The following is a 461373-nucleotide window of genomic DNA, read 5'->3' as shown; positions in this document are numbered from 1 at the left end:
GCGCTGCTGAGTAGGTAGGGGAACTCCTAACATGGGGTCTTCAAGGATCTCTTGAATACTTCTAGATAGGTAAAGGGGATGAATAAATATATTGATAAAACCCGGCCCCGCAATTTCTACATGATGAATAACTGGAATTTTTTCTTTAGGCAAAACACTTAAACTTTGTACAATAGCTTGAGCCACTTCGCGTGGGCTTTTTTGAAGAATTTTACAGAGCTTCATGGCAGAGTTGAATTGATAGTGTCCAAATTTATCTTGGGTACTTAGAGTAATTTCTATAGATAAATCTGGAGTGCTAGCTAAATGTGGAAAAGCTGAAATAGTCGCCTTTTTAAATTCTTTGTTTAGATGGTCGATGAGCATTTGTTTTGACATGAAATTACTTAATTATTGTTAATGTTTAAAGTCGATAGGTTTTTTTCTTTGACCGATTAAATTTGTTAGATTGTACTGAGCAATTTCGTCCGCAACAAATGCCGTAGGTTTATGTTCTTTTTCAGCTTTATCAAAAAGCTTAAGAAGAAGGTAGTAAATATGATTGACCTTATCGCGTGCTGCAGTAGCATTGTAGCCTCCTGCATTAAATTCTGCTGTAGCATTAATCAAGCCTCCCGCATTAATCACATAATCAGGCGCATATAAAATTCTTTTTTCCAAAAGCATTTCTCCTACTAGCGGCGAGGCTAATTGATTGTTTGCTGCACCGGCGATAGCCTTACATTTTAAATGAGGAACGATTTCTTCAGTAATTACTCCTCCCATGGCGCAAGGTGCGAAAATGTCGCATTCTGTATGAATATAGTCATAGAGTCCTACGGTTTTTGCTCCCATAGGAGCAGCATGCTCTTCAAGGCGGGCTTCGTTGGCTTCGCAAAGAATCAACTGAGCACCTTCCCAAAATAAAATATTGGCAAGCTTGCTACCGACTTGTCCTAATCCTTGAACAAGAATTTTTTTATTAGCCACGGAAGGTGTTCCCCATAGTTTTTGAGCTACAGCTTGGATACCTCGATAGACTCCCCAGGCGGTGAAGGGGCTGGGATCGCCGCTGCTAGTATGGGTAGGTAAGGCGGCAACGTAAGGGGTTTTTTGACGGATAATGGCCATGTCTTTTGTATCTGAGCCTACATCTTCGGCGGCTATATAATCTCCTTGAAGAGAATGCACCACTTCTGCAAAAGCTAATAGAAGTTTTTCTGTTTTTTGCTGATAAGGATCTGCGAGGATGACACTTTTGCCTCCGCCCGTGCCAAGTTCGGCTACAGCAGATTTCCTTGTCATGGCTTTAGCAAGTAATAAAACATCTTTCAAAGCCTCTTGCGAGGAAGCGTAAGGATAAATACGTGTACCTCCTAATGAAGGACCAAGAGAGGTATCATGGATAGCAATCATACAGTGTAAGTGAGAGCTAGGATCAGTAGCCTCGATTACTTTTTTATATCCATCAATTTTTACTTCCTTTATTTGCACCATCTAGTCCTCCCGGTGTTTTTCAAAATGAGTTGATTAATAATACTCTAATAGCTATCCTTAGCCCAGCAATAAATTAAAATATTTATACTTAATTATTCCCTTTACAGAGGTTCCGGATGGCTCAAACTGTTATAACAGAAGAGATAAAAAGCGAACTAGAACAGTTTTTAAAAGAGAATCAATCTGCTGAGCTAGTGACTACATATCTCTTTTACGTAGAAAAAAAATTTAACCTACGCCCTGTCCTATTTCCAAAAGACAAGATAATCTACCAAAGTGCAGAGGATGCCGTCAAGTATGTTGAACAACAACACCAATTGTGGCACGAAACTGAAATCAAGATAGGTTTTAGTAATTTGAGTGTAAATGAGCAAACTAAAAAGATTTACATTTGTCCTTTTACCGGAAAAGTATTTGGAGATAATACTCATCCTAATCCACAAGATGCTATTTATGATTGGGTCTCTAAATGCCCAGAAAATACGGAAAGAGTTAACGGTTTGCGGGTAAAACGTTTCTTTATTTCTGATGATCCCGAGGTAATTAAAAGCTATGCTGCTAAATTTAAACCTAAAGAACCTATCACTAAAGTCGTTTATTCGTCAGTCTTAAGTGGTAAATTGTTTAATACAAAAGAAGCTGTGATCAAAGATTTTAAACAACATTATCTCAAACGTTTATCTTTAATGGAAGTGCAAAATCAAAATCGCTTTCAATTAGAAGAGCATTTTTTAGAATTTATTCAGAGTCAGCTTGTGGAAGATAAAATTGCAAGTTTTGTAGAAGCTTTGGCTGAATTTGAAGAATTTTCCTCTTCTGTAGCTCAGTGGCTTGAATAGGAATGAATCTTCATACTTGTCATACCGTAGAACAAACTATAAATCAAGGGTATGACTTAGGTAGCCAGCTGCCTAATGGCAGTATTGTTTGTTTATTTGGAGAATTAGGAGCTGGCAAAACCACTTTTGTTAAAGGATTGGCAGCAGGAGCCGCTGGCATAACCCCTCAGCAAGTTAACAGTCCCACTTTTGTCTATCTAAATATCTATAAAGGCCATCGTACTGTTTATCATTTCGATCTTTATCGCTTGCGCGATGCAGATGAATTTTTGAGCATGGGATTTGAGGATATGCTTTTTGCGGGGGGAATATGCTGTATTGAATGGTCAGAGAAGATAGCCCCTTTGTTACCTCCTTCTTGTCTTAAAATTACATTGTTGCATGAGAGCGAAAGTACGCGTATCATAAGGATAGATTCATGAATGCTTATGCATTTGCTAAGGCACGTTTTATAAAAACAGCTATGGGGCCTAAAGATTATCCCATCCTTAAAGATGATGGAGGAAATTTACTTCCTGAAGTAGCGGTGGCTGGGCGCTCTAACGTAGGTAAATCTAGCTTGCTTAACCATTTATTTGGTAGCAAAGGTCTAGTAAAAACTTCCTCTGTACCGGGTAAAACTCAAGCGCTGAATTTCTTTGTAATCGATGAAAAATTAGTATTTGTGGATTTACCCGGCTATGGATATGCTCAAGTCCCTCTTTCCACCAGAAAATTATGGGGGCCGATGGTAGAGCGCTATCTAAAGGAAAGAGAACCACTTAAATTAATTCTTTTTCTTTTTGACATTCGTCGCATGCCTAATGAGGACGATCGGCGCTTCTTGGAATGGGTAATTCATTATCAAAAAGCTATGATCCTTGTTTTTACTAAAGTAGATAAAATCTCAACCAATGAAAAAAAAGCTAATGCAGATAAAATTTTAAAAGCTTTTGGCATCGATAATATCCACCATCTTTTTTATTCAGCAACTAAAAATGTGGGCCGTAAAGAATTACAAAAAATGCTGACAGAAGCAATAGAGGATGAACTAGCATGAAGCCATTACATACGCAAACGTTTGTTTGCTTAGACTGTGAAACTACTGGATTAGATCCACAAAGCGATCGTATTATTGAAGTAGCGGCTGTACGATTTACTGTAGAGCAAGTTTTAGCGCAGTGTGAATCCTTAATTGACCCTGAATGTGAAATTCCTGAAACATCGATTGCTATTCATCATATTGTGCCGCAGATGGTGCAAGGAAAGCCTAAAATTAATGAGTACCTTCCGGAGTTTCTCAAATTCGTTAGTAATGATATTTTAGTAGGACATGGAATTAAGTTTGATATGGAAGTCATTGCTGCTTCTGCAGCTCGGGCTAACATTCCTTGTCATATCCAACACAATCGATATATTGATACTCTGCGTTTAGCGCGTCACTATGGTGAGAGTCCCATTAATTCCCTTGAACAGCTGCGTAAACATTTTAATATTCAAGAAGAAGGCGCTCATCGTGCCATGAACGATGTGGTTGTAAATATGGATGTATTTAAATACTTGGTAAAGCCTTATAAAACGGTTGAGCAAGTTTTCGACCTTCTCTCTCGCCCTGTTTCAATGAAGATTATGCCCTTAGGTAAACATAAAGGAAGGCCTATTACCGAAGTGCCGCTTCAGTTTCTTTTGTGGGCAGCTAATAAAGATTTTGACCAAGATTTGTTGTTTTCTATCCGCTCTGAAATTAAGCGCCGTAAGAAAGGAAATACTTTTGGCCAGGCCGCCAATCCTTTTAGCGAACTATAAAATTAAAAGGAGATAGAAAGGGTGCATTTAAATTTCAATAGCTTTAATGATTCCGCTTTTTTTTGAAAAATACTAAAGATCTATTGAAAAGTCTATTTCCTTATTTGCTTAAATGCAGGCAAACAGATAAAATCTGGCTTAAAGCTTCTCAAAAGTCACTCGAAATTTTACTATGGAGTTCACTTGTATGTTGAAAAATGGCAATGCTCATCCAGGAACTGGTTCTTTTGCAGTCAAAGTAGGGCTGGCAGAAATGTTAAAAGGGGGCGTTATTATGGACGTTACCACGCCAGAGCAAGCAAAAATTGCAGAGGATGCAGGGGCGGTTGCTGTGATGGCCTTAGAGCGTATTCCAGCAGATATCCGGGCGCAAGGCGGTGTAGCTAGAATGTCAGGGCCTGAGCTTATCCATAAAATTCAAGAAGCGGTTTCCATTCCCGTAATGGCTAAGTGCCGCATTGGGCATTTTGTAGAAGCTCAAATTCTTGAAGCCCTATTTGTGGATTTTATTGATGAAAGTGAGGTGTTAACGCCTGCTGATGAAGAAAATCATATTGATAAACATGCGTTTCGGATCCCTTTTGTCTGCGGCTGCCGTCATTTAGGAGAAGCTCTTCGCCGCATAGGAGAAGGCGCTGCTATGATACGTACTAAAGGTGAAGCTGGCACAGGAAATATTGTTGAGGCTGTTCGCCATTTGCGCACCCTTAACCGGGAGATGCGCGTGCTGACCACCATGGATAATAGCGAGCTGATGGCTGAAGCTAAACGCTTAGGAGCCCCTTACCATCTCGTTAAACAAGTGGCTGAAAAAGGTAAACTGCCAGTTCCTAATTTTGCTGCCGGTGGGATAGCTAATCCAGCTGATGCGGCCCTAATGATGCAACTGGGGGCTGAGAGTGTATTCGTAGGTTCGGGTATTTTTAAATCAGAGGATCCTTCCCAAAGAGCAAAAGCAATTGTAGGCGCGGCTACTTACTACAATGATCCCGAGATGTTAGCAAAAATTTCTATGGGCCTGCTAAGTGCTATGAAAGGACTGGATATTCAACAGATAAGAAAAGAAGATTTGTTGGCCCAAAGAGGATGGTAAATGACCACTATTGGTGTTTTGGCGCTACAAGGTGCTTTTTCTAAGCATATAGATATGGTGCATTCTTTAAATGTGAAAGCTGTCGCGGTGCGCAAGCCTGAGGATTTAAGTAGGTGCCATGGGTTGATTATTCCAGGAGGAGAATCCACCACTATAAAACGTCAAATTGATTTCATTCAAATGTCTTATCCTTTAAAGCAATTTGCCCAGCTAAGGCCTCTTTTTGGTACATGCGCAGGGCTTATCTTGATGTCCCACGAAATAATTGCCGACCCTATGCAGCCCTTAGGCATTATAAATGTTTCTGTAGAGCGTAATGCCTTTGGCCGTCAGTATGAGTCCTTTATTGCCAATCTAAAAGCTAACTTGAGTTCTTCTCAAGCTGAGGATGTGGCTGCAGCCTTTATTAGAGCACCACGCATTCATCAGTATGGTAAGGAGGTTGAGGTTTTATCGACTTATCAAGGAGAAGCCGTGCTGGTAAAGCAAGGAATGCATTTGGGAGCGACTTTTCATCCTGAACTGACCCAGAGTACAGCTATTCATAAGTATTTTATCTCTCTGATAAAAAGTCATTAGTTATGAAATTACCAGATAAATTTAACCTCTAGTGGCCTTTTATTCTCCTGTATAACCACATACGCCTGCGCGTGGGGAATTAACCAGCGGCATAAGCATATAAGTATCTTTTTCATCGATAGCACAGGGGTGGCTTGTACTGCACTTGGCACACAGCTTTGAACCGCATAAAGAGCAAATGATATCAGCCGCTTGATTACATGCTTCGCATAGAAAAGCAGGAGGATCATTTCGCATAAGAATTGAAATTTCTTTTTGAGGGCAGGCGGCAAGCTTTTCCGTGACTTGTATATCGAGTTCAGTAGAAGATCCCATATCATAAATGTAGGTAAACTCTAAGCCTGGAGATAGAATTTTGCCGATTGGATGATTCATAGAGGGGCTAAGTTTGCCAGATTCAGTATGAGACATGTAATGTCGTCTGCCAATAGTAAACTCGCTAAGATGTCCGCAGCATTCTAACCATGAAGTCCTTAAAAACGCATCTAGAGATCCTAAGGAAGTGTTCTGGGGAATAGCGACAAACATCCAATAAAGACCGGGCTCTTCTGCCCATGAGATGCGAAGTAAATATCCCTCCGGTGTCGATTGAGAAGGTTGTAAAGATTTTAAAGCACACCCAAGTAAATGAGCGCTTCCTTTGCTGGGACTATAGGTTTTGCCGCAGGTAGTGCATGTGCCTTTAGTTTTCATTTTTTCCTCCTTTCTTCAATGATTTTAAAGGGTTATGTTTTTTAATGAACTTTATGAAAACGAATTTTTTTCAGCATCAACAGGAATGCCAGGGCTCAAAATTTATTAAAATACATGCAGCCCTTTTTTATTACTTTTAAAATTATCAAAGAGAATTTATTTATTTCAATCCTTCTTCATCGTTTGAAAAAATTTTAAAGGTTTTCTAAGGTTGAAAAGGGGTAATGAAACCTTTCCATCCACCAAGTATAGTGGTTTGAATTTTAAATTTCTGTTCATTAACATATACTTAAAAAAGAGTAATCAATGGTTTGAGCAAGAGTAGAAAACTTACTTAAGTTTGCTGCTACAATCTTCTTAAAATTAGCCCAAAAGGTTTCAATAGTATTTAAATCTGGAGAATAAGGCGGTAAAAATAAAATCTCACACTCTGCTTTTTTGATAAGCTCATGAGTGGTTTGCGATTTATGGAAGGTAGCATTATCCATAATCAGAACTTGCCCTGCTTTAAGTTCGGGTATCAATATTTTTTCTAGCCAAAAGTTAAACAAAAGAGAATTACAAGTACCTGTATAACAAAAAGGAGCTAAAATTTTAGACTTGCATTTAGCTGCTATAAAGCTTTCTCTAGCAAATGAACGACCTGCTATAGCACCATAAATCTTTTCTCCTATAGGTGCTCTTGCATGTTGGCGCTGTAAGTAGGCATTTATCCCGCTTTCATCTATGTAAATCCTATTTTCTTCCGGAATATTTTCTAGTTTTTGTCTAAATTCTTCTCGCTTATTCTCATCTCTTTCCTTGTAGAAGGGTGTCTTTTTTTTAAAGTGATTTTCAGTCTTTTACAGGCATAAAAAACTGCAGTTATTGTCACTCCGAATGCCTCAGCTATTTCTCTAAGGTATGCGTCCGGAGTTTGTTTTATATATAATTTTAGCTTTTCACTATCAATTTTACTGGGGCTCTGCCGTCTTTTTTTAGGAGCTAGGCAACCTTGTTTTTTCCGCTTAATCCAGTTTGTTAACGTGCGAACTGTTACGCCAAACACCCCACTAGCTGTGGCCATTGAGCCGCCATTCTCTATATAATTCAAAGCTTTTTTTCTTAAATCGTGTGAATATACCATGCCAATTGATTATACATATATCCTTAGAAAAATAGAATTCAAATAACTATACCTTTAAAACTATATTTAAAGCATATGAAATATTCAGATGCTCGTTTATTACCCCCAGTCATTCAGCAACAGCTTCGGCATAAAGCTGTAGATCTGTTTTTAAATGGTAAAAATACTACTGAGATCTCCAAACATTTGGGAGTAAGCCGTCAAGCCGTCTATAACTGGATAAAAAAGCATTCTGAATCAGGTAAACAAGGGTTAAAAATTCATAAGCGAGGGCGTCCAAAAGGTACTAAGCTGCAACCATGGCAAAGTGCTCAAATAGTGAATTTTATTAAGAATTCTTGCCCAGATCAATTGTCGCTGCCTTTTTTCTTATGGACCCGTGAATCTGTTGGGCTTCTAATATGGAATAAATTTAACATTAAGCTTTCCAAGTGGACTGTGGGAAGATATTTAGCAACTTGGGGGTTTTCCCCTCAAAAGCCTGCACGCCGTGCGATTGAACAGAACCCCAAAGCTATTGAAGAATGGTTTAAAATTGAATATCCATCGATCCAAAAGCTATCTAAAAAAGAAAATGCAACAATCTATTGGGGTGATGAGATGGGTTTAAGATCGGACCACAACGTGGGAAGAACATATGGTTTGAAGGGAAAAACTCCAGTTGTGAAGCGAACAGGAAATCGATTTTCTTGCAATATGATATCCGCTCTTACTAATTTAGGAAAATTAAATTTTATGGTGTTTCACGAGAATTTTACATCTGAAATTTTTCTTAAATTTCTCAAAAGGATAATTCGACAATGTGACAGGAAAGTGTTTTTGATCGTTGACCAGCATCGTGCTCACAAATCAAAAATAGTTAAGAATTGGCTCACAAAAAACAAGGAGCATATTCGCTTGTACTATTTGCCAAGTTATTGCCCAGAACTAAATCCCGATGAATTTTTAAATCAAGATGAAAATCCCACATTGGGAAGCAATGACTTCATACTAAAGCACAGATGGTAAAACTGCTAAATAGCCACCTTAAAATGAGGCAAAAACAGCCTTATGTCATCCAGAACTTTGTCAAGGGCTGCCATCCTAGATATGTTGCTTGAAAAAGTGTAAACTATTAGTGCTCCCCGTAATATGTTACAAGGTAAGGAACCCTACAACTAACCTTACAGGATTAGCTGGTTGGCCTGTTTTTCTACAAACACCTTATCAAATTCTTCCTCTAGCTGCTTCCCTACAATCAACTTAAGATAGCTTAAATAAGAGAATGATTTGATTGAGTTCGCCGCTAAAGCAGAATTTAAAAAGGTGGCCCTATTGGTTATCTAACTTGTTTGGTTTCATAGTAAACTTTGCAAGAAATTAAGAGCTTTGCAATGATTGACTTGTAAAGAAAATATAGCATTTAAAAAAAAGCTCTTACAGTCTTTTCTCAGGGCGAAAATGCTTTGAATCATGTTGAACTATATAGTAGAAGGTATTGCTCTTTATACTCTAGCTACCTTGCAAGCCTTTAAAAGAGAACAAAGCTTATTTGTCACGCGTATGCCCCTGCCAATCAAAGAGGCCAAAGAACTCATATTTGAAGTGCCTTACGACAAAACTGTAGAGATAGTAGAAGGCTATCAAGCTTTTGAGAGTACCTCTTGCTATGCAGGCGTTGAACAAAGATGGGTAGTCATCTCTAGCCAAGTGACCTATCAAAGAGAATGCCCTACTTTATCCAAGCATTATCTTAAGGACACTGAAAAAGAAGCCAAAGCCTTTACTAAGCTCATGCAGCAAGAGTTTTTATGTTCAAAAGATGCTAAGCGTCAATTAGATAAGTTTGCAAAAAGACTTAAATAGATACAGATGATAGAAACTCAAGTTATAGCAACTCAAAAGCATGCTACGCCTGGTCGGCCCAAAGCTCAGCAAAAACCTTCTACATCTAGCTATCAATTACAAGGCACAGTAGCTTGCTCTTTGCTTAACAAGTTAGCCGATACCCCCGGTGATAAGGATACGAATTCGTTTGACTTGCTTTTTTAATTTTTTTATATTGTCTTTAAAAAATAAAAATACTGAAAAGTTATCACTACCCAAGGAAATAAAATGCATCCTATCTCCTCGACATCTATTGAAAGCTTGCCCAATGAATTGCTGCTCCCTATCTTAGAGGCTTGCGTAGTTCCTTCCTTATTTAGTGTCTGTAAAAGATGGCATTATCTGCTAGCTTCTGAAGTCATGCCCCCTCTTTATAAGCAAATAGGTAAAGTGCATGTTCCTCAAGGAAATGTTAAGGAGCAGGCTCTTATTGTAGATAGGATTTACAAGCTAGAAGAAAAGCTTTCTGAAACAGCAAAGGTAAATGCAATCTTTAGGCAAATCTTTACTTTAGCCAAGTCTCTTTCAACTTTAGAATTTAAATGGAAAACAGAAGAAAAAAAAGGCTTAACGCTGGCTAATTACTCTTCTTATCTCTTAAATATTAATCGCCTTTTACTTTGGAAAAAACTTCCTGGTGGAGAAGAATACTTGAGCCGAGAAGAAATTAAGCACTTGCCTCTACAAAAAAAAGGAGAGCTTCTTAGAGATTGGATTGAAGAAAATTGTAAAAGCATCACGGCTTTGGATTTATCTAGAGCAGGCTTGACTTATTTACCCTCAGAAATAGGCCAATTGTCTCAGCTGCAAACGCTTGAATTAAATCAAAACCAGCTCACCAGTCTGCCTACAGAAATAGGGCAGTTGTCTGAGCTGACACGGCTTAACTTAAGCCAGAACCAGCTCACCGCTCTGCCTACAGAAATTGGGCAGCTGTCTAAGCTACAATGGCTTAACTTAAGCCAAAATCAGCTCACCAGCCTTCCTATAGAAATAGGGCAGCTGTCTAAGCTGACACGGCTTCAATTAAATCAAAACCAGCTCACCAGTCTGCCTGAAGAAATCGGGCGGTTGTCTCGGCTACAAGAGCTTTACTTAAATCAAAACCAGCTCACCAGTCTGCCTGAAGAAATCGGGCGGTTGTCTCGGCTACAAGAGCTTTACTTAAATCAAAACCAGCTCACCAGCCTTCCTGCAAAAATCGGGCAGCTGTCTCAGCTGAAAGGGCTTGAGTTAAATCAAAACCAGCTCACCAGTCTGCCTGCAGAAATCGGGCAGCTGTCTCAACTACGAGTGCTTGACTTAAATCAAAACCAGCTCACCAGTCTACCTGCAGAAATTGGGCAGCTTTCTAATCTGCTACAGCTTTACTTAAGCCAAAACCAGCTGACCAGCCTTCCTGCAAAAATCGGGCGGCTGTCTCAGCTGCAAGTGCTTTACTTAAATCAAAACCAGCTCACCAGCCTTCCTACAGAAATCGGGCAGCTGTCTCAGCTGCAAACGCTTAAATTAAATCAAAACCAGCTCACCGCTCTGCCTGTAGAGATAGGGCAGCTCTCTCAGCTGCTGAGGCTTGACTTAAATCAAAACCAGCTAACCAGTCTACCTGCTGAAATAGGTCAATTGTCTCAGCTGCAATGGCTTAACTTACATCAAAATCAGCTCACCGCTCTGCCTGAAGAAATCGAGCGGTTGTCTCGGCTACAAGAGCTTTACTTAAATCAAAACCAGCTTACCAGCCTTCCTGCAGGAATAAGCCAATTGTCTCAACTACAATTGCTTGACTTAAATCAAAACCAGCTCACCGCTCTGCCTGCAGAAATCGGGCAGCTGTCTGATCTGCAAACCCTTGAATTAGCGGAAAATCCTTTGAAAGATATCGCCGAAAAAATAAGGCAGCGTTTTCAATTGTAGAATGGCCGTAAGTACTTTTTAAATTGGGGTGGGCTAAAATGAAATAAAAAACTTTTAGCCATCTTATCTTTAAAGAAGTAATCCGCTTTTCTTCCCGCAACTAAGCAAGCTTCAACTGCTTGAATAGACCTCTTTCGAAACTCACGTATTTAATTCCCAGTTATAGATTGCTGCAATCAAGTTGAAGCGAAGTGCAAATCTTTTACGTCTATTTCTGTAGCGATCGGCTATAATTTTAAATCGCTTAAGGAGGCCAATGACGTTTTCATTGGCAACTCTTTCTCTGGATAAACTTTGGTTTGTTCTTTTATCCTCTTGAGTTAAAGGCTTCTTCTTACTTTTTTTCTTGGGCATCTGGGTTTGGGCATGTAGCTTTGTTAATCCTTGATATCCTGAATCGGTTAACACTCTTATTTGTGGATTGATTTTAACCTGAGATTCTTTGAATAGCCTAAAATCATGCTTTTTGCCATTGCCAAATGAGGTACAAATTACTTTTTTACTCTTCTTATCGACTACAACTTGGGTCTTTAGGGTATGTTTTTTCTTTTTCCCTGAATAATAGCGCTTTTGTTTTTTTTAGGGCGCTCAATAGGCGTTTCTGTAGCATCAATTAAAATAACCTCATATTCCGTATCGCTTTTCAAAAGCTCTTTACGTCCCGGTAAAGCAAAATCTGGATGCTTGATTAACGTATCTTCAATCCATTTCACCGCTTTATAAGCTGAGCTTTCACTGATTCCATAGCTTTGGCTAATATGGAAATAGGTCCTATATTCTCGCATATATTCCAAGGTCATTAGCAGCATGTCTTCTAAACGTAGTTTATATTTACGCCCGCCTTTAATCTTCTTGGCGGCATCGGCTTGCTGTAAAATTTGCACCATCTTATCAAAGGTACCACGCTTTACCCCTGTCAATCTGCGAAATCGTTCATCATCTAATTTCTCTATCTTATCAAATTTCATGGTGCCTCCTTTAAATGTTGAGTCACCATTTTACTAAAATTTACATTTTATTCCAGTTTCGAAAGAGATCTAATCTATCTGAAAAAAAAGTTGGTAGATTATCTGTGAGTTGTTTTTCATTGATAAAAGCAAGAATTGTTTTGACTTGCTTTTTTAATTTTTTTATATTCTTTTTAAGAATAAAAATGCTAAAAAAGTTATCACTACCCAAGGAAATAAAATGCATCCTATCTCTCCGGCATCTATTGAAAGCTTGCCCAATGAATTGCTGCTCCCTATCTTAGAGACTTGCGTAGTTCCTTCCTTATTTAGCGTCTGTAAAAGATGGCATCATCTGCTAGCTACGGAAGTCATGCCTTCTCTTTATAAGCAAATAGGTAAAGTGCATGTTCCTCAAGGAAATGTTAAGGAGCAGGCTCTTATTGTAGATAGGATTTATAAGCTAGAAGAAAAGCTTTCTGAAGCAGCAAAGGTAAATGCAATCTTTAGGCAAATCTTTACTTTAGCTAACTATCTTTCTCCTTTAAAATCTAAAGGAGACGAAGAGCTTTCTGAAACAGCAAAGGTCAATGTAATCTTTAGGCAAATCTTTAATTTAGCTAGCTCTTTTTTTTCTTTAAAATCTAAAGGACAAATAGAGGAAAAGAGATCTTTTACTCTAGCTAATTACTCTTCTTATCTCTTAAATATTAATCGCCTTTTGCTTTGGAAAAAACTTCCTGGTGGGGAAGAATACTTGAGCCGAGAAGAAATTAAGCACTTGCCTCTAGAGAAAAAAGGAGAGCTTCTTAGGGAGTGGATTGAAGAAAATTGTAAAAACATCAAGGCTTTAGATTTATCTGAAGCAGGCTTGACTTACTTACCCCAAGAAATAGGCCAATTGTCTCAGCTGCAAACGCTTCACTTAAGAGAAAACCAACTCACCAGTCTGCCTACAGAAATAGGTCAATTGTCACAGCTGACCCGGCTTCACTTAAGCGAAAACCAGCTCACCAGTCTGCCTGTAGAAATCGGGCAATTGTCTCAGCTGCAACTCCTTTACTTAAGCCAAAACCAGCTCTCTAGCCTTCCTGTAGAAATCGGGCAATTGTCTCAGTTGCAAGAGCTTTACTCAAGTCAAAACCAGCTCACCAGTCTGCCTGTAGAAATCGGGCAATTGTCTCAGCTGCAACTCCTTTACTTAAGCCAAAACCAGCTCTCCAGCCTGCCTGCAGAAATCGGGCAGCTGCCTAAGCTGCAATGGCTGGAGTTAAATCAGAACCAGCTCACCGCTCTGCCTGTAGAAATCGGGCAATTGTCTCAGCTGCAATGGCTTTACTTAAATCAAAACCAGCTCACCAGCCTGCCTGCAGAAATTAGGCAGCTGTCTCAACTACGAGCGCTTTACTTAAATCAAAACCAGCTCACCAGTCTGCCTGCAGAAATTGGGCAGCTGTCTCAGCTGCAAACGCTTGAATTAAATCGAAACCAGCTCACCGCTCTACCTGCAGAAATAGGACAGCTGCCTCAGCTGCAATGGCTTTACTTAAATCAAAACCAGCTCACCAGCCTGCCTGCAGAAATTAGGCAGCTGTCTCAGCTGCAATCGCTTTACTTAAATCAAAACCAGCTCACCACCCTTCCTGCAGAAATCGGGCAGTTGCCTCAGCTGACCCGGCTTCACTTAAGCGAAAACCAACTCACCAGCCTGCCTGCAGAAATTGAGCAGCTCTCTCAGCTGCGAAGGCTTGACTTAAATCAAAACCAGCTCACCGCTCTGCCTGTAGAAATAGGTCAATTGTCTCAGCTGCAATGGCTTTACTTAAATCAAAACCAGCTCATCAGTCTGCCCGCAGAAATAGATCAATTGTCTCAGCTGCGAACGCTTGAATTAGCGAAAAATCCTTTGAAAGATATCGCCAAAAAAATAAGGCAACGTTTTCAATTGTAGAACGGTCTTAAGTACTTTTTAAATTGAAGTAAACTAAAATGAATAACAAACTTTTAGCTATCTTATCTTTAAACAAGTAATCCGCTTTCCTTCCGGCAACTAAGCAAGCTTAAACTAACCTACACATTTAATAGCGGCAAGAAGTTTTTCTCTTTTTCTGTAGAGTGTTATAGTGGGAAGAACAACCTTTCGTGACAGGAAGAAGCTAGGCGTATTGTATTCCATCATTCGGTAGAAGAATTAAAACAAGACACCAAAAAGAGCCGTTTTTTTCAAATAAGACAAAGAATCAATCTCATTCTTTTAGCCCAAACTAAAATTGCCGCGTCACTTAATCGCAAAAACCTGTGGCTGCTCCTGAATGCTTGGAAGGTCTCCCCCCTTTCCTTGAATCTATCTGAAATAAAAGCGCTGTTAGATTATCTGTGATTTGTTTTTCGTTGATAAGGATACGAATTGGTTTGACTTGCTTTTTTAATTTTTTTATATTGTTTTTAAAAATAAAAATGCTAAAAAAATTATCACTATCACAGGAAATAAAATGCACCCTATCTCTTCGGCATCTATTGAAAGCTTGCCCAATGAATTGCTGCTCCCTATCTTAGAGGCTTGCGTAGTTCCTTCCTTATTTAGCGTCTGTAAAAGATGGCATCATCTGCTGGCTTCTGAAGCGATGCCTTCTCTTTATAAAAAAATAGCACAGCTTCATTTTCCCAGGAAGAATACCACTACCCAGCGAACTCTTATGTTAGCTAAAGTTTATCAGCTCAATCCTGGACTTACCTCCACCGAAAAAATTTATCAAGTTTTTAAACAAGTTTTTACCTTAGCTAAATCTATTTCTCCTTTGGAATTTAAAGGGAAAACAGAAGAAAAAAGAGGCTTAACGCTGGCTAATTACTCTTCTTATCTCTTAAATATTAATCGCCTTTTACTTTGGAAAAAACTTCCTGGTGGGGAAGAATACTTGAGACGAGAAGAAATTAAGCACTTGCCTTTAGAAAAAAAAGGAGAGCTTCTTAGAGATTGGATTGAAGAAAATTGTAAAAACATCACGGCTTTGAATTTATCTAGAGCAGGCCTGACTTACTTACCCCCAGAAATAGGCCAGTTATCTCAGCTGCAAACGCTTGACTTAAGAGAAAACGAGCTCACCAGCCTTCCTGTAGAAATTGGGCAGCTGTCTCAGCTGGAATGGCTTGACTTAAATCAAAACCAGCTCACCGCTCTGCCTGCAGAAATCGGGCAGCTGTCCCAGCTGCAAACGCTTGACTTAAGAGAAAACGAGCTCACCAGCCTTCCTGCAGAAATTGGACAGCTGTCTCAGCTGCAAGAGCTTTGCTTAAATCAAAACCAGCTCACCAGCCTTCCTGTAGAAATCGGGCAGCTGTCTCAGCTGCACACGCTTGACTTAAGAGAAAACCAGCTCACTAGCGTTCCTACAAAAATCGGGCAGCTGTCTCAGCTGCAATATCTTTACTTAAATCAAAACCAGCTCACCGCTCTGCCTACAGAAATAGGGCAGCTGTCTCAGCTGCAATGGCTTTACTTAAGCCAAAACCAGCTCACCCGCCTGCCTGCAGAAATCGGGCAATTGTCTCAGCTACAAGTACTTGAATTAAATCAAAACCAGCTCACCGCTCTGCCTAAAGGAGTAGAGCAACTGTCCCAGCTGACACGGCTTCGCTTAAACCAAAACCAGCTCACCATCCTTCCTGCGGAAATAGGGCAGCTGTCTCAGCTGCAAGAGCTTTACTTAAATCAAAACCAGCTTACCAGTCTGCCTGCAGAAATGGGGCAGCTGTCTCAACTGCAAGAGCTTCTCTTAAATCAAAACCAACTCACCAGTCTTCCTGTAGAAATCGGGCAGCTGTCTCAGCTGAGACGGCTTGAATTAAAACAAAACCAGCTCACCGCTCTGCCTACAGAAATCGGACAGCTGTCTCGATTACGAGTGCTTTACTTAAATCAAAGCCAGCTCACTAGCCTTCCTGCAGAAATAGGTCAATTATCTCAGCTGAAACAGCTTCAATTAGATCAAAACCAGCTCACCAGCCTTCCTGCAGAAATAGGTCAATTGTCTCAGCTGCAAGAGCTTTACTTAAATCAAAATCAGCTCACCAGTCTTCCTGCAGAAATCTGGCGGCTGTCTAATCTGCTACAGCTTGATTTAAGTCAAAACCAGCTCACCGCTCTGCCTGCAGAAATCGGGCAGCTGTCTCAGCTGCAAACGCTTAAATTAAATCAAAACCAGCTCACCGCTCTGCCTGCAGAAATCGCGCAGCTATCCCAGCTGCAAACGCTTGAATTAGCGGAAAATCCTTTGAAAGATATTGCAGAAAAAATAAGGCAGCGTTTTCAATTGTAGAATGGTTGTAAGAGGTTATCTTAAAACTCCTCTTTTACCTCATTAATTCGCCTTAACATCAGTCTAATCATCGATAGATAAATCCAATTTTCACTCGTAGTGGTTTCATACTCTTTAGGAGTTCTTCGATTACGCCCAATCCATGCAAAAGTCCTTTCCACAATCCACCTGTTGGGGAGGACTTTAAAGCTTAAATCAATGGTTTTTGAAAACTCTGCTATTTTATCCCTATGCATCCAGTACCTACGAGGAGGCCTTTTAACGATCTCAAAGCCAATCTCATATTTATTTTGGCAGGTTTGCTTTAATAAAGTGCCTTGATAGTCCATATCCGCCCAAACTTTGGGGATGGTTGAAAATAGGCTTTTGCATTTGTCTAACAGCTTAATTAAGCCCGCTCGCTCGTTTTCGTCAGCAGTTCCTACATAGCATGTTAATAAAAAACCTTGCGTATCCGCTACAATGTGCTTTTTACGCCCCTTAACCTTTTTAGCCCCATCATAACCTGTGAGCCCCCCCTTTCTACTGTTTTAACAGACTGGCTATCAACGAGGGCAGCGGTAGGATCGGGGTTCTTCCCCAGTACAACCTTTAATTTTTTCCTTAAATGATAATTAATTTCCTCAAACTGCGCTTAAGCAACAACTAGCTTACCCTCATTTTAATAGAGATAAGGCGATTATCTCTGCTGCAATATCTTTGGCTATGTAATAAGCAGCTAACTACTCTTCCCACAAGCATAGGACAGCTATCGAAGCTGCAAACGCTCTACTTAAGCGACATCCAACTAACAGCCCTCCCGGCAGAGATAGCTACCTAAACTATTAAATTTTAAGCTAAAACGGAATCTACTAGAAAACATTCCAGCAGAAGTAAAACAGTTTCTCGAGCTATAGCTGAAAAGTAGATGTCTTCATAACCTATAACATTAAAAGGGCAATGGGCCTCCTCCAAGGTTTTTAAGAATATAGATTAACGTGAGTTATTGGATAAGAAAATCCTCTAAGGCTGCTTCAATTATACCTAAGCTGTAAGCCAACTCATTAACTGTTGTTTTTTCGTGTGGGTAAATTGCATGCAGGGCTTACAGGGCTCGTAAGCATATAGGCCACTATTCCGCTGATTAGATTGGTAAAAAAATTTCAAGCGCTGCGATGTCGAGGATGTTCGATTTGACAAGAGTTTTTCAATTTATTGTTAATGCTTTCAATCCTCTCGCTTTCATAATAAAATCTTATCTACCAGTGATATTAGCTTGTTTTTCATATTCTTTTTAAGCCTAGTAATAATTTCTAAGCCCTTGCCGTAAAGCTTGATAAACAATTGGTGGGATACCCTTGTCGGCAAACATTTTGCCAAAAATCCTTTTAGACAGATCAGAGACAGGGACTTGGGTCATCCACATTCCCTGACGTTAATATATAAGCAAAAATTTCTCCTTTATCCTTAATAATTAAATGTAGTTTGAATTTATAAAGGTAACCGGTAGATGTTTTTCCTCTTTTATTTCCTTATCCGATAATTCGCGTTAAGTAACCTCTAATCTTTAATGTGAAAAGGATTTTTTATGCGGATGCCTTTTTATCTATAGAGAGAGAGAGATTCAAAGATATGCTTAAAAAAACTAGGTCTGCATACACAGTTCTCTAAAGGCTGCTTATCTAATTAACGAGAGGGGTTTCCTAAGACATGGGATTGCCTAAGGATAGTTTAAAAGCGTATAATAAGGATTTGAGCAGCTCTTTAGGGGATTACATAACTAATAAAAGCCTGTTTTTAAGGAGAGAGAACCAGCTTTTATAAATTTAATTTACTTTTAAAATATATAGCTATAGTTTCTTTAACCGGTATAAAGTTAAAACTTATAGCCAAATCCTGCGCCTGCTTTAAACCCTCCTACATTGCGATATTTTTTAAAATGCACCGGCTGGTAGAGATAGTCAATGAATACATCCATAAAGATGCGTTCACTCATTGAATAATAAATACCTGATTTTAATATGCCTCCTACGGCAAACTTTGAAACCTTCTCATGTAGGCAACAGGATTTATTAGTTAGATTAATTCTTGAAAAGCTAGGCCCTATTCCAACATATCCGTCGAGAAACTCCCCGAACGGATAAATATATTTTATTCCAAAGCTAATTTGAGGGATCTCTACTTTACTTTTGCCACAACATCTATCTCTGTGAACTCTACTATGTTTAGAGAAATAGTCAAAATTGCTCCAACCCCTTAGATATTCAAAAGGAGGGAGAGGAAGAGAAGCTTCTATTTGATAGCTTGTGCCTATCTTCCCATAAAGTTTTTTAAAGCGCTTATTAGCATGAATAAACGCACCGGAACGGATTTCTAAGGTCATTGGCTGCTCCTCTATCCAGGCATGTAGCTCTCCTATGCTGAGAAGGAAAAGGCATGCGATTCCTATATAAATTTTATTCATGAGTGATCCTTATTTTAGTTGGAATGCTTTCTTTATTGCCTGCATATACTGCAACAATTGCATAGCCTTCTGCAGATTTTTTAGATTTACAACATTTTTTATAGACTAAAGGAGCTCTAGCCGGAATTTGCGCCGTAAGAATCCCTTTGTGATAGACACGATATGAGATTACATAAGGTGAGGGGGATATCCATGTTATCTCTAGCGGGTACTCGGTTCGATTTAAGTATTTACACTTGCTTAAGGAAGCGGCAGCAGTAGGGGCAGGAGGATCTGGTAGGTAGATAGAGACCTCATTTGATTGAGCAGATAGGTCAAAATTATTGCCGGCACAGGTTGCAAATTGATAATCAACTAAAGATTTATTGTAATAGATATTGCCGTTAGAAGGATAGCTAGCAATGTGGGCTTCAAATTCGATCGTGTTTAATTGACCGACAAGCATATCTCCAATAAAAAATCCTTGAGTAAGGTCAGGATCAGGGCTAATGGGTAGGCTATTCAATTTTAAACTACCCGCAACATAGTTGAGGCCGGTGGGCAACACATCCTTAAAATTTACAGACAAGGCGTCACTTGTTCCAGTATTTTCAAGTCGGATAGAAAAAGTGACTTTCTCGCCAAGAGAAGAACTTATGGACTGCACGGCGTTAACAGTTTTTTTCGAGTTTATAATGGGTGCTCCTACTTGAATCTGTAAGCCCAGGGCGTTGACTGTATAATCATCCGATGTAGTCGTACCTAAAGCATAGGCCTTTTTTTGATTATAGGTAATAGCATGAGAAACATCTATGCTTGTAATATCATATCCCTGCCTACCACCCGATTTATTGAGATTATTAAAGGGATCAGCGTTCAAATTTCCATAGCTACCTCTTTCATCCAATTGAGAAGAGCCTACGGCTACATATTTATTATGAATAGGATCTAACTCAAGAGGAAGTCGGGTGTTAATTTGAGAGGCGAAAAAATTGTTGATGGGATTATTAACCCCTGAAAGAGAATTGGCTGCGATGGTGAGGGGTAAACTTTTACCAAAGAGCAGGCAATCACCTGTTTTATTAGCATCCCCTTCAATTGCGCTAATAAAAAGCCTTCCAGAGAGTACGCCGGAAGGGGGAGCACAAAACCCCGACACCTCTACAGGATTAATGGTTCTCGAGGCTTGCTCACAGCCTACAAAAAGTGTCATGTTATGGGTCAGCATTAAAGGATTGGCATAGACGATGGCCAACGTCCATCCAGCACTGTTATGAGTGTCATCTGTAGCTACTATGGTTCCATATATTCCACCTGCTATATATGTGCCTGGGCCTGCATCTTGAACAATGGAGGTTACATCGGCACTTCTTACATAGTTTCCTGATTGCGTGTAACCAGGTGTGATAGCTTCTTGGCTGGTGGCTGGATCGGCTGTAATCGTGTAACTGATTTGTTGGGGAGTAGTCAGGGTGATAGCTACATTAGGTAATGGAGGTAAAGGGGGCGTCCCCGAGGAAGGAAAACCATAACTTCCTCCCCACACCAATTCTGCATAGAGGACAGTACTACCTGGAAGTAGATCTAAGACCGCCGAAGAGCTGTTTTCGAGATAATTCAAAGTCGTGCCAGCGGGTGGATTAATTCCTAGGGGATAAGGGCCATGAGGCGGAGTTCCTACTTGCTTGGCAGGATCTGTGGTGATAAAGGCGCCAATAGAATCATCTGTGCCAGGATTGTTTTCTTGTAGATATTTAGAAAGGCCCAATGTATTTCCTGTGAAAGTGATTCCCCCATTATCGGTGGTGGTATAACGTAGAATATAGGTAGCTTCAAGAGGGGAGCCTAAAGAAAACCCCAGCAAAATACAGAAAAACGTCAGTAACTTTTTCTGAGCGTAGGTAAAGAAGAGCGAGAAGAGAGAAGGGGCATTTATCATTAGCAAGATCCTCAGTATAAATTTTTTGTTTTTCCTTAATAGAATTTTTAAATTCGCTAGAGGCTAGCAAGAAAATAGGTCTATACCTTAATTTTTGAATTTTTGTTAATATAAAACTTTTCTTTTTCAAAAATTTTTAATTTCATAGAGAGGATAATAAAAAAATTTAAGCTAGATCAGCTTTTTTTAAATGCATGGATATTAGACTCTACCCACTTTCCAAAGTTTCGGCTTTATTCATAGATAGCGTTAAGCCATATATCTTTTGGGCTTTCTTCTAAAAGAGCTACCCAAAGGCATTTTTAAAAAAGCAGGTGCCATGGCTAAAAACTTCTTGAATATTCAAGCAGATGAATATAAAAATCAGGTTTACGAGAAAAGTGCAGTAAATTCTAGCTTATACCATTTAAACGAACTCCGTAAGTAGCAGCTATTGAGAATTGCAAACAGTCTTTTTCTAAATTCAAATAAGGAGGATAATTTAGGGAGAGAAAAGGTTTGGAAAGGAGGAAACCATGTTTGTAGCTTTTTATCATACAATAGAGGAATTAAACGCCATGGCAAAAAAGAAAGCCTATGGCAGTTACAGTTGTAAACTAAGAGCAGTGGTGATGGCGATGGAAGGAGAAAGCGCATATCAGATAGGAAAAGCGCTAGGTTATTGTACAAGCGCTATTCAAAAATGGATCCGAAGGTATAATGCTCAAAATTTAGAGGGCCTGAAAGATAGGAGGCCTGTAATAACAGGAAGAAAAAGAGCTTTAACGTTTGAGCAAGAAAAAGCTTTCTTAGAGAGGGTAGAAAAAGGGCCTGAACCTGACGAAAGCATCAATGTTTTCCACCTAGTTGATCTACAAGCTATTCTAAAAAAAGAGTTTGGTAAAAACTTAACCTTGCAAGGAATTTGGACAATCTTACGTCGCAGCCGCTATACGCCTTTGGTTCCTCGTCCTCAGCATTATAAAGCTAACCTAAGGGACCAAGAAGCCTTTAAAAAAAAATTCCAGAAGTCATCACCAGCTTAAACAAACAATTTCCCAAGAAAAACATCGAAATTTGGTTTGAAGATGAGGCACGGCTTGGGCAACAAAGCACCTCTACTAAGGTATGGGCAAAAAAAGGAACGCGGCCAAAAGCTCCTAGGCAGACAGAATATAAAAATCTGTATGTAGCTACAGCTGTTTGCCCACGTTCAGGGCAAGCAGAAGGGATGATTTTACCTTTCTTAAATAGCCAAGGAGTGGAAATTCTTCTTAAGCAAGTTAGTCAATCGCTGCCTGCTTCTTCCCATGCTTTGCTAATTTTAGACCGAGCTAGCTATCATACTAGTAAAACGCTTAAAGTTCCTTCCAATATTCACCTGCTCTTTCTACCTCCTTATAGTCCTGAACTTAATCCTGTTGAAAACTTATGGCATTACTTGCGTAGCCATTTTTGGTCTAATCGTATTTATCGGGGTTATAAAGAACTAGAAAAGATGGCAATAGCTTCTTGGAGAAAGGTATGTCTGCAAGAAAAAAGAATGAAAAGTTTATGTGCTGTATCGTATGCCTAATTGTGTAAGGAGTAATTTAAAAGCGTATTATAAATTTTTATCCATTTTAATTTTAAGTAGGGCGGGGGATCGACGGATGTGGTAGGGGAGGCAAAAAAGGAAATTATTAATTACAAGATATTTTAAGGAGATAAACGTTGAATATGCCATATTTGTTCTGCAAAGTGATAGCTAAAACGATCATGTAATCGATTAGTTCTTCCTTGCCAAAACTCATAGTAATAAGGCTTGATAATAAAACCACCCCATTTATCTGGGCACGGTATTTTAAGGCCTTCATACATTATGCTTAAACGTTCATATTCTTCTTCTAAAATCTTTCGGGAGGAAAGAATACTTCCTTGATGGGAGGCTAAAGCGCCTAATTGGCTTTGACGCGGACGTTTATCGAAATAACTCATCGAGACTTCTCGCGAAGTTTTTTCTGCTAACCCTTGAATAATTACTTGCCTTTCCAATTCCTTCCACAAGAAGATAACCGATACTTGAGGATTTTCAGTGATTTCTTGAGCTTTACGGCTTTCATAGTTGGTAAAAAATGTTAAGCCTCTCTCGTCCAACTTTTTAAGTAACACTGTACGTATAGAAGGAAGACCGGCTTTTGAGCAGGTAGCAAGGACCATGGCATTAGGTTCTAAAATTTGTAAAGCATAAGCTTCTTCTAGCCAAGCTTGAAATTGTTTTACAGGATTAGCTGCGAGGTCTTGGCGTCTTAAAACTTTTTTTGCATATTCTGCTCTTAACTCTTCTAAATTCATTCAAATTTTCCAAAAGGTTTTAAATATTGACACTTTTTTCCTTACTTGTATTATGAGCATACTGTTAAATTTTTTAGAAGAATTTAACCTAATTACATTTATGCTAGGAAAAATTGCATGTCGATAAAACTTTCTCTTAAAAATCTTCAAGTCACTCACAAGAAGATTTTAATGCGGGTGGATTTTAATGTTCCCCTCGATCCATTAGGTCGAATTATCGATGATACACGCATCCAAGCTTCTTTGCCATCTATTGAATATATTCTTAAACAAGGCGGAAGCATTATTTTAATGAGCCACCTAGGACGACCTAATGGCCAAAAAATTTCTAATTTTTCTTTAGAGCCGTGTGCTAAACACTTGTCTACGCTAATCGGGCGTCCAGTACATATGGCAATTGACTGTGTAGGTAAAAGCGTTGAAGCGCAAGTACAAAAACTGGGGGCCTGCCAGGTAATGTTATTAGAAAATCTTCGTTTTTATCGTGCCGAAGAATACCCTGAGCATAATTCCTTTTTTGCCCAGCAGCTGTCAAAGTTAGGGGATGCCTATGTAGATGATGCTTTTGGCACAGCTCATCGTAAGCATACTTCTACTTATTACCTACCTAAGCTTTTCCCGCAACAAGCAGCCATGGGCTTTCTTATGGAAAAAGAAATTTTATTTTTAGAAAAATTTATAGGAAATGCTAAAAAACCTTTTTGCGCCATTATAGGAGGAGCCAAGATATCTACCAAACTAGAGCTTTTAAAAACCTTGTTAAATAAGGTAGACATTCTTTTAATTGGAGGGGCGATGGCTTTCACTTTTATGAAAGCCCAAGGGTATACTATCGGGGATTCTTTATATGAGCCAGAATTTGTAGATATAGCAAAAGATATCTTAGATGAAAGTCGGATAAAGGGAGTGCAAGTGGTTTTACCCAGCGATCATATTATTGCTCAGCAAGTGGAAAAGTCAGCTGATGTGTCTACGATATCAAGCGAAGCAGGAATTCCTGAAGGTCATCAGGGATTTGATATCGGCCCTAAAACCATTCAACAATTTTCTGCATCTATCCAACAGGCCGCTACTATTTTTTGGAACGGTCCCTTAGGTGTCATTGAAGCTATCAAGTTTGCTAATGGTACAATAGCTATAGCAGAAAAGTTGGCTCATTCATCGGCAACTACTTTGGTAGGAGGAGGGGATTCTATTACCGCTCTAAAAAAGGCCGGGCTGATGGAAAAAATCACTTATATCTCTACAGGAGGGGGAGCCTCTTTAAAATTCCTTGAATCAGGCACTCTACCGGGCATAGAAGCTCTCTCTAATGCATAAAGGCTTGTAGAAAAGCTATCTAGATTCTAGCTGTTAACTATCAAGTGCTTAAGTTTTTTCCACTCTTGGTTAGAGGGAAAAACTCCTTGAATAATAAAAAAGAATGTTTTATGATATATGTAAAATTTACTTTTGTAAGCTTTGTATAATGATCCCTACAGTAGGGAAAGCCAGCAGATAATGTAACTTGAGGAATATGATAAGTATTCTCCCTCCAATCTTTGCTCTTCCGATTCTCGAAAATCCTTTTTTGAGTCACATTTTTCTTTTAGAATCCCCTCAACTCGTAAAAATTAGCTATATCTTCAATATAATAAAGGTTTTGCATGTCAGGGTCCAATGCGGTAGATGAACCAGAGTTTAGTAAATGGCGGAGCTATTTGTGGCCCGTCCATAATTACGAGCTAAGAAAGCTCGTTCCGATGCTGTTAATTTTCTTTTTAATTACTTTTGACTATAATATTTTAAGAACCTTAAAAGATACTGTTGTTGTTACTGCTAAGTCTTCGGGTGCCGAAGTGATTCCCTTCATTAAAGTGTGGGTCATGTTTCCTAGTGCCATATTGATGACTATCCTATTTACCCGTCTTTCTAGTTGCTTTTCTCGAGAAAATGTGTTTTATATAATGATAGGTGGCTTTTTAAGTTACTTTGTTATATTCATTCTCATCCTTCATCCCGCTCGTGAGTCTTTGCATCCTCATTCTTTAGCGGATAAAATGCAACAAATCCTTCCTTTAGGTTGCAAAGGATTGATTGCTATGTTTCGCAATTGGACTTTCACAATTTTTTATGTAATGTCTGAACTCTGGAGTAGTGCCATTTTATCGGTGCTGTTTTGGGGGTTTGCTAACCAAGTGACACGCGTGAGCGAAGCTAAAAGGTTTTATGGTCTCTTTGGCATCGGAGCTAATTTCTCAGGGGTGGTGGCAGGACAAGTGTCTGTCTTTATCAGTCGTCATACTTATAATCCTAATATTCCCTATGGGACAGATGCATGGGATCAATCCTTGTTAATGTTAGTTTCCCTGGTCCTTTTATCAGGATTGGGGGCTATCTTTTTATTTCGATGGTTAAATAGCTGTATACTAAGTGATCCTCTCTACTACGATGCAGCCGCGGCTACGGAAGATAAAAACCTTAAAGATAAAAAGCTATCATTAAGGCAAACTTTTGCCTATCTTTCTAAATCAAAATATCTTACATGCATTGCTATTATTGTGCTTTCTTATAATTTAGTAATTAACCTTACCGAAGTGATCTGGAAGCATGAAGTGCGCGAGCTGTATCCTAATCCGAGTGACTACAGTCTTTATACCAACCAAATCTCTACGATTATTGGAGTCATTGCTACTTTTTGTGCTTTGTTTGTTTCCGGGAATAGTATGCGTGTATTGGGATGGACCTTTACAGCCATGCTTACTCCCATCATTCTCTTCTTTACAAGCTTAGGGTTTTTCTTTTTCTTTTTCATGAAAGGACATTTGGCAGAGGTTGTCATGGTGCTAACCGGAATGACTCCTCTTATGTTGGTAGTCTTTGCTGGTTCGGTACAAAATATTCTTAGTCGTGCTGCTAAATACTCTGTGTATGATGCTACCAAAGAAATGGCTTTTATTCCTCTATCAGCCGAGTGGAAATTAAAAGGAAAGGCAGCTATTGATGGAGTCTGCTCAAGGCTCGGAAAGTCTAGTGGTTCTGTTGTGCATCAAACCTTACTTTTACTTTTTTCTACATTTACTGCCAGTGCGCCTTATGTAGCTCTTGTTCTATTTGCGGTTATAGCTATATGGATGATGGCAACACGTATGCTAGGCGGGGCTTTTAATGAAATGACTTTAAAAAAGCCTGAAAGAAAAGATACTTTATCTGAAGTGATATCCTTAGCAAATAGGGGAAAGCTGCAGGAACAGAAAGCCGGCTAGAATGTAGCTGCTAAAAAAATAGGCGATATGCTATTTTGTTGTTCTCTAAATTCAGATAGCGACTTGATTGATGACGTTAAGTTGCTATCTTTTTCTTTTTAAGAAAGAAATGAATTTTTAATATTTTTTAATTTTAGTTTTACTTGTTGAAATGTATATCATCAATTTGTTAAAATTTTTTATTTACAAAAGGTTGTGATGACTCAATTAGTTAACCCCGAGTTTGGCGCCCTTCGTTCTTTGTTTTGGCCTATTCACCGGCATGAGCTTAAAAAAATGCTGCCGATGCTTCTCATGCTGTTCTTAATATGTTTTAACTATACAATCTTGCGTAACATGAAAGATGCGGTGGTGATTACTGCCGCTGGGGCAGAGATTTTACCATTTATTAAGGTATGGGTTCTTTTACCTATGGCAGTAGTGGTTACTCTTATTTTTACTAAAATTTCCAACATTTTTAGCCAAGAACGTGTATTTTATATCATGATCTCGGCTTTCTTAATCTTTTATGCGTTATTTGCTTTTCTTCTTTATCCTTTGCGTGAAGTGGTAGAATTTAACCATAGTGCAGATTATCTTCAAAGCCTTCTTCCTGCGGGTTTTAAAGGAATGATAGCGATGTATCGTCATTGGCTTTTAACTACCTTTTATGTGGGAGCAGAACTTTGGAGCACTGCTATAATGAGTGTTTTATTTTGGGGATTTGCCAACGAGGTGACGCGTATTCATGAAGCCCGGCGCTTTTATGGAACATTCGGTATAGCTTCTAATTTTGCTGCGATAGCTGCTGGTCAGCTAGGCATCTTTTGTTCTCAGCATATGGGGTTCATAGGTAATGCTTGGGAAAAATCAGTCATGATGTTAACCACCATAGTGATCATTTCAGGCATTATCACCATGTGCACTTTTAGGTGGGTCAACCGCTATGTGTTGGTAGACCCTAGCTTCGATGATTTTCATATGAATAAACGTGAAATTAAGAAAAAAGGACGCTTAACCCTTCGCGAAAGCTTTTCTTATTTATCTAATTCCAAGTACCTTATTTGTATTGCTATTTTAGTCGTCTCTTATAATCTAGTCATCAATCTCGTGGAGGTAGTATGGAAAGACCAGCTTAGGTATCTTTATTCCAGTCCAAAAGATTACAATACTTATATAAATAATCTAACTTCTATTCAAGGCGTAGTCTCAACATTTGCCGCGTTGTTTATGGCTAAGTTTATCAGCCGCTTTGGATGGACCTGTACAGCTTTAGTGACGCCGTTAACTATGTTAGTGACCTCAGCTGGTTTTTTCTGTTTTATGTTTTTTCAAAACCATCTTTCCGATACGGTAATCATGTTAACAGGGACTACTCCTTTAGCTATTGCTGTGTTTTTTGGATCGGCCCAAAATTGTCTAAGTAAAGCTGCTAAATACTCCTTTTTTGACACAACAAAAGAAATGGCTTTTATTCCACTTAGCCATGAATGTAAGTTGAAAGGAAAAGCAGCTATTGACGGGGTGGGCTCTCGCCTCGGAAAATCAGGAGGATCCTTAATTCATCAGGGACTTTTAATGTTTTTTGGAAATTTAGTCATGAGTGCTCCATATGTAGCTTCTATTTTATTAGTGGTGATCATCTTTTGGTTTGTAGCTTGTCGATCATTAGGTCGTCAGTTTAATGATCTAGTAAGATCTCAAGAAACACAGCAAGCAGATCAAGCACCTTCTGAGCCTGCACAAACGCAGCCTGCAGTACCTAAAGCTATTGTAGTCTCAGGCTAACTTTCATAAAGGATAAACAAGGTAGAGGACCCTCTCCTTAAATCTTTTTTTAAGCTTTCTTGCTTTTATCGCATCCAGCTGGAGTAAAATTTTTTCTAAATTTTTACCTTTAGCTTAAAGATTACGCGCTTTAAAAAACTAAGCCTGCATACCCAACCCTTTGAAAACTGCCTCTTTGAGATGTGTTTATAGAGTAAGCGATTGCAAAGAGTTGATCAAAAGCATAGTAGAGGAGATCTTAAAAACTTTCTTTTACTTTATCAATCGGGCTTAACATCAGCTTACTCATTGATAAATAAATCCAATTCTCCCTTAGAGAAATTAAGCCATGGGCTTTAGAATTTCTTCAATAATGTGCACAAGAAGAAGGGTAAAACAAGGGTTTTAAGGCACCCTCTTATATAAAAGCTTAGGAAAAAATCTGGCCACCTAGAGGCCTAGAGGTCTAAGGTAATGTTTCAAGGCTAGTAATTTTGAGGAAAGCTACCCTTTTTTAAGTTAGGAAGAATTTTTCTTTAACCATCGGTAGCAAGAGAATACTAAAAATTACCTACATTTTTAGATCAAAAAATGATCCATAGGTTTTAGTTTCTGATCCTTTAACCGACGCTCTTCCATGACAGCCATAAGGCCAAATTTATCCTACTGTCTCTTTCTTTCTAGGAATGGCTAGCTCTACTAAAGATAAAAGTCCTAGTAGAATAAAAGTAATAAAGAATGGATCGGGAATTCTAGCTTGTAAAGTTAGCCCTATCAAAACAATAAACTGCAAACAAGTAGTAACTTTGCCACACCAAATAGCTCGAAATTGATAGTGACTTAAACGCTTATCAAGCAGAAGATGTACTCCAAAAATTAATACTGCGATATCGCGACAACTCAGAGCGATAGCTTGCCAAAGCATTAATCGACCTTCGCTAATAAGAACAATAGCCACAAAAATTACAAAAAATTTATCAGTGGATGGATCAAGTAAAGTGCCAAATTTAGTAGTGATTTTTTGGCGCCTTGCTAGATATCCATCCAGGCCATCACTAAGCATGGCTAGCAAGATCGCTATCACTCTCCAAAAGACATTTTCCTGTAAAAATAAAAAAGCCAAAGGTATACGGCAAAAAGAGATTAAGTTAGGTAAAGATAATAGCATGCGTTGAACAATTTAAATTTCCCATTATTTTAGCCTATCTGCTCCTTTTTGTATCAATAAAATCGCTTAAAAACTAGTTAAAATAATCACTAGGCTTTTCTTAAGATTTTTTGGTAGATAGGGAGGAGTAAACAACAACTGAACTCTAAAAATAAGTTTAGCTGATATTTTTGATAGTAAAATGCTTAAAGCTCTTCAAAGAAACTTTACTATCAATTTAAAATTAATATTTTTATAAAGATTTTTTAAGAGGTAAGGAAGGATAATCAACGTTATTTTCAGTCATGTCTGGCAGCTCCTAAAAAAATTTATGGCTTCCTATTTAAAAAAAGGCAAGTAGCGCTTCTTTAAATGCTGCAAGTTGGCTAGAAAACTATTACATGCTTTTTTTATCTTAAGGCGAGCATTTCGGAGATAGGAAAGGCTTTTTAAGGATTAATCTATTTTAACATTTTATCCGTAAGCGGTCACGGGGGGTAGAACTACTTAAGCTCCTGATAATAAAGAGATAATGTAAATCAAAAAGTGCAATAAATAGAAAAAACAGCTATTTGCAAGCATTTTTGGTTTTGCAGATGCCCTCAGACTTACCTCTAAAGCTGGGCCTACCCCGTGACCGCTTACTTTTATCCTGAAAAATATTCTAGACCGAAAATAATTAATAAATTGCTGCAAGAATAGATCACTAGGAGATATAAGCTTGCTTGGAATTATCTCCCTAAAGGCAATCTGCATTAATAGTGCAGCCTTTAACTTTTAAAAAGAGGCATTCATGAAATACTCTCCTGTAGCCGTTATCAATCTGAAACGCTATCCCGAACGATGGATAGCTTGGGTTAAAGAAGCAGAGCGAATGGGTATCACTGATTATTCTCGTTGGGAAGCAGTCGATGGTTCTACGTTAACGATTACCGCAGAAGTTCAACAGCTGTTCATAAAAAATGATTTTAATGAGCATCGGGGGACTATAGGATGTGCTCTTTCGCATATGCATCTTTGGCTCCACATTATTGAGAACAAAATACCCGAGTTGATTATTTTAGAAGATGACGCTCGCTTTAATGAATCTTTTGAAATCCCGGAGTTGCCTTTGGGATGGGATTTGTTTTATTACAGTGGCCCTGCTTTCAAAAGCATCTACCCTCCAGGTATTTCTATTAACGATAAAATTATGATTCCTCAATTTTCAAAGGATCTACACTTTACTACCCTTAGTTATAGGTTGAGTTATAGCGGTGCTTGTAAACTAATTGGAAGGTTAAAGAAGATAGGTTTTAATAGAGCTGTGGATGGATTCATAAGAGATACATTTGATCGTCTAAATGTTTTTTGTTATAAAAAATCAAGGGTCTATCCTGCCAATGATTTAGAATCAGAGGTTAATCCGACATTCAAATGTTTTTTATAAGCCAGAGAGATAAATAAAACAGGCAGCTTTTTTTCATTGGCTTACTCACAAGGCTGGATTTCTTAAGTGGAACAGTGCAAGCTTTGAAGCTAAAAACTAAGAGATAAACAGTTGAATAAATTAAAAACTTACATGAGTAAAGTGCTAATGACCTTTCGACTTAAGAAAAGGGAAGCTAAAGATAGAGTCGTTAGAGTAGCATACCAGCATAGAGTAAGAGGATCTTTATGAGAGGAAAGCTAGGAATTAATCTTCCGCGCTTTCCTCGGAGAGAAGTAAAAGAGAATTTTATTCTTTAACTTATCCTTGGATTACACCATCCCAGCAAATATAACAAAAAAGCTAGCTGAGGCCATAGCAATCAAAAACGAAGATTTGCAGGCAAAATCATTAGTTTTCTTGGCAGTATGCTTGAGCGAATTGTAACCTTGCTTGAATAAATCCGCAAAAGTTTTGAAGGGGTTTGCCCATCCCTGCTGATTTGGCAAGGTAGGTAAGGGGATTTCCTGCTCATTTTCATTAAGAACAGCTGCTGGGTTTTCAGGGCTTTCATCTTTGATGGCGGATGGATAGGCTTGTTGGCCATTTACTTGGTAAACGTTTAGCAAGTCCAATGCCTCCTTCTCTTGATATTCTTGCTCTATCTCTTCCTGCAACTTCACCATGAAATTTTGAGTAATGAGCTCTCTATTAATGGCAGCTTTTTCAGCTAGTTCTTCGTCAGTTAAATTTTCATCAGTCTGGATAGGAATAAATTTTTCTATCAGAGTATCAACTTGTGCTCTCATTTCTTTAAAGCTTCGGTTTAAATTGGCCACCTCCTTTCGAAAAAATTTTTGATCACGCCTTATTCTCTTCTGATTTTCCTCTATTCTCTCTTGCTCCTGCCCGATTTGTTGTTGCATTTGTCCTATTTCTTCTAGCTCTTGGTTTATTCGCTCTTGAACTTGGCTAATTCTTTCTCGAGCTTGCTTTATAGCCTTAAAAGCTTCTATTAAATCTGCCTGCTGTTGGCTTATTAATTCAAAATCTTTCTTAAGGTGATGCTGTTCAAGTTTAAGCTTAGATAGGGCTGCATTTACAGAGGAAAAATCTTCTAATAATCCCTTGCTTTCTGTAATAAGTTGTTGATATTCTTCGCGAAGTTGCCCAAAGTCATTTTCTAATTCATCCAATTGTAAATGAACAATGTTACTCGGCAGCAGACGTTCCGCCTCTATTTGTTTGAGTTCCATATTAAATATCTGATTTATTACATTCTGAACAAATGAATCTTGTTCACACTGGGCTAATTTTGCTGTAACCAATCTAATTTGGCTTTCAAAGGGATTAAAAGAACGCCCTTGCATATACGGATAAATTTTTTTAACTGTCATATAGGTAAACCTTACTTTTAAATTTTAAGATTTGTTCTTTTTTATAAAAAGTTAGCAAGCTTATTTCCCGAAATTTATATTCAGTTAATAAGCGTTTGTATGTAAATTTGACTTATTAAAAGGATAATAAATTAACTCATTAATATATTTATACTATGTTAGCAAACCCTAAGGATAAAAGGCAAAGTGTCGATCTACCTAATCTGCTAAAATGAGCGCTTATACCGCTCTTTTTATGGCTTACTTTTTCCTGCATTTTCTTTATAATTGTTTCCACATTAGAATCAGATTTTATTCCTAATTCCTTACAAAAGATAGGTTGATTTTTTTTGAATTCAAGGTAATCATTTAAAAGAGAGTTTAACTTTTCTAAAACTTCGTTAGGAGTATAATGAGCTTGTAAATGCTTGCTGGCAACAAGCTTGTCTCCTAATTCTTTAAGCTTATTTGATGTGAATGTAGTTGCTTTGATAGCTGTTAAAATGCCGTCACAGCCTTTGCCCTTTTCTATTCCTAACATTTTTTCAATACGGATTACTGTTGTTTGTAATTCTTTATTCTTTTCAATTAATCCTCGGTGAATGTCAAACAATTGCGCCACTGCTTCAGATAAGGAGGTATGGGCGTGCAATTTTATTCCCCGCTCTCTCATTAATTTTAGTATCTCCTCTTCCTCATTAGTTTTTTGCTGAAGCTGCAGGCTTAATAAATTTATTCTTTCCTTTAAATCCTTTTCTTGCGTGAGAAGAGAGTGAAGAGAATCATTTTCGTCTTTAAGCGCTAGCCTTTCAGCTTCACCTTTCCGATTTCGAGCTTCAAGTTCCTGATTTTTAAATAAAAGGTTGGTTCCATGATCTTTTAGCATTTGAATTATTAGTGAAGAAGCTTGCGCTGCACCTTCATGCACAGAGTTAATATCTTCTAATATTTCTTTCTCTTTGAGAAGAGCTTCATTTTTTTTGAAAAGTTCATCTTTTTGTGTTTTTAAAATATTATTTTCTTTTTCTATTTCTTTGCCTTTATCGACAGCTTGGTCTCTTTCATTCTCAGTAAGATCCAGTTGTCCTCTTAACGCATCTTTATCTTTTTGCAGAGCTCTTTTTTCGAATGTTAAATTTATAATTCTACCGGCATGCAGGCGATTTTCTTCTCTAAGTTCTTTTCGTTCTCTAACTAATTCTTCTAGCTGCTGGTTTTTAATTAAAATTTGTTGGCTAGTTGCTTGGAATTCTTGGAAAACACTGTCAATTCTTTCATTAAGCACCTTGGCTTGCTGCTCATATCTTGTATCAAAGTCTTTGGCTTGCTGCTCAATTGCTTTTTGCTGTTCATTTACTTGGTTTACTAAAGCATTGAAAGCATGTTCGGGAACTAATATATTAAAATCGTTTTCTAAACTGGCTTTTGGATCAAAAGGGATCATAAAAACTCCTAGTTTGATAATAAATATTAACCTTTACTTTATCTGCATATTAAGTACAGACAATATCTTCATCCTTATTTAAGTTTGTGATTTAAATCAATATAAATTTATGAAATCTATATAAACATATTTATTCGCCTTCTCTATCTTTAAAGCAAGCTTTAATTTTGCATGAAATTTTTCAAAGAATTTGAGAGGAGAGTTAATTTTAAAATAGCCTATTCAGCTTGACTAGTTTTTTATGAATCGCTCAATTTGCCATTTTAATATTCTCTAATGAACTCTATCCGCTGATTGGTCAGCTCGAGCTCCCTAGGATAGATGGTCTGAAAGCCTTGAAGGGTTATTGAATAGCGTCTCTTTTATCGTTATGGCAAAGACTAAATTAAAATCAATTTGTTGATGGGGATAATATATTGAGGCCTTATTAGTTAACCCGCCAGGTTTTATTCATGGAAATATTTCTTAAACGCTAACCGGGGGACTACTCTCCCCCTTTTGAAAGGCAAAGCCTCTATACTTCCTTATAAAGCTGAAGCGAAGTTGGGAGGGCAATTTCTGCACCATGCTTATTTAAAATGTTGTAGATAGAAAATAGGATTTCTTGCTTTGCTTGAATGTAGCTTCTATGATCGATATCTAATAAATAAGCGGAAATATGAATATTAACAGCGTAGCTGCCAAAGCCCTCTAAATTAACCGTCGGGCCTAACCTTCTATCGACGTGGAAATGGTCAATAAGCATTGTTGTTATATCACTGATGATATGCCGAGCAACGGGCATATCACTATAGCGAATTCCAATTATCTCATCAAATTTGCGATGGCTCATTCTAGCTGGGTTCATCACGACCACTTTGGAAAACATAGAATTTGGAATATAGATAGGGCGCTTTTCAAAGGTACGAACGCGTGTCATATACCAACCAATTTCTTCTACATTTCCTTCCATCTTGCGCTCAGGTAGGTTAATCCAGTCTCCCACCGTAAAAGGTTGGGTAACGTAAACCATTAAACCGCCAAAAAAGTTAGCGATCATTTCTTGGGAAGCAAAAGCAATTGCAAGGCCGCCGACCCCTCCAAAGGCAATTAACGTGTTAATATTCTGGCCTGTTATTTCTAATACCGATAGAGCAGCAAGAAATAAAATGATGATGGTCCACATTTTATTAATGACATCAATTTTTCCCGAATCGATAGGCTGATCATGCTTGAGGCTTTGCAAATGCATATTGAAAATAATGGCTTTTTTCCAGCGCATAAGAAACCAGGCGATGGCTGAAACAAGGCCAATAGAAAGAACTTTAGGCAGGTTGGAAAAAATAGTCCCCTCAAACACACGGTGACTGATTAAGTCAATAAGCTGAAAAAAGGCATAAAACCATATATAAGCACTTAAGGGGCGATAAAAAGATTGAACAAAGCTATCTTTCCAAATTTGATTAGTTCTTTCAAAATAGAGGTGTAGCTTCTCTAAGCCGCGTTTGGCAAAGAAATTAATAATTAAAACAAGCAATACAATTCCTATTGCTTCCAGGATCCATTTATAAGTCCCATCCATGGTAAAGGATAAAATAGAATGAAACATGTTCACAAATTTTAATAGCATAGTTTCCCTCATTGGCTAATAGCTGGTCGAGTTCTCTTTAACTACTCTCAGGCAATTCAATAAGATGTCTAGCATCTTTTTGCTGCCAAGCTTTTTTTAATGCATCCATTTTCTTATTAGAAATACCACCTAAAAATTCAATGGATTCTAAAAATCTAGCACGTGTGCGATCTTTTCCCAATATAGCGGCAGAATCAAATAAAGGAGGACCTTGTAATTTTCCCATTAAGCTAGCAAATAAAAGAGGCATAATGGTTTTCTTATGGTTTACACCAAATAGTTCTGCCATACTCCTTGAAGCCTGGTTTATTCCTGTACTTCCCCAATTTTCATTTTCGTCCATATGCCATATCATCCCCTGTAAAATCAGAGGAGTTTGATGATAGGCGATTCCTTTAACAGTAAAAATCTCTGGTGTGTACTTGAGATGATTAATAAAGAAAAAATCACATAATTCCATAAATTCGCCGAAAGTCTTAATACGTGAATGACATAAGGGCATTAATTTTTGCATATATTCATCACTAAAATTCCATTGACGTAATCTTTCCCATAGCTTGTTCTCGGGGATATTCTTTATAAGATACTGTTGGTTGATCCAGGCCAGCTTTTGCACGTCGAATATGGCTCCAGAAACACCGATGCGTTTATAATCAAATTCTTGAATAATTTCGTCTAGAGCATAGATTTCTTTATCACCAGGCATGCTATAGCCCATCAATGTCATGAAGTTAACAAAGGCTTCTGCTAGGTAACCAGAATCCCGGTAATAAAAGATAGAGGTAGGATTCCTACGCTTAGATAACTTTTTTCCATCTCTTCCTAACAATAAGGGCATATGCATAAAAGTAGGCGATGCCCAGCCAAAAGCTTCATATAGATAAATATGTTTAGGAGTGGAGCTCATCCATTCATCACCCCGGATTACATGTGTAATTTTCATAAGATAATCATCTACCACGTTTGCTAAGTGATAAGTAGGAAATCCATCAGATTTAAGAAGAACTTGATCATCAATATCGGCCCACGGACAAGTGATACGGCCTTTGATATGATCTTCATACACACATTCTCCCTTTAAAGGCATTTTGAGACGGATAACATAGGGAAGGTTTTGTGTTTCACGCTGATGGATTTCTTCCGCGCTTAAATTTCGGCACCGGCGATCGTAACCTTGCCGGCCGCCTAACTTAGTTGCTAATTCACGCATTTCTTCTAAGTCTGCTGGCGTGCAAAAGCATTTATAAGCTCGACCCTTGTCGACAAGCTCATAGGCATATTTTTTATAAATTTCAAAACGCTCGGATTGGCGGTAAGGACCATAAGGACCTCCTACATCAGGACCTTCATCCCATTGAATATTGCACCATTGTAGGGCTGTATAAATGTTTTGCTCATATTCAGGACGACTACGTGAACGATCAGTATCTTCAATACGTAAAATAAATTTTCCTTGATGATGGCGGGCATAGATGAGGTTAAAAAGTGCCATGTAGGCGGTTCCAACGTGGGGATCGCCTGTAGGGGAGGGAGCTATACGTACACGAACAGTCATTTCTAAAATCCTTATAAGTTAATCTACGATCGAAAGGTTATTTTCCTTGATTGGCCCATAGAATTCAAGGGAAACTAGATGAACGAAATAGAGGAAGATGAAGGATACACCTTCTAGATGCCCATTAAGTAAAAATTGTTAAACTTAATATAAACTGCACACTTTAAGCTGGAGCTCTAGCAAATCTTTAATTATTTTAAATTGTTTAAAGGGTTATTGCATGAGAAGTATTACATCTTTCATCACATTATAAGCCTCTGTCAATTGTAAGTCATTTTGGCCAAATTCTGCAGGCTCTTCCTCATCTGCAATTTCTTTCTTTTTTAATTCTTTCAAAAAATTTTGATAATTAGGATTTTTTTCGATGCGATAAGTAGCATTTTTTCGGAGTTGTTCCACATAAGGTTGATAGGTGTTTAGGCGAGGTTGTAGGTCATAACTATAAAACATACGCAGCTGTTCTCTTTGAAAAAAAGGGATATCAGCAAGATCATCATGAAAGTTAGATTTTATTTGATCGTTTTCTAAAGGGTATTTCGCATACTGTTCTCCTAATTCCATTTCCGCTAAAGGCCCAGGGATTACAATATCTGAGGTGACTCCGGTCAATTGAGGGGTGCGCCCCGATACTGTGTAGTAGCGGCCTCGTGTAACTTTGTACTCACCCTGAGGATTGACTGCATGGTTTTGAATGGTAGTGTTAAGAGTAAAGGTTTGAAAAGAACCTTTTCCGAAAGTATGATCATCTCCTACGATCATAGCGCGTCCATAATCTTGCAAAGTGCCGGCTACAATTTCAGAGGCAGAAGCACTTGCTCGATTGGTTAGAACCACTAAAGGACCTTCCCAAACGCTACGTCCTTCTAATGCTCGTAAATGCTGGATTTTACCTGTATCGTCTTTGATAGAAACCACAATTCCTTTGGTAATAAAAAGGCCAGTAACCTCAACTGCTTGGGAAAGCAGCCCACCTGAATTAAAGCGCAAATCAAGAATCACCCCTTTGACATGCTGCTCTCTTCTAATTTTTTTAAGTGCCTCAGCTAAATCACTTGCCGATGAGCTTTCCGGATCTTGATAAAATGAGTAGAGCTTTAGATAGGCGATGGCTCCATCCCCAAATGGCTCGTAAGAAGATTCATAACGCGTGTCTTTAAGAACCACTTCGCCGCGATTAAGCGTTACATCCAATTTTTCTTCATTTATCTTATTCTCATTTTCAGGTACTTCTCGGATTACTGTTAAAGTTACAGGGCTGTTTTCTTCTCCTCGAATGAGCTCTACAGCATCCGTAATGTCTAGGCCCACCACAGATTCACCATTTACAGCGATAATGCGATCTTTAATTTTAAGCATTTTGTTTTCTGCCGCGGGACCTCCTTCGATAATCTTAATAATACTAAAACCATTCAGATCATCTCTTAGCTGGGCTCCAATCCCAAAAAGACGTTGTTGCACATGAATCATGAACTGGGCTGCCTCATCAGGTGTAAAATAGGCAGTATGGCTATCTAAGGCAGAAGCGGTCGCTTTAAGAATATTAGCGAGTAAGAATTGCTCGTGTTTTAAAGAGTTTGTAACTAGAATATCCTCTTCATATTTTGCTTGGCGTTTCTGGATGCGTTTAAGGGTTTTACCTTTTTGATCGGGGGTTAGTTTTTCCGAAGCCTCTATTTGCAAAGCTTTTATTCTTTCTAACCTAGCTAAAAGCTCTTTTTCAGTAAGAGTCCATTTCATCTCTTTAAATTCATCTGTTCGCACCTGCTTAGGAAGGTTGCTTATATCAATTTTTTCTTCCAATGTCTGACGACGTTTAATGGCTTGAATCATGATCTGGTGAATTTGCTCAAATTGGCTAAAATTATTTCGATGATAATCCTGCAGAATCTGATCGAGTAAATGGCTAGAAGGGTGCAGCCATTGAGCGATATCAGGTTCAATGAAATAACTTTTATTAGGATCGAGTATTTCGAGGTAATTATTTAAAGTTCTTTCAATGAGGACAGGTGTAAGCTCTTTATGAGAAGCATGTGTTTTCATAATTTCATTCAGCTTGGTAGATAGTATAGCAGGAGTTAAATCGGGCAGCTTGCCTTCTGCTACAGAGAGGAAAGAGGTCAGCAAATATAATAACAAAAATATGGTCTTTTTAACCCCAGACATCCTTTTCTCCTGATAAAAATCTAAAAACTCATTATAGAGGCTTGTCTTCTTTATTTCTATTGGTTTTTAACGCCTTGAACATCAATTGACAGGAGGTAAATAGCTAATAAAAAAAATTTAAATTTCATATAAAGAAAAGCTTGATTTCAATTCTTTTTTATGCAATACTATTACCTTAAGTTAAAGAATTTTAAGGCCTTTTTAGAAAACAATAAAATATAAGTCTCTGAAAATGTGAGCCAAGCATCTTAAATTGCTTAAGATGTAGGCACAGATGTTCGCAAGACTGAAAAAAAATATCATAAATATATTTACCACAAATTATTAAACAGAAAATTTTGGAGATTAAAACCATGACCAAACCTAAGGATAATCAGAAGTTTGAAAATAAGTTGGTTTCAATTACCGAAGCCGCCAAACTTAACAAAGTAACACGCCAAGCTATCTATGTGGCCATTAAATTAAATAAATTGAAGGCTAGTAAAGAGACTACCCGTTGGACGATCCATTTAGATGATCTGGAAGCTTATCGCAAGCAAAAGTATTCGCGCTCTAAATCTACCTTTAATGGTGAGTTGTTGTTTGATAATAATAAAGGATACTATTCGGTTAATCAGGTAGCTAAGATGCTGAGCGTCCCAGCGCAAAAAATCTATTATGCCACCCGTGTAGGTATGTTAAAAGCTCAGCGTAAAGGTGCGGCATGGGTTATTCATGCACAAGACATGAAACAGTATGCCGAATCAGCTCTTAAGAAGAAAAATATCCGAAAAGCTGTTTAATTTTGCATCTTTTCAAATTTATGCTCTAAAAAGTCTAGGTTATTCTCTACCTAGGCTTTTTATTATATGCTTTAAAAAAAACTTAGTCTACATATCCAGCCCTCTGAAAGGTGTCTTTCTACTTAACAGTAGGGGTTTTTATAAATTACCAGGCCGCATAAGAAGTAGCTTAAAAAGCCTATTATCTTTGAACGAAAAAATCTTAAATTTTATGCATGCTTTATACATCCTACTCTTTCGACTAGATTATTCTATGCTTGGGGAAAGCTGCTTTTTGTGTGATAAAAAGGAAGTTTATAGTTATCATACGGGCGCACCTCTTGAATTGAAGCCATAATTTTTTTCAAAGCCTAATGACTTAAACAGCTGCTCTAAGACCTCTCACCTATCTAATAGAGTTAAAAAGAAATAAAGTTAAAAATTTAAGCGATCAGATTAAAGCTTAGAAAGCTGATTCTTTTTTTTCTTCAGTTTTCATCTTTTTCCCCAGATAAAATTACTAAGAGTTTAACGTAAGCTTATTATAAGCGAGCGAGGAGCCTTCCTTACTTACTAGCTAGAGCTCATCTTATATTAATAGGTATGTTATCCTCGATCCATTAATGCTCGATGTTGCATAGAAAATGCTAGAAAGAGAAAACCTTAAATCGTCTCAATTTGCAAGAGAGAGCGATGATGTTCAGCTAATAAAGCATTTTCTTTTTCCAGAAGCTCTTTTCCTGCAAAAGCAATCGTTGCTCCCTTTTGCCAGTTAGGGGCAATAAAAGTTTGTACCGTCTCTATGATCTCTTGTTTTGTTAATGCTAAAAGTTTGGTGCGGAAGGTTTGCCGCACAGCGGCAGTTTTTCCTTCTCTTAGCCAGCTATATGCCAAATCGGCACGGCTCCCTGGAGAAACAGGAGCGTCCATTGCTTGAATCATTTCTAATTTAGCTTCGACTACATCCTCATCATCAAATTCGCCCAGAAGAATATGATTGATCGAGGCTTCAAATGCATTTAATGTACTAAAAATATGGGGATCACGATATGAATAAAAATAGAAATTACCAGACATTGCATTGCTGACAGCCCCTCCCCCATAGGCTCCTCCTTGTTCACGAATGCTTGGATGTAAAGTTAAATTATCAAATAAAAAGGCAGCAATGCTTAGAGCAGGCGCATACTCATGAATATAAGGAACTGTGTTGAAAACTTTGCTAATAAAAGCCACAGGCGCCGAAATCGTGCGTCCCTGAGAAGCGACGGGAGAGAGGATGAAGTCTCCTTTCCAAGGTTCATAAGAATGAAGTGGCATCTCTAGAAGACCATAAAAATTTTGGGCTTTAATCTCCTCATAAATTTTAGCATCGCAAGAAAGTACTAAGTGGGGGTTGTCAGTGGCTAAAAGCTTGTCTTTCATTTCTATAAGCTTTGCGATTAAAATTTCTTTATGAAGTTCAAAATTCAAGGCTAGCTCTTTGATTTTCCAAAAGTATTCTAGTCCATACCAGTGATTAGAAATATGAGAGGGTATACTAAGTCCTGCCGCAGAAAGATTAGTAGCATAGCGAAGAGAATTTTGGTTGATAGAGCTTTCTAAGGTCGTATAATGTTTTTGCAGAATTTCTTTCACGCGTGGGAGATCTTTAAAATCTGTAGAGGTAGCCATTTCATGAAGAAGTTGAAAAAGCTGGGGTGCTTTACGATAAAGAGCTTTCCCTTTTAGCGATAAGGTAGGTGAGATTTTATTAAAGTCGTGGGCTTGAATGTTAAGAGATAGAAAGCCATTTATTCCTCCTAGGTGAGCTTGAATGAATTCAAGATTTTCCATGTAATTTCTTCCACCGCATCCCATTTGAGGCAGTAAAAGGGTAAAGAGGCGTGCGTAAAATAAATCCGTCTCTTCCATATTGGGTAAATTAAAAATTAGATCTGCATAGATGATTCGGTTTGTAAAGCAAGAATGAGTGAATACTTGGAAATTGCCTATCCTTTCTTGGTTTAATAAGTAGTCTTTACCATGTACAGGAATATCTTCTAAAGAAAGCTTAGGCAAAATATCTAAACACGCTTCCTCTTGAGCTTTTTGGAAAGCGGTAAGTTCTTTTGCTTGTTGTAATAGATGTTCTATCTCTTTAACTGATAAAGATTGATGAATTTTATTTAGAGCAGCTCTTTCGTGCTCCAGCTCTTGAGATTCAAGCTCTTTGCTAGGCTCTAAAATAAGGCGTACATAATGAGGGTTATCAATAAAATATTTGTGAATTAAGTTAGTTAAATAGTGAGGGTTATCTGTAAGATGCTGCCTCAGCCTGTCGAAAAGGGTATGGATCATGAGCCCTTCTTCTGGCTTAGCGCCGTGCTGCTTTAAAAGGGCTGCACGCATAAACAAGGAAAGCCCAAAAGGGGATTGATCGCCTGTGATTTCACTGCGGAAAAATTCTAATTGATGCATAGCATTTTCTATCAAATTTAAAGAAATTCCCTCCTTAGTAATTTTTATTAAAGTGCTTTTGATAAGGTTCTCTATTGGGCCTGCGCTTTCAGGTTTGCAGCCTTTAAGAATGATTATAAAGGGTGCTTCATGAATGTCTGTGTCCATGTAAGCACTCGCCGTTTTGCATAAACCCGACTTTAGTAGAGCCATTTTTAAAGGAGATGCATCCGTATCCATCAAAATAATCTCTATAATACTAAGCGCTAGCAGTTCATGCTGTTCTAGAATGTGGCAAGTCAGCCATCCTAGCGCAAGCATTGTTTTATTTTCGGTGGGCTCATGAGAAGCGATGGGGTAAAATTCATGTACATAGTGGGGAATAGAAAACCGAGGTTGGAAAGGAATGGGAGGTAAGGGAGAAGCTTTATTAGCCCACCTCAAAGTATGCTGAGTAATAAAGTCTAAATGTTCCACAAGCGGTAAATTGCCGTAGAAGAAGAATAGGCAGCGACTGGGGTGATAATATTTTTGATGAAACTCTACAAGTTCATTATAACTTAAGGAAGGAATAATTTTTGGATCGCCGCCTGAATTATATCCATAAATGGTATTAGGATACATGGCTTGATTTAAAGCTTCGCCTAGGCGAGACATCGGTGAGGCCATTGCTCCTTTCATTTCATTAAACACTATTCCTTTATACTCTAAAGGAGAGTGGGGATCTGTAGGATTACTAAATTCAAGGCGGTGCCCTTCTTGTAAGAAGCTAAAGTATTTAAGGTTAGGTTTAAATACCGCATCGAGGTAGACTTCTAAAAGATTATAAAAATCTTTTGGAACTTGAGAAGCAGCAGGGTAACATGTAAAGTCCTGACCTGTAAGGGCATTCATATAGGTGTTGAGGCTTCTACGAGTCATCGCAAAAAAGGGGTCTTTGACCGGAAACTTTTCTGAGCCACATAAAACTGTATGTTCTAAAATATGAGCCACCCCATTGGAAGAATTGGGAAGCGTTTGAAAAGATAGACAGAAAAGGTTTTCAGGGTCTTCGTTTCCCAAATGCATGATTTGGGCTCCGGTAGGTGTGTGTACTAGCTCAGTTAAAAAACATTGGAGCTCTGGAATTTCTAGGGCTTTTGTAACTGTAAAATCAAGATATTTGTCCGCGACACGTTGAAGAGAAGGAGGTTTTTTTGCCATAGGGGCCTATAAATTTAAAGGTTAATAACCTTCTTGAGAGCCTATTTTATTTAAATAGATGTTAAAAATGATCTAGGTATACCAGATTCACACTTATAGCGCAAAGAGGCAAATTGCTTAGTAAAGTGTAATAGGTAAAAATTTGTTTTTATATAAATGAAAGGGAAAGAAGGATGAACAGGTAGACCTTTGCATGTTTAGGGCGGATAATCTTTTCGTTCTGTACTTGTAGTCTTTTTTTTTGTACTATAACTTTCCTATTATTTGGTTCATCTATGAAAAAAGTTTATCTGCTGCCTAATGTAATTACAGCCTTTGGCTTAACATGCGGTCTTTTTGTAATATTTAAGATTAGCATGATAACTCGTGGGGAAGTCTCTGCGCAAGCCTTGACGGAAGCGGCGGCTATCCTTCTCTTAGCAGCTTTTGCTGACTTATTAGATGGAGCTGTTGCTCGCGCAATGAAAGCGCAAAGCGAATTTGGAGGGTTGTTTGATTCGTTGGCTGATGCCATTACTTTCGGCGTCTGCCCTTCGGTTATTATTCTTAAAAGCCTAGCGTTATCTCCTGGCACCGAGCTTTCATTTTTCCTTACCACCGGAGCCATGATTTATACTGTATGTGGAGTTTTACGTCTCGTTCGCTTCAGCGTGCACAACCGCCCAAGCCCTATTCTCAACATTGATTTCCCTTTAGAAGAGAAACCAAAAAACTTTACAGGCCTGCCTATTCCCGCAGCGGCCGCAGCGGCAGTCTCAGGAAACCTCTTTTTAATATCCGAGGAATTCCATCATTTCATTTCCATACAGGAAATAACCCGGGCATGGATTCTATTTTTTATGATGATTACTATCGGCTACTTTATGGTTAGCCGATGGAAATTTCCAAGCTTAAAGAATTTGCATATGCGCGTAGCTACTTTCCAAGTGGTGTTTTTTACCGTGGTGGCAGCTGTTTTCATTATTTATGGACTTTTGACCCATTTTGCGTTAGTTTTCTTTGCTTTATCTTGGATTTACTTGATCGTAGCCTGGGTATTATCGCTAGCAAGAATCATTGCAGGCAAAAAAGCTAAAGCTCTGGAGGATTACGAGCCGGAGCCCGAAGAAGATGAAGATGAAATCTAGTCTAACAAATTGTTGATAAATTTTAGCTATAAGCCGCTTAATTTATACTCCTTTTAAGGAGAGGTAAAGCTTATTTATTGGATTGGCAAAGATCTTTTCACTCACGAGCCTTAGTTGTATGATGATGTTTAGGCTGTCAAGAAGCTTAATAGATTCTTTAATTGCGGTTTGTGCTCCTATCTATTCATCCATTAGCTTGTTTTTCATTTTAGAGGTGAGGCTGAGAAAGGCTTTTAAAAATTTTTTCTAATAACCGCTACTACCACGCCTTGAACCATGATATCTTCTTCTCTTAGGATGACAGGGTGGTTGTGAAGACTACGACTGACTAAGCGGACATAAACATCTTCTAGAAAATATTTTTTTATAATGACATCATTTTGGTTTAAAAGAGCCAATACTGTTTCTCCTGCCTGGACTTCTTGGCGTGCTTCTACCACTAAATAATCTCCATCAGCCAAAAGTTCTTCCACTAAGCTATCTCCTCTCACTTTAAGAATGTAGGTGGCTTCAGGCATGGTAACCAAAGAGCTAGGCACTTCAAAAGAAAGACTTTTAGGAAAAGTCTCAATAGGTTCTCCTGCAGAAATGTAACCAATGAAAGGTAAAGATAAGCTAGAGAAGTTCTTTTTTGTGGGATAGTCATGAAGTAAAGAAAGTGAGCGACTGCTCTTTTTTTTTGACTCCAGCAGGCCTTTGCTTTTTAAAATAGTAATATATTTATACACTGTGCCTAGAGAAGAAAAAGAGAAATGCTGCATGATTTCTCGATAGCTGGGGGCATAATGGTGCGTTTGAAGATAGGTTTTTATGTAACTCAATAATTCATACTGTTTCTTTGTCAAACTTTTCATCTGCTATCCGTTGCTCAAATATCAACCAATCAAAAAAGAGAGCTGTCCACCACATAAAAGCCGCTGCAAAAATAACATCAGTAAAAAAATGTCCTCCTTGGGCCATACGGGTATAGCCTAGTAGAGCTCCTAAAATCGCCGAAGTAAAAGTGCCACACCAATAAAGCCAACGCTGTCTTAACCGCCGTCCTATCAGGGTAAGCGATAAGAAAACAAAGCCCATCGAACAATGGCCACTGGGAAAAGATTTAGAAGGTTCGGGTTGATGGAAGAAATTAGGTTGGTAAAAAGGCCTAAAATGTTGGATGCCACCAAATTCTTCAAGCTGCTTAGGACGCGGGCGTCCCCAATGACCCTTTAGCGATAAGTCTACAATGATGCCAGCTCCTACAATCATCGTTAAAAGAGGAATAAGGGCATAAGGTCGCCAACATTTCCAGAAAGGATGAAGGTAAGATAAAACCAAAAATAATAAAGCAAATAAAGTTAAGATCCAGCCTGGAACCATTCCATAAGAATAAAGAAAATTTAAAAAGCTATTGGATTGAAAATGGCCGTTATCAAAAAAATAGCGTGCTATTGCCAGATCAAGGGTAGAACTAAAGGGGGTTAGCAAGAAAATAGAAATTAAGGGAATAAGCCATAAAGAGCGGTTGGAAGAATGTAGCATAAAATAATTTTTTTTTGCTATTCTACCTAATTTTCTTACAATACATCAATCTCTTTTTATCTAAATAAAAATTTACCGGATATTTATTATTTCTTTTTTATCTGTTTGCACAATTTTTATAGGTTAGAAAAGATTTAAAAAATTGAAATATTTAAGCCACATAGAATTCATTGAGTTTTAGCAAAGATCATAGCATATAAGAGTCTATTTTTGACTAGTTATCAAAAGAGCTAGTCTTAGTTAACCCCCCTCCAAGAGATCAGCCTCTTTGACGCAAAACTTTTCTATCTACTCCCTCATAAGCTTTGTATAAGCCCTCTTTAGATATTAAAGTAAAATTATGACGTTAATCTTATGATAAATGTCATAATCAACGAAGCGCTGAATTTTTTTATCGACAAAAGCTTGCTTTCTTGGCGAGCGTTTAAAAACTCCTATGTCATCATCAGATAGGTAAAATCTCTTAACCTACTCTATTCGATTGCTAAAAAATAGCCACAATGATCGAGCATAAAAGGGAATTTTGGCGAGAAATTTATAGTAGCGGTAGAGGATCCATAATCTAAACTGCTTTGCCTTCTAAATAGTTTGTAGGCTATTTTTTTGCTCTAACAATTACATGATGAGGTAAGGTTTTTATAAATCCTTAGAAAAATGTAGGTTTTTATTTAAGTAACAATAATGTTAACTGTTTTGTATAAAATCCCTCCTTAAAAGCTGGTCAGGCGTGATGGCCGCTTACCTGGTATTAAAGGCTAGGAGGCGAAGATAGAGTGAATGTAGGCCTTTACGTGTGTGTGATTGCCTCTTTGCTCGATCGAATTTTATTTGCCCATTTAGATTCGGGCAGGGGAACAGTTTTATCGCAATTTTTTCTTGTGAAGTGCTAGGATAAGGGCATTTCATTTAGTTTGAGGGGAGGTTAAGCAGATGGATTATCTGGTAGATGGGGTATTAGCGCTGGTAATAGTCGCCTTAGGAGTGAGTTTTATTTGGACACTTTTAAAGTGTAAAGATAAACAGAGCGAAAAAGCTTTATGGATGGAAAAATGTCGAGTGCTAGAACAACAGGGACGAGAATGGCGAGAGAGCTTAGAAAGTAAAGAAATACAGCTTCAAAATTTTCGCGAAGAAAATAGCTTTCAAAGAAGTAAAATTGTGGAATTAGAAACGCAATTAACTCATCAAGCTCAGCAAATGCAAGAAAAGCTTGAGCTTTTGGATCAAGCTCAGCAAAAATTTACTGATACCTTTAATGCTCTTTCAGCAGAGGCTCTAAAATCAAGTTCGCAGATGTTTTTGGAGTTAGCTGCTGCTCGTTTTGAAAAATTGCAAGAGGGGGCTAAAGGGGATTTAAAAATGCGTGAGGCAGCCATTGACGAGCTTGTTAAACCCATCAAAGAGAAACTAGAAAAATTTGATAGCAAGATTGAAGATTTAGAGAAATCTCGTGTTTCAGCTTACGCTACTCTCACTGAGCAAGTAAAAAGCTTATATACTGCTAATGCGCAGCTACAGCAAGAAACGGCAAATTTAGTAAAAGCATTGCGTATGCCTCATGTGCGGGGGCGCTGGGGGGAAATTCAATTACGACGGGTCGTAGAAATGGCCGGGATGGTTGAAAAGTGCGACTTTTTGCAGCAAGAAAGTTCTACCCAGGATGAGCGACGTCTAAGACCTGATCTTATTATTAATCTACCTAATAACAAACAGATCGTAGTGGATGCAAAATCGCCTTTGCAAGCTTATTTAGAGGCTTTAGAGATGCCTAACGAAACGGATAAAATTATGAAGTTAAAAGAGCATGCTAAACAGGTCCGTACTCATATCAATCAGCTTTCTGCAAAAGCTTATTGGGATCAGTTTCAGCCAGCACCTGAATTTGTCGTCCTTTTTCTTCCAGGAGAAACATTTTTTAGTGCAGCACTAGAACATGATCCTTCTTTAATCGAACATGGAGTAGATCAACAGGTTATTTTAGCTACCCCTACTACTTTGATAGCTTTGCTGCGGGCCGTGGCTTATGGGTGGCGGCAAGAGCTGATTGCCGAAAATGCTCAGGCGATTAGCCAATTAGGCCGCCAATTATATGATCGCTTGCAAGTTATGAGTGAACATTTTGAAGATGTAAGAAAAGGCTTAACTAGAGCTGTAGAAGCTTATAACAAGACCGTAGGCTCTTTTGAAGGCCGAGTGTTAGTGACGGCTAGGAAGTTTAAAGATCTTGGAGTGGGTGGGCAAAATGAAATTGAGCTACTTGAAACTGTAGATATAAAGACACGGAGGTCGACAAATATGCCTACAAATATTTCAGAGCTGGAAGAGACTCCATTACAAACGCGGTTATCTGTCAATGAATAAAAAATGATAAGCACTTGGCTGTTTTTTCAATAGCTTTGAAGTTTTGTAGAAAAGATAATTTGCCTAAAGTAATGAGGCGCCTTTCAGCGCCCTAATAAAAAGGCTTTTTACTCTATCGAAAGAACAAAGAAGGCAGGATAGGCAAAATCATTATTATCTCGAGGAGAGGCTTTTAGTGTAATGTCACGACCTAAATAGTTTTGCAGATTTACTTGCGTACTGTAAAGATAAGCCATAGGAAGCTGGGTAGTTGGATTTAAAAGCACGAAGTCACCTGGCTTGTTACGAACAGATCGATCATAAAGTTGGATGACGCCTTTTATTGTGCTGGCTTGTTGCCACTGGTCTTCATAATAAGCCGAGATAGGCTGATTATCATGCATTTCTGCCCATGTTTCATATAATTGATTTTCTACTGGTAGCCATGCACTCATTCTATCAGCAATATAGCTACTTGAAGCTACAGGGGAGTTGCTAAGAAGCTCGGGTTGATTAGCTTGTTCTAGCTCAGCAATTCTTTGCTCTTGTAAAGCCACCTTGCTAGAAAGTGTCTTGTTATAAGTGTGGAGTTGCTCGGCATGAGTGGAAAGATTCTCTAGATAATAGATCTTTTTCTGTAAATAATCTTCTTGGATAGTGGCTAATAATTCTCTTGCTCTACTTTGGATTTCTGGAAAGTCGGAGTAATTGTTAATTATTTTATTAAGATTATCATTAATCTTCTCTAAATTAATCTGATTCCATGGCTTAAGGAATTCTTGCTGACTATGGGTAAGTGTGCTTTCAAGTAGGCTAACCCCTTCTTTTTGTTTATGATTTAAAGAGGCTTTTAAATCAGCGTTGCCTATTTTTTCAATATATTCTTTAGCGATGTAAAAATTGGTAGAGGCAGGGGGAATAATTTCTAGCCATTTATTATTAAGAGCGCTAATTTGACCATCAACTTTGTCACCGGTTTGAAGTTGGGCAATAATAGGGGCCTCTAGATTAGGCTCTAGGCGTACATTCACACGGTTTCCTTCAATAGTGTTGTCTAATACATAAGTGCGAAAAACATATCCTTTAAGGTCCTCAGGAGTCGCTAAAGCATAAAAATCATCCCTTTCTCCTACAACAATCCATAAATCTCCTTTATTGCTTTCACGTAAAATAGGTGCTTCTAAATTAGGTTGAAGGCGGATTCTTACCTTATTTTTTAGAGTGCGTCCTGTAAAAGCTGTAAAAGGTTGTGCGGTGGCAGAAGAATCTGGATTGAGATTTGAGGGGAGATGATGGGAAGAATAGGATGTTTTTTCTAAGTCGCTATAAACAGGCTGGCTGAGACATTGAGTAAAGAAGAAAGTTGCCAGCAAGTACAAGGCTGCTTGATTCATCAGTTGGCTCCTAAAAGTAATAGTTATAGATAAAAATTTTATGGACTAGATTAAAAATTGTCAAGGAAGTTAGGAGGTTTGGATAGAATTAATGCATCAGACAATTTTTTCTTTAAAGAAAAAGATAAAAAATAGTGCGATGCATTAATTTGAAGTATTTACGGACAAAAGAAAAATGGGGGATTAGCTAGGGAAAATAATAAGTTTTTAACTTTTAAGGACAGCTACTATATGCTCGCAGCTTGATTTTCCACAAGTACAGCCCACAGGATGTCCTAAATAAACTCTATAATTTTCTTGCGTATCTAATTTGTTCATCACATTAAATAGCTTATCACCTGCTTGGGTCACATCCCATTGTTGGAAGACTAGTTCTTCCTCTTTAACTTCCTCTTCTTCTGCGTTCATAGCGGTCATCATTTCTGGTTCCACAGCTATATTGATGGTGCGCACAATTTGGCAGTGAAGACAGTTACAGTCTAATTCTGCTTTAGGCAATACATTCAGCTCTTCTGGAGAAATAATTTTAGCGATAGCTGCAATTTTTTCTAAAATTTGCTTAGGAATATCGGGAGCATCGCGTTGTGCTGGATTATGAATTAAGGGATTGCCCATACCATCGATAGAGCCAATTCCTAGCTTAAAAGGCACTTCGCCTTGATCGGTATTTAACATGGCTTGAGATAAAGTAGGATCACTCTCCTCTTGAGAATCAATAGATTTTTCTAAATACTCAGCATGGGCACTGAAGATTTGCTCAATTACTTCTCCTTTAAGGTTAGGAATGTTAATTGATTCGCCGCCCATTAAAGTGATGACTAAAAAAGGTCCTTTCATTTGGAGAGATTTTACATGCCTCCAGCTAGTCGAAATATAAGGGGGGATGCTTAATATTTTATCATTAATTTTCATCCTGATACCTCACTTATTAAAAATAATGTAATAATCTTTAATTATACTCATAACATACGATAAAAGAAAATACAAGTCAAGTGTTTTTTAGCAGTCAATGTTGTTGAGTGCTGAGTTGATTTGTAACATATTGAAAAAGAAGTAAATGAATAGTAAATAAGGTCTGCTCAGGAAAAAGAATATATTAAAAAATATTAATTTTTTACTTTTTTCTTCTCATTCCTTATCTTATATCTAAGAGACCTGCCTTACAGAAAAGTAAAATTTTCCTGTTTTCCTTTTTTGTTCAAGTCGAAAAGAAAATTTGCTACTGATTTATCGCAACAAGGAGATCTAGTATGCTCTCGAAAACATTTGTTCTTGATACTAACGTTTTATTGCATGATCCAGAAGCGATCATCAAATTTCCTGGCCAAAATGTGATTATTCCCGTCACGGTATTAGAAGAATTGGACAAAATGAAACGCTTGCCAAGCGATTTAGGACGTAATTCGCGTGCGGTCTTTCGCTATTTAAGTAATCTAAATACTATAGGCGCTGGAAACTTGCATGCCGGCGTTACTTTAGATAACCAGGCAGTGATACGTATCCAAGTCGAATTTAAAACCGATTACTCTTATAATTTTGCTCTTTCCAATAATGATAATAAAATTATTTTAGCTGCTTTCTTTCTAAAAGAGAAGGGAGAGAACGTGGTATTTGTTTCCAAAGATTTTGCTGCCCGTATTAAAGCCGAAGCCATTGGTTTAGAAACAGAAGATTACGAAAATTTAAAATATTCCTATGCGTCCATGTATAAGGGGTTACGCCGGATAGAAATGCCTAAACATGCTATTGATGTGTTTTACAAAGATGGAGCTATTCAGGTAGAGGCCGAAGATTTACATCCTAATGAATATTGTATTTTTTCTTCTCCCGAGCACTCATCAGGGGTTGGTAAGTATAATGCAAAGCGAGGGATAGTTGAGCCCCTTATAAAAGCTAATAACCTTTGGGGAATTAAACCTCTTAACGTAGAGCAAAGATGCGCGATTGATGCCCTTTTGCGGGATGAAATCAAATTAGTTTCACTGATTGGGCAAGCAGGTACGGGAAAAACACTTTTAGCATTGGCCTGTGGCTTACGTAAGGTATTCGATGAAGGGACTTATACGCGCATTCTCGTTAGCCGCCCTGTGATTCCCCTTGGGCGTGACATTGGGTATCTGCCAGGCACTAAGGAAGAAAAATTATTAAATTGGATGCAACCTATCTATGATAATCTAGAATATCTCTGTGATTCAGCAGGAAGTGAGCCTAGCGAAACTCTGCGGTGGGTGATGGAAAGCAAAAAGATTGAAATGGAAGCCGTTACTTATATAAGGGGACGTTCTTTGCCAAAGATGTATATTATTATTGATGAAGCTCAAAATCTTACTCCTCATGAAGTGAAAACGATTGTTTCTCGTGCAGGAGAAAACACGAAGGTTATTTTAACAGGGGATCCTACACAAATTGATAATCCTTATTTAGATAAGGATTCTAATGGCCTTAGCTATGTAGTGGGACGCTTTAGCAATCAGCAAGTTTATGGACATGTATTTATGGAGAAGACAGAACGCAGTGAATTGGCAGCCCTTGCAGCTGAAATTTTATAATCACTACACGTAATTAAAGGTTTTTAAGCTCATTGGGTCTGTTGCCAAAAGCTCTCCTTTTTAAGTAAACAACGAATAGGGCAGAAAAGACAAAAGTGGTAGGTGAAGAGCAACATTTTTTAGCCCTTAAAAAGATCTTTTAATCCAAATAAAGAGGATAAAGGTTGATAAAATTGATAGCCATATACGCAAGTTTTTATTCTCAATCCTACATCCAGCAATTTCATTACAGAGCAATATGTTAAAAAAATGTTCTTCTTTAGCTGAAAAGCTCGAGAATTTATTAAGCCAAACGCATTCAGAAGAGCTATCGGTCCAAAAAATTATGGATCATTTGGCCGATCAAGGTTACGCTACCTTGTTAATTGTGTTGAGTCTTCCTTTCTGTAGTCCCATGCAAATCCCTGGGCTATCCACTCTTTTAGGATTGTTAATCCTTTTAATAGGTTTAAAGATTGCGTTTGGACATAAAGTTTGGCTTCCTAAGAGGTTATTGCAAAAAAAGATCCCCTTTTTGTTTTTAAAGAAGGTAATGTTCTATGTGCTTAAAATAGATACCAAGCTTGGCTTTTTGATTTCTACCCGGTGGGTAGGGCTAGTAAGAAATCGCTATTTACATATTATTCATGGACTGACCATTGCTGTTTTGGCTTTCTTTTTATCATTACCACTTCCCATTCCTTTCACCAACTTATTAGCAGCTTTACCCCTTCTAGCCTTTGGCCTAGCATTTTTAGAAGATGACGGCTTTTTTATCCTTATCGCTTATTTTTTCGCCTTTATTTGCCTGCTGAGCTTTGTTGCTATTATTTGGTTTGGAATAGATTGGCTAATTGTATGGAAAAAATATATTTTTTAGCGTTGGTTATCTAAAAAAAATTTGTTTTTTAGGGGCGCTTAGAAGAAAAGCAAGGCTTTAAAATTCCTTCATTCGCTTTAGCTTTTCAATCATGATAGGCAAGTAATTAATGGATTGGAGGGGGTTACAAGAAGTATTTAGACCTTTTGATTGGCTAAAATCTACTATTCACTCAACCTTATTTCTAGGGAAAAACTCACCATTTAGAAAGAAATATCATCCCTGAGCTAGAGATTAATCATTGCATGAATTTTAACCTCGCCGACACTGCTTTATACCATAAGGCTATTTTGGGTCGAGGTTCATGATTTTGAGCCTTATCCATACCTATTAATGGCTGAAGAGATTGGGTTAAAGATCAAAACTTATTTAGAGAAAGATCAAGCCAAGCGATTAATAGATTTTCTCAGCTTGCTCCGCAAGCTTTTTACGTGAGCAGGCTGTACCACCGACAAGTATGGTTATTTAAATTCTATTTTTCTAAGGATATATGTATAATCAATTGGCATGGTATATTCACACGATTTAAGAAAAAAAGCTTTGAATTATATAGAGAATGGCGGCTCAATAGCCACAGCTAGTGTGGTGTTTGGCGTAGCAGCTCGTACGTTAACAAACTGGATTAAGCGGAAAAAACAAGGTAATCTAGCTCCTAAAAAAAGACGGCAGAGCCCCAGTAAAATAGATAGTGAAAAGCTAAAACTATATGTAAAACAAACTCCCGATGCATACCTTAGGGAAATAGCTGAGGAATTCGGAGTGACAATAGCTGCAGTTTTTTATGCTTGTAAAAGACTGAAAATCACTTTAAAAAAAAGACACCCTTCTACAAGGAAAGAGATGAGAATAAGCGAGAGGAATTTAGACAAAAGCTAGAAAACATTCCGGAAGAAAATAGAATTTACATAGATGAGAGCGGGATAAATGCCTACTTACAGCGCCAACATGCAAGATCACCTATAGGAGAAAAGATTTATGGTGCTATAGCAGGCCGTTCATTTGCTAGAGAAAGCTTTATAGCAGCTAAACAGAAGTCTAAAATTTTAGCTCCTTTTTGTTATACAGGTACTTGTAATTCTCTTTTGTTTAACTTTTGGCTAGAAAAAATATTGATACCCGAACTTAAAACAGGGCAGGTCCTGATTATGGATAATGCTACCTTTCATAAATCGCAAGCCACTCATGAGCTTATCAAAAAGGCAGGGTGTGAGATTTTATTTTTACCGCCCTATTCTCCCGATTTAAACCCTATTGAAACCTTTTGGGCTAATTTTAAGAAGATTGTGGCAGCAAACTTAAGCAAATTTTCTACTCTTGCTCCAACCATTAATTACTTTTTTTAGGTATATGTTGATAATAAGAAATATAAAATTTAAATCATTATAAGAAGAAAAAAGAGGTAGTTTCTTGTGGATGTCTCTGACGTCATCGTTGCTTATTCCTTGAAACCATTAAACTCTTTTTCAAACTTTTCAATTGTTGTTAAAATTAATTCCCATTCTGAAATTTCCCTAAAAAACATGGACTTCATCAGACCATAGTCTTTCTCAAGTTCTTTTAGAATTCGCGGAGGAGGAAAGAGCTTCAAGGTTCCCTTTCGAGCTGTTCCGTAGTTTGCCCAACTTGATGCAAAGTAAATGCTTTTGTGGATGGCAACTCTTCCAAGTAGAGCTATCTCGATAAGAGCCTTCTCCTTGATCTCCGAATTGAGCAAACGGAAAAAGTCATAATAATGCCTTGAAATTCGTGGCGGAAGCTTTTTATCTTCGGGTAAATGTGCATATTGATGAAGGATAGTCGCTTTCTCCCAGAAAGTACGCTCAGCATTCAGTACTCGAACCCATATTTCAGATTCATGAATTTTTTCTTTTAGTGCTTCTTTAGTGTAGCTCTTTATTCTATGTTCGCTGACAGGCCAGTGTTCTGATCTTGCACCAATTTCGATTTTTACAAGCGGACGAATGTACCCAGCTTTTGAGGTTTCGCTTGGATATTCAAATAATAATGTTTGGGCATCGGGGTCTTCTTGGTCAGGGAAGACTTGCCACCCATCAATTGTTCCGAGTTTTGCAGCAAAAGCATCTTTAAGTTCAGCTAGCATCTGAGTTTGAACATAATTGGAGCAAGCTTTTGAAAGATTATCGATGATTGCATTTTGCTTTTTCTTGGATGGTGCATTTTCAGGGTCATGGGGTGCACCAAAACCAAAGAATTCTCTTTCAATTGAAAGATCAATATCTTCTGAAAAACGATCAATTAATCCATATACTTTTGAAAGGGACGTACCTCCTTTAAAGGTGAGATGCGGCCTCATCTTCTCTAGCGAGAAGAGTCTTTCCAAAACCCATACGACCCAATAATCTTTCTCAATAATTTCAAAGGGCATGTTCTTGATATCAGTGGCAGCTCTAAAGAAAAGTTCCCGTTCATCTTTAGACAAAAGATGAATTTCATTCATGGCTTGAGCCCCATAATTTCAAAAAAAAGAGATCGTATCCATGCAGGTGCAAACTTCATATTCTGTCTAATTTCATTTTCTTTTGAGTCTTTAAGGAATTTTGATACCTGCGCACGTGCTACCTGGTCAATGTGATCTTTTCCTAAATTTTTCAAAGCTTGAATCAGAAGACCTTCTCTAGTTCCCGCAGAAGACATAATTTTTTTCGTGGTCTTTTTAAAAATAATTTCTTGATTACCAATTTTGACTTTTCTGGAGGGGCCTTCGGTTAAAAATATGACACGACCAGGAACTTGTAAAGAAAGGCCCACTAAATTGGCAGCATGAGCTCCGGCAGGTTGAATTTGAACCCCATTTTTTTCCGCAATAGCCTTAGCAACTTCATTCAAATCTGGGGGGATTGTGCCCAGTAGATCATGTATTTTGGGGTAATCATAAACGCCTTGAGCGAGCCGCCGGATGATGTTTTGTTTTTGAAGCTGTGAAAGAGCTTTTCGAATAGAGGTATCACTACCCAGATCCGAAAAGTGCATGGGCGTAAAACACCAACCGCGGCCCTGCTCAATAATCCTATTTTTTACTGCGATTTCAATACTTTGGCGCATTTCGAGTTTCCCTTTTTCACAAAAATAGCATCTTTTTGTGAAAACTAGCAATAAAATTTGCCTTGAATTTCACAAAAAGGTGCTATTTTTGTGAAATTACTAGAATCGTTTATGAAAACGGTTAGAGTGTTTCTTTTAAACCCTGGGAAAGTTTAGTATCTTGAGCCATATAAAGGGAATAAAATCGCTACAGTTAAAGCAACAATTTTCTTTGAAAAGCGGTTCTGGGTAGGAACTTTTGAGCGGACCGATAAAGAAGGGTATGCAATTGCAAGGCATATTTTGGGTGGTGAACCGTCTGATCCTGAGATTCATGAGTTTGTTCTTAATCATTATCATGAACTAAAATTTGGAGAAGCTAAGGAAATCAACATTCAAATCCAGCGCATGAATCCAAAGAGAGTACAAAGAGAAGTCCACCGTGAAATGGCAAGAATGAAGGAAACGACACAGCCTTCAACGTTAGCACAAGATTACAGGCGAGAAGGGCTTGAGAAGAAAAGAAAGAAAAGCAGTAGTAGTGCCGAAAACCAAGCTCGCAAAGATGATCAATTTGCACTCAAGCAAGAAAAAAGAAAAGAGAAGCATCGAGGGCATTACTAAAGCGTTATCATCGCTAAGGAATAACTCAAATTATATGAATTAGCTTTCCTGTTTTTTGAAGAGCCTTTCTCTGGGCTGTCCATGCCCACCATGAAGTAGGTTCTCCCGTCTTAGCTTCATGTATAATGGCGGCAAATACGTCCCACATACAAGGATCATGACGTTTTCCTGTTAACCTTTCTAATTGTTCAAACAATTGAGTAGCATCATGATGGATTAAGTCCTCAACTGAATGAATATCGAGAATATTTAAATCCCGTAAAGTTGCTTTTCCAACATTTTTCAAGTCTTTAAGGTTCTTTTTTTTGATAGACATTTTCTACCTGTTTATTCATTGCAAATTTCGCCCATGAAACCATCATTACCACGGACCTATTTACTCTCTACTGTGACAATATCGTGGGAATTTGATGTGCTTTCACTATGAGTCACAGCAGCCACAAGTGTCACAAAAATATAGCAGGAGATGTGGAAGAACGAAATAGTTTTATACTGTTTTCATCCAGTCTAAGGCGTAAATAGTGCGTAATTGGGCTTTATGTGCTTGAACTTTTCGGTTGAATTTTTGATTCACAAGCTTCTAAAAATAAAAAGCTTCACTCTTAAAAGTGAAGCTTAATAATAGGTTGGAGGTGGAGAGAATTGAACTCTCGTCCTGAGCAAACTACATAGTGACCACTACATGCTTAGTGTTCTGAAAATAAGTAGATTCCGCTGCAGAACACGCCACTGGAAACTACTCGCCTCAATTAATCTTGAGTTTAAATTTCTCTAAGGCTGGAGAAACTTAACTCATACCAAGAAAATAACAGTAGACTCTAAAATCCTTGGTCCAATTTCAGACTACTGCGCAAGCACTGCAATTAAGCAGCGCGTGCTACGATTTCAAAGTTAGCTTCAGCCACAGGGCTAAAGTCAACAGCGATTACGTTTGTGCTTGTTTTGGCACTTAATTGTTCACCGGCTTTTTTAGGAGGCCAACCGATACCCTCCGCATGCAATCAATACCTCGCTTCCCAGTCGAAACCGTGACACCCCCGAAAGATGGATGCTGGATAAAAACTGTAAGGGCAGTATTGCCTTTTCTTAATCAAAGAATAACGTAAAAAATAATAAAATAGAAGCAATTTTTTTACGTGAAGGAGAAGAAACAAGATGCTTGCTAGACATTTTCGAGAGAAAATATTATTATTTTTGCCTATGGCTTCGAAAACAATTTTATATTACTTAGTAGGTTAGCGAATGTTTGCAGAAATTCTTCCAGAAAGTTTTGATGAGCGTGAAAAAAGAATTCTTGAATTTTGGAGTGTAAATAAAATTTTCACACAATCGGTAGAAGAAAATCGAGATAAACCTCTTTTTGCTTTTTATGATGGTCCTCCTTTTGCTACGGGTCTTCCTCATTATGGTCATTTACTAGCAGGCACCATTAAAGATGTAGTTTTGCGTTATAAAACAATGAAAGGATTTTGCGTGCCTCGACGTTTTGGCTGGGATTGCCACGGTCTTCCTGTAGAGAATGAGATTGAAAAAATGCATAACCTCTCGGGTGGAGAGGCTATCCAAACTTTTGGAATAGCCAATTTCAACGAGGAATGTAGAAAAATTGTTTTGCGTTATACGGAAGAGTGGAAAACGATTGTTCAGCGCATGGGGAGATGGGTAGACTTTGATCAAACTTATCGAACGATGGATGTGAATTTTATGGAATCGGTATGGTGGGTTTTTCAGCAGCTTTATAATAAAGGGCTGGTTTATGAAGGTTATAAAGTCATGCCTTATTCTGCTAAGCTAGGAACACCGCTTTCTAATTTTGAAGCAGGCGAAAATTATAAAGAGGTAGATGATCCTGCGTTAACGATAGCTTTTCCTTTGCTAGATGAACCTCATATAGCTATTTTAGCGTGGACCACTACTCCCTGGACACTTGTTTCTAATTTAGCTCTCATGGTAGGGCCTGAGATAGATTATGTAAAAATCCTACATACTACCTCTGGCCAACACTACATTTTAGCAAAATCTAGGCTCTCGGCCACTTTTAAAAGTGAAAGCGAGTATCAAATATTAGAGGAGATGAAGGGTAGGAACTTAGCAGGTAAAAGTTATAAGCCCCCTTTTAAGTATTTTGCTGATAGGGCGAGCAAAGGAGCATTTCGTGTAATTCTCGAGGATAGCGTATCGGTAGAAGAGGGCACGGGAATCGTTCATGCAGCTCCTGCTTTTGGAGAAGTAGATTTTTATGCGTGCCAAAGAGAAGGCATAGAGATTGTATGCCCAGTCGATAGTAATGGACTTTTCACAAGTGAAATTCCTGAATATCAAGGGTTGTTTGTTAAAGACTCGGATAAAGAGATCATTAAGCATTTAAAGAAAGAGGGTATAGTCTTTTCTCATGGTGTCTGCCGTCACCGCTACCCTTTCTGCTGGCGATCCGACACTCCTCTTATTTATAAAGCTGTAACTACCTGGTTCGTAGCTGTAGAAAAGATAAAAGATTCGCTTGTGAAAGCTAATGAACAGATTCATTGGACTCCCTCTTATGTCAAACATGGACGTTTTGGTAAATGGTTAGAAGGTGCTAGAGATTGGGCTATCAGCCGAAATCGCTATTGGGGGACGCCTATTCCTATCTGGCGTGCAGAAGATGGAGAAATACTTGTTTTAGGAAGTATTCAAGAGTTAGAGAGTAAAAGTGGCGCTAAAATTAAAGACTTACATCGACATTTTATTGATCAGCTAACCTTTACTCATAATGGAAAAGTCTTTAAACGTATTCCCGAAGTCTTCGATTGTTGGTTTGAGTCGGGCTCTATGCCTTATGCACAAAATCATTATCCCTTTGAAAACCAAGCGCTCTTTAAAGAAATATTTCCTGCAGATTTTATTGCAGAAGGTTTAGATCAAACACGCGGATGGTTTTATACGCTAACTATTCTGTCTACCGCCCTTTTTGATCAGCCAGCATTTAAAAACGTTATTGTGAATGGGATTGTTTTGGCAGAAGATGGGGCAAAAATGTCCAAGCGTTTGCGCAATTATCCCGATCCTAGCCTTGTCATTGAGCGTTTTGGCGCCGATGCCATTCGTGTCTATATGATGCATAGTCCGGCAGTACGTGCCGAGGACCTTTGCTTTGTGGAAGCGGGAGTAGAGCTTATCTTACGTCAAGTAATGCTGCCTCTATGGAATGCTTATAGCTTTTTTATCACCTACGCGCGTATCTATGGCTGGCGCCCTTGTGACCAGCCGAAAAAGCCTATGGCTATTATCGATCGATGGGTAATCTCGCTTTTAAATAAGCTTATCAAACAAGTAGAAGTAGGAATGGATGATTATAACCTTAGCCATGGTATTGAGCCTACAATTTATTTCATTGAGCAGTTGACTAACTGGTATATTAGACGTTCGCGCCGTCGCTTTTGGGAAGAAAAAGAGTCTATTGATCGTAACGAAGCTTTTGCTACTCTTTATCATGTTCTATTGACTTTTACGAAGGTTGCAGCACCTTATATTCCTTTTATGAGCGAAGCTGTTTATCAGAACCTGAAAAGTGAAGAGATGCCTCAATCCGTTCACCTTTGTGCTTATCCAGAATATAATGAGCAGATGCGTGATGAGCAACTAGAGGCCGCTATGGCCGCGGTACAAAGTACGGTAAGTTTAGGTCATGCTTTAAGAAAAGAGCATAAGCTTAAAGTTCGACAACCGTTGGCGAAGGCCCACATTATTTCCGCTGATAGCGTTACTCTTCAATTTTTAAAAGAGCAGCAGCACCTGATTGCCGATGAACTAAATGTGAAAATAATCGAATTTGCCGAGAAAGAGTCTTTATTTGTTAGTCTTAAAGCTAAGCCTAATTTTCGTGTCTTAGGCAAAAAAGTGGGTAAATTAATGAAAGCTACTCAGCAAGCAATTGATGCTTTTAATCAAGAACAATTATCTATCTTGCTGAAAGGTCATTCGCTTCCTTTATTCATAGAAGATACCGAAGTCGTGCTGACTTCGGAAGATGTCCAGGTTGAACGCCAGGTTTTTGAGGGCTTAGCTGGAGCTAATGAAGGATCGATTACTATCGTTTTAGAGACAGTTTTAAATGAAGATCTTTTAATGGAAGGGATTGCCAGGGAGCTCGTTAATAAGATTAATACAATGCGCCGAGAAGCTAATTTAGAAGTGACTGATCGCATTTACGTAAATATAGAAACGACCGAACGGGTAAGGCTAGCTTTTGAGCATTATAAAGAATATGTGCAACAAGAAGTATTGGCGGTTACTGTAGAGTTTAACAAATCTGCTGAAGGAGATGAGTGGGATATTAACAATGAGCCGGCTAGAATCTGGGTAAATAAGGCTAATAGTGTTTAAACACCCCTTTGCCTTACTTTCCACCTTAACTCCTTTTCTCGTACGATAGAGTGGTAAGGAAGTACCCACTAACTCGTTATAGGTGAAAGAGAGGGGATTGAGCTACTTTTCTTATGAAATGATCGTTAATAATTTATATTTTGATTAGAATAAATGTTTGTCTATAAAAAATTTTAAGCTGGCAACTTAGCGATAAGGTAATATGTTAAAAAAACTTATCTCTTATTTTGAAAAGGAGTGACTTCTTACCAGCTCCTTCTCTACTTAGTAATATAGCTTACGTACAGATAGGTTGAAAAAATTATTCCACAGTTATAGCTTTTTTCTTTGAAAAGCCTTACGAGCTATCTAATGGTAGTTTGTTTCAATCAGAAGTTTATCATTGAGTTTCAAGGCAGGTTGCGGACCTTCTTAGGTAGCAGGGAAGAGATAGTAAATAATGGCTATAAAAGCTAAAGCAGGCTTGCTTTTTTAACAAGGATAAACGTTCCTAGAAAATATTCTAGAAATTTGATTTTTTAATTCTAGGGCTTAAGATTTTTATAGCTTGAGAGTAATATTTTTATTCCTTAAAATGCATTCTTCAACACACGGATCGTTTAGCTTAAAAAGGAATCATCATTTGTTAGAAGAGCTTCTCCAAAAGGAAAATAGTTATCTAAATTATTTTTTTGAAAAAATTGATTTATCTGCTGCTGATATTATTGTACAGGCTTTAAAAGACTGCGAGGGAGTCGTAGTTTTTTCAGGGGTAGGAAAAAGTGGCTTAGTAGCAGAAAAAATTGCTATGACCATGACTTCTACTGGCTCTCGAGCTTTATTTATTTCCCCCACGAACGCTTTACATGGCGATATAGGCATAGTTTCTGAAAAAGATGTATTTGTTTTTCTTAGTAAAAGTGGAGAAAGTGAAGAGCTTTTATCTCTTATTCCTACTCTACGTAATCGGCGAGTAAAAATTATAGGAATTGTCTCCAATGCAAAAAGCCGTTTAGCTAAAGCTAGTGATGTATATATTGATCTTCCTTTGCAGCAAGAGCTTTGCCCGTTTGATATAGTGCCGACAACGTCTGCTGTTATACAGCTTATATTTGGAGACATTCTTGCTGTTGCCCTCATGCGTATGAAAAATTTTAGCTTAGAAGAATATGTAAAAAATCATCCTGCAGGTAGGATTGGTAAACGCATCTCGCTTAAAGTGTCTGATTTAATGATCACTGGCTCTAGCCTTCCTATATGCAAGCCTCACGATAAATTGGTAAATACTCTTGTAGAATTATCTAATAAACGTTGCGGCTGTGTATTAGTGACTGATGAAACTGAAGTTTTACAAGGAATATTTACCGATGGTGATCTCCGGCGGGCTTTACAATCCCATGGAGCTGCTTCCCTGCAATTGCCTATGAAAGATCTAATGATCCAAACAGCTCGGTGGGTTGCTCCTCATAATTTGGCATGGGATGCCATGCGTAAGATGGAAGGTGACCAAAAAAATGCTATTACGGTATTACCTGTCCTTACCGAGCATAAAAAGCTGCTAGGCCTTATCAAATTACATGATATTGTCCAATCTGGAATATGAACGTTCCTACGCTTAAGCCTTTATCATTTAGCTACTAATTTTTCTTTAAATATGCTTGGGTAGAAAGGTAATCGCTCTTATTTTCTATAAATAAGCTAGGCATATAGAAGTCATAAAGTATTTAATATTTCTGCCTCGACCTTAGGAAAATGCAATTTCCTATCTTTTAGAGGGGACCGCTGATTTTTATGCCGCCATTTTTAAAGTATAATTAAGGGTTTTTATTCATTGATTTTTGTACTCCCTTTTTTCAAGCTTTTGTGTATCTCTTCTAGTTCATAGTAGGAACGTTTACTAAAATAGGGTAAAAATAGGTCACAAAAATATTTTTTTTGATTTTCTTCTACATACAGAGGAAGATCCAAAGAATAATGCAATGCAGTGATGTCTTTTGAGGTAAGAGCAATCCACAAGCCAATTCCGTAATGTTTATCATCGTCTAGATAAGCCATTTCATCCACTTTTTCCAGGGATACTTTAAAAAGAATCCTGCCATGCAAGGCAAAATAAAGTTCATTTAGTGAGTTCACCTTGACTTGGTGGGGGGTGTTTTCTAAATACGACAACTGACGGTAGGGCAAAAGTCCTAAAGTGATAAATACCCCTCCTAAAAGCAGAAGAACCCAACCCCAAGTAGCTAAGACAGAAGGGGAAAGGAAAATTCCTCCATAGAGCCATAAACTAATGCCGGCAGCTCCATAAATTGTGCCTTTGATAAGGGTGGCTTTTTTTATAGAAGAATGAATAGTAGAGTTTAAAGATAAAATAGGCTCTTCCATTTTTTTTTACCTAGTTTAGAATGTAAAAATTGCATATTAGAATGTATATTAGCAGAAAAGATTTACAGGAAAACTTATATGGCTATCACTCTAAATATTTATACTATCAGCATGATTATTGTCTTTATCATAGGTTATGGCTTTATTACTATAGAGCATGTGATTAGAATCAACAAAACGACCACAGCTTTGCTGATGGCCATTATTTGTTGGATTTTGCAATTTGCTAATCATCACGATAAATTTTCTCATCAGCAGAATCTAGATTCATTAGCTGCTCATGTGGCTGATATTAGCCAGGTAATATTCTTTCTTATAGGTGCTTTGAGCGTCGTGGAACTTATCAATGCTCATCAAGGATTTAAAATCATTTTAGATGTTATTAAAGTTAAATCTAAAGTTAGACTGCTGTGGGTGTTAGGTTTGATTACTTTCTTTTTATCAGCAGTGCTAGATAACCTAACCACCACGCTTGTAATGCTTTCCATTATGCAAAAGCTATTGACGAACCGAGAAGATCGCTGGTTAATAGGCGGAGGGATAGTAATTGCAGCCAATGCAGGGGGCGCTTGGACACCGATTGGGGATGTCACGACAACTATGCTATGGATAGGGGGGCAAGTGACTTCATGGGCAATCATTAAAAATCTTTTTTTTCCTAGTCTAGCATGCTTTATTGGCTCATTTTCCATCATTAGCCGATGCTTAAAAGGCTCACTAATCGATTATAAATTATTAAACGCGCATAAAAAACTAGAACCTATTGGCAAGCTAATTTTTTTAGCAGGTATAGCTGCGCTTACCTTTGTACCTATTTTTAAAACATTGACGGGTTTGCCCCCCTTTATGGGAATATTGTTTGGTTTAGGATTATTATGGCTAATGACGGATATTGCTTATTTTAAAGAGGAAGATCGCGAACATTTACGTGTGCCGCATGTATTAACAAAGATTGATTTATCGGGAGTACTATTTTTCTTTGGCATTCTTTTATGCATTAATGCTTTAGAGTCGGCAGAGCTACTAAAAATGTTAGCTCAGTGGTTAAATCAGCATGTAGGAAACATAGAGGTGATAGCCACTCTAATCGGTATAGCTTCAGCGATTGTGGATAACGTTCCATTGGTAGCGGCCAGCATGGGAATGTACAGCCTTCAACAATATCCTCAAAATTCTTCCTTTTGGCAATTGATAGCCTATTGCGCAGGTACTGGAGGCAGCCTGTTGATTATTGGCTCTGCTGCAGGCGTGGTCTTCATGGGGCTTGAGAAAGTAGATTTTTTCTGGTATTTAAAAAAAATATCTTTTCCTGCTTTTGTAGGCTACGTGGCGGGCATTACCGCCTACTACTTACTTAGCATTATCTGATCTTTAGAGGAAGAAGAGAGGAGGATTAGGAAGTTCTCTAATTTTCTTTTTTTTTCTTGTTTACTTAAGGAGCATTCCCTTTATGTAAACTCTTTATGGCTAAAAAGATCATTTAAGCTTCTTTTATAAGGATCTTCTATCTAGGTTTTATCAGGGAGCTTAGGCCATTTAGGTTATAAAAAAACATCCCTCTTCTGCCCTTGCATAATAAAAAAAGGCAGAATCCCTTATCGGCTGAATGTAAGAGATAGCTTACAATTAACTCTCTTTTCCCACCTTTGCTTTTTTGTTAAAACATACCACGATAAAGCTTTAAAGATCGCAGGAATTGAAGTGGATAAGGTGAGACATTATAGGCTTTTAATCTTAGAAGTTAGAGGTTTAGGAAAAGACTCTCTAGGGACTGGCAAAACATTAAACAGATGAGTTAAGAAGCAAAAAGCTAAAAAATCCACTACAAGACCAGACTCAACAAATTAAGTGAGCGTAAAAATGTGCTGGCTTAGGGGCAGGAAAAAAATGTTTCATACAAGCTAGACTATAAATTAGAAGAGGAGCTTTTCGCCTCCTTTCAAAATTAAAGGTAGAGGTTAAGCTTTACTATCAAAGCGATCTATCATCGCTTGCGTCTAAATGCCCTGCGTGAGAAATAAGAGGGACAAGAAAGATGAGACAGTATTTTCCCCATTATATTAAAATAATCCTTGAATAAAATTGCCTTTTTGGTATAATAACATCCAAAGTACGAGCGATTTAGATTTTCCCATACGGCAACCACCTCTCTTAAAATCCCCATGAAATAGCGATTTATATACTTGTACACCATAGAACAAACATATAGGTGGGAAATTGACAGCTCAAATTTAAAACTCATTCATTCTCTTTAACTTTTAGGAGTTTAGGAAAAAATTAGAGAAAAAGGAAAATAGGGATTGCGAAAATAATTCGATATTTTGTATGTTTACTGCTTCTTAAGTGAAAAGTTAAGAAGAAGAACAAAAAAAGCGTGACCAACGAGTGACGCAAAAAGCTATTTGACAGTGATAGAAAGACAATGTGCAAGCAAACATAAAGTTTGTGCGAAGATTAAAAGGCAACTTTTAATCTCGTTAATAGAATCAGAGATAAATAAATCATTTATCAAGTTTTCAAAGAATATATTTTTCTTGAGAATTTGATCTTGGTTCAGATTGAATGCTGACAGCGTGGATGAGGCATGCAAGTCGAACGAAATGTAGCAATACATTTAGTGGCGGAAGGGTTAGTAATACATGGGTAACTTACCATTAACTTGGGAATAACGATTGGAAACGATCGCTAATACCGAATGTGGTGATAACAAGGCATCTTGAAATCATTAAAGTGGGGGATCTTCGGACCTCGCGGTTAAAGAGAGGCCCATGGGATATCAGCTAGTTGGTAGGGTAAAGGCCTACCAAGGCTAAGACGTCTAGGCGGATTGAGAGATTGACCGCCAACACTGGGACTGAGAACTGCCCAGACTCCTACGGGAGGCTGCAGTCGAGAATCTTTCGCAATGGGCGAAAGCCTGACGAAGCGACGCTGTGTGAGTGATGAAGGCCTTCGGGTCGTAAAACTCTTTCGCCTGGGAACAAGGGGATCTAGCTAACATCTAGAGAACTTGAGCGTACCAGGTAAAGAAGCACCGGCTAACTCCGTGCCAGCAGCTGCGGTAATACGGAGGGTGCAAGCATTAATCGGATTTATTGGGCGTAAAGGGCGCGTAGGCGGGAAGGAAAGTCAGATGTGAAATCCCGGGGCTCAACCTCGGAACAGCATTTGAAACTTCCTTTCTTGAGGGTAGACGGAGAAAATGGAATTCCACAAGTAGCGGTGAAATGCGTAGATATGTGGAAGAACACCAGTGGCGAAGGCGATTTTCTAGTTTACACCTGACGCTGAGGCGCGAAAGCAAGGGGATCAAACAGGATTAGATACCCTGGTAGTCCTTGCCGTAAACGATGTATACTTGGTGTAACCGGAATCAACCCTGGTTGTGCCGAAGCTAACGCGATAAGTATACCGCCTGAGGAGTACGCTCGCAAGGGTGAAACTCAAAAGAATTGACGGGGACCCGCACAAGCAGTGGAGCATGTGGTTTAATTCGATGCAACGCGAAGAACCTTACCCAGGCTTGACATGCAGATGATCATTACAGAGATGTAATTTCCCTTCGGGGCATCTGCACAGGTGCTGCATGGCTGTCGTCAGCTCGTGCCGTGAGGTGTTTGGTTAAGTCCAGCAACGAGCGCAACCCTTATCATTAGTTGCCAACACTTTGGGTGGGAACTCTAATGAGACTGCCTGGGTTAACCAGGAGGAAGGTGAGGATGACGTCAAGTCCGCATGGCCCTTATGTCTGGGGCTACACACGTGCTACAATGGTCGGTACAGAAGGCAGCGAAGCCGCGAGGTGAAGCAAATCCTAAAAGCCGATCTCAGTTCAGATTGTAGTCTGCAACTCGACTACATGAAGACGGAATTGCTAGTAATGGTGGGTCAGCAACACCACCGTGAATACGTTCCCGGGTCTTGTACACACCGCCCGTCACATCATGGGAGTTGGTTTTACCCGAAGCCGCTGGCTCAACCGCAAGGAGAGAGGCGTCTAAGGTGAGGCTGATGACTGGGATGAAGTCGTAACAAGGTAGCCCTACCGGAAGGTGGGGCTGGATCACCTCCTTTTAAGGACAGAGAATGCGTTAGGAATAACCATTCTTAGGTTGAAACAAACTTTAGCTGCACATTGTCTTCCTCTTACTGTTAAGTAAGAAATGAAGCTTTTAAGCTTCATATCTAGTTATCTTGAAAGGCAAGTGATTAATAAGAAATCAAACAAAAGAGTTAATCTTCAAAAGATAAGATTGATGATTAAAGTAAAAGTATCATGTTAATAGCGAATCGTTAGCAATAACGATTAAACGCATCTTACGTTAAGCGAAAGCAAAACGTTAAACACTGATAAGTTCACAGACATAAATCGACGCTTGAAGAGTAAACTTCTTACCTAAGTTTTAAATGTAAATTTAAAACTGAACAATTGGCGAAAGTAAGTGGAAAACACTTACAAAATAAAGTATGCTCATTAAACTTAATGACGTAATTGTAAAACGTCAGCTTTAGTCCAAAAATTAAATTTTTTGGTCAAGCTATTAAGGGCTGCTGGTGGATGCCTTGGTATCAACAGGCGATGAAGGACGCGAAACCCGCGATAGGCATCGGTGAGCTGGAAGAAAGCGTAGACCCGGTGGAATCCGAATGGGGAAACCCGGTGAGAGTAATACCTCATCATCTTTAACTGAATCCATAGGTTAAAGAAGCAAGACCTACTGAACTGAAACATCTTAGTAAGTAGAGGAAAAGAAATCAATAAAGAGATTCCCAAAGTAGCGGCGAGCGAAATGGGAAAAGCCCAAACCAGAGTCAATGACTCTGGGGTTGTAGGACCTATCAAAAGATCAGGAAATCTTAGTCGAACACCGCTGGAAAGCTGGACAATATAGGGTGATAGTCCCGTAGACGAAAAGAGGACCTGACAGGATAGGCACCTGAGTAAAGCCGGACACGTGAAACCCGGTTTGAAGCAGGGAGGACCACCTCCCAAGGCTAAATACTCGTTGATAACCGATAGCGAACCAGTACCGTGAGGGAAAGGCGAAAAGAACCCCTGTTAGGGGAGTGAAATAGAACCTGAAACCAGCAGCTTACAAACGGTCGAAGGCCTATGCCCTTTATAAGGGAATGGCTGACGGCGTGCCTTTTGCATGATGAGCCAGCGAGTTACGCTATATGGCAAGGTTAAGGGACCTACGTTCCGGAGCCGAAGTGAAAGCGAGCGTTAAAAGCGCGAATAAGTCATATGGCGTAGACACGAAACCACGTGATCTATCCATGACCAGGTTGAAGCAAGGGTAACACCTTGTGGAGGACCGAACTAGTAACTGTTGAAAAAGTTTTGGATGAGTTGTGGATAGGGGTGAAAGGCCAATCAAACGTGGAGATATCTTGTTCTCTTCGAAATAACTTTAGGGTTAGCCTCGGACGTATTCTTTACAGGGGTAGAGCACTGAATTCACGCGGGGACCTACCGGTCTACCAAAGGAAATCAAACTCCGAATACTGTAAAGCAGTCCGGGAGATAGACAGTGGGGGCTAAGCTTCATTGTCAAAAGGGGAACAGCCCAGATCGCCGAATAAGGCCCCTAATTCTATGCTAAGTGAGTAAGGAAGTAAAGTTTCTAAAACAGTTGGGATGTTGGCTTAGAGGCAGCCATCATTTAAAGAGTGCGTAACAGCTCACCAATCGAGAAACTTTGCGCCGATAATATCCGGGACTAAAGCATAGAGCCGAATTCGCGGGTGCATATTGTAAAATATGCGCGGTAGGGGAGCGTAGTATGGGCACAGAAGATGTACCGAAAGGAGCATTGGAGCGCATACTAGTGAGAATGCATGGCATGAGTAAACGATAAAGGCAGTGAAAATCTGCCTCGCCGAAAACCCAAGGTTTCCAGGGTAAAGCTCGTCTTCCCTGGGTTAGCCGGTCCCTAAGCTGAGGCTGAAAAGCGTAAGCGATGGAAAGCAGGTTAAATATTCCTGCGCCACCGAAGACAACAGCGATGGATTGACGAAATAAGTAAAGCACGCGGACGATTGGAAGAGTCCGTGACACTACGAGGAAGGCTGATAGGCAAATCCGTCAGCAGGATTCTAGATAGTGGACAAGGGGAGTGCAAATGAACCGATGGTGTAGAGCGATGTTTCCAAGAAATAGATTCTAGCTGTCGAAGGTGACCGTACCAAAACCGACACAGGTGGGTGGGAAGAATATTCTTAGGCGCGCGAGAGAACTCTCGTTAAGGAACTCGGCAAATTATCCCCGTAACTTCGGGAGAAGGGGAGCCATGAGCCGTGACACATCTAGCATGTGAAGCGGAGCGTGGCCGCAGAGAAATGGCCCAGGCGACTGTTTAACAAAAACACAGCACTATGCAAAGACGTCTAAGTCGAAGTATATGGTGTGATGCCTGCCCAATGCCAAAAGGTCAAAAGGAGAGGTTAGCAGCAATGCGAAGCTTCGAATTTAAGCCCTGGTGAATGGCGGCCGTAACTATAACGGTCCTAAGGTAGCGAAATTCCTTGTCGGGTAAGTTCCGACCTGCACGAATGGTATAACGATCTGGGCACTGTCTCAACGAGAGGCTCGGTGAACTTGTAGTAGCGGTGAAGATGCCGTTTACCCGCAATAAGACGGAAAGACCCCGTGAACCTTTACTGTACTCTGGTATTGGCTCCTAACTTGTCATGTGTAGGATAACCAGGAGACTTAGAAGTCTTGCCGTCAGGTAAGATGGAGTCGACGGTGAAATACTGGTCTTGACAAGTCGGGAATCTAACGTTCACCCATGAATCTGGGGAACGGACATTGCCAGACGGGCAGTTTTACTGGGGCGGTATCCTCCTAAAGAGTAACGGAGGAGTCCAAAGTTTGCCTCATCGTGGTTGGCAATCACGAGTAGAGCGTAAAGGTATAAGGCAAATTAACTGTGAGACCAACAAGTCGAACAGGTACGAAAGTAGGGCTTAGTGATCCGGCGGTGGAAAGTGGAATCGCCGTCGCTCAACGGATAAAAGGTACTCCGGGGATAACAGGCTTATCGCCACCAAGAGTTCATATCGACGTGGCGGTTTGGCACCTCGATGTCGACTCATCGCATCCTGGGGCTGAAGAAGGTCCCAAGGGTTTGGCTGTTCGCCAATTAAAGCGGTACGCGAGTTGGGTTCAAAACGTCGTGAGACAGTTTGGTCCCTATCTGTTGTGGGCGCAGGATACTTGAGAGGAGTTGCTTCTAGTACGAGAGGACCGAAGTGAACGAACCAATGGTGTGCCGGTTGTACTGCCAAGTGCATAGCCGGGTAGCTATGTTCGGAAAGGATAAGCGTTGAAAGCATCTAAACGCCAAGCCTCCCTCAAGATAAGGTATCCCAATTAGACACCATGAAGACTACATGGTAGATAGGTTGGATGTGTAAGCACAGTAATGTGTTGAGCTAACCAATACTAATCAGTCGATTGGCTTGACCAACTTTCTTTTATCGAGACAAGTTGGGTCAAAGTAACAAAGACTACAAGCTGACGCAAAATAAGCCAATGTAAGAAAGAGAAATTCAAGCGTTGATTTATGTGTGTGAAGCGTTAAAGCTAAAAGCTGATACGATTTCTTAACTAATCATTTGCCTAGCTTTTTTAAAGCTAAAAATAATTTTGCTTGGTGGCAATAGAGAGAGGGAAATACCTGATCCCATACCGAACTCAGAAGTCAAGCCTCTTATCGCCGATGGTACTGCACACAAGAGTGTGGGAGAGTAGGTCGCCGCCAAGCTTTTTTTTTACTAAACTAGCGTTCCTAAAAGCTCTTTTGCCCTCCTGTTAGCCTATCTTGCTTTTCTCCACCTTTTTTTCTTTTACCCTTCTAGCTTTTTTCTATATTCATGTAGTTGAGCTGTTTACCTCTTTTTCTTTTTTAATCTGGCCTGTTATAAATTGGGGGTTAATGAATTGATAAAGTTTAATTGCATTTTTATATTTGCTTCCAAAGCAGCAAGTGCTTGTGCTTCTCTTAAGTTTTGATCCCCACTTCTTTTGCTTACTTCTTTCATTAGCATCTCTAAGCGAGGAAGCCTTTGCACAGGACCTATAAATATAGAGCCTAAATTGACATAAGGAGGATGATTGTCAAACCCTTGCAGGATACTCTTTCCTTCTGGTGTTTTGGAAATTTTTGTTATTACCTGATTGAGTTGAATATTTTTAATAACTAGTATTCCTGTAGACTTTATATAATCTTCTAAATTGCTTTCCGAAAAAATAGTAGTCAGAGCTTCTAAAGGATTTCCTGAGTCTTTTTGCATAGCCTCAAGCTGTTCAATCAAGGATTCAGATTGCTTGGCTAGCTCTTGCCATCCTTGCGTTAGAATAGCATGTTCCTCTTCTGAGATAACCTTATTATCCAATAGTTTTTGGAAAACGTTATATTCAGAAGAATGAGGGAGTAACAAGCGAATGTTCTTAAGATAACTTTTCTCGGTAGTAATAAGTTCATTTACTACCTGATCTAATTTTGAATTGAGTGGCACAGGGTTAAAATTTAAAGCCTGGGTTTGACTGAGATGCGTACTAGAAGTAGAGCTGGTAGAATTTTTGTATTGAGCAATAGCTACGCTGAAAGTCAAATCTTTAATAAACTGTAATACGGCTTTTTCGTCATATTTGTCGCTAGCCGTTAAGCGCGCAAACTGGCCTTCTAATTTTTTACCCATTTCAGGATCATTATCATTAATTTTTGCTAGCGAATGATTAACAATCATGTTGGCTATAGAAGGTGAATTCATAATCAATTTTTCACCATAGGAACTTTGAATAAAATTATTATATAACTTTCTTATATCTAAAGGTTCTCCTGAGCCATTAGGAATAAGGGGATCATAGCCATTACGGAGAGTAGAATCTATTGTAGCTAATATTTTTGATAAGGCCGCTTGGCTCTTTTTACTGCGGTCTTGGTTAAAAAAGCTTCCTAAGCTTAGAATGCGCTTTTTTGCAATTTGAATTGCCCCATTAGATTTAAGAGCAAGGCCTTTGTTTTCATCATTTAATTCTTCTAAAAGTTTAGCAAATTTTTTAAAGATTGCTTGGTCTTCTTCTGATATAACTTTTTTCTTATCGCTAGGTGGCAAAGTCTCTTCTTTATTGATTTCAGATTGATCTGCCTGTGTGAGAATTTTACCTGTTGGATTTTCTAATTTGCCGGTAGTTTGTAAATCTAAAGCGAGTAATTCTTCTTCGAACGTATGGAATGTGTTTTCTTCTTCTACACCTAGTGAGGTAAAGGATTTATCTGCTTCCTGAGAAGCTGTTCCAGCTATTTTTTCCTTCTGAGAAGAATCTGCTCGGGGGGGAAGGGGAGGGAGGGGTCTAAAAACTCTTTCTTGTTTTTGCATTTCGCTGGTTACCTGCTTCTTAATATTTTCTGAATACATCTCTGTAGAAGCAGGCCCCATGCTTCCAGCTTTTTTGTCTAATTTTCCCTGTTTATTCCATGCCTGTACAGTTTTTTCGTACAATTCTTTTTGCTTTATTAAACGCTTTAAGCCCGGCTTATCTCCTCTCTCACTTAACAGCTTTTCAAGGGTATTAAAATATTTAGAATCGACTTTATTAGTTTTTTGATTTGCATAATGTTTAGTCGCTGTTAATAAGTTGCTTTCAGCCATACGCTCAAAGCTCACTTGCTTGAGTTCTTTTTCTTTTCCTAAGCCCAATCCTATGGCTAAGCTAGCTGCTTTTTTAATTTTTTCCGAACTAAAAGAAGCTAAACGTTTTTGCTGATCTTCAGGAGATTTGCAATCAGCAAGTGAGACTACAAATTTTAGTTTAATTCCTTGAAGCTTAATATCTTTAATAGCTGATTTGCCATCAGCCGCTAAGGTAAAACCACTGAGTTTAGGAGGAATATCATGTTGAGAAGATGCCATAGGGTTTAACAATTTAGAGAATATTGGAACTGACATAGAATTTCTCCCTACTTAATTATATCTTATATATAAATCTATTTATAATTATAATTATATTATTAATTATATAATCATTAATATTAAAATTTTTATTTTTTAATTTATTAAATAAAGCCAGGTTTGAATGGCTAGGATTTATTTTTTAATGAAGGAGTAGCAGGAAGTATGCCAAGTAAAGGAGGGTTAGAAAGGAAATGATGAAATAGGTAGATTATAGGTGAAAAATATTGCAGGTTATAGCAAGTTAAGAATAATGGGAGAGTATCTTATATGCATATCGCCTTTCTTTCTAACTATAACCTTTACGAATCTAAACGCTACTTTTGTGCCCGTTTTGCCGAAGCTTTTAATCGTCTAGGCATTGAAACAAGCATCATCGATTATCATACCTTGCAGCAGCAGCGCATGGAATTTATAAGAGCAAGTAATCCGCAGGAAACCGTTTTTACCTGCTCATTTAATTCCATGATTTCAGAGGATGGCAAATATATTTCAGATCATACGGGCGTTCCTCATCTCGCCTTCTTTGTCGATCCTGCCTACAATTATAGAGATGTACTTAAAAGTAAAAATACTATCATTACCTGTGTAGACCATGGGGATTGCGAATATATTTATTCTAAAAATTTCTCGAAAACTTTTTTTCTTGCCCATGCTGTAGAAAGGGAATTGGAACCTGCCATGAACCAAGAAAGGCCCTATGAGGTGGTCTTTTTAGGCAGTTGTTATGATCATGAAAACTTGCGTGCTTATTGGCGGCAGACAATGGAAAAAAATGATATAGAAATCATAGAAAAGGCGATTGAAATAGTGTTAAGCGACAATAAGACTTCCGTTTATCCAGCGATTAAAAAAATAGTGCAAGAGGAAGCCTGTTCTTGTGAAAATGAGAGCGAATTAGAAGATAAAATTATTCATTATGCTTATTATGTCGATAACTATATGCGAGGAAAAGATCGTACAGAGCTTATTCTCTCTATAAAAAATGCGCAGGTACATGTCTTTGGAGATCTTTGTTGGCGTCGTGAAAAGCCCATTTTAGGATGGGAATATAGCCTAAGAACCATGCAAAATGTGACCATTCATCCGGCCGTTAATTATGAAAAAGGCCTAGAGATCCTTAAGCAAAGCAAAATATGCTTAAATAGTATGCCTTTTTTTAAAAATGGTACCCATGAACGAATTTTTAATGGCTTGGCTTGCGGAGCTCTACCTATTACCAGTGATAATCTATGGATCAGAAGAAATTTTGAACATGCAGAAAACATTCTTATCTATTCGCCGCATAAATGGGCGGAGGTCAACACCTGGGTAGAAGAATATTTGAAAAAACCTTTAAAACGTAAAGAAGTTATCGCTAAAGGACGTGAAAAAGTGATGAAGGAACATACTTGGGATGTACGAGCTCAACAGCTATTTGATGGTTTCGAAAACCTCCCTCAAATAGAGGAAGGATAAGGAATGCCTGTGGGAGCCTATCTATTGGCTCATAATGCTTAAAGCAACTAAAGCAGCGGTATCGGTGCGCAAGATATTGGGATGAAGCTTTACACCCTGAGCACCCATTTGCCCTAATCGTTCAATTTCTGCTGCAGTAAAGCCCGCTTCAGGGCCTATAAAAAAAAGGGCCTCTTTTCCAGGAGAATGAATGTGCCAAAAGAAAGGGGCTGTCTCTCGTACATCTCCAAAGAAAGCAGGGATTTTTAATAGGTCCCATTGATGAAGTGCAGGCTTAATGACTAATGACGGAAGGTAGAGACGCCCACACTGCTTCATAGCGGCAATCATTAAACTTTCCATGCGTTTCAATTGATGCTCATTAAGAGATTTTCGTTCACTATTTTGGCCGGGAAATAGCCAGATTTGAGTAGCTCCCAATTCAGTGCTTTTTTCAATAATAAAATCTAAGCGATTAAGCCGAGGTAATCCTTGGGCTAGAATTAATTCAGAGCTAGTTTTTTCTTGCTGAATGAAAGACTCGATAATGAATGTAGCCTGTTTTTTCTCTCGCTGCTTTAAAACTCCTATCGCAAGAGTTCCTGCGCCATTAACAAATTCAGCTTGTTCACCTTCTTCTAAGCGCATGACATGCGCTAGATGATGAAATTCATTCCCCTCTAAGATAACTTCCTGTCCAGCCTGTAGCCTGGAGCAAAAATAAAAACGTGTGGAAGGCATAATTAGCTTTTGACCTTAATAAATTTGTCTTCCCAATAGCTGTCAATCTGTAACTTTTGGTCGGGGGAGGAGTATAAGGTTATTTTTTGTAAATAATCGCGGAAACGTTTGCGAAGCAAGGTTTCTTGGTGTTGAGGGGAGAGAGCAATATCGGGGTTATACAGAGATTTTAGCAGATCGCCCATAAAATAGGCGACATAGGTATTTTCTAAATCTTCAGCAGCTACAACCTCCAAACTCCACAGTAACGTTTCTCGTTCATTTTTGGGGGCCGCACTAATAACAATTTCCATATTAGGTTTGATAATCTCCACGAACAGGCTACTGACATTTTTGGTGAATATTTTTTGATTAAAAATGGTGGCCCCATGCCTTTCTTTTACTCTATCACTAATTGCTAAAGTACATGTTTGAGGATTGATCTCTTCTAAGCTTTTTAAAGGATAAAATATGCGAATGGGAATTTCTTTATCGATGGAAATAAATTCATTTCTTAAAAAATCGATACGTAAATGTTGAGCTTCTGGGTCATTAATTTCTTCTAAACTATTATTATGGAAAGGAATAGCCACTTCTTTCCAATGATTAGGAATATGGAAGCTAATTTCATCATTTTGGGCATTCAGATGAGCACTGTGAATAGCATCTAATTCTGCTTTAGTAATTTCATTTAAGTCAAAGACAACTTCTAAGCCACGTATTTTCAAGCTTTGGATAGCCTCTTCAGGACCGCTTAGCGTTTGCATAAGCTTTTGAGGCCATATATCGAGAAGTTCATAGCCAGGAGGGCTGTTTCCAATCGGAGGAAGAATGGTAATAGGTATTTTTGCCGTGATAAGGCGACTCATTTTAATAATAAACTCAGGATGCTCGACATTAGAGATGCTATGGGCAAGATCAATATCAGGACTTAAGCTAATTAAATTTTTTTTAGTGATGAGAAGCACCCACTCGTCTCGATCAATGCTTGAGGAGTCTATTAAGACTTCTAAATCACCTGGCTCTAATTCACGAATAACATTTTTTCTACCGCTTAAAGTGAGAGCAATGCGTTTATTTAAAATACCATTAGGTAATAAACCCTGAATCGTCTTATCAGCGGGCAAATTAATAATTCTTATGGGTACGCCCAAGATCGTTTTGGTGGCAGTTATAGAATAGTTTACGCATAGCCATAGGATCACTGCTAATGCAACCGCTACTATTTTACGTTGCCAATTCTCTAAGAATATCTTATAAATTAACGTTTCCATGTTTTTAAGCGTCCTATCGCATCAAAGCTGGATTGAATAGTAGTCTTGGGCGGCGTAAATATGCTGCGCATAATGCCTTTAAAGCGATCAATCTTGACTCCTCTAGTCATTATTCCATCTCTTGCTATAGCTACCTTACCTGTTTCTTCTGAAATGACTATGATCAGCGCATCTGTATGCTGGCTTGTTCCTAATCCTGCACGGTGACGTGTGCCCATAGATTTTGACAACTGGGAACTATCGTCTGCTAAAGGAAGAATGGTTGCTGCTGAGAGAATAGTGGTACCTCGAATAATGACAGCTCCATCATGTAAAGGGGTCGTCTTAATAAAAATGGATTCTAATAGCTCAGATGAAAAATTGGCGTTCATAATGACAGCTTTATTGGCATATTCATCTAAAGAATCTTGATTTTCAAGGACAAGTAAAGCTCCTACACGTTTCTCAGAAAGACGATAAATGGATTGAGCCATACTATCCAAGAATTTATCAAACTCTGTGACTTCGCGATATTTTTTTCCTTTGACGCTTAGCATGGAAAGTGCCAGACGTAGTTCGGGTTGAAAGATTATTAATAGAGCTACTACCGCCACGCTAACAAAATAATGAATAAGCTTTTCAATCACAGGAAGATGCAGCCAAATTGATAAGGCATAAATACAAGCAACTGCTAACAGACCAAATAAAAGATCCATCGTGCGCGTATTCCAAAAAAAAGAGAGTAAATAGTAGACCACGACGGCAATTACAGCAATTTCAATAGCAGGAATAAACCAACTTAGTATATGCATAGCTTTATTTACTTATTATAAACACTTAATAAATCAATGATATCGCGGTGTGCTTGGATATCATGCACACGAATAAAATCTACATGGGAAAGGATGGCAACCGAATTGATTGCCAAGGTTGCGGGTAATAGCTCATCTGTCAATCTGTTAAGTATCTTGCCCATGAAAGACTTTCGCGAAACTCCAATTAAGACAGGAAATCCTAGCTTCTTAAGCTCTGCCAGATTGTGTATGATTTCAAGATTATGGGCAACGGTTTTTCCAAAGCCAATGCCTGGGTCTAAGACAATATTATGCTCTTTAACTCCCGACTGAATTAATGTATTGATAACATTAGAGAACCAATATTTTAAATAATCGATAATAGATGCTTCATAACTAGGAGCTTTTTGCATGGTTTGGGGAGTGCCTTGCATATGCATGACACATAATTTTACTCCTGCGGAAGCCGCTATTTCACGCATAGCTGAATCGCGAAAGCCTCCTACATCGTTTATCCAGGTAGCTCCCGCTTCGATGGCTTTGGCAGCCACTTGAGGTTTCATAGTATCAATAGAAATAGGGATAGATAGCTCTTGTTTTAGATGTCTAATCAGGGGAATTACTCTTTTTATTTCCTCTTCTAAGGAAACTGCAGGAGCTCCTGGACGCGTAGATTCACCTCCCACATCTAAGATGTCGGCCCCCTCAGCTACCATCTGATGTCCTCGTGCCACCGCTGAAGTCATCTCAAAAAAACGACTTTTATCATAAAATGAATCAGGGGTAGCGTTCAAAATGCCCATGAGTTGTGTTTTGCTCATTCAATTACCTCAGTAAAATTTATAAAAGCATACAACATTAGGTTTTTTATTTGATGAAAATTTTTATTTCATTAAGCTGAGTTTATCTTAAAACAAAGCGAAGGTTTATAAATGAATGTAGAAATACTAGCGCGGTTCCAATTTGCTCTGACCATTATGTTTCATTATATTTACCCTCCTCTAAGTATTGGCATAGGCCTTATACTAGTTATTATGGAAGGGATCTATATAAAAACTAAAAATCCCATCTATTTGGAAATGGCCAAATTTTGGACTAAAGTCTTTGCTTTAACTTTTGCTATGGGGGTAGCTACTGGAATAGTGATGGAATTTGAATTTGGCACAAATTGGGCCAATTATTCACGTTTTGTAGGAGATGTATTTGGGAGTGCCCTTGCGGCAGAAGGAGTTTTTGCCTTCTTTTTAGAATCAGGTTTTTTAGCATTGCTTCTTTTTGGATGGAATCGTGTAAGTCCGCGTATGCATTATTTTGCTACTTGGATGGTCTGTTTGGGTGCTCATTTTAGTGCTATTTGGATTGTAGTGGCCAATTCCTGGATGCAGACTCCTGCTGGATTTGTGATTGAGGGAGAGGGAATCAAAGCGCGGGCAGTGATTACCGATTTTTGGGCGATGGTTTTTAATCCCTCTTCTATGACTCGCTTATTTCATACTATTATTGGATGCTGGCTGGCAGGAGCTTTTTTGGTGATCAGCTTAGCCGCTTATTATATTTTAAAGAATCGCCATCATGAATTTGCTAAAAATTCTTTAAAGATTGGCTTGAGTGTGGCGCTGGTTGCCTGCATTTTACAATTAATAACAGGGGATACGAGCGCTCGTATAATTGCTAAATATCAGCCCGCTAAGTTGGCCGCAATAGAAGGCCTTTACAGGACTCAAAAAGGGGCACCCTTATCTATTTGGGGCATCCCCAATTCCGAGACACAAACCTTAGATTATGGTTTTAAAATTCCTTATCTATTAAGCCTTTTAACTTTTCGTGATTTTAATGCTGAGGTGAAAGGCTTAGATATTATTCCCCGCGAAGATTGGCCACGCGTATCGGTGGTTTTTCAAACTTATCATCTTATGATAGCCACTTGGGCTTGTATGATAATGACTACTTTATTAACTATTTATTTGTGGCGTAAAGGAAGCTTATTTCAGAAAAAATGGGTGCTCCGTCTTCTTGTGGCATCTTCTCTTTTTCCTCAAATTGGTAACCAGGCAGGATGGGTAACGGCTGAGATGGGACGATATCCTTGGATTGTGCAGGGCTTGCTTAGAATTTCTGAGGGTCTTTCTAAATCTGTGGTAGCTGAGCAAGTATTAGGTTCGATCATTCTGTTTGGTATTGTTTATACCTTGTTATTTATTCTATTTGTTTACATGCTCAATGAAAAGTTTAAAGAGGGTCCTATGGACCCCGCGGTTGGAGATGTCTCTACTCTCTATCATCAGCAATATGTGCTTGTCCAAGACGTTTTTACCCAAGATAAGGAAAAGGAATGATTGCTTTAGAAAATTTACAAGTTATATGGTTCATGGTTTTTGTTATTCTTTTAACTGGCTATGCTATTTTAGATGGATTTGATTTAGGTGTAGGAATGATGCATCTATGGGGCGCGAATGATTACGAGCGACGCATCATTCTCAATTCCATAGCTCCGGTGTGGGATGGAAATGGAGTTTGGCTAGTGACCGCAGGTGGAGCTCTTTTTGCCGGCTTTCCACAAGTTTATGCCACTTTATGTTCAGCCTTTTATACTCCTATTATGATCTTACTTACAGGGCTAATTTTCCGTGCCGTCGCTATCGAATTTCGTAGTAAGCAACCTATGGCATGGTGGCGTTGGACATGGGACAGCATGTTTACTATAGCTAGTGTAATTATTTCTTTAACTTTAGGAATAACTATAGGCAATCTGATTGTAGGAATTCCTTTAGATGAGAACGGAGAGTTTATAGGCACATTTCAGACATTATTGCATCCTTATGCTCTTTTGGTAGGCATGATGACACTAGCATTATTTATGATGCATGGAGCTATTTATTTGGTGATGAAGACAGAAGGGTCCTTGCACGATAGACTTCGTCAAAAGGTCAATCCTGCAATCATTTTCTTTATAATTCTTTATGCCATTGCTACCGTCGCTACTTTAATTTATTTTCCTCATATGGCTGAAAGCGTTAAGAATCGCAAAGATTTTTTTATCATTGCCGTTATCAATATGCTTTTGATTGCCAATATCCCTAGAGAAATTTCCAAAGGGCGTGACGGTTGGGCTTTCCTTTCTTCTTGTGGAAATATAATATGTTTAATGGGTCTGTATGGAGCGGGTACCTATCCAGCAGTAGTGCGCGCTGTTAACGACCCGCAGGCTTTAAGTTTAACCATTTATAACTCTTCGTCTTCAGCAAAAACCTTGGAGATTTTATTATTAATAGCGGTTATAGGAGTTCCTCTAGTGATAGCTTACACCATTGTTATTTATAAAGTTTTCTATGGTAAAGTAAAGCTAGATCCTACAAGTTACTAAAAGATTTAAATGACTATTTTTCATTGATATCATAATCATCCATAGGTTCTTCTATTTTCAAGCTGGCACGTACTTCTCGCATAATAAAGAAAGTGCCACAAATAATTAAAACTTGTCGATTTTGCTTGGCAAGAAGCAGGGCTTTTTGAGTGGTATAAGAAATAGTAGCGTCAATAGAGATAGAGCTTAAAGGAAAGTGATGCTCGATCATTTTTTGGTAGAGGGCGCCAACCTCTATGCCGCGACCATTAGAAGCTTCTACCAAATGAAAGTGCTCTCCATATTCTTTAAGAACTCTTAAGCAACCCTCTACGTCTTTAGTCTTGGATAAACCAAAAATAATTCGTAGGGGCATGTGTGGGTACTTTTGCCTAATAGCCTTAAAAAGATGAATGAGGCCGTCAGGATTATGTCCTACGTCAAGAAGTGTAGGGGGGGCCTGGCAGACAAGCTCAAGACGGCAAGCCGGCAATGCTTTAAGGCCTAGCTGCAGAGAATTTTCAGAGACAGCAAGTGTTTGCAAAGCTGCCCTAGCAATCGCGCTATTTTCCTCATCAAAATTACTAAAATTACCTGCTACTTGAGTTAAAGGGCTATTTTGCAGCTTGGCGATCTCTTCAATAACAGGCCTAGGAACGCGTGGGCCAATGATAACAGGGACTTCAGGTTTAATAATTCCCGCTTTTTCCTTAGCAATTTCCTCGACCGTTTGTCCTAAATACTCTGTATGTTCAAGGCTAATAGAGGTAATAATAGAGAGCCTAGGAATAACAATATTGGTGGCATCTAGCCGGCCTCCTAATCCAGCTTCTAAGACAGCATATTCTACCTTTTTCTGGGCAAAATAAGCCAAAGCTAGAGCAGTGGTGATTTCAAAAAAGGTGGCAGGGATTTGCTCGTTTGCAATTTTTGTAAATATTTTGTCTAGAAGGGTTTTAGTGGTCTCTTCATCAATAAGCTGGCCATTAATTTTTACTCTTTCACGGAAAGTTGAAATATGGGGAGAAGTAAATAGACCTACACGGTGTCCTTCAGCTTCTAAAGCTTTAGCTATTTTTGTAGTTACCGAGCCTTTGCCATTAGATCCTGCTACATGGATGCATTGATAGTGGCTAGTAGGAAAGTCTAAAACCCTCTGTAGCCTACACATATTATTTAACCCCAGTTTCATTCCTCCATGCTTATTAATGCTAAAAAGCTTTTTGATTAATTCTTTATAGGAGGAGAAATTGGTAGCCATTAATTTAAGGAAACTTTATCAAAATGTTCTTTTAGGATATCAAAATAATCTTTGGCAACCCAGGAAGAGCCTAAAGGTATATGGGGTTTAAGGGCACCATGATAATCTGAGCCGCCAGTAATTAACCATTTGCGATGTTTAGCTATTTTAAGCCAACGCTTATGAGCTTGTTGATTGAATTTAGCGTAATAACATTCTATTCCATCAAAATTCATCTCCAAAAGCTTTTTTAAAGTGGGGGGATGATCCACAAGATGAGGATGGGCAATGATAGCCAGCCCTTTGGCTTGATGAATAATGTTAATGGTATCTTCCAATGTAAAATATTCACCGGGGGCATAGCAGCTTTTTCCTTCACCTAAATACTTATTAAAAGCCTCAGGGATAGAATGAATATAGCCTTTTTTAAGCATAGCTAAAGCAATATGAGGCCTGCCTATCGTTCTGCTAGCATTTAAAACTTTGCCTGCAATAGCTGCTAACACATCTTCTTCCTCTAAAGGAAATCCATGGGCGGCAAGTTTTTTTAAAATTTCGCGATTGCGATGAAGGCGCCTTTCCACATGTTTTTTACAAAAATCTTTAATAATAGGGCTATCGATAGGAAAAGAATAGGCTAAAACGTGCACGCTTACCTCCCCTTGAAAAGAAGAAAATTCTACGCCCGGAATGATTTCCATGCCTAGCTGTTGTGCTAGAGGCAGGACTTGGCTATATGCATCAATAGTATCATGATCAGTAATGGATAAGCCGGATAAGCCTAGTTCTGCGGCCATTCTTATGACATCTTCCGGTGAAGAGGTTCCATCAGAACAAGTAGTATGACAATGAAGATCTGCTCTAAACTCTTTCATGCGCGTTCCACTTCATAAGGAATATAGCGTACTTCACTTTCCAACTCGACCTTGCAATGAATTTTTACCTGTTCTTTTATGTGCTCAATAAGTTTTAAAACTTCTTGAGAGGTGGCATTATCCGTATTAACGATGAAATTAGCATGAATTTCAGAAACTTTCGCTCCTCCCACATGGATACCTTTTAAACCAGCTTTTTCTATTAGAGCCCCCGCATAATGGCAATCAGGATTGCGAAAAATACATCCTGCTGATTTATTGCTGTAAGGCTGCGTTTGCTTACGATAACTAATGATTTCTATTTGCTTTTGACGCGCCTGGGTCGAAGGGGTTAATTGAAAGGTAGCCCCTACAATTGCTCCTCGAATTGATTGAAAGATAGAGGTACGGTAAGCATAAGTGAGTTCTTCTTTGCAAAAAGTTTTTAATTCTCCCTGCTGATTGATAAAATCCACGGATTTTAAAGAATCATGCGTCTCTTTCCCATTTGCACCTGCATTCATATAAACAGCACCACCCACGCTCCCAGGTATCCCAGAGGCAAATTCTAGGCCTGACCAGCCTTCTCTTGCAGTCTGGGAACCCAGTAATGAGAAATTATAGCCTGCACCTACATGAAAGATTCCCTCTGGCTGTTGATGTTTAAAATCAATCTTATTGTGAATCACAAGGCCTGCAAATCCACGATCATCAAAGAGGCAGTTAGATCCTTTCCCTAAAATAAAAAAAGGAAGACGACGGGTATGGCAATAAATAAGGGTTGTTTGCATCTCTTCAATCGTATGGACTTCTCGATAATACTGGGCGGCACCTCCAATCCCGAAGGTGCATACGCTTTTTAGCAGCTTGTTATTTTGAAGCTTTGAAGATAGCTTATCATCATTCACGGTATCATTCCTCAGCCATTTCTTTTTCTAAAGGAAGGCTGCTAGATTTTTCCTCGCTTTGAGTCATTTCTTCAATAGTTTTATAGATTTTTTGAAGGTCTATTTCTTCACCAGCTCGTGCTTTGTACAAAGTATCTAAAACGGCATTAACAAAATTTGCTGATTCGGGAGTACTAAATTTTCTTGACATTCTGACTGCTTCGCTTATAGCAACCTTAGGGGGAATATTGCTTGCAAAGAAAAGTTCATAAACTCCTAGACGCAAAATATTACGCTCGACAGTTTGAATACGATCAAATGCATAAGAAAAAGAAGCACCTGCAATCATTCCATCAATTTCCTCTTGGATAGCTTGTATTTCCTCCACTTTCTGTTGAGCCATAATAACCGAAGCGCGAGAAACGGCTAACTCTTTCATCATTAGCTCAATCATATCTTGTTGATGAGCTTTTCCAATATCATAGCTGTATAGCATCTGAAAAATAATTTCACGTAATTTTTGTAGGGGAAGAGCCATTGCAGTTTCCTTTTTGAGATTAAGTCTACAAGATTAGCTCATAAACATCAATTGCATCACTAAGAATATCTCTGCCCTAAATGTTCGTGATTCTCTTAAAATAAAGGCTATAAGTTTAAAGCTATGCGAGCAAAAGATTATCCTTGTGGCTATAGGGACTGAAAATATTCCTTTCCCAATTTGTATAGGCTTAACGTAGTTTGTTTGTCTGATTTCTTGCTCAAATTGCTCAAAATTGATTGTCAAAGGATACAGGCACCCTTGCTTTAATTCAATATTGAGCTTCTAGTCACCACTATAAGTCATTTTTTACTTGCTGGTGAGAAAAAAAATGAAGGGAGAGGAAGTAGAATTTAGCTATTAAAAGCAAATAAATTTGAATAATACTTGATTTATGAAATCTTCCTTGTTATGCTACTCACTTCTTAGGGGCAATAGCTCAGTTGGTTAGAGCAACGGACTCATAACCCGTTGGTCCCTGGTTCAAGTCCAGGTTGCCCCACTTTTTTCGCAATACCTCCACAACAGTCTTTTTGCTATTGCGCAAGTGTTAGGCAACCTTGCCATTACGCATTTTTTACGCACTCGACTGCATGAGGCTGGAATAAAGCAGCACAAGGCACTACTCTTACATAGGTTCAAGTATGGGTCCATTTGCCTCTTTGGCATATTCTAAATACCATTCCAACGCCTCTTTTGAAGCGAATGGCTTATCGAGTTCATAGAATTCAGTACACAAGGCTTTATAAGGCGTTGATTCTCGATTCATAGGATTGGTTTACGCTGATTTTAATCGCTTTCCAGTTTCATGCTTTGGAGCAAAAATAATTTGATATCCTACAGCATCTAAAATTTTTGACAGGGTATCGATTGTTATATTTTTTTTTGATCCAGATCTTAGTCCCTGAATAATTGTTGGAGAAACACCAGCAGCAGCCGCTAGTTTTCTCACAGAAATATGATCGTGTTCCATGGCGGCGATCAATAGTTCAGACAAGAGGAGTTCTTTGTATTCTTTATCCAGTAAATCTTTTTGTTCGTCATCTTCGATGAATTCCTCATATGTAGACTTAGCTTTCTTTTTCATAATAGCCTCCTTCTTTTACTCTTTTCTCATAACTTTGATAAGCTTTTAACGCTTGATCCTTTTCACCTTGTGGAAGTTTTTGCGTTTTTTTGATAAAAGCGTTCGTCACTATAATTTTCTTGCCTTTGAAGAAAAAGCAAAGATAACGATCAGGTTGTGGCTTAAAAGCGTAGATCCCATCTCCTTCATTTCTAAATTTCGTTTCGTCGAAGATTTTTCCCTGATCTCCCATTAAACGGAAAAGGTTGAGCAGTTTTCTCTGTTTATCTTTCGGTTGTTCTTTGAAGTATCCAAGTGCTTGGCTATGTCCTTTATGATCATAAAACCACTCAATCGTAAATTCGGTTCCTTCGTAAGCAATCCATTGCTTCATTATCATCCTCATTTATCTACCAGCGTAACATTTTGGTGGTACACTGTCAAGAGAAAAGCGATACTCTCTCGTTTTTAATGCAAATTTTACGCACTTGACTGGAAAAACCTGGAGTAAAATTACGCAAACTAGCGCAATCAGTGTTTTCTCAAACCGCTGATTTTGCTGTGCCTATGTATTGCCATTTATGCTGGTTTGTGGAAGGTTAGGCGACTCATAACCTGTTGTTCCCTGGTTCAAGTCCAAGTTGCCCCTCTTTTTATAACTTATTGAGATACCGCCCTTAAGGTTTACGATGATTACATTCAATCATTAAACCCAAGTTACTAAAATAGGTCGTGGCACACAGGTGGCACACTAAGACTCTATACACCTCAGCAAATCACAGCAATTATCATCAAAGTGATCTTGTCGTTGCTCACGCTAACCACTCAAAATGGAGCATGAGCTAAATGGCAACGATTCAAAAACGTCCTCAAAAATGGAGCCCTCAGCTATAAAGTATGCTCCGTCAAAGCGATGGCTTTCCTCCTAAATCTTAAAACCTTTCCTCCAAAAGAAGAGGCCAAGCATTGGGCCAAACTAGAAGAAGCACGTAGGCGACAAGGTTATGGTCCTATAGACAAAGAAAAAGGCAAGCAGACTCTAGTCGATCTTATTGATCGCTACATAACAATTGTTCTTCCTAGAAAGTCTAAAGAAGCTCGGAATATGCAGCGGCATCTTGCTTGGTGGCATGATAAAATTGGCAAATATAGTGTACCAAAAATTTCACCTGATTTGATTGCTTAATGTCGTCAGGAGCTTTCTGAAGGGACAACATCAAAACACCTTAAAAGCTGTCCTGCTACTGTCAATCGCTATTTGGCCCTGCTTTGAACTGTCATGGGCATCTGGTATTCGTGAATGCGGTTGGATGACTGATAACCCATGCTTACGAGTAACTAAATTTAAAAAATCAAAAGGAAGGGATAGAATTGCATCTTCTGATGAATGTCTTGCACTATTAGAAGAATGTAAAAATAGCCGTAATGAACATTTGTTGCCTGTTATGCTTTTGGCCATTACTACAGGGATGAGACGAGGAGAGATTTTGAGAGTAACATGGAATTGTATTAATTTTGATCGACAAGAGATCTACCTAAAAGAGACAAAGAAGGGCAGAACTCGAAGTATTTCTATAGTAGGAAAAGTTTGTGAACTTCTTCGATCTCATTATTTAAAAAGAAATGCCCTCACACCTTAGCACAAGACAAGGATTCTATATTTAATCCTGAAACGGGTTTAACGGCTTACTACTCGAATAGAAATACCTATTCAAGGTACTTTCATAGCGAAGCATCAATTAAGGATTACATCACCTCGCCTGGATCTTTTGTAAAGCATGTGCGCTCATATCAAGAGCAATTTTGTATCGATTTTTAGCGATTAATACCCTCTAAACAAATCGACACACTTATTGAAGTTCTTGCAATCAAGTGATTTTAGATCTCTGCGATTTTGTCTACTATAATTGAAGGAAATAATATGGCTTCGCTTCTTTCAAACCGATCAAGTGGAATCCATTCTACCCAGTGAGCACTTCCTCTATCTTCATAAATCTGAAAACGATTTTTCGTGTAGATGGTTTCATCTGAAAGCTTAATGAGAAAGGCAAAAATAATTTCGTGTCCTTTAATCCCATGATGTTCAAAAATGTTTTCGCAGAATATAGGTTCACCTGTAATGACGAGATTACATCCAAGCTCCTCATAAATTTCGCGCTTTAGAGCCTCTTCAGCACTTTCACCAAATTCAATACCACCTCCGATGGGGCCCCATCCTTTTAATACGCCATCATCATTAAGTACCTCGCAGACAAGCAATCGATTTTCGTGTTTTGCAAGACCTATTACCTTGCCCCTAATCCTGTTATGAGGCCTCCATATTTTACTTGTTGGTAGATTATAGATCGCATGAAGAGCAAATGGAGTTAATTCCTTTTGAAGGATGTCAGTGAGCCTAACCCAACGGTTTTCTTCTTGAGGCACGAAACCTGGCTGTTTCTCCCAACCTAATATTTTATAAAGAAGGCCAACTTGATGGAATCCATATGGAACACCGTTATTATCGTAGTTGCCAGTAGAGGTCGCTACACTTAAAAATTCTAACTTAGAAATGGCTATAGAAGATTCTTCCAATAGCTCACGTTTAAGTGTTGCTTCTGGCGTTTCACCGAATTCAATAGCACCTCCAGGAAGTCCCCATAATCCCTCATAAGGTCCTGAGTTCTTTTGAGTGAGGAGGATTTTGGAATCTTGAAATATAACTCCATAAGCTCCATGTCTAACGATTTGATTCATCTTATCTGATTTATCCTCTCCAAGCAATGATTTGGATGATAAGCAAGAGGGGTTGATTAAAAGCAATATCCTTGAGAAATCCAATAAGACCCATCATCTAACGCTTACTTGGTTTTATCATCAACATTAATACCTTTGAGCTGCTTCAATGGTACACCAAGTGTTTCTTTGTCTTTCCATTTCACTTGTACAAACATATCGTATTCGCAGTTTTCTTCGTCGTTCATGCCAATAATCTCAATAATTTCATCTATTTTCAGCGGAGATGTACTGACTGATTGGATACACTTAGCCTTAAACGGTATAGTCATCGTATCTTGTAAGTAGTAATACCATCCCATAGCTCGTTCCGACTCATTGTAAGCAGCTACGATAATTTCCAATCCAATGCGATCTTCAATTTTTTGATTAAATTCTTTAAATTTTTGTTTCCATTTTTTTCTGATTTTTAATGAACCATTTCTACAGGCAACATAGATTTTAGTGCACTGAAAGTGTGGTTATAAAAGGAATTTAACTGCTTTTTTCAAAAAAATCTTTATATAAACCCTCAATGGCGTCTCCAAACCCCCATCCCATATCTTGAGTTTGAACACGAATATTTAAACAACGTTTTTGAAAATTTTCTAGGGCTCCATACTCTTCCATGTCTTTCAGGGTCTTTTCAAACATACTTTCCATGCTATTATAGAATCGTTCGTCAATATCACCATAATCTAAGGTGCATTTAACCCCATATTCAACATAAGTGAGCTGAAGATCAAGAATACTTAGATAATCAGCACACACTTTTTTGAAATCGCTAATAGCTTTTCTTGCCACTGAATATTTAAGCTTAGGAAAACCCTTTTTGGGGCAGAACTGTTCTTCCAAAATTTTCTTGTATTTTTGCGCTATATCAGAGGGTGCACGAGGTTCTAAACGAGAATCATAGTATTTCCTTACAAAGTCAAAAGTTTTGTAAAGCGTCAATATTTCATCTAGTAAGGAGTCTTGATCTTGTTTTTGCAGGTGTTCTTTTAATTTTTTTATTGTCATATATAAAGCAGGTTTTGCTATTTATAGAAAAAGACATTTTATCAAGAGAAAATTCCTGCGGCAACTACTTTTTTTTGCGATTTGCCAGAAAATGAAATTTGGTAGCACACTGGCGGCACAGTGCCATCTTATTTTCATCAATAAATCTCAATACTTGGCATATGGCGATATCAATAAAAGAGTGGCTATCATCTTGGAATCAGAATTTGACGCTATCTTGATTCAACAGTTTGCTGCCGATCTCTGCTTTTGCATTGCCACTGGAGGATCAACTCAGCCACTTGATCTTTATACTGATTATCTCATACGAAAAGCCTTACTTTTTCTGATTTGTCCTGATGTGGATGCTGCTGGGGCTAAATTTATTAGAAAGATCAAGGGCAACTATAAGCAATCGAAGCTTTGGCCAGAGCTCCCTTAGGGGAAAGTTTCGGAGATGCCTTAAAAGACCATAAAATTGATTTACGCCAATGGATCTTGCAAGGTCTTCCCGAAGCATTAAGGCCTCAACAGAAGATTGGGTCCCACATTTTTACATGCAAAGGCTGTGGAGGGCATCATTAGTGGATTTCGATCTTTGACATGACAAGCTGCATGCAATACACTTTAAGCCTATCCACGACGTCAGAAATAACCTTTTCTCTTAAACGATCGAGTTCAGCCTTGAATAATGGGTCTTTCAGCCATTTGAATACGGTTGCAAGTCGAATACCTGCTTTCTGAGCAGCTTCCTTAACCGTGCGACAAGAGAGAAGATAAGTCATAATCTTCTTTTAGCGAGCATTTAGTTCAGCGTTGCATTTCATAGCACATCACTCACATAATTAGAATAATTTATTGTCATTTTAGCACAAGAAATCATCCATTTACAAGCGTTTGAGCATAAATCTAGAATGGAATTATACAAAAAATTTCCAGCAGATCTCTCAAGAGAAAGCATCAACCGCCTATGGGCAAATACCCCCTTTAATCCTATACAACATATCAATTGGAGGCAAGCAGGCAGCTGTCTTTCAAAATTAGCGATACACTTCTCGTCTATGTCCAATCTCAACAACCAAAATGATTAACACATCTTTCTTAATGGAGTAGACAACGCGATAATCACCGGAACGTATGCGATACAGAAGAGTTTTCTGGCCGTGCAATTTAATGCTTCCTGAAGGCATCGGATCATCTACTAATGTATCGATTTTTTCCAGGATTCTTAAACGATCTTTCTTTGGAACTTTTTCGAGAAACTTTTCTGCACTTTCTGAGATTTCGACTTCGTATTTCACATTAAACGCTCTCTAGCCTTCCTCCATGAAGATGTTTTTTCCTCATCGGATTCAATTCTTTTTAGAGTTTGATGAGCTTTTTCAGCGAGCCACTCATCTTCGATTTTTTCCATCTTCTCAAAGGTCGCAAGAAGCATGAATTGACGCATGGTTACCCCTAGTTTAGCGCAAGCCATCTTCAAATAGGCATGCTCGTTGGGATCCATGTCCAAAGTTAAACGGGCTTTATGTGGATTAGTCATAAATCACCTCCTAAATTTATTATACAGAAACACAGAAAACTGTGCAATTAATTATTTACATCTGTTGCTTATTATTAAATATGATATATTTATGCTTTTATAAGATTGAGAAGGTTATATGAAAATTTACGGCAATGACTGAGAATTTAGTATTTATGCTCAGGAAAGAGGCGTCTTTGGAAATAATGATGTTTTAAAAGGAATTAGAAGAACTGGTTATTGTTATGATATGTCATTTTTTGGAACTTCAAACTACTCGAAAGTTGTTGAGTCTACCTTATACATTCACATTCCTACACTGCTTGGAGTACATTTACAGGAAAATTAAAAGAGTATTGCTTTCCTTGGCGTTGGAAAACTGCCTATTTAGATCAAGAAGATGGGTCTCAACCTCGTAAAATTTTAATATGTACTTCTGTTCGAGATAGCAAAATATCAGTTCGTCTCAATAAATTGATTGGCAAATTATGGTTTATTACAAATTTAATCAACCGTGATAGCTATCATGAAATCTTTGGGAAAGAGTTTCTTAGCCTTTCAGGACAAAATGAACAAGGGGTTACTAAAATAACTCATCCTCTAGGAGAAATTGTAGGAACTTATTTGGGAGGCGGTTTAGGTCTATTTTGTCATATTTATCGCCAACAAAGCTTTTTTTCATTATGTAGATATCACTTGTAAAGAAATTTCTTAGATCAATGGAAAGAAATATCGATTCAGGTAGGACTAATATCAGAAAAAATCTTAATTAAAAAATCCGATGAAGCAGCTATTTCTCGTAGCGGATTAGCGGTATACTTTCCTCAAGGTTCTTACTTGTCCTATTCGTTAAATAAAACTACACGGTTCACTAGCGGTTCACTGACATGCAGATTTCCCCAGAAAAATCCCGCAAAATTCAATAGCTTTTTGGTCTTAAATCCTTTACCGCTAGTGCTCCTAGCGGCTGATTGATATCGGATATGTCGGTATTCTCCCGCCCTCATCACCCGTTGGTCCCTGATTCAAGTCCAGGTTGCCCCACTTTTTATAAACTTGCTTAGAAATATGCGTCAAGCAGGATCTTCTAGCTACATCCATTTAGATGAAGAGGAAAAGAATGCCGTTTGGACTACTGGTGGACCACTCACTGGCAAAACAACACAACTAAGTACAATCAATTTTTCATCACTAGCAACAGTTAATCCTAACAATAACCAAGAAGAAAAGGGTTCTGCTGTGAAAGGGATAGATGAACGTAAGAATAGTGACGGCAGTGTAAGCTATCGAGCACGCGTCAGAGCCAAGGGCCATGCGCCAATCACCAAAACATTCAGCTCATTAATATGAGCCAAAAAGTGAAAAAGCGATACCAACATAGAAGTCGAAAAAGACCGCTATTTCGACAAAGTTGAAGCCTAAAAGCACCCTTTGAGTGAAGCTATCGACAGGTACATCAAGTCGATTTTGCTCCGGAAACCAAAAGATGCCAAGAACGTCCAGCGCCACTTGCTAGGGTGGAAACGCCAGCTTGGTAATTACAGCCTGGATTGCATCAAATCAAGCCTGGTCGCAGGAAAGAAAAGTTTGCTCCTATCAGAAGAAATAAAACCAGGAAAGACCCGTTCGCCAACAGCAGCCATTTGGTATATTTCTAGCCTGTCCCATATTTTTACCATAATGCTTAAGGAATGGGGCTGGGTAACAGAAAACCCAGTGCGCAAAGTTGCAAAACTTCAACTTTCAAATGCTCGCATGCTTCAGAAGATGGAAGAGTCCGTTTACTTGACGTCTGTCACATCTAATAAAACCGGACTAGCAGAAAGACGACTCAAGGCATAGCCATTTCTTGTAGCAACTCCTTCTGAAAGTGAAGGATGCCAACAAGCTAAGATTGCCCGTCAAACTTGCTACGAATGGATCAAAGACTCAGTTTCAAAGCAGAATTGAACCGACTGCGCAATCTTATCGCTGAAAATGCTGTGCAACCCTTAAAAGCCCATTCCGTAAAGGTAGTGGATAGGCTAGTCAAATTGCTGGATGTTGAAAATCCTTTCTGCAAAGAAATCTTGCCAATGACATCATAGGGCATCTAATCAAATTTAAGGAGCTTCAGGATATCGAAAAGCGGCTAGAAATTGTGGAGGCTAAATGAAATTCAACACCCGCATCAGAGGTCTGGAAAAAAAGTTCCAGATAAACAGTAAGCTAGGGGTTATCTTCCTAATCCGCTATTGCGACAATATTGATGAGCGGGAAAGGGCACAAGCAGCTATCCTTAACGATTATCTTTCGCAGGGCAACCCCAGGCCAGACTATCGGTTATCTATACAAGATGCAGGCGACACCCAAAAAGAAGGATTTCTGTACTCCTTCTCATCAAATTGATCCATACAACCCATCACTTCTCAAGTTTTTATTTGTAACTTTTTTAATTCCTCCAAGCATGATAACATACTTTGCTTGAAGTTAGGTGGAGAAAGATAATCTCTTAAGGGCTTTTCTTAAGAGATTAATATTACAGATTAAATTATTATGATGATTTTTTGCAATTAGAGTAGTTTTAATTTATTATTTCTGATATTATTAAACTTTTAATAAATTAAATTAAAACAAAAGGGCCTTTTATAGGCCAAAATGGAAGGTAAAAAAAATGACCCCAACTTTTTTTGACTTTTTCAAGTCATCTTATTATTCGAACACTTATGTGCCCTCAGTAGACCTCAGTGAGCAAAGATTGTCAAGGCACTTATTAGAAAATGAAGACAACAAAGCTGCAGCAACTGCGCAGCGATTAATATCTGACCCTGAGGTCCAGCAAGTTCTTTCTGAACCACTAGTTTATGATCGTGAAAAGATTATAGAAAAAAATCAAATATTAACAAGGCATGGATTTAATCTGTTAAGCAATAAAGCCCTCTTAGATGTTGATGCTCTGCAAAGAATTCGATTTTATAGCGTTATTGAACATGATGAATTAGATGGATGGATAATCAAATCAGGAGCCAGCCGGGTTCCAAAAGATCAATTGATTATTGGGCCAATGAACGATAGAAACGAAATGGCTTTTTTCATCGATGAAGAAAGTATTCTACGAATAGAAATGGCAAATCGGATTCAAAAAGTCGCCCGAGAAGCAAACATTGATGTAGTTCTTCCAAGAAAAAAATTGGTTGCCTATGCAAACTTGGACGGAGTAACAGAATCTAACAGGAAGTATTGTGTAGTTTGTGAAAAAATCAATATTTTAAGTGTTGAAGATACGGTTCAAGCTATCAAAGACATGGATGCAGAACATCAAAGGGAAATAGCCAGGAAAATATCCACTATAGTACAAAAGGCTGGTTTTGTAGACGCCTCCTTTGACAATATTCGTTTAACTCCCGCGGGAAAACTTGCTTTTATCGACACTGAGCCAGCTGGTTTAATGGTCGCAAAGAAACCAGGTTTATGGAATAAGCTTTTTGGCCCCAAAGGTGCCAGTGTTGAAAAATGTGCAAGAATTGGTTTGTTCACCCTCATGCATCAAACATCAAAGGCAATTAGGGGTACACAAACAAGTAGTTTCGATGCTAGGAAGTGTGAACCAGGTTTGGAGGCTTTCCGCACTGAAGTACAAACTCACTATGAAAAGGCGACTCCTCCAAAATTATTAAAATGGAAGATCGCATTAAGTGTTGTTAGCGTTGGACTTATTCCACTTATCAATGCAATTATAGCTTTAGTAAAAACAAAGTTAACTAAACGAACATTCGAAAAGTTACAAGCAATTGATACTCTCTTTATGAGACGGGTTTTTGCATTAACCTCAAAATCCCCAGCTGAACAAAAACGTTTAGTGAAAGAATACCAAGAAAAAAGAACGCCTATTGCAAAGCAATTCTATGCTTATACGGAAGGCGTTCCTTATAAAGTTTCTTTGGTTGTCTAAAATTAAGCCCATTGTGCATGTATCATGATGGGCTTTTTCATTTTGATTGAGCTCTTCCTGGTTTTAGTTTATCACCATACAGATACATGGACGCAACCTGGACCATTCGACTACAAAAGATAGCAAATCATGGCGAATGATTCACATAGATAAAAATCCCTTACACTCCTATCTTGGTTGTCGTTAGCTACTGCTAATGATTGTGATTACTGAGGTTTGCATGGACTCATAACGCGCTGGTCCTTGGTTCAAGTCCAAGTTGCCTCATCCTTTTGCGCCACATCTTGGCAGCTTTCTAAAATCAAACGCTATGGGTTATACTCCTTTTTTTATTTCTTAATTCACTGCAATGATTGATTGACTCTTTTTACGGTATCGATGAAGGACTTCTAATGCTTGATGACTTAAACGAACCATCATCATGCCGTGAGCTTAGAAGGTTTACAATATTTATTACATCATTCACGAAGAAGCTCTGTATTTTGGGAATGATGATTAATGAATCGCTATGATAGGATTTTGGAAAGAAATGATCAACACCCCATTATCGTGAGCATGAGATGATCGACCTTCTTACCATATTGAATAAATTAGAATCTCCAGGAACTTTTACTGCGCACGGCACCCTGCAATCTTTGCTGCCGGGTCTCTATATTGACAATGTTGGGGAGATTTCCTTGCCTTTGCGTCCAGAGCAAGCTGAACAGATCATGGCCGAATGTGAACAAGCCCCTTACGGATTTAAAGAAGAAACTCTTATCGATACTAATGTCCGCAATGTGTGGCAGTTATCGCCTTCTGCCTTGCAATTCCGGAATCCCGATTGGCAGGAAGCTCTCAAAAAGATGTGTATAAATATAGCCAAACAGCTAGGTTTGGGGGATGTCACCGTTGAGTGCGAGCTGTATAAGTTGCTGCTTTATGGCAAAGGCTGTTTCTTTCTACCTCATAGAGACACTGAAAAGATAGACAATATGTTTGCTACACTTGTCATCAGCTTGCCATCCCCACATGAAGGCGGTGAATTAATTATTAGCCATGCTGGTGAGAGCTTTTCCTACAGCTTCGCTGGTAATGGTAAGTTTTCTCCAGAATATGCTGTCTTTTATGCCGATTGTTTTCATGAGGTTAAACCAGTGCTTTCAGGCTACCGCCTCTGCTTGGTCTACAATTTAGCTCTTGCAGGCCGAAGCACACAGCCTCAGCTGGCAAAAAATGACGAGATCATTGAACATGTTGACAGCTATATCCAAAAATGGAGCCAAGAACAGCATAAGTTTCCTTTCTTAACTTATTTGCTAGACCATTCTTACACAGAAAAAAACCTTTGTCTAAGCAACTTAAAAAGCAGTGATTATGCCAAAACCTCGATTTTGCTCAAAGCTGCTGCTAAACATCAGTGTAAAGCCTTTCTATGCCTCGTGAGCTATTATGAAGAAAGCTACGGAGATTACTATGGCGATGGATACAAGCGCAACAGATACCGCGATGATGATGATAGTGAATGTAGTGAAAGTAACTACACTGAGTATGGAATCAACACTACTGAGATATATGCTCATAACTTTTTGGGAAATGATGGCAACAAAATAAAAATTGCAAAAATTCTTCTTAGTGAAGATGCCTTGTTAGCCGATAAGCCTTTGATCGGAGGTCCAGGCCGCAAGGTTTCAATCTCTGAAGCTACCGGCAATTCAGGAGCAACTAAAGAACTCTGGTACCATCGCGGTGCTGTGATCATTTGGCCTGAAAGTTCCGACCTTGAAGTTGTAGGTTATAGCGATTTAGAATATGGAGCCCATTACTTGGAAACTCTTCTTAAGTCTACAGTATGGCAGGAAGGATCTAATCTAGAAAAAGTGTTGAAGTTAGCACGCCACATTCTCGATCGCTGTACAAGCATGCAGTTCTATAAAATCAATGTTTTAGATTCCTTGATTACCTTGGCTGATGTCGATTTGCTTAAGTATTATCTACAGCGCTATCAAAAGTATTCATTTTCTTCTCTCGACGCTATGAGTGTTGCGCGATTGATTAAGCTTTTCTCTTTGACAGCACTTAAGCCAGAGATCGACGCCATTGCAGCCAAATCTAGAGGATCCTTATTCTCTTGGCTTTATGAACTTTTCATCGCATTGAAAGGCTACCCTGAACAACGTACTATTGTTGCAGGATATTTTGCCGTAGAGTGGCAATTTCGTTGTCGCCAAAAATTAAAAAATTTTAGCAGCGAGACCTTAACAGAGATCTTTCGATTGCTGGCCCTTCTGGATGATCAAGAACGGTTGGCTGAAGCCGTTACTGAACTCAACAGCATTGAAGATCCCAAATTTGTAGTCGAAATCTTTGCACCAGCTCTTTTAAGGGCACTAGAAACTACATCTCCTGATTATGGTTATCAACGCGCTGTTTTTCAAGCTCTTGGCGCGGTTTATTTTAATAGAGTCACAGAGCATTTTGGTGTTGAACCCCAAAAGCCTATAACATGGGCACGAGCAGGGAGCTGCACATGTTCTTGTGAATTTTGTCAGCAATTTAATAAGTTTCTTTCGGATCCCGAGCGAGCCGCCTTTTCTATTGAAAAAACTCTAAAGCGCAATTTGCTACATATCCAAGAAATGATAGACAACAAACAGTTTGATGTCGTAGGGGAAATCATCAGTGACAAAAATAAATTTAGCGGACATTTCTCTAAAAATGAGGCATCTTATCTTAAGGCGTTGAAGCTTTTTCAAACAGCTCATAAGCAGCAAAAACAAGTCGCAGCTCTTTTGCCTTGAAGATGACACTCTTCTAAGAAATAAGGCATTACATGGAACAAAAAAAACACTGAAGTTGGTTTGGATTCGGGCAGGGTGAACCAAAATGGTCTCCAACTTTTTTATCTTCGTAAATCGTTTAATCTCATTGAAATTTAATTAATTATGTGAAACAAATAATAAATTGTTCCTCATTTTTAATGAGGATTAAATGAAATTATTTAATACTTTAATTATTTGTTGTGTTTTTTTGGATGCGGCTTGCTGTCTGCTACCGAATTTAACATTAGCTCATATAATTTTGGGGGCTTTCCGATCACTATGACTATTTACGCGCTGCCAGCATGCAAAAATTAATGCAAGAAAGATATATTGCAGAGCCTGAAAATATGTCGCTTAATGAAAAAATCCAGAAACTTGCCTTGAAAATTCTATTTTCACCTGATTCTCAGGAAAAATTATCTGCGCAGCAGGAATGGGATCAAAAAGGATATCAACATATCTTTAGACATCTAACTACTTCCCCAATGGATAATAACAGCCCAAATACGACTTGGAATCAAAAAGCAAATGAAATAATCACTTCTTATAAAGTTCGTCCTGTTGTAATTCACGAGGAGGAAGTAAAGCAAATGCTCGGTGAGTATTTTAAAGACTTGAGTTCTGATGTAGAGGCTAACACATCAACGCTTTTACAAGAAGTTCATGCAACTATGCCTATGAGAGTTTTTGCTCACCATCTTAAATATGATGTTATTTGCTTACGGGAAGCTGACTATTTTGATAATTCTTTTGATAATTTGGAATAACTTCAACGCCTTTACTCATCATAATCATCGTGTAAAAATTAGTTTCTCCCTTCAAAAAAGATCCGAATGAGAACCTGTTCTTGCAAAGATAATTTCCGTTTCTGTTTTTTTATAGACCAGTAGCCAATCAGGCTCAATGTGGCATTCCCAGTAACCCACATAATCACCCTTTAGCTTATGATTGCGATTTTTTGGTGGCAGCGGTCCATCAAGAGTTAAAAGCTTCATCACTTCTTTGAGCTTTTCTATATCCTTGCCTCGTTTCTTCGCTTTGACTACTTCCTTTTCAAACAGGCGTAGGTGAATAGGTTTAAGCATCTAGATACCGAGTTTTTTGAAGAGATCGTCGATATTGTCGCTTTCAACTAGATTTTCGCTCCTCTCAATTTGTTTTATAGCCTCAAGGGTTTCAGCGTTTGGAGTGTTGGTACTATAAAGATGTTCGTGTATCCATCCAATAATGATCTCCCGCATACTTTTACCTAAAACTGCGGCAAGAGCTTTAAGCCTTTTATGATCTTCTTCCGGAACGTCTATAGTCATTCTGGACATATGGCCTTTTGCAGACATAATTTTTCTCCTTCGTTCATTACTTTTAATGTACCAGAAATAAAGAAATAAGGAAATGAAAACATGAAAATTCGCGAAAAATTTTCAATGGCTTACCGAGCGACCAGGCGCGCCCTCTAGGGGGGCCATACCCTTGTTGTCCTACATAGCATAAGGAATTGATTGCGCGGTTCACTATCTGTGCTCTTTTCAAATTAAAGCATACATTCGAGTCAATGAAGAACTTATCAAACTTTATTGGGAAAGATGCGGAGCAAAAGCTAGAACAAACAGCCATCAGCCATGCAGGTAGCCCGCTATGGAAAACGGCCGATATTGGCTATATGGTGGGAAGCCCACAGGAGCTAAGACAGAAGAAGGACCGGCTATTCAAAAAAATAGGCTTCTTAAAGACTAGATGCGTTCTAAGAAAGTTTTGGAAGAGAGAAAAGCTGTTCGTCAATATATTCATAAAATAAAGAATTTTATTGAGAATCGGTAAATTTATCTGCAGGGGCTAGAGTGAGTGCTTGTTTATCTAAAAATGATCTCTTCCTCAGTTTTAATGTAAATAAGAAGCCAGTCAGGTTTAATATCTCGTTCTCTCGGCCTTTAAAATTTTCAACGAGCCTGTGCTTTCTGTGTTTGGCATCACAAGGTTTTGCATGAGCAAGTGTTTCAGCCCCTTGGAGAGATTTTCTCAGGTCTTTTCCTCTCTTTTCTTGCTGCTTAAATTCTTTTTTGGATTAGCTACTAGAGGAAATTTTGAGCATTTATTTCAGTCCGAGCTTATCAATAAAGTCATGAGAATCTTTGCAACAAATTAGACCCTTTCCTTCATCGGCTTCCTTAAAAGCTTTTAAAGTTTCATGGTAGGGCTCATCAAGCAAATGCTCCCTAAGGCGACTGAAAACGGGATCTTTAAGAGTGAAGCCTATAAAAGCTGTCATTGCTTTAAGTCTCTTATGCTCCTCAAAAGCCATATCTATTGCCATCCTTACCTGATCTTGATGCTGCACTGCTTATCATAATTTGTATCTCTTTATAAGCTAATAATAAATTTTGTTAGTTGCTATTCTCAATTTAATTATGTTATATTTTTTATTTAACTTATAATAATAGGTAAAATAATGCCAGCATTTAAAGTTGTTAATACAGTACATGAAATTGCACTTAATCATAGGTGGGTTCCGGCAACAAAATTTAGTAGCAAAAACAGAATTGTTGATGAGAAAGGTGATAAAGTAAGTTCTGACTATAAGGGGCGTCGATATCGGATCATTGAAAAAAGAGAACGTATGTTCTCTACCTTTGAACGTATGAGAAGAGGCTTTATGGGAATACTGGAAGTTGTTAACACTTTATGTCTCGCTCTCTTCTCAAAGTCGGTAAGAAACCTCTTTACAAAGTCAAAAGAAAATATGCGTTTTGCTGTTCTTGAAGAACAGACTAGATTTAAGCTTGAGGAGGGAAGAGTCATTTATCTAGAGCCCAAGCTTCTTTTTGGGGGAACTAAAATTTCTGAAGACCAAGAATTAAATATTGCGGTTGTAAGAAGGGATGGAAAGCAAAAATTGATTCCAGTTACACATGCAAAGTTTGGCAGAGAGTGTAAGATATATGAAGGTTCAGTACTTGAAGCACTTTTAAAGATAGCCCAGCAAGAACCACACTATTGCTTTAGTTTTGATCGACATTATGGCTCACCTATTGGCCATTTCTTGAAACACGCAAATAATTCAATCCTTACTGAGGAAGAATTCTTTAAATTTATTTTGGAAAAAGATGGGGCTGGAACGCCTAGAATTTGTACTTTAAATTCTGCCTCCACCTTAGAAGCTTTAAATATCATTAAAGAAAAAAATCTTCCAATAAATTTAAATGATAAAACCTCAGAAGGGAAAACTTTATTCACTTTATGGGCTGGAAAAGGTAATGCAGACATTACAAAGTTAATGCTTGAGTTAGATCCATCGGTAATTGAACAAGCTCAAGGACAAATAAACTCGGCATTTGTTGAAGCTGCTTTAAATGGTTCTAAAGAAGAAGCTGATCTTTTATTAGATGCTATGGGAAAGAAAGGTATTATCTTATCCCCCGAAGAAGTATGGATCCGAAGAGCCTTTCAAAATGACTCCTCGTTTTCAGAAGAAGAATTTATTAACGTTGAGGAAGACTTAAAAATAAAAATATTTTTTGTAGCGAATGCGTTTGCCAATGAAGATATCGTAAAAAAACTAAAACATCTAGGAATGGATACAGTACCATTATTTTGGCCAGGTCCTAGTATTCTGGCTAGTAATATGGATATAATTACGACAAAGAATATAGTGGAAGGTTTTCTGAAGGGTTTAAGAAAAGGCGGCCTGTTGCTTACGGCGGAGGAGTTTAATAAGTTAGATAAAAGCAAATATATTAGCAAAATAGATCAAATTGGACGCATTCAAGGAAAAAAGTTCATAGAAAAGCTCGTCCAAGAAAATGGTTTAAAATATATTAAAGTTCCTAAAAAAATTGCTGTGATTAATGAGGGAGTCAAAAGTATTTCATTCAGCGTAGCTAGCAGTTTGGAGCTTATACCACAAGAAGATCAATTAACGATCTATGCTGAACGCGTTAAACCTGTTAGCCGAAAGCTATCCTTGGAGGAAGCGATTGAGTTTATGATCATTTTGGAAAAAACAGGTTATAATGACTTTTTCGGACGGAATTTCTTTTTTGCGGAAGATGGCATTTATTTTATTGATACTGAATATAAAGACTTTGCTCCAACGAGACCTCAATGGGGGTCTATTAAAACTATAAAAAACTTAGTTGATCCTAAAGATGCAGAAAAGTTTTTAGCTGAGTATGAAAAACGTAAAGAGGCTTATGATAAGGAGAAAGAATCGCGTGAAGCTCAACAGAAAAAATACCGTGCAGCTTTTGAAAACCCTTATACAATGTTAACCACAGGGTATGCAGGACATGAATTTGCTTTCCAATTATGCTCTTTAGCATAAGCTAAGCTAACACTAGCTAGCTTAGATTTTCTTAGGCTAGCTTGGTTTTTAACTTCACTCCTCTTGTAGTGTACAAAATATAGCAGTAAGCAAACTGCTGCGCCATTTGCTTACTGCTATATTTAAAAACCTTACATTTCAGTAGCATTTTCCTCGTAAATGCCTTATGCATCTTGTGCATAACGGTTGGATGGTATTTGGTTAGTAACGCGGACTCCCGACCTCATCACCCGTTGGTCCCTGGTTCAAGTCCAGATTGCCCTATTTTTTAACTTCCTTGGAATAAGTTGTAATACTTTTGCCATCTCTACCGCTCATGGCATTCTGTCAAAATTTAGGAAATCCTCTAGTCAATTTACGGACAGGAAGAATAGCAACTTACGGTTACTATCCATAAAAGGCTTCTTTAAAACTTGATGTCAAGAAACAATCTATATGTTTGCTGCATAGAGAATCCAAACGCTAGTTACTATGCCCTTAAAAAGACCGCTAGAGCGCTAACCATGTGCTGTAATACCTATCAGTTGCGCATTCATTTAGGATAGTAGAACAGATAGGTTCATGAATAGAATTTTGCCTACCAAATAGTTAAAATAATTTTTTCGCCATTTTGCTATAAAATCCTACTCGTGTGAGTAAAAAACAATAAGGAGATTGCAACATAAAGCATTTTCTATTCATGATAAAATCAATCAAATTAGCATTTCTTCTTTTGATAGATAGGCTGAAGAGTGAGTAGATTCAGGATGTAATGACATTCCTATTTCTTACATTATAAGCTCTATAACCAGTTAAAATAAGATCAGGAATTAATAATAAAAATCCTAAACTCAATAACTCTACACATCCGCGAACTATGTGATTATATTTATTGGGCAGCTCATCTTTTGTAGCTTTCATGGCCTTTGAAATACGGTCTATACCAATTAGAGTTCCGATTAAAGGAATATATCCTAATGCTTTTACAACATTGACGGTTTTCCATGCGCCTTTAGCTGCATTGGTAATTGATTCATCCATTATCTTTTGGTGTTCAGGACCATTAAAGTAAGGTGTTTCTTGTAGGTCTGGTATCTGGGCATTCAGCTTTGCCATTTGTAAATTTAATGTTTTCTGGCTAGTTTTTTGAGCGATTTCTTTATAACAACTTTCGGCATTGCATGCAAAAGTTTCAAATCCAAAAGCGGGTATGCTTGTAAAGTACATAATTACCTCTTCTACAAAATTAATAATCAAAAAGAAAATCTATCATGCTATTACGTTTTTTATCAATATTAATATTATCATTTATTAAAAACTTAAGTTTTTTAGTTTTCTGCAAGGCAGAGTTGCGTAAATGATAAAAAGCGCATGCGATAAGATTGCTCTTCAACACTTAAGGAGCTATAGAATTAGCTTGCAATAACAAAAATATAGGCAGGTTACGGGCAAAAAACTTAACTACTGCATCCGTAACTGCTCCGACTATAATAAAGCTTTAGTGCAAAGAGGGAGCATAACTTTATGGTTTTCGAATGAAGGCATTAAAAGATGGAGGGAAAATAAAAATACAGGGAAGAAGAGGCTCGCCCAAGAACTTACTCTAATGACGCTATCCTATGCGTATAGATGATTAAAGCGGTTTATCATTTGTCGCTTCTAAGCTGTTCAAAGGATTTCTCTTGTTGTTGATTGCTTTGCTGGCTTTCAAGGCTACCTATTCCTTGTTATACCCCCATCTGCAAGCGCGCTAAAGAGCTTGGACAGGAGCTTATTAAAAAGCTAAGCCTTAAAGCGTCTAACAGGCAGAGCCTTTGATTCCTCTGGAGTAAACGTTTAGGGTGAGGGAGAGTAGAAAGTGCGTCAGCCTGGCAAAGCCAAACAAAGAATTTGGAGAAAGATTCACTTAAGTATTTGCCCAGACTCGCATGAGATTTTGTTAAGTAAGGTGACAAAGAGTAATCAAGCCGATGATTGAATAGCGAGCCAGATGATCTTTTAGCTACCAAAGAGCATAAAAACCGCTTATGGAGATGGTGCTTATGGTAGGCAAGTTTTCTACCAATCATCTTATATCCACGGTATAGATCCTTTAGTGCCTCCAAGAAGAGGAGGAAGACTAAGCCAAGAGACAGACAAACTCTGGATGAAAAAAGAAATGATGTTATAAAAAATCATTCAAGGCTTTGGAGGAGATGAGAAGGCCAGGCAGCTTTGAAAGAAGCCTTGCGGCTATCGCAGAAGATCGCTTGCCGAAACGGCGATGTATCGCTTTAAAAGAAGCTTGGGAGGAGACTTTCTCTCTAGGAAATTAGCCAATCAACAAGCAGAATTATATGCCAAATTCTTGATTATGAATAAGATGACAAAACCTGGAATGCCTAAAGGGCAATGGGTGCTAACTTAGTTGATAGGCCTAGATAAGGCTATGCCTTAAATAGACGAGCTATTAGATCATTTACGCAACAAGGTCTCTTTGCAACTAAGAATGATGGATGGTACAATATACTTTCTATAATAACCCATAAAGTATGAAAAAAGCTTTGTAGGATTTTACCTTTAGTGTCTTCTTATATTAAGCATAGAGGTTGAATAGAAGCGGAGAATACGTTGGTTCATCATTCCCTTAGCCTTATTCCTTTAAGCCTAGGTTGCCTCACTTTTTTTAATCTTATGCTATCGCTGAAGGAAAGGCGCTCTATAGGGTCCCCACTGTTCTAAGCTGAAGCCTACTAAAATGCCATTTTGCTATAGATCTTTAATAATCTAATAGCTTTAGCCATAGAGGGAGGTCGGAAGGGCCCAAATTTCTCGATTTTTTCGGTAAGACGCAAAAAACGAAATGATGAAAAGGGGCTACAAGCATGGCTTCATCCTTTCTCGGCATTTTTTCCTCGCTCAATTACTAGTTTTATTTGGCGATAGAAAAAGGCGAGGTGTACTCTCAATAAGTGCTATCTACAGATTTTTAAAAGAATGTAAACAGATAAGCCTGCCTGAAAAGGGGGCTATTCATTTAAATTAAAATTTCTTATCAAATGACTTTTAAGGGAAGTCATTTGACTTAAAGCTTTAAGAGTCATTGCGCGAGAATCCTAGAATTATGCTTGAATGAAAAATTGCTGACTATTGACTATAACCAATTTAAATAAATGGCCTTTTTCCAAAAGGGCCTGAATAATTTGACGCACCCAAATTTTCTTCACATCTTCTTTATTTAAAGTAAATTTCTCTGTAGGGAGTCTTAAGAGATTATACTGTTGGAGAGGAGGATGGCTGGTATTTAGGAAAACATATCTTTTTCCTCTTAAAGAGGCTTGTTCGGGTGTATCTTGAATAAGCTTATTAATTTGGGATATCACATCTTCTACAGCCTTTTTCAAAGTCAATGTCTGTTCTTTCGATTTTATTTTACCTTTTTTAACTGTAAGAAAGGTAGCTTGTCCCTCTTCAGTTAAATCTAAACCTAATGAATTTATATCAACTTGAATAGGTTCTCTACCTGTCTTTATGCCATTTTGTTCATAGAAGTGTCGTAATTTATTCTCAAATTCAAGTTCATCAAGCCTTTGGTTTTTGAGAGTCTGTGCTTCTTCGGATGTAAGAGCACCACTCTGCTTGTATGCTTCATCAATAATGGCATCTATCTGGCTTTCTGTTGTTGCGCATTTTATTAATCCTCGGCTTCTATTATCCCCTTTAAAGCCATCAACCACATTTTTCATATATTCAACATCTATAAGGCCCACACGTCTTGGCCCATCATAATCTGCAGCTTCGTTTAAAAGTGGAATATTCCGCCAAGAGATATCATTAAAACCCGTTTTTGCAATGAATATGGCCAGTTGTCGGATTGTCTCATTGAGCTCTTTTGAGTAAGTATAATAAAGATGTTCTTGCGAGCTTTCATCCGCATTTACATCCAGGCTTTCTTCTGCAATAAATACATACTTATTATCTTGTACATTAACCGTAAACTTTTTTGCCTGCGGGATGACAAGAAGCCCTAGTTCACGGGCAAGGCATACTTCTTTGGCTTTAATCATATTCTTAAAACGCCGATCCATTTGACCATCGAACATTATAGGAAGCTTGCCTTTACCATCTACGCCCCATGCTGAGTAGGTGGTTTTAAATACTAGCTGGGGGCTTTCTCTTAATTTGAATACTAAATTATTGCTAGTAGATAACCACTCGATCTCATTATCGTCTTTCCGAAATAAAATTTTTGGCATAAGGTGTTGAATTTTTGAAATTGTGTGCTCAGAGATATTTATGCCTTTTTCCAATTTCTTCTTAGGATTGATCAACCGAAAATGGTGGGTGGAGCGCAGTATAGCTTTGGCGATTAGCATCAACAAGGGAATAACAATAGTAAAATAAGAGGCAACTTTTCCCACTCTCGCCAATAATGATGAATTTCCCCTTAACAATATTGTTCTTACTGTTCCGTTCTTAGTTTTGCCTTGAATTACTTGAGCCTTCTTTCCACTAAAATAAAAATAATTGTCAACTTTTTCTAGTATTGACTGGGTACGCGTCTTGGCTTTCTGCCCATATTCAATGGCTGTAAAAAATCCAACATTATTGGGCATTTTATTGTCCTCTTTGAAAGTATAAATAATTAATTAGTTTAATAGAAAATTATATATATATTTCCAACATATAGCAATATAAATCTATAAATAGAAGAAAATTATAGATGATCCTACTATACTAAAAAACGTTCAAAGGTATATCTCTCTCTTTCAACCTTAAGGAAAAATGAGGAAACATGTCCTATCTAAAGGGCTAGATAGAGAGATGGGTTTCAAAAAATAATCTAAAAGCGATTAAGAAAAATATATGGCAAACAAAATAGTAATTCAAACAAAACGCCTTATTCTACGTTCTTGGATAGAAAATGATTTAGAGCCTTTTGCTCAACTCAATGGCGATGAGCGTGTGATGGAGTATTTTCCTTATAGGCTAAACAAGGAAGAAAGCGATCAAATGGCAAAGCGTATGCAAGCTAAGATTGAGACAGAAGGTTGGGGATGCTGGGCTGTTTCTCGCCTAGATACCCAGAAGTTTATTGGGTTTATAGGTCTGAATACAGTGGATAAACCTACTTTTCCTCTTCATTTTGCTCCATGTACAGAAGTAGGATGGAGATTAGCTTATGAGTCTTGGGGCAGGGGATACGCTACAGAAGGCGCAGAGGCATGCCTTAAATATGCTTTTGAAATATTAAAGCTTGCAGAGATTGTTTCATTTACAGCTGCTCAAAATCGTCGTTCTATGGCCGTGATGAGAAAAATTGGAATGCATTACCATCCAGCTGAAGACTTCAATCATCCCAGGATTTCAGAAGGCCACTGGCTAAGAAGACATGTCTTATATCGATTAAAGGCAAGCGAATGGCAAAAAATGATAATAGGTAAGAAAGATAAATAGTCAAAGAAGAGGGGGTTTAGAGATTAACAGCGCTTTTTTCAATTTATTTCATTTTTTCTGCGCTAACTCCTGTCGAAACGAATGTACAATTTTTCTATGATTTTCTTGGCTGCATCTATGTCTAAAATGCAGGAGGCTATTTATTTGTACAACCGAACTTTTCTTATTTTGTATATTTGCCTGCTCCTAGGCACTGTTTGCACGAAATGTGGGTGATTCCTCATCTTCTGAATAAGCTTATTGATTGTTTTCTTTTATATAAAAATGCTTATTTGGTTTTGCTTAAAGTTTGCCTCTAGCTTCTTCAAACGGCGGATATAGCTATAGAAAAATTCTTTCCGAAGAGCACTTTTTTCTTAAGTGGTTCTCAAAAGAATTTAAGGAAGGTGCTAGCGCTTCTCTTTATATAAAATCTAATAACATACGTTTGGTAGAGAACACTTCTAGGTCTAACCAGCTATCTTAAAACCTCTTGTTAAAGCTGATTTGTCTATTTCCTTGCCAACCTATAGTCTTTTGTAAATAGAGAGCAATTTTTGAGGATTATTAAAGACTCATTTTATTCTTAAGCTTTAATCTAAGCGAAGAGGAAAGCAAAAAGCACCTTAAGATCAGGGGAGATCAAGCAAAAAAATATGTTCGTCCTTATAAAAAAATGGTGAATTTATAATAGCAAATATATAAGTTGATTTACGAGCTTAAACCTTAACCTAAGGAGAGAATATGAAAACATTAGACATTGTTACAGCAATTTTACTAGCAGTTGGAGGTCTTAATTGGGGTTTAGTAGGGTTATTCGACTTTAATTTGGTTGAGTTTATCTTTGGTCAATTCCCTGCAATAGCAAGATTAATTTATGCTCTTGTGGGAGGAGCTGCTGTCTATCAGCTTTTTCAATGGAAAACACTAAAGCAATGTTGTAAATAGAGTTTTTAAAGAACAGTAAAAAAATATATTAAATTGACTAGGGGTTTCTAACCCTCTATTATAAAATTTAATAGAGTAGCAAGAATTTTTACAGATTCAATTAACGTATCCCTGCAAGATATGTAGGGATACGTTAGGGTCGCTGAGGCAAGGTGAATATAAAGAATTTTTCCTTAAGCAAAAAGTAATAAGTTTGCCTAACTTTTGTTAAAATGCAAAGCCAACACTCTAAAATTTTTAGTTAAAAGATAAAAGAGAAATTAACATTATTGCGGTAAATAGAAGCTTCTTTTTCCTGTCTACAAATAAATTTAAAATGATAGGCCTTTGAGCAGCTCTTCATGCAAACATATACTTAATAAAGGGTATGTTTATAAAGGAAGAGCTGGCAATAAGGATTAATGCACTTTTAATCTATCTAAACAGAGATTATTTAGGCCGTATAATTAAAAAGCTAGCTGTTGGCATTATTTGATCAATCGTTGAAGAAAGATTTTAAAGCCTGGGAATTGTTAGATAGCTGATACTGCTAGCTAAAGCAGCTCCTGCTAACACATCGTGAGGCCAATGAACTTTTATGAGCACGCGGCCGATTGCTACTCCTATAGCGGCAAGATAAGAAAATGCAACAGCTGGAGAGAGGATCGAACGGCCATATCTTATGACCAAAAAGGCAGGGCCTAAAAAAGCTGCAGCTGTGTTGCCCGAGGGAAAAGAGCGACTGCTTCCCGTCGGCCGTTTTTCAGGAACGATTCTTTTTAAAATTTCCAAACAAATCTGAGTAATGAGGGTGGAAAGAGCAAGCCATCCAAAACCTTTGTAATCTTTTTTGAAGAGAGTATAGCCGCCTGAGATGACAGGAAGGGCTACCTGGCCGATATCGGTATAAGCTGCAATCCATGAACGTTGGCAGGGAGTAATAGTTGGAAGGTAAGAACTAATCATAGTCGGTTGAACTCCATTTGTTGACTTAAAGTAGCCTACATTTGAATAAACATCCAACTAAGAATTCTTTAAGCTAAAGATGGCTAGAAAATTTTTTTAGCTTCCAGCGTGGCTAAGGTAGCGTGTAAGAAATTTCATAAAGAAAAGAAAAAGGCAAAAAAATCTTTTTTATCTAGGTGATTACAGCTGCTAGGAAAGATAAGTCAATTTTCTCTCTGTCCTAGCAAAGGCCCTTTTTCTTTGAGGGTTTTTAATCTAAGAAAAACGCATGTTAGAAAAAAGCTTATTACTTGTTTCTTATTTAAATAAGCGATTAGAAATAGGAATAATCGATTTGCTCGTTTTTGTACGGTCCCTTTATTCTCCAGGTTAACTGGAAGCTAAAAGGTTTAAAATAGACCTTACCAGAATAAATATCTTGTTTACAAAAGTAGGAATTTAAAGAAGATAAAAGGTGTGGATTAGAAGGAACTAAATGAAGGAGGAAGATTGGCCGGTTTGCTCCTTGTCGCAAATGTTCTAAAGAGATTTTGCAAGCTTTAAGGTCTAATCCCCATTGAAATACATTGTAAAAATTAAACTGCATTCCTTGCTGATTATGCCACGTTCCCCTTTCATCAAAGATTAGTAGGGTATGGCTTTTCTTTGTTACTTTCACTTCTCCTCGTCCTTGGCCATTCCATCCTTTTTCATCGTTCGAGTATGTTCGAGAAATAAATGTGAGCTCTGTAATGTTCTTTAAGCTTTTCCAAAATGCCAAAAGTATCTGATGGTTTTGCTCTTGAGGTATAAATGCCATTAGAAAGATCTTTTTACTCCTTTTGCTTTTCTTTGCTTTTCCTGTCCACAAACAGATTTGTGATAAAAGCGTCAACTAGTTTATCTAAAAAAGCAAGGATAGATATTTCAAAATCTTAGGAAAGCTTAAGTGTGACATATATACCGTTTCCTTAGCAAGCAATCCTCTTGTAGGAATTTTTTGTTAACCCTTAGGATCCTTTAAAAAATGGATAAACTAAAAAGCTTAAGATTTCTGTTAAAGCCTTACATTTGGGTGGATGCAAGATAAACTGTGCGGCCACATCCTAACAATCTTTTATTTTCTCTTGCTAAGAGACAGCAGGGCTCTTCTCTTAGATATTTTATTCATTTAGCTTATAGGAGCTTTTTCAAAGCAGCCTCTAAAGGTATTTTCTTTTGTTACAGGTAGATAGAAAGATTCTCAAGCTTATAAATAACTAGATTATATAAGCTCACATCTTTTAACCTTTTAGCTAAGCTATTAGCTACTTTCTGGTTGTTTAAAGCAATATGAGAGGTAAAAATGCAAATTTCTCCCGATTCCCCATCCCCTCCTCAATCAAAGAAAGAGCAAATTATTGCTCTATTTCTAAAGGGGGTTACTGAGGTTGATGAGATTGCCCGTTTAACAGGAGCTAGGCCGACCTATATAGGTTCTTTGTTACAAAAAGAAGGATTAATTAAAGGATATTTTGACTTATATACTTCTAGCCAGTTCTTCATGAATGCTTATTCAAAGAACTTTGCCAATCGGCTAGGCTTTAAAGATTCCCTATCTGTTCAAAAAAGCCTTAGAGTACTTACTCGCAATTATAATAAGTTCAAAAAAAGTGGGGATCGCGCTGGACAGCATCATACCTTAATAATGGCACTCACCATGTTTAATCGTGCAAGATGGATGGGGAAAAATCAAGAAGCAAAAGCTTTTAGTCAATGGCTTATCGAGCATTTAAGCCTGGAGAAATAGCTTTGCCTACAGACTTTCTTCCAAATTTTAAGGTTCTCTTTTTTTGTACGTAGATTTAAAGTTATTCATAAGGAGTTTCAACTATCTACTAGGAGGTGAAAATGTCCAAAACGCTCAATCATCTCGCTTCTTCTTTAAGCCCCTATCTTCTTCAGCATCAATACAACCCTGTCGATTGGTATCCCTGGGGCAAAGAGGCTTTAGAAAAAGCCTACCATGAAGGCAAGCCGATCTTCTTATCTATTGGCTATTCGGCCTGCCATTGGTGTCATGTAATGGAAAAAGAATCATTTGAAGATAAAGAGATTGCAGAACTATTAAATAAGCATTTTATCAACATTAAAGTAGATCGGGAAGAGCGGCCGGATCTAGATCGTCTTTATATGTCTTGTGTGCAAGCAATGACAGGACATGGGGGGTGGCCCATGTCTATTTTCATGACGCCTGATTTAAAACCCTTTTTAGCAGGCACCTACTTTCCTCCTACTTCCCGCTATGGGATGCCAGGCTTTCGCTCCTTGCTACAGGAAATCATCCAGCAATGGAAACACAATCGCACTAAACTTGCTGCTTCCTCGGAAAAAGTTTTTCAATATTTATGGGAAGAAGAGAGCCAACATCAACAATTTCATGGTTCTCTTTCAGAGAAACTTCTCGAACGGCTTGTAGAAGACTGCCAAAAGGATTACGATTCTGACTGGGGTGGTTTTGGAAAAGCTCCTAAGTTTCCTCAGACTGGAGTGCTTTTTGCCCTCCTGCATCAATATCATCACCACGAGCAGCCAGAAAATTTAAAAATGATAACCCATACTCTTGAGCAAATGGCACGAGGGGGCATTTACGATCAGCTAGGAGGGGGCTTTCATCGCTATTCTGTCGATGAGAAGTGGTTAATTCCTCACTTTGAGAAGATGCTTTATGATAACGCTCTTTTAAGCCGCTTATATTTGGAAGCCTATCAGCTTACTAGGCAAAAAAGCTTTCTTGATGTTGCTTTGCATACTTTGCAATATTTATTAAGGGATATGCGCGATCCTTTAGGGGGCTTTTATTCCGCTGAGGATGCAGATTCAGAAGGGGAGGAAGGAAAATTTTATCTTTGGTCTCTTGCTGAAATAGAGGAGAGCTTACAAGATCCTCAACTCTTTTGCCATGTGTACGGGATAACAAAGGAAGGAAATTTTGAAGGAAGAAATGTTTTACATCTTCTTACGCCTTTAGGAGCTCTTTCATTGCAAGAACAAGAAAAATTGGCTTTAGATCGTCAAATACTTTTGGAAAAGCGCAATAAACGTATCAGGCCTGGCTTAGATGATAAGATTCTGGTTGACTGGAATGCTTTGTTGATTTCTAGCCTAGCTAAAGCCTACCAAATCACAGGAGAATCCTTATACTTGGAGGCCGCTCAACAAGCAGCACAATTTATTGAAAATAATATGATTCAGGAAGGTCGATTGTATCATTTATGGCGAAGATCTTTAGGATCTACGCCAGGCTTTTTGGAAGATTATGCTAACTATATTTTAGCCCTTCTAGATCTTTATGAATGTGATTTCAATATAAATTGGCTGGAAAGGGCTCAAAACATGATGGAAAAAATGAAAGTGCTTTTCTGGGACCCTAAAGATAAAGCTTTTTTTGCATCCTCCCTAGAACATGGCTCGCTTTTAGTTCGTAAAAAAGTCTTTAATGATGATGCTACTCCTGCTGGCAATGCTCATGCAGCCCTAGCTCTTCTTCGATTAGGTAGCTATTATGAATATGGGGAATATAATCAGATGGCTGAGCAGATTCTTTCTTTGCATGCAACGGCAATGCAGCAAGCCCCTAAATGGTATGGTACCATGCTATGTGCGGTTGATTGCTATCTTTCTTCAATGCAGCAAATTGTCCTGCTTGGAGATGCACAAGATAAAAAAATTCGCGACTTGCTTGCTGTAATTTATAGTGAATACCTTCCTCACAAAGTTGTGGCTTTGGTTGATAAAAGCTCTCAAGAGTTACCTATAAACAAAGATAAGGAAGGCGACCCAGGCACTGCCTTTGTCTGTTATCAACAACGCTGTTTTCCTCCCACTTCGGATCCTAGTAAGCTACGTTGCTTATTAAAGGAAGGAGCTGCATTGAAAAGGAAGCTAAGTTAAAACTTCTTAGCCTGTAAACTATAACGGAAGTTCCACTTTTTTAGAAACAATCGGTAGCAATCAAGTTATTGATTATTAATCATTTAAGTGAATTATCGGCGCTTCTTCCTAGTGACTACATGCGCATGATTCTTTGGTAAAACTTTTGGTAACTCTACTTTTAAGGCTTCAAGCATTTGTCTGTTTTGATGGCGTGGTTCGGGGATTTGCTGAAAACTTAAGCCATCATTTACTGTCCATTCTATTAGCGTTAAAGTAGATAAACTGCGTAAGCCCTCTTCTACTGTTAAATAAAGGTCCTTCCAGGCTTTATCAAGCTCTCTGATAATCATGTAGGCTAACATTACCACCAAAACATGGCCCCTTGTACTTTCTTCTGAACGTACATAGACTGGCCGTATCTCAAGATCGCTTTTTACTGTTCTAAAAGCTGATTCTACCCTAGCTAAATCTTTATAACGATCATGTACTTCTTGCATGCTCACTTCGTCGCAAGCAAGATCGGTTTTAATCACATAGCAACCATCTAGCTTAGCATCCTCAGCTAGCATTTCTTGATTGAGGCATACAGATAAGCTTCTATCTTGTGCGCTAACTGTCACGTAAGTCTTAAGCGCTAAACGCTCGATTTTAGCTTTAATTTTTTTCAGCGCTACTTCTACCTGCGCTTTGGGATGTGCATGTAGATAGGCATTTTGCATAGCGACCAATTTTTCTATGCTAGCTAGCTTGCTGAGACGAGAATGGGCGATTTCCTGGGCGCGCACAGGATTGCGTTTAAGAATATATCTTATCCCATCTTCTTTGACTTCAGCCAAGTTTTTATCAAATAGCGTATATTCGATCACACCTTTTTTCATTAAGGTCTCTATTTGAGCTTTTGTCATAGCGGTAATATAATGAAAACCATGCTCTTGTAAATTTTCGATCTGCCCGCTTTTAATCATCCCTCTATCGCCTACAAAAGTGACTTTCTCGCATTTAAAGCGCTCTTTAGCTTTTTTGATCTGAGCATGAAAGGTAGAAGTATCTTGCGTATTGCCTTTAAACACTTCCGTTGATACGGGTGTGCCATCGGCTGAACTTAGCAAGCCTATCACAATTTGCTTCTTACCTTTCTTTTTGTCTCGGTTGTAACCCCAATCGGCAAGCTCGTTTTTCTCGCCTTCTAAATACGAGCTAGTGACATCATACAAAAATAAGTGAGGAGGTTTCTTGCAAAAACTTTTAGTAAACAATCGATCTTCGATAGAGGCTTGGCTTTGGCATAACCACAAAAGATTCTTATAAAGATCTTCTTCGTTAAAGCCTTTTTGCAAGTCAATTACAGGAGCAATGGCATATGTTTCTGCCAGCCTGACGGCAGAAAGTCTTGAGCCTTGCTCCAATACGCGTGCTACCACTTGCCACAACGCGAGCTGACCTTCTCGGCTATTGCCAAGTGCATCCACAATTCCTAAACGTTTAGCCATTTGGTATATCACCCATACACCACCGACAGATAATCCCTCTTGCATTGTGGCTCCATTACACGAGGTTAAAGCTTGGAGATTACCTTTATGTTTTAAAGCTAACTCGATAGCAGCAATTTCTTCAGGTGTGCAATTGGATAGATTACCCACCGTGCGTTTTTTGACGGTTTTGCCTTCTCTATAGGATTCTCGCAGCAAAATTGTTTCATAAACTTTGCCGGCAGCTGATTTAAATTTTGACTTCACTATATGCATACCTACAAAATACACTAATAACGGCATTTATGTAAATTCTAAAAACCAGTTTAATTAATATTTTGGTGACTACAAATTTTTATAAAAAATCCATAAAGCTTTAATAATAAAATAATTAACCGCTTTAACCCTATAAAAAAAATGGAACTTCCGCTATAATGCTGTGTGGGCAAGACTTTTAAATAGGTTGCTAATACGAAAAGTTTTTCCTTGAACCTACAGACGAGAAAAGCTTGAGAGAATGGCTAAAGAAGAGTAGCTCCAGTCTAGGCAAATAAGATGGCCAGTTGAACGAGCCATACCTTGGCTGCAAAGGAAATTCTGTCGAATCTTATACGCTTTTGAGCAGCTCTTTGTGTAATCATATACTTAATAAAAAGTTTGTTTGTATGGAAAGGATCAGCATGAAAAAAGGTTGATTTCCTTTTTTGTTTATATGGGCAGAGTTTCTTTAAAAGGCATTAGCTAGATAAGAAAGAAAAGTAAAATATGGGTAAACACTTTCTACTTTTAGCTTAATAGCTTTTTGGATAAATCAATTAGCAAGATAGGTTCATAGAGGTTTAGCGTATGTGAGGCATAACTTTTTTTTCAAAAAAAGCCATTGCTTGATCCTCTGGCACGCGTAATTCATCAGTAAGGCCCCTTTCTCTTTTCCACTTATTCATAAACAATCTAGGATTATTTTGAAATTCTTTTGTTTCTAATTTGTTATGGATGTACTTCAATAATTTGTCCGGATCTCCATAGGCATTTCGACGCTGCTGAGCAAAAATTTTAGCTTCATTGATAAAGGGTTGAATATTTACACGACAATTTTTCAATAGGGAAAATGGCGGGATAGGTTTAGGAAGATGTACTGAAAAAAAAGTTTTTGCTGTCCGATTGCTGGGCTGCTGATCTTGCTTGGATAAGCTTGGATTTTTACTGATACGTCCATAAAGAGAGGCGGCAGCATAAACAGCTGCATAGCCTACAGGGATTGCTAAAATAAAATAGGAAAACATTTTTAGTAGATTTAAAGCATTTACTTGCGCACAATTTTTTTGATAATTCAAGATTTCATGAAAGCTTTTAAAATAGTTTCTTGCCAGCGCTTGTAATCCCATGCTATTTTTCCTTCGCTTTATAGCTTTTATCTTTCTAAGGGTAAAAAGAATTTGATTAAATTCCAATCATTATTATAAATTTCTTTGTTTTTTTTAGTTTTTTAAAAAGTTATGTATAATAAATATAATAAAATTTAAATTACTGTTACAATCCTTAATTTTTTTTAGATAACTGCTTCTTCTCTTTTACCTCTGTAGGTGAAAGTGAATCAGGATCCCAGCTTTAAGTTTCTTCTTATACTTTCAATTAAACAGGGAGAGGGGGCTTTTAAAATAATTAGGGTAGCGTTCATATTTAAAGCGGGGATTAAATTGCTCAGAGGAGGTCAATTGATAGATAAGAAGTGCGAAGCTACCATAAGCTGTCCCCGCTAGCACCGTCTCGCTATACCCGCGAATGATATTTAAGATACCATGGAAGGCCTGGTGGATCCCGCAGTTGGTCATATGCTTCCACTTTCTTTTATTCTTTTCATCAAAAACCATTCCTATATAACCTGCTCCTGCAAGAATAGCTCCTGCCGTTGCCTGCACGTTACCTGCTATAAAACGTACAATTCCACTATATATACCTATGACAGGAAGGCTCCCTAAAATATTAAATTGTTTCTCTATTTTATTTAAAGTTTGAAGGTAATCCATTTTCTACTCTTATTTAGCAAATATTAATAAACGATAAATGTTAATATAAGTAGGTTAATTTTATATAAAGAAAGATTTTCTAATAATTAAGCTGTGAACTTAACAGCGTGAGAGGAAGTGTGCGGAGATATTAACTGCGATTTTAGCTTCCAGGTTGCTAGATAAATTTTTAGGTATTGATTAAGGGACAACGGTAACGCTTAAGAGAAATTTGCCATAGCAAAATGCTTTTTAATAAGCAGAAGGAGGTTGTTTTGGTAGGGTTTAATCTAGCAAAAACTAACTTTTTCTCATTTAACTACAACTTTTGATCCTAGGCGTGCTTTTTAAGGCAAACAGAGGCAGAGTAAATCTGCTATTCTAATCTATTTAAAGCGCTAGGCCCTTAAAAAATTTTGTCCATCCTTTTTGCTTCGTAAGAAAAGACGATGCGGAAAAGCTAATCAGTCCCTTTTCTTAGAGGAATAGAAAGAATAGTTTTTGCGTTTCATATTTATAGGCGATGAGATAAAAGCTTTATAGCAATGAATCCTAAGAAGTCAATTACAAAGATTAAAGCAAACACTGCTAGGAAGATAAGAAAATCCGCTAAAGTTTTTATAAAATACAAAGACTTCTTTCAACTTTCAAAATAAAAATTGTTAAATAAAGAGGAAAAAGAGTAAGTTCCTGGCAGAGAGTTAAGATAAATCTTTGAAAAACCAGCCCTCTACTAATAATGATAGAATAAATTGCTATGATACTTTAAGGAGCTTATAGGATGCAGCCAACTTCTACTTCTAACACCAACGTAAACATCTGCGTAATAGGCTCGGATAATGTAAAAGATGCGATATCAGGAAAATTGATGACTCATGCTGTTACTTTGTTTCCTGGTGGTCACTCTTTTAATGAAGATACTGCGATCCAACGTTTAGCAGGCGATAAGCTTTGTCCTCTAGATGGAAAGCCTATTGAAAGGCATGCACCTAACTACATGGTGAGGCAAATTGCCGCAACAGCTGAGCTCCGTCCGTTAGAATCTTCTAGAGAGGTTTATATTGAGCGCTTAATCAACCTTCTGAGAGAACTTCAAATTCAAGAAAATCCGACTTTAAAGAAAATGGTTGAGCTTGGAGACAAAATTCACGCTCTTTCTCCTCTTTCTATTCCCTCTCTTTACGGCGCGATAGCTCATCTTCATTTTCCTGATAGGGATGGAGATGTGGCAGAACAAGTTCGTAGCTTGGATCAAATTTATCGGATTGAATCCAATCTTTCTGTTGAAGAAAAGGTGTCTTGCATTTTTCAAAGACTTTTTAATTTAGCGGATTCTTATTCTCCACTGGAAGGGACACCCAAGAATAGCAAGGATTTTACTCTTTCTAATTATTCCTCCTATCTACTAAATATCAGCCGCCTATGGCTTTGGGGCCACCTACCCGAGGGAAAAGAATACTTAAACCAAGCAAAAATTAAAGCATTACCTTTAAAGATAAAAGGAGAGCTGCTAGCACAATGGATTAAAGAGCATGATAAAAATATTATTTGCTTATATTTAGATATCCCATTAAGAATTTTAGAGGAGCCGAGTTTAGATTTACAGTTAGAAATTACAATTTTGCCGCCTGAGATTGGGCAACTGTCTCAGCTGGAAAGGCTTTTTATATGCCATAGACAGCTAACCGCGCTTTCTGCCGAAATTGGGCAGCTTTCTCAGCTGGAACAGCTTAATTTAAGCTGGAACCAGCTTGCCTCTCTTCCTGCTGAAATTGGGCAGCTTTCTCAGCTGAAACAGCTTGACTTAAGCCGCAACCATCTTGCTTTTCTTCCTGCTGAAATTGGGCAGCTTTCTCAGCTGCCATCACTTGACTTAAGTGACAACCGGCTAACCGTACTTCCTGCTGAAATTGGACAGCTTACTAAGCTGGAAAAGCTTGATTTACGAAGGAATCAGCTAACCGCACTTCCTGCTGAAATTGGGCGGCTTTCTCAGCTAGAACACCTTGATTTAAGTTGGAACCAGCTTGCCTCTCTTCCTGCTGAAATTGGGCAGCTTTCACAGCTAACAAGGCTTTGGTTAAGCGACAACCAGCTCACGGCGCTTCCTGCGGAAATTGGACAGCTTTCTCGGCTGTTGTGGCTTGTATTAGTTAATAATCAACTAACTACTCTCCCTTCTGAGTTTGGACAGCTTGGTGAGCTGCGGCAACTTTACTTGAGTCAAAATCGACTAACCTCTCTGCCTATAACTATTGGAAAGCTTTATTGCCTGCAAAAACTTTATTTAGACAACAATCAGCTGGCGACTATCCCAGCAACCATCGGGCAGCTTTCTGAGCTTTATAAACTTTACTTACACAACAATCGGCTAACTTCTCTGCCTAAAGCCCTCGGGCAACTTCATCAGCTGCGAGTTCTGTATGCCGGGGACAACAAGCTAACTACTGTTCCTAAATCAATCCTACAGCTTGCTAATCTTTTCTGTTTTGTTGATGTGTAGGAGACAAACTTCTATAGAAAATGTTTATAAAAGTAAAAGCATTTAACGTTAAATTAGTAGATTAAAGATATTGCTAGATCAAGAGGTAAGGCGTCCTAAAGCATTTTTTTGCAACTTAAGTAACTTGGGTTTCAAGGCAGCATTTAACAAACCAACATTTAACTCTTTTTACTTCAAAAAAGATTTTTGTTTTTTTTTAGCCTCTTCTAGTAAAAATTAGGCTGAGAAGTAAATCTTTTCTAATCTAAACATCTAAACATGTAGAGGCCTTTATTTATTCAAGTTTTTATCTATCTCTTGATAGCCGAGAAAACAATTTGATTAACAAGTCGAAAATTTTTGAATAAAAAATTTACATGGTTACCTTTTTAAAGATAGCTACCCTAGAGTCTTACATCCGAATTAAGTTACAAATTTCTTAACATAATTCTTTCTTATTTATTTTAAATTATTTCTTAAGCTTATTCATTCACTCTATCGATCCTATCCATCCATAAAAGCCAAACATTTAACTCACTTTCAATGCTAATAATTTATTTGCCACTGCTATCTATTGTAGTCGCTACTGCTCCAGCTATTCCAGCTAGAAGTTCAAAAATAGAAGATGACTGAATTAAAGCAAGTGGTATAGGCTTTTATCAATAATCATTAGCTTTTGTTTAGCATAAGAATTTTTAAGCAACCTTTTTATATACTTCTTGTTTAAAAAGGGATCTATTTGAGATGGTTAGAGGAAAGTTAGAGAGAGGATTCATTAAAAAATGAAAGAGATTACCCTAATTTTTCCCCATCAGCTTTTTGAAAAACATCCTGCCTTAGATAAAACGCGCCCTGTTTGCTTAGCTGAAGAATTTCTTTTTTTTAAGGTACAAAAATTTCACAAGCAGAAACTTGTGCTTTTGCGAGCAGCTATGAAAGCCTATGCCGATTGGTTAGAAAAGCAAGGATATTCTGTTTTCTATATTGACTCCACCTCTTTAAATAAGCGAGGAGACCTTTTTGAAATTTTAGCCCAGAAAGAATATGACCAAGTTCATTTAGCGAATTTAACGGATGATTGGCTTTCCCAAGATCTTACTGAAGCTGCTAGAAAAAATCATTGGAATCTCTGCTTTTATGAGTCTCCAATGTTTTTGTGTACCGAAAAAGAGCTTCAGCTTTTTTTTAAAGGAAAAACCCACTATTCCATGGCTCCTTTTTACATTTATCAACGCAAGAAACTTAATATTTTGATGGAAGGAGACTCTCCTGTAGGGGGTAAATATAGTTTTGACAAAGAAAACAGAGAACGTTTACCTAAAGGAATTGTTATTCCTCCACTTATTGTGCCTAAACAAAATCGCTGGGTTAAAGAAGCAGTTGAGTATGTAGAAAAAGAATTTCCTAACGCTTATGGTAAGTCTACACCCTTTTCCTATGCAGTCACTTTCAGCGAGGCTAAAGAAGTTCTTTTTGATTTTGTTGAGCATAGACTTCAGCTATTTGGTACCTATGAAGACGCCATACATGCCACAGAGGCAGTAATCTTCCATAGTGGTCTGTCACCTTTATTAAATATTGGATTGATAACTCCTCAAGAAGTAGTTGAAAAAACTCTTTCTGCTTACACAAACCTTAATATTCCTTTAAATTCTTTAGAAGGCTTTCTTCGGCAGATTATAGGCTGGCGCGAGTTTATTAGAGCTTGCTATCTCTTAAAAGGAAGAAAAGAAAGGTGTTCTAATTTTTTTAAGCATACTGCTCCTTTACCTAAAGGATTTTGGGATGGAACTACAGGAATTTTACCTATTGATAATGTAATTAAGCGCTTATTGCAGACAGGTTATTGCCATCATATCGAACGCCTCATGATTTTAGGGAATTTTCTACTTTTAGTAGAAACGAATCCCAATGCCGTTTATGAATGGTTTATGGGTTATTTTGTTGATGCTTACGACTGGGTGATGGTACCTAATGTTTATGGAATGAGCCAATATGCTGATAAAGGATTGATGAGCACAAAACCTTACATATCAGGAGCTAACTATCTGCTTAAAATGAGTGCTTACAATAAAGAAGAGTGGGTAGATAAATGGGATGGCCTTTTTTGGCGCTTTCTTGCAAAACATCAAGCTTTCTTCGAAAGAAATCCTAGAACAAAGATGCTTCTTAAATTGCTACAAAAAAATGCTAATACTATTCATCCAAAAATAGCTTTAGCAGAAACATGGCTGATGCAACAGCGTTAACTTCTATATTGAAGAGCCGGAAAGTCAAGATAAATAATTTATAATCCTGACTAAGGAAGCAATAGGGGTAAAGAAATTTTAATTCAGCTACAACCTTAAGAGCTGATGCAGCTTTTGCTTTGACAGCCTATTCTCAAAGTTTCTATGATTTTCCTAAACTATCTAACACGCTTTAAAAAACTAATACTACCTTTTAAAGAAACTACGTCTATATAACCGATAAAGAAATTAACATTTTCCAGGCTGATTCTAGCTGTAAAAACAAGCTTTTTATTAAATATATGATTACATAAAGAGTTGCTCGAAAGCGTATACCTTGCTTTAAAGTAAACTAAGCTATGTAAGCCCTTCTTAGCTGAATCAGCTAGTAAATTATAATGTAAGCATGCTTACAGTTCTTATTAGAAAGGATCCCCACGCCACATCTACCAGGGTGACTATTAAAGGCCAATCTTTTAAGGTGGCTTGATTAGTAAGATTGTAGGTGGCCTAGGTAGCAAACCCAAATAGCATTCCTGTTAAGAAGGTGTTTAAATAGCTAGTTTTTTGGTGTAATGAGGGTATAAACCAAGAGAGATAAACATGCGGCATAGATCAAATAAAAAAAGTGGCGGGTATTATTTTAGGCGAATCATTCATAAGATGACCGATATTGGAGCGATAAAAGCCCTTCATCATCCAACCTAGCCACATAGCATCTATTGCTAGCATGAAAAATAGGCTGGAAAGAACCGATATAAGTCCAGGGTGCATGACCCTCCTAAAATTTTTTGTAAATGCTTGATTTATTCAATTAATAATCCTTTAACATCTTTGGCCTGCTATGTCTATTTTTATTTAATGTATTTTCACCACTACCACGGTGACATTATCTGCAGAATTTTTCTCCAGCGCATAATCCACCAATCGTTGAGCTAAATTTTTTGGGGAATTATTCCAGGAGGCTTTTTCCTCCTCTATTTCTTCTTCTTCTGTGTTTTCTAAGTCAACCAAAGGCTCTTCCTCTTCTTTTTCTTGAGGCTCTGATGTAACATGTGCGATTATCTCATTTTCTAAAACATAATCTTTTAATCCATCACAAGCGATGATAAGAATGTCTCCTTTTCTTAATCGATTGACGGTAATTTTAGGTTTGTGAATAACTGCCGGTTTATCAGGCTTTCCGCTAGCATATTTATCACCGATAGCACGACTTACATTAAGGCCAATACGCGAATTAGGATACCTTAACGTTTTAGGATTTTTTGCAAGAGGCCATGTTTCTGCTAGCGTCGGATCTTCGAGGGCTATAGCTGCTCTTGCTGCTTCTTTTGCGTGCGTCCAATTGCGCACACAAGATAGAGCGATTGACTCTTTGTTCCTATAGATATTAGCTTCAGTATCACCTAAGGTAGCTGTATAAATGAGATGGGTGTTTTTATCTATAAAGCTTATAGCTAATGTAGTGCCTATCATATCATAATAAGTATGCTGGATGATATTTTGGTGAATTTCATCAATTAATTGTTCGAAAGTTAGATGTACATTTCCTTTATTCAAAGCTAATGTTTCGGAAAAATTTTTTTCAAATTCTTCTTTAGCCTGTTCTGCGACTTGTTGGCCCCCATGTCCATCAAAAACCCCTACTAAAGCCCCTTGCAAGATCTCCTGAAAAAGGTGAACGTCTTCCATACGCGGCCTTCTACCTTGAGCTTCGGCTGACACATATTCTAAGCTTAGAGCAGGAGCTGTAGGCAGATTATCCTCTAAAATAGGAAGACAACTTTGATAACTAGCATACGCAAGAAAATCCTCTTCTTTATGCTCTTCTATAGCTTTTCGAGAGTTTCTTAACATTTTCTGCATAGCAGTATCTATCTTTAAGTTACGAGGCTTCCAAATTGCATATTTTTTTCTCTTTAAATTTTGTTTGCCTAGCTCTTTTTCCTTAACTTCCAGTGCTCGTTTTATCACCTTTTTTTCTTTTTGAAATGATTGAGCTTGTAATGGGGATTCTTTAGAATCATTTGCAGAGGGGGAAATTATAGGGGCAGAGAGATTCATCGCCATTTCAAAAAAAAAGCCTTCAGGCTTAGCTTGTCCATCCGTTCCTTTCATCATAAACAAATCCTACTTTAAAATAATCTTCTAGTACTTCTTCTGTCGCTCAACTTGATAAAATTTATCAAAAGCTTATATAAGTTTTTTGCTTTAAATTCTTCTAAAATCTAACAGTTATTTACTTTAGCTTGTTTTTATCTTTGTGCCTAGTAATAAAAATATTTAGCATTCATTTTTCTCATTTTCTGATTAACGGGGTAAGTATTAAATAAAATGATTAATTATATTGTAAAGGAGAGGCTAGGTTCAAGCAGGGAAAATAGAAAAGTAAAATTTGCTCCTCCTTCTCCAATATCTTAGGAGAAAGCTTCGCTGTATGGTTCTTAGGAAGGTGGCGATGAGAAAAAGAGATTTATTACCAGCTAACAATGAGCGTAAAAGCTGCTTATAAAGCCAGTGCTTATAGATAAGCTTTTAACCGATCATCTTAAAGGCGAGGCCTAAATCCTTTAATAGACCTCTTTCGAAACTCACGTATTTAATTCCCAGTTATAGATTGCTGCAATCAAGTTGAAGCGAAGTGCAAATCTTTTACGTCTATTTCTGTAGCGATCGGCTATAATTTTAAAGCGCTTAAGGAGGCCAATCACGTTTTCATTGGCAACTCTTTCTCTGGATAAACTTTGGTTTGTTCTTTTATCCTCTTGAGTTAAAGGCTTCTTCTTACTTTTTTTCTTGGGCATCTGGGTTTGGGCATGCAGCTTTGTTAATCCTTGATATCCTGAATCGGTTAACACTCTTATTTGTGGATTGATTTTAACCTGAGATTCTTTGAATAGCCTAAAATCATGCTTTTTGCCGTTGCCAAATGAGGTACAAATTACTTTTTTACTCTTCTTATCGACTACAACTTGGGTCTTTAGGGTATGTTTTTTCTTTTTCCCTGAATAATAGCGCTTTTGTTTTTTTTAGGGCGCTCAATAGGCGTTTCTGTAGCATCAATTAAAATAACCTCATATTCCGTATCGCTTTTCAAAAGCTCTTTACGTCCCGGTAAAGCAAAATCTGGATGCTTGATTAACGTATCTTCAATCCATTTCACCGCTTTATAAGCTGAACTTTCACTGATTCCATAGCTTTGGCTAATATGGAAATAGGTCCTATATTCTCGCATATATTCCAAGGTCATTAGCAGCATGTCTTCTAAACGTAGTTTATATTTACGCCCGCCTTTAATCTTCTTGGCCGCATCGGCTTGCTGTAAAATTTGCACCATCTTATCAAAGGTACCACGCTTTACCCCTGTCAATCTGCGAAATCGTTCATCATCTAATTTCTCTATCTTATCAAATTTCATGGTGCCTCCTTTAAATGTTGAGTCACCATTTTACTAAAATTTACATTTTATTCCAGTTTCGAAAGAGGTCTAATGCCTCCAAGAAGAGGAGAAAGACTTAAAGCCAAGAGACGGACACTCGGTGACTAAAGAGATGAACGATCCATTAAAAGTCATTAAAGATTTTGGAAGAGACGAGGAAGCTAGGCAGCTTTGGAAGAGGCTCTGCAGCTATTATGGAAGATCGCTTGCTGCCACGGCAATGTCTTGCTTTAAAGAAGCTTTGAAAGAAATTCTTCCTCTAGGAAAGTAGCTTATCAGTGAGCAGGGTTATATGCTAAATCGTTGCCTGTAAATTAAGATCACAATAGTTGGAAGGTCTCCAAAGCATGGGTACTAGCTGATGTGATAAGCCCTAGGATAGGTTGCGCCTTATCAGATGAGCTACTCACTCATTTACGCTTTAGCGTTGGTTGAATCTTAGGAAATAAATCTCCCTAACTTTTATTTTAATTATTTTTTTAGTGTAAAGATTAAAAAAAGAAGAGGATTGGACTCTACTTCTTTTTTTAATTTTTTTTAAAAAACAGGAAAATCTTCAATCTTTAAAAGCGTTCTTTTAGCTTCTAATCCCCCAGCAAATCCTGTTAGTTTCCCATTCGTCCCTATCACCCGATGGCAAGGAATAACAATTGATAGTGGATTCCTTCCTATGGCTGCTCCTAAGGCACGTACTGCGCGAGGATGATTTATTTCTTTTGCAAGCTGTCCATAACTGAGAGTAGTGCCATAAGGAATATGCTTTAAGGCCTCCCAGACTTTGCTTTGGAAGGATGTTCCGTGGTGTTCTAAAGGAAGCTCAAAGAATTTTCGCTTTTTATTGAAATATTCTAAAAGTTGCTTTTCAGCTTCTACAAGAAGAGGATGATAGACATCTTCGATTAGTTCATTAAGCTTAACACGGTTGAGCTTTTCATGCTCCCATAAGATAGCTATAAGAACATGGTTTTGAGCTACCAGCTTTAATTTTCCTACGATTGAATCCATGTATTTATAAAAAGTTTTCATCTAATAAAGCTCCTTTTTAAGATAAATGTTAAAAATATTTTTTCCATAGATAAACGGCAGCATATCCTCGCCAGGGTCGGATACAGCTTAAGTCCAACGAAGGATTTAACCTTAACGCTCTTTTCAGAATTAAATCGGTAGCTGGGAAAGCATCAGTGTCTGCTAAAGCTCGTAGGCTAATGTATTCTGCCGTCCATGGCCCAATACCTTGAATGCCAAGAAGGGATTTTTTAAATTCCTCAGGTGCTTGAGCTGGTGAGAGACTAATTTCTTGTTGAAGAATTTTCTGGCTTAGCATTCGAATGGCAGCTTTGCGTATTTGCGTTGTTTTAATCTCATGCAGAGAAGCTTTTGCTAAAATTTCGGGAAGGGGAAATAAATATCTTTCTTCTTGCGTTACGGGATGAAAAATTTTTTCTCCATAATATAAAACCAAATGGCCAATTAGTTGGGAGGCATATTTCATGGTAATGCCTTGCCCTAAAATTGCGCAGATGGCTGTTTCATAAGGATCCCAACCATTAGCCAGCCTTAAGCCAGGCCATTGTTTCCATAGCAAAGATAAAGGTAAATGAGAAGCAAATTGATTGGCTATTAAAAGAGGATCGGAATCAAGGTCGAACATTTTACGGACACGATTGGCTACCTCAAATAAAACTTTTGTATCATGGCAAGCAATCTGCAGCTTGAGATAAGGATAGCGGCTATCTGCTTCCACTGATAAAGTTCCTATTGAATTTCCAATCTTAAAAACTCGCTCGTAGCTGTTTTCAGAAATGCTTTCTATATAAGGAATAACATGGTTTTTAAAATGATTAATTAAATGCGGCCAGTCTAAAGGAGGGTGATAAGTTAACTTTAAAATAATATTTTCGTGAGAGGAGTGAGAAAGATTTTTCTTTCGCATGGAAGAAGGAGGTTGCTTATAACATTTTTTAAAAGCATCATTAAAACGCCTTAAAGAGGAAAATCCAGCCTCTAACGCTATACGAGTTATAGAAAGCTTAGTCTCTGCAAGAAGCTTTAAAGCAAAATTTAAACGGTTATTATCCCAAATTTTTTGAGGAGTTAAGCCGACCTCTTCTCGAAATAACCGACGTAAATGCCTAGCGCTTAAGCCAAACTGTTCAGCAAAATAATCTTCTCCTTTATCTCCCATCCCCTGGTTTGTAAGTACTCTAAGGACACGCGACACTACTGCCGATTTGCCTGGATAGGCGGAGGAAGGGGTCGAAGATGGAGGATGGCATCGTAAGCAGGGTCTATAGCCTGCCTTCTCAGCAGATAAAGCCTCAAGAAAAAATTCAACATTTTGACGCTTTGGCCTAGCTGGACAGATAGGACGGCAATAAATTTTAGTGGTTTTTACTCCTACATAAAATTTGCCATCAAAGCGAGAATCTCGGGATAGAAAAGCTTTATAAAAAATATCTTCTTCATTCATAACCATGGCCTATTTCTCTCTAATATAGAAAGAGTTTAATTAGAATGCTCGCCATTTTCGGCCGAGATCCTAAAATATCAATAAATTACCTACAGAGTAAAGGTGTATATGTTTAACATTAAGAGAAGAATAACGATTAAAAAATTCTAAAGAGAAAATTAGACGGAGGGGAAAGTCTAGGAAACATGATTGGAACAATGATCAAGAGAGAGAGAAATTCATCTAAAAATACGCTTGCTGAAGCCATTCCTTGCCTCTCCATTGTTTACAAAAAAGTTTCATTACTACCATGCACGGCTTTTTTAGCTTGTCCCAAGCTTGCTCTTTAGCTCTTAACCGAAGCGAATGCTAGCTAGGCGCCTAAGGTTCAGGTTAAAAGATTATGGGGAGACCTGGCGTTTGAGCACATCAATAGGTTTTTAAAGGGTGAATAAGGGGCTTATATTTGAATTATTTTTCTCTTTTATAGATTTTATGGCATTTGGCTTGTTGCCAAAGAGGTTAAATAGGTAAAAAGCGTTGCCTTTTAAAGAATTTCTTTTACTTTACCAGGATAGATTAGCTAAATTTTTTAAAAAATGAAAGTAAGGTTGTAAATGCTTTCTAGCTATAAAACTTTCTATTTCATAATATGCCAAGCATTGATGCCTTAAAGAAGAGCTTGGCATGAGTAGCTTCTTTAGTATCACGTCTTTTTCTACATAAAATTTAAAAGATTCTAAAATTAAGGGGGAAGGGGTATAGACGATTATTCTACGCTTCGGGCCTATGGGATTTATGGGAGACATAAATAGGATCAGTAGCGATAGTTTTTTTTCCTGAGCATATGTATTTAGCAAAGGAAGCAAGCTTTGCCTCTCTTGTTGCCACCAATCGACTCCTTGCGGAAGAGAAGAAATTCCATAGAAAAAATTGCCGGCTAGATAGCTTTTGAAATCCTTATTTAGAAGCTGTAGGGGAGATAGTAGGGAGATATTATTCTTTTCTACCTGAAGGATGTCATAAAAATTAGAAGGAAGGGCGCCAGCAGCCACCTGGAGTAGCTTTTTAGCTATTTTAATATCTCGCCAGGTAGTTTTATCTATAGATTTTAAATTATGGGTGTCTACTAATATAGGTGCCAATAGCAAGGTCGCTATTTTAGGCGTAATATTAATGGTAGGATGAGCGATCAGTTTTTCTGCAATCAAAGTGGCTGTAGAACCCACAGGTTCTATTAGCAAGCTGGCAGGCGAGAGAAGGGGATAATTTATTGGCTCAGGAAAATGATGATCGATAATGCTTTCTACTGCCGCAGAAAAAATCTGTTGGTCCATTCTTAAAATATGATGATCGACCAGATTTAAACGTAATTGCCTTCGAGAAAAGAGATAACTGAAAGGAGCCTCTTCTAAAAAAAGAAGATGATTAGTAGAAATTTTTGCTAGCTGAAGCAAATAGAGAAGGTCTTTGCGAGTATTTACCTCCTCCCTTTTGATGTTGATAAGAGGAAGGTAGAGCTCTTGTCTAGAATGATTTTCATATAATAAATAAGCATACATTAGGGAAGAGATAACGGAATCTAAATCAGCGGATTCATTCCCTAATACATAATGAATTACCGTTAAGTTATCAGGTAAGCTAAGGCATTTGAAATATTCATTCAGGGAAGTTTTTAGAAATACTGAAAAAGACATGTTTGGAAGTATTAATAGAAGCAAATAAATCGATCTTAACTCTCCCCCGCATATTAAGCAAGTTTTGTGGGCATTTTTTAGCCAAAAATATTAGCAATCATTCATATGAAAAAAGTAAAAAAAAATTCTAAGTGTTGCGAGCCTAAAAGAGCAAGAGCTATTCATTCAAATAGCCCTAGATTGATGGCTAGCTGGTATAAAATGGATAGCTCGCCTCTTACATAATCATACGTATAAAGCCGATCATTTAGAACGTAGAATCTTTACAATTCTGCTGGATCTTGGATGTTTTAACGCTTCTATGCCATGCATTTATTACGTTCCCTATAATTGCTTACAATGCTGAGCACGAGAAAAATACTAATCTTTAGAAGTTTAGAATAAGGCTAATTCAGCTCTTAAGTCCTGTTCAATTAGATATCAGCTGCAGAGAAGAGAAAGCGTAAAAAAATGGAGATGGCTTAATTAAAAAGAGGTACCTTATCCACCCAGGAAATTTAATCTCATAGTAGTAGTTTAGGGATTCAAAAGATCTAAAAATTTAGCTAGCCATCTAGCTTACGCCTAACGTGCTGACTGATAAATGCGCAAGATAAGAGAAGAGATAAATATTTTAATAGACCCGTCTTATTTTAGCTGCTTTACAAGGTAGTTGCTTTATAGGCTTTGAATGGTACTAAAACACGAACGGCACAAAGGAGGTAGCCTTGTGCATTGGTTGCTGGCCCAGTTGCATTGTCTTAAATAAACGCTTAATCGCTTTTTGCTTAGCAATTTTTTTTAAAGGTTGGTTTCTCTTTCTTCAGTATTAACACTTTCTTAGCCTTAATGCATTCACGATCACTGACACAGAGCTAAACGCCATGATTGCACTGGCAATCATGGGATTTAAAAGCAATCCCATCCAAGGATACAGAATGCCGGCTGCTATAGAAACACCTACAATATTGTAGATAAAAGCAAAAAATAAATTTTGCCGAATATTGCGCATGGTAGCTCGACTTAACTTAATGGCTCGTACGATACCCATTAAGTCATCTTTTACTAAAGTAATTGCGGCACTTTCTTTAGCAATGTCTGTGCCCGTCCCCATAGCAATGCCTACATGGGCTGCAGCCAGGGCGGGTGCATCGTTGATTCCGTCACCAGCCATAGCAACAATATGCCTATTTTGTATGGCGTTCTGTATAAAGATGCTTTTACCCTGAGGAGTGATTTCCGCATAAGTCTCATCCATATGTGTAGCTAAAGCAACTGCTTGGGCTGTCTGCATATTATCTCCAGTCAGCATAATAACTTTCAAACCTAGCGAATGGAGTTCACGAATAGCTTGAGTAGAAGTGGGTTTTAGAGCATCAGCTAACGTAATAAAGCCTATAATATTTCCCTCGACAGCAACAAACAGCACTGTTTGCGCTTGTGCTTGCGCTGCTTGAGAGGCTTTTAGTAATTCTTCCTGGCTGTGCACCTGCATTCTTTGCATTAAATTTTGGGTGCCAATTAATACTTCTCTATGATCAACTATTCCTGCAACGCCTTCACTAGTCATAGATTTAAATTTTACGCTCGGTAAAAGATTTAAAGAGCGTCGTTGGGCTTCCTTCACAATGGCTTGAGCTAGGGGATGCTCACTATTTTTTTCTACAGAAGCTGCGTATGTCAAAAGTTCATTTTCTTGCCAGCCATGCATGGCGGTGATTTGCAAGATACTAGGTTTTCCTTGGGTGACAGTACCGGTTTTATCTACCATTAAAGTGTCAACTTTTTCTAAAAGTTGTAAGGCTTCTGCATTTTTTATGAGAATGCCTGTTTGGGCGCCTCTACCTATTCCCATCATAATTGACATAGGAGTAGCTAATCCTAAGGCACAGGGACATGCAATGATTAATACTGCCAGCGCATTAATGAAGGCAAAAACAAAGCTTGGCTCAGGTCCTTTCCATACCCATATCATAAATGTTAGAATGGCTACTCCTATCACCGCGGGGACAAAATATTTGGCAATTAAATCGGCAAGTTTTTGAATAGGAGCTTTGCTTCTTTGAGCTTGGGATACCATTTGGATGATATGTGCCAGCAGAGTGTGATTGCCCACACGTGTGGCTTGCATAAGAAAGCTACCCGCTTGATTGACAGTACCGCCTGTGATCTGATCCTTAGCTTCTTTTTCAACAGCAAGGGATTCACCAGTTAGCATTGACTCATCGATAAAACTTGTCCCTTCGATAATAAAGCCATCCACAGGAATTTTCTCACCGGGCTTTACTTTTAAAATATCGCCTTCTTTCAGTTGATCTAAAGGTGTTTCTTGTTCTTGGCCATTTTTCATTACATGGGCGCTTTTAGCTGTTTGATTTATTAAAGAGCGCATAGCGTGGTTGGTGTGCACTTTAGCTTTAAGTTCTAACAGTTGCCCAAGGAGAACAAGCACAGTGATAACTGCTGCAGCTTCAAAATAAACAAACAGCTGCCCATTTTCTTTAAAAGCTGCAGGAAAAATGTGAGGAAAGATCACAGCAGTGGTACTATATAAATAGGCGCTTCCTATTCCAAGGGCAATTAAAGAAAACATGTTTAGAGAACGATTGACTATAGATAGCCATGCCCTTTCAAAAAAGGGCCATCCTGCCCAAAGGACAACAGGCGTGGCAAGAATAAGTTGAATCCATTGAGATGTTGTTTTTAAAGATGGAATTAAAGCATCCAAGGTAGGGTGCATTTTGCTCATAGCCAAAAAGAAAAGAGGGAGAGTTAGAATAAATGCTAATCTAAACCTCTGCCACGTCTCTACATATTCTGAATCATCTATTTCTAAGGAAGGATGGTTAATTTCTAAAGGCATACCACAAAGGGAGCAATAACCGCGATGATTTTGCTGAATCTCTGGATGCATGGGACAGCTATAATCTCCTCCTGAAAAGGTAGCTTTTGAAGCAACAGGCTTTTTACTTGCATGACAAGGGGGGAGAGAAATATTCATACAGATCCTGGATACTCGAAATTTACCCTTCCAATCACAGAATTTAGAGCTAAGAGTTTTGGGAGCCTTATCATTGCTTAATCCCTTGTAAGGTTTTTTTGTTTAAACTATTGGTTAAAAATTTGTCTATTAAAAAGTTAGGCTTTCTTAGGTTTTTGCTAAAAAGTGTAGGAATGTCATTATGATCGTCCTGATTTATTAGAATTAACCAAATCTTTTACGAAAGCTTAATTTAAGAGGCCTTGCTGCTAAAGCAAACTTACCTTAGCTTATCTTTTAGCAGGAGTCACTTTATTTTATTAAAGGCTCTTTCCTTGTAACAGTTCAGATACCCCCCAACCAATGCCTGTTCACCTCAACGAAATGGCCATCAATAAATATTGATTTCCTTTAGTATGAGAGATTTGCTATTCTATAGACATGAATGCAGATAACCCAAATTTTATGCCCTCTATTTCCGGTAAAGATTTTGATGCTCTTCCAGCTGCTATTCGCACTTATATTCGCTATCTTGAAAAGATCATCGAACAGCAGCAATCTCAGATCCAACAGCAACAGGCCCAGATTCAACAGCTGCAAGCTCATATCCAACAGCAGCAAGATCGTATTAGTAGCTTAGAGGATCAACTTACAAAGAACAGTTCTAATAGCAGCAAACCTCCTAGCAGTGATGGCTTGAAGCGGAAGCCAAAAAGCCAACGTCGCCCATCAGGCAAAAAACCAGGTGCTCAACAAGGACATGTGGGAAAAGACCTTCTTCAGGTGGAAAAACCCGATTTCTTGGTGATTCATACACCCACAATGTGTCAAACATGCCAAACAACCCTTAGTGAAATCAAAGGTGCTTGTGTAGAAAGACGTCAGGTTTTTGAAATTCCTCCTTCTAAGTGTGAGGTGACAGAACATCGGGTGGAGGAGAAAAAATGCCCTTGCTGTGGAAAAAATAGTAAAGGAATATTTCCTGAAAACGTTAGAGGGCCTGTGCAATATGGCGAGAGAGTTCAAGCCCTGGCAGCTTACTTTGCCGATCAACATTTTATACCCGTGGACCGCGTCTGCGAAATTTTTGAGGATGTGTTTGATGTAACTCTTTCACCTGGCACTTGTGTAAATATCGACAAAAAACTCTTTGAGAAACTTGAAACCTTTGAAAATAGTCTGAAAACATACTTGCTAGCCACACGCGTTTTACACTTTGATGAGACAGGTATCCGCTGTGAAAAAAAACTATCGTGGGTGCATGTAGCCTCTTCACCAAGGGCTACTTTATACACCCTGCATGCTAAGCGCGGGCAACAAGCCATGGATGAGGCAAACATTTTACCTCAATTTAAAAGTATAGCCATTCATGACCATTGGTTTCCTTACTTTTCTTATGAACAAATGTTGCATGGATTGTGCAATGCGCATCATTTGAGAGAATTGACGTTTATGCATGAGGAAAAACAGGAAATGTGGGCAAAACAAATGAAAGAATTACTGCTTTTTGCCCAGCAAGAAGTAGAAAAACATGTAAATCAAGAAGCTCTACCTCCAAAGCTTTTACAAGACATTGAGCAGGCTTATAAACAGAAAATTATTGATGGGCTTACCTATCATTCTAGCCTGCCTCCATTGCCAAAAGGTAAAAGAGGTAAGCAAAGGCAACGGGAAGGTAAAAACCTTCTGGACCGTCTAAAAGAAAAGCGAGAGTGCGTGTTGCGGTTCATGTACGATTTTGCCGTACCCTTTACCAATAACCAAGGCGAACAAGACATTCGTATGGTTAAGTTAAAGCAAAAGATATCGGGTTGTTTCCGTAAGCCTAAAGGAGGGCAGATTTTTTGCCGCATCCGCAGCTACATTTCTACGGCACGCAAACAAGGCTGGAATGTCTGGGATGCCTTGGCAGATGCCATCCGAGGCAGCCCTCGTCTATTAGCCATAGATCGACAGGCCAACTTGCAAGAAGCCATTACCTAGCTTCTATTCCATTCAAACGTTCCTGAATAAAAAAAGGGTATCTGAACTGTTACCTTTCCTTTTCTTTTTCTAAAGTTTTTTTGGCCACTTTCTTATAGAGGTGTTTTATCAGAATTCTTGCAAGATAGATAGAGAGCGAAAAAAATGAAAAGATAGATAAGCCAATATAGATACAGCTGGCCGTGTGGTTATAAAGGAAAGTGAATACTTTTCTTAAATTTTGACCTTTTAGGTTCCATCCCAAAAAAGTGATAAAAATAAAATAAAAGCCAAAAAAAATAATTCCTAATCCTAAAGTCATCCATATTTTTTTGTCGAATTCATGGCATACGCGAGGGATGGGGCTGCCCCATTGCTTAATAATATAGACACCTAAAAGAAAGTTTAAAGATAAAAATCCTAAGAAAAAAAGTAAAAACAAGAGTTGTATAGTGGTGTAATGCATGAATAATAAATTTTTAAAAAGTTTAGGACCTTGTTAAAAGCCTGCTAGTGAAGAATGTGCTTAGCTTATTTAAATGATTGGATTTCTTCTACCTTAAACTTACAAAAAAATTAGCTTATGCAGCTTTAACAAGCTAACTCTTAAGAGAATAAAGGTTAAAGTGGATTTAATGCGCTAGATTGAATAGAATACTCTGGCAAAATAAGGAAGTGAAGAATGAATGAAAAATATAAGCAAGATTTTATTCAAGCTGGAAGGATGGCCCATCAAGTACGTGCTTTTGGTAAAGCATTAATTAAAGCTGGAGCTTCATATAATGAGGTTATTACTAAAATTAAGGAGAAGATATTTTCATTAGGAGCAATTCCTGCTTTTCCTCCTCAAATAGCTTTAGATAATGTGGCTGCGCATTTCTTACCTCAACCCGATGAAGATATCATTTTTTCCCAAGAAGTAATCAAATTGGATGTAGGAATATGTTATCAGGGCGCTATTGGTGATTGTGCGGTCACAGTAGACCTATCGGGCAAATATCAAGCTCTAATTGATGCTGTTGAAAATGCTTTATTAAGTGCTGAGCACTCTATCCACGTGGGCCTACCTATTAAAGAAATTGGTAGAATTATTGAAGAAAAAATTTCCTCGTATGGATTTAAACCTGTAAAAAACCTTGCAGGCCATGGGTTAGGAATTTATAAGGTACATATGGCTCCCTTAATTCCTAACTATTGCGATAATTCTACAGCTATCGTAAAGCCTGGCATGACCTTTGCCATTGAACCTTTTGCTACCGATGGAAAAGGTCTTATTTATGAAGCGGGGAGCCCTACAATCTTTTCTTTTGTGCGTGCCCGGCCTATTCCGTTATCGGTTCCTCTGTCTTTGATTGCAAAAATTAAAAGTTTTAGTGGCCTTCCTTTTTGTATGCATGATCTTATCGAAGCAGAGCTTGAACTTCCTGAAATTAGGCGTCATATGGCAGAGCTACTTAAAGCAGGAGTAGTTGTAGGTTATGCTCCCTTAGTAGAAGAAGGGCAAGGCATAGTGGCACAAGCTGAAAATTCTGTATTAGTAGATAAAACGGGAAAAGTTTTTATAACCACACGTTAAGCAAAAACTTAAAGAATCAAAATAGATAATCGCATTAAGTTACTGCCTTTTTGTTAAGATCTTTTAAAAACTGTCGATAAAAAGTACAAGCCGGTGAAAAAGAAGATAGGCGTATCATATTCTTCAGGGTAAGGGAAGTGATGAAAAGAGGAAAGTCTCTTCTTATAAAGCCAGTAGAGGCTTAGCTTATTTACCACGCATGAAGTAAGAAACTTTAAGGAGCTAGCACATTTAGCTAAGCTCTCTTCTATCCATTATAAAGGCTAACGATCAAATTGCCTGCAGCTCATGATTAAGAAAATAATAGCACTCAGGGGTCTCAAAACCAAAGCTTGAAAAATTAACTTTAAAAGTTGCAGGGATCAGGCCTTTTTTGTGATAATCAAAGGCAAACCTTATAAAGGCATCCCTTGCTCAACAAATTAAATTTTCAGCCTCTTTTTGGATTGAGCTCTCCTCATGTCCAAACCACTTTACCGACCTTTCTAGTCAATGGTAAAGCACCACCTTCCTATGAAATTCTAGTTTCATTAGAGGATGGTGATCAATTGTCCTGCTATCTTTCTAACCCTTATCCAGGAAAACCTCCTACCAAAATTGTAGTGATGGTTCATGGCCTGGGAGGAAGCCATCAATCAGGTTATCTTTTGCGGCTATCGCGAAAGATCTATCAAGCCGGCCACTGTGCGGTGCGTGTTAATCTTCGAAGTGGGGGAGTAAGTAAAGCCAAACGTCCTTATCATGGAGGCACAAGCCAGGATATCTTAAGTGTTTTGAAATGGCTTAAAACTCGTTTTCCTACCTCTTCGCTTGTCTTAGTAGGCTTTTCTCTTGGGGGAAATATAGTTCTTAAATTAGCAGGTGAGCTAGGAGAAGAGGCGGTTCAATACATGGATCATCTCATAGCGGTATGCCCTCCTGTAGATTTACATCATGCTGTTCAATATATCGAAAAAGAAGCCTACTGGATTTACCATAAGTACTATTTAGCCCGTGTGTTAAAGCAGAGTCAAAAATGGCTAAAAGATCTTTCTATTCAATCGATGTATGAGTTTGATGATAAAGTGACCGCCCCTTTATGGGGATTTAAGGACGCTATCGATTATTATCAACACTGTAGCTCGATTAAATTTATTCATTCTATTGCGATCTCTACTCATATTTTATTTGCAGAAGACGATCCATTTATTGATTGCTACAGGATAGACTACAATCATATTCCTTCGAATGTAAATGTGTATATGACTACGTATGGTGGGCACATGGGGTTTCTCGGCTGGGCAGGCAAGGAACATGGTTGCCATTGGATGGATAAAACGCTTATGGATTGGATTTTCTCATCTTCCTCCTGTTAGGAAATTGTATGTTTTAAAAAAACTCCGTCGACATATCCAATCCTCTAAAAGCTGTCTTTTTACTTAACACAAGGGATTTTATAAAGTACGGGGCTGCATAAGAAGTAGCTCAAAAAGGTATGGCCCTAACTTTATAATTAAATTTGAATTATTTAAGGGTTTACTTAAACTCCCGAAGTTATTTATTAAGTCTATCCCCTCTCTATCCTGTAGAGAAGACAGATTGTAAAAGATCAAAAGACTTAAAAAAGAGTGAAGGGAGAAGCAGACTTTTAAAGATAGAAAAAAGAGGCTATCACGAAAATTAATTCAACAGTTCATAAAGCATACTAACGAGAGGATACAAATAACAATATATCTATATCCTCTCAATCAAATATTACCTTTTAAGGGAAATTTTAATAATTTTTTGCGCTACTAGAGGACGGTTCTGTGCATCAGTCTGTGCTCTCTCTATTTTTTGGACGATCTCATAACCTTTAGTGACTTCCCCAAAAATGGGGTGCTTTTGATCCAACCATGGGGTTTTAGCGGTGGTAATAAAAAATTGACTTCCATTGGTATGAGGACCTCTATTAGCCATGGCTAAGATACCAGGATGATCAAAATGGCGGTCTGGATGAAATTCATCGGCAAAAGGCTTGCCCCAGATGGATTGGCCACCTGTACCGTTACCTTCTGGATCACCTCCTTGAATCATAAAACCCTTAATTACTCGGTGAAAAGAAGTCCCGTTATAATAATTTTCTTTAGCATGAGTTAAAAAGTTTTCCACGGCTTTAGGCGCTAGGTCAGGAAAGAGTGTCACCTCAAAATTGCCTTGAGTAGTTTCAAAGACTACTACCGGATGTTTAGAATGATAAGATTCCCCATAAATAGCTAGATGAGCAAACAGCTGAAAAAATGCTAAACTTAAAAATAACATCCATTTTTGCATGGTATACCTCTTGTTAATCAAAGGGTTTAGGTAGTAAAAAAATTAACATAGCTATTGAAAACAGTCAACTATTTGCCCATCAAAGAAATTTTAAGCATTGAATAACATACAATTTATATGGCAATGCCTAACAAGTATGTAGAGAGAAAATTCAATTTCTAACTCAAACTTTCGATAAAGATGCTAGTTTCTTTAGAAATGCTTGAAACCCTTTAAAACCTTCTTCTACTAATTCGATAGAGTTATCCTCAATACAAGTTCTTAGGTTGTCATTCAGTATATTTATCCAGGTCAGCCTGAATGAATTTTGCTAAGCTACTTTTTACGACAAAAATAAATTTTTTATTTTCCACCCATTCTTTAACAGCCTGATTAATTGTTGCTACTTCTTCATCAAAAAAAAGCTTGTGGCAGTGTCTAACACAAAAATTAAAGGAGATTTATTTTCGGAAGAACGATTTGTTAAAGCACTATTAATTAAATTTATTACTTTGATTTTTTTGACTTCATCAAGAGTGGATATCATTAGGGTACAAATTAGAATAAATGGCGATTGCTTGGCAGAGCTTATCAGGAGAATTTAAAGCGCCTTGAAAGCGTATAAAAGGTGAATTAAATACTTTTTAATAAATTTATCAAATTTTCTTTCTTCTTCTCTCAATTCATAGTAACACCCTTCTATAAAAATGGCTTCTTTCTTATCACAAGACTTAAATAAGGAAAGTATAGCTTTTGTGATAGCTATAAAACAACGCATGCCTGAAGTATATGCATAACGATCAGTAGTAAACAACGCGAGTTATCGGATAAGGAAATAGTTGAAAAAAGACCTTCACATGGCTTAAAAGTATTTTGTACGAGAAAAAACTTAAAGCTGGAAGGTCAAAATGATTGAAAAAGATATCCATTTATTAATCTCCATTTTTTGCGATGTAGATGATTTTTGTAAACAATTTGAGGTTGAGTGGCATAAAATATTGGCTGAAAGCCACCCCAAGCCACTGGCTGGAAAGAGCAACAAAAGAAACAGAGGGTCAAAACTATCATTAAGTGAAGCGATGACTATTGTCATCATGTTTCATAGAAGCGGCTTTAGAACATTTAAAGATTACTATATCCGGCAAGTTATTCCCTCTCTAAAGAAATACTTTCCTAATATCCTTTCCTATCATAAATTCATCACTTTAATGAAAACATGCTTGTTTCCTATTTTTGTTTATTCACAGGCTTGCTTGGGAGAATGTACAGGCATTTCGTTCGTCGATTCTACTCTATTGACAGTATGCCATACTCGTCGTATCCACTCCCATAGAGTTTTTAAAAAAATAGCAAAAAGAGGAAAAACCTCTACAGGGTACTTTTATGGATTCAAACTCCATCTCGTGATTAATGATAAAGGAGAAATTCTTGCTTATATGTTAACGCCAGGAAATGTGGATGATCGTATTCCTGTTCCTGATCTGTCTAAAAACATTTTTGGCAAAATGTTTGCCGATAAGGGATATATATCTCACCAGTTATTTATCAAGCTCTACGACAAAGGCTTAGAAATCATTACTAGGCTTAGAAAAAACATGAAGAACAAGCTAATGTCATTGGTAGATAAGATTTTATTAAGGAAACGGGGCATCATTGAAAGCGTTAACAATAAATTGAAAAACTCTTGTCAAATCGAACATCATCGCCATCGCAGCCCGTGGAATTTTTTTGTCAATTTAATCAGCGGAATAGTGGCCTATGCTTATGAACCCTGTAAGCCCTGCATTCAATTTACTTGTACGGAAAAACAAAAGTTACTAAGTTGGCTTACAGTTTAAGTTAGGGTTTGAAGCAGCCTTAGAATATTTTCTTATCCGATAACTCGCGTTAAACAATTTTATCTTTTCCAAGGCTTCATAGATATCTCGTTTTATATCCATTAAGACCATCAAATATTCTTTTTCTCAAAGATTAAGCTAAATACCTGCTGAGCTTCTTGAAATTTCTGCTGGGGAGGTAGGGAATATAAAGCTCCCTCTTTATGTGATAAGCTATAAATTTTTTCCAATTTCTTAAAGATTTTATTTAGAGCTTGAGCATAGCAAGCCAAAGGCACAGGATTTTCTTTCCATTTGCTTAACTCATGAAAATGTTCAAGCATGAATCTTATCAACTTATTAAGAATAGGAGGGTACAATTAGAAATTTCTAAAGAGGTGGAGACGTCTGTTTCTAGTACTTCATTTATTATGGCATATTTTTCCTCAATATCTTCCAATTTAGCAGCGTAATTAGAAGATCAGGAAGGTAAAATAGAGGGAAAAGGAAAATATTTTTCTATTTCTGCTAATAACAGTTTTAAGGTCCCTCTTCCCTCTCCTCTTTTTGGCGAGAAAACCGCACAAAAGCTTAGTAGCAAAGGAGCATGCTTTTTCATTATGCCTAAAAAACTTGAAACTCACGTTACTAAAGGCTTACTGCCAAAACAATGTAAAATTTTATGAGACATCTAAAGTTAAGGAAATGGATTAAAGTTCATGTAAGCTTAAAGGCCATTATTTAGAAGATTTTTGCTATGGTAATCTATAGGCTATAAAGAATGAGATAGTAAAACGGCCAAACCTTGGCTAGATCAATCTGTTAAGCCCATTAGAAAGGTATAAGCAAGGTAGCTTTAAAGATAAAGCCTAAGAAAAGAACATTAGAGTTGAGTTATAGCAAACCAGCATAAAAGAAATTTTTTTGTATAAACAACAATCTGAAAGCCAAGGAGAGAGGAATGAAAGAACTCCTTTCAAAATATAGAAGATCAACTGGTGGGGGACCAAGAGAGCTGTCTACCAATTTTTAGCAGCCAAATAAAAACAATTTTACCCCTACCTTGAAAAAGCTAAAACTCCTTTAATATGATTTATAGCCCTTAATCGTTTTTTTATGCTTTATTAAGGGCTTACTTGGTCAAGTAAATGTTACGGTGGCAGGATAGCTTTCGATAATATTTTTGCAACTATAGGGGATTTCTTTAATTTTTGTCCTATAAAGAGAGATACTTCTAAGATTATTCATCTCTTGATTAATAACATAGTCTGGTAGACTTTCGATAGGGTTTCCATTTAAAATTAGGCTGCGGAGCTTGGTAAGTTTTTTAATTTCTTTTCCTTCTGGAAAAGTTTTTAACTTGTTAGAGCATAAATTTAAGATGGTCAAATTTTTAAGTAAAGATAGTCCTTGTGGTATAGCTTCCAAATCCTTACCACAAATTTTTAGCGCTTTAATCTTTTCTAGATCTTTTAAAGCTTTCTCGGGATTAGAGTAGTGAGCCTTTACCAATTTTCTTGCTTCTCGATCTCCGTTTTCGAAGATAAGTTTGCACCAACTTGAAGCTTCCTTATCAATCTCAGAGGGGGGTGTTTTTTCCTCTACTTTTATTATATGTCCCTCGTCACCATGATAGCCATGAGATCCAGAAAAATGAAGGCTGTTAGCTATTATACCCATAAAGCGCTCCTTTTATAGGAAGGTTTTTATTTTATGATATCATTTTTATTTTTATTATTAGCAACTTAACGAATTTTTTTCTTTTGTAAAAAATTTAACAAGTGATGGCACGCTTGCTGACCTTAGCTTAATTGCCCGTTAATCAAGTTGATCTTTTAATCAAAAATATGAAAACCTCAGGCCGTATAGGATGCCTCCAGAACACCTTTACCTCCAGTTTCTTTATTGTTTTTTTCATGCAGTAGAATTGAACAGACACTTATTAAATTACTTTTCAAGGGGCTATATTTTTTAAACTAACTTGGGCCATTTCGCGAATGTATTCGATAAAAAACGAGCCTGAAGGGTCCTGATATTTTTTCCATAAAGCCATATGATGTTCAAACAACTCTTTAATTTTCTCTTTTAACAAAGCAAGTTTGTCATTTCTAATGCAGGAAATCTGCTTATTAAGAGTATTGAAAACTTCTTCATTTTTATCTTCTTTTTCTATCTTCATAAGCCAATCCACTTCCTCTTGAGCGCTAATCATCTCTTGGATCTTTAATTGATTCGACATTTCTGAAAACTTTCTATAAACTTTTACTGACCATGTATGAAGGATTTGAGCTTGGATATGGGCCCCTATTTGTTTAAGAAGGTTATTCCACTGTCCTTGTTCTGCGTGACCTACTTGAAGCAGTTTTAATATATCTTTTACTATCAGCTGATCGGTAGGGCTTAACGTATGAAAATCGGGGAGATGGTTTTTACTTATTTTTTGATTTTTAAAGTATCGGCCCATTTTTCTAAAATTCGTTCATTATTACAAAGAGCATTAAACGTGTGGAGAAAAGTAAAAAATTTTTGTACTAAGGTATAGCAATAGCGTTCAATCTCAGCTTGAAAGATTTGCTGATGCTTTAGAAAATTTGCTTCTCTCATTCGTTGATAGTGAAGGTAATGCTCAATGAATTCATCCCGCCGGACTTCTATTTCCTGCATATACTTCACCAAATGGGGGAGGTTTTCTAAAGAAATGAAGATTTCTGATGACCCCTGTTGGCCTTGGCGGCCCGCTCTTCCGCGTGCTTGATATTCCACTCGGTCAGAGTTAGGGTAAAATGTTAATATCACATGCAGGCCTCCTCTTTCGAGGCTTTCGGGATCTAGTCTAATATCCGTGCCTCTGCCTGCATTATTAGTAGCAATGGTAAGGGCACCTGGTAGGCCAGCCACGGCTAAAATATCCTCTTCTTTTTCAGCTTGTATTTCATTAAGCATCCGATGGGAAATGTTATTTTTGGCTAACATTTCTCCAAGCACTTCGGAGGCATGAATAGTAGGGCATAAGACTAAAAGAGGGCGTTTTGTTTGTTTAAATTGTTGAATTTTCTCAATAATGGTTTGCAGATGAAGTTCGTTGGTATTTACAGCAACTAGAGGAAAATCTTTCCTTAGCACTGGCTTTTGTGTAGGAACATCAAAGGTTTCTACCTGATAAATTTTTCTTAATGTTTCTCTTTCTATTTGCGATCCAAGCGTGCCAGTAAGCCCATACAAGCAATTATACATTTCGTAAAATGCAGGGTGGGATAAAGAAATAGGAGTTATGGTTTCCTTTGCCGGGGAAATAGAATGTTTAATTTCCACAAATTCATGTAGGCCATGGCTCCAACGAGAATGCTTGTGTATGCGCCCTGTATTAACTGCATCGACGATTAAAATCTTTTTTTTATCTTCGCCGCTTTTAGCATCAACCACATAATCTATATTTTCCTGCAAAACGAAAAGGGCTTTAAAAGCGGATTTGAGCCAATTTTTTAATTGTCTATTGGCTAATTGATGAACTTGAGAACTAAATTTTCCATTTGAATATTCTTTTAAAAATTCTTTAAGTTGTTGGAGGGATTCATCCTTAAAAAGACCTTTAGTATAGTTTGCTTTTACAAATGCAAATATGGGCTTGTATACCCAACTAAAATGTATTTCAGCAGCATGTCCTAATCGTGCACTATTAGTTGCTGTATCGATCGTTAAATTATCTAGTTCATCAATGATTGCATAATTAAAACGTTTAAAAAGGTTAGGTTCGGAATGTTGAGGAAAGATTGGCTTAAAATAAAGCATTTCGCGCATCACAGCAAACTCAAAATCAGTGGCAGTTCCATATAGTATATTTGCTTTGAAGGAATTAGCTTCTGGCTCATTTTTGCAGATATGCGAGGAACTAATTGCAAAAATGTTAAAAAATTTGGCTGCTTGTAGCTGGTCACGCATGGCTAGGTTTTTTGAAGAAGAGATAACGTGAACGCTTTTATTCTGCATAGCTAATACAAAAGCAAGCAAGGTCACAATCAAGGACTTACCTTCGCCTGTCTTGACTTGAGCTATGCAACTTGTCTTATGCGCTAATAAACCTAGTACGGTCAAGGTTTGAATGCTATGAAGCTCTATTTGAAATTTTATCTTTAAAGCTAAGTGACCGATAGCCATAATCTTTAAAATATCGCTATAGTTTGGCTGAAGGTGAAGACGGATTTTATGTGCCAAACTAATTAATTCTTCCAACTGCAAATGTTTCCACTTGTGGCACAAACCTTGTATTAAGGAGAACTGCTTAGTAATAGTTTTTAAATGCACGTCAGGAAGGCAGAAGTGAACATGGCCATCATCTTTTTTAAATCTTTCAAGCACATTTTTTATATCTTTTTCTAGAATAGATGCATTCGTATGGGTAGTAGGTGCAAGCTGCTCTAGCTTTTCTAAGAACTGATCAGGGCTTAGCTGGCAGTTGGAGTAACAATCTAATAATTCAAAAGCATGTTCGGCTGTCAGTAGATCTTCCGCCAAAATATGCATAAGCTTGAAAATATGTATAATATGCTCTAGCCTAATGGAAAAGTGTACACGCGTAGCCTCGTAAAAAATCTGCAGCGTTTCTTCTCCCCATTTTTTATAAATATGTTGGGCTTCTGCAAGTATCTCTTCTAGCTCTGCTAGACAAAGCTCTTTTTCTCCCCAAGAATCTTTTCTGCGGGATGCAAGGATAGTAATTTTAATGAGAGCAACTTTAGAGATCTCATTAAGCTTAGAATCCTTTTTTACCTTAGAAAAAAAGGATTTGTAGGTTTCTATCTCTACTTGATTTTTTTCTAAAGAAAAGTCTCAAGAGCAATTTTTCTTATTCGGGCGCCTAAATAAGAACATATTTTACAAATTCTAGCGAATACTCGGGAAGCATGCCCAGTTTTTTGTGGGCATGTTTTGATAGGAAGTATACAAGATGAAGTAACACTTGAAGTTATTGCCATTCAATCTTCCTTATTTTCCAAAGCTTGTGTTAATAGAAGAGGAAAAACATTTCCTGCGCCTTTTGCAGCTTTGTCTGCCTCTAGCACATGCTTTTCAAATAGGGCGTAAACTTCTTTAAACCTTGTAATAAAATTTATGCGTTGATTTAATTCAAATTCAAGGTCAAGTTTCTCTACTGCGAGAATATTTAACTGATCCACAGGATTATCAAGATCAAAATCAGTTCTCCCACATCCTCTAATATTCTTGATAAGAAGATGTGTATATTTGTGATAATATTTTAGGCATTTATTCTTATGTGGTGGCTTCGGTTGTTTAGACAGTTTTTTGCAAAATTAAGTAAGAAACTTTACCTTTTTAAGGTTTGTTCGATACAACATTAATCATCTTCTTCCACAATTTAATTCAAATTTTACGTAGCTTGGAGTTTCAATGACCATGTTGGTTTTGCTCCTATTATTTTATCTTACTTTTTTCATTTTCACCTAATAAATTATTATACCATATGCCTCCGCTGGGGTCTTGTATTCTAAAGACTGATGTGGACGGTTTTTATTATAAAACTCAAAATATCTGGTAAGTCCTTGATAAACCTCAAGTCCGTTTTGATAATCTTTCAGATATACATCTTCATACTTGACTGACCTCCATAAACGCTCTACAAATATATTATCTGTTGCTCTTCCTTTTCCATCCATGCTAAAAGCAATATTTTTTTCTCTAACAAAATCTACAAACCTGTTGCTTGTAAATTGTGATCCTTGATCTGTATTAAAAATTTCTGGAATACCTTTTAAAAATGCTTCTTTTACAGCTTCAATACAAAAATCAACATCTAGCGTATTTGAAAGGCGCCAAGAAAGAACATATCTACTGTACCAATCCATCACCGCTGTTAAATATAAAAATCCCTTCTTCATTGGTATGTACGTTATGTCCGTACTCCATACTTGATTACACTTATTTATCTGCAAGCCTCTCAATAAATAGGGGTATATATGATGCTCAGCATTAGGTTTACTTAAGTTCGGTTTTTGATAGATGGCTTCAATACCCATTAATCTCATAAGCCCACTAATCCGCCTTCTACCTACTTTTAAACCCTGATTATGCAAACAAATAGTCATCTTTCTAGATCCATAAAAAGGATGCCTGGTATATTCTTCATCTATCAAGCGCATTATTTTAAGGTTGAACTCACTTTTTTCTCTTGGATGGTAATAATAGGTAGATCGTTCTATCCCAAGAAGTACGCATTGTCTTTCTACTGAAATCTCTTTTGATTGACGGTCAACTAGAGAGCGCTTTTCAAGCCTTGTCAGTATAGTTTTTTTTTAAGCCAATCTAACTCAACCTTTAAACGACCGATCTGTTGATAAAGGTTGTCAACCAACTTTTGATCTGTCTTACTAACTTTATCCATACTGCTAAAAAGTACTGGTAAAGCTTCTATGAGATGCTTTTTCCATTGAGAAATTTGAGTTGGATGTACCGAATATTCTGTAGCAAGCTCATTAATGGTTTTGAACCCTTTAAATGCTTCTAATGCAACTTTTGCTTTGAACTCCGACGAGTGTCTTTTTCTTTTTGTGGACATAGCTTTTCCTCTTTAATATTAAGTTTTTATTTTAAACTGAGGGAAAGTTTTTTACTTAAATTTTGTCCAAAAAAGCGGAGCCACTATATTAAGCTCAGGTCTTTCATTTATAAAGGTATCTAGAAGATAAGTTTTCCGCTTTAATTCTTCGATCTCAGGTTTGAGTTTTTCACATTCTATCCTTGCCTCAGTATCGATAGGATCTTCTTTTTCAAACCACCAAATTGAAAGATCGTCTTTAAGATCCTTAAAAAATTCTTGAAGATAATGAAAAATACCAAGAGCAATTCCTTTTATTCGAGCCCCTAAATAAGAACATATTTTACAAATTCTAACGAATAGTTGAGAAGCATGCGCAGTTTTTTGTGGGCATGTTTTGATAGGAAGTATACAAGATGAAGTAACACTTGAAGTTATTGCCATTCAATCTTCCTTATTTTCCAAAGCTTGTGTTAATAGAAGAGGAAAAACATTTCCTGCGCCTTTTGCAGCTTTGTCTGCTTCTAGCACATACTTTTCAAACAAGGCGTAAACTTCTTTAAAGCTTGTAATGAAATCTATGCGTTGATCTAATTCATACTCAAGATCAATTTTTTCTACTTCTAGAATATTTAATTGATCCACCGGATTATTAAGGTCAATATCAATAGCAAGCCTTGTTCTTGGAGAACCCCTTTGATTCTTGATGAAAAAATGTTCATATTTATGGTAATATTCTAAGCATTTATTTTTTAGCTCTGGCCTTTCGTTTATAAAGGTATCCAGGAGAAATGTTTTCCGCTTTAATTCTTCAATCTCAGGTCTAAGCCTTTCACATTCTATCCTTGCCTCTGTATCGATAGGATCTTCTTTTTCAAACCACCAAATTGAAAGATCGTCTTTAAGATCTTTAAAAAACTCTTGAAGATAATGAAAAATACCAAGAGCAATTTCTTTTATTCGAGCCCTTAAATAAGAACATATTTTACAAATTCTAACGCACAGTTGAGAAGCATGCGCAGCAGTTTTTTTTGCACATGCTTTGTTAGGAATCATACAAGATAAAGTGAGGCTCAATATTACCATTTAATCTTCTTCATCTTCCAGAGCTTGTGTTAATAGAAAAGGAAAAACATTTCCTGCACCTTTTGCAGCTTTTTCTGCTTCTAGCACATACTTTTCAAACAAGGCGTAAACTTCTTTAAAGCTTGTAATAAAATCTATACGTTGATCTAATTCATACTCCAGGTCAAGTTTTTCTACCCCTAAAATATTTAATTGGTCCACAGGATCATTAAGATCAAGATCAATAGCAAGCCTCGTTCTGGGAGAGCCTCTTTGATTTTTAATAAAAAGATGTTTGTATTTATGGTAATATTCTAAGCATTTAGCTTTAAGCTCAGGCCTTTCATTTATAAAGGTATCTAAAAGATAAGTTTTCTGCTTTAATTCTTCAATTTCGGGTTTAAGCTTTTCACATTCTATCCTTGCCTCGGTATCGATAGGATCTTCTTTTTCAAACCACCAAATTGAAAGATCATCCTTAAGATCCTTATAAAATTCTTGTAAATAATAAAAAATCTCAAGAGCAATTTTTTTTATGCGGGCGCCTAAATAAGAACATATTTTACAAATTCTAGCGAATACTTGAGAAGCATGCCCAGTTTTTTGTGAGCATGCTTTGATAGGAAGTATACAAGATGAAGTAACACTTAAAGTTATTGCCATTTAATCTTCCTTATTTTCCAAAGCTTGTGTTAATAGAAGAGGAAAAACGTTTCCTGCTCCTTTTGTAGCTTTTTCTGCTTCTAGCACATGCTTTTCAAATAGGGCGTGAACTTCTTTAAAGGTTGCAATGAAATCTATACTTTGCTCTAATTCATATTCAAGGCCAATTTTCTTCACTGCAAGGTTATTTAACTGATCTGCAAGATTATTGCCGATTAAAAGCAATCCTCCTACCTCCTCCACTGTTCTTTGCAAGAAGATGTTTAGAGTGGTAATAACATTCCAAGCATTTAGCTTAAGCTCAGGTATTGCATTTATAAAGGTATCTAAAAGTAAAGCTTTTCGTTTTAAACCCTCACTTGTAGGTGTAAGCCTCTCACCATTTATCTTTGCCTCTGGAGCAAGAAGATCTCCTCTCTTCACTCATAAATTAGAAAAATAACTTTTAAAATCATTAGATATATTTTGGAAAAGGGTAAACATATAAGTTCCTCTTCTGGTATAGTTAGGAGAAAGCAAATTTATCTTTTAACTGAAGGAGAAAAGTAGCTATATCTACGCCTTCTATAATAAAAGCTTGTTGTGGAAACAAAGCTTGGTTAACTAAAAAATGCTGCTGTAGCGTTCTAAATAAATCAACCGAACATTCTTCATCTTTTTCTAATTCCTGAAGCTCTTTTAACACGCGTGCTGCACTTAATTCTAAATGTACTTGCATATTTTCTAACCTATTTTTTTCAGCTAGGTCTATGGATTGAATCCACTTTAATCGATGTGTACTTCCTTCGCGTAAAATAAAAGTGTCCACTAGTTTTCGTGCAGACAAGCTACTTCCTAACAAGCCCCCAAGAAACGTTATTGTTCCGGCGGGAACTGCTCCTATACCTCCTCCCGCCAAAGCTCCTCCCAGTGCTCCCGTGCTGCCTAAAACAAATGCTCCGGTAGCCGCTATTTTAATCCAGGTCCATTGATGTCGGCTCCTCAATTTTTTTAAGTTCTCTTCGTCATATCCACTGGAATCTTTTAAAGTCTCTATATAATGCTTAATAGCATTTCTATAAATTCGGTCGAGTACTAAAATTTCTGGTGATAATTTTTTTGGATCTAAGCCTGCTAAGGCAGAAGGCAATAGAGAGTCTCCTTGAAGGATTGCCATAATATGCTCAAAGTTTATGGCTCTCTTTTCTTCGGCAGTCATCAAAACGGGATTTTTTTTCCAGTTCAATTTTGAATTTTTTTTGATTAAAGTAAGCTTTTTTCCGTCATATTTAGCACGGATACGAGTGCAAGAAAAAGAAACGGTAAGAGACATAAAATTATTTCCTTATAAAATGAGTTAAATTTTTTTTATCCTATATATACGCTTAAGCACCATCTGAACAGTGAATTATACTGGGTCAAACTCTGAAAATTTCTTCAGCCTTTATTTAAATTTGCTTCGCCTATTTTCCTTTCTTTTCTTATAAAAAAGTGTTTTTCTTATTAATTATTTTATGTTTATATAAGCATAAAGAGAGGTAGCTAGGGTAATGTTGAGTAGGATGTTTTTTCTTAAATTATGTAGTGCTATTTCCTTTTACATATTTTAGCCTGATAGCCTTAACTTACTGATTTCATCTCTCGTCTTTTAACAGCCAATTATCTTGTTGCTTTTGTTTTATCCAAGTGGCCAGCGTGTTAAATATTAGCCTAAAATTAAGCCTGGCAATTGTACTTAAGTTTCCTCTTTTAATAGCCTTAGGTTTTTTTAGTTATGTTAGAGGTCCTATGTTATGAAGGAATTTTTTGGCCTCATTATTTAATAAATTTAAAAGTTTTTCCTTTCCCTCAAAGTTTATTTTCTCTACCTGTTGAATAATATTTAAGGCCGAAATATCTGGATATAATGCATGAGCTCCTGCCTTAATGAGTAATTTGGCGATATCAAAATGTTGTTTTTGCACACAGGCATACCATAAAGGCGTACGGTAGTGTTTATCACAAATATCCACATCAATATTAACAGGTGATTGAGAGTGCAAAAGGCGGCGCACAGATTCTGTTTGTCCTTTTCTTACAGCTAAATGTAAAGCAGAACTGCCTTCACTGTCTTGTTCGTTGATATATTGCGTACGAGATAAGAGAGGAATAGCTAGCGGGTAATTACTTTTTACGGCTCGATGTAAAAGTGTTTCATTTTTCTTCTTTTTTCTATCCAACTTTTGATATTTTTTGAAGACACGACGTAAGGTATCGTTATCTTCGGCAACCAAATCAATAGGACGTTTGCCTTCAAAATTACAAATCTCTTGATTCGCGCCGCAAGTTAATAGTAAGCGAACAATCTCTACCTCACCTTTTTGGGCTGCACTATGTAAGGGAGTTAATCCGGTATCATCTTGGATGTCTAAGCTGGCACGATTTAAAATTAAAATTAAAATATGGTTGAAGTTTCTAGCTGCGGCAGCTAAATGCATCAATGTTTTACCTTCGTGATTAGTTTCATCTAAATCCGGCCGTGCAAATCCAATCAAAAGTCGAAAGTGTGTATAAGAGCCATTTTCTGCCGCTAATTCAAAAGCATTTTTGTTTAGAGGACCATTTGCCCATGGATCCGCACCATTCTGTAAGAGCCATGCTGTGCTTTGCAAGGCTCCTTGCATACAAGCAATATGCAAGCCTGTATGATAGGGCTTTAATAAAGTATTAGGAGTGATACCATGCTGATAGAGATAAATGACGGCCTCAATATTATCCTGAGAGATTGCTATTCGAGCAGCTTGATTGAGGCTTTCAACATTTTTTGAAATACGATATTTATAGAATATCTCTAAGAGCGGCTTGGCAGCTTTGTTCATAGCAGCAAATGATAAAACATCTAAGCCTTGATCAGTTTTTGATTGGACTTGAACTTGCTGTTTTAGTAGCCATCTGGCAGTTTCTGCTTGGCCATTAAAGATGGCCAAATGAAGGGGAGTGGCTCCTTGAAGAAGGCTGTCATTATTAGGCAAATCATTTAAATTTTCTGATGCTTGTAATTCTACGCGGGTATCTAAAGAAACACCTAATTGTTTTAAGTTGGATAAAATATCTGTTTGGCCATGATAAGCTGCAAGATGGGCAGGTTCTAGGCTTGAGCGAGAGGTATTATTACATGCCTCTTGACGTGCCATCAATAGCTTGAGCACTCGCTTTGCTCCAGGAAGAGTAATAATGTTAATTTCTTTTTCATCTATAATATGAGGATTAGCCCCCTTGAGAAGGAGATGGCGAGCAATTTCCTCTCTTTCTAAGGTCAAAGAGATAGATAAAGGCGTTACCTTTTCTAACGTTCCTATTTGATTGGGACGAGCTCCATATTTTAAGAGAGCATTAACGGCAAGGGATTTATTATGCTTGCATGCAAAAATTAGAGGTGTTATCCGCTCAAAGTCATAATGTTCAAGATTGGCTCCGAGTTCAGCAAGTATACGAATGTTTTCTTTAGTAGTTGGAGTATTGTTCCGTATAGCATAAAAGAGGGGGGTACGCCCCTCATTATCTTTTCTATTTAAATCTTTCTTTTTAAGCTGTTGAATGAGTGTTTTTAACTCTGCAAGATTGCAGTATTGCGCTGCTAAATGGAGAGGGGTGCTTCCTTTATGGTTTTTTTTAGTTAATTCACTAGCAGGAATGCTCAAAAGCGATAGATTGTTTTTGGCAAGCAGGTGGGCGACTGTATCTCCATTACTATCACTTACTGTATGTATAAGAACGGGATATTTTAATAATTCGCTTATAAGAAAGCGAACATTATCCTTTTTAGAAAATTGAAGAATAAAATGTAGATAAGTTCCCCAATAATTAGAAAAGTTATCAGGCGAGAAGATTATCTCCTTAGAATCAAACTGAGGGAAAATTTCTAGTAAACTATTGACATCATCATTATTCAACATTTGATAAAACTTCCTAACCCTTAGAGACATTCTCTGAATTAATTTATTGTGCTATTCTTCTTACCATCAGACGTATCATAGCTAAATAGAGGAACGCTTGGCTGGTGTTGGTTAAGGTCTCATAATCCTTGCTTAATCTGCGGCATTTGCCAAACCAGGCAAATGTTCTTTCTACTATCCATCTTTTTGCTTGTAGATGGAATCCTTTTTGCTTAGATCTTTTAATGATTGTTAAATCAATACCATGCAAAGCTGCTTCTGATCTCATGTCTTCCCCGCTATATCCTGTATCGGCAAATATTTTTTTTGGCCATAAAACTTTTCCCTGGAAATAATAAAACAGCGCTTTTAGCCCATCTCTGTCGCTACAAGCTGCGCTACTTACTACAACTGCTATTAACAGTCCCAAGTGATCCACTACTATGTGTCTTTTCCTACCTTTAATTTTCTTGCCACCGTCGTATCCGCAGAGCCCTTTTTTTCAGTTGTTTTGACACTTTGGCTATCGACTATAGCAGCACTAGGTTCCGCTAACTTGCCTAAGCTTTGGCGAAGCGATCGCCTTAAATAAGTATTAATTTGTTCGAATAAATTACTCTGTTTCCATCTTAAGAATTGAGAATAGACTGATTTCCAAGGAGGTAGATCATGAGGAAGATCTGTCCATTGACAACCTGTCCTTAAGACGTAAAAGATGGCATTAAGCATCTCTCGTCTAGCGTGCTTAGGTGGCTTGCCAGCTTTTTTCTTGCATATTATAGGTTCAAGCACTTGCCATTCTTGATTATTTAAATCGCTAGGATAAGGTTTTCTTATCATATTAGGCTCCTGGTTAAACAGCCTATATTTTAAACGATTTTAATAATTCAGAGAATGTCTCTTAAATCTCTTTCGGCTGTCTTATTGTTTAAAATAGCAACTACACCTGGATGCTTGCAAGCAAGCTCTAGATTAGATTTACCAGATTTGTGGCCTTCATTCAGAAATCCCGCATTTAGAAGAAGCTGAACACTGTGAGGATTTCCCTGTGAACAAGCTAGATGCAAAGCATTATAATCAGAATGAGTAGTTCTCTTATCTACAAAGCCTGTATGTAAGATGGCTTCAAGAATTTCCTTATCTCCTCGGAATGCAGCTAACATTGTAGGAGTCCATCCATAGGGGTTAGCATAGTTAAAGGAGGCAAAATTCTTGCGTAAGAGAAAAAAAGCTTTCTTAGAATGATGAAGAATGGCCTCATATAAAGCATCGTCTAAAACAGCTTGTGAAGGCTTAGTAAGCATTAATAAATCAAAAATTCTTTCATCATCTTTTCGTGCAGCTTCACATAAATCCTCTCCACTTATAAGGATTTTGTGCTTGAGTAGGAATGTGACTAATTCTAAGCTATTGGATCGAATAGCATAAAATAAGGGAGAATGGTTCTTATCGTCTATTTTTGAAAGGTTGGCACCTTTTTCTACCAATAACTGTACTAATGCCTGTGAACCTGTTTGAGCAGCTAAATGAGAAGCACAGCAATTACGATCATCAAGAGGAATGTTGACTAAATCGATGGTTGTAAAGCTCTTCAACAGCAGTTCAATGCAAGCCTGCTGCCCTGATTTCATAGCTGCATAGAAAAGGTGTTTTTTTCCATAATGATTCTCTAAAGAAATATTGTTTTTCTTTACTATCTGAATAAGGAAATGCAATACACGCAAGCTTCCATTTTCTGCAGCAATATAAGCAAGTGTTTTACCATATTCTTTTTCTAACGGTTGCATGCTATCTTTTACCTTATAAATCAAACTTCTAAAAAGAAAGATACCATCAGCCTTTGCAAGATAATGTAACAGCTTCCATCCGTTAGGCCCCTCGATGGCTTCTAAATTTGCTCCCATAGGTTTGAAAATGAGTGAAATAATCTCATAATTTCCTGCCTGCGCGGCTACTAACGTATACTTATCTAGTTCCTCAGAAGATATATCTATTGAATTAAATATTTTTTTGATGCAGGCGTTATAGGTGCTTGCTAACAAGGGCCGTGGGTAGATGGAGGCATGTTTTTTGAAAAGTTCTTTGACAATAGACCAAGCTCCTAGGGAAGCAGCTATGCTGAAAGGTGTTTCATTTTCTATATTAACGCTATTTAAATCTTCTGTAAAATTGATTAAGAGCTGTGCTGCAGAAAGATTGCCATAACGGAGTGCAATATGTAAGGGAGTATCGCCACAGCAGCTTTTATATTGGCTAAATTTAGGAGTATTAAGTGCTACAAACTCTATAACTTCAGAGGATCCTTCTTGCGCGGCTGCTTCAATGGCAAGAGAAGAGGGTTGGGTGGCTTGAAAAAGTAATTTAAGGATAGGAAGGCAATTATTCCTTATAGCAATTTCTATAGCTGTAACGCCATCTTGGCGCTTAATAGATGGATCGGCTCCTTTTTCAAGTAAAATGCTTACCACTTCCACTAAATTATGCTCGCAAGCCATCATCAGAGGAGTTCCTCCTTCATCAGAGCAAATGTTTATGCAAGAATTGACGATAGATTTACTTTCCAATAGCCTGTGAATAATTGAAAGGTCTCCCTCATGTAAGGCGCAATGCAATTCTGTATATCCGCCAGAGAGAGTAGCTAAGACAGTTTTCCGTTTTAATAAATGATGTATGAACTCTAGCTGTTGATGTTGAATAGCGACAATTAAAGCAGTCGATCCATTATTGCTTGCTGCAGAGATCAAATTTGCATTCTTTTTTAATAATAACTCTAAGTGTTTTACATTTCCTGCCATAGCAGCATAGTGGATAGGTAAATAGCCGTGCACATCCTTTAACTCACAGGCTAGAGTTTGACTCAATAAAGTGTCTAAATAAAAAGGATTTCTAGCTAAAGCAGCAATATGGAGAAGTGTTCTTTTATATCTATCGATCATTTTATGCAAAGGCGGCTTTGTTGCCATTAATTTCATAAATTCATCTTTTTGGTCCGCCTGGATAGCTTTTTCAAGCTTTTGCCTTTGCTCTACCGCTTTCCAGTCGTTTCCTTTAGGGACTAGAAGATAGGATTCCATCCAACTGTAATCTTGAATCCATTCTAGGGGAGCATCTTCATGCATTAAACTAAAGGCAGCTCCTTGGAAATTTTCGCTTTTTATTTTAGTCCATGTTTCGGGAATTAATTTGTGTAATTTGCTCCAGTTATCGTGGACAATGGTATTGGCCAGGGGAGAACCTTGTACCTGCTCGGTGGCTAGCTCCATTCCGCAACCTCCTACCACTCTTTTGGACTTTTCTTTGATCTCTTTGCTAACCTGGGGTGAAGTATGAATTTGTTCATATTGAAGTTTATTAAGAGTAACAGAGTTATTGCTAATTTTACTTATATCAAAAATCCACTCAAAAAGTTTGGTATATAAAAGGGCTCTAGTACTACAGTGGTAATAAAAAATATAGTATGCTATTTTATTTGTTAAATAGGGAGGTAAGGTATGGAATTGAAAGCAATAAACCAAACTATAAAACAAAAAAAAGAAGAGCTAGCTCTATTTTTAAGGCCTTTTTTTAGTCGAGAAGAAGCTAGACAAGTAGCTTTGCAATATACATGGGGGTTAATGAGCAAAGCAGAACGTAAAAACACCTGGCAATTGGCAGAAGAGGTCGGTTTACAAACCCCGTATGCTTTTCAACATCTACTACGCCGTGGTTTATGGCAAGCAGATGCCATCAGAGATAGGTTGCAAATGGAAGTGTTGAAAGATAAAGAAGGCGGTATACTAGCTATAGATGAGACGGGATTTTTAAAGAAAGGTAAGCATTCAGCAGGAGTGGCAAGACAATATAGTGGAACAGCAGGAAGAATTGAAAATTGCCAAGTAGGGGTTTTCCTTTCCTATGCAACTAGCCAAGGCCACGTACTAATTGATCGAGAACTATATATCTCTGAAGAATGGTTTTTAGATGAAGAACGTAGAGCAAGAGCTGGTATACCTAAAGAAGTTAAATTCAAAACGAAAATACAATTAGCCATGTTGATGCTACAGAGAGCTTTCGGCCATGGGATCAGGCCCTCTTGGGTATTGGGAGACGAGGTATATGGAGTTTATCCCTTAAGAGCTTATCTAGAGAAAGAATGCTGCCCTTATATATTAGCTGTACCCTCTAACTACCATGTGAGCGTAGATTTTGATCGAAGTCCAGTCAGCCACTTTCTTGCAGAAATTAAGCCAAAAGATTGGCAGAGTTTATCGGCAGGAAAAGGAGAAAAAGGCGAGCGCTATTATCATTGGTATCGTCTAGAAGTCAATTCAGATAGCCCTGAAGGGTGGACACGTTGGCTTTTATTAAGGCGTAACATGAAAGACCCTCGCGATGTAGCTTATTATATAGCTTGTTGTCCCAATAATGTTACTTTACAAGATATGGCCAAAGCTGCAGGAAGTCGTTGGACGATCGAGGAATGCTTTGAAGCTTCTAAAGAAGAAATTGGGCTTGACCACTATGAGGTGAGAAGCTACACAGGCTGGTATCGACACATGACGCTTTGTTTATTAGCTTTAACTTTCCTTTCGGGCTTGCGCGATGCTTTCAACTTACTGGAGAAGAAAAAAAAAGCTCGTCGGCTTCATATGAAGAAGTTTCTAAAAGTACGGAATTTAATTTAATTAGATATACCTTACAAGAAGCTAGGCGTTTAGTGATATATGCACATACCTCTATCAAGCGATGCTGGAGCTATTGGTTAGAATGGTCTAATTGGCGTCGTAAGCATCAAGCGAGTGCTTGTTACTACCATTATCAAAGGCAAAGAAAGCTATGTTTACATTTACCACTGTAGTACTAGCCTTTGGCTCACTAAGTTTCAAGGAGTAATAATTGTTTTTTAAATTTTTTAAAATTTCAACGTAGTCTGACAGAATTTGCTCAAAATAAAGAGAAGCTACTCGTTTATAAGTAGGTTGGAATAGATCATTTTGATTTAAATAAGTTTGAACCGACAAATTAGCATGTTGAAAAGCATTTTTTTTGACGATTTCTTGTAAGAGATCCAGGAGGGCTGTCTTTTGATCTAAAAAAAACTTTTTCTCTAAATTTTCTTCTTCTCTATGGAGTAGCATTAGCTCGCTAAGGCTTTTAAAGTAGCCTTTTAGCTTTCCTTCGTGGCTTTTCAAAAATTGACGCATGATTTCACGTTTATTAACTTCAAGCTTTTCTGTATGGTGTATGGAGATAGGAAGATAAGGAAATAAGGGAGGGCATCCGTGCACAAGAGATTGCTCACATGATGGTAAGATAGGAACTTTGCCATATTTTTTTAATGTGGAAAAATAACTAGAAAAAAAATTGATGATCCCAAGCATAGAAAAATAATGGCGACAAAGAGGCATCTTGACCATATGATTGTGAATTCTTTCTGACATGAGTTCATAAGCATTTTCCAAATCGGTATAGGCTGCAGGCATACATCCATATTTTCTCACATGCTTTGCGAGCGCTTCATTGTAGGTTGGAGAAGGTTCTATGGTGTAGCGAACCTCAAAATCTGTATCTATTAAGAATAAGTTTTCTTCTTTACGATAACTATTTTGTTTGGCAATAATTCTAAATGAATTTTTGAATCCCTCCTGACTTTCAAAAATTTTTTCGTAGGGCTCATCTACAAAAAGAGCATCATGGATTTTATCCCATAATCTTTTACTTTTAATTAAATGAGTTAAACCATTAACCGCAAAATAATTTTTATCTCCATCTTTTAAATAAGCTTTGCAATATTCTTCGAAGCTTATAAGCTTTTCTAAAGCAGAAGACGACTTTTTATTCCAGTCTGGATTTTTATACCATTCATCTACGAACTCTTCGGAATAAATGCCCCCATTTAGGTAACCCTTCATCATATAATCTAGCATGCTGATTACACGACCTACGAGAGTATTTTCATAAGCTGGATGAATGACGGGAAATAGATCAGCTGTTCCCTGTTTGAAATGTAAGCTGAAAAAAGGTATAGCATTATCTACATAAATCCCTAAAGCTAGCTCTCGCAAAATGTGCTGAAGCTCTTCATTTGAAAAAGGAAATTCTCCTTCAGGGAGTTGGGGGGTGCAGAAAAAGTGAATGTTCTCAAATAAAGCGTCCGGTGAATCGAATAAGCCTTCAATATATTCCATGCTGCAGGCTACTCCGCCAATCTCTCCTCCTGCACCCGCTTTAGCAGGAATAGGAGAATGGGGATGGGTAGAGTTATAAGAATTTGTCAGTCGCGTTTGTTGCAAGGTTTGATAGAATTGCTTATGGGCTGGAGTGGCTGCTTTAGTGGTAAATTTGTATGAATCATCTAAAATTTTACTCGTTTTAGCTAAGATACTTTCAAGCTCTTTTCTCTCATTGGCTGTAAGATCATCAAAACGCAGTCGTAATTTAATGTCTCTTATAATGTTCTTTCCAGCTTTTTGAAAGTTTTTAACATCATCTATATGATCATAAGGCCTACCGTTTTTGGGGTTTAGGAGAGGCTTGCCTTCTCGGTTTAATAGTATTATGCCTTGTGCTTCTTTTCGATAAGCTGTATAGTGATAACGATTCAAGGCTCCATTTTCAGTCAGGTTTATTAAGCGTTCATTCGCATCTTTAATTACTTCATGAGGAGGAACCTGATCATATTTTTTTCTATCAATCTTTCCCGCTAAAGCGTAATTATGCTTACCTGCAGCTTCAAGATGCGGCCAGATAGAGAGGCTTAAGGTATGGATATCATAGGCAATGCCCCACTTACGCACGCTACAGCTTTCTAAACGAGCAATAAGCTTAGCGGGTGGCTCCGGTGGATTTAAAGAATTAATGATTTTTTTTCCAGGTATAATCACCAATTGTCCTTCTCTATCTAACACAGCTCCCACCAGCTTATCCTCCATTTTCCAAAGCTGGATGATGCGACCCTCGCCATCATAAAAGGGAATGATTAGGGGAATGAGCTTTTGCTTTAAAAGATCTACCTTATCGTAGTTGATAGGTTGAATACGCTTACTTGCAAATTCTTTTGGTGTAGAGAGATTTAAAAGAGAAGTAATTTGTGAAGGTGAGTTAACCATTTTTTATTCTTCCTTTATTAGAAAGGTAATTAAAATTTTTGCTGGAGCCTTTGATGAGCTTGTTCTATAATGCTTAGATCTAAAAGCTCCAATTGACCATTAAGAAGACAATTTTCTATATCGTCCGTATCTAAAATTTCATCGTAGTTTTTTCCCATCGCGATAGCTAAAGCTTCAAAGGCACAGCTTTTTATAAATTCCCGGGCATATTCTCTATGTTCGTGTAGGCTATCTAATTCTCCTAGCTTTTCAAAGACATCTAGCAAAAGCTGTAAAAGTTCATAATCAAAATTTTCTTTAAGAAATTTTCCGGCAATACTTAACGCCCATAAACGTATGTCATCATGGGGATCCCATTCTACGCCTCTAATAAACATTTTAAGTTCTTTTAAATAGTCATTGGTGTATTCCCAGTAAGTGCAAAGAGCTCTCAAAGCTTGTATGCATACCCAGGGCTCCGTTTGATAATAAAGAAATTTTTCCAATAAAGGGCGGTGACGAATTAAGCCTAATCTGCCTACAATAAATATCCATATATGTAAATCCTCATCTTTATCTGCCTCTTTATCTTGAAGTTTTTGTTCCACATAGGCAATTTCTTCAGGAGTCAGTTTACCCCATTTTGCTTCATGGGATAAATCGCTTGCTCTGCGCATTTTTTTTGACATGTCTTTGTTGATCCCCTAATAAGCGTTATAAGATTAAAGCTCGCCTAATTTTCTCGTAGTATAATTTATTATATAAATCAGAAATCTTATTGTTTTATCGTAAATAAGGACACTTGTCATTAACTGGCATTTAACCTAATCTTTTTTCTGATTAATATTTTTTATCAACACCTTCATTTATTGTTATCTGGGTTCTTGTTTCAATTCCAATTTCACTTTTCAATAACGCGGCTATAACATAATTTTTCTCCTTATATTGTTCAATAATCTTTTCATATTCATTGACTAAGCGTAATGTCCTACCCACCGAAAAAGCTGCTTCTTCTGTAGACATACCTTTTTGTTTACATAGCAATATTTGCTTGAAAGTGGATATATACCTTTGTATCGCCGGCAAAGAGTGTTTTGTTTCTCTGCTCACCTGCTGAACAGTTTTTTGCTCGATAAAGAGCTTTTCAATGATCATTGTTTTGTGAGTTAAAGTAGGGCCTATATCATGGATAGACCCTCTTCTTGGAAGAACCTCACGGTTTTCTAATTCCCACTCCTTAATATATTTGCCTACACTTTGTGGCGATATCTTTAACAAAATAGCTAATTCCGCGTGGGTTAAGCAACCTTCTTGATCAAAAGCTTGCTTGCACATCCGCGCCACAGCTTCTTTTTTTATAACCCTTAATTTTTTCCCTTTAGCTCTTTCCATAGCATCTTGCGAGCTTACCAGATCTAAAATCACCGTTGTTAAACGTGTATTTTGAATAGATTTTCCATAAGATGAAAATTCGTTGCGGTGGACTGTCGGCCATGTAACTTGTCCCGGCTGCATATGAGAGGTCTGCGGATAAAATTGACGTACCATATCCGCTATTGATTTAACCAGTACTTGCCTTGTCCTTGTTCCTCCTAGCTGCGGGCACTCATGAGAAAAAAATGCTTCCAAAGCACCTTCAAAGCATTTAAATGCTTGAGGGCAAAATGTAGCATGGTTTGCATCGATGTTCTTCTTCATGGCAGCCTCCGCTCGTTCCTGATAGAGTCGTTCGACGACATCATTCTTTTTTTTTCATCTTGAGCGTGATAATATTGGGCACCAACTATATGAACTTCCTGCAATCTTTGTTCAAAAAAGGCTTTATCTTTAAACTCTTCATATAGCAGAGAAAAGGTTTTGGTAGCATAGATGGAAATTCCCACCGTTAAGGCTATTTCAAACTCATTGAAATGTTTGCTTTTAAGAAAGGCTACTCTTTTAAACTTCTGTAGATAGTTTTCCACAGCTTCTATGCTATGCTTAATATGCTGGGCAATAGTCACAGGCTCTTTGCCCTCCAGCCAAAGCCGTATGGCAATAGCTCTATGGCTAACACCAGGGCCTATATCTTTTTGTTGACCTCGTGTGGGTAATAAGATGCCTATTGCTTTAAGCTCTTTAATATCTCTTCGAATGGTTCTTATATCGCACATTAATAATTCTGCTAGGTCTTCTTGCGTTAAGTATCCTCCTTGCTCTTTAGCTTCTTCAGCTATACGCACAAGTCTTCTCCTTCTTAGCTCAACACTTCTATCTTTATTATTATCTTGGGAAAAATTTCCTTTGTCTCTTTGGTCAAACAACGTCAAAACCACAGGTAACATCTTGCACTCTTTTAAAGATTTGCCAGCTCCTTCTTCAGCTGCTACACAATGATATTTAATCTGCCCTGGTTTTAAGTGGCTTTGGTTAAGTTCGGAAAAGTACACTTCCTCAATCAGACCCACTAAAATTTGAGCTTCCCAAGGACTAATTCCTGTTCCTTGAACAGCCAAATTTTTCATCTGCTGATGGATGTTTTTGATTTGCAGTCGTCTTTCTTGATCTTCTTTAGAATTTATAGTAACATTTTTCATGGCGTTCCTTTTATGGATGTTTTTGTTTTTTTCTTTAATTAAACATTATAAAGGTGAACGCCAGTTTTTTTAATAGATTTTCTGCTTTAAAAAAAATTCTATAAAAAAGACAGATGACCTAATCGAAAATAATACAAGTATTACTTTTACTAACGTTTGTTTTTTTTTTTTTATTAGTTTTCCCTCTGAAAAAAAACTAAGCAGCGTGTTTATTTGATAATAGAATGATTTATAGTTCATCAAAGAAGATTGTTAAAAGAGTTGGATTAATAGGTAGCTGGCAACTAACGTTTTAGATTCTATGGTGCAGCTAAAAAGCGAAGGTGTGCAAGATGAGTAAATTTTAGCTTGAAAGGTTTAATATGATTTAATAATACGCTTTAAGAAAAAACAGCTCTATAATTTCAAGACGGAATTTAAACCTTTTCTAGATAACTCTCTTAATTAAGTTCATAGTTTTTTAGAGCCCATGATTGCATAAAGAGCTGCTTTGAAACATATAACCGGTATATCAAAGAGCTAAATAAAATGATTAGTGGCCGATTTTAAGAAGCGCTTTCTTAATTTAATCTTATTCATCTTCCTAACCCGATTATCCTACTTGGATTATAGCTGCATTGCTAGAGAGGTAGTTTAGCTTAAGAAAAAAGCTTTAAGCCCTACCTTCTTGTTCATGGGAAAGCACTTTAAGAAATGAGCGGCTTTCAGCAATAACTACTTTTGACAAGGCACAGAGGCCAATTAAGTTTGGAAAGGCCATTAAGCCATTGCATATATCAGAGATTTTCCAAACGACATCGAGCTCTAAGATGGCGCCAGGAATGACTACTAAGGTAAAAATAGCCCTATAAAAAGGGACGGATTTAGAGCCTAGTAGATATTCCACACATTTTTCCCCATAATAAGCCCATCCTAAGAGAGTGGTAAAAGCAAACAGCACAAGGCCTAGAGTCACTACATAAGCTCCTCCTGAAAATGTTTGGTTAAAAGCTGCGACGGTCATCGAAGCTCCATTGAGGAGCTTACCCTCTGCATCTAAACTACCAAAAACTTCGGTGACCCCTAAGACCAAGGCTGTGGCGCTACACATTACAATGGTGGCTAAAAAGCAGCCTGTCATAGAAACTAAAGCTTGGCGTCCTGGTAAATCTGTTTTAGCGGCTGCGGCAGCAATCGATGCTGTTCCTAATCCTGCTTCGCTAGTCATGAGGCCACGGCTGACACCCACCTGAATAGCCATTAACATGGTCGAACCTGCAAATCCCCCAAAGGCGGCTTGCCCTGAAAAGGCATACTGGAAAATGTGTGATAAAGCGGCAGGTAAGCGATCATAATATTTACACAGTATCACGCCTGCTCCGCCAATATAAATGATGGCCATAAAAGGAACTAATAAACCGGCAACCTTACCGATCGATTTAATTCCCCCCAAGAGAGTAGCGCCTGTTAAAAGTGCTACAATGAAGCCAGTCACCCAGGGCTCGATGTGAAAGACATTTTTCATTACGTCTGCCACAGAGTTGGCCTGAAGCATATTACCGCCTCCAAACGTTCCAATGGCTCCAAAAATTGCAAACAACACTGAAAGCCACTTCCATCCTAATCCATATTCGATGAAATACATGGGCCCGCCACACATTTCGCCTCGTCCATCCATCTTGCGATATTTAACAGCTAAAATGGCTTCAGCATATTTAATGGCCATACCTATCAGTGCGGTGACCCACATCCAGAAAAGTGCTCCTAAGCCGCCTATGGCAATAGCTGTGGCTACACCCGCAATATTTCCTATTCCTATGGTAGCTGCTAAAGCCGTCATTAAAGACTCAAAATGGCTAATATCACCTTGACCTGATACATCTTTTTGTCTGCCAAAAGCTATTTTTAAGGCATAGGGGAGGTAGCGAAATTGTAAGCCTTTTAAGGCTATTGTAAGATAGAGTCCAACTCCTACCAACAAGATCAATAGGGGCGCCCCCCATATCCAACTGTAAATATTATCTAAAGTATGCAGAAGCAAAGAGCTTAATTCTAAATCTGTGGTTGCCATTTCTATGAAGTCCTAGTTATTGCTTCGATTCAAAGGTTTTTTGTAAGGCTAATCTTTCTTTTTGAACTAAAGCTAAGAAACGTTCATTTTCTGCCACAACCACTGCCGATAAACCTATCAAGGAAATTAGATTAGGGATGACCATTAATCCATTGGTAATATCTGCTAAATACCAAGCGATTTCCATCTTGGTTACAGCACTTGGAATAATAATCAAGGTGAATAAAATGCGATAAACATTTACAGAATTAATGCCAAAAATGTATTCAAAGCATTTTTCTCCATAGTAGGCCCAAGCCAGTACGGTAGAAAAAGCAAATAAAATAAGGCCAATAGAAACAATATAACTGCCGCCAGGGATGGTGGATTCAAAGGCTGCAAATGCCATCGCAGCCCCATTTAAAACCTCTCCTGAATCGTTGATAGCTCCCTGCACCTGGGTAACTGCTAATACAAGGCCCGTTACTGTGCAAACAATCACTGTAGAAATTAAAGCGCCTGTCATCGTAATCATGCCTTGACGCCCAGGACTATCGGTTTTGGCAGCCGCCGCCGCTATAGATGAAATTCCTAGACCTGCTTCATTGGAAAATACGCTACGCGAGACCCCTGATTGTATAGCCATCATAAGAGTAGCTCCTACAAATCCACCGGTTGCCCCTTGCCCTGTAAAAGCAGTTTTGATGATGAGTCCAAAAGCATGGGGAATTTTATCAAAATGAAAAGTAATAACAATAAGCCCGCCGATAATATAAAATAAAGCCATAATAGGGACTAATACTCCGGCAACATGGCCAATACTTTTAACCCCTCCAATAATAACTAATCCTGTAATGCCGGCTAGTACAATTCCTGTCCAAAAAGGATCCACCGCTTTAAGATGCTGAATAGCTTCGGTAATAGCATTAACCTGTACTAGATTGCCAGTAGTAATTGCCGCTAAAGCTCCTAAAAGAGCAAACAGGAGAGCCATCCATTTCCAGCCCAAACCTTTCTCAATATACTGCATGGGGCCACCCATCATCTCGCCACGGTCATCTATTATCCGATATTTTACGGCTAGTATAGATTCTGCATATTTAGTAGCCATTCCTACAAATGCTGTTATCCACATCCAAAAAATTGAACCTAAGCCACCGACAGCTAAACCTGTAGCTACTCCCACAATTGCTCCTGTTCCAATAGCGCCTGCTAAAGAGGTCATTAATGCTTCAAAAGGGCTAATATCTCCTTGAGAATTTTGGCGCGTGCGGGCAAATACTTGTTTGATTGCATAGCCGAGATAACGAAACTGCACACCTTTCAAAATAATGGTCAAGTAAGCCCCGGTGCCGATAAGAAAAATAAGAAGAGGTGCACTCCAGATAGCGTTTTTAAAGTTATTCAGAAAAATATCCACATTTTCCATCAGGAAGTCCTTTGTTTGAGGAAGAAAAAGAATATCTTAAAAAAGCTTTTTATTAAAGTCTAAAGCGGTTAACAGCAGGTAAGCGATTAAACTAAAAATTATATTAAAGGCTTTTCATATGAGTTAATTTCTTTAAATTTTAAGGCCACTTTAGAAAAGTGGGTAAAGAAGTTAAAAAAGAAATTCCTTCCCTTGCTTTTGCTCATGCAGCAGGCGATGTTTTGAGCGCTGCTCTAAAGAGCCTCTCATATCTTTTTCTTTAAGTGAATGGGGAAGTGATAGGTTAAGGTCGGGGAGAATCTGCAAAATAATAAAACGAGCATCTTCAGCGAAAAATTTGAAGTATTCTCCAAGAGGGGTATTTTCACTTTTTTGTAGGCATTTTCTTTCTTCTCTATCCATTCTACTCATAAGGGCATCGATCTGGATAAGAAGAGAATCTATAAATAAGCGGCACTCCTGGCTAGATAGATGACCGGCACTTTGTTGCTTAGCCAAAGAACGCAGTAGGCTTAGCTGTTTTGATAATAAGCCTATTTGGCACAAAAAAGGGGCATAAAAATTGTAATTCCAATCAGGACGATGAGCGGAAAACCATGTTTCTACCCACATAAAGGCAGGTATCTGGGCGTTCCACATCATTTGGGAAGCTGTCCATAGGTTACAGTGGTGAATTCCTTTTTTAGCGGGCAGTTGATTAGCTACGCATAAGACTCCTATAAAACGTTCATTTTGGCAACGTAACATGTATTCATCAATTAAATCATCAGCTAAAAGAGGCCATAAGCCCTCACTTTGAGGCACTTGCCCTACATTGAGGATAGGCATTAAAGGGGAGAAAGATTTCTCAATTTGATGACGGAGTTGATTCCAAAAAGGATGTGGGGATTGATTATTAAGCAAGCAATCTCCAGCAGTCGCAGAATAAGCTAAAATAGTGTTCTGTCGTAAATCGATAGCTAGACGTGACATCCAGCTAGCACTTTGCTGAGCAGATTCTTCTTCATCTGCAGGCACATAGAAAATTAAAGTTTTAGATTTTTCTAAAATATTTTCCAATAAGTGGGCTTCTTCTAAGACTACTTCGGGTAGAGTATAAAAATCCACACCTGGGGCTTCTAAAAATTCAGGACGCTGCCATTGACTTTCCCAAAAAAGAAAATCATAATGGGCATTTTGAGAGGAGATTTGGCTAATGTAGCTTTTAACTTTATCGCTATAATCTGGGATTAAAGGTGAGCAAATAGCTTGGTGCTGAGCTTGAAAATGCGAAAGCTTTAGAACAACTTTTAGTCCATAACTTTGCAAAGCTGCACAAAGGCTCGTAAGATTTATTTGATCACTAGACTGATCAACAATAATGGTATTATATCCTAATTCCAACACGGCTGTAGCAAATGCTTCTATTTTATGAGGCTCGCCTAAAAGAGCTTTAACAGAATCTTCTATCCATAAAGGGCGAATTTTAAATCGAGGTTTAATATGCCCTAAAAAATCGGCAAGATGGCCGCTGCGAATTCCAGTATGAATTTGTTGGAGAGCATAAATCGCGCCTAGATAGCCTTGAGCTTTTATTGTTATCCTTCCTGCAGCATAATTAGCACTAAAGTTTTCCAAGCCACTACTTTCAATAGGTAGCCAATCAATTTCAGGGTAAGGCTTAAGGGCTTTAATAGAAGAATATTGTTTTCGCAGCTTTTCGAAGACTAACTTTAGTTTTTGCATTTTTAAGAAGTAGGGGGGTAGTTCATTATAAAAAGTTTTAAATTTTTTTATTAGTAAATATTTTTAAAAATATTATATAGCTTATAAAAAAGAAAAAGTCTGTGATTCAGGCTTTGTATCCTAGTTGGTATTTAATCTTGCTTTTTGCTAACCTTCAGCTTTTCAATCTACCTTTAATTTAATAAGAGCTTATGCTTCATTATAAACCACTTCCGTCGCCGAGGGAGTTAAAAACATTATATCCTTTAGATGCTGAGGCCATCCTATTTATAGAAAATGCACGAAAAGAAATTTCTAATATTTTGGAAGGGAAAGATCGAAGGCATCTGATTATTGTAGGACCTTGTTCTATTCATGATATGAAATCTATACGTGAATATGCTTTTAAATTAAAACTTTTAATGCATGAAGTTGCCGACCAATTTTTAATTGTCATGCGCACCTATTTTGAAAAACCTCGTACTGTTGTGGGCTGGAAAGGTTTTTTACATGATCCTGAACTTAACAATAGCAATAATATCGAACAGGGCCTTAAATTAACAAGGCAACTTTTAATAGATCTTGCCCGTTTAAAAATTCCCACGGCTGCAGAATTTCTTGAGCCTCATTCTTGTGCTTATCTTGATGATCTAATTGCATGGGGATGTATTGGAGCGCGCACTTCAGCTTCTCAGACACATCGCCAAATGGCTTCTGGCTTGCCTATGCCAGTAGCATTTAAAAATAGTGTAGAAGGAAATGTAGAAGTTGCTATTCATGGTGTTATTTCTTCTGCTCAGCCCCACTCTTATATGGGAATAAATCAGGAGGGCCAAATCTCTGTTATGCATACACAAGGTAATTTTAAAGGGCATGTAGTTTTAAGGGGAAGTGATTCGGGTACCAATTTTGAGCCTGCATCTCTTGCGCAGGTTGTAAAATCTTTGACAAAATTTAATTTACCTTTAAATTTTCTTATCGATTGCTCACATGGTAACTCTAAGCGTCTGCATGAGCAGCAATGCCAGGTGTTTCATTCAGTCATTAATCAAATTATCGAGGGCAATGCTTCCATCCGTGGTCTAATGTTAGAAAGCCATCTACATGCAGGTAATCAGCCCATGTTGAAAAACCCTCAGCTTCTACGCTATGCGGTTTCTCTTACAGATCCCTGTATAGACTGGGAGACGACTGCCGCGCTTATTCGTGAGGCTTATAATAAAATGGAGAACAACTTTAATCAGACCTTGCATTCTGCAAGCTGTAATTTTTAAAGAAGCAGGTAATGTGAGAACCATTTGTTTAGTATTATTTTTATATGTTTTAGGGGGATGTTCTAAGAACGCTTATTTATCCGTCCAATCTTCCTATTTTACAAAAGAATCTTTAGCAAGCTATCGTGTAGGAACACCCGATCCTATGCTTGCCAATCCGCCCGTAGAACAACAACTGCTAATCTCCTGGTCTATTCCTTATCCCTATTTAAAGAGTGAGAATTTGCATTTAGATATCTATATTCAATTACGCAATAAAGAGCAGGTGAAATTAACTCTTCCTTTAAAAAAATCACATGGCTCATATCTATATGTTTTGGCGAATGAGCGCTACTTTAATACTAAAGGAATATTAACTTATAAAGTTGACTTAATAGCTGATGGCAGGGTGGTAGAAGAGTGGCGGCATCATTTATGGCATGAAATTATTCGAGTAGGAGAAGATGAATCAAACTAAGTAAGGGATATTGGTTATTAATAAGCTCGATTCCTTACTTATAGCTCCAGCCACTATCCGCCAAGTAGCTAAAATTAAGCTGTCTAATTATTAAGACTAATCAATTCAAATAAGGGCCCGAGCAGTCCTGCAAAGGTAGCGATAATTCCTATCTTCTGACATAATCAATATGCTAATTATTTGAAAATTCAATATCCATAAAAATTGGTATTTAAGTAATAATTTTGCAGCTCTTGCGTGGTCTCAAACTTGGGTTGCATAGCTGCATTTTTAGAAATATGTTTATCAAAAATTTCTTTAGTAAGGTAGACAAGCTTAAGCTGATGGGTATCTGAAATTGGAACGATGATTTCTGTAGGACAATAAGAAATCATTTCATCTCTAGTACTAGGGGTTGTCGTAAGTTTGCTCCAAAATCCATGGCCTGTGTCTTCCCACTCAATTACTTTTCCTTGATTCTTTATTTGTGGACGTATTGCCAAGGGGTTGATGCCACCTTGTTCGCTTTCCAAAACATAATAAACAGCTGAGTAAGTTGGTACACTCATTTCCACATCTCCATATTAAAGCTATCATTTATGATAATAAAGTCATCTATATTTCTGTTAGATTGCTCGATTAATCCTTTAATGTGCCATTCATTTTCTTTTTTTTCAACAATATTATCGTGAATAAGCCTATTGATAATATTTTCTTTAACTTCTTCGGTTTGCGCAACAATTTTTTTTATGAAATGGGGAGCTATGTAATCCCTAATCATCACTTCATTACTCCTTCCAGGATGATCATCGAGCGTAGATGACTCCATATTAAAAGTTAAATCTTTTAAGCTGACTCGTCTAGCTGTGCGTGAACCGAAGGCATCATGCCGATGACCGTAAGAATTGGCAGGATTTACAGCTTTTAAATCTATTAACAGTTGAATATGCCCAGCTTTAGCAAACTCTTCTACCTTATAATTCAACATTTTTTTTGTCACTAGTCGAGTAAAAACCGATTCTGCTCCTCCTGATTGGTAGTCTTGCGGCACACTTGATCCTTGAATGAAATTTCCAGCGCTATATCTTAATTGGCTAGAAAGCAAACCTTCTTTAAGGATAAGAGATAAGGTTCTTTCAGGGTGCGGACCTGTTAATCCTAGCATAAGGCCCAGAGCCCCTTCGTGACGCATTTTATCAGACATATTAAAGGAAAGCACTTTCTTACCAGGTAGAGTTTCTACCCAACAGTATTTTTTATTATCTATGTATTCTTTTATATAGGGATCCATCTCAGGCTTTTGTTTGATAATCGCGGTTTTTAAGGCGTCTAAAGATAAATTAAAATATCCTGGCTGCTTATTTAATATCTTAGCATCATCTGGAAAAAATGCATTAAAAAGCTGATTAAAAACTAGCCTTTCCTTATCTATGTTGCGACTAGGGACTAAAGCGGGAGGGCAACCTACTATACTTAAAAGCATGTGAACTTTTTTGACTATTTCGTGAGGCAGAGTATCACCTTTTAGGTCAATATTGACTTCTATATTGACTTCTATTTGATCTGCTAAGGTTTTGATTTTATGAGAATGAGGAATAATAATTTGCCCTAAGTTTTTGAAATCAATAATCATGGTTGGAGCTCCCGGCAGCTCATATGCTTCAGTGGGCACAAACTTTCCATTGATTTGTTTTTCATAGCGGTATCCTCTTTCCTCAAGTTGTGGAGAAAGATCAATTAAAGAAGTTAAACTTTTTTTCCATAGTTTTTCTTGTGGAATGATAACTTTCAACCATTCTTGTAGGTGTTCACAGGCTTGATCGTTCAGTTTAATTTCCCAGCAAAATCTTTTTTCGTTATCATAAGTTCTAATATAGGAGCGAATGGCTTGATCCTTGATTGCCCAGGTGCCTACATCGCTTAATACGATGCCATTTAATGTATCTACGGGCATTTTTATTATCTTTTCAATTTTGGATAAATTCTCTGGCGAAAAAGGAATCGCTTGCTGGGCAGCTTCGGCTAATAGTTCAAGGCCCATTTCAACATTCCCAGCAAGTAGGTTACTTCTGGCAGCTTGATGATAAAGTAGCTGGGAGGTAGTGATAATATAAGGCTCATCTATAGATATTGGAAGGTTAGCTAAATGCTTTGCTTGATTGATCATTTCTTTAATCACTTCATCCTTAGAAAACTTGTCTAATTCTTCGAAATTTTCTATTGTTAAAAGATTGTTGGCAGAAACATAGAGGAGGTAATTTTTCTCTCTCGAGGAAGCGAGGAATGTTTCTGACTCATTAATACTTTCCTTTTCTTCTTTTTCTTTACCTTTTACTTTTTTTCTTTCCTCTATCTTTACACGAGTTAATGAAAGAGATTTTTCAGAAAAAGGAGGGAAAACAGTAATGCTTTCAGGAGTAGAAATGACAGCATGAATAGGCTGCCATTCTTGCACTCTTTCGAATAACTTTCCTAATTTTTTAACTTGGGTAGGTCTCTCAAAATGCTTGCCTTGGTCATTTGTAGGTGTACTTTCTGATGACAAGAGCTTGTCTTCAGGATGGTGAGTTTTAATAGAAAGCTGAGTAACTCGTGTGCTATTCGTTCTCTGTCTTTCTTCAAGAGTGCTTAAAGGCAAGCTTCTATTTGCCAAACTTTCCTTGGCTTGTTCACTTATCTTTGCCTGTTCTAAAGTATGCTTTTGGCTTAAACTTAGATCGCGATTTTCTTCAGGCTGTGTCGCAAACTTTTCCCGAAAATTTAATAAGCTATTGTAATCATTATTCATCATCATCCTAAACAGAAAATTTTTTAATTATATATAATATATGGTTTGTTTAAGAGGGTTAATTTATTTTAGTATTGGTTGAAAGTTAAGTTTTGTTTGTTTTGTTTAAATTTTAATTTTGAATAAGTTAAAGAGCTGATAGTGTGATATATTTTAATTGAATCATAGCTATTGTTCTTTGCTTAATGAAAAAGCCTAAGAGACATTCTCTGAATTAATTTATTGCGCCATTCTTCTTACCATCAGGCGTATCATAGCTAAGTAGAGGAACGCTTGGCTGGTGTTTGGCAAGGCCTCATAATCCTTACTTAATCTGCGGCATTTGCCAAACCAGGCAAATGTTCTTTCTACTATCCATCTTTTTGCTTGTAAATGAAATCCTTTTAGCTTAGATCTTTTAATGACTGTTAAATCAATACCATGCAAAGCTGCTTCTAATCTCATTTCTTCCCCGCTATATCCTGTATCGGCAAATATTTTTTTTGGCCATAAAACTTTCCCCTGGAAATAATAGAATGGCGCTTTCAGCCCATCTCTGTCGCTACAAGCTGCGCTACTTACTACAACTGCTATTAACAGTCTCAAGTGATCCACCACTATGTGTCTTTTCCTACCTTTAACTTTCTTGCCGCCGTCGTATCCGCAGAGCCCTTTTTTTCAGTTGTTTTAACACTTTGGCTATCGACTATACCTGCACTTAAGTTCCGCTAACTTGCCTAAGCTTTGGCGAAGCGATCGCCTTAAATAAGTATTAATTTGTTCGAATAAATGAGTCTGTTTCCATCTTAAAAACTGAGAATAGACCGATTTCCAAGGAGGTAGATCATGAGGAAGATCTGTCCATTGACAACCTGTCCTTAAGACATAAAAGATGGCATTAAGCATCTCTCGTCTAGAGTGCTTAGGTGGCTTGCCAGCTTTTTTCTTGCATATTATAGGTTCAAGCACTTGCCATTCTTGATTATTTAAATCGCTAGGATAAGGTTTTCTTATCATATTAGGCTCCTGGTTAAACAGCCTATATTTTAAACAATTTTAATAATTCAGAGAATGTCTCTAAGTATCATGGATTCTAAGCGATTAAAGGAAGTTATGGGTAACCGAATAAATGCTAGAGAATGCGCAGTAAGATCCTCTTTTTTCTCCTGCTATCCCTCTATTTATTACTTTTCAGCATTTATAGGTGCTTTCCAGGGCTTTTGATAAAGGAAAAAAGTTAGGGCAAAAACTTAAAGTAATACGCTTTCAAGCTACTTCTTATGTAATCCCGTACTTTATAAAATTCCTCTCATTAAGTAGAGAGGCAACTTTCAGAGGGCTAGGTATGCAGACTTAGGTGCGCCACGAACTTTGACAAGCCAACGGCGGGTCAAAGATGCTGTACAAGAGATTAGGGAAGGCCCCTAGTAACCGATGACTTAGGCATAGGTTACAAACCACCTTAAGCTGCATGGGTAAAGAGCCCATGTGGTGAGCGTTAAGGAAAAGGTATAGCAAGACTATATCAGGTGAGAGTTAAGGAGACGAATGCAAATGAATCACTGATGACGTGTCGAAAGCATAGGGATGATGTCAAAACTGGGGGGTCTTAGTTAACCCAGGACAAATCTAAGGGAAACCTAATATTAACTGCTTAGATGGCATCCGGCATAAAGGTGACGTGAACTTAACTACAGGCTCTTATACGGAACGTGGGAACCTGTCGCCTTGATGAAAAGGGAGAAGTTCAAATGGAAGCCCCATAAGAACCAGAGTACCGATGCAAGGAACAGGGGCGGAATAGCCCGTAGTAGTGAGGAGACCTCTGTAATGGAGGTGGAGCGAAGGGGACTATATTGTTTAGCTTAAGATTAATCGAACAACTGGAAACAGGAGGAATCGATGAATACAGCAAAGTCGTATTGTATTTCTAAATCCATTGTATGGGAAGCATACAAGAGAGTAAAAGCTAACAAAGGAGCAGCAGGTGTTGACGAAGAGTCTATAGAAGAATTTGAAAAGAATCTTAAAGACAATCTGTATAAACTTTGGAATCGCCTATCGTCGGGGAGCTACTTTCCGCCTCCCGTAAAGATAGTTGCCATACCAAAAAGTGATGGAAAGCTGAGAAAGCTGGGAATACCCACAGTATCAGACAGAATCGCACAGATGGTCGTTAAGCTGTATCTAGAGCCAGAGATTGACCCACATTTTCATCCTGATTCTTATGGGTACAGACCTGGAAAATCAGCGTTAGAAGCCGTAGGAGTCGCTAGACAGAGATGTTGGCGCAACGACTATGTTATTGACCTTGATATCAAAGGATTTTTCGATAATTTAGACCACGAGCTCGTGATGAGAGCCGTAAGGAAACACACCGAAAGCCAATGGATTCTTCTGTATATAGAACGCTGGCTAAAAGCGCCAGAGCAAGATGCAGACGGGAAACTTATAAAAAGAGATAGAGGGACTCCACAAGGGGGTGTAATCAGCCCTTTACTAGCCAATCTATTTCTTCATTATGCCTTAGACGAATGGATGAGGAAATGCTATCCAGGTAATCCATTCGAGCGTTATGCTGATGATATAGTGGTTCACTGTCAAACGGAAGCGCAAGCCAACGAAATAAAGAAAGCTATTGCAGAACGCTTAGCTCAATGCAAACTGGAGTTGCATCCTGCAAAGACAAAAATCGTCTATTGCAAAGATGATGAACGAAGAAAAAGATACCTAAACGAGAAATTTGATTTTTTGGGATATACTTTTAGAGCCAGAAGATCAAAGAATCGGTATGGAAAGCTCTTCATCAACTTTAGTCCCGCAGTAAGCAATAAAGCAAAGAAAGCAATAACGAGTACGATGAGAAGTTGGAAAATGCATCTGCGCAGTGACAAGAAGATTGTAGATTTATCAAGAATGTTTAACCCCATGATAAGAGGTTGGATCAACTACTATGGTAAATATTACAAATCAGAACTCTATCAAATTTTCAATGTTGCAAACCGTACATTAGCAAGGTGGGCGGAAAGGAAATACAAGAAGTTAAGAGGCCACAGCAGAAGGGCAATGCATTGGTTGGGAGGGATCGCAAAACGAGAACCTCAGCTATTTGCTCACTGGAAAATGGGCGCCATACCTGCGACTAGACAATAGGAGCCGTATGAGCTGAGAGGCTCACGTACGGAACTGTGAGAGCGTGAGGGTGTGATCCCCTCGCGCTACTCGACTTTTTTTAAAGCGTATAAGTAAAATTTATTTATACTAAAAAGGGTGCATCGACTTATTTATTTAAGTCAGTTCAAAAAGTTTATCTACCTAGTAGGCAGATAAAATTTCTTAAACAATTTTTAATAGGCGTGAATCTTAAGTTTTCTTGTATTTATGTCAATTGGCTTAGCTTTGTAGTAACTTCCTCTAAGCTTTTCTTGGCTTGTGCCAATTGCTCTGTATGTTTTTGAATCAAGGGGGCAGGAGCTTTGGCTACAAAGTCATGATTAGCCAATTGTATATTAATTTTATCAATGGCCAAATTTAAGCGCTCTTTTTCTTTCAACAGGCGAGCTTTTTCCTGCTTCATGAGTTCTTCGGGTATAGGAATAATGATCTTAAGACTTTGATAGAAGGTAGAGGAGGAAAGTCCAAATTCTTTCTCTACATAGTGGAGCTGAAATTCGTTAATTTTTATCAATGCTTTAATAATGCTTGTATTTTCTTTAATTAAAGGAAGAAGTTTATCGTCTTCTTTTCCTACGATGTGCACATTGGTAACTGTATTAAGAGGTAGCTTCATTTCACCTCGCAAGTTACGAATGAGGTAAACAACATTTTCAATAATATTAAAAGCATGATCGATTTCAGCATGGCAATCTAGCTTATTAGTCACTTGGGGATAGGGGGCAACAATACAGGCTGGACTCTGCAATGCCTCTATAGCTTCTTGCGTATAAAGATCCGCGTCTGTATGCCTTGGGCTAGTCCCTAGCAGACGCTTGAGTTGCTGAAAGAGTTCTTCACTGATAAAAGGTGCCATAGGATGGATAAGACGCATTGACTGGCAAAGTACAATAGCTAACAGCTTTTGTTTGTTTTTTCGGTCTTCGCTTGTTCCTTGTTTACCAAAAAGTATGGGTTTGGCGATCTCAAGATAATAAGAACAAAACTCTTTCCAGAAAAAATCGTAGGCTTCCATGGCAGCTTGATCAAATTGATAATGAGCTAATTTAGTATTAACCTTATCGACCACGCGATTAAGTACAGAAAGAATCCAGCGATCTTCTAGAGCAAGGATATTTTTATTAAGTCCTTGAGCGAATTCTTCGGGGCTTAAAGAATGCTCTCCCTGAAGATTCATAAAAATAAAGCGGGCCCCATTCCAAATTTTGTTAGCAAAATTACGAAATTCTTCAAAACGTCGTCGATCTAAATCGATCTCGCGCGCTTGATTAGCACTAGCACATAAAGCCATGCGCATCGCATCCGTGCCATACTCATCGATGATTTCTAAAGGATCAATGACGTTGCCTTTAGTTTTGGACATTTTTTCCCAATTTGATTGGACATCGGGAGGGGTCGGCTTACCTAGATCATACTCTAAGCGTTCTTTATCGGTAAGATAGGAGATTCCTCCTTCTGCTGTCTTTCTCCAATAAGATTTGCCGTAAATCAAGCCATGCAGATAAATATCAGGAAAAGGAACTTGTTCCATCGCCTGCTCACCCATAAAAATCATACGGGCTACCCAGAAAAATAAAATATCATGACCAGTAATTAACACGGAATTAGGATAAAACTTTTTAAGTACAGCGTTCTGTTCTGGCCATCCTAAGGCTGCAAAGGGCCAAAGGCCTGATGAAAACCAGGTATCCAACACATCTTCTTCCTGCACCCAATCGCATGGATTTTTTTCAATTTCCGGAGGCAGCCCTTCTCCTTCATAGCAGATAATATTTTCAGGATTTTTACGATGATACCATACAGGGATGCGATGTCCCCACCATAGCTGTCGGCTAATGCACCAGTCACGTAAATTATCTATCCAATGGAGATAGGTGTTTTCCCAATTTTTAGGAATAAAATGGATGCGTTCTTCGGTCAAAGCAGCACGTAATTTTTTAGCGAAGCCCTCCATCTTGATAAACCATTGCTTAGACATGTAGGGCTGAATAATGGCTTTAGAACGGTAAGAAACTCCTACTCGGTGAAGATGAGGAACTACTTGCTTTAAAAGGCCTTGCTGTTGCATCTCCTCTATCACCGCTTGGCGTGCTTCTTCCATAGATAACCCTGCATACTTTCCGCCTTTTTCGTTAATTTTACCATCGGGTGTCATGATATTAATAAAAGGAAGATGATGGGATAAACCTATTTGATAGTCGATAGGATCGTGTGCAGGTGTAATTTTGACCACTCCCGTTCCAAAGTCAGGATCTACAAGATGATCGGCAATCAGAGGAATATGTTGTTGAGTTAAAGGGTGATAGACAGTTTTACCTATCCACTGTGCATAGCGTGGATCTTTAGGGGATACGGCAAGAGCTGTATCTCCCAACATAGTTTCTGGACGGGTAGTGGCAAAGCTTACAAAACCAGAAGCGTCGCTTAAAGGATACTGGAAAAACCATAGAAAAGATTGCTTTTCTTCATATTCTACCTCGTCATCCGCAAGAGCGGTTTGGGTCACAGGATCCCAATTTACCAGATAATCTCCGCGATAGATCAACCCCATCTCATAAAGTTTTTTAAACATCGTTTTGACTGCGCGGTTGTTTCCTTCATCGAGGGTAAAGCGCTGGCGTGCCCAATCACAAGAACAGCCCATTTTTTTTAGCTGGTTGATTATACGGCTTTCATTTTCTTCTTTCCATTTCCAAACATGTTGTAGAAATTCTTCTCGGGAAAAATCTTTACGTTTTTTACCAGTAGTTTTAATTAGATGGCGTTCTACCACTGTTTGAGTAGAAATACCTGCATGGTCAGTACCTGGAACCCACAGAGCTTCAAATCCAGACATGCGTTTCCAGCGAATAAGAACATCTTGTAAAGTATTAGTAAGTGCATGCCCCATATGAAGCTGACCAGTCACGTTAGGAGGAGGGATAACAATACAAAAAGGCTTTTTGGGAGAGTTGGGATTAGCACTAAAATACCCTTTACTTTCCCAAAAGCTAAACCACTTGGCATCAACATTTTTGGCCTCATAAGCTTTAGGTAGTTCGGTAGATTCAAAAGGGGATGGGCTCATCATAAACTCTCAATTTTATAGAAGAGCATGATTATAGCTAAGCCGCGATTTTTTAATAGATGCATTTTGTAAGATTTTTAAGGAAGCTAAGCTGTTTTTATTTTAATCTAAGCAACTAGGCAATGTAAGTGGTTAACAAACAATTGTTAAAATATTTAAAATTATTTTTCTATAAATAAGAGGGGAAATTAAAAGTGCCTTTCACAGGATGTGTTTAGCAAGCTGGGCACCCAAGGTTTAAAAATGGGCTATCGCAATAAAATTAGAAAATAATGAATTTCTTAGATAAACAAAATTTTAAGAAAAAAGGTGGGTAGATTAAGATAATTAACAGGGCTTAAACGATTAGGTTCGATAAAATTTTTTATGAGCGTTTGATTTTGAAATTATTTATGGGTATTAAATCAATAAACTATAAATTTATAGGGGTCCATTTCTGTAAGCTTGGTTAGCTTAATTGACGCCTATCTTCTTTTAAGAATAATTCTTGAAAGATGATGGTTTGCCTAGCTAGCTTAAAGATTCTTAGCGATAGATGAAAAAGAGACTAGCTCTAGACTTTAGCATAAACATATTGCTGGGCTTCAAGGCGAGAGTAATAAGCATGTTTTTCTTGATCGCCAATACAATGGAAAAAAAAGGCGGCTTGTGAATAGAGTTGACGCTTTTCCCACGCGAAAGCTTTATTCAACCAGGCAGGATTTTCATCGATTTTAAAAGTCATCATATGGCTAAATAGAGTCCACGAACGAGGAAAAGGAGCCTCTAATACCTCTGAAAAGTGTAGGTAGGCTCTTTCTTTGCCTTTAGTCATGTATAGCCATATGCCGTAGAATAGGTGGAGAGGATGCCACTCTTGATTGATAATTTCAAGAGGATATTGTTGCAGCAATTCACCCGCTTTTTCCCAATTTTTTTCAGCAAGATGAGCAAAAATCAAGGCACAATTAAGCCCAATAGAAGTTTCGGTATCTAAGGTAAAGGAATGCATTTTTTTTACGGCTTCGAAAATAAAAGGGTAGTTGTGTTTCTTAATGGCAAATCTGATAAGATGGGTTAAAGCTCGAAGCTCGCTTTTTTCAAGGGAGCGCTTAGGTAATAGTGTAAGTAGTTGATCCAAACATTTTTCGATAGGCTGCTGGTAAACTTTTATAGCAATTGTAAGAAGCTCTGTTTCATGTAAAAGCACTTGAGAAGAAGAAATTTTTTTATTTAACTCGTTCAACTTAACTTTGGCAAGGGCATAGCTGCCAAGCTCGATAAGAGCATAAATAGCGTTAGTGCATAAGGTTAAGGGAATAGGCTCAAGCTTAGTAAGATCATCTAGGATTTCACTTAAGGTATAAGGCTTGGCTGTCCAAAAGGCAAGATGGATAGCAAAGTCAAAATTTTTCAATTTTTCAGATTTAGCAATCTCCTTTTCATTTAACATAAAATGTAAGGGCTCCCAATGCCTTTGCAAGCTATGAAATAGCTTTCTAACATTGTTTTGCGAGATGATAGAAGGAAGGTAGCGTAGAACAAATAATATAAATTGATAGGTAGCTTTACGATTATGCCTGGAACTTTCAAGCATGCGATAAAGGATTTGTTCTTCAAGCACTGGAAGAAGAGGATGTTGAGGGTAGCGACGATACGCTAGCTCAAAACATTTGATTTCTTCATCGGGGTCATCTAACGCCTGATAAACGAGAGCTTTACCTAAATATTCTAGGGGGGCACCAGGAGTAGAATGCAATTTCCAGAATTCTTCTAAAGAGTCTTCATAAAGTTGCTGTTTTTTTTCTGCGCTATGATTGTTGCGAGCTTGCTCAAGAAGTGTTATCCCAGCTCTAAACATAGCTTCTCTGCCTTCAGCCGTTCCCGGAAAGGAGTAGCCGATACGTCGATATTCACTTAAAGCTGTGGTATAATCTTTATGAGCAAGAAACGCATCAGGAACTGCCAGGCAATTAACCCGGATATTAAGGCTTCCTACTGAAATACTAAGAGGTGAAATTTCATAATCAGCGTCGCTCGACAGCAGCCCCAGGTGAGTGCCCGCTAACGGTAAATGACTTATATATGAAAATTGATGAATGTTATTTAAATAAAAGTGAATATTTTGATCGATTTTTTCGATGCGAATATGGTACCACTCCTCTCCTTGCAAAAAAATATCAGGGTGATGCATCACCTCTACTGCCGAGCGCAGCAGCTTCGTGGAACGATGAGATTGAGAACCTAGCCATAAACAATAGCCATCATTTAGGTGCGCGCGCTCAGCAATTTCTGGAATACTAAGAAGAAAGCCAATGCCGTGGCATTTTTTTCCTAGTTTAACATGCGCTTCAATTTTAGTATTTTCTGCGAAAGAATCTTTAGAAATCATCAAGCTGACCCAATCAGAAATTTCCGTCCCGCGCGTAATGGCAGTATATTCAGCAATTAAAACATTTTCTTGAAATTCCCAGTCGTTTTTATTGCTTATTTGTAATTCTGTTATCTGAAACCATTCAGAACGGCCTTCGAGGTAGGTTTCTAGATCATGAATCACATCGTCAACCGTTGAATAACGTTGGTCTAAGGCTACAGCAAGACACTTTAAAGAAATTCTAGAGAGGATACGTGGTACATCACGATAAGGAGCTACTTCCAAAGGATCATACAGCTTTTCTTGAGCCATATTTTTTCTAAAGTCTTTTAAAGAACCTCTTTTGAAAGGATGCCTTAAGGTTAACATCTGGTATAAAATCACTCCCAGTGAATAAATATCTGTCTGAAAGGTGGCTGGCTGGCCTAAAGCCCTTTCGGGTGCCATATAAGCGATAGTTCCCACAACTTTTCCAAGGCGCGTAATATGATATAAAGAACCCTGTTTAAGATCTGGCGAAGGCTCTTGATAAATTTCCTCTTCTGCACTTTCTGCTCTTAAAAGATGAGCTAGCCCCCAATCAAGGATCACCGTTTCGCCATATTTTCCTACAATGACATTTTCAAGTTTAAGATCTCTATGAAGAATACCTTTGGAATGAGCATACGCCACTGCTTGGCATAGACTAAGAAAAATGCGCATCAAGGAGGGTATTGAACTAGTTTGTCCTGATTTTAGACCTAACTTATCTTGCTTCCTAGCATTCTTTAAAACTTGTTTTAGGGTTTCTCCTTCCACAAAAGGCATGGTGTAGTAAGCCTGGTTTTTCTCTGCATAAATAGAATAAATAGGAATAATAGCAGGATGAGTCAGCTGGCTTGTAATGTGCGCTTCTTTTAAAAAACGATGATGAACTTGAGGATGTTGAAGTAGATCTTCACGAATACGTTTAAGGGCTAGGCGGCGTCCACAGGAGGTATCATAAGCTAAAAAAACTTCTCCCATCCCTCCTTTGCCGATACTTTCGAGGATTTTGTAATTACCGATAGAAAATTGAACTTGCTTTTCTTCAGGCAGATGGCTGGAAACAAAAGAAGTGGCTGCTTCCGTTGCCATTGTATCGCCTTCCTCATGAGGCAGCTTATTAGGGGGCAGAGATTTAGCTTGAAGCTTTTTATGAAAGGGCGTTGAGCAGTAAGGGCAAAATTTTGGCCGACCTTTCTCTGAGGGATTTTCAAGAGAAAATTGATGATGACAATATGAACAGTAAAATTCCACAATATTTTTTAAAGCCTTACGTATAAGAAAAATTTATTTTTTTTAGATTTTTTAGAGTTGCTTAAAAGTCCCCTTGGCAAGAAGTAGCTTGCCTATGAACTTTCATCAGCCGTAGCCATAATCGTATAATGGATATAAGCTTCATCCACTAACCTATTTGCTAGATAAAGCTTAAGTAAAATGGAGCTTGCTGCTAAGTATTATTGATGCTAGGGCCTCTTGCTTCTAAATAGGCTTTTAAATAATTATTCGCTAGCTTCAAGAGCAAAAAGCCCCTACTCTTTTTTATTAAGCTTTTGCGGGCCTGCTGCCACCTACACCTTACCCTTTTTTGCTTCGTAATAGCCACGTGCCTATAGGTAATATAGCCAGCTTAAGTATTATGCCTTGAATGACATTCAAAGAAGTTTTGTTAATCTTCCTTGTGCTCGTTAGCCCTATCAGAGCGTTCATCTAGGATCTGCTCTTCTATGATTTCATCTGCATAAAAATATTCTCGGAATATTAGATAAGTGCCCCCGATAACAAATAAAATAGGAATGATGACAGACCAATTTATTTTGATAAAGGAGACTAGAAACAAGCCTAACAGGATAATAGTTGAAATAATTGTATCATAAACTCTTCCTGTTAAATACTGCCTTAATAGAACGGCTATCCATAGGACAAGGAGAATACCTGGCCACCAATCATGAGTGTATAATAAGATGCCAAGCCCTACAAGAAAAGCTCCATTTGAGATTGCATCTGCTTTCTTTTTGGTAACGAGAGGTTTTGCCATGCTGTCCTTAGTTGTTTATCTACTTTTATGTTAGGGCTAAATTTATTTCTCTAATCTAAGGGGAGAAATATTTTCTATCAATAAAAAATTAATGAATCACCTTTGCCAAAGAAAAAGATATTTTTTTATACTTTTTTTAAGCTTTTTTCCTTAAAACGTATGGTCGCTCCGTTTTTGGTTAAATATATGATTAACCATTCTTAATTAAAGCGCTTATTTACCTGTCGAAGGGGAAGAGAGCTTTACTATAGAGGCTTGGGAAGAATTTAAATGCCACACGACTTTGTCTCCTACAGTTACTCCCTTTTTTTTGAACCATTTTTTATTCATCTCTAAAATATAATAAGTTCCCGTAGGTAGAGCTTTACTTTTTTGCAAAAAGAATAAAAATATTTTATCATCTGCAGGATATTTCCACATCTCGCTTAATTTATTTACAGGTCTATGGGGATCCATCATTTCAGGATAAGATTTTAGCTCGGCTATCTCTAAGATGCTACCTTTGTCATCTAAGAAAGCTGCTGAAAGGTCTATTAAAGTATTGAACATCCAAAGATTCCCTTTAGGAAAGTAAAACAACATTCCTCGATTCTCTGGTAGATGGGAGCGTTGCATTAAGCCCCAGGCGCGCTCTTCCTCCGTAAAGGCTATCTCTAATTCGATAGGGATTGTTCCAGCCTTTAAAGGTAAAACTGTATGCATTAATAGCAAAAATAAGAGATAAGCTGAATGCATATTGAAATTAATTTTTAAAATAGTGAACAGCTAATTTGTAGTCTTAAATGAATAGGAAAGTCTAAGGCCCAGTGAGCAGAGAGTTAAGGGTAATTTTTTAAATTAAATTTTTTAAATATTTTCCGGTAATAGAGGTGGGGTTTTGAGCAATTTCTTCGGGGGTACCGATTGCAACAATTTCTCCTCCTCTTTCTCCTGCTTCTGGCCCTAAATCAACGATAAAGTCTCCATTTTTAATGACATCTATATTATGTTCAATGACAATCATCGTGTTGCCTTTATCTACTAACTTATGTAAAACTATCAATAATTTTTTAATGTCATCGCTATGTAGCCCTGTCGTAGGTTCATCTAATAGGTAAAGAGTCTTACCTGTAGAGCGTTTGGTAAGCTCACGACTCAACTTAAGACGTTGGGCCTCTCCACCCGATAAACTTACGGTTTCTTGGCCTAATTTCAAATAGCCTAAACCTACCGCAATTAATGTATCTAAAATCTTAGCAATGCGAGGATGACTTTCGAATACATGGCGTGCTTCGTTAATGGTTAAGCTTAGGTATTGGCCAAAATTTTTTCCTTTATAAGTAATTTCTAAGCTAACAGGATTTAAGCGTTGACCCTGACACTCTTCACACGCTACCCGTATAGGGGGTAAAAAATGCATTTCGATACGTTTATAGCCCATTCCCCAACAATGGGTGCACATACCCCTTCGATGATTATAGCTAAAGTGCTTACCTTGTAATCCTTTGGCCTTGGCAGCAGGAAGAGAGGAAAAGAAATCACGTAAGCGTGCCAGTAGGTCGACGTAAGTTCCTACATCTGAGCGCACGGTATGGCCTAAAGGGTTTTGATCAATAGTAATCACTTTATCAAAATTTTCAATTCCTTCCACTTTTGCTATATCGGCAGAAATTTCATAAGATTTATAAAGGCCTTTTTGGACTGCTGGTTGAATAACTTGGTGCATCAACGTAGATTTACCTGAACCGGAAACCCCTGTTAAAATGGTAAGAGCGCCTATAGGGATATCTAGATGGATAGATTTTAAATTGTTGACTTTAGCTTCCCTGATTTGTAGCATGCCATTTTTAAGAGAGCGCCTTTTTGCAAGCATGGGAATAGTGAGCTTGCCGGATAAATACTTACCTGTCAGTGAGCGTGGGTTTTTTATAATCTGTTTAAAAGTTCCTTGTGCCGTGACATGGCCGCCTAAGGTTCCTGCCTGAGGACCAAAATCGAGAATATAATCAGCTTTTGCGATCGTTAAAGGATCATGTTCGACCATTAGTAAAGTGTTACCAAGTTCCTTAAGTTGCTCGAGGGCTAGATTTAAGCGCTCATTATCTCTTGGATGTAAGCCGATCGTAGGCTCATCTAGAACATACAATACTCCTGTTAGTCCACTTCCTAATTGGCGCGCCAGGCGAATACGCTGTGCCTCGCCGCCACTTAAAGTGGGTGCACGCCGATCTAAGGCTATATAGCCTAGACCTACTGCCGCTAGAAAACGTAATCTATTGAGAAGTTGAAGGTGAACTTCTTCCAAAATTTTATTGTCTTGTTGGCTAATGACAAGTTTTTCAATGAAATTAAGAGAGTTATCCACAGGCATACTACATAATTTGCTAATAGATAGGCCTTGAATAGTCACATGGCGAGCTAAAGCGTTGAGTCTATCTCCTTGACAGGAAATGCATTTATGCTCTTCCAAAAGAGGTGTAATAAGTTCGCGTAGTGGAGATTGTGCACTGCGCCCAGCCTTGGCTAATACATGGTTGATTCCTGTCCAGCGAAATTTTAAGCCGTTTGTAGCTGTATACCACTTATCTTCAGGGGAGCCATTTAAAATCAGGTGGAGCTGTTTAGTAGGTAGCATAAAAAGAGGAGCGAGCAGATCAATACCCTCTGCTTCCAAAAATGCTTCTACCCAAGCAAAGGCAGCAGAGTTATAAAGATCCTGCCATAGATAATACATCAGGCCGGCAACCGATTGTTCCATCATCTCAGGCTTTTGTATTAAATTAGCGCCATATTGATATCCTAAACCCAAGCACTCCGGGCACATTCCTTCAGCATTGTTAAAAGCAAAGGTATGAGGGGTTATTTCTGGATAAGATTTTCCTGTGCTTTCTACAGCAAATGCTAAATTGAAAAAGACATTTTGCTGGTTTTCACGAAGAATAACAATTTTGCCACCGCTTATATGGGTAGCTGTCTCCACCGCTTCTGCTAGGCGGTTTTTAATCGTGGGATTGATCTTTAAGCGGTCGATAACTAATAATAACTCATTTTTGCGTTTACGATCGAAAGCTAAGCTAAGACCTTCTTGCTCTAGATCAAAAAATTCACCATTTAGGCGCACGCGTAGGAAACCTTGCCGTTGAAGACGAGAGATAACTTCTTCAAATCGTTCATTTTTTTTCCCTTCAATAGGAGCTAAAACTTGGATTTTTTCTCCTAAAGGATAGTTCATCACACGATCCACTACATGATCTTTGCTAATCGCTTTAATCACCTCACCTGTTTCTGGGCAGTGAGGCGTTCCCATGCGTGCATAAAGGATGCGCAGATAGTCATACAACTCAGTCATAGTGCCAATTGTGCTGCGAGGATTACCTGCGTGCGCTTTTTGCTCAATAGCAATCGCGGGTGAAAGCCCTCCTACATAACCTACCTTAGGCTTAGGCATCTGCTTAACAAATTGGCGTGCGTAAGGGGAAAGGGAATCGATATAACGTCTTTGCCCTTCGGCATAGATAGTGTCAAAGGCTAAAGAGGTTTTTCCTGACCCTGAAGGGCCTGTACATATAGTGATTTTTTCTCGAGGAATACTCAACGAAATGCTTTTAAGATTATTTTGCTCCGCATCAGTTACAGTAATTTCTTTGATAAAATGTTTTTGACGTTCTTTGTAATGGATAAGGTTATGCTTTGAGGCTTGCACAGCTTTGGTGATACGTTCTGCTATATCATGATGCAAGATCTCTTGGAGGGCACGACCTGTAGGGCTCTCTAAACGGGCGATTTGCTCAGGTGTGCCTGCAGCAAAGATTTTTCCTCCGTGAATTCCTCCTTCAGGGCCTATGTCAATAATCCAATCCGCCGTTTTGACAATATCCATATTATGTTCAATGACTAAAACAGTGTGGCCGCGGTCTACAAGTTCTTGCAGCACTGTCAGCAAATGCTTAATATCATGAAAATGAAGACCGGTCGTGGGCTCATCAAAAATATAGAAAGTGTGTCCTGAGGCAGGCCTAGCAAGCTCTTTAGCTAATTTGATACGTTGTGCTTCTCCACCTGATAAAGTCGTGGATGATTGGCCTAGCTTAATATATTCCATTCCCACTTTTTGAAGTGTTTCTAGTTTATGGTAAATAGAAGGAATATTAGCAAAAAATTCTAATGCTTCGAGGACCTCCATCTCTAGCACATCATAAATACTTTTACCCTTGTAGAGTACTGAAAGGGTTTCTTGATCAAAACGCCTTTTTTTACACAGCGGGCAATCAATCCAAGCATCTTCCATGAAATCCATATCAATTTTCACCATGCCCATGCCTCCACATTGAGGGCAAGAGCCTTCCTTGACATTAAAGCTGAATCTTCCCGGCTTATATCCACGAGCTTGGCTTTCAGGTAATTGAGTGAATAAATCGCGAATATCATCAAAAAGTTTGATATAGGTAGCAGGGTTAGAACGAGGGTTGCGCCCAATAGGCGATTGATCAATAGCAATGACTTTGTCAATTTTATCTATCCCTACGATTTCTTTATGGCCGCCTACAGGATATTCGCTTTCATGGAGTGCATTCGATAGGGCAGGATAGAGAATATCGGTGATGAGTGAAGATTTTCCAGAGCCGGAGACGCCCGTTACAGCAATGAAAACTCCTAAAGGTATTTTAGCATCTACATTCTTTAAATTGTGATGAGTAGCTCCTTTTATTAAGATATGTTCTTTCTTTATCTTGCGGCGCTTTTTAGGAATTGCAATGGCTAATCTTCCCGATAGATATTGTCCTGTAAGGGATTTTTCGCTCTCTAGCAAGCCTTTAACATCTCCTTTGTAGACAATTTCACCTCCTCGGGTACCTGGCCCAGGTCCAAAGTCTACAATATGATCAGCTTCCCAAATGGTTTCCTCGTCATGCTCCACCACGATAACGGTATTACCCATATCGCGTAGACGTTTAAGCGTAGCTATCAACTTTTTATTATCACGAGGATGCAAGCCGATCGAAGGTTCATCTAAAACATAAGTAATACCTACTAATCCGCAGCCAATTTGAGAGGCTAGACGTACGCGTTGAGCCTCTCCTCCAGAAAGAGTAGGCGCTGTCCTGTCCAAATTCAAATAATGTAAGCCCACTTCAATCAAAAATTGTAAACGCTCACGAATCTCCTTAATTAATTCAGCAGCTATTAGCTCATCCTGAGCAGACAGGGGAAGATTGCTAAAAAATTCGTAACACTCAGCAATAGTCATAGCTCCTAATTGGCTAATACGCTTGCCGTTGAGTAGGGTCGCAGCAGGATAGGGCTTTAAGCGTTCACCATTGCAAGCAGGACATCTTTGCGTATGCATAAGTTTAAGCATTTTGGTGCGATATGAATCGCTCTTGGCTTCAGCAAAGCGAGTATGCGCTTCATGCAAGACGCCTTTCCATTGAATATTATCTACCCACTTTGCCCCTGTAATAGGATGAACAAAATGCATTCGGGTCCACTTCTTTTCCACACCGTAAAGAAAAACTTTTTTAGCTTTTTCAGACAGTTTTTTCCAAGGAGTATGGACGTTAAAGCTATGCATATTCGCTAGATTGTTATAGATATTACCATAACGTACCGTTTGGTAAGAGCTTGCAATGCTACAACAATCTTGGGCGATACTAAGATTTGGATCCATGATTTGTTCTAAGTCAAATTCATTGACAATTCCTAATCCATTACAACTTGGACAAGCTCCGGAAGGGCTGTTAAAAGAAAAATCGTGTGGCTCTAAGGATGAATAAGAGAGCCCTGATTTAGGGGAATAAGCATGCGTAGAAAAAAGTTTTTCCTCGTCTGTTTGTACATCCAATATACTGCAGACTCCATTTCCTAAATCTAAGGCTGTAGTAATAGCCTCAGCAATTCGAGAATTGTTTTCCATGTTTATGGCAAGACGGTCAATGACTACGTCGACATCATGAGAAACGCTACCATCTAAGCCTGATTCATGCTGTAAAGTAACAATTTTCCCATCCACCCGTGCTTTTGTAAATCCTTTTCGCATGAGATCTTGAAAATCTTCTTTAAATTCAGCTTTTTTAGCTTTAGCATAAGGCGCTAAGACAATGAGCTTAGTGTTGGAAGGAAGGCTTTGGATAGATTTAATAATTCTTTCCCTGCTCTGAGGGGCTACAGGTTCTCCACTGACTGGGCAATGGGGGATACCCACGCGAGCATACAATACTCTTAGATAATCGTATATTTCTGTCATAGTCCCCACTGTTGAACGTGGGTTACGGCCTGCGGTTTTCTGTTCTATAGAGATAGTAGGAGAAATTCCCGAGGCATGCTCAAGGTCGGGTTTGGCCATTTCGCCTAATTGGCGTCTTGCAAAAGTAGAAAGGGATTCTACATAGCGTCTTTGTCCTTCCATATAGATGGTATCAAAGGCAAGAGAAGATTTTCCTGATCCAGAAACTCCGCTAAAAACTATCAATTCATTGGTATTAAGCTGTAAGTCCACAGCTTTAAGATTGTGAACTTTGACATTTTTTAAAATGATTTGCTTGTGATCCATACTAACTACCCCAAATTAACTAAAAATATTATACATTGAACAGGGATTTTGGGGTAGATTCGTTTAGGTCTATCCATTAGGCCAGCCTTTTAGCAAGCATCTTTATCTCAGATTTTTTTAGTAAAGCTTAGCGGCCGTTGGGCTGCAGACTGTAGCTATCGCCATGTAGGCACCCCTTCTAATTTAAACCTGTTTATTAATAACCCCATGTAAATATTCTTTTTTTAGCTAAAAAGTAACTTTAGCCAGAGGTTCAAGTAAAATTTTTGCTTGCGCATAGCCTATTTTTGCGTTATTTATTTGATAGGGTAAAATTGTTATAATAAGATTTAAAAAAATATTTAAATAATCTCTTAAACTGGGAAAAAACCTGTCATTACAAGATAAAATTTTTTTCAGTTTATTAATTTTTTAATAAGTATAAATTTAAAAGGCTTTTCTAGCTCATCTGCGCTTAAGTTGAGATATAAGATAAATAAGATTGAATCTCTTAGACTTGATATGGTAGCTTTCTTGATTGCCTGCATAGCGTCTTAAAAAAAAACAATCTTTTATTTAAAGCAAAGTTTTTGAGTTATTATTGTCAAATTTAGTGGGTAAGATATAATAACTTTTTCTAAGCACCAGGTGCTAAGGCAGGCATTCTATTTAAATGACTATTAACGTACACCCCTATCAGGTATCTTTCTATGCTGGTCACTAAGACAAAAATCATTTGTACCATTGGCCCTGCTGTAAATACGGTAGAAAAGATGATTCGATTAATGGAAGGCGGGATGAATGCCGCCCGTCTTAATTTCAGCCATGGGAGCTATGAGGACCATGAGATTGTTATTAACAATCTCAAAAAAGCTCGTGCTCAGAAAAAGATGCCTTTAGCTATTATCTTAGATACCAAGGGACCTGAAATTCGAATTGGTAAGATTACTGAGGGACAAATTGACCTCAGACATGGACAATTATTAAATTTATTTAGAAATCCTCTAGAAGGAAGCGAGCAAGGAGTCTGCGTCCATCCTTCCTATGTTTTAAATGATCTTAGCGTAGGCACTCGGATTCTTTTTGATGACGGTTACATCTCCTCCCATGTCATAGAATCTACAGCTGAAAAGGTGGTCGTTAAGATTGATAATGGAGGTGCCCTCAAATCAGGTAAAGGGGTGAATATCCCGAATGCCAGGTTGAATCTACCGACCATTACTGAAAAAGATATAGCAGATATTCATTTTGGCTGTAAGCATGATGTAGATGTCATAGCCGCATCTTTTGTACGTTCACCAGAACATGTACTTGCCATCAAAAGACTTTTAACTAAAGAAAAAAAGCCAGATATTCAGATATATGCAAAAATTGAAAATAAGGAAGGGGTTCAGAATTTTGATAGCATCGTTCAGATAGCGGATGGAATTATGATCGCCAGGGGTGACTTAGGGGTTGAAGTTCCTTTAAGTGAAGTTCCTAGGCTCCAAAAAATGATGATTAGAAAAAGCTATTTGGCAGGGAAACCGGTGGTCACAGCTACCCAGATGCTAGAATCTATGATCAACAACCCTCGTCCTACGCGTGCGGAAGCATCGGATGTGGCTAATGCAGTATATGATAGCACTTCTTCTGTAATGTTATCAGGGGAAACGGCGATAGGAAAATATCCTTTTGAAACTGTGCAAGTGATGAGAAGTATCGTTCAGGAGGCGGAGGCAGATTTTAATTATCGTGCCTTCTTTGATTTTCATTCAGGTTTGATTCATCATGATGTTCCTTCTGCGGTCACTTTGGCTACGGTAAAAACAGCTTACAGCTCGAGAGCAAAAGCTATATTTGCTTTTACAAGTGGAGGCTCAACAGCATGCCTTCTGTCTCGATTAAGACCTGAAATGCCTATTATAGCTATGACTTCTCATGAGAAATGCTATCATCAGATGGCTTTAAGCTGGGGTGTAAGGCCTTATTTAAGCTCTCAACCTACAAAAACAATTTCAGAGGCTTTTACTAAGATCAGTACCTTTGCTTTGAAAGAAAATTTAGTAAGCAATGGAGATCTGGTAGTCGTAACAGCGGGTTCTCCATTTGGCATTTCTGGGACTACCAATATGATGATGGTAGAGAGTATAGGAGACGTATTGGTGCGGGGACATCATGGGGTAGGCTCCCGCGTGCATGGGAATGTCACCCTGGTTTTATCTTCGGAATCTGCCAAAGATTATGCGGTAAGAGGTCAGCTTCTTGTGATGACTAAATGTGACCCTTCCTTCCTTTCTCTCATACAAGAATCAATAGGAATCATTTTACAAAATCATATTGACGATGTGGAATCAGAAAAGTCTGCTATCCATATTGCTCAATTGCTTGATAAGCCTGCCATTGTAAGAGCAGATGAAGCAAGTAGAATACTAAAAGAAGGCCAGCTAGTCACCTTAGATCCGGAAAAAGCGCTGGTTTACAAGGGAGTAATTTTTTAAACTTTAAAAGTAGCCCGGCCCTCGGCTAAATGTACCATAAAAAAAGCGCCTAGCTGCTTAGCGTGTCTAATTAGATAGATAGCTTATACATTTATCTAAAAACAACAAATATATCCTGCTAAAACCTATATTATACACTTTTGAGCTGCTCTTTATACAATCGCCTGCTATATAAAAGCCTCTTTTTAAATAGAGAGATAGCTTTCAGAGGGTTGGGTATGCAGGCTTAGTCTTTTTAAAGCATATCAAAATTTGTTTTCCTTTACTCCTACCTTCTTCACGACCCTATCTTCTAAACCGCTAAAAATTTAGTTTTTAGATGGAGGCGAGATTTCTTTACTTAAAAAAATTCCTTTAGAAATTTTTTTATTTTTGAATATGTTTATTAATTATGCCTGCTATTTTCATCATGTTTACCCCTTCTTGAGTTCCAAAAACCTTTGACAAAGACTCATCGGGAACAATTAAGCGCTTATCTTGAGGATCTTGTAGATGATGAGCTTTAATGTAGTCCCATAGCTTTTTAATCACTTCTCCTCTAGACATTTCAGAAGCTCCAATAATTGCAGCAAGCTCTTTAGAGACTTTAACTTCTGGCTGCTTACGGGTAGATTCTTTTTTAGTCGTTTTCTTTTTACTGCTCTCTTTTTTAACGGCTTTCTTTTTAGAGGAAGTTTTTTCTTCACTACCTTTGCGGGTCGCTTTAAGTTTTTTTATATAGGCGGTGCGGGGATGATGAGGATATTTAGACTCTAAGAGCTTTAAATCATTAACAATTACATCGCACTCAGGGTAGGTAGAGCAGCTGTAAAAAGTTTTTCCAAAACGCGATTTTCTTGCAGTTATCTGCCCTGGACACTCTAATGCAGGGCAAGCTGGCATGCCTTTTTGAGAAATAAGAGCCTCGCCTTTTTTGGGGATGTTTACAATACCTTTACATTCAGGATAGTTAGTACACCCTAGAAAAGCTCCGAATCGTCCATGGCGGACTTTCATGCTTTTGCCGCATTGAGGGCATGGTTGCTCCCAGTTAAAATCGGAAGCATACTCTTCTTTATTAAAAGAGAGCTCTTCAGATTGAGCCGTAAAATCACAATCAGGATAGCGGGAGCAGCCATAAAAATATTTAGATTTAAACCAGATTTTTTGAAGCTTGCCACCACATTTGGGACAGTCGATATCTGTTTGAACCTTCGGAATAAAAGCTTCTTTTTCAGCAATTTCGACAGTAGGTAAAAATTCCTTCCAAAAATCTTGTAGAAGCACTTTCCAGTCTTTGCGATCTTCGGCAATTAACTCCAGATCATCTTCCATCTGAGCTGTAAAGCCTATATTCATAATCTTTTGGAAGCTTGTTTCAAGCATTTGTGCTATCACAAAACCTAATTCCGTAGGTTTTAAGCGACCACTTTCTTTAATCGTATAGTCGCGGCTTTGAATCTTATTCATAATAGTAGCATAAGTTGAAGGACGCCCAATCCCTGACCTTTCTAATTCTTTAACCAAAGAAGCTTCTGTGTAACGGGGAGGAGGCCGCGTAAAGGCTTGCTCAGAAGTTAATTGGATAAGTTGTAAGCTTTGACCTTCCTGCAGGTTAGGTAACTGGCGGCTCTCTTCATCTTTGTCGTCATCATCTTTCTTTTCTTCATATACAGCTAGAAAACCAGAAAATTTGATGACCGACCCTGTAGCCCTTAAAATTATATCTTTTCCTACCTTTATGTCCGCTGAGACTGTATCGTAGATAGCTGGCATCATCTGGGAAGAAATAAAGCGTCTCCAGATTAATTGATATAATAAGAATTGCTCTCGGCTCAAATAAGGCTGAATTTTCTCTGGCGCATGGTTTAAGTTAGCAGGTCGGATGGCCTCATGAGCATCTTGGGCGCTTTTTTGGGTGGAGTATTGTTTAGCTTCAGCAGGAAGATAATCTTTACCATATTTTTCTAGGATATATTCCCGCGCAGAGCCAAGGGCTTCATTAGAAATACGTACAGAATCCGTACGCATATAGGTAATTAGGCCTTCTGCACCTTCATTTCCTAGGTCAATACCTTCGTAAAGGCCTTGAGCTATGTTCATAGTTTTGGCCGAAGAAAATCCATAATGACGGCTTGCTTCTTGCTGCAAGGTTGAGGTAATAAAGGGGGGGACAGGATAACGGCGTTTTTCCTTTCTTTCTACGTTAGCTACCTGATAAGGTTTATCTTTCATCCGTGCTAATATATCGTCTGCTGTAGCTTTATTATCGATGATTAAGTAATTTTTACCTTCTACTTCCTCTTTTTCAACTCTTCTACCATCTACAGAGTAAAGGTTGGCGCGAAACTGACGTTCTTCTAACTCATTTCTAAGGATAGCTCCAATATTCCAGTATTCAATGGGCTTAAAAGCTGCAATTTCTTTTTCTCGATCGACGACTAACTTTAACGCTACCGATTGCACGCGACCGGCCGATACAAAGCTATCTTTTCCTCGATGAATGCGTCGATTCAGAAGAGGGGAAATTTTATAGCCTACAATGCGGTCTAAAAGGCGTCTGGCTTGCTGGGCATTGACTAGGGCTTCATCGATAGGTCGAGGCTGGCTAAGTGCCTTAACTACAGCATCTTTAGTAATTGAGTTGAAAGAGACACGTTTGATATTGGTTTGAGGTGGAAGGATTTGGCTAATATGCCAGGCAATGGCTTCTCCTTCCCTATCAGGGTCAGGAGATAGATAAACCGTATCGCAACCTTTAGCAGCCTTTTTTAGTCGTTGAATGACCTGGTCTTTATTAGGCATAATAATATAGGTAGGCTCAAAATTATGCTCAATATCGATACCGAATTCTTTTTCTGGTAAGTCACGTACATGTCCTAGCGAAGATTCGAAAATATAATGAGGTCCTAAAAATTTTTGGAGCGTTTTAATTTTCGCTGGTGACTCGACAATAATTAAAGATTTTGCCATTCTTGCCTCAAACAACCTTTTTATATATTTAACAAAGATACTTTTTACTGCTTTTTACTATTACAGCTTATTAAAAAGATAGACAATTTATAGTTATTGATTTTTTTTCTATCTGGCACGCCGAAGGAAAGCGTGTTTTTTATATTTTTTATAGTTTAAGTCCCACGATGCCCATCTTAAAAAAGTGGGGTCTTTCTCTTTTTAAAACCTCAAATAGTTACCCAGGTTTTTTATCCTTATCCTGGGCAGTACGGCCGCTAAATAGAAGATAGTCGCATAAATTTCTACATTTAGCCTTTTGCCAAACTATAATTTGCTATAGAATAGGTTATAATTTTCCCTATGAGCCGAACTCTTAAAAGGGCTGCAAATATATTCTTTAAAGCAGCTTCCCTTATTTCCCATGCTGTTTGCAAAGAAATTATTAATCCAGGGGCCTTGCGTTTCAAAAAGAGATTGAGCGCAGAGAATAACAAGGTTTTTTAACTCATTCAAGTTCTTTTTCTGCTTTCTTTTGCTTTAAAGCTGTTAAGATAAGCTTAGGTTCAACCGCCTCTATACTTTCTACACTACCGATTTTCTTCACTAAGATTAAATTTAGCTTTCCTTTCACTGTTTTTTTATCGTTATACATATAGCTAATCAAAGTTTCTTCTGACAGCTCTTCTGGTAATGAAAGGGGCAAGTTTAAGCTTTTGAGCAAATTATGCAAGCGAATAATGAGAGCTTGCTCAATAAAACCTAAAATTTTACTGGTATAAAAAGCGCAACTTAATCCTATAGAGACTGCATGGCCATGCGAAATTTGATAGTCCATAGCCGCTTCGATGGCATGTGCAAAGGTATGTCCCAGATTTAAAGTCGCCCGAATGCCATAATCTCTTTCATCTTTTTCTACGATAAAGGCTTTAATTTTGCAACATTCGACGATGAGAAGATGCATAAATTGAGAATCTTTAGCAAGAATGGCTGTTGTATTTTTTTCTAATCGCTCGAACAGCTGAGGACCTTGAATAATCCCATATTTAACTATTTCAGCTAAGCCAGCGCTAAACTCTTCTGCAGGAAGAGATTGAAGGTAAGAAGAAAAGATCCATACCTGGCGGGGAGGATGAATACTACCAATCAGATTTTTACTACCCTTAAAGTTTACCGCTGTTTTTCCTCCTATAGCCGCATCCACCATTCCCATTAAAGTAGTAGGGACATGGATGATATCTAAACCCCGCATATAGCAAGAGGCTACAAAGCCTGCTAAATCAGTAACCACGCCCCCTCCTAGGCTAATAATCAAAGCATGGCGATCTATTTCAAAGCGTTGCAGTTCTTGCCAGCAATAATTAGCAGTTTGCAGGCTTTTAGATCTTTCTCCTGGGGCTATAATAATTTTATTTATTTGACGGCAGGGAAATTGCTGGATAAGGAAAGGTCCGTAAAGGGGATAAACATTAGCATCCGAGATAATAACTAGCTGGGAATAATCTTTTTTAAGCTGCAGATCTGTAAAAAGAGGAACGGGATTAATAAGAATGGAAGAATCTTGCGAGGCAAGGTTAATCGAAGTCCATTGACTAAAGCTTAAGGGATCCATATCTCTTGATTTTCTCATGCATAATTTTAACGGATTAATTATCAATCTTTTTAAGTCTCTTGGTTAAAAGCCTGGTTTATAAATATGTAGCTAAAGCCTACAGAGCCAATAAAAGGATAAATTGCTTTATAGTCTTTTTTTAGCTAGAAAAAGCACTTTTTATTTTTGGTTGAAAGGTTGATCAAGTACTAGGAATTTATTTGGGTAGAAGGGATCTATTTTTGGTTTTTATATAGGGTTTACCGAGCTGCAGAAATTAAAAATAGGAAGGCATAAACCCATTTTAACCAAAAGTAATTTAGCCTATTAGGCTTAATAATTTTCTAATAACTTGCTTCCTAGTTTGGCATAGCCGATAAGCTAGGAGTTTGGCATACCAAAAAATTAAGACGGCTACTGAAAGGTAACCGTCATAGCATGGGGGTATTCTTTTCCCTATTCAGAAAGAAACAGTAAACATTCCTTTTACTTCCACGGCGGTCATTGCTAAGTCCGACGCTGCAGAAAGAGGTGGAGTGTTATTTATTATTGTATGTCGCTTATTAACGATTACGTTCAATGCAGGAAGAAAGCTCTCTTCCTCAGTTTGTTCGAGGATATCGTTAAAAGTAAATGAACTATTTTCAACACTCACCATTGTTTCTCCACCTGCCTTAATAGAGCGATTAAGAGGAAAACCTTTTCAATGATTGAAGGCTCGTTTGTGGTCTCAAAATTTTGATTGAGATTTCAAAGTCGGCGCTTTATATTTTTTGCTTTTTTTTGAGGTTATATTTTGTAAATCCAACCTTTTAGATAAAAAATCTCAAAAAATTTAAATTATGCAACCTATTGATTAATCTTTCCTATTCATTTTTTAACCTACCATTTTTCTTAAAATAAATAGGCATAATTTTTCATTTATAACTTCTTTATACTTCTCATTCTTAAAAAATCAGCTAGAACCTTTATAGTTCTGTACTCTTTTTCGTCTGGTTCTCTAGGGCTCTAGAGGGAATAAGATTTAGGAAATCCTCTAGAGTTCATGCCTATTTAAACTTATGCATGATATAATTTGTTATAGCAGCCTAAAAAAAATCTTAGCAAGTTTTATCCGCTATTTTGTTATCAACTTTTTTCTTGCCTCTATATAATCAGCCAATGAAGCTTTCCCTTCAGATAATAAATTGTTAAAGGATAAAAATAGTTGGCCTTTTAAATAAAAAGGAAGAGTGCCTTCATGGCTTTTTAGTGTTAGCTCTTCCCATTCTTTCCAGGTGGCAAGCTCATCTGTAAAAAGAGACAACTGTTGCTGCAGCATGGCTATTCTTAATAAGTTAAGAGCATACAAAAAAGTTCCATATTGCAGTTTTTCTGGGGTATCTTTGAAGGCTTGTGCCTGTTCTAACATCCGATTTCTTAGGTTAAGTGCTGCTTTTAAGCCTTCTTCATATTTTTCGTTAGCCAGTAAAAGGGTTGCCTGGGCATAGCTGGTATAGAAAGGATCATTCTCATAGGCTGTCCGTTTAATTGCTGAGGTTGCATACAGACTAGCTTCTTCATTTTTTCCTCTTAATAATAATGTTTCAGCAATTAATCCTTCATATTTGGGGTATAATTCGGGATGCGCTGCCATGATTGCATGAAGATTTTTTAGCGCTTCTACTTCTGCAGCAGGATCGCTAATGTCTTTAGAGGAGGTAAAAAGAGAAAATTCTTTCTCAGCGCGTACAAAATCAGCTTCAGAAACAGCATGATGTCGCCATATAAATTGGAAGAGAATAAAGACGAGAATGATAAGCCCCAAAAAAGAATAAAGAAGAATTTTTCCGTTATCAGAAGCCCATTGAGTAAAAGGATGCGCTAGGAGAGCATCTGACCAAGAGAGGGGCGTATCGGAGGAGAGGGATGGGCGGTTTAGGTTTTTTTTCATAGTTGAGGACTTTTTTGCTTGATTTTTGCGCTGTCTCGAACGAATATCATATAACATGTTTATTTATTGTAAAGTTAAAAGTAAAACGTATGAATGTTTCCCAGGAAAAACTTTCTTTGTTCGAAGAATTGCGGAATGTGCCGCTCGATCATATTAATATAAGTTCTTTTCAGCCTAGACGGCAGTTTGCTGAATCTGAGTTAAAAGAATTGGCCGAATCTATAAAAGCCGTGGGCTTAATTCATCCACCTATTGTTAGACCTTTGGAAAATTCTTTGCATTATGAGCTGGTGGCAGGAGAAAGGCGTTTGCGTGCTGCCAAGCTAGCAGGCTTACTTGAAATTCCTGTGCTTGTGCGATCGTCAAGTCATATACTTTCTGCCCAAGCTGCTTTAATCGAAAATATTCAGCGAGTGGATTTAAATCCTATCGAGATTTCTAAAGCCCTATCCAGCTTGATGGAAGAATTTAAATTTAGCCAAGAAAAGCTAGCCGCCTCGGTAGGAAAAAAACGTTCGACGATTGCTAATTATCTACGTTTATTGTCTTTACCTAATCTTATACAAGATAGCTTAAGTAAAAATCTAATTACCATGGGGCATGCTAAAGCTATCTTAGCGGTGGAAGGAGCCGAAAAGCAAGTTTATTTGCATGAACTGATTCTAAGGGAGAGTTTAAGTGTGCGTGAAGCTGAAAAAGCGGTGCAAAAACTTAAGCAAAAAATTAAGCAAAAAAAACTCTCTTATGAAACGCGTGATTTTTATTTAGAGCAGTTAGCAGAAAAACTGCAGTATAAATTAGGCACTAAAGTTTTTATCCGCGCAAGGGGGCGGCAGGGCCGTATTTCTATCGATTATTTTAACCTCGACGATCTTGAGCGTTTGTTAGAGGCTTTGGGAGTCAGGGAATAAAAATTACGCCACTTTTATTTGAAAATTGATCGCTCTTCTCTTACCTCATCCGTGGGATTTGTTTAATCATCGATAGAGCTTTTGTAGGTCATATTTGAGCTTTTACCTTAGAAGGTAGCTGATTTTTTTTAGTTTTTTATGGAAAGAAACGCTGAGAATAAACACGGAGAGCTTTAAAATATTAACTAAACAAGCTAGACTGCAGGCTGAGTAGATTAATCTCCTATCAAGGTGGTATAACACTTTCTCATAGGGTAAACATAGCTTTTTAAACTGAGTTTGTGAGTCTATCTGCTTAGCATACGCATTATCTAGAGGATAAAGCTTTTTAGAAAATTTGATTTTTAGATCCCTGGAATAAATTATTTTTCAAAAAATTATAAAATAAAATTAGTCCCTTATTCTCATGTCTTTATGGAAGCCTGTAGTAATGGGGAATGATTTTAGTTTTCTGGTTTTTATTGTTCTTAGAAGATATAGGCGCTCAGGGGGTGGATACCAAGCTTTAGATGCGATTCTGCCGGCATCCGCGAAGCCAAAAATGCTTACAAATAGCTATTTTTTTCTATTTGTTGCATGTTTTCCTTCATCCTCAGCGGCTTAAGCAAATATGCCTCCATGGCCGCTTGCTAAAGATATGTTAATAATCACTTAACTGTAGGCACCAGCAAGTATCTATCTATCTATCTATCTATCTATCTATCTATCTATCTATCTATCTATCTATCTATCTATCTATCTTCAGCTGTTTTTCTGTATCAAAGGTTCCCATGTAAGTGAGGTCTCTGTCTCTTCTTTGACTCCTAGGATAGAAGGAGCTAATGGAAAACTTTCTTGGGATTTTTATTACCCTTTTTCTCAGTATTTACCTTAATTTTTTACATCTAGCAAAAAATAAACCTTCCTTTTATTAATTAAGTTGTAATCTAATTTTATATATTTAAGCTATTAAAGCGTTAAAATTTTATACCTAATTATAATTTTTAATGCTATTATTATAAATATGGATTAACTTGAAAAGAAATTAATTAGGTAGGTCCTTAGAAAATTTGGTGCCCAAATAATTGGCTGCCCTTAGAAAGTTTATTTTTTGAAATATTTTTGCAAGTGAAAGTAAAAAATGAGGAACTGCATAATTTGCTAAAGTAGAAGTTTAGAAAAAATTATTTAAAAACCGTAGATGTGATAATTAGTCGCATGATCACATGTTAAAAATAAATAATCTAATAGAATACTATCTAAAATTTATTAAAAGGAAAATCTTCAATATAGCCGTTTTTTTAGAATAGAAAAGAATGCCCAGCCTCACTAGGTATTTAAATATAAATTTAATTGCATTTATAACATTATCCTATAATTAACAAAGTGGAGACAACCTATGAGCTCAGGAAGTAATATGATTTCATCTTTAGAAAGCACCCTTGATGCCTATTATGATTTGTATAGTAAAACGCAAGAAAACAAAAATGATAGAAGCCAGAGGCCCATTTTGCTGCTTCGTACAGCTAATGGAGAAAAAACCCTTGAAGTTTTAAGCGATAGAAGCCAGCTTCCTTTTTTGCAGAAAATTTTAGCTTATCTAGGTAAAGGAGAAGCCAGCTTAAGTAAGGTAGCCAATTTTTTACGAGAAAAGAATCAAGAAATAAAAACCCCCACCGCTAGAAAAGCTCTCCAACATCTTGATGAAAAAATTGTTAACCTGAATACGCGCCGCTGGCTTTGCTCTATTGATCCCATTTTTACTACAAAAACTATGGGTATTCAAAGTTGGGGATGTGGGGCCTCGGCGACTTATCATTCAGAAAATGGTGAGGAGGGAGTCTTAGATTTCGTTCATATTTTTCCTGAATGTGCCACTGCTTATATTGCAGACGGAACAGGTCATGGTAACCCAACAGTTAGAGCTAATAAATTAGAGCCCATTTGGGATAAGTTTAATAGAGATTTTGTAAGCAGATTCAAAAGTGAAATGTTGGGCACTCATGATAAAGCACAAGTTTTACATTTTATGAAAAGTATCTTATTAGATATTAACACTTCTTTTGAAATAGCTGGCACAGCATCTACCTTTAGTATGGCAATTATTGTAGAAATAAATCAAAAAAAATATGTCTGTTCCGCACATGTGGGGGATAGTTCCTTATGGCATGAAACTAAAGGGGAAATTCACCGCCTTACGCCCGAAAGTCCGCTAGAATTGTCTTCGCTAAGTAAAAATTCATCCATTCATTTAAGGATAAAAGAAGTGCAGACGGGAGACAAAATTTATGGATTTACGGATGGAGTTACAGATTTTCTGCCTGCTGAAGTTCTGCATTCTATTCTATGCCATCAGCCGATCGATCCCCTCAACCTTTTGGAGGAAATTAAAACGGCTATCGTCCACCCCACCTTCCAGAGAGACAATTATGTTAATGTTAAAAAATTAGATCCTACGAATAAAAACTATAGTGATGATATTGCCGCTTTTGTCATGGTAGTCCCTTAAGGTCAAATTTTGTATATAAGCTTTAGATCCCTTACCTTTGGAAATCATGGAAGCTGATGGTTAAATTTAAATTTTTTACTTCTTGGGCTTTTACGGAAGTAAAGCTGGCTAAAAGCTTTAAGAAAAATAAAAAGCGCCTTAGCCTTTTCAATAGATTCGTTAGCATGCCCTTTAAAAGGGCTAAATCTGCATACCCCATCCTCTAAAAGCTGCTTTCTCTACTTAAAGAGAGAGTTTAAAGGATGGGGTTGCATAAGAAGTATCTTAAAAGCGCATTATTTAACGTTTTTTATGCTCCTCACCTTAGAATCTTAAAGATCTTGCTGTTTCCTAACATGTTTTATTTTATTTAATAAAATTTTACATAAGTTAATAAGCTCAACTCAATGACAGGGCTATCTTTGCTCTCTTAAGAAAGGTCATTATCTTATTTATCCTTTATCTATATTTTGTTATACCCATCTGTAATAAAGTAAGTGTATGCAAAATATTTCTTTTGAAATCGATCCTTGGGGATCCATACTAGCATTGGTTTTGCTTAGCCTATGTTATGGCCTAGCAAGGAAAAAAGAACAAATGAGAAAATCGTCCCTACTATTTTCTCATCTACACCCTTCTTTTCTTAACGCTGGATGGAAAACCACCTTCTCTCAGCTTCCTCTTTGGCTTCATGGGGGCGGATTAATTTTATTTTTAGTCGCTTTAACAGATCCGCATCTTTTTGTGCGCAGGCCTCCTTTAGCTGTGGCTGAAAAAGGCAATAGAAATTTTCTTCCAACGGAGGGAATCGCTATTTACTTATTGCTTGATCAATCTGGCTCTATGGCAGAAGAGGTGACAGCCACCCTTGACAGTAAACGACAAAATATTTCCAAAGAAGCTCTCCTTAAACAAGTCACAAAAGAATTTATCCAAGGAAATCCTTCAGCAGGCTTAAAAGGAAGGGCTAGCGATCTTATAGGACTCATCACCTTTGCTAGAGTGCCTCATATTCTCTCTCCTTTGACCCTAGACCATCAACAGATTTTAAAAGCTTTAGCTCATATCCAGGTAGTAAAAAAACAAGAAGATAATGGCACGGCCATGGGTTATGCGATTTACAAAACTGTTAGCATGATTGCTGCTACCAAGTATTATGCTAATCATTTAGCTCAAAAAAATCAGCCTGCTTATAACATAAAAAATTCTATTATTATCTTAGTGACAGATGGCCTGCAAGATCCTAATATTTTAGACAAAAATAGCCTTTGGCGTAATTTAGGATTAAAAGAGGCGGCAGTTTTTGCAAAAGAAAAAGGGGTGCGCCTTTATTTTATCAATATTGATCCTAGGATTTATGCTGATCAGCTATCTTCTCAGCGGCGACAAATGGAAGAAATTACGCAATTGACGGGAGGACGTTTATTTATATTAAATGATCCTGGGGAGATGAAAACGGTATATGCCACGATTGATCGCCTAGAAAAAAGTATTCTTCTTTCGCAAGAGTTTGCGGGAGGAAAGCCTCCTATCTATCAGCAGATTTCATTTTCTCCCTATTTAATAGCAGGCGGAATGTTAATGGTATGGCTTGCCATTGTCTTGCAAACGACTCTTCTAAAGAAGGTTCCATGAACTTTCAGGGGCTTTATTATACTTTTCCCCAAGCAAGCTATTTACTATTTTTTATTGTCCTATTTTTCTTATTATTTTGGAGGCTTTATTGCCACCGTCTAAAAATCTTTGCTCATTATACGAGTAAAGACAAACTGCCCTATGTATTAATGGCCCAGTCTAAGCTTAGCTGGGGCTTAAAGGTAGCGGCAGTATGTGGAGCTTGGATGTTCCTTTGCTTAGCTTTAATGCAGCCTAAAGGCCATCCCCATTATTCTCAAGAGGCGATAGAACACCTTCAACAAACGCATGACGTTAAGCGTATGCAACCTCATGAAGTTGTTTTTTTGATCGACGCTTCTGCGTCGATGAGCCTATTAGATGGACGACTAGGCGAAAGTCGTTTAGAGAATGCTAAGAATATTGCTGATCAGGTAATAAGCCGCCTACAAGGGCAGTCAGCATCGCTTTATGGGTTTACTTCAGAGGTGACCAAGCTATCTCCGCCTTCTATGGATTACCTCTTTATGCGGCTCATGCTACATCATTTAACGATTAATGAAGGTGATGTAAGTGGAACTGATCTAAAAGATATGCTTCGCTATCTGCATGAACATTATCTAACATCTTCAACCTCTTCTATCAAAACTATTATTATCATTTCTGATGGTGGCGATAATCGCCTGGAAGAGTTAGAGGGAAGAGCTCGTCTAAATTATATCAAGGAGCTAGAGGCTTTATTAGGTTCTCTGCCAAAAACACATATTCATACGATTGGTGTAGGCACATTGGAAGGTCTAGAAATTCCTCATGTAATGAATAAAAACCAAAGAATCATTTCCCATCTAAACGAAGATATTTTGAAAGCTTTAAGTGAAAAAGGGGAGGGACGCTATTACGCAGGCTATGCTTTTCCTGCTACTGCTATCGCAGAGGATCTTGCTGCTCAAATTTCTAAAGTGGATACTTTTTCTCTTAGTGATGCAAGGCAAGCCTTAAATGTTGAAGAAGATTTAAAGTATGATTCCTATTACCAGCTTCCTTTAAGTTTAGCTATCCTCTTGTTGGCTTTTTACCTATTATGGCCCGATACTACTCTTTCTTCATCTTCTTCTTTTCGTTTAAATAAATTTTCAGCCCTCTTATTCATCTGCTTTTTTTTCTTAAGCAAACTTACTGCTATGGAAAATCTGCAGGAGTCGATGCAACGGGGAGCCGATTATTTTTCAGCTAAAAATTATGTTGAAGCAGCCAATATCTATCAGAAAATGCTAGCAGAAGATCTATCTGCATGGGAAAAAAGTGTGGTGACCTATAATTTAGGGACTGCTTTGGCGGCACAAGGAAAGCAAGAGGAAGCTATCGAGATATTGCAGGCTTTATCGAGGGACAAGACTAGCGCGCCTTTATTAAGGTATCGCGTCCTTAGAAATCTTGCTCTTGCTAACTTCTATCAGGGGGAGAGGTTAAGCCAAGTTTCGCAGACTTTTTCGTCACCTCTTCAAGATTCTTATTTTAAAGCGCTTTACTTTTTTAAACGTTTTCTAGAAAAAATTCCTTTAGTTCAAGAAGCTGAATGTCAACTATTAAAAGTTAGCGGGCAAGATGCGTGTCAAAAGGTTTATCCTTTAGGCCGAGCAGCTACTCTTTCCAAAATGGTTATGGTAGACATACGCGAAAAAGCTAGAGAGAATCTTATGGTGCAGGCAGCACCCCCACAAAGTCTTCCTTGGTTAGCAACAGGATTGCAGCTGCTCAAGCAAGATCTTAATTTTTTGTTGGAAAACCCTCTGACAGCTTCTTTAGAAAATAAATATCGAGATCTTTTTAACAGGCATGTAATGAGTTGGCTTCCGCTATGGAAAGCACTTACCATTCAACTACAGAGAGATAAAAATTTTTTCTTATTGGAAAGAGCTGCCAAACATTTTAATAAGATAGCTCCCTTAATTTCAAAGAGCGATTTTACTGCCGCTGAAGCTAGCCTAGAAATAGCAATGGAGGGGCTAGAGCATTTTATGCATCTTCTTTTTGCGCAAGATTCTTTTCAAGAGAATATAGCCAGTCTTTTAAATGATTTTTCACTAGCCGCTTTACAAGATCCTTTAGAATTTAATACGCTGCTTTTCTTAAAGCAAAAACTGGATAGGATTGCCTTGCCCTCAGAACATGAGAGGCTTAAAGCTGGTATGGAGGCGATCGAAAATAATTTACAGGCTAGTTTTGACCAGCTTCAACTTTTGCAAGATTTAAAAGCTCAATTGTATTTTAATGAATCTTTTCAGCAGTTAAGGCGTGTGCTTTTAATTCTTCATGCAGATATTCATGTTCGTCCAGATCTAGTCCTTGAAGCTGCTATAGGCGAACAGAGGCATGCATTAGCTCAGGCAAGACTTCTCGCTCGTTTGCAAGAAAGCCAAGCTCAAACTACGCGTGAGGCAGATTTATTTATTCTTTCCTCCCAGGAATATTTGCTAACATTTTCCTCCTATTTTCATCAAGCTGCCTATGCCCAGCAACTTGCAAAGTTTAATGCCAGAGCTTCCGCAGCGGGGAGGGAAGAACGTTGTCAATTTTCTCCCTGGAACGAAGTGTTTCCTTTATTTCAGCAAGGAAATAGGCTGGCTAAAAAAATCGTAGACCTTGTTCAAGCTTCGTCGTTAGATTTACCTAGGCTTGTGAAGGCTCAGGAAAAAGTGTTGGATATCTGGCAAGAGGCCCTCACAAAGATGAAAGAACCTAATAAAACAGGTAAGTGCTTTATGGAATCCACTTTACAAACTTCATCTCTTCAGCTTTTTCAATCATCTTTTGAAGAGATGGCACGTTTGATCCAGCAGATGAATACGCAAGATCAACCATTGCCTTCTCAACCTGCTCTCATCAAAGAAGGTTTAAAGCCATGGTAGCTTTTCTTTTTTATCGTTTGGAACTGAAGTGGATTCTAGGTTTTTTAGGGTTTATCTTGATTCAATCTTCGGTCTTAGCAAATATCTCTGTAAGTGCTTTTCTTGATCCAGCTACTTTGCATCAAGGGTGGCCCTTAAAAGGCACATTAGAAGTTACGCATAATAGCGATCAGAAAGTAGAGGAATCAAGTGCCCTTTTAAACGATCGATTTTTAAAGATTGATTTGCTACGAAGTGTAAAAATCTCTCCCGACAGTCCATTAACCGTCAGTATTTATCAATTTACTCTGCCTCCTCAAAATCAAGGAACTTACACACTTTCTTCTTTATCTTTAAAAGTGGATGGGAAAACCTTTAAAACTTTGCCTATTACTTATGAAATTCAAGCTCCTCTTGCCTCTCCTTTAGTATCATCGGATGAAAACCTTAAGTCTACTCTTCAACTGCAGGCTTATAGCGAAGGTCTTAAAGAATTATATCCAGGCCAAGAAACAAAATTAGTTTATCGCTATATATATAAAGGCAATATCGCTCTTTTAAAAGAAGTATTGCCTATGTTGGAAGCTGAAGGGTTGCAGAAAGTAGGCCGTCCTGATATCCGCACCTGGACAGAAAAAGATTTAAGCTTTTTTGAAATTTCTCAGCAAGTTCAAGCGATTAAACCTGGAGAATATGCTTGGGGGCCTTCTAGGATCGAAGGAGTGGTATATGTGGAAGATGCTAGAGGCAATAAACAGTTTACAGCCACTCATCTTAGCTCTCAGGCGCCCATTGTTAAACTAATCGTAAAACCTTTTCCATTAGAAGATCAGCCAGCTTCTTTTAATGGAGCTTTTGGAGAATTTACGATGGATATAAACTTACTGAGTGCGGCAACCCTTAACGAGGGAGATCCTGTGTTTGTGAGGGTAAGCATTAAAGGCAAAACCTCGAATTGGGATAGCGTTTCTCTTCCTGAAATTTGCTGCCAACCAGGCTTTAGTGGCCTTTTTAAAGAAAATGACCTTCCTGCGGTAGGTAGAAAAGAAGATCATAGCAAAAATTTTGAGATAAAGCTTTATCCTCTCTCTACAGATATTAAAAGTCTACCTTCTATTCAATTTTCTTATTTTGATCCTAAAAGCGAGAAATATAAAATTTTGCATAGCCCTCCTATTGCTCTTACTATTTCTCCTAGCCAGCATATTTTACCTACTGATCGGGTCTCTTCTCCCCCTATAAACTTTCAAAGCCAGGAGACGTTAGCAGAATGGATAAAAAGCTATCAGCCTCTGCCTCCTTTAGCTTTTTATGCCATGCGATCTTTAGGACTTGCAGATTTAAAGAATAAAATTTTGGGTTCTTGGTGGGTAATAGGGTTAATTCCTTTAAGTTTAGGTGTAGTAGGGCTGCAATATAAATTACAAATCTCATGGAAAATTCAAGGAAGGAAAGTAAAAAAGAAAACGAGCCTATGCATATATAAAGAAATGTTGAAGGCTCCTCAAAATTCTCCTCTCTTTTTTGAATTGCTTCATCGATTGTTAATCCAGCAATTATTTGAATGCGGCCTAATTAATCACCAAGAAGCTCTAGGAGTAGATCTGCCTTTGGAGGGGGTTGCGGGCGAAGTACGTGCTTTGCTGTTGTCTATAGATTTTCAGCGTTATAGTGGCGCAGGGTCAGATGAAAAGCTCTATTTCCAAGCTTTAGAAGAATGTCAGCGGTTGTACAAAAAACTCCAAGAGATTAAGTATGGTTAATAAAACTGTTTATTTGTATGTTTTGGTAAGCCTAGCAGCGGGATATGCTCTCTTAAATTTTTTCATCTTTTCTTTTTCCAATCCTTCCGTACCCCTCTTAGAGCAAGCGCGTGCAGCCTATCAAGAAGCTGCGCAATCTAACAATTTTTTTCATCGCCGCCAAGCCCTCAACAGATTACTGATGATTTATCATTCTTTGGATAAGCTTTATTGCCCTCTGCAGGGCAATGGTGCCCTGTATAGTAACTTGGCCGAAACCTATTATAATCTTGAGCAATATCCCTGGGCGGCTTTTTATTTCTATCAGGCTAAGCGTTTAAGGCCACGCGATCTTGAGGTTGAGTTTAAATTAAAAGAAACGCTTGCTAAGTTGAAGATCCCTCCTACTCAGTCACCTTCTTCATTTAAAAAATTTTTTTTCTTTCACTTTTATTTTTCTTTACCCGAGCGTCTAGAAATTTTATGTGTCTTTACTTTTCTTTTATGTAGCCTGGCCTCTTTATTGGTATGGAAAAATTATGTAGGGCTAAAACTTCTGGTGAGTAGCGTAGTGCTTGTAAACGCCTTATTTTTTTGTAGCATCATTTATAGCCAATATTTGGAGCCTATAGAAGGTGTTTTGATTCATGCGACCCACTTATATGGAGAAAAAAATCTTAACTCGGCTTTAGTCACTTTGCAGCCTTTAAGAGGAGGATGTAAAGTAGAGGTGTTGGAATCTGGAAAACAGGGAAGGGTGTTAAAAATACGAACCCCCGATCATTTAATAGGTTTCATTTCTCAAGAATCTATTCGCCTTTTAAGGCCTTAAAAATTGGATTGAAAATATTTGTAAGAGGCTAAGCTACCTTAAACTCATGAGCATTTTGCATAGCTTTTACCTATTGTTAGTTCTTAGTTTGCGCTTGTCACTAATATGAATTTTTTGATATTCTAGTCAGCACATTACTTTTGGAGAAAAAGAATGATAGCACAAGACAGTGATAGGCCACCGCTGAGTGAAAGTAATTCAGAGTCATGGAGCTTACCAAGCTCAAACTTTTGCCCTGTTTTAAGCAACTCTTCTCTTACTCTAAAAAATACTCTAGACGGTACTTTAAAAAACACTCTAGAATTTGACAGAAAATGCCGAGCCTTAGAAGGTTTGTTTGTAGAGCTGCAAGATCGGGTCCATCAAATGGAAAAGCACCTTTCCCAAGTTAGAAATTATTAAATGTTGATAGCTCCTTTATTCCTTTAAATTTTCGCCTGTTTTTTAATTTAACTTTAATAGCGCTTTCGCCTCCAAACCTCTTTATCTTTCTTGCTTACTTACCTAGATTATTTATTATAAATATGATATGATTTTTTATATAAAAAAGGGTGGCATACTCCTATGAATATTGAGCAACGTGCTTTGTTTAATTCTTTGCGTATCAATTGGTTGTTAAATCCTAATACCCAGGTGCAACCTTGGCAAGTTGAGGATTATCGTCTTCTTTCTCATGAAGAGTTATTTGACAGATTACGTCAAAAAGATATGGCTTTAGATAAAGTTTCCCTGCTGGCGTTGGCGCAAGATGCGGATTCACCAGAGGAATTGTGCGAGGGTTTAGTCGCAGATTTAAATTTAGAGGCAAGTGAGCAAGATCAAATATATTTAGTGGTTTTCGAATTATGGCGCCGCTTTGTAAATGAAAAACCCTGTCTATCTATTTTTTGCGATGAATTAGATCATCAAATTTTTGCTTATGATCAAGGGAAATGTGCTTATCCAGCAGACATTCAAGATGCAATGGCCAATCTAGAAATGATTCTTGGTAAGCATGCTGATGAGGGAGCTGACCCGTTAAAGATATTCGAAAGCGTATCGCAAGGGTGTGCCCATGATTTAGAAACATTTTTATATGATTATATTGCAGAGCAGATTGATGGCCATCATTATCCTTATGCGGCTGATCTGCTAGAGAGTTTTGGACCTTATTGTAAGGATGTAGCTTGGTTTGATTTTTTACGGGCGCGTCTTTTTTATCATTCTGACCCCGAAAGCTCGGATAAAATGATCTTACATATCATTCAAAGCATTAAAAAAGCGCAGGATTTAGATTTGAGCTTAGAAGTCCTTACTTTTTTATCTAATGGAGGCAATCCTGAACTATTTCGTCTACTTGTTCGTCAAACATTTCCTATGCTTGAGACAGAAGAAGACTTTCAAGAGCTTTTGACAATCTGCGCCGACTACTATCATTTACTAGATCAAGAGCAAGAAGAGCAAAAAATTCAAAAAATTTTAAAGCAAAGAGCTTCTCATGCTTTAGAAAATCCAATCCATCTTAAAGATGCCAAACTGATAGAGCTTGTGAAAATGTTTAAATAAAAAAGGAAAGTATTTTTATTGAACTTAAGCTCTTTATTCTTAACGCTATAAGTAACTGAAAAAAGGTTTTTTTAATCCGTTTTAGCTCTTTTAGAATCAACAACTTAAAAGCTCTTTTCCCTTTTCTTCTAAGGAGGATTTAAAAAAAAAGTCGATATTGACTTTTAAGGCAAAAAGAGAGATACCTTGGACGTTTAAAAACACAAGCAGTAGTGGTTTTTTGCTTTTATACCACAACATCTTGTGTTTTTAGAAAAGAGAGAAAGAGAGAGCTTTAAAATATTTTATCTATGGAAGGATTAAAGATCATGACAAAACCAACAGCAAGGGCTATGGCCACAGCTTTGAGAACATATCATCGCCCTATTAATGAGGGAGAAACTTTGCTAGAAAGTTGGGATCAAGTTGTTGAACGAGTAATTAGCCATCAGCACTGGCTGTGGGAAAGAGCTTTAGGGCGTAATCTGAGTGATCGCGAGGATGACGAATTGGAAGAGCTACGCGGGCTTATTCTTAATCGTCAAGTAGCACCTGCCGGCAGAACTTTATGGTTGGGTGGAACGGAGTTGAGCCGTAAACGTGAGTCTAGCATGTTTAATTGTTCTTATACCCATGTGGAAACAGTCTATGATATCGTCGATGTGCTTTGGCTCTTGTTACAAGGTTGCGGGGTAGGCTTTAGGCCTATTACTGGCACTCTAAATGGTTTTCGTAGACCTTTGCAAGAGATTCGGGTGATTCGTTCTAATCGAACAGGCAAAGGTGGCGAACAGAATAATGTAGAAACTTATGATTCTGCAACGAAGACATGGACAATTAAAGTCGGGGATTCAGCGATTGCTTGGGCAAAAGCTGTGGGTAAACTGGTGGCAGGTAAATATCCTGCTAGAACTTTAGTACTTGATTTTTCTGAGATCCGACCTGCAGGGACACGCCTTAAAGGGTATGGCTGGATTTCATCTGGAGATGAGCAAATTGCTAAAGCTTTTAAAGCGATTGCTAAAATTTTATCCGACCGTGCTGATCAGCTTCTGACTCGTATTGATATTTTAGATATCGTCAACTGGCTGGGTACCATTCTTTCTAGCCGCCGCTCAGCCCAGATAGCGCTATTTGAATATGCCCAACCAGAATGGGAAGAGTTTGCGGTAGCAAAAAAAGAATGGTGGCTTAAAGGGAATGCTCATCGTCAGCAATCTAATAATAGCCTTCTTTTTCGCCAGAAACCAACCAAAGCAGAATTAGAAAGCCTTTTTCAACTCATGATGGATTCGGGGGGATCCGAACCTGGTTTTATTAATGCCATGGAAGCTGAAAGACGGGCACCTTGGTTTAAAGGCTGTAATCCTTGTGTAGAAATTCTTCTAGGTAATAAAAGTTTTTGCAACTTAACCGAGGTAAATGTATTAGCTTTTAAAGGGGATAAAATTGGCTTAGAGAGAGCTCTTTATCTAGCCGGTAGAATGAACTACCGTCAAACAATGGTTAACTTAAGAGATGAAATTCTTCAAGAAGCTTGGCATCTCAATAATGATTTTCTGCACCTATGTGGAGTTGGCTTAACAGGCATTCGTGCAAGAAGTGATCTGACTGCCTATGATTACAAGCGTATGCGTAATATCACTGTAAGTGCGGCTTATAGCATGGCTAATGAGCTCAATTCTCCTTTGCCTAAAAACGTCACTTGTGTGAAACCTAGTGGTACCTTAAGCAAAATCATGGGAACAGAAGAATGGGGGGAAGTGCCAGAAGGAGTGCATTTGCCGCTAGGAAAATATATTTTTAATAATATCACTTATTCTAAGCATGATCCTTTAGTGGGACGTTTTCGAGCTGCAGGTTATACGGTGGTAGAAAAACCTTACGAGCCAGAATCTGTACTTGTTAAATTTCCTGTAAAATTTGAGAATATTTCGTTTACGCGGATGATGGTCACCAGAAAGAATGGTAAAGTGGAAGAAGTAGAGGTAAACACTGATTCGGCTGTTTATCAGCTCGAGTGGTACAAGCTTTTACAAGAAACTTGGTGTGAGCAGAATGTTTCCAACACTATCTCTTACGATCCTTCCGAGGTTCCTGCTATTATTGACTGGCTGTTAGAAAATTGGGATACTTATGTAGGAGTTTCCTTCTTATTTCGTAATGATCCTACAAAAAATGCCGAAGACCTAGGATATGCTTATTTACCGCAGGAAGTGGTCACTAAGGAAAATTATGATACCTATGTGGCTAAGTTGAAAGATATCGATTATTCAGGCATTGAAATGCGCGATGAAGAGTTAGAAGCTGCTTGTGCAACAGGTGCCTGTCCCGTCCGTTAAGCTACACGATAATTTAAAAAAGAGACTAAATAGCAAGCATTGGATCTTAGCTTGCTATTTAGTTATCTTTAAATTAGCAATCTACTAGAAATAGCTTTTAAATTAAAAAAAAATTAGCTTTGCTTGTTTTAGTTATTAATAAAATGTAAGAATTAGACATTTTAAAATAGAGAGAAATTTTTACCAGATTTTGATTTTTAATCTTGCCTCTTAATAAAGAGACTTTATCAGCTAGTTCTTTAAGGCTTTTCTTATCGACCGCGTAGAAGAAGCTTTAAAAAATCTAGTCATTGCACGTAAGTTGTTCTTAGGTAGCTAGCCTGCGTACAGCACAAGAGGAAAGGAAGTATTACATCGTGTTGTCAAAAACTTTTTATCGGCAAGCAAGATTGATTCTAGCTTTTCTGGCAGAAGCCATACCTACAATACGTACTCGGTAAGCTATTACCTACAAAATTTTTTGTATGTAAGCGATCTGGGGATCGTGCTCTTTAAATTTTTGAGGTGGAGGAATCAATAGGAATCAAAAAGGGCAGCCCCTAGAAAAACTAGCAATTTGCAAGCATCTTTAAATTTATAGATGCCTGCAGAATTGCATTTTAAACTCGCTCTACTCTGGCACCTTTTACAAAAACTTGCCCCACGCGCCAAATGATGATATTACCTCTCAACAGGCCCACTCATCTTCCCTCATCATTAATCTTAACTTTGGTGGATTTTGTTCGTCTACTCATCTATCAACCCTAAATTTTAATCCTAGCTTAACTTGTGACATGTACAATAGTCCGAATATTTTGACATAGGTGAGAAATTTCGGAAAAATTATGATGTTCAATTTTATCTCTTAAAGTAGAAATTCTATCAGCTAGCTCGTTGATTTTTTGATTCTCTAAAGGCTTATCTTCAACTGGGCAGCTTTTTTCTAATAAGGGTCGATAAATTTCCTCTAGCTTCTGCATGTAGTCATCCAAGTCTTTTAAGTCTAAAGGAATAAAATCTTCAAGCTCATATTTGGCTAATTCTTCCCATGAAAATAAAAGGTCTTGTAGATGCTCACTAGCTTCTTGTAAAGACATGTTTTTAGTTTGAGTGTAAGCCAATAACCACGGATCCTGCACATCTACTAATAGATCGTTGCTTAGTAAAGTGAGCTGTTGTTGTTTGGTTTTTAGATATTTTTCTACATCCTTAACCATTAGCTTATATTTTTCATAATTAACGGGATGGCTCTTTTTTATCAATTGATAATATAGTTTCTCTAAATTAAATAGAAAATGGGTTTTGAGAGCCTTTGGCGCATAATATTTTATGCGATTATAGGTGTCTTTATTTAATTTTAAAGGGCTACTAAATGTTAAAGTAAACTTTTTTAAAAAATCTGCTCGAGCTGCCAAGTCATGATATTCTCCTCTAACAGGTGCACTCATTTTTTCCCTACTTATATTTTATTAATGAAATTCTTTTTTCACGATTTTTAATAGTTTTTTGAATATTTCTACCCTATCAGAAAGCACTGCTTCTTGTGAAGAGAGATCACCAGAGGAAGAAACATTTAATAATGCTGGTAATACTTCTGAGTCTTCGCAAGCTTGTAGTAAACTATGGGCTCCTTTACGAAAACCCTCTTGTAAGAAAAATTTAATTTTATCCTCTTTTTTTAAACTTTTTTGGTAATTTTCAGCTGTTACAGGATCATCTTTAAGTTTAATGTTAATAGAGGTGCATAAATTATCAATAATTTTTTCAGTTAATTCCCCTTTTGCTAACTTTACAAGAGTCTTAGTGACAGTTGTCCAATTTCTACTATCAACTTTAAAATCATGATCAATTAAAGCTATACTTCTTCCCTCCTCTGAGGCCTCAGGTTGTAATAGTAAATTATCTAAATTATTTGATCTTTCAGGATGCATGCGATCTGTATTATGTAATAATACGTCTAAAAAGATCATTGCTCCTATATCCAATAAAATTTTCTCTTGCGTTAAGGCTTTCATCAATTCATCTACCGGCAGTTCAGCAAAAGTTGTGCCTGGAACATACTTCATTACCATTATATGTTGAGTACTTTCTAGCTGATATTCTAGTTGCCTAATTTTTCCCCCATAAATTTCTGCTTCTTGGCTATCTTCTGCCAGGTCATACTTTTCTCTTAAATCATTTAACGCCAAATCCTCTAGCTTCTTTAAAGCTAGTTGTCCTAACTCTGATTCTCTAGGGAATGCTGTATAAAGAGGGGTTGAAAAATTTAGCCTTCTATAAAAATGATCAGCAATCAGATGTGTGGTAGGATGGGGCATTAATTTTAGAGCAAGAGGAGCCTCACTATAATCGGTATGATGTAGAAAATATATTCCCGTCTGCCCTGCTGTAGAGCGTAGAATTTGAACAGTTTCTGGTAGTGTTCTTTCTAACTCTCCAAGAACAGCTCGATGATTTATAACTATCTCGATAGGTAGCTTACTTCCAATAGAAGAAGAGCTAAAAATGCTAAAAAACTTTTTGGAAAGAGTTGTTGTTTCTTTTGTGCTAAAAATTCTGTTTATATTCTTCTGCGTTTCAATTACTTGATCTTCGCTCAAATATGGGGGTAACTTACTAATAAAAATTCTTATGATTTTTTCATGAGTCAGTTTTTTAAAACTCGAGGAAACTTCCTTCTCACGACCTAAGGCGATTTCATTTTCGCGGGGGTTTAAGTAAATATACTTTCTTCCATCTTTTTTGACAGCTTCCTGTTGACTGTCTAACATTTGGCCAACAAGGGTATTCCAGCCCTCTAGAGATAAGGTATCAAGGTTGGCTCTGACAAAGGGGCTACGCGAACTATCATCCATAGATAACCATATTAAATTAATATTAAGATACTATGTTTACAAAACTATTATAAAATTATTTTTAAATAAAAAGCATTAACTTAGTTTGTTAATTTGTAATTTCAAAATAATTTTAAAAATAAATACTTAATTATTAATATATTGTTTTATCAGTAGCAAAAGAGTGAAAAAACTAGGGAATATTAGAAAAGTACAGAAAGAATTAAGCCGGTAAAGCAAGGGATATGATTATCATTCCTTTCCTTAAGAAGGATGGGTAAATGAATGCCCATAGGCCAAATAGTGTTTTTATTGTATTTAAGAAGCTGGAAGATCCAAGGAAACGACGGAACCAAATTTGTAGTTTGTTCGACATCATTACCTTTAGCATCTTAGCGATTTTACGTGGCACCGCTGATAAGCAAGCTTCCTATCGATCATCTTATATGCAGGGTATAGATCTTTTAGTATCTCGAAGGAGAGGAGGGAGGCTAAGCCAAGAAGTGGACAAGTCTTGGATGGAAAAAAAGAAATGATGCTTTAAAAGTTATTCAAGGCCTTGGAGGAGACTTTTGCTCTAGGAAATTAGGCTACCAGTAAGCAGAACTATATGCCAAATTTTTGGCTCTGTGAGTTGTTTTTCATTGATAAGGATACGAATTCGTTTGACTTGCTTTTTAATTTTTTATATTGTCTTTAAAAAATAAAAATGCTGAAAAATTTGTCACTACCCAAGGAAATAAAATGCATCCTATCTCATCGATTTCTATTGAAAGCTTGCCCAATGAATTGCTGCTCCCTATCTTAGAGGCTTGCGTAGTTCCTCCCTTATTTAGCGTCTGTAAAAGATGGCATCATCTGCTGGCTACTGAAGTGATGCCTTCTCTTTATAAAAAAATAGCACAGTTTCATTTTCCCACGAAGAATACCACTACCCAGCGAACTCTTATGCTAGCTAAAGTTTATCAATTCAATCCTGGACTTACCTCTACTGAAAAAGTTTATCAAGCTTTTAAGCAAGTTTTTACCTTAGCTAAATCTATTTCTTCTTTGGAATTTAAAGGGAAAACAGAAGAAAAAAGAGGCTTAACGCTGGCTAATTACTCTTCTTATCTCTTAAATATTAATCGCCTTTTACTTTGGAAAAAACTTCCTGGTGGGGAAGAATACTTGAGCCGAGAAGAAATTAAGCACTTGCCTCTACAAAAAAAAGGAGAGCTTCTTAGAGATTGGATTGAAGAAAATTGTAAAAATATCACGGATTTAGATTTATCTAGAGTAGGCTTGACTTATTTACCCCCCGAAATAGGCCGATTGTCTCAGCTGCAAGAGCTTAACTTAAGCCAAAACCAGCTCACCGCTCTGCCTGCAGAAATTGGGCGGCTGTCCCAGCTGCAATGGCTTAACTTAAATCAGAACCAGCTCACCGCTCTGCCTGCAGAAATTGGGCGGCTGTCCCAGCTGGAATGGCTTAACTTAAATCAAAACCAGCTCACCAGTCTTCCTGCAGAAATAAGCCAATTGTCTCAGCTGCAAGAACTTCAGTTAAGCCAAAACCAGCTCACCGCTCTGCCTGCAGAAATCGGGCAGTTGTCTGAGCTACAAACTCTTGACTTAAGAGAAAACGAGCTCAACAACCTGCCTACAGAGATCGGGCGGCTGCCTCAGCTGCAATGGCTTCAATTAAATCAAAACCAGCTCACCAGCCTGCCTGCAGAAATCGGGCAGTTGTCTAAGCTGCAAACGCTTGAATTAAATCAAAACCAGCTCACCGCTCTGCCTGCACAAATCGGGCAGTTGTCTAAGCTGCAAACGCTTGAATTAAATCAAAACCAGCTCACCGCTCTGCCTGCACAAATCGGGCAGCTGTCTCAACTACGAGTGCTTTACTTAAATCAAAATCAGCTCACTGCTCTGCCTACGGAAATCGGGCAGTTGTCTAAGCTGCAAAATCTTTACTTAAATCAAAACCAGCTCACCAGCCTGCCTGAAGAAATCGGACGGCTGCCTCAGCTGCAATGGCTTGATTTAAATCAAAACCAGCTCACCGCTCTGCCTGCAGAAATAGGGCAGCTGCCTGAGCTGCTACAGCTTAACTTAAATCAAAACCAGCTCACCGCTCTGCCTGCAGAAATTAGGCAGCTGTCTAATCTGCTACAGCTTAACTTAAATCAAAACCAGCTCACCGCTCTGCCTACAGAAATCGGGCAGCTGTCTCAGCTGCAAGGGCTTCACTTAAATCAAAACCAGCTCACCGCTCTGCCCGCAGAAATTGGGCGGCTGTCCCAGCTGGAATGGCTTAACTTAAATCAAAACCAGCTCACCAGTTTGCCTGCAGAAATTGGGCAGCTGTCTCAGCTGCAAGAGCTTCACTTAAATCAAAACCAGCTCACCGCTCTGCCTGCAGAAATCGGGCTGATGTCTAGGCTGCAAATGTTTGATTCAAGCCAAAACCAGCTTGCCGCTCTGCCTGCAGAAATCTGGCTGATGCCTAGGCTGCGGGTGCTTTACTTAAATCAAAACCAGCTCACCAGTCTGCCTGTAGAAATCGGGCAGCTGTCTCAGCTGAAAGAGCTTGATTCAAGCCAAAACCAGCTCACCAGTCTGCCTACAGAAATCGGGCAGCTGTCTAATCTGCTACAGCTTCACTTAAATCAAAACCAGCTCACCGCTCTGCCTGCAGAAATCGGGCAGCTGTCTCAGCTGCAAGAACTTGATTCAAGCCAAAACCAGCTCACCAGTCTGCCTGCAGAAATCGGGCAGCTTTCTGAGCTGCAAGTGCTTTACTTAAATCAGAACCAGCTCACCAGTCTGCCTGTAGAAATCGGGCAGCTGTCTCAGCTGCAAGAACTTGATTCAAGCCAAAACCAGCTCACCAGTCTGCCTGTAGAAATCGGGCTGCTGTCTGAGCTGCAAACGCTTGAATTAAATCAAAACCAGCTCACCAGCCTGCCTGCAGAAATCGGGCTGCTGTCTGAGCTGCAAACGCTTGAATTAAATCAAAACCAGCTCACCAGTCTGCCTGCACAAATCGGGCAGCTTTCTGAGCTGCAAGCGCTTGACTTAAGAGAAAACCAGCTCACCAGTCTGCCTGCAGAGATAGGGCGGTTGTCTCAGCTGCAATATCTTCTCTTAAATCAAAACCAGCTCACCAGTCTGCCTGCAGAAATCGGGCAGCTTTCTGAGCTGCAAGTGCTTCACTTAAATCAAAACCAGCTCACCAGCCTTCCTGCAGGAATAGGACAACTGTTTCAGCTTACCAAACTTGAATTAGCGGAAAATCCTTTGAAAGATATTGCAGAAAAAATAAGGCAGCGTTTTCCATTGTAGAATGGTTGTAAGTACTTTTTAAATTGAGGTGAGCTAAAATGAAATAAAAACTTTTAGCCATCTTATTTTTAAACAAGTAATCAGCACTTAAATCAAAAACGGCTCGCCAGTCTGCCAGCAGAAATCGGACAGCTGTCTCAGCTTCTACAGCTCGAATTAAATCAAACCCAGCACTATAAAGCCAACTTAAGAGAACAAGAAGCCTTAAAAAAAATTCCAGAAGTCATTACCGCTTTAAATAAACAATTCTCTAATCAAAAGATCGAAGTTTGGTTTGAAGATGAAGCAAGGCTAGGGCAACAAAGCACCTTTACTAACTTGAGTTTTGAGTTTTTTAGGCTGCAATCAAGAGACTGGTTCCTTGACCAGAAAATCTCAAAGAAGACTTTTTTGGTTGGTGGCAATAAGCTGCTATTCCTGCCAGTATGTTGGCTAGAAAATTCCCTATGCTTCTATGGCGAGTATGTTCAATTTGAGAGATATCTTTTAATTGATCGTTTACAGTTTCGATTATAGATCTTTTTCTTAGCAGAATTTTGTCTTGAAAAGACATTAACTTCTGTTTCATATTCGATCGTATGCTTGTCAATAGCTCTAAGCCGCGATTAATAAGCTTTTGGCTTAATTGAGAGGAAAGATATCCTGTGTCGCCAAACAGCTTTCCCATAAGGTCTTTTGACAAGATATCAACGATAGAAACATTAGAAACATTGCCATAGTTAAGTTGAAAAGATAGAACCTCTCCCTTATCATTGATAATCAAATGAAGTTTAAAAACATAAAACCAGCCCGAGGTGGTTTTTCCTCTTCTAATTAAACCTTTGAAGACCTTATTTCTTGTAATTCTTTTATTATGGCAAACGTCAATAGAGGTAGAATCAATGAATGCAATTCCTGTAGGTATTCCTCTTAAGCTATAAAGATAAGCATATAAAGGCATAAATATGGTTTTCTTTAAATAAACGAAGCGGCTGTAACTATCAAGCTTAGGAAATTCTTGATGCATATGGGTATTAACATGATGGTAAAAATGTTTGAAGTTTCTATAATTCGATTGGTGAAATAAAATAACGATCGTCATCATCTCTGGGACTGACAATTAGGTTTAGGGCCATGTTTTGGTTTAGATGAAGCAATGAGATGTTGATCCTATTCTTTGCTAAAAGATTTCCAAAAATCATCAACATTACAGTTAATTCTACTAAACACATTTTTGACCTCTCGTGGTTAAGTATTCGTTAAGAAGCAAATATTTTTTAACCATGTAGAGGTCTTGTGTCGTTAAAATTATTTATCCTGTTCAGCGATAAATAGATAAACTCAACATTCAGGTTAATAGGAAATTAAAAAATATTAGAATTAAGTACCCTAACTTTCGTAAATAATTTTATCTAATTTTATCCTGAAATGCTTAACAAAAGAGAGGGAATAATGAGCACTTAGCTGTTATCGCTGCTTTTTAGCATCCCCTTCTCCCTCTATTTCAAGTTCACCTTTATGGACAGTTTGTCGTTTGTAAACTTTCTACTTTTTGAGAAGCATCAAGAAAACCTTTTTCAGCAGCTTTTAAATAAAATTTTAATGCTTTTTGAGAGTTTTTTTCTGTTCCAATTCCTTCTTCATAATAACGAGCAAGCATGTAATTGATTCTAGGATCTTGCATGCGCTCATTATGTTTGGCAGCCGCGTGCATGTAAGAAAATGCTTGTTCTAAGGAAAGAGTTGTACCCTGTCCATCTTCTTTCATAATAGCTAGGCAGCAAAGAGCTACCGGATGATGAAATTGGGCGGCACGTTCATACCAAGCAAATGCTTGCGTATAATTTTGGCCAAAGAGCCCAGTTCCTCTTGCGTAGTCTTGAGCAATAGAAATAAAAGCTTCTTGGCGGTCTTCTTCATTCGCCTCGATGTCATGACCTCTAATATATTGTATATAGCGGGGATCCAAAAGATCCTCACGGCTGCAAAAATAATAAAGCTCATTATTTTCCTCGGCCCAATTAGTACGGTAAATTACAAAATCTCGATCAAAATGTTTAGGGGGTGAAGTTAAACTGCTCAACTGATCGTTCCAGACATATTTTATAAAAAGGTTAGCGTCGTAAACCTGTATGTTCTGAAATTCGTCTTGGCTGAGCACTATAAAATAATCTAAATTCATCTCATGATTTTTAATTACTAAATCTTTTAATGAAAAAATAGAATGGAAAAATTCAGGTTGATCGAAAGAGATTTTTTGAATGCCAAAATGAGGGGGCCTTAGGAAAACGTTTGGATGCATTATAAAGCTTGCTTTTGCAAAATAGGAAGTTCTGGAGGCTGCAGAGGATCTTTCTATAGATGAAAAAAATGTCATGAATGATACCTTTTAAGAATTTAAAAATTATAAATATAAAGATTAGCAATATGTTTTTCAAATAAATAAAAACTCTGTTTTAATAAAAAATAAATTTTATTTTTAGATTTTTATAGTCAAAAATTATCTATTTAAATGTTTAGTATTTTAGTAGTTTATTAAAAAATAGCAAAATCTATATTTAAATGTAATATAAAAATTAAATAAAACATTTTTAAGTCAAGATTGATTATTAGGAAACTAAGTAAGCGGTCATAGGGGGGATCAATTATTTTCGGATAAGGACGTTGTTGCGTAAATGATAAGAAGCGTATGCGATAAGATGGCTTTTCAACGCTTAAGAGCTATAAATTTAGCTTGAAAACAAAAATATAGGCAAGCTAGGAAAAAAAGCTCATTTATCGCATAACTAATTGATTCAACTATACCAAAGCTCTAGCGCACAGAGGAAGCATAACTTTATAGGTTTTGGGTGAGGCCTTTAAAGGATGGAGGAAAAATAAAAGCATGGGCAAGAAGGGACGTCTAAGAATTCATTCCGCTATACTATCCTAGGCGTGTTAATAATTAAAGCCGTTTATCCTTTGCCTCTACGAGTCTTTCTAAGGATTTCTCTTTTCGGTGATTGCTTTACTGACCTTCAAGGCTACCTATCCTTGTTATACCGCATCTGCAGGCGTGCTAAAGAGCGTGGCATGAAAATTTAAGAATATAAATTGTAAACGTCCCAAAAAGATAGCCTTTTTTGAATCCTCTTGGGTGAAAGCCTATCGCGAAGAAGAAGGGAAAGGGTGCCAGGATAGCAAAGCCAAGAGGGATCAAAGGCTATGTCTGTCAGACGCTTTAAGGCTTAACTTCTTAAATCCTTTTCCAAGCTCTTTAGCACGCCTGCAGATGCGGTATAACAAGGATAGGCAGCCTTGAAGGTCAGTAAAGCAAACAACGGCAAGAAAAAAACTTTAGTTTTCCTAAAGTTTTGGAGGTTAGCAGGCTAATTTTTAAAGCTCTTAAGCGTTAGAGCCCCTCAAAAACTTTTCCTAATTTAAATTTTTCATTAAAAAATAAATTTAATCTCTTTTCCTTATTGATATCAGTTTAGTTCCAATTTGCCAGTCTGATGTTTTGATTCTAAATTTCTTAGAATTGTTTCAAGAGAAGATTGCATTGCTGAAGAACCATGCTCTTGATGCCCTTTGTTTATATTAAGAATTTCTTCTACTCCCGTGAGAATGCTTATTAGAGCGTGGCATTCCATCAATTCTATGAGAGTCAGGTGATCACCTTTCTTAGCAAGAGAGATTAATCTTTCTTCAATAGCTGCACGAGTGCCTTGAAAATATTTGTGGTATGTTGAATTTAAAGTTGTAGAAGGAGCTGATAAATCAGATGCATCTTCTAGTAACTCCACCAATCCTTTTCCGAGTAATTTTTTATAATCTTGAGGAAACTTCTCTGAGAATTCATTGGAGGGTTTAATAAGAGTTTCAGAATATTTATCCATAGTCTGATTAAAAAAATAAGGGAAATCTTCTGTCTCCGAGACTTGTAATGAGGCAATACGACTTAAAAAAAGAAGCGCATCTAAGATAAAGCAGACAGGATTTTGTTCTAAAGCTTGGTAACGCTTATCTATTTCTTGCTGAATAACATCGAGATTTAAGCTATCCTCTTGGATCAAACGGCTAAATCCTCCAACATCCTCGCTAAGCTTTTTATTACTAAGCTTTTGAATAATATCTTGAGCATTAGCTGCCTCTCTGTTTTCACTCCTTGTAGAAATATTTTCTCGATTAAAAAAAATGTTGGTGAAGGTCGCAAGATTCCAAGAGAACAAAGCAGGATATGGAACAACATGAGTTTCTTCAGGGTAAGCAAAATGTTGTTGGATAACCTGTTTATCGAATATGTAGTGAAGGAGCTGGGACATTTCTTGGTGCGCTCGTTTGCAATCTTCCTTTGCTTTTTCTGAAGAATGGCTACCCTGCATAGCTCTATATAGGCTACTATTTTTTTTATCGGATGGATCACTAGTGTGTAAACCGATATGTAATATTAAAAAGCTTTTAAATTTAGCCTTAATATCTATAACTTGTTCTTCGCTTAAATTACTTTTTTCTAGCTTAGACAGAGCATAATTAGCCAGCTGCGTAAACTCACGGTGGCTTTTTATCAGAACAGCAAAGCGTTGAGAAGAATGTTTTTTATATTCAAGGAGCATATTAATAATTCGAGCTTGAGGATGAGCTACTGTAAGCTCTGAGATATATTTTTCTATGGCAAATTGTTTATCTGCATTTTGAGAAAGTTTATCTATAAAATTTTTAACAATCACTCTCTGTTGTTGCTTTAATTTATTAATGAGTAAACGAGAAGCTGTTTGTTGGCTTTCTAGCTGCTTTAAAGAGGAATGTAATCTTTTAATCTCGCTAACATCTTCTTTAGTAGATTGCCTTTGTGGTAAAGACGCTAAATAACTTTTCTTATCTGTTAATAACCCTATATCTTTTAATATAGAGAGTTGATAAGAAATTACTTCTTTATAAAGCGTTGGATTCTCGGAGTTACTTTTAGTGGAACGCTCAAGAAGGTTGAGCTGAGTTGCCATAGAAGATAGCTTTTGCTTAATTAACTCTTTTATATCTAAATCCGTTCTTTTCTCCACTTCAAGCTTTTGTGGATTATTTGTTACTCCCTCTTCTAATGGAAATTTATCAATTATTTTCCTAGCGTTATCGTTAGTAATCTCTTTTATTACCTGAAGTGCTTCGTCTTGAGGTGCAAGGGGGGCTAAAACTTTCTGTTGAGGAGGGAGAGAGCCTTCCATTAAATTTAAAGAAGATAAGTCTTTCTTAAGTATACTCATTATCTGTTTTATGCCTTGGATAACTTTTATTTTTCCATCGGCATTAGCCTCTATTAAATTAGAGGATAATTTAGCTAGTTCCTCAAAGGTGGTTAGAAATCTTTTATTAAACTTTTCTATCATTGCATGCTCTTTATAGACCATAGTAGGATGAGTGTTTAATTCATTTTTTAAAGTTAATATTTCTTTATCCCTTTGCTCTAAGATCTGCTTTTCTGCTCCTATCTGCTCAGCATTTTGCTTATAAGCTAATATATCCTCTCCATAAACTTCCGATTGCTGAATTGTTTCCTTTAATTTTAGGGAAGAATCTTTTTCATCACTTACTTTTGATAAAGGATACAAATGAAGCTTTAAAATTTTTGTGCCTACTAATTCTTTAAGCCACTTTTGTGCAATTTTTTCTTTAAAATTTATTGCTATTCGATTATTGATCGCTTGCTGCAGGGAAGATTGGTATATCGAAAACTTTCCTTGAAGCAAGTCGCTAGATCTTGGAGCAATATAAAAGCAAAAATGTTTACCTCGTGGGATAAATTCAACGGGCTTACTACGAGTGCCCTTTGCCTCCACTCCCTCTAAGGAGAGGATCGTATCTTGAGAAGAAACAGATCCTTCTAAAAATTGTCTTTTTAAAGCCTTAACTTTTTCGTCTTCCTTCTCCTTAGCCTCCTTTTTTGCGGTTCCTATAGGTGCTGTTGATTTGATAGAAGTAGCAATAAATGCAAGCGAACTTCCACTATTTTTATCAGATTCTCCATCAGGTTTTCTTGAAACACCTAGAAAGCTATTATTGCCGCATTCCATAAACAATCCTTATTTAAAAGATGTGATTTATAATAATTATCAATATTATATTTAATTATATAATATAATTATTTAATAATAAAATTAAATTGTTTAATAAATTAAATAGGAATAATTTTATAAATATTTAAATAATTAAGAAGAGTTATAAAAAAATTAAGGAAGTAAAGAAGGGCAACTATTTATGTACGCGTTCAGCAGAATTGCTAAGAATAGCTTAAGAAGTAAATTTTAGAGCATGAAACCAACTTAAGAGGAGCTTTTCACCCTCCTCCAGCAGCAGAACAAGCTGATTATTGAGCAACAATAAACGATTAAGCGTCTTGAAAAACGTATTGCTAGAACTTGAAGAGAAGCTAAATCTTAATGCAAGCAATAGTTCTAGATTGCCAAGCTTTAACCAAAAGAAAAATCGTCCCTCTCCTAAAGGAGGAGCCAAACCTGGCCATAAGGGTTATTTTCGACAATTACTAAAAAAGAAACGGTCGCTATGACAGTTATTGTTAATCTTATCCGCCTATCAATCTTGTAAATCCAAAAGCATACCTAAAAAGATTGCCTGGGTTATGCAATAATTAGAGCTGCTTGAAGCTAAGCCTTTGATTACCTAAGTTGAATGCGAACGAATTTGCTGTAGGAAATCCCTGAAAAATTTTCCTGCACCCCTTACCTACAGGAATCCCATGAGTTTGGCCCCCGCCTTTCTGTATTAATAGGTTTACTTATCTTCTCTTATCTTACGAGTAAAAGATCAGAGCATTGATTGCTTAGCGCAGCCTTGGGTATAAAAATATCGTGGGGCGGTATTACTCAGAATAAAAAAATGCTTATCTAGTGCCTTGGAGGTGCAGGAATAAGTGTTTTGAAAGCAGCACAAAGTAGTTAAGCAATATAGATGGATGAGACAAATTTTAGACAATAGGCACAAAAGTGCTTTGTTTAGGCAAGTAGCATTGAAGCTATAATTGATCTTAGAATACAGCCTTCCAAAGACTTAAAAATCATAGAAGACATCCGACTTAGAAACCACCCAGAAATCACCGTTACCAATCGTTAGGGAATGCAGCGATTTAAGAGGTATCAATATTGCTTTGCTTATCTCAAGCAAGATCTTGAGGGGTTCACGGAAAAAAGCTAGAACGATAGCCTGCTTGTCAGGCACTTATTATTTGAGTTAAAGGAAGTGTTTGGTACCCAGCAATGCTATCGACATTAACTTTCGGAGATTGTAAAGATAAGATCAGAATTAGGCTATCGCAGGCAGGGTTTCCATGCCAACTTTAAGGAAGTTTGTAATGAGGGTTCTTAAGCCCACATTCCGCAAGTTAATTTCTTTCGTCATTCATTTTTGCCAACGGGGCCTAAAAACCAGTAAAACATGCCTCATGCTAGGGTTTAAATTAAGGATTAATTCTTTTATGCTTTTATGTAAAGGGCCTAGGATAAAATCCAATTCCTTAATCATCATTAACTTGAAGCTTCTCCTGTGATTATACTCGCTGTGGTATCTGGAGAAGCCAGCTGAAGTATCATAATCCGTTGTATAATTTTGTTCCCCCTTACAACACCAATTTTTAAGGTGATTAAAGTTCGTGCTACTATACTTTTCCATCGAGTATGTTTTCTCACGTTTTTGCTTTAAAAAGAACAAGATGAGCCTTTCCTAAGGGAACTTAAGGCAATTTCCAGCCTCAATAATAATATTTGGGAGTCGCTACAACCTGCGGAATGTGGGCTTAAGCATTTTGCAAGCTTAGCCAATAAGTTGGCAGCTCAAATTGAAAAGGTTTTTTTGCTTATTTGGTCCGCTAAGCTCACGGAGTTTCTTGTTCGACAACTGGCGTTAAAAAAGCTTTAAATACTTAAGAAGTACCTAGTAACCTCGGAATTTTGAAAGCGTTATGAAATTTTATCTTAGAGCCTTATAAAGAAAGAAGGGAATGGTAAAAATTTAGCTGTAAATTAGTTTAGGCATAAAATCAAGGTAATCCCCTGAAGTTAAAATGTAACGAATCTGATTTTTTTCACCAAATAAGGGCAGATGTTTTTTTACATTGTGTAAATGACCGAAGAGGCAGGTGTTGACATGATATTTTTCTAATAGCTGGGACACGGCTGAGTCTTTGAGGTCGGCACTAATAGGGGGGTAATGAGTCATGGCTATACGAATGGAAGCTTGAGGATCAAGGCTTTTCAAACTACTTTCTAAGCGCTGTAATTCCCGCTGAAAAATCTTTTCAGCTTCTGCAACCTTATCACTTTTTTCTAGCAAAATTTTTGCGTAAGGATTTTCTTTAAATTCTATATAAGCATTAAAATCATAAGCGCTACTGTCCCATAGTCTACTACCGCCAATAGAATATCCTTCCCAATGAAAGGCATTGTTTTGGATAAGATGGATAGATGGAGGGAGAATTTTTTCTATTTTAGTAAGAGACCTCCACCAATAATCATGATTCCCTTTGATCATCACTTTAGTGCCCGGAAGTTCATGAATCCATTTTAAATCTATAACAGCATCTTCTAGTTGGATGGCCCAGGAAATATCGCCTGGAAGAAGAACCAAATCAGAAGGCTGAATACAATTAAGCCAATTCTTTTTAATTTTCTCTGTATAATTTATCCAAGGCTCTCCGAAGACATCCATTTTTTTCTCAGGCGTGCCAAAAGCAAGGTGTAAATCAGCTAGAGCCCAAACTGCCATTAAAATTACTTAAAGTTATAGGGTAAAACCATCGGGAATGCAGGCCCCGCGAGGAACAATAATAATGCCATCGCGTATAAAAATTTCATTACTGTTATAATGAGTGAGCTTATCTGCATTATTTAAACAGACATTATTGCCGATACAGGCATGTTTGTCAATGATCGCTCGTTCAATCAAGCAATTTTGCCCAATTTGATAATTTTTTGATGTTTGATTGTCTTGCATGGGGGAACGATAATGATCATTACCGAGAATGTAACAATCTTTGATGACAGTGCCTGTGCCTACTTGAGTACGAGGCCCTAAGATACTATGAAAAACTTCTTTAGCTTCGATTACAGAGCCTTCACAAATAATAGATTGCTGTACTTTTGTATTGTAAATTTTAGCCGCAGGAAGATTTAAACTATTAGTGACTAGCAGATGTTTTTCGTCATACCAATTAAACTCTGGCTTATCTTCCGTAAGGGCTAGATTGGCATGATAGTAGGATTCAATGGTTCCAATATCTTCCCAATAGCCATCATAGAGATAGGCAGCAGCGTTGCCATTTTTAATAATGTTGGGAATTAAATGTTTTCCAAAATCTTCACGCATATCGGTAAGAAGAAGTTTTAAAAGGGCTTTTCTTTTAAATAGATAGATACCCATTGATCCTAGGCAAGCGCCATCTTTATTATTTTTAAGGTGAAATTTTTTAAGGGTACTTTCGCTAACTTTAAACGTTTTTACTTGTTCCATATCTGTAGGTTTTTCTACAAATTCGGTAATACGTTCATTATGATCAATTTTTAGGATTCCAAAGCGGCTAGCTTGGCTCTCTTCGATAGGTAGGGTAGCAATGACTACATCTGCATTGGTCCGTTGCGCAACTTGCATCATTTTTTTGTAGTCCATCTGGTACAGTTGGTCTCCGGATAGTATTAAAAAATAATCGATAGGAACATCGGTTAAATATTCCAGGTTTTGGCGAATAGCATCGGCTGTTCCTTGAAACCAGGCTTTAGTATGAGGTTTTTCTTCCACTGACAAAACTTCCACAAAGCCAGCCGTGAACGTGCCTGGTCGATAAGTTTTAAAAATATGATCGTGTAAGGTTTTAGAAAGAAACTGGGTAACAATAAATATTTTATGGCACCCAGAATGAATAGAATTAGACATGGGCACATCAATAAGGCGATATTTACCACCAAAAGTAACGGCAGGTTTACAATCAGAACGTGTAAGAGGGTAGAGACGAGAGCCTTGCCCTCCGCCTAAGATAATGGTCGCTACACGGCTCATATCACATGAGAGTTCAGCAGGCGTATGGTGGATTTTCGGATGTTGCCCTAAATGATTTGCTTGTAAAGTGGCCATATTATTTCTCCTAAAAGTGACTTAACCGCACTTTAAATAAAGAGTATAATTACATCAAGAAATCAATTTAATTTTGAAGAGATATGCCTTGTCACACTGCCCTGAAGAAGATAATTGAGAAAATATTTTTATTTAGATTAAATGATTTTTTTCAATTTTAGGAGCCTTGCAGCAAATGTTCATCCTAGCTCTGCTCCCTCTCTTTTTGAAGATATGGTTTCCTGCGTGAAAGTAGCTTGACAGGCGTTTAAAGGTTTAAAAGGGTTGACTCATTCCTAAAAAAGTAAGGAATTATAACGATGAAATAGTACGCTTGAAAAAAATTCGTAACCAATAGCATTTGAGGATACAAACTAGCTTTTTTCTAACCTCCAATAAGGAGGATAGCTGAGGGGAGAGAAAAAAATATTGAGGGAGGGGAAAAGTTCTTTATCCTCCTTTGAGAAATTAAGCGCCATGGCAAAAAAGAAAGCTTGGACTAGCGATAGCGCACCACATGAAGAACAGTAGCCGTGGCGCTGGAAAAAGAGAGAGCTTACCAGGTAGGAAAATCATCCAAGCTATTGTATACCTGTCTTTTACATATATTTATAATGCTACAATTGTCATCTTTAAAAAAGAAAATAGAAAGTTTGTAATCATTGAAAGAAAAGAGACCCCCAAATGCTTGAGCAAAAAAAAGCATTTTTGGCAGGAGTAAAAAAAGCCTACAGACCTTATAAGCTGCTTATTATGTTTCTTTTAAGAAATCTTCAATTCACCCTAAAAAGGGCTTGACAAAATCTTGACTTTGCCCAAAGCGTAATTTACGCCGCTGCCGTTAGATAACCTTAAAATCTTGTCAGTAGCATTATAAAGCCGATCTAGAGAAATCACAAGCATTTAAAAAAGTTGTTAATATGTTACAAAAGGAATAGAAGCCAGCTGATTCATTTTATGGATTTATTTATTGAGCAAAATCTGCTAAGATCTGCGGTTAGCACTTAAAGAAAATAATTTTCTTAAATAGCACTGTGGTTCGGACTATAATTAACAAGTACTGACATATCTAAGTGGAATCGACTAGTTTTTTAGCTTATAAAAATTTAATACGTATCTTTGTTATTCTTTTATTAGGAATCTTGCTGCTCATCGGGATCCGAGCTGGTTGCTTTTTCTCAAAACATTTATCAAGCTCTCAAAGCATAGTTATCGCACGCCATATCAATTGGAATGATTTTGATTTTACTGGCAAAGAACTGAACGTCCAAGCCTTTGCTGAAGAGCTAGTGCTTGCTGCTGGTAAAGAAGCAAATTTACGTATTCAATTTGTTCCTGCTAACCCTAATACTCTTTTAGAAGATCTTAGGGCTGGAAACTATGATGCCGTTTTTACTTTTATTGTACCTAATAGCCTTAATCGCCAAACCTATATTTTTTCCCATCCTTTATATGAATTAGGTTCTGTCCTTGTCGTGGACGAAAAATCTGATGCTCATCGCTTAGAGGATATGGACGGTAAAATTGTTGGTATCATTGCGGGAACTTCTTCCATTTATGACGTATCCCGTTATCCTTCTATTATCTTAGTAACCTATGAGAGCATGAACGCAGCTCTAGAAAATCTTAAAAACGACAAAATAGATGGTGTCATAATGGATATATGGCATGCACAAATGATGATTCATAGTTTTTACGATAATAAGCTAAAAATAGCCACAGCGCCTTTAACCCATCAAGGCCTTCGTTTAGTATCCTTAGGTCGTCCTAAATCCGAAGAATTTATTAAATTTTTTAACGAGGGGCTAGCTCGCGTTAAAGAAAAAGGTTTGTATAAGCAGCTTATACAAAAATGGGGCCTTTATGATAGCCCCTAAATTTAAAGAGCAAAATAATAAAAGCATTGTATGAATGAGAAATGGCTAACGTCCATACTGCCTATATTCATGTTCTACTCTTCTTAATATTTCAGGATCAGTAGGACAAGGGCTTAAGCCCCAAATTTTTTCGCAGTAATTTTTAATGGAAACATCCGTAGAAAATTTGCCCATCCCTGCTATATTGTGAATCGCATACTCTGCCCAAAGCAAAGGATTATCATAAAGAAGCTCTACTTTTTTTTGTGTTTCAAAATAGCTTTCTAGATCCTTTAAAATAAAATAATGATCGGCTCCTGACCCATAAAAACCTTCTAAAAGTATTTGAAATATCCCATTAAAAGCTTGATGTTCTTGCTCATTATTAGCAAACGTATGATCTCGCAAGGTATTTAAGGCTGCTTGGATGGAAGTGTTTTTATTATAAATTTCTTTAGGATTGTAAGAATGCTCGAATTGCATTTTTTCTATCTCAGCTCTCGAAGCACCAAAGGCAAAAGGCCACCACTTCTCAGTAATAGATTCTTTCATTTCTATATTTGCCCCATCATCTGTGCCTATGGTTAAAGCTCCATTGATGGCCAATTTCATGTTACCTGTACCAGAAGCTTCCGTCCCGGCTGTAGAGATTTGTTCGGATAGATCGGTAGCAGGAATAATGATAGCAGCTCGCGAAACGTTATAATTTTCAATAAACACGACTTTCAAAAAACCTTCTACGGCAGGATCATGGTTGATCTTGCGGGCGACAGCATTAATGAGAAGAATAATATTCTTGGCCAGATCATAGGAGGCGGCAGCTTTTCCTGCAAATATGCATACTCTTTTTATCCTTTGATGTTGAGGATTTTTTAAGATTTCTTGGTAGGTCATAATGATATTTAAGATGTTCATCAATTGACGTTTATATTCATGAATACGCTTAATTTGAACATCAAAAATAGCATCGGCTTCAATCAGGGGAGAGGGCATAACTAGTTCGCCTTTTTCATTGCGCTGCCTATTATTTTCATTAAGAAATTCTATTAACTGCTGTTTGTTTCTTTTTTTGATAGCCAAAAATTCTTCTTGGCTAGCCAGCTCGCTAGCAAAGTTAGCCAGCTCTCCTATACTGGCAAAGTCCGTGATCCAGCCATCTCCAATGCGTTTAGTAATAAATTTGGAAAGTTCAGGATTGCATTCTAATAGCCAACGACGTTGAGTGACCCCATTGGTAACGTTAAAAAACTTTTCAGGAAACATCTCATAAAAATCTTTGAAGACTCGAGTTCTTAAAATTTCTGAGTGAATTTCTGAGACCCCATTGACTGAATGGGAGCCGATAACGGAAAGATTTGCCATGCGAATGCTTTGATTTTCTATGATAGACATGCGTCTTACCTTGTCTTCATCACGAGGATACTTACTACGCACGGTATTACAAAATTCTTGGTTTAGCCTTTCAATAATCCGTAATTGTCTAGGCAACAGGTAGTTAAATAGATCTTTATCCCATACTTCCAGGGCTTCGCTAAGTACAGTATGGTTGGTGTATCCGGTACAGGCTTGTGTCATTTCTACAGCTGTTCTCCAAGGTAAGTCATGTTCTTGGATAAGCATGCGAATGAGCTCTGGAATTACCATGGCCGGGTGAGTATCATTAATTTGTATACGTACTTTATCTGCAAACGAGCGAAAGTTTTGATGATGAGCCAGATAATGACGAACAATATCTTGTAATGAGGCAGAAACAAGCAAAAACTCTTGCTTTAAGCGTACTCTTTTACCTGTTTCGTGATGATCGCTAGGATATAATACGTCTGTTAAAGCGGAATTTTCAGCTGCCTGATCTAAGCGACCGGCATTATAGCGTTGTAGCTGGAAATTGCGAGGAGATTCTTTAGTCGTCCATAAACGTAAAGTTACGACAGAGTATTTATTATCTTTGGCATACCCTACGATAGGATAATCGTAAGGAAGAGCCTGCACTTCTTCAAAGTCTTTTAGTTGGTAAATATCATCGCCATGAATATTTTGGAGAGCAGTAGTATTTCCACAATATTTAACATGCACACGGCGAGTATCGCGGCGAAATTCCCAAGGATTACCACTAATCAGCCAGCAATCAGGGGCTTCCACCTGAGCACCATTCCAAAGTTGTTGCTCAAAAATTCCATATTGATACCTTAGCCCATAAGCTTGAGCCGGATAATTCAAAGTAGCCAATGAATCTAAGAAACAGGAAGCAAGGCGTCCTAAGCCTCCATTCCCTAAACCAGGATCGGCTTCATGGTAGATAATTTCGTTGTAGGAACGATTCAGCTTTTGCAGTACAGCTTGTACAATTTCTAAGGCTCTGAAATTGGTGACCCCATTATTTAAAATCCGTCCGGGCAGATACTCCATAGAAAGATAGTAGAGCATGCGGGTATCTTGCCTATTTTGTGTTCGGACCCCTGCTAACCAACGGATCATTACCTCTTCTCGAAGAGCATAGGAAAGGGCGTTATAAATTTCATCTGCATGAGCATCTTCAGCAATTCTACCGACGGTCGTAATCAGGTAGTGCTTGGTTTTATTTACAAGATTATCGACGATAGTATCTGTATCAATAGAGGCTGTCATAATGGATCTCCTTGGCTAATTTTAGCGTATATATTATCAACTTATTTTTTGATAAGTCTTTTGCAAAAATATTTACGCCTGCCCTGTAAAGTAAGGCTTACAGCTTTCTAGAATAAATTTTTCTAAGTCTTTAGCGTGAACGGATAACCACCTCTTTTCCCCTTTAAATTAGTCTTTAAAACAAAAATATTTTTAAGGTTTTTTAGTTCTTGCCAGCTTGAATCTAGAGCTCAAATCTGATAAGTTTGCCTTTTATTGAAAAAAGGATAGAGAGATTAATTGAAATAAGCCTACTGTTTTTCTAGTTATTTTCTCTTTCTTAAGATATAAGCCTCTTTCTATTAAAAGCTTAAAGGAAAAAGGCGCTTTTTCTCTTTTTCTTCTTTATTGATCATAAAAATATAACTTTTGTTTAAATTATTTCACCGACCCTCCTACTAGGTCTTTGCATAAGTTAGAATCTTCCATTGGCTACTCCGTCTCTTAAAGTTAATTAAAATTAGCTAATAAGGTGGCTAAATAAATATTTAGATCCTCCTTAAGCTTTTTTTCACTTTTCTTAAAAAAATTTCTTTTCCTCCTTTAAAGCATAGAAGCTTAAGGGAAATTTATCCTTTCTAGATCTCTTTTAACTTTCCCCATTCAAAAAGCTTTTTAATCCTCTCCTCAAGTAGTTGGCATGAAACCTGCATTATCCAAAGGCAAATTGCTAAAAATCTAATTTCTAATAGGAAAGAGGAGAGTCTTATGAGTCATCCTATAGGTCCCCATTCTTCTTCGTCTTCTGAGCCCTTGCAAATAAAGAGCCTAAAAAGACCTAGAGAAGTTGACGAGAAAGGAAAAGAGAAGCAATTAGACGAAAGAGTAAGTACAATTTTTGCAAATCGAGTTAAGGAAGAAATTGAGGCACATCCGCAGTTTAAAGCTCATCTTTATAACTACCTGTAAATGGAAGAAGGGGATAGTGAGTCTTTGGCAATATTTCAATTTGCTAAAGAAATTTTTTCTTTGAAACTCAGGCCTGCAGGCCCTTTAGATAGCAACCCTGCCACTAACCGTCAAGTTGTCCTCAATACCAATGAATTTATTCCTAGCTTAACAAGGACGGCTGCGCAAGAGGATTGGCTTAAATTTTCTCATCTTCAACAGCTGATAGGCGAGATGGATAAATACAACAATAGGAAAGATGACATCCCAGCCAGCGAATTATCCTCTGCTGTGAAGATGCATGCTGAAACGCGCTTGCTGCTTTTTTTTCATCTATCTGTCGCTTTCTTCAAATCCAAAAGTAAAATTGAGCCGCGTGGAGCAAAATTTCAACTCTATCAGGGTTCTGAAGCGCAGGGTACGGAGGCTTGCCATCATTCATTATTTCCAGAAATTAAAGACAATTACTTAGAAAAATTAAAACAAGAGGCTCTTGAAGCTGTGCGCCAGGAAAGAAAGGGAAGAGAAAATATTTCACCTACTTTAATCTTAAAATTATTAGCTCTTGGCATTCCTGGAGAAGCTCTTCAAGAAACTTTAAAGCAAATTATAGATAAGAAGAGGGGAGCTGAAGAGGGCATTAACAAATTATGGGATGAATTTTTTCCCGAGCGCCCTTCCTTATTTAATGAAAGAAGTAAGTTTTACTATTTAAATAATCATACTATAATAGCTCCGGCCACCCTTAATAGAGTGGATGATATCATTGAAAAAAAATGTTCGGGAATCGGCCAGAAATAAATTACAAGAGATATCATCAGGAAAAGGCTGGAAGCCGATAGCTGCTACAGTGTACGTAGGTCAAAAAATTGAAGAAGTGCTGAAGCAAAGCTTACAGCAGACCGATGAAAAACTAAACATGCTTAGAGATTTAGAACAAAGCGTACGAGCATTTGATAAGCTTCTTTTTACAAATAATCGCTACTCAACAGCTGAACTGCATGCTTCTCTGGCTGAAAAGTTCCTCCATTATAGTGAAATAGATAATATAATTTCGCATATTCAAAAGTTGTTAGAAAGAATATCTAGCTTAGAGGATTCTCATTCCCTTCCCCTTATCCTTCCTAATTTAGATAGAACACAAGCAACGCTTGCAGAATTTCCTCAGAATTTCCAAATATTAAAGGATGAATATGCAATTTATCAACAGCAAGAAAAAGAAATTTATGGCCCAATAGACGAAAAAATTCAGCGTTTTGAGCAAGCAGTACAGCAGAAAAAAGAGGTAATTGAAAAAATTGCAAACAAGCGTGAGAAATATAAACTTACAATAGATGAGGATTGGATTCTTTCATGGAACCAATCATCATCAGATTTTCCCCGAGTAGAAAGAAAGCATAAAAGCTATCAACAAATGTCTAAAGAGCTAGAGAAAGCTCAGGGAAAATTCAATGCAGATAAGAAAGGACTTTCAGCTTTGCGGAAGAAAAGAGCTCTCTTATCCCATCCTGGAGACGAGCAGATGCTGAGGCTCTCTCAGCGCTATTCATCAGATATAAAGAACCATTTTGGCTCTTCAATTTCTTTACCCATTGATCCCTCTTCTTTCACCAAGCTTGGAGAATCCAGACATTTTATAAATGTTCAACTTCAAGCAACCTCACAACTCACTGAGACGCTTAGCCAAGAGATAAAGCAAGGAAAATATTCCTCTTATCGTTCTTATGAGCAGTTGCAATCTATTTTAATTAGCCAAACGCTTCAGACAGGTAAATAGTTTCCCTAAACATAGGGAGGAGCCACTAAAATAGGCTCCTTTCCTTGCAAATGAGCAAAGTCCCATAGATGCAGCCATCCATGTTCATCACAAAAGACTAGTTTGCGGCAATCGTAGCTAGCATGGATAGTATTAGAATTTAACCATGGATATGTGTTAGGCAGGAAGGGCAATATTATTCCACCACATTTTATAGCTGGAGTATGTTGATAAAGTTCAAAACTCTTGAATTCAGGATGAAAAGTAGAGGCGAGGAAATGGTTTTCATCTAAAGTAAGAAAGCGCACAGGATCTAAGCCGCCTATGTTTGATGACTTTAAAAAATTTCCATCATCAACATTATAAATTAAAACAAAACCTATACTTAGTCCTACTGCTAAGCGCTTGCCATCATAACTAGAGGTTGTTAGAATTGACTTCTTATCCCAACATTTTTCCACAGGTCGTGGTGCCAAGGTAAACTCTATTTTCTTTTTTCCATTAGAAGCATCCCATATATGGCATCTTCTTTGTAAATCATCTTCGTATAAAATAATGACTCGCGCTTCATCAAACTGACAGAGTTCTTGATTAAGAGGGGACTTGAAGTTACCTTCCAACGCCATAAGGCTGCTGGAGAAAGAGCTCTCTAGATTATTAATAAAATAAAGGCTGCCATCTAGACAGTGGATTAAGGCTTGATTATCTCGGCAGAGAATAAAATTGATTGGTGCGGAGGTAGTCTTGTAGCAGCTTAATCCTGTGCGGATATCCACAATTTTAAATTGCCTTTGATGAGGATTAACTAAAAATAAATGGTTTTGAGCCCAGTAAGCATTTTCAAAGTTTCCAAGGTAACATAGAGAAGTTGTAGGAAAAGCCTCATTAACTTTCCAACGATAGAGCTGCCCTTCCTGTGTCACTTGAATAATATGGCCTTCTTGATAATGAATCAGACGAGAACTTTCCTCTTTCACATTATCATACACTAGCTGACAACTTTTTTCGCCCAAGTGATAGATTTGCGCTGTACCTGCTGTAGCTTTTATAAAAGCAAATTGTTTTTCTCTTTTAAGCGCAAGAATTTTTCCTGAGAAATTAGGTAATTTGTAGATAGTTTGTTTACATTTGTTTTTCGAATATTCGCCTTTCGTTAGCCTCATCGTTTGCGACATCTGCACTCTTTTCTTACAGATTTTTCGCCAGTTTTTTCCTGGAGAAGAAGAGCGGCTAAGGTTTTTCCAGCGTCGTTGGCAAATAGGCCGCCATAAAGAAGGATCGTGCGCCATTCGTTGCCAATGTTTGTTAACAAGGGCTGCAATAGGTAACTCTTTTTCATCTAGAAGGCTAAGAATTTTTAATTGTACTTCTTCAGGTATTCTTATATGAGGAATTAGGGAAAGGGAGGTCATGCTATTTACCATAAATTTAAATTTATATTATTTATTATAAAATCTTAATAATTTATGTATTAAAATTCAATGTTATGTTTTAAATATTAATTGAGTTATGCCCCATCTATTGCCTTTCTGAAGAAAAAGCATGTATGGTAAAAGGTCACGGGGTAGGCCCCCCTTTAGATGTGATTCTGCGGGTATCTGCAAAGCCAAAAATGCTTGCAAATAGCTGCTTTTTCTATTTGCTGTAATTCCTGATTTACATTACCTTTTGATTATTAGGGCCTTAAGCAGTTATACTCCCCGTGACCGCTTGCCATTTATAGCCTATGGCCGATTGTATCTGAAATAAGCTTTGCCACAAATTACTTTGTAAGCTGTAGCTAATTAATTAATTAATCGATCTTTATAGTAGCAAGCCTCTCCAAGGGGTAAAAAATAAAAATAACTTTTAGCTCTTTAATTTATTTACCCATTGAGCCCTCTTCTTTTACTAGGCTTGAAGAATCCAGGCATTTTATAGATGATCACATTCAAGCCACTTCTCAACCCACCGAGGAGTTTAGCTAAGAAGTAATACAAAGAAAATATTCCTCTTATCATTCTTATGAGCGGTTGCAATCTATTTTAATTAGCCAAACGCTTCAGACAGATAAATAGTTTTTCTAAGCATGGGGAGGAGCGACTAAAATAGGCTCCTTTCCTTGCAAATGAGCAAAATCCCACAGATGTAGCCATCCATGTTCATCACAAAAGATTAGTTTGCGGCCATCGTAGCTAGCATGAATATGATGAGAATCTACCACTGGATATTCCCTAGGCGTCCAAGGCCATAAGGCTCCACAGTATTTTGTATCAGGAGTATGTTGACAAAGGTTAAATTTCTTAAATTCAGGATGGAAACGAGAGGCTAGAAAATAGCTTTCGTCTAAAATAAGAAAACGCACAGGCGCTACGCCGCCTATGTTTGATTCAGTTAAAAAAGCTCCATCATTCACATTATAAGTTAAAACAAAACCTATACTTAGCCCTACTGCTAAGCGCTTGCCATCATAACTAGAGGTTGTCAGAATTGACTTCCTGTGCAAACATTTTTCCACAGGTCGTGGTTCCAAGGTAAATTCTACCTTTTTTTTTCCATTAGAAGCATCCCATACATGGCATCTTCTTTGTAAATCATTTTCGCATAAAATAATGACTCGCGCTTCATCAAACTGACAGAGTTCTTGATTAAGAGGGGACTTAAAGTTGCCTTCCAATGCCATAAGGCTGCTGGAGAAAGAGCTCTCTAGATTATTAATAAAATAAAGGCTGCCATCTAGACAGTGGATTAAGGCTTGATTATCTCGGCAGAGAATAAAATTGATTGGTGCCAAGGTAGTCTTGTAGCAGCTTAATCCTGTGCGGACATCCACAATTTTAAATTGCCTTTGATGAGGATTAACTAAAAATAAATGGTTTTGAGCCCAGTAAGCATTTTCAAAGTTTCCAAGGTAACATAGAGAAGTTTGGGGAAAACCCTCATTAACTTCCCAACGGTAGAGGTATCCTTCCTGTGTCACTTGAACAATATGGCCTTCTTGATAATAAATTAGACGAGAGTTTTTATCTTCCAAGTTATCATACACTAACTGACAACTTTTTTCGCCCAAGTGATAGATTTGCGCTGTACCTGCTGTAGCTTTTATAAAAGCAAATTGTTTTTCTCTTTTAAGCGCAAGAATTTTTCCTGAGAAATTAGGTAATTTGTAGATAGTTTGTTTACATTTGTTTTTCGAATATTCGCCTTTCGTTAGCCTCATCGTTTGCGACATCTGCACTCTTTTCTTACAGATTTTTCGCCAGTTTTTTCCTGGAGAAGAAGAGCGGCTAAGGTTTTTCCAGCGTCGTTGGCAAATAGGCCGCCATAAAGAAGGATCGTGCGCCATTCGTTGCCAATGTTTGTTAACAAGGGCTGCAATAGGTAACTCTTTTTCATCTAGAAGGCTAAGAATTTTTAATTGTACTTCTTCAGGTATTCTTATATGAGGAATTAGAGAAAGTGAATGCATATCTTTTTTCTATAAATTCCTTACGGATTATTTTTTGCAATCTCTTTTTCCTATACTTTTTTATCCAACAGCAAGGTAGCTTCATAAGTTAAGAGGGCGCAAATTGGACCGAGTATCAGGCATAAATGTTATAAAGTTTTTTTATTCTTTAGCGTGCTTTAACTTCTCTAGGCACTTCACGATGATGTCCCTCATAATAATAAGCAGAGAAAAATATAGGGAGATAGCCAATCACTTTTTCCTCTTTTTCTCCATCAATTTTAACTACTGCTTGATAGTGACGCATATTCCAATTTTGTTTAATAAAATCCTGTAGGGACGGCCATTGATGTTCTTTCATAAACTTAACAACAGTTACTTGTCCAGGATAGAGGGTAGGTAGGAGAATACTTTCGGTATGAAAAGTACGACTTTGCAATAAGTCTTCTAGCGGCTCGATCAAGACAAAGCGGATGTAGACTTTTCCTGGAGCACTTGGCAAATTTCCAACGTTCTTTATTTCAGCTTGTAGAGTAACTGTAGAGCCAGGATGGATTTTCATTGTTTTGATATCACTCGGATTAGTTGAAGCTGCATGTAGATGAGCTTGAAGAATAGCCTTAGGGCGAGGGGCCTCTGCATACATGCCCGATTGGATAAAGAGTGAGTATAAGATAAACAGAAGAATTTTATTCATTTTAAAATTATCCTAAAAGAACGGTTAAAAATTAAATAAGGCTTTAATTTCCTGCCATGGGTAGGCAAGTTGCAGCAGTTTAAATGATAGTAATAAGATACATTATAGCATTAAAAAAGCCTACAGCTATTAAAGCACCTGTAGGTACAGTCACTAGCCAAGAAATCATGATATCGCGTGTCATACTTAAGTCTAGAGCTTCTAGACCTCGTGCTAATCCTACGCCTACTACAGAACCCACTAGCGTATGCGTAGTAGAAACAGGTAACCCTAATCTTGAAGCAAGTACCACGGTAGTAGCTGCACCAAATTCTGCTGCAAAACCGCGGGTAGGAGTCAATTCGGTGATTTTTTTACCAATTGTTTCAATGACACGCCAGCCCCAGGTCGCTAATCCTACTACGATTCCTACTCCACCCAAAGCTAAGGCCCATACAGGTGTAGTGCTAGTCGTAATAACTGTGTTGTTGATGAGAACTTGGATGCCTTGGGAAAGAGGTCCAATCGCGTTGGCTACATCATTCGCACCATGCGCAAATGCCATTAAGCATGCACTCATGATTTGAAGATAACCAAAAATTTTTTCGACGGTAGCGTATTCAGATTTATGTACTTCCCCATCGCTGGATTTCTTGATTGTGGTCGATACATTATCGACCTCATTTAGCAAGATAGATAAGTGGTAGTGCATTTCATTTCCTGAGACGGTTTCTCGGGCTCTTAGTAAATGTTTTCTAGCTTTATCTAAAGACAGGGTAGTCTCAGCATTACACACAGGCTGCTGACAGCGTGTAGGTGCGGAGATATTGCGTAACAGTAGATAACTTATGAAAGAGCCGATCGTTCCTAGAAAAGCTGAGAAAATAAGAGCTTCTAAGAAGGTAAATTCTAAGTTTAAATTTTGCAAGCCTTTAAAAACCAGGATGAGCCCCATCACCGTGACTGTTAAGAAAACGATCATAGGAGTAATCTTTTGGGCGGATCTGATAGGGTTAGGGGTATAGAAAATCTTCTTTCTTAGGATATTAAAAATAAAGTAAGAAATGATGCCACCCAGAATAGGGGAAATCACCCAGCTAGTGATGATAAATAATACATTTTCCCATTGTATTGCTTCTAACCCTCCTACAACGATGCCAAACCCTACAATTGCTCCTACAATGCAGTGAGTGGTAGAAACAGGCCATCCAAAATAGGAGGCAATTTGTAACCATATGCCTGCGGCTAGCAAGGAAGCTAGCATTCCATAAACTAAGATGCGTGGCTCATAAGCAAATAGAGCAGAGTCAATAATGCCTGTTTGAATAGTGTCAGATACATGGGACCCAAAGAAAAAAGCCCCTGAAAATTCTAGAAGAGCTGCGATAACTACAGCGGTTTTTAAGGAAAGTGCGCCAGAACCTACAGAGGTTCCCATTGCATTTGCTACATCATTAGCTCCAATGCTCCATGCCATATAAAAGCCTGCTAGCAAAAGAAAGATGAGTAAAAGCATGTTTTCAGGTATCAATAGAATGTCGGGTATCATTCAATCTCCGTTATTGCAGTTCTAAGGTGAGTCTTACGCGGTTAGCCAGCTTCTCAGATATATCGGAAAGAGCGCCAGTGGTTCCAAAAATCTTTTGCCATAAATAAAAGGTACTATGCGTCATTTCGTTTTCAGACTGATACAAATTTTTCAAAAGTTTACGTTGAAGAATATCTACTTCGTGTTCTTTAAAAGCTACCTTTTCTACCATACTTCGAACTTTTTCCGCTTCCACTCCACCAAAGGAGGTTTCGATGAGTTCGTGTAGTTCGTTAATAATTCGTCTGGCTTCTTCAAAAGATTCCATATTCTTCACAAGAAATAAATTAAATTCATTTTCGAAGCTGGGCAATATTTCTAAAGGTTTCAAATTTGAAAGAACCCCTAGGTCTTGAGCTTTGTCCGCAATATCATCTTGTAAAGATAAGATATCCAGCAAATGCTGTCTTTCAATAGGTAGGTAAATATTTTTAGGTAAATGATTGCGAATATGATTTTTAGCTAGATCGGCATGATGCTCTTGCTCAGAAATTTTCTCGGCAATCTTTTCAACGGCAGCGTAATCTTTATTTTTCATGGCCTCGAATAAACTGGGTAGCATTTGTACGCAGCTATTGACGATCTCCATATGAGACTGTAATGGAGCAAAAGGAGAGCGACCAAAAATGCCTAAAATTGTTTTTAGCATAATTTTAACCTAAAATAATGAATCTAGATAAACGATACAATAAAAGGGAATTTTGAATAAAGAAAGGAATATTTTAATAAGAGGCTTACCTTATCGCAGGTTAGCTTGGCAACATCCTTGCAAGACGATAAGCCGGGTAAATAAGCAGTGTGGATTGGTGCTGGTTCGCCTATGCCTTAACTTTAAAGGCATGTTTTGAAAATAGTTAAAAGAGTGATTGGCTGGTAGATCATTATCGGCTTTAAAATGGAACGGGTCATCTATTCAATCCTTTTATTTTTATAAAAAAATTCGATAAAAACTTGAGACTCTATTACTAAAAAGCTTAAAAAATCAAAGGTAAGCTTCCTTTATCCAGGTCTTTTACCATGCTGGCTGTTCTATTGGCGCAGCACCTACAGAAGAGCCTAGCTTTACAAGCTAGATATTTAAGGTTTTATCGGTTCCTGGAAGATTTAAATGCTAAAATCCTAGGGAGCCTCTTTATGAATTTTATTATCTTGAAGGGATTTTAATACCCCTAATGGGTTTAAGCAATATTACTTTATCTGGTATGTTTTTCTTTACGAAAACATCGCAATCCTTCAGCAAAACAAACTTCTTCAAACTTTTAAATAGTTTAAAAATCCCGCTTACTCTGCCGCATTTTAAAATCTATTTTTCTTCGTAGCCCTATTATATCAAACCTTCTTGCTTAATCCTCTAGCATTCCTAGCATTAAAGGTTTGTGGCTTTATTGAACATTTTCCCCTCTGTACAGGACAAAAAATAATTTTTTCATAAAAAAACCCTCTTAGGTATACTTGAGGATAACAAGGGGTCAAAAAGCTTTAGCAACCAAAGAAAAAGGTTAAAACACCTAGGTGTTCCCAATAAGATTTTCCTTATTTTATCCAACCCATAGCGAAACAAACTTTTAGCTTTTCTACCATGCTTCTTAATGCTAATAGGGACTACATTTGCAGCTATATTACCTAGTTTATACGCCCAACAAAAAGCAATACTTAAGGCAAAGATAAGTTTCTCAATTCTGTCAGTATATGTTAAATGCGTATCTTCCAAGCAAAAGCCTCGCGTTTTTAGACAAGCAAATAAGGTCTCTATTTCCCATCTAGTTTTGTAGATGCTTATAGCTTTTTTTGGATTTTTATTAGTGACCACGAGTAAAAGCTCATCTTTTAGACGGCTTGCAGCTACATAAAAGGAATGGCCGAGCATCTGTAAAGGTTGAGCTAACACTTTTTTTTTACCCTCTTTTAGATGACGAAATACGTCTCTAAGAGAAACTGCATAGCCATTTCTTGCTCCTTCCACTAGAGTGTCTTCCCTAATACGCATATAAAAAGGAATCTCACTTTTTATCAGATAATCAAACCATTGACTCCCTATAAATTCTCTGTCTCCAATAAGACCTGCAATTTTTGATGGGCCTAATTGCCTAATAACTTTTTCTAAAACTTCTATGCGTTCATTAGTAGAGGAATTACCAGCTTTATTCATCACAAACCAGGCCAACGGAATAGCTGTTCCTTCATAGGCCATCGCTAAGGTTAAAATATTAATGTTTTTGCTACCTACCTGCCAATTTGTTCTATCTATAATCAGCCATACTTTCCTTTTAATAGGAAATATTTGTAAAATGATTTTAAAAGCATCCAACATGTCAAATTTTAGTTCTCGGAAAAAGCGCTGTAGCCTTTTATAGTGGGAGTCTAGTTTTGCTTTTCCTTGAAAAGCTGTGGCTAGTTGAGTAAGATTAACGCTTCTAACCCTAAAAAGAGCTAGAACAATTTGGCAAAAGCATGTAAGTCTTGCTCGGTTCCAATCTAAAGTTTGACTTAAAACTTCTCTTAGCTCGTCTATTTCTTTCATCTGTTTTCTCCTCGTAAAAGATAACAGTATAAATTTTTAGACGGGCTTTTTCAATTTTTGTCCTGTACAGAGCATTTTCCCTCTAATTTTTTCTTGGGATTAAGTTTTTTGGGTGAATAGCTTAAGCATTAAAGGCCTCTTTTTAAGTAAAGAGGTGGCCTATTAAAGCTAAAGAGATAAGGGGTTAAAAAAGATTACAAAAGTTAAGGGTTCATTGTTAACAAGCTAGCCATGAAAAAAAGGGGAGGGGGAGAGAAAGCTCCTTCTTGAAGCCAGGCAGGGTTAAATGTTATTGGCAAGCTCTTGTCAGTTATAATTGTTTAAATTTTTAGAAAAATTTTACATTTATCTATAAGTTCTTTATCTTATCTTCTTTTTTTCTTAAAAACCATCCTGAATAGAGGAGATATAAAATGATGTGTTAATTTTAATATAATAAACAACTTAATAAATAATATATAGTTTTATTTGAAATTAATTGAATTAATTATAAATATATAGGTATACTTATTTTAAGAGGGTAATTTACTAAGGATTCTTTTATGCAGCAGGAAAAAATAAAAGCTTTTGAAGCCAAGATAAAGCCTGTAATTGAAGAATATGTGAATAACCAAGATTTTTATTTGTTAGCCAGCCCATTAAAAACAGAGCATCAATATAGGTTAGCTTTTAAAGAGCAAATAGCCAAAGAGCTAAATTTAGCTTCGCTGCTCCAAAAATATATGAAAGGAATTAATTTGCTCAAAATCGAGCTATTAGAAAAAAATGATACCTACTTAATGCTAAAAGTTCTGAACGAAGTAGAACAAGCTTTTAAAAAAATTCAAGAAATTCAAAAAAATTATTCCACTTCAGAGGATAATGAGGCCCTGGCACAAAATAGTCCCATTGATGCTGATCAGCCTTTATGGACAGCGCTATATGGCCTTTCAAGTGAGACTTTACTCTTAATTTATGAGCTTGCCATCAAAAATTTTAACAATCATGCATGCGAAGATGCTAAAAATCTCTTACAACTCTTATTAACATTTTCTCCTACAGTTTCCTCCTACTGGAATGCCATGGGATATTGCTATCAAAATGAGGGAGAGTACGCTAAAGCCCTTAATTATTATCTAATGGCTGAAGAAATAGATCCTAACTTTTTAGAGACACAGTTTTATTTGGCTCGTTGTTATCAATCTATGCATCAACAAGGCTTGGCTTTGGAGTCACTAGAAAAGCTATGGAGCTTTATTCAGGCCTCACCAGAAGTAAAAGAAGAGTGGGAAAGCCATGTTAGGAAACTGGCTAATGAAATAGAAGCTTAACATCATGAGGGTTATATGAGTGCTATACTTCCTAGAGATTTCTCTTCGACACCTGGTATGGATTCTGTGCAGAAAACACAAGGAGTCAAAAAGGATTTTATAGAACTAAGCACAGAAAATCCAGGAAAAGGTTTGCCTAAGCTAACGACTGTGGCTAAACAAATGAAAGAGAGCAAAGCTCTGCATGCGCTTGCAACTATTGGTCGAGTAACGGCAGGCACTGTAGGGATTGTAGCGTTAATTCCCCTTGTACCCGTGGCAATGGGCTTACACTTTTTTATAGCGGCTGCTTTGGCCCCTGCAGGAGATGTGGTAAACAATGCCATTAAGAAATCTACAGGTTATGAAATTGAGAAGGGAAGCATAGGCCTAGCGGATGCTTTTTTAGGCTTGTATTTTACCACCTTTGAATTAATAGGAAACTGGATGATAGGCGAAAAGAAAAGCCATCCAGGCGTTCAGGTAGCAGAAAATTCTTCCGTACCTGTAGAGCAAGCAATTACTCCAGGAAGTGTTGTAATCACACCTAAAACTTCCTCTTCTTTTAAGTCCTCCATGCAAGCAGAGGAAGAAGAGCCAGAACTCGAGCATCATCCAATACCTGCAGTTACCTTCTTTAAAGCGGACAATGAGGAAAAAAGAGAAGCAGCTCTTGGATTAACTGAAAGGGAAGAAAATAGCTTGAAGGCAAAAAAACATCATTAAATGGGGATTTCATAATGATAATAAAATATATAGATAAAGAAAAAAGTTATACCCAATATGATAATCAATCGTTTGACTCTTTGGAATATACAGTTACAAGGCCTGACGGCAAAAAATATTCCCTTGAGTCTGGCGAGCAGACAAAATTTACCTCTTTCCATAGAATTTTGATAGGTCTTAAATCCCTAGCATTGACCTTTTTTTCTTTAGGCTTAGGGATGATTTATAGTCAAATTAGGGAAGGATGGAAAGAATTCTTTACCGGTAAACGTTCGATAGCGGTTTATAAAAGCGATGACCTACAACCTCAGAGCCAGGCGCATATGACTTCAGAGAAAGCGGATACTCTTTTCTATAAGTTTTCACAAGAGGGAAAATCAAACCTGGATAAAGAGATAGGTAAGCCAGATGCTAATCCTTTGGGAGAAACTCTTGCAAGTGAGATTAAGACAAATCCCAAAGAAAAAGTGAACGAGCCAAAAGCTCAGCATAAAGCTTCCCTTGCTGCTAGCGATAGAGCAGAAGAAGATCTATATTATTCAGACGATGAAGATATCTATTACGAGATCGACCTAGAAAGTAACGAGAACGAGATAGATTACGATGAATTAGACCAAAAAGAAGAAGATAGGGATTTAAAAAGATTACCTATATCAAGCAACGATCCCTCCTCAAAACCGAAAAGAAGTATAAAAGACCGATGCCTTGAACGTTTGAAAGGTGATTTAGCTGCCATAAATAAAGAATATGGAACAGCCATAGATGATGGTGATTGTTTTTTTGATGCTTTTGCTCAAGCACTCAATAAGAAATTAAATGGAAACCTTACCCTTACGGATTTGCGAAGAAAAGTAAGCGAATATGTTAATACTCTTCCCTCTCAGGATAACTGGATAAAAAATAGTTTAGAGGAAGAATATGGAAATATAGATAGCTATGAAAGTTATGTAAAAGGTGTTAAGTATAATAGCAGTGAGGCAGAGAAGCATGGAGGATATCCTATCTGGGGTAAGTCGGAAATAGAGGGGGTAATCCTTTGCCATCTCTACCAGGTCAATTTAAAAGTATATGAAGTAGGTGATGGAGGAGATGGAGTGGATGGGCTCTGGGTAGCAGAATTAGAATATCCCTTAAGTACCCCTTATGACACTACAGTGGAATTAGCTTTGTATCCAGGCCATTTTCTACCAGTGTATGATAAAAAATCACCTTAACGCTAGCAGTTACTGCTGAAAAAATTAATATCATTTAAAAGCATTTCTTTGAGCCAGTGATACATAGCAGAAGGAGACAAAACTTTTTCCTTTTCTATCTCTATCAAGAAATCGTGCAGTTGCTTTAATGCAAGTTCTTCTAGCAAGTTTAGATGTTTTTCCACGCTAATTTCATAGAAATTGCCGATTTGATAGATGTATTCTAACTCTGTCGGAGTATACAGGGCTGCTTTCAAAGAATCTTTTCTCTTTTCGAGGTATTGATGGATAATGATTTGATGAAGGTAGCTAAGGTAATGATAAGGATTATTGTGTTGGAAAAGATGCTTATAAAAAGAATTTAAAATCGTCTTTTCATTTATCCCTATGATTTTCAACATGCATTCATTTAACTGCAGGTGAAGGGATAAAAACTCAGCTACATGTTGATTAAAGCACTCTTGCTTAGCTTTTAGAAAAGCTTTGGCTTGCAGATTAAAACGACCCGTTGGTTTTAGTTCGTTAGCAATTTCTTGCATTTTGTCTTTTAAAGCATGATCTTTGGGTAATAAGAAGGGGGATAAGACCCAACCATGGTGTTGAGAAGGGTGAGGGTATCCTGTTTGCTGTGATTGAGTGGTAATATGAAAGCTTTCAGGTATAGGAATGCTGGGACCTTTGCTTTTTAAAGAACGTTTGAAAGTACCTTTAAGCTCAATAGTTTCTCCAGGAAAGGAAGATATCGTTTGCTCAAGGGCTACCACAGATTCAGCAATCGCTTTAGATAAAGGGGTCTGTTCCTTGATGACAATTGGCATTTCACGAATAATATTTAATTGTTCAGTTAAAGAGGTAAAGCGCACTTCATGATGCTTAAGTAAAGTAATAGCTTTCATACGAAAAGCGTCGATTTCTTGGGTAGTAGGCAAAAGCTCGCCTTGAGAAAATGGTGGGAGGGGTAGTTTAATCTTTTCATCTTCTTGGCTATAAAACTTGCGGGAAACTTCTTTGCTTACACTTATTTTTTCTTTTCTTTTTTCTCTTTTAGGAATTTTGATCAGAAGTGTGTCCATCCATCGACGCCAGGGGAGGGGACGTTTTTTTAGAGGGTTACCTAATGCATTAAAACGATCGATAGCTGTGTAAGCAGAAGATGCTATTTGTTTTTGCTGAAAAGTGCCCTGGGCTAAAGATTGGATTAAAGAAAAGCTGTTTTTAATTAGTGCCAGAGCTTGTTGGAGATTTTTTTTCTCTTCTACATTTATCGAACTATTAGAAAAAAGCTTCTTAGCAAACGTCAGGGTTTTTTTTAGGATAGAAGTAGAAGAAGATGTTTCTTTACGATAAGAAAAGCTTTCTAAAATTTTTATAGCGGCTTGTAGCTCTCTAGTAGAAACGTTTTTTTCTTTATCCATTCAAATGATTGCCTATTCATTAATAATTTCAGGGATAGGCTTGCCGCATGCCGCTGCCACTTTTACTTGTGTATTTTCAATAATATCCATAGCATTTTGATTTTCATGAGCCTTTTCAATAGAAATTAGCTCACCACGCCTTAAATATTCAAATGCTTTAGATTCGGAAGGAAGCACCTGCAAGCGGGAACCTAAATGTTTTTTGCCATCTATCCCACACAAATAAAAACGTGTACCATGAAAAGATTCAACCGGGGGGCTAATAACGCGGTAATATTTTTTCTCCTCTAAAATAGGCCATTCAGCTTGAGGGCTGCGAAAAATTATATAAGACATTTTTAAAGAGCCCAGATTGATTTGGGCAGCACGTTGGATTTCTTTGATAATATAAGGCTTATAAAATTCTCGCTGGGCATAGCAGGGATTGTTTTTAGCTTGGAGGGCTGGACATTCTCCTTTCCACACACAAGGGGCTTGTACAGGTACCTTCTTTCTTACCATGCAATCGCGTATCTGCAAAATCCTCTGGTTAGCTTCGGGATGAGAAGAATCGACAACTACTAAATAGCCTGAAGGGGTGAGTCGATTAAGTAGCATGGACAAAAATTCATTTTGCTTAGTCTGCCAGTGAACACTATTGATAGGAAAAAGTTCTTTTAAACAATGAGCTACAATAATTAAATCAAATTTTCCTTCCAAAGGAAGGGGGGTCGTAAGGCAATTCCAGGAGCGAATGCTTAAAGCATAGCCTGATCTTCCACATACTTCAGCGCCCAGTTGTAGAGCAGCTTGATTATAGTCCAAAGCCGTCACTTCTGAGGCCCCATGCTTAATGGCTGCTAGAGAAAAAGCTCCTGGCCCACTACATATGTCTAACACACGTTTAGGTTTAAGAGGAATCTCGGCTAGAATAGATAATCCTTGTTGATAATTAACTACCCAATGATAAAGCAGATAGGAGCCCAATAAATCTTTATCTATAAAGTAATCTCTACCTATGAGTTGATGACCTGTTTCAAGGCCTACTTGTAAATTTTTTACCCCTTCCACCACGCGACGAAATTCGCGTGTTTGCAATTTGTCAGCAGGGCCGGCTTCCTTATGCATGCGCCGCCAGGCGCCTAAAAGGATAGGCATAATTTCTTCTAGCTGATGAGCAGGTATCCTATTTGCTTTCATTAATGAGTCTCAAATATTAATTTTTTTTCTCGATCGGTTAAAGGGCGCCAGCTGCCTACAGGCAATTGTCCTAAGATCAAACCACCCAGGCGAATACGCGTTAAGGAGTAAACTTTTAAACCCACTGCTTCTAACAAATGACGCACTTCGCGTTTTTTACCTTCCATAATGATTACCTTTAAAGTCCCTTTACGAACTTTTATAACACGGACAGGCTTGACAAAAGAACCTTCAATAAGGGTGCCGCTGGCAATAGCTTTTAGATGCTCATCGGTAATGTCTTGGTCAGTTTTTACTAAATATTCTTTTTGAATATTTTGGGAGGGATGAATGACTTGATTAGCAAAATGCCCATCATTGGTCACTAAAAGCAGCCCTGCTGTTTCTTTATCTAGACGACCGACCGTAAATAACCTTTGTTCTACATTCTCAAAGAGATCTACAACAATTTTGGTATCACGATGCCTGGCATTTGTGCATTCGTATCCCGTGGGCTTATTTAAAAGATAGTAAACTTTTGCTTCGGCTTGCTTTATTTTTTCATCATCTACGGTAATGCTATCTTTAGCGCCCACCATGGTTTGCGGGATGATGCAGATATCACCATTCACTTTTACCCGACCAGCAAAAATAATTTCTTCGCAGCCTCTACGGGAAGCTACTCCAGCAGCAGCCAAGAATTTGCTCAGCCTGTTTTTTGTTTTTTCCATTAAAAAGCCTAATTAATTGGTTTTAAGAGATAACTTTAAACAATTTTTATTAAAATTACAACCCTTATATCTCTGTAGAAAAGCTCACCCACGCTAGCTTAGTTTGCAAGTTCAAACGATCGATCATGGCTAGCCTTTTAAGGAGTCATAATTTCCTTGATACTTGCTTGATGAGTAGCTATGATGAAAAATTATAATGAATGTAGGTTACTTAAAAGTGAGTAAGCTAATTTTAATGCGCCATGGGCAATCATGTTGGAATGAACTGAATTTATTTACAGGGTGGGTAAATGTTCCTTTATCTTCAAGAGGAATGCAAGAAGCAGTAGAAGGTGGAAAGCTTATTAGCCAGCTGCCTATCGACGCTATTTTTGTCTCTTCCTTGATGCGAGCCCAGCAAACCGCGATGCTTGCCATGCTCCAACACTCCTCCGGCAGGGTGCCTGCCATCCAACCTAGCTCTCAGGAGCATTTAGAGGAATGGTTTCAAATTCATAGTGAGGAAACGAGGAAAAAAATAGTGCCTGTCTATTGTGCATGGCAACTTAATGAAAGAATGTATGGAGAGTTGCAAGGCCTAAATAAAACAGAGACCGTAAAAAAATATGGAAAAGAGCAAGTTCAAATTTGGCGTCGCAGTTTTGAGGTGGCCCCACCCGGGGGAGAGAGTTTGGAAATGACAAGTGCTCGTGCTGTTCCCTATTTCAAAAATTACGTATTACCTGCCTTGAAAAATGGAATGAATATTTTTATCGCTGCCCATGGCAACTCCCTTAGAGCGATCATTATGTTCCTAAGTCATTTATCCAAAGAAGAAGTTGTACAGCTTGAATTAACTACTGGCACACCTATCATTTACGATTATCAAGACCCCCACTTTATTCAACAATAATATGCCTTCCATCTACTTTGATAATAGCACGACTACCCGTCCTTCAGAAAAAACGGTTAGTAAAATGCTCCCTTTCTTTTACAGACAGTGGGGAGCTCCACTAGCTCCTCATCATCTGGGACAAGAACTTCTTCCAGCAATCGAAGAAAGCCTTAACTATATTTATAAGCTGCTAAATATAAAAAAAACAGACGCTTTTGTATTCACTTCATCCGGTGCTGAAGCAGTAAACCATGTCTTTTACTCCGTTTATCATGATGTTACCCGTCTAACAGGGAAAAATCAATTTATCACTTCAAATATTGAAGAGGCTCCTGCTACCATGCTGATCAATCGCTTAGAAGATTGGACCTGCGTAGGGAAAATATTGAAAGCAAATCTTTTGGGCTACATTTCCCCGGCTGCAGTGGCTGATGCCATTACACCTCGTACGGCTCTTGTTTCTCTTGCATGGGCTAATGGGCTTACCGGCGTGATTAATCCGGTAGCAGAAATCTCTGCAGTATGCCAAGAAAAAGGTGTCTTATTACATATCGACGCTACTCATGTCTTGGGTAAGCTTTTTTTTCAATTGGAGGATATTAACCCAGCTTTTTTGACTTTCAATGGAGATCATTTGCATGCTCCTAAAGGCACAGGCGGATTGTACATTAAAGAGGGAATCAAGTGTAGCAGCTTTATTGTAGGGGGAATGGATCAAGGCGGGAGGCGAGCAGGGACTTTAAATGTACCGGCTTTAGTAGGGCTAGGTGAAGCTTCTTGTGAAGTTTTAGAAGCCCAAGATTTGATGTGTACGGAGGTGGCCAGATTGAGAGATCTTTTTGAAACGCAGATTACTTCCTCCATTCCTCATACCCAGGTATTTTTTCAAGATCAAAACAGGCTTCCTCATATTAGCGCAATTGCTTTTGCGGGTATCAATAGTGAAGCCCTTCTATTTGCCTTAAATAGAAAAGGCGTTTATGCTAGCATGGGAGGAGGAAATTTCCAGCAACTAAAATTAATCCTTATGGCTTCTGCTATGGACGAAACATTAGCTTCTTTCACACTAAGTTTTAGTTTCTGTAAAGATAATTCCGAAGATGAGGTTATGCATGCAGCTGAAATTATTAAAGAGTGTGTATTGAAGCTGCGCAAACTTTCTTCACACCTTTACTTTAATCATTGAAGAGATAAATATGGGAATTTTGCAATTTGTCCATCCGTTTACTTGGACACGTTATAGCAAAAAATTAATCAATAAAATTGATCACCCTTATTGCGGAGGAATATTCCTAAAGGAAGATGCTGCCGAAAGGGAAATGCTTTTTATAGAAGGCTCTGCCGGTAGCTTAGAAGAGGGAAATATAGTCTCTTTTTATTGGCTGGTAGATAAAGACGATGGAGTGATTGTAGATGCAAAATTCCAAGTGTTTGGCCATACAGCCTTGATTGGCGCATCAGAAATAGCTTGTGAGCTGCTAGTAGGGAAAAATTATCTTCAAGCTCAGCGCATGAATGCAGATCTTATTGATAGGCAAGTGCGCGATCGTGCGGATGAGGCTGCTTTTCCTCATGAAACTTATTCTCACTTAAATCTAGTGCTGGAAGCCATTGAAAAGTGTGCCGAGCAATGCATAGATATACCCCTTGCCGAGTCTTATCTGACTACACCTGTGCCTGTAGGTATGGATAATGTAATTCCAGGAGGTTATCCTGGTTGGAAAGAATTATCTTTAAAGAAAAAGTTAGCGGTTATTGAAGAAGTGCTAGATCAAGATATTCGTCCTTATATTGCTTTAGACGCGGGTGGGGTCAGCGTTCTAAATTTGCTGGAAGATAAAGAGCTGATTATTGCTTACCATGGTTCCTGTACTTCGTGTTACTCTTCTATAGGCACGACTTTATCTTACATTCAACAAATTATTCGTGCTAAAGTGCATCCAGAAATTAATGTTATCCCGGAAATGAAAGGGATAACGGGCTAAAGGCTATTTAGGCCGACCTGGACTAAGTCTCGATCATTTCCTTATTATTTTCACTTAAAAAAAGAAAAATTAAATGCTTGTAGTAATGTTTACTAGCGTACAATAAAGGTTTTCTATAGCTTTACAACGTTTTGAGAATGCTAATCTGTTTTAATTGCACATTAAGCGAAAAAAAGGATGCAGACTTTTTCAGCTACCGCCTAAAGCGCTTTTTTAGTTCTCTAGGAATACTTTCCAGCGGATTTCCATCTAGCCTCAGATCTAGCAGTTGTTCAGTTAGCTGCTCTATCTCTTCAGGAAGAATAGTGAGCCGGTTATCGGATAAATCAAGCTTTTGCAGGTGAGAGAGATATCCTATCTCGGCAGGAAGCATAGCTAGCTGGTTGTAGTCTAAGTTAAGCATTTCAAGCCAAGCCAGCTGCCCTATCTCTGCAGGAAGAGAAGTAAGCTCGTTGTGGTCTAAATTTAGCATTTTAAGCTTAGTCAGCTGCCCTATCTCTGCAGGAAGAGAAGTAAGCTGGTTATCGGATAAATCAAGCTTTTGCATTTGAGATAGATGCCCTATCTCAGCAAGAAGAGAGGTAAGCTGGTTGCCGCTTAAGAAAAGCTCTTGCAGATTAGAGAGCTGCCCTAGTTGTGTAGGAAGAGAGTTGAAATTGTTGTGGCTTAATTTAAGACTTTGCAGCTGCGACAGCAGCTTTATCTCTGGCGGAAGGGTAGTAAGCTGATTGTAGTTTAAGTAAAGCTTTTGCAGCTGAGTGAGTTGCTCTATCCCTGCAGGAAGGGTGGTGAGGTGGTTACCGATCAAGCTAAGAACGCGCAGCTGCAAAAGCTGCTCTATCCCTACTGGAAGAGTGGTGAAGTGGTTGTCGTTTAAGTAAAGTCTTCTTAGCTGTAAAAGCTGCCCTATCTCTGCAGGAAGGGAGGTGAGCTGGTTATTGCCTAAGTAAAGCTCTTGCAGCTGCGAAAGCTGTCCTATTTCTGCGGGAAGGGTGATCAAGTGGTTGTAGTTTAAGTAAAGCTCTTGCAGCTGCGAAAGCTGTCCTATCTCCATAGGTAAAAAGGTCAAGCCAAGTCCTCGTAAATCTAAGCTTTTAATATCTCTGCCATACCCTTCAATCCACTGCTCAAACAGCTCTCCTTTTTTCGTTAAAGGCAAATACTTGATTTTCTCTTGCTCTAAGTACTCCTCTCCACCAGAAAGTTTTTTCCATATCAATAGACGATTAATATTTATAAGATAAGAAGAATAATTAGCCAGAGTAAAAAACCTTGTTTCTTCACTTTTCCATTTAAATTCTAGCTTCATAGGAGCAAGAGAGCTAGCTAGATTAAAGGTTTGCTTGAAAATTGCGTTGACTTTTTCTATTTCTGAAGGTCTATCTTCTAGCTTATAAATTTTGTCTAAAATAAAAGCCTGTTCACTAACATTTCCTTGAGGAAAATGCATTTTACCTATTTGCTTATAAAGCGAGGGCATGACTTCAGTAGCTAACAGGTGTCTCCATCTTGTACAAACGCTAAATAAGGCAGGCGAGGTGCTATGCTCTAAAATGGGGGTTAGTATCTCATTAGGTAAATGGTCGATAGTAACAGAAGAGCTGGGATTCATTACAGGGCCTGTTTATAAGTTTTATGCATAAATTTATCATTTTTTCTCAGAAAGATATAGTAAAAAAAGCAAAATAAGCAAGAAAATCTTAGCAATAAATTTTTAGCCTTTAAGTCTAAAAATAGAGGAATATAAAAAGTTGCTAAAGTTCTTTGTTCTCTTTTAGGTGAAAAACATAATTTAGATATATATATAATTCTTGATGGTTCGGAAAATTATTTATATTCTTAAAACTCGATGATATACTTTTTTATTCTTGACAGTTAGGCAACTTTTCTTGATGACTCAAAGGTTACATTTTCTTGTACTGCATTTAAATGTTTACGAGAAGGCCTTAAAACAAAGATTTCATCTAGCGTCTTTTCGAAATTACTGAAGAGTTCTCTTGAATTTTCATTCTCAACAATTTCTCTTACCACCTGACACAAAGCATCCACTCTAGACTTCTCTACTAGGCTCCCCAAGGTTGCTAAAGGGAGTTTGTTCTTAATGAAATTTGTTTGAGACAAATGAAAAAGAAAGCAGTGGTCAAACAGCAGGCTTAGAATCAAAGGTCGCTCTGATCCCTCAACGCCGCACTGTTTGGCCAAACTGCAAAACCCACAATGACTACTCCAATCTTCAATAAAAACCTCTACTAACCATCTCAAAGTATATCCTTGCATTACATCTTTCATATTCCAGGAAAGATTTGCAGCCATAAGATAGCGATACTCATTTTCGCCCTCATATTTAAGGGCTATTACCAAGCGTTTTTTATGATGAGAAGGAACATATAACCTTGCTCCCCCGGCTTGCACCACATTTTTTTTATCACCGCGAATGAAAATTTCCTGATTCCAGCCTTTGTAGGCTTCAAAGAATTCTTGGCATGAGAGAGACTTTTTACCTCGCATGACTTTTTGATTCTTTCTAAGTTGAGTAATGATTTGCACTCCAGGCCAGATACCTTCTACTCCATCTACAAACAAGCTGTTGCCGTAAAGAGCATCAGCCAGTACACAAGTGACCTTAAAAGCAGGAAATTCACAGGCAAAATTCTTAAGTAATTGTAAAGCTAGTGTATACTTTTTTGGATATTCTATCGACCTTTTAGGCTCTTTTGGACGGTCTTTTTTAGAAATCCCCAGCTTTTTTAGCTTCCTCACTTCCTGTTGCCATCTTGTGAGTACGGGATCGGGAGAATAAAAGGCAAAGGAGACGGGGATGCAAAATTTTTTAGTCACTAGCTGAAGAAATACTATATTTTGACCACAAAAATAACCACTAGTTTTTTTATCACGGATTTTATGTAAATGATGCAACTTCTCAGCATTTTTTGATCGACTGTGATCTTTATCATCGATAACAAGAACCCCTTCTGTGATGCCATGTTTATGCAGGACCGCGCGAACACTACAAATTAGCAGCCTATTCCAAGCAATCTTAGCACGTCTAAACATGGCCGATAAAGCCATCTTTTTATAGCTTTTAAGACCAGCCCTTTCAAATTTTGCCCAACAGATTGAATTAGTAACTAATATTCCCATCAAACAAAAGGCTAGCCAACACCATTGAATTTTGGATAAATTATTATGAGGATTTTCTTGCTTGAGAGCAACTTCAAGTTGATTTAAATATTCTTTTATAAAGGGAAGCGGTTGGGAAAACATAGACGAAAAATTATTTTTAATGAATTGATAAGGTATAACAATATTTTATTAAAAATTAGTCAACAAGAAAAAAGTATATCATCGAGTAAAAGCTTATGAATATATCAATTCCTTCCCTTAAAAAATTTAAGGATACAACCAGAGAATTTTTCAACTACAACCTAAAACGTTGCTTTATTTCAGTTGAAAGGCTTTGCAGCGGGTTTCCTTTCACTTGCAGCTTTTTTAGAGCAGATAGTTGCCTTATTTCTGGAGGTAGGAAAGAAAGTTGATTGTTGTTTAAGTATAAACTTTGGAGTCGAGAAAGGCCTTTGAGGGCGGCCGGAAGAGAGGTAAGCTGGTTGCCGCTTAAGTTAAGGACTTTCAGCTGAAGAAGCTGTCCTATCTCGTCAGGAAGAGAGAAGAGCTGGTTGTTACTTAGGTAGAACTCTTGCAGCTGAGCTAACTGACCTATCTCGGCAGGAAGAAAAGACAGTTGGTTGTTCCTTAAGTCAAGATGTTGTAGCTGAGATAGCTGTCCTATCTCGGTAGGGCAAAAAATAAGCTGGTTATTAACCAATACAAGCTCTTGTAGATGAGAGAGTTGTTTTATTTCGCCAGGAAGAAAAGTGATGTGATTGTGACTTAAGTAAAGCTTTTGTAATTGAGGCAGCTGCGGGATCTCTGCTGGAAATGTGATAATCTGATTGTCGTTTAAACAAAGTTCTTGTAGTCGAGAGAGTAGTCTTATTTCTTGAGGTAAAAAGGTCAATCCTATTCCTGTTAGCTTTAAGCTGGTAATATCTTTACCATACCTTTCAACCCATGCTTTAAAAAGCTTTCCTTTTTTTGCTAAAGATAAATGTTGAATATTCTTTTGGCCTAAGGATTCCTTTCCACCAGGAATTTCTTTCCACATTAATAAGCGATTAATGTTTACAAGATAAGAAGAGTAATTAGCGAGGGTAAGATATCTTTTCTGTAGAGGTTTTTCTTTAAATTCTGATGGAGAAAAAGACTCAGCTAAAATAAAGATGCGTCTAAAAATTTTATTTATTTTTGTTACTTCAGGAAGGTTAGCCTCTAGCTTATAAATTTTATCTAAAAAAAGAGTTCGCTCGTTAACATTCCCTTGAGGAACATGCATTTTGCTTATTTGCTTATAAAGAGAGGGCATGATTTCCTTAGCTAGCAGATGAGACCATCTTGTACAAACCCTGAATAGGGAGGGACTAGCATAAGCCATTATAATAGGGGCGAGTATTTCATTGGGTAAGTGCTCAATAGTGATAGGATGGCTAGAATTCATGGATAGTCTCTTTAAATTTTATGCCTATTTGTCGTTTTTTAAATTGATTATATAGTTGAAAAAACAAAACAGGCAAGATAATGTGGAAATAGATACTTAATCTTTAATTTTGTCTAGGGAGATAGATAAAGATTTGCGGAGAAGCTTCTACTGCCTTAATAAAAAGAACATGATTTCTGCGGGTAAGGTTGTGGAATAAAAGAAGTGGTGATGCCTTTAAAACCTTTGAAAATGCTAATTTTCTTTTCCTAACCAATTGGGTGGTAAAAACCTCCGTCTTTATCCTACAAAAAATGCTGACTTACTTTTATCTTGTGCATAGAAAAGGTATGACAGTTTGCTAAGTGCAGCACTTAAGAAATTAATTAAGTCAATTTCTATCAAGGAAGTAAAAGTTCCCCGGCGTAGAATTTTTGGATGCGACCGTTTGGCAATCGTAGCACTAGAGCTCCCTGCTCATCAATCTCTTCAAATGTGCCCTCGTGTTTGTTTATACGAATAACGTCTCCTGGCTGATGGAGGATGCCTTGTTTAAAATCTTCTAACAAGGGCTGAAACCCTTTTTCAAGAAAAAGATGGAGCAATGGCATAAAATTATTTTTTAGTAGGCCTAAGATCTGAGAGGTTTTAAAAGTCTGCTCTGTTTCTATGAATAACGAAGTCGCTGGCTGACCAATTTGGCTAGTGATTTCTAAAGGCATATTAACATTCATGCCAATCCCCGTCACGATAACGCTCTGGTAGTTATCTGTAATAGTTTCACAAAGTATTCCAGCGATTTTTTTTTTGTTTATTAAAATATCGTTAGGCCACTTCAAACAGGGCTGAAGGTGCAACTCTTTTAGTGTTTTCAGGGCAGCTAAAGCTAAAACTTGTGGAATATTAGCTACAAACGTTTGTCTGCTATCTACAAAAAATGTGAAGGTAGCATAAATATTTTGACCTGCAGGGGAGAGCCAGCGGCGCTGGTATTGTCCTCGACCCATCGTTTGGTGATCAGCAAAAACAAGAGTTATGCAGGTAGGATCAAAATTTTTGTAATTCTTTTTAGACCAACTGTTTGTAGAATCTAAAGTATTAAAATAAAGACAATTGATTTTCATATAAAGGACTCACTCGTATAGAATAGCTGATATCCTATCTTAAGATAAAATTTATGTGGAACTACCAATACCTTTCTCGTATAGATTTTCGCATTATTCCTGTAATATTAGGATTAATGGTAATGAGCCTTCTTGTCATCTCGGCTTACTCTCTTGAAGGATCTGCAGAGATCACAGAGGAAAGGCTTATTACACCTATGGTTAGACAGCAAATTCAATGGTTCATGATAGGAGGGTTTGTTTTTATTTTTTTTGCAGGTTTTGATTACAACAAATTGCGCGAGCTGGCATGGATTTTATATGTCCTAGTGATCTTATCTTTAGTTGGCTTATTTTTTACAGATTCAATTGCGCGTGTCAATCGCTGGTATCGCCTTCCATTTATTAATATTAGCTTTCAACCGTCGGAATATGCTAAGCTGATCGTAGTCATCACTTTAAGCTGGTTTTTAGAAAGAACCAAAACAGATTCCCATTCTTTTCGTACAGCTTTCTTTAGCATGATTATCGTAGGCATTCCTTTTATTCTAATCCTTAAGCAACCTGATTTAGGGACGGCTCTAGTTCTTTTTCCTATCACTCTTGTCATGTTTTATTTTGGAGATATCCATCCCAAGATAATTAAAGCTATGACCTTTGTGGCTTCTATCGTTTTAATTATAGTCGCTCTAATTTTTTTGGGCGTGCTTCCTCATGAAAAATTAAGGCCCTATGCAAGCCTTATTTTAAAAGATTATCAGTTTGATCGGCTGAATCCTTATACTCATCATCAAAAAAGTGCTTCTATTGCTATCGGCATAGGTGGGCTAACGGGAGTAGGGTTTAGGAAGAGCGAATATACAAGCGGTGGCTGGCTTCCTGCTGCTTATACTGATTCAGTTTTTCCGGCTTTTGGGGAAGAATTTGGTTTTATAGGCTTGCTTCTTATGCTTATGCTTTTTTATGCTTTAATCTATTTTAGCTTTCAAGTATCAGTAGTGGCTAAAGATCATTTTGGTAGATTATTATCAGCAGGGATAACAGTTTACCTGGCTATGCACATTTTAGTTAACATTGGTATGATGAGTGGCTTTTTACCCATTACGGGTGTTCCTTTAGTACTGGTTACGTATGGAGGATCTTCTACTTTATCTACTATGATGGCCCTAGGAATTTTACAAAGTATCTATAGTCGGAGGTTCATGTTTTAATGACTCATTACCAAACCCATCATTTTATTTTTCATCCAGGAGTTTGGATAGGGGAGGGAAAAATAACTTTTAGCACTTCTCCCGAAAGCTTACATTTTTATACAAAATGGATAGTAGATAAGCAGAAGGAAAATATAGGTTACATCTGTCAGCAGTCTGTAGAAATACATGGGGTAGATGAACAGGTGTCTAATCAATTGACCTTTTTTGAAATGGCTCCCGCTTCTTTTAGCGTCAGATTGGAAAATGAGCTTATTGGAAGCGTAAATGGTAAAGGGGTAATCGATGCTAAAATTATAGCCTGGGAATACCCTCTAAGCAATGACTTTGAAGGCTTTGAAGTCTATGAGCGGCAGGAAAATGGGGATTATTTGTTGCGTGCCGAATATAATTCTTCCGATCAATATCGAACAATTATAGAGGGGAAAATATGGAAAAAGTTTACCTAAATTTGTTGTTGCTTTTTTTAACTGGATGCATGGCCCCTATAATGACTACTTCAGGTTTTGAGGGAATAGTACCAGGCACCTCTATAACAACTATTGAGGCTCAATTTGGCTCTCCCTATGAGGTAAATCGTTTGCCTAATGGCCTGCAAGAGTATATTTATATCCAGCGTACTTCTCTTTCTTCTTCCGCCGTAGATCAGCTATCTTATATCCTATATGTCTCTCAGGGGAAAGTTATTTCTAAGTGCTTAAAGAGTGATTCTCCAGCTTTATTTATTAATTATTACTAGTTAAAGCCTTGCTAGGCTCTAGCAGCAGAAAGAAAAGCTAGTAAGATTTTTACTAAAAATAAAAAATGATATTCTTCATAAGCTCTATACGCTTTTAAGCAGCTTCCTTAAGTATAATCCTCTATCTAAGATTAAATAAATTAAGCTAAGAACTTCATTCATTGGGCAAAGAATGTAGAGAAGGGAGGAGTGTTTATACTGCTTGAATAATCTAAGCTTATGAGCTTAGAGAATGGGGACTGTCTAGGGGGCTTTTTTGCTTAAATCAGCAAAAGACTATGAAAGAGAGAAAAAGCTGTAGAACTTAAGCCAAGCTAAGCTCTACAGCATAAAAACAATTACGCTTTAATTTTGATGTCCACGCCCGCTGGCAAGGTCAACGTTTTAAGAGCGTCGATAGTTTTGCCGGTGGGGTTAAGGATGTCAATAAGACGTTTGTGCGTGCGCATCTCAAATTGCTCACGCGATTTGCGGTCAATGTTAGGTGAGCGCAAAACAGTAAATTTTACAATACGTGTGGGTAGAGGAATAGGACCAGCTATTGCTGCACCTGTACGCTTTGCTGTTTCTACAATATCTTCAGTAGAACGGTCGAGGATACGTTGGTCGTATCCTTTAAGCCTAATACGAATCTTTTGACGCGCCGGCTTGTGCACCTTTTCTTGCTTTATTTGTTTCTCTTGTTGTTTTGCCATAGGATGATAAACCTTATTTCTTGATAATTTCTTCTTGTATTTTTGCCGGCACTTTTTCAAAGTGGCTAGGTTCCATCACATAGGTTGCACGTCCTGAGGATAGCGAGCGCAACAAGGTGGAGTAACCAAACATTTCGCTAAGAGGAACCTCAGCATGGATGAGGACCGCACCTTTATGGTTTTCTTGGCCTAAAATCTGCCCACGGCGACGGTTAAGATCGCCAATTACATCGCCCATATATTGTTCAGGGGTAGTCACATCCACTTTCATGATAGGCTCTAATAAAATCGGCTTACCCTTTTTAGCAGCGTCCTTAATAGCCATAGAACCACAAATTTTAAAGGCCATCTCGTTAGAGTCGACATCATGGTAGGAACCAAACACAATAGAGACTTTAACATCTACTAGATTGTATCCAGCAAGCACACCCGTAGCAAGGCCTTCTTCAATCCCTTTGATTGTGGGAGGTATATATTCTCTTGGAATCGATCCCCCTACAATTTTGCTAACAATTTCATTACCCTTGCCTTTCTCGTTTGGTTCAATTTCTAGCTCGACGTGAGCATATTGACCACGGCCGCCGGATTGTTTAACAAATTTAGTTTGGCTAGCAGCTGCTGAGGTAATTGTTTCTTTATAAGAAACTTGCGGTTTACCGACGCTAGCTTCTACATTGAATTCGCGCTTCATACGATCGTGCAAGATCTCAAGGTGAAGTTCGCCCATACCTGCAATGATTGTTTGACCCGTTTCTTCATTAGTGTAAACTCGGAAAGTAGGATCCTCTTCGGATAAGGAAGAAAGAGCCTGAGCTAGCTTTTCACGGTCTCCTTTAGATTTCGGCTCAATAGCCATAGAAATTACAGATTCTGGAAACTCCATTTTTTCGAGCAAGATAGGGTGCTCAGGAGAACAGATTGTGTCGCCTGTGCTAGCTTTCTTTAACCCAATACAAGCTGCAATGTCGCCTGTATAAAATTCGTCTTTCTCTTTACGCTGGTTGGCATGCATTTCTAAAAGACGGGAGATTCTTTCTTTACTATCTTTGGTACTGTTAATTAAGTTCATCCCTTTCACTAAGGTACCGCTATAAATACGAATGTAAGTTAAACGGCCCACGTAAGGGTCTGTCATGATCTTAAAAGCTAAGGCAGCAAAAGGCGCATTATCTTCGGGTTTCAAAAAGATATCTTCATTGGTTTTAAGATCATGGGCTTTAATTTGACCCCGATCAAGAGGAGATGGCATCCAGTTAACAACCGCGTCAAGCAGGTGCTGTACGCCTTTGTTTTTGAAAGCTGAACCGCATAGTACCGGAGTAAATTTGTTTGTACATACACCTTTACGGATGACTGTATTGATTTCATCCACTGTTAAAGAGTCGGGATTTTCCAAAACTTTTGTCATGAATTCTTCATTATTTTCATCTATAGTGGCTAGTTCATCCAATAACTCTGAACGCAATTGCTGGCATTTTTCCAGAAGATCTGCAGGAATGTCTGCCTCTTCCCAGTCGGCCCCTAAAGTTTCATCGTGGAAGAAAAAAGCTCTCATGCAGACTAGATCAACCATACCTTTGAATTCCGACTCTGCGCCGATAGGGCAGTGAACGGGGATCGCATTAGCGTGAAGCTTTTCACGCATGGTTTTAATCGCATCGAAAAAGTCCGCCCCGATACGGTCCATCTTGTTAACAAACGCAATGCGTGGGACACCGTATTTGTCTGCTTGACGCCATACTGTTTCAGACTGAGGTTCTACTCCAGAAACTGAGCAAAATACAGCTACTGAACCATCTAAAACTCGCAAGGAACGTTCAACTTCAATGGTGAAATCCACGTGGCCAGGAGTATCGATAATATTAATTTTGCACTCTTTCCAGAAAACCGTGGTTGCAGCGGAAGTAATCGTAATGCCACGCTCTTGCTCTTGCTCCATCCAGTCCATGGTAGCCGCGCCTTCGTGCACTTCACCCATGCGGTGTGTACGGCCGGTATAATACAGAATTCTTTCTGTTGTTGTAGTTTTACCGGCATCAATGTGAGCCATGATACCAATATTACGTACATTTTTAATGTGTTCTTTCTCAGGTCTAGCCATAATTAATTCTTTCCTTCGTTACCATTTATAATGAGCAAAAGCTTTGTTAGCTTCAGCCATTCTATGGGTGTCGTCTTTCTTTTTAATGGTGGTACCTTGATTATGGAAGCAATCAGCTAACTCAGTAGATAGACCATCTTCCATGGAGCGCCCAGTTTTAGCGCGAGAGTGATTGATAATCCATCCCATTGCCATTGCGATACGGCGGTTAGTAGGAATTTCAATAGGTACTTGATAGGTAGCACCACCAATACGCCGGGATTTAACCTCTAAGGCGGGCTTAGCGTTTTCTAAAGCTTGCTCAAAAGCTTCTAAAGGGTTTTCTGCTTTGATGCGCTTGGCAAATTTTTCTAAAGCATTATATACTATTCTGCGAGCTACAGATTTGTTTCCGCCGATCATCACCCTATTGATAAACTTAGCAAGCAAAGTGCTGCCATAAAGTGGTTCAGGGTCAATGTGTCTTTTTTCTGCTCTACGTCTTCTTGACATTTTTTCCTCTTCGTTGATGTATTTTTTTATACTTGGCAGTTTTAAAGCTTCTGCCTTTATCGAAGATCGAATGCTTCACCTGGATTTTAGGAAAATTATCCTATAAGCCTGCGCGTGATTGGCGTTCTTTTTAATAGTTATAGAGCGCGAACCACGGGCCAAAATATCCATTGAGAATATTCTAGCGTTACTTGGGCCGTTTTGCCCCATATTTCGATCTTGATTTTTTGCGATTCTGTACAGCTGCACAGTCTAATGTTCCTCGTACGATATGATAACGTACACCGGGAAGGTCTTTTACACGACCACCACGGACAAGTACAATGCTATGTTCTTGCAGATTATGCCCTTCACCACCAATATAGGCGATTACTTCTTGGCCGGTTGATAAACGTACCCATGCTACTTTACGAAGAGCTGAATTGGGCTTTTTAGGTGTTTTAGTTTTTACCTGTAAGCAAACGCCACGTCTTTGTGGACATTTTAGCAAAGCAGGAGACTTGCTACGTCTTTTTTTAGGTGTACGAGGTTGCCGTACAAGTTGGTTAATTGTGGGCATGTGATTCCCTTTCTCCTTATTAATTAATGATAAGTGCCCCTTCTCATGAGATAGATTTTGAGAAGCTATGGGGGGTAGTATAGGAAAAAAATACTTTTATGAAAAGAAGTTTTGTTCACTCGGCTACTAGATATGTATCTACGGCTTGCTTGCCTGCCATTGACTTTATTCATTTTTCAGCTATACTTTTTCTTTCAAATACAAAGGATAGCATGAAGAATCTCTCAATTTTGGGCAGTACAGGCTCAATTGGTCTAAATACATTGAAAGTAGCCCGGCATTTGAAAGATAAATTTCGAATAGTAGCTCTTGCCGCTAAATCTAATGTTGATTTGCTAGAGCAGCAAGCTCGTGAGTTTCATCCAGAGTTAATCTGTGTCTACGATGAAAAAATGGCGATGGAACTAAAAAGGAAACTTCCTGAGGTAGAAGTGGTGGCAGGTCTTGAAGGTCTGCAAGCAGTAGCTACGCATGGAAAGGCGGAAATGGTCATTTCTGCGATGACGGGGACGAAAGGATTAGCTCCTACAGTAGCTGCTATCCAAGCAGGTAAAAACGTAGGATTAGCTAATAAAGAATCTTTAGTTTCGGGTGGAGAGCTTATCATGTCATTAATTAAAAAGAATGGCGTGCATCTACTTCCTATTGATAGTGAGCATAGTGCTCTTTTCCAATGCTTGAATGGAGAAGATCCTAAAAAAATTGATCGCATGATTCTCACTGCTTCAGGAGGTCCTTTTCGTACTTGGTCTAGCGAGCAGCTAGCTCAAATAAGTGTTGAGCAAGCATTGGCTCATCCTACCTGGAATATGGGCCCTAAAGTGACGATTGATTGTTCGACATTGATGAATAAGGGATTAGAAGCGATAGAAGCGCATTGGTTGTTTAGCGTACCTATGGAGCAAATTGAGGTTGTCATTCACCCTCAAAGTTTGATACATAGCATGATCGAATTTACAGATGGATCAATAATGGCACAAATGGGAGAGCCTAACATGATTGTTCCCATTCAATATGCCATGACTTATCCAGAACGCGATCAAGGAATGTTGCCTAGATTTGATTTTACAAGAATTCACGAATTTCAATTCTATCCTCCTGATTTCAAAAAATTTCCTTGTTTGGGCCTTGCATTTGAGGCCATACGTCAGGGAGGTAGCTTACCTTGTTATATGAATGCTGCTAATGAGGTTTTAGTTAACCGCTTTCTAAACAAGGAAATTGGCTGGCAAGATATTAGTAATAAATTAGAAAAATTGATGAACGCTCATCCCTTATCCAAGGTAGATACTTTAGAAGATGTGCTTACTATCGATGAGATAGCGCGAGAAGAAGCTAAAAAAGCTTAAAAACAAAGCTTATAGGTTTTTTATATGAAAGGGTGCCATCTAGGGTTGCGACGCTATCTTAAGGAAAAGAAAAGATGAAATAAATTTTATTATGTGCCTTAGATTCTTTTGGCTTTACGAAAAGCCTAACGTTAAATTCTTCACTTATCCGTTTTTATGGTAAATTACTTTGGGCTTAATTTCTAATTAGAGCTAGCTTAAGTAACGATAAAAACCTAAAAATTTAAAAGAGACTGATTTATAAAGAAATCAGCTTTTAATTCCTCTGATCTGACCGGGCTGGTCGTGCAGTTTTAGTGTTGCTAAAGCTTTTGTTTTATGGCATACTCTTGTCTTCTTAATCATTCATTTTTGTTAAATTAAAGGGTTATATTGCTCATGATCTTTAGCTTTTTGTACATTATACTTGCTGTTCTTGCACTGAGTTTTTTGATTTTTATTCACGAGCTAGGTCATTATTATATGGCCCGCAGAGTAGGCATGCGGGTAGAAATATTTGCTATCGGATTTGGTAAGCCTATATTCTCTTGGATACGCGACGGAGTTAAATGGCAGATTGGTTGGATCCTTTTTGGAGGTTATGTCAAGATTGCAGGCCAAGATCTTGGTAAAGATCAATCTTCTTACGAGGCGCCTGACAGCTTTTTTAGCAAACGTCCTATAGAGCGAATTAAAGTAGCTTTTATGGGACCCTTTGTTAATCTTTTATTCGCATTTTTGGTTTTTTGCCTACTTTGGGTGAGTGGAGGAAGGTACAAAAACTTTAGCGAGTACACTTCTAAAATTGGCTGGATAGATCCTAAATCTGAACTTTATAAACACAATGTGCGCCCTGGTGATGAGCTTAGTTCTTACGATAATAAACAGTTTCAAAGCTCTAAAGATCATTTGTATGCGGCTATGATGGGTGCTCATACCATCCAGGTACAAGGAAAAAAGGTGGCATACGACGCAGGTGTGAAAACTCCTTTTGAGTTTACTGTAAAAACTTATCCTCATCCTGCGGCTATGGAAAAAGGAATTTTGACTACTGGCATTCTACAACCCGCCAATTATATCCTTTACGATAGGCTACCTAATGGAGCTGAAAATCCTTTACCTGATGGTTCGCCTTTGCAAGGAAGCGGAATTCAATATGGCGATCGTATTGTGTGGGCAGATGGAGAATTGATCTTTTCCTCCATGCAGCTTAGTAGCATGCTGAATGATGATCGGGTCTTACTAGTTGTGCAAAGAGGGGATAAGCGCTTATTAGCTAGAGCGCCCCGCGTTCCCGTGCAAGAGTTGCGGTTTGATACCCATATAAAAGATGAGTTAACCGATTGGCAGTATGCGGTGGAGTTAAACCACCTAAAATTACAAGATCTTTACGTCCTGCCTTACAATTTAACTAATCAAGCTGTAGTAGAAAATTCTCTTAAATTTATTGATAAGGAAAAAGAAGAGGAAGCATTCCCTCCCGTTCCTTTTTCATCCCTTGAAGCCGCTTTACAGCCTGGCGATAAAATTCTTGCTATTCATAATACTCCTATTAAGAGTTCTGCTGAATTATTGAAACAATTGCAATCAAAAAGAGTAACACTTATCGTGCAAAGAGAGCTTAAAGTTCCTACTCCTCTTTCTTGGCAAGAGGCCGATAAGGCTTTTGATCAAAAGCTGCATTGGCAGGATTTACAAAAGATTATTGATGGGATAGCTGCTTTAAATCCCTTGCAGCAAGTCGGTGAATTTGTTCTTTTAAATCCTCTCGAACCTAAAACTCGTAGTCAAATTTTCTTATCACCTGAAAAACAGGCATGGCTAGCAGCAGAAACCCTTCAGGAAAAAAAGCAAATAGAAGCTGTTGAAGATCCTGAGCTAAGGGCACGTGCTATGCAACATTTTACCGTTAAAGAAAAAGAATTGATGCTTGGGCTTCCTGCCGCTCAAGATGCCAAAGTTAATTATAATCCTGCCCCCACTCAAATGTTTATGAGCGTTTTCGATGAGATTTGGCGTACTCTAAAAGCTTTATTTACCGGAGCGCTTAATCCTAAGTGGATGAGTGGCCCGATTGGTATTGTGCAAGTGGTGCATGATAGCTGGATGATTAGCATGCAAGACGCTTTATTTTGGATAGGAGCGATTAGTCTTAATCTAGGAATCTTAAATCTCTTACCCGTTCCTGTCTTAGATGGAGGAACAATCGTAATGTCCTTTATGGAAATGCTTACAGGGAGAAAAATTAGCTCTAAGATGTTAGAAAAATTAGTTTTACCTTTTGCTATACTCCTAATCGGCATGTTTCTATATTTGACCATTAATGATCTAAGTCGTATTTTTGGCGGCTTTTTTCATTGGTAAAAGTTTTCATAGTTCTTAAAAAAATGCCTGTTGCTGGCGGGCAATTTTTTTATTAAGTATCTATAAGCATAGACTTAAGGCTTCTATGAAGGCTCACATGCTTTATTTTTTTAGAATGTAACAAATCTTTAAAAAGCTGCTTTTATTCTAAAGAGGCGTTTGTGGTACTAGCCTATAAGCTAAATTACCTTATAAGGGTCCAGCCTAATTTTTTCTTTATAAGCTTTAAAGCCTTCCTTAGTTGTCTAACCGATTACATGCAGCTTTAATTAGGTCTTGCAAAGCAACATTATGGGATTAAAAGCTATATAATAAGTTGCCTTGTGAGTATCTTTCAGGTTATGCCTTAATAAAAGTCAGCGCATCCTTTCTTCATGGTTATCTAAATTGATTTTTAGACGATCATAACTATAGTAGCCTTCACCTTTTGTCTCTTTTCCTGTCGATAGACTCTGCCCATCTTTTGGCTTAATCTCTACAAGGAATTGGCTGATCGGGCTTTGATCTCAGCCTAAGCTCACATGGTAGTTAGATGACACGGCTAATGGGTGGGGAGAGATTTTTTACTTCTTCTAGTTAATGCTTTTCGGGATAATCTCCCACCATCTGGTCTCCCTTTACTCAAAAAAGGCCGGATTTCATGACTAAAAGCTCTCTATAGCCTCACTTCTGCTCATTGCATTTTTGTCTTAAACTAACTTCTTTAAATACATGAGCTCTGTACAGGACAAAAATTGAAAAAGCCCGTCTAAAAATTTATACTGTTATCTTTTACGAGGAGAAAACAGATGAAAGAAATAGACGAGCTAAGAGAAGTTTTAAGTCAAACTTTAGATTGGAACCGAGCAAGACTTACATGCTTTTGCCAAATTGTTCTAGCTCTTTTTAGGGTTAGAAGCGTTAATCTTACTCAACTAGCCACAGCTTTTCAAGGAAAAGCAAAACTAGACTCCCACTATAAAAGGCTACAGCGCTTTTTCCGAGAACTAAAATTTGACATGTTGGATGCTTTTAAAATCATTTTACAAATATTTCCTATTAAAAGGAAAGTATGGCTGATTATAGATAGAACAAATTGGCAGGTAGGTAGCAAAAACATTAATATTTTAACCTTAGCGATGGCCTATGAAGGAACAGCTATTCCGTTGGCCTGGTTTGTGATGAATAAAGCTGGTAATTCCTCTACTAATGAACGCATAGAAGTTTTAGAAAAAGTTATTAGGCAATTAGGCCCATCAAAAATTGCAGGTCTTATTGGAGACAGAGAATTTATAGGGAGTCAATGGTTTGATTATCTGATAAAAAGTGAGATTCCTTTTTATATGCGTATTAGGGAAGACACTCTAGTGGAAGGAGCAAGAAATGGCTATGCAGTTTCTCTTAGAGACGTATTTCGTCATCTAAAAGAGGGTAAAAAAAAAGTGTTAGCTCAACCTTTACAGATGCTCGGCCATTCCTTTTATGTAGCTGCAAGCCGTCTAAAAGATGAGCTTTTACTCGTGGTCACTAATAAAAATCCAAAAAAAGCTATAAGCATCTACAAAACTAGATGGGAAATAGAGACCTTATTTGCTTGTCTAAAAACGCGAGGCTTTTGCTTGGAAGATACGCATTTAACATATACTGACAGAATTGAGAAACTTATCTTTGCCTTAAGTATTGCTTTTTGTTGGGCGTATAAACTAGGTAATATAGCTGCAAATGTAGTCCCTATTAGCATTAAGAAGCATGGTAGAAAAGCTAAAAGTTTGTTTCGCTATGGGTTGGATAAAATAAGGAAAATCTTATTGGGAACACCTAGGTGTTTTAACCTTTTTCTTTGGTTGCTAAAGCTTTTTGACCCCTTGTTATCCTCAAGTATACCTAAGAGGGTTTTTTTATGAAAAAATTATTTTTTGTCCTGTACAGAGATACATGAGTTTTTTAAGTTCTCCATCTGCCAACTAATTATTATAGATTATTATGCTTTATTCCCCCATGCTATAATAAGGGAGTTACATAGAAAGAGAAAAAATAGCGTATTAATAAGGCGAGAATTGATATTGTTGTTTACAAATTAAGATTTTCGGTTTATTCCTTAAAGGAGAAATTAAAAGGAGATTTTACAGGGGAGAGAATTAATTTATAAAAGTTGATATTCTTTATAATTTTTTATGAAAAATGAAAGGAGGGAATATGAGTTCTATTCAACAAGCGATTAACCAAACGTGCGCTATCATGAGACCTATCTTTACTACCATTGATATTAGCCTAGATATTGCACAAATGATTACCGATGAAAATATCTCCAAACTTAAAACCGCGGCGATAGTCTCTCGAACAGCTGTATTAGTACTTAATATATTTTCTTTAGTGGGTGAAAAAAAAGGCCTTTCTAATCATACGTTAAAAACTATCAAAGGAATTGAACTCGGTGCTCGCATGGTGGATGCGCCTATCCAGTTTTCAAAACATATAAAAGATTTAAAAGAGGAGGAATATACAGTATCAGCAATCATCCGCTTGGTTACAAGAGGAGCCATTAATCCTTGTACAGGGATATTAAGAAATATTTGCGAATTGAGTATCTATAATGAAAAAATCTATTTAGAAAAATTGGCTAAAACTTCTGAAGCCATGCGTCCCCACTGGGAATATGATAGTGCTGAGCATCCTAACCTTATCGGATATAAAAAGATTGATCGCCAAGAATGCGAAAGAAATATTCAATTATTTGAAAAAATTAGCGCTGGCTTTAATGTCGCAGAAGCAAGCGTATATAGCATAGAAGCCAGCTACTATCTGATCATACAAAAATTTTTGGAAGAGGCTTTAAGGCAGGCAGCTACCTGGGGAGGTCAGGGAGGACAACAGGTAATTCAGTATATAAATCAATTGCCAGGAAATGATGCCGCTCAATTGCCTGAAAACATCGTAGATGCAGATAACCTCTTTAACTTTAAAAAATTATCATTAATCCCGGTTGAATTTCACCAAGATCCTACTTTAAGTAAATATAGCTGTCCTTTGACCCTATCTCCTATACGCAATATTGTACAAGATCCCACCGCTCAAGGCGAAGAGCCCATATTCTATGAAAGAGATGCTATTGCTTTATGGCTGGCTAGCAATCAAACTTCTCCTATGACCAGACGTCCCTTAACGCTAGAACAATTATTTCCTCGCTTTGATTTGCAAGAGCTTATTGATGCAAGATTAGAATTTTTTGAAAATGCTGTTAAAGATTTTTTAAGAGAAAAAATTAACGAAAGCTTAGCACATTAGCAACAAGTTTAAAAAGTGAGGATAATCGATGAGCGCACTAGAAATTGCAAGCCTAGTGGTAAAAGGATTAGAAATTATTCCCGCCGCCACAGAAATTATACGTGTATGTCACAAGCCAGATCGCTTAAATACTGAGGAGAAAGTATCTATAACGGCCGAAGCTCTTTTTGTTTTTTTTAGAGCCTTGGAAGTCGGCTTTCAAGGCACACGCCTAGCCACACCTGAAAAAGTGGATCAATTTTGTAAGGAAATAGGAGTTTCGGCAGACGAGGTTAAAATTGGTTTAACCCTTTCTTCTAATTTTGCAGACGTTGGACGCATAACTTGCCATAAAATAGGTTCTAATGAGCGTTTGTCTATAGCTGTGATAGATATTTTAGCAGTAGCCATCTTTAAAGTAAGCGAAACTGTCGATCAGATTTCTAAATTAGAGACCTTATCCGCTCAAACAAAAGAAGCTTTAAGTTGGGTGGACACAGGTGGAAGCCTTGCCGCTACTAGTCTTAGTATGGGAGTTACAAGCTATCGAGTTTATACTAACAGAGAGAAAATCTTCTTGGCGACAAAGCTTATCTTTAAATATTTAGCTCACATCCATCAAGAGCCTGTGGTTGTAGAAATAAAAGGTAAATATGAAGAGGATGCGAATAAAAATGCTGAAATTTTAAATACCAAGTATAGGCAGTTATTATTACGCATGATTGAGTGGTATAATTTAGAAGAAATTCCCAGTACCTTTCATAAAGACCCTATTTTCTCTCAATACATATGTGCTATCACCGGTAAACCTATTCGAAGGCCTGTTAGAGCCTTGCATGGCTTGGGAAAAACACTTTATGAACGTACAGAATTGTATCGATGGAAGGCTCAGCACCCCCATGAGATTCCTAATCATTGGCCAGAAGATATTCCTTTTGTGCCTCAAAATATGATGAGCGACAAGAAGATCCAAAAGATTATTGATGCACGCCTAGAAGAGTGCGCAAGTTTTTTTAAAATTGGGCTTAACACAAGGAGAACTTAAAGAAAATACTAACATTTTATTTTTATATCTTAACCTAAGTTAACCAGGAGTAATCATGATAGTACCTTCAAGTGTTATTAGAGATAAGAACAGCGAAGACGCAGAAGTTATAGAATATATATATAATCGTTTACCTAAGAACGGGACTTTTTCTAAAACAGATATTAAAGTTTCTAGAGTCATCTATGATTGGGCAAAAGGAGCTGAACATCCTACAAGCAAGCCCCTTAATAAATACTGTGAAATAACCAGAAAAATTACTCTAAAAAGGCAAACGGCTTCAAAAATAGGTGAAGGATTTCAAGCCTTTTTCTTAACATTTTTAAATATGGCTCAAAATAAATATAATTTAGATGAGGCACATGTAGCTTATGCAAAAACCGCCATTGAAGAAATTCTCTCGGATGAGCACTTAGAAGATAACCAAAATAGTCGAGAGCTTAAAAGTTTGTATGTCAACTGTAAAACCATAGTTGTTTATCAATCATTAGAAACAGAAGAACACAGTTTCGGTCCCTTATTCGCAGATGGGCAAGGAATAGCCTATACGTGTACAGCTGCTGTAGTTGCACACCGAATTACTCCTTTAGCTCTCAGCGTCATTGCAACTGTTTTGCAAGCCTCTAAATCGTCATGTACACTTTTTTAATTAAAGGGAGATGTTTTATATGCACAATATAGAAAATTCATTATGCCAATCGTCTCAATATACATTAACAAATACAAATTTACACGAACAAGGTATCATAGAAGCTTCTTTAGAAGAGTTTGAAAATAAGGATACGCCTTTTGGTGATCTTTTAGGGGATGCTCGAATGCAGCTTCAGGATAACCAGTCTAGAGATGTATACAATCGCAAAGAACCAAAAGAACTACAGGGGTTGCTTAGACAATCTATCGAGAATATTGCTAACATTTACGAAGCCTCTAAAGAATTAAGCAAGCCTTCTAGAAGCAAACAATATTCTTTATTAGTCTCAGAGGTAGAAGAAGAAGTAGCTAAAATAAAAATCCTCGGTAAAGTTTTAACCGATAAAGATCAGGTGGTAGAGAGTAAGCAGATAGAAGACCAAGAGAAGGTACTCAAGCAGATGTATAAAGATATGCCCTTAGGAGAGAGCGTTCTACTTAGGTGGGATATAGAGATGATGAAAGGTATGTCACGTCGTCCCGCAGAAAAGATTTACACTACTCCTTGTGGAACATTTGAAAATCCTAATGTGTCCCGCTTAGAATTATCGCGCTGGTTTTCATCCTATATAACAGAAGGGGCTTTCTTTGGTTTTTGTTGTATGTTTAGGGAGCATGAGCTAGGAGAGGAAAAAGATTTTAATAGGATGTTTACGTGTATTAATCTTGTTAAAAATGATGAACAAAGAAAAATAGAAAGAAAGCTTTATAATGGCACTCCTTCCTTGTGGAAAAATATTCAATCTTCCCTTTTTTCTATCGGTCGAAGTCTTTTATCTAAAGGTCAATCCTCGGATGAAGCTGAAGAAAAAAAAGAGATTCAAGCATTAAGCTTACCCTCCACAGAAGCAAGTGAAGCTGGATTTATAAGCCTTCCTAACAAGCCTGCAAGCAATTATCAGATCAAGCAGCAAAAGGTACTAGCAAAGCTTGCACAAGATTTGCCGGCGATGATGGAAGTATGGAATGTGAGCTCCTTTCAAATTCTAACTTCCGAGCAAATGCTAGCTGAAGGCTACGAATATGAAGCCGCTTATTCAGGAGATAGAATTCTGCTTTTCCATAAACGGGTAGAAAACCAAGAGGATGCAATTGCAGCCATGGATCCATTATCAACTCAAGGAAAATCGGATTAGCAAAGAGCTAAAAATATGAATTAATCGTATATAATTGTTTCCCTACCTGCATTTTTATATAAAATGCAGGTGTTTAATTAATAGATGAGAAACGAGCAGAATGATAGTTTGATAATAAACAAGTGTTTTCTATTTTAAATTTGAGGGAAGAAGATTAACATAATTTATTAGCTTTATGCTAATTTGTGTTGTTAATAAGGAGTTGCTTTCCTCTTAATAATTCAGCAGGAACCCAGTATGCCTTATCATTTGACCAATCATCCGAGAAAATATGATTTATCTTACAAAGATATAGGACTATCTTTAATCACAGGCTTATCAGGAGCTCCTTATGCTAGCCGACATTGGCAGCTCTCTAACTATGCCAAAGCTAAGCATTGCTTAGGCCATCGTTTGATTGCCTGTATAGAAAGTATTCCTTTTGCGGGTGCTTTGGCAGCTATCCTCGAAAGAATTATTGTTTTCATCCAAGAAAAGCTTGTAAAAGATGGCGCGCTAACCAAGCATAGAGCTGGTACTTTACCATCTTACCCTACCTTAGCTAACACTCTTCCGGTTTCTCACCTAACTGCCATTAATTCCCCTCCACAGGAGATATCTATATTGGGATTACTCGATAATGGCCAGTACAGCTTGCAAGACAAGCAATCTAGGGAGATATACACTAGCAAGGAACCGCAAGAACTACGGGTCTTACTCAAACAATCTGTCGAAAATATTGCTAGTACTTTTGAGGCTTCTAAAGAATTAAGGAAGCCTTCTAGAAGCAAACAATATTCTTTGTTGGTCTCAGAGGTAGAAGAAGAAATAGCTAAAATAAAAATTTTAGGTAAAGTTTTAACCGATAAAGATCAGCTGGTAGAGAGTAAGCAGATAGAAGACCAAGAGAAGGTACTCAAGCAGATGTATAAAGATATGCCCTTAGGAGAGAGCGTTCTACTTAGGTGGGATATAGAGATGATGAAAGGTATGTCACGTCGTCCCGCAGAAAAGATTTACACTACTCCTTGTGGAACATTTGAAAATCCTAATGTGTCTCACTTAGAACTATCACGTTGGTTCTCAACTTACATAACAGAAGGGGATTTCTTTGGTTTTTGTTGTATGTTTAGGGAGCATGAGCTAGGAGAGGAAAAAGATCTTAATAGAATGTTTACTTGCATTAATCTTACTAAAAATGATGACCAAAGAAAAATAGAAAGAAAGCTTTATAATGGCACGCCCTCCTTTTGGAAAAATATTCAATCTTCGCTTTTTTCTATCGGTCGAACTCTTTTATCTAAAGATCAATCCTCGGATGAAGCTGAAGAAAAAGAAGAGATTCAAGCATTAAGTTTGCCCTCCACAGAAGCAAGTGTAGCTGGATTTATAAGCCTTCCTACCAAGCCCGTAAGCAATTATCAGATCAAGCAGCAAAAGGTACTAGCAAAGCTTGCACAAGATTTGCCTGCGATGATGGAAGTATGGAATGTGGATTCCTTTCAAATTTTAACTTCCGAGCAAATGCTAGCCGAAGGCTATGAATATGAAGGTGCTTATTCGGGAGACAGAATTTTGCTTTTCCATAAACAGGTAGAAAACCAAGGGACTGCAATTGCAGCCATCAATCCTTTTCCCTCTCCAGAGAAATCGGATTAGCAAAGAATAGAAAATATAAGTTAATAATATCTCCTTATTTTACACCTGCATTTTTATATAAAATGCAGGTTGTTAACTAGTATATAAGAAGTGAGCAAAATGATAGATTGGTAGTTGATAAAGTGCTTTTTAACTTACCTTTAAGAAAAACAAGGTTAATATAATTTTTTTGGCTTTATACTAATTTGTATTGTTAATAAGTGATTGCTTTCCTCTTAAAAATTCACTAGGGTTTAGGTATGTCTTATCATTTAACAGATCATCCTAGAAAATATAGTTTATCTTACCAAGATATAGGATTATCTTTAATTACAGGCTTATCAGGAGCTCCTTATGCTAGCCGACATTGGCAGCTCTCTAACCATGCCAAAGCTAAGCACTGCTTAGGCCATCGTTTGATTGCCTGTATAGAAAGTATTCCTCTTGCAGGTGCTTTGGCAGCTATCGTCGAAAGAATTATTGTTTTTATCCAAGAAAATCTTTTAAAAGATGGTAGACTAACCAAGCATAAAGCTGGTACTTCACCTTCTTGCCATACTATAGCTAACACTCTTGCTGTTTCTCACCTAGCTAGCACTAGTTCTCCTCCCTATCAGACATCTATATTGGGATTGCTCGATCATGGCCAGTACAGCTTGCAAGATAAGCGATCTAGAGAGACGTACGATCGCAAAGAACCGCAAGAACTACGGGTCTTACTCAACCAATCTGTCGAGAATATTGCTAGCACTTATGAGGCTTCTAGAAAGCTAATGAAACCTTCTAGAAGCAAACAATATTCTTTGTTGGTCTCAGAGGTAGAAGAAGAGGTAGCTAAAATAAAAATCCTAGGTAAAGTTTTAACTGAAAAAGATCAGCTGGTAGAGAGTAAGCAGATAGAAGACCAAGAGAAGGTTCTTAAGCAGATGTATAAAGATATGCCTTTGGGAGAAAGCGTTCTACTTCGATGGGATATAGAGATGATGAAAGGTATGTCACGTCGTCCCGCAGAAAAGATTTACACTACTTCTTGTGGAACATTTGAAAATCCTAATGCCTCCCATTTAGAATTATCACGTTGGTTTTCACCCTATATATATGAGGGAAGCTACGAATGCTTTAGTTGTATGTATAGGTTGCATGGTTTAGCGGAAAGAAAAGGTTATAATAAAATGTTTACTTGCATTGGCTTGGATAAGAAGGAAGAACAAAGAAAAATAGAAAGAAAGCTTTATAATGGCACTCCTTCCTTGTGGAATAATATTCAATCTTCGCTTTTTTCTATCGGTCGAACTCTTTTATCTAAGGATCAATCCTCTGGCGAAGTTGAAGAAAAAAAAGAGACTCCAGCATTAAGCTTACCCTCCACAGAAGCAAGTGCGGCGGGATTTATAAGCCTTCCTACCAGACACGTAAGCAATTATCAGATCAAGCAGCAAAAGGTACTAGCAAAGCTTGCACAAGATTTGCCGGCGATGATGGAAGTATGGAATGTGGACTCCTTTCAAATTTTAACTTCCGAGCAAATGCTAGCCGAAGGCTATGAATATGAAGGTGCTTATTCGGGTGATAGAATTTTACTTTTCCATAAACGAGTAGAAAACCAAGAAGTTGCAATTGCAGCCATCAATCCTTTGCCCCCTCCAGTGAAATCAGATTAGCAAAGAGTAGAAAATATAAGTTAATAATATCTCCTTATTTTACATCTGCATTTTATATAAAATGCAGGTTGTTAACTAGTATATAAGAAGTGAGCAAAATGATAGATTGGTAGTTGATAAAGTGCTTTTTAAATTACCTTTAAGCAAAACAAGATTAATATGATTTTTTTTGGCTTTATACTAATTTGTATTGTTAATAAGTGGTTGCTTTCCTCTTAAAAATTCACCAGGGTTTAGGTATGTCTTATTATTTAACCGATCATCCTAGAAAATATAGTTTATCTTACCAAGATATAGGGTTATCTTTAATAACAGGCTTATCAGGAGCTCCTTACGCTAGTCGACATTGGCAGCTCTCTAACTATGTCAAAGCTAAGCATTGCTTAGGCCATCGTTTGATTGCCTGTATAGAAAGTATTCCTTTTGCAGGTGCTTTGGCAGCTATCGTCGAAAGAATTATTGTTTTTATACAAGAAAAGCTTTTAAAAGATGGTAGGCTAACCAATCATAAAGCTGGTACTTCATCTTCTTGCCATGCTATAGCTAACACTCTTGCTGTTTCTCACCTAGCTAGCACTAGTTCACCTCCCCATCAGACATCTATATTGGGATTACTTGATAATGGCCAGTACAGCTTGCAAGACAAGCAATCTAGAGAGATATACACTAGCAAGGAACCGCAAGAACTACGGGTCTTACTCAAACAATCTGTCGAGAATATTGCTAGCACTTATGAGGCTTCTAAAAAATTAATAAAACCTTCTAAAAGTAAACAATATTCTCTATTAGTCTCAGAGGTAGAAGAAGAAGTAGCTAAAATAAAAATCCTAGGTAAAGTTTTAACTGACAAAGATCAGCTGGTAGAGAGTAAGCAGATAGAAGACCAGGAGAAGGTACTCAAGCAGATGTATAAAGATATGCCCCTGGGAGAAAGCATTCTACTCCGATCGGATATAGAAAGAATGAAAAGTTTGTCACGTCGTCCCGCAGAAAAAACTTATATCACTTCTTATGGAACATTTGAAAATCCTAATGTTTCTTCTGTGGAATTATCGCGTTGGTTTTCACCCTACATATATGAGGGAAACTACGAATGCTTTAGCTGTATGTACAGAGAGCATGATATAGTAAAAGAGAAAAACTTTAATAGAATGTTTACTTGCATTGGCTTGGATAAGAAGGAAGAACAAAGAAAAATAGAAAGGAAGCTTTATAATGGCACGCCCTCCTTTTGGAAAAATATTCAATCTTCGCTTTTTTCTATCGGTCGAACTCTTTTATCTAAAGATCAATCCTCGGATGAAGCTGAAGAAAAAGAAGAGATTCAAGCATTAAGTTTGCCCTCCACAGAAGCAAGTGTAGCTGGATTTATAAGCCTTCCTACCAAGCCCGTAAGCAATTATCAGATCAAGCAGCAAAAGGTACTAGCAAAGCTTGCACAAGATTTGCCGGCGATGATGGAAGTATGGAATGTGGATTCCTTTCAAATTTTAACTTCCGAGCAAATGCTAGCCGAAGGCTATGAATATGAAGGTGCTTATTCAGGAGACAGAATTTTACTTTTCCATAAAAGGGTAGAAAACCAAGGGGCTGGGATGGCAGCCATCGCCCCTTTGCCACCTCAAGAAAAATTTGATTAACAAAGAGTAGAAAACATAGATTAATGATATCCTCTTATTTCATCCCTGTATTTTTATATAAAATGCTGACCGTTAATTAATAGTTGATATATGAATTGATATAGGAGAATTAAGTAAAATGATATATTGATAGGTGATAAAATGCTTTTTAATTTACCTTTAAGAAATAGAATATTAATTTAAAATTTTCTGCCATTTATTAACTGGCGTTATTAATAGAAAGTTGCTTTCCCTATAAAAATTCACCAGGGTTTAGGTATGTCTTATCATTTAACCGATCATCCTAGAAAATATGATTTATCTTATCAAGATATAGGGTTATCTTTAATTACAGGCTTATCAGGAGCTCCTTACGCTAGCCGGCATTGGCAGCTCTCTAACCATGCCAAAGCTAAGCACTGCTTAGGCCATCGTTTGATTGCCTGTATAGAAAGTATTCCTCTTGCAGGTGCTTTGGCAGCGATCCTCGAAAGAATTATTGTTTTTATCCAAGAGAAGCTTTTAAAAGATGGTAGACCAACCAAGCATAAAGCTGGTACTTCACCTTCTTGCCATACTATAGCTAACACTCTTGCGGTTTCTCACCTAGCTAGCACTAGTTCTTCTCCCCATCAGATATCTATATTGGGATTACTTGATAATGGCCAGTACAGCTTGCAAGATAAGCGATCTAGAGAGACGTACGAGCGCAAAGAACCGCAAGAACTACAAGTTTTACTCAAACGATCTGTTGAGAATATTGCTAACATTTACGAGGCCTCTAGAAAGCTAATGAAACCTTCTAGAAGCAAACAATATTCTTTGTTGGTCTCAGAGGTAGAAGAAGAGGTAGCTAAAATAAAAATCCTCGGTAAAGTTTTAACTGAAAAAGATCAGGTGGTAGAGAGCAAGCAGATAGAAGATCAGGAGAAGGTACTCAAGCAGATGTATAAAGATATGCCCCTGGGAGAAAGCATTCTACTCCGATCGGATATAGAGATGATGAAAAGTTTGTCACGTCGTCCCGCAGAAAAAACTTATATCACTTCTTATGGAACATTTGAAAATCCTAATGTATCGCGCTTAGAATTATCACGCTGGTTTTCATCCTATATAACAGAAGGGGCTTTCTTTGGTTTTTGTTGTATGTTTAGGGAGCATGAGCTAGGAGAGGAGAAAGATTTTAATAGGATGTTTACGTGCATTAATCTGGTTAAAAATGATGAACAAAGAAAAATAGAAAGAAAGCTTTATAATGGCAAGCCCTCCTTTTGGGAAAATATTCAGTCTTCACTTTTTTCTATCGGTCGAACTCTTTTATCTAAAGATCAATCCTCTAGCAAAGTTGAAGAAAAAAAAGTGACTCGAGCATTAAGCTTACCCTCCACAGAAGCAAGTGTAGCTGGATTTATAAGCCTTCCTACCAAACCCGTAAGCAATTATCAGATCAAGCAGCAAAAGGTACTAGCAAAGCTTGCACAAGATTTGCCGGCAATGATGGAAGTATGGAATGTGGATTCCTTTCAAATTTTAACTTCGGAACAAATGCTAGCTGAAGGCTATGAATATGAAGGTGCTTATTCGGGCGACAGAATTTTGCTTTTCCATAAACGGGTAGAAGACCAAGAGGCTGCAAGCTCAGCCATGGATCCATTAGCAACTCAAGGAAAATCGAATTAGCAAAGAGCTATTAATCGTACATACTCGTTTCCTGCCTGCATTTTTATATAAAATGCAGGTGTTTAATTACTAGATGAGAAACGAGCAGAATGATAGTTTGATAATAAACAGAGTGTTTTCTATTTTAAATTTGAGGGAAGAAGATTAATATAATTTATTAGCTTTATACTAATTTGTGTTGTTAATAAGAAGTTGCTTTCCCTATAAAAATTCACCAGGGTTTAGGTATGCCTTATCATTTGACCAATCATCCGAGAAAATATGATTTATCTTATCAAGATATAGGATTATCTTTAATTACAGGCTTATCAGGAGCTCCTTACGCTAGTCGGCATTGGCAGCTCTCTAACTATGCCAAAGCTAAGCATTGCTTAGGCCATCGTTTGATTGCCTGTATAGAAAGTATTCCTTTTGCAGGCGCTTTGGCAGCGATCCTCGAAAGAATTATTGTTTTTATCCAAGAAAAGCTTTTAAAAGATGGTAGACCAACCAAGCATAAAGCTGGTACTTCACCTTCTGGCCATGCTATAGCTAACACTCTTGCGGTTTCTCACCTAGCTAGCACTAGTTCACCTCCCCATCAGACATCTATATTGGGATTGCTCGATCATGGCCAGTACAGCTTGCAAGATAAGCGATCTAGAGAGATATACACTAGCAAGGAACCGCAAGAACTACGGGTTTTACTCAGACGATCTGTTGAGAATATTGCTAACATTTACGAGGCCTCTAGAAAGCTAATGAAACCTTCTAGAAGCAAACAATATTCCTTATTAGTTTCAGAGGTAGAAGAAGAAGTAGCTAAAATAAAGATTTTAGGTAAAGTTTTAACTGACAAAGATCAGGTGGTAGAGAGTCAGCAGATAGAAGACCAGGAGAAGGTTCTTAAGCAGATGTATAAAGATATGCCCTTGGGAGAAAGCATTCTACTCTGATCGGATATAGAGATGATGAAAGGTATGTCACGTCGTCCCGCAGAAAAGATTTACACCACTGCTTATGGAACATTTGAGAATCCTAATGTCTCCCACTTAGAACTATCACGTTGGTTCTCATCCTATATAACAGAAGGGGCTTTCTTTGGTTTTTGTTGTATGTTTAGGGAGCATGAGCTAGGAGAGGAGAATGATTTTAATAGGATGTTTACGTGCATTGATCTTGTTAAAAATGATGAACAAAGAAAAATAGAAAGAAAGCTTTATAATGGCAAGCCCTCCTTTTGGGGAAATATTCAGTCTTCACTTTTTTCTATCGGTCGAACTCTTTTATCTAAAGGTCAATCCTCTAGCGAAGTTGAAGAAAAGAAAGAGACTCAAGCATTAAGCTTACCCTCCACAGAAGCAAGTGTAGCTGGATTTATAAGCCTTCCTACCAAACCCGTAAGCAATTATCAGATCAAGCAACAAAAGGTGCTAGCAAAGCTTGCCCAAGATTTGCCGGCGATGATGGAAGTATGGAATGTGGATTCCTTTCAAATTTTAATTTCAGAGCAAATGCTAGCCGAAGGCTATGAATATGAAGCTGCTTACTCGGGAAATAGGATCCTACTTTTCCATAAACGGGTAGAAAACCAAGGGGCTGCAATTGCAGCCATCGATCCATTGCCAACTCAAGAATAATCATGAGCGGTCAAAGGGGGACCAGATTTAGATGGGATTTTGCCGGCATCTGCAAAATCAAATGTACTTGCGAATAGTTTTTTTTCGTATTTAATGCACTTTCTGCTTTATATTGGCTCCTTATCGTCAAAAAATTAAGCAGGCCTACCCCCGTAACCGCTTACGAAAAATCGGATTAGAAAAGAGTAGAAAATATGAGGTAATGATATCTTTTTTATTTTATATAGGCATTCTTTTTATATAAATTGCTATTTATTAATTTATGTTTAGTAGGTTTAATAAATTTTTTTAAGAAATATAAGATTAATGTAAAATCTTCTATCATCTACCAAGTGGTGTTATTAATAAAAAATTGCTTTCTTCTTAAAATCCAATAAGAACTAAGTATGTCTTATCATTTGGCCGATCGTCCGGCTAATGAATTAATGGAAGCTTGGAAGTAAGAGATGCAACGAGCGAATGACTTCGAAAGTATGAAAACATGCATTAAGGAGTGCTTAGATAAAAATCCTGCTTTTTGTAAAATTCTCCAAGAAAACAGCGATTTGCAAGGCAGCAATCAAAAACTTACACATACCTCGAAAATGAAGAGCTTTTTTCTAAATTTCATGCAGGTTTAGGAGAGGCAGAAGAGATTTTATTACCTGTGCCCTAATTTGATAATTCGCTACTTGTTAACGCGAGTTATTGGATAAGAAAGCCATCTAAGGCCGCTTTAAATCGTATCCTAAAATGTAAACTAACTCATTAACTTTTGTTTGGCTGTGCGAGTAGGTTGAATGCAGGGCTTGTGAGGTTGGTAAGCGTTATCTACAACTTCACTAGTTTAAGTTCTAGCAAACCCGTTTTATTCTGTTGAAATAAAATTAAGAGTAAAAGATTGGAGATGTGAGGCCAGTACTCCTCATCATAAATAATTGCTAAGGGAAGGAAAAGTAGGCCGCAATAAAGAAAAAGAAGACAGCGTTTTTTTCGCTGTCTTCTGAAATGCTGACATCTTATTTTTTATTGTCATCAATAATTTCTACGTCTGCTTCCTCTATCGTCTCTTCTCCATTGCCTTGCTTCTGAGACTCTTGCTGCTCAGCACCAAAGTCAGCTCCTGGGCCACCTGTAGACTGCCCATAGGAAGCATCAGGGCCTCCTGCGTGCGGACCTGCAGCCCCTGCCTTTGCTATGGCTTCCCCAATATGTTGCATTTGGGTCTCCAATTCCTGTTTAGCTGTTTTTATACGTTCGATATCCATGCCTTCTAAAGCTTTTTTAATAGCCTCGATTTTGCTTTGGATCGTATCGACAAGATCTTTAGGTAGCTTTTCTTTATACTCTTCAATTGATTTTGCCGCACGGAATGAGAGGGAATCCGCTTCATTGCGAATTTCGACTTCTTCCTTGCGCTTTTTATCTTCTTCGGCATGAAGTTCAGCATCTTTAAGCATACGTTGGATGTCATCTTCACGTAGCCCTGATTGAGCTTCAATACGAATTTTTTGTTCTTTGCCACTCGATATGTCTTTTGCAGAAACATGCAAAATACCATCCGCATCGATATCAAAAGCTACTTCGATCTGTGGGATACCTCGAGGAGCTGGTGGAATATCGCTCAAGTCAAACCGTCCTATTTCTCGGTTATCATTGGCCATCTTACGTTCACCTTGCAGAACACGGATCGTTACGGCAGGTTGATTGTCAGCAGCGGTAGAGAAAACCTGTTTCTTTTGAGTAGGAATGGTAGTGTTACGCTCTACAAGAGGAGTCATTACGCCGCCCATTGTTTCGATACCAAGCGTTAGAGGTGTAACGTCGAGTAAAAGTACATCTTTTACCTCGCCTGTTAAAACTCCACCCTGGATCGCTGCACCTACAGCTACCACTTCATCGGGGTTAACACCTTTATTTCCTTCTTTACCAAAAATGTCTTTTACAACCTCTTGCACAGCAGGCATACGAGTCATTCCACCTACGAGAATAATTTCGTTAATGTCCTCTTTTTTTAAGCCAGCATCTTTCAAGGCTTTTAGGCAAGGTTCTTTAGTACGCTCGATTAGGTTATGAGCTAAGCTTTCTAGCTTTGAGCGAGTTAGGGTTAAAGACAAGTGTTTAGGCCCGGTAGCATCCATGGTGATGAAGGGTTGATTAATCTCTGTAGATTGTGTACCAGAGAGTTCAATCTTCGCCTTCTCGGCTGCATCACGTAAGCGCTGCAAAGCCATCTTATCATTATGCAGATCGATGCCATTTTCTTGTTTAAAGCTATCAAGAATCCATTTAAGAATTTCGTTGTCAAAATCGTCTCCACCCAAGTGAGTGTCACCATTCGTGGCTAACACTTCGAACACACCATCTCCTATTTCTAAGATAGAAATATCAAAAGTGCCTCCTCCTAAGTCAAATACCGCGATTTTCTTATCACTCTTTTCTTTATCTAAACCATAAGCTAATGCCGCGGCGGTAGGTTCAGGGATGATACGTTTAACATCTAAACCAGCAATACGACCTGCATCTTTCGTGGATTGGCGTTGAGAATCGTTAAAGTAAGCAGGAACTGTAATCACAGCCTCGGTCACTTTTTCTCCCAAATATGCTTCTGCTGTCTCTTTCATCTTAATTAAGATTTGTGCACCCACTTCTTCGGGACTAACGATCTTATTACCTAATACTTCAAAGACTGCATCTCCATTGGCATTTTTAGTAACTTTATAGGGTACTGTTTTAATCTCCGACACCACTTCATCGTATTTACGGCCAATGAAGCGTTTTGAAGATGAAATAGTATTTTCCGGATTAGTAATAGCCTGACGCTTTGCAGGAATACCTACAAGGCGCTCATTGCCTTTATAAGCTACAATAGAGGGAGTGGTTCTTGTACCTTCAGCATTAGCAATGACTTTAGGAGCTCCACCTTCCATCACTGCTACGCAGGAATTTGTAGTTCCTAAGTCAATGCCTATAATTTTTGATTTTTTTTGAGTCATCTTTAAAACTCCTTATTTGTAATTTGCTATGTGATGGTTTATTTGGCTTAAAGCCTTATGTAAGTGTTATAGCTTTGCTTTCAGAAAAGGCAACACTCACTTAAGCGTTTTCTGTACTAAATTCAACGTTTACTTTCACTCATTCATTTGTAGAGGAAGATAAATTTTCCTCTACATGCGGTTCAGAACTTGATTTTTTGGCAACTTTTACTCGAGCAGGTCGAATAATTTTGCTACCCATTTTATAGCCTTTAGTATTTTCCTCGACGACAGTGCCTTCAGGAAATTCTGTAGTTTCTATCATTTCTACTGCTTCATGGTGATGAGGATCAAAGGGCATGCCTACCGATTTAAAAGCATGCACATCATTATTTGTAAGAGCTTCTTTAAATTGATTAAGTATCATTTTAAATCCAGTGGCCCAGTTATTTACCTCTTCAGACATTTGATCTGTAAAAGACAAAGCCTTTTCCATATGATCAAGAGGAGTAAGAAAATCTACTATCACGCTTTGAATAGCCATCTGCATCATTTCTTGTCGTTCTTTATTTAAACGTTTTCTTAAATTTTCTGCTTCAGCAATCGAGCGCAAATATTTGTCTTTATATTCGTTTATCTCTCTTTTGAGATGCTCGAGTTCAAGATCACTAATATGTACTGTTTTTGGCTCTCTTTTAGGCTTTGATTCCTTTTCTAAAGCCGCTTGCTTTTCTAAAGATTGAGTAGATTCATCTTTATCAGGTATATCTTCAATAGTCATGTTTTGCTCCTCTTTTACGTACCATTGTGTTCAATAAGCATGAGGGAAGATTCACCCAAAAAGCATGGCTTATCCGGTTGGGTACTGATCGTCCCTCGCTGTGGTTGACGAAATGTAATTTTAAATTTGTAAATACTTCGGGTAATAGCTTCGCTAATGTTTTCTGAAAAGTTATGCAATAAGCCAAATAGATGCCGATAGGGCAAGCGTATAGGGCCTAGCAATCCTATGGCTCCCACACACTGTTTATTGGCATAATAAGGAACTGTAACTACAGAACATTCTTGCGGACCCACAGAAAGAAAATCAAGATCCTCACCTATCCAAAACTTTAAGGTCTCTTTTTTGCTGCATTCTTTTAGCAATAAGCGCATAGAAGGAACGTTTTCAAACAAAGAGAGACAGTGGGTAAGCTTTGAGACGTCTTGCATCTCGGGGTAAGCTAGCAATTTTGAGAAACCGGTACGATAGATATCTTCATCAGTAAAGTTAGAATAACTAACGATGTAGCGCACCATAATTTCATTATAAAATAATTGAGCTAAGTTTTTTTCTTCTTCAGTAAGATTATCTGGTGTGTTGATGTCTATCGAGCTAGGGGATTGATGGATACGGTTGAGTCGCCATTGAAAGTATCTTTCCATTCGTTTTAAGGAGAAGGTGCTCATTCGCTTATCAAGAGGCATGATTTCCGTTTGTATCAGGCCAATGCTAGTAAGAATGATACATAAACAACGTGTATGATCGATCTCCACAATTTTTATTTGATTGATATAATCTTGGTCAAAACGAGGGGCAGATAAAAAGACGGCACATTCTGCTAGGTGGCTTAATGTTTCAGCAGCTTCTTGTAGGTAAGAAGCTAGTTCGTGAGTTTCTTTATCTCGAAGTTTTTGAAGTTCATGTTGGTAAGCTTCTGAAGTCTGCTGTGTGGTAGAATGTTCCTGGGCGTATAGACGGAATGCTTGAGTTGTAGGAATACGTCCACCGGAAGAATGCTGTTGAGAAAGATAACCCTCTTTTTCTAAATTCGAAAAATAGTTACGAATGGTAGCCGAGCTTAACTCTTCAAAGCGAAATTCTTTAAGGGTATGAGAGCCGATAGGTTTACCCGTTTTAAGGTATAATTCAATCAGCCCCATTAAAACTTGCCGCTCACGGTTATGTTTAGCCGATTTTTTTACGGTAATAAGTTTTAACGCTTTCAAGATGTGCTCCTTCCTTTGTGAACTTATGATAATTTATCAGGTATTTGCGATCAAGCAATTTTTAGCAGTTAATGTTTTTAATTGCTAAATTTTAGAAAATGCTCTTTCAAGGGAGAAAAATATCAATAAAAACCCCTCTTGGTAAGATACACAAAAGAGGGGTAACAACTTAGACAAGAAGTTTATCTAGAAAGGTTAAAAAAATTTGCTCTAGATCCTAAAAATTAGGCTCTTCGCTAAATATTTTTCTTAGATGTCGAGCAGCATCTTTAGAAGGAGTAGGGGGAGTGGAGTGAGGAGAAGAAAAAGGGGTCGATGAAATTTCATCCTCTACTTCTTCCGGTAAAGTTTGTTCGTTATTCTCCACATTCAGCTCATCATTATATAATACTCTTAGAATTCGAGCTGCATGGGTGGCAGGGGTAGGAGGAATAAGTGGAGGTTTTTTTGGAGGGGTAGCCAATACTTCATAACAGGTATCCGTTCTTATCCAAGGCGTACTTTCTATTAAGGAAGGGGGAATAAGTGTAGGCTCCACTTCGCTACTTACCGAGGGAATGGCTAGAGATTGATTTAATTGCTGAATTTCAGTTGCCTTTTCTTGCAGAGTCGTAGTCAAAATGTTAACTTCTTCTTGCAATTCTAGGTTTCTAACAGCTAACTGCTCGACCATCTTGTTTTTTTTATAAACTTCTAATGCCAATAAAGCACATGCCCCTACTGCTGTTGCTATAATTTTTTCAGAGGAAATGGCTATAAATTTTGATTCGAAGTTATTTAAAATTCTAGGGTCGATCAAGGTGATCTGCTCCTGCTTAATGCATTTAATGGCTAGTAAAACAGTAGCTGCAGTCGCTCCAAACACTATCGTTTTTACTGTAAAGGAATAAAAATTTTTCTTAAGATTTGAAGGCTGGTGAGGGGAAGCGGCTAATGGAATAGCCGCAGAATCATTCTGCGAAACCTGGCTATTAGGTGTAAGGCTTGACATTTTTGCTTTTCCTTTATTTAAAAATGCTTTTTAAGGATATAAGAAACTGTTAGGGAATAAAAATCTGTTTCGTAGGAATTAACTATTTAAAATTTTATTGTCTTTTGCCTAGGACAGAGCTTTAAATGCTTAAAAAGATGGGTTCTATTTTCGTTCGGCCTATTTTATTGCATTTACCATCTTATCGATCGCTACTAAGATTTCTTCTTTGCTTGAATTTCTTTCCATCAGGCTGTAGATTTTATTGCGCAGTTTATCTATGAAATCTTTTGTACCTTCTTTAACTTCATGAACATAGGCTTTAGCTTTACTCCTAATCTCTTCAGCCTCACGTTCTTTATCTTGAATAGCAGCTTTTAATGCCTGGAGCTCCTCAGTTAGTTTTTCAATCTTGGCAGCATGGACTGGGTTCTCAATTGAGGTATCAGCACTTAGATGTTCTGCAGCACTGGCGGAAGAAGTAAGGGTAGATGGAACATTTTCATCGCTTGAGGGGCTCTCGCTTAATCTTTTTTCTAATCTTTCTTGCCTAGCTTTTAAGTCTTTAATTTCTTCCACTTGATGTTTTGACAATTCCATAGTATTATCTAAATTTTTTCTTAAAAGCCCAATCTCTTGTTCTTTTTTGGCTAAGCTGTCCTGTGCAATATCAAGTTTTGATCTTGTCTCTTTTAACCTAACTTCAACAGCCCTCTTCTCATAGTCGACTTTAGTGAGCTTCTTCTTCATTTTTTCTATCTCTTTCTGCGTTTCCGAAAGCTTTTTTTCTATTTCTGCTTTGGCTATCTGAGTTGTATGAAGTTCATTCAGTGCAGTGTGCGCGACCTTGATGTTAGACTCGGAATTTGAAGAATTTTTTACTTCCTGTATTTCATTTTCTTTGTCAGCAACTATTTTCTTTGTTTCTTCAAGTTGTTGTTGGAGGGCTTGAGTCTCTTCAATTTTAATGCCCACCCTAGTATTTAATTCATTAATCTGTTGAGTAAGCTCACCTATTTGCTCTTCAGCTTTAGCTATAGTTTCTCGTGCATGTTGGAGTGTTTCTTTCGAGTGGTAAGTTTCTTCGTAGCTAGTTCGGATTTCTACTTTTAGTGCCTCTATTTGTTGATTAAGTTGAGCTATTTTTTGTTTAGCAACTTCATCTTCATGATTAATAGGTTGATTTCTTAATTTTTCTATCTGTTGATTTAAAGCATTATTAGCTTGAAACAAAGTTTTAACTTTTTCTGTCAGCCTCTTCACTAGGTTAATTAATGAAAAAGGAACTTTAAGACTGCTGGCTAGAATAGTAGAGATAAACGTTCCTGTTAACGCAGTAGTAGCACAGGCTCCTGCAATCATAGGAGAAGCAAAAATGAAGGCTGCTACAGCGGCTGCGGTAGAAGCTATGATTGCCAGGCTGCCAAAGCAGATAGTAGCTACTCGGCGACCTTGCATATTTCCCGGAGATTCCTTTCTTTTGAGGGAGGGTTGTTCATCTCCTAGATATAAAGCTTGCAAAGCATTATTTATTACTTCTTGTGTCATTTGTTTCTCCTTAAGAAATTTCAGCGTAAAATGACCTTAAGTTTATAAGTGTACTTAGGTTTTTTTACAAGAGGAATATGATTTAGTTAGGGAAGATAACTTTTTAAAATGGAGCCTATCTATTATTGTTTAAATTTTCTGCTTGCTTTTTATTCTCTAAAAGAACAAAGTATTTGGCTTTATTTTTTTATTTGTCGAAAAATGGAATAAGAGAAGCAGCTTGAAGGCAGGTCTTGCCGGGCACAGCAAGACCTTAAAAGAAAGATAAAATGATTAGCCTTTATAGCTTATTTCTTCATATTAAGAGATGTAAGGCAGTGCTCCACAAGAGGAATAATCTTTTTGTTAGCTTTTTTGTTTTCTTCTAATTTAGCCTTAAATTTTTCTAAAAGATCTGCTTTATCTTTAATGTAAAGCAGCCGCTCATTTTTAAGGTTTTGTGTTTCTTTCTTAAGCTCCTCTAGCTCGTTTTCATTGGTAACCAAAGCATTATTCTGTTTTAATTTCTCTCTTAGATCTTCAATTTCTGTTTTAAAAGCCTCATATTTTTTAAATATTAAGTTATTGAAATTTATGTCAATCCATTCAATAGCAGACTCTCTTGCTTCATTGCTAACTTTACTGCCTAATGCTAGGATCTCTTTTTTTAATACGCCTAATACATGGAGTTGCTGCTCGATAGAAAAGGTTAAGGCCATATCTTTGGCTCTAAAATACTGTTTCAAATCATCTTCCATTTGAGGGGTAAAGTGTAAAGGAGAAGTTTGGGCAGCAGGTTGAGAGTTTTTCTCGTGAGCAAATCTTACTTGTTTATCGCTGGAAGATTTATCTTCAGGATGTCTAATTTTTTCCTCTTTAATTCTTTCTACTAAGGTAGCATTCAGTTCTTTCAAGTTGATAAATTCGTGACTTAATTTTTCATTCTCTTTGCGAAAGGTCTGGATATTTTTTTGAAGCTCTACTATCTGCTTTTCTTTGGTCTCTACGTTGGTGGCTTGGTTCTGAATTTGTTTTCTCAGGGCTTCTACTTGCGCATCCAGTGCGGCATTTTTCTGAGCTATTTCTTCAGAATGCTGTTGAGACTGCAGCATTTTTTTAACCGCTTTTAATTTTTCTTGCAGTTCAAAAACCTCATTTCCTTTTTGTTCTAACAATTTCTGATGCGTATTTTTAAGTTGGTCAAAGTCGGCATTTTTTGCTTTTAAGCTATCTTCTAAGTGTTTTTTTTCTTGAATAAGTTGCTCCAAGGCGGCTTGTAGCTTTACCTTTTCCTTCTCCTGAGCCTCTACCTTAATTTTTTCTTTGCTATTTACTTGTCCTTGGGTAGGAACTGTTTGTTGAGGGATATTTTTTTGCGTTTCTTCTAACTGTTTTTGGATCTTGTCTAATTGTTTGCTTAGTTCCAGGATTTTAGCTTCTTTTGCTTTTATCTGAGTCTCATAATCCTCTTTCATTCGTTGTTTCGTGCTTTCTGCATTTAACAAACTTTTGTTAAGATTTACTAACTTTTCCTTTATGTCTTTTATCTCACTTCTATGCTTCCCTAGAATTTTTGCTGCATCCTCTAATTTCTCTTGAGTCAATGGGGATGTTATTTCACCTTCGCCTGTATGAAGCTCTGCATCGAATTCTTTAATGCTTTGATTTTCCTCTGCCTCCGCATTGGCTTTTAGCCGATTGAGCTCTTGAAGTCGGGTTTCAAGGCGAGCAACTTGGGTTGTAAGTTCACTATGTTTTTTTAAATCTTCAGCAGAAAGATTTATACGAGTGGCGGAAATAGTAGCTAAAATTGTTGTCACTAAAGCCGTGGCCGCTATAGCAGCTACCAAGTAAGAAGAAAAAACTGCAGCTGCAACAGCTGCGACTGCTGCCACGCTTGCTGTGACCCCTAAAGTGGCGATTGTAAAAGTCTTGCCTCTGTTCATTGAACCAAACTGAACCGGCATATTTTTTTTATCTGCTAAAGATTGTCTTTCCATCGCTGGCTCTGCAACTCTAGCTCTTGTTACGGTAGGTGCGGACATTTTTTTCTCCTTGGTAAACGTAAGTTTATTTATAACAACAATTTATAGAATGAGAATGTTTTTTTTACAACATATTTCATTAACATTAAATTAAAAGAATATTTGCCAGGATACACTACTAAATAGAGGGGAGTAAAAAAATAGTAAGAGAGGATAAGAAAGGAGGTGAGGGACTCTTAAGAGCTCTTTTGCGTACTTGTAAGCATTTAATCCACTATAACTTTAAGTCAATGAATTAGCTTAAGAAGACATTAAAAAAAACTCCTCTTTAAAAAATCCTCTATGGATTATCAAAATTTTTTTAGCTTAGGATTGCTTTTAGAAGAGGAGCTAAATTAGTAAGCCTAGGTGTTAATATCAGGCCGGCTTAGATAGAAGACAAGGTTTAACTTTTTAGAAGACGTAGCCCATTTAGTCCTACTATTACAGTGCCTCCTTCATGCATCAGTACTGCTAGCCATAAAGGGATGAATCCAGCAATAGAAGGAATAGTAGCAATAAAAATGGCTGCAATAGCTATAAAAAGGTTTTGCTTTACAACTCGTTGAGTTCTTTTTGCCTTAAGAAAAAGCCAATCTAGTCGTTCAATATTATCTTGCAAAAGCACAATGTCAGCGGCTTCAACAGCTGTAGTTGTTCCTACTTTTCCCATGCAAATACCTACTGTTGCGCGTGCAAGAGCAGGGGCATCGTTAATGCCATCCCCCACCATGGCCAAACCTTCTTTTTCCGCCAGTTGTGCTACATGTTTTAGTTTATCTTCCGGTTTCAAATTAGCATAAAAAGAGGAGATACCAAGCTCCTTAGCAATGCGCTCAGCACTATATTGATGATCACCCGTCAACATAACCAGCTTTAAGCCCATCTTTTGGCTAAGATTTTTTAAAGTGTTTTGAATGTTAGGCCGTATTGTATCGAGAAAGCGGAATAATACTAAGTGTTTACCAGCTAGAAGAGGGGAGACAAGTTCACCCTGACTTTGTAATTCCTCACATTTATCTAATAAAACTTTAGCCTGGGTAGGACTTAATTTTCCTGCAATAAATTCAGGGTGTCCAATAAGGACAGGAACATCTCCCTCGGGTAGAATAACGGTTCCTTCAAGGCCACTGCCTGGGATTGCTTTAAAATTTTTAAGCTCGACGGGTAAAGTTTTAGTGTGATGAGAATAAGCTAAGATAGCTTTGGCTATAGGGTGTACGGCATTTTTTTCCAGCGCAAAAGCGATGCTGAGGGCTGTAGCTTTATCAATTCCTTGATCCAAGGTTTCTATAGCTGCGCAGGTAAGTTCTCCTGTGGTTAGGGTACCTGTTTTATCGAAGGCTACTATATTACAAGAAACTAATGCATCTAAAATGACTCCTCCTTTTAGCAAAATGCCGCGCTTTGCACAAGCTCCTACAGCACTTAGATAAGCAATAGGCATAGCTATAATTAAGGCACAGGGTGAAGCGGCTATTAAAAAAGCTAGAGCTCTATATACTGATCCTTCCATGCCTAGAAAAGGGATAGAAAGTAGATAAGGCAAAATGAGCACGAAGAAGGCGGATAAGCAAATGATAGAAATAGCATAACGGCGGCTAAACTTATCAAACCAGCGTTGAAGCTTAGGTCTGGCATCTTGAGCTTGAGTAACTAATTGAATGATTTTGGCCAAGGTCGAGTCAGAGCTAGTTCTAAGCACTTGCAAAACAAGAGCTCCATCTAAGTTAGTGGCTCCAGCTGGCACCTCATTTCCGACTTTTTTTGTCACAGGAAAATTTTCGCCTGTCAGGTGGACAAGATTTACGCTTGAAATGCCCTCAGTCACTACTCCATCTAAAGGCACCACTTGACCCGATTTAACTAGAATATTTTCGCCTACCTGAATTTCATTGATAGCTCTCTCTAGTAATGTCCCATCTGGTTGTACTATACTAGCTTTGGTGGGAGAAAGTTTATGCAAAGCACTGATAGCACTTTTAGCTTTTTCTGTGACCGCTTGCTCCATGGCACCTGATAGAGCAAAAAGGACAAGTAGTAACCCTCCTTCCATTCCGCTTCCAATTAAAACGGAAGAAAATGCAGCTAAAGTCATCAAAATATCAATATTAATATCTAAATTAGCTAGATCCTCAAAAGATTCGATTAAGGCAGGAATGCCTGCTAAAAAATAAACTATAACTAGTAATAATGTAGATAGGGAATGAGTAACCTTAAACCAGGAAAATGCAAAAGAAATAGCGAGTAAAATAGTAGCTGCTATTGAAGCCTTTAAGGTAAGATTGACTCCCCACTGACGACTTGCGGGCTTAATGAAAGGGCTTGAAGTTTCAGGAGAATCCAATTCAAAAAACTCTCCAAAAGCAGGTCTGTGAGTCTTGCTAGCATGCATAATAATCAGCCTTGTCTAAAAAAAAATTCATGGAGAAAATAGACCCAGGCATAAGCTAAAATGGCGAGCCCTCCATTCCAGATAATAGCGGGAATCATACGGTTCTGCTCATAATAAGCTGAGAGCGCTGAAGCCGCAGCTATCGTTCCTAAAGAACCTATGACTAAACCTTGAAATCCTGGTGCTACTAACTGGCAGGTGAGAACCATAGCAGCGGCAGCAATTGCTCCTAAGCCAGCACCGCAAGCTTGCTTTAAAGGGTGCTCATGAGATTCAAGTTTAAGGCCTAGCTCTTCTTCTACCATTACCCTAAGAAGGCGGTCGCCATCAGCCATTAAAACCTCCACTATATGATCTAACATTTTGCCTTCAAAGCCTTTGTTGGCATATAGATCTTTAAGCTCCATTTTTTCTTGTTCACGATTATGATCAATTTCCCATTTTTCTTGTTTAACAAGACGATGCAATCTTTCTAGACGTGACCAGCCAAGCCAGGCACTGCGTCCAAACTTCCATAGCGTCCATCCCGTAGAAAAGATAATTAGGGCCAAAGTGAGGGAAAGGAGAGGCAATTTAAATGAAAGAATAAGGCAACTCATGAGAAGCAAGACTACTGCTGTTTCACGGGCCGCATCGGCGGCAGCAGAAAAATGGCCAGGAATTTCAGTTCCATGCACTTCCACCGTTGAGAATTTTCCTTCGGCTAGTTTTTCGGCTACATGCTCAATAGGAGCTTTATGGGTAAAATGGGTGTTTTCTGTCATTAATTTTTCTTTCCGTTATCTTTGTTAATATTTCGCATTCTAACATGAATTTTTGCAATAAGGAAAGAAAAAGGCATTCAATAATCGCTGCAGCTAAAAAATAATAAAGGAACCGCTAATCTAAGCCTTTTGATTTTTCAATAAATTATTTTACAAAATGGTTGGATGTGTTACACTAAGAAGAGAAAGATGTATAGCAGAGGATGTCCTTATGAGCCAAGATTTTACTAACCTGAATACAGGAATGGGTAATCAATCAGGTTTACCTAATGCTGAGGCACTTTACCAACCTAAGCAAACTTCAGCATTGGACTCCAAAGTCCAAGAGACCTCTCTGCATTCTAAAGATTCTATCGAAAAAGCGAGTGCAGTGGTGGCTTCACTTTATTTGCCTCCTCTTTCCAATCCCTTATTAATTCCTCCTGATGCTAATAACATAATAGCTATTAGCCAATTAGCGATGGATAAAATTTGCCTAAACATTTTAGATAGCTGGTCGCAAAGTTTAAAAAAAATAGCAGAAGAAAAAAGAGAGGCCGACCGAAGAAAGGAATTAAACCCTTTATTGCAAGACCTAAATATGGCGGGGGGATTAGTTCTGGCAGTGGCTACTATTTTTATTCGCGCTATTTTTGGGACACAAATTGCTCAAGCCTTACAAAAAAATCCTGGATTGACAGATGAAAAAGTCATCGCCCATAAATTTGCTACTCAAATAGCTCAATGGTCACTTGATGGAGTTCTAGGCGGTTATCTCATGACTATCGTCGACAAATTGCCTTCAGCAACCTCTATGAATGAAGGAGAGAAAAAAGTTTTAGCTCAGCAAATGCAGGCGATGTTACTTGCCGCTGCCTTAGGAGGGATATATAAAGCCAAATATGAATGGATAACTTCTAAAGAATTCATGGATGTGTTATCAGATCCTTTTTCCTTAAAAGACTCCAATATGGCCATGCTTGCCATGCTTCTTGTAAACACCTTAAATGAGCTTCCTGAGGAGGCGAAATTAAGGATGATGAAGACTTTGAATATCTATATGGATAGTAACCCTGATCTACCTTCTTTATTCGATTTAGGTCATACTACAGGGGTTCAACTTTCTATTCTTAAAGCGACTCGCCTTTGAGTAGCTAGAGGAATAGATTTGTGGAAAGTGATATAGGATGGCATTCGTATTACATTCTTCAATGTTACCTTTATTGCCAGGAATTCTTTGCCATTTTTATATTATCTCCATTTTTGGTGCCCTATATCTCTTTCTTAAGTGTTTGCTGGCGGGTTACAAGCGCGGCTACGGTAGGATGGTTGTTACCATAGAGGTCGATAGCAATTCTAAGAGCGTGATTGACATACTCAAGCGCCTTTTCCATATTTCCTGTTAATTGGTAAATCCATCCTAAATCGTTATAATCTGTTGCTATCTTGGAATGGTTCTCACCGAAAAGGTTAAGGTTAATAGCAAGTGCTTTGTTACTAGATTTTGCTGCTTTGTCTAAATTGCCTTGGTCTTTGTAAATTTGTCCTAGGTTGTTGTAGCTTGTTGCCACGGTGGGATGATTTTCACCAAAAAGCTTCAAGTTAATGGTGAGCGCTTTGTTTGTATACTCAGCTGCCTTGTTTAAGTTGCCTTGATCTCGGTAAATTTGTCCTAGGTTGCTGTAATTTGTTGCCGTGGTGGGATGATTTTCACCAAAAAGCTTAAGGTTAATGGTAAGAGCTTTGTTGCTATATTCTAGCGCTTTGTCTAAGTTGCCTTGGTCTTGGTAGATTTGTCCTAGGTTGTTGTAATTTGTTGCCACGGAGGAATGGTTTTCACCAAACAGCTTAAGATTGATAGCAAGGGCTTTAATGCTATATTCTACCGCTTTATCTAAATTGTCTTGTTCTTTGAAGATTTGTCCTAGGTTGTTGTAATCTCTTGCCACGGTGGGATGATTTTCACCAAAAAGCTCAAGATTAATGGCGAGTGCTTTTTCAGCATACTCAGCCGCTTTGCCAAAATTGCCTTGTTCTAGATAGATTTCACCCAGGTTGCTGTAATTTGTTGTCACGGTGGGATGGTTTTCACCAAAAAGCTTAAGGTTAATAACAAAGGCTTTCTCAGCATACTCAGTCGCTTTGTCTAAGTTACCCTGGGCTTGGTAGACTATTCCTAAATTGTTGTAACAAATTGCCACCGTGGGATGATTTTCACCCAAAAGCTTAAGGTTAATGACAAGTGCTTTGTTGCTGTACTCAGCCGCCTCGCCTAACTTGCCTTGTTCTTGGTAGATTCGGCCAAGGTTGTAGTAACAAATTGCCACGGTGGGATGATTTTCTCCGAAAAGTTTAAGGGCAATAGCGAGAGCATTCTCGGTATACTTAGCGGCCTGCTCTAAATTACCTTGTTCTTTGCAGAGCTGTCCCAAGTCATCATAACCTTTTACCATAGAGGAATGATTTTCTCCAAAAAGCTTAAAGTTAATGGCAAGCGCTTTCGTGGCATACTCAGCCGCCTTGTCTAAATTGCCTTGTTCTTTGTAGATTTGTCCTAGGTTGTTGTAAAAAATTGCTACGGTGGGATGATTTTCACCGAAAAGCTTGAGATCAATAGCAAGTGCTTTGTTGCTATATTCAACCGCCTCGTCTAACTTGCCTTGTTCTTTGTAGATTTGTCCTAGGTTGTTGGAAAGAATTGCTACGGTGGGATGATTTTCACCGAAAAGCTTAAGATCAATAGCAAGTGCTTTGTTGCTATACTCAGCCGCCTCGTCTAACTTGCCTTGTTCTTTGTAGATTTGTCCTAGGCTACTGTAATTTGCTGCCACGGTGGAATGGTTTTCACCAAAAAGTTTAAGGTTAATAGCAAAGGATTTCTGGCTATATTCTAGCGCTTTGTCTAAATTGCCTTGTTCTTCGTAGATTAGTCCTAGGTTGGTGTAATTTGTTGCTACGTGAGGATGATTTTCACCATAAAGCTTAAGGTTAACAGCAAAGGCTTTCTGGCTATATTCTAGCGCTTTGTCTAAATTGCCTTGTTCTTTGTAGATTAGTCCTAGGTTGTTGTAATTTCTTGCCACGGCAGGATGATTTTCACCGAAAAGCTTGAGATCAATAGCAAGTGCTTTGTTGCTATACTCAACCGCCTCGTCTAACTTGCCTTGGTCTTGATAGATTAGTCCTAGGTTGTTGTAATTTGTTGCCACGGCGGAATGATTTTCACCAAAAAGATTAAGATGAATAGCAAGAGCTTTAACGCTATATTCTTGCGCTTTGCCTAAATTACCTTGTTCTTTGTAGATTATTCCGAGATTGGCGTAACAAGCTGCCACGGTGGAATGATTTTCACCAAAAAGCTTAAGCTTGATAGCAAGGGCTTTATTATAATATTCTGCTGCTTTGCCTAAATTACCTTGCTCATTGTAGATTCCTCCTATGTAATTGTAATTTTTTGCTACGGCAGGATGATTTTCACCATAAAGCTTAAGGTTAACAGCAAAGGCTTTCTGGCTATATTCTAGCGCTTTGCCTAAATTGCCTTGTTCTTTGTAGATTAGTCCTAGGTTGTTGTAATTTCTTGCCACGGCAGGATGATTTTCACCGAAAAGCTTAAGATCAATAGCAAGTGCTTTGTTGCTATACTCAGCCGCCTCGTCTAACTTGCCTTGGTCTTGATAGATTAGTCCGAGGTTGTTGTAATTTGTTGCCACGGTGGAATGATTTTCACCAAAAAGCTTAAGATGAATAGCAAGAGCTTTAACGCTATATTCTAGCGCTTTGTCTAAATTGCCTTGCCCTTCGCAGATTATTCCTAGATTGCCGTAACAAGTTGCCACGGCGGGATGATTTTCACCAAAAAGCTTAAGATTGATAGCAAGGGCTTTATTATAATATTCTGCTGCTTTGCCTAAATTACCTTGCTCATTGTAGATTCCTCCTATGTTATTGTAATTTGTTGCCACGGTGGAATGATTTTCACCAAAAAGCTTAAGGCCAATAGCAAGTGCTTTATTATAATATTCTGCTGCTTTGCCTAAATTACCTTGTTCTTTGTAGATTAGTCCTAGGTTATTGTAATTGCTGGCCACGTCAGGATGATTTTCACCAAAAAGCTTAAGGCCAATAGCAAGTGCTTTATTATAATATTCTGCTGCTTTGCCTAAATTACCTTGTTCTTTGTAGATTAGTCCTAGGTTATTGTAATTGCTGGCCACGTCAGGATGATTTTCACCAAAAAGCTTAAGATGAATAGCAAGAGCTTTAACGCTATATTCTAGCGCTTTGTCTAAATTGCCTTGCCCTTCGCAGATTATTCCTAGATTGCCGTAACAAGTTGCCACGGCGGGATGATTTTCACCAAAAAGCTTAAGATTGATAGCAAGGGCTTTATTATAATATTCTGCTGCTTTGCCTAAATTACCTTGCTCATTGTAGATTCCTCCCATGTTATTGTAATTTCTTGCCACGGCAGGATGATTTTCACCAAAAAGCTTAAGGCCAATAGCAAGTGCTTTAACGCTATACTCTACCGCTTTGTCTAAGTTGCCTTGTTCTAGGTAGATTAGTCCTAGGTTGTTGTAAGTTGTTGCCACAGGGTGATGATTATCACCGAAAAGCTTAAGATCAATAGCAAGGGATTTGTTGCTGTACTCAGCTGCTTTGTCTAATTTGCCTTGTTCTCGGTAGGCTTGTCCTAGGTTGTTGTAAAGAATTGCTACGGTGGGATGATTTTCACCGAAAAGCTTAAGGTTAATGGCAAGGGATTTTTGGCTATATTCTAGCGCTTTGTCTAAATTGCCTTTATCTTTGTAGATTGCTCCTAGGTTGTTGTAATTTCTTGTCACGGTGGAATGATTTTCACCAAAAAGCTTAAGGTTAATAGCAAGGGCCTTCTCAGCATACTCAGCCGCTTTGTCTAAGTTGCCTTGTTCTTGGTAGATTGCTCCTAAATTGCTGTAACGAATTGCCACGGTGGGATGATTTTCACCAAAAAGCTTAAGGTCAATAGCAAGGGCTTTTTGACTGTATTCTGCTGCTTTGTCTAATTTGCCTCGGCCTTGATAAATTTGTCCCAGATTGCTGTAACGAATTGCTATGGTGGAATAGTTTTCACCAAAAAGCTTAAAGTCAATATCAAGGGCTTTCTCAGCATACTCAATCGCTTTGTCTAAGTTGCCTTGATCTTTGTAGATTATTCCTAGATTGCCGTAACAAGCTGCCACGGTGGAATGATCTTCCCCAAAAAGCTTAAGGTTAATAGCAAAGGCTTTCTCAGCATACTTAACCGCTTTGCCTAAGTGGCCTTGTTCTTGGTAGATTGTTCCTAGATTGTTGTAATTTGTTGCCGCGGCAGGATGATTATCACCAAAAAGCTTAAGGTTAATAGTAAGAGCTTTGTTTAAATGCTCCTCCGCTCTATCTAAATTGCCTTGTTTGCCGTAGGTCATTGCAAGAGCATTTAAAACCCTCGCATTCCGCGGATTTATTTCTTTCGCTAAAAGATACCATTTTTCTGCTTTTTTATGTTGAAAAAGCCGCTGGTATATATCTCCTTTTGTCTCAGGTGAGTTATCTTCCAAATCAGACGATTTAAGTTCATCTTCATTGCCTTTTAAAAATTCCTCAATGGCTTGGTAAAAAGGAATAAAGATCCGGTAGATCTTTTTTATCCCTTTTAAACTTTTATGATCTAAAGCAAACTGCTGTCTAATAAGATTTGGATCCTCAAATCCAAAGGGTTTAAGGAGAGGATTCATCATTTCTTTTTGCGCTCGATAATGAGAATAAGTTTTAAGACGCATAAATAATGCTAGGCTCATCCAATCCTTTAACTTTTCAGTGGCTCCTTGTGTTATAATCCCTAGCTCACTTAGCTTGTCAATCCTAGTAAAAGTGTCGGAAACTGTTACTTTTTTTAAAAGAGCTAGCCGGTCAATAGCTAAATGAGGAAACCGGTAAAAATCATTTTTAACTTGAAAAAGCATACCGTGCTTGTCTAAATCACCCATTCCCGGATTAAAAGTTTCCATATCAGCTAACACAAGGTGCTCTTTAGCTAAATAGTGACGCAGATCAAAGTTTTCTTGATGAGGAATATCAAGCCCCTCTCGAATTTTCTCATCATAAGCTTTAGTTAACTCCCCATTGCCTAGTAGATGAGTATGGTTTAGCAATTCCATAGGAAGATGAGGTTCTTTTTCATGCCACCACTGGCCTTTTTCATCTTTACCCACATATTGGGCCATCTGTTCAGGAGTTTGGATAAGTTCAAATGTTTTGCCATTACCTAAAGGAGTTTTACAGCCTTTTCCTTCTACTCCTGCTCCATCAAAGGCAAAGCCTCGTGGCGTAATGCCATCGAAAAAGCCTATTTTTTTTAAGCAAGGAATATTTAAAGCAGGAAGGATAGTTTCTCCTAAGTTGATAACCTTTAAGTGAAGTAGATTGGTTAGATTCTTAAAATATTTCTTGTGTATAGGATTGTCTTCTTGGATAAGAATGCCAAATTCTAAGTCAGAATAAGGAGTCATCTCTTCTCTAGCTAATGAACCAAAGCCTATCATGGCATATTCACAAGGCGCAGTATCTAATTGATGCAGAGCCTGTATTGTAAGTTGCTCAAAGAAAATTTTTATTTGGTAAGCTATCTCACCATACAGCTCTTTTACCTCTTGAGAAGAAGGGCTCTCTGGCAGAGCTTGAACTTTCTTCTCTATTTCTTCTCTAAATTTTTTTAATGTATAGCGATTGCTTTCGAATTGTTTCTTTATTACCGCAGAATCAAGCGATTTTCCTTTACATTCTCTAGCAAGTAAATTTTGTACGTGAGAAAGTCTATTTCTAATAATTTCTTGTCTTTCTTCAGGAGCTAGGCGTAAGGCATAATTGTAAAGTCCTGCCGCTTGTAAAAGTGTTTCGGGTGTTTCTTTCTTTAAGTAAATGTCACCTAATTTTTCTATGCAAAAGCTTTCTTGAAGGAGATCTTTTTCTCGAACAGCAAGATTTAAAGCTTGCGTATAGGCCTCTTCAGCATTCTCTAGCCTAGCATTTGTTAATACATTCCTACTCTGATTAATTGGAGAGATCGTCTCTTGTAACCACTCTGCAAGTTTGTCCAAATAAAGTGGCATTTTCTGAGGTTGATACTTTGTTAAAAGTGTGGTGTTACTTGGCATTTGTTTTCTAAACACTTTTGCACAGCTTCTAGCATCAAGGATGCTTCTTAATTCATTATCGCTCAAGCTGCTGAAAGAAAGAAAAATCCGTTCAAAAATTTTTAAGGGCAGGGTAGTTAAAGAAGAAGACGCTAATCTTCTTTTCTTACGGGATTTATTAGCAGGCGTAGTTTGTGGTAAAGCTCTTTTAATTCCGCTTGTCTTCAGTATTATTTTAGCCTTTTTATGAGGATAAAAAGAATTATCTTCGTGTGAAAAAAAGTTATGAGGAACTTTTGATTTTGAAAGAGGAGAGTGAGTTTGCTTTAAGGGTAGCGCATAAACAAAGTGGCCACCTAAATCGATAATAAAAATGTATTCTTTAGGTCTTTCTTCTAGAGAGATAGCTTTCCATTCCTGGGATCTATCATCTTCAGCTAGTCCTGCTTGTGGAAAAATTAACCTATCATGAATCCCGCACATCTGCTGCTCCTCATTAACCGTTATCAGCTTGATAGGAATGGATAAAGCTAAAGCTAGTAAATCTCCTTCACCAATGCCACTTATCCAAGCTTCTTTCTCTCTTATTTCTTCAGCTCTTTGGCTGTCTGTATGCTTTACAAGGCTTGAAAGTACTTGCCTTAGATAGGAGATTTTATCTGCCTGCTCTTCTAGCAAAGGAATTTTTCTAGCAAGATAGGCATAGCTTTCTAAAAAAGCGTTAAAAAAGCAATCACCATCGCTCGCCACGCCTTTTAGTGCGAATCCTTCTTCTTTAAGATAAGCAGCCGCAGCATTTACCTTTACTATTAGTGAATCGCTGATAATGGTGGTGGGATCGTGCCACAAGAATAGAGCTATTTGCCTTGGTGCCCACTCGCCCGTAGATGGATCAAGTAAATCTGTTCGATTACCATCAAGCAAATTTCCTCTTAGAGCAGTAATTCTAGGGCCTACTGAACCAAAGCTTTTCCATAGGTTGCTGCTTTGAATGAGCTGTTTCCAAGCTCTACATACAAGCTTTGCTTGGTTTAAATCTGACAGGTTTAACTCTGCAAATATTTTTAGGCTTATTTCTGCATAAACAGAAGTATCTTTCCTAAGGCTAATAGATTCTTCCTCTATATTTGTAAATGCAGGGAAGATAAGAGGATGAACATGCGAATTTTCTGATAGCATACACCTAAGGCCTTTCTATTTGATTCTGGTTAAATTTAGACATTTGACACTAGTATCTATAAATTTTTTTGTTGCTTTATAAGCTAAGCTACTTAAAGTTTAAATAGAAAATATCTCCTTTTCTAGCTTGTATAAAATATTTTCAACAAACCGTTTGAAAAATTTTGGCTTTAGTACCTTGCTATGTTGCATGATAGGAACCTGCATAAGCTTCATGAGGAGAAGTTAAGGTTAGTCAGAATATTTTTAGATCTTTTCTTCACTTACTGTATTGGTATAATCTTAGCTTGCATGCTTTTTTTGCTTGCTAGGCAAAAAGTGCATTTCAGGCCTTATCCTTTCCTTGTTAACATTAGAAAAATGAAGCAAGCTTTATCTCTATTAAATAGCCTGGATTTTTATCGTCTTTGCTTGCTTATCCTTCCTTTTGTAAAGACTTTTTATGCCCTACTTAAAGTCCACTCGCTAGGTAGTGTTCTTATCAAGAACTCCTGCAGTTTAAGGAAGGTTTATCAAATGGCTTTAAAGAGTAATGGGCGGCCCTTTATTGATATAATCTTTACGTGAACGTCTTTTTTTACTTGCTAGGCAAAAAGTACGACTCAGGCCTTATCCTTTCCTTGTTAACATTAAAAAAATGAAGCAAGCCTTATCCCTATTAAATCGCCTTGATTCTTATTATCTTTTCTTGCTTATCATTCCTTTTGTAAAGGGTTTTTATGCCCTACTTAAAGTTTGCTTGCTAGGTAGTGCCCTTGCCAGGAATTCCTTAAGTTTAAGAAAGGTTTATTTAATGGCTTTGAAGAGTAATGAGCGGCCCTTTAAGCGCTGCTTTATCGATAAAGCTTAAGCTGCCTTCAAGGAAATGATTTTCTCAATAGATGATCTTAACCTTATCCCTTAAGAGTTACTATTCGAGGCTTTAGCTTTATGATTGCCTAAGCAAACTTCAAAAGTCTATCTTTGCTTCTTCACCAGATGATCGCTTGCTTAAAGCTTAGCTATAGAAGCTGTTAGGAAGACGAGCTCGGAGGCAAGGGAACTTTATCAACAAGGTAGCTCTCAAGATATAAGAAAAGTTATACTCCTACATCAAAAAGTTATACTCCTACATCAAAAGGTTTTTTTAAACTTTTTCTTTTTGATTGTTTTGGGGGATTAAAAAACATACGCTAAATCTTTATCCACTAGATAGGCCTTTGATTTCCTTTAACTTAATTGTTATCTTATCTCTTGTTTTCTATTCAAAATTCTGTATTCTATTTCTTATTCTTCATCCATTTATTTATAAAGAATTTAGATACTATGAAAATTTCATTGAATTGGTTACGCGAATATATCTCAATCGATCTGCCACCTTTAGAAATTGCTAAGGCTTTGACCTCTGCAGGCCTTGAAGTGGAAAAAATAGAAACTCTAGGTGAGGGCTTTGAGGGGGTAGTCGTTGCTGAGGTCCTTACCGTCGAAAAGCATCCTGAAGCAGATAAGCTGTGTGTAGCCCAAGTAACAGATGGTCAAGAAACCTATCAGGTGGTATGTGGGGCCTCAAATTGCCGCCCCGGCATTAAAACAGCTCTAGCTCGTGTAGGTGCTAGCTTAACGGATGATAGTGGTAAAAGATTTAAGATTAAAAAGTCAAAGTTAAGAGGTATCGAATCTTCTGGCATGCTATGTGGTGCCGATGAGCTGGGTTTAGGTGATCAGGAACACGAGGGAATTATCGAGCTAGAAGACCACCTACCAGTAGGTACTGATCTAGCGATATTAATGTCGGATACCTTATTTGAAATTGGCCTTACCCCTAATCTAGGACATTGCAGTAGTGTGATAGGTGTAGCAAGGGAATTAGCAGCCGTCTTAGAATTGCCTCTTGTTTTACCTGAAATCTCCTTTTCTGAAGATCCATCTTTACATACAGCAGAGTTAATAAAAGTTGCTGTGCAAGATAAGGAAAAATGCTTGCGCTATGCTTGTCGCGTGATAAGGGATGTTAAAGTGAGCCCGTCTCCCGATTGGTTGAAAAAACGTTTGAAAGCTAGCGGCATTCGTTCCATTAACAACATCGTTGATATTACCAATTATGTATTTTTGGAATGTGGACAGCCTTTACATGCTTTTGACTATGACAAGATCAGCGAACATACTATTGTTGTGCGCACCGCTAAAGAGGGAGAAATTTTCACTACTCTTGATGAAAAGAACCGCCTGTTAAGCGCTGAAGATTTACTGATTGCTGATAAAGAAAAAGGGATTGCGCTTGCCGGTATCATGGGGGGTAGCAACTCTGAAGTCACTCTTTCTACCCAGCACATCTTGTTAGAAGCAGCTTATTTTGAAAGAAAATCCATTCGTAAAACAAGCAAACGTCTTGGCCTCCAAACAGATTCCTCCAAGCGTTTTGAAAGAGGTGCCGATCCTCATGCTGTATTATGGGCTTTAAATCGTGCAGCCATGCTGATTCAACAGCTAACTTTAGGAAAAGTTGCACAAGAGCCTCTCGATATTAAAGAACAAGTGTTTGCTGAAAAGCTAGTTAGCTGCCGTTTAAGCAAGATAAATGGCCTTTTAGGCACTCATCTAGTTGTAAGTGAGGTGGAAGCTATATTTAAACGCTTAGGCTTTATTTATACCTGGGACGGACAGGACAACTTTTGTGTGACAGTTCCCACTTATCGCGTCGATGTGCTAAGCGAAGTGGATCTTATCGAAGAAGTTGCCCGTATTTACGGGTATGATAATATTAGCCGCTCCCAGCCTATGTACAAGAATGCGACTATTCCTCATGCTCCTTTATTTCTTTTTGAAAGAGCCATTAAAGAGCGTTTGATAGGGGAAGGATTGCAAGAGTTTATCACTTGCGATCTGATTGGTGCTTCAATTTTAGATACTCTTAACCTACAAACAAATGCTTTAGAAACAATTAAAGTTTTAAATCCTATCTCTGTGGAACAGTCGACCTTAAGAACTTCATTGCTACCAGGCCTTTTACAGCTGGTCAAATATAATGCTGCCCATCAAAATCATGATATAGCCGGATTTGAAATCGGTCGCATTCATTATAAAGAAGGAGAACAATATAAAGATCAATCGGTCATAGGCATCGTTTTAGCTGGAAAAGCTTCTTCTCAAACTTGGGCGACTAAGGAACGAGAATTTGATTTTTATGATTTGAAAGGAATGATCGAAAACATGCTTAAGGAATTACGTGTGTTTAATGTTTCTTTTAAGCCAAATGATTTGAAAACTTTTCATTCAGGCCGCCAGGTAGCTATTTTTGTTGATTCTTTAGAAATCGGCTCAATGGGAGAAATTCATCCTTCCATTTGCAGACGTCTAGATGTCCAGCAAAGGATTTACTTTGCTGAGTTAAATGTATATGATCTATTTAGTGTGCGCCAAGAAGACTATGTGATCAAGGATATTCCTATCTATCCAGGCTCGCAAAGAGATTGGACAGTGACAGTAAAAGAGGAAATTTCCTTTCAACACATTTTAGATCTTGTTCCTATATCGTCAAAGCTTCTTAAAAGTGTAAAGTTGCTAGATATTTATCGTAGTGAAAAATTAGGAGCCGGCTTGAAAAATATGACTTTTCGCTTTCTCTATCGAGATGACCAAAAGACTTTATCGCAGGAAGAAGTTGACAATGAGCATGCATGTGTCTTGCAAGAAACAATTATAAAATTATAAAAATTAATGTTTAGAGGTGAATTTATGCGTAGTAAATATGTTTCTCTCTTAGGCCTTTCATGGGTTGCTATAGCTTTATCGGGATGCCATCAAGTAGAAAAATCTTCTTTTTCACCTGACGTAATTAATGAAACTTATGTGCATCGCTATGGTGTACCAGTGAGCCCTAAAGATTGGAGTGATAGTGGCCATCATGGGCAAATTCTCTCTTCTTTAGCCAATGGGGTAGTCGTTACCAAAACTTATAATTCCGGTGTTCTGGATGGAGATACAACCTATTCTTATCCTCATAGCTCTGCTATCGAAAAAGTAGAAACCTATGCCAATGGCGTTTTGCAAAAAACCTCCATTTTTTATCTTTCCGGTGCTCCTCAAGAAGAAATATTTTATCACACACCGCAAAACCGCACTGTCCTTACCTGGTACGAATCAGGAGGTCCTAAATCTAAGGAAGAGTTTCAAGGTAATCTTCTTTTTCAAGGTTCTTACTATGGGCCCGACAATCAACTTGAATCTCAAGTGGTGAACTATCATGGTAAACGTATACGTCGTGATAATTATGGCCTTCTTGTTTCTGTAGATACCATCGAGAAAGGGCAGCAAACTTTACGTACGACATATCATCAAAACGGCACTCCTAAAGAAGTTATTCCTTATGCGAATGGTAGGATACATGGTCAGCTTAGAACCTATATGCCAGCTGGCGAACCTTGCACAAAGGAAGAGTGGAACAATGGAGTACAGTCTGGCATCACAATAGAGTATGCGAATGGTGAAAAAATTGCCGAGGTCTCTTATGTGGAGGGGCGTAAACATGGCGTGGAGCGTCGTTATCGCGATGGTAAAACTGTGGTTCAAGAAACTAGCTGGGTTAAAGGGCAAAAACATGGTCCTTGCACAAGCTATATTGGCAATACTACTAAGACAGATTGGTATTGGCAGGATAAGCAGGTGACCAAAAGTCATTATGAAATTCTAAATGGACAAGGCTCCAAAAAAGCTATATGGAGAAATGTTCATTAATTTTTTTTAAGCTGACGAGGGCAAGGACTCAATCCTTCTTTTTAGCATCAAGGACAGAGTCCTTTGCCTCTCTCAATAAAACCTTAAAGATTTGATATATCTATCTTACATTTGCTCTACTAGTTGTCGTCTAATTTTTTCTACAGTTACTTCCCAAATTGCCTAGCTAGCATCGATCACTTGCTTATTACTTTTCTTATCTTAGCTTTAGCACTTTCTAACCTCAAAGCTTTGCTTAGATTTTCCTGAGGTACAATAATCTTTTTTACACATAGCTCCAAGGCTCTTTATCTAGATAGAGGAATCGCAATATAGGAGAAATGTACTTCTGGCTATTAAGTAAATGCCCATAAATTAATCTGTAGGAAATAGGCTCAACGTATTACAAAGAAGTTAAATGCCGGATGGATCTTGAAAAGAAAGGCAAACGTTTTAAAATTTTAAACTTTCTAAAAAAAGCAGCCTACGCTTAAGTTTTAAGTTAAGCTAAGCCTAGCTGTGCTATATAATCATTTATTTCCTTTATAGTGCTGTGCATTTCTTTTGGAAGGTTGAGCTCTTGCGCGATGTTCCCAAGGTTTTTTAAATGTGCGGCCCAAAGCTTTTGAAGAGATTTAAGATCTGGTTCATCAAAACTTAGAAGCTCAAGCGTTCTCTTTCGATTTTTAAACGTGTCAGTTATGGCCTCTTTTAGAATGTTGAAATTGATGAGTTTTGAATCGCGTATTACTCGATGATGTACTTTTTTCTTGTTGACTAATTTTTAATAAAATATTGTTATACCTTATCAACTCATTAAAAATAATTTTTCGTCTATGTTTTCCCAACCGCTTCCCTTTATTAAAGAATATTTAAATCAACTTGAAGTGGCTCTCAAGCAAGAAAATCCTCATAATAATTTATCCAAAATTCAATGGTGTTGGCTAGCCTTTTGTTTGATGGGAATATTAGTTACTAATTCAATCTGTTGGGCAAAATTTGAAAGGGCTGGGCTTAAAAGTTATAAAAAGATGGCTTTATCGGCCATGTTTAGACGTGCTAAGATTGCTTGGAATAGGCTGCTAATTTGTAGTGTTCGCGCGGTCCTGCATAAACATGGCATCACAGAAGGGGTTCTTATTATCGATGATAAAGATCACAGTCGATCAAAAAATGCTGAGAAATTGCATCATTTACATAAAATCCGGGATAAAAAAACAAGTGGTTATTTTTGTGGTCAAAATATAATATTTCTTCAGCTAGTGACTAAAAAATTTTGCATTCCCGTCTCCTTTGCCTTTTATTCTCCCGATCCCGTACTCACAAGATGGCAACAGGAAGTGAGGAAGCTAAAAAAGTTGGGAATTTTAAAAAAAGACCGTCCCAAAGAGCCTAAAAGGTCATTAGAATATCCAAAAAAGTATACATTAGCTTTACAATTACTTAAAAATTTTGCTTGTGAATTTCCTGCTTTTAAGGTCACTTGTGTACTGGCTGATGCTCTTTACGGCAACGGCTTGTTTGTAGATGGAGTAGAAGGTATTTGGCCTGGAGTGCAAATCATTACTCAGCTTAGAAAGAATCAAAAAGTCATGCGGGGTAAAAAATCTCTCTCGTGCCAAGAATTCTTTGAAGCCTACAAAGGCTGGAATCAGGAAATTTTCATTCGCGGTGATAAAAAAAATGTGGTGCAAGCCGGGGGAGCAAGATTGTATGTTCCTTCTCACCACAAAAAACGATTTGTAATAGCCCTTAAATATGAGGGCGAAAATGAGTATCGCTATCTTATGGCTGCAAATCTTTCATGGAATATGAAAGATGTGATGCAAGGATATACTTTAAGATGGTTAGTAGAGGTTTTTATTGAGGATTGGAGTAGTCATTGTGGGTTTTGCAGTTTGGCCAAACAGTGCGGCGTTGAGGGATCAGAGCGACCTTTGATTCTAAGCCTGCTGTTTGACCACTGCTTTCTTTTTCATTTGTCTCAAACAAATTTCATTAAGAACAAACTCCCTTTAGCAACCTTGGGGAGCCTAGTAGAAAAGTCTAGAGTGGATGCTTTATGTCAAGTTATAAGAGAAATTGTTGAGCATGAAAATTCAAAAGAACTCTTCCGTGATTTCGAAAAGACGCTAGATGAAATCTTTGTTTTAAGGCCTTCTCGTAAACATTTAAATGCAGTACAAGAAAATGTAACTTTTGAGTCATCAAGAAAAGTTGCCTAACTGTCAAGAATAAAAAAGTATATCATCGAGTATTAGCAAGAGCAGGTCATGATAATCCTTCATGCGGCTATTAGCCGTTCCTTTGGAAATCACTGTCTCGAGCTTTTCAGCAAAAATTGTTTCCGGAGGATAAACCATTAAGGATACTTCTTCTTCAAATAAAGGATGACCTTTATACTGAAAAAGATAAATATCTTGGCTAAAGGGCTTTACTATATCTCCTACGCCGACATCGATATGAATTTTATCTTTCATACGACCAAATGTCGCCTTTAAATGCACGCGATAGCCCGAATAATCCATATGCGGCTGCTCTAAAATATCTATACCAGCATACTTGAAAGAAAATCCATCTTTTAACTCTATGGCAGCAATTTGCTCAATGGCTTGTTTTGTTTCTTCTTGGCCGGCCTTCATGTTGGTAAGTAAAAAATCAAGATCGGTGGTTTCCCTGCCTATATGCAAGAAATAGGCAAGAAGAGATCCTCCTTTAAAAATGAAATTTGGGGCATGTGTTGAATGTGATAGCCGCACTAAAAAGCGCTCAAGAAGAAGTTTCTTCCAGCATTCATTAAAATGTATGCCTTTTTCTATGGAGATAACCTGGAGGCGGTTCTTTAATGCTTGCTCGTTCATGTGGTAGCTGTAATCAAATAAGGATCAATATTAAATCTAAGCTTTTTTGCATAGGTCTGAAGTTTCTTTAAATCTATTTTATTTCCTTTTTTTAAGAGTGCCATTTTGAGTGCTTTAATAGCAGTTTCTCGGCTTAAAAGTCTAAAAGCATCTATAATGGTGCGTTCGCGCTCAAATATAGGAAGTCGAATACCTCCTAGCTCTACTTCTGTTTTTCCAAGTTCCATATTCCTAAATCTTACAATTTTTATAGAGCCTTCCCTGGTCATCGATGTGCTATGGGAGATGGCAATCCAGTGTTTTCGCGGGATTTCCTCTGTCATCTCATAGATAGCTAAAGCAGAGACTAGGCAAATTACTCCTCCTGGTACAGAATTTACAGCTTCGATAAGATCCTCCCATTGAAAAATTTCTGGTGAGCCTTGATAGTCGCTGCTTTGATAAATCCCACGGCTTAGGCGTTTAATCTGTTTCTTTTTTATATAGTAGGCAAGACGAGCAGGGGATACTCCTAGCTGTTTGATTTGAGCTACGGTGAAGAAGGGGCTAGTAAGAAGTGAATGTAGGCTGTGAAGGGTAGTCAACTTTTTCATAGTTAATCTCTTTATGGCTAATTTAACAGAAAAACCCAATAACCTCAATTGGGTTTTTTCTGTTAAATAATCTAAGAGAAAACCTGCAGTAAAGATCAAAGTGTCAGTAAGAAAAATGCTAATAATTACCACATATTTTTTGTGCTTATTACCTAGCAAATATTTTATCCATTTTCTCTTGCTTGCTTTTCTTGTTAAAAATTAACTCCTCTCGCATCACTTCCATCGATAATTACGAGAGAGAGGCGAAGACTTCTTCTGGTCATTAAATTAATTCACTCAACTTAGAAACACACCTTAAGCACAGATGAGTTGAATAAATTGTTTTAAGGATATATTTTTTCTTTGAAAAGAGGAGAAAAAAATGAAACTTGATCTTCTTGATATTTATACAGATTATCTTATCAGCATTATTCTCTTTGCCGGCCTCCCCTTACAACCTTAAGCTCTTTTGATGATTAAAGCTTTGACTTTGATTCATCAATAACAGCAGCTCGGAAAAATCCCTGCCCTTATAATCTGGATGGGCGCGCACAGAGGCAGTCTCTAACTTAACTTCCCGTCTTATTGATTTCCTGTGGTTATAAAAAAGATAACTATTCCTAAAAGATCGAGGTTTTTTTGGACAAAAGCTAATATGTAAGGGCTTGTCTTTGAAATGCTGTTGATGATGTCTTTTCCATAATGTCTCTTCATCTCCTATTCTTTTCCAGTGTTTACATACTTGCTGAGCATTCACAAGCTCTTTGGGGGAGAGAAAAGAAAAAATATGCACAATCAATTCTTCTGGTATCGTTTTTATTGAGGGAGGGGACTCAGTAATAAGACGCCAAGGGTGCAGATCTATACAATTAAAAGGATTAAAGTTAAAAAAAAAGCATCCCATTATAATGAATCCTTGATTAATAGAGTTAAAAACATTCTCAACGCAAATAGTCTTTTTAAGTTACACACCTTACGCACAGATGAGTTGAATAAATTATTCTAAAGATATATTTTTCCTTTGAGAAGAGGAGAAAAAAATGAAACTTGATCTTCTTGATATTCATACAGATTATCTTATCAGCATTATTCTCTTTGCCGGCCTCCCCTTACAACCTTAAGCTCTTTTGATGATTAAAGCTTTGACTTTAATTCATCAATACCAGCATCTCGGAAAAATCTCTTCCCTTATAATCGGGATGGGCGCGCAAAGCGGCATCCTCTAGCTTAACTTCCCGTCTTATTGATTCGCTCCGGCTATAAACAAGATAACTATTCCTAAAAGACCGAACTACTCTTGGATAAAAGCTAATATGTAAGGGTTCGTCTTTGAAATGCTGTTGATGATGTCTTTTCCACAATGTCTCTTCATCTCCTATTTTTTTCCAGTGTTTACATACTTGCTGAGCATTTACAAGCTCTTTGGGGGAGAGAAAAGAAAAAATATGCACCATCAATTCTTCTGGTATCGTTTTTATTGAGGGAGGGGCCTCAGTAATAAGACGCCAAGGGCGCAGATCTATACAATTAAAAGGATTAAAGTTAAAAAAAAAAGCATTCCATTATAATGAATCCTTGATTAATAGAGTTAAAAAACATTCTCAACGCAGATAGTCTTTTTAAGTTACTCACCTTACGCCTAGAGGAGTTGAAAAAATTATTCCAAGGATATATTTTTCCTTTGAGAAGAGGAGGAAAAAATGAAACTTGATCTTCTTGATATTTATACAGATTATCTTATCAGCATTATTCTCTTTGCCGGCCTCCCCTTACAACCTTAAGCTTTTTTAATGATTAAAGCTTTGACTTTGATTCATCAATACCAGCAGCTCGGAAAAATTTCTTTCATTATATTCAGGATGAGCGCGCAAAGCGGCAGCCTCTAGCTTAATTTTCCGGTCTATTGATTCGCTCCAGCTATAAACAAGATAACTATTTCTAAAAGACCGAAGTATTTTTGGGTAAAAGCTAATATGTAAGGGTTTGTCTTTGAAATGCTGTTGATGATGTCTTTTCCACAATGTCTCTTCATCTCCTATTCTTTTCCAGCGTTTACATACTTGCTGAGCATTCACAAGCTCTTTGGGGGAGAGAAAAGAAAAAATATGCACAATCAATTCTTCTGGTATCGTTTTTATTGAGGGAGGGGACTCAGTAATAAGACGCCAAGGGCGCAGATCTATACAATTAAAAGGATTAAAGTTAAAAAAAAAGCATCCCATTATAATGAATCCTTAATTAATAGAGTTAAAAACATTCTCCACGTAAATAGTCTTTTTAAGTTACAAACTTTAGCAAACCACAACATTATCTATCTACTATAATTATTCATGTCAACATGGTAAGTAGTTACAGAATAGATAGGGCTTTAGAGGGAATTTTATAGAGCATCTGCACCGCCAAAAATACTCCTAAATAGCTATTTTTTTCTATTTGCAGAGCTTTTTGATTTGCATTTACTTCTTAACATCAACGGCTTAATTAGCCCGCACGGGTAGCCGCTTACGAAATCTTCTCATCTTTTTCGTTAGAACTTTCTCCATTTAGGCATAGCAGCGTGCCAATGAATTTAATATAAGGTTATATAAAACAACCAATCTAAACTTATAAAAATTATATAAGTAATAATTAAAGTTAATTATTTACGTTAATATTTAATTATTAATATGAATATTTGGTATAATAAGTAATTATAAACCATTAGAAAATTATGTTTAATAATCAAAAGGAAGAAAGCTTATGCAGTTCGATCCTTATTCAGATTCTCAAGGATCTACAGAATCGCTATTAAAACATTTTTCTGAAGTCGGAAGTAATATGGGTAAAGGAAACCTGGCGCAGAAAGTTAATCAAGCGCAAGTGATCTTAATTGGCGAAACTCATAATCAAGCTACTGAAAAGATTCATCAGCTTGTGACCATCCTTCTCTTTACACATATAACAGATAAAGCAACCATCCTAGTAGAAGGACAAGCTTTTAATCGAAGCGCAAAAGTATTAAGCTCCCATTTAGAAATACATGTGGGTAAGGTTAACATTTCATCCTGGGATTCTCCAGAAACATGGAAATTTTTAAATAGATTCGTGGGGGAAGTAACAGACTACGGTAATAAAAAAATGGCTGAAGCAATTAAAAAATATTTAGACAATCCTGATGATTTAGGCGCTATGTGCAACGGTATGTACCGCACCATGCAGCATTTAACCCAGGTAACCGATAAATTAGCTAATTACATAGAAGAATGGCCTTCAACAAGACTAGACAAAGAAGAATTTAAAACTATATTGAAAGAGAGTGCTAGTAATTTAAAAACTATTCTTCAACCTTTAGAGATTTTACAAGAAAAAGATGAACAAACCACGATTACTGCACCAGAAATTGCTATCCTTCCCCTTAAATTGCTCAATCAAACTCTTATATTTATGCAAGCACTGGGGCACACAGTAAATGACTTGCTTGCAATGAGCCATCCATCACGAAATCAGGCTATGGTAGAAAATATTAGCGTCGCATTAAAATCTTATGAAAAAGTCATAGTCATCGCAGGTAGAGCGCACTTAAGCTCTTCCTCCTCCCCAGGCTCGTTAGGAGAAAATATGCACATTGCACAAGGGATTCAAATTTTGGGTAATAAACTGCTTTCCGAAGCTTCTAAGGACAAAGATTTTAATTACCTAATCCTTGAAACTCGCGAAGCAGCAGACGATCTTCCAGAAATTCAGGCTCTCCCTGAAGAAATGAAGGAGCCATTAGGAAGCATAATAAAGGGCAAAGAAAAAAAAACAGAAAAAGCCCACACGGCCTTAGATGCTCAACAAAAAAATCAAGAGAGAAGTGGAAAACAAATAAGGAGAGGAGTTAAAAATGAGCTAGGCTTCCAAGCAATTAAGAGTAATATTTACCAAATTGATAAAATAACAGACCATTCTGAGCTTAGAGAAAAATTTAATGGGATTTACGCATTAATTTTAGAAAATGCTTCCAGTAATTCTCAACAAGCCACTACACAACTTAATAACTTAATAATTAAAACTTTAAATGCATTAATTGGACTAACTTATAAAGAATTGCACGCAAGCCAGCAACACTCCCTACAACGCATAGCAAAAAGCTTTATAAATTTTTTTTAATTAGTAACCTGGATAATATAAAAAAAGCTAGTCATGCATGTGACTTGTACGTTCTATAGCTTGTCAAATCCGAATTACCTACTCGTCTTACCCGCAGAGGAATTGAAAAAATTATTCTAAGGATATTTTTTATTTGAAAAGAAGATAAAAAAAATGAAACTAGATCTTGTTGATATTTATACAGATTATCTTATCAGCCAAAATCAACAAGCCATAGCCACAGCGCTATCCAAGTTTTTAGATGGTCAGATTAGCCATGATAAAATCACCCGTTTCCTTAATAATAATCGGGGGGGGGCTTAAAAGAACTATGGCAGTATGTTAAAAAGCAAGTGCGCCATCTAGAACAAGGTAAAGGAGGTGTGTTGATTATTGACGATACAGTAGAAGAAAACCCCTATACGGATGAAAACGAAATCGTCTGCTGGCATTTTTCTCACACCCCAGGAAGATCACGTAAAAGGCATTAATCCATTTTCTAGCTTTAGTAGTTATGGAGATTATACCTTTCCCATCGGCTTTGAAGGGATTAAGAAAAATATGTACTTTTACAACGTGAAAACAAAGAAAGAATAAAGGCAATCATCCATTACTAAAAGCCAACATTTTAGAGCGCTTATCCAACAAGCAGTTACCAATCAAGTAAAGCTTGAGTACGTGCTAGCGGATAATTGGTTTGGCGCTAAAGATAATATGGAGTTTATCTATTAGGAACTTAAAAATGTTTTTATTTGGTATAAAGTTTAATCGATTAATTGCTTTTTCTGAAGAACAAAGGAAAAAAGGCCAGTATTACAAATACGTTTAATTTCAAAGATGGAGATAAAAGGATAGTTTGGCATGAAAGAGCTATCTTTTCCCGTAGCTTTAATCACAAAGATTTTCAAAAACGCAGACGGCTCTACTGGCATTCTTCACCTTGTGACTAATGATCTAAATCATGAGGCTGACCGCATCTATGGAATTTATCACAAATGGTGACGTATAGAAGATTATTACAAATCGATAAAGCAGAATGCTAGCCTTGAGAAGTCATCCACCAAAATTGCTCGCTCTCAAAGAAATCATATTTTTGTCTCTCTTATTGCTTACTGCAAGCTTGAATTTCTAAAATTAAAACCCTTCTCCATCACTGTGCTTTAAGATATAAACTAATCTTTAAAGCCAATCAGATGGCCTATCAAGACCTACAAAATTTACAAAGGACTTCTATGTCTGCGTAAGGTGAGTTAGAGAGCGCAAAATCATAAAGCTTTTCTTCTAAAGACTTTGCTTTCTCTATCAAAGGCATAGAAAAGCTTTTTCTAAAACTACGAGCATTTGCCTTATTAGAGGCGGATCATGCACCCACATTAAATATTTTTTAAATAGTACCTGTTTTTGGCATCTATTTTGCTTATCATCTTACAACACTCAACAAGGAAAGGGGGGTACTATGAAAAAGAATGAAACAAAAGATCAATTGGCTAAAAAAATTGCTTATTTGGAATTCGTAGAAGATCAATTAAGTACAGAGTTGGCTTATATCGATAAACTTCTTAAATCTGTTGGGTTTCCTCGAGGATTATCATCAGTTAAAGAAGTTGCCAGGGATATCTTGCAAGATCATTCTCAGGAATGATAAAGAATTTTTTAAATTCTTAGGAAAAAAACTGAGAAATGTGCTAAGAAAATGCTATGAAGCGTTTACCTGATTTTGATCGATTCTTTAAATAAATTTAACATACAAATGTTTTAGTAGAGGATGTCTTTTTTTTGTCATACCTTAAAGGATTAAAATGAAAAACGCTGAGTTACACAAAAAGCTAGCCCATCTGGAATCGATGAATGATGTTTTAATAACTGAAATTGAAAACATTCATGAGCTTATGAAAATGATTGGGTTTGCGAATGGTATTAATACCCTTAAGACAACAGCAGAGGGTATGATTTATAGTGGATATGGGAATGTTTCCACCTATTACAATTAACTATTCATAAAAATATATAAGGTATGAAAGCAAGAAGGAAAAAAATGAACAAAAAACAATTAGAGCAAAAAATTGCTTTTCTTGAGTCTATTAACGATCAGCTAAATACGGAAGTTACTTATATTGATCAATTAATGAAGCTTATTGGTTTTGCAGGAGGAGTAGATACAGTTAAAGCTACCGCTACTGAAATTATAAAAAAAGGCTATACTATTACTAATTTGCCTGAAGATAAAGCTTAGCCAAGAGGGAATTTTTCTAAAAATGTCTTTCTTTGTAATAGATAGTCCCTAACTGTAACAGAAATAAAGAAAATATTCTTTAAAAGCCCTAAAGCTTAAAGTTATGCCGTGCAGGGATAGGGTTAAAGTTACGATAAGGGGTAAGACCCATAAAAAGAATCAAAATGTCAAATTTAGCAACTCATCAAAAAGTTATCAAAAAATAAGCTTAAATGTTCTTAAAGCGAGCTGAAACATTAGAAGATGTATTTCGGAGCTCTGTTAGGAGAAAGGAAGATTTCAAAGAGCTTTAATATCCAAAGAGTTGTATGAAATAGGTGGAGAAGCAGCTTTTCAAGATATGGCCCTAAAAGCCTGGGTATAAGGAACAGATTGGACGAGCCTATCAAAAAAATTGGTGTAGATCTTGCCTTTCAGAAGCCTGCATATAGACAATTAAGAGTATGTAATGAGCATGAAGAAACAAGAAGTTTTCATTTTGCTGGGACAGATATATTTTGCTTGGCTCCTGAGGCAATCTTTAAAATTTTTTCAAAAAAAGCCTTAAAAACGTGAGAAGCGTAAGATGGCTTTAAGAAGGAATGATATTAATAAAAAGACCAGCTACAAGCTCTCACAAAGCTAGGGGAGAAAAAGAAGCGCATGGCGAAATTGAAACTGAACATCTAGGCATTTAATATCTTATAGTTACTTACTTAAGTAGGAACTATTAAAAGCGTGGAAGGCGTTTATCAATAGTGACCAATCGATACTTATCTTAAGGTAGTTTCTATCAAACCCTACAATAAAAAAATGCGTAAGTAGCAATGAATATGCTTAAATGATCAGTCATCGCTTGGCTTGAAGGGCAGGATATTAACGTTCTAAGATGACTGATCGTGGCGCAGAGTACTAAAGAGTAAGAAAGCATCATGGGTATAAACTTTATCTGGCCATCTAAGATAGTAGTTATTTTCGCCTTAAGGTCAGACACCCTCAAACCAAGGAAAACGGAATTTAAATAAGCATACTTGCGAGAATCTAGGCGTCTAGCGATATCCTTTAGTAAGCAATGCCGCTTTTATAAGTTGTTCTCCATGAGAGAGATATAAGAAAATTTTTTCCTTTTAGATAGATGGCACGCCTATTGCATTAAAGCTAGTATATCACATCTTTAATGAGGGAGGTAGTTATGACTAAAGCAGAATTAATTAAAAAGATTGCCGTATTAGAATCCGTAAATGATCAAATGTATTCTGAACTTTGTGAAGTAGATCGTTTGATGCGTCTTGTAGGTTTTGAAGGGGGACTGGAAACTGTTAAGCTAACTGCCCAAGAACTCTATCAAAGCGAACATATTGGTGAAGAAGGAGAAGAAATTTCTTAAACTACACTTAATTAGAGATGTTTTATCCAATATAAGAGGTAAAAGATGAAAGTTCAAGATAGTTTATATGTCTGGATTGAGGGGAATGAAGATAAAAAAGAGAGGAGCGCCCTTAAGTCATTACAAAAACGCCACATAAAAAGAATGGACTCTTCTCTTCACAGTAATCTTTTTACCTGCCTGCTCCTTAAAGTGCCTAACATTTCAACGAAGAGGGAGAGGATGGCTACTTCAGCTTTTAAAAAAAGAGAAATAAAAACAATGGCTGGTGCTTTTTCATGTCATATAAATTAAAGAGAAGGGCTTTGCTCAAGTTGAAAAAGAGAAAAGAGCCTTACAAAGCACATGCCTCTAAGTTAGTTTGTAACTTGAGTATAGGGACTATGCTTGCGGCTATATTGCCTAGCTTATACGGCCGGATAAGGCAGCGCTTAAGGCAAAGATAAGTTTTTAATTTTCCCAAAAGCTTGTGTGGATAGATATGACAAGTTGGTTTCAGGCCGTCACTAACAAACATTTGCTAGCACTAGGCGTAGGAAATGTGATTGCTTATGGATGGAGAGCTTATCAAAATGGCGTTACTCTAAAAATGCTAGTCGGCCCGAAGATTCATTGCTTAGTGAGTGATCGAGGCTCAACTATTCCTCAAATTAAGGTAAAGATCAAACAGTATTGCTTAAGCTCATTTGCTCCGTAATAGACAAGGGCAAGCAAAACAGCCTCATACATCTTTGAAGGATGCACAGCGTCTAGGAACCCTAAGATAAACACCCTCTAGAAAAAGGCCAAATCAGCCAGTGTGCTTAGACGGGGGGGGCTTAAGTGGTATTGTCTACAAGAAGGATTACAAGCGCTACAGTGATGGAGTAGCACTAATAAATTGCGGAAGTTTTGCCGCAAACTTTTAAAGCAGATCAAACATTTTCGTGCTTACTTGAAAGATCTTGCTCTTCCTATGATCCCTAATGCCGTCGAAGAATCTTTAAGAAATCCAGCCATGGTATGTAAGGTGTGTCTAGATAGCCAGTCTACCTACGGCAAAAGATGGAAGAAAGTTCTACTTTGTTCTATCGCAACTCTTTATCGACAAGGAAAATTTATGCTAGATTTTCTGGTAAACGTTATCTCTGCAGTTCGTACCAAGCAACCTATACCTTCTATTATCTAAAAAACTTTTATATCCCGTGAACACTTACAAAAATACTTCTCACTACTGGTTTGGTAAATTTAGCTATAAATATTAGTCCTTAAAGACTAGGGAAGTAAAGCAATCTTATGAAAATACACCACGTAAAAAAGGGAGGAATTCACTTATAAGACCCGTGCTTTTTAAAAATAAAGAACTTTAAACTATCTCATTGTCCTCATAATACTTTAAGAATGAAAGAGATAGATAGAATTTTTTCTCTTTTTAGACGGATGGCAGGCCTTTTGCATTAAGGAAAGTATATCACATTTTTAATGAGGGAGGTAGTTATGACTAAAGCAGAATTAATTAAGAAGATTGCCGTGTTAGAATCCGTAAATGATCAAATGTATTCAGAACTTTATGAAGTAGATCGTCTGATGCGGCTAGTAGGTTTTGAAGGAGGATTGGAGACTGTTAAGCTAACCGCTCAAGAGATCTATCAAAGCGGGCATATGGGTGAAGAAGGGGAAGAAAATTTATAAATGGGCGCAACGGAATTAAAAGCATTCATTTACTTGGGAAGACAAATAAGGGCTTAAAATTACTTACCTTCACAGGTCACTCCACATGAAAATAAAAAGGAGATGAGTCTCCTTAAGCCCTTAATTGAGCCCCAAATTAAAGGTATGCACAACTTCTCTATTAGGGAATCTTTTTGCCTGCTTAGCTCCTTGAAGAGCCTATTAATTCATCGAAAGGAGAGAGGGTGGCCACTTTAGCTTTTAAAAAAGAGAAATAAAAACAATGGCCGGTGCTTTTTTTATTCTATGGAGTAAAGAGAGAGGCTTTGCTAGAGCCAGAACAGGGAAAGCGTTACAAAGCCCCTTACTTAATTTAATAGATAAGTTAAATCTTGTAAGGTTAATTGAGCAAAGGATCCTTCTTCTTCAAAGAGAGTGTCTATCATTGACTTTTTTTGCTCTTTTAAGCGCATGATTTTTTCCTCGATAGTTTCTATAGTCACATACCGCTTAGCAAATACAGGCGTGTCTCTTCCGATGCGATGAGCACGGTTAATGGCCTGCTTTTCAGCAGCTTCGTTCCACCAAGGATCAAAAATCATGACATGATCGGCTTTGGTTAGATTTAAACCCGTTCCTCCCGCTTTTAAACTAATAAGAAATAAAGGAATATCGGCATTCTCTTGAAACTGGTTAACAACCTTTTCACGATCTTTAGTAAGGCCATCTAAATAAACAAAGCTCCACTGCCTTGCTTTAAATTCACGAGCTATAAGATGAAGCATGGAAGTAAATTGGCTGTAAATCAATACTTTATCTTTTTCTGCAATCGCGTTGCTCACATCCTGCAAAAAAGCCTCCATTTTTCCGCTCGTGCATTCTAGCTGTTCATCTTCAGTTAATTGAGAAGAAATTAAAAGAGGATGACAGCAGATTTGCCTTAATCTTAAAATGGCTTCAAATACCTCCAGGCGATGCTTAGACACTCCCTCCATATTTATTTTGGTAAACAAATGGCTTTTAATTCCTGCTAAATAGCTATCATAAATTTTTCTTTGAGAGGGAGTCATCTCTACCCATACGGTTTGTTCAATACAGGCGGGAAGATCTTTGGCTACTTCTGCTTTCTTTCTGCGTAATACAAAGGGATGAATTTTTTTCTTGATCTTTTGTAAATAGCGATTATCTGATTGGCTTGCTTTTAAACCAGCACAAAAGTCTTTCTCCTCGCCTAAAAGTTCGGGCATAAGGAAATGAAAGTGGGACCATATTTCTCCTAAATGATTTTCGATGGGCGTGCCGGTTAAGAGTAGGCGAAAGTCTCCTTGTAACTGATAAGCCGCCTTTGCAACTTGGGTAAGGGAGTTTTTAATCGCTTGAGCTTCATCTAAGATAAGGGCAGCAAATTCAATAGGAGCTAATAACGCTAGGTCAAGGCGCATCGTAGCATAGGATGTTAGAATAATAGTATCACTAGCTAAATCGCCTTCTGTCAGCGCTCTTAATGGACCATGATGTAAGATAATCTTTTTATGGGGGAGAAAACGCTCTATTTCTCTTTGCCAATTAAATATCAAGGAGGTAGGCATGATAATTAATACAGGCTTAAAATGCTCTAACTGAGACAAAAAAGCTAAAACCTGCACGGTTTTGCCTAGGCCCATATCATCGGATAAAATTCCATGAAAGCCATAATGCTTTAAAAAGTTTAACCAGTTAAGGCCTTGTTGTTGATAAGGGCGTAAGGAACCTTGAAATAAAGGGCTAGGATTTATAGAAGGAAGTTCAGCTAAGGTTTGCAGTTCAGTTTTTAATTTGCTTATTGCTGCATCTAAAGAAAGATGAGAGGAAGCATGAAAGAGGTCTTCTAAAACTCTTAATTGATGTTTCTTTAGCCTTATACCCTCCGTAATAATTTCTCCTTCTCTAAAAAGAGTAGGAACTCCTTCAAGTTCCCATTTTTTAGGAAGTAAGCCTATCGCTTCTTCGCCAATTTGCACAAAACGCTCACTTTTATTAAAAGCTCCTGCTACTTCTTGAAGAGGAGCTTGGTAAGTATCAAAATGAAACGTTCCACGCGTGATGATCTCTTTTCCCTCCATAGAAATATCTAAATGGCTTTGAGTCAAAAGACAAACTTTTTTTCTTTGGTAATCTTTAATAGACCATCCAATCTCTAACAAAAATGTTAATGACTTAGCTACTTGATCAAGAGGACAATAATAGTGAGAGTGGCCGACTAATTTTTGGATAAACCCTGTCTCTAGAAGATCTTTCTCCCAATTCTTTTCAGCCCCTATATCACGCTTGTGAGCGTTTATGTTTTTATCATGAAAGGGCCATTGTTTATCGTCACCATAATCCATCCACAGGTCTGCAAAAGCCCCAGAGCGATCTTTAAGGGTAAGCAAAGGAAGCGGCTGCTGAGCCTGCTGCTCGTGCTCCTGTTTATTATCTGTATAAACAATCCGTGCAAGGGACTCTACATCTGCATCTACTGCTCTTCTGCTTTCAAGTAAGCAGCTTAAAGAAAACTCAAGAGGTTCTTGATAAATCTGCTTAAGTTCTTTCCAGGTAACCTCCGTATGGATAAGCTTAAGAATATTTCCTTTAATGAACCAATGGTTGGACCCTCGGCAAATAAAATCGCAAGCTGATAGATTAAACTCTTGGTCTAGATACTTTAGCATGCCATGAGCTCTCTGATCATGAATGCGATAATAAAATTCTACAGGCGTAAAGAAATCGCAGATAAGTTTCTTTCCTTTATAAAAAAACTTTCCTGAAGCTGCCAATAGCTTGAGAGCCTGAATGGATTGACTATAGGGAATTTTAAGATACCCATTCTCAAGCTTGGCATCCCTTAAGCTAAGAATGCGTTGAGGATCTTTATCTTTAGAAGTTGCCCATTGGCTCCAGCGTGTGGTCGTTGCAGGGGAGTTAAAAGAGCGAAGAGTTATATTAAAGCCTTCATGTTGTATTTCTAAAAGCGCTACGGCCAATAGCCCTTCTTTCTCCGAGGCTGATTGATCAATGCTATAAGCTATTTCTGGCATAAATATTTTACTAATTGTTTATATCCTAAAAAAAAGATATACTAAATTTTTCTACAGACAAATTATAACAGGTTTTATGAATAAACTTAAAATGTGGAATGAGCATTCAAGCTGGAGCGAGGCCGAACAGGCTTGGGATGAACGTGCTAGCAAAGCAGCAAAAGAACATCCTATTAAGAGGTTAAAGCAATTGCCTGCTATGCCTGGCATAACCAAAGAGACCTCTAAAAATCTTAAATGGAAAAGCTTAAAGTGGATGATTACCCAAGATCATCAAGGTGCTATACGTAGAGGCTTTTTTAAACATCCTTTAAAATATGGATGGGCATTTCTAAAATCTATTTTAAAGCCTAAACCCTATAAAAAAGAAGGCGATTTTTTTTATTATGGCCTTCAGGATGAAGAAGAATTTAAAATGCTGTTAAAAAAATCCAATACTTTACTAGTTTTAGGGTTTTCTTATTGTCATAAACCTTTTGAATGCCCATCTGGTCGTTTCACAGATGAATGCATTCATGATCCCGCCCATGCTGTTTGCCAACAATGTTTTATTGGTAAAGCGGTCCATGCCTCAAAAAAAGAGACGATTATCCCTTTATTTATTCCTACTATTCATTACATAGGAGGAAAAATTTTTGAGATTGTTCATCATTATCCTGAGAAACAAGTTATCTTTATGATTACTGCTTGTGAAATGACTTTAGAGATGTTTGGCGATTGGGGCAATATGGTAGGTCTTAAGGGCATTGGCATACGTTTAGATGGCCGTATCTGCAATACCATGAAAGCTTTTGAACTGTCAGAAAAAGGTATTAAACCCGGCTTGACAGTCATACTAGAAGAAACGCAAAAGCGTATGATAAGCCTTATTAGATATTGCCAGGAAAATAAAGAGAAAATTTAGAACGTTCCCTTCATTTCTAGCTTATGAATAAAATATATAAAAATAAGTTGAGCCTTCAAGCATCTATACATTATTTAAAGTCTATTTGATAGTGTTAGAGGCTATATTTATATATTTATGCTTTTTCCTAAAAGGTTTATGCGGTTTATCTTCTTGAAAAGGACGTACTCGTTCCGCCTGTTGGCACTGCTCTTGGCAACATCCCAAATATTGTTTTGAACATTCATTACAACATATAAATAAATCGTTACAATCCATATTAGCACAATTTAAATAGGTATCACAAGGTTGGTTACAATGATGGCAGGTGGCAATAGTTTTTGTCTCTTCATCGCTGATAGGTACAGTCAAGCGATCATCAAAGACGAAAAGTTTGCCTAACCAATAATCGCTACCCTCTTGTAAACCATAATTGATGATGCCTCCTTCTAATTGATAAACTTTGTCAAAGCCCTGTTTAATAAGAATGGAAGAATAAAGTTCGCAGCGAATACCTCCGGTGCAGTACATCATGACAGGGGTTTTTTGAGGGTCTATTTTCTCTTTAAGGTCTTCTACGTAATGCTTGAAATCTTTAAAAGTTTCACAAGGAGGAAGTTCCGCTCCTTCGAAGTGGCCAACTTTCCACTCATAATCATTCCTTACATCAATGAGAATATGGTCATCTTTTTTTTCAAGCATCTCCTTCCATCGTTGAGGGGAGACATACTCACCGCGCTTACTCAAATCTATTCTTTCATCCACAGCTACCAGTTGCTTGCGATATTTGACAGTGCAGCGAGGAAAAGCGTGTTCATGATACTCATGAAGTTTAAAATGTATATCCTTAAATTCTGGCCTAGCATGCATCCAGTCCATATAAGCTTGACCATCTTCCCGGGAAGCTGACATTTGGCCGTTAATTCCATTTTCTGAAATATATATACGACAAGTGACATCGCGTCCCTCAAAGAACTGTTTATGGGCGGTTACTTCTGCGTGTGGATCAGGTAAATGGGGAAAATGATAATAGGCTAAGACGAGATAAGGTAAGGGTTTTGACATATTAAAATTAAGGAAAAAGAGGGGTTAATATTTTAGTTTACTAATCCAAGAGGACCAATTTTGCTCGAGGTTAGGATTATCTAGGCAATATTTATAAAAATTTTTCATAAACTCTAGCCTTTCAAAATGGTAAGGGTATCGCCAGTCGTTTGCTTCAAAAGGTGCAGTTAAATCTTTGCCTCCAATCATAGCATGGCGTTTAAGGATGTCCTTAAAAGAGACCTTTGAAGCATTGCGGATCATATCGTACATGGCAATCAAGGCTGTGCTTCGCCCTCTACCAGCGGCACAATGAAAATGGAGCCAGTAACCAGGATTTTCTTGGGTCAGATGATAAGCCTTTATAAGTTCGATGAAAGAATCGACTTGCTTATCGCCAGGTTTAACATGATCGGTCAACGGAAGGCGTACATGGTGAATTCCCATTTTGCAGATTAAATCATTTTCTGTATAAACTTCTTTAACATGCACGCTAGAGGAAGGATTAAAAGTATATTTGTCATAAAGATGCACCTGCTGATTTTTTAACAGCTTCTGCAATCTTTCATTTTCATCCCATTTAATTTCCTCAAAAGTTTTTTCTTTGTTATGCCAATTTCTCTCGCCATACCAGCTTACTGCCATGCCATTGATAAAACCATGGGATTCTTCACGTAAATCAATTACCATAATGCGGTTATAAGGGATAGTCTTTAAAATTTGAATAAGGCCATTGGCTGAAAACTGTCCGCTTGCCGAAGCATTTAAATTGAGAAGACCCTCGAGGGAGGGAAGAGAATGATTGCTGTGCTTATGTAGATAACAGGGGGTAGTCATCCGAAAATTTTTGGGAAGATCTTCTAAATTCTCCATATTAAGGATTAAAGGGACTTCTTTTATGGGCATTAACCTATCCTTGTTAGCACTTAAGGTGAAGTAAAGCAGGAAACAAGCAATATGAATAAGCGTAAATATACGTAGGGATATCATTAAAACGGCCACCAAACGATTGAAAAGATAATATTGAAAAGTTTTGTAAAACTCAACATATATCTTTTGAATTTAAAGATTGGATTAAAAGAGTTTAAAAATCATAAAAAGCTTTTAGCTTCTTTATCTATATAGCTAAGCTAGCCATAAGAATCATGTTTTTAGAGCCTTATAGGATTAAAATTTTTAGTTTTTAAGGGTATTTACCTCTCATTTTGGAAAACTCACTCCTGCTTTCAGTGAATTGTTGGTAAAAAAGCCCTTAAGTTGTCCTTCGCAAGAGAAAGTGTAGAAGAGAAGCCCATAAGATAAGAGATTTTAAATTTCTCAAGTAAACAAGGCCAAGGATTTAGGCGAACAATACCTTCTAGTTAAGAAAACCACCTATACTTTTAACGGTTAAAGCTTTTATACATCAAAGAAATTTAAATTTTTTAATAACCTTACTTTATAAAAAAAATTCTCCTGTAATCTTTTTTTTGAACCTCGCCCAAAAATAACAGCATAGGATAAGATACAGTTGAAGATGCCATACACTTTAAGGAGAATTGCATGTCAGAACATTTAAAGCATTTAGATGATGATAACTTTGGAACCACTATAGCAACAGGAGTGACTTTGGTAGATTTCTTTGCTGATTGGTGTGGTCCTTGTAAGATGATAGCCCCAATAATTGAAGAATTAGCAGGAGAGCTGGCCGAAAAAGCTACCATAGCCAAGGTAGATATTGAAAAAGCTCAAAAAGTTACAGCTCAATATGGGGTGACTTCTATCCCTACCCTTATCGTTTTTAAAGAAGGCCAGGAGATTAAGCGCTTTGTAGGAGTAAAATCTAAACAAGATCTTAAAAATGCTATTACGATGAGTCTTTAATTTTAAAAGAGGGTGGGTGTAGCTCATCTATGCGTTCAGGTAGAAAAGAGTAAAGTAGATCCCTATAGTGTGGCCTTTTTGCCCTGCAAGGCAAGAAGGCTTACGCTCTAACCCATTTAATTTTTTTGCCTTTTGCTTGTTTATACGCTTCTGAGCAACTCCTTATACATACTTTTAGTAAAATCCTATCCTTAATGCGAGAAACAGCTTTTAAAGGGTTTGAGATGCAGACATAGTTTTTCTAAAGCCTATTAAAAGATATCTTAAGACCTTTCTTTTGCCTTATTCATCCGATTTAACATTAGCTTAATCATGGATACATAGATCTAATTTTCCTTTATAGAGATTTAAGCTATGAGCTTTAGAATTTCTTTAATAAGGTGCATACAGATGATGGTAAAACAAGGGCTTTAAGACTTTCTCTTAAAATGATTTTGCCTCCAGGCTTCATAGACAGCTATCCCGACGGAAGTGGCTAGATTTAAGCAACGCACCCCCTCAATCATAGGAATGCGCACAAAGCGTTCTGGCCATTTTTGGAAAAAGATAGGAGGTAATCCTTTTGTTTCAGATCCAAAAATAAGGTAATCATTAGCTTGATAGTTTACTTCCGTATGTAAACGGGTGGCTTTACTAGAGAAAAAAGTAAAAGAATGGCTAGAATTTTCTAGCAGCTCCTCTAAGTTTTCAATAAGTTGAACATTGACGCCTTCCCAGTAATCTAAACCAGATCTTTTGAGCCATCGATCACTTATACTAAACCCCAAAGGGGGGATTAGAACGAGGTCGTTGCCAGTTACTGCGCATGTGCGTACAATATTGCCAGTATTTTGAGGAATGCAGGGTTGGTAGAGAACTATTTTCACAAGTGATATAAATAAAGAGGGTAGAGTGAGTAAGAAGGCTGCACTTTTACTATTGTGCAGCCTTTCTTATTATTATAAATTTACTTTTTCGAGTCGGTTGCTTCGCTTTCTTCAAGTAAAAGCATTTCTTCTTCAGCAGCCTCAGGGATATCTTTCAAATTTTTTGTATCTCCTTTAGCTTTTACTACCTCAACTTCAAAGATAATAGCTGAATTGGGAGGTAGCTGGCCTGTTTTACCAAATCCTAGATCTGGATGGACAAATAAACGTCGTTTTTCGCCTTCTTTCATTCCATTGATCCCTTTGCTAAAACCTGCGGTTGTCTGGTCTAAGGGAATGGTGACCGGTCCACCAGTGGCTTCAGAACTATCGAAAACAGTTCCATCAATATACTTGGCAGTATAGTTAATACTAGGAGTTCCATGCTCATCTACAACTGTGCCTGTGCCTTCCTGTAGGATTACATATTGCAGTTTTCCTGGCACAATTGTTTGCACATTGGTTTCCTGAGCATTTTTTGCCATAAAAGCTTCAGCAGCTTTCAAATTATCCTCTGATAACTTGGCAAAAGCCTGCTCTTGCACTTTAAACATGAGAGCCTCATATTCTTGATCGCTCATGGGTCCAGCCTTGCCCTCTGCTCCATCACGCATGCCTTTGATAATGCTATCTAAATCAAAAGCTACCCCAGGGCTTTTTAAGTTTTTGCCGATGAAGTGACCAAAAGCTTCAGATAGCTTTTTCATATCGATTTCGTTATTAGAACTGGTGTGGCTATTGGCATTAGGAAGAGAGCTTTTCGCTGAATGAGATGTTATATCTTCATGAGCAACTAAAGTTCCTAATACAAGAGCGGTACTAACACCGGCCAAAGTTAAAAGTTTTGTTTTTTTTAGCATAGCGCGATCAAACCTCCATTCTTTTTGAATATACAACACGTTAGGTTAATTACCTAAATTATGTCCACGAAAATCCAGGCTCTTCGATAGTTAATTTAAGATCTTTTAATTGCTCAGAGGAAACGTTTGCAGGACATTCAAGCATTAAATCGCTAGCTTTCTGAGTTTTAGGGAAAGCGATCACATCACGAATGTTTTCTGTTTGGCTTAGAATCATGACAAGTCGGTCTAATCCTAGAGCGATTCCTAAATGGGGAGGAGTTCCATAGCTAAGAGCCTCAAGGAAAAATCCAAATTTAATTTTTAGCTCTTCTGCGGATAATTTGAGAAGCTCAAATATTTTCTTTTGCAAGTCACTATTATGAATGCGTTGAGAGCCTCCTCCAATTTCATAGCCGTTAAGCACAATATCGTATCCTGATGAACGTACAGCTAAAGGCTCTGTATCCAATAGGGGTAAATCATCTGGATGAGGGGAGGTAAAAGGATGGTGTTCACTGACTAAACGTTGATGGTCTTCATCCCAAGCAAATAAGGGAAAATCTGTCACCCATAGAAATTCCAGCTGATGGGGTTTAATTAAATTTCTGTCTCGGCTCAACCGTCGCCTTAGATGGTCTAATGCTTGGTTAGTACGAGATTTAGAATCGGCAATCATAAAAAGAAGATCGCCATTTTCCATGCCCATTCTATGGATAAGTTCTTTCTGCAGTTCGTTAGAGAAAAACTTGGCAATACTGGAAGATAATGTTCCCTCTTGCATTTTCATCCAAGCGAGCCCTTTTACTCCTAAACGTCCCACAAAATCAGTATATTCTTCGATATTCTTACGCGAAATATCATGGCCGCCTTTAACACATAAACCTTTTACTGTGCCTCCACCATTAATTTGCTCTTGGAAAACTGCAAAGGTAGATTGGGCAGCCAAGTCTTGCAGCTCAACTAATTCCATGCCAAAACGCATATCTGGACGATCGGTGCCGAAACGTTTCATGCATTCTTGATGGGAAAGGCGACGAAAGCCCACAGGAATATCCGTCTCATTACAATCTTTAAAAATCTTCTTTAATAAGCCTTCAATGAGAGGAATAAGATCTTCTGCTGTTCCAAAGCTCATTTCCAGATCTATTTGGGTAAACTCTGGCTGGCGATCTGCACGTAAATCTTCATCACGAAAACAAGGGGCTATCTGGAAATAACGATCCATGCCAGCTACCATTAATAGCTGCTTAAATATCTGCGGAGACTGCGGAAGAGCAAAAAAGGACCCAGGGTAAATGCGAGAAGGGACTAAATAATCGCGGGCTCCTTCGGGGGTGGATTTTCCTAAAAGAGGAGTAGAAATTTCAAGGAATCCATTTTTATCCAGATAATGCCTTGTCGCTAGCATGGCTTGATGCCTTTTAACAAGCCTGTTGGCAATCTCACCACGCCGAATATCAAGATAGCGATATTTAAGACGTAATTCTTCATTTACTTCAATCTGCTCATCGCAGATAGAAAAAGGAGGTGTTTTGGCTTTAGAAAGCAATTCAATTGTTAAGACCTGAACTTCAATTTCCCCTGTAGAAAGCTTTAAATTTGCCATGCCTTCTTGCCTAGGGATAACTGTTCCTTGAATAGCAATGACATACTCTGCACGTAGCTTTTCGCTATCTCCATGGGCTTGAGGATTTTTTTCAGGATCAAAAACCAACTGCGTAAGGCCAAATCGATCACGCAAGTCAATAAATATTAAACCTCCATGATCCCGACGACGATGAACCCATCCGGCCAAGGTGACGGTCTGCCCAATATGCTCTTTTCTTAAGCTGCCACAATTAAATGTGCGGCGATAAGTAACCATATAACTCCTCTAACAATCGGTAATTTTTTTCATTTTTAACATTGTCTCTTTAAGGCCCTCTACCATTTCTTGAGTGCTTTCTACTTTATGCTCTAGTTTCTGGATAAAAAATTCCACTGCATGAGAATTTTTTAAAGATTGACTAATATCCCTTATTAATTTCAAAAAATCCTCATTTTTAAAATCCAGCCTTAAGATTTTCGCTAGGTTGTTTAAAGGGATTTTTACGCTTTCTCCTGAATGCATATTTTTAAGATTAACTTCCTGGTTCTTAAGCTCTTCTTCACCTATAATGACCACATGTTTTGCCTGTAGCTGATTCGCATAGTGCATGACCTTAGCTAATTTTTTGCCGCTCAAATCCATGTCGCTAGGAATGTCGTGGAGGCGCAAGTCATGCAAAAGAGAAAAGCACACCTCTTTAGCTTGTTCTCCAAGAGGTATAAGAAAGACCTCTAAGGCAGGAGCAGGTGGGATCCAAGTTTGTTGCTTTAACATTGTTTGCAAAATTCTTTCAAGGCCGGTTCCAAATCCTATAGTAGGTAGGTCGGGTCCCCCCAAAGTTTTCATTAAACCGTCATAGCGGCCCCCGCCTCCTACACTATTTTGAGCGCCTAATTCGCCAGACGTGATCTCAAATACAGTTTTGTTATAGTAATCAAGGCCACGTACAAGCCGTGGATTAATAAAATAAGGAATGTGGAGTTTATTGAGTAGACGTTTAACTGCTGCAAAGTGCGTGGCGCTTTCTTCGTCTAAAAAGTCTAGTATATGAGGGGCATCTTTTACAATCGCTTGGTCTTGAGGATCTTTTGAGTCAAGAATTCTTAACGGATTGAGGGTAAAACGTCGCTGACTATCTTTAGACAATTGATCATAGCAACCTTTTAAATAAGCTTGTAAAGAAGTTTTAAATAACTGGCGGCTTTCTGGATTGCCTAAAGAATTAATATGAACTTGTAAATTTTTTAGCCCCAATTTTTGATAGACGTTATAGACTAAATCGATAAGCTCAGCATCTTGCTCTGCTGCTGAAATTCCTATAGCCTCAGCGCCAAATTGATGATGCTGGCGATAACGCCCAGCTTGGGAGCGCTCATAACGAAACATAGGCCCTATATAAAACATCTTATGGATAGGAGCTTGAGTATGGAGTTGATGCTCAATAAAAGCTCGAATGACAGGGGCTGTTCCTTCAGGACGCAAAGTGAGAGATCTATCTCCTTTATCTTGAAAAGTATACATTTCTTTGGAGACGATATCACTTGATTCACCTACTCCTCGTATAAAAAGTTCAGTTCTCTCAAAGATAGGAGTACGTATCTCTTTATAACCATACGCGGTAGCCGTCTCACGTATGATATTTTCAATATAGTTCCACAGGTAGGAATTACGCCAAGGCTCTTCTGTACTTATAGGTAAAATGTCAAACACGCCGGGTGCTGAGGGAATGGTCATGGTAAAAGATCTCCTGATTAAGTGGGCGAAGTATAGTAGATAAAAAATAAAGCGTAAAGAGAGAATGAATGTCTCTTTTATTCTTGATTGCTTCAATGATTTAGCTTTTAATTATGATCTAAAATTAATAAATGATAATTATAATATGTAAATTATGTTATAATAAACTTAGATATTTTAATTGTTTTAAAAAAAAATAATTGATTTTTTATAAATGATAATATTTGGAGAGATTTATGAATGATTTTCGCATTCCTAGCTTTGATCCAAAAGCTGCGCTTCTACCTCAAGGAAAAGCTTCTTTTGAGCAGAAAAAAGATCCAACCGTGCATATCCCTTCTCACCGACAAGCAGCCATGAAAGGAAAAGAGAGCAATTTTATTAAGCAGATGAATAATCGTGCGATTAAGATCATAAATTTTGTTAAATCCACCTTTACAAGAGCGGAAGGACAAGGAGGGATAAAAAATAGTTCCGTAATAAAAGGAGGTTCAAGAAATATAGAAAAGCTTGCTAGGCCCTGGATCTCTGGCCAAGTAGAGATGGAGGAAGGCTCTATCTCTTTTTTAATAGGCCTTCGTGCAAAATCAGAGGTTTCGCAAGGCTTACCAGAGAAAATTCCACCTTTGCCCCCTGCAGACGATAAAAGAACTATAGGCCCACAAAACCGGAAAGAGGAAGCAAATATCTCTTTACCTAGTGAAATAAATGTAGCCAAGGAGCCTACAGTCGAAGAATTATCCTCCATTCCCTCCTCATCCTCCCCAAATGAAGGAGTTTTGGCTGGCAAGATTCCTTCAGCGCCTCCTCCTCCTTTATTGAAAGAAGCTCCCTTGCAAACTAGCATGGCTATCCCCGTTGCTCCGCCTCCCCCACCTTTTTTGAAAACCACTGATACCACTCAATTAGTTGCTTACAAGAAGCTTGCTTCTCCAGAAGTAAGTAAGGAAACGGTACAGAGGCCAGATCACAACATCGCCGAGCAACTCATGAAACGTCGATTAGCGATGCATGATCCTGACGAAGAGGAAGAAAGGGTAGAAGAAGACATGGAAAGCTTAAAAGATAGCAGCCAACCAATAAATTTAGAGGATAGCCAGTTGCCCTCGACGGTTAAAAAAGAAAAAAATTATCCTCATGAGGCTACACAAGTTAAAAAAGGGATTGGCTCTCAAGGGCAACCCCTAGATAGATCAGCACTTATGCAACAAATTATAGAAGGCAAAAAGCTCACCTCTATTAAACCAAACGAAAAGCTTACCAAACCGCAGCCTAGTTCTCCTCTGATGGAAGCTCTTTTTAAAAAAGTAGAACAGACGAAAAGCTCTTCTCCCCATTCATCTTCTTCAGAAAATATGGCTGAACAGGAAGATGAAGAGTGGAATGTTTAAAAAAGAGGCTCATATTTTAATGTCCCTTTTGGAAAATTAGGCCGATAATTTAAAGGCAAAATGGCATTTTTTTTAAGCAGATTTTCTTAGTAAAACCTTGTCTTTAAAGAGGAGATCAGCTTTTAAAGAGCTGCTTTCTTTTTTTAAAGGGTATAGACAAAGTTCCTATAGAGGAGAGTAAAGGTAGATGAAAAAGATTTAAAATTTTTTAATTTTTTCCAACTCCTCCATGTAATATTTTTCATCATCTGGGGTATCTAAGGTGCAAAATTTTAAAACTTTAAATAGCGCAGCTGCTTGCTCTTCATTGTTTATTAAGGATAAAGGCCGGGGATGGGAGGAAAAAAGCAGGAAATTCAGTTGAGAAATTAGGGTGTTTTTAATGATTTTTTGATCCATTTCTAACTCGTCGAGATCGCTAAAATTTTTTATAACAAGCCAAGAGGTAACAGCATCTACTAGCGTGGCAAGTTCGCTCATATTTTCAGCTTGCTTTATTTTTTCTCTATATTTTTGTAAAAGGGCTGGATGATCATGATGAATGGCATTAAGCTTTAAATGACTTAAACCAGCTTTTTCTAGATAGCCTTTGAATTCTTTAACGGGCATTAATGGATATTCTTCTGTCAATTGAAGGATGGATTGAATGAGATGATGTTTTTGTTCGAGGTCTACGTGGTGATATTTTTGCAATAAATCCTTAGCTTTTTTTTCAAATTCTTCCGTTGGATGCTCACTATTTTCATTTATAAGATTGATCATTTGATTTTTAAGAGGAGTAAGCACCTCTTCTCGTGTTTGGCGCAAATGCTTTAATTTTGCTAACAAAGGATGAATGTGTAAGGAAAGAGCATGGGGATTGTTAGGGTCTAGTTCTCCTAAAACTTCATAGTCAGCAGGCAAAGTAGAGCTAGCAATTTTTGAAGAGTCGTTAAAAGTTTTAGGTGAGCTTTCGTCATCAATGATAAGATGGCTACTTACGATCATGCCCTCAGGATTAAATTTTAAATAAGCCGTCAAAAAGCTTCCCTGGGAGGTAAAAGCTGCAATGGCTTTTTGAGCTTCCAAGGTAAGTTGAATTCCGTCTGAAAAATAAAGCACCATATCTGACATCTTAGAAAGAAGGCTCATTTCTTGCTTTAAGCGGGATAACTCATGCACATTCCCTGGCGTTTGCATCAAGTGGATAGCACGCTTGATGATCGTCTCGCCTAATTGATAGTAGCGAGGAGCATTATAAATGTAATTTTCTGCCCCCGGGCGAATCAGGGTTAGAGCTTTAGGGGGAGAAAAGTCTGTGGCTTTACGTTTTTGAGCCAGTATGCTTAAAAGAATGAGCTTGCCTTGTTTCACAAGATTTGTTACTTCGACTGCATTAGAATTATCTAAATTGTTGGAATTTACCAATAAACGATTAAGAGTTTTCATATCAGCAACTTTTCGAAGTTGCATGAGTTTAGAGTCTATAACGATAGCAGTTTTAGGAATTAATGATTGGAGTACGCTAGGTGCTGGTTGCGCGATAACAAGAAATTGCGAAAAATCGGTGCTAGTATAAATCCTTAGAGAGTAAGAGGTTTCATTCAGATGCCCATGCTGATCGATCTTTGTTAAGGAGGGGTAGTCGTGAGGAATGACTTGAGCAAGACTTTTTTTAATAAATTCAGGATCGGACCAATTCTTTTTTTGAGGCTTAATATAATGTATTTGAGCGTATTTAAGCGCCATAGCTATATCAGCCACACCTTCTGCGGCTTTCATTTCTTCTATTTCATTTTTGGCGCTAATATTAAAATAAAGAGCGCCGGCGACAAGTCCAAGGATAAATAAAAGAGTCATTACAAGAGTCGTAAGAAATTTCCAATCGATAAGATTTTTTGTCTCTTCAATTTTTACACCTGTAACCGCTGTTTCTTCTTTTTCTGTATTCCAATTTTCGCCCTCATCGTCAAATTCACCTACTTGATATTCAGGGCGATTTTTTGGCGCAAGCATGTGGGGAAGAGTAGGAAAGTGATCGACTGTATCTTCTTTCAAAAAAGAGGATTCTTCCGCTGGGTTACCTAAGCTCTCTACCTCAATTTTTTCTTGCAAAAAGAGGGAAGGGCTATCTTTTTCACTAGCTAAATAGGTAGACAGGCTGTCTTCTTTAAAATGTTTGACTCCAAATTGCTCAATTTCATGCATTAAATCTTCTAACTCCCTTTCCTCAAGCTGGCTTTTTGCCCATTTTTTCTGCTCCAAGAAGTTAGCCTCTTCTTGAAAAGGAAATTTACTAATCTCCTGAGGAGCCATGCGGGAAGGGTTAGGGAGGAGGTTTGAGCTTTTTAAAAGGTTTTCAGAGATAGAAGAAGGGGGAAGAGAGGCCTTTTTTTCCACAGCTTGCCATTCAAGTAGCCCTTCTAGGGTAACATTTAAAGGCTCATTTGTAGAAGAAGGAATCTTTTCTTCATCTTGTGCAGACCCTATATACTTGAGCTCTATCTGAATAAGATGTCTTCCAACCTGCAAAATCCCACTATCTTTTATATTTTTTTTACCAAAAGGCAAATCATTTAAAGTTGCAAAAGGGTCATTTGCATAATTGATCACTTGGCAGAGCAGCCCTTTGTGCACAATTTTTATATGAATAGGCTGTATAGCCGCATCAGGTAGAATTAGATCAGCTTTCATAGATCCTGTGCCTGAACCAATAATTATTATTTCTTGGTCAAAAACGCTAACAATTGGGCTCTCATGCGGATTTATGGTAATTTTTATCATTATTAGTTATTCTTAAAAATCCTAGATGGTAGAATTTAATTTTATGAGCTGCATTTCTAGCATATCTGGCAGCTAAGGTCAACCTAATTTATTGTTAAATAAATTTTTAATTGGATTAATAGCGTAGCTACTGATAAAATGTTGCGCTTGTGTAAAATTGATCCCCCCGTTATAAGAATCCATATCTGCCAAAACAGTGAAAATTTCAAAAAAATAATTTTAATTTTTAGGAGCGTTGCGTGAATTGGTTGCTTAGATTATTAAGGCCTGCACCCTATCTACCGGAAATTCAAGATCAAGAAGAAGTTAAGCATCTTTATAATTATTGGCGTATACGAATTTTATATTCCATGTTTATAGGCTATGCTTTTTATTATTTTACACGTAAAAGTTTCACTTTTGCTATGCCTGGCATTATTGCTGAATTAGGATTCGATAAGAGCCAGCTAGGAATTTTAGCAAGTATTTTTTCTATTACCTATGGTTTTAGCAAATTTGCCAGTGGCATTATTTCCGATCGCTCAAATGCTCGTTACTTTATGGCTTTTGGCCTTATTATTACAGGCATAATTAATATTTTATTTGGTTTGTCTTCTAGCCTTTTCTTATTTGCCATTTTTTGGGGGCTAAATGGATGGTTTCAAGGTTTCGGTTGGCCTCCTTGTGCACGTTTTTTAACCCATTGGTATTCTCAATCAGAAAGAGGCTCATGGTGGTCTACCTGGAACGTCTCTCACAATGTAGGCGCTTTTTTAATTCCTTGGATTGTAGGTTTTTGTGCATATTATTTTGGTGGCTGGCGAGCCGCTATGTATGTGCCGGGAATCATTTGTATTCTAGGAGGTTTTTATTTAATCAACCGCTTAAGGGATACTCCTCAATCTTTAGGATTGCCTTCTATAGAAAAATTCCGCAACGATTATTCCGGGAATGGTAGCCAACCAGAGGATGAACAGCTCTCAGCACGTGAAGTTTTGGTGGAGTATGTTTTAAAAAATAAATATATTTGGATGTTGGCTATTTCTTATTTTTTTGTCTATTTTGTGCGTACAGGGATTAATGATTGGACCGCCCTTTATTTGATAGAAACCAAGGGGTATAATCAGCTGAGTGCCAATGGCTGTGTCTCCTTATTCGAAGTGGGCGGCTTTTTTGGCAGCTTAGCAGCAGGTTGGGCTTCTGACTATTTTTTCGCTGCTAAGAGGGGACCTGTTAATGTACTTTTTGCTGTACTTATGTTTATAGCCATTGCTTTCTTTTGGTTTGTCCCCGCAGGTTATCCTTTGGTAGATTCAGCAGCCATGTTTACAATAGGTTTTGCTATCTTTGGTCCCCAGATGTTGATTGGGGTAGCATGTGCTGAGCTTTCTCATAAGAAAGCTGCAGCTTCTTCTACTGGGTTTGCAGGCACATTTGCCTATATGGGAGCTGCTGTGGCAGGTTATCCTCTCGGCAAGGTCACCCAGGAAATGGGATGGGATGGCTTTTTTTGGTGCTTAGGGATTTCTTGCATAATAGCCGTTGTTTTGCTTTTACCTTTGTGGGCGATTAGCGAAAACAAGAAACTGGTGACAGCAAAAAGCCGTTCCTAACAGAAATTTTTTTCCTTAAATTTCTTAAATGAAAGGGTTCTTATGGTTTTTTTAAAGTGTTAAAAATTTATCCATGCGTGTTTATTGAAGAGCCTCTTTTGTATGAGCAGCGTGTTAAGAGCAAGAAATTGAGCGAATCAAAGCACAACGTGAGGGCCAGATCAGGGAAGTAGGATGCAAATATATCGGGTTGTTCATTTACCCGCATGGATTTTTGCTAAGCTAAAGAAAATTTTTTTAATTATTAAATAAATCCCTCCCTCCTCAAAAGTAACCGTAAAAATTTGTTATCTTTTAATTAGGCTTTTATAAATCTATTAAAAAGAGCTTTGAAAAAGAACGCAGCCCCTCTTAGAAAATAAATTTTATTTTCCGATGGATTTTATCTCTATCTCTCACTCTTCAAGCTTTTCTTCTTGCAAGGAGTTTAAGCCATCATTCTATCTAAAAGGCTAAAGAGCTTAAAAGAAATCGCATCTTACTAAATTTCTAATAGCCTTTTATTTGTTTGTTTACTCGATCTCATCAGATACGGTATACTTGGTCCTAAATTCTTCAATAATTGCGATAGATTATATTTATGTGGGTTCCCTTACATGTCCATTCTCAATTTTCCATCTTAGATGCTGCTGCTGATGTACATGCTATTGCCAAAAAAGCAGCTTTTTTTCATATGCCTGCAGTAGCTTTAACAGATCATGGTAACATGTTTGGGGCTATTGATTTTTATAAGGCCTGTAAAGATGTGGGGGTTAAACCCATCTTAGGCAGTGAGTTTTATGTAGCACCCGACTCGCGATTTGACAAAAAAAAAGAATATGGAGCACGTACTAATTTTCATTTAACTATTTTAGCTAAAAATAAAGCTGGTTATCACAACTTATGTAAATTAACTTCCATCGGTTATCTAGAGGGATTTTACTACCATCCACGCATCGATCATGAAGTGCTTAAGCTTCATAGTGAAGGATTGATTTGTCTATCAGGTTGCCAAAGTAGCTTAATCGCTTATGAAGCTTTAAATGGCACAAAAGATAGCTTAATAAGCAAAATCCGTTGGTATCAAGAGCTCTTTGGGGACGATTATTATCTTGAATTACAACGCCACCGGATGACAGATCAAGATATTCGCCAGGACGGCTTGCATCAAGAAACCTGGCTTCAGCAATATTATCAAGACTATATACAAAAACAAGAAAAAATTAATACCACTCTTATAGAAATATCCAAAGAGCTTAACATAAAGACCGTTGCTACAAATGATAGTCATTACATTGAACGTGCTGATTGGCGCGCTCATGAGATTTTACTTAATATTCAGTCTGGGGAGCCTACTGAAATGTGGGAAAAAGACTCGTATGGCAACCCAAAATTTCGCGTGCCTAACCCCAAACGTCGTACTTATCCCTCTCATGAATGCTATTTTAAATCTCCTCAACAAATGGCCGAGCTTTTTAGCGATTTTCCAGAAGCTCTATCCAATACCTTGGAAATCGCTGAAAAATGTAATGTGGCTATTGATTTCAAAACCAAGCATTATCCCATTTACTTACCTCCTTCTCTTGAGGGAAAAAATTACACTAAAGAAGAGCAATCTGAGGCCGTAAAAAATTATCTATGGCAATTATGCGAGGAAGGTATTTCCAAGCGGTATACACCTGAACGTTTAAATAAAATAAAAGAGATCTTTCCTGAGAAAGATCCTCTCCACATTGTGCAGGAGCGCTTGAAATATGAGATGGACATTATTGTTCCCAAAGGGATGAGTGATTACTTGCTGATTGTATGGGATTTTATCAATTGGGCCAAACGTCAGGGGATCCCTGTAGGACCAGGTAGAGGGTCGGGGGCTGGTTCTATTGTGCTTTATCTTATTGGGGTGACCGATATCGAACCCCTACGTTTTCATCTGTTTTTTGAGCGTTTCATCAATCCTGAACGGCTTTCTTATCCTGATATTGACGTAGATATTTGTATGGACGGGCGCAGTGAGGTAATTAACTATACCCTTCAAAAATATGGTAAAGATAATATTGCGCAGATCATTACTTTTGGCACCATGAAAGCGAAGATGACCATTAAGGATGTAGGACGGGTATTAAGTGTTCCTTTGGCTAAGGTAAATGCGATTGCTAAACTTGTACCGGATGACCTTAATATAACCCTTGAGAAAGCTTTAGAAAAAGATCCAGATTTACGGGCTATGTATGAGCAGGACGAAGATGCTCAACGTATCATCGATATAGGTAAAACTTTAGAGGGATCTATTCGCAATACAGGCATTCATGCTGCAGGCATCATTATCAGTGGAGAGCCGCTGACTAACTTTATACCTGTTTGCCTTTCTAAAGATTCTGATATGCCAGTGACTCAGCTCTCCATGAAACCTGTTGAATTAGTGGGAATGCTAAAGGTGGATTTTTTAGGCCTTAAAACATTGACCGCTATTCATATATGTGTAAAGGCAATCTATAAAAGGGTGGGTAAAGCCATTGATTGGATTAATCTTCCTTTAGATGATCAGCCTACCTTTAATCTTTTAAACCAAGGAAAAACTTTAGGCATCTTTCAGCTGGAATCTGCAGGCATGCAAGATTTGGCGCGCCAGCTCCATTTGGATAAGTTTGAAGAAATTATTGCCGTAGGAGCTCTCTACCGCCCAGGCCCTATGGATATGATTCCTTCTTTCATTAATAGAAAACATGGTCGTGAACCCATTGAATATGACCATCCATGGATGAATGATATTCTTGCAGAAACCTATGGCATTATGGTTTATCAAGAGCAGGTGATGCAGATAGCTAGTAAACTTGCCAAATTTTCGCTAGGTGAAGGGGATGTACTGCGGCGTGCTATGGGTAAAAAAGATATGGATCAAATGCTTCAGCAACGAGAAAAATTTCGTTTAGGTTCGTTGGAAAATGGGATTGATGAAGAAACCTCGATGCAAATTTTTGATAAAATGGAAAAATTTGCTGCCTACGGATTTAATAAATCCCATGCAGCTGCCTATGGGTACCTCTCCTATGTGACTGCCTATCTGAAAGCTAACTATCCTAATGAGTGGATGGCTGCTCTCATGACGTGCGACAGTGATGATTTAACAAAGGTAACTAAATTCATTGGGGAATGCCAAGAAATGGGTATCGCCATTTTGCAACCAGATGTTAACGAAGCGCATGCTACGTTTTTTGCTACTCCTCAAGGAATTCGTTTTGCCATGGCAGGTATTAAAGGAGTGGGAGAAGGAGTCGTGGAAGCTATTATTAAGGAAAGAAATAGAGGCGGTCCTTATACGAGCTTATATCAATTTATTAAAAGAATTGATAACACGAAAGTAGGCAAAAAGGTCATTGAAAACTTGGTGGATGCAGGATGTTTTGATTTTACTAGCTGGTCGAGAGATAGCTTAAGGCAAAGTATTGATCCTATCTATGAAACTGTGCTAAAAGAAAAGCAAGAAGCTTCAGCTGGCGTCTTATCCCTTTTTGCTTTGATGGGAGAGTCCTCCGAATCTCGTTTTATTCATCCTCCTGAAGTAAAAAAGAAGACCTCCCGATTAGATACTCTTTTACGAGAAAAAGAACTTTTGGGCTTTTTTCTAACCGGTCATCCCATGGATGCTTATCGTGAGATTATCACACGGCTTTCTTGCATACCTTTAAGCCATGTTCAAAATCTAGAGCACAATGCTGTCTTTCGGGCAGCTTTGATTGTAGAAACAGCTGAAATACGAGTCTCTTCTAAAACACAGAAAAAGTTTGCCATCTTGATGGTTAGCGATGGCATGGATCGTTATGAGATGCCTATATGGTCTGATTTATTTGAGCAGAAAAGCTTATTGTTAAAAGAAAATCAATTATTGTATGCAGTCATTCAAGTAGATAAAAAGGAAGACTCTCTTCGACTTTCTTGTAAATGGATCGATGATTTAACTAAAGCTAATGAAGCGATGGTAGAAGAATGCGATCGGGCTTTTGATAAAGCTAAATTACAAGCAGCGCGTTTTGCAAAAGCTATAGGAGAGGGGCGAGATAAAAAAGTAGAAAAATCAAAGGTCGTACTAGAAAAAAAGAGAGAAGTAATGAAAGAGTCTAAGACTTTGTCTTTAAAAATAGATTTGGACAGTGTGCGTTTAACACAAATTATGCAACTTAAAGGGTTATTTATAGAACATCGTGGAACCACGCCCATTCAATTAGAGTTTCATTGTCAGGAAGATGTGCATGCCATTTTACATATTGAAAGCCGCTGGGGAGTAACTTTAACGCCTGAATTAGAATCCAAGCTTAAATCACTTCCCTTTATTAAGAGGCATTCTTTGAATTAAATTATTGCGCTATTCTTCTTAATAGAAGACATATCCTAGCAAATAAAAGAAAGGCCGAACTAGCGTTTGGCAAAGCCTCATAAATTTTACCTGTTCTACGTCATAGCCTAATCCAGACTAGGCAAGTATTCTTTCTATAATCCATTCTTTTTGCTTACAGATCAATCCTTTTAGCTTTAGCTCTTTTAGCCCATGATAAATCTCTTTTTCCCCTATGCTTTATAGAACCGTGATCTTTCCCCATATCTCAGAATAAAAGAATTTTGGTAAGGAGGCCCTAAGCCTCTTAAGGATAATTTTATAGCTTTCTTTCAAATAAGTAAGCCAACGAAGAGCATTGAAGCCGATGAGTTAATAGCAAACTAGAGGATTCTTTAAGCTGCTAAAGAGCATAAGAACCGCCTATGGAGCTCGCACTTAGGATAGCCAAGCTTTTTGCCAATCATTTGATGTGTGGGGGGATAGATCCTGTAGTACTTCTATGAAGAAGAGGAAGGCTAAGCCAAGAGACCGGCATTCCTTGGATGAAAAAGAGAAAGGATGCTTTAAGAGTCATTCAAAGCTTAGGTAGAGATGATAAGTTTAGGTAGCTTTAGAAGAAGCCTTGCAACGCTCATAAAAGATCGCTTGCCAAAACGGCGCTGTATCCCTTTGAAAGAAGCTTTGAAAATTTTTTTTGCTCTAGGAAAGTAGCCTACTAGTAAGCAGAACTATCCATCAAAACTTTGGTTATGAAAAAGTCTAACATGTCCAAAGGACTAGGGGTACTAACAGGTAATAAGCCTAGTATAGGCTGTGCCTTAAGACAAGCTATTCGATCATTTACAGAATAAAGCTTAAAATAATTATAATACGCTTTTGAGCTACTCCTTATGTACCCCCATACTTTATAGAATCTCTTTCGTTAAGCAGAGAGAGATGTATCAGACAGAGGGTTGGGTATGCAGATATAGTTTTTTTTAAGCATATAAGATTAAAGAAAAAGCTCCTCAAACTGTTTAGTAACTGATCCTAAATTGCTATATTTCTTGGTTTTATTATTTTTTTAGCCTTCTCTTTGCGTCTATGGTAAATCGCCTTTACCTTTTATTTGACATGGTTTAAACTTCTTGCTTTGTTTAAGGAGAGTATAATGAGACATTTAAGCATCTACATGCGCTTGGTATTTTTTACATTTTGCTACTTAAGTAGTCCTTATTTAGAAGCAGCTTATACAATTAAAAATGGACGAATTGTTGATGTAGACAAGCTTGCCACTTTGCAGCCAGATCAACATTTTTCTTTGGGGCAAACAGCGATGAATAATGGAGATTGGCAGGAGGCTTCTCGTCAATTTGCTATTGTTTCTAATAACTTCCCTAACAATCCTTATGGTCAGCAGTCTTTATATTATTTAGGGATAGCTGAATTTAATCTGAAAGAATACGATTTTGCTAATAAGGCTTTTTCTGCCTATCTTAAATGCCAAAACAATCCTCCCTATTTCCTTGAAGCAATTGAGTATAAATATGCTATTGCAGAACAGTTACGTGGCGGCGCCAAGCGACGTCTATTAGGTACAAAACAGCTTCCAAAATGGTCGACAGGCAAAAGTCTTGCCCTAGCAATTTATGATGAAGTGATTACCGCCATGCCCAGTCATGAAATGGCAGCTCAGGCTTTATATGCTAAAGGGTGTCTCCTTTGGGAAAAGCGTGAATATCGCTTAAGTATTGAATCCTTTCAGCTTTTATGCTCACGTTTTCCTAAAAATGAATTAACGCCTACTAGCTATGTTAATATAAGCTGTATTTACTATGATTTATGCCAAAATGAGCCACAAAATCCTGATGTTTTAGCTTTTGCAGAGCTTAATGCAAAGAAATTTATCCACGAATTTCCTAAAGATGAGCGGATAGACGAAGTTAGGCAAAATGTTCAGCAAATAAAAGAGTGTTATGCCACAGCTCTTTATGAAACAGCTAGATATTATGAAAAGATTAAGCAACCACGTGCTTCGCTTATTTATTATAGTAACGCGATTAAGAATTTTCCAGATACTCTAGTGGCCCAGCGTTGTAGAGATAGGGTAGAGCAAATGGGCTTTACTCATGATGCTAGAGCTTTAGCTCCTCTTGTTTTTCCGGTGCCTTCAGGTAAAAAAGATAAGAATGGTTAATCATTCATGACACGTTGCTATTTATGGATCTTTTTTACTCCTTTTTTTCTTATGGCTTCTTGTGGTTATCATGCCGGCCCGGAGGAAGTTTTATCTTCATATCAAACAATCTGTATTCCGTATGTTAAAAATGATGCAAAAGGTCAATTGACTGCTAATTTAATAAAATTAGTTTCCACGCAAACAGGTTTGCAATATCAAAACTGGGGAGGCGATCTTACCCTACTAGTGGACTTACTACCCATTGAAAATGAAAATGTGGGCTACCATTATGAACGTAAAAATAGCGGGAAATTAAGACATTCTATTATTCCTACTGAAACGCGGTTAATAGCAATAGCCCAAGTAACCTTGGTAGATAATATGAAGGGAAAACCACTATGGGGGCCTGCTAAGGTGATGGCTTCAATTGAGTTTGATCATGAATATGAAAAAACGCGTGATGGGATCAATGTCTTTTCTTTAGGCCAGCTAACGAATTACGACGAAGCTTACGAGGCTGCTCATTCACCCTTGTATGATCAATTATCTCAAAAAATTATCGACTTTATCATCAATAGTGAATAGAAAAATTAAGAAAATTTTTTTACAAAATTTTCCTAGACTGCAAGTCATTACGTAAACTAATTTTTTAACTTTTTCCTATAATGAGGTCAGTAGCCTGCAAGGTTTTAGGAGAGGCTAATTAGATATTTAGCTAATGTTAGATAAACGATTGAAAAAGGCTTTTTTATCTTTTAGCCGATATTTTAACTTGGATACAAAAATAGAGGGCTCCTGAGTTTGGCACTTCTATTTTATAATTGCTTGATCTTCAACTAGATAAGTTTTTAATAAGATTCTGTAGTGGCAACTATCTCATATATTTGTTTGAAAATAAATCAAAAAAATATAAAATATGAGTATGTTTATCAAGAAGACTCGCTCAAAAAATTTTGTTTATCTTAGTTTAGTAAAAACTTTCCGAGAGAATGGAAAAGTTAAACACCGAACCATTGCACAATTGGGGCGATTAGATCGTCTTCTTCAAAAAGGCGTACTTAGCCGCCTTTGCGAATCATTAAAAGGTTTAGGAGCATCTCCTGCAAATATTCCCACCATAAAAGAGATAGAGCGCATCAATTGGGGAGCAGAATTTATTTATAGGCATATCTGGAAGCAATATGGAATGGATGCAATCTTAGATACTGTTTTTGGATCGACCAAAGTAGAATTCGATTACAAAGAGGTCATTTTTTTAGAAGTCATTTCACGATTGATGGCTCCCTCTAGCAAACTTCAAGTTTATCTCAAGCAAAATCGATTTTTGGGAACCCCTCCAATCCCTCTTCATCATATTTACCAAGTTTTAGATTACCTTTCATCTTTTCAAAAAGAAATAGAGAATTTAATTTTTCTAAAGCATGTCGATCGCTTTGGAATGAAGGTGGATGTCGTTTTTTATGATGTCACTCCTCTTTATTTTGAAGGAGCTTTGCCGGATAGTCTAAGAGATTTTGGATTCAGTAAAGATGCTAAATTCGAGGAAATGCAAGTTGTTGTAGGAATGTTGGTTGATCAAGAGGGGCACCCCATAGCTTTAGGAATATTTCCTGGAAACACCTTTGAAAGTAAAACATTAGAAGAGGCGCTCAAAACCCTGCAAGAAAGATTCAAAATTCAGCACGTCATGGTTGTTGCTGATAGAGGCATTAACTCAAAGCTAAATCTAAAAAGAATTAAGGATCGAGAATATGATTACCTTGTGGGATGCAGATTAAAGAGTTTAAATAAAAGCTTGCAAAAACAAATATTAGATATTGAGAAATACCAAACCATTCATGAAAGCGATGGAAACATTTTGAAATATCGCGAAATCGAGTTTGATAATGTTGTCGAATATGTAGAAGACAATAAGAAGAAGCAACAGATTTTGAAGGAAAAAATTATTTGCACGTGGAGCTTAAAGAGAGCAGAAAAAGATCGAAAAGATAGAGAGCGATTAATTCACAAAGCCAGAGAGATGTTAGATCAGGGTACAGCTTCTTTAGAATCGCAAAAAGGCGCTAAAAGATATCTAAAAAATGAAAAAAAACAAGCATCCTCGCTAGGATTAGATCTAGAAAAAATTAATGAAGATAAGCAATGGGATGGATTTTATGGAATTCAGATTTCAAAGCAGAGTATGAAAAAAGAAGAGAGCCTTTCTAGCTATCATCGGCTAGGGAAAATGGAAGAGTCTTTCCGCGTCATGAAACATTCTTTGGAAATTAGGTCCATCTACTTATCCAGCCCAGAAAGAGTCAGAGGACATATCGTGCTTTGTTTCCTTGCCTTTGTTATGCATCGTAATTTAGAGATCGCCCTAATTAGAAAAGGAACAGATCATACTGCTGAAAAAATAAGGGAGGCTATTGGCGAATTAGAAGCTTCTCTATTAGAAGTAAATGGGAAGCCTATCTTGCTAAGAACACCAGCAAAAGGATTATCTAAAGAAATTCTTCAATCCTTAAAGCTTAAACATCCAGGGGAAATGGTAATAGATGGGTTGTTATAAATGAGCGTTAGTTCAATGTAGCGTAGTGGCAATACTGCCATCTTTCGAAATAACGAACATTGATAATCAAAGTTTTAAGTCCAACAAGTGTCAAAGCCAGGAAAAATAGAGGCTACAGGCTTTTAATTTATTTAAATCTTTATAAAGCATCCTTCTAAGGGGAAAAGAATATTATCTAATTTTTTTTAAATATTCCTCGTTTTCTTGAATCTCATACAAAAACTTTTCCAATACTCGTAAAACAGTAGGGGAAGTATTATATACACCTGCTGCGCTAAATATCAGTTCAAGTTTAGGACCTTCAGGATAATTTAAAGCAATTACAGTGTAAGTTAAAGGAATCTGATGAGCATTTTCAGGGACTATCCACACGACAAAATCTTCATTGATAAGAGTAAGTTTTCCGCTGGATTCTATCAATTGAAAGTAACGTGTAAGCGATTGATCTTTATTCCATGGGGAATGGAAGTAAAGCAATTTCATATGATGTAAAAGCGATAGGTTAACAGGAATAAGCAATTCAGAAGAAGCCAAGGTAATGTTTTTATAAAATTCTTTAAATTTTTCTTCTATTAGAGCTAAATTATGCATGGCCATACTCCTCCCTATTAAGGATAGAAGCTAAATTTTATTTTAATTTGCACTTCTATTCAGATGAACGGGTCTATTTAATAAGTGTTATCTTAAGCAAGTGGCGGGCCAACCTAATAAAAAGGATCAAAAAAGTTGAAAAATGGCTTTGAATTTAGAATTAGAAGAGTGTAAATTTGTAAAGCTGAAAGCTCTTAAGGGGTGGTAGGCTAAAGGTATAAGCGGGTAATCTGCTTTTATAGAACTAACTTGCAACAAGTTAAGTGAAAAATAGGAAGGACTATGTTTTTGCAAAGATTGTGCTTAGGACTTTTGCTTTTTTTAGGAATAGGATCGCTTAGCGCAGAAAAGCTTGAGGTGAGCGTCGAATCAGAAGCGGCAATTTTAATTGATGTAACCAGTGGAGCTATCTTATATGAAAAAAATGCTCACACTCTTAACTATCCTGCTAGCATTACTAAGATAGCTACTACTCTTTATGCTCTTGATCAAAAAGGCCATCAACTTTCAGAAATTGTGACCGCAGATGCAGAAGCTATTGCTTCAATCTCTGAGCAAGCTAAGAAAAAATCTAATTATACTACTCCTTCTCACTGGATTGAATATGCAAGTACCCATATAGGGATTAAAAAAGACGAAAAGTTTACCTTGAAAGAACTCTTATACGGCATAATGGTGGCTTCAGCCAATGATGCCGCGAATGTAGTGGCTCAACATGTGGCAGGAAATATTCCCCTGTTTATGCATGGTTTAAATGGATTTATCAAAAGTTTAGGTTGCCAAAATACACATTTTACTAATCCTCATGGATTACATCACCCTAAACATCAAACTACTCCTTATGACATGGCTCTCCTCACACGCGAGGCCATGAAGAATTCTATCTTTCGTGAACTCGCTGCCGCACCAAAATTTATTCGTCCCAAAACTAATAAACAAGAACCAGTTGTTATCTTGCAAAAGAATCGTTTATTACGTAGAGGAGACTACTATTATCCTCAGGCAATTGGGGTTAAAACAGGTTATACTTCCATTGCACGCCATACTTTAGTAGCAGCAGCAAAAAAGGATGGACGTGAGTTGCTAGCGGTCTTAATGAAGTGTAATGAGGGAGGGCAGATTTATCGAGATGCTATCCATCTTTTTGAAGCAGCATTTAATGAAGAACAAGAGGAAATGATCATCCTTGAGAAAGGACCTCAAAAATACATCTACTCTTTAAAAGGTGCTGACAGGCCTTTAAAAACTTTTATAAAATCCAGCTTAAGTCTTAAGTACTATCCTGCTGAAGAACCTGTAGTAAAATGCTATCTGCAATGGCATTCATTAAAATTACCTATTGTGCAAGGGCAACAAGTCGGCGAAGTTTACTTGCAAGTTAATGGCCAGCAGGTCGAAAAAGTAGCCCTGTATGCTGAACATGAGGTTCAACAAACCTGGATGGAATGGTTAAAAAGTATCTTTAAAATTACAAAGGAATAGATCTTTAGTTTTAATGAAATTTATTAAAGAGATAAATAAAGTTACTTATAAAAAGAAAAAAACTTTTCTTGCTAATAATGAGAAAATGAATGAGAATGTACTCTTTTAATTTATAAGATTAAGGACCAACTATAAGTTGTGAGCACGGGTTTCCTTATACCTAGTACCTTTCATAGCTTAAATCTTTGAAAACTAATCTTGGAAGAAGGGTACCTAGGATTTGTAAACAGGCCAAATGGAAAGGAAGACTTTATTGCTGTATTCAATTAGCCTGTTCTCCATTGACGAGACCATTTAAAATAGGTAAGAGAGTTAGCGTGATAGCCCTGCTGGCTGCCATGCTAATGAACATGATTACAACAAATGCAGGAGAGATCTTTAGAAAAAGCGTATGCTTAAAGATTGAAATAAAGGCCTAGATATTATGTTCATACTTCCAGGCTATCTTCTTGCTTTGGTTCTTTATCCAATAAATAATAGGGTAGCCTCTTAGAATATGCTAATTTGCAGGAATCATTAACCTTGCTAACGCTTTTCCTACCAAATAAGTTAGAAATAATGATAATAATAATGTAATTTGTTCCATCAAAAACTTAAAGGATTTTTTATGAATTTACCAGACACATTTCCAGTAACTAATAAGAGCTTAAAGCCTTTTAGAAACGATTTCGGAAAAAAGATACCTAGTACTTATAAACAGGCCAACTGGAAAGGAAGACTTTACTGTTGTATTCAATTAGCATGTTCTCCATTGACGATACCCCTTAAAATAGTTAGCAGAGTTAACCAGATAGCAGGGTTGGCTACCGTGTTAATGCTCGCAATTATAAAACGCGCAGAACAGACCCTCAAGAGAAAACATACGGCTAAAAATTGGGATGGAGAGCGAAAGGTGGTGTTAGCACTTACAGACTGCCTTCTTGCTTTAGCCCTTTGCCCCATAACTATTGGAGCCTCTAGAATGCGCTACTTTGTAGGAATCATTAACCCCGCTAAAGCTTTTCCTACCAAATAAGTTAGAAATAATAATAATAATAATGTAATTTATTCCATCAAAAATTTAAAGGATTTTTTATGAGTTTTGTATACCCATTTCCAGCAACTGCTAAGAGTTTAAAACCTTTCACAGACGATTTTGGAAGAAGAGTGCCTAGTACATATAAACAGGCCAACTGGAAAGGAAGACTTTACTGTTGTATTCAATTAGCGTGTTCTCCACTGACGGTCCCTCTTAAAATAGTTAAGAAAGCTGGCGAAATAGCCGTGACGGCTGTGTTGTTGATGGACATGCTTATAAAACGTGGAGAAGACTTCCTCAAGAAAAAGCCTGCACTTAAAGATTGGAAAGATGAGCGAGAAATGGCGTTAGCACTTACAGACTGCCTTCTTGCTTTAGCCCTTTGCCCCCTAACTATTGGAGCCTCTAGAATACGCTACTTTGTAGGAATCATTAACCCAACTAGAGCTTTTCCTAAACGCTATTATTAAGTTTTCGATATAGATGCATAAAATCTTCTAAAGAGAGCTCTTCAGGACGTGATTTTACATCGCGTCCAATTTGCAGCAGGGCTTGCGAGACAGCCTGGCTGCAATAGAGCTCTTTTAATGAGGTGCGCATCATTTTACGTCTTTGCCCAAAAGCTGTGCGGGTCATTTTAAAGAAATCCTCTTCGTTAGCAACGAAGGGTGGCTGATGTAGATCTAAAGTGACTACTGCCGAATCTACATTAGGAATAGGATGAAAACAAGCTCTACGTACCATGAAGGCATAGCGGGAAGTAGAATAATAATTTAAGAAAACGGTAAAAGAACTATATTCGCTTGTGCCTGGCTGAGCTGTAAATCGGCGTGCCACTTCTTCTTGAACCATAACTACAACCTTAGAAATGTAGGGATAAAGCTTAACCAGTTGAATTAAGATAGGGGTTGTCAAATGATAAGGGAGATTGCCCACAATAATAGCTTTTTGCCCCGGTTTTAAAATTTCCAGTAATTTTTCCCTCAAAGGGAATTCCAATACATCTTCACAAAATATTTCCAATCTATTTGACTCTGTTTGTAAGCGCTGCAAGGCTTGAGCCATTACAGGATCTTTTTCTATCGTTAATAATTGAGAGCCATGCTTTATTATTTCTTCTGAGAGACAGCCTGGCCCTGGACCAATTTCTACGACTAGATCATGAGGGGAGAGAGCCGCGTAAGCCACAATTTTGCGAGTAATGTTTCCATCGATAAGAAAGTTTTGAGAAAGACCCTTTTTAGGACTTACGCCCAAATTATTTAGGAAATGATGCAGTTCACTAGGGCGATATATAGGCATAATTTTAAATTTTCCTTCTCTATTGAAACGTAACAGATTTTCAAAATAGGCAGATCTGTTTGCTTTGTAGGTCGCAAGCATTCCAGGATAATTATGCTAAAGCTAAATTTTAGAGCTTAGTATAAAAGGTTCAAAAGCAGCTTGATCAGTTTTAGGGGTATAAAAATCTTGTACAGAGAAACGTTTGCGAATATTTTTTAGGTAAGCTTCAGTCTCTTGAGCAATAGCTTCCTCTATAAGCCTATCTTTAATTTTGAGTTCTACCTCTTTAAAGGTAGGAGTTCCACCTTTTATCCAATTTTTAAGCACAAAAATACGAAAAAAAGAGCTGTTTTTATCTGCTCGATTTTTTTGAGCAATTGGCTGGCTATGTGAATGGGGTGTCAGCTTTGTTAAAATGGCTTTATAGGCTTCCGAGATGTCTTTTTCTGGTAAAGTGTATTCTTCAGAGACATTAATTTGTGTGTTGTCAAAATGAGAGTTTGCCTTAACGTAAGTCGATAATTTTTCCAACGCTATATGCTCGTTCAATGCCTGGTAAGTTAAATGAGCAGCTTCAGCGCTTCTAGCTGCATCGGGATCACGGATAGAGATAACATTATATTGCCAAGTATTTGGTTTGAGGTTGGCAGGATCGTTAGCAAACTCCTCGTACGCTAAACGAACAGCTTGAGGCGTTACTTTTTTTAATGCTTTGGCATTTACTCTTAAGTAAATCATCCTGCGGATAGTAATGTCTCCCTGGACAATTTTTTGTGCTTCTTCATACGATAGACCAATTTTATCCAAATTGTTGATAATATGAGGCCCAAATAGGCTCTCCATTTCTTGGCGAATATCACCGTTGCTTACAAGAAGTTTATTCTCGCTAGCATCAGCTAATACTAATTCTTTATTAACCAATTCATCTAGCACATGCTTCCAATTAACTTTGTAAAATTGATAGCGTGCTTGAGTAGAGGAGGTGTAATCAGGAAATTCACGATAGAAAAGAACATCCATTTTTTTCATTACATCTAAAACAGAAATAGCTGTGCCATTCACCTTGGCTAAAATACGATTATTTACCACTAAAGCCGAGCTATCTTCTTTGCCTAAAAAAGCAGCGTTTCCCTCAGCTTGTAAAAGAGCGGCAAGACAACCATAGATTAGCGCAGAAAAAAATAAAATTTTTTGTTTCTTCATGATTTAAAAGGGGGTTGGTAATTAGTGAGGATTAATTCTATCATCTATGCCATCTAGAAGATCTTAGCTGCAGAAAAAAGGCTTGTTAGATGGCCAACGGCTATCACTATAAACGATTTAAAACTTCAAAACAACTCCAAAAAAGCCATCCATTCCTCCAAGCGATGGAAAAGATTGAAATATTTGATTTTCTACCTTTAAATGATAGCTCTTAATGAAGTGTTTAAGTTGATATTCGTTTTCTTGGGATAAGAGGCTACACGTTCCATAAATAATACGGCCGTCCGGTTTCATAAAACTGAGAGCTTTTTCAAAAATTGTTCTTTGCTGGCCTATCAGCATCTTTAGCCCTTCTATTTCAAATCTCCATTTCATATCAGGATTGCGACGTAGCGTGCCTGTTCCCGAGCAAGGCGCATCCACCAGCACCCAATCCATTTTTTTCTTTAATTTTTTAAGTTTGGGATCGTTGGCTTGCATAATTTGTCCATTGTGGATGCCTGCGCGCTTCAAACGTTTTTTTGCTTGTTGCAAGGCATAAGAACGTATATCATGTAAGAAAATTTGTCCTTTATTTTGCATGGAAGGAGCCAAGGCTAAGGTTTTACCGCCAGAGCCTGCACAAAAATCCATCACTAGCTGACCTGGCTGGCATTGCACAAGATTGGCAAGGAGTTGGCTTCCTTCATCCTGCACTTCAAATAGGCCGGCTTGAAACTCTGGAATCGCAAGGAAGTTAATCCTTTGAAGAAAATTAATAGCATGGGAAGAAGCCAAACAGGAGCTAACCTCATATTTATCTTGCAAGAGCTCTAAAAGTTTATCACGGGTAGCCTTAAGGGTGTTTGCTCTTATAGTCGTCGGGGCAGGAGTATTGCTTACAAGGCATAATTCTGAAGCTCGCAAAGCCCCGTAACTTTCTACTAAAATATTATAAAGTGAATCTGGGAAGCTAACTCTTATAGCGGCAGGAATGCTTGGATTATTTTGATGGCTTTGCCAGTCAAAGTAAGGCAATAGAGCCACGCGTTTGTTCCAGTCAGGAGACTCTTGAATTAAATAATCGATAAGGCGTATCCATCGAATTAAAAAATAGGCGTTTTCAGCAATAAAGGCGCGGTCTTTAGAGCCCAGAGCTTTATGAGAGCGGAAATAGCTATTTATAAAGGCATCTAAAGGAAGGTTTTGCTCGTCATATGTACTAAGGAGCTGAAGAAGATGATAAGCACGAAAAGATTGTTTCATAAAACAAGGCTATATAAAAAAGTGGAAAAAGGTTAATCTTTTAAAGTATATTTTATCTGTATTTAATAATTTTAAAAAATTATAAGCTAAATCTTTATAAAGCGGCAAGGAAGAAAAATGCACACATGTTTCCTTCCTATTTGGAAGGGTAATTGAAAAGTTAGTGCCCCTTACGTAATTTCTCTATCTTTGCTGTCTGAAAAGATAATAAAATTTATAGAAGCGGCGCAAAGTGCATGGCCTTGCTAGGATCTCTTACGATTAGCTAGCTTTTTGCCCGGTAGGTTGTAAAAAAGCTTTGTTTTTTACCTACGTAAGCGGCTTGTCAACAAGAATACGGTTGTCCATAAAAAAAAGGAATGCTTCTTCTGCGCTAGTTATGTTAACTAAAAGCTAGTTTTTAACGGCCTTCCTATTGTTAAATATAATTAAGTTCTTTCTCTGCGTATTCTAGGGAAAGCTGAAATTTTGTATGTTTTTTAAGGTCCTAAAGGCTACAAATAATTTGCTGAAAATTATCTCTGGGCCCCGAAAGATGGTTGGGATAAAAGAGGGGAATGAACATTTAATTGCTTTAATATTTATTTAAGCCGCAAGATTTAATCATCTAAAGTTTTTTTAAGTTTATTTAATTTCCCAGGGGCTCTATCTTTTGCTTTTTGTGATTGTATTTATAAAAAAAAGCCTCTCTAGCTATTTTTTTTGCAAACTGATGGCAAAAAGTACGAAAAATTGCCCTGAACATTAAATAAAGCCGCCACCCGCTAAAAATCTTTTAGGCTTAACCTTAACCTAGTTTAAAATTTATGCCGCTTAGCCGCTTACAAACATTTACTTGTATTATACTTTCTTTGATAATTGTCGCCTTCGGCCAGCCTTATTGGAGCCATGCAGCTTCTTTTATGGCTTCAGTTATGGGTTTTGCCTTATTTTTTCGTGCTTTAGCTTCTTTTCCTAGTCGCAGGCAACGGTTTTTTGTGGCGACCGCTTGGTTTGCAATGGTTCAACTTATCCAGTTTTCCTGGTTCCTATCTCATCCATATCTCTACATCATCGCTGTATATGTTTTGCTGGCTTTAATCTTTGGTTTGCAATTTGGTTTTATTGGATGGCTAGCATGCTCGCAGCGCATAACCAGTTATAATCGAATAGTACTGCTGTGTAGTTGCTGGACTCTTCTTGAATGGTCACGTTTATTTATTTTATCAGGAATTGCTTTCAATCCTATTGGACTTAGTTTAAGCGCAAATTTATACACTCTTCAAAGTGCTTCCCTGGGAGGAGCTTTTGGCATGTCTTTTTGGGTTCTGGGGGTAAACTTACTAGCATTAAAAGCATGGCTTGCCTGGCCGCTTTATAGGCATATGCTCTGCTGGCTTGTCTTTGCCGCATTTCCTTTTATGTTTGGATTTATTCAGTTAAAGATGCACGATCCTGCAGCTATAAAAGACACTTTTAACGCCGTTCTTGTTCAGCCTGTATTCCCTACGGAGGAAAACATGCTCTTTCATAATACAGCTTCCTACGTGAAATATGTGGAAGCAGAGTGGCAGCAAATTTTGATGCTTTGCAAAGAGCATTTAGGAAAGAATATCCACTTAATTGCTTTACCCGAGTTTATTGTGCCTTTCACTACCTATACACCTGTTTACTCCTACAAAAACGTTAAGAAAATTTTTCTCGAGGTTTTTGGAGAAAAGGCATATTCTGCTCTTCCTTTATTGCAAGAGCCCTTAGCTTCAAAATGTATGACTGAAAAAGGATCTATTTGGATGGTTACGAATGGCTATTGGCTACAAGGATTGGCTAATATCTTTAATGCCCCTGTCTTATCAGGAATGGAGGACGTGGAGGACTTTTTTGACGGGCATAGAGAATATTATAGTTCTGCACAGTTTGTTGAGCCCTCTTCCTATCAACAATTTAGGCTTCCTTTTAAACGATATGATAAGCGTGTCTTAGTTCCTATGGGTGAGTATATCCCTTTTTCCTTTTGCCGTTCCTTGGCTGCCGCTTATGGCATTACCGGTTCTTTTACTCCTGGTAAAGAAGCCAAGATTTTTCCTGCTTATGCTCCTTTTGGAGCATCTATTTGCTATGAGGAAACATTTGGACATTTAATGCGTGAAAATCGACTGAAGGGAGCTGAATTAATCGTTAACTTAACCAGTGATGTATGGTATCCAACGGTAGCACAGCAGCACTGTGATCATGCTCGCTTGAGAACAACAGAAAACGGCATTCCTCTCATTCGTGCTTGTAATACAGGAATTACCGGCGGTTTCGATGCGTTTGGACGCGAGATAAAAATCCTTGGGAATACTTACTATGAAAAAATTTGGAAGCCTGGCGCTCTTTACCTGCAAGTTCCGCTTTTTTCCTACAAAACTCTTTATTCTATAACGGGTGATTATCTTATTGTCTTCCTATGTATTGTAGGTATAGGTGGAGCTTCCTTTTTTCGTCGATAGTTTTACTTAAAAATTATAACCCCAATTAATTGAATCATCTCTTATAAACCTAAACTACATGGGTAATCAATAGAAAATATGCTAGTTTATTTTGTCAGTTGTTATAAGGAGAGCGAGGGTAGGGAATTGAAGGCAATGGATCAAACCTTAAGACACTAAAGAAAAGCCAGGTTTAATCTGGAGTCTTTTTTTTGTTCGGAAAAAAGTTAGGCCAGTAGTTTTGCACTAACATTAAGGAGTTGCAAGCAAAGTAGAATATAAAAATGCTTGGCAGCTAGCAGAAGAGGCAGGTTTAGAAACTTCCCACGGGATTTTCAGCGTCTACTAGACTTTAAACTCTTTAGGTAAGCGAATGCTATATGAGGTAGCCTGTAAGAGGAGTTGGGTTACCGGCTGAAATGTCCTTTATTTCCATTATCGAATAATTGGATAAAGATTAGAGGTTTCATTAGGGCTCGATCATGCAGATGCAGACAAATTACTGATTTTGATCTAGGGTTGGCACTTTCTTACTGTTAAATGAATAAATTGCCCATCTCCTAAGATGCCGGCAGGAGAAATTCTTTGCTCGGGGTGACTCAAAGAAAATTAGATCACCCAGCTTAATAGCCTTATTAACTCCTAGAAGAGATCTATAAGGTATTGCCTTACTTTTAAATAAGCAATGCTTAAGATTATCTAGCAAAAAACTTTAAAGTTTTCTGTTTATTGAAGGTTTAGAATGGAAAGTAGCTTTTACTTGCTAAAAATTGCAAGTTAAAGTAGAATCCTCCTGTTCCTTAATTCATTCATTTCCATTGCGTAAGAGAGCTGAATTGTGATTGGTTTAAAACAAAACTTGATATCAAAATATCGTCAGCAGCGAACCTTAAAAAATTCTATTTCATTCTCAGGCATTGGTATTCATACTGGAAAAGAAGTACAAATTACCTTTGTGCCTGCTCCAGAAAATGCTGGTATTACATTTTGTCGAGTAGATTTGCCGGATCGACCGAGGATTCCAGCTTCTGTTAATTATGTCTATGAAACAAGTCGTAGCACCTCCATAGGAATTAACAACGTGGTAATTCATACCATTGAGCACGTTCTGGCCGCTGTGCGAGCCAATAATATTGATAACTTATGTATTGAAATTAAAGGGATTGAGCCGCCTGCTGCTAATGGAAGTTCCGATGCTTTCGTGAATATGATCGAAGAAGTCGGGATCCTTGAGCAAGCGGAACAAAAGCCTGTGATTAAAATCCAAAGTCCTATTCATTGGAATCAAGAAGATACATATATTATGGCTTTTCCTTATGATGGATACCGGATCAGTTATACCTTGAATTATCCACATTCTAAGCTTTTAAATTGCCAATTTTATTCATTAGAGGTAAATAGTTACAATTTTAAGCATGAAATTGCTTCCTGTCGTACCTTCGCTCTTTATAAAGAAGTGGCTTATCTATTGGATCACGGCTTAGCTAAGGGCGCTAGCTTGGATAATGCCGTAATTATTCATGAAGAAGCAGCTTTTAGTAAAGGGGGGCTTTTCTTTCCCGATGAGATGGTAAGGCATAAAATTTTAGATATGATTGGAGACCTGTCTCTGGTAGGAATTGAATTTGAGGCGCACGTAATTGCTCTTAGGGCAGGTCATGCATCTAACTGCGCTTTTGCAAAAGAATTATTAAACTCTATTACGGAGTGTGCTTAATGGAAGTTCATGTAGCTGATTATCCAAAATCACTTGATATTAAACAAATAGCAGAAATCTTGCCTCACCGCTTTCCCTTTTTGCTGGTAGATCGAGTTCTTGATATCAATTTAGAGCAGGGGTTAATCGTAGGACAGAAAAACCTGACTTTTAATGAAGCTTTTTTTCAAGGTCATTTTCCGGATACTCCTATTATGCCAGGTGTACTTATGGTAGAAGCGTTAGCGCAATTGGGTGGTATATTGATTCATATGAAAGGCTATCATGACAAGATAGCTGTGCTTTTGACTGTCAATAATGCTAAATTTCGCAATCCAGCTAAGCCAGGGGATGTCTTAATGCTCAGGGTAGAAGGTATTCATGTAAGTTCCAAAGCAGGACGGATGCAAGCGACGGCTACAGTGAATGATAAAATTACTGCAGAAGCTGAAATCGGTTTTGCGCTAGTGGACAAAAGTCAGCTATAATAGGGTAGAAAGCTTTTATAAAATTATTTTGAGTAAATAGAATATGAAAAAATCGAACATACATCCTACCGCCGTAATTGAACCGGGAGCTATTATTGGAGATAAAGTTACAGTAGAGCCCTTTGCGATTATTAAAGCTCATGTAAAGTTAGAAGATGGTGTAACGATTAAGTCTCATGCTTATATTGACGGCCATACGATTATTGGCGCAGGGACCACTATCTATCCCTTTGCAAGCATTGGCACTCAAACACAGGATCTAAAATATAAAGGTGAAACCACCTTTGTTAAGATTGGTAAAAATTGTCAAATACGTGAGTTTGTGACAATTAATTCCTCTTGTGGAGAAAATACCTCGGTAGAGGTAGGGGATGATTGCTTGATTATGGCTTATTGCCATATTGCCCACAATTGCCTAGTAGGTAATCGAGTGATTATGAGTAACAATGCTACTCTTGCAGGTCATGTGATTGTAGAAGACTGTGCTATTATTAGCGGTTTTGTACCCGTTCATCAATTTTCTAGGATCGGTAAATATGCAATGGTCGGGGGAATGAGCCGTATTACTCGGGATGTTCCTCCTTATACGATAGGAGCAGGCATTCCTTACAAATTTGGTGGAATCAATATTGTGGGGTTAAAAAGGCATGGTTTTTCTTTAAAGATTCGCCAAGAACTCGGAAAAGCTTTTAAAATAGTTTACCGTTCTAAAGCATGTCTTGAAGAAGCGCTGCTTCAAATTGAAAGAGAACTTGAGCCTCTTCCAGAAATTCTTCATTTTGTGGAGTTTTGTCGTTCCTCTAAGCGTGGTTTATTAGGATTGGAGGGGATCACAAATTTTGATGATGAGGTAGCTCAAGCTGAAAAAGAGGCTGAAGCTGAGATTACAGCTAAAATTGAAAGATAAATTCCTTTGAGAGTGGGCTGCTTTAGAAAAAAATAGCCGCAAGCGTCTCCAGCTTTTTTTAAGAGGTATTGATGAAAATTGTATATTTTGGGACTCCTCAGTTTGCAGCAGATATCCTTCAGCATCTTCTCAATCATAAGATCCGCATTTGTGCAGTAGTGACTAAACCGGACAGGCCTAAAGGGCGTTCAAGCGATTTGGTGCCCACACCTGTCAAACGTATTGCTCAATTGCAAAATCCTCCTCTACCTATTCATCAACCTGCATTAGTTTCTGCTCCTGAATTTGCTGAGATTTTACAAGCCTATCAGGCTGATTTATTTGTAGTCGTTGCTTATGGTGAGATTATTAAGCAACATGTTCTGGACATACCCTCTAAAGGCTGCATCAACGTTCATGCAAGCTTGCTACCAAAATATCGCGGAGCCGCCCCTATCCAACATAGTATCATCAATGGAGAAAACGAAACAGGTATTACCATTATGTATATGGTAAGGAAAATGGATGCTGGGGATATTATTAAAATGGTCAAAGTCCCTATTGGTCCCAATACTACCTATGGGGAGCTGGAACGTCTACTGTGCGAGGCTGGAGGCAAAGCTTTGGTAGAAGTGCTTGATCAGTTTGAGCAAGGTAGTGTGGAGCATGTTGAGCAAGACCATTCTCAGGCAACGTTTGCTCCAAAAATAGAATTGGAGGATGGTGAGATTAACTGGAGTTCTTCAGCTAAGGCCATTCATAATCTTGTTAGAGGCGTGTATCCTCACCCAGGTGCTTGGTGCTATGTGAATATAGGGGGGCAAAAAAAACGCCTAAAAATTAATTCTACCCTCCCTTTAGCCGATCAAGGAGGGCCAGCTGGGACCTTATTGCCTACTGATAAAGAAGAGTTAATAGTTGCTTGTGGGCAAGGAGCCCTTCGCATTCTTGAACTCCAGCTTGAGGGTAAAAAAGCTATGCTTGCTGAAGAGTTGATTCGCGGCTTTCCTAAGGATAAAAAGATGGATTTTAGGATTTAAAAAATTAGAAATAATTATATAAGCTAAATTTAATCATATAACCCGCCTCATTGCATGGAGCTTTTAAGGTGAAAAAGGCCTTTAAGATGAATAAGTTAATCCTTATTTTGGCGCGCGTTGGACTCTTTTTATACTTCTATCCTTCGATTAGCAGCTACCCTTTAGTAGCTAGTTGTCGAAAGGGCTTTACTTACTGTAAATAATTTAAAGCCATCCCTTCTATTATTGCTAAAAGCGGTACCTGCTTCTTTTGTAGGCTTTTTATTCGCTGACCCTTGATCTTGCGGAGAATTTTTTTAATAAAAAAAAGTTGTTCTTGCGGAGAGGTCTCTTTAGAAATGATCTGCATGTCTTTATAAGCCCTATTTCTTCTTCCTTGCGCTTTGTAAGAAAAGATTTACTTCTAATAAACGATAATTTTCGATTAGGTCATCTGTCTTTTTATAGCTTTTTTTCTCAATGAAAACAAAGTCAATAGGTAAGGGAAAAGGGTTCTTAGCTTATCCTAAGGCAGGCTTAAAGGATGAGTAATAAGAAAAACATACTTTTAGTATTTGTTTTTATGACGATCGCCATTTATATAATTTATTAACTATATATTATAATCTTTTGTTTTAAAATACCTATTGGTTTTTAATGTTTATTTCAATTGTTTATGCTCTAGTTATTGTACTTTTTTGCATTAAAATTTATTTTCTCTTTAGGTAAATAAAAAAGCTTGGTATAGTGGGGATTCTTAATAGGTTTTTCATGAGAGAAAAGGATGCAAGCAATAAATAGCGCAACCTTAAACTTAACATTTTTGCCTTCTCCTGACTCTTCCGTAGCAAAAGATACTTTGCTAGGGTACGATATAAAATCTACTTGGTTTGAATTAAAGGTTTTTTTTATCGATCTTTTTCGAGTAATTGCTCAAGTTTTTGCTGAACGCTCATTTTTTGGAAAAGTTTTCAAATTGAGCATTCATTTGCTGACAGGATTAGCTTGTATAAGGGGTAATACTTATCAAGGGGCACGCTTATTAGGAGCTCTTAGCGCCACTGATAGCCTACTAACCTTAGGTGATCTGGCTATAGATGCGAATGATTTAGTTAATAAGCGATACTGTGAGATAGAGAAAAACAGTAAAAATAAAAAGGTTTTCAACAAATGGTCTCTATTTGCAAGTATAGGTTCTTTGGTAGCTGATATAGGAGGCCTATTTTTTTGGCTGGATGAATTAGCACTCATTAACCTGTTAAAGATAAAAGCAACGATAGGTAAAAATTTTTCTAGGTTAGTAAACTCTAACACAATGCTTTTTACTTGCCTTACGAATTGCTTAGGAAGAATGAGTCCAATGTTTGCAAAAATCTCCTTAGTAATAGGTTTACAAGGAATTGAGGCAATGGCGATTTTATGCCTATCTGTTAATGAAGTTAAACACTTAGCTAATGTTGTGGACACCAAGCAAACCTACAAAATAGTTTTAAGTATAATAAGTTTGGCTTCTTATATAGCTGAGATTAATTTAAAGATTTTAGCTACCACAGGATATATAGCAGTACCTGGCATAGCAGCAATGGGTTGTGCAGCAGCAGGCTGCGGATTGGCAGCTTTTCTCTTGGAAGCGATTTATAACTATCGCCTTGTAAATCTCCAGAGCAAAAGACCAGCTGCAGGCAGTTGGATAATTTCATAAGCTGAGGATAGCATAAATAAAATGTTAATAATAAACCCTAAACAAGGAAAATAATTATGAATACATTGTCATCCACACAAGGCGTCCCGCCAACAGAGCCATACTACGGAGAAGAGGAAGATTTTATCCACGGTCAGCTAGATGGGCATACTGTTACTGTTGAGCAAGCTCCTGCTTCTCAGCATAAGCCTGCAAATAATTTAGCATCTTCTTCTCGCAATAAAATTACTAATTGCGCTAAGAAAGTGTTTGAAAATTTTAGCCATGCTGTAAGGCATATTGTAGCTTTTTATGCTTATTCTTTTTCCACTTCTGAGAGTATTCAATCAGTTTGCAAGCTAGCAAAATCTTCCATTTATTTTGCTAAGTATGCTTTTAAAGCACAAACGCCTGGTTTTAACAATCTCTACAATCATTTTGATGTAGTAGATACTGTTTTAGATGTGGGAGGAATTTTTGGCGATGCTAAATACTGGGTCACTAAAGGCTGGCACAAAGATTCTTCTTGGAAAGTTGCTAGCAAGGCTTTTGGAAGCGTTTCTAGAGGAATTGGAACAGGGCAGTTTTTGGTAAACATGGGACTGTTGAATTTGGCTAAAATATCAGTCCAGCTAAATAGACTTCCTTTCTTTAGGGTACTTAGCTTACTTTCACCCCTCCGTGTAATTAAAGATACACTAGGAATTATTAGCTCTTCTTTAAGCTTGGTAGACACATCCTTAGCGCTACAGAAAAAAAATAGCGATGTAACCAGCGAGATAGAAAAGCTTAGATTGAATAAGTGGGAGATTAAAAAACGTGCGATTAAATTCTTGAACTTAAATGAAACACAAAAAGCTGCCAAGTTAAAAGCAAAATTTGGAAAAGAGAAATTTGAGAAAACACCGGCAGATGCTTTAGAGCAGGAGTATTTAAATGATCTTGACAAGAAATTCTTAAGCCTTCGTGAAAAATTGGTTAGCAAATATGAGCAGCGTCTACATTCAACACATGTAACTCTGTTTGATAGTATTGCAGACAAGAAGCTGGTTGATTGCAAAGTAAGAATTGTTGAAAGAGATCAGCTGGTTAAAGATTATCAGGCAAGTAAAACAAAAGATTGGCTCTCTATTGCTTTCAATGTAGTTAAAATTGCAGCGATTGCCATGGGGTTGGTAGGTTTTGCACTTACTCTCAATACACCTGCGTTTTTCATTGCTTTAGGAGCTGCTTGGCTTGCTACTTCTGCTGTAGGTATGGCTCGTCTCTACTATTCATTTAGGCACGAGACATATAAAGAAGAGCAAGAAGCGAAGTTGACTAGATTAACTACTTTAGGACCTGTGGCTTTTGCGGCCTAAAGCCTAGTATAAAATAGAATTTTTTACCTTTAAAGAGCCCTCAGATTTAAGTTGAGGGCTCTTTTTTTATCCGCAATTTCTTGTCCCCCCTTCACAATAGTAGAATTTTTGGTAAGGAGCCCTAAGCATCTTAAAGATAATTCTAGGGCTTTCTTCCAAATTCGTATAAATTTTTCTCGCATTTTATATTTAAGCGCAGAATAACCTAAAAGGCATAGAGCCATTACCATTAAAAGAGCTTCTCTTCTTTTTGGCTTTTTTAGAAAGAGAAACAAAGGAGCAGGACTTTTCAAGAATCTAAATCCTTTTTCTATTCTTTGCTCAAACTTTAAATGTCTTGGACACTTCATGAGTAGAAAAAGCAGTAGTATCCATCTCATGAGTTGCTAAGATGAAAACCCCTTTACTCCTCTCTAAATTTGCCTTGTTAAGCAAAGAACAAGCTAAGGTTCCTTATAGGCAATAGCTAATTGCCTATAGACAAGGAATATGGCCTTAATCAAAGGTGATAAGCTACATGACAGCTTGGTTTAAATCAGGCCTATAGGATCTCTAAGGTAGCTTGGCACTAGACGAATGCACGCTTCTCCTTGCTCTAATCTGAAAAAAGCCTGTTTTATGAGCGGGAAAAACAAGGACTTAAAACTTTACGTATCATTTAAAGGTTTATGGCTGCACGATCTTTAAGCTAAATTAGAAGAGGAATGGGCTGAATTTTGATGCTTGTTACTACAGTTTAGAAAATTTTATATCGTAATTTTAATATCCCAGCCATACCCTATTCTCAGATGGGTTAAGTCCAATCAAAAAGAAAGAAAAACCTTTACCATACTTCCTCAATTATTGCCGAGTTAGAGAGTCACTTCCTAAGTAGATGATCGAGCTTTTAAGGTAATGATGAAGTAAAGTTAGATTAATGCCTAGCATCTTGTACCCAGGCATAGGTAAAAAAGTAAAGCGGTCAAAAGCCTTTGCGATAAGCAGAATACAAAAGCCTATCTATCTAATCCCAACCGCTTACCCACATTCATGGAAAGTAAAAAAAAAGAAAGGCTCTTTTCTTTAATCGCCATAATGATAAATATTTCATGAGCAGATTGGCCCCTCCTTGGCAGCTTTTCCTTCGTGTCTTGCTTCAGCCTGTTACCCTAGTTGCAAAAAATTTAGATTTCTCGTTTTTTAATTTTGACATCTCCTTTAGCTTGCAGTAGAAATTTAATCTAATTAAGCAAAAACTCTGATTCACTTATTTGCAATTCATAACACATCATAGAGAGGTAGCGGCTTCTTAAAAAATTTTTCTGACACCTTTATATAAACATTCTTTATAGATTTTGAGAGGAGGTTTACTTGCTTCAGATGTCTTCAAACAAAAACTTAAGCTGGCTTATTTAAAGACAAAAATGGAAGAAAATGGTAGAGAAGTTTATTGAAACATAGATAGAGGAGCTAAACGTGACACCTGGCTTTTATAGCGGCAGCAAGTCCAGGTCTTCCGAGGATAGCTAAATACAAGGCTTTATATTACCAAAAATGCAGGGATTGAACTAATCAGGAGATTAAAAGGTAGGTATGCACAGTATGGCTCCAAAAGAAAATCTTCCTAAGCGTGAGTGGGTCGTTATTATCTGCTTGATTTTATTTATGATCGTATTGACCTGCCTGACTCATAAGCATCGGTTTTTATCTTCTAGAAAATATTCTGAGCCTCATCACTTATATAATAGACATCAGACTGTACGTGTAGAAGGAGCTGTTGAGTATCCAGGCTTATATAACGTTGAAAAAACAGCTACTTTAGCGAATGTTTTAGAGCAAGCTAAAGTTCTTCTTGAGGCGGACCTAAGTAAGATTTCTTTAAATAAAAAAGTCAACAACAGCCAATTAATCAAAGTACCTTACAAAGAATACATTACAGTGAGAGTAGAAGGAGCTGTTAAGAAAAGAGGTTCTTTAACTGTACTTAGAGGAACTTTAATGGAGGATCTGATTAAGTTAATTGAACCACTAGAAAAAGCAGATGTAGGGCGGCTAAAAAGAAAAAGAAAATTAAGAGATGGAGAGATTATCAAAGTATTGATCAAAGAAAAGCTCTTAAGAGATAACTGTAAAGGGGAATGTAAATCTTTAGAGTAATTTTTTTTAAATATCTGTTGAGAAAAATACTCCACTTTGATAGTCTCTTCATTTAAGCAATTTTATTAGATAAATATTTAATAAGCTGCCAAAAATGTTTTCACTTGTTTAGCTCTGTTAAGAACGTGCTTCGCACGTAACTTAGCACTAGATATACAGGTATTCATTTCTTAGATTGTAATATAAAAAAAATGATTGCTCAAATACTCAAGATATTGGGTTAAGGATTTTCATATGACGCCTAAACTGATGGGCAAAAAGCGTGGAATGATCCAGCTTTTTGATGAGAATGGAAATAGTATTGTGGGTACGGTTATTGAAGTGCAACCAAATGCTATTGTCCAGATCAAGAAGAAAGAGATTGATGGTTATAATGCTATTCAGATTGGTTTTGATAAAATTCATGTTAAAGACCAGAGAACGCTAGCAAATCGTCTATCCAAACCTTTACGCGGACATTACAGCAAAGCAGCTGTATCTCCACGTAAAAACCTTTCGGAAGCAAAGGTTGATAACATTGAACAATACCAAGTAGGTCAAGAGTTAGCGATAGACCTTTTTGCTGATGTAAAATTTGTTGATGCTACAGCAGTTTCAAAAGGTAAAGGTTATCAAGGTACCATGAAAAAGTATAATTATTCTGGGGGGCCTGCTTCACACGGTTCGGGATTCCATCGTCATGCTGGATCTACAGGTATGCGCTCAACACCAGGTCGTTCGCTTCCTAATAGCCCACGTCCTAGTCATATGGGTTGTGAAACTGTGACTATTCAAAATTTAGAAGTTGTAATGGTAAAGCCTGCAGAACAGGTGATTATTGTAAAGGGTGCTGTGCCAGGTCCTACGCATGGATTGGTTTATATTGCCCCATCGGTGAAAAAAACAAGCTTAAAAAAAGCTAGCTAGTAAAAAATTTCTGGAGTTATCCTGTGGCAACACTGAAAAAATATAATTTAAAAGGTCAGGAAACTGGCCAAGTGATAGTTGATGAAAGATTAGCTAATGCTGAAGCGCACGGGCAGATGATTAAAGATTATATCGTCGCTATCAGAGCCAATGCTCGTCAATGGTCAGCTAATACTAAAACTCGTTCTGAGGTTAATCACTCAACAAAAAAGCCTCATCCGCAGAAAGGTGGAGGACGTGCTCGCCAGGGGATGCTTTCAGCTCCTCAATATAAAGGGGGCGGTCGTGTTTTTGGACCAAGGCCTAAATTTGATCAGCATGTACGTATTAACAAAAAAGAACGAAAAGCTGCAATTCGCTGTTTGCTTGCTGAAAAAATTGCTGCGAATCGTTTACATGTTCTTACAGAATCTGTCCTTAATGAACCTAAAACTAAAGTTATGGCCGACTTTTTAAAGGTCACAGGCTTAGCAAATCATAGGGTGATGTTTTTAGGTGAAGCTCATTATGCAGAAGTTAAAACTGAAGAAGAAACAAAGCGCGTGTCCATCCATCATGATCAACATGATAATTTTATTAAAAGCGTGCGTAATCTACCAAAAGTTTCGTTTTCGCTAGCCACTAATATTAGTGGGTATGATGTTCTAGTGGCCAAAGATATTGTGGTGACGGAATCTGCCCTAATTGAATTGGTTGAGTGGCTTTGTCCTTGATAGATAAGGAATAACACCAAGTTATAGATGAAAGGAATCAAGTAATGTCAAAAAAAAATCCTTACCAAGTTGTGAAACATCAACATGTTACAGAGAAAGCCTTGGTATTGAAAGAGCTTAAAAATGCCAGTAGTAATCCCTCACTGAAACGTTGCGAGTCTCCGAAATATGTATTCGTAGTCGATCGCAAAGCAAATAAAACTGACATTGCTAATGCCATCGAAGAAATTTACAGCGACAGAAATGTTAAAGTAGTGGCTGTCAATACAATTAACGTTAAGCCTAAAGCAAGACGTGTTCGTGGTCGTTCAGGCATGAAGCCCGGTTTTAAAAAAGCTATGGTTACCCTGGAAAAAGGCGATAGCCTTGATAACGTATAAATAAGAGGCGAAGAGAGTCATGTTAAAAAAATATCGTCCCATAACGGCGGGTACACGTCAATTAATCCTTCCGATCAATGAAACGCTCACTCGTGCTAAAGAAGGTAGTCGTGCTAAGGTAAAGCCTACAAAGTCGCTGATGCTGCCTAAAAAAAGAACGAATGGACGTAATAATAATGGACATATTACTTGCCGTCATAAAGGTGGTGGGCATAAGCGTCATTACAGAATAATTGATTTCAAAAGAGATAAGGAAAATATACCAGCTCGCGTAGCTTCTATAGAATATGATCCTAATCGATCGGCTTATATAGCGCTGCTTAATTACTCTGACGGTGAAAAACGCTATATTTTGGCACCCCATGGTTTGAAAGATGGTGATGTAGTGCAGACAAGTGATGAGCCTCCTTTTAGTGTAGGATGCTGCATGAAGTTAAAATTTATGCCTTTGGGTTCTACCATCCATGCTATAGAAATGATTCCTGGTAGAGGAGCTAAAATGGTTCGTTCTGCTGGTCTTTCTGCTCAGTTGATGGCCAGAAGTGGCGGGTATGCGACGATTAGAATGCCTTCAGGTGAAGTGCGTATGGTAAGCGAAAATTGCCGTGCAGCTTTTGGAATGGTCTCTAATTCGGAGCATAATTTACGTGTAGAAGGTAAAGCTGGCCGTATGCGATGGAAAGGAATTCGCCCAACCGTTCGCGGAACTGCAATGAACCCTGTAGACCATCCACACGGGGGCGGTGAAGGAAAGCATAAGGGTAACATCCCACAGACACCATGGGCGCTGTATACACGAGGGCTTCGAACTAGATCTCAGAAGAAATCGAACAAGTTTATTGTTAAAGATCGAAGGAAAAAATAAGTATGGCAAGATCACTTAAGAAAGGACCTTTTATTGATCATCATCTTCATAAGAAAGTTGAAGATATGAATGGTAAAGGGGGCAAAACGCCAATTAAAACATGGTCAAGACGATCGATGATCATTCCTGAAATGATCGGACACACTTTTGAAGTGCATAACGGCAAAAAATTCATTTCTGTATTTGTCTCAGAAAATATGGTTGGACATCGTCTGGGTGAATTTTCTCCTACCCGTAATTTCAAAGGTCATCCAATTAAGAAAGCAGAGGCACAATCAAAATGAATAGGGCAAAAGCAATAAGCAAATATATTAGAATTAGCCCCCGTAAAGCACGGCTTGCCGCAGGGTTAATACGAGGACTGCCTGTTCCGCAAGCTAACCTCCAATTATTGTATAGCAATTTAAAGGCGGGGCGTCTCTTGAAAAAAACCTTAGATAGCGCTGTTGCTAATGCTGAAACGCAGCTAGATATACGCCGCGAAGATCTTAAAGTTTTAGAAGTTCGTATTGATGAAGGGCCAAGACTTAAACGTGCAAAGCCCAAAAATAAGGGTGGCCGCCATCCGATTTTAAAAAGAACAAGTCACTTTACTATTATAGTCAGTTCAGGAAAGGAGTAAGGAATGGGACAAAAAACTAATCCAATAGGATTCCGCCTTATTCGGAATAAAAAATGGCGTTCAAAGTGGTATGCGAATAAGCAAGAATTTGGTACTTTACTCGTCGAAGATAAAAAAATTCGCGAGTATTTAATGAAAAAACCTCAGTGTCAAGGTACCTCGCAAATAAAAATTCGACGTATGAGCGAAAAAATCGAAGTGACTATTTGCACGGCGCGGCCTGGGATGGTTATTGGTAAAAAAGGTTCTGAAATTGAAGGATTGCGTGGAGAACTCTTTAGACTTACAGGTAAAGAAGTCTGGATTGAAGTAGAAGAAATTAAAAGACCTGATCTTGATGCAAAAATTGTCGCCGATGCCATTGCAAAGCAATTAGAAAGACGAATTCCCTTCAGACGTGCAATGAAGAAAGCTATGCAATCTAGTATTGAAGCTGGTGCTCTAGGAATTAAAGTGCAATGTTCTGGCCGTATAGGTGGAGCAGAAATTGCACGGACAGAATGGTATAAAGAGGGGAGCACTCCTTTACATACACTCCGGGCTGATATTGATTATGCCATGGGGCGTGCAGAGACAACTTATGGTAGTATCGGGGTGAAAGTCTGGATTTACCGTGGTGAAGATAATCAAGTGAAGGAGGGCCAATAGTAATGCCTTTAATGCCTAAGAAAACAAAACACCGCAAAACAATGAAAGGTTCCTGCTCAGGTTTGAGTAAAGGAGCGACCTTTGTTCATTTTGGTGAGTTTGGTATACAAGCTCTAGAACGCGGTTGGCTCACTAATCAGCAAATTGAAGCATGCCGTGTGGCTATTAACCGTTATTTCCAACGTAAAGGAAAAGTTTGGATAAGAATTTTTCCGGATAAACCCGTTACTAAAAAGCCCCAAGAAGTGCGTATGGGTAAAGGTAAAGGGGGACTTGACCATTGGGTAGCGGTTATCAAACCAGGTAGGATACTTTTTGAAGTGGGTAACGTTTCAAAAGAAGAAGCTCAACATGCATTGAGACGTGCTGCAGCTAAAATTGGACTAAAGACACGATTTGTCGAACGTGTTGAACAAGTATAAGGTAGTAAGATGAAAAAAGCTAAAGATTTTAGAGATCAATCGTTAGAAGATTTAGAAGCCAATTGTAAGGATGCACGTAGAGATCTTTTTAACCTTATAAATGAAATGAAGCAATCTAACAAAGTAGAAAAGCCTCATTTAGTACGCCATAAAAAAAGGGAAATAGCCCTCTTGCTGACTGTCATCAACGAAAAAAAGCGGTTAGCATAAATAATATACCAACTTTGAGGTTAGAAGATGGAAGAAAGAGGAAATCGTAAAGAGAAAAAAGGTATTGTAGTCTCTAATAAAATGACTAAGACTTTAGTCGTCAAGATTGAAAGAAGGCTGCGAGATCCTGTATATGGCAAAGTGACTAAAAGAAATAAGAAAGTCTTTGCCCATAATGAAGGGCGGCCTTATGAAATAGGCGAACAGGTTACTATTGTGGAGACAAGGCCACTATCAAAATTAAAAAGATGGCGTGTTGTCGCCTAGCAAATTGTATAATATATTTGGAGTTAGCAACGTATGATTCAACAAGAAACGCAGCTCAAAGTAGCCGACAATTCAGGTGCAAAGCGCGTCAAATGCTTTAAAGTATTAGGTGGTTCTAAACGCCGTTATGCGCATGTGGGTGACATTATCGTTTGCTCAGTACAAGAAGCTGAACCAGAAGGCGGAGCCAAAAAAGGCGATGTAGTAAAAGCAGTTATTGTCAGAACGGCTGCACCTATTAAAAGAGATGATGGAACGGTTTTGAAATTCGATACGAATGCTTGTGTATTGATCGATGACAAAAACAATCCACGTGGTACACGTATTTTTGGACCCGTAGCTCGTGAAGTACGCGATAGAGATTTTCTCAAAATTGCCTCACTGGCACCAGAAGTGATTTAATAAAAGGGCTAGTAAATGACTAAAGTTAAAACACATAAAGCAATCCGTAAAGGCGACAAAGTGATCGCTATCGCGGGCAACTTTAAAGGACAAAAAGGTGAAGTGATTGCACGTTTGGGTGATAAACTCCTGGTGCAAGGGCTTAATCTGCGCAAAAAGCATGTTAAAAAAAGTGAAGCTCATCCCCATGGCGGTATCATTGAACTAGAGAAAGGTATTCATATCTCTAATTTAAAAGTGTTAAATACTGAAGATAACCCTGTTAAACTTAAGGCTCAAAAAAGTGATGAAGGCCATAAGGAATGGGTTTACAAGCAAGATGACAAGCATGTTGTTCATCGTGTTGTTAAAAAAACAAAATCTAAAAAGAGTTGAAAGTTATAATGTCTAGGTTAAAGAAAAATTATCTAGAAAAGGTTAAGCCTGCGCTACAAGAAAAGTTTGGGTATACAAACCCTATGAACATCCCTGGTTTGAAAAAAATCGTGGTCAATATGGGTATCGCTGAACCTTCAAAAGATAAAAATGCTATTCAAGCTTGTGTTAATGAGTTGACCCTGTTGTCTGGACAAAAGCCGGTAATTACTAAAGCGAAAAAAGCTATTTCAAACTTTAAACTACGTGAAGGCCAACCAATAGGTATTAAGGTCACATTGCGTGGAGTAAGAATGTATGATTTCCTTGATCGTTTATCCAACATCGTGAGCCCACGTATACGTGACTTTAGGGGCTTTCCTACCAAATGTGATGGGCAAGGCAACTATACATTAGGACTTGATGATCAGCAGGTTTTTCCTGAAATTAATCTTGACGAAGTTAAACGTACGCAAGGGATGCACATTACCTTTGTTACAAGCGCCGAATCAGATGCTGAGTGTGTAGAGCTCCTCCGTCTGCTTGGACTCCCTTTTAATAACCTGCCGGTTTCGGTAATAGCTTAAGATAGGAGATGAAATCATGGCAATACCTAGTGATCCCGTAGCCGATTTCCTCACAAGGATTCGCAATGCTGCTAAAGCGGAACATCGTTATGTAGATGTTAGCTGGAGCAAGCTTAAAGAAAACCTTGCGGAGATTCTAAAATTATATGGCTTTATCGAAAATTATTTAGTAAATAAAGACCAAAATCACCGTGGAACTATCAGACTCTTCCTCAAATATGTTGAGGGTCGACAGCCTGTTATCCAAGGACTAAAAAGAGTATCAAAGCCAGGCCTACGAAAATATGTTGGACATGAAGATATTCCACACTTTTATGGTGGATTAGGTCTTTCTATTGTTTCTACTTCGCAAGGATTAATGGCAGGTAACGAAGCTCGTAAAAGACATATCGGTGGCGAATTGCTCTGCCTGGTATGGTAATATTTAGGTATAGTTTGCCCATTAGAAGGAGTTTATAAATGTCTCGTAAAGGAAAAGCACCAATTCCCTTGATAAAAGGTATAGAAGTTAAGCTTGAAGATTCTACCCTAACCGTTAAAGGCCCTAAAGGAACTCTGACCCGCGAAATCATCTCCGGTATTGAGGTGGTCATTGAAAACGATCATCTCCAAGTTAATTTGACCGCAGGGCATGAAAAAATGAGTAATTACCATGGGCTCTATCGATCCCTTATCAATAACATGGTGGTAGGCTTATCGCAAGGTTTTACTAAAAAGTTAGAAATGATCGGTGTAGGTTACAGAGCGGTAGTGCAGGGTCAATTATTAGATTTACAAGTTGGTTATTCACATCCTACTAAATTGACAATACCTGAGGGTTTGCAAGTAGCTGTAGAGAAAAATACGACGATTGTAATTTCAGGTTCTGACCCTCAGCAAATTGGACAGTTTGCTGCACAGGTTCGTGCGATCAGGCCTCCAGAACCCTATCAAGGTAAAGGTATTCGTTATGCAGGCGAGTATGTCCGTAAAAAAGCTGGTAAGTCGGCTTCTGCGAAAAAATAATTGTTAGGTAGAAAGGCTCAATGAGGATCGTATGATTAATATAACCAAAAAAAGACATAAATTACGCATTAAACGTGCATTAAGAGTACGTAAAAAGATTCATGGTACGAGTGAGAAGCCACGTTTATGTGTAGTGAAAACAAATAAGCATATTCAAGTGCAACTTATTGATGATGATAACCATGTTACCATCGGTAGTGCTGCAACTTTTTCAAATGAATTTAAGAATACTGAATTCGCTAGAAAAAATAAACTTTCAGCTGCTAAACTTGGCGAGAAAATTGCGCAAATTGCACAAAAAAATAATATAAAAGAAATCGTCTTCGATAGAGGACCATTCAAGTATCACGGAATTTTAGCCGCCCTTGCTGAAGCAGCAAGATCAGCTGGGCTTCAATTCTAAAACTATTTGGAAAAAATTTAGGATAAACCTAATGGCAAAAAGTAATGACAATCCCAAAAAAGAAAGAACTAATTCTGAATTTAACGAGAAAGTTCTTTATATTAACCGCTGCTCCAAAGTAGTAAAAGGTGGACGCAAGTTTAGCTTCTCAGCTTTAATTCTAGTGGGCGATGGAAAAGGCCGCATTGGTTATGGCTTTGCTAAAGCCAATGAATTAACTGATGCCATTCGTAAAGGTGGAGAGTCTGCTCGCAAGAACATGATCACCTTTGCTAGTGAGGGGACTTCAGTACCTCACGAGGTTTTGGTCAACTGGGATGGCGCTGCTATTTTACTTAAGCCTGCGCCGGCTGGTTCAGGAGTAATTGCTGGATCTAAAGTACGAGCTGTGCTTGAATTAGCAGGTCTTAAAGATGTGATGGCAAAAAGTGTTGGTTCTAACAACCCAATTAATCAGGTACGTGCAACCTTCAAAGCTTTGTCCCAATTGAAAAAACGTGAGCAAATTAAACAGATGAGAGGTCAAGGATGACATCACTCGATAAATTACAAGATGTATCACGAGAAAGAAAAAAACGCAGACGTGTGGGTAGAGGAATTGGCTCTGGACTTGGCAAAACCTGTGGCCGGGGTGAAAAAGGAGCAGGCTCTCGTTCTGGTTATAAAAGACGCTTAGGTTACGAAGGTGGCCAATTCCGTCTATTTATGAAGTTACCTATTCGAGGCTTTAGTAACGCACGATTCAGCAATAAATATGAAACTATCAATCTAGGTCAAATTAACGAGATGTATAGTGACGGTGAAACTGTAAATGCTCAAACACTCGCTGAAAAAGGTTTTGTTCGTGGCAAAATTCGCGGGATAAAAATTTTAGGGGATGGAGAATTGAATAAAAAAGTTAAAATTGAAGTAAAAGCCGTCTCCTCAGCAGCGCAAGAAAAGCTACAAAAAGCAAAAATTGCTATTGAAATTGTTTAGAGATTAAGAGCGCTTACTAAATCGAGGTAGAAGATGTTCAAAGAGCTACAGAAAGTTTTTCAGATTCCAGAGCTAAGAGCAAAAATTCTATTTACAATTTTAATGCTAGCAGTCTACCGTGTAGGGGGATTTATACCCGTCCCTGGAATCAATGGAGAAGTGGCAGTAAGTTTTTTTAGGCACGCGACGGGCGGGGGACAGAATCTTTTTCAACTCGTCGATATATTTTCGGGAGGAGCATTCTCCCAAATGACAGTGATTGCTTTGGGTGTTATGCCTTATATTTCTGCCTCTATTATTATGCAGCTTGTGGTGGCTCTATGGCCTTCTTTGCAGCGTGAAATTAAAGAAAATGCAGAACAGGGCCGTAGAAAAATTAACAAATATACGCGTGGCTTGACAATCATTTTGTCTATCCTCCAATCGGCGATGTTTGCTAAATATGCCATCCAAATGAATTATAGTCGCCCAGGTATAATTACAGGTGAATTGTTAGATGCTCAGATCTGGGGCATGCCTCTCTTATTTTATTTGCTTTTCATTTTCACTATGACCGCAGGAACAGTTCTCTTGATGTGGATAGGAGAGCAGATTACAGAAAGAGGAATTGGTAATGGAATGAGTTTAATTATCACAGTAGGTATTGTTTCGCAATTGCCTACAGCGATTGGGCTGATTATTCAGCAGTTAAACTTAAACTCTCAAGAACCAGGTGCAATGAATTTTACGACCGTCCTCGTGCTTATCGCGATATTTGTTGTAGTAGCATTAGGAACTATATTGGTCATACAAGGACATCGACGCATACCCTTGCAATATGCTAGGCGTGTAGTAGGTAGAAAAGAAGTACAAGGAGGCAACTCCTATATTCCTTTAAAAGTTAATTATGCAGGGGTAATACCAGTAATTTTTGCTTCCTCTTTGCTTATGTTTCCTGCTATAATTGCTACCTTTGCAGGAGCAGGTAATCGATTAAGTGAGATCGCTCAGTGGCTATCTCCAGGAAGTACCCTTTATATCTTATTATTTGTAGGTTTAATTATATTTTTTACCTACTTTTGGACGGCTACTCAATTTAGACCTGATCAGATAGCATCGGATATGAAGAAAAATGGAGCATTTATACCTGGAATAAGACAGGGTAAGCCCACCCAAGATTATTTAGAATCTACTATGAATAAAATTACTCTCATAGGAGCTATTTCTCTTGCTATGATTGCCGTATTACCTACCATAATAGGCCGCTTATTAGGAGTGCCAGCAACGATTAGCTACTTCTTTGGGGGTACAGCTTTGTTGATTCTTGTAGGTGTTGTTTTGGATACAATGAAGCAAATCGAATCCCATTTATTGATGAAGAGATATGAAGGCTTCATGAAGAAAGGTAGAGTAAGAGGAAGAGGATAATAATAGCATTTGCAAACTAGCTTTACATGTAATCATCTGAACAGTTCAAATAATTACATCCACAGCAAGTCAAATGTTTTCATAAATAAAGCTTTTGCTAATAAAGTGAAAGTATGGTAAATTTTCGAATTCCATTTTTGAAATTTTAGGAGAGATTCAATGCCTAGAGTTATCGGTATAGATATACCGGATAATAAGAGATTAGAAATAGCACTAACCTATATCTACGGAATAGGTCGTAGCTTATCAAACGAGATTATTGAGAAGCTTGGGTTTGATCACAATATGCGTGCTCACAAGCTAACCCAAGATGATATAGCACGTATTAACAACTTGCTGCAATCTGAATATATGGTAGAAGGTGATTTACGCCGGCAAGTTCAAAATAACATCAAACGATTAATATCTATTCACTCTTACCGTGGAACTAGACATCGTTCTGGTTTACCTGTTCGAGGACAACGTACAAGGACTAATTCTCGTACACGTAAAGGTAAACGTAAAACTGTTGCTAATAAGAAGAAATAATTTTAAGAGGAGTGCTCTACTTTGTCTAAGCAGTCAGCCACAACAACAACAAAAAAGCCTGTTAAAGCAAAAAAAAGAAGCCATCAGAACGTTCCATCTGGAATTGCCTTTGTGAAGGCGACTTTTAACAATACAATTATTGCTATTACTGACCCTTCGGGTCGCGTTATATCCTGGTCTTCAGCCGGAAAAGTAAACTTTTCAGGTTCTCGTAAGTCTTCAGCGTTCGCAGCGACTGTAGCTGCACAAGATGCAGGCAAAGCAGCTATGTCGTTAGGAATGAAAGAAATTGAAGTTAACCTAAAAGGGCCAGGAGCAGGTCGTGAATCTGCTGTACGCGGTTTGCAAAGCACTGGTTTGTTAATAACTGCTATTCGTGATACCACACCAGTACCACATAACGGGTGCCGTCCTCGTAAACGTAGACGGGTGTAATAAACACTCAGAAATTTTTAATTATTTAGGAGTCGCTTAATGTCTGTCAAATACGGCAAGTTCGAAATGCCCCAAAAAATTTTAGTAGAAGAGGATAAAGACAATTCCAACGTGGCTCGAATCATTGCAGAACCTTTTGAGCGTGGATTTGGTCATACAATTGGAAACTCCATGCGACGTATGATGCTCTCTTCTCTAGAAGCTCCTGCTATTATTGCCTTGCGTATTGAAGGGGTGCCCCATGAATATATGGCCATTGAGGGTGTTATCGAAGATATGACCAATATCGTGCTCAATTTAAAAGGTGCTCTTTTAAGAAAGTTGCCCACCGATGAAAGTTCTTACAGCCGTGATACTCGCATTTTGACATGTGTTTTAGATATTACTCAAGAGGAGCTTGACAAGAATAATGGTCAGTATAAAGTTACTCTAGGTGATATTGTAAAAGATGGTTCATATGAAGTTGTTAATTCGGGACTTCATCTATTCACGGTTACTAAGCCTATGAAACGCCAATTAGATCTGCGTGTGGCTATAGGACGTGGCTACGTACCTTCAGAACGGCATATTATCTATGATAAAACCGCTGATGAAATCCTTTTAGATGCCTCCTTTTCACCTGTACGTATTGTTAACTATTTTGTAGAAAATACGCGCGTAGGTCAGGATACAGATTTTGATCGCTTAATCTTTGAAGTCGTGACAGATGGACGGGTGACTCCTGTAGAAGCAGTTTCATTTGCATCTCAAATTGGTGTTAAGCATTTCGACGTATTTACAAAAGCCAAATCCCACTCACTTGTGTTTGACGAAGGATTGGGTGATGGAGATAGCGATGCAGATGAAATGATGGAAAAACTTTGCCTTCGTATTGATGAGATTGAGTTATCCGTTAGGTCAACCAATTGCTTGAGTGGAGCAAACATTGATACAATTGCTGAACTTGTATCCATTCCTGAGAGGAAAATGCTTGAGTTTCGAAATTTCGGTAAGAAATCTTTAAATGAAATTAAAGCTAAACTTCATGAAATGAATTTATCTCTTGGCATGGATCTTTCTCGCTATGGTATTACACATGATAATGTGAAAGATAAGATCAAGCATTACAATGAAGACAAAAAAGGTAGAAAAGAATTAGCAAAAGTTGAAGATTAGCAGCTAGGTAATAAGATATGAGACACAGAAAAGATACATGTAAACTAAGCCGTACCAGTTCACATAGACGGTGTATGTTTGCCAATATGTTAAAATCATTGATCGAAAATGAGCGCATCGAAACAACGGTGCCGAAAGCAAAAGCGCTACGTCGTTATGCCGATAAAATGATCACTTTAGCAAAGAAAAACACTTTAGCTACCAGACGTCGTGCAATTAGTGAAATGATGGTTCGTTTCAACGCGTTGACTGACAAAGAAGCACGTGCTGCTCGTAAAGGGGACACAAGTGCCTATAATACAGATAGGCAAGTGATTGATAAACTATTTAGTGTATTAGGACCACGCTTTGCAAGCAGAGCGGGTGGATATACACGAATCGTAAAAGCTCAACGTCGTGTGGGCGATAATACTCAAATGTGTATTATCGAATATCTTGACAACTAAGAGCCTAATCTAGTTATTATAGAGTTTTAGTATAGAAGATCGCATAATTATGCGATCTTTTTGTATCTATATACATTTTTAAAGGAACGTTGCCCATGAGGAGTAAGACACTCAAAGAAGCTCAAAACCCTCTTATTTTGCGTTGCCATCGACTTATCGAAGGTTTTACAAAGTCCGATGATGAACGTGATTTTTATCTTGACCGCCAAGAGGGCTTTATAATTTATGTAGACCTGGATAAACCTCAGGAAGAGATTGAGGCATTAGAACAGGAATTGCGCCAGAATAGTGAGCGTTACTTTCTTATTCCTAAATTAACTTTTTATGAAACTAAAAAGATTATGGAAGGTTTCGTCAATGAAAAAGTGTATGATATTGATACGAAGGAAAAATTACTAGAAATCATTCAATCCAAAGAAGCTAGAGAAAACTTTCTTGAGTTCATCTACGACCATCTTTCCGAATTAGAAAAATGGCAGCAATTTTACCAAGAAAGATCTCGCATTCGTATTATTGAGTGGTTAAGAAATAACCAGTTTCATTTTGTGTTCGAAGAGGATTTAGATTTACCTAAATCACTTTTAGAAAAGGTTAAACGCCATCTATTTGACACAAAAGTAGGTAAAGATATCTTACAAGCTAGAAAAGCCTTGCTAGCAAAAGCTAAGACTTATTACTCTAATGAAGCTCTAAATCCTCGTCCTAAACGCGGAAGGCCTCCAAAGCAAGCTGTCAAGCAAGAGTTTGAGCCTCAGATTGCTACTGATGTCTATACAACTGTGCCACCTTCTATGCGTTTGTTTTTATTTACACCTGATTTAACCGCCTCAGCAGTGACCTTCTCTTCTAAATTTGAAAATGAAGGACAGCTTTTAGCAAGCAGGCGTCATCTCCATGATGGCATGGATCAAAATCTTCAGAGTATTAATCAAAAGTTGGCAGCTTTACGCAATTTATCTACTAAATGGTTGGATCAGGATAAAAGCAAGCCAGAGTCTAAAAGGTTCATAGAAATAGCTGATAAGGTAACTATTAATCATTTTGATGGAGAAGAGGAGCAAGAGGGAGAAGATTTTGCCTTCAGCGCCGATAACAATCAAGCAATTAGCAAAGCTATAGATGTGAACGGGACACCCTCGACATCTTCTAAGCCAGCTAGGAAGCCTACTCAGAAGTCTAAAGATAATTCCTCTTCACGCAAAGCTAAAGCTGTAAAAGCTTCTCCTAAGGAGAATAAACCTAAACCGTTAGCTAAGAATAGTAAGATTAAATTAATGGATTCTAAAACAGCTAAAGGTAAACCTAAACAAAAAATTAAAGCAAATAAGCCTCCAAAATAACCCTGCTCATGGCTAGTGCTCGTGCGGTATGAATAGCCTTTAGCAAAGGAGCGAATGTTTCGGATATCTGATTTTACTATATTTAAGGTTAGTTTAGGCAACATTTTCCTATGATTGCCTATCCCTTTTTATATATTCATCTCTTTCTTCTCTATATTCTTTACTTCTTCTTTCATAACAATTAGCAGCTTGCCCATAAGATTTAGATAGCTCTTGCTCTGCTGCCAGAGGGTTGTATGGTGCTGCTAGAGAAATAATTTAAAACTATCCTCCAAAGAGGAAAATCATGAGAAGAGGCCTTTATTGACGTCCTGCAAAGTTTAGATAAAGGATAGCATCTAATGGGTTTCGTTCAAAATGTTTATAGGGCCGCCCTCTTTTTTTCATAGAAAACAAAAAAAGGCTTATTTCTTCCTATTCTTTTTCTTTATTGCTCAGCTCAGTAAAGTAGCTTCTTAAGCATTATACTCCTCCTTCTATTGAATGGGTTTTCATTTATCAAAGCAGAGGTTCAAGGACACCTTCTTAGGTACTTTGATTGCCTGCTGCCTAATCATGAATGTCAACTAATTCTATCTCCTCTTTTATTCTCAACTCCTTCTAAGAAGGTTTATTTATGAAAAGATTATTTTTTGTCCTGTATAAATAAATTTTTTTTCTCTTGGTAAGATACTCTCTAGATTTTTGTAGTTTTCCACTGTCTGTGGATGATTTTCTCCATAAAGCTTAAGGTTAATATCAAGTGCTGTATGGGCGTACTTAAGTGCTAGGTTTAAATTTCCTTGGGCTTGATAGATCCTTCCCAGATTAGTATAATATACTGCTAGTGTAGGATGATTTTCACCAAAAAGCTTAAGATCAATGTCGATTGCTTGATTGATATACTCAATAGCTTTTATTGGATCTCCTTGTTCTTCATAAAGGAATCCTAAATTATTATAATTGCATGCCACAGTAGAATGGTCTTTGCCAAAAAACTTAAGGTTGATGGCGAGTGCTTGATTGACACACTCAATGGCTTTTTTTAAATTGCTTCGAGCTAAAAAGATTCTTCCTAGATTGTTGTAATCTATTGCCACTGTAGGATGATTATCCCCGAAAAGCTTGAGATCAATATCGAGTGCTTCATTGATATATTCAAAAGCTTTTTCTAAATTACCTTGCTCCCGATAAATTCCTCCTAGATTGTTGTAATCTATTGCCACTGTAGGATGATTTTTTCCATAAAATTTAATATTAATGGCGAATGCCTTATTGGCATACTTAAGGGCATTTTCTAAATTTCCTTGCTTTCGATAGAGAAGTCCTAGGCTATTATAACTGGCGGTAAGAAAGGGATGATTTTCGCCGAAAAGGTTAAGGTTAATGGCAAGCGCTTTGTTAATATACTCTTCCGCCTTGTCTAAATTGCCTTGATCTAAGTAGACGCTTCCCAAGTTTTGGTAATCTATTGCTACAGATGGTTGATTTTCACCTCCCAGCTTGATGTTAATTGCGAGGGCTTTGTTAATAAACTGAATGGCCTTTTCTAAATTTCCTTGTTTTTGATAGATTTGCCCTAGGTGATTGTAAAGCTTTGCGACAGTCGGATTATTTTTGCCTAGAAGTTTAAGGTTAATCTGAAGGGCTTTATCAGTATAATTAAAAGCTTTTTTTAAATTTCCTTGGTTCTCATAGATAAGCCCTAGGTTATTATAAGTTATTGCCACCAGGGGATGATTTTTACCATAAAGATTAAGTCGAATTGTGAGTGTTTTATCAGCATACTTACGGGCTTTTTTTATGTTTCCTTGGTCCTCATAAATGAGGCTCAAATTGTTATAACAGGTAGCTACATGCGGATGGTTTTTACCGTAAAGCTTAAAATTGATGGCAAGAGCATGACGGATAAATTCAGTTGCTTTTTTTAAATTTCCTTTATCTTTGTACAGCATTCCTAAATTATTGTAATCTTTTGCCACCATGGAATGATTTTCACCCAAAAGCTTATGGTCTATTGCAAGGGCTTGATTAAGAGATTCACTGGCTTTTGTGTGCCACGAGCACATTATAGATGTGCGTAACTATACGAAAGATGAGGAAAATGGCTCCTCGAAGTCGCTTTGCAGGAAGAGATTTCAAACCACCTTAAGCTGCTTTGGTCAAAAGCCAAGGTAGTGAGCGTTAAGGAAAAGGTATGATAAGCATATCAGGTGAGGGCTAAGGAGACGAACGAAAGTGAACTATTGGTCCAAGTGTCGAAAGCTTAAGGATGATGTCAAAACTGGGGGTTAAAAGCTCTTCCAGGATAAATTTAGGGGCAACCTGTTTACTGCCTAAATGGCGTCCGGCATAAAGATAGCGTGAACTTAGTCTAGGCTTTTGTATGGAACGTGGGAACTTCATAGATGATGTTAAGAGAAAACCATATAAGTGAAGAACACAAAGTGGGAAATATCGAAGCATGTATGAGGGGCAGATCAACTCGTAGTAGTGAAGAAGCCTTTGTAATGAAGGGGGAGCGAAGGGGTTGAATTGTTCAATCCAACTCAATAAGTCAAGTAGAAATACGAGGAACTTATGGGGGTGGGGAAAAGGCTGGAAAGCTTGAAGAACAATAGGAGCCGTATGAAGCGAGAGTTTCACGTACGTGTCTGTGGGAGCCTAAGGGGGAAGTTCCCTTGGGCGACCCGATTCTAAATTCCCTTGTTCTTGGTAGACTAAACCAAGGCTATTATAGCTATTTGCTACATAGGAATGATTTTTACCATACAGATTAATATTAATTTGGAGTGCTTGATTACCATACTCAGCTGCTATCGCTAAATTTCCTTGGGCATAGTAGATCATTAACAAGTTATTATAAACTGTTGCCACCTCGGGGCAGTTTTTACCGCCGCGCTTAATAGCAATAGCGAGTGACGCGTGGGTATATTCAGCAGCTTTTTCTAAATTTCCTTGGTTCTCGTAGATAAGCCCAAGAGATTTCAGGGCATAAGTGTTTTCCGAGTTTTCTTGTAGAGCTTTAAGGTAACACTTTTTTGCCTCTTCTTGTTGAAATATTCTTCTGGCTATGTCTCCCTGGATCTGGGGTGAGTCGTCATCTAAAGAGGAAGAGGTAAGTCTCTCTTCATGACCTAAGAAAAATTCTTGAATAGCCTGACGGAATGGAATAAAAATAAGATAAATCTTTTTTATATTTTCTAATGCCTTATGATCTAAAGCAAACTGCTTTTGGATAAGGGTAGGCTCATCGAACTTAAAGGGTCTGATCAATGGGTTCATCATCTCTCGTTGGGCTTGATAATGAGAATAGGTTTTAAGGCGCATAAATAGCGCTATACTCATCCACTCTTTTATTTTTTCTCTTGCGCTAACTGTTAAAGTCTTTAGCTTGTGTAGTTGATCGATTCTTGCAAATGTGTTAGGAGCTGTTACCCCTCTAAGAAGAGCTAAACGATCCAATGCTAAATGAGGAAAGCGATAAAAATCATCTTTGACTTTAAAAAGCATGCCCTCCCTACTTAAATCGCCCATTCCTGGATCGAAAGTATTCATATCTGCTAAAAACAAATGAAATTTAGCTAAGTACTGACGCAGAGTAAGGCCTTTTTGGCAAGGAGCATTAAGTTTTTTTTGAACATTTTCATTATACTGCTCAGTTAATTTGCGACTACCTTGAAGGTGAATAAAATTTAAAAGTTCCAGAGGAAGATGGGGTTCTCTTTCATGCCACCATTGATTTTCATTATCTTTACCAATATATTGAGCCATCTTCTCTGGAGTTTGGATAAGCTCAAATGTCTTGCCATTACCCAAAGGAGTTTTGCAGCCTTTTCCTTCAACTCCTGCCCCATCAAAGGCAAAGCCTCGCGGCGTAATGTCATCAAAAAAATTGATGGCTTTTAAGCAAGGAATATTTAAAGCAGGTAGGATCGTTTCACCTAAGTTGATCACTTTCAAGTGAAGAAGAGTGGCTAGACGTCTGAAATAATCTCTATTAATAGGATTATCTTCTTGGATAAGAATGCCAAACTCTAGATCGGAGTAAGGCGTCATCTCTTCTCTAGCAAGTGAACCAAAGCCTATCATAGAGTATTCACAAGGAGGAGGCCCTAATGTATCTAGGCTTTGTGCCACAATATGTTCAAAAAAGGTTTTTATTCCTTGATCTATTTCACGATAGAGCTCCATTACTTCTTGAGAAGAAGGAGTTTCGGATAAGGCTTGAATTTTTGCCTCTATTTCCGTCCTAAATCCTTTTAATATCTTACGGTTGCTTTCAAATTGATCTTCTATTGTGGCTAAGTCTACACTTCTGCCTTTACATTCTCTAACCAGTAAATCTTGAACTTTTGATAACTTTTCTTTAAGAACTTTTTGTTTGCCTTCTAAGGAATGAGATAGAAAATGCCTTTGCAAAGCATAATTATAAAGCGCTGCCGCTTGCAAAAAAGCTTCGAAGGTCCATTTTTTCACATAAACATCCCCAAGTTTTTCTATATAAAAGGCTTCTTGAATAAGGTCTTTCTTCCGAATAGCATGTTTTAAAGCTAAGGTATAGGCTTTTTCTTTAGCTAAAAAACTGCTTTCAATTAATTGTTTCCACTCTTTACAAACCAATTGTGTTCGGCATAAATCCTGTAGTCCTAGTTCTTTAAATATTTTTAAAGCGATTTCTGCGTAAACTGTAGTATTCCTTATAGAATCTTTAGATTGTTTTTCTTGGTTCACAAAGGCGGGAAAAATTAAAGGGTGAATGTGAAAAGTTCCTGATGAAAGCTGATGCATGATCTTATCCATTTGTTAACAAATTATATCATTTCAGGTTTATTGTTAATTTATGAATAGAATATATATAAAAGTATATATTTTTTAAAGCAAACTTATTAAAAAGTTAATAAAAATGGTAGTGAAAAGAATTAATTTATACAAACGCACTTGAAATTTTGCTAAGATTATTTCCTTTACTTTCTCCTTAAGTCTCATCTATGATAAAAAGGATGATTATGACTTTTTAAGGAATCTAGCTATGTCCCTAAAAATTGCCATTAATGGATTTGGCCGCATTGGTCGTTTGGTTTTTCGCTTAATTAGTGAAAGAAATGATATGCAAGTGGTAGCCATTAATGATGTTGTTTCTCCCAGCAATTTGGCTTATTTATTAAAATATGATACAGTACATGGTAAATTTAAAGGGGAAATTAAAGAGGAAGGAGAATATCTTCTCTTTAATGGAAAAAAAATACGAGTTAACGCTGAGAAAGATCCTCAAAAGCTTCCTTGGAAAGATCTTCAAGTAGATTATGTTTTAGAATCAACAGGTTTATTTACTTCTTTTGATGAGGCAGGTAAGCATTTAAAATCAGGAGCTAAGAGAGTTTTAATATCAGCACCTGCGAAAGGAGAAGGAATCGCTACTATCGTTTTAGGTGTTAATGAAGAAAAATATAATCCAGCAAATGACAAAATTGTGTCAAATGCTTCTTGTACGACTAATTGTTTAGCACCTATTACTAAAGTGTTGCTAGAGAATTTTGGAATTGAAGAAGGTCTAATGACGACTGTGCATGCTATGACAGCTACACAGCCTACAGTTGATGGACCCTCTCATAAAGATTTAAGGGGAGGCAGGGCTGCTAGTCAGAATATTATACCTTCTTCGACTGGAGCTGCAAAAGCTGTAGCTTTATGCCTTCCTCAAGTGAAAGGAAAACTTACGGGTATGGCATTGAGAGTCCCTGTGGTGGATGTCTCTATTGTCGATCTAACCGTGAGACTGAGCAAACCAACTAGTTATGAATCAATATGCCAAGAGATGCAGAAAGCCTCAGAAGGGCACATGAAAGGTATCTTAGGCTATTGTGATGAACCGGTTGTGTCAAGTGATTTTATTGGAAGCAGATACTCTTCAATATTTGACAAAGATGCAGGCATACCTCTCAACGATACCTTCTATAAAATTGTGGCTTGGTATGATAATGAGATGGGGTATGCTTGTAGATGTGTTGAGCTTTTAGCCTATATGGCTTCGAAAGAGTAATATTAACATATAGTTAAGTAGTTGCTTCTTAAGTAGACTTCTTTGAAAGTCTAATATATATGCAAATTTAAACAGGATTGAATTAATTGTGGATTTTACTCGAGAACCTATTATTGAAACCGTTATTACGCCTAAGGAAGGGTGCAAAATTGTTGTTCGCAATAGCAAAAATGTGGGACAAGAAGAATACTTCGTAGATGCTTTAGAAGTTGTTTCTTTCGGTACTGCTATTTTTTTTCGCTCCTTAGAAAAGCCAAAATCTTTTCTTGTGCCCGCAAACGACTATGAGATTTTAGAAGTGCGAGAAGCACGCATGGTACTTAAAAATGTGGGCTTGGAGCGTTCTATCAAGATAGGAGGAGGACGTGAGACTAAGGCCGTGAAGGAAATGCCTATAGATAAAATGGATCCAGCGGCTATGGAGGAATCTAACGTTATTGCAGAAGAGCAAGTTGCCGCTAATGACAATCGGGCAGAAAAAAAGCGTGATCGTAGACGGCAGCAAAGGCGCCGCCGAGGTCGAGAGGAGCAAATTAAAGAAGATCTAGGAGGCACTGAAGCTATATCATCATTAGAAGATGTAGGGCAACTAGATGTAGCTTCTTCATTAGAGGGAAAAGTAGCAGGAGAGGGTCAGCCCCTAGCGCAGCCTACAGTTCCTTTCATGAGTGGATTATTGCCTCCTCCTCCGACACTAATTTCAGAGACCATTGGAAGGTACAAAGAAAACATACTTTTTAAAAATGCTTTCTATACGCGAGAAGAGACTAAAGAAGATGATGAAGTTCAAGTTCTTCATAGCATCACTGAGGAATTTGAAGGAGAGAGTGAAGAAGTTGAAGAGTTTTTTAAAGAAGAGCAAGGTGAGTTACCTCCTATTATAGAGCCTGCTCCAGAAGTTAAGCCCTTGTCTTCTGAGGAACAAAATAGTTCTTTTCATTCTTTTTGGGACGACCTTGGTGAGCCTACTTCTTCTCCTCTACCTTTGACCGAACCAAATGAAATAAAAGAGCCTCTAGAAGAGGAGCCTTCTAACCCCCACGAACAAAAAGAATAAATAATTGCGACATTTGGCTTGCTATTAAAGTCAAATGTCGTTATCTTAGCGCTTACCTTTTGCTCGGATGGTGAAATGGTAGACACAAGGGACTTAAAATCCCTCGGGAGCAATCCTGTGTCGGTTCGAGTCCGACTCCGAGCATTTTTTTAATTCGGACCCCTCTCTAGTTTTCCCTCTTTAGCTTCTTTTCGTCATCTCTCCTGCTCTGTAGCCACTAAGTCTATGCTAACATTCCAATATGCCTTTAGTTAGTTTTTATCCAAGCTGTTTTCCTAGGCATGACTTTAGAAAGCGCAGAAAGAGTATTCTTTTAAAACTGTGGGAGGGATAAGCTTTATGATATTAAAACAATGCACAATAGCTAAGCAATTGATCATCAGTTACTGAAGATAAAGCGTCAGTACCCTATGTCCATTTGATAGAAATAAAAGAGCCAATAGATTACTTCCAACTAAGAAGTCTTTGGCCTATGTAGAAAACTATAAATGATCGCTCTTTATCTATCACAAAAGATTTGAAATTTTTCAATGAGATAGGAAAATTAGAATTGTTTTCTTGAAAAGTGGGTTGAGAGTAACAGACACTTTTTTAGTCCATTGGCTCGATGCTTTTTAAAACTTTAACCTCAATTAACATATGCTTAGAAAAGTATTTAAGAGATAAGTAACTTTGGTAGAGAAATAATAAAGCTACCCCTACCAAAGTTAGCCATACAAATTTATCGACTTACAGCTTTTTTTCTAGCCGCAGTCGTCGTTTTCTTCACTACAGCTTTTTTTACTATAGGCTTTTTTGCAACAGGTTTTTTAACTATTGCCTTGGCAACAATCTTAGGTGCTGTTTTCTTTACAGTTAATGTTTTTTTAGCCACCGCTGTTTTAGCAACTGGCTTCTTTGCAGCAGGCTTTTTTTCTGCTGTTTTTTTAGCCGTTGTTTTATTAGCGGCTGGTTTTTTTATTGCTGCCATCTATGTTCTCCTTATATTTGACAGTTATTTAGTATTTTTTCCTTTTTTAGGAATTTTTGCACCAGATCTTCTGGCCTCATTTAAAGCAATTGCCACCGCTTGTTTCTGTGGCTTGCCATGATGTACTTCTGTGCGGATGTTTTCACTGATTGTTTTACGGCTTGTACCTTTTTTTAAGGGCATAAAAGGCCTCCTTCATTTTTTCTTACTAATAAAAATATATTTATCAAAGTTTTGTGATTATATATAGCAATTTTTTTATTTTCTTCTAAAAGTCTAACTTAATAGGTAGACAAGAAGCTTTTAAGGATGCATGTAGGCTGTGTTTTTAATCTAAATTTTTTTACCTCCCTTTTGGCTTAGATTTCAAAATAACTTTTAATTTGTAAAAAAATGATTGATGGGTTCGAATGTTTAGTCTTTATAAAATTGCCTTGCAAGATTAAAGAGCTAATTTTAGAAAACTTAATGCCCATTAGGCCTTCTGCTTTTTTAACAATTGATTTGCTGAATTTTTAATGGATAAAGGTCAGCTAGCGGATAGGCTATATATGATTTTTTAATTAGACCCATGGTTGCCCTTCTAATTTTTAGCAGTTTTATAAGGATAGTAAGCTATAAACAATTCGCCCCGCACACCTTTCAGGCTTTTTCTACAGCTTAATAAGAAAGCTACTTTTATCTCTATATTTAAGCCTGCTCTTAGCAAAGTTGTTTTTCCTTTATATGCTCTTATAATAATTAGATGGATTATTATAGTTTTTAGCAACCTCAAAGTTAGAGAAAATAGACAGGAAATCTTTAGAAGTAAATGATATAGGTCCTGGTATGAAGCTTTGCTGCTCTGTACAGGACAAAAAATAATTTTTTCATAAAAAAATCCTCTTAGGTATACTTGAGGATAACAATGGGTCAAAAAGCTTTAGCAACCAAAGAAAAAGGTTAAAACACCTAGGTGTTTCCAATAAGATTTCCCTTATTTTATCTAATCCATAGCGAAACAAACTTTTAGCTTTTCTGCCATGCTTCTTAATGCTAATAGGGACTGCGTTTGCAGCTACATTACCCAGTTTATACCCCCAACAAAAGGCAATGCTTAAGGCAAAGATAAGTTTCTCAATTCTGTCAGGATATGTTAAATGCGTATCTTCCAAGCAAAAGCCTCGTGTTTTTAGACAAGCAAATAAGGTCTCTATTTCCCATCTAGCTTTGTAGATGCTTATAGCTTTTTTTGGATTTTTATTAGTGACCACGAGTAAAAGCTCATCTTTTAGACGGCTTGCAGCTACATAAAAGGAATGGCTGAGCATTTGTAAAGGTTGAACTAACACTTTTTTTTACCCTCTTTTAGATGACGAAATACGTCTCTAAGAGAAACTGCATAGCCATTTCTTGCTCCTTCCACTAGAGTGTCTTCCCTAATACGCATATAAAAAGGAATCTCACTTTTTATCAGATAATCAAACCATTGACTCCCTATAAATTCTCTATCGCCAATCAGACCTGCAATCTTTGATGGGCCTAATTGCCTGATAACTTTTTCTAAAAGTTTAATGCGTTCATCAGTACATGAATTACCAGCTTTATTCATCACAAACCAGGCCAACGGAATAGCTGTTCCTTCATAGGCCATCGCTAAGGTTAAAATATTAATGTTTTTGCTGCCTACCTGCCAATTTGTTCTATCTATAATCAGTCATACTTTCCTTTTAATAGGAAATATTTGTAAAATAATCTTAAAAGCATCCAACATATCAAATTTTAGTTCTCGGAAAAAACGCTGTAGCCTTTTATAGTGGGAGTCTAGTTTTGCTTTTCCTTGAAAAGCTGTGGCTAGTTGAGTAAGGTTAACGCTTCTAACCCTAAAAAGAGCTAGAACAATTTGACAAAAACATGTAAGTCTTGCTCGGTTCCAATCTAAAGTTTGACTTAAAACTTCTCTTAGCTCGTCTATTTCTTTCATCTGTTTTCTCCTCGTAAAAGATAACAGTATAAATTTTTAGACGGGCTTTTTCAATTTTTGTCCTGTACAGAGTATTTCACAACATGTGAAGCCCCATTTGATTGATTTGTTTTTTCAAGCATGAGGTTAACATAGTACGTTCATTTAATATCTCTAGGGTTGCTGCTCTTAAATTTTCTTGGGATTGGTAAATCGCTTGCAGATTGTTATAACCCTTTATCACCTCAGGATGGTCTCTATCATAAAGCTTTAGATTGATATCGATAAATTTGCTGATATACTCAGCCGCTAGTTCTAAATTTCCTTGGCCTTTGTAGATCATTCCTAGGTTACTATAATCTCTTGCCACCGCAGGATGATTTTCTCCATAAAGTTTAAGATCAATTGCAAGCGCTTTATTGCTATACACCGCTGCTTTCTCTAAATTGCTTTTATTGTGATAAATTGCTCCTAGGTTGTTATAGTCTCTTGCTATTGCAGGATGATTTTCACCATAAACCTTAAGATCGATAGTGAGCGCTGTGATGCTATACTCAACTGCCTTATCTAAATTGCCTTGGTCTAGGTATATTGTTCCTAGGTTATTGTAATCCCTTGCCACGGTGGGATGATTTTCACCATAAACCGCAAGGTCGATAATAAGCGCTTTTCTACTAAATTCAGCTGCTTTTTCTAAATTACCCTGGGCTTTAAAGATTAATCCTAGGTTGTTATAGCAAATTGCTAGTGTAAGATGATTTTCACCATAAAGTTTAAGGTAAATGGTGAGTGCTTTGGTGCTATGCTCTGCTGCTTTCTCTGTATTGCCTTGGTCTTGATAGATTTGTCCTAAATTACTGTAATCTCTCGCCACCTTGGGATGATTTTCACCAAAACACTTAAAATTAATGCTAAGCGCTTTAGTACTGTAATCTATCGCTTTGTCTAAATTACCTTGGTTTTGGTAAATTGTTCCTAAGTTGCTGTAGCAATCTGCCATTTCGGGATGATTTTCGCCGTAAAGCTTAAGATCAATGGCAAGCGCTTTGTTGTAATGCTCCACGGCTTTATCTAAGCTGCCTTGGTCTTGATAGATTTGCCCTAGACTGCTGTAATCAATTGCCACCCGGGGATGGTTTTTACCAAAATGCTTAAGGTTGATCTTAAGCGCTTTAGTGCTATACTCTGCTGCTTTGTCTAAATTACCTTGGGCTTTATAAATTTGTCCTAGGTTATGGTAACTAATTGCCACTTCGGGATGATTTTCGCCGTAAAGCTTAAGATCAATGGCAAGCGCTTTGTTGCTATACTCTGCCGCCATATTTAAATTGCCCAGGTGTCGGTAAATTTCTCCTAAATTATTGTAATCTCTTGCCACTGTGGGATGATTTTCACTATAAACCTTAAGATCTATGTTAAGCGCTTTGGTGCTATACTCTGTCGCTTTGTCTAAATTCCCTTGTTCTAGGTAAATTTGTCCTAAATTGTTATATAGATTAGCTATCGCAGGGTGGATCTCTCGATAAAGATCAAGGTTAATAGAAAGCGCTTGCTTGCAGTATTCTATAGCTTTGTCTAAATTGCCCTGCTCTTTGCAGATTTGTCCCAGATTGTTATAATTTCCTGCTACGGTAGGATGACTTTCTCCATAAAGTTTAGCATCAATATTAAGCGCTTTAATGCAATATTCTGTTGCCTTGTCTAAATTGCCTTGGGCTTGATAAATTTGTCCCAGATTGTTATAATTTGTTGCTACGATAGGATGACTTTCTCCGTAAAGTTTAACGTCAACATTAAGCGCTTTAATGCAATATTCTGTTGCCTTGTCTAAATTGCCTTGGGCTTGATAAATTTGTCCCAGATTGTTATAATTTGTTGCTACGGCAGGATGATTTTCTCCGTAATTTTTAACGTTAACAGCAAGCGCTTTGTTGCTATGCTCCGCTGCTTTGTCCAAATTGCCTTGGGCACGATAGAGGGTTCCTAGGTTATTGTAACAAATTGCTACGGTAGGATGATTTTCACCAAAAACCTTAAGTTTAATTGTAAGCGCTTTAATATTGTACACTGTTGCTTTATCTAAATTGCCTTGCGCTTTGTATATTAATCCTAAGTTGCTGTAGTCTCTTGCCACCGTAGGGTAAGTTTCTCCATATAGGTCAAGGTTAATGGCAAGAGCTTTAATGCTATATTCGGCTGCTTTATCTAAATTGCCTTGATCAAGGTAAATGATTCCCAGGGCATTTAAAACCTCAGCATTATTTGGGTTATCGTTTTCTGCTAGAAGATACCATTCTTCTGCTTTTTTATGCTGAAAAAGCCTGCGGGCTATATTACCTTGCGTCTCAGGTGAGTTATCTTCTAAATTAGAAGACTTAAGTCTGTCTTCATGACCGGCTAAGAATTCTTGAATAGCTTGATGGAAAGGAACGAAGATACAATAAATCTTTTTTATTTTTTTTAGGGCTTCCTGCTCTAAAGCAAACTGTTTTTTAATAAGGTCTGGATCATCAAATCCAAAAGGCTTGATCAAAGGATTCATCATATGCTGTTGCGCTTGATAATGAGAGTAGGTTTTAAGGCGCATAAATAGCGCTATACTCATCCAATCTTTTAACTTATCAGCTGCACTATCTGCTACTACTCCTAGCATGTTTAGTTTATCAATTCTAGTAAAAGTGTCCGAGGCTTCTACATTTTTAAGAAGCGCTAATCTATCTAATGCCAGGTGAGGAAAACGATAAAAATCATTTTTAACTTGGAAAAGCATACCCTCCTTTTGTAAATCAGCCATTCCTGGGTTAAAGGCTATCATATCATCTAACACAAGGTGTTGCTTGGATAAGTGCTGTCGAAGGGAGAATCCTTCTTGGTAAGAAATATCAAGTTTTTTTTTGAGGACTTCGCTATATTCCTTAGTTAATACAAGATTGCCTAGCAGATGAGTAAAAGTTAGCAATTCCATGGGAAGATGAGGCTCTTTCTCATGCCACCATTTCCCTTTTTCGTCCTGTGCAATATATTCCGCCATCTTGTTAGGGGGTTGGATGAGCTCAAATGTCTGGCGATTTCCAAAAGGCGTTTTACAGCCTTTACCTTGTACTCCTTCCCCATCGAAGGCAAAGCCTCTGGGTGTAACGCTATCGAAGAAATTAGCCTTTCTTATGCAAGGAATATCCAAAGCAGGCAGGATGGTTTCCCCTAAATTGATTACTTTTAAATGAAGAAGGGTTGTAAAATACTTAAAATATTCTCTATTTTTTCCAGTATCTTCTTGCATAAGAATACCAAACTCTAAATCGGAGTAGGGGGTCATCTCTTCTCTAGCTAGAGAGCCAAACCCTATCATGGCATATTCGCAGGGTTGGGGCCCTAAAATGTCAAAAACTTGTATTGCAAGGCGTCTAAAAAAGAATTTTATCTGTTGAGCAATCTCACCATACAGCTCTCGGACTTCCTCAGATGAAGGATCTGAGCCGAGAGCTTGAATTTTCTCTTCTATTTCCTTTCTAAATTTTTTTAATCTTTCGCGATTATTTTCAAATTGCTTTTTGGTTTTAGGAACATTTACATTTTCTCCTTTGCAAGCCTTACTAAGCAAAATTTCGACTTTTGATAGCTTTTCTTTAATAATTGCTTGCTCGTCTAAAGAGGCATTATGTAGAGCATAATTATAAAGTCCTGTAGCTTGAAGGAGAGTTTGAGGCGTCCCCTTAATTAGATGGATATCACCTAGTTTTTCTATACATAACCTTATCTGAATAGTATCTTCTTTTTGAATAGCAAGTTTTAGGACATGTGTGTAATCTTCTTCTAATCTATCTGCAGATAAAAATGTATTGTGCTCGCCACTAGAAGACAGGGTTTTATCTAAATAATTTGAAAGCTTATCAAGGTAGGACTGTAGTCTCTTAGGTTGATAGAGCTGCAAAAATTTGACGTTATTAGGCATATGTTGTTTAAATACTCGAGCACACCTTCTTGCATCAAGAATGTTTCTTAATTCGCCTTTATTTAAACTACTAAAAGAATGAAAAATTTGTTGGAAAATTTCTAAAGGTAGGGTAGTTAAAGGATTAGATGGGTCAAATGTATCATTTTTATCCAGGTTGTATTTTGTTGTTAAAAATCTTTTTCTTTTTTTCCTTATATCTGGCTTGTTACCTTCTTTAAGAGGATAAAAAAAACTCTCTTTGCTAGGACGAGTAATACGAGAAGTTGCTTGATTTAAAAAGAAAGATTTTTCTTGTCCTAAAAGCTTTTGTGCATAAATGAAATGGCCACCTAGATCGACAATAAGAACATATTCTTTTAGCTTTTCTTCTTCAGGAATTGTTTTCCATTCTTGAGAATTATCCTTCATAGGTAAACTTGCTTTAGGAAAAATTAGCCTATCGTGAATACCGCAAGCCAGCTGTTCTTCGTTAACTGTTATTAATCTTATAGGAATAGATAAAGCTGTAGCTAATAGATCTCCTTCGCCCCATCCACTTATCCAAGTCCTTTTTCCTTTTATTTTTTTAGCTCTTTCATTGTTCGTGTATTTAACAATGCTTGAGAGCACTTGCCTTAAATAAAAAACTTTGTCTTTGCTCTCATCTAACAAAGGTATTTTCCTAGAAAGTTGTTCGTAACTTGCTAAAAAAGCGCTAAAAAAGCAGTCACCGTCACTTGGCACACCTTTTAATTTAAAGTCTTCTTTACCTAGATAGTCAGCAGCGGCATTTACTTTGGCTACGATTGAATCGTCAATAATAGCAGTGGGGTTATACCACAAGGATCTAGCTATTTGACGGTTGTCCCATTGATTAGAAAAAGAGCTTAAAAGAGATGACTTATCGCCAGTATTTTGATTTTCTTCAAGTGCTTTATGCTCAGTTATTTTAGAATAGAGCTTTTTCCATTCCTCAGTTTGCTCAATTAGTTGCTTCCATTCTTTACTAACGCCTCGTGCGTTAAATAAATCTTGCTGCCCCAATTCCTTAAAAATCTTTAAGCTAATCTCTGTATAGGGGCCTAAATTTAGTCCAGGCTTTGCTAATACTAATTCCCTAAATCCTGTAAATATGAAAGGGGTAATAGAAGAGCTTTCTACATTCATTTATTTGGCCTCCTTTTAAGGCTACCTACATCTTTACAGGTGATTAGCAGTGCTTATGGCTTTTTTAACTATCTAAATAATATTTTTCAAGAAAAAATAATAGTTTTTCAAACCTTATAAAATAATTTAGAAAAAAATTAAATTTTTTTGAAATAGGAGCCTAAAAATTTAGCTAATTTTAGGCTTGAGTATATTTCCTTCATTAGGATTAATATTTTCTCATTTATAGGATTTGGGGGAGATCATAATTGGAATTACCTTTCAGAAAATTTTAAATTTGTCCAGTTGTAGCCAAGGTGGAAGCTCTTAGATGCCTAATGTTGTTGGGTTAGAGTTTACCTTAAAGATTTCAAACGATTTGAAGGCTCATGGTCATGATTTCTCCTTACGGCTTAAGCTTAATGCCTCGCACTTTTTTTGCATATTCAGCTGCCTTTTTTGAATTTCCTTGTGCTTTGTAGATTTGTGCCAGCTTGCGGTAAAGAAGCACTACAGTAAGGTTATTTTCACCCAATAGCTTAATATTAATTTTGAGCGCTTGATTGGTGAACGTAGCTGCTTCCTCTAAACTTCCTTGTTTTTGGTAGATTGACCCTAGTTCATTATAACCTAATGCCACGGTGGGATGATTTATGCCCCAATGTCTAATATTAATTTCGAGTGATTTTTTAATATACTTAGCCGCCTGTTCCAAATCGCCTTGTTCTTGGTAAATCATTCCGAGATTGGTGTGGCATAGTGCTAGGCTAGGATGATTTTCGTTATATACCTTGGCGCCAATGGCGAGAGATTTAGTAGTGTACTCCGCTGCCTTCTCTAAATTACCTTGCCGTTGATATATCATTCCCAAGTTATTGTAGTTTATTACCATGTTGGGATGATTTTCACCGAAAAACTTAAGGTTAATGGTAAGCGCTTTATTGCTGTACTTAGTCGCTTTTTTAAAATTGCCTTGTTTTTTGTAAATTATTCCTAAATTATTGTAACTGCCTGCTACGTGAGGATGATTTTCGCCAACAACTTCTCTGTAAATTTGGAGAGCTTGATTAAAATATTTAGACGCCTTGTTCAAATTGTTTTGCTCTATATAAATTGTTCCCAAGTTATTATAGTTCGGAGCTACTTTGAAATGATTTTCACCAAAAATCTGTTCGTCAATTTGGAGTGCTTGCTTGGCATATTTAATAGCCTCTTCTAGATTTCCTTGTTCTTGGTAGACTTGTGCAAGATTACTATAACATGTTGCCACTTCAGAATGATTTTCACCATAATTGTTAAGAGCAATTTTAAGTGCTCTTTTGGCATACTCCATTGCTTTATCTAGATTTCCTTGTTCTTGATGAACTTGTCTTAGATTACTGTAACATGTTACTACTTCGAGTTGATTTTCATCATATTGGTCTAGAGCAATTTCAAGTGCTCTTTGGGCATATTTAACTGCTTTGCTTACCTTTCCTTGAGCTTGGTAATTTATTCCCAGCCCACCATAGATCTTTGCCAGTAAGGGAGGATTCTTTTCCCGGAAGCTAAGTGCAATAGAAAGAGCTTTGCTGATATATTTAGCCGCTTTCTTCACATCTCCATGTACTTGGTAAATCATTCCTAAACTGTGGTAGTTAGAAGCTACGGTGGAATGTTTTTCTCCAAAAAATTTAATATAAATATCAAGAGATTTCTTAGCATATTCGGTTGCCTTCTGTACATCCATTTGAGCATCGTAAATTGTCGCTAAAGTGTGGTAAATTGTTGCTACATTAGGATGATTTCTACCATAAAGTTTAATGTTAATTTGAAGGGCTTGATTAATGTATTTAGCCGCTTCTGCTATATTTCCCTGTGATTGATGAATTGTTCCCAAATTATGATAATCCATTGCAACGTGTGGAGAATCTATAGAATGAAGTCTGCTGTCAATTTTGAGTGCTAGGCTGGCGTAATCCCACGCCCGCTTTAGGTCTCCTTGGTCACGATAGATTTCTCCTTGATTGCTATAAAGTATGGCCCAAACAGGATGTTTTCCATTATAAACTTTGGTTCCAATTTCGAATGCTTTCTTGGCGCAGTCAATTGCTTTCTCTAAATTTCCTTGAGCATGGTAAATCATTCCTAAATGAGTGTAATTTCTTTCTACTTTTGAATGATTTTTGCCATATAACTTAAAGTCAATTTTAAGGGCTTCTTCAAAAAAATAGGCCGCCTTAGCTAAATTTCCTTGAGCATTGTAAATCACTCCAAGAGCATTTAGTACTTCTGTATTTTTTGACTCTATCATTAATGCAGACTTGTAACATTTTTTTGCCTCTTTATGTTGTAAAAGCCTTAGAGCTATATTGCCTTGAGCCTGCAACGAGTTGTCCTCTAAATCTGATAATTTAAGACTTTCTTCGTGGCCTCCTAAAAATTTTTGCATAACTTGATAAAAAGGAATAAAGATACGGTAAATTTTTTTTATCTTTTCCAACGCTTTATGTTCTAGAGCAAACTGCTTTCTAATAAGGTCAGGATCATCGAAGCCAAAGGGCTTAATCAGCGGATTCATCATCTCTTGCTGCGCTTGATAATGAGAATAGGTTTTAAGGCGCATAAATAGCGCTATATTCATCCAATCCTTTAACTTTTCGGCGGCGCCCTCCGTTATAACCCCTAACTCACTTAGCTTATCAATCCTAGTAAAAGTGTCGGAAGCCGCTATTTTTTTGAGAAGGGCTAGCCTGTCTAAAGCCAGATGAGGAAAACGATATAAATCATTTTTAACTTTAAAAAGCATACCCTGTCTTTCTAAGAGGCCCATCCCAGGATTAAAAGTCTCCATGTCCTCTTGAACTAGGTGATGCTTGGCTAGATATTGACACAGATCAAGGCCTTCTTGGCAAGGCTTCTCAAGCTCGTCCCGAACATTTTTCCTATAGTGCTCAGTTAGCTCCTCACTTCCTAGCAAATGAGTAAAGTTTAGCAATTCCATAGGAAGATGAGGCTCTTTTTCATGCCACCATTTGCCTTGTTCATCTTGAGCGATATATTGGGCCATCTTCTCAGGCGTCTGGATAAGCTCAAATGTTTGGCGATTGCCAAAAGGGGTTTTACAGCCTTTTCCTTCCGCTCCTTCACCATCAAAGGCAAAGCCTCTAAGAGTAACGCTATCAAAAAAATTAGCCTTTTTTATGCAGGGAATATTTAAAGCAGGTAGAATTGTCTCGCCTAAGTTGATTACTTTTAAGTGAAGAAGATTTGTTAAACGTCTAAAATAATCTCTATTTGCTGAAGTGTCTTCTTGCATAAGAATGCCAAACTCTAAATCAGAGTAGGGTGTCATTTCTTTTCTAGCTAAAGAACCAAATCCTAACATTGCATATTCACAGGGCGCAGCTCCTAAACCCCTTTGAGCTTGACCTACAAGACTTTTGAAGAAAACTTTCATCCATTGAGCAATTTCCTGGTAAAGCATTCTTACTTCCTCAGATGAAGGATCTGAGCCGAGAGCTTGGATTTTCTCTTCTATTTCCTGCCTAAACTTTTTTAATTCTCTGCGATTGTCCTCAAATTGCTTTTTGGTAATAGAAATATCTACAGGTTTTCCTTTGCAAGCCTTGCTGAGTAAAAATTCCACTTTTGATAGCTTTTCTTTAATACTTTCTTGCCCTTTTAAAGAGGCAGTATGTAGGGTATAATTATAAAGCCCTGCGGCTTGAAGGAGGGTTTGTTGCGTTCCTTTTATTAAATAGATATCGCCTAGTTTTTCTATACATAATCTTGTCTGAACAGGATCTTCTTTTTGGATAGTAAGTTTTAAAGTGTGGGTGTAGTTCTCTTCTAGTCTATCTACAGATAAAAAATTATGACTACCATCAATCGAAAAAAGATTTTTATTTAAATGGCTTGAGAGTTTGTCAAAATAGAATTGTAGCTTCTGAGGTTGATAGAGCTGCAAAAATTTGACGTTATTAGGCATGTACTGTTTAAATACTCGAGCACAGCTTCTTGCATCAAGGATTTTTCTTAATTCGTCTTCCGTTAAACTACTGAAAGAATGAAAAATTTGTTTGAAAATTTTTAAAGGTAGAGTTGCCAAAGGATTAGAAGGGTTAAAAGTATTATTTTTTGCTATATGATGGGAGTTGTTTTCAGTAGATAATAGGGTAGACTTGTGTACGTTCACTACATTCATATTTTTATCCTTCTTTTAAGTTGGCATGTATTTCAATGCGTAGCAAGAGCTGATTAAAACTTTTTACATACATTCCATCTATTCTTAAGAAGGTTGTAAAAAATATTTTTAACTTTCATATAAAAATAAACTTAAAAAAGCAACCATTATAATTTTTTGGCATAATTTTTAAGCAGGCGCTATTTAGTATAAATGATTTATTCCTTGGCATGAATTTTTTGAAATCTTGCTTTTTAATAAATTTTTTTAAGCTAAGAGAGGCAAGAGAACTTATAGCCATCCTTTGCCTTTAAAAAAGAATATGTCTATTGCTTTAAAATAAAGTTTATTGCTGAGTGGTTAACATACAGATGAAAACGCCTCTGTTTTTATCTATTTGAAGTCATTCCTATTCCTAGAAGCAATTTTTTTATCATTCGCTGGAATTAGAAATCCCAGTTTTGTAATAGTAGACACCTTTAATGGCAGGAGCGAAGATGGGTAAAAGAATTATTATTACTGTAGGGGGTACGGGAGGCCATATTTTTCCTGCTATTGCTTTAGGCAAACAGCTTATGGCAGCAAATGACTCTCTTGAGCTTTTGTATGTAGGCGGAAATCTCGATATTAACCCTTATTTTGACAAAGATTTCTTCCGCTACCAGGCGATCTCTTGTGCTACTTTTATAAATAAATCTCCTTGGGAAACTTTAAAAGCTTCTTACAAGATTTTAAAGGGTATAAAGCAATGCTGCAAGATTATTAGCGAATATCGCCCTGATATGGTGGTAGGATTTGGGAGCTATTACACCTTGCCTATGCTTCTAGCTGCAAAAGCTAAAGAAATCCCTTTCATCCTTCATGAAGCTAATAGCGTTCCCGGAAAAGTTAATCGTTGTTTGGCAAAGTATGCTTCCTTTGTAGGCATCCATTTTCCTGATACGGCAGATCTTTTAGGGGGGAAAACTTATGAAGTTGGCATGCCATTACGTCCAGAATATTATAAGGAAGGTAGCTCTTCCTCTAAAGCACGTGAATTCTTTGGGCTAGAGAAAGAGCGAGATACTATTTTAGCTTTTGGAGGCTCGCAAGGAGCTTTAAACTTGAATAATTTGGTTAGCGAAGCTTTAATTCAGCACTTAAAGCATGCTAAAGAGCAATGGCAGATTATTCATTTAACAGGCGATGCTTCTAGTTCCCATTTTTTAAGAGAAGAATACCGAAAAGCAGGCTTTAAGGCTTATGTCAAGCCTTTTGAGACCTATATGGAGCTAGCATGGCAGGCGGCAGATATCTCCATTACCCGTGCAGGAGCAGGTAGCATTGCTGAGCAGATGGAATTTGAGGTACCTGGGATATTAATTCCTTATCCTTATGCTACCGATAACCATCAGGAAAAAAATGCGGCTTTTTTAGTAGAGCAAGTAGGGGGAGCTTTAAGGTGCCAAGAAAAGGAATTAAATGCCTTTCATTTAGCAAGTGAGATTGAATCTCTTAATCTCGAAAAACGGAAAAAGATGAGCCAAGCGATGCAAAATTACAAGATCAACCACCGGCCTAAAGAGTTTTATACGCTTATTCTGGAGGCGCTCCACCCATGATTTCAGAAGCAAAACACTTTCATTTTATTGGTATCGGTGGTATCGGCATGAGCGGGTTAGCACGTATTCTTTTAAAAAAGAAGATGGTTGTAACAGGCAGCGACATGCAAGCAAACTATATAACGGAAGAATTGTCGAAAAATGGAGCTAAAATATTTATCGGTCATGCGGCTCACCACATTTCTGCCCATGCTGCTGTCATCTACAGCTCTGATATTAAGGCTGATAATCCGGAATATCATGCTGCTTTGCAGCAGGGATGCTTAATACTTCATCGCTCCGATCTGCTCTTATACTTAATGCAGGAGTATAAAACTTTAACTGTTGCTGGAACGCATGGTAAAACTACGACCTCGGCTCTTTTAGCATGGGTAATCATGCAGGCGGGCTTGGATCCTTCCTATGCGGTGGGAGGAATGCTTTCTCCTTCTAATTCAAATGCTGGACATGGGGAAGGGAAATATTTTATAGCCGAAGCTGATGAAAGCGATGGCACCTTTCTTAAGTATCATTCTTATGGAGGCATTATCACTAATATTGATGCCGATCATCTTAATTACTTTGGCAAGATAGAGAATTTAATTAAGGCTTTTAGCCAATTTTTAAGCAAAGTGGAAACATCGGAGCATCTTTTTTGGTGTGGGGACAATGAACATCTTCTAAATTTAAAGCCTAAGGGTGTTTGCTATGGATTTGGAAGTCATTGTGAGCTACAAGTTAGCAACTTTTCTCAAAAAGGATGGGGGATCTCTTTTGACGTAGATTTTAAAAATTGTCATTATTCGTCTATTCAGTTGCCAATGGTAGGACGTCATAATGCTCTTAATGCTGCGGCAGTGCTAGGCCTAGCTTTAAGCTTAGGGATTGCAGAAAATATAATCCGTAAAGCTTTTCTTTCATTCGGTGGTATTAAGCGTCGCTGCGAAAAAAAGGGCGAGAAGCATCATATTTTAATGCTTGATGACTATGCTCACCATCCAACAGAGATAAAAGCCACCCTAGAAGGTATACGCCAAGCTGCAGGGGGACGGCGCCTGATTACTGTATTCCAACCGCATCGTTACACACGTACTCAAGATTGCTTGGGATTATATAAAGATGTTTTTGATGAAGCTGATGAGATATTTATCACGGAGATATATGCTGCCGGTGAAGCGCCTATAGACGGGGTTTCTTCAATAGAAATTATTAAGGAAGTAGAGTCTAAAGGAATAAAAAAAATTCATTCGGTGCAGCGGCAAGATCTAGCTTCTCTACTTTTTGATTTTGTTCATCCCCACGATATTGTTGTTTCTATGGGAGCAGGCGATATTACTAAGCTTTCTCAAGAGTTGCTCGATTTATTCGGGCAACAAGCGCCACGTAAGCTTAAATTAGGAATAGTTTTTGGAGGGCGTTCGGTAGAACACGAAATAACATTCTTATCTGCTAGTCATATTTGCACGTATGTGTCTGCAGAGCTTTATGAGATTCAGTATTTTGGTGTCACTAAGCAGGGGCACTGGGTTGCAGAAGATAGTAATCTCCACGCGCTTAAAGAGCGCATGCAGGAGCTAGCAGCTGTAAAAATCGCCCCCTGTATAGATGCAAGCGTTTTTAACAAATTAATGGAGTGCGATTTATTTGTACCTATCTTTCATGGCCCCTATGGAGAAGATGGGACAATTCAGGGTTTTTTTGAAATTCTCGATAAAGCTTATATAGGCCCTGATCATGTGTACGCTGCTATCGCTATGGACAAAGCTCATACCAAATATCTTATGCAAGCTCATCAGATAGCTACCTTGCCTTTTGTAGAAATCACCTATAAAAAGTGGAAAACAGATAGTACCTCAATTATTCAGTCGATTCAAAACAAATTAAATTTTCCGCTTTTTATAAAGCCTGTGCATTTAGGTTCAACGATCGGCGTACAAAAAGTAATGCATGCCGATAGCTTATATTCAGCTATCCAGGAAGCTTTTCAATATGACTTTAAATTAATAGTAGAGGAAGGGCTTACAGATTTTAGGGAAATAGAATTTGCAGTTTTAGGTAACGAAAATGCAGAAGTATTCCCTCCTGGTGAAGTGTTTTCTCAAGGCCATGTTTACGATTTTGAATCTAAATATGGGGCAAACAGCATGAAAACCATTCCTCAAGCTTCTTTATCACCCGAAAAAAATAGAGAGGGAATAGAGCTAGCCTCAGCTGCTTATCAAGCAGTTGGAGGGACAGGGATGGCACGCGTAGATTTTTTCCTTGATGCTAATGAAAAATTTTGGCTAAACGAAATTAACCCTATCCCAGGATTTACTTCTCTTAGCCTTTATCCTATGATATGCCAGCTGAATGGAGTAGATGGAGAGGAGCTATTCAATCGCTTAATTATACTCGCGCTTGAAAGAAAACGAAGAGATGCTATTTTATGTAGGCAGCGTCAAAGCTTTTAGGGATGCTTAACTACATCTTTTCATTTAATTACTTATGCGAGAGCATCTTTGCAGGAAGTGAGAAAAAATGATATGATCTAGCTGAGCGAGGAGCTAGCAAAAATAGTCCTGAATTTTATGTTTGTCAAAAGAGGGGAGCGAGCTTACCACCAGAGCGCTTCTACCATCTTCATTCCTTTAGGTTAAAAATTCTTATGAGAAAAAAACAAGAGAAGCTTTCTATACGTACAGCTTGCTTATGGATTATGCTTTTTACTCTAGCCATCTCCGGATCTGCTTCTGGTGGATTAATTTATTATAAATATATAAAAAGACAGCGCTTATATAATTCGCAGTATAACATTGTAGCTATTGCGCAAACGACTCCTGATAAAGAACCTCTGAAAACAGCTTATCTTGCAGAGCTTCTTAACTTATCGATTGATCAGCCAACCAATATCTTTCGCTTTAATACCCAAGCAGCTCAACAAAAACTTTTAAATTCTCCTTTGATTACCCATGCCTATGTAAAAAAACTTCTTCCAGGAACTATTTATGTTGATTACGAGTTAAGGAAGCCTTTTGCTTATTTGTTAGATTATCATAACACTGTGATTGATCGGGAAGGTGTGACTTTTCCCTTTAAGCCTTTTTTTACTCCTAAAAAGCTACCAGAAATATACTTAGGAATAACAGATGCTTTACCTTTGAGTTGGGGAAAACCTCTCCAAGAAATTAAATGCAAGCTTGCCCTTTATCTAATTGATCTGCTTTCAACCCATTGTTGCTCGGAATATTCTTATCTATCTCGTGTTGATGTCTCCCAGGCTTTTGCAGATAGCAAAGGTAAAAGGCAAATTGTGGCTATCCTTGATGAACAGGTGGAAAAAACAGATCAGGCAGGAAAGCTTGTCAAAGGGATAGCCTCGCATATATTGCGGTTGAGTGTAGACAATTATCGACAAGAATTAGCCAATTATCTGCAACTACGCCCTTTATTAAAATACCATATGGAAGATGCAGAAGGAGGGGGGGTAGAAAAATTATTAAAATTTAAACCTCTAGTTGTAGATTTACGTATCCCTGCGCTCGCCTACATAAAAAGCCCTGCTCTTTAAATGTCTTAGCTGCTGAAGAAGTAATTGAGAGCTCAAAAGGTAAATTGCTCTATCATGCCGACCGACAAAATTCTAGGAAAAAAATAGTGTAGGATTAAAAAAAAATTACTTGGTTGATTTTTGATTAAGGGAAAAGACAACTTTTTAGATTTATTTTTCTCGTTACGTTTTGACGAGTAGAATAAGCGCTTTAATTGGATACTTCTTGAGTTAAATTCTTTCTGATGCTAAAAATGCTAGCTTGTAAAACTATAAAAAACATTTGTAGAGCTATGAAAGAATTTGTTGAATATATTGTAAAAAATTTAGTAGACGCCCCTAATGATGTCAACGTTAATTGCTATGAAGGGGAACGAGGAATGATTGTGGAAGTGCGGGTTAATCCTCACGATATTGGTAAAGTTGTAGGAAGGAAAGGAAATACTATTAAAGCCCTACGTACTATATCCATGATGATTTGTGCTCGGCTTGGACGTCGCGTTAGGGTTGAAATTATTGAGTAATTTTTATTAAGGATTAAATATTTAGAAAATATTGCTTTTTCTCTTACTTAATCTTTTTTCTTTTTAATCATACGCTTTCAAGCAGCTTTTTATGTAATCGTAACCTAATAAGAATCTCTTTTTAGTAGAAAAGAGCCCTCAGAAAGGTGTTTTCTTCTTTAGACTCTACAGACGTAGTTTCTTTGAACGGTATAAGGTCATTGCTGATGAAGTGCATCTAAAAAAAATGATCCAAGCCTAGGCTTCTTATGCAAGCCTCAAACAAAGTGATTCCTGTTGGGTCTTTTGACCTTTAATCCTTAATTAAGTTTCATTGCACATGAGATAACAGGCTTTTAACAGATGTTCTTATGGCTTCAACGCTTGAATCTGCTATGCTAGCCAGGAAGTAAGTGCCTGCGGTTGATGGTACCGTCCAAAAGAAGCTAGAAGAAAGTAGTATAGATCATTTAGACCATTCAGCCTTTGCTTTTATAAAAAGCCATCTGCAATTGCAAAATGTATTGGCCTAAAGGAAAGAATAAAAAGTGCTAATTAAGCACCCTGTAGAAGTAAAAGCTCAGTTTTTGGAAAGAAGCCATAAATGAAAAAGTGTTTAAGAAAAATTAGCTCCTCCTAAAGGTCTTAAAAAATTACTTCATATAAAAAAGAAAAAAAGCATGATGATCTTAAAAGGCTAGAAACTATATTTTAGAAAGCTTGTGATGTTTTTTAAGATGAATAGATGATTGAATTTAAGCTGGAAAATAACTCAAATAGGTAGGTATAAAATTGAAGAGAGCCATAAGTACTACTTGATTACTTCTTAGTGGAAGCAAGAATATTTTAATTAAATAATAAGCAAGATGACGAGACTTTGAAGTGGTCAGCTATCTTCTCTGAATACTATGAGAGCTTTTTAGCTTTTATTATCAGAGGAAGAAATTATTTAAAAGGTGTTTTGTATGTTTAATTTTACCATTTAAGAGATAGGTTAAAAATTAACACTTTGAATAAAAGGGTTAAATCTAATAACAATAAAAACAATGCTTTGACCAAGTTTAGGTATTTGATAGTGGCCTGTGGAACATTAGAAAAAGAAGAGATAGAACAAATCTTTATAAATTTCGCTATTGAAGCTCAGAAGCGGCTCCCTACTGCTCTTCCTCAAAATAAAAAGCGCGTGATCATCATTGCTGGCCCTACTGGCTGCGGCAAGTCTCATTTTGCCCTCCAACTGGCAAGGAAGATCCAGGGAGAAATCGTTTCGGCGGACTCCATGCAAGTCTACAAAGGAATGGATATTGGCACAGCTAAGCCTACCATTGAAGAGCGGCAGCAGATTTCTCATCACCTTATTGATATTTGTCATTTGACAGATTCTTTCAATGTAGTAGATTTTTGCTACGAAGCACGTCAAGCTTTTCAGCGCATACACAATAGAGACAAAGTACCTATTGTAGTAGGCGGTGCGGGCTTTTATATTCATTCTTTGCTCTATGGTCCTCCACTGGGGCCTCCCTCTATTCCTGAAATTAGACAAGCTTTAGAAGAAGAATATGATAGGCTAGGTCCTGATGCCTTGTATGCTCGCCTTCAACAGCTAGACCTACATTACGCCAGTGGGATTACAAAAAATGATAAGCAAAAGATTGTGCGTGCTTTGGAAATCATTACTTTAACTGGAGAAAAAGTTAGCAAGTTATCGTGGAAGGGGCGTCATAAGCTTCAAAATTATGACTTTCGTTGCTGGTTTTTATTTCGACCTAGGCCTCATTTATATCATCGTATTGAAAACCGTTGCGATCAAATGATTGAAGATGGCTTGCTAGAAGAAGTGCAAGGTTTATTAAAAAAAGGTCTTTTAGCTAATTCCTCTGCAGCCCAAGCGATAGGCTATAAGCAAGCTATTGCTTATTTAGCAACCGCTAAAAGGCCCGATGATTATCTTCAGTTTGTCGAGACATTTAAACGAGCTTCTAGAAACTATGCCAAACGTCAGCATACCTGGTTTGGCAAAGAACCTTTGTTTAACTGGATTGATATGGATTTATATGATACGCAAATGATTGCCGACCTTATTTCTAAAGATTTCGAAAGCTGCTAATTATTATTGTTTTTTAAAGAGCTTTACCGAAAAGGGTAAATCAGCTATGATTTTGCTCTAAAATTCCATTAAACATATATCTTTAAGAATTTCCATGAGCGACTTAGAAAGTAAAAATCAAAATATACAAGAAACGACACCTCATCAAGATGAGAAATTCCTATCCTCGGTTAATCCAGAAGGCGAAGAACTATGCCTACCAACCCCTTCTTTAGAAGAGGCAGAGCAAGAAATTAGTGAAGAGCCTGTGGTAGAAAAAAAGCATAATCCCCATCTCGATGAGTTTATGCAAGAGATGGAAAATTTACTTCAAGTAGACGCTAAGGTTAAATATGCTTTAGATTTTATGGAAAGCTCTTTAGCCCAAAGCGGGGCCCCTCATTTCAAAGCCTTTTGGGAAGTGCGCAATATTTGCTTGCAACTCTTTAAAGAAAACCTCTCTCCCCTTGTACGTACCCAGTTGTGGACAAAATATAGCGAGCTTTCCAAAGAAGCCCGCCGTCTAAAAGAGATGTTGGATGAACAAAGCTCTTTTGCAGCCGAACAAATTGAAATAGCAATCGTAGCTTTAGAAAACGATATAAAGCTGTTTGAAGAGCAAGTCACTAAAATTGCCAATCCTGACTTAGGTCCTATCCCCACAAGGCTTTCTGTAAAAGCGCTATTTTATCAAGACACTCAAAAAAGACTTAATTTGCTTAATGTGCAAGCTTCTCGCGTGAATGCATTACGCAAAGAACTTATTAAAACGGACATGCGTATAAGACAAAAAAATAAGTTTTTCCAAAGGCTTTCTGAAATAGGCGATCAAGTTTTTCCTTTAAGGAAAGAGCTTATCAAAGAGGTAAGCCAAACATTTAGCGATGATGTGGAAGCATTTATTGAAGATAGCTTTAAAGGTAACTTTGATGATTCTTTATTTGCATTAAGAGAAGAAATTAAAGACCTGCAAGGAATTGCTAAGGTTTTAACCCTTAACACACATGCCTTTACCCACACGAGAATGCGTCTTAGCGAATGTTGGGATAAAATCAAATTAGCCGAAAAAGAACGCAAAAAAGAACGCGCCCAGCTAAAAGCTACTTTTAAGCAAAATTTTTATCTGGTCCAAGCCAAAATACATGAGCTTAAAAAGCAATATGAGTCTTCAGGATTATCGGATGATCAAGCTTATAAGCATTTAGATGAGATTTCTAAGTTTATGAGAAATGTTGAACTGGGAAGAGATGAAATCAAAGCTCTAAGAAGCGAAATGTTTGGCGTAAAAGATCAGATTTTAGAAAAACAGAAAGCACACGAGCAAGTGCGCCTTCAACATGAGCAAGAAAAAGAAAGGCAACGTAAAGCTAAAATAGAAGAAGTAAAAAATGAAATCGAACAGCTTGGCAATAATGCTCGTTCTTTAGAAGCTCAAGAGCTAGCAGCAGCTAGAGATGAGCTTGCTCAGAAAATACAGAATTCTTCTTTTAATAAATTTGAAAAGCAAGAGGTAGAGCGCCTTTATAAATCTTTACGTAGCTTAATCACCGATGTTCTTTCAGATAAAGAGGAACAAGCTTTACTTTCATTGTCCGAGGATGATCGTCAATCTATTGAGCAACTTCGTGAGGTTCTAAAACAAAGAAAAGAACGTAGACAAGCGATAAAAGTACAGCTAGAGTCTTTGCGCAAAGCTGGAGGAGTTTCAGGTTTAGATTTTGAGAAAGCCATGAATAATAACGAGTTGATAAAGTCTGAAAAAGAGCGCTTAGAAAAAATCAACCAAGGCATTCAAGAAATTGAAAACAAAATTGTGCAATTCCAAAAGAAAAAATAGCCTAGTTGTTTTTGATCTCGACCATACACTTCTTCGCAAAAATTGCAGTCTCTTTTTTGGCATCTATCTTTTTCGTGAAAAGGTCCTTTCTTTTCACCGAATGATCCGTCTATCTTTCCTATATTTAAGGTTTAAGCTTGGACTCATTAGCCTAAAAAACTTGCATGAATCTACTTTTCAATGCTTTTTTTATGGCCTTTCCGTAGCCCTTGTTAATGAGCATGCCACCAAATTTTTATCACAGCAACTGGACAAGCTTATCTATCATCCCGTCTTTTCAAAGCTATTAGAAGCTAAAAATGAAGGATCATATACTGCCATATTTTCTAGTTCACCAAATTTTTTAGTGGAAAAAGTGGCGTTGAGGCTAGGCGTTGATAGATGGAGTTCTACGATTTATCAAAAAAATGAAGAGGGTGATTTTACTCATATTACCCAGGTAATGGAAGGTCCTCAAAAAGCTCAAGCTCTCGAGCTACTTTTAAAAGAATTGCAAATCGTTAAAGCTAATGTGACTGCTTACACAGATAGCTATTTAGATTTACCCCTTCTTTACGCAGTTGGAAATCCTGTGGGCGTCAACCCAGATCGACGCTTAAAGGCCATGTGCCGTCAAAATCAATGGCCAATTATTTAAATTAATGTTTGTTCATTTTATCATACGCTTTAAAAAACTAAGCCTCCATACCCAACCCTCTAAAAGCTATCTCACTACTTAAGAAGGGGCTTTTATATAGCAGGCGATTGCATAAAGAGCAGCTCAAAAGCGTATCATTATCTTTTTAATGTAAGAATACAGCGATTGGCCTGATAAGAGTAAGGAAAAAGAGTAAAAAGCCTACAGCGAATTGCCTTGTACAAGTATACAAATTTTTTAATAGCGATAAGAGATCTTAACAGTTACGCCGATATGTTTCCGTCAATAGCCAACAGGTTTTGGTGACTTTTAGCAACATCAAAATGATTTAGCACTTTAATACCCAGGCAAGAGGGTAAAATAAAACGTTTTTTGCTATGAAAAATAAAATAATTTTAAAATTTGAGGTCGTATGTTAATAGTTATATTAAAAAGGCTTGATGGGAAAAGGCATACTTTTATACTTTTTTAGAGCGTGTGGGCGTTTGGCCAGATAAAACTAGAAGGAGAAATTAAATTTATTTCTTTGCCAAGCTCATAAACATACTATAGGAATAAAACGCTGATAAAGGGAAACCCTTAACTCTTTTAATATTACAAAATTAACCATGGGACGTAAGCTTTAAATGCGTATTCATAAGCATGTAGGAATATATGGTGGTACTTTTGATCCTATTCATTTTGGACATTTAAATACTGCTATAGAAATTATGGAAGCTCATCAACTCGATGAAATATGGTTTTGCCCGGCGTTAGTCAATCCTGACAAGTTAGGCGCAGAACCTACTTTGGCTTATCACCGTCTCAAAATGCTAGAAATTGCTCTGCAGGAACTTCCCTATTTTGGCATCATTCCTTATGAATTGGAGCGTCCCGGACCCTCTTATACTATTGATACTTTACGTGAAATTATTAAGGAGGAAAAAAAAGAAGCATATCCAAGTAAATTTTACTTAATTATGGGTGAAGATACTGCCTTTAGCTTTGTTCATTGGAAGGAGGCTAAAGAGATTCTTACGTTAGCTACACCTTTTATCTGCCGACGGTATGCTTCAGAACAACCTATTATTTGGGAAGGAGATCCAGAGATTTGCGCAGCTCTCCAAACGGGAATGACTTCTACCTACGTAATGGAAATCAGCGCGAGCCGCATACGTGAAAGAGTTTCACAAGGATTGTATATTGGCCATTTGGTCCCTGCGAAAGTGATAGACTACATATATCAAAATCATTTATATTCTTCTAGGCCAGGACAAAAATAAAAACTTAAAAGAATATGTCAAAAACTGTTTTAAAAAACTTAGATTTAATCGCTCAAACTATTTATGATAAAAAGGGTTTTAACATACTCGCTTTAGATGTTCGCGATTTTTCTACGATGACCGATTTCTATGTGATCGCTGAAGGGAATATTGATCGTCATGTTAAATCCATAGCAAAAACAATCGAAGAGGTGATGACCCTAGGAGGGGATGAACTTCTCCATATTGAGGGGATTAAAGCTCCTGATTGGTTAGTGATGGATTATGGGGAAATCATCATTCATCTTTTTATTCCAGAATTACGAGAAAGATATGCACTGGAGCAGCTATGGCAACAAGCAAAAATTGTGGATCTTCACATTAACGTGAAGGAAAATTAGAAGGTTTAAGTCATTTCATGAAGAAAAAACGTATTGTTATTACTGGTATGGGTATCGTCTCTTGTTTTGGTAACGAGGTAGATGATTATTTCCAATCTTTATTGGACGGCAAAAGTGGAGCTTCCTTGATTACAAGTTTTCCTTGTGAAGACTATCCTACTCGCATAGCTGCCTCAATTAAGAATTTTGAATCTGGTGACTATATTGATAAAAAGCAAGCACGTCGCATTGATAAAAATATTGCTTATGCATTAGTGGCAGGAAAAAAAGCTTTGGAAGCAAGTCAGCTTAGTCCTGAGGTTATAGCAAAGCTTAATAAAGAGCGTTGTGGTGTCGTTATAGGCTCTGGTATGGGGGGAATGGATGTCTACTGTCAAGGCGTTCAGACGCTCATACAAAAAGGCCAGCGATGGGTCAGTCCTTTCTTTGTGCCCTATATTCTTACCAACATGGGTGGAGCTATGCTTGCCATGGATATAGGCTTTATGGGACCTAATTATTCTGTTTCGACAGCCTGTGCTACGGGAAATAATGCGATCATTGCAGCAGCTAACCATATTCGCAAAGGTGAGGCAGATTTAATGATCTGTGGCGGTTCTGAAGCTCCTATTATCCCGATGGGCTTATCGGGCTTTTGCTCATGCAAAGCCTTGTCCCAGCGTAATGATGAACCAGAAAAAGCCTCTCGTCCCTGGGATCGAGGTCGTGATGGTTTCTTAATGGGAGAGGGCGCAGGAACTTTTATTATTGAAAGTTTGGAGCATGCTTTAGCCCGAGGAGCTCCAATCATAGCGGAGTATTTAGGAGGGGGTATGTCATGTGATGCCTATCACATTACCGAGCCTCGCGCTGATAGTGAAGGGGTAGCTTTATGCGTACGTAATGCTTTAGCGGATGCAGACATAAAAGCTGAGGAAGTGGATTATATTAATGCTCATGGTACTTCGACTCCTGCAGGCGATATGGCGGAAGTGCGTGCTTTAAAAAAAGTTTTCAAAGAACCTAGCTCAATCATCATGAATTCGACCAAATCGATGATTGGACATTGCTTAGGGGCTGCAGGAGCTATGGAAGCTGTCGTTACAGCCAAAGCGATTGAATCAGGATGGGTTCATCCGAGTATAAACTTGGAAGATCCTGAACCCGATTTAGAATTTCATATACCGACAGTAGCGGAAAAAAAGGATATTAACATTGCTATCTCCAATACATTTGGCTTTGGCGGTCATAACGCCACTATCGTGCTAGGAGCTTACCATCCCTGATGGCTACGAAGAAAGAATATTCCTACGGCATTGTTCCTCTAGCTCAGCTTGAAGATGGCTGGCATGTCCTGCTTGTCCAATCGCACGCGGGACATTGGGGTTTTCCTAAAGGTCATCCTGATTCCCAAGAAAGTGCTTGGGAAGCAGCTCAAAGAGAGTTGTTTGAAGAAACCGGTTTAAAGGTTTGCAAGCTTCTATCTGATCAAACTTTTGAAGAAAGCTTTTACTTCAAATTTGAAGGTGTACTCATTCATAAGACTGTTATTTACTATATTGCCCAGGTAGCAGGGGAAGTAAAGAGAATGGAAGAAGAGATTAAAGCTGTACAATGGGTGCCGCTAAGCCAAGCTGCTGATTGCATTACCTTTGATCAAGGAAAAAATATTTGTCGCCAGGCTTTGCAAATTGTCTCGGAAATTTAGATGCATTCATCCAAGGGGCAATTATCCCTTGAATAATAGTTAGTAAAAAAGTAGTTTCACAAGCGATAGCAGATCATCCACAAATCAATAGATATTTAAAATTTTTTATAGATATCTTTCCTATGATCTATGTCTACTATTAAAACGTAAAGCTTGGTATCAAATATTCTATAGAGAATGTGATAATTTCCGTTCCGAATTCTATATATCGTCCCCTCGAATCTTTTTTAGATATTCCGGACGGGATCTAATGAGAGAGCTTCAAGCCTACTCCGAATGCGATTAAGCTCTTTTTTGGGGATTTTAGCCATGCTTTTATGTGCAATACGACTCAATTCAATCTCGTAAATCACAATCCAAAATCTCTTTTAATCTCTTTCCATTTGACTGTGCCATGCTTTTTGATATCTTCGTCTACACGTCGCGCTACCTCGATATCACGCTCATCTTCTATTGCCTCTAGCATTTCTAGATCTTCGATAGGCACTATAGCAGCCAAATCTTTACCATTACGAGTTAAAATATATCGATCATGGCAAAAAGCTACATGATTGACGATTGTAGTTAGCTCGCTCCGGGCTTGAGAAAAAGCTTTTCTAGTATTCATATTTTTACCTCTTAATGTCTATCAGCAATACTCACGTTTGTACAAATGTTAATCAATAGCATAATCGAAACGTATGAGAAGCTAAAGTGGCATATTATATTTTATCAAAGGAAAAAACAGAAGAGAATATAAAATGGCTGACTTTAAGCTAAGCAACTAATTACATTACCGTTGAACAAAAAATATTTATTGCCAACCTTTGTAACTAATGCGTTAGATGTAAATAGAGTTAAAAAGATGTTTAGGATGTTTAGGATGTTTTCCGTAAGCTTATAAGCCTACATTTTGTTTAAAAAAGCTAGGGTCCAGCGACGGTTGCTGAAGATCACTAAGAAGAGATTTAACACATTAACTCAATTGCATGTAGTGTATATTTATAGTATTCCTATTCTAAAAGATAAGGTCACTGAAAAAATTTCTTAAATCAAGGATAACTTGTTCTAAAGGTATAACTTTATGAGAAATATCTCTCAGAAAGGCTTTCCATTGATCTTGCTTTAGTGAATGATTATAAAAGGCTTCCTCAAATGCTATGGGAGAGCTTTTAACAATCGTGCCACGATTCTTGATAATTTGCTGAATGATGAGCTTCAGTTCGTCGCGCTCAAAATCGAATTGTTGAATCAATAGCCAGATGTCATAAAAGTCTTTCATGCGGGTGTTAGCAAATCCTAAACGAATGATGGATTCAAACTTTTCGGCAATTGAGGTGTGCGGGGTATAGCCTTTAAGTGTTGGTGCAGGTAAATCCAAAAGGGTAGGATATTTTACTATAGCAGGCTTAGTACTACAGGGGTAATAAAAAATATAGTATGCTATTTTATTTGTTAAGTAGGGAGGTAAGGTATGGAATTGAAAGCAATAAACCAAACTATAAAACAAAAAAAAGAAGAGCTAGCTCTATTTTTAAGGCCTTTTTTTAGCCGAGAAGAAGCTAGACAAGTAGCTTTGCAATATACATGGGGGTTAATGAGCAAAGCAGAACGTAAAAATACCTGGCAATTGGCAGAAGAGGCCGGCTTACAAACCCCGTATGCTTTTCAACATCTACTACGCCGTGGTTTATGGCAAGCAGATGCCATCAGAGATAGGTTGCAAATGAAAGTGTTGAAAGATAAAGAAGGCGATATACTAGCTATAGATGAGACGGGTTTTTTAAAGAAAGGTAAGCATTCAGTAGGAGTGGCAAGACAATATAGTGGAACAGCAGGAAGAATTGAAAATTGCCAAGTAGGGGTTTTCCTTTCCTATGCAACTAACCAAGGCCACGTACTAATTGATCGAGAGCTATATATCCCTGAAGAATGGTTTTTAGATGAAGAACGTAGAGCAAGAGCTGGTATACCTAAAGAAGTTAAATTCAAAACGAAAATACAATTAGCCATGTTGATGCTACAGCGAGCTTTCGGCCATGGGATCAGGCCCTCATGGGTAGTGGGAGACGAGGTATATGGAGTTTATCCTTTAAGAGCTTATCTAGAGAAAGAATGCTGCCCTTATATATTAGCTGTACCCTCTAATTACCATGTGAGCGTAGACTTTGATCGAAGTCCAGTCAGCCACTTTCTTGCAAAAATTAAGCCAAAAGATTGGCAGAGTTTATCGGCAGGAAAAGGAGCGAAAGGCGAACGTTATTATCATTGGTATCGTCTAGAAGTCAATTCAGATAGCCCTGAAGGGTGGACACGTTGGCTTTTATTAAGGCGTAACATGAAAGACCCTCGCGATGTAGCTTATTATATAGCTTGTTGTCCCAATAATGTTACTTTACAAGATATGGTCAAAGCTGCAGGAAGTCGTTGGACGATCGAGGGTGCGCCGCAGGCGCACAAAGAAGTTAAACATGAACTAAAAGCTTTGTGCATAAGCTGTACAAATGATGGAGAAGACCCTCCGAAGTCGGTTTTCAGGAACGGGCTTCAAACCACCTTAAGCTGCTGTTATTAAGAGTAATGGTGGTGAGCATTAAGGAAAAGTCGAGATAAAACTTGGAAGGTATGAATCAGAAAGACGAATAAAACTGAACCATTGTTGATGCGTCGTAAACCAGAGATTTGATGTCAAAAGCAGGGGCACTTCTATCTCCTGTAAAGAATCTACAAGATACCTGATTACTGTGTAGATGGCATCCGGCGTATAGATGGCGTGAGTCTGATTTGGGCGTTTGTACGGAACTGCGGGAACCAGTCGCTTGGATGATAAGGGAGAAATTCAAATGACAAAAAATCATAAGAATGAGAGTACCGATGCCAAAAACTGGGGCGGAACAACCTGTAGTAGCGAAGAAGGCTGGTAATGCGGCTGAAGCAAAGAGGTTGGATTAAGTAGTAACATTCATTATTCAACTAGATTTCTAGGAGGAAATCGTGAGTGAAACAAAACCTTTTATTATTTCTAAAACACTTGTTATGGAGGCCTATAAACTTGTAAAAGCAAACGCAGGAGCAGCTGGCATAGATCAGCAAACGCTAGAAGATTTCGATCGAAACCTTAAAAGCAATCTTTATAAAATCTGGAACCGAATGTCCTCGGGAAGCTATTTTCCACCGCCTGTAAAAGCGGTTTCAATACCAAAGAAAAGTGGTGGAGAAAGAATCTTGGGAATACCTACGGTAAGTGATAGAATAGCTCAAATGATTGTAAAGCTGATGTTTGAACCAACAGTAGAGCCCCATTTTCATCAAAATTCCTATGGATATAGGCCGAATAAATCAGCTTTGGATGCTGTAGGGATCACTAGGCAAAGATGTTGGAAATACGATTGGGTGCTGGAATTTGATATCAAAGGTCTATTTGACAATATAGACCATGACCTTCTAATGAAAGCAGTAAGAAAACATACAGATAACAAATGGGTTATTTTGTATATCGAAAGATGGCTGAAAGCACCACTCCAACTAGAAAATGGAACCCTTGTTCAAAGAACGAAGGGTACACCTCAAGGGGGAGTAATCAGCCCCGTGCTTGCGAATCTATTTCTTCATTATGTATTTGACGCATGGATGACAAGGGATTATCCTGACATACCATGGTGTAGATACGCCGATGATGCACTAGTACATTGTAAGACGGAACAAGAAGCAAAACAAATCCTACATATGCTTGAAAAGCGAATGGAAAAATGTGGTTTGACACTTCATCCCGATAAAACAAAGATTGTCTACTGCAAAGATGTAGATCGTAAGGAAAAATACAAGGAAATCAAATTTGACTTCTTACTCGATGATATACTTTTTTATTCTTGACAGTTAGGCAACTTTTCTTGATGACTCAAAAGTTACATTTTCTTGTACTGCATTTAAATGTTTACGAGAAGGCCTTAAAACAAAGATTTCATCTAGCGTCTTTTCGAAATCACGGAAGAGTTCTTTTGAATTTTCATGCTCAACAATTTCTCTTATAACTTGACATAAAGCATCCACTCTAGACTTTTCTACTAGGCTCCCCAAGGTTGCTAAAGGGAGTTTGTTCTTAATGAAATTTGTTTGAGACAAATGAAAAAGAAAGCAGTGGTCAAACAGCAGGCTTAGAATCAAAGGTCGCTCTGATCCCTCAACGCCGCACTGTTTGGCCAAACTGCAAAACCCACAATGACTACTCCAATCCTCAATAAAAACCTCTACTAACCATCTTAAAGTATATCCTTGCATCACATCTTTCATATTCCATGAAAGATTTGCAGCCATAAGATAGCGATACTCATTTTCGCCCTCATATTTAAGGGCTATTACAAATCGTTTTTTGTGGTGAGAAGGAACATACAATCTTGCTCCCCCGGCTTGCACCACATTTTTTTTATCACCGCGAATGAAAATTTCCTGATTCCAGCCTTTGTAGGCTTCAAAGAATTCTTGGCACGAGAGAGATTTTTTACCCCGCATGACTTTTTGATTCTTTCTAAGCTGAGTAATGATTTGCACTCCAGGCCAAATACCTTCTACTCCATCTACAAACAAGCCGTTGCCGTAAAGAGCATCAGCCAGTACACAAGTGACCTTAAAAGCAGGAAATTCACAAGCAAAATTTTTAAGTAATTGTAAAGCTAATGTATACTTTTTTGGATATTCTAATGACCTTTTAGGCTCTTTGGGACGGTCTTTTTTTAAAATTCCCAACTTTTTTAGCTTCCTCACTTCCTGTTGCCATCTTGTGAGTACGGGATCGGGAGAATAAAAGGCAAAGGAGACGGGAATGCAAAATTTTTTAGTCACTAGCTGAAGAAATATTATATTTTGACCACAAAAATAACCACTTGTTTTTTTATCCCGGATTTTATGTAAATGATGCAATTTCTCAGCATTTTTTGATCGACTGTGATCTTTATCATCGATAATAAGAACCCCTTCTGTGATGCCATGTTTATGCAGGACCGCGCGAACACTACAAATTAGCAGCCTATTCCAAGCAATCTTAGCACGTCTAAACATGGCCGATAAAGCCATCTTTTTATAACTTTTAAGCCCAGCCCTTTCAAATTTTGCCCAACAGATTGAATTAGTAACTAATATTCCCATCAAACAAAAGGCTAGCCAACACCATTGAATTTTGGATAAATTATTATGAGGATTTTCTTGCTTGAGAGCCACTTCAAGTTGATTTAAATATTCTTTAATAAAGGGAAGCGGTTGGGAAAACATAGACGAAAAATTATTTTTAATGAGTTGATAAGGTATAACAATATTTTATTAAAAATTAGTCAACAAGAAAAAAGTACATCATCGAGTCTTAGGATATACCTTTCGGCCAAGATTGGTCAAAAATAGCAAACGAAATAGCATGTTTGTAAGTTTTACACCAGCCGTAAGTAAAACAGCGTTAAAATCTATGCAAGCAGCCATAAGACAATGGAAAATAAGAAATAAGACAGATTTGGAGCTTAAAGATATAGCCAGAATGTATAATCCAGTCATCCGAGGATGGCTAGAATACTACGGGAAATATCGGCCAGCAGCTTTATATCAAATCTGCCGTCATTTTAATAAATCATTAATCACATGGGCTATGCGCAAATACAAGAGACTTGCAGGTCACAAAACAAGAGCAATTACCTTTATGGAAAAAATGGTCAGAAAAGACCCAGGACTATTTGTACATTGGAAAAGAGGAATGATAGGAGCGTTTGCTTAATTGGGAGCGGTATGAATTGAGAGGTTCCTGTACCGTTCTAAGAGAGGCCTGTGGGGAAGTTCCGCAGGTCGACTCACCAATGTTTTGAAGCTTCTAAAGGAGAAATTGGGCTTGATCACTATGAGGTGAGAAGCTACACAGGCTGGTATCGACACATGACGCTTTGTTTATTAGCTTTAACTTTCCTTTCGGGCTTGCGCGATGCTTTCAACTTACTGGAGAAGAAAAAAAAGCTCGTCGGCTTCATATGAAGAAGTTTCTAAAAGTACGGAATTTAATTTAATTAGATATACCTTACAAGAAGCTAGGCGTTTAGTGATCTATGCACATACCTCTATCAAGCAATGCTGGAGCTATTGGTTAGAATGGTCTAATTGGCGTCGTAAGCATCAAGCGAGTGCTTGTTACTACCATTATCAAAGGCAAAGAAAGCTATGTTTACATTTACCACTGTAGTATTAGAGGTTATCTTAAAAACCCCCTATTTTACCTTATCCATCTGCCTCTGTACAGGACGAAAAATAATTTTTTCATAAAAAAACCTCTTAGGTATACTTGAGGATAACAATGGGCCAAAAAGCTTTAGCAACCAAAGAAAAAGGTTAAAACACCTAGGTGTTCCCAATAAGATTTTCCTTATTTTATCCAACCCATAGCGAAACAAACTTTTAGCTTTTCTGCCATGCTTCTTAATGCTGATAGGGACTACGTTTGCAGCTATATTACCTAGTTTATACGCCCAATAAAAAGCAATACTTAAGGCAAAGATAAGTTTCTCAATTCTGTCAGTATATGTTAAATGCGTATCTTCCAAGCAAAAGCCTCGCGTTTTTAGACAAGCAAATAAGGTTTCTATTTCCCATCTAGTTTTGTAGCTGCTTATAGCTTTTTTTGGATTTTTATTAGTGACCACGATTAAAAGCTCATCTTTTAGGCGGCTTGCAGCTACATAAAAGGAATGGCCGAGCATTTGTAAAGGTTGAATTAACACTTTTTTTTACCCTCTTTTAGATGACGAAATACGCCTCTAAGAGAAATTGCATAGCCATTTCTTGCTCCTTCCACTAGAGTGTCTTCCCTAATACGCATATAAAAGGGAATCTTACTTTTTATCAGATAATCAAACCATTGACTCCCTATAATCAAACCATTGATTCCCTATAAATTCTCTGTCTCCAATAAGACCTGCAATTTTTGATGGGCCTAATTGCCTAATAACTTTTTCTAAAAGTTCTATGCGTTCATCAGTAGAGGAATTACCAGCTTTATTCATCACAAACCAGACCAACGGAATAGCTGTTCCTTCATAAGTCATCGCTAAGGTTAAAATATTAATGTTTTTGCTACCTACCTGCCAATTTGTTCTATCTATAATCAGCCATACTTTCCTTTTAATAGGAAATATTTGTAAAATAATTTTAAAAGCATCCAACCTATCAAATTTTAGTTCTCGGAAAAAGCGTTGTAGCCTTTTATAGTGGGAGTCTAGCTTTGCTTTTCCTTGAAAAGCTGTGGCTAGTTGAGTAAGATTAACGCTTCTAACCCTAAAGAGAGCTAGAACAATTTGACAAAAGCATGTAAGTCTTGCTCGGTTCCAATCTAAAGTTTGACTTAAAATTTCTCTTAGCTCGTCTATTTCTTTCATCTGTTTTCTCCTAGTAAAAGATAACAGTATAAATTTTTAGACGGGCTTTTTCAATTTTTGTCCTGTACAGAGTCCATCTGCTTTATTAAAGATCTAATAGGTTGATGTAAAACAACTTATTTAAGATAATCGTGAGAGAAAAGGGAGGTAAAGATGAGCAATACATACCCTAGTCATTTATCAAATCGTGAAGGGGAAGCCATTAAAATTTACTTTGAAGTAGATTACAGCAAAGGAGGTAGGCCCTTTAAACATACAAAAAGAGAACTATTAGAAGCTATTTTTTATGTCTTAAGAACCGGTTGCCAATGGCATTATCTACCCAAAGATTTTCCTCATTGGAAAACAGTTTACACTTACTTTAAGAAGCGGAAAGACGCACATTTTTTTTGAGAAAATTAATCATCATTTAAGGAAAAAATTAAGAGTTATAATGGGGAGGAACCCCGATCCCAGCGCTGCCATCGTCGATAGCCAGTCAGTTAAAACAGTAGAAAGGGGGGGCTCACAGGTTACGATGGAGCTACAAAGGTTAAGGGGCGTAAAAGGCACATTCTAGTGGATACGCAAGGCTTTTGTGTGCCACGAGCACATTGTAGATGTGCGTAACTATACGAAAGATGAGGAAAATGGCTCCTCGAAGTCGCTTTGCAGGAAGAGATTTCAAACCACCTTAAGCTGCTTTGGTCAAAAGCCAAGGTAGTGAGCGTTAAGGAAAAGGTATGATAAACATATCAGGTGAGGGCTAAGGAGACGAACGAAAGTGAACTATTGTTCCAAGTGTCGAAAGCGTAAAGATGATGTCAAAACTGGGGGCTGCATACTCTTCCAGGATAAATTTAGGGGCAACCTGTTTACTGCCTAAATGGCATCCGGCATACAGATAGCGTGAACTTAGTCTAGGCTTTTATATGGAACGTGGGAACCTCATAGATGATGTTAAGAGAAAACCATATAAGTGAAGAACACAAAGTGGGAAATATCGAAGCATGTATGAGGGGCAGATCAACTCGTAGTAGTGAGGAAGCCTTTGTAATGAAGGGGGAGCGAAGGGGTTGAATTGTTCAATCCAACTCAATAAGTCAAGTAGAAATACGAGGAACTTATGGGGGTGGGGAAAAGGCTGGAAAGCTTGAAGAACAATAGGAGCCCTATGAAGCGAGAGTTTCACGTACGTGTCTGTGGGAGCCTAAGGGGGAAGTTCCCTTGGGCGACCCGATTATTAACATGCTATGTAGGAGCTGCTGACGAAAACGATCGAACGGCCTTAATTAAGCTGTTAGACAAATGCAAAAGCCTATTTTCGACCATCACCAAAGTTTGGGCGGATATGGGCTATCAAGGCACTGTATTAAAGCAAACCTGCCAAGATCAGTATAACATTGATTTTGAGATTGTTAAAAGGCCTCCTCGTAGATTTTGGGTGCATGAGGATAAAATAGAAGAGTTTTTAAAAACCATTGATTTAAGCTTTAAAGTCCTGCCCAGGAGGTGGATTGTAGAAAGGACTTTTGCATGGATTGGGCGTAATCGAAGAACTTCTAAAGAGTAGGAGTATCTAACAACTACGAGTGAAAATTGGATTTATCTATCGATGATTAGACTGATGTTAAGGCGAATTGATAAGTTAAAAGAGGGATTTTAAGATAACCTCTTAGAAGCTTTTAACAAATGTGCAGGTAATAATATGTTTAAAAGGTTAGTTTTAATTATGAAAAAAATTTTAATATAGCAACATTTATATGTTAAAAAATAATTGTTTTTTTTTGTGTGTTAACTATTGATAATTAATTTTCTCGCAATTGTTTATGGTTGAATTTTTATCTTATGAACCATATTTGGTTTTTAAATTGATTGAAAATTAGTATAACAAGGAAGGTAACTATGCACTTAGAAAATAGAATGAGACTTAGTAGCAATGAAAAAATTTTGTATAAAAATTATGACGATCGTATTAATATCCACCATCTTGATATTGAATTATCTGAAAGATATGATGATTTGAAAGCTATTGTCCCTGAGCAAACAAAAAGCGTTGCATGCATGATTGGTATAGATCAGTTTGAAATTGACCCCATAACTAGAGTTTATCGGTTAAATGCTCCGACTCTTAATAATCGCATAAAATGGCAATATGGTTATCCTTTAGCAGCGGATGAAAAATTTGTAGATGAACTTGCCGTTGGCTTTGGTACAGCTTTCGCAGTTAGTAAAAATGTAGTCTATACAGCAGCTCATTGTGTTTGCAAGCTAAACTCCGCTAGCTTGGATGAGGCTCGTATAGAAAAAATTAGGTTCATTTTTAACTTTAGAATAAATGATGATGGCCAAATTAAAACCGAATATGAAGAAAAAGACATTTATAAAATAAAAAAAATATCTTCTTATAAATATGCTCGAGGAGAAGAAGTGAGTGACTGGGCATGCATTAAATTAGATAAATCTCTTGAAGGAATCAAACCTTTAGAGCTTGATTTTTCTTCTCTAACGAAGGGCGATAATGTTTATATTATCGGCCACCCTTATGGCCTTCCAGCTAAATTAGCTACTACAGCAAAAGTTGAAGGTGTAAAAACTCATTATTTCGAAACTGATTTATCTGCCTTTAAAGGAAATTCAGGATCTCCTGTGTTCAATAGAATTTCGAAAAAAGTTATTGGAATCCTATTTGCAGGTATCACAGATGAATACGGGATATGCTACAATTACGAAGGAGTTGGGGAACACAAAGTTAAAGCTCTCCAAGCTACCCCTCAGCAAATTAAAGCAGTGGGATATGAGAAGTGCCAAAAGCTAAATGAAATTAAACTTCCCTTAGAAGTGAGAATAGCACAATTGGCTCAAGCAGGTAGAGAAAAAAGGATAAAAAAATCTAATCAGCGAGCAATCGAAACAGAAGAATTTACAAGTGATTTAGATTATAGGTTTAATAGAGATGCATATTTAGGCCCTTTCCTATTAAATCTTCTTCCATTTTCCCCATTTTCTGAGATACGCAAAAAGATGATAAAACGTGCTGATGAAGAAGTGAGGATAAGAGTAGATAATATACGAAACATAAAAAGAATTGAAAAGGATTTAGATAATAAAGTAAATTACTTAGAAGCATATTATCTTAATTCCTTCGAAAAAAACGGTAAATTTTCCCAGGAAAACAAAACTCTTGAATATAAGATCAGTTGCGCACAAAACTTAAGCGCCTATTATTGCCTTATTTTCGCTCAACATGATGTTTTAAGTGTTAAATATTCCTATGATAATCGCTTTGGGGAAGTCAATCGCTTAATGGAGATTGAGAATTCATTTGAAAGCAAATTTTCTCCCAAAATAATTTTACGTCTCGCTAAATATGAGATGAAGAGAAAAACTACTTTTTCCGAAAGACAGCGAGAGCTTATATTAACTTACATGCATAAAAATTATAAAAAATTTAAGGAAATGAGGATGGAAAAAATTATTACTAAGGCTTGCTCTAAAAATAAAGAATGAGTCAGCTCATTAAATTTGCTAGAAGAGGATGTTGAGGTAATAGCTAACAGCCTTGTTGGATCTCACTATATAAATTGGTGATTGTCAAGTATGTGAATGAGTGCGTTTTCCTTTAATCCTTCTAGAAGTAATTGCTTGGGCTAACTCATTCAATAATGGCCTTTCTTACGCTATATTAATAAAAGGAATATATTAAGTGCGAAGAATGTTTGTGCCAATTTAAGTTAACCTAAATTAGAACTCATAAAAATTCGAGGTAGCGGATGAGTGTTAATATTAACGTGAATTTTAATAATGGGCGCTGTTTTTTCAATGGATTTAATAAGATAAATGATATTAATCCCAAGACCCATAGAGCAGGAGTGAATTATTATAGATTCAATATAATTGGATGTGTTTTAGAAAAATTAGGCTTTGCTACTAAAATTAACTGTTTTGTCGATAAAAAGCCAACAGTAATTTTTATAAATACAAAAAGCTTTTTGAAATGGAGGGAGCGGCACTCACAGGATGAATACATAACTTTCAAGGCCCCAGATTTAATAGAGGCAGTCCCTGAAATAATGGAAAAGTTTGAAAAAAGATCACAAAAAGTCTTAAATTTCGGAAATGATTTTGAGGGATCTATAAAATATATTATTAAGAGTTATAACATACTTTCATATGAAGAAGTTATTGCTAAGGCAGAAAAAGAGTTTCTTAATGATGAAGACAAGCAAAGTAAAATAAACCTTCTTAAAGAAACTCTTGACAGATCAGATTATAAGCATTCTTATGCCATGAAAGAAAGACCTGAGATTATAATTACTTTAGGAGTAGACCCTCTATTTTTAGAAAAATTTTTGGGGGCACTTCCTGGAATAAAGTTATGTGGGCTTAAATAAATCCTAATAATAAGTAGATACTATGTCACTCTCAAGTGTGGCCTTGATGCTTTTTTGAGGTAACTACAAAATTTAACCTAGTCGGATGTTTTAATTGGTCTGCTAGTTTGTAGCTGAGCGATGTATAGGAAGCTCGGCTATAATCTTGCAGACCTCAACCTTTTAATATTTATCCCCAACCTCAAGTTAGCCTTGTCTATTAAATATATTTAAGCATGGTACAACTTAATTTAATCTCGGAAATCACAGCCCGAAATCTCTTCTAACATCTTTCCATTTAACGGTGCCATGCTTTTTAATATCTTCGTCTACACGTTGTGCTACCTCGATATCACGCTCATCTTCTAGGGCCTCTAGCATTTCTAAATCTTCGATAGGCACTATGGCGGCCAAATCTTTACCCTTATAAGTTAAAATATAGCGATAAGGAAAAAATGCTACATGATTGACGATTGCTTTTAGGTCAATCCAGGCTTGAGAAAAAGTTTTCCTAGTATTCATATTCTTACCCCTTAACGTCTATCAGCACCATTCACGTTTGTACAAATGTTAATCAATAGCATAATTGAAACGCATGAGAAACTAAAATGGCATATTATATTTCATCAAAGTAAAAAACAGAAGAGAATATAAAATGACTGCCTTTAAGCTAAGTAACTAATTACATTACTATTGAACAAAAAATATTCATTGTCAAATTCTGCGCCTCACGTTTCAAATGCAAATAGAGTCGAAAAAACATGCTTAGGATGCTCTTCATAAGGTTTTACTTCAATATGCGGTCTATAAAAAAACTAAGGTCTAAAGGCGATCTCTGAAGGTTACTAAGAAGGGATTTAACACATTAACTCAACTGCATGTCTTGTGAATTTATAAAATATTTATTCCAAAAAAATAAGGTTGCTGAAAAAATTTCTTAAATCAAGCATTACTTGTTCTAAAGGTATAACTTCATGAGAAATATCTCTCAGAAAGGCTTTCCATTGAGCTTGCTTTAGTGAATGATTATAAAAGGCTTCCTCAAATGCTATAGGAGAGCTTTTAACAATCGTGCCACGATTCTTGATAATTTGCTGGATGATGACCTGCAGTTCGTCGCGATCGAAATCGAATTGTTGAATCAATAGCCAGATGTCATAAAAGTCTTTCATGCGGGTATTAGCAAATCCTAAGCGAATGATGGATTCAAACTTTTCGGCAATTGAGGTTTGCGGGGTATAGCCTTTCAGTGTTGGTGCAGGTAAATCCAAAAGGGTAGGATATTTTACGATAGTAGGTTGAGGCAAGATAGTATCACTAAATCCAAAATCTATCCGCATGGGAAGCTTTGCTGTAAATAGCTTAGCTGAAAATGAAGCACTTATTCCATGATATTCTGCCTCTAACTGGGCTTCCGATAATCTTAACGACTCTACAGCAAATAACAGGCCATCAGGAATTACTTCAGTAGAACAAATCTCATGGATGATCTTTTGTAAATGGGAAATTGTATTAGAGGTTTTAGCAAGCAGATCAATGTCTACCGTCGGTTGATGGTTCATAGGATTCCAAACCATCAACATCAAACCTCCTTTCAAATAAAAAGAATTTTGATGAGACGAGACACTTAAACGAAATAAAAAGCGTTCAATTGCATAATATTTTTGAATTTCTTGAACCGGTCTTTTTCTTTGCTTAGCCACATTCTTTAGACGGCTATAGATAGATTCATCTAGGTTTTTCTTAAGCTTTTCCATTTCTATTGACTTACTATGGTTTCCATCATGGGATGAAGAATTTTTTCCACGCGGTTTAACTTTGCATATTCATATAATCTATCGATTTGGGTATTCTTACGTTGCCAGTACATTTTTAAGGCTTCAATAACCACCCCTGTGCCAATTTTATTACGAAATTTAATACAGTCAGCCAAGGTCTTTTCAATATTATAAATTTTGATTGGGTATCCTCCTATCAGTGTTGTTTCAAGGCCTTGACTATAGGCTTTCTCCGAATAGTAAAAGTAACGAATGGGGGGATAGTCCAAACGGGACTTTCTAGACTTAGGGGGGAGGGCAACGTAGACAAAGTGGGGGATCTGGGTAGTAATTTCATGGTAGGCCAAAGCTGAAATCAGGCAAATAATACCTTGGGGGATTTTCTTAGATACCAGTACCAAGTCAGGCTCAGAAAAATCAGGTATCTCTGTTAAACGATAGACTCCCTTAGCTAATTGTTCTAAAAGCCCTTCATCTCGCATTTGATATAATGTTCGAGGATGAATGTCTAAGTGGATCGCTTCTGCAGTCCTAAGCAGTCCGTGGTTTTTCTTAAAAAGATCAAGGGCTTTCTGTTTTGCATTCATGGATAGTAATGATGGTAAATGTTGACTTTTTACTACATTTTTATCCATTTAAGATTCGCCGTCAAGAGATTTTTATAATGAATTCTTAGCAAATTGATGATAAAATATTATTTTATATTCTGATAGAGGCTGGGTAACTAGTAAGTAATTAAAAAAATGTTATGGGGTAGTTGCAAATGATAAAAGGGAAATGTAACAAAAGTTCTGCCTTTTAGCTGGGCTTAGGTTTAAATTTAAAATACTTCATTAAACCTTATCAAGGGAAGGAGTGTTATAACCCCTACCGAAAGCTCTCAGTTGTATCTAAGACAAAAGATCGTTTCAGGATCTTAAAAAACAAAAAAAATTTCTAAAAAAGTAGCCTAAACAATAAAATACTTTTTAACTGTCAAGCGACATGATAAATTGACCCCCTGGCGACATGAACTTTTGACCCCCACCTCTGGCCGGCGACACCAACAATTGACCCCCAGCCATAGCAAAATTTGCCCCTTCGTCCTAGTTTTATTTTTTCTCGTTCGTTGGCTCGCCACGTTTTACAAGTCCCGAACGCATTTTTTCGCGCAGTCTATAACTTTCTCCACGAATGGTAATCACCTGACTGTGATGAAGAAGACGATCTAATATTGCTGTTGCTATTACACTATCTCCAAAAACTGTGCCCCATTCTCCTACTGATCGATTGCTTGTGATGAGCATGCTGCCTTTTTCATAACGTCTGGAAACAAGCTGAAAAAACAAATGAGCTGCATCGGTTTCAAAAGGCAAATAGCCAAGTTCATCAACAATTAAGAGCTTAGGCTTACTTACCTGACATAATTCTTCTTCTAATTGCCCTTTTTTATGAGCATTCGAAAGCCGAGTAAGAAGAGCCGTTGCTGAAATGAATAATGTTGAATAACCCTTAAGAATAGCCTCTCTGCCTAATGCAATAGCAAGATGGGTTTTCCCCACACCTGGAGGCCCCAAAAATAACACGGCTTCCCCATGGGCAATCCAACGGCAAGCAGAAAGTTCTTTGATTTGCCTACTATCCAGGGTTGGCTGGCTCTCAAATTCAAAATTCTCTAATGTCCTAACACATGGAAATTTTGCAATCTTTATCGCTATTTTAATCCGTTGTTCCTCTTTACAGGATAATTCATGTTCAACAAGCAATTGTAAACTTTCTCTGAGTGTCAATTTTTGCTCAATAGCTTGATCGAGCAAATAATCTAAGCTATCTCTGATCGCTAAAAGCTTTAGCCGAGTCAGCATGGAATCAAGCCTGTTTTGTTCTATTATCATGACCAGCTACCTCCTACTAACCTTTCGTAGTCCGCAAGAGGTCTAGATAACTCCGCATCCATAAAATTTAAATTTTCTACACACTTAATCTCTTCATGCTCTTTTGGCCGAAAGGTTCCTACAATTCCTTTAAGATGTTCGGGATTAAGAATATTTTGATATTTTCCTTTGCATTCTACATGACGAGCAATTTCAGTTTGCTTATAGAAGATGCGAACCTCATTTTCTATTAGCTGAACAAAGACCCGTTCCTTAATTATCTTCCAAGGAACACTATATCTATTCGTATCGATCTCCACACAAGCATCCTTATGAACGATTCGGTCAAGTTCTCGAATCTGCAGGAAGGGTGGTTTTCCCTTTAAAGGGCGAAGAGCATCTTTTTCCATCTCTTCAAATACTTCCAATGGTATTTTACGCGTAGTACCGTGGAGCCTTTGATCAGAAATATTGTGCATCCAATGCTCTAAATGACTTTCGAGAGATTCCCAGCTAGCGAACTTGTGCCCTGCGATAGCATTGCGTTTAACATACCCTATAGCTCTCTCATCCTTACCCTTTGTTCTGGCACGATAAGGAGCGCAGGCTTTAGGACAAAATCTCCAGTAATTTGCAAAAGCAGTAAAACGCTCATTAAATTGGACTTCTCTAGTAAGCGCATAATGTTTAGTTATTAAACTTTTAGCATTATCTACAAGCACCTCTTCGGTAGTACCGCCAAAATAGAAAAAGGCTTCCTCTATTCCTTTAAACCAAGACGATTGTTGTTCATGTAAAAAAGGCTTAACGTAAATTCTTCTTGAAAAACCAAGGGTGGCAACAAACAAGAAGACTTGAGTGAGTTTATCTTGAATGTATAGGCGAGTGGAACCAAAATCAATTTGTAGTTGTTTTCCTGGTGGTGTTTCAAATCTCAGGGTGGCTTGAGCTTTTACCTGTAGCTCATCTCTAAAAGGTTTTACCGCTCGTTCAATAGTGCGAAGAGAAATATAGCGAGAATGGTTTTTTAGAAGTTCTTGCCGAACTACGTCTGCATTTCCTCTATGAATAAAAAAGTATTCCTTTATTCGATCTTCAAGTCCAGAGGTAACTTTTTTTCGTTTTGGACTTTTATAAGGAACCCAGCCTTTTTGTTTCAGGTATTTTTTCACAGTGTTTTTACTGATACCAAGTTCCTTAGCAATACGTTTGTGACCCCATCCCAGTGTATGCAAAGTTAGCATACACTCCACATCTTCTTGTTGTTTCATAAGTTCCCCTTGAGGATTTAAATTATCCGGGGAACAATTGTATTCTTGCATAGTTTTTACATTCTCCAATTTTAGTGGAGGAGGGGTCAAATTTTGCTATGGCTGGGGGTCAATTGTTGGTGTCGCCGGCCAGAGGTGGGGGTCAAAAGTTCATGTCGCCAGGGGGTCAATTTGTCATGTCGCTTGACATTAACTATAAAATTGGTTCATTAACTAGGCTAGTCCTGTATATGCTGTCAGAAATGTATGGCACATAGCATAAAAAATTCCTGAAAATGAATGTGATGTAGGAGCCGGCTAGCTAAAAGAAAGGCTGTTATCTAAGTTTTTAATGTTTAAGAGGATGGATTACAGTATTATAAAAAAAAATTATAGGGTTAAGCGCCGTTTGAAACTTGATAACTCTTTAATAATTTTAGCGATAATAAATAAGGGGAAGGAGAAGTTGGGGTATGGCTACTAAAACAAATAATTTATCGATGTGGAAAGATTTTCAAGCAACGGTCATCAATTGCCGAAAGTGCCCGCGCCTTGTAGCTCATCGCGAAACTATACCTGCTAGGCCTCTCTATCAGCATCAAAAATATTGGAGAAGGCCTTTGCCAGGCTTTGGTGATCAGCAAGCCTGGTTATTGATCACGGGGCTTGCCCCTGCGGGAGACGGAGGAAATAGGACGGGACGCGTTTTTACAGGCGACGCAACTGCACGTTTTTTAGTCAAAGCGCTTCATGCGCAGGGGTGGGCAAATCAACCTATATCCGAGTCTTTAGATGACGGCTTAATATTAAAGGATTGTTATCTAACGGCAGCGGTCAAATGTTTTCCTCCTAAGCATAAGCCTACTCGTCAAGAATGTGTGAATTGCCATCCCTATTATATGCAAGAAATAGAAATGCTCTTTAAATTACGTGTAATCCTAGTGCTGGGAAAATTAGCTTTCGATGCCTTTTTATTAGCATTAAAAAAGAAAGGTTTATCGACAAAAGGAATAAAATTTAAGCACGGCGCTTCTTATAGGCTGGAAAATGGCCTTAAGCTTTACTGTAGTTATCATCCTACGCCGCGCAATGTCAATACAGGTACATTGACGGAGAAAATGTTTTACGATCTACTCGAAGAGATTAAAAAAGCCAAATGATTGTTTGCTTATGCTGATAAAATATTTCGAAATCTGAATTTGAAATTAACTTTTCCTTTTAAGCTTTCTCCCTCACATAGAATAGAATGTGGTTATGATAAAGTAGCCAACGAAACCTTATTCCTTTAAAAATTAAGCCTAAAGATTTTATCTAAAAAATTGTAGATGAGTGAATTTCTCAATAGCCTATTTAAGTGATATCTAGAATTAAGAGGATGTACCTGGAGGGCCTTTTAAGTATTTCATTAAAGGCCTACTTAATAATCGCTAGGCAGGATTAAGCGGGAAACGAACTCATCATCAACTTTGTCTGATAGAGGGTTATATAGCCTCTCTGGCAATATTCATATCTTCACGCCTCAGTGTTAACGATTTGTAGCAAAGATTTTCTTGCTAGTTTTATCTTTTCACCCTATGCTGAGTTTATCTTGCAGGGGTCTTGACCAAAAAATTAAGGAGATAACCACATGCATCTTTTTACTTCTTCTATGACCATTGAGCTATTACCTAATGAAGTTCTAACGCCTATCTTGGAGTGTTGTGCCCACCCGTCTTTGCTCAGCGTTTGCGCGGGATGGCAACATATTCTATCGAATGAAGTAATGGTAAACCTTTACAAAAAGATAGGTCGTGTGCATTTTCCTAAAGGAAATGTTACCGGGCAAGCACTCATTATAGATAAAATCTATCAAATAGATGCTCAGCTTTCATATATAAAAAAGATAAATAAAATTTTCAGACGTCTTTTTAAATTAGCTAAATCTTTTTCTCCTTCAGAATTTAAATGGAAGACTGAGGAAAAGAGGTACTTGACATTAGCTAACTATTACTCTTACCTAGTCAATATTAATCGCCTTTTATTATGGAAAGCTTTGGAGGGTGGAAAAGAATATTTAGAGGATGAAAAAATCATACACTTGACCGTAGAAAAAAAAGGAGCTCTTCTTAGGCCTTGGCTGGAAAGATATGGTGCAAATATCGTAGATTTAAACCTAAAAAAAATCGGTTTGACTTATTTGCCATCCGAGATAGGATTATTGTCTTGCCTACAAACACTTTCTTTAACCAAAAACAATTTGACTATTCTTCCGCCAGAGATAGGCCAGCTATTCAAGCTGCAGAAGCTATATTTAAATCACAATCAGCTCACAGCCCTTCCTAATGAGATAGGAAAGTTATCTCTCTTAGAAATTCTTTACTTGGATCATAACCAATTAACCACTCTTCCTATTGAAATAGGACAATTGTCCCAACTAGATGGTCTTTATCTAGAGCACAACCAACTCATTTCTCTTCCTGCTGAGATAGGTCAGCTATCTCGGCTACAAGGCTTTACTGTAGAATACAATCAGCTTACTATTCTTCCTGCTGAGATAGGCCAGCTAAGCCAGCTTAAAGTGCTTGCTTTAGAACACAATCAGCTTACCATTCTTCCCGAAGAAATAAATCAGCTGCACAAGCTGAAATACCTTAATCTAGAACACAACCAACTTAGCTCTCTCCCTACCGGGATAGGCGGATTGTTGGAGCTAGAAAATCTTTTTGTAGATAATAATCTACTTACCTCCCTTCCTCAAGAGATAGGAGATTTATCCCAACTGCAAGGACTTGTTTTAAGACATAACCAGCTAAACTCTCTTCCTCCTGTGATAGGGCAATTATTGAACTTAGAGAAGCTTTACGTAAGTAATAATCTCCTTACTTCTCTTCCTAAGGAAATAAGAGGCTTATCCCAGCTGCAAGAGCTTGTTTTAGACCATAACCAACTTAACTCTCTCCCTGCTGAGATAGGCCAGTTGTCTCAACTACAAAAACTCTATGCAAGTGGCAACTTACTTACTTTCCTTCCTAAAGAAATAGGAGGCTTATCCCAACTGCAAGAACTTGTTTTAGACCATAACCAACTTAGCTCGCTTCCTGCTGAGATAGGCCAGCTAACTGAACTACAAAGACTTTATGCAAGCAATAATCTACTTACTTGCCTTCCTAAAGAAATAGGACATCTATTTCAATTGCAGGAGCTTGTTTTAGAGCATAACCAGCTTAGCTCTCTTTGTGCTGAGATAGGCCAGCTAGCTGAACTACAAAGACTTTATGCAAGCAGTAACTTACTTACTTGCCTTCCTAAAGAAATAGGAGGTCTATTTCAATTGCAAGTGCTTATTTTAGAGCATAACCAACTTAGTTCTCTTCCTGCTGAGATAGGGCAGCTCTCTAAACTACGAAAGTTTAACCTAAGCAACAATTTATTAATCACACTTCCTAGCGAAATAGGGCTTTTATCTGAGTTGCAAAAGCTTAATATAGATCATAATCAACTTGCCTCTCTTCCCGAACAAATAGGAAAACTGTTTAATTTGCAAGTTCTCAACTTAGATTATAATCTATTAACAACTCTTCCCTGTGAAATAGAGAATTTATTTCACTTAGAAGATCTCGCTTTAGAATATAATCAACTTACCTCTCTTCCCGAACAAATAGGAAAACTATTTAATTTGCAAGTTCTCACCTTAGATCATAATCAACTTACCCATCTCCCTGCTGCTATGCAATGGCTTTTTTACTTGCAAAAACTTACCTTAGAGTATAATCAACTTACTTCTCTTTTTGATGAGATAGATCGGATATTTCAGCTGGAAGAACTTACTTTAGATCATAATCAACTCATTCATCTCCCTGTCGAGATAGGAAAACTAGCTAAGCTCAAAGTACTTACCTTAAATCACAATCGACTTACCCATCTTCCTGCTGAAACAGGGCAGATGTCCCGACTGCAAGAGCTTATCCTAGAAGATAACCAACTTGCATCTCTGCCTAGTGAAATAGGGCAACTTACTGCACTCCAAAAGCTTTACATAAGCAATAACTTGCTTAGTTCTATTCCTAGCGAGATAGGAAGATTATCTAATTTGCAAGAGCTTATTTTAGAGCATAATCAGCTTACTGCTCTGCCTAGTGAAATAGGACAACTCTCTGCACTCCAAAAGCTTTACATAAGCAACAATCTGCTTACTTCTGTTCCTAGCGAGATAGGAAGATTATCTAATTTGCAAGAGCTTATTTTAGAGCATAATCAGCTTAGCTCATTCCCTTCCTGCCTAGGAGAGTTATCTATGCTGCAAATGCTTGCCTTAGAAAATAACCCAATAAGCAATCTTGCTGAGGAGATAAGTCAGTTATCTGCCAGGCTTCCCTTCTTCTTAGATGCTATGAATGAATGAATAAATCCAATTCTATACTTTAAATAAAGGTTAGGCCTTAACTTGTAAAAAAATATAAACTTATTATAGCACCTCATTAACGATCTATCTTGTTTACCGTTTTCCTAGCTATAAAACTTTTAGACACTTTTTTAATTTCTCTAGATTTTCGTCGCTCATCGCACATAAAGGTAGCCTACAAGGGCCTGCGGCATGGCCTGTTAGATTCATTGCTGTTTTCACTGGAATAGGATTGGTTTCGATAAACATACTTTTCATATAAGGAAGCAATTCATAATGCAAAGCACGCGCGGTAGGATAATCTCCTTCTACCATTAGATCGCATAATTTTTTAACCTCTTGAGGAAGTAAATTGCTTAAAACAGAATAGATGCCATGTCCCCCTAGAGCCATCAAAGGATAAGTTAAAGCATCATCGCCGGACATAATGCTAAAGTCAGATCTAATAAGTCTTATACTTTCAATTACATCCATCATCTGTAAAATATTTCCAGAGGCTTCTTTTACTCCTACTATATTTTCTATGACAGCTAAACGTTTTAATGTCTCGATCTGCAGGTTTTGACCCGTCCTACCGGGAATATTGTAAATGACAAGGGGTAGCTTGACCGCTTTAGCAAGAGTAGAGAAATGTTGATATAATCCTTCCTGAGTGGGCTTGTTATAGTAAGGCGTAACCACCAACGCAGCATCAGCGCTAGCATCTTGGGCGGCTAAAGTGTTTTCGATAGTCGCATGGGTAGCATAGCTACCAGTACCAACCATAAGAAGGCACTTACCTTCTGTTTCCTCTCGGGCGATATTAATAATTTTCTCTTTTTCTTTTTGACTTAAGGTAGGGGCTTCACCTGTTGTACCTAAGACCACTAATCCTTGAATGTGATAAGATAGCTGAAAACGAATGTTTTTTCTTAAGCCTTCTTCATCTAATTGTCCTTCTTTATCAAAGGGGGTAATAAGCACGGTATAGGCACCGCAAATTTTAGGTTTCATTATAATTATTTCCTGGTAAATGGCAGGTGTTGGAAATGTTTTTTGAGGAGCTAATCATATCCTCTAGAGTAAAAATTCCTTTTTTTCCTATTAACCACTCGGCTGCTGCCAAGGCCCCGCGCGCAAAGCCTTCTCTGTTCCTTGCCTGATGGGTAATTGTAAGAGTATCAGCAGGGGAGTCAAAGATTATCGTGTGGGTGCCAGGTATAGAGCCGCAGCGCACGCTTGAGAAATTAAGTTCATGAGGGGCTATAGGACGATCAACCCTATCATAAAGAGGGTTTTTTTTACGCTGAATTTTTTCAAGCAATATGGAAACCAAGCTTTTAGCTGTTCCTGAAGGGCTATCTTTCTTTTGATAGTGGTGAAGTTCTTGCCCAGCCACATCGTAATCCTCAAATTCATTCATTAATTGGGCAGCAGCTTCCACAATATTTTTAAAAAGATGGACTCCAATAGAGAAATTAGGAGAAAATAGAAAACCTATTTGGTGTTCATGAATAAGTTTTTTCACTTCATCAAAATGTTCCTCCCAGCCTGTTGTTCCCATGACTATATTTTTCTTAAATGGAGCAAGCCTTTGAAGATTGCTTAAAACGGCTTGAGGAGCACTAAAATCTATGCAAATATCGGCTTGCTGAATTAAATTTTCTTTAAGAGAAGAGACAGCCTCGCTAGAGGGGAGTATAGCTATAATGGTATGTCCTTGCTGTAAGGCGATCTCTTCGATCAGATGTCCCATTTTACCATATCCAATAAGCGCAATTTTCATGATAAATTCCTAGATTGAGCTAACAATAGATACAAAAAATGTAAATAAATTTAAACCATTTTTCTGTAATTTTTTAGCTGGTTTATTTTTATGCCCCTGATAAGTGAAGGAAGCGTTTTAAAGAATTGAAGCCAAGTTAAGGCCATGCGGTTAGCTTATTAACGAATGGAGTCTGCTTTAATGGCTTGCCATAAGTTTTGCATATGCTGGCGTTGCTCATGAGTTAAAGGATGGAGAACTAAAAAACAATCGTCATTTTGTGTGAAAGCAGCTTTAGTCCAATTGGCAGAACCTACTTCTAACGTATGATCATCTAGCCACATGAATTTATGGTGAAGTAATGCTGTACCTGCACTGTAAAATAATTTAACACGGTGGCTTTTAAGCATTTCTGCTATTTTAGCGCTAGCCCCGTTAGAGGAACTTCTGTCCAACACTACTTCTACATTAACACCTCGCTTTTGGGCTTCCACCACTTCCTTAGCCATATCAAAGCGGGTCCATGTAAACATAGCGATGCGTATACTTTTTTTAGCTTCTCGAATCAGTTGCTTAATACGCACGCTTGCTTTTTTATCATCAGGAAGAAAAGAGATTTGTAACTCTTGGTCACCAGCCAAGTAGGTGTGGTGAGTGACCTCGCCCTTTCTATCATACTCATGCAAAGTAGAAGCCTTTTCTTTAATAGTAGCAGCAAGAGCTTCGTTTTTTAAGGCTACGACAAGGTTACCATGCATATTTAAAGATTCGCTGGTGAAGTTGGCAGAGCCAATCCAACATTCTATATCATCAATCACTAAGATCTTTATATGCATAAGCCCCTTACCTAAACGACGAATGAGCTCCACCTGAGGGCCCAATTTTTTGCTAATATAGGGGCACGCTTTGGCATCACAGATAACTTTGACAGGCACACCCTCTTGGCTTTTTTGGCGTAGGGCGTCGATGACTTCCTCACTCGTCATAGAAAAAATAAGGAGGAGAACAGATTTTTTAGCATTGCTTATAGCCGAAATGTAAGCGTTTTCCAGCTGATCACCTGTTTGATTGGAGAAAAACTTAGGTGTTTCTCCTGCTACAGGAGTAGGTTTTATCCATAAAGCATCGTGGAATAAAGCTGTACCAATTAAAAGTAGGCTAGAGATAAGCATTAAGGCAGACTGGATGAGAAATTTCTCAGAAAATAAAGGGGTTTTGCTTTTTCTCATTACGGCATGCTTACGCTAATATTATTAATTCCTATAAGAGCATGATAGAGTCCGGTATGACGTTTTTTTACTTCATCATTTTTAATAGCGATAGCAATCGCTTTTTTGCTTCCGACAAGGATTACATGCTTTTGCCCACGTGTTACCCCCGTGTAGAGTAAGTTGCGATATAACAAAGCAAAATGGGTAGTATGCACAGGCATAATAATACAAGGACATTGACTACCTTGATATTTATGCACGGAAACAGCATAGGCAAGGACAATTTCATCAAGATCAGTAAATTCATAAATAATGTTACGATCTTCTATTTGTATAAGAACTTGTTGTTCAATAATGTCTATCTCTTTGATTACTCCTATTTCTCCATTATAAACCTCTTTTTTATAATTATTGCGGATTTGCATAACTTTATCTCCGACTAATAACTTTCTCCCTGCTCTAAATAAGGGATTGCTGTTTTTATTAAGAGTCTCTTGTAAAACAGTGTTTAAGTTGTCGGCACCAATGATTCCTTTACGCATGGGTGTCAACACTTGGATATCATGGAGAGGATCGTAGCCATACCTTTGGGGAAGCCTTTGGGCAATAAGAGCGATAATGTTTTTTAATACTTCTTCAGGAGTTACAGCTTCAAGGAAGAAAAAATCGCTTTCACTATGGTTATGAATATCTGGAAAGACCCCACTATTAATTTTATGAGCATTAGTAATAATACGCGAGCCTGCCGCTTGACGATAAATTTCTGTTAGCAGGGTGACTGAGATTGTCTGTGAGTTAATCATATCGCTTAAGACATTGCCAGGGCCTACACTTGGTAGCTGATTAATGTCTCCCACAAAGATAAGTCTGCATGTATTGGGAATAGCTTTTAATAAGCTATACATAAGAAAGGTATCAATCATACTGGCTTCATCCACTATCAGTAAATCACAATCCAAAGGATTTTCGCGATTACGTTTAAAACCCCCATTTTTAAAATTGTATTCCAATATACTATGAATAGTGGAGGCTTTTTTACCTGTAATTTCACTCATACGCTTAGCGGCACGCCCAGTAGGCGCCATCAAGAGAATCTTACCACTCAATTTTTCTGTAATAGCTAAAATAGCATTCGTGATGGTACTTTTCCCCGTACCGGGGCCGCCTGTGATAATATGAAGTTTTTGATAAAGGCTATTTTTTATAGCAATGCTTTGGTTATTAGCTAATTTAATATTTAACTTTAACTGAACCCACTCAAGAGCTTTTGGAATATCCACAGCCCTTAAATTACATGCACAGCTATTTAACCGTTTAATTTCACGGGCAATGCCCGATTCTGCTACAAACAAGGACATATTCCAGATAAAAGTTTGAATCTTTTGGTTGTTAACCAGATCGAATAGTTCGATGCGCCGTTCATCTTTTAAAGAGGAAATACGGGCATTCACTTTGAGGCTCTCCACCTCCAGCTTTTCTGAAGCTTCGGCAACAAACTCTTCTAAAGGAAAACAGACATGTCCATCCTTAGCCAATTCGGATAAGATAAATTCAATGCCTGCATCAATTCTTGAAGGGGCATCGTGTTCCATTCCCATTTTTTTGGCAATAGCATCCGCTGTTTTGAATCCAATGCCTGTAATTTCTTGGGCAAGAATGTAAGGGTTTTGCTGAACTTTCTCAATGCTATGATTACCATAATTTTTATAGATTTTTTGAGCATAGACAGGACTTACACCTTTAGACTGCAGAAATATCATGACCTCTCGCACAGATTTTTGCTCATCCCAGCAGGATCTAATTTTTTCAATTCTTTTTTCTCCTAGCCCTTCAATTTCTAATAATTTATGAGAAGCTTGATCAATTACATTGAGGGTTTCTATCCCAAATTTTTCCACAATGCGCTCAGCATATTTAGGGCCAATTCCTTTGATCAGCCCTGAGCCTAAGTATTTCTTGATTCCTAAAAGATCAGCAGGGGCTTCTACTTGATATTCTTGACAGATGAATTGCCGGCCGTGGACCAAATGTTGCTTCCAATGTCCTTTACAGCGCGCCGTAACTCCAGGAAGAGCAGTAGGCATGACTCCGACCACACATACAAGCTCTTTTAATTGAGCTGTTTTTAGCTGTGCAACCGTATAGCCTGTCTCTGCATTTTGAAAGGTAATTCTCTCAATGTAGCCAACAACAATTTCCATAAGCATTTTGATTGAGCAATTTAAAGATGGATAATCAGGTGAAAGTTAAAAAATTTACATCTATTCATCTTGTAGTATAGGTAGGTCAGCTACTTTTGAAAAGATCTTTTTTAAATATTAACTATTTCTGCCTTAAAGTCTAAAATTAGCTATCCCTATCCATGATGACACCTGGCCGACTAAAAAATGTTAAAAGAGAGAAATATCCTGGTGCTTTCAGCTTCTTTATCCTCTTTAAGTGATTAAAAGATTGAAAAATTATTCAAAAAATAAATAATACTATTTATGGTGGCAAAGGAGAAAAAATGTATAGATTAGCTTTTTTAATGGGAATAGTGGTGATAGGATATATGCCTTTAGAGGCAGGAGAGGAACAGAATGTTGGTGAGCAGGAGAGTCAAATAAAAGAAGATTGTTATGGTCCGAAGACGCAGGCCAGATTACTATATGGAAGAGCGATAGATAGCCCTATCGGTGATTTAAATGAAAAAAATTATGAATGGCCAGGCATGAGGGCAGACTCCTTCTACGACTATTTTACTAAATAAAAGAATAGTAGGTGTTTATCTTTTCTTTGAGGCAAATGCCAAGCAAGAAGATAAAAATAAGCTTAGATTTTTTTTCACTTCAGCTTTAGAGGAGGTTTTTTTTTGACTTTTTTTCTCTACTTAAAGGGTAAAGGACCCACTAATTTAGAAAAACTTTTTTGTAGAGTGCCTATTTACATTAGCTTACACATTCAATAAAAAATCTTATCAAATTAACTTTTCATAATTACTCCCATCGTATAATGTGACAAATATTAGGTTAAAAGCATAAATGGTAGAGTGAGCTTTTAATTGATAAATAGAATCTATAAAGAGGCTTTAAGCCAAAAAGTAATCAGAGGTGGAGGCAAATGCTAAGGAGAGTAGATGAAGTCTAATAAGCAAAAGCAATTATACGATACGTTAGCTAAAAATCATGCTTGTTATGTTCTTATCACTTGCGATAAGCCTGTTGAAGATGGTAACATGCAGGTGCAGATGACTTATGAAGGGGACGCTTCCCTAGTTGCTTATCTATTACAAGGAGCTCAATCCTTTATCGATGAAAAAGAAGAAGAAGCTTTCTTATGAAGAATTAAGCCTTACTTAAAAAGGCTTCTTTCCTAAGAAAAAAGCAGGGGTCGTTAATTCTAAGGAATAGAGACTAATAAAATTAACCTTGACCTTTTATCTTGCTTAATTAGAAGAAAATATTTATTGCGCAGGAAATGTAGGCGGACCCACCTTTATTTTTGAACAAATGATTGGAAGGAATAAGCGTACCTAAAAGCATTTTTTTATCCTGTAGCATATATTTTTATGGAGTGAGGGCTCTTTTTAGTGAAAGGAAAAGTAATATCCTTGTTTAATATTCTACAATCAGAGTTCTAATTTAAGTCTGCAGAATTTTTCATCGCCAATAGAAATATCTGGTCTCTCTATTGCCTTTACTGATTAAATTCAGGTTACAGCAGCCAAGCTCCCTTTTAATATTATTAAGCAGTCTCTCACACTTACTACTTTACATTTTGATGAGTTTGTTATAAGGTTGACCCTATTAATAGACTTTAGAGCATTTTTGTAATAGTAATGAACTTAACGCGTGAACGTCAGTTTTTTCTATGGAGCGTGGTAGGTCCACTCTTAGCCCTAGCTACCCTTTTCATCATGCTCTTACGGCCCACTCCACTCACACCCTTGTTAGCCTTTACTCTTCTTTTAGGGTTACCTGTTTGCTGGTATTTAAAAAGAGGCGGTCTCCTTTTAGCTGGTTTTTCATTAGCATTTTTGCTCTCTTTCTATCATCCGATAATAATTAATTCTCCGGTGTGGTATGGAGGGATTACTCTTTCCATTTTACTTACTTTTTTTATCACCAGCTACAGCTATGATACTGCTTTAGTTCTTATACAAGGGATTCAATCTCCCTATTCTGCTACAGAAGAAGGCGTCTTTAAGCTTGAAAAGGGGACGTTAGAAAGCCAGCATGTAAAAGAAAATGCTCAAGAAAAGATAGAGAAAATCTCTCAAGAACTCTACCACTCTCAGCAGAAAAATAATCATCTAGACGCTCTTTTAAAAAGCTCTCAAGCGGAGATTGAGCAGGTTAAGCTAGAAAGTGAAAAATATAAGGTTGATGCCCAAGCTATTAAACATGAACTTGAAATAAGATCTTTTAAAGAGGAGCAGCTATTACAAGAGCTGCTGGACAAGCGTGGGGAAGTGCTGCAGCTTAGCGATCAACTTGTTGAAGTTAATAAAGAGCTAGCTAAACGAACAGAAGCACTCAAGCTTATGCAGGATGAACCCCCCTTAGAAAAGCTTAGACTGCAATACCAAGCGGACATGCAAAGCGCAAATAAACAATTAGAAATGCTTACTGAGGAGTTAACAAATTCTAAGCAAGAGGCTCAAGCTTTTAAGAAAGAGGTGCATTTACTCACTGCAGAGCTGAATAATCAAGCGGTTAGAAATGAGCGTATGCTAGATGAGCTTTTGGAAAAACGTAAAGAAATTCTCTATATAAAAGATCAACTTCAAGAAGCCCATGAAGAGCTGGAAAAGGGTGCGGGCATCCTCGATAGTCATTCTGCAGAAAATATAGAAAAGTTAAAAAGCCAACATCAGCTAGAAATTCAACATTTTGAAGAGCAGGTTGAAGCTCTTTCTCAGACACTAAAAGATTTTGAAGAGAAAAGCTCCAGGCTAGAAAAGCGATCTGAACAAGCTACTCAAGAGATAGAACTTGCCAAGCAAGAAATTGAGCGTTCTAAGGATACAGTGCACTTCCTACAAAAAGAGCTAGAGCTTAAAAGTTTTAATGAAAAGGAAGCTTGTGAGGAACTGGAAGAAGAAAAAAAAGCTTCTCTTGAAGTAAAAAAGCAGCTGCAGCAAGCGCAAAATGAGCTTAAAGATTGTATTCTTTACCATAAGAGTGAAACTCAAAATCTTAGCGAGCTGATTAACACCAAAGATCAAGAGATATTTAATATACAATTTAGCCTACAGAGTGCTTTAGAAGATTTACAAACGCATGGAAAAGAACTAACTCAGCTTCAGGAAGAGAAAATAGCCTATCAAGATCTACAAGAAAAATGGGCCAACCAAATAGAAGACTTGCACCAGGAAAAGATAAGCTTAAAAGCTGCTCTTACAAAGCTTCAAGATGAGGTCCAACAGTTTAAGGGTCTTGAGCAGGAAAAAGTGCGGTTAGAAGAAGCTTTAAAGGAAAACATGCAGGAGCTGGAGGCAGTCCGCCTGGCGATAGAAAAGGCAGAGGAAGATGCTAAGCAGCATGCCAGTAAAGATAAAGAACAAAAGCTTATTCTTCAGTCTACACCCACTCCTCATGAGGAGTATGCTTTAAGACGTCGTGCCGAGGGAATGTACTTACAGCTGAAAGAGCAATTTAATGATAAATCTACTGTTTTAGAGCACACCAGGCAAAAGCTTTTTTATGCCGAAGAAAAAATTTCTCAATTACAACTGCTTATTCAAGAAAAAGAGCAGTTTAATGTAGACCCTTATGCGCAACACTTAACGCAACATATCATTAAAATGCAAAACCAATTGGATAGTTTAGAAAAAAATTATTATCTAGAGGTAGAGAGTTTAAACGAGATTATTACTAAGCTTAGCTTATAAATTTTTTTGTGCTTATAGAAAAAGTTAAAAACAGCTCTACTTGCTCTTACTGCTGACTTGCAATGAATGCAAACGAGATTAGGTATATAAATGAGAAGGGAGTGTTAGGGGGAAATTAAAAACAGTTACCTTTGCCAGTTAGTTAAAATTTCATGCCCTTCATGAGTAATAAGTAAAGTGTGCTCAAATTGAGCACTCGCTTTACCATCTTTAGTGCGAGCTGTCCACTCATCTTCTGGGTCGATTATCGCCTCTTGAACCCCTGCATTAATCATAGGCTCGATGGTAAATATCATCCCCGGTGCCAAAGGGATCTGGCTTCCATTATAGGCATGAGGAATTTGGGGATTTTCATGAAAGTTTATTCCTACCCCATGTCCTACAAACTGATGGACAACAGAACAGTGATGTGAGCGCGCATAAGCTTCTATTACATTACCAATTTCTTTGATTTCCACCCCAGGTTTACAAATAGCAAGAGAGCGTTTTAAACATTCATACGCTACTTCCATGACTAACTGTTTTTCTTCTGAGATTTTACCTATGCTAACCATCTTGCTGCAGTCGCCATAGTAGCCTTCAAAAATGCAGGTGACGTCAATATTTAATATATCTCCCTCTATTAAAGGGATTTTATTAGGAATTCCATGACAAATGACCTCATTAAGAGAAGTACAAATACTTTTAGGAAAAGGTGGATGTCCATAGTGAAGAGGGGCAGGGATGGCCCCCATCTCTAAATGCAACTGATGCGCAAAATCATTGATTTCCAGGGTGGTAATGCCCGCTTTAGCTCTTTTACAGGTTTCTTCTAGAATATAGGAAGCTAGATGACATGCTTTACGTATTCCCTTAATTTCCTGCTCGTTTTTAAGGATAATATTGTACCTTTTCAAATATTCTTTCTTTAAAAACTGGGAATGTTCGGTTTCTTTTAACTTAGGATCGAGATGAGGAAAATGGCATTTTTTCCATTTTTTACCACTTTTACACCAACATTCATTATTTCGACCGATCATAGAGTTCCTTAATCCACACAGATAAGCAGTAGACTTTTTGGCAGATTTGATATATCTTATTTTAAGTAAAATTTAAAAAGGCTTTCTTTTTCCCTCTTAAGCATTATAGATGAAGGATCGATTGACTTAAAGCCGTTTTCTATTTACGCAGCTTGAAATGATGTAACCCTGGCTGCATACTTTGATGACAGATTATATTAACTTGTTTCAAAAAATATGGGAATTATGAAACCTGCTGATTTGATACCACCCTTTCCTAAAAATGATAGAAAGGTTACCATCCATGATGGCGTTTGGTACTTACCCGATAGGCATCTTGCTCAAAATCATTTTGAGTTTCCTGGGTGGTCTCATCCTTTGCTGTTTGGTAATGAGCAACCCGTCAATTTAGAATATTGCAGTGGAAATGGAGCTTGGATAGTAGCACAAGCAGGGGCTCATCCTCATCTTAATTGGGTAGCCATTGAAAGAAAATTTACCCGTGTGCGAAAAATCTGGTCTAAAATTAAAAATTGCTCACTCAAAAATCTGATTGTAGTTTGTGGAGAAGGGTTAATGGCCACTAGCAATTATTTTCCTTCAGCTAGTATTGCTAACGTGTTCATCAACTTTCCGGATCCTTGGCCTAAATTGCGACATGCTAAGCATCGTTTAATACAGCCTCAATTTGTCCATGAATTAGCTCGGGTGATGCAAACAGATAAAGCTCTCACTTTTGTTACGGATGATATAAGCTACTCGCAAGAGGCGATTCAAGTTTTCTTGTCAGCCTCAGATTTTAAATCTTACTATCCCTCTCCCTACTTTTCTACAGAAGAAGTCGATTATGGCACTTCTTATTTTGAGGAACTTTGGCGTTCAAAAGGTAAAATGATTCGCTATCATAGGTTTATCAAGAAATGAATACCGAGGATATTTCTGAAGATACAGAAAGGCTAGTTTGGGATAAACCTTACTTTTATTACCAAGGAAAAATTTTTAATCCTAATCTTTATGAATGGCAAGCGGAGGATGAAGAAATTCCTGCTGGCTATAATGTTATTTCACTTAAATTAGATGGTAAAGTGACGGCAAGCCTTGATTGGAAAAAAATAGAAAAGGTGGCAGAAAATTATTCGAAAGAAGGCTTTCTACTTTTTTGGGACCTAGACTTAGGTTTATTTGATCGTTTAGAGTTTCCCTTATCTAATCAAACCCAGTTTTTATCTCTGCTTCTTTCTCTTGAGCACTTTCGGGATAATTTATGGAATAAATTTAAAGCTCAAACCTTGGGGGTAAACATTTACCGAGGGCCCGTAAACTTTAAATCTCAAATGAGCTGGGATGATGAGCTGCAATCTAATTATAGAGAGTGGAAAACTACGAGGGGTAATGAGAATGATCAATTACCCTTTTCTACCTCTCAAGCATTATTTGCACGCGAGGTGGGAGCAGAATATTTAACACTTTTAGCCAATCGAATGCCTGAGGAAATGCCTATCTTTGTGACTTTGGATAAAGATCTATCTTTAAGTTTAAGTTTAGAAGTTCAGCTTACCCATCGAGAACGATGGAGTAGATTACATCTGATCATTGAAAATAGTAAGCTTCCCCACTTATTTAATTTTAAGCCTGCACCGGTAGGTGTTTGCCTTCCTCCCTATCAGTGGATAGATCAACAAACTTATCAAGAGCTAGAAGACATCTTACACGATTTATTAAAGAAAGAAGTTGCTTTTAATATTATCCCTGAAAATTATCTTCTTCATGAATGGGAAGGGCTAGACTATTTAGTCGTCATTTCCCCCAGCTTAACAAGGCAAGGTAAGCGCAACCTGCAAGGCTTTTGTGCTGCCGGGGGGACAGTCATTACTGTGGGCCCTTCCCTAGGGTTAGCAAAAGAAATCCCTTATGTAAAAAGTGAAAAAGGATTTTTTAGCATGATGAATAATAAAGATGGCCAGTAAGACAGCCTAACATCCTTTTATATTAAGGTTTTGGATAAGGGAAAAGCTTAGAATTTGAGTTTTCCTTTTCAAGGGACAAAAATGTAATAAAATTTTGTTGATAAATCTTAAGTTTGCCCTTCATCATTTATTGTTCATCGGTTATAACAAGGCTATCCTATTCAGATGAGGTTTTTTATGTCTATGGTAGAAAAATGTTGTGTGAACAGTCGATCATTTGATCGCTTTCTTGCTACTGCCACGTTAAAGGAACTGGCCAAGCATCCTTGCGACTTAACGGATCCCCATCTCTTAACTCCAGCTCGTTTGCAGCAGCTTAGTGCTGAAGCTTGTGGTATAAAATTTTTGTATGGTACAGAGCAGGTGACAGAAGAGGTTATGCAGGCTTTGGTGGAGCTATCACGCGAAGCAGGCGTACTACAAGAAATGAAAAAGATGCAGGCGGGTGAAGTTGTTAATAAAATCGAAGGTTTTCCAAGTGAAAATAGAAAGGTTTTGCATACCGCGGTAAGAGATTTTTTTGAGGCTCCTAATCAAGCGAAAGAGGCCTGCGAAGCAACAAAAGAGGCTAAAAAAGAGATCGATAAGCTGCAGCATTTTATCAATAAAATTGATAAAGACCAGCGCTTTACAGATTTAATCATGATTGGTATTGGAGGTTCGGATTTAGGACCTAAAGCTCATTATATAGCTTTGCAGCCTTTGCAAAAAAAGGGCCGAAAAGTGCATTTTATTTCTAATGTAGATCCTGATGATGCAGCCATGGTTCTTAAAAATGTAGATTTGTCTACTACGTTAGTGGTTTGCGTGTCAAAATCTGGGACCACCCTTGAAACATTAACGAATGAAGAAATCGTTCGCTCACACTTCCAAAAAGCTTCCCTTCATCCTCGTAATCATTTTATAGCTGTCACAGGTCGTGGCAGTCCTATGGATAACCCCCAGCAATACCTAGAAAGCTTTTACATTTGGGATTGGATTGGAGGACGTTATTCTACTACCTCAATGGTAGGGGGAGTAATGCTTTCTTTTGCCTTTGGATTTGAAGTGTTTTGGGAGCTACTCAGAGGCGCCAACGCGATGGATAAGGTGGCTTTAAATCCAAGTATCAAGCATAATCTGCCTTTATTAGGAGCCTTATTAGGCATTTGGAATCGAAATTTTTTAGGGCATCCTACCGTGGCGCTTATTCCTTACTCTCAAGCTTTATCACGTTTTCCTGCTCATATTCAACAGCTTGACATGGAATCTAACGGGAAACATACCGATCGAAGAGGAAATCAAGTTAACTTTCAGACAGGGCCTATCATATGGGGGGAGCCAGGTACCAATGCCCAACATTCGTTTTTTCAGCTTATTCATCAAGGAACAGCTCCCATTCCTGTGGAATTTATTGGTTTTAAAGAATCTCAGCATAAAAAAGATTTTTTATATAAAGGCACTTATTCTCAAGAGAAGCTGCTAGCTAATCTTTTTGCGCAAGCCATAGCTTTAGCAGCCGGCCAAAAAAATCCTGACAATATAAATAAAAGCTTTTTTGGCAATAGGCCTTCTCATATTCTTTTAGCCCGTCAGTTAACACCCCACATTTTAGGCTCATTACTTGCCTACTTCGAGCATAAAGTGGCCTTTGAAGGATTTATCTGGGGGATTAATTCCTTTGATCAGGAGGGAGTGCAATTGGGTAAAATTTTAGCTAATAAAATTATTGATCAATTTTCTTTTAAAAGAGGAATAGGCGAAAAATCTGAGTTTGCTTTAGGCGAGGCAATGATCCGCCATTTAGAGACTTTGTAGTGTCCTAGGGAGAAAAATATGTTGAAAATAGAGATTCCCAAACGTGCCGCGCATTGTATGCATGGCAACGAACCTTTGATTCCAGGGATGGAGTTTTATTCGATCTTGCTTTTTCAAGAAGAAGGATACCAGAGGAAAGACTTTTGCTTAGCTTGTTGGGAAAAATTTGCTAAAGAAGATTTTAGCACAAGGGCTAAAACGGCTTGGAAAGCTAAGGTCGTTTCAAAAAAAGAAAAGGAAGAAATATCTTTTAAAACACGTGATGAAAAAGCCTTTTATTTATTGAAAAACTTATTACAATCTCCTTCTGAAGAAGAATGGGCAGAAGCATTCATATTGGCACTTTATCTAGCGCGACGAAAAATTATTTATTTAAGGCAAGAGCTGCCGCAGGAGGATGGATCTGTTGTCGCTATTTATGAGGTGGCAGCTACAGAAGAGATGTGGGCTGTTAAACGAAAGCCATTGAGCCCTAGCGACATTAAAGCTCTTCAAGTAAAAATTGCCGAAAAGTTATCTCGATAAAGCCATGCAGAAATCCTCTTTTAGTCTCTTGGATACTATTTTTGAAGATTTTCTAAGCTACATAGGATCGGAAAAAGGGTTAGCAGTAAATACTATAGAAGCTTATCAGCGAGATATAGCTGCATTCTTTGCTTTTATAAGAAAGAAAGGCTTGACTGCTATACAACAGGTCGATGAAGAACATTTGATGGATTTTGTGGCCTCTCTACAAGCTGCAGGATATGCCAGTTCAAGTATTGTACGCAATCTCATCGCCATTAAAGTATTATGTCGATTTCTAAAAAGAGAAGGAAATTTGCCAACCAATTTCTCCTTATATTTTGCTACGCCTAAAGCTTGGCAGCTTATCCCTACAGTGCTTTCCTACGAAGAAATTGAAAGATTATTAGAAGCTCCCGATGTAGAGACGTTACAAGGCTCACGAGATAAAGCCATGCTAGAAATTATGTATGCGTGCGGACTGCGGGTCTCTGAAGTTTGTAGCTTGAAGATTTATGATGTCGATGATGAATATGTGCGGGTGATGGGTAAAGGAAAGAAAGAACGTTTAGTTCCTATAGGATTTAAAGCTATCCAAGCTGTCGATCATTATCTTCATCATTATCGCTCATTAGCAGAGAGTGAAAAAACTAAAGAATTATTTGTCTCTAGCCGGGGAAAACCTATCGATCGGGTGAGTGTATGGAGGATGATCAAAACATATATGAAAAAGGCAGGTATCCTTAAAAATATATCCCCTCATTCTCTTCGACATTCATTTGCCACCCATCTATTAGAAAATGGAGCTGACTTACGCGTTATCCAAGAAATGCTTGGGCATGCAAGTATCAGTAGTACGGATAGATACACGCAGATAAGCAAGTCTCGCTTGCAAAAAAGCTTCGATGAATTTCACCCTCGGGCTTAATTAAATATTAGAAGCGTAAGAGAATATATAAAAAATAATATTTATATATCTTTAAGTAAAAGCCGTTTAGCATTTTCGGCATGATGCTGAAGTTCTAAAAATTCAGGATGGTTGGAGGCATATTCTATTGCCAAATCTAGTGCTTGCAGGGCACTTTCTCTATCATGCAGAGCAAAGAGGCATTTAGCTAGATAAAAATAGGGCACAGGGTTATCAATACGGCATATAGCTGCCATTTCGTAAGCATCGATAGCAGCTTCGTAATCTTTATTGAGTTGTGAGCACATCCCTAGCCCCACCCAATACTCATGGTTATAAGGATTAAGAGTGACTAGGAATAAGAAAGCTTGAGCAGCTTCCACATAGCGGCGGTGGTCGAATAGGCGATAGGCAGCGCCATAGAATTTAGCCATGGTTTCATCGCTAAATTCTAAAATTTGCTGAGCAGTTTTACCTTGGGCAAGTTGCTTTTTAAGAAGCTTTTTATTTTTAAGCTTCATTTTAACTTTTTTAGTTATTTTAAATTCACCAATGTCGTCGCTTTCCATTTTTAACCCCGTTGGGGCTGATATTATGAATTTCTTCTTCACTTTGTCAATAAAACATTTCAGGCTTGTTTCTTATCTTCTGATTTAGCATAATACTTCCTCAATAAAAAAGAGGTTTATATGACGACGTTAGCATCTATCGACTTGAAGAGTGATAGAGGATCTATTCATCTGCCCGTTAATCCTGCATGGCGAGAGAAAGCTTCTCAGACTTTTTCCAAAGTGAAAGAAGTGGCTAACGTTGTGTTTATTAGCTTATTAACCATAGCTCTTTTTGCTACCAATCCTGGAATGTGCTTTATTTCATTAGTAATAGGGATAGCTTTTAGTAAATCGATAGAAAAGGCTGTAAACAGGATTAAAGTATTTCTATCCGCTTATTCCGTGCCTGTAATTATCGGCTGTTGGGGGATAGGCATGTTAGTGCTGCCTGTCTTTCTTGCTACTGCTGCAGTCATTTGGCAAGCTTCATTAGGAAGCTATCTTTCTAAAAAAGCAAATGAAAAAATGCTTTATAAAGCTTAATTATCTGAAGCTTAAAGGGGGATTCTAAGAGTCCTGCTTTTCTTTTTATCCACTCCCTTTTAATTGGAGTAGCTTTAGAAAAAAGATTGCTACAAGATAAAAATTTTTGCACAAATTTTTTAATGCTGGAAATAATTAAAACGAGCGAAGAGGTTGTCTATTACTTATTTCCTTAGCGGGCTTGAACTCCAACAAAAAAGGAAGAGTTTGTTTGAATGGATTTTAAGTGAATACCTACATCTTAGGTAGAGCTTATAATTTTTCGAGCGTTTTTATTTAATTTTTTCACCTAAAAGCTTGCTAAAAAGAGTGCCTAGTTTTTAAGCTTTTCTCCCTTAAACATTTAAAAATAAATTTAAAAGAATAAAGCCAGAAAATAGAAGTTTTTGACAAACCTATTAGCTTATTATCTAGGAATTTATACGCTGCTTGAGCATCTCGTTTACTACGGTAGGGGCTGCTTTACCTCTAGTCTCTTTCATCACTTGGCCCACTAAAAAAGCAAATGCTTTTTCTCTACCTGCTTTAAAATCAGCAATAGATTGAGGGTTTTGCGCTATTACTCTATCTACAATAGCTGCAATTTCTCCTTGATCGCTCACCGGTTTAAAATCAGGATTATCAGCTACGATTTTTTCACAATCCATTTGGGGTTGAGCCACCATTTGATCAGCCACAGTTTTAGCTATTCTTCCAGTGATCGTTCCTTTGTCAATCATGTTTACTAACTTGGCTAGCTGAATGGGAGGAATACCAAGAGTTAAAAGATTTTTACCCGAATCTTTAAGCCTTCCTGCAAATTCTACAATGATCCAATTACAAAGGTTGCGTGCATTTGAGCAATTTTTAAGAGCTTCCTCAAAGTAATCAGCTATCGGCTTATCTTGCGTTAAAACAAAGGCGTGATGAGGAGAAAGACCCAGCTCGGCTACATAACGCCTTTCTCTTTGTAAAGGCAATTCCGGTAATGACTGACGTACTTCCTCGATATAGCTATCGGTCAGAACAATAGGCACAAGATCAGGTTCAGGAAAATAGCGATAGTCATCGGCTCGCTCTTTGCGGCGCATAATGACCGTCTCTTTTTTTTCCGGATCCCATCGATAAGTGGACTGTTGGATAATTTGGTGGTAAGGGGTGTTAGGGTGCTTCATGTAGGCAGAGATCTGGCGTTTAATTTCGCATTCAATAGCTACATGCATATTGCTGAAAGAATTCATGTTTTTGATTTCAATCTTATTACGAAGCCCAGTTTCTCCTTTCAGGCGCACGGAAATATTTGCATCCACGCGTAACGAGCCCTCTTCCATGTTGCAATCCGAAACATCAATATATTGTAAAATGGCTTTGATAGCTGATGCATAAGCTACAGCTTCATCGGCCGAATGAATGCAGGGTTCAGACACAATTTCAATCAAAGGAACACCTGCGCGATTATAATCCACACCCGCGAAATTGGTAAAATGTTTAAGCATGCCCGCATCGTCTTCTAAGTGTACCCGGTTGACAGCAAAAGTTTTTTCTATTCCATTAACCTCGGCGACAACAGTTCCTCCCAATACAATAGGCTGCTCAAATTGCGTGATCTGAAAATTGCGAGGGCTGTCAGGATAAAAGTAGGATTTGCGATCAAATTTGCTAAATTTAGCGATAGTAGAATTGATGGCACATCCAAATTGCACGGCTTTTCGAACGGCTTCCTTATTAAGTACGGGTAGAGCTCCTGGCTGGCCTGTGCAGACTTCTGTAATGTTTGTGTTAGGTTCATCGCCAAAATGATTGGGAGCTACGCTAAACAGTTTAGTTTTGGTGTTAAGTTCGGCATGTATTTCAAGACCAATTACGGCTTCCCAGTTAGTATGCTGCGTCATTGAATTTCTCCTATTTCACTAGTTCAGGCATGTGCATATGATAGGCGGTCGCCTTTTCAAAAGCGTGGGAGACTTGGAAAACACCTACCTCATCTTTTTGGGGGCCTATTAATTGCAAGCCCATAGGTTTTCCCTCAGTAGAAAAACCGGCAGGAATGCTGATGGCAGGAAGGCCTGCTAAGTTAATGCCTATCGTGTAGATGTCTTCTAAATACATTTGTATAGGATCTTTAATCGAGTCTATTTCAAATGCCGCAAAAGGGCTAACGGGGCTAGCTACCAAGTCACATCTTTTAAAAGCTTCTTGATAGCTTTGTATAATTAAAGTGCGAATTTTTTGTGCTTTTTTATAGTAGGCCTGTTGATAACCAGAGGAAAGTACGAAGGTGCCTAAAAGAATTCTTTGCTTCACTTCTTCTCCAAAGCCCTCACTTTTTGAAAAATCATAGATTTCCTCTAAGGTTTGAGCGCGACTCGAACGGTGGCCATAGCGCACTCCATCAAAGCGTGCTAAATTGGTAGAAGCTTCGGCTGTGGCCAAAATGTAATAGACAGGTAAAGAATACTTTAAAATACTTAAATCTATTTCTACTATTTCAGCTCCTAAGCTTTTTAGAACTTCTAAAGAATTGTTAAAGACTTCTTTAGGTTCGGCAGCAAGAGTATCTAAAAAATGCCAAGGCACTCCAATCTTTTTTCCTTTAATGTCACTATTCATCTTCGCAAGGTAATCGTCCGCTTCAGCGGGTAAGCTGGTAGAATCTTTTTCACAGTGCTTTCCAATCACTTCCATCACTAAAGCGGCATCTCGCGTGTTGGTAGCAAAAGGGCCTATTTGATCCAGGGAAGAAGCATAAGCAACTAATCCATAGCGAGAAACTCTTCCGTAGGTAGGTTTAAAGCCCACGACTCCACAAAAGGAAGCGGGCAAACGGATAGATCCTCCTGTATCGCTACCTAGCGCAAGGGGACATAAGCGTCCAGCAACAGCAGCAGCAGATCCACCTGAAGAGCCACCAGGAGTGCATTTTAAGTTCCAGGGGTTATAAGTTTTTTGCAAAGCAGAGCTTTCATTAGAAGAGCCCATCGCAAATTCATCCATATTAGTCTTGCCTAAAAGAATAGCATCTTCTTCTTCCAAAAGGCGAACAACCGTAGCATCAAAGGGAGCGCGATAATTAACGAGGAATTTAGAAGCGCAGGTAGAAATTTCTTCTTTAATATGAATATTATCCTTGATAGCTATGGGAACAGCCGCAAGCTTTCCTAATTTTTCCCCTAAAGCTTTCTTCTTATCTAGCTGCTTAGCTTTTTCAATCGCACGCTCTTTGTACACTGCAAGAAAAGCTCCAATCTGGCTGTCATATTGATCGATACGCTTTAAAAAAGCTTCCGTAACAGCTAGCGCGGTAAGATCTCCTTTTAAAAACTTATCTTTAATTTCGCATGCGGTCAGTGTGTGTATCATGTCTTTCCTTCAGATAATCAGTTTTGCTTAATGATGGTAGGAACTTTTATCATTCCTCCAATGTGCGCAGGAGCATTGGATAAAAACTTTTCACGGGGCAGGGTGGGCCCAGGCACATCTTCTCTCATCACATTGTACATATCAGTAAGAACATGATCACAAGGTGGCACATCATCGGTATTGATTTCATTCAATTGTTCGAAGTATCCAATAATTTTTTTTAAATTGTTAAGCAGGACTTCTTTTTGTTCTTCTGTGCACTCGATGCGACTTAAAGCCATTAGGTTCTGAATAGTATCTTTGTCAATATGTGCCATTTTATAGCTCCTGAAATGAATCGCTTTATAATAATGAGAGTCTGCTTATTATGCAACAGAAGCTAAAAATTTTGCAGGTGACAGATCATTTTAAGTAACTCATGATCACATTTTTCATCTATCTGGTTTTTTTTATGCTTTGGCGCAGAGCAGTATCAAAGTCGCCAAGCTTTTTTTTCATTCGCTCCTTCAAATAGCAAGTGGATATCCTGATGTAAATTTTGAGCTTTTTAAGGGTTGGCTCTTATTCTAATAAGATGGAAGCAAATTCAAAGGAAGGAGAGGCTCAATGCATAGAAGTTCTCGTGACGATTTAAGTGATAAAGAGTGGAAGAAATAAAGCATGTTTTCTCTGTTTTCTATGAAAAAGGATGGAGGCTGTTTAGGTACCCTCAACGAAAGGCATTAGTAGATGCTAGTTTTATGTAAACCGTATAGGATGCCAAGAGAGGCACGCTCCCCACAATTTTCTTTTTTGTAAGCTAAAGTTTAATTATTTTTCTAGGCGGAAGCTTGCTAGGAAATTGGAGGAGATAAAAACCTATCTATGAAAGAAGAAAAGAAGGTAAGGAAAAGAAGGAAGAATCATTAGCAGCCATAGCTGATAGTCAGAAAGTGAAAGCCCCAGACTCCTGAGGGATATGCTTAAGAGGGAGGAAAAACCAAAGGAAGGAAAAGACCTATCTTAAGTAGACAATCCAAGAGTAGGACACCAAGGCTTTTTTTAGTATCATCTCTTGAAGAGTTGCTTCTCCACCTGTTTCGTAAAGGTCTTGAATTTATAAAAGCAATTTTTAAAATATCTCCTCATTTTGCAAGCTTTAAGGCACATTTCCTAATGTTTCGGCTAGCTTTAAAATACCCCACTTTTTTTGATAGCTTTGTGATGAATTACTGAATTTGACATTTTGTCACTTCTTATTGATCTTAGTCGCTTGCTTCAGATCAGCCCTGCCGCTTTTATAGGCGGCAGGCTTTAAAGTCTTATGGTGTTTTTATATTTTTTAGGTTCATCACCAATGACAGATTAAGTTTTATCTATTGCAGATAATTAAAAACGATGAATGCTTTCCTTTTACTTTAAGATCTCTGACTTATAAGCTGCTTCCTTAAAAAAACTAAGGTTAGTAGCAAGCGCTTTCTTGATATGCTGAGCGGCTTGCTCTAAATTGCCTTTTTCTTCGCAAGTTATTCCACAGTTGTTATAAAATTTTGCTACCATAGGATGATCTTCCTCAAAAATCTTAAGAACAGCAGTAAGCGTTTTTAATGTATAGTCAGCCGCTTTGTCTAATTTGCCTTGTTTTTTATAGGTTCTTCCAAGATTATTATAAATTGTCGCTACCTTAAGAGGGTTTTCACCACGGCTCTCAAGGTCAATAGCAATAGCAAGCGCTTGTCGTGTATGCTCAGCTACCTTATCTAGATTGCTGTGATCTGGGTAGACTGTTCTCAAGTTATCGTCATCGCTTGCTTCTATGGGATTATTTTCACCAAAAAGCTTAATAATAATAGTAAGCGTTTTTTGTGCATATGCCAAAGCCCTATCTAAATTGCCTTGCTCTTGGTAGAGTATTCCCAAGTTATGGTAATCTCTTGCTACTACAGGACTTTTTTCACCAAAATGCTTAAGGTTAATGGCGAGTACTTTCTTGGCATATTTAGCGGCCTTGTCTAAATTGCTCTGCTCTTTGTAAATTTGTCCTAAGTTAGTGTAATCTGTTGCTAAACGATAGCTATTTTCCCCCGAAAGGTTAACGTCAATGGCAAGCGCTTTCTTGGTATACTCAGCCGCTTGTTTCAAATTGCCCTGCTCTTTGTAAATTTGTCCTAAGTTGCTATAAGCTGTCGCCACACCATAACTGTTTTTCCCCCCACTCTTAATATCAATGGCAAGCGCTTTTTTGGTATACTCAGCGGCTTGTTCAAAGTTACCTTTCTCTTTATAAATTTGTCCCAAGTCGTTGTAAACTTGAGACACTGTATGATGATTTTCGCCAAAAAGCCTCATACTAGTAGCGAGCTCTTTATTGGCGTATTTAGCGGCCTTTTCTAAATTGCCTTGTTTTTGGTACATTTGCCTTAAGTTGTAGTAATCGCTTTTTACCGCAAAATTATTTTCACCCAACAGCTTAATTTTAATGGCAAGAGCTTTTTTAGTGCATTCAGCCGCCTGATCTAAATTGCCTTGGTCTTGGTAAATTTGGGCTAAATTATTGTAATCTCTTGCTACCATAACATGAGTGCCACCAAAAAGCTTAAGGTGAATGGCAAGAGCTTTGTTGCTATACTCAATCGCCTGATCTAAATTGCTTTGGTCTTGGTAGATTTGCGCCAAGTTATTATAATCTCTTGCCACCATGGAATGATCTTCATCAAAAAGCTTAAGGTCAATGGCGAGAGCTTTTCCAATGTATTCAGTGGCCTTATCTAAATTGCCGAGGTGTTGGTAGATTTGTCCCAGGTTGTTGTAATCGCTTGCTATAGCAATATGATTTTTATCAAAAAGCTCAAGGTCCATAGCTAGTGCTTTCTGCGTGCATTCAACTGCCTTGTCTAAATTGCCGTACTTTTGGTAGATCATTCTAAAATTATTGTAATCTTCTACCATCTTGGGGTCATTTTCACTAAGAAGCTTAAGTTCAATAGCGAAAGATTTATTAATATATTCAATTGATTTATCTAAATTGCCTTGCTCTTTGTAAATTTGCTCCAAGTTATTGCAATCTCTTGCCACCATGGGATGTTTTTCACCAAAAAGTTCAAGGTTAATGGCAAGTGCCTTCTCGATGTATTTAGCTGCCTTGTCTAAATGGCCTTGCTCTTTGTAAATTTGTCCCAATTTGTTGCAAGCTGTTGCTATATCATAGCTATTTCCCCCTCCACTCTTAATATCAATGGCAAGCGCTTTCTTAGTATACTTAGCGGCTTGCTCCAAATTGCCTTGCTTTTTATAAATTTTTCTCAACGTGTGGTAAACTTGAGACACTGTATGATGGTTGTCGCCAAAAAGCATAACAGTAGTAGCAAGCTCTTTCTTGGCGTATTTAGCGGCCTTTTCTAAATTGCCTTGATCTTGGTAGATTTGCCTTAAGTTGTAGTACTCGCTTTTCACCGCAAAATCATTTTCACCCAAAAGCTTAATTTTAATGGCGAGAGCTTTTTTAGTGCATTCAGCCGCCTGATCTAAATTGCCTTGGTCTTGGTAAATTTGGGCTAAGTTATTGTAATCTCTTGCTACCATAACATGAGTGCCACCAAAAAGCTTAAGGTGAATGGCAAGAGCTTTGTTGCTATACTCAATCGCCTGATCTAAATTGCTTTGGTCTTGGTAGATTTGCGCCAAGTTATTATAATCTCTTGCCACCATGGGATGATCTTCATCAAAAAGCTTAAGGTCAATGGCGAGAGCTTTTCCAATGTATTCAGTGGCCTTATCTAAATTGCCGAGGTGTTGGTAGATTTGTCCCAGGTTGTTGTAATCGCTTGCTATAGCAATATGATTTTCCTCAAAAAGCTCCAGGTCCATAGCTAGTGCTTTCTGCGTGCGTTCAGCTGCATTGTCTAAATTGCCGTACTTTTGGTAGATCATTCTGGAATTATTGTGATCTTCTACCATCTTGGGGTCATTTTCACTAAATAGCTTAAGTTCAATAGCAAAAGATTTATTAATATATTCCATTGCTTTATCTAAATTGCCTTGCTCTTTGTAAATTTGCTCCAAGTTATTGCAATCTCTTGCCACCATGGGATGTTTTTCACCAAAAAGTTCAAGGTTAATGGCAAGTGCCTTCTCGATGTATTTAGCTGCCTTGTCTAAATTGCCTTGCTCTTTGTAAATTTGTCCCAATTTGTTGCAAGCTGTTGCTATATCATAGCTATTTCCCCCTCCACTCTTAATACCAATGGCAAGCGCTTTCTTAGTATACTTAGCGGCTTGCTCCAAATTGCCTTGCTTTTTATAAATTTTTCTCAACGTGTGGTAACCTTGGGACACTGTATGATGGTTGTCGCCAAAAAGTATAACACTAGTAGCTAGCTCTTTTTTGGCGTATTTAGCGGCCTTATCTAAATTGCCTTGGTCTTGGTAGATTTGAGCTAAGTTATTGTAATCTCTTGCTACCACAGCATGAGTGTCACCAAAAAGCTTAAGGTTAATGGCGAGAGCTTTTTTAGTGTATTCAGCCGCTTGCTCTAGGCTGCCTTGTTCTTGGTAATACTGCCCCAAGTTGCTATAAAACATTGCTGTTTTAGAATGGGTTTCACCGAAAAGGCTAAGGTTAATGGTGAGAGCTTTAGTAGTGTAATCAATCGCCTTGTCTAAATTGCCTTGTATATGATAGATACCTCCAAGGTTGTTGTAAGTCATTGCCGTATCGGAATGATTTTCACCAAAAAGCTTAATGTCAATCTCGAGAGCTTGATTGATATATTCAGCAGCCTTGCCTAAATTGCCTTGTTCTTGGTAATATTGTCCCAAGTTGCTATAAAATATTGCCGTCTTAGAATGATTTTCCCCAAATAGCTTCAGATTAATGGCGAGAGCTTTTTTAGTGTAATCAATCGCCTTGTCTAAACTGCCTTGTTTATGATAGATGCCCCCAAGGTTGTTGTAAGTCATGACCGTATTGGAATGATTTTCACCAAAAAGCTTAAGATTAATGGCGAGAGCTTTGTTGCTATAATCAACCGCCTTGCCTAAATTGCCTTGTTCTTGGTAATACTGTCCCAAGTTGTTAAAACATCCTGCTACAGTAGAATGGTTTTCACCGAAAAGCTTAAGGTGAATGGCAAGAGCTTTGCTGCTATACTCAATCGCCTTATCTGAATTGCCTTGCTCTTTGTAAATTTGTCCCAAGTTATTATAATCTCTTGCCACCATGGGATGTTTTTCACCAAAAAGCTTAAGATCAATGATAAGAGCTTTGCTGATATACTCAGCTGCCTTTTCCAAATTTCCTTGCTCTTTATGGATGTCCGCAAGGTTGTTGTAAGTTGTTGTCACAGCAGCGTGATTATCACCAAAAAGCTCAAGGTCAATAATGAGCGCTTTCTTGGTGTACTCAGCCGCCTTGTCTAGATTACCTTGTTCTTTATAGATCCCTCCAAGATTGTTGTAAATTATCGCCACCTCGGGATAAGTTTCACCAAAAAGCTTAAGGCTAATAGCGAGAGCTTTCTTAGCATACTCCATCGCCTGTTCTAAATTACCTCGCTCTTGATAGATGTGCCCCAAGTTGTTATAATCTCTTGCCACCTTGGGATGATTTTCACCAAAAAGCTTAAGGTCAATAGCGAGAGCTTTGTTGCTATAATCAACCGCCTTGTCCAAATTGCCTTGCTCTTTGTAGATCTGTCCCAAATTATTGTAATAAATCGCCACCGTGGGATAATTTTCACCAAAAAGCTTTAAGCCAATGGCGAGAGCTTTTTTAGTGTAATCAGCCGCTTTGTCTAGATTGCCTTGGCTTTGGTAGATTTGTCCCAAGTTATTATAACATGCTGCTATAGTAGTATGGTTTTCACCAAAAAGCTTAAGGTCAATAATGAGCGCTTTTTGTGCATATTCCACCGCCTTATCTAAATTTCCTTGCTCTTTATAAATTTGTCCTAAGTTGTTATAATAGGTGGCTACAGTAGTATGATTTTCACTAAAAAGCTTGAGTCCGATAGTAAGAGCTTTGTGGCTATATTCGGCTGCCTTGTCTAAATTCCCTTTCTCTTGGCAGATTGTACCTAATCTGTGATAATTATTTGCTATAGTAGGATGATTTTCACCAAAAAGCATAAGATCAATATTAAGCGCTTTCTTGGCATACTCATCCGCCTGTCCTAAATTGCCTTTTGCTTTGCAGATGGCTCCTAGATTGCTATAAAGACTCGCCACCGTGGGATGAGTATCCCCAAAAAGCTTAAGGTTAATAGCAAGCGCTTCCTTAGTATACTCTGCCGCCTTATCCAAATTACCTTGGTCGTGATAGATTTGTCCTAAGTTGTTGTAACAGAGGGCTACAGTAGGATGATTTTCACCAAAAAGCTTAAGGTCAATAATGAGCGCTTTTTTTGTGTACTCGGTTGCTTTGTCTAAATTGCTTTGGTGTAGATAGATGCCTCCAAGGTTGCTATAAATTGTTGCTACATTGGGATGATTTTCGCCAAAAAGTTTGAGGCTAATAGCGAGAGCTTTTTTAGCATACTCAGCCGCCTGCTCTAAATTACCTTGTTCTAGATAGTTTTGCCCTAGATTATTATAATAAATTACCACTGTGGGATGATTTTCACCGAAAGTCCTAAGATCAATGGCGAGTGCTTGTTGTGCATACTTAGCCGCTTGCTCTAAATTGCCTTGCCTGTGATAGATGCCCCCAAGGTTATTGTAAAATGCTGCCATTTGGGGATGATTTTCCCCAACAAGCTCAAAGTTAATGGCAAAAGCGCTTTTAACGTATTCCGCGGCTTTATCTAAGTCTCCTTGGGCATTATAAATGATGCCCAGAAAACCTAAAAAGTATGGGTTTTTTGCATTTGCTTTTTTTGCTAACTTGTAATACTTTTTTGCTTCCTTATATTGAAAAAGCCTTAGGGCTATATCACCTTGTGTATCCGGGGAGTGGTCCTCTAAATCTGATAATTTGAGGCTTTCTTCGTGGCCTGCTAGAAAATCTTGGATAGCTTGATGGAAAGGAATAAAAATACGATAAATTTTTTTTACCTTTTCCAACGCTTCATGATCTAACGCAAATTGCTTTTTAATAAGGTTAGGATCATCAAAGCCAAAGGGTTTAATCAGCGGATTCATCATCTCTTGTTGTGCTTGATAATGTGAATAGGTTTTGAGGCGCATAAATAGCGCTATACTCATCCAATCCTTTAACTTTTCGGCGGCGCCTTCCGTTATAATCTTTAACTCACTTAGTTTATCAATCCTAGTAAAGGTGTCGGAAGCTTCTACTTTTTTAAGAAGGGCTAGCCGGTCTAAAGCCAAATGAGGAAAACGATAAAAATCATTTTTAACTTTAAAAAGCATGCCCTGCCTACCTAAATCGCCCATTCCTGGATTAAAAGCTTCCATATCAGCTAGTACAAGGTGTTGCTTGGCTAAGTACTGGCGCAGATCAAGGCTTTCTTGATAATGCATATTAAGCACTTCTTGAATATTTCCATCATAGGCTTTAATTAATTCAAAATTGCCAAGCAAAGGAGTAAAGTTTAGCAATTCCATAGGAAGATGTGGCTCTTTATCATGCCACCATTGACCATTTTCATCCTTACCAATATATTGGGCCATCTTTTCAGGAGTTTGGATAAGCTCAAATGTCTTACCATTACCGAAAGGGGTTTTACAGCCTTTTCCTTCTACCCCTGCTCCATCAAAGGCAAAGCCCCGTGAGGTTATGCTATCAAAAAAACTTATGGCTTGTAAGCAAGGAATATTTAAAGCAGGAAGGATGGTTTCTCCTAAGTTGATAACTTTTAAGTGAATTAGATTCGTAAGATTCTTAAAGTATTTTTTATTTGTAGGAGTATCCTCTTGTATAATGATACCAAATTCTAGGTCGGAATAAGGAGTCATCTCTTCTCTAGCTAGGGAACCAAAGCCTATCATAGCATATTCACAAGGCGCAGGGCCTAAGACATCGATAGCCTGATTTACCAAAGCGCTAAAAAAGCTTTTTATACTCTGGGCAACATCTCGGTAAAGGTCCCTCACTTCTTGGAAAGAAGGCGTTTCTGGCAGGACTTGAATTTTCTCCTCTACTTCCTCTCTAAAATTTTTTAATACTTGGCGATTGGTAATAAATTGCTCCTGCATTATCGCTAAACTTAAGGGGTTACCCTTACAGGCTCTAATTATCAAGTTTTGGGCTCTACAAAGCTTATCACTAAGAATTATTTGTCGCTCTGGGGGAGCAAGGTATAAAGCATAATTGTAAAGTCCTGCCGCTTGCAGAAACGTTTCAGGTGTCCCTTTACCCACATAAACATCACCTAGTTTTTCTATGCAGATGCTCTCTTGGATGGAATCGTTCTTTTGAGTGGCCAGCTTTAAAGCTAGCGTATAGGCTTCTTCTGCTTCTTTTAACTTAATTTTTGTTAAAAAACTATTACTTTCATCTATAGAATAAACAATTTTGTCTAGATATTCAGCAATCTTATTAAGATACTCAGGCGATTTTTGAGGTTGATAGCGTGTCAACAACTGCATCTTGCTAGGTAGGTGCTGCTTAAACATGCGAGCACAGCTTTTAGCATTAAGAACCTTTCTTAATTCATCATCGTTTAAACTGTTGAAAGAAAGGAAAATCCGTTGGAAAATTTTTAAGGGTAGAGTAGCTAAAGGATTGGAGGGATCAAATATTTC

At 37.7% G+C, this 461373-nt stretch carries 339 protein-coding genes, 2 tRNA genes, 3 rRNA genes, 1 other RNA gene and 6 pseudogenes (2 of these 351 only partly in view); 185 read left to right on the top strand and 166 right to left on the bottom strand.

Translation table 11 applies throughout. The features are described from left to right. Together argS and TY21_RS06910 are read right to left on the bottom strand one after the other, a co-directional pair. Positions 1-378, bottom strand: partial view of an arginine--tRNA ligase gene (argS, locus tag TY21_RS06915; protein WP_042241579.1) — the 5' end (the start) only. The gene continues 1389 nt to the left of window position 1, outside the view; only the first 378 of its 1767 coding nucleotides appear in the window; the start codon lies at positions 376-378; the stop codon falls past the left edge of the window. Between the two features lie 18 nt (positions 379-396). Next, complete coding sequence (locus TY21_RS06910) at positions 397-1476, bottom strand: Glu/Leu/Phe/Val dehydrogenase family protein (RefSeq protein WP_042241576.1); 1080 nt, start codon at positions 1474-1476, stop codon at positions 397-399. A 116-nt stretch (positions 1477-1592) separates the two neighbouring features. Between TY21_RS06910 and TY21_RS06905 the strand changes: the two genes are divergently transcribed. From TY21_RS06905 to pdxT, 6 genes are all read left to right on the top strand, one after another. Next, complete coding sequence (locus TY21_RS06905) at positions 1593-2315, top strand: DUF2709 domain-containing protein (RefSeq protein ID WP_039383323.1); 723 nt, start codon at positions 1593-1595, stop codon at positions 2313-2315. A 2-nt stretch (positions 2316-2317) separates the two neighbouring features. Continuing rightward, positions 2318-2737, top strand: a complete 420-nt coding sequence (tsaE, locus tag TY21_RS06900; protein WP_039383324.1) for a tRNA (adenosine(37)-N6)-threonylcarbamoyltransferase complex ATPase subunit type 1 TsaE — start codon at positions 2318-2320, stop codon at positions 2735-2737. Beyond that, positions 2734-3354, top strand: a complete 621-nt coding sequence (gene yihA / locus TY21_RS06895) for a ribosome biogenesis GTP-binding protein YihA/YsxC (protein ID WP_052354546.1) — start codon at positions 2734-2736, stop codon at positions 3352-3354. The genes tsaE and yihA overlap by 4 nt, the downstream gene beginning before the upstream one ends. Beyond that, entirely contained in the window at positions 3351-4100 is a 750-nt protein-coding gene (locus tag TY21_RS06890) for a DUF3820 family protein (RefSeq protein ID WP_042241572.1), read from the top strand. Before yihA ends, TY21_RS06890 begins: the two co-directional genes overlap by 4 nt. A 187-nt stretch (positions 4101-4287) precedes the next feature. Then, positions 4288-5193, top strand: coding sequence for a pyridoxal 5'-phosphate synthase lyase subunit PdxS (gene pdxS / locus TY21_RS06885; protein ID WP_039383328.1), 906 nt, complete (start codon positions 4288-4290; stop codon positions 5191-5193). Continuing rightward, positions 5194-5772, top strand: a complete 579-nt coding sequence (gene pdxT / locus TY21_RS06880) for a pyridoxal 5'-phosphate synthase glutaminase subunit PdxT (RefSeq protein ID WP_042241569.1) — start codon at positions 5194-5196, stop codon at positions 5770-5772. Positions 5773-5811: 39 nt separating this feature from the next. Here pdxT and TY21_RS06875 read toward each other — a convergent pair whose 3' ends face one another. The 3 genes and pseudogenes from TY21_RS06875 to TY21_RS06865 form a co-directional block, all read right to left on the bottom strand. Further along, a complete protein-coding gene (locus TY21_RS06875; protein WP_052354545.1) occupies positions 5812-6465 on the bottom strand; it encodes a hypothetical protein in 654 nt (217 codons plus the stop codon). A 278-nt stretch (positions 6466-6743) separates the two neighbouring features. Further along, positions 6744-7232 (bottom strand): annotated as a pseudogene (locus tag TY21_RS11035) (IS630 family transposase); the annotation flags it as partial. Next, positions 7223-7591 (bottom strand): IS630 transposase-related protein, encoded by a 369-nt coding sequence (locus TY21_RS06865; protein ID WP_130589601.1) that lies wholly within the window; start codon positions 7589-7591, stop codon positions 7223-7225. The pseudogene TY21_RS11035 and the gene TY21_RS06865, both read right to left, overlap by 10 nt. Positions 7592-7666: 75 nt before the next feature. Between TY21_RS06865 and TY21_RS06860 the strand changes: the two genes are divergently transcribed. From TY21_RS06860 to TY21_RS06845, 4 genes are all read left to right on the top strand, one after another. Next, positions 7667-8599, top strand: coding sequence for an IS630 family transposase (locus TY21_RS06860; RefSeq protein ID WP_042241597.1), 933 nt, complete (start codon positions 7667-7669; stop codon positions 8597-8599). A 444-nt stretch (positions 8600-9043) separates the two neighbouring features. Continuing rightward, positions 9044-9436, top strand: a complete 393-nt coding sequence (locus TY21_RS06855) for a hypothetical protein (protein ID WP_042241594.1) — start codon at positions 9044-9046, stop codon at positions 9434-9436. Between the two features lie 6 nt (positions 9437-9442). Then, positions 9443-9622, top strand: coding sequence for a hypothetical protein (locus tag TY21_RS06850; RefSeq protein WP_042241591.1), 180 nt, complete (start codon positions 9443-9445; stop codon positions 9620-9622). A gap of 63 nt (positions 9623-9685) precedes the next feature. Continuing rightward, positions 9686-11371: a leucine-rich repeat domain-containing protein gene (locus TY21_RS06845; protein WP_130589600.1), complete on the top strand. Its 1686-nt coding sequence runs from the start codon at positions 9686-9688 to the stop codon at positions 11369-11371. Positions 11372-11512: 141 nt separating this feature from the next. On the opposite strand, the gene TY21_RS06840 is transcribed toward TY21_RS06845, so the two are convergent. Next, a protein-coding gene (locus tag TY21_RS06840; protein WP_232044343.1) for an IS5 family transposase occupies positions 11513-12339 on the bottom strand; the annotation gives its coding sequence in 2 pieces (ribosomal slippage) (positions 11513-11952 and positions 11952-12339; 828 coding nt in all). A 220-nt stretch (positions 12340-12559) separates the two neighbouring features. Here TY21_RS06840 and TY21_RS06835 point away from each other — a divergent pair. Beyond that, complete coding sequence (locus TY21_RS06835) at positions 12560-14269, top strand: leucine-rich repeat domain-containing protein (protein ID WP_197725040.1); 1710 nt, start codon at positions 12560-12562, stop codon at positions 14267-14269. A gap of 331 nt (positions 14270-14600) precedes the next feature. Here TY21_RS06835 and TY21_RS06830 read toward each other — a convergent pair whose 3' ends face one another. After that, on the bottom strand, positions 14601-14816 hold the full coding sequence (locus TY21_RS06830; protein ID WP_130589599.1) for a hypothetical protein: 216 nt from the start codon (positions 14814-14816) through the stop codon (positions 14601-14603). Between TY21_RS06830 and TY21_RS06825 the strand changes: the two genes are divergently transcribed. Further along, entirely contained in the window at positions 14811-16637 is a 1827-nt protein-coding gene (locus tag TY21_RS06825) for a leucine-rich repeat domain-containing protein (protein WP_130589598.1), read from the top strand. The two genes, TY21_RS06830 and TY21_RS06825, sit on opposite strands and share 6 nt — an antisense overlap. Positions 16638-34191: 17554 nt before the next feature. Here TY21_RS06825 and TY21_RS06735 read toward each other — a convergent pair. From TY21_RS06735 to TY21_RS06725, 3 genes are all read right to left on the bottom strand, one after another. Beyond that, positions 34192-35286 (bottom strand): mechanosensitive ion channel family protein, encoded by a 1095-nt coding sequence (locus TY21_RS06735; RefSeq protein ID WP_158623038.1) that lies wholly within the window; start codon positions 35284-35286, stop codon positions 34192-34194. 37 nt (positions 35287-35323) lie between these two features. Then, on the bottom strand, positions 35324-36841 hold the full coding sequence (gltX, locus tag TY21_RS06730; RefSeq protein ID WP_042242015.1) for a glutamate--tRNA ligase: 1518 nt from the start codon (positions 36839-36841) through the stop codon (positions 35324-35326). A gap of 213 nt (positions 36842-37054) precedes the next feature. Beyond that, on the bottom strand, positions 37055-39004 hold the full coding sequence (locus tag TY21_RS06725) for a S41 family peptidase (protein WP_042242018.1): 1950 nt from the start codon (positions 39002-39004) through the stop codon (positions 37055-37057). 353 nt (positions 39005-39357) lie between these two features. Between TY21_RS06725 and TY21_RS06720 the strand changes: the two genes are divergently transcribed. Beyond that, positions 39358-39786 carry a helix-turn-helix domain-containing protein gene (locus tag TY21_RS06720; protein WP_042242021.1) on the top strand — a complete coding sequence of 143 codons (429 nt, stop codon included), beginning with the start codon at positions 39358-39360 and terminating at the stop codon, positions 39784-39786. A gap of 642 nt (positions 39787-40428) precedes the next feature. Here TY21_RS06720 and TY21_RS06715 read toward each other — a convergent pair. After that, on the bottom strand, positions 40429-43404 hold the full coding sequence (locus TY21_RS06715) for an insulinase family protein (protein WP_042242028.1): 2976 nt from the start codon (positions 43402-43404) through the stop codon (positions 40429-40431). A gap of 275 nt (positions 43405-43679) precedes the next feature. On the opposite strand from TY21_RS06715, the gene TY21_RS06710 reads away from it, so the two are divergent. Next, on the top strand, positions 43680-44531 hold the full coding sequence (locus TY21_RS06710) for a phosphatidylcholine/phosphatidylserine synthase (protein WP_042242030.1): 852 nt from the start codon (positions 43680-43682) through the stop codon (positions 44529-44531). Positions 44532-44764: 233 nt separating this feature from the next. Here TY21_RS06710 and lexA read toward each other — a convergent pair whose 3' ends face one another. After that, positions 44765-45376, bottom strand: coding sequence for a transcriptional repressor LexA (lexA, locus tag TY21_RS06705; protein WP_232044345.1), 612 nt, complete (start codon positions 45374-45376; stop codon positions 44765-44767). After that, a complete protein-coding gene (locus TY21_RS06700) occupies positions 45357-46055 on the bottom strand; it encodes a phosphatase PAP2 family protein (RefSeq protein WP_039383366.1) in 699 nt (232 codons plus the stop codon). The genes lexA and TY21_RS06700 overlap by 20 nt, the downstream gene beginning before the upstream one ends. Before the next feature lie 930 nt (positions 46056-46985). Between TY21_RS06700 and rmuC the strand changes: the two genes are divergently transcribed. Continuing rightward, positions 46986-48416 carry a DNA recombination protein RmuC gene (gene rmuC / locus TY21_RS06695; RefSeq protein ID WP_052354570.1) on the top strand — a complete coding sequence of 477 codons (1431 nt, stop codon included), beginning with the start codon at positions 46986-46988 and terminating at the stop codon, positions 48414-48416. A gap of 107 nt (positions 48417-48523) precedes the next feature. Here rmuC and TY21_RS06690 read toward each other — a convergent pair whose 3' ends face one another. Together TY21_RS06690 and TY21_RS06685 are read right to left on the bottom strand one after the other, a co-directional pair. Next, complete coding sequence (locus TY21_RS06690) at positions 48524-49789, bottom strand: SH3 domain-containing protein (protein WP_052354571.1); 1266 nt, start codon at positions 49787-49789, stop codon at positions 48524-48526. Between the two features lie 207 nt (positions 49790-49996). Beyond that, complete coding sequence (locus TY21_RS06685; protein ID WP_042242036.1) at positions 49997-50701, bottom strand: hypothetical protein; 705 nt, start codon at positions 50699-50701, stop codon at positions 49997-49999. Positions 50702-51039: 338 nt separating this feature from the next. Here TY21_RS06685 and TY21_RS06680 point away from each other — a divergent pair, with 338 nt between their 5' ends. The 4 genes and pseudogenes from TY21_RS06680 to TY21_RS11030 form a co-directional block, all read left to right on the top strand. Next, positions 51040-52338: a PhoH family protein gene (locus TY21_RS06680; RefSeq protein WP_039383377.1), complete on the top strand. Its 1299-nt coding sequence runs from the start codon at positions 51040-51042 to the stop codon at positions 52336-52338. Between the two features lie 238 nt (positions 52339-52576). Then, the gene (locus TY21_RS06675) at positions 52577-53197 is read left to right on the top strand and encodes an exopolysaccharide biosynthesis protein (protein ID WP_042242039.1); all 621 of its coding nucleotides are present in this window, start codon (positions 52577-52579) and stop codon (positions 53195-53197) included. Between the two features lie 507 nt (positions 53198-53704). Further along, the gene (locus TY21_RS06670; RefSeq protein WP_042242042.1) at positions 53705-54073 is read left to right on the top strand and encodes an IS630 transposase-related protein; all 369 of its coding nucleotides are present in this window, start codon (positions 53705-53707) and stop codon (positions 54071-54073) included. Then, positions 54064-54540, top strand: a pseudogene (locus tag TY21_RS11030) (IS630 family transposase); the annotation flags it as partial. The gene TY21_RS06670 and the pseudogene TY21_RS11030, both read left to right, overlap by 10 nt. A 92-nt stretch (positions 54541-54632) precedes the next feature. On the opposite strand, the gene TY21_RS06660 reads toward TY21_RS11030, so the two are convergent. Both TY21_RS06660 and TY21_RS06655 read right to left on the bottom strand, forming a co-directional pair. Continuing rightward, positions 54633-55655 carry a nucleotidyl transferase AbiEii/AbiGii toxin family protein gene (locus TY21_RS06660; protein ID WP_042242048.1) on the bottom strand — a complete coding sequence of 341 codons (1023 nt, stop codon included), beginning with the start codon at positions 55653-55655 and terminating at the stop codon, positions 54633-54635. Beyond that, the gene (locus TY21_RS06655) at positions 55652-56260 is read right to left on the bottom strand and encodes a DUF6088 family protein (RefSeq protein ID WP_042242050.1); all 609 of its coding nucleotides are present in this window, start codon (positions 56258-56260) and stop codon (positions 55652-55654) included. The genes TY21_RS06660 and TY21_RS06655 overlap by 4 nt, the downstream gene beginning before the upstream one ends. 183 nt (positions 56261-56443) lie before the next feature. On the opposite strand from TY21_RS06655, the gene TY21_RS06650 reads away from it, so the two are divergent. Then, the gene (locus TY21_RS06650; RefSeq protein WP_042242053.1) at positions 56444-56863 is read left to right on the top strand and encodes a YjdF family protein; all 420 of its coding nucleotides are present in this window, start codon (positions 56444-56446) and stop codon (positions 56861-56863) included. 25 nt (positions 56864-56888) lie between these two features. On the opposite strand, the gene TY21_RS06645 is transcribed toward TY21_RS06650, so the two are convergent. Further along, positions 56889-57179, bottom strand: coding sequence for a helix-hairpin-helix domain-containing protein (locus TY21_RS06645; protein ID WP_042242056.1), 291 nt, complete (start codon positions 57177-57179; stop codon positions 56889-56891). Between the two features lie 308 nt (positions 57180-57487). Beyond that, positions 57488-57902, bottom strand: a transfer-messenger RNA (tmRNA) gene (gene ssrA / locus TY21_RS06640). A 203-nt stretch (positions 57903-58105) separates the two neighbouring features. Here ssrA and ileS point away from each other — a divergent pair. After that, a complete protein-coding gene (ileS, locus tag TY21_RS06635) occupies positions 58106-61228 on the top strand; it encodes an isoleucine--tRNA ligase (protein ID WP_042242058.1) in 3123 nt (1040 codons plus the stop codon). A 622-nt stretch (positions 61229-61850) separates the two neighbouring features. Next, positions 61851-62810, top strand: coding sequence for an SIS domain-containing protein (locus TY21_RS06630; protein WP_042242063.1), 960 nt, complete (start codon positions 61851-61853; stop codon positions 62808-62810). A gap of 221 nt (positions 62811-63031) precedes the next feature. Here TY21_RS06630 and TY21_RS06625 read toward each other — a convergent pair whose 3' ends face one another. Next, a complete protein-coding gene (locus TY21_RS06625) occupies positions 63032-63589 on the bottom strand; it encodes a hypothetical protein (protein WP_042242065.1) in 558 nt (185 codons plus the stop codon). A gap of 78 nt (positions 63590-63667) precedes the next feature. On the opposite strand from TY21_RS06625, the gene nhaD reads away from it, so the two are divergent. The 4 genes from nhaD to rrf all read left to right on the top strand — a co-directional run bounded on the left by nhaD (position 63668) and on the right by rrf (position 71361). Next, a complete protein-coding gene (nhaD, locus tag TY21_RS06620) occupies positions 63668-64957 on the top strand; it encodes a sodium:proton antiporter NhaD (RefSeq protein ID WP_042242068.1) in 1290 nt (429 codons plus the stop codon). 1162 nt (positions 64958-66119) lie between these two features. Then, a 16S ribosomal RNA gene (locus tag TY21_RS06615) occupies positions 66120-67663 on the top strand. Between the two features lie 457 nt (positions 67664-68120). Then, positions 68121-71064 (top strand): 23S ribosomal RNA (locus TY21_RS06610). 182 nt (positions 71065-71246) lie between these two features. After that, a 5S ribosomal RNA gene (gene rrf, locus TY21_RS06605) occupies positions 71247-71361 on the top strand. The 16S, 23S and 5S rRNA genes sit together here, the layout of an rRNA operon. A 154-nt stretch (positions 71362-71515) precedes the next feature. Here the strand turns inward: rrf and TY21_RS06600 are convergent. After that, positions 71516-73549: a RhoGEF domain-containing protein gene (locus TY21_RS06600; protein WP_042242394.1), complete on the bottom strand. Its 2034-nt coding sequence runs from the start codon at positions 73547-73549 to the stop codon at positions 71516-71518. 273 nt (positions 73550-73822) lie between these two features. On the opposite strand from TY21_RS06600, the gene TY21_RS06595 reads away from it, so the two are divergent. Beyond that, entirely contained in the window at positions 73823-75010 is a 1188-nt protein-coding gene (locus TY21_RS06595; protein WP_042242397.1) for a glycosyltransferase, read from the top strand. A 21-nt stretch (positions 75011-75031) separates the two neighbouring features. Here TY21_RS06595 and TY21_RS06590 read toward each other — a convergent pair whose 3' ends face one another. From TY21_RS06590 to folP, 4 genes are read right to left on the bottom strand one after another with little or no spacing between them, the layout of a single operon-like run. Beyond that, positions 75032-75730: a 16S rRNA (uracil(1498)-N(3))-methyltransferase gene (locus tag TY21_RS06590; protein ID WP_042242399.1), complete on the bottom strand. Its 699-nt coding sequence runs from the start codon at positions 75728-75730 to the stop codon at positions 75032-75034. A 2-nt stretch (positions 75731-75732) separates the two neighbouring features. Further along, positions 75733-76983 carry a YbbR-like domain-containing protein gene (locus tag TY21_RS06585; protein ID WP_042242402.1) on the bottom strand — a complete coding sequence of 417 codons (1251 nt, stop codon included), beginning with the start codon at positions 76981-76983 and terminating at the stop codon, positions 75733-75735. After that, entirely contained in the window at positions 76971-77774 is an 804-nt protein-coding gene (gene cdaA / locus TY21_RS06580) for a diadenylate cyclase CdaA (RefSeq protein ID WP_039383420.1), read from the bottom strand. Before cdaA ends, TY21_RS06585 begins: the two co-directional genes overlap by 13 nt. Positions 77775-77782: 8 nt before the next feature. Next, positions 77783-78577, bottom strand: coding sequence for a dihydropteroate synthase (gene folP / locus TY21_RS06575; RefSeq protein WP_042242405.1), 795 nt, complete (start codon positions 78575-78577; stop codon positions 77783-77785). Positions 78578-78688: 111 nt separating this feature from the next. Here folP and TY21_RS06570 point away from each other — a divergent pair, with 111 nt between their 5' ends. Continuing rightward, the gene (locus TY21_RS06570) at positions 78689-80092 is read left to right on the top strand and encodes a cytochrome ubiquinol oxidase subunit I (RefSeq protein ID WP_042242408.1); all 1404 of its coding nucleotides are present in this window, start codon (positions 78689-78691) and stop codon (positions 80090-80092) included. Further along, complete coding sequence (gene cydB / locus TY21_RS06565) at positions 80089-81120, top strand: cytochrome d ubiquinol oxidase subunit II (RefSeq protein ID WP_042242411.1); 1032 nt, start codon at positions 80089-80091, stop codon at positions 81118-81120. Before TY21_RS06570 ends, cydB begins: the two co-directional genes overlap by 4 nt. A 13-nt stretch (positions 81121-81133) precedes the next feature. Here the strand turns inward: cydB and TY21_RS06560 are convergent, their stop codons facing one another. From TY21_RS06560 to nusB, 4 genes are all read right to left on the bottom strand, one after another. Then, positions 81134-82291, bottom strand: coding sequence for a folylpolyglutamate synthase/dihydrofolate synthase family protein (locus tag TY21_RS06560; RefSeq protein ID WP_158623037.1), 1158 nt, complete (start codon positions 82289-82291; stop codon positions 81134-81136). A 68-nt stretch (positions 82292-82359) separates the two neighbouring features. Then, a complete protein-coding gene (locus tag TY21_RS06555) occupies positions 82360-83214 on the bottom strand; it encodes a PHP domain-containing protein (RefSeq protein WP_042242416.1) in 855 nt (284 codons plus the stop codon). Continuing rightward, positions 83211-84101 carry a UDP-N-acetylmuramate dehydrogenase gene (murB, locus tag TY21_RS06550; RefSeq protein ID WP_042242418.1) on the bottom strand — a complete coding sequence of 297 codons (891 nt, stop codon included), beginning with the start codon at positions 84099-84101 and terminating at the stop codon, positions 83211-83213. The genes TY21_RS06555 and murB overlap by 4 nt, the downstream gene beginning before the upstream one ends. A gap of 4 nt (positions 84102-84105) precedes the next feature. Beyond that, the gene (nusB, locus tag TY21_RS06545; RefSeq protein ID WP_042242419.1) at positions 84106-84618 is read right to left on the bottom strand and encodes a transcription antitermination factor NusB; all 513 of its coding nucleotides are present in this window, start codon (positions 84616-84618) and stop codon (positions 84106-84108) included. A gap of 428 nt (positions 84619-85046) precedes the next feature. On the opposite strand from nusB, the gene TY21_RS06540 reads away from it, so the two are divergent. Then, positions 85047-85120, top strand: a tRNA-Ile gene (locus TY21_RS06540). A 276-nt stretch (positions 85121-85396) separates the two neighbouring features. On the opposite strand, the gene TY21_RS06535 is transcribed toward TY21_RS06540, so the two are convergent. After that, positions 85397-85705: a helix-turn-helix domain-containing protein gene (locus TY21_RS06535; RefSeq protein ID WP_042242421.1), complete on the bottom strand. Its 309-nt coding sequence runs from the start codon at positions 85703-85705 to the stop codon at positions 85397-85399. After that, positions 85689-86078: a type II toxin-antitoxin system RelE/ParE family toxin gene (locus TY21_RS06530; protein ID WP_042242423.1), complete on the bottom strand. Its 390-nt coding sequence runs from the start codon at positions 86076-86078 to the stop codon at positions 85689-85691. The genes TY21_RS06535 and TY21_RS06530 overlap by 17 nt, the downstream gene beginning before the upstream one ends. A 519-nt stretch (positions 86079-86597) precedes the next feature. Here TY21_RS06530 and TY21_RS11485 point away from each other — a divergent pair. Beyond that, on the top strand, positions 86598-86870 hold the full coding sequence (locus TY21_RS11485; RefSeq protein WP_052354583.1) for a hypothetical protein: 273 nt from the start codon (positions 86598-86600) through the stop codon (positions 86868-86870). Positions 86871-86994: 124 nt separating this feature from the next. Next, a complete protein-coding gene (locus tag TY21_RS11480) occupies positions 86995-87324 on the top strand; it encodes a tyrosine-type recombinase/integrase (protein WP_232044344.1) in 330 nt (109 codons plus the stop codon). Between the two features lie 238 nt (positions 87325-87562). Here the strand turns inward: TY21_RS11480 and TY21_RS06520 are convergent, their stop codons facing one another. The 3 genes from TY21_RS06520 to TY21_RS06510 form a co-directional block, all read right to left on the bottom strand. Then, positions 87563-88420, bottom strand: a complete 858-nt coding sequence (locus tag TY21_RS06520) for an NUDIX domain-containing protein (RefSeq protein WP_052354585.1) — start codon at positions 88418-88420, stop codon at positions 87563-87565. Between the two features lie 104 nt (positions 88421-88524). After that, complete coding sequence (locus TY21_RS06515) at positions 88525-88803, bottom strand: calcium-binding protein (RefSeq protein WP_079979963.1); 279 nt, start codon at positions 88801-88803, stop codon at positions 88525-88527. Between the two features lie 130 nt (positions 88804-88933). After that, a complete protein-coding gene (locus tag TY21_RS06510) occupies positions 88934-89458 on the bottom strand; it encodes a DUF6155 family protein (protein WP_042242428.1) in 525 nt (174 codons plus the stop codon). Between the two features lie 91 nt (positions 89459-89549). Between TY21_RS06510 and TY21_RS06505 the strand changes: the two genes are divergently transcribed. Next, entirely contained in the window at positions 89550-89879 is a 330-nt protein-coding gene (locus tag TY21_RS06505; protein WP_042242430.1) for a toprim domain-containing protein, read from the top strand. A gap of 598 nt (positions 89880-90477) precedes the next feature. Here the strand turns inward: TY21_RS06505 and TY21_RS06500 are convergent. Both TY21_RS06500 and TY21_RS06495 read right to left on the bottom strand, forming a co-directional pair. Then, on the bottom strand, positions 90478-90738 hold the full coding sequence (locus tag TY21_RS06500; RefSeq protein WP_042242435.1) for a type II toxin-antitoxin system RelE/ParE family toxin: 261 nt from the start codon (positions 90736-90738) through the stop codon (positions 90478-90480). Continuing rightward, positions 90735-90980 (bottom strand): hypothetical protein, encoded by a 246-nt coding sequence (locus TY21_RS06495; protein ID WP_042242438.1) that lies wholly within the window; start codon positions 90978-90980, stop codon positions 90735-90737. The genes TY21_RS06500 and TY21_RS06495 overlap by 4 nt, the downstream gene beginning before the upstream one ends. A 1410-nt stretch (positions 90981-92390) precedes the next feature. Here TY21_RS06495 and TY21_RS11320 point away from each other — a divergent pair. From TY21_RS11320 to TY21_RS06470, 5 genes are all read left to right on the top strand, one after another. Further along, on the top strand, positions 92391-92801 hold the full coding sequence (locus TY21_RS11320; protein ID WP_042242447.1) for a hypothetical protein: 411 nt from the start codon (positions 92391-92393) through the stop codon (positions 92799-92801). Between the two features lie 309 nt (positions 92802-93110). Then, positions 93111-93347, top strand: a complete 237-nt coding sequence (locus TY21_RS06485; protein ID WP_042242449.1) for a hypothetical protein — start codon at positions 93111-93113, stop codon at positions 93345-93347. A gap of 265 nt (positions 93348-93612) precedes the next feature. Further along, complete coding sequence (locus tag TY21_RS06480; protein ID WP_052354586.1) at positions 93613-94890, top strand: hypothetical protein; 1278 nt, start codon at positions 93613-93615, stop codon at positions 94888-94890. Between the two features lie 560 nt (positions 94891-95450). Further along, entirely contained in the window at positions 95451-97670 is a 2220-nt protein-coding gene (locus TY21_RS06475; RefSeq protein WP_042242452.1) for a 2OG-Fe(II) oxygenase, read from the top strand. Between the two features lie 323 nt (positions 97671-97993). After that, on the top strand, positions 97994-98458 hold the full coding sequence (locus TY21_RS06470; protein WP_130589595.1) for a hypothetical protein: 465 nt from the start codon (positions 97994-97996) through the stop codon (positions 98456-98458). A 51-nt stretch (positions 98459-98509) separates the two neighbouring features. On the opposite strand, the gene TY21_RS06465 is transcribed toward TY21_RS06470, so the two are convergent. From TY21_RS06465 to TY21_RS06455, 3 genes are all read right to left on the bottom strand, one after another. Continuing rightward, entirely contained in the window at positions 98510-98776 is a 267-nt protein-coding gene (locus TY21_RS06465; RefSeq protein WP_042242457.1) for a type II toxin-antitoxin system YafQ family toxin, read from the bottom strand. Then, positions 98777-99028, bottom strand: a complete 252-nt coding sequence (locus tag TY21_RS06460) for a hypothetical protein (RefSeq protein WP_042242460.1) — start codon at positions 99026-99028, stop codon at positions 98777-98779. Positions 99029-99780: 752 nt separating this feature from the next. Continuing rightward, positions 99781-100002, bottom strand: a complete 222-nt coding sequence (locus tag TY21_RS06455; RefSeq protein ID WP_130589594.1) for a hypothetical protein — start codon at positions 100000-100002, stop codon at positions 99781-99783. Between the two features lie 135 nt (positions 100003-100137). On the opposite strand from TY21_RS06455, the gene TY21_RS06450 reads away from it, so the two are divergent. Then, entirely contained in the window at positions 100138-102009 is a 1872-nt protein-coding gene (locus tag TY21_RS06450) for a hypothetical protein (protein WP_042242466.1), read from the top strand. 741 nt (positions 102010-102750) lie between these two features. Here TY21_RS06450 and TY21_RS06445 read toward each other — a convergent pair. Further along, complete coding sequence (locus tag TY21_RS06445) at positions 102751-103215, bottom strand: hypothetical protein (protein ID WP_042242469.1); 465 nt, start codon at positions 103213-103215, stop codon at positions 102751-102753. Between the two features lie 1874 nt (positions 103216-105089). After that, on the bottom strand, positions 105090-106583 hold the full coding sequence (locus tag TY21_RS06440; RefSeq protein ID WP_052354587.1) for a DUF648 domain-containing protein: 1494 nt from the start codon (positions 106581-106583) through the stop codon (positions 105090-105092). A 250-nt stretch (positions 106584-106833) separates the two neighbouring features. Here TY21_RS06440 and TY21_RS06435 point away from each other — a divergent pair, with 250 nt between their 5' ends. Next, on the top strand, positions 106834-107424 hold the full coding sequence (locus tag TY21_RS06435) for a GNAT family N-acetyltransferase (protein WP_042242476.1): 591 nt from the start codon (positions 106834-106836) through the stop codon (positions 107422-107424). A gap of 723 nt (positions 107425-108147) precedes the next feature. Further along, complete coding sequence (locus tag TY21_RS06430) at positions 108148-108351, top strand: DUF378 domain-containing protein (RefSeq protein WP_039383478.1); 204 nt, start codon at positions 108148-108150, stop codon at positions 108349-108351. Between the two features lie 495 nt (positions 108352-108846). Here TY21_RS06430 and TY21_RS06425 read toward each other — a convergent pair whose 3' ends face one another. Together TY21_RS06425 and TY21_RS06420 are read right to left on the bottom strand one after the other, a co-directional pair. Beyond that, complete coding sequence (locus tag TY21_RS06425; protein ID WP_052354588.1) at positions 108847-109296, bottom strand: phosphatase PAP2 family protein; 450 nt, start codon at positions 109294-109296, stop codon at positions 108847-108849. 313 nt (positions 109297-109609) lie between these two features. Continuing rightward, positions 109610-110095: a DUF6314 family protein gene (locus TY21_RS06420; RefSeq protein WP_042242479.1), complete on the bottom strand. Its 486-nt coding sequence runs from the start codon at positions 110093-110095 to the stop codon at positions 109610-109612. A 525-nt stretch (positions 110096-110620) separates the two neighbouring features. Between TY21_RS06420 and TY21_RS06415 the strand changes: the two genes are divergently transcribed. Both TY21_RS06415 and TY21_RS06410 read left to right on the top strand, forming a co-directional pair. Beyond that, complete coding sequence (locus TY21_RS06415) at positions 110621-111064, top strand: hypothetical protein (protein ID WP_042242482.1); 444 nt, start codon at positions 110621-110623, stop codon at positions 111062-111064. Positions 111065-111165: 101 nt separating this feature from the next. Then, a complete protein-coding gene (locus tag TY21_RS06410; RefSeq protein ID WP_042242485.1) occupies positions 111166-113208 on the top strand; it encodes a thioredoxin domain-containing protein in 2043 nt (680 codons plus the stop codon). A gap of 92 nt (positions 113209-113300) precedes the next feature. On the opposite strand, the gene TY21_RS06405 is transcribed toward TY21_RS06410, so the two are convergent. From TY21_RS06405 to TY21_RS06395, 3 genes are all read right to left on the bottom strand, one after another. Continuing rightward, positions 113301-114935, bottom strand: a complete 1635-nt coding sequence (locus tag TY21_RS06405; protein ID WP_158622980.1) for an IS1634 family transposase — start codon at positions 114933-114935, stop codon at positions 113301-113303. A 563-nt stretch (positions 114936-115498) separates the two neighbouring features. Next, the gene (locus TY21_RS06400; protein WP_042237824.1) at positions 115499-116044 is read right to left on the bottom strand and encodes a hypothetical protein; all 546 of its coding nucleotides are present in this window, start codon (positions 116042-116044) and stop codon (positions 115499-115501) included. Between the two features lie 243 nt (positions 116045-116287). After that, the gene (locus TY21_RS06395; protein WP_042237799.1) at positions 116288-116686 is read right to left on the bottom strand and encodes a hypothetical protein; all 399 of its coding nucleotides are present in this window, start codon (positions 116684-116686) and stop codon (positions 116288-116290) included. 760 nt (positions 116687-117446) lie between these two features. Between TY21_RS06395 and TY21_RS06390 the strand changes: the two genes are divergently transcribed. Together TY21_RS06390 and TY21_RS06385 are read left to right on the top strand one after the other, a co-directional pair. After that, positions 117447-119168: a leucine-rich repeat domain-containing protein gene (locus TY21_RS06390; RefSeq protein WP_052354268.1), complete on the top strand. Its 1722-nt coding sequence runs from the start codon at positions 117447-117449 to the stop codon at positions 119166-119168. 761 nt (positions 119169-119929) lie between these two features. Beyond that, the gene (locus tag TY21_RS06385; protein ID WP_042237797.1) at positions 119930-121396 is read left to right on the top strand and encodes a cryptochrome/photolyase family protein; all 1467 of its coding nucleotides are present in this window, start codon (positions 119930-119932) and stop codon (positions 121394-121396) included. 372 nt (positions 121397-121768) lie between these two features. Here TY21_RS06385 and TY21_RS11865 read toward each other — a convergent pair. The 3 genes and pseudogenes from TY21_RS11865 to TY21_RS06365 all read right to left on the bottom strand — a co-directional run bounded on the left by TY21_RS11865 (position 121769) and on the right by TY21_RS06365 (position 124793). Continuing rightward, positions 121769-122149, bottom strand: a pseudogene (locus TY21_RS11865) (DUF2177 family protein). Between the two features lie 84 nt (positions 122150-122233). Continuing rightward, a complete protein-coding gene (locus TY21_RS06370; RefSeq protein WP_052354266.1) occupies positions 122234-123496 on the bottom strand; it encodes a PP2C family serine/threonine-protein phosphatase in 1263 nt (420 codons plus the stop codon). A gap of 470 nt (positions 123497-123966) precedes the next feature. Then, a protein-coding gene (locus tag TY21_RS06365; protein ID WP_232044343.1) for an IS5 family transposase occupies positions 123967-124793 on the bottom strand; the annotation gives its coding sequence in 2 pieces (ribosomal slippage) (positions 123967-124406 and positions 124406-124793; 828 coding nt in all). Positions 124794-124914: 121 nt separating this feature from the next. On the opposite strand from TY21_RS06365, the gene TY21_RS11025 reads away from it, so the two are divergent. Then, positions 124915-125085 carry a hypothetical protein gene (locus tag TY21_RS11025; RefSeq protein WP_158623036.1) on the top strand — a complete coding sequence of 57 codons (171 nt, stop codon included), beginning with the start codon at positions 124915-124917 and terminating at the stop codon, positions 125083-125085. A 266-nt stretch (positions 125086-125351) separates the two neighbouring features. Here the strand turns inward: TY21_RS11025 and TY21_RS11750 are convergent, their stop codons facing one another. The 4 genes from TY21_RS11750 to TY21_RS06345 all read right to left on the bottom strand — a co-directional run bounded on the left by TY21_RS11750 (position 125352) and on the right by TY21_RS06345 (position 131940). Then, the gene (locus tag TY21_RS11750; RefSeq protein ID WP_042242643.1) at positions 125352-125840 is read right to left on the bottom strand and encodes a methylated-DNA--[protein]-cysteine S-methyltransferase; all 489 of its coding nucleotides are present in this window, start codon (positions 125838-125840) and stop codon (positions 125352-125354) included. Between the two features lie 28 nt (positions 125841-125868). Continuing rightward, on the bottom strand, positions 125869-127284 hold the full coding sequence (locus TY21_RS06355; protein ID WP_042242651.1) for a DNA-3-methyladenine glycosylase 2 family protein: 1416 nt from the start codon (positions 127282-127284) through the stop codon (positions 125869-125871). 545 nt (positions 127285-127829) lie between these two features. Next, a complete protein-coding gene (locus TY21_RS06350; RefSeq protein ID WP_042242640.1) occupies positions 127830-128960 on the bottom strand; it encodes a DHH family phosphoesterase in 1131 nt (376 codons plus the stop codon). Between the two features lie 808 nt (positions 128961-129768). Then, complete coding sequence (locus tag TY21_RS06345; protein ID WP_052354600.1) at positions 129769-131940, bottom strand: copper-translocating P-type ATPase; 2172 nt, start codon at positions 131938-131940, stop codon at positions 129769-129771. Between the two features lie 444 nt (positions 131941-132384). Here TY21_RS06345 and TY21_RS06340 point away from each other — a divergent pair, with 444 nt between their 5' ends. The 3 genes from TY21_RS06340 to TY21_RS06330 all read left to right on the top strand — a co-directional run bounded on the left by TY21_RS06340 (position 132385) and on the right by TY21_RS06330 (position 136812). After that, positions 132385-133902 carry an IS66 family transposase gene (locus TY21_RS06340; protein ID WP_158623035.1) on the top strand — a complete coding sequence of 506 codons (1518 nt, stop codon included), beginning with the start codon at positions 132385-132387 and terminating at the stop codon, positions 133900-133902. Positions 133903-134563: 661 nt separating this feature from the next. Then, the gene (gene map / locus TY21_RS06335) at positions 134564-135457 is read left to right on the top strand and encodes a type II methionyl aminopeptidase (protein WP_042242942.1); all 894 of its coding nucleotides are present in this window, start codon (positions 134564-134566) and stop codon (positions 135455-135457) included. 410 nt (positions 135458-135867) lie between these two features. Next, a complete protein-coding gene (locus TY21_RS06330) occupies positions 135868-136812 on the top strand; it encodes a YheT family hydrolase (RefSeq protein ID WP_042242939.1) in 945 nt (314 codons plus the stop codon). Positions 136813-137191: 379 nt separating this feature from the next. On the opposite strand, the gene TY21_RS06325 is transcribed toward TY21_RS06330, so the two are convergent. Then, on the bottom strand, positions 137192-137749 hold the full coding sequence (locus TY21_RS06325; RefSeq protein ID WP_079979981.1) for a peptidylprolyl isomerase: 558 nt from the start codon (positions 137747-137749) through the stop codon (positions 137192-137194). 887 nt (positions 137750-138636) lie between these two features. Between TY21_RS06325 and TY21_RS06320 the strand changes: the two genes are divergently transcribed. After that, positions 138637-139566 carry an IS982 family transposase gene (locus TY21_RS06320; protein ID WP_042242936.1) on the top strand — a complete coding sequence of 310 codons (930 nt, stop codon included), beginning with the start codon at positions 138637-138639 and terminating at the stop codon, positions 139564-139566. A gap of 110 nt (positions 139567-139676) precedes the next feature. Here the strand turns inward: TY21_RS06320 and TY21_RS06315 are convergent, their stop codons facing one another. The 14 genes from TY21_RS06315 to TY21_RS06250 all read right to left on the bottom strand — a co-directional run bounded on the left by TY21_RS06315 (position 139677) and on the right by TY21_RS06250 (position 154979). Then, positions 139677-139889, bottom strand: coding sequence for a hypothetical protein (locus tag TY21_RS06315; protein WP_042242935.1), 213 nt, complete (start codon positions 139887-139889; stop codon positions 139677-139679). A gap of 796 nt (positions 139890-140685) precedes the next feature. Then, complete coding sequence (locus TY21_RS06310; protein ID WP_042242932.1) at positions 140686-141225, bottom strand: leucine-rich repeat domain-containing protein; 540 nt, start codon at positions 141223-141225, stop codon at positions 140686-140688. A gap of 274 nt (positions 141226-141499) precedes the next feature. Further along, positions 141500-142009, bottom strand: coding sequence for a hypothetical protein (locus TY21_RS06305; protein WP_042242929.1), 510 nt, complete (start codon positions 142007-142009; stop codon positions 141500-141502). Next, positions 141979-144066: a DEAD/DEAH box helicase gene (locus TY21_RS06300; protein ID WP_042242926.1), complete on the bottom strand. Its 2088-nt coding sequence runs from the start codon at positions 144064-144066 to the stop codon at positions 141979-141981. The genes TY21_RS06305 and TY21_RS06300 overlap by 31 nt, the downstream gene beginning before the upstream one ends. Positions 144067-144518: 452 nt before the next feature. After that, positions 144519-144719: a hypothetical protein gene (locus TY21_RS06295; RefSeq protein WP_130589593.1), complete on the bottom strand. Its 201-nt coding sequence runs from the start codon at positions 144717-144719 to the stop codon at positions 144519-144521. 285 nt (positions 144720-145004) lie between these two features. Continuing rightward, positions 145005-146116, bottom strand: a protein-coding gene (locus TY21_RS06290; RefSeq protein ID WP_232044342.1) for an IS3 family transposase whose coding sequence is annotated in 2 segments (ribosomal slippage) — positions 145005-145843 and positions 145843-146116 — 1113 coding nt in all. Because the reading frame shifts where the segments join, the coding sequence is not laid out codon by codon here. 51 nt (positions 146117-146167) lie between these two features. After that, positions 146168-146539 (bottom strand): hypothetical protein, encoded by a 372-nt coding sequence (locus tag TY21_RS06285; RefSeq protein ID WP_042242772.1) that lies wholly within the window; start codon positions 146537-146539, stop codon positions 146168-146170. After that, positions 146540-147181, bottom strand: a complete 642-nt coding sequence (locus TY21_RS06280) for a hypothetical protein (protein ID WP_042242775.1) — start codon at positions 147179-147181, stop codon at positions 146540-146542. Beyond that, entirely contained in the window at positions 147182-147823 is a 642-nt protein-coding gene (locus tag TY21_RS06275) for a hypothetical protein (protein ID WP_042242778.1), read from the bottom strand. Then, the gene (locus TY21_RS06270) at positions 147824-148246 is read right to left on the bottom strand and encodes a hypothetical protein (RefSeq protein WP_042242781.1); all 423 of its coding nucleotides are present in this window, start codon (positions 148244-148246) and stop codon (positions 147824-147826) included. 82 nt (positions 148247-148328) lie between these two features. After that, positions 148329-149135 (bottom strand): hypothetical protein, encoded by an 807-nt coding sequence (locus TY21_RS06265; RefSeq protein WP_042242785.1) that lies wholly within the window; start codon positions 149133-149135, stop codon positions 148329-148331. Between the two features lie 439 nt (positions 149136-149574). Next, positions 149575-151737 carry an ankyrin repeat domain-containing protein gene (locus TY21_RS06260; RefSeq protein WP_042242788.1) on the bottom strand — a complete coding sequence of 721 codons (2163 nt, stop codon included), beginning with the start codon at positions 151735-151737 and terminating at the stop codon, positions 149575-149577. A 43-nt stretch (positions 151738-151780) separates the two neighbouring features. Then, a protein-coding gene (locus tag TY21_RS06255) for an IS5 family transposase (RefSeq protein ID WP_130589592.1) occupies positions 151781-152556 on the bottom strand; the annotation gives its coding sequence in 2 pieces (ribosomal slippage) (positions 151781-152217 and positions 152217-152556; 777 coding nt in all). A 47-nt stretch (positions 152557-152603) separates the two neighbouring features. After that, entirely contained in the window at positions 152604-154979 is a 2376-nt protein-coding gene (locus tag TY21_RS06250) for an ankyrin repeat domain-containing protein (RefSeq protein WP_042239662.1), read from the bottom strand. A gap of 228 nt (positions 154980-155207) precedes the next feature. On the opposite strand from TY21_RS06250, the gene TY21_RS06245 reads away from it, so the two are divergent. Further along, complete coding sequence (locus TY21_RS06245) at positions 155208-156380, top strand: IS701 family transposase (protein ID WP_232044341.1); 1173 nt, start codon at positions 155208-155210, stop codon at positions 156378-156380. Between the two features lie 87 nt (positions 156381-156467). Here the strand turns inward: TY21_RS06245 and TY21_RS06240 are convergent, their stop codons facing one another. The 7 genes from TY21_RS06240 to TY21_RS06210 all read right to left on the bottom strand — a co-directional run bounded on the left by TY21_RS06240 (position 156468) and on the right by TY21_RS06210 (position 166542). Beyond that, complete coding sequence (locus TY21_RS06240) at positions 156468-158804, bottom strand: polymorphic toxin type 28 domain-containing protein (RefSeq protein ID WP_130589591.1); 2337 nt, start codon at positions 158802-158804, stop codon at positions 156468-156470. A 29-nt stretch (positions 158805-158833) separates the two neighbouring features. Further along, positions 158834-159472 (bottom strand): hypothetical protein, encoded by a 639-nt coding sequence (locus TY21_RS06235; protein WP_042237450.1) that lies wholly within the window; start codon positions 159470-159472, stop codon positions 158834-158836. 151 nt (positions 159473-159623) lie between these two features. Beyond that, complete coding sequence (locus TY21_RS06230) at positions 159624-160481, bottom strand: DUF1670 domain-containing protein (protein WP_130589590.1); 858 nt, start codon at positions 160479-160481, stop codon at positions 159624-159626. Then, positions 160478-161359, bottom strand: coding sequence for a DUF1670 domain-containing protein (locus TY21_RS06225; RefSeq protein ID WP_130589589.1), 882 nt, complete (start codon positions 161357-161359; stop codon positions 160478-160480). The genes TY21_RS06230 and TY21_RS06225 overlap by 4 nt, the downstream gene beginning before the upstream one ends. 652 nt (positions 161360-162011) lie before the next feature. Beyond that, positions 162012-163409: a sodium:alanine symporter family protein gene (locus TY21_RS06220; protein ID WP_130589588.1), complete on the bottom strand. Its 1398-nt coding sequence runs from the start codon at positions 163407-163409 to the stop codon at positions 162012-162014. A gap of 16 nt (positions 163410-163425) precedes the next feature. Beyond that, entirely contained in the window at positions 163426-164817 is a 1392-nt protein-coding gene (locus TY21_RS06215; RefSeq protein ID WP_042241957.1) for a sodium:alanine symporter family protein, read from the bottom strand. 171 nt (positions 164818-164988) lie between these two features. Beyond that, on the bottom strand, positions 164989-166542 hold the full coding sequence (locus tag TY21_RS06210) for a hypothetical protein (RefSeq protein ID WP_042241955.1): 1554 nt from the start codon (positions 166540-166542) through the stop codon (positions 164989-164991). A gap of 191 nt (positions 166543-166733) precedes the next feature. Here TY21_RS06210 and TY21_RS06205 point away from each other — a divergent pair, with 191 nt between their 5' ends. Beyond that, a complete protein-coding gene (locus tag TY21_RS06205; protein ID WP_042241953.1) occupies positions 166734-167795 on the top strand; it encodes a 3-deoxy-7-phosphoheptulonate synthase in 1062 nt (353 codons plus the stop codon). 13 nt (positions 167796-167808) lie between these two features. Continuing rightward, the gene (locus TY21_RS06200) at positions 167809-168252 is read left to right on the top strand and encodes a hypothetical protein (RefSeq protein ID WP_052354568.1); all 444 of its coding nucleotides are present in this window, start codon (positions 167809-167811) and stop codon (positions 168250-168252) included. Positions 168253-168440: 188 nt separating this feature from the next. Here TY21_RS06200 and TY21_RS06195 read toward each other — a convergent pair whose 3' ends face one another. From TY21_RS06195 to TY21_RS11860, 3 genes and pseudogenes are all read right to left on the bottom strand, one after another. Continuing rightward, entirely contained in the window at positions 168441-168800 is a 360-nt protein-coding gene (locus TY21_RS06195; protein WP_042241951.1) for a hypothetical protein, read from the bottom strand. After that, on the bottom strand, positions 168797-171019 hold the full coding sequence (locus TY21_RS06190) for a hypothetical protein (RefSeq protein WP_042241950.1): 2223 nt from the start codon (positions 171017-171019) through the stop codon (positions 168797-168799). Before TY21_RS06190 ends, TY21_RS06195 begins: the two co-directional genes overlap by 4 nt. A 219-nt stretch (positions 171020-171238) precedes the next feature. Beyond that, positions 171239-172015 (bottom strand): annotated as a pseudogene (locus TY21_RS11860) (IS5 family transposase). Between the two features lie 885 nt (positions 172016-172900). Here TY21_RS11860 and ltrA (TY21_RS06180) point away from each other — a divergent pair. Continuing rightward, a complete protein-coding gene (gene ltrA / locus TY21_RS06180; RefSeq protein WP_174232785.1) occupies positions 172901-174151 on the top strand; it encodes a group II intron reverse transcriptase/maturase in 1251 nt (416 codons plus the stop codon). A 226-nt stretch (positions 174152-174377) separates the two neighbouring features. Here the strand turns inward: ltrA (TY21_RS06180) and TY21_RS06175 are convergent, their stop codons facing one another. From TY21_RS06175 to uvrA, 5 genes are all read right to left on the bottom strand, one after another. Continuing rightward, the gene (locus TY21_RS06175) at positions 174378-177239 is read right to left on the bottom strand and encodes a valine--tRNA ligase (RefSeq protein WP_042242198.1); all 2862 of its coding nucleotides are present in this window, start codon (positions 177237-177239) and stop codon (positions 174378-174380) included. 553 nt (positions 177240-177792) lie between these two features. Further along, on the bottom strand, positions 177793-180708 hold the full coding sequence (pknD, locus tag TY21_RS06170; protein WP_042242248.1) for a serine/threonine-protein kinase PknD: 2916 nt from the start codon (positions 180706-180708) through the stop codon (positions 177793-177795). Between the two features lie 574 nt (positions 180709-181282). Then, positions 181283-181651: a hypothetical protein gene (locus TY21_RS06165; protein ID WP_042242201.1), complete on the bottom strand. Its 369-nt coding sequence runs from the start codon at positions 181649-181651 to the stop codon at positions 181283-181285. A 213-nt stretch (positions 181652-181864) separates the two neighbouring features. Next, on the bottom strand, positions 181865-182386 hold the full coding sequence (locus tag TY21_RS06160; protein ID WP_042242204.1) for a DUF192 domain-containing protein: 522 nt from the start codon (positions 182384-182386) through the stop codon (positions 181865-181867). Between the two features lie 97 nt (positions 182387-182483). Then, positions 182484-188180 (bottom strand): excinuclease ABC subunit UvrA, encoded by a 5697-nt coding sequence (gene uvrA / locus TY21_RS06155; protein ID WP_042242207.1) that lies wholly within the window; start codon positions 188178-188180, stop codon positions 182484-182486. Between the two features lie 689 nt (positions 188181-188869). On the opposite strand from uvrA, the gene pyk reads away from it, so the two are divergent. Next, positions 188870-190639 (top strand): pyruvate kinase, encoded by a 1770-nt coding sequence (gene pyk / locus TY21_RS06150; RefSeq protein WP_174232792.1) that lies wholly within the window; start codon positions 188870-188872, stop codon positions 190637-190639. Between the two features lie 366 nt (positions 190640-191005). On the opposite strand, the gene topA is transcribed toward pyk, so the two are convergent. The 3 genes from topA to TY21_RS06135 form a co-directional block, all read right to left on the bottom strand. Next, positions 191006-193591, bottom strand: coding sequence for a type I DNA topoisomerase (gene topA / locus TY21_RS06145; RefSeq protein ID WP_042242210.1), 2586 nt, complete (start codon positions 193589-193591; stop codon positions 191006-191008). 487 nt (positions 193592-194078) lie between these two features. After that, complete coding sequence (gene aroB / locus TY21_RS06140; RefSeq protein ID WP_052354577.1) at positions 194079-195182, bottom strand: 3-dehydroquinate synthase; 1104 nt, start codon at positions 195180-195182, stop codon at positions 194079-194081. 1096 nt (positions 195183-196278) lie between these two features. Further along, positions 196279-197094, bottom strand: a complete 816-nt coding sequence (locus tag TY21_RS06135) for a hypothetical protein (protein WP_042242213.1) — start codon at positions 197092-197094, stop codon at positions 196279-196281. An 89-nt stretch (positions 197095-197183) separates the two neighbouring features. Between TY21_RS06135 and TY21_RS06130 the strand changes: the two genes are divergently transcribed. The 9 genes from TY21_RS06130 (at position 197184) to nrdJ (ending at position 211414) form a co-directional block, all read left to right on the top strand. Then, positions 197184-198005, top strand: coding sequence for a ParB/RepB/Spo0J family partition protein (locus tag TY21_RS06130; protein WP_042242217.1), 822 nt, complete (start codon positions 197184-197186; stop codon positions 198003-198005). A 1396-nt stretch (positions 198006-199401) separates the two neighbouring features. Next, the gene (locus TY21_RS06125; RefSeq protein ID WP_042242220.1) at positions 199402-200493 is read left to right on the top strand and encodes a SpoIIE family protein phosphatase; all 1092 of its coding nucleotides are present in this window, start codon (positions 199402-199404) and stop codon (positions 200491-200493) included. Positions 200494-200973: 480 nt separating this feature from the next. Then, entirely contained in the window at positions 200974-202107 is a 1134-nt protein-coding gene (locus TY21_RS06120; RefSeq protein ID WP_042242223.1) for a VWA domain-containing protein, read from the top strand. Further along, positions 202059-204995 carry a VWA domain-containing protein gene (locus TY21_RS06115; RefSeq protein WP_079979958.1) on the top strand — a complete coding sequence of 979 codons (2937 nt, stop codon included), beginning with the start codon at positions 202059-202061 and terminating at the stop codon, positions 204993-204995. The genes TY21_RS06120 and TY21_RS06115 overlap by 49 nt, the downstream gene beginning before the upstream one ends. Continuing rightward, positions 204989-206737 carry a BatD family protein gene (locus tag TY21_RS06110; RefSeq protein ID WP_042242229.1) on the top strand — a complete coding sequence of 583 codons (1749 nt, stop codon included), beginning with the start codon at positions 204989-204991 and terminating at the stop codon, positions 206735-206737. The genes TY21_RS06115 and TY21_RS06110 overlap by 7 nt, the downstream gene beginning before the upstream one ends. Continuing rightward, entirely contained in the window at positions 206730-207548 is an 819-nt protein-coding gene (locus tag TY21_RS06105; protein ID WP_042242232.1) for a hypothetical protein, read from the top strand. Before TY21_RS06110 ends, TY21_RS06105 begins: the two co-directional genes overlap by 8 nt. Before the next feature lie 153 nt (positions 207549-207701). After that, positions 207702-207950 carry a hypothetical protein gene (locus TY21_RS06100; protein WP_039383577.1) on the top strand — a complete coding sequence of 83 codons (249 nt, stop codon included), beginning with the start codon at positions 207702-207704 and terminating at the stop codon, positions 207948-207950. 162 nt (positions 207951-208112) lie between these two features. Beyond that, the gene (locus tag TY21_RS06095; protein ID WP_042242235.1) at positions 208113-209093 is read left to right on the top strand and encodes a hypothetical protein; all 981 of its coding nucleotides are present in this window, start codon (positions 208113-208115) and stop codon (positions 209091-209093) included. A gap of 308 nt (positions 209094-209401) precedes the next feature. Further along, entirely contained in the window at positions 209402-211414 is a 2013-nt protein-coding gene (gene nrdJ, locus TY21_RS06090) for a ribonucleoside-triphosphate reductase, adenosylcobalamin-dependent (RefSeq protein ID WP_042242257.1), read from the top strand. A 761-nt stretch (positions 211415-212175) separates the two neighbouring features. Here nrdJ and TY21_RS06085 read toward each other — a convergent pair. After that, positions 212176-212841 carry a hypothetical protein gene (locus TY21_RS06085; protein ID WP_042242238.1) on the bottom strand — a complete coding sequence of 222 codons (666 nt, stop codon included), beginning with the start codon at positions 212839-212841 and terminating at the stop codon, positions 212176-212178. A gap of 21 nt (positions 212842-212862) precedes the next feature. Continuing rightward, entirely contained in the window at positions 212863-214248 is a 1386-nt protein-coding gene (locus TY21_RS06080; RefSeq protein ID WP_042242240.1) for a hypothetical protein, read from the bottom strand. Between the two features lie 260 nt (positions 214249-214508). On the opposite strand from TY21_RS06080, the gene TY21_RS06075 reads away from it, so the two are divergent. Both TY21_RS06075 and TY21_RS06070 read left to right on the top strand, forming a co-directional pair. Continuing rightward, positions 214509-214763: a hypothetical protein gene (locus TY21_RS06075; RefSeq protein WP_042242242.1), complete on the top strand. Its 255-nt coding sequence runs from the start codon at positions 214509-214511 to the stop codon at positions 214761-214763. Between the two features lie 208 nt (positions 214764-214971). Further along, entirely contained in the window at positions 214972-217557 is a 2586-nt protein-coding gene (locus TY21_RS06070; protein WP_130589586.1) for a leucine-rich repeat domain-containing protein, read from the top strand. Between the two features lie 334 nt (positions 217558-217891). Here TY21_RS06070 and TY21_RS06065 read toward each other — a convergent pair. The 5 genes and pseudogenes from TY21_RS06065 to glgC all read right to left on the bottom strand — a co-directional run bounded on the left by TY21_RS06065 (position 217892) and on the right by glgC (position 227649). After that, positions 217892-218766: pseudogene (locus tag TY21_RS06065) on the bottom strand (IS982 family transposase). Positions 218767-219052: 286 nt separating this feature from the next. Further along, positions 219053-219838 (bottom strand): tetratricopeptide repeat protein, encoded by a 786-nt coding sequence (locus TY21_RS06060; protein ID WP_158623034.1) that lies wholly within the window; start codon positions 219836-219838, stop codon positions 219053-219055. A 1165-nt stretch (positions 219839-221003) separates the two neighbouring features. Beyond that, positions 221004-223583, bottom strand: coding sequence for a hypothetical protein (locus TY21_RS06055; RefSeq protein ID WP_042238722.1), 2580 nt, complete (start codon positions 223581-223583; stop codon positions 221004-221006). A 1951-nt stretch (positions 223584-225534) separates the two neighbouring features. Then, positions 225535-226287 carry a metallophosphoesterase gene (locus tag TY21_RS06050; RefSeq protein ID WP_042238717.1) on the bottom strand — a complete coding sequence of 251 codons (753 nt, stop codon included), beginning with the start codon at positions 226285-226287 and terminating at the stop codon, positions 225535-225537. 15 nt (positions 226288-226302) lie between these two features. After that, positions 226303-227649, bottom strand: a complete 1347-nt coding sequence (glgC, locus tag TY21_RS06045; RefSeq protein WP_052354277.1) for a glucose-1-phosphate adenylyltransferase — start codon at positions 227647-227649, stop codon at positions 226303-226305. Between the two features lie 1052 nt (positions 227650-228701). On the opposite strand from glgC, the gene TY21_RS06040 reads away from it, so the two are divergent. Continuing rightward, on the top strand, positions 228702-229505 hold the full coding sequence (locus TY21_RS06040; RefSeq protein ID WP_042238715.1) for an ABC transporter substrate-binding protein: 804 nt from the start codon (positions 228702-228704) through the stop codon (positions 229503-229505). Between the two features lie 45 nt (positions 229506-229550). Here TY21_RS06040 and glgP read toward each other — a convergent pair whose 3' ends face one another. Then, on the bottom strand, positions 229551-232109 hold the full coding sequence (glgP, locus tag TY21_RS06035; RefSeq protein ID WP_042238713.1) for a glycogen/starch/alpha-glucan family phosphorylase: 2559 nt from the start codon (positions 232107-232109) through the stop codon (positions 229551-229553). A gap of 747 nt (positions 232110-232856) precedes the next feature. Between glgP and TY21_RS06030 the strand changes: the two genes are divergently transcribed. Genes TY21_RS06030 through TY21_RS06020 form a run of 3 tightly spaced genes read left to right on the top strand, consistent with a single transcriptional unit; the run spans position 232857 to position 234813 of the window. Then, positions 232857-233057, top strand: a complete 201-nt coding sequence (locus TY21_RS06030; RefSeq protein ID WP_042238711.1) for a hypothetical protein — start codon at positions 232857-232859, stop codon at positions 233055-233057. 24 nt (positions 233058-233081) lie between these two features. Then, the gene (locus TY21_RS06025; RefSeq protein WP_130589585.1) at positions 233082-233837 is read left to right on the top strand and encodes a hypothetical protein; all 756 of its coding nucleotides are present in this window, start codon (positions 233082-233084) and stop codon (positions 233835-233837) included. After that, positions 233803-234813, top strand: a complete 1011-nt coding sequence (locus TY21_RS06020) for a hypothetical protein (RefSeq protein ID WP_042238706.1) — start codon at positions 233803-233805, stop codon at positions 234811-234813. The genes TY21_RS06025 and TY21_RS06020 overlap by 35 nt, the downstream gene beginning before the upstream one ends. Before the next feature lie 5 nt (positions 234814-234818). Here TY21_RS06020 and TY21_RS06015 read toward each other — a convergent pair whose 3' ends face one another. From TY21_RS06015 to TY21_RS05990, 6 genes are all read right to left on the bottom strand, one after another. Next, positions 234819-236204, bottom strand: coding sequence for an F-box protein (locus TY21_RS06015; RefSeq protein ID WP_158623032.1), 1386 nt, complete (start codon positions 236202-236204; stop codon positions 234819-234821). Positions 236205-236854: 650 nt separating this feature from the next. Then, a complete protein-coding gene (locus TY21_RS06010; protein WP_130589583.1) occupies positions 236855-238240 on the bottom strand; it encodes an F-box protein in 1386 nt (461 codons plus the stop codon). Between the two features lie 148 nt (positions 238241-238388). Then, positions 238389-238916 carry a hypothetical protein gene (locus TY21_RS06005; protein WP_042237961.1) on the bottom strand — a complete coding sequence of 176 codons (528 nt, stop codon included), beginning with the start codon at positions 238914-238916 and terminating at the stop codon, positions 238389-238391. Between the two features lie 79 nt (positions 238917-238995). Beyond that, complete coding sequence (locus tag TY21_RS06000; RefSeq protein WP_232044339.1) at positions 238996-240444, bottom strand: inorganic phosphate transporter; 1449 nt, start codon at positions 240442-240444, stop codon at positions 238996-238998. A 10-nt stretch (positions 240445-240454) separates the two neighbouring features. Beyond that, a complete protein-coding gene (locus tag TY21_RS05995) occupies positions 240455-241132 on the bottom strand; it encodes a TIGR00153 family protein (RefSeq protein WP_039383612.1) in 678 nt (225 codons plus the stop codon). 777 nt (positions 241133-241909) lie between these two features. After that, positions 241910-243004: an IS4 family transposase gene (locus TY21_RS05990; RefSeq protein WP_130589580.1), complete on the bottom strand. Its 1095-nt coding sequence runs from the start codon at positions 243002-243004 to the stop codon at positions 241910-241912. Between the two features lie 542 nt (positions 243005-243546). On the opposite strand from TY21_RS05990, the gene TY21_RS05985 reads away from it, so the two are divergent. The 3 genes from TY21_RS05985 to TY21_RS05975 are packed head-to-tail and all read left to right on the top strand — an operon-like array spanning position 243547 to position 246233. Further along, complete coding sequence (locus tag TY21_RS05985) at positions 243547-244314, top strand: tetratricopeptide repeat protein (protein WP_042240510.1); 768 nt, start codon at positions 243547-243549, stop codon at positions 244312-244314. 15 nt (positions 244315-244329) lie between these two features. Then, positions 244330-245019: a hypothetical protein gene (locus TY21_RS05980; protein WP_042240506.1), complete on the top strand. Its 690-nt coding sequence runs from the start codon at positions 244330-244332 to the stop codon at positions 245017-245019. A 14-nt stretch (positions 245020-245033) separates the two neighbouring features. Further along, entirely contained in the window at positions 245034-246233 is a 1200-nt protein-coding gene (locus tag TY21_RS05975) for a hypothetical protein (protein ID WP_042240503.1), read from the top strand. 2 nt (positions 246234-246235) lie between these two features. Here the strand turns inward: TY21_RS05975 and TY21_RS05970 are convergent, their stop codons facing one another. The 3 genes from TY21_RS05970 to TY21_RS05960 are packed head-to-tail and all read right to left on the bottom strand — an operon-like array spanning position 246236 to position 249516. Continuing rightward, a complete protein-coding gene (locus tag TY21_RS05970) occupies positions 246236-247627 on the bottom strand; it encodes a hypothetical protein (RefSeq protein WP_042240500.1) in 1392 nt (463 codons plus the stop codon). Positions 247628-247639: 12 nt separating this feature from the next. Continuing rightward, positions 247640-248806: a small ribosomal subunit Rsm22 family protein gene (locus tag TY21_RS05965; protein ID WP_042240497.1), complete on the bottom strand. Its 1167-nt coding sequence runs from the start codon at positions 248804-248806 to the stop codon at positions 247640-247642. Then, positions 248806-249516, bottom strand: a complete 711-nt coding sequence (locus tag TY21_RS05960) for a pseudouridine synthase (protein ID WP_042240493.1) — start codon at positions 249514-249516, stop codon at positions 248806-248808. Before TY21_RS05960 ends, TY21_RS05965 begins: the two co-directional genes overlap by 1 nt. 217 nt (positions 249517-249733) lie before the next feature. Between TY21_RS05960 and TY21_RS05955 the strand changes: the two genes are divergently transcribed. The 3 genes from TY21_RS05955 to TY21_RS05945 are packed head-to-tail and all read left to right on the top strand — an operon-like array spanning position 249734 to position 252375. Then, positions 249734-250408, top strand: a complete 675-nt coding sequence (locus tag TY21_RS05955) for a 2,3-bisphosphoglycerate-dependent phosphoglycerate mutase (protein WP_042240490.1) — start codon at positions 249734-249736, stop codon at positions 250406-250408. 1 nt (position 250409) lies between these two features. After that, entirely contained in the window at positions 250410-251576 is a 1167-nt protein-coding gene (locus tag TY21_RS05950; RefSeq protein ID WP_042240487.1) for a cysteine desulfurase family protein, read from the top strand. A gap of 10 nt (positions 251577-251586) precedes the next feature. Further along, positions 251587-252375: a NifU family protein gene (locus tag TY21_RS05945; protein WP_042240484.1), complete on the top strand. Its 789-nt coding sequence runs from the start codon at positions 251587-251589 to the stop codon at positions 252373-252375. A 193-nt stretch (positions 252376-252568) separates the two neighbouring features. Here the strand turns inward: TY21_RS05945 and TY21_RS05940 are convergent, their stop codons facing one another. From TY21_RS05940 to TY21_RS05925, 4 genes are all read right to left on the bottom strand, one after another. Continuing rightward, positions 252569-253987 carry a leucine-rich repeat domain-containing protein gene (locus TY21_RS05940; protein ID WP_052354498.1) on the bottom strand — a complete coding sequence of 473 codons (1419 nt, stop codon included), beginning with the start codon at positions 253985-253987 and terminating at the stop codon, positions 252569-252571. A 263-nt stretch (positions 253988-254250) separates the two neighbouring features. Beyond that, entirely contained in the window at positions 254251-255639 is a 1389-nt protein-coding gene (locus TY21_RS05935) for a transposase (RefSeq protein ID WP_130589582.1), read from the bottom strand. Between the two features lie 154 nt (positions 255640-255793). Further along, positions 255794-256927: a leucine-rich repeat domain-containing protein gene (locus TY21_RS05930; RefSeq protein ID WP_052354262.1), complete on the bottom strand. Its 1134-nt coding sequence runs from the start codon at positions 256925-256927 to the stop codon at positions 255794-255796. 380 nt (positions 256928-257307) lie between these two features. Next, positions 257308-258030, bottom strand: coding sequence for a biotin--[acetyl-CoA-carboxylase] ligase (locus TY21_RS05925; protein ID WP_042236518.1), 723 nt, complete (start codon positions 258028-258030; stop codon positions 257308-257310). A gap of 53 nt (positions 258031-258083) precedes the next feature. On the opposite strand from TY21_RS05925, the gene TY21_RS05920 reads away from it, so the two are divergent. Genes TY21_RS05920 through TY21_RS05910 form a run of 3 tightly spaced genes read left to right on the top strand, consistent with a single transcriptional unit; the run spans position 258084 to position 259959 of the window. Next, a complete protein-coding gene (locus tag TY21_RS05920; protein ID WP_042236521.1) occupies positions 258084-259220 on the top strand; it encodes an FtsW/RodA/SpoVE family cell cycle protein in 1137 nt (378 codons plus the stop codon). After that, entirely contained in the window at positions 259220-259669 is a 450-nt protein-coding gene (locus TY21_RS05915) for a hypothetical protein (protein WP_042236524.1), read from the top strand. Before TY21_RS05920 ends, TY21_RS05915 begins: the two co-directional genes overlap by 1 nt. Positions 259670-259698: 29 nt before the next feature. Further along, the gene (locus TY21_RS05910; protein WP_130589581.1) at positions 259699-259959 is read left to right on the top strand and encodes a hypothetical protein; all 261 of its coding nucleotides are present in this window, start codon (positions 259699-259701) and stop codon (positions 259957-259959) included. Between the two features lie 338 nt (positions 259960-260297). Here TY21_RS05910 and rpsJ read toward each other — a convergent pair whose 3' ends face one another. From rpsJ to rpsL, 4 genes are all read right to left on the bottom strand, one after another. Further along, the gene (rpsJ, locus tag TY21_RS05905; protein ID WP_042236533.1) at positions 260298-260654 is read right to left on the bottom strand and encodes a 30S ribosomal protein S10; all 357 of its coding nucleotides are present in this window, start codon (positions 260652-260654) and stop codon (positions 260298-260300) included. A gap of 13 nt (positions 260655-260667) precedes the next feature. After that, complete coding sequence (gene fusA, locus TY21_RS05900; RefSeq protein WP_039383650.1) at positions 260668-262755, bottom strand: elongation factor G; 2088 nt, start codon at positions 262753-262755, stop codon at positions 260668-260670. 18 nt (positions 262756-262773) lie between these two features. Then, entirely contained in the window at positions 262774-263247 is a 474-nt protein-coding gene (gene rpsG / locus TY21_RS05895) for a 30S ribosomal protein S7 (protein WP_039383652.1), read from the bottom strand. Positions 263248-263434: 187 nt separating this feature from the next. Continuing rightward, positions 263435-263806, bottom strand: a complete 372-nt coding sequence (rpsL, locus tag TY21_RS05890) for a 30S ribosomal protein S12 (RefSeq protein WP_039383654.1) — start codon at positions 263804-263806, stop codon at positions 263435-263437. Positions 263807-264018: 212 nt separating this feature from the next. On the opposite strand from rpsL, the gene TY21_RS05885 reads away from it, so the two are divergent. From TY21_RS05885 to TY21_RS05825, 13 genes are all read left to right on the top strand, one after another. Beyond that, the gene (locus tag TY21_RS05885) at positions 264019-265155 is read left to right on the top strand and encodes a 1-deoxy-D-xylulose-5-phosphate reductoisomerase (RefSeq protein WP_042236542.1); all 1137 of its coding nucleotides are present in this window, start codon (positions 264019-264021) and stop codon (positions 265153-265155) included. Between the two features lie 378 nt (positions 265156-265533). Next, positions 265534-267498, top strand: coding sequence for a site-2 protease family protein (locus tag TY21_RS05880; protein WP_042236538.1), 1965 nt, complete (start codon positions 265534-265536; stop codon positions 267496-267498). Positions 267499-268286: 788 nt separating this feature from the next. Continuing rightward, positions 268287-269381: an IS4 family transposase gene (locus TY21_RS05875; RefSeq protein ID WP_130589580.1), complete on the top strand. Its 1095-nt coding sequence runs from the start codon at positions 268287-268289 to the stop codon at positions 269379-269381. Between the two features lie 292 nt (positions 269382-269673). Next, positions 269674-270762 (top strand): U-box domain-containing protein, encoded by a 1089-nt coding sequence (locus tag TY21_RS05870; protein ID WP_042241940.1) that lies wholly within the window; start codon positions 269674-269676, stop codon positions 270760-270762. Positions 270763-270790: 28 nt separating this feature from the next. After that, positions 270791-271786 carry a hypothetical protein gene (locus TY21_RS05865; RefSeq protein WP_042241937.1) on the top strand — a complete coding sequence of 332 codons (996 nt, stop codon included), beginning with the start codon at positions 270791-270793 and terminating at the stop codon, positions 271784-271786. Positions 271787-271841: 55 nt separating this feature from the next. Next, positions 271842-272435 carry a hypothetical protein gene (locus TY21_RS05860; RefSeq protein ID WP_042241934.1) on the top strand — a complete coding sequence of 198 codons (594 nt, stop codon included), beginning with the start codon at positions 271842-271844 and terminating at the stop codon, positions 272433-272435. Between the two features lie 19 nt (positions 272436-272454). Beyond that, entirely contained in the window at positions 272455-273612 is a 1158-nt protein-coding gene (locus TY21_RS05855; protein WP_042241931.1) for a hypothetical protein, read from the top strand. Positions 273613-273849: 237 nt separating this feature from the next. Continuing rightward, positions 273850-275250 carry a hypothetical protein gene (locus TY21_RS05850; RefSeq protein WP_130589579.1) on the top strand — a complete coding sequence of 467 codons (1401 nt, stop codon included), beginning with the start codon at positions 273850-273852 and terminating at the stop codon, positions 275248-275250. A 239-nt stretch (positions 275251-275489) separates the two neighbouring features. Further along, entirely contained in the window at positions 275490-276890 is a 1401-nt protein-coding gene (locus TY21_RS05845) for a hypothetical protein (RefSeq protein ID WP_130589578.1), read from the top strand. A gap of 239 nt (positions 276891-277129) precedes the next feature. Then, a complete protein-coding gene (locus tag TY21_RS05840; RefSeq protein ID WP_130589577.1) occupies positions 277130-278530 on the top strand; it encodes a hypothetical protein in 1401 nt (466 codons plus the stop codon). A 258-nt stretch (positions 278531-278788) separates the two neighbouring features. Beyond that, positions 278789-280189 (top strand): hypothetical protein, encoded by a 1401-nt coding sequence (locus tag TY21_RS05835; RefSeq protein WP_042240422.1) that lies wholly within the window; start codon positions 278789-278791, stop codon positions 280187-280189. Positions 280190-280416: 227 nt separating this feature from the next. Further along, the gene (locus TY21_RS05830) at positions 280417-281124 is read left to right on the top strand and encodes a hypothetical protein (RefSeq protein WP_042240426.1); all 708 of its coding nucleotides are present in this window, start codon (positions 280417-280419) and stop codon (positions 281122-281124) included. Between the two features lie 24 nt (positions 281125-281148). Continuing rightward, positions 281149-281808: a hypothetical protein gene (locus TY21_RS05825; protein WP_130589576.1), complete on the top strand. Its 660-nt coding sequence runs from the start codon at positions 281149-281151 to the stop codon at positions 281806-281808. Between the two features lie 998 nt (positions 281809-282806). On the opposite strand, the gene dnaK is transcribed toward TY21_RS05825, so the two are convergent. The 8 genes from dnaK to TY21_RS05785 all read right to left on the bottom strand — a co-directional run bounded on the left by dnaK (position 282807) and on the right by TY21_RS05785 (position 294431). After that, positions 282807-284783, bottom strand: coding sequence for a molecular chaperone DnaK (gene dnaK, locus TY21_RS05820; RefSeq protein ID WP_042240432.1), 1977 nt, complete (start codon positions 284781-284783; stop codon positions 282807-282809). A gap of 139 nt (positions 284784-284922) precedes the next feature. Beyond that, positions 284923-285543, bottom strand: coding sequence for a nucleotide exchange factor GrpE (locus tag TY21_RS05815; RefSeq protein ID WP_052354496.1), 621 nt, complete (start codon positions 285541-285543; stop codon positions 284923-284925). Between the two features lie 14 nt (positions 285544-285557). After that, the gene (gene hrcA / locus TY21_RS05810) at positions 285558-286751 is read right to left on the bottom strand and encodes a heat-inducible transcriptional repressor HrcA (protein ID WP_079979886.1); all 1194 of its coding nucleotides are present in this window, start codon (positions 286749-286751) and stop codon (positions 285558-285560) included. Between the two features lie 217 nt (positions 286752-286968). Then, positions 286969-287742 carry a hypothetical protein gene (locus TY21_RS05805; protein ID WP_039383681.1) on the bottom strand — a complete coding sequence of 258 codons (774 nt, stop codon included), beginning with the start codon at positions 287740-287742 and terminating at the stop codon, positions 286969-286971. A gap of 159 nt (positions 287743-287901) precedes the next feature. Then, entirely contained in the window at positions 287902-289269 is a 1368-nt protein-coding gene (locus tag TY21_RS05800; protein WP_042240433.1) for a hypothetical protein, read from the bottom strand. Positions 289270-289556: 287 nt separating this feature from the next. Then, positions 289557-291293, bottom strand: coding sequence for a hypothetical protein (locus TY21_RS05795; protein ID WP_042240436.1), 1737 nt, complete (start codon positions 291291-291293; stop codon positions 289557-289559). A 385-nt stretch (positions 291294-291678) separates the two neighbouring features. Then, positions 291679-293667, bottom strand: a complete 1989-nt coding sequence (locus TY21_RS05790) for a heavy metal translocating P-type ATPase (protein ID WP_042240439.1) — start codon at positions 293665-293667, stop codon at positions 291679-291681. Between the two features lie 5 nt (positions 293668-293672). Next, on the bottom strand, positions 293673-294431 hold the full coding sequence (locus TY21_RS05785) for a VIT1/CCC1 transporter family protein (RefSeq protein ID WP_042240442.1): 759 nt from the start codon (positions 294429-294431) through the stop codon (positions 293673-293675). Between the two features lie 211 nt (positions 294432-294642). Here TY21_RS05785 and TY21_RS05780 point away from each other — a divergent pair, with 211 nt between their 5' ends. After that, complete coding sequence (locus TY21_RS05780) at positions 294643-295560, top strand: hypothetical protein (protein ID WP_042240445.1); 918 nt, start codon at positions 294643-294645, stop codon at positions 295558-295560. Positions 295561-295681: 121 nt separating this feature from the next. On the opposite strand, the gene TY21_RS05775 is transcribed toward TY21_RS05780, so the two are convergent. Next, complete coding sequence (locus tag TY21_RS05775; RefSeq protein ID WP_130589575.1) at positions 295682-302746, bottom strand: tetratricopeptide repeat protein; 7065 nt, start codon at positions 302744-302746, stop codon at positions 295682-295684. Positions 302747-304051: 1305 nt separating this feature from the next. Between TY21_RS05775 and pheT the strand changes: the two genes are divergently transcribed. From pheT to TY21_RS05755, 3 genes are all read left to right on the top strand, one after another. Beyond that, positions 304052-306436 carry a phenylalanine--tRNA ligase subunit beta gene (gene pheT / locus TY21_RS05770; RefSeq protein ID WP_042239194.1) on the top strand — a complete coding sequence of 795 codons (2385 nt, stop codon included), beginning with the start codon at positions 304052-304054 and terminating at the stop codon, positions 306434-306436. Positions 306437-306460: 24 nt separating this feature from the next. Further along, a complete protein-coding gene (locus TY21_RS05765; RefSeq protein ID WP_042239190.1) occupies positions 306461-307459 on the top strand; it encodes a toxin-antitoxin system YwqK family antitoxin in 999 nt (332 codons plus the stop codon). Between the two features lie 815 nt (positions 307460-308274). Beyond that, entirely contained in the window at positions 308275-309663 is a 1389-nt protein-coding gene (locus tag TY21_RS05755) for a transposase (RefSeq protein ID WP_130589569.1), read from the top strand. Between the two features lie 3 nt (positions 309664-309666). Here TY21_RS05755 and TY21_RS05750 read toward each other — a convergent pair whose 3' ends face one another. The 5 genes from TY21_RS05750 to TY21_RS05730 form a co-directional block, all read right to left on the bottom strand. Then, positions 309667-310299: a nucleotidyl transferase AbiEii/AbiGii toxin family protein gene (locus TY21_RS05750; RefSeq protein WP_079979842.1), complete on the bottom strand. Its 633-nt coding sequence runs from the start codon at positions 310297-310299 to the stop codon at positions 309667-309669. After that, positions 310296-310892 (bottom strand): type IV toxin-antitoxin system AbiEi family antitoxin domain-containing protein, encoded by a 597-nt coding sequence (locus tag TY21_RS05745; protein ID WP_042239533.1) that lies wholly within the window; start codon positions 310890-310892, stop codon positions 310296-310298. The genes TY21_RS05750 and TY21_RS05745 overlap by 4 nt, the downstream gene beginning before the upstream one ends. A gap of 433 nt (positions 310893-311325) precedes the next feature. Beyond that, a complete protein-coding gene (locus TY21_RS05740; RefSeq protein ID WP_130589574.1) occupies positions 311326-311778 on the bottom strand; it encodes an F-box protein in 453 nt (150 codons plus the stop codon). Positions 311779-312022: 244 nt separating this feature from the next. After that, on the bottom strand, positions 312023-312343 hold the full coding sequence (locus TY21_RS05735; protein ID WP_255501534.1) for an F-box-like domain-containing protein: 321 nt from the start codon (positions 312341-312343) through the stop codon (positions 312023-312025). A gap of 318 nt (positions 312344-312661) precedes the next feature. Continuing rightward, complete coding sequence (locus tag TY21_RS05730) at positions 312662-313096, bottom strand: F-box protein (protein WP_042241260.1); 435 nt, start codon at positions 313094-313096, stop codon at positions 312662-312664. Positions 313097-313613: 517 nt separating this feature from the next. On the opposite strand from TY21_RS05730, the gene TY21_RS05725 reads away from it, so the two are divergent. The 10 genes from TY21_RS05725 (at position 313614) to TY21_RS05690 (ending at position 320254) form a co-directional block, all read left to right on the top strand. Then, positions 313614-315005, top strand: coding sequence for a hypothetical protein (locus TY21_RS05725; RefSeq protein ID WP_042241263.1), 1392 nt, complete (start codon positions 313614-313616; stop codon positions 315003-315005). Positions 315006-315158: 153 nt separating this feature from the next. Next, entirely contained in the window at positions 315159-315308 is a 150-nt protein-coding gene (locus tag TY21_RS11020) for a hypothetical protein (RefSeq protein WP_158623031.1), read from the top strand. A gap of 537 nt (positions 315309-315845) precedes the next feature. Next, positions 315846-315986: a hypothetical protein gene (locus tag TY21_RS11015; protein WP_158623030.1), complete on the top strand. Its 141-nt coding sequence runs from the start codon at positions 315846-315848 to the stop codon at positions 315984-315986. Positions 315987-316440: 454 nt separating this feature from the next. Next, positions 316441-316626 (top strand): hypothetical protein, encoded by a 186-nt coding sequence (locus tag TY21_RS05720; RefSeq protein WP_042241265.1) that lies wholly within the window; start codon positions 316441-316443, stop codon positions 316624-316626. A 157-nt stretch (positions 316627-316783) separates the two neighbouring features. Continuing rightward, positions 316784-316975, top strand: coding sequence for a hypothetical protein (locus TY21_RS05715; RefSeq protein ID WP_042241268.1), 192 nt, complete (start codon positions 316784-316786; stop codon positions 316973-316975). Between the two features lie 44 nt (positions 316976-317019). After that, complete coding sequence (locus tag TY21_RS05710) at positions 317020-317217, top strand: hypothetical protein (RefSeq protein WP_042241270.1); 198 nt, start codon at positions 317020-317022, stop codon at positions 317215-317217. Positions 317218-318388: 1171 nt separating this feature from the next. Further along, positions 318389-318583 carry a hypothetical protein gene (locus tag TY21_RS05705; protein ID WP_039383729.1) on the top strand — a complete coding sequence of 65 codons (195 nt, stop codon included), beginning with the start codon at positions 318389-318391 and terminating at the stop codon, positions 318581-318583. Positions 318584-319064: 481 nt separating this feature from the next. Next, complete coding sequence (locus tag TY21_RS05700) at positions 319065-319280, top strand: hypothetical protein (protein WP_042241280.1); 216 nt, start codon at positions 319065-319067, stop codon at positions 319278-319280. Between the two features lie 183 nt (positions 319281-319463). After that, a complete protein-coding gene (locus TY21_RS05695; RefSeq protein WP_042241283.1) occupies positions 319464-319751 on the top strand; it encodes a hypothetical protein in 288 nt (95 codons plus the stop codon). Between the two features lie 308 nt (positions 319752-320059). Then, the gene (locus TY21_RS05690) at positions 320060-320254 is read left to right on the top strand and encodes a hypothetical protein (protein ID WP_042241287.1); all 195 of its coding nucleotides are present in this window, start codon (positions 320060-320062) and stop codon (positions 320252-320254) included. 347 nt (positions 320255-320601) lie between these two features. Here the strand turns inward: TY21_RS05690 and TY21_RS05685 are convergent, their stop codons facing one another. Beyond that, entirely contained in the window at positions 320602-323289 is a 2688-nt protein-coding gene (locus tag TY21_RS05685) for a DEAD/DEAH box helicase (RefSeq protein ID WP_052354530.1), read from the bottom strand. A 76-nt stretch (positions 323290-323365) separates the two neighbouring features. Here TY21_RS05685 and TY21_RS05680 point away from each other — a divergent pair, with 76 nt between their 5' ends. Next, entirely contained in the window at positions 323366-324193 is an 828-nt protein-coding gene (locus tag TY21_RS05680) for a hypothetical protein (protein ID WP_042241289.1), read from the top strand. An 81-nt stretch (positions 324194-324274) separates the two neighbouring features. On the opposite strand, the gene TY21_RS05675 is transcribed toward TY21_RS05680, so the two are convergent. Both TY21_RS05675 and TY21_RS05670 read right to left on the bottom strand, forming a co-directional pair. Beyond that, positions 324275-325237: a rhodanese-related sulfurtransferase gene (locus TY21_RS05675; protein WP_042241291.1), complete on the bottom strand. Its 963-nt coding sequence runs from the start codon at positions 325235-325237 to the stop codon at positions 324275-324277. 24 nt (positions 325238-325261) lie between these two features. Next, positions 325262-326122 (bottom strand): hypothetical protein, encoded by an 861-nt coding sequence (locus tag TY21_RS05670; protein ID WP_052354531.1) that lies wholly within the window; start codon positions 326120-326122, stop codon positions 325262-325264. 636 nt (positions 326123-326758) lie between these two features. Here TY21_RS05670 and trxA point away from each other — a divergent pair. Continuing rightward, complete coding sequence (trxA, locus tag TY21_RS05665; RefSeq protein ID WP_039383738.1) at positions 326759-327079, top strand: thioredoxin; 321 nt, start codon at positions 326759-326761, stop codon at positions 327077-327079. Between the two features lie 410 nt (positions 327080-327489). On the opposite strand, the gene TY21_RS05660 is transcribed toward trxA, so the two are convergent. The 4 genes from TY21_RS05660 to hisS form a co-directional block, all read right to left on the bottom strand. Beyond that, positions 327490-327945: a tRNA (cytidine(34)-2'-O)-methyltransferase gene (locus TY21_RS05660; RefSeq protein ID WP_042241295.1), complete on the bottom strand. Its 456-nt coding sequence runs from the start codon at positions 327943-327945 to the stop codon at positions 327490-327492. A gap of 80 nt (positions 327946-328025) precedes the next feature. After that, the gene (locus TY21_RS05655; RefSeq protein ID WP_042241299.1) at positions 328026-328844 is read right to left on the bottom strand and encodes an FKBP-type peptidyl-prolyl cis-trans isomerase; all 819 of its coding nucleotides are present in this window, start codon (positions 328842-328844) and stop codon (positions 328026-328028) included. A gap of 58 nt (positions 328845-328902) precedes the next feature. Further along, positions 328903-330690: an aspartate--tRNA ligase gene (gene aspS, locus TY21_RS05650; RefSeq protein WP_042241301.1), complete on the bottom strand. Its 1788-nt coding sequence runs from the start codon at positions 330688-330690 to the stop codon at positions 328903-328905. 9 nt (positions 330691-330699) lie between these two features. Further along, the gene (gene hisS, locus TY21_RS05645) at positions 330700-332148 is read right to left on the bottom strand and encodes a histidine--tRNA ligase (protein ID WP_042241303.1); all 1449 of its coding nucleotides are present in this window, start codon (positions 332146-332148) and stop codon (positions 330700-330702) included. 236 nt (positions 332149-332384) lie between these two features. On the opposite strand from hisS, the gene TY21_RS05640 reads away from it, so the two are divergent. Continuing rightward, positions 332385-333539 (top strand): hypothetical protein, encoded by a 1155-nt coding sequence (locus TY21_RS05640; RefSeq protein WP_042241306.1) that lies wholly within the window; start codon positions 332385-332387, stop codon positions 333537-333539. Positions 333540-333737: 198 nt separating this feature from the next. On the opposite strand, the gene TY21_RS05635 is transcribed toward TY21_RS05640, so the two are convergent. Then, complete coding sequence (locus tag TY21_RS05635; protein ID WP_042241309.1) at positions 333738-336302, bottom strand: hypothetical protein; 2565 nt, start codon at positions 336300-336302, stop codon at positions 333738-333740. 239 nt (positions 336303-336541) lie between these two features. Between TY21_RS05635 and uhpC the strand changes: the two genes are divergently transcribed. From uhpC to TY21_RS05610, 5 genes are all read left to right on the top strand, one after another. Next, complete coding sequence (uhpC, locus tag TY21_RS05630; protein ID WP_042241312.1) at positions 336542-337894, top strand: MFS transporter family glucose-6-phosphate receptor UhpC; 1353 nt, start codon at positions 336542-336544, stop codon at positions 337892-337894. 580 nt (positions 337895-338474) lie between these two features. After that, complete coding sequence (gene dnaE / locus TY21_RS05625; RefSeq protein WP_042241316.1) at positions 338475-342224, top strand: DNA polymerase III subunit alpha; 3750 nt, start codon at positions 338475-338477, stop codon at positions 342222-342224. A 1132-nt stretch (positions 342225-343356) separates the two neighbouring features. Continuing rightward, complete coding sequence (bamD, locus tag TY21_RS05620; protein WP_232044336.1) at positions 343357-344382, top strand: outer membrane protein assembly factor BamD; 1026 nt, start codon at positions 343357-343359, stop codon at positions 344380-344382. Between the two features lie 6 nt (positions 344383-344388). Next, positions 344389-344949 (top strand): LPS assembly lipoprotein LptE, encoded by a 561-nt coding sequence (gene lptE / locus TY21_RS05615; protein ID WP_042241319.1) that lies wholly within the window; start codon positions 344389-344391, stop codon positions 344947-344949. A gap of 337 nt (positions 344950-345286) precedes the next feature. Next, positions 345287-346918 (top strand): IS1634 family transposase, encoded by a 1632-nt coding sequence (locus TY21_RS05610; protein WP_042241322.1) that lies wholly within the window; start codon positions 345287-345289, stop codon positions 346916-346918. Positions 346919-347089: 171 nt separating this feature from the next. Here TY21_RS05610 and TY21_RS05605 read toward each other — a convergent pair whose 3' ends face one another. After that, on the bottom strand, positions 347090-347509 hold the full coding sequence (locus TY21_RS05605) for a hypothetical protein (RefSeq protein ID WP_042241395.1): 420 nt from the start codon (positions 347507-347509) through the stop codon (positions 347090-347092). 282 nt (positions 347510-347791) lie between these two features. On the opposite strand from TY21_RS05605, the gene TY21_RS05600 reads away from it, so the two are divergent. From TY21_RS05600 to TY21_RS05590, 3 genes are all read left to right on the top strand, one after another. After that, positions 347792-348991: a D-alanyl-D-alanine carboxypeptidase family protein gene (locus TY21_RS05600; protein WP_052354532.1), complete on the top strand. Its 1200-nt coding sequence runs from the start codon at positions 347792-347794 to the stop codon at positions 348989-348991. A gap of 607 nt (positions 348992-349598) precedes the next feature. After that, positions 349599-350006 (top strand): hypothetical protein, encoded by a 408-nt coding sequence (locus TY21_RS05595; RefSeq protein ID WP_042241325.1) that lies wholly within the window; start codon positions 349599-349601, stop codon positions 350004-350006. A gap of 131 nt (positions 350007-350137) precedes the next feature. After that, positions 350138-350479 (top strand): hypothetical protein, encoded by a 342-nt coding sequence (locus TY21_RS05590; protein WP_130589573.1) that lies wholly within the window; start codon positions 350138-350140, stop codon positions 350477-350479. Here the strand turns inward: TY21_RS05590 and rsmA are convergent. From rsmA to TY21_RS05575, 3 genes are all read right to left on the bottom strand, one after another. Next, a complete protein-coding gene (gene rsmA / locus TY21_RS05585) occupies positions 350463-351311 on the bottom strand; it encodes a 16S rRNA (adenine(1518)-N(6)/adenine(1519)-N(6))-dimethyltransferase RsmA (RefSeq protein WP_042241397.1) in 849 nt (282 codons plus the stop codon). The genes TY21_RS05590 and rsmA overlap by 17 nt on opposite strands. 102 nt (positions 351312-351413) lie before the next feature. Next, on the bottom strand, positions 351414-352496 hold the full coding sequence (locus TY21_RS05580) for a hypothetical protein (protein ID WP_052354533.1): 1083 nt from the start codon (positions 352494-352496) through the stop codon (positions 351414-351416). A 117-nt stretch (positions 352497-352613) separates the two neighbouring features. Continuing rightward, positions 352614-353741, bottom strand: a complete 1128-nt coding sequence (locus tag TY21_RS05575) for an RsmB/NOP family class I SAM-dependent RNA methyltransferase (protein WP_042241331.1) — start codon at positions 353739-353741, stop codon at positions 352614-352616. A gap of 902 nt (positions 353742-354643) precedes the next feature. Between TY21_RS05575 and lnt the strand changes: the two genes are divergently transcribed. From lnt to TY21_RS05415, 32 genes are all read left to right on the top strand, one after another. Then, on the top strand, positions 354644-356212 hold the full coding sequence (gene lnt / locus TY21_RS05570; protein ID WP_232044335.1) for an apolipoprotein N-acyltransferase: 1569 nt from the start codon (positions 354644-354646) through the stop codon (positions 356210-356212). A gap of 817 nt (positions 356213-357029) precedes the next feature. Continuing rightward, on the top strand, positions 357030-357908 hold the full coding sequence (gene lpxC, locus TY21_RS05565) for a UDP-3-O-acyl-N-acetylglucosamine deacetylase (protein ID WP_052243801.1): 879 nt from the start codon (positions 357030-357032) through the stop codon (positions 357906-357908). Continuing rightward, positions 357908-358375, top strand: a complete 468-nt coding sequence (fabZ, locus tag TY21_RS05560; protein WP_042241341.1) for a 3-hydroxyacyl-ACP dehydratase FabZ — start codon at positions 357908-357910, stop codon at positions 358373-358375. Before lpxC ends, fabZ begins: the two co-directional genes overlap by 1 nt. 43 nt (positions 358376-358418) lie before the next feature. Continuing rightward, complete coding sequence (gene lpxA / locus TY21_RS05555; RefSeq protein ID WP_042241347.1) at positions 358419-359282, top strand: acyl-ACP--UDP-N-acetylglucosamine O-acyltransferase; 864 nt, start codon at positions 358419-358421, stop codon at positions 359280-359282. 71 nt (positions 359283-359353) lie between these two features. Next, a complete protein-coding gene (gene fmt / locus TY21_RS05550) occupies positions 359354-360301 on the top strand; it encodes a methionyl-tRNA formyltransferase (RefSeq protein ID WP_042241351.1) in 948 nt (315 codons plus the stop codon). A gap of 763 nt (positions 360302-361064) precedes the next feature. Beyond that, positions 361065-361982, top strand: coding sequence for a hypothetical protein (locus TY21_RS05545; protein ID WP_042241354.1), 918 nt, complete (start codon positions 361065-361067; stop codon positions 361980-361982). Between the two features lie 56 nt (positions 361983-362038). Beyond that, positions 362039-363322, top strand: a complete 1284-nt coding sequence (locus TY21_RS05540; RefSeq protein WP_042241359.1) for a hypothetical protein — start codon at positions 362039-362041, stop codon at positions 363320-363322. Positions 363323-364903: 1581 nt separating this feature from the next. After that, complete coding sequence (locus tag TY21_RS05535) at positions 364904-365458, top strand: SLBB domain-containing protein (protein WP_042241363.1); 555 nt, start codon at positions 364904-364906, stop codon at positions 365456-365458. 234 nt (positions 365459-365692) lie between these two features. Continuing rightward, positions 365693-366364, top strand: coding sequence for a 50S ribosomal protein L3 (gene rplC, locus TY21_RS05530; protein ID WP_042241365.1), 672 nt, complete (start codon positions 365693-365695; stop codon positions 366362-366364). A gap of 23 nt (positions 366365-366387) precedes the next feature. After that, a complete protein-coding gene (gene rplD / locus TY21_RS05525; protein WP_039383792.1) occupies positions 366388-367077 on the top strand; it encodes a 50S ribosomal protein L4 in 690 nt (229 codons plus the stop codon). Positions 367078-367121: 44 nt separating this feature from the next. After that, positions 367122-367457 carry a 50S ribosomal protein L23 gene (rplW, locus tag TY21_RS05520; protein WP_039383793.1) on the top strand — a complete coding sequence of 112 codons (336 nt, stop codon included), beginning with the start codon at positions 367122-367124 and terminating at the stop codon, positions 367455-367457. A 19-nt stretch (positions 367458-367476) separates the two neighbouring features. Then, entirely contained in the window at positions 367477-368322 is an 846-nt protein-coding gene (gene rplB, locus TY21_RS05515) for a 50S ribosomal protein L2 (protein WP_039383795.1), read from the top strand. 2 nt (positions 368323-368324) lie between these two features. Next, entirely contained in the window at positions 368325-368606 is a 282-nt protein-coding gene (gene rpsS / locus TY21_RS05510; protein ID WP_039383797.1) for a 30S ribosomal protein S19, read from the top strand. Further along, positions 368603-368944 carry a 50S ribosomal protein L22 gene (rplV, locus tag TY21_RS05505; protein WP_039383798.1) on the top strand — a complete coding sequence of 114 codons (342 nt, stop codon included), beginning with the start codon at positions 368603-368605 and terminating at the stop codon, positions 368942-368944. Before rpsS ends, rplV begins: the two co-directional genes overlap by 4 nt. Before the next feature lie 3 nt (positions 368945-368947). Continuing rightward, a complete protein-coding gene (gene rpsC, locus TY21_RS05500; protein WP_042241372.1) occupies positions 368948-369592 on the top strand; it encodes a 30S ribosomal protein S3 in 645 nt (214 codons plus the stop codon). Between the two features lie 2 nt (positions 369593-369594). Then, complete coding sequence (gene rplP / locus TY21_RS05495; protein WP_039383806.1) at positions 369595-370014, top strand: 50S ribosomal protein L16; 420 nt, start codon at positions 369595-369597, stop codon at positions 370012-370014. 9 nt (positions 370015-370023) lie between these two features. Then, entirely contained in the window at positions 370024-370224 is a 201-nt protein-coding gene (rpmC, locus tag TY21_RS05490) for a 50S ribosomal protein L29 (RefSeq protein ID WP_039383808.1), read from the top strand. Positions 370225-370251: 27 nt separating this feature from the next. Next, the gene (gene rpsQ / locus TY21_RS05485; RefSeq protein WP_039383809.1) at positions 370252-370491 is read left to right on the top strand and encodes a 30S ribosomal protein S17; all 240 of its coding nucleotides are present in this window, start codon (positions 370252-370254) and stop codon (positions 370489-370491) included. 33 nt (positions 370492-370524) lie between these two features. Then, the gene (rplN, locus tag TY21_RS05480) at positions 370525-370893 is read left to right on the top strand and encodes a 50S ribosomal protein L14 (protein ID WP_039383811.1); all 369 of its coding nucleotides are present in this window, start codon (positions 370525-370527) and stop codon (positions 370891-370893) included. A 15-nt stretch (positions 370894-370908) separates the two neighbouring features. After that, positions 370909-371268 carry a 50S ribosomal protein L24 gene (rplX, locus tag TY21_RS05475; protein ID WP_039383812.1) on the top strand — a complete coding sequence of 120 codons (360 nt, stop codon included), beginning with the start codon at positions 370909-370911 and terminating at the stop codon, positions 371266-371268. Between the two features lie 8 nt (positions 371269-371276). Next, on the top strand, positions 371277-371834 hold the full coding sequence (rplE, locus tag TY21_RS05470; RefSeq protein ID WP_042241377.1) for a 50S ribosomal protein L5: 558 nt from the start codon (positions 371277-371279) through the stop codon (positions 371832-371834). 16 nt (positions 371835-371850) lie between these two features. Beyond that, positions 371851-372255 (top strand): 30S ribosomal protein S8, encoded by a 405-nt coding sequence (gene rpsH, locus TY21_RS05465; RefSeq protein ID WP_039383816.1) that lies wholly within the window; start codon positions 371851-371853, stop codon positions 372253-372255. Positions 372256-372293: 38 nt separating this feature from the next. Beyond that, entirely contained in the window at positions 372294-372839 is a 546-nt protein-coding gene (gene rplF, locus TY21_RS05460) for a 50S ribosomal protein L6 (protein WP_039383817.1), read from the top strand. A gap of 31 nt (positions 372840-372870) precedes the next feature. After that, the gene (gene rplR / locus TY21_RS05455; RefSeq protein WP_039383819.1) at positions 372871-373242 is read left to right on the top strand and encodes a 50S ribosomal protein L18; all 372 of its coding nucleotides are present in this window, start codon (positions 372871-372873) and stop codon (positions 373240-373242) included. 31 nt (positions 373243-373273) lie between these two features. Beyond that, entirely contained in the window at positions 373274-373774 is a 501-nt protein-coding gene (gene rpsE / locus TY21_RS05450; RefSeq protein WP_039383820.1) for a 30S ribosomal protein S5, read from the top strand. Further along, the gene (rplO, locus tag TY21_RS05445; RefSeq protein ID WP_042241380.1) at positions 373771-374220 is read left to right on the top strand and encodes a 50S ribosomal protein L15; all 450 of its coding nucleotides are present in this window, start codon (positions 373771-373773) and stop codon (positions 374218-374220) included. The genes rpsE and rplO overlap by 4 nt, the downstream gene beginning before the upstream one ends. 33 nt (positions 374221-374253) lie before the next feature. Continuing rightward, complete coding sequence (gene secY, locus TY21_RS05440; RefSeq protein WP_042241384.1) at positions 374254-375627, top strand: preprotein translocase subunit SecY; 1374 nt, start codon at positions 374254-374256, stop codon at positions 375625-375627. Positions 375628-375786: 159 nt separating this feature from the next. Then, positions 375787-376155, top strand: coding sequence for a 30S ribosomal protein S13 (gene rpsM, locus TY21_RS05435; RefSeq protein WP_039383824.1), 369 nt, complete (start codon positions 375787-375789; stop codon positions 376153-376155). Positions 376156-376176: 21 nt separating this feature from the next. Next, positions 376177-376590, top strand: a complete 414-nt coding sequence (gene rpsK / locus TY21_RS05430; RefSeq protein ID WP_039383825.1) for a 30S ribosomal protein S11 — start codon at positions 376177-376179, stop codon at positions 376588-376590. Positions 376591-376629: 39 nt separating this feature from the next. Then, on the top strand, positions 376630-377745 hold the full coding sequence (locus TY21_RS05425) for a DNA-directed RNA polymerase subunit alpha (RefSeq protein WP_039383827.1): 1116 nt from the start codon (positions 376630-376632) through the stop codon (positions 377743-377745). 17 nt (positions 377746-377762) lie between these two features. Next, positions 377763-378191 carry a 50S ribosomal protein L17 gene (rplQ, locus tag TY21_RS05420; RefSeq protein ID WP_039383828.1) on the top strand — a complete coding sequence of 143 codons (429 nt, stop codon included), beginning with the start codon at positions 377763-377765 and terminating at the stop codon, positions 378189-378191. Between the two features lie 95 nt (positions 378192-378286). After that, positions 378287-379531, top strand: a complete 1245-nt coding sequence (locus TY21_RS05415) for a UPF0158 family protein (protein WP_042241386.1) — start codon at positions 378287-378289, stop codon at positions 379529-379531. Between the two features lie 614 nt (positions 379532-380145). Here the strand turns inward: TY21_RS05415 and TY21_RS05410 are convergent. Together TY21_RS05410 and TY21_RS05405 are read right to left on the bottom strand one after the other, a co-directional pair. Continuing rightward, positions 380146-381579: a tetratricopeptide repeat protein gene (locus TY21_RS05410; protein WP_042241388.1), complete on the bottom strand. Its 1434-nt coding sequence runs from the start codon at positions 381577-381579 to the stop codon at positions 380146-380148. Positions 381580-382174: 595 nt separating this feature from the next. After that, positions 382175-384301 carry a tetratricopeptide repeat protein gene (locus tag TY21_RS05405; RefSeq protein ID WP_042241790.1) on the bottom strand — a complete coding sequence of 709 codons (2127 nt, stop codon included), beginning with the start codon at positions 384299-384301 and terminating at the stop codon, positions 382175-382177. Positions 384302-384542: 241 nt separating this feature from the next. Between TY21_RS05405 and gap the strand changes: the two genes are divergently transcribed. From gap to TY21_RS05390, 3 genes are all read left to right on the top strand, one after another. Next, entirely contained in the window at positions 384543-385553 is a 1011-nt protein-coding gene (gene gap, locus TY21_RS05400) for a type I glyceraldehyde-3-phosphate dehydrogenase (protein ID WP_042241787.1), read from the top strand. An 88-nt stretch (positions 385554-385641) separates the two neighbouring features. Continuing rightward, positions 385642-386610 carry a hypothetical protein gene (locus TY21_RS05395; protein ID WP_052354563.1) on the top strand — a complete coding sequence of 323 codons (969 nt, stop codon included), beginning with the start codon at positions 385642-385644 and terminating at the stop codon, positions 386608-386610. A 61-nt stretch (positions 386611-386671) separates the two neighbouring features. After that, positions 386672-386754 (top strand) — tRNA-Leu (locus TY21_RS05390). Between the two features lie 577 nt (positions 386755-387331). Here TY21_RS05390 and TY21_RS11305 read toward each other — a convergent pair. The 7 genes from TY21_RS11305 to TY21_RS05360 form a co-directional block, all read right to left on the bottom strand. Continuing rightward, entirely contained in the window at positions 387332-387580 is a 249-nt protein-coding gene (locus TY21_RS11305; RefSeq protein WP_042241784.1) for a hypothetical protein, read from the bottom strand. Positions 387581-387604: 24 nt separating this feature from the next. Continuing rightward, positions 387605-387763 carry a DUF6496 domain-containing protein gene (locus TY21_RS11225; protein WP_166154606.1) on the bottom strand — a complete coding sequence of 53 codons (159 nt, stop codon included), beginning with the start codon at positions 387761-387763 and terminating at the stop codon, positions 387605-387607. Positions 387764-388449: 686 nt separating this feature from the next. Beyond that, positions 388450-388911 carry a transposase gene (locus tag TY21_RS05380; protein WP_130589572.1) on the bottom strand — a complete coding sequence of 154 codons (462 nt, stop codon included), beginning with the start codon at positions 388909-388911 and terminating at the stop codon, positions 388450-388452. Further along, complete coding sequence (locus tag TY21_RS05375) at positions 388905-389213, bottom strand: hypothetical protein (protein ID WP_130589571.1); 309 nt, start codon at positions 389211-389213, stop codon at positions 388905-388907. The genes TY21_RS05380 and TY21_RS05375 overlap by 7 nt, the downstream gene beginning before the upstream one ends. Before the next feature lie 63 nt (positions 389214-389276). Then, positions 389277-389543 (bottom strand): hypothetical protein, encoded by a 267-nt coding sequence (locus tag TY21_RS05370; protein ID WP_042239730.1) that lies wholly within the window; start codon positions 389541-389543, stop codon positions 389277-389279. 76 nt (positions 389544-389619) lie between these two features. Continuing rightward, on the bottom strand, positions 389620-394623 hold the full coding sequence (locus TY21_RS05365; RefSeq protein ID WP_042239731.1) for a tetratricopeptide repeat protein: 5004 nt from the start codon (positions 394621-394623) through the stop codon (positions 389620-389622). Positions 394624-395008: 385 nt separating this feature from the next. Next, on the bottom strand, positions 395009-398788 hold the full coding sequence (locus TY21_RS05360) for a tetratricopeptide repeat protein (RefSeq protein ID WP_042239732.1): 3780 nt from the start codon (positions 398786-398788) through the stop codon (positions 395009-395011). 476 nt (positions 398789-399264) lie between these two features. Here TY21_RS05360 and murG point away from each other — a divergent pair, with 476 nt between their 5' ends. The 11 genes from murG (at position 399265) to TY21_RS05305 (ending at position 412268) form a co-directional block, all read left to right on the top strand. Beyond that, positions 399265-400368, top strand: a complete 1104-nt coding sequence (gene murG / locus TY21_RS05355; protein WP_042239734.1) for an undecaprenyldiphospho-muramoylpentapeptide beta-N-acetylglucosaminyltransferase — start codon at positions 399265-399267, stop codon at positions 400366-400368. Then, positions 400365-402800 carry a UDP-N-acetylmuramate--L-alanine ligase gene (gene murC, locus TY21_RS05350; RefSeq protein WP_042239736.1) on the top strand — a complete coding sequence of 812 codons (2436 nt, stop codon included), beginning with the start codon at positions 400365-400367 and terminating at the stop codon, positions 402798-402800. Before murG ends, murC begins: the two co-directional genes overlap by 4 nt. 194 nt (positions 402801-402994) lie before the next feature. Continuing rightward, positions 402995-403897, top strand: a complete 903-nt coding sequence (locus TY21_RS05345; RefSeq protein WP_052354423.1) for a cell division protein FtsQ/DivIB — start codon at positions 402995-402997, stop codon at positions 403895-403897. Positions 403898-404169: 272 nt separating this feature from the next. Then, positions 404170-404400: a KH domain-containing protein gene (locus TY21_RS05340; RefSeq protein ID WP_039384138.1), complete on the top strand. Its 231-nt coding sequence runs from the start codon at positions 404170-404172 to the stop codon at positions 404398-404400. A gap of 988 nt (positions 404401-405388) precedes the next feature. Continuing rightward, a complete protein-coding gene (gene miaA / locus TY21_RS05335) occupies positions 405389-406486 on the top strand; it encodes a tRNA (adenosine(37)-N6)-dimethylallyltransferase MiaA (protein WP_232044334.1) in 1098 nt (365 codons plus the stop codon). Between the two features lie 94 nt (positions 406487-406580). Continuing rightward, positions 406581-408302 (top strand): hypothetical protein, encoded by a 1722-nt coding sequence (locus tag TY21_RS05330; RefSeq protein ID WP_042239738.1) that lies wholly within the window; start codon positions 406581-406583, stop codon positions 408300-408302. Further along, on the top strand, positions 408265-408939 hold the full coding sequence (locus tag TY21_RS05325) for an HAD family phosphatase (protein WP_052354425.1): 675 nt from the start codon (positions 408265-408267) through the stop codon (positions 408937-408939). The genes TY21_RS05330 and TY21_RS05325 overlap by 38 nt, the downstream gene beginning before the upstream one ends. A 626-nt stretch (positions 408940-409565) precedes the next feature. Beyond that, positions 409566-410201: a nicotinate-nucleotide adenylyltransferase gene (gene nadD / locus TY21_RS05320; RefSeq protein WP_042239740.1), complete on the top strand. Its 636-nt coding sequence runs from the start codon at positions 409566-409568 to the stop codon at positions 410199-410201. A gap of 14 nt (positions 410202-410215) precedes the next feature. Next, the gene (gene rsfS, locus TY21_RS05315) at positions 410216-410581 is read left to right on the top strand and encodes a ribosome silencing factor (RefSeq protein WP_042239742.1); all 366 of its coding nucleotides are present in this window, start codon (positions 410216-410218) and stop codon (positions 410579-410581) included. 17 nt (positions 410582-410598) lie between these two features. Further along, positions 410599-411846, top strand: a complete 1248-nt coding sequence (fabF, locus tag TY21_RS05310) for a beta-ketoacyl-ACP synthase II (protein WP_042239744.1) — start codon at positions 410599-410601, stop codon at positions 411844-411846. Continuing rightward, entirely contained in the window at positions 411846-412268 is a 423-nt protein-coding gene (locus TY21_RS05305; RefSeq protein ID WP_042239746.1) for a bis(5'-nucleosyl)-tetraphosphatase, read from the top strand. The genes fabF and TY21_RS05305 overlap by 1 nt, the downstream gene beginning before the upstream one ends. A gap of 349 nt (positions 412269-412617) precedes the next feature. Here the strand turns inward: TY21_RS05305 and TY21_RS05300 are convergent, their stop codons facing one another. Both TY21_RS05300 and TY21_RS05295 read right to left on the bottom strand, forming a co-directional pair. Further along, on the bottom strand, positions 412618-412875 hold the full coding sequence (locus tag TY21_RS05300) for a type II toxin-antitoxin system Phd/YefM family antitoxin (protein ID WP_042239749.1): 258 nt from the start codon (positions 412873-412875) through the stop codon (positions 412618-412620). A 390-nt stretch (positions 412876-413265) separates the two neighbouring features. Next, complete coding sequence (locus tag TY21_RS05295) at positions 413266-413745, bottom strand: nucleotidyl transferase AbiEii/AbiGii toxin family protein (protein ID WP_158623029.1); 480 nt, start codon at positions 413743-413745, stop codon at positions 413266-413268. Between TY21_RS05295 and TY21_RS05290 the strand changes: the two genes are divergently transcribed. Beyond that, the gene (locus tag TY21_RS05290; RefSeq protein WP_130589570.1) at positions 413722-414822 is read left to right on the top strand and encodes an IS701 family transposase; all 1101 of its coding nucleotides are present in this window, start codon (positions 413722-413724) and stop codon (positions 414820-414822) included. The two genes, TY21_RS05295 and TY21_RS05290, sit on opposite strands and share 24 nt — an antisense overlap. 419 nt (positions 414823-415241) lie before the next feature. Then, the gene (gene ltrA / locus TY21_RS05285) at positions 415242-416120 is read left to right on the top strand and encodes a group II intron reverse transcriptase/maturase (RefSeq protein ID WP_174232791.1); all 879 of its coding nucleotides are present in this window, start codon (positions 415242-415244) and stop codon (positions 416118-416120) included. Between the two features lie 3 nt (positions 416121-416123). Here the strand turns inward: ltrA (TY21_RS05285) and TY21_RS05280 are convergent, their stop codons facing one another. Next, on the bottom strand, positions 416124-417512 hold the full coding sequence (locus TY21_RS05280; protein WP_130589569.1) for a transposase: 1389 nt from the start codon (positions 417510-417512) through the stop codon (positions 416124-416126). 139 nt (positions 417513-417651) lie between these two features. Between TY21_RS05280 and TY21_RS05275 the strand changes: the two genes are divergently transcribed. The 3 genes and pseudogenes from TY21_RS05275 to TY21_RS11005 all read left to right on the top strand — a co-directional run bounded on the left by TY21_RS05275 (position 417652) and on the right by TY21_RS11005 (position 418458). Beyond that, a complete protein-coding gene (locus TY21_RS05275) occupies positions 417652-418002 on the top strand; it encodes a group II intron maturase-specific domain-containing protein (RefSeq protein ID WP_042242165.1) in 351 nt (116 codons plus the stop codon). A gap of 83 nt (positions 418003-418085) precedes the next feature. Then, a pseudogene (locus TY21_RS11855) lies at positions 418086-418253 on the top strand (IS701 family transposase); the annotation flags it as partial. Next, positions 418204-418458, top strand: a complete 255-nt coding sequence (locus TY21_RS11005; protein WP_158623028.1) for a hypothetical protein — start codon at positions 418204-418206, stop codon at positions 418456-418458. The pseudogene TY21_RS11855 and the gene TY21_RS11005, both read left to right, overlap by 50 nt. A 25-nt stretch (positions 418459-418483) precedes the next feature. Here TY21_RS11005 and TY21_RS05265 read toward each other — a convergent pair whose 3' ends face one another. Further along, complete coding sequence (locus TY21_RS05265) at positions 418484-418993, bottom strand: transposase (protein WP_130589568.1); 510 nt, start codon at positions 418991-418993, stop codon at positions 418484-418486. A 129-nt stretch (positions 418994-419122) separates the two neighbouring features. Next, on the bottom strand, positions 419123-419647 hold the full coding sequence (locus TY21_RS05260; protein WP_130589567.1) for a hypothetical protein: 525 nt from the start codon (positions 419645-419647) through the stop codon (positions 419123-419125). A 153-nt stretch (positions 419648-419800) separates the two neighbouring features. Here TY21_RS05260 and TY21_RS11665 point away from each other — a divergent pair, with 153 nt between their 5' ends. The 5 genes from TY21_RS11665 to TY21_RS05240 all read left to right on the top strand — a co-directional run bounded on the left by TY21_RS11665 (position 419801) and on the right by TY21_RS05240 (position 424020). Continuing rightward, positions 419801-420040 (top strand): transposase, encoded by a 240-nt coding sequence (locus TY21_RS11665; RefSeq protein ID WP_130589566.1) that lies wholly within the window; start codon positions 419801-419803, stop codon positions 420038-420040. Positions 420041-420080: 40 nt separating this feature from the next. After that, entirely contained in the window at positions 420081-420206 is a 126-nt protein-coding gene (locus tag TY21_RS11660) for a hypothetical protein (protein ID WP_255501484.1), read from the top strand. A 594-nt stretch (positions 420207-420800) separates the two neighbouring features. Further along, entirely contained in the window at positions 420801-421199 is a 399-nt protein-coding gene (locus TY21_RS05250; RefSeq protein ID WP_079979810.1) for a transposase, read from the top strand. A 332-nt stretch (positions 421200-421531) separates the two neighbouring features. Beyond that, on the top strand, positions 421532-423136 hold the full coding sequence (locus TY21_RS05245; RefSeq protein ID WP_042238904.1) for a serine protease: 1605 nt from the start codon (positions 421532-421534) through the stop codon (positions 423134-423136). A 263-nt stretch (positions 423137-423399) separates the two neighbouring features. Continuing rightward, complete coding sequence (locus TY21_RS05240) at positions 423400-424020, top strand: hypothetical protein (RefSeq protein ID WP_042238906.1); 621 nt, start codon at positions 423400-423402, stop codon at positions 424018-424020. Between the two features lie 243 nt (positions 424021-424263). Here TY21_RS05240 and TY21_RS05235 read toward each other — a convergent pair whose 3' ends face one another. The 5 genes from TY21_RS05235 to istA form a co-directional block, all read right to left on the bottom strand. Then, complete coding sequence (locus TY21_RS05235; protein WP_042238909.1) at positions 424264-424521, bottom strand: hypothetical protein; 258 nt, start codon at positions 424519-424521, stop codon at positions 424264-424266. A gap of 380 nt (positions 424522-424901) precedes the next feature. Beyond that, a complete protein-coding gene (locus TY21_RS05230) occupies positions 424902-425756 on the bottom strand; it encodes a nucleotidyl transferase AbiEii/AbiGii toxin family protein (RefSeq protein ID WP_042238911.1) in 855 nt (284 codons plus the stop codon). 2 nt (positions 425757-425758) lie between these two features. Beyond that, positions 425759-426412 carry a type IV toxin-antitoxin system AbiEi family antitoxin domain-containing protein gene (locus TY21_RS05225; RefSeq protein WP_130589564.1) on the bottom strand — a complete coding sequence of 218 codons (654 nt, stop codon included), beginning with the start codon at positions 426410-426412 and terminating at the stop codon, positions 425759-425761. Positions 426413-426868: 456 nt separating this feature from the next. Further along, on the bottom strand, positions 426869-427651 hold the full coding sequence (gene istB / locus TY21_RS05220) for an IS21-like element helper ATPase IstB (RefSeq protein WP_174232790.1): 783 nt from the start codon (positions 427649-427651) through the stop codon (positions 426869-426871). Continuing rightward, the gene (istA, locus tag TY21_RS05215) at positions 427648-428901 is read right to left on the bottom strand and encodes an IS21 family transposase (protein WP_197725038.1); all 1254 of its coding nucleotides are present in this window, start codon (positions 428899-428901) and stop codon (positions 427648-427650) included. Before istA ends, istB begins: the two co-directional genes overlap by 4 nt. A 98-nt stretch (positions 428902-428999) precedes the next feature. Between istA and TY21_RS11460 the strand changes: the two genes are divergently transcribed. The 3 genes from TY21_RS11460 to TY21_RS05205 all read left to right on the top strand — a co-directional run bounded on the left by TY21_RS11460 (position 429000) and on the right by TY21_RS05205 (position 433261). Then, a complete protein-coding gene (locus tag TY21_RS11460) occupies positions 429000-429158 on the top strand; it encodes a hypothetical protein (RefSeq protein ID WP_232044332.1) in 159 nt (52 codons plus the stop codon). Between the two features lie 195 nt (positions 429159-429353). Next, on the top strand, positions 429354-430040 hold the full coding sequence (locus TY21_RS05210) for a uracil-DNA glycosylase (RefSeq protein ID WP_232044331.1): 687 nt from the start codon (positions 429354-429356) through the stop codon (positions 430038-430040). Between the two features lie 467 nt (positions 430041-430507). Beyond that, positions 430508-433261, top strand: coding sequence for a leucine-rich repeat domain-containing protein (locus TY21_RS05205; RefSeq protein ID WP_052354641.1), 2754 nt, complete (start codon positions 430508-430510; stop codon positions 433259-433261). A 108-nt stretch (positions 433262-433369) separates the two neighbouring features. Here the strand turns inward: TY21_RS05205 and dapA are convergent, their stop codons facing one another. From dapA to TY21_RS05185, 4 genes are all read right to left on the bottom strand, one after another. Then, positions 433370-434254 carry a 4-hydroxy-tetrahydrodipicolinate synthase gene (dapA, locus tag TY21_RS05200; protein WP_042243642.1) on the bottom strand — a complete coding sequence of 295 codons (885 nt, stop codon included), beginning with the start codon at positions 434252-434254 and terminating at the stop codon, positions 433370-433372. Further along, positions 434244-435026 (bottom strand): 4-hydroxy-tetrahydrodipicolinate reductase, encoded by a 783-nt coding sequence (gene dapB, locus TY21_RS05195; protein ID WP_042243644.1) that lies wholly within the window; start codon positions 435024-435026, stop codon positions 434244-434246. Before dapB ends, dapA begins: the two co-directional genes overlap by 11 nt. A gap of 158 nt (positions 435027-435184) precedes the next feature. Beyond that, positions 435185-436234 carry a phosphatidylserine/phosphatidylglycerophosphate/cardiolipin synthase family protein gene (locus tag TY21_RS05190; protein WP_052354642.1) on the bottom strand — a complete coding sequence of 350 codons (1050 nt, stop codon included), beginning with the start codon at positions 436232-436234 and terminating at the stop codon, positions 435185-435187. Further along, the gene (locus TY21_RS05185) at positions 436234-438417 is read right to left on the bottom strand and encodes an ATP-dependent RecD-like DNA helicase (RefSeq protein WP_042243690.1); all 2184 of its coding nucleotides are present in this window, start codon (positions 438415-438417) and stop codon (positions 436234-436236) included. Before TY21_RS05185 ends, TY21_RS05190 begins: the two co-directional genes overlap by 1 nt. A 305-nt stretch (positions 438418-438722) precedes the next feature. Between TY21_RS05185 and TY21_RS05180 the strand changes: the two genes are divergently transcribed. The 3 genes from TY21_RS05180 to TY21_RS05170 all read left to right on the top strand — a co-directional run bounded on the left by TY21_RS05180 (position 438723) and on the right by TY21_RS05170 (position 442088). Next, entirely contained in the window at positions 438723-438965 is a 243-nt protein-coding gene (locus TY21_RS05180; RefSeq protein WP_042243647.1) for a hypothetical protein, read from the top strand. Positions 438966-439331: 366 nt separating this feature from the next. Continuing rightward, positions 439332-439535: a hypothetical protein gene (locus TY21_RS05175; protein WP_039384164.1), complete on the top strand. Its 204-nt coding sequence runs from the start codon at positions 439332-439334 to the stop codon at positions 439533-439535. Between the two features lie 498 nt (positions 439536-440033). Beyond that, positions 440034-442088: a hypothetical protein gene (locus tag TY21_RS05170; protein WP_042243651.1), complete on the top strand. Its 2055-nt coding sequence runs from the start codon at positions 440034-440036 to the stop codon at positions 442086-442088. A gap of 125 nt (positions 442089-442213) precedes the next feature. Here TY21_RS05170 and TY21_RS05165 read toward each other — a convergent pair whose 3' ends face one another. Beyond that, positions 442214-443104 carry a methionyl aminopeptidase gene (locus TY21_RS05165; RefSeq protein WP_042243693.1) on the bottom strand — a complete coding sequence of 297 codons (891 nt, stop codon included), beginning with the start codon at positions 443102-443104 and terminating at the stop codon, positions 442214-442216. Positions 443105-443332: 228 nt separating this feature from the next. Here TY21_RS05165 and TY21_RS05160 point away from each other — a divergent pair, with 228 nt between their 5' ends. The 5 genes from TY21_RS05160 (at position 443333) to xerD (ending at position 448282) form a co-directional block, all read left to right on the top strand. Next, complete coding sequence (locus TY21_RS05160) at positions 443333-444010, top strand: tRNA (guanine(46)-N(7))-methyltransferase TrmB (RefSeq protein ID WP_042243653.1); 678 nt, start codon at positions 443333-443335, stop codon at positions 444008-444010. Continuing rightward, on the top strand, positions 444007-445053 hold the full coding sequence (locus tag TY21_RS05155; RefSeq protein WP_042243655.1) for a hypothetical protein: 1047 nt from the start codon (positions 444007-444009) through the stop codon (positions 445051-445053). Before TY21_RS05160 ends, TY21_RS05155 begins: the two co-directional genes overlap by 4 nt. A gap of 183 nt (positions 445054-445236) precedes the next feature. Next, complete coding sequence (locus TY21_RS05150; RefSeq protein WP_174232789.1) at positions 445237-446850, top strand: glucose-6-phosphate isomerase; 1614 nt, start codon at positions 445237-445239, stop codon at positions 446848-446850. Positions 446851-446868: 18 nt separating this feature from the next. Continuing rightward, positions 446869-447375, top strand: a complete 507-nt coding sequence (locus TY21_RS05145) for a hypothetical protein (protein WP_042243662.1) — start codon at positions 446869-446871, stop codon at positions 447373-447375. Between the two features lie 4 nt (positions 447376-447379). Beyond that, a complete protein-coding gene (gene xerD / locus TY21_RS05140; RefSeq protein WP_042243664.1) occupies positions 447380-448282 on the top strand; it encodes a site-specific tyrosine recombinase XerD in 903 nt (300 codons plus the stop codon). A gap of 41 nt (positions 448283-448323) precedes the next feature. Here xerD and TY21_RS05135 read toward each other — a convergent pair whose 3' ends face one another. Further along, complete coding sequence (locus TY21_RS05135) at positions 448324-448830, bottom strand: SycD/LcrH family type III secretion system chaperone (protein WP_042243667.1); 507 nt, start codon at positions 448828-448830, stop codon at positions 448324-448326. Positions 448831-448950: 120 nt separating this feature from the next. Between TY21_RS05135 and TY21_RS05130 the strand changes: the two genes are divergently transcribed. Then, positions 448951-449355, top strand: a complete 405-nt coding sequence (locus tag TY21_RS05130) for a hypothetical protein (RefSeq protein ID WP_042243671.1) — start codon at positions 448951-448953, stop codon at positions 449353-449355. A 410-nt stretch (positions 449356-449765) separates the two neighbouring features. Here the strand turns inward: TY21_RS05130 and gatB are convergent, their stop codons facing one another. The 4 genes from gatB to TY21_RS05110 all read right to left on the bottom strand — a co-directional run. Beyond that, positions 449766-451226, bottom strand: coding sequence for an Asp-tRNA(Asn)/Glu-tRNA(Gln) amidotransferase subunit GatB (gene gatB, locus TY21_RS05125; RefSeq protein ID WP_042243673.1), 1461 nt, complete (start codon positions 451224-451226; stop codon positions 449766-449768). A gap of 10 nt (positions 451227-451236) precedes the next feature. Beyond that, entirely contained in the window at positions 451237-452694 is a 1458-nt protein-coding gene (gene gatA, locus TY21_RS05120) for an Asp-tRNA(Asn)/Glu-tRNA(Gln) amidotransferase subunit GatA (protein ID WP_197725037.1), read from the bottom strand. Positions 452695-452711: 17 nt separating this feature from the next. Further along, complete coding sequence (gene gatC / locus TY21_RS05115) at positions 452712-453011, bottom strand: Asp-tRNA(Asn)/Glu-tRNA(Gln) amidotransferase subunit GatC (protein ID WP_042243676.1); 300 nt, start codon at positions 453009-453011, stop codon at positions 452712-452714. A gap of 1075 nt (positions 453012-454086) precedes the next feature. After that, positions 454087-461373, bottom strand: partial view of a tetratricopeptide repeat protein gene (locus TY21_RS05110; protein WP_130589563.1) — the 3' portion only. 987 nt of this gene lie beyond the right edge of the window; only the last 7287 of its 8274 coding nucleotides appear in the window; its start codon lies off the right edge, out of view; its stop codon occupies positions 454087-454089.

Origin of the sequence: Neochlamydia sp. S13 (assembly GCF_000648235.2) — a bacterium.
Lineage (GTDB): Bacteria > Chlamydiota > Chlamydiia > Chlamydiales > Parachlamydiaceae > Neochlamydia.
The sequence above is the reverse complement of the archived record's forward strand: the minus strand, read 5'-3'. Positions and strand labels throughout refer to the sequence as shown.

What these genes read in the sequence shown, in the direction of transcription:
- TY21_RS05880 (WP_042236538.1), top strand. Translation starts at nt 265,534, where the DNA reads ATGATCTTTAGCTTTTTGTACATTATACTTGCTGTTCTTGCACTGAGT.
- TY21_RS11020 (WP_158623031.1), top strand. Translation starts at nt 315,159, where the DNA reads ATGAAACTAGATCTTGTTGATATTTATACAGATTATCTTATCAGCCAA.
- TY21_RS06190 (WP_042241950.1), bottom strand. Translation starts at nt 171,019, where the DNA reads ATGAATAATGATTACAATAGCTTATTAAATTTTCGGGAAAAGTTTGCG.
- TY21_RS06405 (WP_158622980.1), bottom strand. Translation starts at nt 114,935, where the DNA reads ATGCATATAGTGAAGTCAAAATTTAAATCAGCTGCCGGCAAAGTTTAT.
- TY21_RS05190 (WP_052354642.1), bottom strand. Translation starts at nt 436,234, where the DNA reads ATGAGAAAAAGCAAAACCCCTTTATTTTCTGAGAAATTTCTCATCCAG.
- aroB (WP_052354577.1), bottom strand. Translation starts at nt 195,182, where the DNA reads ATGGATCCCTTAAGCTTTAGTCAATGGACTTCGATTAACCTTGCCTCG.
- TY21_RS05875 (WP_130589580.1), top strand. Translation starts at nt 268,287, where the DNA reads ATGAAAGAAATAGACGAGCTAAGAGAAGTTTTAAGTCAAACTTTAGAT.
- TY21_RS05990 (WP_130589580.1), bottom strand. Translation starts at nt 243,004, where the DNA reads ATGAAAGAAATAGACGAGCTAAGAGAAGTTTTAAGTCAAACTTTAGAT.
- TY21_RS06000 (WP_232044339.1), bottom strand. Translation starts at nt 240,444, where the DNA reads ATGATACCCGACATTCTATTGATACCTGAAAACATGCTTTTACTCATC.
- TY21_RS05885 (WP_042236542.1), top strand. Translation starts at nt 264,019, where the DNA reads ATGAAGAATCTCTCAATTTTGGGCAGTACAGGCTCAATTGGTCTAAAT.
- TY21_RS05375 (WP_130589571.1), bottom strand. Translation starts at nt 389,213, where the DNA reads ATGGCCTATGAAGGAACAGCTATTCCGTTGGCCTGGTTTGTGATGAAT.
- TY21_RS06370 (WP_052354266.1), bottom strand. Translation starts at nt 123,496, where the DNA reads ATGATGAAAGGAACGGATGGACAAGCTAAGCCTGAAGGCTTTTTTTTT.
- TY21_RS06655 (WP_042242050.1), bottom strand. Translation starts at nt 56,260, where the DNA reads ATGCGCCAAAGTATTGAAATCGCAGTAAAAAATAGGATTATTGAGCAG.
- TY21_RS06010 (WP_130589583.1), bottom strand. Translation starts at nt 238,240, where the DNA reads ATGCATTCACTTTCTCTAATTCCTCATATAAGAATACCTGAAGAAGTA.
- TY21_RS06225 (WP_130589589.1), bottom strand. Translation starts at nt 161,359, where the DNA reads ATGAAAAATGTTACTATAAATTCTAAAGAAGATCAAGAAAGACGACTG.
- glgP (WP_042238713.1), bottom strand. Translation starts at nt 232,109, where the DNA reads ATGACAGCCTCTATTGATACAGATACTATCGTCGATAATCTTGTAAAT.
- TY21_RS06890 (WP_042241572.1), top strand. Translation starts at nt 3,351, where the DNA reads ATGAAGCCATTACATACGCAAACGTTTGTTTGCTTAGACTGTGAAACT.
- rplN (WP_039383811.1), top strand. Translation starts at nt 370,525, where the DNA reads ATGATTCAACAAGAAACGCAGCTCAAAGTAGCCGACAATTCAGGTGCA.
- TY21_RS06245 (WP_232044341.1), top strand. Translation starts at nt 155,208, where the DNA reads ATGGAATTGAAAGCAATAAACCAAACTATAAAACAAAAAAAAGAAGAG.
- TY21_RS05240 (WP_042238906.1), top strand. Translation starts at nt 423,400, where the DNA reads ATGAGTGTTAATATTAACGTGAATTTTAATAATGGGCGCTGTTTTTTC.
- TY21_RS05405 (WP_042241790.1), bottom strand. Translation starts at nt 384,301, where the DNA reads ATGCATCAGCTTTCATCAGGAACTTTTCACATTCACCCTTTAATTTTT.
- TY21_RS06675 (WP_042242039.1), top strand. Translation starts at nt 52,577, where the DNA reads ATGTTAAAAAAATGTTCTTCTTTAGCTGAAAAGCTCGAGAATTTATTA.
- gatA (WP_197725037.1), bottom strand. Translation starts at nt 452,694, where the DNA reads ATGATACACACACTGACCGCATGCGAAATTAAAGATAAGTTTTTAAAA.
- TY21_RS06725 (WP_042242018.1), bottom strand. Translation starts at nt 39,004, where the DNA reads ATGTCTGGGGTTAAAAAGACCATATTTTTGTTATTATATTTGCTGACC.
- TY21_RS06850 (WP_042241591.1), top strand. Translation starts at nt 9,443, where the DNA reads ATGATAGAAACTCAAGTTATAGCAACTCAAAAGCATGCTACGCCTGGT.
- TY21_RS05800 (WP_042240433.1), bottom strand. Translation starts at nt 289,269, where the DNA reads ATGACACAAGAAGTAATAAATAATGCTTTGCAAGCTTTATATCTAGGA.
- TY21_RS05225 (WP_130589564.1), bottom strand. Translation starts at nt 426,412, where the DNA reads ATGGATAAAAATGTAGTAAAAAGTCAACATTTACCATCATTACTATCC.
- TY21_RS06135 (WP_042242213.1), bottom strand. Translation starts at nt 197,094, where the DNA reads ATGAAAAAAAACCTAAACCGCCCATCCCTCTCCTCCGATACGCCCCTC.
- TY21_RS05745 (WP_042239533.1), bottom strand. Translation starts at nt 310,892, where the DNA reads ATGAAAAAGTTGACTACCCTTCACAGCCTACATTCACTTCTTACTAGC.
- TY21_RS11485 (WP_052354583.1), top strand. Translation starts at nt 86,598, where the DNA reads ATGGCTTTCCTCCTAAATCTTAAAACCTTTCCTCCAAAAGAAGAGGCC.
- nhaD (WP_042242068.1), top strand. Translation starts at nt 63,668, where the DNA reads ATGGCTATCACTCTAAATATTTATACTATCAGCATGATTATTGTCTTT.
- TY21_RS05855 (WP_042241931.1), top strand. Translation starts at nt 272,455, where the DNA reads ATGCACAATATAGAAAATTCATTATGCCAATCGTCTCAATATACATTA.
- TY21_RS05975 (WP_042240503.1), top strand. Translation starts at nt 245,034, where the DNA reads ATGATAATAAAATATATAGATAAAGAAAAAAGTTATACCCAATATGAT.
- TY21_RS06460 (WP_042242460.1), bottom strand. Translation starts at nt 99,028, where the DNA reads ATGTCTGCAAAAGGCCATATGTCCAGAATGACTATAGACGTTCCGGAA.
- TY21_RS05715 (WP_042241268.1), top strand. Translation starts at nt 316,784, where the DNA reads ATGAAAAACGCTGAGTTACACAAAAAGCTAGCCCATCTGGAATCGATG.
- TY21_RS06055 (WP_042238722.1), bottom strand. Translation starts at nt 223,583, where the DNA reads ATGGAATGCGGCAATAATAGCTTTCTAGGTGTTTCAAGAAAACCTGAT.
- folP (WP_042242405.1), bottom strand. Translation starts at nt 78,577, where the DNA reads ATGAGCAAAACACAACTCATGGGCATTTTGAACGCTACCCCTGATTCA.
- rplV (WP_039383798.1), top strand. Translation starts at nt 368,603, where the DNA reads ATGAATAGGGCAAAAGCAATAAGCAAATATATTAGAATTAGCCCCCGT.
- TY21_RS06205 (WP_042241953.1), top strand. Translation starts at nt 166,734, where the DNA reads ATGCTTCATTATAAACCACTTCCGTCGCCGAGGGAGTTAAAAACATTA.
- pdxS (WP_039383328.1), top strand. Translation starts at nt 4,288, where the DNA reads ATGTTGAAAAATGGCAATGCTCATCCAGGAACTGGTTCTTTTGCAGTC.
- TY21_RS06560 (WP_158623037.1), bottom strand. Translation starts at nt 82,291, where the DNA reads ATGAAACTGGGGTTAAATAATATGTGTAGGCTACAGAGGGTTTTAGAC.
- TY21_RS06075 (WP_042242242.1), top strand. Translation starts at nt 214,509, where the DNA reads ATGAATGCCCATAGGCCAAATAGTGTTTTTATTGTATTTAAGAAGCTG.
- TY21_RS05260 (WP_130589567.1), bottom strand. Translation starts at nt 419,647, where the DNA reads ATGAAAGAAATAGACGAGCTAAGAGAAATTTTAAGTCAAACTTTAGAT.
- TY21_RS06305 (WP_042242929.1), bottom strand. Translation starts at nt 142,009, where the DNA reads ATGGGCCGATACTTTAAAAATCAAAAAATAAGTAAAAACCATCTCCCC.
- gatC (WP_042243676.1), bottom strand. Translation starts at nt 453,011, where the DNA reads ATGGCACATATTGACAAAGATACTATTCAGAACCTAATGGCTTTAAGT.
- TY21_RS05580 (WP_052354533.1), bottom strand. Translation starts at nt 352,496, where the DNA reads ATGAAGAAACAAAAAATTTTATTTTTTTCTGCGCTAATCTATGGTTGT.
- rpsM (WP_039383824.1), top strand. Translation starts at nt 375,787, where the DNA reads ATGCCTAGAGTTATCGGTATAGATATACCGGATAATAAGAGATTAGAA.
- TY21_RS06080 (WP_042242240.1), bottom strand. Translation starts at nt 214,248, where the DNA reads ATGGATGATAGTTCGCGTAGCCCCTTTGTCAGAGCCAACCTTGATACC.
- uvrA (WP_042242207.1), bottom strand. Translation starts at nt 188,180, where the DNA reads ATGGATCACAAGCAAATCATTTTAAAAAATGTCAAAGTTCACAATCTT.
- TY21_RS05205 (WP_052354641.1), top strand. Translation starts at nt 430,508, where the DNA reads ATGCATCTTTTTACTTCTTCTATGACCATTGAGCTATTACCTAATGAA.
- TY21_RS11005 (WP_158623028.1), top strand. Translation starts at nt 418,204, where the DNA reads ATGCTTTCAACTTACTGGAGAAGAAAAAAAAGCTCGTCGGCTTCATAT.
- TY21_RS06450 (WP_042242466.1), top strand. Translation starts at nt 100,138, where the DNA reads ATGCCAGCATTTAAAGTTGTTAATACAGTACATGAAATTGCACTTAAT.
- nrdJ (WP_042242257.1), top strand. Translation starts at nt 209,402, where the DNA reads ATGACAAAACCAACAGCAAGGGCTATGGCCACAGCTTTGAGAACATAT.
- TY21_RS06465 (WP_042242457.1), bottom strand. Translation starts at nt 98,776, where the DNA reads ATGCTTAAACCTATTCACCTACGCCTGTTTGAAAAGGAAGTAGTCAAA.
- TY21_RS06325 (WP_079979981.1), bottom strand. Translation starts at nt 137,749, where the DNA reads ATGCAAAAATGGATGTTATTTTTAAGTTTAGCATTTTTTCAGCTGTTT.
- rplO (WP_042241380.1), top strand. Translation starts at nt 373,771, where the DNA reads ATGACATCACTCGATAAATTACAAGATGTATCACGAGAAAGAAAAAAA.
- cdaA (WP_039383420.1), bottom strand. Translation starts at nt 77,774, where the DNA reads ATGCATATACTAAGTTGGTTTATTCCTGCTATTGAAATTGCTGTAATT.
- TY21_RS06510 (WP_042242428.1), bottom strand. Translation starts at nt 89,458, where the DNA reads ATGACAATAAAAAAATTAAAAGAACACCTGCAAAAACAAGATCAAGAC.
- rplC (WP_042241365.1), top strand. Translation starts at nt 365,693, where the DNA reads ATGACGCCTAAACTGATGGGCAAAAAGCGTGGAATGATCCAGCTTTTT.
- rplE (WP_042241377.1), top strand. Translation starts at nt 371,277, where the DNA reads ATGTCTAGGTTAAAGAAAAATTATCTAGAAAAGGTTAAGCCTGCGCTA.
- TY21_RS06130 (WP_042242217.1), top strand. Translation starts at nt 197,184, where the DNA reads ATGAATGTTTCCCAGGAAAAACTTTCTTTGTTCGAAGAATTGCGGAAT.
- TY21_RS11015 (WP_158623030.1), top strand. Translation starts at nt 315,846, where the DNA reads ATGAAAGAGCTATCTTTTCCCGTAGCTTTAATCACAAAGATTTTCAAA.
- TY21_RS06250 (WP_042239662.1), bottom strand. Translation starts at nt 154,979, where the DNA reads ATGGAGCTAGCCACCGAGCAGGTACAAGGTTCTCCCCTGGCCAATACC.
- tsaE (WP_039383324.1), top strand. Translation starts at nt 2,318, where the DNA reads ATGAATCTTCATACTTGTCATACCGTAGAACAAACTATAAATCAAGGG.
- TY21_RS05345 (WP_052354423.1), top strand. Translation starts at nt 402,995, where the DNA reads ATGAGAAAAAAACAAGAGAAGCTTTCTATACGTACAGCTTGCTTATGG.
- TY21_RS06235 (WP_042237450.1), bottom strand. Translation starts at nt 159,472, where the DNA reads ATGTCAAAAAAAATGCGCAGAGCAAGCGATTTATCCCATGAAGCAAAA.
- TY21_RS05655 (WP_042241299.1), bottom strand. Translation starts at nt 328,844, where the DNA reads ATGCTAAAAAAAACAAAACTTTTAACTTTGGCCGGTGTTAGTACCGCT.
- TY21_RS05705 (WP_039383729.1), top strand. Translation starts at nt 318,389, where the DNA reads ATGACTAAAGCAGAATTAATTAAAAAGATTGCCGTATTAGAATCCGTA.
- TY21_RS06300 (WP_042242926.1), bottom strand. Translation starts at nt 144,066, where the DNA reads ATGCATATTTTGGCGGAAGATCTACTGACAGCCGAACATGCTTTTGAA.
- TY21_RS06175 (WP_042242198.1), bottom strand. Translation starts at nt 177,239, where the DNA reads ATGAGCCCATCCCCTTTTGAATCTACCGAACTACCTAAAGCTTATGAG.
- TY21_RS06835 (WP_197725040.1), top strand. Translation starts at nt 12,560, where the DNA reads ATGCATCCTATCTCTCCGGCATCTATTGAAAGCTTGCCCAATGAATTG.
- TY21_RS06385 (WP_042237797.1), top strand. Translation starts at nt 119,930, where the DNA reads ATGAAAGAGATTACCCTAATTTTTCCCCATCAGCTTTTTGAAAAACAT.
- map (WP_042242942.1), top strand. Translation starts at nt 134,564, where the DNA reads ATGAATGAAAAATATAAGCAAGATTTTATTCAAGCTGGAAGGATGGCC.
- TY21_RS05765 (WP_042239190.1), top strand. Translation starts at nt 306,461, where the DNA reads ATGCGTAGTAAATATGTTTCTCTCTTAGGCCTTTCATGGGTTGCTATA.
- TY21_RS06260 (WP_042242788.1), bottom strand. Translation starts at nt 151,737, where the DNA reads ATGTTGAATAATGATGATGTCAATAGTTTACTAGAAATTTTCCCTCAG.
- murG (WP_042239734.1), top strand. Translation starts at nt 399,265, where the DNA reads ATGGGTAAAAGAATTATTATTACTGTAGGGGGTACGGGAGGCCATATT.
- TY21_RS06700 (WP_039383366.1), bottom strand. Translation starts at nt 46,055, where the DNA reads ATGCTACATTCTTCCAACCGCTCTTTATGGCTTATTCCCTTAATTTCT.
- hisS (WP_042241303.1), bottom strand. Translation starts at nt 332,148, where the DNA reads ATGACCATTCCCTCAGCACCCGGCGTGTTTGACATTTTACCTATAAGT.
- TY21_RS11660 (WP_255501484.1), top strand. Translation starts at nt 420,081, where the DNA reads ATGGGGAGGAACCCCGATCCCAGCGCTGCCATCGTCGATAGCCAGTCA.
- pyk (WP_174232792.1), top strand. Translation starts at nt 188,870, where the DNA reads ATGCTGGTCACTAAGACAAAAATCATTTGTACCATTGGCCCTGCTGTA.
- ltrA (WP_174232785.1), top strand. Translation starts at nt 172,901, where the DNA reads ATGAATACAGCAAAGTCGTATTGTATTTCTAAATCCATTGTATGGGAA.
- TY21_RS06455 (WP_130589594.1), bottom strand. Translation starts at nt 100,002, where the DNA reads ATGGCAATAGATATGGCTTTTGAGGAGCATAAGAGACTTAAAGCAATG.
- rplB (WP_039383795.1), top strand. Translation starts at nt 367,477, where the DNA reads ATGTTAAAAAAATATCGTCCCATAACGGCGGGTACACGTCAATTAATC.
- rsfS (WP_042239742.1), top strand. Translation starts at nt 410,216, where the DNA reads ATGTCAAAAACTGTTTTAAAAAACTTAGATTTAATCGCTCAAACTATT.
- rpsH (WP_039383816.1), top strand. Translation starts at nt 371,851, where the DNA reads ATGGCAATACCTAGTGATCCCGTAGCCGATTTCCTCACAAGGATTCGC.
- gap (WP_042241787.1), top strand. Translation starts at nt 384,543, where the DNA reads ATGTCCCTAAAAATTGCCATTAATGGATTTGGCCGCATTGGTCGTTTG.
- TY21_RS06005 (WP_042237961.1), bottom strand. Translation starts at nt 238,916, where the DNA reads ATGAATAAAATTCTTCTGTTTATCTTATACTCACTCTTTATCCAATCG.
- TY21_RS06520 (WP_052354585.1), bottom strand. Translation starts at nt 88,420, where the DNA reads ATGAATCAAATCGTTAGACATGGAGCTTATGGAGTTATATTTCAAGAT.
- TY21_RS05965 (WP_042240497.1), bottom strand. Translation starts at nt 248,806, where the DNA reads ATGAAAGCAAATAGGATACCTGCTCATCAGCTAGAAGAAATTATGCCT.
- TY21_RS05940 (WP_052354498.1), bottom strand. Translation starts at nt 253,987, where the DNA reads ATGAATCCCAGCTCTTCTGTTACTATCGACCATTTACCTAATGAGATA.
- fabF (WP_042239744.1), top strand. Translation starts at nt 410,599, where the DNA reads ATGAAGAAAAAACGTATTGTTATTACTGGTATGGGTATCGTCTCTTGT.
- secY (WP_042241384.1), top strand. Translation starts at nt 374,254, where the DNA reads ATGTTCAAAGAGCTACAGAAAGTTTTTCAGATTCCAGAGCTAAGAGCA.
- fmt (WP_042241351.1), top strand. Translation starts at nt 359,354, where the DNA reads ATGAAAATTGTATATTTTGGGACTCCTCAGTTTGCAGCAGATATCCTT.
- TY21_RS06600 (WP_042242394.1), bottom strand. Translation starts at nt 73,549, where the DNA reads ATGTCAGTTCCAATATTCTCTAAATTGTTAAACCCTATGGCATCTTCT.
- TY21_RS05360 (WP_042239732.1), bottom strand. Translation starts at nt 398,788, where the DNA reads ATGAATGTAGTGAACGTACACAAGTCTACCCTATTATCTACTGAAAAC.
- TY21_RS06715 (WP_042242028.1), bottom strand. Translation starts at nt 43,404, where the DNA reads ATGGCAAAAAAACCTCCTTCTCTTCAACGTGTCGCGGACAAATATCTT.
- TY21_RS05925 (WP_042236518.1), bottom strand. Translation starts at nt 258,030, where the DNA reads ATGAAAATCAATTGTCTTTATTTTAATACTTTAGATTCTACAAACAGT.
- TY21_RS06825 (WP_130589598.1), top strand. Translation starts at nt 14,811, where the DNA reads ATGCACCCTATCTCTTCGGCATCTATTGAAAGCTTGCCCAATGAATTG.
- TY21_RS05540 (WP_042241359.1), top strand. Translation starts at nt 362,039, where the DNA reads ATGAATACATTGTCATCCACACAAGGCGTCCCGCCAACAGAGCCATAC.
- TY21_RS06240 (WP_130589591.1), bottom strand. Translation starts at nt 158,804, where the DNA reads ATGGTTAACTCACCTTCACAAATTACTTCTCTTTTAAATCTCTCTACA.
- TY21_RS05365 (WP_042239731.1), bottom strand. Translation starts at nt 394,623, where the DNA reads ATGAATGTAGAAAGCTCTTCTATTACCCCTTTCATATTTACAGGATTT.
- TY21_RS06910 (WP_042241576.1), bottom strand. Translation starts at nt 1,476, where the DNA reads ATGGTGCAAATAAAGGAAGTAAAAATTGATGGATATAAAAAAGTAATC.
- TY21_RS06570 (WP_042242408.1), top strand. Translation starts at nt 78,689, where the DNA reads ATGAATGTAGAAATACTAGCGCGGTTCCAATTTGCTCTGACCATTATG.
- TY21_RS05545 (WP_042241354.1), top strand. Translation starts at nt 361,065, where the DNA reads ATGCAAGCAATAAATAGCGCAACCTTAAACTTAACATTTTTGCCTTCT.
- TY21_RS06165 (WP_042242201.1), bottom strand. Translation starts at nt 181,651, where the DNA reads ATGGCAAAACCTCTCGTTACCAAAAAGAAAGCAGATGCAATCTCAAAT.
- TY21_RS05370 (WP_042239730.1), bottom strand. Translation starts at nt 389,543, where the DNA reads ATGAAAGAAATAGACGAGCTAAGAGAAGTTTTAAGTCAAACTTTAGAT.
- bamD (WP_232044336.1), top strand. Translation starts at nt 343,357, where the DNA reads ATGAGACATTTAAGCATCTACATGCGCTTGGTATTTTTTACATTTTGC.
- TY21_RS05930 (WP_052354262.1), bottom strand. Translation starts at nt 256,927, where the DNA reads ATGAATTCTAGCCATCCTATCACTATTGAGCACTTACCCAATGAAATA.
- TY21_RS05865 (WP_042241937.1), top strand. Translation starts at nt 270,791, where the DNA reads ATGAGCGCACTAGAAATTGCAAGCCTAGTGGTAAAAGGATTAGAAATT.
- topA (WP_042242210.1), bottom strand. Translation starts at nt 193,591, where the DNA reads ATGGCAAAATCTTTAATTATTGTCGAGTCACCAGCGAAAATTAAAACG.
- dapA (WP_042243642.1), bottom strand. Translation starts at nt 434,254, where the DNA reads ATGAAACCTAAAATTTGCGGTGCCTATACCGTGCTTATTACCCCCTTT.
- TY21_RS06685 (WP_042242036.1), bottom strand. Translation starts at nt 50,701, where the DNA reads ATGAAAATTAATGATAAAATATTAAGCATCCCCCCTTATATTTCGACT.
- TY21_RS11305 (WP_042241784.1), bottom strand. Translation starts at nt 387,580, where the DNA reads ATGGCAGCAATAAAAAAACCAGCCGCTAATAAAACAACGGCTAAAAAA.
- istB (WP_174232790.1), bottom strand. Translation starts at nt 427,651, where the DNA reads ATGATAATAGAACAAAACAGGCTTGATTCCATGCTGACTCGGCTAAAG.
- TY21_RS06425 (WP_052354588.1), bottom strand. Translation starts at nt 109,296, where the DNA reads ATGATTAGTTCTTACCTTCCAACTATTACTCCCTGCCAACGTTCATGG.
- TY21_RS06210 (WP_042241955.1), bottom strand. Translation starts at nt 166,542, where the DNA reads ATGCAAAAACTAAAGTTAGTCTTCGAAAAGCTGCGAAAACAATATTCT.
- TY21_RS05170 (WP_042243651.1), top strand. Translation starts at nt 440,034, where the DNA reads ATGAACTTAACGCGTGAACGTCAGTTTTTTCTATGGAGCGTGGTAGGT.
- TY21_RS06435 (WP_042242476.1), top strand. Translation starts at nt 106,834, where the DNA reads ATGGCAAACAAAATAGTAATTCAAACAAAACGCCTTATTCTACGTTCT.
- TY21_RS05995 (WP_039383612.1), bottom strand. Translation starts at nt 241,132, where the DNA reads ATGCTAAAAACAATTTTAGGCATTTTTGGTCGCTCTCCTTTTGCTCCA.
- TY21_RS05415 (WP_042241386.1), top strand. Translation starts at nt 378,287, where the DNA reads ATGAGGAGTAAGACACTCAAAGAAGCTCAAAACCCTCTTATTTTGCGT.
- rplX (WP_039383812.1), top strand. Translation starts at nt 370,909, where the DNA reads ATGACTAAAGTTAAAACACATAAAGCAATCCGTAAAGGCGACAAAGTG.
- TY21_RS06315 (WP_042242935.1), bottom strand. Translation starts at nt 139,889, where the DNA reads ATGCTTGAACATTTTCATGAGTTAAGCAAATGGAAAGAAAATCCTGTG.
- TY21_RS05280 (WP_130589569.1), bottom strand. Translation starts at nt 417,512, where the DNA reads ATGTTTTCCCAACCGCTTCCCTTTATTAAAGAATATTTAAATCAACTT.
- TY21_RS05835 (WP_042240422.1), top strand. Translation starts at nt 278,789, where the DNA reads ATGTCTTATCATTTAACCGATCATCCTAGAAAATATGATTTATCTTAT.
- TY21_RS06030 (WP_042238711.1), top strand. Translation starts at nt 232,857, where the DNA reads ATGAGTCATCCTATAGGTCCCCATTCTTCTTCGTCTTCTGAGCCCTTG.
- TY21_RS06585 (WP_042242402.1), bottom strand. Translation starts at nt 76,983, where the DNA reads ATGGAAACGTTAATTTATAAGATATTCTTAGAGAATTGGCAACGTAAA.
- TY21_RS05750 (WP_079979842.1), bottom strand. Translation starts at nt 310,299, where the DNA reads ATGAACGAGCAAGCATTAAAGAACCGCCTCCAGGTTATCTCCATAGAA.
- TY21_RS06100 (WP_039383577.1), top strand. Translation starts at nt 207,702, where the DNA reads ATGATAGCACAAGACAGTGATAGGCCACCGCTGAGTGAAAGTAATTCA.
- TY21_RS05775 (WP_130589575.1), bottom strand. Translation starts at nt 302,746, where the DNA reads ATGCTATCAGAAAATTCGCATGTTCATCCTCTTATCTTCCCTGCATTT.
- rplF (WP_039383817.1), top strand. Translation starts at nt 372,294, where the DNA reads ATGTCTCGTAAAGGAAAAGCACCAATTCCCTTGATAAAAGGTATAGAA.
- TY21_RS06855 (WP_042241594.1), top strand. Translation starts at nt 9,044, where the DNA reads ATGTTGAACTATATAGTAGAAGGTATTGCTCTTTATACTCTAGCTACC.
- TY21_RS05675 (WP_042241291.1), bottom strand. Translation starts at nt 325,237, where the DNA reads ATGTCAAAACCCTTACCTTATCTCGTCTTAGCCTATTATCATTTTCCC.
- gatB (WP_042243673.1), bottom strand. Translation starts at nt 451,226, where the DNA reads ATGACGCAGCATACTAACTGGGAAGCCGTAATTGGTCTTGAAATACAT.
- TY21_RS05985 (WP_042240510.1), top strand. Translation starts at nt 243,547, where the DNA reads ATGCAGCAGGAAAAAATAAAAGCTTTTGAAGCCAAGATAAAGCCTGTA.
- TY21_RS06120 (WP_042242223.1), top strand. Translation starts at nt 200,974, where the DNA reads ATGCAAAATATTTCTTTTGAAATCGATCCTTGGGGATCCATACTAGCA.
- rmuC (WP_052354570.1), top strand. Translation starts at nt 46,986, where the DNA reads ATGGATTATCTGGTAGATGGGGTATTAGCGCTGGTAATAGTCGCCTTA.
- TY21_RS06645 (WP_042242056.1), bottom strand. Translation starts at nt 57,179, where the DNA reads ATGTCTATCAAAAAAAAGAACCTTAAAGACTTGAAAAATGTTGGAAAA.
- TY21_RS06265 (WP_042242785.1), bottom strand. Translation starts at nt 149,135, where the DNA reads ATGTCTCTTACCGTTTCTTTTTCTTGCACTCGTATCCGTGCTAAATAT.
- TY21_RS06595 (WP_042242397.1), top strand. Translation starts at nt 73,823, where the DNA reads ATGCATATCGCCTTTCTTTCTAACTATAACCTTTACGAATCTAAACGC.
- TY21_RS06670 (WP_042242042.1), top strand. Translation starts at nt 53,705, where the DNA reads ATGGTATATTCACACGATTTAAGAAAAAAAGCTTTGAATTATATAGAG.
- lptE (WP_042241319.1), top strand. Translation starts at nt 344,389, where the DNA reads ATGACACGTTGCTATTTATGGATCTTTTTTACTCCTTTTTTTCTTATG.
- ileS (WP_042242058.1), top strand. Translation starts at nt 58,106, where the DNA reads ATGTTTGCAGAAATTCTTCCAGAAAGTTTTGATGAGCGTGAAAAAAGA.
- TY21_RS06590 (WP_042242399.1), bottom strand. Translation starts at nt 75,730, where the DNA reads ATGCCTTCCACACGTTTTTATTTTTGCTCCAGGCTACAGGCTGGACAG.
- cydB (WP_042242411.1), top strand. Translation starts at nt 80,089, where the DNA reads ATGATTGCTTTAGAAAATTTACAAGTTATATGGTTCATGGTTTTTGTT.
- TY21_RS05180 (WP_042243647.1), top strand. Translation starts at nt 438,723, where the DNA reads ATGTATAGATTAGCTTTTTTAATGGGAATAGTGGTGATAGGATATATG.
- TY21_RS05725 (WP_042241263.1), top strand. Translation starts at nt 313,614, where the DNA reads ATGCAGTTCGATCCTTATTCAGATTCTCAAGGATCTACAGAATCGCTA.
- TY21_RS06400 (WP_042237824.1), bottom strand. Translation starts at nt 116,044, where the DNA reads ATGGGATTACAAGCGCTGGCAAGAAACTATTTTAAAAGCTTTCATGAA.
- TY21_RS05300 (WP_042239749.1), bottom strand. Translation starts at nt 412,875, where the DNA reads ATGAATACTAGAAAAGCTTTTTCTCAAGCCCGGAGCGAGCTAACTACA.
- TY21_RS05605 (WP_042241395.1), bottom strand. Translation starts at nt 347,509, where the DNA reads ATGCATAATTTAGCTCTAATAGAAGAAAAATTTAAAGAATTTTATAAA.
- TY21_RS05305 (WP_042239746.1), top strand. Translation starts at nt 411,846, where the DNA reads ATGGCTACGAAGAAAGAATATTCCTACGGCATTGTTCCTCTAGCTCAG.
- TY21_RS06115 (WP_079979958.1), top strand. Translation starts at nt 202,059, where the DNA reads ATGGCTTGCCATTGTCTTGCAAACGACTCTTCTAAAGAAGGTTCCATG.
- TY21_RS06470 (WP_130589595.1), top strand. Translation starts at nt 97,994, where the DNA reads ATGCAAAAATTAATGCAAGAAAGATATATTGCAGAGCCTGAAAATATG.
- TY21_RS05935 (WP_130589582.1), bottom strand. Translation starts at nt 255,639, where the DNA reads ATGTTTTCCCAACCGCTTCCCTTTATAAAAGAATATTTAAATCAACTT.
- TY21_RS05960 (WP_042240493.1), bottom strand. Translation starts at nt 249,516, where the DNA reads ATGGAAAAAACAAAAAACAGGCTGAGCAAATTCTTGGCTGCTGCTGGA.
- TY21_RS11750 (WP_042242643.1), bottom strand. Translation starts at nt 125,840, where the DNA reads ATGAAAACTTTTTATAAATACATGGATTCAATCGTAGGAAAATTAAAG.
- TY21_RS05720 (WP_042241265.1), top strand. Translation starts at nt 316,441, where the DNA reads ATGAAAAAGAATGAAACAAAAGATCAATTGGCTAAAAAAATTGCTTAT.
- TY21_RS06475 (WP_042242452.1), top strand. Translation starts at nt 95,451, where the DNA reads ATGATCGACCTTCTTACCATATTGAATAAATTAGAATCTCCAGGAACT.
- TY21_RS06535 (WP_042242421.1), bottom strand. Translation starts at nt 85,705, where the DNA reads ATGAAAAAGAAAGCTAAGTCTACATATGAGGAATTCATCGAAGATGAC.
- trxA (WP_039383738.1), top strand. Translation starts at nt 326,759, where the DNA reads ATGTCAGAACATTTAAAGCATTTAGATGATGATAACTTTGGAACCACT.
- dapB (WP_042243644.1), bottom strand. Translation starts at nt 435,026, where the DNA reads ATGAAAATTGCGCTTATTGGATATGGTAAAATGGGACATCTGATCGAA.
- dnaK (WP_042240432.1), bottom strand. Translation starts at nt 284,783, where the DNA reads ATGACTCAAAAAAAATCAAAAATTATAGGCATTGACTTAGGAACTACA.
- lnt (WP_232044335.1), top strand. Translation starts at nt 354,644, where the DNA reads ATGGCTTCAGTTATGGGTTTTGCCTTATTTTTTCGTGCTTTAGCTTCT.
- TY21_RS05290 (WP_130589570.1), top strand. Translation starts at nt 413,722, where the DNA reads ATGGAATTGAAAGCAATAAACCAAACTATAAAACAAAAAAAAGAAGAG.
- TY21_RS05850 (WP_130589579.1), top strand. Translation starts at nt 273,850, where the DNA reads ATGCCTTATCATTTGACCAATCATCCGAGAAAATATGATTTATCTTAC.
- TY21_RS05980 (WP_042240506.1), top strand. Translation starts at nt 244,330, where the DNA reads ATGAGTGCTATACTTCCTAGAGATTTCTCTTCGACACCTGGTATGGAT.
- rplR (WP_039383819.1), top strand. Translation starts at nt 372,871, where the DNA reads ATGATTAATATAACCAAAAAAAGACATAAATTACGCATTAAACGTGCA.
- TY21_RS05330 (WP_042239738.1), top strand. Translation starts at nt 406,581, where the DNA reads ATGAGCGACTTAGAAAGTAAAAATCAAAATATACAAGAAACGACACCT.
- TY21_RS06070 (WP_130589586.1), top strand. Translation starts at nt 214,972, where the DNA reads ATGCATCCTATCTCATCGATTTCTATTGAAAGCTTGCCCAATGAATTG.
- glgC (WP_052354277.1), bottom strand. Translation starts at nt 227,649, where the DNA reads ATGGCCACTTTACAAGCAAATCATTTAGGGCAACATCCGAAAATCCAC.
- rpsQ (WP_039383809.1), top strand. Translation starts at nt 370,252, where the DNA reads ATGGAAGAAAGAGGAAATCGTAAAGAGAAAAAAGGTATTGTAGTCTCT.
- TY21_RS06105 (WP_042242232.1), top strand. Translation starts at nt 206,730, where the DNA reads ATGGTTAATAAAACTGTTTATTTGTATGTTTTGGTAAGCCTAGCAGCG.
- TY21_RS06085 (WP_042242238.1), bottom strand. Translation starts at nt 212,841, where the DNA reads ATGAGTGCACCTGTTAGAGGAGAATATCATGACTTGGCAGCTCGAGCA.
- fusA (WP_039383650.1), bottom strand. Translation starts at nt 262,755, where the DNA reads ATGGCTAGACCTGAGAAAGAACACATTAAAAATGTACGTAATATTGGT.
- TY21_RS05410 (WP_042241388.1), bottom strand. Translation starts at nt 381,579, where the DNA reads ATGTGCTCGTGGCACACAAAAGCCAGTGAATCTCTTAATCAAGCCCTT.
- TY21_RS06710 (WP_042242030.1), top strand. Translation starts at nt 43,680, where the DNA reads ATGAAAAAAGTTTATCTGCTGCCTAATGTAATTACAGCCTTTGGCTTA.
- TY21_RS05755 (WP_130589569.1), top strand. Translation starts at nt 308,275, where the DNA reads ATGTTTTCCCAACCGCTTCCCTTTATTAAAGAATATTTAAATCAACTT.
- xerD (WP_042243664.1), top strand. Translation starts at nt 447,380, where the DNA reads ATGCAGAAATCCTCTTTTAGTCTCTTGGATACTATTTTTGAAGATTTT.
- TY21_RS05635 (WP_042241309.1), bottom strand. Translation starts at nt 336,302, where the DNA reads ATGATAAAAATTACCATAAATCCGCATGAGAGCCCAATTGTTAGCGTT.
- TY21_RS06125 (WP_042242220.1), top strand. Translation starts at nt 199,402, where the DNA reads ATGATTTCATCTTTAGAAAGCACCCTTGATGCCTATTATGATTTGTAT.
- gltX (WP_042242015.1), bottom strand. Translation starts at nt 36,841, where the DNA reads ATGACTGTTCGTGTACGTATAGCTCCCTCCCCTACAGGCGATCCCCAC.
- TY21_RS05685 (WP_052354530.1), bottom strand. Translation starts at nt 323,289, where the DNA reads ATGCCAGAAATAGCTTATAGCATTGATCAATCAGCCTCGGAGAAAGAA.
- TY21_RS06420 (WP_042242479.1), bottom strand. Translation starts at nt 110,095, where the DNA reads ATGGCATTTATACCTCAAGAGCAAAACCATCAGATACTTTTGGCATTT.
- TY21_RS05920 (WP_042236521.1), top strand. Translation starts at nt 258,084, where the DNA reads ATGTGGAACTACCAATACCTTTCTCGTATAGATTTTCGCATTATTCCT.
- TY21_RS05340 (WP_039384138.1), top strand. Translation starts at nt 404,170, where the DNA reads ATGAAAGAATTTGTTGAATATATTGTAAAAAATTTAGTAGACGCCCCT.
- istA (WP_197725038.1), bottom strand. Translation starts at nt 428,901, where the DNA reads ATGAAACAACAAGAAGATGTGGAGTGTATGCTAACTTTGCATACACTG.
- TY21_RS05185 (WP_042243690.1), bottom strand. Translation starts at nt 438,417, where the DNA reads ATGGAAATTGTTGTTGGCTACATTGAGAGAATTACCTTTCAAAATGCA.
- rpmC (WP_039383808.1), top strand. Translation starts at nt 370,024, where the DNA reads ATGAAAAAAGCTAAAGATTTTAGAGATCAATCGTTAGAAGATTTAGAA.
- TY21_RS06860 (WP_042241597.1), top strand. Translation starts at nt 7,667, where the DNA reads ATGAAATATTCAGATGCTCGTTTATTACCCCCAGTCATTCAGCAACAG.
- rplW (WP_039383793.1), top strand. Translation starts at nt 367,122, where the DNA reads ATGTCAAAAAAAAATCCTTACCAAGTTGTGAAACATCAACATGTTACA.
- TY21_RS05970 (WP_042240500.1), bottom strand. Translation starts at nt 247,627, where the DNA reads ATGGATAAAGAAAAAAACGTTTCTACTAGAGAGCTACAAGCCGCTATA.
- TY21_RS11225 (WP_166154606.1), bottom strand. Translation starts at nt 387,763, where the DNA reads ATGCCCTTAAAAAAAGGTACAAGCCGTAAAACAATCAGTGAAAACATC.
- TY21_RS06480 (WP_052354586.1), top strand. Translation starts at nt 93,613, where the DNA reads ATGACCCCAACTTTTTTTGACTTTTTCAAGTCATCTTATTATTCGAAC.
- rpsL (WP_039383654.1), bottom strand. Translation starts at nt 263,806, where the DNA reads ATGCCCACAATTAACCAACTTGTACGGCAACCTCGTACACCTAAAAAA.
- TY21_RS06310 (WP_042242932.1), bottom strand. Translation starts at nt 141,225, where the DNA reads ATGGGTATAATAGCTAACAGCCTTCATTTTTCTGGATCTCATGGCTAT.
- TY21_RS11460 (WP_232044332.1), top strand. Translation starts at nt 429,000, where the DNA reads ATGGCTGGGGGTCAATTGTTGGTGTCGCCGGCCAGAGGTGGGGGTCAA.
- TY21_RS06230 (WP_130589590.1), bottom strand. Translation starts at nt 160,481, where the DNA reads ATGAAGAAGAACATCGATGCAAACCATGCTACATTTTGCCCTCAAGCA.
- TY21_RS05155 (WP_042243655.1), top strand. Translation starts at nt 444,007, where the DNA reads ATGAATACCGAGGATATTTCTGAAGATACAGAAAGGCTAGTTTGGGAT.
- rplP (WP_039383806.1), top strand. Translation starts at nt 369,595, where the DNA reads ATGCCTTTAATGCCTAAGAAAACAAAACACCGCAAAACAATGAAAGGT.
- TY21_RS05950 (WP_042240487.1), top strand. Translation starts at nt 250,410, where the DNA reads ATGCCTTCCATCTACTTTGATAATAGCACGACTACCCGTCCTTCAGAA.
- TY21_RS06875 (WP_052354545.1), bottom strand. Translation starts at nt 6,465, where the DNA reads ATGAAAACTAAAGGCACATGCACTACCTGCGGCAAAACCTATAGTCCC.
- TY21_RS05600 (WP_052354532.1), top strand. Translation starts at nt 347,792, where the DNA reads ATGTTTTTGCAAAGATTGTGCTTAGGACTTTTGCTTTTTTTAGGAATA.
- yihA (WP_052354546.1), top strand. Translation starts at nt 2,734, where the DNA reads ATGAATGCTTATGCATTTGCTAAGGCACGTTTTATAAAAACAGCTATG.
- TY21_RS06720 (WP_042242021.1), top strand. Translation starts at nt 39,358, where the DNA reads ATGACCAAACCTAAGGATAATCAGAAGTTTGAAAATAAGTTGGTTTCA.
- TY21_RS06865 (WP_130589601.1), bottom strand. Translation starts at nt 7,591, where the DNA reads ATGGTATATTCACACGATTTAAGAAAAAAAGCTTTGAATTATATAGAG.
- TY21_RS06395 (WP_042237799.1), bottom strand. Translation starts at nt 116,686, where the DNA reads ATGGATTACCTTCAAACTTTAAATAAAATAGAGAAACAATTTAATATT.
- TY21_RS06660 (WP_042242048.1), bottom strand. Translation starts at nt 55,655, where the DNA reads ATGAATGAAATTCATCTTTTGTCTAAAGATGAACGGGAACTTTTCTTT.
- TY21_RS05145 (WP_042243662.1), top strand. Translation starts at nt 446,869, where the DNA reads ATGTTGAAAATAGAGATTCCCAAACGTGCCGCGCATTGTATGCATGGC.
- TY21_RS06530 (WP_042242423.1), bottom strand. Translation starts at nt 86,078, where the DNA reads ATGAAGCAATGGATTGCTTACGAAGGAACCGAATTTACGATTGAGTGG.
- TY21_RS05805 (WP_039383681.1), bottom strand. Translation starts at nt 287,742, where the DNA reads ATGTCAAGCCTTACACCTAATAGCCAGGTTTCGCAGAATGATTCTGCG.
- TY21_RS06355 (WP_042242651.1), bottom strand. Translation starts at nt 127,284, where the DNA reads ATGAATGAAGAAGATATTTTTTATAAAGCTTTTCTATCCCGAGATTCT.
- TY21_RS06485 (WP_042242449.1), top strand. Translation starts at nt 93,111, where the DNA reads ATGAAATTCAACACCCGCATCAGAGGTCTGGAAAAAAAGTTCCAGATA.
- rpsE (WP_039383820.1), top strand. Translation starts at nt 373,274, where the DNA reads ATGGCAAAAAGTAATGACAATCCCAAAAAAGAAAGAACTAATTCTGAA.
- murC (WP_042239736.1), top strand. Translation starts at nt 400,365, where the DNA reads ATGATTTCAGAAGCAAAACACTTTCATTTTATTGGTATCGGTGGTATC.
- TY21_RS06735 (WP_158623038.1), bottom strand. Translation starts at nt 35,286, where the DNA reads ATGCTATTAAAATTTGTGAACATGTTTCATTCTATTTTATCCTTTACC.
- dnaE (WP_042241316.1), top strand. Translation starts at nt 338,475, where the DNA reads ATGTGGGTTCCCTTACATGTCCATTCTCAATTTTCCATCTTAGATGCT.
- TY21_RS06060 (WP_158623034.1), bottom strand. Translation starts at nt 219,838, where the DNA reads ATGCATCCAAACGTTTTCCTAAGGCCCCCTCATTTTGGCATTCAAAAA.
- TY21_RS05830 (WP_042240426.1), top strand. Translation starts at nt 280,417, where the DNA reads ATGCCTTATCATTTGACCAATCATCCGAGAAAATATGATTTATCTTAT.
- TY21_RS06320 (WP_042242936.1), top strand. Translation starts at nt 138,637, where the DNA reads ATGATTGAAAAAGATATCCATTTATTAATCTCCATTTTTTGCGATGTA.
- nusB (WP_042242419.1), bottom strand. Translation starts at nt 84,618, where the DNA reads ATGGCTCTTCCCCTACAAAAATTACGTGAAATTATTTTTCAGATGCTA.
- fabZ (WP_042241341.1), top strand. Translation starts at nt 357,908, where the DNA reads ATGGAAGTTCATGTAGCTGATTATCCAAAATCACTTGATATTAAACAA.
- TY21_RS05640 (WP_042241306.1), top strand. Translation starts at nt 332,385, where the DNA reads ATGAATGATTTTCGCATTCCTAGCTTTGATCCAAAAGCTGCGCTTCTA.
- TY21_RS06430 (WP_039383478.1), top strand. Translation starts at nt 108,148, where the DNA reads ATGAAAACATTAGACATTGTTACAGCAATTTTACTAGCAGTTGGAGGT.
- TY21_RS05210 (WP_232044331.1), top strand. Translation starts at nt 429,354, where the DNA reads ATGGCTACTAAAACAAATAATTTATCGATGTGGAAAGATTTTCAAGCA.
- TY21_RS05840 (WP_130589577.1), top strand. Translation starts at nt 277,130, where the DNA reads ATGTCTTATTATTTAACCGATCATCCTAGAAAATATAGTTTATCTTAC.
- rpsS (WP_039383797.1), top strand. Translation starts at nt 368,325, where the DNA reads ATGGCAAGATCACTTAAGAAAGGACCTTTTATTGATCATCATCTTCAT.
- pdxT (WP_042241569.1), top strand. Translation starts at nt 5,194, where the DNA reads ATGACCACTATTGGTGTTTTGGCGCTACAAGGTGCTTTTTCTAAGCAT.
- TY21_RS05690 (WP_042241287.1), top strand. Translation starts at nt 320,060, where the DNA reads ATGACTAAAGCAGAATTAATTAAGAAGATTGCCGTGTTAGAATCCGTA.
- TY21_RS05915 (WP_042236524.1), top strand. Translation starts at nt 259,220, where the DNA reads ATGACTCATTACCAAACCCATCATTTTATTTTTCATCCAGGAGTTTGG.
- TY21_RS06555 (WP_042242416.1), bottom strand. Translation starts at nt 83,214, where the DNA reads ATGAAAGAGTTTAGAGCAGATCTTCATTGTCATACTACTTGTTCTGAT.
- TY21_RS05945 (WP_042240484.1), top strand. Translation starts at nt 251,587, where the DNA reads ATGGGAATTTTGCAATTTGTCCATCCGTTTACTTGGACACGTTATAGC.
- pknD (WP_042242248.1), bottom strand. Translation starts at nt 180,708, where the DNA reads ATGGCAACGGAAGCAGCCACTTCTTTTGTTTCCAGCCATCTGCCTGAA.
- TY21_RS05275 (WP_042242165.1), top strand. Translation starts at nt 417,652, where the DNA reads ATGTTTGTAAGTTTTACACCAGCCGTAAGTAAAACAGCGTTAAAATCT.
- TY21_RS05740 (WP_130589574.1), bottom strand. Translation starts at nt 311,778, where the DNA reads ATGGGATGCTTTTTTTTTAACTTTAATCCTTTTAATTGTATAGATCTG.
- TY21_RS06440 (WP_052354587.1), bottom strand. Translation starts at nt 106,583, where the DNA reads ATGCCCAATAATGTTGGATTTTTTACAGCCATTGAATATGGGCAGAAA.
- TY21_RS05870 (WP_042241940.1), top strand. Translation starts at nt 269,674, where the DNA reads ATGAGTTCTATTCAACAAGCGATTAACCAAACGTGCGCTATCATGAGA.
- TY21_RS05845 (WP_130589578.1), top strand. Translation starts at nt 275,490, where the DNA reads ATGTCTTATCATTTAACAGATCATCCTAGAAAATATAGTTTATCTTAC.
- aspS (WP_042241301.1), bottom strand. Translation starts at nt 330,690, where the DNA reads ATGGTTACTTATCGCCGCACATTTAATTGTGGCAGCTTAAGAAAAGAG.
- rpsC (WP_042241372.1), top strand. Translation starts at nt 368,948, where the DNA reads ATGGGACAAAAAACTAATCCAATAGGATTCCGCCTTATTCGGAATAAA.
- TY21_RS05700 (WP_042241280.1), top strand. Translation starts at nt 319,065, where the DNA reads ATGACAAGTTGGTTTCAGGCCGTCACTAACAAACATTTGCTAGCACTA.
- TY21_RS11665 (WP_130589566.1), top strand. Translation starts at nt 419,801, where the DNA reads ATGAGCAATACATACCCTAGTCATTTATCAAATCGTGAAGGGGAAGCC.
- TY21_RS06690 (WP_052354571.1), bottom strand. Translation starts at nt 49,789, where the DNA reads ATGAATCAAGCAGCCTTGTACTTGCTGGCAACTTTCTTCTTTACTCAA.
- TY21_RS05860 (WP_042241934.1), top strand. Translation starts at nt 271,842, where the DNA reads ATGATAGTACCTTCAAGTGTTATTAGAGATAAGAACAGCGAAGACGCA.
- TY21_RS05595 (WP_042241325.1), top strand. Translation starts at nt 349,599, where the DNA reads ATGAATTTACCAGACACATTTCCAGTAACTAATAAGAGCTTAAAGCCT.
- TY21_RS05730 (WP_042241260.1), bottom strand. Translation starts at nt 313,096, where the DNA reads ATGGGATGCTTTTTTTTTAACTTTAATCCTTTTAATTGTATAGATCTG.
- TY21_RS06280 (WP_042242775.1), bottom strand. Translation starts at nt 147,181, where the DNA reads ATGGTAATATTGAGCCTCACTTTATCTTGTATGATTCCTAACAAAGCA.
- TY21_RS05670 (WP_052354531.1), bottom strand. Translation starts at nt 326,122, where the DNA reads ATGCCCATAAAAGAAGTCCCTTTAATCCTTAATATGGAGAATTTAGAA.
- TY21_RS06410 (WP_042242485.1), top strand. Translation starts at nt 111,166, where the DNA reads ATGTCCAAAACGCTCAATCATCTCGCTTCTTCTTTAAGCCCCTATCTT.
- TY21_RS11480 (WP_232044344.1), top strand. Translation starts at nt 86,995, where the DNA reads ATGACTGATAACCCATGCTTACGAGTAACTAAATTTAAAAAATCAAAA.
- TY21_RS06445 (WP_042242469.1), bottom strand. Translation starts at nt 103,215, where the DNA reads ATGTACTTTACAAGCATACCCGCTTTTGGATTTGAAACTTTTGCATGC.
- rsmA (WP_042241397.1), bottom strand. Translation starts at nt 351,311, where the DNA reads ATGCCTATATATCGCCCTAGTGAACTGCATCATTTCCTAAATAATTTG.
- TY21_RS05150 (WP_174232789.1), top strand. Translation starts at nt 445,237, where the DNA reads ATGGTAGAAAAATGTTGTGTGAACAGTCGATCATTTGATCGCTTTCTT.
- pheT (WP_042239194.1), top strand. Translation starts at nt 304,052, where the DNA reads ATGAAAATTTCATTGAATTGGTTACGCGAATATATCTCAATCGATCTG.
- TY21_RS05175 (WP_039384164.1), top strand. Translation starts at nt 439,332, where the DNA reads ATGAAGTCTAATAAGCAAAAGCAATTATACGATACGTTAGCTAAAAAT.
- TY21_RS06195 (WP_042241951.1), bottom strand. Translation starts at nt 168,800, where the DNA reads ATGAGTGTACCAACTTACTCAGCTGTTTATTATGTTTTGGAAAGCGAA.
- TY21_RS06350 (WP_042242640.1), bottom strand. Translation starts at nt 128,960, where the DNA reads ATGTCTTTTTCAGTATTTCTAAAAACTTCCCTGAATGAATATTTCAAA.
- TY21_RS05815 (WP_052354496.1), bottom strand. Translation starts at nt 285,543, where the DNA reads ATGACTATTGAAGATATACCTGATAAAGATGAATCTACTCAATCTTTA.
- TY21_RS06220 (WP_130589588.1), bottom strand. Translation starts at nt 163,409, where the DNA reads ATGGCAACCACAGATTTAGAATTAAGCTCTTTGCTTCTGCATACTTTA.
- TY21_RS05795 (WP_042240436.1), bottom strand. Translation starts at nt 291,293, where the DNA reads ATGTCCGCACCTACCGTAACAAGAGCTAGAGTTGCAGAGCCAGCGATG.
- TY21_RS06110 (WP_042242229.1), top strand. Translation starts at nt 204,989, where the DNA reads ATGGTAGCTTTTCTTTTTTATCGTTTGGAACTGAAGTGGATTCTAGGT.
- TY21_RS06215 (WP_042241957.1), bottom strand. Translation starts at nt 164,817, where the DNA reads ATGGAAAATGTGGATATTTTTCTGAATAACTTTAAAAACGCTATCTGG.
- TY21_RS06905 (WP_039383323.1), top strand. Translation starts at nt 1,593, where the DNA reads ATGGCTCAAACTGTTATAACAGAAGAGATAAAAAGCGAACTAGAACAG.
- TY21_RS05825 (WP_130589576.1), top strand. Translation starts at nt 281,149, where the DNA reads ATGTCACGTCGTCCCGCAGAAAAGATTTACACCACTGCTTATGGAACA.
- TY21_RS05535 (WP_042241363.1), top strand. Translation starts at nt 364,904, where the DNA reads ATGGCTCCAAAAGAAAATCTTCCTAAGCGTGAGTGGGTCGTTATTATC.
- TY21_RS06340 (WP_158623035.1), top strand. Translation starts at nt 132,385, where the DNA reads ATGCCCTCTATTTCCGGTAAAGATTTTGATGCTCTTCCAGCTGCTATT.
- rplQ (WP_039383828.1), top strand. Translation starts at nt 377,763, where the DNA reads ATGAGACACAGAAAAGATACATGTAAACTAAGCCGTACCAGTTCACAT.
- TY21_RS05785 (WP_042240442.1), bottom strand. Translation starts at nt 294,431, where the DNA reads ATGACAGAAAACACCCATTTTACCCATAAAGCTCCTATTGAGCATGTA.
- TY21_RS05230 (WP_042238911.1), bottom strand. Translation starts at nt 425,756, where the DNA reads ATGGAAAAGCTTAAGAAAAACCTAGATGAATCTATCTATAGCCGTCTA.
- TY21_RS06275 (WP_042242778.1), bottom strand. Translation starts at nt 147,823, where the DNA reads ATGGCAATAACTTTAAGTGTTACTTCATCTTGTATACTTCCTATCAAA.
- TY21_RS05245 (WP_042238904.1), top strand. Translation starts at nt 421,532, where the DNA reads ATGCACTTAGAAAATAGAATGAGACTTAGTAGCAATGAAAAAATTTTG.
- nadD (WP_042239740.1), top strand. Translation starts at nt 409,566, where the DNA reads ATGCGTATTCATAAGCATGTAGGAATATATGGTGGTACTTTTGATCCT.
- TY21_RS05910 (WP_130589581.1), top strand. Translation starts at nt 259,699, where the DNA reads ATGGCCCCTATAATGACTACTTCAGGTTTTGAGGGAATAGTACCAGGC.
- TY21_RS05575 (WP_042241331.1), bottom strand. Translation starts at nt 353,741, where the DNA reads ATGAAACAATCTTTTCGTGCTTATCATCTTCTTCAGCTCCTTAGTACA.
- TY21_RS05610 (WP_042241322.1), top strand. Translation starts at nt 345,287, where the DNA reads ATGTTTATCAAGAAGACTCGCTCAAAAAATTTTGTTTATCTTAGTTTA.
- TY21_RS05235 (WP_042238909.1), bottom strand. Translation starts at nt 424,521, where the DNA reads ATGAATACTAGGAAAACTTTTTCTCAAGCCTGGATTGACCTAAAAGCA.
- TY21_RS06495 (WP_042242438.1), bottom strand. Translation starts at nt 90,980, where the DNA reads ATGACTAATCCACATAAAGCCCGTTTAACTTTGGACATGGATCCCAAC.
- TY21_RS05680 (WP_042241289.1), top strand. Translation starts at nt 323,366, where the DNA reads ATGAATAAACTTAAAATGTGGAATGAGCATTCAAGCTGGAGCGAGGCC.
- lpxA (WP_042241347.1), top strand. Translation starts at nt 358,419, where the DNA reads ATGAAAAAATCGAACATACATCCTACCGCCGTAATTGAACCGGGAGCT.
- TY21_RS05250 (WP_079979810.1), top strand. Translation starts at nt 420,801, where the DNA reads ATGAAGCGAGAGTTTCACGTACGTGTCTGTGGGAGCCTAAGGGGGAAG.
- TY21_RS06415 (WP_042242482.1), top strand. Translation starts at nt 110,621, where the DNA reads ATGCAAATTTCTCCCGATTCCCCATCCCCTCCTCAATCAAAGAAAGAG.
- TY21_RS05130 (WP_042243671.1), top strand. Translation starts at nt 448,951, where the DNA reads ATGACGACGTTAGCATCTATCGACTTGAAGAGTGATAGAGGATCTATT.
- TY21_RS06845 (WP_130589600.1), top strand. Translation starts at nt 9,686, where the DNA reads ATGCATCCTATCTCCTCGACATCTATTGAAAGCTTGCCCAATGAATTG.
- TY21_RS06050 (WP_042238717.1), bottom strand. Translation starts at nt 226,287, where the DNA reads ATGGCAGTTTGGGCTCTAGCTGATTTACACCTTGCTTTTGGCACGCCT.
- TY21_RS05160 (WP_042243653.1), top strand. Translation starts at nt 443,333, where the DNA reads ATGAAACCTGCTGATTTGATACCACCCTTTCCTAAAAATGATAGAAAG.
- TY21_RS06285 (WP_042242772.1), bottom strand. Translation starts at nt 146,539, where the DNA reads ATGGCAATAACTTCAAGTGTTACTTCATCTTGTATACTTCCTATCAAA.
- TY21_RS06505 (WP_042242430.1), top strand. Translation starts at nt 89,550, where the DNA reads ATGAAATTTGGTAGCACACTGGCGGCACAGTGCCATCTTATTTTCATC.
- TY21_RS05790 (WP_042240439.1), bottom strand. Translation starts at nt 293,667, where the DNA reads ATGCATGCTAGCAAGACTCACAGACCTGCTTTTGGAGAGTTTTTTGAA.
- TY21_RS05780 (WP_042240445.1), top strand. Translation starts at nt 294,643, where the DNA reads ATGAGCCAAGATTTTACTAACCTGAATACAGGAATGGGTAATCAATCA.
- rpsG (WP_039383652.1), bottom strand. Translation starts at nt 263,247, where the DNA reads ATGTCAAGAAGACGTAGAGCAGAAAAAAGACACATTGACCCTGAACCA.
- TY21_RS06345 (WP_052354600.1), bottom strand. Translation starts at nt 131,940, where the DNA reads ATGAATATTTCTCTCCCCCCTTGTCATGCAAGTAAAAAGCCTGTTGCT.
- TY21_RS06680 (WP_039383377.1), top strand. Translation starts at nt 51,040, where the DNA reads ATGCTCTCGAAAACATTTGTTCTTGATACTAACGTTTTATTGCATGAT.
- TY21_RS05135 (WP_042243667.1), bottom strand. Translation starts at nt 448,830, where the DNA reads ATGGAAAGCGACGACATTGGTGAATTTAAAATAACTAAAAAAGTTAAA.
- TY21_RS06095 (WP_042242235.1), top strand. Translation starts at nt 208,113, where the DNA reads ATGAATATTGAGCAACGTGCTTTGTTTAATTCTTTGCGTATCAATTGG.
- TY21_RS06390 (WP_052354268.1), top strand. Translation starts at nt 117,447, where the DNA reads ATGCAGCCAACTTCTACTTCTAACACCAACGTAAACATCTGCGTAATA.
- TY21_RS05710 (WP_042241270.1), top strand. Translation starts at nt 317,020, where the DNA reads ATGAACAAAAAACAATTAGAGCAAAAAATTGCTTTTCTTGAGTCTATT.
- TY21_RS05425 (WP_039383827.1), top strand. Translation starts at nt 376,630, where the DNA reads ATGTCTGTCAAATACGGCAAGTTCGAAATGCCCCAAAAAATTTTAGTA.
- TY21_RS06160 (WP_042242204.1), bottom strand. Translation starts at nt 182,386, where the DNA reads ATGCATTCAGCTTATCTCTTATTTTTGCTATTAATGCATACAGTTTTA.
- rpsJ (WP_042236533.1), bottom strand. Translation starts at nt 260,654, where the DNA reads ATGGCAAAACAACAAGAGAAACAAATAAAGCAAGAAAAGGTGCACAAG.
- TY21_RS06015 (WP_158623032.1), bottom strand. Translation starts at nt 236,204, where the DNA reads ATGACCTCCCTTTCCCTAATTCCTCATATAAGAATACCTGAAGAAGTA.
- TY21_RS06625 (WP_042242065.1), bottom strand. Translation starts at nt 63,589, where the DNA reads ATGGAAGAGCCTATTTTATCTTTAAACTCTACTATTCATTCTTCTATA.